394 protein-coding genes, 9 tRNA genes, 11 pseudogenes and 2 riboswitches (2 of these 416 cut by a window edge) are annotated in these 450,806 nt (G+C 70.0%); of the genes and pseudogenes, 236 read left to right on the top strand and 178 right to left on the bottom strand.

Annotated features, from left to right (window positions below; translation table 11 throughout):
* From LRS14_RS09560 to LRS14_RS09550, 3 genes are all read right to left on the bottom strand, one after another.
* Positions 1–626, bottom strand: partial view of a S1C family serine protease gene (locus tag LRS14_RS09560; RefSeq protein WP_257799385.1) — the 5' portion only. The gene continues 433 nt to the left of window position 1, outside the view; only the first 626 of its 1,059 coding nucleotides appear in the window; it begins with the start codon at positions 624–626; its stop codon lies beyond the left edge, outside the window.
* Positions 627–736: 110 nt separating this feature from the next.
* The gene (locus LRS14_RS09555) at positions 737–1,333 is read right to left on the bottom strand and encodes a rhomboid family intramembrane serine protease (RefSeq protein ID WP_046111836.1); all 597 of its coding nucleotides are present in this window, start codon (positions 1,331–1,333) and stop codon (positions 737–739) included.
* 76 nt (positions 1,334–1,409) lie between these two features.
* A tRNA-Leu gene (locus tag LRS14_RS09550) sits at positions 1,410–1,494 on the bottom strand.
* A gap of 105 nt (positions 1,495–1,599) precedes the next feature.
* On the opposite strand from LRS14_RS09550, the gene cysM reads away from it, so the two are divergent.
* Together cysM and LRS14_RS09540 are read left to right on the top strand one after the other, a co-directional pair.
* A complete protein-coding gene (cysM, locus tag LRS14_RS09545; protein ID WP_046111575.1) occupies positions 1,600–2,505 on the top strand; it encodes a cysteine synthase CysM in 906 nt (301 codons plus the stop codon).
* Positions 2,506–2,517: 12 nt separating this feature from the next.
* Positions 2,518–2,745 (top strand): sulfurtransferase TusA family protein, encoded by a 228-nt coding sequence (locus LRS14_RS09540; RefSeq protein ID WP_257799384.1) that lies wholly within the window; start codon positions 2,518–2,520, stop codon positions 2,743–2,745.
* 21 nt (positions 2,746–2,766) lie between these two features.
* Here LRS14_RS09540 and galU read toward each other — a convergent pair whose 3' ends face one another.
* Positions 2,767–3,633, bottom strand: coding sequence for a UTP--glucose-1-phosphate uridylyltransferase GalU (galU, locus tag LRS14_RS09535; protein WP_046111577.1), 867 nt, complete (start codon positions 3,631–3,633; stop codon positions 2,767–2,769).
* A gap of 81 nt (positions 3,634–3,714) precedes the next feature.
* Between galU and LRS14_RS09530 the strand changes: the two genes are divergently transcribed.
* Positions 3,715–4,656, top strand: a complete 942-nt coding sequence (locus tag LRS14_RS09530; protein ID WP_257799383.1) for a D-isomer specific 2-hydroxyacid dehydrogenase family protein — start codon at positions 3,715–3,717, stop codon at positions 4,654–4,656.
* A gap of 17 nt (positions 4,657–4,673) precedes the next feature.
* Here LRS14_RS09530 and LRS14_RS09525 read toward each other — a convergent pair whose 3' ends face one another.
* Together LRS14_RS09525 and LRS14_RS09520 are read right to left on the bottom strand one after the other, a co-directional pair.
* On the bottom strand, positions 4,674–7,520 hold the full coding sequence (locus LRS14_RS09525) for a valine--tRNA ligase (protein ID WP_257799382.1): 2,847 nt from the start codon (positions 7,518–7,520) through the stop codon (positions 4,674–4,676).
* A gap of 82 nt (positions 7,521–7,602) precedes the next feature.
* A complete protein-coding gene (locus LRS14_RS09520; RefSeq protein WP_046111580.1) occupies positions 7,603–8,580 on the bottom strand; it encodes a GMP reductase in 978 nt (325 codons plus the stop codon).
* Between the two features lie 146 nt (positions 8,581–8,726).
* On the opposite strand from LRS14_RS09520, the gene mdtD reads away from it, so the two are divergent.
* Positions 8,727–10,124 carry a multidrug transporter subunit MdtD gene (mdtD, locus tag LRS14_RS09515; RefSeq protein WP_257800446.1) on the top strand — a complete coding sequence of 466 codons (1,398 nt, stop codon included), beginning with the start codon at positions 8,727–8,729 and terminating at the stop codon, positions 10,122–10,124.
* A 15-nt stretch (positions 10,125–10,139) separates the two neighbouring features.
* Here the strand turns inward: mdtD and LRS14_RS09510 are convergent, their stop codons facing one another.
* Positions 10,140–11,192 carry a patatin-like phospholipase family protein gene (locus LRS14_RS09510; RefSeq protein WP_257799381.1) on the bottom strand — a complete coding sequence of 351 codons (1,053 nt, stop codon included), beginning with the start codon at positions 11,190–11,192 and terminating at the stop codon, positions 10,140–10,142.
* Positions 11,193–11,256: 64 nt separating this feature from the next.
* On the opposite strand from LRS14_RS09510, the gene LRS14_RS09505 reads away from it, so the two are divergent.
* Positions 11,257–13,581: a UvrD-helicase domain-containing protein gene (locus LRS14_RS09505; RefSeq protein WP_257799380.1), complete on the top strand. Its 2,325-nt coding sequence runs from the start codon at positions 11,257–11,259 to the stop codon at positions 13,579–13,581.
* A 13-nt stretch (positions 13,582–13,594) separates the two neighbouring features.
* On the opposite strand, the gene LRS14_RS09500 is transcribed toward LRS14_RS09505, so the two are convergent.
* Positions 13,595–16,396 (bottom strand): ATP-binding protein, encoded by a 2,802-nt coding sequence (locus tag LRS14_RS09500; protein WP_257799379.1) that lies wholly within the window; start codon positions 16,394–16,396, stop codon positions 13,595–13,597.
* A 193-nt stretch (positions 16,397–16,589) separates the two neighbouring features.
* On the opposite strand from LRS14_RS09500, the gene LRS14_RS09495 reads away from it, so the two are divergent.
* Both LRS14_RS09495 and LRS14_RS09490 read left to right on the top strand, forming a co-directional pair.
* Positions 16,590–18,374, top strand: a complete 1,785-nt coding sequence (locus tag LRS14_RS09495; RefSeq protein ID WP_257799378.1) for an amidase family protein — start codon at positions 16,590–16,592, stop codon at positions 18,372–18,374.
* A 114-nt stretch (positions 18,375–18,488) separates the two neighbouring features.
* Positions 18,489–20,747, top strand: a complete 2,259-nt coding sequence (locus tag LRS14_RS09490; RefSeq protein ID WP_046111586.1) for a PhoX family phosphatase — start codon at positions 18,489–18,491, stop codon at positions 20,745–20,747.
* Between the two features lie 66 nt (positions 20,748–20,813).
* Here LRS14_RS09490 and LRS14_RS09485 read toward each other — a convergent pair whose 3' ends face one another.
* The 3 genes from LRS14_RS09485 to LRS14_RS09475 are packed head-to-tail and all read right to left on the bottom strand — an operon-like array spanning position 20,814 to position 22,939.
* On the bottom strand, positions 20,814–21,629 hold the full coding sequence (locus tag LRS14_RS09485) for a BPSS1780 family membrane protein (RefSeq protein WP_257799377.1): 816 nt from the start codon (positions 21,627–21,629) through the stop codon (positions 20,814–20,816).
* A 46-nt stretch (positions 21,630–21,675) separates the two neighbouring features.
* Positions 21,676–22,644 (bottom strand): homoserine kinase, encoded by a 969-nt coding sequence (locus LRS14_RS09480; protein ID WP_257799376.1) that lies wholly within the window; start codon positions 22,642–22,644, stop codon positions 21,676–21,678.
* 4 nt (positions 22,645–22,648) lie between these two features.
* Positions 22,649–22,939 carry a hypothetical protein gene (locus LRS14_RS09475; protein ID WP_046111589.1) on the bottom strand — a complete coding sequence of 97 codons (291 nt, stop codon included), beginning with the start codon at positions 22,937–22,939 and terminating at the stop codon, positions 22,649–22,651.
* 31 nt (positions 22,940–22,970) lie between these two features.
* Here LRS14_RS09475 and polA point away from each other — a divergent pair.
* From polA to sixA, 3 genes and pseudogenes are all read left to right on the top strand, one after another.
* Positions 22,971–25,833, top strand: a pseudogene (gene polA / locus LRS14_RS09470) (DNA polymerase I).
* A gap of 46 nt (positions 25,834–25,879) precedes the next feature.
* Complete coding sequence (gene ppk1 / locus LRS14_RS09465; RefSeq protein WP_257799375.1) at positions 25,880–28,012, top strand: polyphosphate kinase 1; 2,133 nt, start codon at positions 25,880–25,882, stop codon at positions 28,010–28,012.
* Positions 28,013–28,024: 12 nt separating this feature from the next.
* Complete coding sequence (gene sixA / locus LRS14_RS09460; protein WP_046111591.1) at positions 28,025–28,489, top strand: phosphohistidine phosphatase SixA; 465 nt, start codon at positions 28,025–28,027, stop codon at positions 28,487–28,489.
* 6 nt (positions 28,490–28,495) lie between these two features.
* Here the strand turns inward: sixA and ppx are convergent, their stop codons facing one another.
* The gene (gene ppx, locus LRS14_RS09455; RefSeq protein WP_257799374.1) at positions 28,496–30,004 is read right to left on the bottom strand and encodes an exopolyphosphatase; all 1,509 of its coding nucleotides are present in this window, start codon (positions 30,002–30,004) and stop codon (positions 28,496–28,498) included.
* 117 nt (positions 30,005–30,121) lie between these two features.
* Here ppx and LRS14_RS09450 point away from each other — a divergent pair, with 117 nt between their 5' ends.
* Complete coding sequence (locus tag LRS14_RS09450) at positions 30,122–30,898, top strand: ZIP family metal transporter (protein WP_046111592.1); 777 nt, start codon at positions 30,122–30,124, stop codon at positions 30,896–30,898.
* 30 nt (positions 30,899–30,928) lie between these two features.
* On the opposite strand, the gene LRS14_RS09445 is transcribed toward LRS14_RS09450, so the two are convergent.
* The 4 genes from LRS14_RS09445 to LRS14_RS09430 form a co-directional block, all read right to left on the bottom strand.
* Positions 30,929–31,363: a universal stress protein gene (locus LRS14_RS09445; protein WP_046111593.1), complete on the bottom strand. Its 435-nt coding sequence runs from the start codon at positions 31,361–31,363 to the stop codon at positions 30,929–30,931.
* Positions 31,364–31,454: 91 nt separating this feature from the next.
* Positions 31,455–32,318, bottom strand: coding sequence for a sulfurtransferase (locus LRS14_RS09440; RefSeq protein WP_257799373.1), 864 nt, complete (start codon positions 32,316–32,318; stop codon positions 31,455–31,457).
* Entirely contained in the window at positions 32,315–33,226 is a 912-nt protein-coding gene (locus tag LRS14_RS09435) for a DMT family transporter (RefSeq protein ID WP_257799372.1), read from the bottom strand. Before LRS14_RS09435 ends, LRS14_RS09440 begins: the two co-directional genes overlap by 4 nt.
* A gap of 27 nt (positions 33,227–33,253) precedes the next feature.
* Positions 33,254–34,366 (bottom strand): aromatic ring-hydroxylating dioxygenase subunit alpha, encoded by a 1,113-nt coding sequence (locus tag LRS14_RS09430; protein ID WP_046111843.1) that lies wholly within the window; start codon positions 34,364–34,366, stop codon positions 33,254–33,256.
* A gap of 223 nt (positions 34,367–34,589) precedes the next feature.
* On the opposite strand from LRS14_RS09430, the gene xseB reads away from it, so the two are divergent.
* The 4 genes from xseB to LRS14_RS09410 are packed head-to-tail and all read left to right on the top strand — an operon-like array spanning position 34,590 to position 38,239.
* Positions 34,590–34,832 carry an exodeoxyribonuclease VII small subunit gene (gene xseB / locus LRS14_RS09425; protein ID WP_046111595.1) on the top strand — a complete coding sequence of 81 codons (243 nt, stop codon included), beginning with the start codon at positions 34,590–34,592 and terminating at the stop codon, positions 34,830–34,832.
* 34 nt (positions 34,833–34,866) lie between these two features.
* Positions 34,867–35,754, top strand: a complete 888-nt coding sequence (locus LRS14_RS09420; protein ID WP_046111596.1) for a polyprenyl synthetase family protein — start codon at positions 34,867–34,869, stop codon at positions 35,752–35,754.
* A gap of 22 nt (positions 35,755–35,776) precedes the next feature.
* The gene (gene dxs, locus LRS14_RS09415) at positions 35,777–37,672 is read left to right on the top strand and encodes a 1-deoxy-D-xylulose-5-phosphate synthase (protein WP_046111597.1); all 1,896 of its coding nucleotides are present in this window, start codon (positions 35,777–35,779) and stop codon (positions 37,670–37,672) included.
* A gap of 6 nt (positions 37,673–37,678) precedes the next feature.
* Positions 37,679–38,239 carry a nucleoside deaminase gene (locus LRS14_RS09410; RefSeq protein WP_257799371.1) on the top strand — a complete coding sequence of 187 codons (561 nt, stop codon included), beginning with the start codon at positions 37,679–37,681 and terminating at the stop codon, positions 38,237–38,239.
* Between the two features lie 40 nt (positions 38,240–38,279).
* On the opposite strand, the gene LRS14_RS09405 is transcribed toward LRS14_RS09410, so the two are convergent.
* On the bottom strand, positions 38,280–38,714 hold the full coding sequence (locus tag LRS14_RS09405; protein ID WP_257799370.1) for a DUF1841 family protein: 435 nt from the start codon (positions 38,712–38,714) through the stop codon (positions 38,280–38,282).
* Between the two features lie 137 nt (positions 38,715–38,851).
* Between LRS14_RS09405 and LRS14_RS09400 the strand changes: the two genes are divergently transcribed.
* Both LRS14_RS09400 and LRS14_RS09395 read left to right on the top strand, forming a co-directional pair.
* Positions 38,852–40,585 (top strand): GMC family oxidoreductase, encoded by a 1,734-nt coding sequence (locus LRS14_RS09400; RefSeq protein WP_257799369.1) that lies wholly within the window; start codon positions 38,852–38,854, stop codon positions 40,583–40,585.
* Entirely contained in the window at positions 40,582–41,325 is a 744-nt protein-coding gene (locus tag LRS14_RS09395) for a sulfite exporter TauE/SafE family protein (RefSeq protein ID WP_310740816.1), read from the top strand. Before LRS14_RS09400 ends, LRS14_RS09395 begins: the two co-directional genes overlap by 4 nt.
* Before the next feature lie 18 nt (positions 41,326–41,343).
* Here LRS14_RS09395 and kefC read toward each other — a convergent pair whose 3' ends face one another.
* Both kefC and LRS14_RS09385 read right to left on the bottom strand, forming a co-directional pair.
* Positions 41,344–43,206, bottom strand: coding sequence for a glutathione-regulated potassium-efflux system protein KefC (gene kefC, locus LRS14_RS09390; RefSeq protein WP_257800444.1), 1,863 nt, complete (start codon positions 43,204–43,206; stop codon positions 41,344–41,346).
* A 2-nt stretch (positions 43,207–43,208) separates the two neighbouring features.
* A complete protein-coding gene (locus LRS14_RS09385) occupies positions 43,209–43,817 on the bottom strand; it encodes an NAD(P)H-dependent oxidoreductase (RefSeq protein WP_052736080.1) in 609 nt (202 codons plus the stop codon).
* Positions 43,818–43,874: 57 nt separating this feature from the next.
* Here LRS14_RS09385 and LRS14_RS09380 point away from each other — a divergent pair, with 57 nt between their 5' ends.
* The 12 genes from LRS14_RS09380 (at position 43,875) to LRS14_RS09325 (ending at position 57,306) form a co-directional block, all read left to right on the top strand.
* A complete protein-coding gene (locus LRS14_RS09380; RefSeq protein ID WP_257799368.1) occupies positions 43,875–44,501 on the top strand; it encodes an AAA family ATPase in 627 nt (208 codons plus the stop codon).
* Positions 44,498–44,950 carry a MaoC family dehydratase gene (locus tag LRS14_RS09375; RefSeq protein ID WP_257799367.1) on the top strand — a complete coding sequence of 151 codons (453 nt, stop codon included), beginning with the start codon at positions 44,498–44,500 and terminating at the stop codon, positions 44,948–44,950. The genes LRS14_RS09380 and LRS14_RS09375 overlap by 4 nt, the downstream gene beginning before the upstream one ends.
* 10 nt (positions 44,951–44,960) lie before the next feature.
* Positions 44,961–45,815 (top strand): alpha/beta fold hydrolase, encoded by an 855-nt coding sequence (locus tag LRS14_RS09370; RefSeq protein WP_257799366.1) that lies wholly within the window; start codon positions 44,961–44,963, stop codon positions 45,813–45,815.
* A 6-nt stretch (positions 45,816–45,821) separates the two neighbouring features.
* Positions 45,822–46,703 carry a LysR substrate-binding domain-containing protein gene (locus LRS14_RS09365; RefSeq protein WP_046111607.1) on the top strand — a complete coding sequence of 294 codons (882 nt, stop codon included), beginning with the start codon at positions 45,822–45,824 and terminating at the stop codon, positions 46,701–46,703.
* Between the two features lie 189 nt (positions 46,704–46,892).
* On the top strand, positions 46,893–48,554 hold the full coding sequence (locus tag LRS14_RS09360; protein ID WP_257799365.1) for an L-lactate permease: 1,662 nt from the start codon (positions 46,893–46,895) through the stop codon (positions 48,552–48,554).
* A gap of 22 nt (positions 48,555–48,576) precedes the next feature.
* Positions 48,577–49,746 carry an alpha-hydroxy acid oxidase gene (locus LRS14_RS09355; protein WP_257799364.1) on the top strand — a complete coding sequence of 390 codons (1,170 nt, stop codon included), beginning with the start codon at positions 48,577–48,579 and terminating at the stop codon, positions 49,744–49,746.
* A gap of 31 nt (positions 49,747–49,777) precedes the next feature.
* Positions 49,778–51,247 (top strand): FAD-linked oxidase C-terminal domain-containing protein, encoded by a 1,470-nt coding sequence (locus LRS14_RS09350; protein WP_046111610.1) that lies wholly within the window; start codon positions 49,778–49,780, stop codon positions 51,245–51,247.
* A gap of 2 nt (positions 51,248–51,249) precedes the next feature.
* Entirely contained in the window at positions 51,250–52,389 is a 1,140-nt protein-coding gene (glcE, locus tag LRS14_RS09345; protein ID WP_257799363.1) for a glycolate oxidase subunit GlcE, read from the top strand.
* A 5-nt stretch (positions 52,390–52,394) separates the two neighbouring features.
* Positions 52,395–53,627 (top strand): glycolate oxidase subunit GlcF, encoded by a 1,233-nt coding sequence (gene glcF / locus LRS14_RS09340; protein WP_046111612.1) that lies wholly within the window; start codon positions 52,395–52,397, stop codon positions 53,625–53,627.
* Positions 53,628–53,677: 50 nt separating this feature from the next.
* Positions 53,678–54,424 (top strand): response regulator transcription factor, encoded by a 747-nt coding sequence (locus LRS14_RS09335; RefSeq protein WP_046111613.1) that lies wholly within the window; start codon positions 53,678–53,680, stop codon positions 54,422–54,424.
* Complete coding sequence (locus tag LRS14_RS09330) at positions 54,421–56,190, top strand: ATP-binding protein (RefSeq protein WP_046111614.1); 1,770 nt, start codon at positions 54,421–54,423, stop codon at positions 56,188–56,190. The genes LRS14_RS09335 and LRS14_RS09330 overlap by 4 nt, the downstream gene beginning before the upstream one ends.
* 96 nt (positions 56,191–56,286) lie before the next feature.
* Positions 56,287–57,306 (top strand): SGNH/GDSL hydrolase family protein, encoded by a 1,020-nt coding sequence (locus tag LRS14_RS09325; protein ID WP_257799362.1) that lies wholly within the window; start codon positions 56,287–56,289, stop codon positions 57,304–57,306.
* On the opposite strand, the gene LRS14_RS09320 is transcribed toward LRS14_RS09325, so the two are convergent.
* Together LRS14_RS09320 and LRS14_RS09315 are read right to left on the bottom strand one after the other, a co-directional pair.
* Entirely contained in the window at positions 57,291–58,145 is an 855-nt protein-coding gene (locus LRS14_RS09320) for a ScpA family protein (RefSeq protein ID WP_257799361.1), read from the bottom strand. The two genes, LRS14_RS09325 and LRS14_RS09320, sit on opposite strands and share 16 nt — an antisense overlap.
* Positions 58,146–58,182: 37 nt before the next feature.
* Positions 58,183–58,386 (bottom strand): DUF3460 family protein, encoded by a 204-nt coding sequence (locus tag LRS14_RS09315; RefSeq protein WP_046111617.1) that lies wholly within the window; start codon positions 58,384–58,386, stop codon positions 58,183–58,185.
* 51 nt (positions 58,387–58,437) lie between these two features.
* Between LRS14_RS09315 and bamE the strand changes: the two genes are divergently transcribed.
* A complete protein-coding gene (gene bamE, locus LRS14_RS09310; protein WP_257799360.1) occupies positions 58,438–58,938 on the top strand; it encodes an outer membrane protein assembly factor BamE in 501 nt (166 codons plus the stop codon).
* Here the strand turns inward: bamE and LRS14_RS09305 are convergent.
* Positions 58,922–60,634 carry a SulP family inorganic anion transporter gene (locus LRS14_RS09305; RefSeq protein WP_257799359.1) on the bottom strand — a complete coding sequence of 571 codons (1,713 nt, stop codon included), beginning with the start codon at positions 60,632–60,634 and terminating at the stop codon, positions 58,922–58,924. The two genes, bamE and LRS14_RS09305, sit on opposite strands and share 17 nt — an antisense overlap.
* A 29-nt stretch (positions 60,635–60,663) precedes the next feature.
* On the opposite strand from LRS14_RS09305, the pseudogene LRS14_RS09300 reads away from it, so the two are divergent.
* Both LRS14_RS09300 and LRS14_RS30650 read left to right on the top strand, forming a co-directional pair.
* Positions 60,664–61,935 (top strand): annotated as a pseudogene (locus LRS14_RS09300) (esterase-like activity of phytase family protein); the annotation flags it as partial.
* A gap of 72 nt (positions 61,936–62,007) precedes the next feature.
* Positions 62,008–62,097: pseudogene (locus LRS14_RS30650) on the top strand (PEP-CTERM sorting domain-containing protein); the annotation flags it as partial.
* Between the two features lie 18 nt (positions 62,098–62,115).
* On the opposite strand, the gene metG reads toward LRS14_RS30650, so the two are convergent.
* Positions 62,116–64,158, bottom strand: coding sequence for a methionine--tRNA ligase (gene metG / locus LRS14_RS09295; protein WP_257799358.1), 2,043 nt, complete (start codon positions 64,156–64,158; stop codon positions 62,116–62,118).
* Positions 64,159–64,364: 206 nt separating this feature from the next.
* Between metG and LRS14_RS09290 the strand changes: the two genes are divergently transcribed.
* Positions 64,365–66,440, top strand: coding sequence for an Ig-like domain-containing protein (locus LRS14_RS09290; protein ID WP_257799357.1), 2,076 nt, complete (start codon positions 64,365–64,367; stop codon positions 66,438–66,440).
* Between the two features lie 13 nt (positions 66,441–66,453).
* Here the strand turns inward: LRS14_RS09290 and LRS14_RS09285 are convergent, their stop codons facing one another.
* Both LRS14_RS09285 and LRS14_RS09280 read right to left on the bottom strand, forming a co-directional pair.
* On the bottom strand, positions 66,454–68,028 hold the full coding sequence (locus LRS14_RS09285) for a glucan biosynthesis protein (protein ID WP_257799356.1): 1,575 nt from the start codon (positions 68,026–68,028) through the stop codon (positions 66,454–66,456).
* Between the two features lie 67 nt (positions 68,029–68,095).
* Positions 68,096–69,712: a glucan biosynthesis protein gene (locus tag LRS14_RS09280; protein ID WP_257799355.1), complete on the bottom strand. Its 1,617-nt coding sequence runs from the start codon at positions 69,710–69,712 to the stop codon at positions 68,096–68,098.
* Between the two features lie 137 nt (positions 69,713–69,849).
* Between LRS14_RS09280 and apbC the strand changes: the two genes are divergently transcribed.
* Positions 69,850–70,944 carry an iron-sulfur cluster carrier protein ApbC gene (apbC, locus tag LRS14_RS09275; RefSeq protein ID WP_046111624.1) on the top strand — a complete coding sequence of 365 codons (1,095 nt, stop codon included), beginning with the start codon at positions 69,850–69,852 and terminating at the stop codon, positions 70,942–70,944.
* 21 nt (positions 70,945–70,965) lie between these two features.
* On the opposite strand, the gene LRS14_RS09270 is transcribed toward apbC, so the two are convergent.
* From LRS14_RS09270 to LRS14_RS09255, 4 genes are all read right to left on the bottom strand, one after another.
* Entirely contained in the window at positions 70,966–73,902 is a 2,937-nt protein-coding gene (locus LRS14_RS09270; protein WP_257799354.1) for a S8 family serine peptidase, read from the bottom strand.
* A 250-nt stretch (positions 73,903–74,152) separates the two neighbouring features.
* Positions 74,153–74,854, bottom strand: a complete 702-nt coding sequence (locus LRS14_RS09265) for a PEP-CTERM sorting domain-containing protein (RefSeq protein ID WP_257799353.1) — start codon at positions 74,852–74,854, stop codon at positions 74,153–74,155.
* Between the two features lie 156 nt (positions 74,855–75,010).
* A complete protein-coding gene (locus LRS14_RS09260) occupies positions 75,011–75,415 on the bottom strand; it encodes a hypothetical protein (protein ID WP_257799352.1) in 405 nt (134 codons plus the stop codon).
* Positions 75,412–75,939 carry a DUF962 domain-containing protein gene (locus tag LRS14_RS09255; RefSeq protein WP_257799351.1) on the bottom strand — a complete coding sequence of 176 codons (528 nt, stop codon included), beginning with the start codon at positions 75,937–75,939 and terminating at the stop codon, positions 75,412–75,414. Before LRS14_RS09255 ends, LRS14_RS09260 begins: the two co-directional genes overlap by 4 nt.
* Before the next feature lie 136 nt (positions 75,940–76,075).
* Here LRS14_RS09255 and LRS14_RS09250 point away from each other — a divergent pair, with 136 nt between their 5' ends.
* The 4 genes and pseudogenes from LRS14_RS09250 (at position 76,076) to LRS14_RS09235 (ending at position 78,611) form a co-directional block, all read left to right on the top strand.
* Positions 76,076–76,648: a phosphatase PAP2 family protein gene (locus tag LRS14_RS09250; RefSeq protein WP_052736084.1), complete on the top strand. Its 573-nt coding sequence runs from the start codon at positions 76,076–76,078 to the stop codon at positions 76,646–76,648.
* Between the two features lie 60 nt (positions 76,649–76,708).
* Positions 76,709–77,278, top strand: a complete 570-nt coding sequence (gene dcd, locus LRS14_RS09245) for a dCTP deaminase (protein ID WP_046111629.1) — start codon at positions 76,709–76,711, stop codon at positions 77,276–77,278.
* A 47-nt stretch (positions 77,279–77,325) separates the two neighbouring features.
* Positions 77,326–78,199, top strand: a pseudogene (locus LRS14_RS09240) (neutral zinc metallopeptidase).
* 19 nt (positions 78,200–78,218) lie between these two features.
* Positions 78,219–78,611 carry a DUF1801 domain-containing protein gene (locus tag LRS14_RS09235; protein WP_046111631.1) on the top strand — a complete coding sequence of 131 codons (393 nt, stop codon included), beginning with the start codon at positions 78,219–78,221 and terminating at the stop codon, positions 78,609–78,611.
* Between the two features lie 27 nt (positions 78,612–78,638).
* Here the strand turns inward: LRS14_RS09235 and LRS14_RS09230 are convergent, their stop codons facing one another.
* The 3 genes from LRS14_RS09230 to flgA form a co-directional block, all read right to left on the bottom strand.
* Entirely contained in the window at positions 78,639–79,046 is a 408-nt protein-coding gene (locus LRS14_RS09230; protein WP_257799350.1) for a hypothetical protein, read from the bottom strand.
* Between the two features lie 112 nt (positions 79,047–79,158).
* Positions 79,159–79,449 carry a flagellar biosynthesis anti-sigma factor FlgM gene (gene flgM, locus LRS14_RS09225; protein ID WP_046111633.1) on the bottom strand — a complete coding sequence of 97 codons (291 nt, stop codon included), beginning with the start codon at positions 79,447–79,449 and terminating at the stop codon, positions 79,159–79,161.
* Between the two features lie 97 nt (positions 79,450–79,546).
* Positions 79,547–80,332, bottom strand: a complete 786-nt coding sequence (gene flgA / locus LRS14_RS09220) for a flagellar basal body P-ring formation chaperone FlgA (protein ID WP_257799349.1) — start codon at positions 80,330–80,332, stop codon at positions 79,547–79,549.
* Positions 80,333–80,470: 138 nt separating this feature from the next.
* Between flgA and flgB the strand changes: the two genes are divergently transcribed.
* From flgB to flgF, 5 genes are all read left to right on the top strand, one after another.
* The gene (gene flgB, locus LRS14_RS09215; RefSeq protein WP_046111634.1) at positions 80,471–80,887 is read left to right on the top strand and encodes a flagellar basal body rod protein FlgB; all 417 of its coding nucleotides are present in this window, start codon (positions 80,471–80,473) and stop codon (positions 80,885–80,887) included.
* Positions 80,888–81,002: 115 nt separating this feature from the next.
* Positions 81,003–81,485: a flagellar basal body rod protein FlgC gene (flgC, locus tag LRS14_RS09210; RefSeq protein ID WP_046111635.1), complete on the top strand. Its 483-nt coding sequence runs from the start codon at positions 81,003–81,005 to the stop codon at positions 81,483–81,485.
* An 18-nt stretch (positions 81,486–81,503) separates the two neighbouring features.
* A complete protein-coding gene (locus tag LRS14_RS09205) occupies positions 81,504–82,166 on the top strand; it encodes a flagellar hook assembly protein FlgD (RefSeq protein WP_046111636.1) in 663 nt (220 codons plus the stop codon).
* 25 nt (positions 82,167–82,191) lie between these two features.
* A complete protein-coding gene (gene flgE / locus LRS14_RS09200; protein WP_046111637.1) occupies positions 82,192–83,460 on the top strand; it encodes a flagellar hook protein FlgE in 1,269 nt (422 codons plus the stop codon).
* A 34-nt stretch (positions 83,461–83,494) separates the two neighbouring features.
* Positions 83,495–84,223, top strand: coding sequence for a flagellar basal-body rod protein FlgF (gene flgF / locus LRS14_RS09195; RefSeq protein WP_046111638.1), 729 nt, complete (start codon positions 83,495–83,497; stop codon positions 84,221–84,223).
* A 30-nt stretch (positions 84,224–84,253) separates the two neighbouring features.
* Here flgF and LRS14_RS09190 read toward each other — a convergent pair whose 3' ends face one another.
* Together LRS14_RS09190 and LRS14_RS09185 are read right to left on the bottom strand one after the other, a co-directional pair.
* On the bottom strand, positions 84,254–84,898 hold the full coding sequence (locus LRS14_RS09190; RefSeq protein WP_257799348.1) for a TIGR02281 family clan AA aspartic protease: 645 nt from the start codon (positions 84,896–84,898) through the stop codon (positions 84,254–84,256).
* Positions 84,898–85,395, bottom strand: a complete 498-nt coding sequence (locus LRS14_RS09185; protein ID WP_257799346.1) for a YajQ family cyclic di-GMP-binding protein — start codon at positions 85,393–85,395, stop codon at positions 84,898–84,900. The genes LRS14_RS09190 and LRS14_RS09185 overlap by 1 nt, the downstream gene beginning before the upstream one ends.
* 69 nt (positions 85,396–85,464) lie before the next feature.
* Between LRS14_RS09185 and murB the strand changes: the two genes are divergently transcribed.
* Positions 85,465–86,514, top strand: coding sequence for a UDP-N-acetylmuramate dehydrogenase (gene murB, locus LRS14_RS09180; protein ID WP_257799345.1), 1,050 nt, complete (start codon positions 85,465–85,467; stop codon positions 86,512–86,514).
* Here murB and LRS14_RS09175 read toward each other — a convergent pair.
* From LRS14_RS09175 to LRS14_RS09155, 5 genes are all read right to left on the bottom strand, one after another.
* On the bottom strand, positions 86,507–88,756 hold the full coding sequence (locus LRS14_RS09175; protein WP_257799344.1) for an ATP-binding protein: 2,250 nt from the start codon (positions 88,754–88,756) through the stop codon (positions 86,507–86,509). The genes murB and LRS14_RS09175 overlap by 8 nt on opposite strands.
* Positions 88,753–89,265 (bottom strand): molybdopterin-dependent oxidoreductase, encoded by a 513-nt coding sequence (locus LRS14_RS09170; RefSeq protein ID WP_257799343.1) that lies wholly within the window; start codon positions 89,263–89,265, stop codon positions 88,753–88,755. The genes LRS14_RS09175 and LRS14_RS09170 overlap by 4 nt, the downstream gene beginning before the upstream one ends.
* Positions 89,266–89,344: 79 nt before the next feature.
* A complete protein-coding gene (locus tag LRS14_RS09165) occupies positions 89,345–90,520 on the bottom strand; it encodes an MFS transporter (protein ID WP_046111847.1) in 1,176 nt (391 codons plus the stop codon).
* A 59-nt stretch (positions 90,521–90,579) separates the two neighbouring features.
* On the bottom strand, positions 90,580–91,326 hold the full coding sequence (locus tag LRS14_RS09160) for an SDR family NAD(P)-dependent oxidoreductase (protein WP_257799342.1): 747 nt from the start codon (positions 91,324–91,326) through the stop codon (positions 90,580–90,582).
* A 26-nt stretch (positions 91,327–91,352) separates the two neighbouring features.
* Positions 91,353–91,655 (bottom strand): YdhR family protein, encoded by a 303-nt coding sequence (locus tag LRS14_RS09155; RefSeq protein WP_052736085.1) that lies wholly within the window; start codon positions 91,653–91,655, stop codon positions 91,353–91,355.
* Positions 91,656–91,755: 100 nt separating this feature from the next.
* On the opposite strand from LRS14_RS09155, the gene LRS14_RS09150 reads away from it, so the two are divergent.
* Positions 91,756–92,667: a LysR family transcriptional regulator gene (locus LRS14_RS09150; RefSeq protein ID WP_257799341.1), complete on the top strand. Its 912-nt coding sequence runs from the start codon at positions 91,756–91,758 to the stop codon at positions 92,665–92,667.
* Between the two features lie 33 nt (positions 92,668–92,700).
* On the opposite strand, the gene LRS14_RS09145 is transcribed toward LRS14_RS09150, so the two are convergent.
* The gene (locus LRS14_RS09145) at positions 92,701–93,339 is read right to left on the bottom strand and encodes a pseudouridine synthase (RefSeq protein ID WP_257799340.1); all 639 of its coding nucleotides are present in this window, start codon (positions 93,337–93,339) and stop codon (positions 92,701–92,703) included.
* Between the two features lie 48 nt (positions 93,340–93,387).
* Entirely contained in the window at positions 93,388–93,561 is a 174-nt protein-coding gene (locus LRS14_RS09140; protein ID WP_257799339.1) for a hypothetical protein, read from the bottom strand.
* A 130-nt stretch (positions 93,562–93,691) separates the two neighbouring features.
* Between LRS14_RS09140 and LRS14_RS09135 the strand changes: the two genes are divergently transcribed.
* Positions 93,692–95,890 (top strand): TonB-dependent siderophore receptor, encoded by a 2,199-nt coding sequence (locus LRS14_RS09135; protein WP_257799338.1) that lies wholly within the window; start codon positions 93,692–93,694, stop codon positions 95,888–95,890.
* Positions 95,891–95,944: 54 nt separating this feature from the next.
* On the opposite strand, the gene LRS14_RS09130 is transcribed toward LRS14_RS09135, so the two are convergent.
* A complete protein-coding gene (locus LRS14_RS09130; RefSeq protein WP_257799337.1) occupies positions 95,945–96,910 on the bottom strand; it encodes a Tim44 domain-containing protein in 966 nt (321 codons plus the stop codon).
* Positions 96,911–97,125: 215 nt separating this feature from the next.
* On the opposite strand from LRS14_RS09130, the gene LRS14_RS09125 reads away from it, so the two are divergent.
* Both LRS14_RS09125 and LRS14_RS30645 read left to right on the top strand, forming a co-directional pair.
* Entirely contained in the window at positions 97,126–98,709 is a 1,584-nt protein-coding gene (locus LRS14_RS09125; RefSeq protein ID WP_404977541.1) for a YgiQ family radical SAM protein, read from the top strand.
* 29 nt (positions 98,710–98,738) lie between these two features.
* Positions 98,739–99,539, top strand: coding sequence for a DUF3362 domain-containing protein (locus tag LRS14_RS30645; protein WP_404977540.1), 801 nt, complete (start codon positions 98,739–98,741; stop codon positions 99,537–99,539).
* 24 nt (positions 99,540–99,563) lie between these two features.
* Here the strand turns inward: LRS14_RS30645 and LRS14_RS09120 are convergent, their stop codons facing one another.
* From LRS14_RS09120 to LRS14_RS09110, 3 genes are all read right to left on the bottom strand, one after another.
* Complete coding sequence (locus LRS14_RS09120) at positions 99,564–100,301, bottom strand: Crp/Fnr family transcriptional regulator (protein WP_052736087.1); 738 nt, start codon at positions 100,299–100,301, stop codon at positions 99,564–99,566.
* Positions 100,302–100,371: 70 nt separating this feature from the next.
* A complete protein-coding gene (locus LRS14_RS09115; RefSeq protein WP_257799336.1) occupies positions 100,372–101,340 on the bottom strand; it encodes a threo-3-hydroxy-L-aspartate ammonia-lyase in 969 nt (322 codons plus the stop codon).
* A 30-nt stretch (positions 101,341–101,370) separates the two neighbouring features.
* Positions 101,371–101,730 (bottom strand): hypothetical protein, encoded by a 360-nt coding sequence (locus tag LRS14_RS09110; protein WP_257799335.1) that lies wholly within the window; start codon positions 101,728–101,730, stop codon positions 101,371–101,373.
* 192 nt (positions 101,731–101,922) lie between these two features.
* Between LRS14_RS09110 and LRS14_RS09105 the strand changes: the two genes are divergently transcribed.
* From LRS14_RS09105 to LRS14_RS09070, 8 genes are all read left to right on the top strand, one after another.
* Positions 101,923–103,371 carry a PLP-dependent aminotransferase family protein gene (locus LRS14_RS09105; protein WP_257799334.1) on the top strand — a complete coding sequence of 483 codons (1,449 nt, stop codon included), beginning with the start codon at positions 101,923–101,925 and terminating at the stop codon, positions 103,369–103,371.
* 24 nt (positions 103,372–103,395) lie between these two features.
* On the top strand, positions 103,396–104,415 hold the full coding sequence (locus LRS14_RS09100) for a branched-chain amino acid ABC transporter permease (RefSeq protein ID WP_083440356.1): 1,020 nt from the start codon (positions 103,396–103,398) through the stop codon (positions 104,413–104,415).
* Between the two features lie 230 nt (positions 104,416–104,645).
* Positions 104,646–105,401, top strand: a complete 756-nt coding sequence (locus tag LRS14_RS09095) for an ABC transporter ATP-binding protein (RefSeq protein WP_257799333.1) — start codon at positions 104,646–104,648, stop codon at positions 105,399–105,401.
* A complete protein-coding gene (locus LRS14_RS09090; protein ID WP_257799332.1) occupies positions 105,398–106,153 on the top strand; it encodes an ABC transporter ATP-binding protein in 756 nt (251 codons plus the stop codon). The genes LRS14_RS09095 and LRS14_RS09090 overlap by 4 nt, the downstream gene beginning before the upstream one ends.
* An 89-nt stretch (positions 106,154–106,242) precedes the next feature.
* Positions 106,243–107,214, top strand: a complete 972-nt coding sequence (locus LRS14_RS09085; RefSeq protein WP_232315264.1) for a diacylglycerol kinase family protein — start codon at positions 106,243–106,245, stop codon at positions 107,212–107,214.
* Positions 107,211–108,029, top strand: coding sequence for a metallophosphoesterase (locus LRS14_RS09080; RefSeq protein ID WP_046111656.1), 819 nt, complete (start codon positions 107,211–107,213; stop codon positions 108,027–108,029). Before LRS14_RS09085 ends, LRS14_RS09080 begins: the two co-directional genes overlap by 4 nt.
* Complete coding sequence (locus LRS14_RS09075; protein ID WP_046111657.1) at positions 108,026–108,841, top strand: phosphatase PAP2 family protein; 816 nt, start codon at positions 108,026–108,028, stop codon at positions 108,839–108,841. Before LRS14_RS09080 ends, LRS14_RS09075 begins: the two co-directional genes overlap by 4 nt.
* Positions 108,842–108,873: 32 nt before the next feature.
* The gene (locus tag LRS14_RS09070; protein ID WP_257799331.1) at positions 108,874–110,001 is read left to right on the top strand and encodes a zinc-dependent alcohol dehydrogenase family protein; all 1,128 of its coding nucleotides are present in this window, start codon (positions 108,874–108,876) and stop codon (positions 109,999–110,001) included.
* Here LRS14_RS09070 and LRS14_RS09065 read toward each other — a convergent pair whose 3' ends face one another.
* Together LRS14_RS09065 and LRS14_RS09060 are read right to left on the bottom strand one after the other, a co-directional pair.
* Positions 110,002–110,247, bottom strand: coding sequence for an RNA-binding S4 domain-containing protein (locus tag LRS14_RS09065; protein WP_046111659.1), 246 nt, complete (start codon positions 110,245–110,247; stop codon positions 110,002–110,004).
* Positions 110,247–111,239, bottom strand: coding sequence for an HDOD domain-containing protein (locus tag LRS14_RS09060; protein WP_257799330.1), 993 nt, complete (start codon positions 111,237–111,239; stop codon positions 110,247–110,249). The genes LRS14_RS09065 and LRS14_RS09060 overlap by 1 nt, the downstream gene beginning before the upstream one ends.
* A 484-nt stretch (positions 111,240–111,723) precedes the next feature.
* Between LRS14_RS09060 and LRS14_RS09055 the strand changes: the two genes are divergently transcribed.
* Together LRS14_RS09055 and LRS14_RS09050 are read left to right on the top strand one after the other, a co-directional pair.
* Positions 111,724–113,508, top strand: a complete 1,785-nt coding sequence (locus LRS14_RS09055) for an ABC transporter ATP-binding protein (RefSeq protein ID WP_310740815.1) — start codon at positions 111,724–111,726, stop codon at positions 113,506–113,508.
* Positions 113,509–113,589: 81 nt separating this feature from the next.
* Positions 113,590–113,997: a hypothetical protein gene (locus tag LRS14_RS09050; RefSeq protein WP_257799329.1), complete on the top strand. Its 408-nt coding sequence runs from the start codon at positions 113,590–113,592 to the stop codon at positions 113,995–113,997.
* A gap of 31 nt (positions 113,998–114,028) precedes the next feature.
* Here the strand turns inward: LRS14_RS09050 and LRS14_RS09045 are convergent.
* Positions 114,029–115,814, bottom strand: a pseudogene (locus tag LRS14_RS09045) (glutamine--tRNA ligase/YqeY domain fusion protein).
* A gap of 114 nt (positions 115,815–115,928) precedes the next feature.
* Between LRS14_RS09045 and LRS14_RS09040 the strand changes: the two are divergent.
* Together LRS14_RS09040 and LRS14_RS09035 are read left to right on the top strand one after the other, a co-directional pair.
* Positions 115,929–116,297, top strand: coding sequence for a hypothetical protein (locus tag LRS14_RS09040; RefSeq protein ID WP_257799328.1), 369 nt, complete (start codon positions 115,929–115,931; stop codon positions 116,295–116,297).
* 99 nt (positions 116,298–116,396) lie between these two features.
* Positions 116,397–116,765 (top strand): hypothetical protein, encoded by a 369-nt coding sequence (locus LRS14_RS09035; protein ID WP_257799327.1) that lies wholly within the window; start codon positions 116,397–116,399, stop codon positions 116,763–116,765.
* A 29-nt stretch (positions 116,766–116,794) separates the two neighbouring features.
* Here LRS14_RS09035 and LRS14_RS09030 read toward each other — a convergent pair whose 3' ends face one another.
* The 6 genes from LRS14_RS09030 to LRS14_RS09005 all read right to left on the bottom strand — a co-directional run bounded on the left by LRS14_RS09030 (position 116,795) and on the right by LRS14_RS09005 (position 125,716).
* The gene (locus tag LRS14_RS09030; protein ID WP_257799326.1) at positions 116,795–120,256 is read right to left on the bottom strand and encodes a patatin-like protein; all 3,462 of its coding nucleotides are present in this window, start codon (positions 120,254–120,256) and stop codon (positions 116,795–116,797) included.
* Positions 120,257–120,334: 78 nt separating this feature from the next.
* On the bottom strand, positions 120,335–121,144 hold the full coding sequence (locus LRS14_RS09025) for a LytTR family DNA-binding domain-containing protein (RefSeq protein WP_257799325.1): 810 nt from the start codon (positions 121,142–121,144) through the stop codon (positions 120,335–120,337).
* A complete protein-coding gene (locus LRS14_RS09020; protein WP_257799324.1) occupies positions 121,141–122,319 on the bottom strand; it encodes a sensor histidine kinase in 1,179 nt (392 codons plus the stop codon). Before LRS14_RS09020 ends, LRS14_RS09025 begins: the two co-directional genes overlap by 4 nt.
* 31 nt (positions 122,320–122,350) lie before the next feature.
* Positions 122,351–122,773 (bottom strand): DUF2306 domain-containing protein, encoded by a 423-nt coding sequence (locus tag LRS14_RS09015; protein WP_046111667.1) that lies wholly within the window; start codon positions 122,771–122,773, stop codon positions 122,351–122,353.
* A 132-nt stretch (positions 122,774–122,905) separates the two neighbouring features.
* Positions 122,906–124,024: a hypothetical protein gene (locus LRS14_RS09010; protein WP_257799323.1), complete on the bottom strand. Its 1,119-nt coding sequence runs from the start codon at positions 124,022–124,024 to the stop codon at positions 122,906–122,908.
* Between the two features lie 141 nt (positions 124,025–124,165).
* The gene (locus LRS14_RS09005; RefSeq protein ID WP_257799322.1) at positions 124,166–125,716 is read right to left on the bottom strand and encodes a DUF853 domain-containing protein; all 1,551 of its coding nucleotides are present in this window, start codon (positions 125,714–125,716) and stop codon (positions 124,166–124,168) included.
* A 108-nt stretch (positions 125,717–125,824) separates the two neighbouring features.
* Between LRS14_RS09005 and LRS14_RS09000 the strand changes: the two genes are divergently transcribed.
* The 10 genes from LRS14_RS09000 (at position 125,825) to LRS14_RS08955 (ending at position 136,697) form a co-directional block, all read left to right on the top strand.
* The gene (locus LRS14_RS09000; protein WP_257799321.1) at positions 125,825–126,559 is read left to right on the top strand and encodes a YebC/PmpR family DNA-binding transcriptional regulator; all 735 of its coding nucleotides are present in this window, start codon (positions 125,825–125,827) and stop codon (positions 126,557–126,559) included.
* Complete coding sequence (gene purD / locus LRS14_RS08995) at positions 126,556–127,842, top strand: phosphoribosylamine--glycine ligase (RefSeq protein ID WP_257799320.1); 1,287 nt, start codon at positions 126,556–126,558, stop codon at positions 127,840–127,842. The genes LRS14_RS09000 and purD overlap by 4 nt, the downstream gene beginning before the upstream one ends.
* Positions 127,839–128,765: an oxygen-dependent coproporphyrinogen oxidase gene (gene hemF, locus LRS14_RS08990; RefSeq protein ID WP_257799319.1), complete on the top strand. Its 927-nt coding sequence runs from the start codon at positions 127,839–127,841 to the stop codon at positions 128,763–128,765. The genes purD and hemF overlap by 4 nt, the downstream gene beginning before the upstream one ends.
* On the top strand, positions 128,762–129,364 hold the full coding sequence (nadD, locus tag LRS14_RS08985; protein ID WP_257799318.1) for a nicotinate (nicotinamide) nucleotide adenylyltransferase: 603 nt from the start codon (positions 128,762–128,764) through the stop codon (positions 129,362–129,364). The genes hemF and nadD overlap by 4 nt, the downstream gene beginning before the upstream one ends.
* 4 nt (positions 129,365–129,368) lie before the next feature.
* Complete coding sequence (rsfS, locus tag LRS14_RS08980; protein WP_257799317.1) at positions 129,369–130,169, top strand: ribosome silencing factor; 801 nt, start codon at positions 129,369–129,371, stop codon at positions 130,167–130,169.
* Between the two features lie 19 nt (positions 130,170–130,188).
* Positions 130,189–130,659 (top strand): 23S rRNA (pseudouridine(1915)-N(3))-methyltransferase RlmH, encoded by a 471-nt coding sequence (rlmH, locus tag LRS14_RS08975; protein WP_046111674.1) that lies wholly within the window; start codon positions 130,189–130,191, stop codon positions 130,657–130,659.
* A gap of 40 nt (positions 130,660–130,699) precedes the next feature.
* Entirely contained in the window at positions 130,700–131,302 is a 603-nt protein-coding gene (locus tag LRS14_RS08970; protein ID WP_046111855.1) for a nucleoside triphosphate pyrophosphatase, read from the top strand.
* Between the two features lie 117 nt (positions 131,303–131,419).
* Positions 131,420–132,895 (top strand): ribonuclease G, encoded by a 1,476-nt coding sequence (gene rng / locus LRS14_RS08965; RefSeq protein ID WP_046111675.1) that lies wholly within the window; start codon positions 131,420–131,422, stop codon positions 132,893–132,895.
* A gap of 14 nt (positions 132,896–132,909) precedes the next feature.
* Positions 132,910–134,058, top strand: a complete 1,149-nt coding sequence (locus LRS14_RS08960) for a DNA repair exonuclease (RefSeq protein ID WP_257800441.1) — start codon at positions 132,910–132,912, stop codon at positions 134,056–134,058.
* Complete coding sequence (locus tag LRS14_RS08955; RefSeq protein ID WP_257799316.1) at positions 134,055–136,697, top strand: AAA family ATPase; 2,643 nt, start codon at positions 134,055–134,057, stop codon at positions 136,695–136,697. Before LRS14_RS08960 ends, LRS14_RS08955 begins: the two co-directional genes overlap by 4 nt.
* 21 nt (positions 136,698–136,718) lie before the next feature.
* On the opposite strand, the gene LRS14_RS08950 is transcribed toward LRS14_RS08955, so the two are convergent.
* The gene (locus LRS14_RS08950; RefSeq protein ID WP_257799315.1) at positions 136,719–137,621 is read right to left on the bottom strand and encodes a dienelactone hydrolase family protein; all 903 of its coding nucleotides are present in this window, start codon (positions 137,619–137,621) and stop codon (positions 136,719–136,721) included.
* Between the two features lie 139 nt (positions 137,622–137,760).
* Between LRS14_RS08950 and LRS14_RS08945 the strand changes: the two genes are divergently transcribed.
* Positions 137,761–138,486 (top strand): glutathione S-transferase N-terminal domain-containing protein, encoded by a 726-nt coding sequence (locus tag LRS14_RS08945; RefSeq protein ID WP_257799314.1) that lies wholly within the window; start codon positions 137,761–137,763, stop codon positions 138,484–138,486.
* On the opposite strand, the gene LRS14_RS08940 is transcribed toward LRS14_RS08945, so the two are convergent.
* The 3 genes from LRS14_RS08940 to msbA are packed head-to-tail and all read right to left on the bottom strand — an operon-like array spanning position 138,479 to position 141,465.
* A complete protein-coding gene (locus LRS14_RS08940; protein WP_257799313.1) occupies positions 138,479–138,910 on the bottom strand; it encodes a DUF3037 domain-containing protein in 432 nt (143 codons plus the stop codon). The genes LRS14_RS08945 and LRS14_RS08940 overlap by 8 nt on opposite strands.
* Positions 138,907–139,716, bottom strand: coding sequence for a HipA family kinase (locus LRS14_RS08935; RefSeq protein ID WP_259376491.1), 810 nt, complete (start codon positions 139,714–139,716; stop codon positions 138,907–138,909). The genes LRS14_RS08940 and LRS14_RS08935 overlap by 4 nt, the downstream gene beginning before the upstream one ends.
* 15 nt (positions 139,717–139,731) lie before the next feature.
* The gene (msbA, locus tag LRS14_RS08930; protein WP_257799312.1) at positions 139,732–141,465 is read right to left on the bottom strand and encodes a lipid A export permease/ATP-binding protein MsbA; all 1,734 of its coding nucleotides are present in this window, start codon (positions 141,463–141,465) and stop codon (positions 139,732–139,734) included.
* A gap of 100 nt (positions 141,466–141,565) precedes the next feature.
* Here msbA and tolB point away from each other — a divergent pair, with 100 nt between their 5' ends.
* From tolB to LRS14_RS08900, 6 genes are all read left to right on the top strand, one after another.
* A complete protein-coding gene (gene tolB, locus LRS14_RS08925; protein WP_046111680.1) occupies positions 141,566–142,831 on the top strand; it encodes a Tol-Pal system beta propeller repeat protein TolB in 1,266 nt (421 codons plus the stop codon).
* Between the two features lie 60 nt (positions 142,832–142,891).
* Entirely contained in the window at positions 142,892–143,431 is a 540-nt protein-coding gene (pal, locus tag LRS14_RS08920) for a peptidoglycan-associated lipoprotein Pal (RefSeq protein WP_046111681.1), read from the top strand.
* Positions 143,394–144,188 (top strand): tol-pal system protein YbgF, encoded by a 795-nt coding sequence (gene ybgF, locus LRS14_RS08915; protein WP_083440358.1) that lies wholly within the window; start codon positions 143,394–143,396, stop codon positions 144,186–144,188. Before pal ends, ybgF begins: the two co-directional genes overlap by 38 nt.
* 10 nt (positions 144,189–144,198) lie before the next feature.
* Positions 144,199–145,023 (top strand): ThiF family adenylyltransferase, encoded by an 825-nt coding sequence (locus tag LRS14_RS08910; RefSeq protein WP_083440359.1) that lies wholly within the window; start codon positions 144,199–144,201, stop codon positions 145,021–145,023.
* Positions 145,014–145,089 (top strand) — tRNA-Lys (locus LRS14_RS08905). The genes LRS14_RS08910 and LRS14_RS08905 overlap by 10 nt, the downstream gene beginning before the upstream one ends.
* Before the next feature lie 31 nt (positions 145,090–145,120).
* A tRNA-Lys gene (locus tag LRS14_RS08900) sits at positions 145,121–145,196 on the top strand.
* An 81-nt stretch (positions 145,197–145,277) separates the two neighbouring features.
* Here the strand turns inward: LRS14_RS08900 and LRS14_RS08895 are convergent.
* From LRS14_RS08895 to LRS14_RS08875, 5 genes are all read right to left on the bottom strand, one after another.
* A complete protein-coding gene (locus LRS14_RS08895) occupies positions 145,278–146,261 on the bottom strand; it encodes a YcjF family protein (protein WP_257800438.1) in 984 nt (327 codons plus the stop codon).
* The gene (locus LRS14_RS08890) at positions 146,258–147,124 is read right to left on the bottom strand and encodes an NYN domain-containing protein (protein ID WP_257799311.1); all 867 of its coding nucleotides are present in this window, start codon (positions 147,122–147,124) and stop codon (positions 146,258–146,260) included. Before LRS14_RS08890 ends, LRS14_RS08895 begins: the two co-directional genes overlap by 4 nt.
* A 35-nt stretch (positions 147,125–147,159) precedes the next feature.
* The gene (gene ppk2 / locus LRS14_RS08885) at positions 147,160–148,359 is read right to left on the bottom strand and encodes a polyphosphate kinase 2 (protein WP_257799310.1); all 1,200 of its coding nucleotides are present in this window, start codon (positions 148,357–148,359) and stop codon (positions 147,160–147,162) included.
* A gap of 64 nt (positions 148,360–148,423) precedes the next feature.
* Positions 148,424–149,647 carry an AGE family epimerase/isomerase gene (locus tag LRS14_RS08880; protein WP_257799309.1) on the bottom strand — a complete coding sequence of 408 codons (1,224 nt, stop codon included), beginning with the start codon at positions 149,645–149,647 and terminating at the stop codon, positions 148,424–148,426.
* Positions 149,644–150,603: a LysR family transcriptional regulator gene (locus LRS14_RS08875; protein WP_083440361.1), complete on the bottom strand. Its 960-nt coding sequence runs from the start codon at positions 150,601–150,603 to the stop codon at positions 149,644–149,646. Before LRS14_RS08875 ends, LRS14_RS08880 begins: the two co-directional genes overlap by 4 nt.
* 91 nt (positions 150,604–150,694) lie before the next feature.
* On the opposite strand from LRS14_RS08875, the gene LRS14_RS08870 reads away from it, so the two are divergent.
* The 6 genes from LRS14_RS08870 (at position 150,695) to LRS14_RS08845 (ending at position 155,763) form a co-directional block, all read left to right on the top strand.
* Positions 150,695–150,928: a DUF1127 domain-containing protein gene (locus tag LRS14_RS08870; RefSeq protein WP_046111686.1), complete on the top strand. Its 234-nt coding sequence runs from the start codon at positions 150,695–150,697 to the stop codon at positions 150,926–150,928.
* A 30-nt stretch (positions 150,929–150,958) separates the two neighbouring features.
* A complete protein-coding gene (locus LRS14_RS08865) occupies positions 150,959–152,041 on the top strand; it encodes a 3-deoxy-7-phosphoheptulonate synthase (RefSeq protein WP_257799308.1) in 1,083 nt (360 codons plus the stop codon).
* A 21-nt stretch (positions 152,042–152,062) separates the two neighbouring features.
* The gene (locus LRS14_RS08860; protein ID WP_257799307.1) at positions 152,063–153,484 is read left to right on the top strand and encodes an FAD-binding oxidoreductase; all 1,422 of its coding nucleotides are present in this window, start codon (positions 152,063–152,065) and stop codon (positions 153,482–153,484) included.
* Positions 153,485–153,628: 144 nt separating this feature from the next.
* Positions 153,629–154,882 carry an acyl-CoA dehydrogenase family protein gene (locus LRS14_RS08855; RefSeq protein ID WP_257799306.1) on the top strand — a complete coding sequence of 418 codons (1,254 nt, stop codon included), beginning with the start codon at positions 153,629–153,631 and terminating at the stop codon, positions 154,880–154,882.
* A gap of 45 nt (positions 154,883–154,927) precedes the next feature.
* Positions 154,928–155,416 carry a hypothetical protein gene (locus LRS14_RS08850; RefSeq protein WP_257799305.1) on the top strand — a complete coding sequence of 163 codons (489 nt, stop codon included), beginning with the start codon at positions 154,928–154,930 and terminating at the stop codon, positions 155,414–155,416.
* Positions 155,413–155,763, top strand: coding sequence for an ArsC family reductase (locus tag LRS14_RS08845; protein WP_046111691.1), 351 nt, complete (start codon positions 155,413–155,415; stop codon positions 155,761–155,763). The genes LRS14_RS08850 and LRS14_RS08845 overlap by 4 nt, the downstream gene beginning before the upstream one ends.
* A gap of 6 nt (positions 155,764–155,769) precedes the next feature.
* On the opposite strand, the gene LRS14_RS08840 is transcribed toward LRS14_RS08845, so the two are convergent.
* The 4 genes and pseudogenes from LRS14_RS08840 to acnA all read right to left on the bottom strand — a co-directional run bounded on the left by LRS14_RS08840 (position 155,770) and on the right by acnA (position 160,891).
* Positions 155,770–156,897 (bottom strand): DNA alkylation repair protein, encoded by a 1,128-nt coding sequence (locus tag LRS14_RS08840; protein WP_257799304.1) that lies wholly within the window; start codon positions 156,895–156,897, stop codon positions 155,770–155,772.
* A 19-nt stretch (positions 156,898–156,916) separates the two neighbouring features.
* Positions 156,917–157,558 (bottom strand): FIST C-terminal domain-containing protein, encoded by a 642-nt coding sequence (locus LRS14_RS08835; protein ID WP_404977579.1) that lies wholly within the window; start codon positions 157,556–157,558, stop codon positions 156,917–156,919.
* A 112-nt stretch (positions 157,559–157,670) separates the two neighbouring features.
* Positions 157,671–158,060, bottom strand: a pseudogene (locus tag LRS14_RS30640) (FIST N-terminal domain-containing protein); the annotation flags it as partial.
* A 95-nt stretch (positions 158,061–158,155) separates the two neighbouring features.
* Positions 158,156–160,891, bottom strand: coding sequence for an aconitate hydratase AcnA (gene acnA, locus LRS14_RS08825; protein WP_257799301.1), 2,736 nt, complete (start codon positions 160,889–160,891; stop codon positions 158,156–158,158).
* Between the two features lie 129 nt (positions 160,892–161,020).
* Here acnA and LRS14_RS08820 point away from each other — a divergent pair, with 129 nt between their 5' ends.
* The 3 genes from LRS14_RS08820 to sbcB are packed head-to-tail and all read left to right on the top strand — an operon-like array spanning position 161,021 to position 164,693.
* Positions 161,021–161,872 (top strand): DNA ligase, encoded by an 852-nt coding sequence (locus LRS14_RS08820; RefSeq protein WP_257799300.1) that lies wholly within the window; start codon positions 161,021–161,023, stop codon positions 161,870–161,872.
* Positions 161,873–161,892: 20 nt separating this feature from the next.
* Complete coding sequence (locus LRS14_RS08815; protein WP_257799299.1) at positions 161,893–163,257, top strand: amidase; 1,365 nt, start codon at positions 161,893–161,895, stop codon at positions 163,255–163,257.
* The gene (gene sbcB / locus LRS14_RS08810; RefSeq protein WP_257799298.1) at positions 163,254–164,693 is read left to right on the top strand and encodes an exodeoxyribonuclease I; all 1,440 of its coding nucleotides are present in this window, start codon (positions 163,254–163,256) and stop codon (positions 164,691–164,693) included. Before LRS14_RS08815 ends, sbcB begins: the two co-directional genes overlap by 4 nt.
* Before the next feature lie 15 nt (positions 164,694–164,708).
* Here sbcB and LRS14_RS08805 read toward each other — a convergent pair whose 3' ends face one another.
* Entirely contained in the window at positions 164,709–165,317 is a 609-nt protein-coding gene (locus LRS14_RS08805; protein ID WP_257799297.1) for a short chain dehydrogenase, read from the bottom strand.
* Positions 165,318–165,424: 107 nt separating this feature from the next.
* Between LRS14_RS08805 and LRS14_RS08800 the strand changes: the two genes are divergently transcribed.
* Positions 165,425–166,369, top strand: coding sequence for a LysR family transcriptional regulator (locus tag LRS14_RS08800; protein WP_257799296.1), 945 nt, complete (start codon positions 165,425–165,427; stop codon positions 166,367–166,369).
* Between the two features lie 12 nt (positions 166,370–166,381).
* Here LRS14_RS08800 and acnB read toward each other — a convergent pair whose 3' ends face one another.
* The 7 genes from acnB to LRS14_RS08765 all read right to left on the bottom strand — a co-directional run bounded on the left by acnB (position 166,382) and on the right by LRS14_RS08765 (position 173,184).
* A complete protein-coding gene (gene acnB, locus LRS14_RS08795) occupies positions 166,382–168,973 on the bottom strand; it encodes a bifunctional aconitate hydratase 2/2-methylisocitrate dehydratase (RefSeq protein ID WP_257800437.1) in 2,592 nt (863 codons plus the stop codon).
* Between the two features lie 44 nt (positions 168,974–169,017).
* Positions 169,018–169,422, bottom strand: a complete 405-nt coding sequence (locus tag LRS14_RS08790) for a type II toxin-antitoxin system VapC family toxin (RefSeq protein WP_046111697.1) — start codon at positions 169,420–169,422, stop codon at positions 169,018–169,020.
* Positions 169,419–169,667, bottom strand: coding sequence for an AbrB/MazE/SpoVT family DNA-binding domain-containing protein (locus tag LRS14_RS08785; RefSeq protein WP_046111698.1), 249 nt, complete (start codon positions 169,665–169,667; stop codon positions 169,419–169,421). Before LRS14_RS08785 ends, LRS14_RS08790 begins: the two co-directional genes overlap by 4 nt.
* A 113-nt stretch (positions 169,668–169,780) precedes the next feature.
* On the bottom strand, positions 169,781–170,473 hold the full coding sequence (locus LRS14_RS08780; RefSeq protein ID WP_257799295.1) for a hypothetical protein: 693 nt from the start codon (positions 170,471–170,473) through the stop codon (positions 169,781–169,783).
* A 69-nt stretch (positions 170,474–170,542) separates the two neighbouring features.
* Positions 170,543–171,127 carry a GNAT family N-acetyltransferase gene (locus tag LRS14_RS08775; protein ID WP_257799294.1) on the bottom strand — a complete coding sequence of 195 codons (585 nt, stop codon included), beginning with the start codon at positions 171,125–171,127 and terminating at the stop codon, positions 170,543–170,545.
* A gap of 9 nt (positions 171,128–171,136) precedes the next feature.
* Positions 171,137–172,141, bottom strand: a complete 1,005-nt coding sequence (locus LRS14_RS08770) for a CoA ester lyase (protein WP_257799293.1) — start codon at positions 172,139–172,141, stop codon at positions 171,137–171,139.
* Positions 172,142–172,197: 56 nt separating this feature from the next.
* On the bottom strand, positions 172,198–173,184 hold the full coding sequence (locus LRS14_RS08765) for a malate dehydrogenase (protein WP_257799292.1): 987 nt from the start codon (positions 173,182–173,184) through the stop codon (positions 172,198–172,200).
* A gap of 149 nt (positions 173,185–173,333) precedes the next feature.
* Between LRS14_RS08765 and LRS14_RS08760 the strand changes: the two genes are divergently transcribed.
* The 28 genes from LRS14_RS08760 to LRS14_RS08625 all read left to right on the top strand — a co-directional run bounded on the left by LRS14_RS08760 (position 173,334) and on the right by LRS14_RS08625 (position 199,235).
* Positions 173,334–174,101 carry a GntR family transcriptional regulator gene (locus tag LRS14_RS08760; protein ID WP_046111703.1) on the top strand — a complete coding sequence of 256 codons (768 nt, stop codon included), beginning with the start codon at positions 173,334–173,336 and terminating at the stop codon, positions 174,099–174,101.
* A gap of 109 nt (positions 174,102–174,210) precedes the next feature.
* On the top strand, positions 174,211–174,639 hold the full coding sequence (gene sdhC, locus LRS14_RS08755; RefSeq protein WP_046111704.1) for a succinate dehydrogenase, cytochrome b556 subunit: 429 nt from the start codon (positions 174,211–174,213) through the stop codon (positions 174,637–174,639).
* A 32-nt stretch (positions 174,640–174,671) separates the two neighbouring features.
* Positions 174,672–175,034 (top strand): succinate dehydrogenase, hydrophobic membrane anchor protein, encoded by a 363-nt coding sequence (gene sdhD, locus LRS14_RS08750; protein ID WP_046111705.1) that lies wholly within the window; start codon positions 174,672–174,674, stop codon positions 175,032–175,034.
* 2 nt (positions 175,035–175,036) lie between these two features.
* Positions 175,037–176,845, top strand: a complete 1,809-nt coding sequence (sdhA, locus tag LRS14_RS08745; RefSeq protein WP_046111706.1) for a succinate dehydrogenase flavoprotein subunit — start codon at positions 175,037–175,039, stop codon at positions 176,843–176,845.
* 26 nt (positions 176,846–176,871) lie between these two features.
* Positions 176,872–177,576: a succinate dehydrogenase iron-sulfur subunit gene (locus tag LRS14_RS08740; protein ID WP_257799291.1), complete on the top strand. Its 705-nt coding sequence runs from the start codon at positions 176,872–176,874 to the stop codon at positions 177,574–177,576.
* A gap of 41 nt (positions 177,577–177,617) precedes the next feature.
* On the top strand, positions 177,618–177,905 hold the full coding sequence (locus LRS14_RS08735; protein ID WP_257799290.1) for a succinate dehydrogenase assembly factor 2: 288 nt from the start codon (positions 177,618–177,620) through the stop codon (positions 177,903–177,905).
* Between the two features lies 1 nt (position 177,906).
* Positions 177,907–179,217: a citrate synthase gene (gene gltA, locus LRS14_RS08730; protein ID WP_046111708.1), complete on the top strand. Its 1,311-nt coding sequence runs from the start codon at positions 177,907–177,909 to the stop codon at positions 179,215–179,217.
* 182 nt (positions 179,218–179,399) lie between these two features.
* Positions 179,400–180,389, top strand: coding sequence for a tripartite tricarboxylate transporter substrate binding protein (locus LRS14_RS08725; protein WP_257799287.1), 990 nt, complete (start codon positions 179,400–179,402; stop codon positions 180,387–180,389).
* Between the two features lie 33 nt (positions 180,390–180,422).
* Positions 180,423–181,352, top strand: coding sequence for a LysR substrate-binding domain-containing protein (locus LRS14_RS08720; protein WP_046111710.1), 930 nt, complete (start codon positions 180,423–180,425; stop codon positions 181,350–181,352).
* Positions 181,353–181,357: 5 nt separating this feature from the next.
* A complete protein-coding gene (gene leuC, locus LRS14_RS08715) occupies positions 181,358–182,773 on the top strand; it encodes a 3-isopropylmalate dehydratase large subunit (protein ID WP_046111711.1) in 1,416 nt (471 codons plus the stop codon).
* A gap of 14 nt (positions 182,774–182,787) precedes the next feature.
* Positions 182,788–182,916 carry an entericidin A/B family lipoprotein gene (locus LRS14_RS08710; protein ID WP_083440362.1) on the top strand — a complete coding sequence of 43 codons (129 nt, stop codon included), beginning with the start codon at positions 182,788–182,790 and terminating at the stop codon, positions 182,914–182,916.
* Positions 182,917–182,919: 3 nt separating this feature from the next.
* A complete protein-coding gene (gene leuD, locus LRS14_RS08705; RefSeq protein WP_046111712.1) occupies positions 182,920–183,564 on the top strand; it encodes a 3-isopropylmalate dehydratase small subunit in 645 nt (214 codons plus the stop codon).
* Between the two features lie 22 nt (positions 183,565–183,586).
* A complete protein-coding gene (gene leuB / locus LRS14_RS08700; protein WP_257799285.1) occupies positions 183,587–184,684 on the top strand; it encodes a 3-isopropylmalate dehydrogenase in 1,098 nt (365 codons plus the stop codon).
* Between the two features lie 87 nt (positions 184,685–184,771).
* Positions 184,772–185,899, top strand: coding sequence for an aspartate-semialdehyde dehydrogenase (gene asd, locus LRS14_RS08695; protein WP_046111714.1), 1,128 nt, complete (start codon positions 184,772–184,774; stop codon positions 185,897–185,899).
* Positions 185,900–186,081: 182 nt separating this feature from the next.
* The gene (locus LRS14_RS08690) at positions 186,082–188,784 is read left to right on the top strand and encodes a FimV/HubP family polar landmark protein (protein ID WP_083440363.1); all 2,703 of its coding nucleotides are present in this window, start codon (positions 186,082–186,084) and stop codon (positions 188,782–188,784) included.
* Entirely contained in the window at positions 188,777–189,583 is an 807-nt protein-coding gene (truA, locus tag LRS14_RS08685) for a tRNA pseudouridine(38-40) synthase TruA (RefSeq protein ID WP_232315266.1), read from the top strand. The genes LRS14_RS08690 and truA overlap by 8 nt, the downstream gene beginning before the upstream one ends.
* Positions 189,584–190,261, top strand: coding sequence for a phosphoribosylanthranilate isomerase (locus LRS14_RS08680; RefSeq protein ID WP_257799284.1), 678 nt, complete (start codon positions 189,584–189,586; stop codon positions 190,259–190,261). It abuts the gene before it with no gap.
* The gene (trpB, locus tag LRS14_RS08675; RefSeq protein ID WP_257799283.1) at positions 190,258–191,487 is read left to right on the top strand and encodes a tryptophan synthase subunit beta; all 1,230 of its coding nucleotides are present in this window, start codon (positions 190,258–190,260) and stop codon (positions 191,485–191,487) included. Before LRS14_RS08680 ends, trpB begins: the two co-directional genes overlap by 4 nt.
* The gene (gene trpA, locus LRS14_RS08670; RefSeq protein WP_257799282.1) at positions 191,484–192,293 is read left to right on the top strand and encodes a tryptophan synthase subunit alpha; all 810 of its coding nucleotides are present in this window, start codon (positions 191,484–191,486) and stop codon (positions 192,291–192,293) included. The genes trpB and trpA overlap by 4 nt, the downstream gene beginning before the upstream one ends.
* Positions 192,290–193,162 carry an acetyl-CoA carboxylase, carboxyltransferase subunit beta gene (accD, locus tag LRS14_RS08665; protein ID WP_046111719.1) on the top strand — a complete coding sequence of 291 codons (873 nt, stop codon included), beginning with the start codon at positions 192,290–192,292 and terminating at the stop codon, positions 193,160–193,162. Before trpA ends, accD begins: the two co-directional genes overlap by 4 nt.
* 35 nt (positions 193,163–193,197) lie before the next feature.
* The gene (folC, locus tag LRS14_RS08660) at positions 193,198–194,508 is read left to right on the top strand and encodes a bifunctional tetrahydrofolate synthase/dihydrofolate synthase (protein WP_257799281.1); all 1,311 of its coding nucleotides are present in this window, start codon (positions 193,198–193,200) and stop codon (positions 194,506–194,508) included.
* Positions 194,509–194,616: 108 nt separating this feature from the next.
* Complete coding sequence (locus LRS14_RS08655; protein WP_257799280.1) at positions 194,617–195,393, top strand: SPOR domain-containing protein; 777 nt, start codon at positions 194,617–194,619, stop codon at positions 195,391–195,393.
* Positions 195,394–195,403: 10 nt separating this feature from the next.
* Complete coding sequence (locus LRS14_RS08650) at positions 195,404–195,919, top strand: CvpA family protein (protein WP_052736094.1); 516 nt, start codon at positions 195,404–195,406, stop codon at positions 195,917–195,919.
* Positions 195,920–195,929: 10 nt separating this feature from the next.
* Complete coding sequence (gene purF / locus LRS14_RS08645) at positions 195,930–197,453, top strand: amidophosphoribosyltransferase (RefSeq protein WP_046111722.1); 1,524 nt, start codon at positions 195,930–195,932, stop codon at positions 197,451–197,453.
* Between the two features lie 11 nt (positions 197,454–197,464).
* Positions 197,465–198,859, top strand: a complete 1,395-nt coding sequence (gltX, locus tag LRS14_RS08640) for a glutamate--tRNA ligase (protein ID WP_257799279.1) — start codon at positions 197,465–197,467, stop codon at positions 198,857–198,859.
* A gap of 78 nt (positions 198,860–198,937) precedes the next feature.
* Positions 198,938–199,013 (top strand) — tRNA-Ala (locus LRS14_RS08635).
* Between the two features lie 31 nt (positions 199,014–199,044).
* A tRNA-Glu gene (locus tag LRS14_RS08630) sits at positions 199,045–199,121 on the top strand.
* Between the two features lie 37 nt (positions 199,122–199,158).
* Positions 199,159–199,235, top strand: a tRNA-Asp gene (locus LRS14_RS08625).
* A gap of 495 nt (positions 199,236–199,730) precedes the next feature.
* Here the strand turns inward: LRS14_RS08625 and LRS14_RS08620 are convergent.
* From LRS14_RS08620 to LRS14_RS30230, 4 genes are read right to left on the bottom strand one after another with little or no spacing between them, the layout of a single operon-like run.
* Positions 199,731–200,639 carry a DMT family transporter gene (locus LRS14_RS08620; RefSeq protein ID WP_257799278.1) on the bottom strand — a complete coding sequence of 303 codons (909 nt, stop codon included), beginning with the start codon at positions 200,637–200,639 and terminating at the stop codon, positions 199,731–199,733.
* Entirely contained in the window at positions 200,636–201,148 is a 513-nt protein-coding gene (locus LRS14_RS08615) for a methylated-DNA--[protein]-cysteine S-methyltransferase (protein ID WP_257799277.1), read from the bottom strand. The genes LRS14_RS08620 and LRS14_RS08615 overlap by 4 nt, the downstream gene beginning before the upstream one ends.
* Complete coding sequence (locus tag LRS14_RS08610; protein ID WP_310740814.1) at positions 201,145–202,563, bottom strand: AlkA N-terminal domain-containing protein; 1,419 nt, start codon at positions 202,561–202,563, stop codon at positions 201,145–201,147. Before LRS14_RS08610 ends, LRS14_RS08615 begins: the two co-directional genes overlap by 4 nt.
* Complete coding sequence (locus tag LRS14_RS30230) at positions 202,560–202,688, bottom strand: hypothetical protein (RefSeq protein ID WP_310740813.1); 129 nt, start codon at positions 202,686–202,688, stop codon at positions 202,560–202,562. Before LRS14_RS30230 ends, LRS14_RS08610 begins: the two co-directional genes overlap by 4 nt.
* A gap of 133 nt (positions 202,689–202,821) precedes the next feature.
* On the opposite strand from LRS14_RS30230, the pseudogene LRS14_RS08605 reads away from it, so the two are divergent.
* Together LRS14_RS08605 and LRS14_RS08600 are read left to right on the top strand one after the other, a co-directional pair.
* A pseudogene (locus LRS14_RS08605) lies at positions 202,822–204,209 on the top strand (phosphomannomutase/phosphoglucomutase).
* Positions 204,210–204,236: 27 nt separating this feature from the next.
* The gene (locus LRS14_RS08600; protein ID WP_257799276.1) at positions 204,237–205,550 is read left to right on the top strand and encodes a 3-deoxy-D-manno-octulosonic acid transferase; all 1,314 of its coding nucleotides are present in this window, start codon (positions 204,237–204,239) and stop codon (positions 205,548–205,550) included.
* Here the strand turns inward: LRS14_RS08600 and LRS14_RS08595 are convergent, their stop codons facing one another.
* From LRS14_RS08595 to LRS14_RS08575, 5 genes are all read right to left on the bottom strand, one after another.
* Entirely contained in the window at positions 205,551–207,917 is a 2,367-nt protein-coding gene (locus LRS14_RS08595; protein ID WP_257799275.1) for a xanthine dehydrogenase family protein molybdopterin-binding subunit, read from the bottom strand. It lies immediately after the preceding gene.
* Positions 207,914–208,396, bottom strand: a complete 483-nt coding sequence (locus LRS14_RS08590; RefSeq protein WP_257799274.1) for a (2Fe-2S)-binding protein — start codon at positions 208,394–208,396, stop codon at positions 207,914–207,916. The genes LRS14_RS08595 and LRS14_RS08590 overlap by 4 nt, the downstream gene beginning before the upstream one ends.
* Positions 208,397–208,459: 63 nt before the next feature.
* Positions 208,460–209,791, bottom strand: coding sequence for a TolC family outer membrane protein (locus LRS14_RS08585; RefSeq protein WP_257799273.1), 1,332 nt, complete (start codon positions 209,789–209,791; stop codon positions 208,460–208,462).
* A gap of 146 nt (positions 209,792–209,937) precedes the next feature.
* A complete protein-coding gene (locus LRS14_RS08580) occupies positions 209,938–210,591 on the bottom strand; it encodes a protein-L-isoaspartate O-methyltransferase (protein ID WP_257799272.1) in 654 nt (217 codons plus the stop codon).
* 69 nt (positions 210,592–210,660) lie between these two features.
* The gene (locus LRS14_RS08575) at positions 210,661–211,326 is read right to left on the bottom strand and encodes a TetR/AcrR family transcriptional regulator (protein ID WP_257799271.1); all 666 of its coding nucleotides are present in this window, start codon (positions 211,324–211,326) and stop codon (positions 210,661–210,663) included.
* A gap of 94 nt (positions 211,327–211,420) precedes the next feature.
* On the opposite strand from LRS14_RS08575, the gene LRS14_RS08570 reads away from it, so the two are divergent.
* The 3 genes from LRS14_RS08570 (at position 211,421) to LRS14_RS08560 (ending at position 213,757) form a co-directional block, all read left to right on the top strand.
* Entirely contained in the window at positions 211,421–211,993 is a 573-nt protein-coding gene (locus tag LRS14_RS08570) for a DUF1439 domain-containing protein (RefSeq protein WP_257799270.1), read from the top strand.
* 102 nt (positions 211,994–212,095) lie between these two features.
* Positions 212,096–212,953: an undecaprenyl-diphosphate phosphatase gene (locus LRS14_RS08565; protein ID WP_046111734.1), complete on the top strand. Its 858-nt coding sequence runs from the start codon at positions 212,096–212,098 to the stop codon at positions 212,951–212,953.
* A 111-nt stretch (positions 212,954–213,064) separates the two neighbouring features.
* The gene (locus LRS14_RS08560) at positions 213,065–213,757 is read left to right on the top strand and encodes a glutathione S-transferase family protein (protein ID WP_257799269.1); all 693 of its coding nucleotides are present in this window, start codon (positions 213,065–213,067) and stop codon (positions 213,755–213,757) included.
* Between the two features lie 13 nt (positions 213,758–213,770).
* Here LRS14_RS08560 and trmB read toward each other — a convergent pair whose 3' ends face one another.
* Positions 213,771–214,463, bottom strand: coding sequence for a tRNA (guanosine(46)-N7)-methyltransferase TrmB (gene trmB / locus LRS14_RS08555; protein WP_046111736.1), 693 nt, complete (start codon positions 214,461–214,463; stop codon positions 213,771–213,773).
* Positions 214,464–214,584: 121 nt separating this feature from the next.
* Between trmB and LRS14_RS08550 the strand changes: the two genes are divergently transcribed.
* Both LRS14_RS08550 and LRS14_RS08545 read left to right on the top strand, forming a co-directional pair.
* Positions 214,585–215,469: a universal stress protein gene (locus LRS14_RS08550; protein WP_257799268.1), complete on the top strand. Its 885-nt coding sequence runs from the start codon at positions 214,585–214,587 to the stop codon at positions 215,467–215,469.
* 94 nt (positions 215,470–215,563) lie between these two features.
* Entirely contained in the window at positions 215,564–216,205 is a 642-nt protein-coding gene (locus tag LRS14_RS08545) for an NAD(P)-dependent oxidoreductase (RefSeq protein ID WP_046111738.1), read from the top strand.
* Between the two features lie 10 nt (positions 216,206–216,215).
* On the opposite strand, the gene LRS14_RS08540 is transcribed toward LRS14_RS08545, so the two are convergent.
* The 4 genes from LRS14_RS08540 to LRS14_RS08525 all read right to left on the bottom strand — a co-directional run bounded on the left by LRS14_RS08540 (position 216,216) and on the right by LRS14_RS08525 (position 219,745).
* Positions 216,216–217,205 (bottom strand): isopenicillin N synthase family oxygenase, encoded by a 990-nt coding sequence (locus LRS14_RS08540; protein WP_257799267.1) that lies wholly within the window; start codon positions 217,203–217,205, stop codon positions 216,216–216,218.
* 12 nt (positions 217,206–217,217) lie between these two features.
* Positions 217,218–217,703 (bottom strand): nucleoside deaminase, encoded by a 486-nt coding sequence (locus tag LRS14_RS08535; RefSeq protein ID WP_257799266.1) that lies wholly within the window; start codon positions 217,701–217,703, stop codon positions 217,218–217,220.
* A 4-nt stretch (positions 217,704–217,707) separates the two neighbouring features.
* The gene (locus LRS14_RS08530) at positions 217,708–218,730 is read right to left on the bottom strand and encodes an ABC transporter substrate-binding protein (protein ID WP_257799265.1); all 1,023 of its coding nucleotides are present in this window, start codon (positions 218,728–218,730) and stop codon (positions 217,708–217,710) included.
* A gap of 91 nt (positions 218,731–218,821) precedes the next feature.
* The gene (locus tag LRS14_RS08525) at positions 218,822–219,745 is read right to left on the bottom strand and encodes a LysR family transcriptional regulator (RefSeq protein WP_046111742.1); all 924 of its coding nucleotides are present in this window, start codon (positions 219,743–219,745) and stop codon (positions 218,822–218,824) included.
* Positions 219,746–219,767: 22 nt separating this feature from the next.
* Between LRS14_RS08525 and LRS14_RS08520 the strand changes: the two genes are divergently transcribed.
* A tRNA-Gly gene (locus LRS14_RS08520) sits at positions 219,768–219,841 on the top strand.
* Positions 219,842–219,891: 50 nt separating this feature from the next.
* Complete coding sequence (locus LRS14_RS08515) at positions 219,892–220,809, top strand: GGDEF domain-containing protein (RefSeq protein ID WP_083440366.1); 918 nt, start codon at positions 219,892–219,894, stop codon at positions 220,807–220,809.
* Positions 220,810–220,848: 39 nt separating this feature from the next.
* Here LRS14_RS08515 and LRS14_RS08510 read toward each other — a convergent pair whose 3' ends face one another.
* Genes LRS14_RS08510 through gabT form a run of 7 tightly spaced genes read right to left on the bottom strand, consistent with a single transcriptional unit; the run spans position 220,849 to position 228,927 of the window.
* Positions 220,849–221,748 (bottom strand): aspartyl/asparaginyl beta-hydroxylase domain-containing protein, encoded by a 900-nt coding sequence (locus tag LRS14_RS08510; protein WP_046111743.1) that lies wholly within the window; start codon positions 221,746–221,748, stop codon positions 220,849–220,851.
* A 33-nt stretch (positions 221,749–221,781) separates the two neighbouring features.
* On the bottom strand, positions 221,782–223,254 hold the full coding sequence (locus LRS14_RS08505) for an NAD-dependent succinate-semialdehyde dehydrogenase (protein ID WP_046111744.1): 1,473 nt from the start codon (positions 223,252–223,254) through the stop codon (positions 221,782–221,784).
* A gap of 18 nt (positions 223,255–223,272) precedes the next feature.
* Complete coding sequence (locus LRS14_RS08500; RefSeq protein ID WP_046111745.1) at positions 223,273–224,091, bottom strand: ABC transporter permease; 819 nt, start codon at positions 224,089–224,091, stop codon at positions 223,273–223,275.
* Positions 224,092–224,095: 4 nt separating this feature from the next.
* Positions 224,096–225,346: an ABC transporter permease gene (locus LRS14_RS08495; protein WP_257799264.1), complete on the bottom strand. Its 1,251-nt coding sequence runs from the start codon at positions 225,344–225,346 to the stop codon at positions 224,096–224,098.
* A gap of 21 nt (positions 225,347–225,367) precedes the next feature.
* Positions 225,368–226,393, bottom strand: a complete 1,026-nt coding sequence (locus LRS14_RS08490) for an ABC transporter substrate-binding protein (RefSeq protein ID WP_046111869.1) — start codon at positions 226,391–226,393, stop codon at positions 225,368–225,370.
* A gap of 52 nt (positions 226,394–226,445) precedes the next feature.
* Positions 226,446–227,597, bottom strand: a complete 1,152-nt coding sequence (locus LRS14_RS08485) for an ABC transporter ATP-binding protein (protein WP_257799263.1) — start codon at positions 227,595–227,597, stop codon at positions 226,446–226,448.
* A gap of 10 nt (positions 227,598–227,607) precedes the next feature.
* Entirely contained in the window at positions 227,608–228,927 is a 1,320-nt protein-coding gene (gene gabT, locus LRS14_RS08480) for a 4-aminobutyrate--2-oxoglutarate transaminase (protein WP_257799262.1), read from the bottom strand.
* A 135-nt stretch (positions 228,928–229,062) separates the two neighbouring features.
* On the opposite strand from gabT, the gene LRS14_RS08475 reads away from it, so the two are divergent.
* On the top strand, positions 229,063–230,484 hold the full coding sequence (locus LRS14_RS08475; RefSeq protein WP_257799261.1) for a PLP-dependent aminotransferase family protein: 1,422 nt from the start codon (positions 229,063–229,065) through the stop codon (positions 230,482–230,484).
* Positions 230,485–230,502: 18 nt separating this feature from the next.
* Positions 230,503–233,151 carry an alanine--tRNA ligase gene (gene alaS / locus LRS14_RS08470; RefSeq protein ID WP_257799260.1) on the top strand — a complete coding sequence of 883 codons (2,649 nt, stop codon included), beginning with the start codon at positions 230,503–230,505 and terminating at the stop codon, positions 233,149–233,151.
* 24 nt (positions 233,152–233,175) lie between these two features.
* On the opposite strand, the gene LRS14_RS08465 is transcribed toward alaS, so the two are convergent.
* From LRS14_RS08465 to LRS14_RS08435, 7 genes are read right to left on the bottom strand one after another with little or no spacing between them, the layout of a single operon-like run.
* Positions 233,176–233,958 (bottom strand): alpha/beta fold hydrolase, encoded by a 783-nt coding sequence (locus tag LRS14_RS08465; RefSeq protein WP_257799259.1) that lies wholly within the window; start codon positions 233,956–233,958, stop codon positions 233,176–233,178.
* Between the two features lie 7 nt (positions 233,959–233,965).
* Positions 233,966–234,091, bottom strand: a complete 126-nt coding sequence (cydX, locus tag LRS14_RS08460; protein WP_257799258.1) for a cytochrome bd-I oxidase subunit CydX — start codon at positions 234,089–234,091, stop codon at positions 233,966–233,968.
* A 15-nt stretch (positions 234,092–234,106) separates the two neighbouring features.
* Positions 234,107–235,264 (bottom strand): cytochrome d ubiquinol oxidase subunit II, encoded by a 1,158-nt coding sequence (gene cydB / locus LRS14_RS08455; protein WP_257799257.1) that lies wholly within the window; start codon positions 235,262–235,264, stop codon positions 234,107–234,109.
* Complete coding sequence (locus LRS14_RS08450) at positions 235,261–236,862, bottom strand: cytochrome ubiquinol oxidase subunit I (RefSeq protein WP_257799256.1); 1,602 nt, start codon at positions 236,860–236,862, stop codon at positions 235,261–235,263. Before LRS14_RS08450 ends, cydB begins: the two co-directional genes overlap by 4 nt.
* Positions 236,863–236,887: 25 nt before the next feature.
* The gene (locus LRS14_RS08445) at positions 236,888–238,588 is read right to left on the bottom strand and encodes an amino acid ABC transporter ATP-binding/permease protein (protein WP_257799255.1); all 1,701 of its coding nucleotides are present in this window, start codon (positions 238,586–238,588) and stop codon (positions 236,888–236,890) included.
* On the bottom strand, positions 238,585–240,261 hold the full coding sequence (cydD, locus tag LRS14_RS08440; RefSeq protein WP_257799254.1) for a thiol reductant ABC exporter subunit CydD: 1,677 nt from the start codon (positions 240,259–240,261) through the stop codon (positions 238,585–238,587). The genes LRS14_RS08445 and cydD overlap by 4 nt, the downstream gene beginning before the upstream one ends.
* A 6-nt stretch (positions 240,262–240,267) precedes the next feature.
* Entirely contained in the window at positions 240,268–240,792 is a 525-nt protein-coding gene (locus tag LRS14_RS08435) for a GbsR/MarR family transcriptional regulator (protein ID WP_257800436.1), read from the bottom strand.
* Between the two features lie 193 nt (positions 240,793–240,985).
* Between LRS14_RS08435 and coaBC the strand changes: the two genes are divergently transcribed.
* Together coaBC and dut are read left to right on the top strand one after the other, a co-directional pair.
* Positions 240,986–242,212, top strand: a complete 1,227-nt coding sequence (gene coaBC / locus LRS14_RS08430; protein ID WP_257799253.1) for a bifunctional phosphopantothenoylcysteine decarboxylase/phosphopantothenate--cysteine ligase CoaBC — start codon at positions 240,986–240,988, stop codon at positions 242,210–242,212.
* Positions 242,209–242,658, top strand: coding sequence for a dUTP diphosphatase (gene dut, locus LRS14_RS08425; protein WP_046111754.1), 450 nt, complete (start codon positions 242,209–242,211; stop codon positions 242,656–242,658). The genes coaBC and dut overlap by 4 nt, the downstream gene beginning before the upstream one ends.
* A 15-nt stretch (positions 242,659–242,673) precedes the next feature.
* Here the strand turns inward: dut and LRS14_RS08420 are convergent, their stop codons facing one another.
* On the bottom strand, positions 242,674–243,198 hold the full coding sequence (locus LRS14_RS08420) for a peptidylprolyl isomerase (protein ID WP_046111755.1): 525 nt from the start codon (positions 243,196–243,198) through the stop codon (positions 242,674–242,676).
* Between the two features lie 58 nt (positions 243,199–243,256).
* Between LRS14_RS08420 and LRS14_RS08415 the strand changes: the two genes are divergently transcribed.
* The 3 genes from LRS14_RS08415 to LRS14_RS08405 all read left to right on the top strand — a co-directional run bounded on the left by LRS14_RS08415 (position 243,257) and on the right by LRS14_RS08405 (position 245,276).
* On the top strand, positions 243,257–244,423 hold the full coding sequence (locus LRS14_RS08415) for a JmjC domain-containing protein (protein ID WP_257799252.1): 1,167 nt from the start codon (positions 243,257–243,259) through the stop codon (positions 244,421–244,423).
* A gap of 3 nt (positions 244,424–244,426) precedes the next feature.
* Complete coding sequence (locus LRS14_RS08410) at positions 244,427–244,933, top strand: hypothetical protein (RefSeq protein ID WP_257799251.1); 507 nt, start codon at positions 244,427–244,429, stop codon at positions 244,931–244,933.
* Positions 244,934–245,066: 133 nt separating this feature from the next.
* On the top strand, positions 245,067–245,276 hold the full coding sequence (locus LRS14_RS08405; protein ID WP_083440370.1) for a hypothetical protein: 210 nt from the start codon (positions 245,067–245,069) through the stop codon (positions 245,274–245,276).
* Positions 245,277–245,339: 63 nt separating this feature from the next.
* On the opposite strand, the gene LRS14_RS08400 is transcribed toward LRS14_RS08405, so the two are convergent.
* Positions 245,340–245,795, bottom strand: a complete 456-nt coding sequence (locus tag LRS14_RS08400; RefSeq protein ID WP_257799250.1) for a DUF192 domain-containing protein — start codon at positions 245,793–245,795, stop codon at positions 245,340–245,342.
* Positions 245,796–245,937: 142 nt separating this feature from the next.
* Here LRS14_RS08400 and icd point away from each other — a divergent pair, with 142 nt between their 5' ends.
* The 4 genes from icd (at position 245,938) to LRS14_RS08380 (ending at position 251,504) form a co-directional block, all read left to right on the top strand.
* A complete protein-coding gene (gene icd / locus LRS14_RS08395) occupies positions 245,938–247,191 on the top strand; it encodes an NADP-dependent isocitrate dehydrogenase (RefSeq protein ID WP_046111758.1) in 1,254 nt (417 codons plus the stop codon).
* 270 nt (positions 247,192–247,461) lie between these two features.
* Positions 247,462–249,558, top strand: a complete 2,097-nt coding sequence (locus tag LRS14_RS08390; protein ID WP_257799249.1) for an EAL domain-containing protein — start codon at positions 247,462–247,464, stop codon at positions 249,556–249,558.
* 53 nt (positions 249,559–249,611) lie between these two features.
* Complete coding sequence (locus LRS14_RS08385; protein WP_257799248.1) at positions 249,612–250,790, top strand: methyl-accepting chemotaxis protein; 1,179 nt, start codon at positions 249,612–249,614, stop codon at positions 250,788–250,790.
* 60 nt (positions 250,791–250,850) lie between these two features.
* The gene (locus LRS14_RS08380; RefSeq protein ID WP_257799247.1) at positions 250,851–251,504 is read left to right on the top strand and encodes an OmpW family protein; all 654 of its coding nucleotides are present in this window, start codon (positions 250,851–250,853) and stop codon (positions 251,502–251,504) included.
* Here LRS14_RS08380 and LRS14_RS08375 read toward each other — a convergent pair.
* The 3 genes from LRS14_RS08375 to LRS14_RS08365 form a co-directional block, all read right to left on the bottom strand.
* Positions 251,492–257,578: a trifunctional serine/threonine-protein kinase/ATP-binding protein/hybrid sensor histidine kinase/response regulator gene (locus tag LRS14_RS08375; RefSeq protein ID WP_257799246.1), complete on the bottom strand. Its 6,087-nt coding sequence runs from the start codon at positions 257,576–257,578 to the stop codon at positions 251,492–251,494. The genes LRS14_RS08380 and LRS14_RS08375 overlap by 13 nt on opposite strands.
* Positions 257,579–257,720: 142 nt before the next feature.
* Positions 257,721–258,425: a DsbA family protein gene (locus tag LRS14_RS08370; protein ID WP_257799245.1), complete on the bottom strand. Its 705-nt coding sequence runs from the start codon at positions 258,423–258,425 to the stop codon at positions 257,721–257,723.
* Between the two features lie 4 nt (positions 258,426–258,429).
* Positions 258,430–259,317 (bottom strand): MBL fold metallo-hydrolase, encoded by an 888-nt coding sequence (locus tag LRS14_RS08365; protein ID WP_257799244.1) that lies wholly within the window; start codon positions 259,315–259,317, stop codon positions 258,430–258,432.
* Between the two features lie 104 nt (positions 259,318–259,421).
* Here LRS14_RS08365 and LRS14_RS08360 point away from each other — a divergent pair, with 104 nt between their 5' ends.
* Positions 259,422–260,354 carry a LysR family transcriptional regulator gene (locus LRS14_RS08360; protein ID WP_257799243.1) on the top strand — a complete coding sequence of 311 codons (933 nt, stop codon included), beginning with the start codon at positions 259,422–259,424 and terminating at the stop codon, positions 260,352–260,354.
* Between the two features lie 68 nt (positions 260,355–260,422).
* Here LRS14_RS08360 and LRS14_RS08355 read toward each other — a convergent pair whose 3' ends face one another.
* The gene (locus LRS14_RS08355; RefSeq protein WP_046111763.1) at positions 260,423–260,686 is read right to left on the bottom strand and encodes a cold-shock protein; all 264 of its coding nucleotides are present in this window, start codon (positions 260,684–260,686) and stop codon (positions 260,423–260,425) included.
* A gap of 236 nt (positions 260,687–260,922) precedes the next feature.
* Between LRS14_RS08355 and clpS the strand changes: the two genes are divergently transcribed.
* Both clpS and clpA read left to right on the top strand, forming a co-directional pair.
* Positions 260,923–261,279, top strand: a complete 357-nt coding sequence (gene clpS, locus LRS14_RS08350) for an ATP-dependent Clp protease adapter ClpS (RefSeq protein WP_046111764.1) — start codon at positions 260,923–260,925, stop codon at positions 261,277–261,279.
* Positions 261,276–263,579, top strand: a complete 2,304-nt coding sequence (gene clpA, locus LRS14_RS08345) for an ATP-dependent Clp protease ATP-binding subunit ClpA (RefSeq protein WP_046111765.1) — start codon at positions 261,276–261,278, stop codon at positions 263,577–263,579. The genes clpS and clpA overlap by 4 nt, the downstream gene beginning before the upstream one ends.
* A 30-nt stretch (positions 263,580–263,609) precedes the next feature.
* On the opposite strand, the gene LRS14_RS08340 is transcribed toward clpA, so the two are convergent.
* From LRS14_RS08340 to LRS14_RS08325, 4 genes are read right to left on the bottom strand one after another with little or no spacing between them, the layout of a single operon-like run.
* A complete protein-coding gene (locus tag LRS14_RS08340) occupies positions 263,610–264,383 on the bottom strand; it encodes a zinc-dependent peptidase (protein ID WP_257799242.1) in 774 nt (257 codons plus the stop codon).
* Positions 264,380–265,159 carry a UDP-2,3-diacylglucosamine diphosphatase gene (locus LRS14_RS08335; RefSeq protein WP_257799241.1) on the bottom strand — a complete coding sequence of 260 codons (780 nt, stop codon included), beginning with the start codon at positions 265,157–265,159 and terminating at the stop codon, positions 264,380–264,382. The genes LRS14_RS08340 and LRS14_RS08335 overlap by 4 nt, the downstream gene beginning before the upstream one ends.
* 13 nt (positions 265,160–265,172) lie before the next feature.
* Positions 265,173–265,673, bottom strand: coding sequence for a peptidylprolyl isomerase (locus tag LRS14_RS08330; RefSeq protein WP_046111768.1), 501 nt, complete (start codon positions 265,671–265,673; stop codon positions 265,173–265,175).
* A gap of 1 nt (position 265,674) precedes the next feature.
* A complete protein-coding gene (locus LRS14_RS08325; RefSeq protein WP_046111769.1) occupies positions 265,675–266,238 on the bottom strand; it encodes a peptidylprolyl isomerase in 564 nt (187 codons plus the stop codon).
* 109 nt (positions 266,239–266,347) lie between these two features.
* On the opposite strand from LRS14_RS08325, the gene cysS reads away from it, so the two are divergent.
* From cysS to LRS14_RS08290, 7 genes and pseudogenes are all read left to right on the top strand, one after another.
* A complete protein-coding gene (gene cysS, locus LRS14_RS08320; RefSeq protein ID WP_257799240.1) occupies positions 266,348–267,733 on the top strand; it encodes a cysteine--tRNA ligase in 1,386 nt (461 codons plus the stop codon).
* Between the two features lie 2 nt (positions 267,734–267,735).
* Complete coding sequence (locus LRS14_RS08315) at positions 267,736–268,404, top strand: DNA-3-methyladenine glycosylase (protein ID WP_046111771.1); 669 nt, start codon at positions 267,736–267,738, stop codon at positions 268,402–268,404.
* A gap of 19 nt (positions 268,405–268,423) precedes the next feature.
* Positions 268,424–269,396 (top strand): annotated as a pseudogene (locus LRS14_RS08310) (acetyl-CoA carboxylase carboxyltransferase subunit alpha).
* A 21-nt stretch (positions 269,397–269,417) separates the two neighbouring features.
* The gene (gene tilS, locus LRS14_RS08305; protein WP_257799239.1) at positions 269,418–270,719 is read left to right on the top strand and encodes a tRNA lysidine(34) synthetase TilS; all 1,302 of its coding nucleotides are present in this window, start codon (positions 269,418–269,420) and stop codon (positions 270,717–270,719) included.
* A 97-nt stretch (positions 270,720–270,816) separates the two neighbouring features.
* A complete protein-coding gene (locus LRS14_RS08300; protein WP_046111774.1) occupies positions 270,817–272,091 on the top strand; it encodes an aspartate kinase in 1,275 nt (424 codons plus the stop codon).
* Between the two features lie 26 nt (positions 272,092–272,117).
* Positions 272,118–272,208 (top strand) — tRNA-Ser (locus tag LRS14_RS08295).
* 172 nt (positions 272,209–272,380) lie between these two features.
* On the top strand, positions 272,381–273,601 hold the full coding sequence (locus LRS14_RS08290; protein ID WP_257799238.1) for a phage integrase central domain-containing protein: 1,221 nt from the start codon (positions 272,381–272,383) through the stop codon (positions 273,599–273,601).
* A gap of 18 nt (positions 273,602–273,619) precedes the next feature.
* On the opposite strand, the gene LRS14_RS08285 is transcribed toward LRS14_RS08290, so the two are convergent.
* A complete protein-coding gene (locus tag LRS14_RS08285) occupies positions 273,620–274,129 on the bottom strand; it encodes an Arc family DNA-binding protein (RefSeq protein ID WP_257799237.1) in 510 nt (169 codons plus the stop codon).
* A gap of 92 nt (positions 274,130–274,221) precedes the next feature.
* Here LRS14_RS08285 and LRS14_RS08280 point away from each other — a divergent pair, with 92 nt between their 5' ends.
* The 13 genes from LRS14_RS08280 (at position 274,222) to LRS14_RS08220 (ending at position 282,427) form a co-directional block, all read left to right on the top strand.
* Positions 274,222–274,395 (top strand): hypothetical protein, encoded by a 174-nt coding sequence (locus LRS14_RS08280; protein ID WP_257799236.1) that lies wholly within the window; start codon positions 274,222–274,224, stop codon positions 274,393–274,395.
* An 80-nt stretch (positions 274,396–274,475) separates the two neighbouring features.
* Positions 274,476–274,757 (top strand): hypothetical protein, encoded by a 282-nt coding sequence (locus tag LRS14_RS08275; protein WP_257799235.1) that lies wholly within the window; start codon positions 274,476–274,478, stop codon positions 274,755–274,757.
* Positions 274,750–274,962 (top strand): hypothetical protein, encoded by a 213-nt coding sequence (locus LRS14_RS08270; RefSeq protein ID WP_257799234.1) that lies wholly within the window; start codon positions 274,750–274,752, stop codon positions 274,960–274,962. The genes LRS14_RS08275 and LRS14_RS08270 overlap by 8 nt, the downstream gene beginning before the upstream one ends.
* 2 nt (positions 274,963–274,964) lie before the next feature.
* Positions 274,965–275,207 carry an AlpA family transcriptional regulator gene (locus LRS14_RS08265; protein ID WP_257799233.1) on the top strand — a complete coding sequence of 81 codons (243 nt, stop codon included), beginning with the start codon at positions 274,965–274,967 and terminating at the stop codon, positions 275,205–275,207.
* Positions 275,204–276,055: a hypothetical protein gene (locus tag LRS14_RS08260; RefSeq protein WP_257799232.1), complete on the top strand. Its 852-nt coding sequence runs from the start codon at positions 275,204–275,206 to the stop codon at positions 276,053–276,055. The genes LRS14_RS08265 and LRS14_RS08260 overlap by 4 nt, the downstream gene beginning before the upstream one ends.
* On the top strand, positions 276,030–276,185 hold the full coding sequence (locus LRS14_RS08255; RefSeq protein WP_257799231.1) for a hypothetical protein: 156 nt from the start codon (positions 276,030–276,032) through the stop codon (positions 276,183–276,185). The genes LRS14_RS08260 and LRS14_RS08255 overlap by 26 nt, the downstream gene beginning before the upstream one ends.
* Complete coding sequence (locus LRS14_RS08250) at positions 276,182–276,430, top strand: hypothetical protein (RefSeq protein ID WP_257799230.1); 249 nt, start codon at positions 276,182–276,184, stop codon at positions 276,428–276,430. Before LRS14_RS08255 ends, LRS14_RS08250 begins: the two co-directional genes overlap by 4 nt.
* Positions 276,431–276,483: 53 nt before the next feature.
* Entirely contained in the window at positions 276,484–278,499 is a 2,016-nt protein-coding gene (locus tag LRS14_RS08245; protein ID WP_257799229.1) for an AAA family ATPase, read from the top strand.
* A gap of 23 nt (positions 278,500–278,522) precedes the next feature.
* Entirely contained in the window at positions 278,523–279,140 is a 618-nt protein-coding gene (locus LRS14_RS08240) for a hypothetical protein (protein WP_257799228.1), read from the top strand.
* A gap of 173 nt (positions 279,141–279,313) precedes the next feature.
* Positions 279,314–279,541: a hypothetical protein gene (locus LRS14_RS08235; protein ID WP_257799227.1), complete on the top strand. Its 228-nt coding sequence runs from the start codon at positions 279,314–279,316 to the stop codon at positions 279,539–279,541.
* 87 nt (positions 279,542–279,628) lie between these two features.
* Entirely contained in the window at positions 279,629–280,513 is an 885-nt protein-coding gene (locus LRS14_RS08230) for a phage major capsid protein (RefSeq protein ID WP_257799226.1), read from the top strand.
* Positions 280,434–281,150 (top strand): phage major capsid protein, encoded by a 717-nt coding sequence (locus tag LRS14_RS08225; protein ID WP_257799225.1) that lies wholly within the window; start codon positions 280,434–280,436, stop codon positions 281,148–281,150. The genes LRS14_RS08230 and LRS14_RS08225 overlap by 80 nt, the downstream gene beginning before the upstream one ends.
* Positions 281,151–281,314: 164 nt before the next feature.
* A complete protein-coding gene (locus LRS14_RS08220; RefSeq protein WP_257799224.1) occupies positions 281,315–282,427 on the top strand; it encodes a tape measure protein in 1,113 nt (370 codons plus the stop codon).
* 1,518 nt (positions 282,428–283,945) lie between these two features.
* Here LRS14_RS08220 and LRS14_RS08215 read toward each other — a convergent pair.
* Entirely contained in the window at positions 283,946–284,536 is a 591-nt protein-coding gene (locus LRS14_RS08215; protein ID WP_257799223.1) for a Pycsar system effector family protein, read from the bottom strand.
* Positions 284,537–284,710: 174 nt separating this feature from the next.
* Between LRS14_RS08215 and LRS14_RS08210 the strand changes: the two genes are divergently transcribed.
* Both LRS14_RS08210 and LRS14_RS08205 read left to right on the top strand, forming a co-directional pair.
* Positions 284,711–284,920 carry a hypothetical protein gene (locus LRS14_RS08210; RefSeq protein WP_257799222.1) on the top strand — a complete coding sequence of 70 codons (210 nt, stop codon included), beginning with the start codon at positions 284,711–284,713 and terminating at the stop codon, positions 284,918–284,920.
* A 1-nt stretch (position 284,921) separates the two neighbouring features.
* On the top strand, positions 284,922–285,179 hold the full coding sequence (locus LRS14_RS08205; protein WP_257799221.1) for a hypothetical protein: 258 nt from the start codon (positions 284,922–284,924) through the stop codon (positions 285,177–285,179).
* Positions 285,180–285,399: 220 nt separating this feature from the next.
* Here LRS14_RS08205 and LRS14_RS08200 read toward each other — a convergent pair whose 3' ends face one another.
* Both LRS14_RS08200 and LRS14_RS08195 read right to left on the bottom strand, forming a co-directional pair.
* Positions 285,400–286,404, bottom strand: a complete 1,005-nt coding sequence (locus LRS14_RS08200) for a plasmid recombination protein (protein ID WP_257799220.1) — start codon at positions 286,402–286,404, stop codon at positions 285,400–285,402.
* Between the two features lie 237 nt (positions 286,405–286,641).
* The gene (locus LRS14_RS08195; protein ID WP_257799219.1) at positions 286,642–286,908 is read right to left on the bottom strand and encodes a DUF4224 domain-containing protein; all 267 of its coding nucleotides are present in this window, start codon (positions 286,906–286,908) and stop codon (positions 286,642–286,644) included.
* A 148-nt stretch (positions 286,909–287,056) separates the two neighbouring features.
* Between LRS14_RS08195 and LRS14_RS08190 the strand changes: the two genes are divergently transcribed.
* The 3 genes from LRS14_RS08190 (at position 287,057) to LRS14_RS08180 (ending at position 288,675) form a co-directional block, all read left to right on the top strand.
* Positions 287,057–287,767: a hypothetical protein gene (locus tag LRS14_RS08190; protein WP_257799218.1), complete on the top strand. Its 711-nt coding sequence runs from the start codon at positions 287,057–287,059 to the stop codon at positions 287,765–287,767.
* Complete coding sequence (locus LRS14_RS08185; protein WP_257799217.1) at positions 287,757–288,083, top strand: hypothetical protein; 327 nt, start codon at positions 287,757–287,759, stop codon at positions 288,081–288,083. The genes LRS14_RS08190 and LRS14_RS08185 overlap by 11 nt, the downstream gene beginning before the upstream one ends.
* A gap of 163 nt (positions 288,084–288,246) precedes the next feature.
* The gene (locus tag LRS14_RS08180) at positions 288,247–288,675 is read left to right on the top strand and encodes a hypothetical protein (RefSeq protein WP_257799216.1); all 429 of its coding nucleotides are present in this window, start codon (positions 288,247–288,249) and stop codon (positions 288,673–288,675) included.
* Positions 288,676–288,878: 203 nt separating this feature from the next.
* Here LRS14_RS08180 and LRS14_RS08175 read toward each other — a convergent pair whose 3' ends face one another.
* The 7 genes from LRS14_RS08175 to LRS14_RS08145 form a co-directional block, all read right to left on the bottom strand.
* The gene (locus LRS14_RS08175) at positions 288,879–289,727 is read right to left on the bottom strand and encodes a DUF4394 domain-containing protein (RefSeq protein ID WP_257799215.1); all 849 of its coding nucleotides are present in this window, start codon (positions 289,725–289,727) and stop codon (positions 288,879–288,881) included.
* Between the two features lie 162 nt (positions 289,728–289,889).
* Positions 289,890–290,681, bottom strand: a complete 792-nt coding sequence (locus LRS14_RS08170) for an MBL fold metallo-hydrolase (RefSeq protein ID WP_257799214.1) — start codon at positions 290,679–290,681, stop codon at positions 289,890–289,892.
* Positions 290,682–290,706: 25 nt separating this feature from the next.
* Positions 290,707–291,894, bottom strand: coding sequence for an outer membrane protein assembly factor BamC (bamC, locus tag LRS14_RS08165; RefSeq protein ID WP_046111777.1), 1,188 nt, complete (start codon positions 291,892–291,894; stop codon positions 290,707–290,709).
* Positions 291,895–291,970: 76 nt separating this feature from the next.
* Entirely contained in the window at positions 291,971–292,852 is an 882-nt protein-coding gene (dapA, locus tag LRS14_RS08160) for a 4-hydroxy-tetrahydrodipicolinate synthase (RefSeq protein ID WP_257799213.1), read from the bottom strand.
* 55 nt (positions 292,853–292,907) lie between these two features.
* Positions 292,908–293,450 carry a bifunctional 2-polyprenyl-6-hydroxyphenol methylase/3-demethylubiquinol 3-O-methyltransferase UbiG gene (locus LRS14_RS08155; protein ID WP_257799212.1) on the bottom strand — a complete coding sequence of 181 codons (543 nt, stop codon included), beginning with the start codon at positions 293,448–293,450 and terminating at the stop codon, positions 292,908–292,910.
* Positions 293,450–293,578, bottom strand: a complete 129-nt coding sequence (locus tag LRS14_RS08150) for a hypothetical protein (protein ID WP_257799211.1) — start codon at positions 293,576–293,578, stop codon at positions 293,450–293,452. Before LRS14_RS08150 ends, LRS14_RS08155 begins: the two co-directional genes overlap by 1 nt.
* Entirely contained in the window at positions 293,575–294,792 is a 1,218-nt protein-coding gene (locus LRS14_RS08145; RefSeq protein WP_046111780.1) for an MFS transporter, read from the bottom strand. The genes LRS14_RS08150 and LRS14_RS08145 overlap by 4 nt, the downstream gene beginning before the upstream one ends.
* 104 nt (positions 294,793–294,896) lie before the next feature.
* On the opposite strand from LRS14_RS08145, the gene LRS14_RS08140 reads away from it, so the two are divergent.
* Complete coding sequence (locus tag LRS14_RS08140; RefSeq protein WP_257799210.1) at positions 294,897–296,867, top strand: DNA topoisomerase IV subunit B; 1,971 nt, start codon at positions 294,897–294,899, stop codon at positions 296,865–296,867.
* Positions 296,868–296,962: 95 nt separating this feature from the next.
* On the opposite strand, the gene LRS14_RS08135 is transcribed toward LRS14_RS08140, so the two are convergent.
* Together LRS14_RS08135 and LRS14_RS08130 are read right to left on the bottom strand one after the other, a co-directional pair.
* Positions 296,963–297,038, bottom strand: a tRNA-Asn gene (locus LRS14_RS08135).
* Between the two features lie 36 nt (positions 297,039–297,074).
* Positions 297,075–299,012 (bottom strand): TonB-dependent siderophore receptor, encoded by a 1,938-nt coding sequence (locus LRS14_RS08130; RefSeq protein WP_257799209.1) that lies wholly within the window; start codon positions 299,010–299,012, stop codon positions 297,075–297,077.
* A 260-nt stretch (positions 299,013–299,272) separates the two neighbouring features.
* Positions 299,273–299,375: riboswitch (TPP riboswitch) on the bottom strand.
* Positions 299,376–299,435: 60 nt separating this feature from the next.
* Positions 299,436–299,531: riboswitch (TPP riboswitch) on the top strand.
* Positions 299,532–299,626: 95 nt separating this feature from the next.
* On the opposite strand from LRS14_RS08130, the gene thiD reads away from it, so the two are divergent.
* From thiD to LRS14_RS08105, 5 genes are read left to right on the top strand one after another with little or no spacing between them, the layout of a single operon-like run.
* Positions 299,627–300,454 (top strand): bifunctional hydroxymethylpyrimidine kinase/phosphomethylpyrimidine kinase, encoded by an 828-nt coding sequence (gene thiD, locus LRS14_RS08125; RefSeq protein ID WP_257799208.1) that lies wholly within the window; start codon positions 299,627–299,629, stop codon positions 300,452–300,454.
* Positions 300,451–301,494 (top strand): FAD-dependent oxidoreductase, encoded by a 1,044-nt coding sequence (locus LRS14_RS08120; RefSeq protein ID WP_257799207.1) that lies wholly within the window; start codon positions 300,451–300,453, stop codon positions 301,492–301,494. The genes thiD and LRS14_RS08120 overlap by 4 nt, the downstream gene beginning before the upstream one ends.
* Entirely contained in the window at positions 301,491–301,724 is a 234-nt protein-coding gene (thiS, locus tag LRS14_RS08115) for a sulfur carrier protein ThiS (RefSeq protein ID WP_257799206.1), read from the top strand. Before LRS14_RS08120 ends, thiS begins: the two co-directional genes overlap by 4 nt.
* A gap of 2 nt (positions 301,725–301,726) precedes the next feature.
* Complete coding sequence (locus tag LRS14_RS08110; protein WP_310740812.1) at positions 301,727–302,539, top strand: thiazole synthase; 813 nt, start codon at positions 301,727–301,729, stop codon at positions 302,537–302,539.
* Positions 302,540–302,547: 8 nt separating this feature from the next.
* On the top strand, positions 302,548–303,438 hold the full coding sequence (locus LRS14_RS08105) for a thiamine phosphate synthase (RefSeq protein ID WP_257799204.1): 891 nt from the start codon (positions 302,548–302,550) through the stop codon (positions 303,436–303,438).
* On the opposite strand, the gene LRS14_RS08100 is transcribed toward LRS14_RS08105, so the two are convergent.
* Together LRS14_RS08100 and LRS14_RS08095 are read right to left on the bottom strand one after the other, a co-directional pair.
* Complete coding sequence (locus tag LRS14_RS08100; RefSeq protein WP_257799203.1) at positions 303,433–304,428, bottom strand: TerC family protein; 996 nt, start codon at positions 304,426–304,428, stop codon at positions 303,433–303,435. The genes LRS14_RS08105 and LRS14_RS08100 overlap by 6 nt on opposite strands.
* Before the next feature lie 134 nt (positions 304,429–304,562).
* Complete coding sequence (locus LRS14_RS08095) at positions 304,563–305,633, bottom strand: DUF294 nucleotidyltransferase-like domain-containing protein (RefSeq protein ID WP_257799202.1); 1,071 nt, start codon at positions 305,631–305,633, stop codon at positions 304,563–304,565.
* A gap of 137 nt (positions 305,634–305,770) precedes the next feature.
* Between LRS14_RS08095 and LRS14_RS08090 the strand changes: the two genes are divergently transcribed.
* On the top strand, positions 305,771–306,334 hold the full coding sequence (locus LRS14_RS08090) for a PEP-CTERM sorting domain-containing protein (protein ID WP_257799201.1): 564 nt from the start codon (positions 305,771–305,773) through the stop codon (positions 306,332–306,334).
* 8 nt (positions 306,335–306,342) lie between these two features.
* Positions 306,343–307,233 (top strand): LysR family transcriptional regulator, encoded by an 891-nt coding sequence (locus LRS14_RS08085; RefSeq protein ID WP_257799200.1) that lies wholly within the window; start codon positions 306,343–306,345, stop codon positions 307,231–307,233.
* 15 nt (positions 307,234–307,248) lie between these two features.
* Here LRS14_RS08085 and LRS14_RS08080 read toward each other — a convergent pair whose 3' ends face one another.
* The 9 genes from LRS14_RS08080 to LRS14_RS08040 all read right to left on the bottom strand — a co-directional run bounded on the left by LRS14_RS08080 (position 307,249) and on the right by LRS14_RS08040 (position 315,113).
* Positions 307,249–308,313, bottom strand: a complete 1,065-nt coding sequence (locus LRS14_RS08080; RefSeq protein ID WP_046112379.1) for an NAD(P)/FAD-dependent oxidoreductase — start codon at positions 308,311–308,313, stop codon at positions 307,249–307,251.
* Positions 308,314–308,317: 4 nt separating this feature from the next.
* The gene (gene fdxA, locus LRS14_RS08075; RefSeq protein WP_046112378.1) at positions 308,318–308,641 is read right to left on the bottom strand and encodes a ferredoxin FdxA; all 324 of its coding nucleotides are present in this window, start codon (positions 308,639–308,641) and stop codon (positions 308,318–308,320) included.
* An 81-nt stretch (positions 308,642–308,722) separates the two neighbouring features.
* Positions 308,723–309,520: a uroporphyrinogen-III C-methyltransferase gene (gene cobA, locus LRS14_RS08070; protein WP_257799199.1), complete on the bottom strand. Its 798-nt coding sequence runs from the start codon at positions 309,518–309,520 to the stop codon at positions 308,723–308,725.
* Positions 309,517–310,830, bottom strand: coding sequence for a sulfate adenylyltransferase subunit 1 (locus LRS14_RS08065; RefSeq protein ID WP_046112376.1), 1,314 nt, complete (start codon positions 310,828–310,830; stop codon positions 309,517–309,519). Before LRS14_RS08065 ends, cobA begins: the two co-directional genes overlap by 4 nt.
* Positions 310,830–311,798 (bottom strand): sulfate adenylyltransferase subunit CysD, encoded by a 969-nt coding sequence (gene cysD / locus LRS14_RS08060; protein ID WP_046112375.1) that lies wholly within the window; start codon positions 311,796–311,798, stop codon positions 310,830–310,832. The genes LRS14_RS08065 and cysD overlap by 1 nt, the downstream gene beginning before the upstream one ends.
* Before the next feature lie 11 nt (positions 311,799–311,809).
* Positions 311,810–312,562 carry a phosphoadenylyl-sulfate reductase gene (locus LRS14_RS08055; protein WP_046112374.1) on the bottom strand — a complete coding sequence of 251 codons (753 nt, stop codon included), beginning with the start codon at positions 312,560–312,562 and terminating at the stop codon, positions 311,810–311,812.
* Positions 312,562–313,062, bottom strand: a complete 501-nt coding sequence (locus LRS14_RS08050) for a DUF934 domain-containing protein (protein WP_083440450.1) — start codon at positions 313,060–313,062, stop codon at positions 312,562–312,564. The genes LRS14_RS08055 and LRS14_RS08050 overlap by 1 nt, the downstream gene beginning before the upstream one ends.
* Before the next feature lie 19 nt (positions 313,063–313,081).
* A complete protein-coding gene (locus tag LRS14_RS08045) occupies positions 313,082–314,773 on the bottom strand; it encodes a nitrite/sulfite reductase (protein WP_046112373.1) in 1,692 nt (563 codons plus the stop codon).
* 7 nt (positions 314,774–314,780) lie between these two features.
* The gene (locus LRS14_RS08040; RefSeq protein ID WP_052736192.1) at positions 314,781–315,113 is read right to left on the bottom strand and encodes a hypothetical protein; all 333 of its coding nucleotides are present in this window, start codon (positions 315,111–315,113) and stop codon (positions 314,781–314,783) included.
* Positions 315,114–315,270: 157 nt separating this feature from the next.
* Between LRS14_RS08040 and LRS14_RS08035 the strand changes: the two genes are divergently transcribed.
* Positions 315,271–316,149 carry a patatin-like phospholipase family protein gene (locus LRS14_RS08035; RefSeq protein ID WP_083440454.1) on the top strand — a complete coding sequence of 293 codons (879 nt, stop codon included), beginning with the start codon at positions 315,271–315,273 and terminating at the stop codon, positions 316,147–316,149.
* Between the two features lie 98 nt (positions 316,150–316,247).
* Here LRS14_RS08035 and phaP read toward each other — a convergent pair whose 3' ends face one another.
* Positions 316,248–316,805, bottom strand: a complete 558-nt coding sequence (phaP, locus tag LRS14_RS08030; RefSeq protein ID WP_046112371.1) for a TIGR01841 family phasin — start codon at positions 316,803–316,805, stop codon at positions 316,248–316,250.
* A gap of 192 nt (positions 316,806–316,997) precedes the next feature.
* On the opposite strand from phaP, the gene LRS14_RS08025 reads away from it, so the two are divergent.
* The 11 genes from LRS14_RS08025 (at position 316,998) to LRS14_RS07975 (ending at position 340,055) form a co-directional block, all read left to right on the top strand.
* A complete protein-coding gene (locus LRS14_RS08025; protein WP_257799198.1) occupies positions 316,998–317,963 on the top strand; it encodes a histone deacetylase in 966 nt (321 codons plus the stop codon).
* Complete coding sequence (locus tag LRS14_RS08020; RefSeq protein ID WP_404977539.1) at positions 317,960–318,409, top strand: acyl-CoA thioesterase; 450 nt, start codon at positions 317,960–317,962, stop codon at positions 318,407–318,409. The genes LRS14_RS08025 and LRS14_RS08020 overlap by 4 nt, the downstream gene beginning before the upstream one ends.
* Positions 318,406–319,080, top strand: coding sequence for a nitroreductase (locus LRS14_RS08015; protein WP_257799196.1), 675 nt, complete (start codon positions 318,406–318,408; stop codon positions 319,078–319,080). Before LRS14_RS08020 ends, LRS14_RS08015 begins: the two co-directional genes overlap by 4 nt.
* Before the next feature lie 26 nt (positions 319,081–319,106).
* Positions 319,107–320,081, top strand: coding sequence for a D-glycerate dehydrogenase (locus LRS14_RS08010; RefSeq protein WP_046112367.1), 975 nt, complete (start codon positions 319,107–319,109; stop codon positions 320,079–320,081).
* Entirely contained in the window at positions 320,078–320,575 is a 498-nt protein-coding gene (locus tag LRS14_RS08005) for an OsmC family protein (RefSeq protein WP_257799195.1), read from the top strand. Before LRS14_RS08010 ends, LRS14_RS08005 begins: the two co-directional genes overlap by 4 nt.
* A 22-nt stretch (positions 320,576–320,597) precedes the next feature.
* On the top strand, positions 320,598–321,854 hold the full coding sequence (locus LRS14_RS08000; protein WP_257799193.1) for a DNA recombination protein RmuC: 1,257 nt from the start codon (positions 320,598–320,600) through the stop codon (positions 321,852–321,854).
* Positions 321,847–323,046, top strand: a complete 1,200-nt coding sequence (locus LRS14_RS07995; protein WP_257799191.1) for an MFS transporter — start codon at positions 321,847–321,849, stop codon at positions 323,044–323,046. Before LRS14_RS08000 ends, LRS14_RS07995 begins: the two co-directional genes overlap by 8 nt.
* Positions 323,047–323,214: 168 nt before the next feature.
* Positions 323,215–323,727 carry a hypothetical protein gene (locus tag LRS14_RS07990; protein WP_257799190.1) on the top strand — a complete coding sequence of 171 codons (513 nt, stop codon included), beginning with the start codon at positions 323,215–323,217 and terminating at the stop codon, positions 323,725–323,727.
* 474 nt (positions 323,728–324,201) lie between these two features.
* Positions 324,202–326,019 carry a ShlB/FhaC/HecB family hemolysin secretion/activation protein gene (locus LRS14_RS07985; protein ID WP_257799189.1) on the top strand — a complete coding sequence of 606 codons (1,818 nt, stop codon included), beginning with the start codon at positions 324,202–324,204 and terminating at the stop codon, positions 326,017–326,019.
* Between the two features lie 93 nt (positions 326,020–326,112).
* The gene (locus tag LRS14_RS07980; RefSeq protein WP_257799188.1) at positions 326,113–333,453 is read left to right on the top strand and encodes a filamentous hemagglutinin N-terminal domain-containing protein; all 7,341 of its coding nucleotides are present in this window, start codon (positions 326,113–326,115) and stop codon (positions 333,451–333,453) included.
* Entirely contained in the window at positions 333,351–340,055 is a 6,705-nt protein-coding gene (locus LRS14_RS07975) for a hemagglutinin repeat-containing protein (RefSeq protein ID WP_257799187.1), read from the top strand. Before LRS14_RS07980 ends, LRS14_RS07975 begins: the two co-directional genes overlap by 103 nt.
* Before the next feature lie 617 nt (positions 340,056–340,672).
* Here the strand turns inward: LRS14_RS07975 and LRS14_RS07970 are convergent.
* Positions 340,673–340,840, bottom strand: coding sequence for a hypothetical protein (locus LRS14_RS07970; RefSeq protein WP_257799185.1), 168 nt, complete (start codon positions 340,838–340,840; stop codon positions 340,673–340,675).
* Between the two features lie 16 nt (positions 340,841–340,856).
* Here LRS14_RS07970 and LRS14_RS07965 point away from each other — a divergent pair, with 16 nt between their 5' ends.
* The gene (locus LRS14_RS07965; protein WP_257799184.1) at positions 340,857–341,198 is read left to right on the top strand and encodes an immunity 49 family protein; all 342 of its coding nucleotides are present in this window, start codon (positions 340,857–340,859) and stop codon (positions 341,196–341,198) included.
* Here LRS14_RS07965 and LRS14_RS07960 read toward each other — a convergent pair.
* The 5 genes from LRS14_RS07960 to LRS14_RS07940 form a co-directional block, all read right to left on the bottom strand.
* Positions 341,195–341,878 carry a glutaredoxin family protein gene (locus LRS14_RS07960; RefSeq protein WP_257799183.1) on the bottom strand — a complete coding sequence of 228 codons (684 nt, stop codon included), beginning with the start codon at positions 341,876–341,878 and terminating at the stop codon, positions 341,195–341,197. The genes LRS14_RS07965 and LRS14_RS07960 overlap by 4 nt on opposite strands.
* 31 nt (positions 341,879–341,909) lie before the next feature.
* Positions 341,910–343,940, bottom strand: coding sequence for a M3 family metallopeptidase (locus LRS14_RS07955; protein ID WP_257799182.1), 2,031 nt, complete (start codon positions 343,938–343,940; stop codon positions 341,910–341,912).
* Positions 343,941–343,965: 25 nt separating this feature from the next.
* Complete coding sequence (gene folD / locus LRS14_RS07950; protein ID WP_257799181.1) at positions 343,966–344,823, bottom strand: bifunctional methylenetetrahydrofolate dehydrogenase/methenyltetrahydrofolate cyclohydrolase FolD; 858 nt, start codon at positions 344,821–344,823, stop codon at positions 343,966–343,968.
* 96 nt (positions 344,824–344,919) lie between these two features.
* A complete protein-coding gene (locus LRS14_RS07945; protein WP_046112359.1) occupies positions 344,920–345,543 on the bottom strand; it encodes a response regulator transcription factor in 624 nt (207 codons plus the stop codon).
* A 50-nt stretch (positions 345,544–345,593) separates the two neighbouring features.
* Positions 345,594–348,101 (bottom strand): PAS domain S-box protein, encoded by a 2,508-nt coding sequence (locus LRS14_RS07940; RefSeq protein ID WP_257799179.1) that lies wholly within the window; start codon positions 348,099–348,101, stop codon positions 345,594–345,596.
* 181 nt (positions 348,102–348,282) lie between these two features.
* Between LRS14_RS07940 and aceE the strand changes: the two genes are divergently transcribed.
* The 5 genes from aceE to LRS14_RS07915 all read left to right on the top strand — a co-directional run bounded on the left by aceE (position 348,283) and on the right by LRS14_RS07915 (position 357,343).
* Complete coding sequence (gene aceE, locus LRS14_RS07935) at positions 348,283–351,000, top strand: pyruvate dehydrogenase (acetyl-transferring), homodimeric type (RefSeq protein ID WP_257799177.1); 2,718 nt, start codon at positions 348,283–348,285, stop codon at positions 350,998–351,000.
* Between the two features lie 21 nt (positions 351,001–351,021).
* Positions 351,022–352,713, top strand: coding sequence for a dihydrolipoyllysine-residue acetyltransferase (gene aceF / locus LRS14_RS07930; protein WP_257799176.1), 1,692 nt, complete (start codon positions 351,022–351,024; stop codon positions 352,711–352,713).
* 16 nt (positions 352,714–352,729) lie between these two features.
* Positions 352,730–354,532: a dihydrolipoyl dehydrogenase gene (gene lpdA / locus LRS14_RS07925; RefSeq protein ID WP_257799175.1), complete on the top strand. Its 1,803-nt coding sequence runs from the start codon at positions 352,730–352,732 to the stop codon at positions 354,530–354,532.
* Positions 354,533–354,682: 150 nt separating this feature from the next.
* Complete coding sequence (locus tag LRS14_RS07920; RefSeq protein ID WP_257799174.1) at positions 354,683–355,396, top strand: transglutaminase-like cysteine peptidase; 714 nt, start codon at positions 354,683–354,685, stop codon at positions 355,394–355,396.
* Between the two features lie 18 nt (positions 355,397–355,414).
* On the top strand, positions 355,415–357,343 hold the full coding sequence (locus LRS14_RS07915) for an EAL domain-containing protein (protein ID WP_257799172.1): 1,929 nt from the start codon (positions 355,415–355,417) through the stop codon (positions 357,341–357,343).
* Here LRS14_RS07915 and LRS14_RS07910 read toward each other — a convergent pair.
* Complete coding sequence (locus LRS14_RS07910) at positions 357,340–357,882, bottom strand: NUDIX hydrolase (RefSeq protein WP_046112428.1); 543 nt, start codon at positions 357,880–357,882, stop codon at positions 357,340–357,342. The two genes, LRS14_RS07915 and LRS14_RS07910, sit on opposite strands and share 4 nt — an antisense overlap.
* A 77-nt stretch (positions 357,883–357,959) precedes the next feature.
* Here LRS14_RS07910 and LRS14_RS07905 point away from each other — a divergent pair, with 77 nt between their 5' ends.
* From LRS14_RS07905 to pgeF, 3 genes are read left to right on the top strand one after another with little or no spacing between them, the layout of a single operon-like run.
* On the top strand, positions 357,960–358,652 hold the full coding sequence (locus LRS14_RS07905; RefSeq protein ID WP_257799171.1) for a fumarylacetoacetate hydrolase family protein: 693 nt from the start codon (positions 357,960–357,962) through the stop codon (positions 358,650–358,652).
* A gap of 23 nt (positions 358,653–358,675) precedes the next feature.
* Complete coding sequence (gene maiA / locus LRS14_RS07900) at positions 358,676–359,314, top strand: maleylacetoacetate isomerase (RefSeq protein ID WP_046112426.1); 639 nt, start codon at positions 358,676–358,678, stop codon at positions 359,312–359,314.
* A complete protein-coding gene (gene pgeF, locus LRS14_RS07895; RefSeq protein ID WP_257799169.1) occupies positions 359,304–360,077 on the top strand; it encodes a peptidoglycan editing factor PgeF in 774 nt (257 codons plus the stop codon). The genes maiA and pgeF overlap by 11 nt, the downstream gene beginning before the upstream one ends.
* On the opposite strand, the gene LRS14_RS07890 is transcribed toward pgeF, so the two are convergent.
* Positions 360,009–360,356 (bottom strand): hypothetical protein, encoded by a 348-nt coding sequence (locus LRS14_RS07890; protein WP_257799168.1) that lies wholly within the window; start codon positions 360,354–360,356, stop codon positions 360,009–360,011. The two genes, pgeF and LRS14_RS07890, sit on opposite strands and share 69 nt — an antisense overlap.
* A gap of 175 nt (positions 360,357–360,531) precedes the next feature.
* Here LRS14_RS07890 and phaC point away from each other — a divergent pair, with 175 nt between their 5' ends.
* The 4 genes and pseudogenes from phaC (at position 360,532) to LRS14_RS07870 (ending at position 364,577) form a co-directional block, all read left to right on the top strand.
* Positions 360,532–362,274, top strand: a complete 1,743-nt coding sequence (phaC, locus tag LRS14_RS07885) for a class I poly(R)-hydroxyalkanoic acid synthase (RefSeq protein WP_310740811.1) — start codon at positions 360,532–360,534, stop codon at positions 362,272–362,274.
* 52 nt (positions 362,275–362,326) lie between these two features.
* Positions 362,327–363,506, top strand: a pseudogene (locus tag LRS14_RS07880) (acetyl-CoA C-acetyltransferase).
* 81 nt (positions 363,507–363,587) lie between these two features.
* The gene (phbB, locus tag LRS14_RS07875) at positions 363,588–364,328 is read left to right on the top strand and encodes an acetoacetyl-CoA reductase (protein WP_046112349.1); all 741 of its coding nucleotides are present in this window, start codon (positions 363,588–363,590) and stop codon (positions 364,326–364,328) included.
* 108 nt (positions 364,329–364,436) lie between these two features.
* A complete protein-coding gene (locus LRS14_RS07870) occupies positions 364,437–364,577 on the top strand; it encodes a hypothetical protein (protein WP_157039493.1) in 141 nt (46 codons plus the stop codon).
* Between the two features lie 3 nt (positions 364,578–364,580).
* Here the strand turns inward: LRS14_RS07870 and gshA are convergent, their stop codons facing one another.
* The 3 genes from gshA to map are packed head-to-tail and all read right to left on the bottom strand — an operon-like array spanning position 364,581 to position 369,603.
* Positions 364,581–366,110, bottom strand: a complete 1,530-nt coding sequence (gene gshA, locus LRS14_RS07865; RefSeq protein WP_257799167.1) for a glutamate--cysteine ligase — start codon at positions 366,108–366,110, stop codon at positions 364,581–364,583.
* A gap of 42 nt (positions 366,111–366,152) precedes the next feature.
* A complete protein-coding gene (locus LRS14_RS07860; protein ID WP_046112347.1) occupies positions 366,153–368,777 on the bottom strand; it encodes a [protein-PII] uridylyltransferase in 2,625 nt (874 codons plus the stop codon).
* 4 nt (positions 368,778–368,781) lie between these two features.
* A complete protein-coding gene (gene map, locus LRS14_RS07855) occupies positions 368,782–369,603 on the bottom strand; it encodes a type I methionyl aminopeptidase (RefSeq protein ID WP_046112346.1) in 822 nt (273 codons plus the stop codon).
* Between the two features lie 79 nt (positions 369,604–369,682).
* On the opposite strand from map, the gene purL reads away from it, so the two are divergent.
* Positions 369,683–373,705, top strand: coding sequence for a phosphoribosylformylglycinamidine synthase (gene purL, locus LRS14_RS07850; protein WP_257799166.1), 4,023 nt, complete (start codon positions 369,683–369,685; stop codon positions 373,703–373,705).
* Between the two features lie 49 nt (positions 373,706–373,754).
* Here the strand turns inward: purL and LRS14_RS07845 are convergent, their stop codons facing one another.
* From LRS14_RS07845 to lexA, 9 genes are all read right to left on the bottom strand, one after another.
* Positions 373,755–374,741: a Gfo/Idh/MocA family protein gene (locus tag LRS14_RS07845; RefSeq protein ID WP_257799165.1), complete on the bottom strand. Its 987-nt coding sequence runs from the start codon at positions 374,739–374,741 to the stop codon at positions 373,755–373,757.
* Between the two features lie 37 nt (positions 374,742–374,778).
* A complete protein-coding gene (locus LRS14_RS07840) occupies positions 374,779–375,333 on the bottom strand; it encodes a chromate transporter (protein ID WP_046112343.1) in 555 nt (184 codons plus the stop codon).
* Complete coding sequence (locus LRS14_RS07835) at positions 375,330–375,890, bottom strand: chromate transporter (protein ID WP_257799163.1); 561 nt, start codon at positions 375,888–375,890, stop codon at positions 375,330–375,332. The genes LRS14_RS07840 and LRS14_RS07835 overlap by 4 nt, the downstream gene beginning before the upstream one ends.
* A complete protein-coding gene (locus LRS14_RS07830; protein WP_083440447.1) occupies positions 375,883–377,088 on the bottom strand; it encodes an MFS transporter in 1,206 nt (401 codons plus the stop codon). The genes LRS14_RS07835 and LRS14_RS07830 overlap by 8 nt, the downstream gene beginning before the upstream one ends.
* A complete protein-coding gene (locus tag LRS14_RS07825; RefSeq protein WP_257799162.1) occupies positions 377,085–378,092 on the bottom strand; it encodes a D-2-hydroxyacid dehydrogenase family protein in 1,008 nt (335 codons plus the stop codon). Before LRS14_RS07825 ends, LRS14_RS07830 begins: the two co-directional genes overlap by 4 nt.
* 36 nt (positions 378,093–378,128) lie before the next feature.
* Positions 378,129–378,494 (bottom strand): hypothetical protein, encoded by a 366-nt coding sequence (locus LRS14_RS07820; protein ID WP_052736189.1) that lies wholly within the window; start codon positions 378,492–378,494, stop codon positions 378,129–378,131.
* On the bottom strand, positions 378,491–378,910 hold the full coding sequence (locus tag LRS14_RS07815) for a hypothetical protein (RefSeq protein ID WP_198156895.1): 420 nt from the start codon (positions 378,908–378,910) through the stop codon (positions 378,491–378,493). The genes LRS14_RS07820 and LRS14_RS07815 overlap by 4 nt, the downstream gene beginning before the upstream one ends.
* Before the next feature lie 134 nt (positions 378,911–379,044).
* A complete protein-coding gene (locus tag LRS14_RS07810; protein ID WP_083440446.1) occupies positions 379,045–379,374 on the bottom strand; it encodes a helix-hairpin-helix domain-containing protein in 330 nt (109 codons plus the stop codon).
* On the bottom strand, positions 379,374–380,057 hold the full coding sequence (gene lexA / locus LRS14_RS07805; protein WP_046112340.1) for a transcriptional repressor LexA: 684 nt from the start codon (positions 380,055–380,057) through the stop codon (positions 379,374–379,376). The genes LRS14_RS07810 and lexA overlap by 1 nt, the downstream gene beginning before the upstream one ends.
* Positions 380,058–380,111: 54 nt before the next feature.
* Between lexA and LRS14_RS07800 the strand changes: the two genes are divergently transcribed.
* Complete coding sequence (locus tag LRS14_RS07800) at positions 380,112–381,068, top strand: asparaginase (protein ID WP_257799161.1); 957 nt, start codon at positions 380,112–380,114, stop codon at positions 381,066–381,068.
* A 16-nt stretch (positions 381,069–381,084) separates the two neighbouring features.
* On the opposite strand, the gene LRS14_RS07795 is transcribed toward LRS14_RS07800, so the two are convergent.
* The 8 genes from LRS14_RS07795 to dapC form a co-directional block, all read right to left on the bottom strand.
* Positions 381,085–381,519 (bottom strand): organic hydroperoxide resistance protein, encoded by a 435-nt coding sequence (locus LRS14_RS07795; RefSeq protein ID WP_046112338.1) that lies wholly within the window; start codon positions 381,517–381,519, stop codon positions 381,085–381,087.
* 30 nt (positions 381,520–381,549) lie between these two features.
* A complete protein-coding gene (locus tag LRS14_RS07790) occupies positions 381,550–382,041 on the bottom strand; it encodes a MarR family winged helix-turn-helix transcriptional regulator (RefSeq protein WP_257799160.1) in 492 nt (163 codons plus the stop codon).
* A 105-nt stretch (positions 382,042–382,146) separates the two neighbouring features.
* Positions 382,147–384,273 (bottom strand): ABC-F family ATP-binding cassette domain-containing protein, encoded by a 2,127-nt coding sequence (locus LRS14_RS07785; protein ID WP_257799159.1) that lies wholly within the window; start codon positions 384,271–384,273, stop codon positions 382,147–382,149.
* A gap of 123 nt (positions 384,274–384,396) precedes the next feature.
* Complete coding sequence (gene prmB, locus LRS14_RS07780) at positions 384,397–385,266, bottom strand: 50S ribosomal protein L3 N(5)-glutamine methyltransferase (protein ID WP_257799158.1); 870 nt, start codon at positions 385,264–385,266, stop codon at positions 384,397–384,399.
* Positions 385,263–386,408 carry a succinyl-diaminopimelate desuccinylase gene (gene dapE / locus LRS14_RS07775; RefSeq protein WP_257799157.1) on the bottom strand — a complete coding sequence of 382 codons (1,146 nt, stop codon included), beginning with the start codon at positions 386,406–386,408 and terminating at the stop codon, positions 385,263–385,265. Before dapE ends, prmB begins: the two co-directional genes overlap by 4 nt.
* A complete protein-coding gene (locus LRS14_RS07770) occupies positions 386,408–387,634 on the bottom strand; it encodes a PilT/PilU family type 4a pilus ATPase (protein ID WP_083440445.1) in 1,227 nt (408 codons plus the stop codon). The genes dapE and LRS14_RS07770 overlap by 1 nt, the downstream gene beginning before the upstream one ends.
* 19 nt (positions 387,635–387,653) lie before the next feature.
* Positions 387,654–388,475 carry a 2,3,4,5-tetrahydropyridine-2,6-dicarboxylate N-succinyltransferase gene (dapD, locus tag LRS14_RS07765; protein ID WP_257799156.1) on the bottom strand — a complete coding sequence of 274 codons (822 nt, stop codon included), beginning with the start codon at positions 388,473–388,475 and terminating at the stop codon, positions 387,654–387,656.
* An 8-nt stretch (positions 388,476–388,483) separates the two neighbouring features.
* A complete protein-coding gene (dapC, locus tag LRS14_RS07760) occupies positions 388,484–389,683 on the bottom strand; it encodes a succinyldiaminopimelate transaminase (protein ID WP_257799155.1) in 1,200 nt (399 codons plus the stop codon).
* A 135-nt stretch (positions 389,684–389,818) separates the two neighbouring features.
* Here dapC and LRS14_RS07755 point away from each other — a divergent pair, with 135 nt between their 5' ends.
* On the top strand, positions 389,819–390,715 hold the full coding sequence (locus LRS14_RS07755; RefSeq protein WP_257799154.1) for an alpha/beta fold hydrolase: 897 nt from the start codon (positions 389,819–389,821) through the stop codon (positions 390,713–390,715).
* Between the two features lie 4 nt (positions 390,716–390,719).
* Positions 390,720–391,799: a tartrate dehydrogenase gene (locus LRS14_RS07750; protein WP_257799152.1), complete on the top strand. Its 1,080-nt coding sequence runs from the start codon at positions 390,720–390,722 to the stop codon at positions 391,797–391,799.
* A 1-nt stretch (position 391,800) separates the two neighbouring features.
* Here LRS14_RS07750 and LRS14_RS07745 read toward each other — a convergent pair whose 3' ends face one another.
* Both LRS14_RS07745 and queF read right to left on the bottom strand, forming a co-directional pair.
* Positions 391,801–392,226, bottom strand: a complete 426-nt coding sequence (locus LRS14_RS07745; protein ID WP_157039492.1) for an SET domain-containing protein — start codon at positions 392,224–392,226, stop codon at positions 391,801–391,803.
* Positions 392,227–392,228: 2 nt separating this feature from the next.
* Positions 392,229–392,657, bottom strand: a complete 429-nt coding sequence (gene queF, locus LRS14_RS07740) for a preQ(1) synthase (RefSeq protein WP_046112419.1) — start codon at positions 392,655–392,657, stop codon at positions 392,229–392,231.
* A gap of 251 nt (positions 392,658–392,908) precedes the next feature.
* Here queF and smc point away from each other — a divergent pair, with 251 nt between their 5' ends.
* Positions 392,909–396,424 (top strand): chromosome segregation protein SMC, encoded by a 3,516-nt coding sequence (gene smc / locus LRS14_RS07735; RefSeq protein WP_257799151.1) that lies wholly within the window; start codon positions 392,909–392,911, stop codon positions 396,422–396,424.
* Between the two features lie 438 nt (positions 396,425–396,862).
* Here the strand turns inward: smc and gorA are convergent, their stop codons facing one another.
* A complete protein-coding gene (gene gorA, locus LRS14_RS07725; RefSeq protein ID WP_310740810.1) occupies positions 396,863–398,905 on the bottom strand; it encodes a glutathione-disulfide reductase in 2,043 nt (680 codons plus the stop codon).
* A 61-nt stretch (positions 398,906–398,966) separates the two neighbouring features.
* On the opposite strand from gorA, the pseudogene ligA reads away from it, so the two are divergent.
* From ligA to LRS14_RS07710, 3 genes and pseudogenes are all read left to right on the top strand, one after another.
* Positions 398,967–401,017 (top strand): annotated as a pseudogene (ligA, locus tag LRS14_RS07720) (NAD-dependent DNA ligase LigA).
* 13 nt (positions 401,018–401,030) lie between these two features.
* Positions 401,031–401,567, top strand: a complete 537-nt coding sequence (def, locus tag LRS14_RS07715) for a peptide deformylase (RefSeq protein WP_046112325.1) — start codon at positions 401,031–401,033, stop codon at positions 401,565–401,567.
* A 94-nt stretch (positions 401,568–401,661) separates the two neighbouring features.
* Complete coding sequence (locus LRS14_RS07710) at positions 401,662–403,563, top strand: DUF6600 domain-containing protein (protein WP_052736187.1); 1,902 nt, start codon at positions 401,662–401,664, stop codon at positions 403,561–403,563.
* A gap of 22 nt (positions 403,564–403,585) precedes the next feature.
* Here the strand turns inward: LRS14_RS07710 and LRS14_RS07705 are convergent, their stop codons facing one another.
* The gene (locus LRS14_RS07705; protein WP_046112417.1) at positions 403,586–404,278 is read right to left on the bottom strand and encodes an arylesterase; all 693 of its coding nucleotides are present in this window, start codon (positions 404,276–404,278) and stop codon (positions 403,586–403,588) included.
* 4 nt (positions 404,279–404,282) lie between these two features.
* Between LRS14_RS07705 and LRS14_RS07700 the strand changes: the two genes are divergently transcribed.
* The 3 genes from LRS14_RS07700 (at position 404,283) to LRS14_RS07690 (ending at position 408,311) form a co-directional block, all read left to right on the top strand.
* Complete coding sequence (locus LRS14_RS07700; protein ID WP_046112324.1) at positions 404,283–404,978, top strand: ABC transporter ATP-binding protein; 696 nt, start codon at positions 404,283–404,285, stop codon at positions 404,976–404,978.
* A gap of 431 nt (positions 404,979–405,409) precedes the next feature.
* A complete protein-coding gene (locus LRS14_RS07695) occupies positions 405,410–407,080 on the top strand; it encodes a methyl-accepting chemotaxis protein (RefSeq protein ID WP_257799150.1) in 1,671 nt (556 codons plus the stop codon).
* A complete protein-coding gene (locus LRS14_RS07690; RefSeq protein ID WP_257799149.1) occupies positions 407,055–408,311 on the top strand; it encodes an EAL domain-containing protein in 1,257 nt (418 codons plus the stop codon). Before LRS14_RS07695 ends, LRS14_RS07690 begins: the two co-directional genes overlap by 26 nt.
* Positions 408,312–408,325: 14 nt before the next feature.
* Here LRS14_RS07690 and LRS14_RS07685 read toward each other — a convergent pair whose 3' ends face one another.
* The 5 genes and pseudogenes from LRS14_RS07685 to LRS14_RS07665 all read right to left on the bottom strand — a co-directional run bounded on the left by LRS14_RS07685 (position 408,326) and on the right by LRS14_RS07665 (position 412,787).
* Positions 408,326–409,120: a peptidylprolyl isomerase gene (locus LRS14_RS07685; RefSeq protein WP_257799148.1), complete on the bottom strand. Its 795-nt coding sequence runs from the start codon at positions 409,118–409,120 to the stop codon at positions 408,326–408,328.
* 98 nt (positions 409,121–409,218) lie between these two features.
* The gene (locus tag LRS14_RS07680) at positions 409,219–409,488 is read right to left on the bottom strand and encodes a BolA family transcriptional regulator (RefSeq protein WP_046112320.1); all 270 of its coding nucleotides are present in this window, start codon (positions 409,486–409,488) and stop codon (positions 409,219–409,221) included.
* 5 nt (positions 409,489–409,493) lie between these two features.
* Positions 409,494–410,142, bottom strand: a pseudogene (locus LRS14_RS07675) (septation protein A).
* Complete coding sequence (gene msrB / locus LRS14_RS07670; RefSeq protein WP_257799147.1) at positions 410,139–410,555, bottom strand: peptide-methionine (R)-S-oxide reductase MsrB; 417 nt, start codon at positions 410,553–410,555, stop codon at positions 410,139–410,141. The pseudogene LRS14_RS07675 and the gene msrB overlap by 4 nt, the downstream one beginning before the upstream one ends.
* Before the next feature lie 60 nt (positions 410,556–410,615).
* The gene (locus LRS14_RS07665) at positions 410,616–412,787 is read right to left on the bottom strand and encodes a hypothetical protein (protein WP_257799146.1); all 2,172 of its coding nucleotides are present in this window, start codon (positions 412,785–412,787) and stop codon (positions 410,616–410,618) included.
* 184 nt (positions 412,788–412,971) lie between these two features.
* Between LRS14_RS07665 and LRS14_RS07660 the strand changes: the two genes are divergently transcribed.
* The 18 genes from LRS14_RS07660 to LRS14_RS07575 all read left to right on the top strand — a co-directional run bounded on the left by LRS14_RS07660 (position 412,972) and on the right by LRS14_RS07575 (position 433,304).
* Positions 412,972–414,618: a 3-(methylthio)propionyl-CoA ligase gene (locus LRS14_RS07660; protein ID WP_257799144.1), complete on the top strand. Its 1,647-nt coding sequence runs from the start codon at positions 412,972–412,974 to the stop codon at positions 414,616–414,618.
* A 140-nt stretch (positions 414,619–414,758) separates the two neighbouring features.
* A complete protein-coding gene (locus tag LRS14_RS07655) occupies positions 414,759–416,030 on the top strand; it encodes a branched-chain amino acid ABC transporter substrate-binding protein (protein WP_404977538.1) in 1,272 nt (423 codons plus the stop codon).
* Positions 416,031–416,100: 70 nt separating this feature from the next.
* Positions 416,101–417,135 (top strand): branched-chain amino acid ABC transporter permease, encoded by a 1,035-nt coding sequence (locus tag LRS14_RS07650; RefSeq protein WP_046112314.1) that lies wholly within the window; start codon positions 416,101–416,103, stop codon positions 417,133–417,135.
* Entirely contained in the window at positions 417,136–418,431 is a 1,296-nt protein-coding gene (locus LRS14_RS07645; RefSeq protein WP_257799143.1) for a branched-chain amino acid ABC transporter permease, read from the top strand.
* Complete coding sequence (locus tag LRS14_RS07640; RefSeq protein ID WP_257799142.1) at positions 418,431–419,246, top strand: ABC transporter ATP-binding protein; 816 nt, start codon at positions 418,431–418,433, stop codon at positions 419,244–419,246. Before LRS14_RS07645 ends, LRS14_RS07640 begins: the two co-directional genes overlap by 1 nt.
* Positions 419,240–419,941: an ABC transporter ATP-binding protein gene (locus tag LRS14_RS07635; protein WP_046112311.1), complete on the top strand. Its 702-nt coding sequence runs from the start codon at positions 419,240–419,242 to the stop codon at positions 419,939–419,941. The genes LRS14_RS07640 and LRS14_RS07635 overlap by 7 nt, the downstream gene beginning before the upstream one ends.
* 213 nt (positions 419,942–420,154) lie before the next feature.
* The gene (locus LRS14_RS07630) at positions 420,155–422,251 is read left to right on the top strand and encodes a 3-hydroxyacyl-CoA dehydrogenase NAD-binding domain-containing protein (protein ID WP_257799141.1); all 2,097 of its coding nucleotides are present in this window, start codon (positions 420,155–420,157) and stop codon (positions 422,249–422,251) included.
* Positions 422,252–422,270: 19 nt separating this feature from the next.
* Positions 422,271–423,446, top strand: coding sequence for an acetyl-CoA C-acyltransferase (locus LRS14_RS07625; protein WP_257799140.1), 1,176 nt, complete (start codon positions 422,271–422,273; stop codon positions 423,444–423,446).
* 13 nt (positions 423,447–423,459) lie between these two features.
* Positions 423,460–425,298 carry an acyl-CoA dehydrogenase gene (locus LRS14_RS07620; protein WP_257799139.1) on the top strand — a complete coding sequence of 613 codons (1,839 nt, stop codon included), beginning with the start codon at positions 423,460–423,462 and terminating at the stop codon, positions 425,296–425,298.
* A gap of 14 nt (positions 425,299–425,312) precedes the next feature.
* On the top strand, positions 425,313–425,501 hold the full coding sequence (locus LRS14_RS07615; protein WP_257799138.1) for a hypothetical protein: 189 nt from the start codon (positions 425,313–425,315) through the stop codon (positions 425,499–425,501).
* A gap of 27 nt (positions 425,502–425,528) precedes the next feature.
* On the top strand, positions 425,529–426,320 hold the full coding sequence (locus LRS14_RS07610) for an SDR family oxidoreductase (RefSeq protein ID WP_257799137.1): 792 nt from the start codon (positions 425,529–425,531) through the stop codon (positions 426,318–426,320).
* Entirely contained in the window at positions 426,317–426,775 is a 459-nt protein-coding gene (locus LRS14_RS07605; protein ID WP_257799136.1) for a PaaI family thioesterase, read from the top strand. The genes LRS14_RS07610 and LRS14_RS07605 overlap by 4 nt, the downstream gene beginning before the upstream one ends.
* 27 nt (positions 426,776–426,802) lie before the next feature.
* A complete protein-coding gene (locus LRS14_RS07600; protein WP_257799135.1) occupies positions 426,803–427,825 on the top strand; it encodes an NADP-dependent oxidoreductase in 1,023 nt (340 codons plus the stop codon).
* Entirely contained in the window at positions 427,825–428,304 is a 480-nt protein-coding gene (locus tag LRS14_RS07595; RefSeq protein ID WP_257799134.1) for a GNAT family N-acetyltransferase, read from the top strand. Before LRS14_RS07600 ends, LRS14_RS07595 begins: the two co-directional genes overlap by 1 nt.
* On the top strand, positions 428,301–429,206 hold the full coding sequence (locus tag LRS14_RS07590) for an SDR family oxidoreductase (protein WP_257799133.1): 906 nt from the start codon (positions 428,301–428,303) through the stop codon (positions 429,204–429,206). The genes LRS14_RS07595 and LRS14_RS07590 overlap by 4 nt, the downstream gene beginning before the upstream one ends.
* 123 nt (positions 429,207–429,329) lie before the next feature.
* The gene (locus tag LRS14_RS07585) at positions 429,330–430,370 is read left to right on the top strand and encodes a histone deacetylase family protein (RefSeq protein WP_257799132.1); all 1,041 of its coding nucleotides are present in this window, start codon (positions 429,330–429,332) and stop codon (positions 430,368–430,370) included.
* On the top strand, positions 430,367–431,617 hold the full coding sequence (locus LRS14_RS07580; RefSeq protein ID WP_257799131.1) for a TIGR03862 family flavoprotein: 1,251 nt from the start codon (positions 430,367–430,369) through the stop codon (positions 431,615–431,617). The genes LRS14_RS07585 and LRS14_RS07580 overlap by 4 nt, the downstream gene beginning before the upstream one ends.
* Positions 431,618–431,729: 112 nt before the next feature.
* Positions 431,730–433,304 carry a methyl-accepting chemotaxis protein gene (locus LRS14_RS07575; protein ID WP_257799130.1) on the top strand — a complete coding sequence of 525 codons (1,575 nt, stop codon included), beginning with the start codon at positions 431,730–431,732 and terminating at the stop codon, positions 433,302–433,304.
* Here the strand turns inward: LRS14_RS07575 and LRS14_RS07570 are convergent.
* Both LRS14_RS07570 and LRS14_RS07565 read right to left on the bottom strand, forming a co-directional pair.
* Positions 433,288–435,984: a bifunctional acetate--CoA ligase family protein/GNAT family N-acetyltransferase gene (locus LRS14_RS07570; RefSeq protein ID WP_257799129.1), complete on the bottom strand. Its 2,697-nt coding sequence runs from the start codon at positions 435,982–435,984 to the stop codon at positions 433,288–433,290. The two genes, LRS14_RS07575 and LRS14_RS07570, sit on opposite strands and share 17 nt — an antisense overlap.
* Positions 435,985–436,004: 20 nt before the next feature.
* Entirely contained in the window at positions 436,005–436,931 is a 927-nt protein-coding gene (locus LRS14_RS07565) for a histone deacetylase family protein (RefSeq protein WP_257799128.1), read from the bottom strand.
* A 203-nt stretch (positions 436,932–437,134) separates the two neighbouring features.
* Between LRS14_RS07565 and LRS14_RS07560 the strand changes: the two genes are divergently transcribed.
* From LRS14_RS07560 to LRS14_RS07540, 5 genes are all read left to right on the top strand, one after another.
* A complete protein-coding gene (locus LRS14_RS07560; protein ID WP_157039490.1) occupies positions 437,135–437,284 on the top strand; it encodes a hypothetical protein in 150 nt (49 codons plus the stop codon).
* 78 nt (positions 437,285–437,362) lie between these two features.
* A complete protein-coding gene (locus LRS14_RS07555; protein WP_257799127.1) occupies positions 437,363–439,696 on the top strand; it encodes a Tex family protein in 2,334 nt (777 codons plus the stop codon).
* Positions 439,693–440,784 carry a glycosyltransferase gene (locus LRS14_RS07550; protein WP_257799126.1) on the top strand — a complete coding sequence of 364 codons (1,092 nt, stop codon included), beginning with the start codon at positions 439,693–439,695 and terminating at the stop codon, positions 440,782–440,784. Before LRS14_RS07555 ends, LRS14_RS07550 begins: the two co-directional genes overlap by 4 nt.
* Before the next feature lie 170 nt (positions 440,785–440,954).
* Entirely contained in the window at positions 440,955–441,578 is a 624-nt protein-coding gene (locus tag LRS14_RS07545; RefSeq protein WP_257799125.1) for a polysaccharide deacetylase family protein, read from the top strand.
* 70 nt (positions 441,579–441,648) lie between these two features.
* On the top strand, positions 441,649–442,224 hold the full coding sequence (locus LRS14_RS07540; RefSeq protein WP_257799124.1) for a superoxide dismutase family protein: 576 nt from the start codon (positions 441,649–441,651) through the stop codon (positions 442,222–442,224).
* 71 nt (positions 442,225–442,295) lie between these two features.
* Here LRS14_RS07540 and mdoH read toward each other — a convergent pair whose 3' ends face one another.
* Positions 442,296–444,518: a glucans biosynthesis glucosyltransferase MdoH gene (gene mdoH, locus LRS14_RS07535; RefSeq protein ID WP_257799123.1), complete on the bottom strand. Its 2,223-nt coding sequence runs from the start codon at positions 444,516–444,518 to the stop codon at positions 442,296–442,298.
* 500 nt (positions 444,519–445,018) lie between these two features.
* Here mdoH and LRS14_RS07530 point away from each other — a divergent pair, with 500 nt between their 5' ends.
* From LRS14_RS07530 to thrS, 6 genes are all read left to right on the top strand, one after another.
* On the top strand, positions 445,019–446,098 hold the full coding sequence (locus LRS14_RS07530; protein WP_257799122.1) for a patatin-like phospholipase family protein: 1,080 nt from the start codon (positions 445,019–445,021) through the stop codon (positions 446,096–446,098).
* Between the two features lie 153 nt (positions 446,099–446,251).
* A complete protein-coding gene (locus LRS14_RS07525) occupies positions 446,252–447,781 on the top strand; it encodes a DUF4331 domain-containing protein (RefSeq protein ID WP_046112294.1) in 1,530 nt (509 codons plus the stop codon).
* A 13-nt stretch (positions 447,782–447,794) separates the two neighbouring features.
* Positions 447,795–448,079 carry a hypothetical protein gene (locus tag LRS14_RS07520; protein ID WP_046112293.1) on the top strand — a complete coding sequence of 95 codons (285 nt, stop codon included), beginning with the start codon at positions 447,795–447,797 and terminating at the stop codon, positions 448,077–448,079.
* 3 nt (positions 448,080–448,082) lie between these two features.
* Complete coding sequence (locus LRS14_RS07515) at positions 448,083–449,219, top strand: lipopolysaccharide assembly protein LapB (protein WP_257799121.1); 1,137 nt, start codon at positions 448,083–448,085, stop codon at positions 449,217–449,219.
* Entirely contained in the window at positions 449,206–450,315 is a 1,110-nt protein-coding gene (locus LRS14_RS07510; RefSeq protein WP_257799120.1) for a HupE/UreJ family protein, read from the top strand. The genes LRS14_RS07515 and LRS14_RS07510 overlap by 14 nt, the downstream gene beginning before the upstream one ends.
* A gap of 200 nt (positions 450,316–450,515) precedes the next feature.
* Positions 450,516–450,806: the 5' end (the start) of a threonine--tRNA ligase gene (gene thrS, locus LRS14_RS07505; protein ID WP_257799119.1), read on the top strand. 1,617 nt of this gene lie beyond the right edge of the window; 291 of the gene's 1,908 nt are visible here — the first part of the coding sequence; it begins with the start codon at positions 450,516–450,518; its stop codon lies beyond the right edge, outside the window.

The following is a 450,806-nucleotide window of genomic DNA, read 5'->3' as shown; positions in this document are numbered from 1 at the left end:
TCGCCCTGGCTGTTGAACAGGCCGGCGCCACTGTGGTCGGCCCGTGCCGGCGCAGTGAACAGCGCATCCTCCAGCAGGTATTCCCAGTAGCCGGCAAACGGCCGGCGCGACACCAGCTGCGCGATGCCCACCGCCGCATCGCCGCCGCCGCTGGCCATCATCAGCGGCTCCTCGACCTGCAGCGCCCGTGCCGAGCCCAGCGGCACCGGCTGCACCTTCAGCGGTGCCAGCGCCTGCAGCAGGCCGAAGCCGGTGGCCACGTCATAGGCCACCACGCGGGCCGGCACCTTGCGTTCGTCGTCCAGGGTCAGCAGCACCTGGTCGGCCTCCAGGATGAGGTAGCCGATGGTCAGCACCAGGCCGTCGCCGTCGATCACCACGCCGGAGCCGGCCCGCGCGCGGCCCAGCGAGCTGCTGGAGCGTGCATCGGGCACCGCCAGCGCCTGCACGCCCACCACCGCCTGGTGCGCGCGCTGCAAGGCCTGGGTCTGCGACGGGGAGGGGCCGGCGGCGGTATCGGGCAGCGGGGCGGCCGCGGCCACGTTCACCAGCGCCCCCAGCAGCGCCACCAGCAGCGCGGCGGCCATCAGCAACGCCTCCATCCAAGCTTTGCGATCGCGGCCCATGGGACACCTCCATGCATCGCCCTGCACCGTGTGGCGACTGGCAAAAAGCATGAGGCATGCGGCGCACCATGCGCGCCGCAGGGTTTAGCCGCAGGTGCGGCCGGCGCGCGTCAGCGGCGGCGGCGCGGGAAGGGCGCCTGGCCGCGCCAGTAGCGGATCATCAGGAAGCCGCCGAGCATGCCGCCCAGGTGGGCGAAGTGCGCCACCCCGCTCGGGCCGCCCAGGCCCATCAGCAGCTCCAGCCCGCCGAAGATGGCCACGTACACCTTGGCCTTCATCGGGATGGGCGGGATCAGCAGCTGGATGGTGCGGTTGGGAAACAGCATGCCGAAGGCCAGCAGCAGCCCGTACAGCGCGCCGGAGGCGCCCACCGTCGGCGCGTTGGAGCCGATCAGCGCGGTGAAGCCCAGCTGCACCGCGGCCGCGGCCAGCGCGCTGGCGGCCAGGAACTGCATGTAGCGCCTGGGGCCCCAGAGGTTTTCCAGTTCCGAGCCGAACATCCACAGGCCCAGCATGTTGAACAGCAGGTGGAACGCGCTGCCATGCAGGAAGGCATAGGTGATGACCTGCCACGGCTGGAACAGCCCGGTGCTCAGCGGCCAGAGCATCGCGATGGCTTCGTACTGCGCCGGTATCAGCAACCCCAGGCAGAAGATGCCCACACAGATCAGGATCAGCGTCTTGGTGACCGGCGGCAGAGGCGGCATGCGGATGATCTCTCGGGGGTGCGGAGCGAGCGAGCGGCGCGCGGTGCCGGACAGGCCCTTGGGCGGCGTGCTTGCGTGGTGCCCGCGGCCAGACTCGAACTGGCACGCCTTGCGGCGGCGGATTTTGAATCCGCTACGTCTACCGATTTCGTCACGCGGGCTTCGGAAGCCGTTGCGGGCTTCCTGCGTGGGCGCGGATTATGTCATGCGGGGCCTGCATCACCGGGTGCGCTGCAGTGCGCAGGCACTGCTGCCACAATCAAAACATGGCCCATTACAAGACCCTTGAAGACGTCATCGGCGGCACGCCACTGGTGCGCCTGCAGCGCCTGCCCGGCGACGAGATCACGAAGCGTGGCAATGTGATCCTCGGCAAGCTGGAGGGCAACAATCCCGCGGGATCGGTGAAGGACCGGCCGGCCATCAACATGATCCGCCGCGCCGAGGAGCGTGGCGAGATCCGCCCCGGCGACACGCTGATCGAGGCCACGTCAGGCAACACCGGCATCGCGCTGGCCATGGCCGCGGCCATCCGCGGCTACCGCATGGTGCTGATCATGCCGGAGGACCTGTCCATCGAACGCGCGCAGACCATGAAGGCCTTCGGCGCCGAGCTGGTGCTGACGCCGCGCTCCGGCGGCATGGAATACGCGCGCGACCTGGCCGAGCAGATGCAGAAGGACGGCAAGGGCCGGGTGCTGGACCAGTTCGCCAATGCCGACAACCCGGCGGTGCACTACGACACCACCGGCCCCGAGCTGTGGGACCAGACCGATGGCCGCATCACGCACTTCGTCAGCGCGATGGGCACCACCGGCACCATCACCGGCGTGTCGCGCTACCTGAAGGAGCGCAATCCGGCAGTGCGCATCGTGGGCGCGCAGCCCAGCGAGGGCTCGCGCATCCCGGGCATCCGCAAATGGCCCGAGGCCTACCTGCCGAAGATCTACGACCCAAAGGCGGTGGACGAGCTGGTGTACGTTTCGCAGGCCGATGCGGAGCACATGGCGCGCCGCATGGCCAGCGAGGAAGGCCTGTTCGCCGGCATATCCGCCGCCGGCGCCTGCTGGGCCGCGCTGCAGCTGGCCCAGACGGTGGACAACGCCACCATCGTGTTCGTCGTGTGCGACCGCGGCGACCGCTACCTGTCCACCGGCGTGTTCCCGGCCTGAAGGCGCAGCAGCATGGAAGCCCACAAAGAGATCGACACCCGCGGCATGAACTGCCCGCTGCCCATCCTCAAGGCCAAGAAGGCCTTGGCCGACATGGCCTCCGGCCAGGTGCTGAAGGTGGTGGCGACCGACCCCTCGTCCACCCGCGACTTCCAGGCCTTTGCGAAGCAGACCGGCAACGACCTGCTCGAACAGACCGCCGACGGCGGCGAGTTCGTGCACTACCTCAAGCGCAGATAAGGCCCGCAGCCGGGCCCTCGCTCAGAGTTCGATCGACTTGAGGTATTCGCGGAACCCGGGGCCCAGCGTGGGATGCGCCAGGGCCAGGGCCACGTTGGCTTCCAGGAAGCCTTCCTTGCTGCCGCAGTCGTAGCGCTGGCCTTCGTAGCGGTAGGCGAACACCTTCTCGCGGCGCAGCAGGCCGGCGATGCCGTCGGTCAGCTGGATCTCGCCGCCCACGCCGCGCGGCTGGTTGGCGATCTCATGGAACACGCCCGGCGTCAGGATGTAGCGGCCGGCCACGCCTAGGTTGGACGGTGCGTTCTCGGGCGCGGGCTTCTCGACGATGCGGGTCAGGTCCAGCAGGCGGTCGCTCACCGGCGTGCCGTCGACGATGCCGTAGCGGCGGGTGTGCTCCGGCGGCACTTCCTGCACCGCGATGATGGAAGCTCGCCATTCCTTGAACTGCTCGACCATCTGTGCCAGCACCGAGGGCTTGCCCACCATCAGGTCGTCGGCCAGCAGCACGGCGAAGGGCGCGTTGCCCACCAGCCGCTGGGCGCACAGCACCGCATGGCCCAGGCCCAGGGCCTGCGCCTGGCGCACGTAGATGCACTCCATGTCCTTGGGCTTGACGCTGTGGACCACGTCCAGCAGTTCCTTCTTGCCCGCTTGTTCAAGGGCTACTTCCAGCTCGAACGTCATGTCAAAGTGGTCTTCGATCGGCCGCTTGTGGCGGCCCGTCACGAAGATCATCTCCCGCACACCCGCGGCGTACGCCTCTTCCACGGCGTACTGGATCAGCGGCTTGTCCACCACTGGCAGCATTTCTTTCGGTTGTGCTTTCGTGGCCGGCAGAAACCGGGTGCCCAGGCCTGCGACGGGGAAGATGGCTTTGGTGACCGACATAAAAAACGTAGGAAGAGGGAGTTGGAAGATTGTGGCACGCAGAAAATATGCCATCGGGCAAGTTTGCCTACACCGTGTGACATGGACGTCCTGATCCTGGACGCGTTCGACGCGGATGTGGCCCGATGGCTGGCCGAGCGCCATGGCGTGCACCACGCCCCCGAGCTGATGAACGATGCCGATGGCCTGCGCGCCGCGCTGCTGCAGGCGCGTGCGCTGGTGGCGCCGCAATCGCTGCGGGTGGACGGCGGCCTGCTGGGCGCGGCACCGCAGCTGCGGGCCCTGGCCCGCGTGGGCTCCGAGCCGCCGGCCGTCATCGACCTGGACGCCTGCGAGCGCGCGGGCGTGGAGGTGGTGCGCAACGGCGGCGCGCAGGCCACCGCCAATGCCGAGTTCGTGATCGGCGCGCTGCTGCACCAGTGGCGGCGGGGCGCGGCGCAGCGGGAGCTGGGTAGCGCCACCATCGGCCTGTTCGGCATGCAGCCGGCCGCGCGGTCACTGGCAGCACTGCTGCAGGCCTTCGGCGCCCGCGTGGTGGGCTACGACCCCTCGTTGCATGCGTCCGATCCGCTGTGGTCGCGCTGGCAGATCGAGCCGCTGCCGCTGCGCGACATGATGGCCGCATGCGACGGCGTGTGCGTGCTGCTGCCGATGTTCAGCCGCTACCGCGGACTGCTGGGCAAGCGGGTGCTGTCCACCTGCAAGCCCGGTCAGGTGCTGGTGAGCCTGACGCATTCCAGCGTGTTCGATGAACTGGCGCTGGCCGAGGCGATGGCCGACGGCCGCGTGGCCGACGTATGGCTGGACGATGCCGAGCCCGGGCTGGTCGAATCCGGCCGGCCCTTGCATGGGCTGCCCGGCGTGCAGGTCACGTCCCGGTTGGCCGACAGCACGCGTGAGGCCCGCGAGCGCAGCGCCTGGACGGTGGCCCGCCGCATCGACGCGTTGCTGGCGCCCATCGGCCGCCAGGCCTCACCAGGCGGCCGGCCCGCGCCGCTGTACGCCGCGCCAAGCGCGGCCTGAAGCACCGCCCCGGCCGCTCACGCCGTGGCTTCGAGCCGCGCGGCCTGGGCCTGCAGCCGGGCCACGGTCTGGGTGAAGTCGGCCAGTCGGGCCTTCTCCTGCTCCACCACGGCGGCGGGCGCACGGGCCACGAAGCTCTCGTTGCCCAGCTTGGCATTGGCCTTGGTGATCTCGCCTTCCAGGCGCGTGATCTCCTTGGCCAGGCGGGCCTTCTCGGCCGCCACGTCCACTTCCACATGCAGGGCGAGGCGGATGTCGCCCAGCACCGAAACCGGCGCGGTGGCGGTGGCCGCATCGAAGGCGGCTTCGTCGGCCAGCACCTGCACGTCCGACAGCTTGGCCAGTGCCTTCAGCAGCGGCGCAACGGCCTGCACGAAGTCGGCATCACCCAGCGTGATCAGCGGCACCCGCTCGGCAGGCGACAGGTTCATCTCGGCGCGCAGGTTGCGGCAGGCGCCGACGGTGGCCTTCAGCCGCGCCATCCAGGCGATGGTCGCTTCGTCGATCTTTTCCGGCTGCGCCTGGGGATAGGCGGCGGTGACGATGGACGGGCCTTCACGCCCGGCCACCGGCGCCACCGTGTTCCACAGCTCGGCGGTGATGAAGGGCGTGATCGGGTGCAGCAGCCGCAGCACCGCTTCCAGCGTGCGGATCAGCGTGCGGCGGGTGGCGCGCTGCTGCGCTTCGTTGCCGGTCTGGATCTGCACCTTGGCCACTTCCAGGTACCAGTCGCAGTACTCGTCCCACACGAAGCTGTAGATCGTGTTGGCGACGTTGTCCAGCCGGTACTCGGCGAAGCCCTGGGCCACCGCGGCTTCCACCTTCTGCAGCTCGCTGCTGATCCAGCGGTCGGCGGGGCTGAACTGCATGTAGCCGTGGAACGGGCCGCCGGGCGCGCATTCGGCCTTGCTGTGCTCGGCCAGGCCGCAGTCCTGGCCTTCGCAGTTCATCAGCACGAAGCGGGTGGCGTTCCAGAGCTTGTTGCAGAAATTGCGGTAACCCTCGCAGCGCTTGCTGTCGAAATTGACGCTGCGGCCCAGCGTGGCCATGGCCGCGAAGGTAAAGCGCAGCGCATCGGCGCCATAGGCCGGAATGCCCGCCGGAAATTCCTTTTCGGTGGCCTTGCGCACCTTGGGCGCAGTTTCCGGCTTGCGCAGGCCGACCACGCGCTTGTCGAGCAGCGGCCCGAGCTCGATGCCGTCGATCAGATCGACCGGATCGAGCACATTGCCCTCGCTCTTGCTCATCTTCTTGCCCTGCGCATCCAGCACCAGGCCATGGATGTACACATGCCGGAAGGGCACGCGGCCGGTGAAGTGCTTGGTCATCATGATCATCCGGGCGACCCAGAAGAAGATGATGTCGTAGCCGGTGACCAGCACGCTGCTGGGCAGGAAGAGGTCCTGTTCCAGCGTCTGCTCGGGCCAGCCCAGGGTGCTGAAGGGCACCAGCGCCGACGAGTACCAGGTGTCCAGCACGTCCTCGTCGCGCTGCAGGACACCGGTGTAGCCGGCAGCGGTGGCGCGCTCACGCGCTTCTTCCTCGCTGCGGGCGACGAACAGCTCGCCGTTCTCGCCGTACCAGGCCGGGATCTGGTGGCCCCACCAGAGCTGGCGCGAAATGCACCAGTCCTGGATGTTCTTCATCCACTGGTTGTAGGTATTGACCCAGTTCTCCGGCACGAACTTGACTTTGCCGGACTGCACCGCGCCGATGGCTTCCTCGGCGATGCTCTGGCCGTTGGCGCCCGGTTGGGTCATGGCCACGAACCACTGGTCGGTGAGCATCGGCTCGATCACCTGGCCGGTGCGGGCGCAGCGCGGCACCATCAGCTTGTGCTTCTTCACCTCGACCAGCAGGCCTTCGGCTTCCAGCTGGGCGACGATCTGCTTGCGCGCGACAAAGCGGTCCAGGCCCACGTAGCTGGCGGGGATCTCGGGCACCTCGGCGCCGCTGACGTGGGCTTCCAGGTCGAAGATGGTGAGCATCGGCAGCTTGTGCCGCAGGCCCACCTGGTAGTCGTTGGTGTCGTGGGCCGGCGTCACCTTTACCACGCCGGTGCCGAAGGCCTTGTCCACGTAGTCGTCGGCGATCACCGGCACCAGCCGGCCGGTCACGGGCAGCCGCACCTGGCGGCCGACGAGGTGGGCGTAGCGCTGGTCCTCCGGGTGCACCATCACCGCGGTGTCGCCCAGCATCGTCTCGGGCCGCGTGGTGGCCACCACCAGCGATTCGTCGCTGCCCTCGATGGGGTAGCGGATGTGCCAGAGGCTGCCGTCCTCTTCCTCGCTCTCCACCTCCAGGTCGCTGACGGCGCTCTTGAGCACCGGGTCCCAGCTCACCAGGCGCTTGCCGCGGTAGATCAGGCCTTCCTCGTACAGCCGCACGAAGGTCTCGGTGACCACTTTCGACAGCTTGTCGTCCATGGTGAAGTACTCGTGGCCCCAGCTCACGCTGTCGCCCATGCGGCGCATCTGCTGCGTGATGGTGGAGCCCGATTGCTGCTTCCATTCCCACACGCGGGCCACGAAGTTCTTGCGGCCCAGGTCGTGCCGGCTCAGGCCCTGGTCCTGCAGCTGGCGTTCCACCACGATCTGCGTGGCAATGCCGGCGTGGTCGGTGCCCGGCACCCACAGCGTGTTGAAGCCGCGCATGCGGTGGTAACGCGTCAACGAGTCCATGATGGTCTGGTTGAACGCATGGCCCATGTGCAGCGTGCCGGTGACGTTGGGCGGCGGCAGCTGGATGCTGAAGCTGGGCTTGGCCGGATCGAGCGTGGGCTCGTAGACGCCGCTCTTCTCCCACAGCGGACCCCAATGGGCCTCGATGGCGGCGGGTTCGAAGGACTTGGCGAGTTCGGTCATGGCGAAGATGGCCGGTGCGCCCGCCCGCGGAAAACGGGCCGGCGCGAGGGCGTTGCAGGGGGATCGCCCATTGTAGGCGGGGCTACATCAGCAGGTGCTCGCCGGCGTTGTCGCCGCCCAGGATCACGTAGTTGACCCGGCGCACGTCGGCCAGCCCGGTGCCGCCGGCATACGAGATCGAGCTCTGCAGGTCTTCGCGCATCTCGCGCAGGGTGTCGGCCAGGCGGCCCTTCACCGGCTCGAGGATGCGCTTGCCTTCCACGTGCTTGTACTCGCCCTTGTTGAAGTCGGACGCCGAGCCGTAGTACTCCTTGAACAGCTTGCCGTCGACTTCCACCGTCTGGCCGGGCGACTCCTCATGGCCTGCGAACAGCGAGCCGATCATGACCATGCTGGCGCCGAAGCGCACGCTCTTGGCGATGTCGCCGTGGTCGCGGATGCCGCCGTCGGCAATGATGGGCTTGGTGGCCACGCGGGCACACCACTTCAGCGCCGAGAGCTGCCAGCCGCCGGTGCCGAAGCCCGTCTTCAGCCGGGTGATGCACACCTTGCCCGGGCCGATGCCCACCTTGGTGGCGTCGGCGCCCCAGTTCTCCAGGTCGATCACGGCTTCGGGCGTGCCCACGTTGCCGGCGATCACGAAGGCCTTGGGCAGCTTGTGCTTGATGTGTTCGATGGTGCGGCGCACGCTCTCGGCATGGCCGTGGGCGATGTCGATGGTGATGTAGTCGGCGCCCACGCCGTCGGCGGCCAGGCGGTCGATCACCTCGAAGTCGGCCGGCTTGACGCCCGAGCTGATCGACACGAACAGGCCCTTGTCGCGCATGCGGCGGGCGTAGGCCACGTTGTCCACGTCGAAGCGGTGCATCACGTAGAAGTAGCCGTTGGCCGCCAGCCACTGGCTGATCGGCTCGTCGATCACCGTCTTCATGTTGGCCGGCACCACCGGCAGGTTGAAGCGGCGGCCGCCGAATTCGAGCGAGGTGTCGCACTCGCTGCGGCTGTCCACCCGGCACTTGCGCGGCAGCAGCAGAACGTTGTCGTAGTCGAAGATTTCCATGAGCCAGGCTCCTTAATAACGTCAGGCGAGCGCTTGACTTGGAACCCGGCCGGGCACCGTAAGTGCCCAAGAAAAACCGGGCGCCAAAATTTGGGCCCGGTGACTGATTCTACGCGCCAGGTCCAGCAAGGAAGTCTTCGTGCCCGATACCCCCCACCCGGCGGCTGCTGCCCTGGCTCGCCGCCGTCGCGTTCTTCATGCAGACGCTGGACGCCACCATCCTCAACACCGCGCTGCCCAGCATGGCGCGCAGCCTGGGCGAAAGCCCGCTGCGCATGCAGTCGGTGGTGGTGGCGTACATGCTCACCACGGCGCTGCTCATCCCCGCCTCCGGCTGGCTGGCCGACCGCTTCGGCACGCGGCGCATCTTCATGTCGGCGATCGCGCTGTTTTCGCTGGGCTCGCTGTTCTGCGCGCTGGCGCCCACGCTGCCGGTGCTGGTGGCCGGCCGGGTGGTGCAGGGGCTGGGCGGCGCGCTGATGCTGCCGGTGGGGCGGCTGGCCATCCTGCGCAGCTTTCCGCGCGCCGAGCTGCTGAAGACGCTGGCCTTCGTCTCCATCCCCGGCCTGTTCGGCCCGCTGGTGGGGCCGCCGCTGGGCGGCTGGCTGGTGGAGGTGGCGAGCTGGCACTGGGTGTTCCTCATCAACCTGCCGGTAGGCCTGCTGGGCGTGCTGCTGACCACGCGCTACATGCCCGACCTGCGCGCGGCCCAGCGCCCGCGCTTCGACGGCCGTGGCTTCGTGCTGTTCTCGCTGGGCCTGATGCTGGTGTCGCTGGCGCTGCAGGGCCTGGGCGAGCGGGCCTTCAGCACGGCCGCTTCGGTGCTGCTGCTGGTGGCCGGCCTGGCCGCGATGTGCGGCTACTGGCTGCATGCGGCGCGGGCCGAGCAGCCGCTGTTCGGGCTGCAGCTGTTCCGCATTCCTACCTTCGCGGTGGGCATCGCCGGCAACCTGTTCAGCCGGCTGGGCAGCGGGGCGATGCCCTTCCTCACGCCGCTGTTCCTGCAGGTGGGGCTGGGCTATTCGCCCTCGGCCGCGGGCCTGAGCATGGTGCCCACGGTGGCCGGCGCAATGGTGGCCAAGCGCTTCGCGGAACGAGTGATCGGCCGCTACGGCTACCGCAACGTGCTGGTGGCCAACACGCTGATGCTGGGCGGCATGATCGCCGGCTTCTCGCTGATCGACCGCGGCACGCCGCAGGCGGTGATTCTGCTGCACCTGGCCTGCTTCGGCATCGTCAACTCCCTGCAGTTCACCGCGATGAACACGCTGAGCCTGAGCGACCTGGACGAGCGCACCGCCAGCAGCGGCAACAGCCTGCTGTCGGTGGTGATGCAGCTGTCGATGAGCCTGGGCGTGGCCGCCGCGGCCAGCCTGTTGCTGGCCTTCAATCCGCAGGCACTGGAAGGCGAGGCGCTGATGCCGGCCTTCCACCGCACCTACCTGTGCGTGGGCGCGCTGTCGGTGATGGCCTCGTGGATCTTCTTCCAGCTGGGCCGGCACGAGCGGCCGAGCGGGCCGACGTCGCAGGAGGTGGAGGCATAGTCCGCCGCCGCTGTTTCAGCCTGTGGCGACTTGCGCCAGGTTGACCCCACCGCTTCGCCCCACCCGCCCGGCGCCGCTGGCCAGCCAGGCCTGCGCCTCGGCGCGCCCCGCATCGCGCAGCCGCTGCAGGAAAGGCAGGTGCGCGATCAGCCGCGTCTCGCCGTGCAGCGCGGCCAGCGTGGCCTGGCCGTCGACCAGGTGCCAGCGGGCGCGCGCGAGCCGCGCTGGCAGGCCACGGCGCCACCAGGCGGGTGGTTGCAGCGCGGCCTGCATCTCGTGCAGCAGCGCCAGCTCGCGCAGGAAGGGCGCCTGGAAGGCGATGTCCATCGCCCGTTCGCGGATCTCGGCGGCGCTGCGCGGCGTGCTGGCATGGCTGCGCGGCGCCAGCAGCACCAGCAGCGTATCGGTGGCGCAGCCGGCATCGGCCAGCAGCGGGAACAGCGCCGGATTGGCGCTGTAGCCGCCGTCCCAGTACGGCTCGCCGTCCACCATCACCGTGTGGTGCAGCGTGGGCAGGCAGGCCGAGGCCAGCAGCGCTTCCAGGCTGAGCTGGTGGCGCTCGAAGACCGTGAGCCGGCCGCTGCTCACCTGCGTGGCGGCGATCTTCAAGCGCGGGCCGGTGGTGTCGCTGCGCAGCCGCTCGAAGTCCACCTGCGCGGCCAGCACGTCGCGCAGCGGGTTGCGGTCCAGCGGGTTGAGCTGGTGCGGCGCGAAGGACTGCGTCCAACGCATCAGCAGCCGTGCGGCGGGGCTGAACGCAAGCGCGTCGTCCTGGCCGGTGGTCAGCCATTCGAAGGGCAGGTGGCTGCCGATGGCGGTCCAGAAGCGCTCCAGCGCGGCGCGGGCGCCGTCGGGGCCACCGTCCAGCAGGCCCTGGGCCAGCACCACCGCGTTCATCGCGCCGGCGCTGCTGCCGCTCAGCGCAGAGAGGTGGAAGCGGTCGGCTTCCAGCAGCGCGTCCAGCACGCCCCAGGAGAAGGCGCCATGGGCGCCGCCGCCCTGCAGCGCGAGGTTCAGTGCAGGCCGCGCGTCGGCGCGGCGCGGTGTCAACCAGTCTGGCAAGCCCATCGGGCCAGCATGCCACGCGGGCGTGGCAGCCGGGCCGCCGGCACCCCCTCCTAGAATCGGCCGGATGCATGATGATCCGCTGCTGCGCAACCTGAACCCTGAACAACTGGCCGCGGTGACGCTGCCGGCGCAGCCGGCGCTGATCCTGGCCGGTGCGGGTTCGGGCAAGACCCGCGTGCTCACCACCCGCATCGCCTGGCTGCTGCAGCAGGGCGCCATCACGCCCGGCGGGGTGATGGCCGTCACCTTCACCAACAAGGCCGCCAAGGAAATGATGACGCGGCTGTCGGCCATGCTGCCCGTCAACGTGCGCGGCATGTGGATCGGCACCTTCCACGGCCTGTGCAACCGGTTCCTGCGCGCGCACTGGAAGCTGGCCGCGCTGCCGCAGTCGTTCCAGATCCTCGACACCGCCGACCAGCTGTCGGCCGTCAAGCGCATCGTCAAGGCGATGAACCTGGACGACGAGCGCTTTCCGCCCAAGCAGGTGACGTGGTTCATCGCCGGCAGCAAGGAAGAGGGCCTGCGCCCGCGCGACGTGCCGGTGCGCGACGAGCACACCCGCAAGATGGTCGAGGTGTACCAGGCGTATGAAGACCAGTGCCAGCGCGAAGGCGTGGTCGACTTCGCCGAGCTGATGCTGCGCACCTACGAGCTGCTGCGCGACAACGATCCGCTGCGTGCGCACTACCAGCACCGCTTCAAGCATGTGCTGGTGGACGAGTTCCAGGACACCAACCGGCTGCAGTACGCCTGGCTGAAGATGTTCGCGCCGCCGGGCGGCGGCCAGGGCGTGTTCGCGGTGGGCGACGACGACCAGAGCATCTACGGCTTCCGCGGCGCGCTGGTGGGCAACATGGCCGACTTCGAGCGCGAGTTCCGCGTGCAGCAGGTGGTCAAGCTGGAGCAGAACTACCGCTCCTTCGGCAACATCCTCGACGCGGCCAATGCGCTGATCGCGCACAACAGCCGCCGCCTGGGCAAGAACCTGCGCACCGACGAAGGTCCCGGCGAGCCGGTGCGCGTGGTGGAAAGCACCAGCGACTTCGGCGAGGCGCAATGGGTGCTGGAGGAGATCCAGCAGCTGCACCGCGGCGGCCTGGCGCGCAAGGAGATCGCGCTGCTCTACCGCAGCAATGCGCAGTCGCGGGTGATCGAAAGCGCGCTGTTCAACGCCGGCATTCCGTACCGCGTGTACGGCGGCCTGCGCTTCTTCGAGCGGGCCGAGGTCAAGCATGCGCTGGCCTACCTGCGGCTGATCGAGAACCCGAACGACGACACCAGCTTCCTGCGGGTGGTGAACTTCCCGGCGCGCGGCATCGGCGCGCGCACCATCGAGCAGCTGCAGGACGCGGCGCGCGGCACCGGTCGCAGCCTGTACCAGAGCGTGGGCGCGGTGGCGGGCAAGGGCGGCAGCAACCTGTCGGGCTTCGTGAGCATGATCGAAGGCCTGCGCGAACGCACCCGGGGCCTGACGCTGCGCGAGATCATCGAGCACATGCTGCAGGACGCCGGCCTGATCGACTTCTATCGCACCGAGAAGGAAGGCCAGGACCGCATCGAGAACCTGGAGGAACTGGTCAACGCGGCCGAGGCCTTCGTCACGCAGGAAGGCTTCGGCAAGGACGCGGTGGCGCTGCCGGTGGACGAGCACGGCCCCGGCAGCCTGAGCGGCAATGCACCCGCGCCGGGCCCCGACCTGACGCCCGATGCCGAGACCGGCGAGATCGTGTCGCCGCTGGCCGCCTTCCTCACCCATGCGGCGCTGGAAGCCGGCGACAACCAGGCGCAGGCCGGGCAGGACGCGGTGCAGCTGATGACGGTGCACTCGGCCAAGGGTCTGGAATTCGATGCGGTGTTCATCACCGGCATGGAAGAAGGCCTGTTCCCGCACGAGAACGCGCTGAGCGACAGCGACGGGCTGGAGGAGGAACGCCGGTTGATGTACGTCGCCATCACCCGGGCGCGCCAGCGGCTGTACCTGAGCTTCAGCCAGACCCGCATGCTGCATGGCCAGACCCGCTACAACGTCAAGAGCCGCTTCTTCGAGGAGCTGCCCGAGCATGCGCTGAAGTGGCTCACGCCCAAGCAGCAGGGCTTTGGCTCAGGCTATGCGCGTGAGTACCAGCAGGCCTGGCAGCGCGGCTCCGGCTTCGGCGGCATGGTGGGCGCGGGCCGCGTGGCCCCGGCCGCGCCGCCGCCGCTGGTGCCCAAGGCGCCCGGCCACGGGCTGCGGGTGGGCCAGTCGGTGTTCCACACCAAGTTCGGCGAAGGGTTGATCCTCACGCTGGAAGGCCAGGGCGAGGATGCACGGGCGCAGGTGAACTTCGGCCGGCATGGCTTGAAGTGGCTGGCGCTGTCGGTGGCCAAGCTCACGCCGGTGGACTGAGTTCCGCTACGGTTCAGCCGGCGACGGCCGGGCTGCGGTCGAGCCAGTGCAGCAGCAGCCGGTACAGCATCGCCGGGTCCACCGGCTTGGTGATGAAGTCGTCCATGCCGGCGGCCTGGCATTCGGCGCGGTCTTCGGCAAAGGCATTGGCGGTCATCGCGATCACCGGCAGCGTGGCCGACGGCAGCTGCCGGCGCAGGGCCCGGCATGCGTCCAGGCCGTCGAGCCGCGGCATCTGCATGTCCATCAGCACCAGGCGGTAGCCGCCCTCCAGGGCCATGGCCACCGCCTGCTCGCCATCGACGGCCAGCGCCACCACCAGGCCCGCTTCTTCCAGGATGGCCTGGGCCACCTCGGCATTCACCGGGTTGTCTTCGGCCAGCAGCACGCGGGCGCCGGCATGGCGGCGGCGCAGCGCTTCCTCCGCATCCGCCTCGGGTCGGCGGACGGGCGCGTGGCCGGCGGTGGCCGAGCGTTGCAGCCGGGCGGTGAACCAGAAAATGCTGCCGCCGCCCGGCCGCGGCACGGCGCCGGCCTCGCCGCCCATCAGCGTGGCCAGCTTGCGGGTGATGGCCAGGCCCAGCCCGGTGCCACCGGCGCGCCGCGTGCTGGACCGGTCGGCCTGCTCGAAGGCCGCGAACAGCCGCGGCATCGCTTCAGGGTCGATGCCGATGCCCGTGTCCTCCACCTCGAAGCGCAACCAGGCGCTGTGCGCCTCCTCGGACAGAAGCCGCGCACGCAGCGTCACGCCGCCCTGGTCGGTGAACTTGATGGCGTTGTTGGCGTAGTTCAGCAAGGCTTGCTGCAGCCGGGTGGGGTCGCCGAGCAGGTCGCGGGGCATGGCGTCCACCTCGCTGTGCAGCCGCAGCCTGCGGGCCTCGGCACGCTCGCCCAGCATCGACAGCACGTTGGCCACGATGGCCTCCACCCGCAGCGGCACCGTCTCCAGCGTCATCTTGCCGGCCTCGATCTTGGACAGGTCGAGCACAGCGTTCAGCACCTCCAGCAGGTGCTTGGCCGCGACTTCCAGCTTCAGCAGCCGGTCGGCCTGCCGCGGGCTGAGGTCCTCGCGGCGGATCAGGTGGGCCATGCCGATCATCGCGTTCAGCGGCGTGCGGATCTCGTGGCTCATGTTGGCCAGGAAGGCGGTCTTGGCCAGGCTGGCGGATTCGGCCCGCTCGCGGGCCTCGGCCAGCTGGCCGGTGCGCTGTGCCACCGTCTCCTCCAGGTGCTGGCGATGGGCGTCCAGCGCCTGCTGGGCCTGCTGGCGGGCGGCTTCGCGGTCGAAGTTGTCCAGCGCGAAGCTGATGTTGGCGGCCAGGTCGATCAGCAGGTGCTGGGTCTCCGGGTCGAAGGCCTGGGCTTCGCCGGCGCAGATGGTCAGCGTGCCGACCGCCCTGCCGGCCCGGCGCACCGGCAGGGCTGCCAGTGCCTGCAGGCCGGCCTGCGGCGCCAGGGCCAGCCAGGCCTGGGTCAGCGGGTCGCTGTGGAGGTGCTGGCACCACACGGGCTGGCCGATGCGCAGGGCCTGGTCGCCGGGAGTGGGCATGTCGCCGTCGGCATGCAGCCGCGGTGGCAGGTCCTCGGGCGCCCCGGCCTGCGCCTGCAGCTGCAGCCGGCCGTGCGCGTCGGCCAGGCTCACCCAGGCCAGGCGCATGCCGGCGGCGTCGATGATGGCCTGGCACACCGCGTCGAACAGTGCCTTCTGGTCGGTGCAGCGTGCCACCGCCGCATTGCACTGCGACAGGCAGCGGTACAGGCCGGCCTGCCGCACCACCCGCGCCCGCGCCGCCACCGCATCGGTGACGTCCAGCGCCACGCCGTCCCAGAAGGTGGCGCCGTCGGGCGCGCGCTGCGGATGGGAGCGCACGTCCAGCCAGCGCTGGCGCCCGTCGGGCAGGTTGAACAGCAGCGTGGCGTGGAAGTCGGTCAGGGTGGCCGCACTGTGTTGCTCCGCGCTCAGGTAGCGGTCGAGCGCCTGCGGCGCGAGCATGGCGAACAGCGGGCCGGCGTCATGCATCACCGCGGCCGGCGTCAGGCCGAAGGTGCGGGTGATGCCGCTGCTGACATGGTGGAACAGCCGTTGGCCGCCGGCCAGCACGTAGCGGTAGATGAAGCCGGCGGGCAGGTTGTCGCCGATCAGGCGCAACTGCTGCTCGCGCGCCTGCAGGTCGGCGGCGCTGACGCGGTGGTCCCACTCGATGCGCTGCGAGTTCATGCTGACCAGCGTCAGCGTCACCAGCTGCACCGACAGGATCTGCGCCAGCGCGTACACGCTGCCAAAGCCCTTGATGCTCTCGAAGGCGGTGCTGATGTCGGCCAGCTCCTGCGCGGCGCGCACCAGCGTGATCAACGCAAACAGCAGCAGCCACAGCGCCAGCAGCCGGTCGTTGGAGCCGAAGTGCGGCGGCCTGCGGCGCAGGGTCACCATCACCGTGGCCCCGTTCACTGCCGCGGCGAACAGGCAATAGCAGACGATGCGGTCGGCCAGCCGCGCGCCGTCCAGGCTCAGGTAGCCGAAGGGCAGCAGGAACGCCAGCGCGACGCCGGCCTCCAGGCCTGGCCCCACCCGCCAGCCGCGGAACACCAGCATGCCCCGCAGCAGCATCAGGTGCCCGGCCATCAGCACCCCATTGCGGCCCACCCGGGTGGCCCAGGTCGGCGGCAGCACGCCAGGCACCAGCAGCGCCGCGCCCAGCGCCAGGCAGGCGATGCCCGCGGTCCAGTAGCCGAAGCCGGGATAGGTCCTGCGGGTGACCAGCACCACGCCCATCACCATGGCGGCTGCCGAGGACAGCAGTGCGTTGGTGATCAACAGCGTGGTTGCATCCACAGTGGGCGGTCATCCTGAAGCCGGTAGAGGCCGATCCTAAGGCGCCCCGGTGCGTCGGCACGTGCGAGCCATGCCGCTCCAGCCAGGCACGGGCGTTGCATTCACCGGGCCCCTGCCCGTGTGACGGTCTTCCTCATCGTGAGGCGCCGGCGCGGGCAGCAGGAGCAGTACCCCGATGACCGATCCCAACGAGACAACCCTGTTCGCCGGCCGCCGCCGCTGGCTGGCCCTGGGCACCAGCGCCGTGATGATGGCCGTGCTGGCCGCCTGCGGTGGCGACGACGACGGCGTGATCCTCGACCCCGGCCGCAAGCCCTTCCCGCTGGTGGAGACCAGCGTGGCCCAGTTCCACGACGCGATGAGCAAGGGCCAGGTGTCCTGCCGCGACATCGTGCAGGGCTACCTCAACCGGATTGCCGCCTACGACAAAGACGCCAGCGCCGCTTTTCCGTCGAGCCCCGCGCTGCGCAGCGTCATCCTGGCCAACCCGAACGCGCTGGCCGAAGCCGATGCGCTGGACCGCCGCTACTTCGGCAGCGGCCGCCTGGCGGGCCCGCTGCACTGCGTGCCGGTGATCGTGAAGGACAACGTCGACACCGCCGACATGCCCACCACCGCGGGCTCGCTGGTGATGGCGGCCAACCAGCCGCCCGACGATGCCTACATCGTGAAGAACATCAAGGCCAAGGGCGCCATCATCATCGCCAAGGCCAACCTGGACGAGTTCGCCTTCGGCTTCGGCGGCGCGTCGGCGCTTGGCGGCCGCGTGGCCAATGCCTACATCCCGGCCAACAGCCCGGGCGGCTCCTCCTCGGGCACCGGCACCGCGGTGGCGGCTAGCTTCGCGATGATCGGCGTGGGCACCGACACCGGCGGCTCGGTGCGCGTGCCCTCGGCGGTGGAAGGGCTGTTCGGCATCCGCCCCACGCTGCGGCTGGTGAGCCAGGACGGCATCGTGCCGCTGGCCCATTCGCAGGACACCGCCGGCCCGATGTGCCGCGCCGTGGCCGACTGCGCGCTGCTGCTCGACGCGATGGTGGGCTACGACGCCAGCCCCTTCAGCGGCCAGCGCACGGCCAAGGCCTTCGATGCGCCACTGGTGGCCAATGCCGCCGAATATGCCGCCGTGGCCAAGGTGCCCGCCAGTTACACCGCGGAGCTCAAGGCCGACGGCCTGAAGGGCGCACGCATCGGCGTGGTGCGCGCGATGTTCCCGGCCGCCACCGCGAGCAACCAGGCCTTCCTCGACACGCTGGAGGCCGCGCTGGCCAAGATGCGCGAGGCCGGCGCCATCGTGGAGGACGTGACCATGGAGGACAACCGCGCCGTCATCGGTGCGGCCTCGGCGCCGATCGAAGGCAACCCCGGCAGCTTCGCCAGCCTGTCGGCCTATGAGTTCACCGCCGACCTCACGGCCTACCTGTCGTCCTGGGCCTCCACCACCGACAACCACCTGCGCAGCACCCAGGCGGTGGCCGCCGCGCTGGCCGCCTACCCGGCCGAGGCGGTGGTGCTGCGCTCGTTCCAGAGCTACCTCGCCAACGACGCGGCGATGGCCGACACCAGCACCGCCGCCTACCGCACCTGGCAGCGCAACCTGAAGCCGCGCGACGCCTATGTGATTCCGCGCGTGCAGGCCGCGCTGGACAACGTGGACTTCAGCACCGGCGCCGCCAAGGGCACGGCATATGACGTGCTGGTGTACCCGGTGCTCCAGGGCTTCAACGGCGCCAGCGTCAACTCCGGCAGCAACAACCGGCTCAGCCCGTTCAGCGGCTTCCCGGCCATGGCCTTCCCGGCCGGCTTCGCCAAGGCGACGGCCGCGGCCCCGGTGGCCGAGCCGGTGGCCTTCGAGATGCTGGGTCGCGAGTTCGCGGAAGGCACGCTGATCCGCCTGGGCCATGCCTGGGAAATGGCGGCCAGGCCGCGGGTGGCGCCGCCCACCACGCCTGAGCTGTAAGGCGGCGGCACGGCAAAGGGGTTGTCATGCATCCGTCATGCGCATGTCATGCCCCTTTCATCGAGCGTCCACAACATCGCGGGCTTGTCTGTCCCAGCACCCGCGAGGTTCCTCTTGAACAAGCCGAACGACTTCGAACTGCGTTACGTCGATCCCGACACCATCGACCACAACCCGACCCGCAACGCCAGCTTCGACGCCGTGCTGCAGACGCGGCTGTCGCGTCGCTCCCTCCTGCGCGGCAGCGTGGGCACCGCGGCCACCGCACTGCTGGGCGGCATCGGCCTGTCGGCCTGCGGCGGTGACAGCGACAACGACAACGACGACGCCCTGCAGCCGCTGACTGCCCTGGCCTTCACCCCCGTGGCCAAGAGCGTGGCCGACGTGTGCAGCGTGCCGGCCGGCTACACCGCCAGCGTGATCTACGCGCTGGGCGACCCCATCACCGCCAGCGCCACCGCCTACAAGAACGACGGCACCGACGGCGACTTCGACAACCGTGCCGGCGACCACCACGACGGCATGGAGTACTTCGGCCTGTCGGCCGACGGCACCCGCCGCGACCCCAACGGTTCCGAGCGCGGCCTGCTGGCCATGAACCACGAGGCCACCAGCCACGCCGGCACCGAGCGGGCATCGGCCTTCGTGCATGCCAACGGCGGCACCAACACGCTGCCGCGTCCGGCCGCCGAAGTGGACCGCGAGGTGCCGCTGCATGGCGTCTCGGTGGTGGAAGTGCGCAAGGTCAACGGTGTCTTCGGCACCGTCCAGGCCTCGGCCTACAACCGCCGCATCACGCCGCTCACGCCGGTGGAGATCTCCGGCGCGGCCCGTGGCAATGCGCTGATGAAGACCAAGTACTCCACCGCCGGCACCGCCGGCCGCGGCACGCTGAACAACTGCGGCACCGGCATCACGCCCTGGGGCACGATGCTGACGGGCGAAGAGAACTGGGCCGGCTACTTCTTCCGCTCGTCCACCGACAACGCCGCGCGTGGCGACAAGAGCGTGGCCTCGCTCAACCGCTATGGCCGCACCCAGGGCTCGGCCAGCCGCCACGGCTGGGAAACCGGCGGCACCGACGACAAGTACGCCCGCTGGAACATCAGCAAGACCGGCGCCTCGGCCGACGGCAGCGACGACTACCGCAACGAGCTGAACACCTTCGGCTACCTGGTCGAGATCGACGCCTACGACAAGTCCAAGGCCATCAAGAAGCGCACCTCGCTGGGCCGCTTCGCGCACGAGAGCGCCGCCTTCAGCAAGCTGGTGGAAGGCAAGCCGCTGGCCGTGTACATGGGCGACGACTCGCGCGGCGAGTACATCTACAAGTGGGTGTCGGCCGCCAACTGGGTGGCCGCCGATGCCAACGCCGCCGACCGCATCGCCACCGGCGACAAGTACCTGGACAGCGGCAAGCTGTATGTGGCCAAGTTCAATGCCGACGGCTCGGGCCAGTGGATCGAGCTGAGCATCGACAACGCGGCGATCAAGGGCTACGCCGCCTATGCGTTCGCCGACCAGGCCGACGTGGTGGTCAACGCCCGCCTGGCCGCCGACGCGGTGGGCGCCACCAAGATGGACCGCCCGGAGTGGTGCGCCACCCATCCCACCACCGGCGAGGTGTACTTCACCCTCACCAACAACAGCAACCGCAAGGTGGAAGCCTCGGGCAGCTCGCAGGCCGCGGTGGATGCCGCCAACCCGCGCGCCTATGCCGACAGCTACGGCGGCGCCGCCGCCGGCTCGCCGGGCAACATCAACGGTCACATCGTGCGCCTGGCCGAAACCGCGGGCGAAGCGGCCGCGACCGGCTTCAAGTGGGACGTGTACCTGTTCGGCGCCGAGGCGGGCAGCGATGCCGCCAAGGTGAACCTGTCGTCGCTGACGGCCGACCAGGACTTCTCCAGCCCCGACGGCCTGTGGTTCAGCAAGGCCACCGGCCTGTGCTGGATCCAGACCGACGACGGCGCCTACACCGACGTCACCAACTGCATGATGCTGGCCGGCATCCCCGGCACGGTGGGCGACGGCGCGGCCCGCACGCTGGCCTACAGCAAGGCCGACGGCAGCGCGCTGAACGTGACCACCTACGTGGGCAAGGCGCCCACCCCGGCCACGCTGCGCCGCTTCCTGGTGGGCCCGAAGGACTGCGAGATCACCGGCTGCGCCGAGACGCCGGACGGCCAGGCGCTGTTCGTCAACATCCAGCACCCGGGCGAGACCATCAGCTCGGCCACGGTGACCGACCCCAGCAAGTACCTGAGCCACTGGCCCGGCAACGCCGGCTACGGCGCCGGCGGTGCAAACGCCCGGCCGCGCTCGGCCACCATCGTGATCACCAAGACCGGCGGCGGCGTCGTCGGCAGCTGATCGGCGCAACCCGCCAAGTAGAAGGCCGGCGCAAGCCGGCCTTTTTTCGTTGGCGCCGCGGTGGGCTCAGTCCGGCTGGCCGAAGGTGTCGACGAAGCTGAAGTACAGCGATGCGTAGAAGGCCACGGTGAACATCAGCGCGGCCGGCATCGCGGCCACGCCCACCAACTGCCGCGCACCCAGCAACGAGAACACGGTGGCGGTGACGATGCCGAACACGCCCACCACCAGCGCCCACGCCAGGCCGTACATGAAGAAGGCGGCCTTGGTGCGCCACACGGCCACGGTGCTGGAGAACAGCGCCTGCGCCACGCCCTGGCCGCCCCACCACACCAGGGCCGGCGCATGCCAGAAGGGCACCGCCAGCAGCGCGGCCAGGCCGAAACGCACCAGCAGGCCGTTGACCAGCGCCGGATCGGCCAGCAGCTGCTGCATCTCGGCCTCGGCGGCGTCGGTGCTCTCGCCGCTGGCCATCAGCACCTGAAGGCGGTCGAAGCGGCCGCCGTCGATGCTGCTGCTCAGCCAGATGATCAGCAGCGTGACCAGCGCATACAGGCCGCACAGCACCAGCAGCGCCTTGCGCCGGCGCTGCGCATCCACCTGGCCGGGCAGCGTGCGCAGCGGCTCGATCAGCTGGCCGGGGTGCACCGGCCCGCCGGCCAGCGCCGAGCGGGTGGCGATCATGTAGCCCAGCGACAGCAGCGGCAGCGCCAGCACCAGCAGCACGCCGCCCGCAGGCACGGCCATCACCAGCACGCCCACGAACATGAAGGTGATGAACAGGCTGGCCAGCGCCATCGGCCGCTTGAAGAAGGTGCGGAAGCCTTCGCGCGTCCAGGCGATGCCCTGGCGCGGCGCAACCGGGTGAAGATGAAACGTCATGGGATGTTCACGCGCGGTGCGCGGGTTGGGTGGGGCCGCGGCGCTGCTAGCGCGCCGGGTGCCATGGCCGTTCGACCCGCGCCCGCAGCACCCGTTCGAAGTGCGTGGGATCGTGGGGCTTCAGCAGCGTGGCGTCGCGCGGCAGGTGGAAGTCCCACAACCGCGATGTCCAGAAGCGAAGGGCCGCCGCACGCATCAGCGCGGGCAGCAGCCGGTGTTCATTGCCGTCCAGCCGGCGTTCGCGCTCGTAGGCGGCCACGAAGGCCGCGGCGCGTTCTTCCACCAGCGTGCCGGTGTCCAGGTCGATGCACCAGTCGTTCAGGCACACCGCGATGTCGAACAGCAGCGTGTCCACGCCGGCGAAGTAGAAGTCGAAGAAGCCGGTGAGCTTCTCGTGGCCGGGCAGGCCCGCGAACATCACGTTGTCGCGGAACAGGTCGGCATGGATGGGGCCGCGCGGCAGGCTTTGGAAGGCGGCCGATTCGGCCAGCGCCTGCTGGAAGGCCAGCTCCTCGCTGATCAGCGCATGCTGGCCGGGCGCCAGGTGGGGCAGCACCAGCGGAATGGTGTCGGTCCACCAGGCCAGGCCGCGCAGGTTGGGCTGCTGGCGCGGATAGTCGGCGCCGGCCAGGTGCATGCGCGCCAGCATGCCGCCCACCTGGGCGCAGTGGTGCAGGTCAGGCGCCAGCTGGTGCTCGCCGTCCAGCTTGTCCACCAGCGCGGCGGGCTTGCCCTTGAGCGTGTGCAGGATCTGGCCGGCCGCGTCGGCATGCGGGTCGGGCACCGGGATGCCGCGCTGCGCCAGGTGCTGCATCAGGTGCAGGTAGAAGGGCAACTGCTCGAACGTCAGGCGCTCGAAGATCGTCAGCACGTATTCGCCACGGTCGGTGGTGACGAAGTAGTTGGTGTTCTCGATGCCGGCGCGGATGCCGCGCAGCTCAAGCAGCGTGCCGACGCCCAGGCCGGCGATGAAGGTGCGTGCCTCGTCCGGGGAGACTTCGGTGAAGACGGCCACCGCTTCAGAACGACAGCACGTTCCACACCCGCTGGCCCGCCGCGCCGCGGCTGGCCCCGGCGGCCTGCGACATGTTGCGCGCGCCGTCGGCCGGGATGATCTCGTACTCCTTGCCGCCGGCCTTCGGCCGCACCACCAGGCGCTGCGTCTGGCCGCGCACCTTCAGTTCCTCGATGCGAACGCCGTCGTCCTCGACCACGGTTTGTTGCACCTTGGGCTCGATCGGCTCGGCCGACACGGGGCCGTGCAGGGCCGCCAGGGCAGCAAACGGCAGGAGAAAACGGGCGGGGCTCATGGCGGCGATTCTAGCGACGCACAATCACCGCATGACCGAGACGACATCCGCCCCGGGCAGCGACGCCCACCGCACCACCGAGCCCGAAGCGGCGCCGCCCACCACGCTGCTGCTGGTGGACGGCAGCAGCTATCTCTACCGCGCCTACCACGCGCTGCCCGACCTGCGCGGGCCCGACAACTTCCCTACCGGCGCGCTGCACGGCATGGTGTCCATGCTCACCCGGCTGCGCGCGCAGTTTCCGGCGGTGCATGCGGCCTGCGTGTTCGACGCCCCCGGCAAGACCTTTCGTGACGACCTGTATCCGCAGTACAAGGCGAACCGCGCCGCCATGCCCGAGCCGTTGGCACAGCAGATCCGGCCGATCCCACGAGGTGGTGAAGCTGCTGGGCTGGCCGGTGCTGGAGATCCCCGGCATCGAGGCCGACGACGTCATCGGCACGCTGGCGCGCACCGTGGCTGCGCGTGGCGGCAAGGTCATCGTGTCCACCGGCGACAAGGACATGGCGCAGCTGGTGGACGAGCAGGTGGTGCTCATCAACACCATGAGCAACGAGTCGCTGGACATCGCCGGCGTCCAGGCCAAGTTCGGCGTGCCGCCGAACCGCATCGTCGACTACCTCACGCTGATCGGCGACACCGTGGACAACGTGCCCGGCGTGGACAAGGTGGGCCCGAAGACCGCTGCCAAGTGGCTGGCCGAGCATGGCTCGCTGGACGGCGTGGTGGCCGCGGCCGCCGGCATCAAGGGCGTGGCCGGCGAGAACCTGCGCAAGGCGCTCGACTGGCTGCCGCTGGGCCGCGAGCTGGTGACCATCCGTACCGATTGCGACCTGGCCGCGCATGTGCCCGGCTGGCCCGCCGACGAGTCGATGACCGCGCTGCATTTCGCCGAGCCCGACAACGCCGCGCTGCTCGACTTCTATGCCCGCTATGGCTTCAAGAGCCTGCGCCGCGAGCTGGAAGCGCGCATGGCGGCCACCGCGTCGATGTTCGCCTCGCCCGACGAGCCCTTCGCCGAGGGCCGGGGCGATGCCGCCCAGCCCGCCGCCACGGTGTGCGAGCCGGTGGCGGTGCAGGGCGTGTACGAGGCCATCACCGACTGGGAACGCTTCGACGCCTGGCTGCAGCGGCTGCAGGCCGCGCCGCTGGCGGCCCTCGATACCGAGACCGATTCGCTGGACCCGATGCATGCGCGCATCGTGGGCATCAGCTTCGCGGTGCAGCCGCACGAGGCCGCCTACGTGCCGCTGGCCCACAACTATGCCGACGCGCCCGCGCAGCTGCCGCTGGACGAGGTGCTGGCCCGCCTGAAGCCCTGGCTGGAAGACCCGGCCGCCGGCAAGATGGGCCAGAACGTCAAGTACGACACCCACGTGCTGGCCAACCACGGCATCCACGTGCGCGGCTGGCGCCACGACACGCTGCTGCAGAGCTATGTGCTGGAAGCGCACCTCACCCATGCGCTGGACAAGCTGGCCGACCGCCACCTGGGCCGCAAGGGCCTGACCTACGAGGACATCTGCGGCAAGGGCGCCAAGCAGATTCCGTTCGCGCAGGTGGACGTGAAGACCGCCACCACGTACAGCGGCGAGGACAGCGAGATGGTGCTGGACGTGCACCGCGTGCTGTGGCCGCAGCTGCAAGCACAGTCGGCCGACGCCCCCAGCCTGCGCTATGTGTACGAGCGCATCGAGCTGCCCACCAGCGAGGTGCTGCAGCGCATCGAGCGCCATGGGGTGCTGGTGGATGCGCAGGCGCTGGCCCGCCAGAGCCACCAGCTAGCCGAGCGCATGATGGCGCTGGAGCAGGAGGCCTACGAGATCGCCGGCCAGCCCTTCAACCTGGGCAGCCCGAAGCAGATCGGCGAGATCCTGTTCAGCAAGCTGGGCCTGCCGGTGGCCAAGCGCACCGCCAGCGGCGCGCCCTCCACCGACGAGGAAGTGCTGGAGAAGCTGGCCGCCGACTACCCGCTGCCCGCGCGGCTGCTGGAGCACCGCAGCCTCAGCAAGCTCAAGGGCACCTACACCGACAAGCTGCCGCTGATGATCAACCCCAACACCGGCCGCGTGCACACCAACTATGCACAGGCGGTGGCGGTGACGGGGCGGCTGTCCAGCAACGATCCCAACCTGCAGAACATCCCCATCCGCACGCCGGAAGGCCGCCGCGTGCGCGAGGCCTTCATCGCGCCCGAAGGCCATGTGATCGCCAGCGCCGACTACTCGCAGATCGAGCTGCGCATCATGGCCCACATCAGCGAGGACCCCGGCCTGCTGGGCGCCTTCGCCGAGGGCCGCGACGTGCACCGGGCCACCGCGGCCGAGGTGTTCGGCGTGGCGCTCGACCAGGTGAGCAGCGAGCAGCGGCGCTATGCCAAGGTCATCAACTTCGGGCTCATCTACGGCATGGGCGCCTTCGGACTGGCCAGCAACCTGGGCATCGACCAGAAGGCCGCGCGCAACTACATCGACCGCTACTTCGACCGCTTTGCCGGCGTCAAGCGCTACATGGACGAGACCCGTGCCAGCGCGGCCCAGCGCGGCTACGTGGAAACGCTGTTCGGCCGCCGCATCGTGCTGCCGGAGATCCAGGGTGGCAGCGGCCCGCGCCGCGCCGCGGCCGAGCGCCAGGCCATCAATGCGCCGATGCAGGGCACCGCGGCCGACCTGATCAAGCTGGCGATGATCGCAGTGCAGGCCGAGATCGACCGCGCCGCCAAGGCCACGCGCATCGTGATGCAGGTGCACGACGAACTGGTGTTCGAGGTGCCCGAGGCCGAGGTGGACTGGGTGCGCAGCGAGGTGCCCCGCCTGATGGCCGGCGTGGCCGCGCTGAAGGTGCCGCTGCTGGCCGAGGTGGGCATCGGCCCCAACTGGGACCAGGCGCACTGACCGCGTCTGTCACATTTCTTTCGCACAAGGTTCATAAACTGGCTTCATGCCGGATGTCTCAGATCAGCCGTATCCGAACGCCGCCGAGGTGGCGCCGGCCGCTGCCTTGCCATTGCCGCCTGGGGCCGCGCCGGTCACCCTGGCGCCGCTGAACCGCGAACAGGCGATCCTGGAGTTCAACCGCCGCGTGCTGGCCCAGGCCAGCCGGCCCGACGTGCCGCTGCTGGAGCGGCTGCGCTACATCACCATCGTCTCGTCCAACCTCGACGAGTTCTTCGAGGTGCGGTATGCCGACTACCTGGAGGCCGCGGCCGCCATGGGCTCGGCGGCCGATGCCGACCTGCAGGCGCTGTCGGCCGATGCGCACACGCTGATCGACGAGCAGTACGCCCTGTTCAACGAGCAGGTGATGCCGGCGCTGGCCGAAGAAGGCATCGTGGTGCTCAACCATGCCGAGCGCAACCCGGCGCAGCGCCAGTGGGTGGCCCGCTTCTTCGAGCGGCAGGTGATGCCGCTGCTGGTGCCGGTGGGGCTGGATCCGGCGCACCCGTTCCCGCTGGTGGCCAACAAGAGCCTGAACTTCATCGTCCGCCTGAGCGGGCGCGATGCCTTCGGGCGCGCCAGCAGCATCGCCATCGTCAAGGTGCCGCGGGTGCTGCCCCGGGTCATCAAGCTGCCGGCCACCGTGTGCAACAAGGGCGAGCAGGGCTTCGTGCTGCTGTCCAGCGTGATCCGCGCGCACCTGGGCGACCTGTTCGCCGGACGCGAGGTGGAGACCTTCTCGCAGTTTCGCGTCACCCGCGATTCCGACCTGGAGGTGGACGAGGACGACGTCACCAACCTGCGGCAGGCGCTGCGCTCGGGCCTGACCACCCGGCACTTCGGCCAGGCGGTGCGGCTGGAGGTGGTCAAGAGCTGCCCCGAGGAGCTGTCGGCCTTCCTGCTGCAGCAGTTCGCGCTGCCGGCCGCGGCGCTGTACCGCGTCAACGGGCCGGTGAACCTGGTGCGGCTGAACCAGCTGATCGACCAGGCCGCGGCCGACCGCCTGCGCTTTGCGCACCATGAGCCAGCCTGGCCGGTGCACCGGCTGCCGCGCTCGCAGTCCATCTTCGCGCGGCTGCGCCAGGGCGACGTGCTGCTGCACCATCCGTTCGAGAGCTTCGAGCCGGTGGTGCAGTTCCTGCGCGAAGCGGTGAACGACCCCGACGTGCTGGCCATCAAGCAGACTATCTACCGCACCGGCAGCCAGAGCGTGCTGATGGACCTGCTGATCGAGGCCACCCGCCGCGGCAAGGAAGTGATGGTGGTGGTGGAGCTGAAGGCGCGCTTCGACGAGGAGGCCAACATCAACTGGGCCGAGCGGCTGGAAGCCGTGGGCGCGCAGGTGGTGTACGGCATCGTCGGCCTGAAGACCCATGCCAAGCTGCTGCTGGTGACGCGGCGCGAAGGCGTGCGCCTGCGCCGCTACGGCCACCTGTCCACCGGCAACTACAACCCACGCACCGCGCGGCTGTACACCGACATCGGCTACCTCACCGCCGACGAGCACCTGACGGCCGATGCCGACGCGGTGTTCCATCAGCTGGCCAGCCTCACCGCGATGAAGCCGCCGCGCCACCTGCTGACCGCGCCCTTCGTGCTGCACGGCCGCATGCTCAAGCACCTGCACCAGGTGGCCGATGCGGCACGCGAAGGCCGGCCGGCGCGGGTGGTGGTCAAGTGCAATGCGCTCACCGACCCACAGCTCATCGCCGGCCTGGTCGCCGCGGCGCAGGCCGGCGCGCACATCGACCTGGTGGTACGGGGCGCCTGCATGCTGCGCCCGGGGGTGGAGGGCTTCACCGAGCGCATCCGCGTGCGCTCCATCGTCGGCCGCTTCCTGGAGCACACCCGGGTGCTGTACTTCCGCTGGGGCGACGACGACGACCACGAGGCGCTGTACCTCAGCAGCGCCGACTGGATGAGCCGCAACATGTTCCGCCGCATCGAGGTGGCCTGGCCCATCCACGACCGCGCGCTGCGCCAGCGTGTGATCGACGAATGCCTGGTGCCCTACCTGCACGACACCCGCGAAGCCTGGCTGCTGCGCTCCGACGGGCACTACGAGCCGGTGGCCGCCGCCGATGGCGGACCCGGGGTGAGCGCCCAGCAGGCGCTGATGGGCCGCTTCGGCGGTTGAGGAAAGGCGACGATGGACCTGATCCTGTGGCGCCATGCCGATGCGCTGGAGATGCGCGAGCTGGACGACGACATGGCCCGCAGCCTGACGCCCAAGGGCGAACGGCAGGCGGCGCGCGTGGCCAGCTGGCTCAACCAGGTGCTGCCCGACAGCACCCGCATCCTGGCCAGCCCGGCCCGGCGCACGCAGCAGACGGCGCAGGCGCTGGAGCGCAAGTTCAAGACGGCGCCGGGCCTGGCGCCCGATGGCACGGTGGAATCGCTGCTGGCCGAGGCCCGCTGGCCCGACTCACGCCATCCGGTGCTGGTGGTGGGCCACCAGCCCACCCTGGGGCTGACGGCTTCCTACCTGTTGACCGGCGGCACGGTGCAGCCCTGGAGCATCAAGAAGGCCGGCGTGTGGTGGCTGCGCCTGCGCGATCGCAACGGCACGCCCGAGGTCGTGCTGGCCTGCGTGCGCGGGCCCGAGCACCTGTAGGCCGCTTCAGCCCGCCGCCACCCGCAGCTCCATCGCGCCGTTGCGCTGCCAGGCGGCGGCTTCTTCCTGCAGCAGGTACAGCGTGCGCGGATTGCCGCGGGCCCAGTCCTCCGGCAGCAGCACGGTGGCACCGTTGCCCTGGCGCTGCACGTCGATTGCATGACCCGGGAAGGCGCCGCGGGCATGGCATTCGATGGCCGCCAGCCGCAGCGCGATCACCTGCCAGGCAAAGCCTTCGTTGCCCAGCGCCGCCTCGATCTTGCGCAGCCCGCCACGCTGGCCCAGCACCAGGTCGGCCAGGCGCCGCTGCTGGTTCTGCGAGAAGCCCGGCGCATCCACATGGCTCAGCAGGTAGCAGCTGTGGCGGTGGTGGTCGTGGTGGGAGACCATCATGCCCACCTCGTGCAGGTCGCAGGCCCATCCCAGCTCGCGCACCGCCTCCGGCTCGGCCTGCGGCGCCAGTTGTCTATACAAGGCCAGGGCCACCACGCGCACCCGCTGGGCCTGCGCCACGTCGACATGGAAGCGCTGCTGCAGCTCGCGCACCGAGCCGTCGCGCACGTCGCCGCCCAGGCTCTCGCGCGGGGCATGCACCCGGTCGTACAGGTCGATGATGACGCCCTGGCGCAGCGCGCCGCGGGCAGGCTGCAGGCTCTCGATGCGGAAGTGCGCGGCCAGCGTGTACAGGATGGCCAGCCCGCCGGCGATCACCGCGCGACGGTCTTCCTTCAGGCCGGGCAGGTCCAGCTTGTCGATGTGGCCGGCGGCGATGCACTTCTGGATCAGCCAGCGCAGTCCCTTGGGCGTGATGCTGCCGTCGGTGATGCGGCTGGCCGCCAGCAGCTGCGACACCGCGCCCGCGGTGCCGGAGGAGCCCAGCGCGTCGGTCCAGCGGCGCGGTGCAAAGGCTTCCAGCGCTTCCTCGAACTCGGCGCCGGCGGCGATCTGCGCGGCGCGGAAGCCGGCCTCGGTCAGCCGGCCGTCCGGAAAATGCCGCATCGACAGGCTGACGCTGCCCACGCGGAAGGATTCGGCCGTGGTGGCCAGGCGGCCGGTGCCCAGGATCATCTCGGTGGAGCGGCCGCCGATGTCGATCACCAGCCGCGGCGCATCGCCCGGCTGCAGGTGGGCCACGCCGGAATAGATCAGGCGGGCTTCCTCGCGGCCGGAGATCACCTCGATGGGCTTGCCCAGCGCCTGCTGCGCACGCGCGAGGAAGGCATCGCGGTTGCGGGCCTCGCGCAGCGTCTGCGTGGCCACCGCGCGCACCTGCGCCACGCTGAAGCCTTCCAGCCGACGGGCGAAGCGCTCCAGGCAGGCCAGGCCGCGCTGCGCGGCGGGCTCGGTGAGCAGGCCATCCTCGTCGAGGCCGGCGCCCAGGCGCACGGTTTCCTTCAGGTAGTCGATGCGGCGATAGCGGCCGTGCTGCATCTGGCCGATCTCCAGCCGGAAGCTGTTCGAGCCCATGTCGATGGCGGCAAGAGGGCCCGAGGTCAGGGTGCGCTGTGAGTCCATGCGGGCATTGTGGCCGCTGCCCGCGGCCGGCCCGTGGCGCAAACGCATCGCCGGGTGGTGGCGTGCGCGCTCCTAGAATGCCGCTCCCCTTCAAGCGCCCGCCCCGCACCGCCTTCCATGACCCTGCTGTACATCGTCCTGGCCACGCTGGCCGGCGGCCTGCTGTCGGTGGCGATCGCAGCCAGTCTCACGGTGCATCTGCTCGGCCGGGTGGTCAAGAGCCTGGTGAGCCTGTCGGCCGGCGTGCTGCTGTCCACCGCGCTGCTGAACATGCTGCCCGAGGCCTTCGAGGGCGATGCCGATGCGCATGCGCTGTTCGCCACGCTGCTGGGCGGGCTGCTGTTCTTCTTCCTGCTGGAGAAGGTGGAGCTGTACCGCCACACCCATCACCATGAAGGCGATGGCCACCACCATCACCACCACTTCGATGCCGAGCAGGCGGGCAGCGGCGGCTGGAGCGTGCTGCTGGGCGACAGCATCCACAACTTCTGCGACGGCGTGATCATCGCCGCCGCCTTCCTGACCGACGCGAAGCTGGGCGCGGTGACGGCGCTGGCCATCATCGCGCACGAGATCCCGCAGGAGGTGGGGGACTACATCGTGCTGCTGAACGCCGGGCTGTCGCGCACGCGGGCCCTGGTCTACAACGCGCTGTCGGGCGGCGCCGCGGTGGTGGGCGGCGTGGTGGGCTACTTCGTCGTGGGGCCGTGGGAAGCGCTGTTCCCGTACCTGCTGGTGGTGGCCGCCAGCAGCTTCATCTACGTGGCGGTGGCCGACCTGATCCCGCAGATGCAGCGCCGCCTGTCCCTGCGCGACACGCTGCTGCAGGTGGGCTGGCTGGCGGCCGGCCTGGGCATCGTGCTGGCGGCCATGACGGCCCTGCACCAGCACTGAAGCGCGGGCGGCCGGCCGCCCGCGCCGCGCTCACTTGACGATCAGCACCGGCAGCTTGGTGTGGATCAGCACCCGCTGCGTCTCGCTGCCCAGCAGCAGGGCGGCCATGCCGCGCCGGCCGTGCGAGGCCATCACCACCAGGTCGGCGCCTTCCTTGGCGGCCACGTCGAGGATGGCTTCCCAGGGGTGCAGCGCCTCCACCGTGCTGCCGGTGCAGGCCAGGCCGGCCGCCGTGGCCCGGTCCACCACCGCCTTCACGCGGCCGGCGGCGATGCGCTCCTGCGCATCGAAGAACTCCTGCGGTGGCACCGGTTGCATCTCGGAGATGGCGCTGTACGGGAACGGCTCCTTCACGCTGACGGTGGTGAGCCGCGCGCCCAGCGTGCGGGCCAGGTCGATCGCCGTGTCCACCGCCTTGGCGGTGATGTCGGAACCATCGGTCGGAACCAGGATGTGCTTGAACATCGCGTACTCCTTGGTGAGAGGTCCTGTGGCACACGCAAGCGTGCCGCAGTCCGACTGTTCCGCCAATCGGCACCAGCCCTTTTGACCTGGATCACGAACCCGTGGCCACCGGCCGCGCGGCGTCGGCCGACCATTCGCTCCAGGAGCCGGGGTACAGCGTGGCATCGCCCAGGCCGGCATGCGCCAGGGCCAGCAGGTTGTGGCAGGCGGTGACGCCGGAGCCGCACTGCTGCACCACCTGCTGCGTCGCGGCGCCGCCTAGCAGCGCCTGCCATTCGGCGCGCAGCACCTCGGCCGGCTTGAAGCGGCCGTCCGCGCCCAGGTTGTCCTTGAAGAAGCGGTTGCGCGCGCCGGGGATGTGGCCGGCCTTGGCATCCAGCGGTTCCACCTCTCCACGGAAGCGCTCGGCCGCGCGGGCGTCGAACAGCCGCACCTGGCCCAGCCCGCGCAGCAGCGTCGGCGCGTCGATGGTGGGCAGGGCCGGCTGGGCGCTGGCGGGGTAGGGCGGCTGCGCCTGGGCCTGCGAGGGGGCATCGGTCAGGCTGCCGCCGGCGGCCTGCCAGGCGGCCGGACCGCCGTCCAGCACCGCCACTTCCGCATGGCCCAGCCAGCGCAGCAGCCACCAGGCGCGGGCGGCATAGGGGCCGCCTTGCGCGTCGTAGGCCACCACCGGCACGCCGGGGCGGATGCCCCAGCGGCCGACGGTGGCGGCCAGCGCCTCCCGCGTGGGCAGCGGATGGCGGCCGCCTTGCGCCGGGCCGGCCGACTTGTCGCCGGACAGGTCGCGGTCCAGGTGGGCATACAGCGCGCCGGGCAGGTGGCCGGCGGCATGCGCCCGCTCGCCGGCGCTGGCGTCGGTGAGGTCGAAGCCGCAATCCAGCAGCACGACGGGTTGGCCGGAGGACAGCAGTTCGCGCAGCGCGGGCGCGGAGATCAGCGGGCGGGGCAGGTTCATGTTTCGACCGAGTTGTTGGACACGGCGGGCGCCTGGCGCGCCCGCAGCAGCGTGGCGCCGAGGCCGGCGCCCACGATCAGCAGCATGCCTGCAAGCGCCATCCAGGTCACGGGGTCGTCGAACAGCAGCACGCCATAGCCGAAGGCGAAGGCGATGCCCAGGTATTGCAGGCTGGCGTTGGTCAGCGCATGGCCGATCGAGTAGGCGCGGGTCATCATCATCTGCGCGCTGGTGGCCAGCAGGCCGGTGGCCAGCAGCAGCGCCGCGCCCTGCCAGGTATGGCCGTGCACGCCGTTGACCACCATGGTGCCCAGGCCCACGGTGCAGCTGCCCAGCGAGAAGTAGAAGACCACGCGGTATTCCGGCTCGCCGATGCGGCCCAGGGCGGTGACCTGCAGGTAGGCCATCGCGGCCAGCATGCCCGACAGCAGCCCCGCCACGCCGTACCAGAGCTGGTGGCTGTCCATCGTGGGCCGCAGCACCAGCGCCACGCCCAGGAAGCCCAGCACGATGGTGACGACCAGCCGGCCGTCGATGCCGTGGCCGGCACTGCCGTTGCCCTGGTTGAAGCTGACCAGCACCGCACCGCCGATGAGGAACATCGCCATCCAGATGGATGACATGTAGTTCAGCGTCATGGCGGTGGCCAGCGGAAGGTTGCCCAGCGCATAGAACCACAGCACCAGCGAGGCCACGCCCACCACGCTGCGCCACAGGTGCATCATCGGCACCGGCGTGCGCAGGGTGCCGCCGCGCGCGCGGGCCACGCCGGCGATGAAGAGGGCACCGATCAGGCCCCGGTAGAAGACGATCTCGCCGGCGGGGTAGTACGCGGAAGCGAGCTTCACGCACACGCCCATGGAGGCGAACAGGAACGCGGCGGCAACCATCAACAACGGGGCGGACATCATCCGCCCCATTGTGGCAAGCGCTTGCTACCTGAGCATCTGCATCGAGGCGCGGTACCACTCGTGGAAGTGCTTCATGCCGTCTTCCATCGGGCTCTGGTAAGGGCCGTACTCGTCGTCGCCGCGCTCGAACAGCGCCTTGCGGCCGGCGTCCATGCGCAGCGCGATCTCGTCATCCTCCACGCAGGTCTCCATGTAGGCGGCCTGCTGGGCTTCGACGAACTCGCGCTCGAAGGCAACGATTTCCTCGGGGTAGTAGAACTCCACCACGTTGGTGGTCTTCTGCGGACCCTTGGGGTACAGCGTGCTCACCACCAGCACATGCGGATACCACTCGACCATGATGTTCGGGTAGTACGTGAGCCAGATGGCGCCATGCGGCGGCGTCTGCCCGCCGTTGAAGTTGCGCACGGCGTCGTGCCAGCGGCGGTAGATGGCCGAGCCCGGCTTTTCCAGCGCCTTGTGCACGCCCACCGTCTGCACCGAGTGGTGGCGGCCGAACTCCCAGCGCAGGTCGTCGCAGGTGACGAAGCTGCCCAGACCAGGATGGAACGGGCCGACGTGGTAGTCCTCCAGGTAGACCTCGATGAAGGTCTTCCAGTTGTAGTCGCACTCGTGCAGGTGCACCTTGTCGAGCACGTAGCCGCTGAAGTCCAGCGCCGCCCGCGGGCCCAGCTGGCCCAGGTCGGTGGCGATGTCCCGGCCGTTGTCCTCGAACAACATGCCGTTCCACTCGCGCAGGCGGTAGTTGTTCAGGTGCAGGCAGGGGTCCTGCGGGAAGTGCGGCGCGCCCACCAGCTGCCCGTGCAGGTCGTAGGTCCAGCGGTGCAGCGGGCACACGATGTGGCTGCGGGTGTGGCCGCGGCCACGCAGCATCACCGCCTGCCGGTGGCGGCAGACGTTGGAGACCAGCTCGATGCCGTCGCGGGTGTGCACCAAGGCCCGGCCTTCGCCTTCCTGGGGCAGCGCGTAGTAGTCCCCCACCTCGGGCACGGCCAGCGTGTGCCCGAGGTACCGGGGTCCATGCTGGAAGATGAGTTCCTGTTCCCTGCGGAACCGGTCCTCGTTGAAGTAGGTGTCAACCGACAGCTGGGTGCGGTTGCGTTCGAGCGCGGCAAGCTTGATGCTCAGGTCGGACATGATCCCCAGGATCTCCAAAAACCAATGTCAACCCCCGCCAGACTGAGGGCGGGTTTGAAGAGCGCGGGATTGTACCCAGGGGGGTCGACCGTGGGCGCGCGGGGGCAACGGGGCGAAACAAGCGGCGTCAATCCGTCAAGGATGGGAGTCGAACCCAGATGGGGGGTGCTGGGCTGACTACAATCGCTGCCCTGACTTTTCACAAGACGAGATGGCCAGTCGAATGAATGCGAAGCCCGAGGCGGCCGACGCCGAGCTGCCAGCGCTTCGCTACGAGGACGCGCTGGCCGAGCTCGAACAATTGGTGCAGACGATGGAAAGCGGCCAGTTGCCGCTGGACCGCCTGCTCGAAAGCTACAAGCGTGGTGCCGACCTGCTGAGCCTGTGCCGTTCGCGGCTGCAGGCGGTCGAGGAGCAGGTCAAGGTGCTGGAAGACGGCCAGCTCAAGCCCTGGACCAACGCCTGACGGCGGCTCCGGCATGCACAGCGTGGGAGACACGATGAAGGTGGACGATTTCGACGTCTGGACACGCGCCGAACTGGAAGCGGTCGAAGCGGCGCTGGACGCCTGGGTGCCGGCGGATGCGCCGGCCGGCGTGGGCCTGGCGATGCGCTACGGCGTGCTGGACGGCGGCAAGCGCCTGCGTCCGCTGCTGGTGCTGGCCGCCTGCGAGGCGGTGGGCGGAAACCGGGAGGCGGCGATGCGCGCGGCCTGCGCGGTGGAGCTGATCCACGCCTATTCGCTGGTGCACGACGACATGCCCTGCATGGACAACGACGTGCTGCGCCGCGGCAAGCCCACGGTGCACGTGCAGTTCGGCGAGGCGCAGGCCATGCTGGCCGGCGACGCGATGCAGGCGCTGGCCTTCGAGGTGCTCACGCCCGATGCCGGCGTGGAGCCCGCGCTGCAGGCGCGGCTGTGCTCGCTGCTGGCGCGTGCCGCCGGCCATGCCGGCATGGCCGGCGGCCAGGCCATCGACCTGGCCAGCATCGGCAAGCCGCTGGACGAGGCCGCCCTGCGCGACATGCACCGCCGCAAGACCGGCGCCCTGCTGCAGGCCAGCGTGCTGATGGGCGCCGCCTGCGGCCGCATCACGCCCGAGGCCTGGGCCGCGCTGTCCGATTACGGCTCCGCCATCGGCCTGGCCTTCCAGGTGGTCGATGACATCCTCGACGTGACGCAGGAATCCGAGACGCTGGGCAAGACCGCCGGCAAGGACCTGCACCACAACAAGCCCACCTATGTGTCCGTGCTCGGCCTGGATGCCGCACGCCGCCATGCCGACGAACTGCGCGACCAGGCCCATGCGGCCCTGAAGCGCAGCGGCCTGGCCGATGCGCTGCGCCTTGCGATCCTGGCCGACAAGGTCGTCGAGCGCCACAGCTGACGCCAGGCCGCCCCACCATGCGATGACCACTACGCTGCTCCAAACCATCGAAAGCCCGGCCGACCTGCGCCGGTTGCCCCGCACCAGCCTGCACACGCTGGCCCGAGAACTGCGCGAGTGCGTGCTGCAGAACGTGAGCAGCACCGGCGGCCACCTGTCGAGCAACCTCGGCACCGTGGAGCTCACCATCGCGCTGCACTACGTCTTCAACACGCCGAACGACCGGCTGGTGTGGGACGTGGGCCACCAGACCTACCCGCACAAGATCCTCACCGGCCGGCGCGACCGCATGAGCACGCTGCGGCAGCTGGGCGGCATCAGCGGCTTTCCGCGGCGCGACGAGAGCGAGTACGACAACTTCGGCACCGCGCACTCGTCCACCTCCATCTCGGCCGCGCTGGGCATGGCCATGGCCGCCAAGCTCAAGGGCGAAGACCGCAAGGCGGTGGCGGTGATCGGCGACGGCGCGATGACCGCCGGCATGGCCTTCGAGGCGCTGAACAACGCGGGCGTGGCCCATGCCGGCATGCTGGCCGACATGCTGGTGGTGCTGAACGACAACGACATGTCGATCAGCCCGCCGGTGGGCGCGCTCAACAAGTACCTGGCGCGGCTGATGAGCGGCAAGTTCTACAGCGCCGCGCGCGAAGGCGCCAAGAGCGTGCTGAAGAACGCGCCCAGCCTGTTCGAGCTGGCCCGTCGCTTCGAGGAACATGCCAAGGGCATGGTGGTGCCCGGCACCATCTTCGAGGAATTCGGCTTCACCTACGTCGGCCCGATCGACGGCCACGACCTGGACGCGCTGATCCCCACGCTGGAGAACCTGCGCGACAAGAAGGGCCCGCAGTTCCTGCACGTGGTGACCAAGAAGGGCTATGGCTACAAGCTGGCCGAGGCCGACCCGATCCTGTACCACGGCCCCGGCAAGTTCGATCCCGCCAAGGGCCTGCCCAAGCCGGGCGCGCCGGCCAAGCCGTCGTTCATGCACATCTTCGGCCAGTGGCTGTGCGACATGGCCGCGGCCGACCAGCGGCTGGTGGCCATCACGCCGGCCATGCTCGAGGGCTCGGGCATGGTGGAGTTCCAGAAGCGCTTCCCGCAGCGCTGCCATGACGTGGGCATCGCCGAGCAGCATGCGGTGACCTTTGCGGCCGGCCTGGCCTGCGAGGGGCTGAAGCCGGTGGTGGCGATCTATTCCACCTTCCTGCAGCGGGCCTACGACCAGCTGATCCACGACGTCGCGATCCAGAACCTGCCGGTGGTGTTCGCGCTCGACCGCGCCGGCCTGGTGGGCGCCGACGGTGCCACCCATGCGGGCGCCTACGACATCGCCTTCCTGCGCTGCATCCCGAACATGGCGGTGCTGACGCCGGCCGACGAGAACGAATGCCGCAAGGCACTCACCACGGCCTTCCGCCGCGACCACCCGGTGGCCGTGCGCTACCCGCGCGGCACCGGTGCCGGCGTGGCGACGGACGCCGGCCTGCCCGACTTCGAATGGGGCAAGGGCGAGGTTCGCCGCACCGGCCAGCGCATCGCGATCCTGGCCTTCGGCACGCTGCTCTACCCGGCCCTGGCGGCCGCCGAGAAGCTGGACGCCACCGTGGCCAACATGCGCTTCGCCAAGCCGCTGGACACCGCGCTGGTGGCCGAACTGGCCCGCACGCACGATGCCATCGTCACCGTGGAAGACGGCTGCGTGATGGGCGGCGCCGGCTCCGCGGTGATGGAAGCGCTACAGGCTGCGGGCCTGTCCAATCCGGTGCTGTCGCTGGGCCTGCCCGACGACTTCATCGAGCATGGCGACCCGGCCAAGCTGATGGCGATGATCGGCCTGGACGCGGCCGGCATCGAGCAGTCCATCCGCAAGCGCTTCGGCGGCAAGCCCGCGCTGGTGGTGGCCGCCTCGGCCGGCTGACGCGGCGTGCGCAGTACCCCGCTTCCGCCCCAGGGCCTTCCGCCTCAAGGACTGCGGCCCACGCAGGCGCAGATCCTCAAGCACCTGCGCCGCTCCAACGAAGTGGCGCAGCGGGCGGTGGCCCTGGGCCATCACCCGTTCGGCGCGGTGCTGGTGGGCCCGGACCAGGAAACCGTGCTGCTGGAGCAGTGCAACATCGACACGGTCAACCACGCCGAGAGCACGCTGGCCCGCGTGGCGGCCACCAACTTCACGCCCGAGTTCCTGTGGGGCTGCACGCTGTACACCGCGGTGGAGCCCTGCTGCATGTGCGCGGGCACGGCCTACTGGGCCAACATCGGCCGCATCGTCTTCGGCATGACCGAGGAACAGCTGCTGGAGGCCACCGGCAGCCACGAAGAAAACCCGACGATGAGCCTGCCCTCGCGCTACGTGTTCGACCACTGCCAGAAGCCGGTGGACCTGATCGGCCCGGTGCCCGAGATCGCCGCCGAGACGGTGGCGATGCAGCAGGCGTTCTGGGCCCAGCGGAAGACCCGCCCGCCGGGCCGCCCCAAGGGCGGGTGATCCCCTTGGGGGGCGCGAGCGCAGCGAGCTTGGGGGCCGGCTAACGGCGTGTGGCGCGCCGGCGCACGCACTCCAGGTAGCCCTGGCCGTCGGGCGGCAGGCCGCTGCGCTGGGAGGCCCAGATCATCTCGCCCAGGCATTCCATCATCTGGTGCTGCGCCTCGTGTACCGAGCCCAGCTTGGCCGCCAGCAGCCCGAAGGCCTGCTTGATGCCGGTGGGCTGGTCGATGGCCACCTGCTCGCTGATCGACAGGTGCATGCTCAGGTGCAGGAAGGGATTGGTGCGGCCCTCTTCCACCGTGTAGCTGGCGGCCAGCGCGGCTTCCAGGTCCGACAGGTCGCCGTGGTACTCGGGATGCTCGTCGATCCAGGGCGCGGCCACCGCCTCCATCGGCACCAGCGGCATGCCCTCGCGCTGCTTGCGCAGCACCTCGCAGAAGAAGCGGCGGACGTCGTGTTGGCTGGGCTGGAACATAGGCTGGATTGTCGCGCGCGGGGACGGCCCGGGTGGCCGTGGTGGCTTGCGGCCGCGTCGTCCGCCCGCCAGCGCCTAACATGCACCCGCCGGGCTCGCTGCGCCGGGCAGTACAAGAACAGCGGAGACGACAGGCCATGCCCGAGGCACTCTACGACCACGTCATCGTCGGCGGCGGCACCGCCGGCTGCCTGCTGGCCAACCGGCTCAGCGCCGATCCGCAGCGGCGGGTGCTGCTGCTGGAGGCCGGGCCGGCCGACAACTACCACTGGATCCACATCCCGGTGGGCTACCTCTACTGCATCGGCAACCCACGCACCGACTGGCTCTACCAGACCGATGCCGACGCCGGCCTCAACGGCCGCCAGCTGCGCTACCCGCGGGGCCGCACGCTGGGCGGCTGCAGCAGCATCAACGGCATGATCTACATGCGCGGCCAGTCGCGCGACTACGACGGCTGGGCCGCCGCCACCGGCAGCGATGCCTGGGCCTGGCGCAACACGCTGCCCTACTTCCTGCTGCACGAGGACCACCATGGTGGCGCCGACGCGCTGCACGGCGCCGCGGGCACGATGCCGGCGGTGCTGCGCGGCCAGGCGCAAGGCGCGCGCGACGATGCCTACCTGCAGTCGCTGCGCGCGCGTGGCGCCGGCGGCGAATGGCGGGTGGAGCGGCAGCGGCTGCGCTGGGACATCCTCGACGCATTCGCCCGCGCGGCGGAGCAGGCCGGCATCGCGCCCACGCCCGACTTCAACCGCGGCAGCAACGAAGGCGTGGGCTACTTCGAGGTGAACCAGCGCGCCGGCTGGCGCTGGAACACCGCCAAGGCCTTCCTGCGGCCGGCGAAGGAGCGGCCCAACCTGTCCATACAAGTGGGTGCGCAGGTGCAGCGCCTGGTGCTGCAGGCCGATGGCGACGGCACCATGCGCTGCACAGGCCTGAGGTTCTGGAACGGGCGCGAATCGGTGACGGTGAAGGCCCGGCACGAGGTGATCCTCAGCGCCGGCAGCATCGGCACGCCGCAGATCCTGCAGCTCTCGGGCATCGGCCCGGGCGCGTGGCTGGCCCAGCATGGCGTGAACGTGCTGCATGAGCTGCCCGGCGTGGGCGAGAACCTGCAGGACCACCTGCAGATCCGCGCGGTGTTCAAGGTGCAGAAGGTGAGCACGCTCAACGTGCTGGCCAACAGCCTGCTGGGCAAGGCGCGCATCGGGCTGGAGTACGCGGTCAACCGCAGCGGGCCGATGAGCATGGCGCCCAGCCAGCTCGGCGCCTTCGCCCGCAGCGATCCGCAGCGCGAGTGGCCCAACCTGCAGTACCACGTGCAGCCGCTGAGCCTGGATGCCTTCGGCGAGCCGCTGCATGGCTTTCCGGCCTTCACCGCCAGCGTCTGCAACCTCAATCCCACCAGCCGCGGCCGGGTGCGCATCCGCGGCCCGCGCTTCGACGAGGCGCCGTCCATCGCGCCCAACTACCTCAGCACCGAGGAGGACCGGCAGGTGGCCGCGCAGTCCTTGCGGCTCACGCGCCGCATCGTCGCGCAGCCGGCGATGGCGCCCTACCAGCCGCAGGAGTGGAAGCCCGGCACGCAGTACCAGACCGACGAGGAACTGGCGCGGCTGGCCGGCGACATCGCCACCACCATCTTCCACCCGGTGGGCACCACGAGGATGGGCCGCGACGACGACCCGATGGCGGTGGTGGACGCCCGCTTGCGCGTGCGCGGCGTGCGCGGCCTGCGCGTGGTGGACGCGGGCGTGATGCCCACCATCACCAGCGGCAACACCAACTCGCCCACGCTGATGATCGCGGAGCGGGCGGCGCAGTGGATTGCCGAAGAAGCCGTGCGGCACGAGACCCTGACGACGTGATCACCGATCCCTGGTTCTATGCCGTGGCCGTGCCCGCGGTGCTGTTGATGGGCCTGAGCAAGACCGGCTTTGGCGCCGGCTTCGGTGCGCTGGCGGTGCCGCTGATGGCGCTGGCCGTGCCGGTGCCGCAGGCCGCGGCCATCATGCTGCCGCTGCTGGCCATCATGGACGGGCTGGGGCTGGCCGCCTTCATCAAGGAGTTCGACCGCAAGCTGATCAGGCTCATCCTGCCGGCCGGCCTGCTCGGCACGGTGATCGGCACGCTGCTGTTCGGCGTGCTGCCGGCCAAGGTGGTGGCCGGCGTGGTGGGCGCCATCACGCTGCTGTTCCTGGCGATACGCACGGCCTTTCCGCCGCGGGCCGACGCGCCGCCGCCGCCGCGCTGGCTGGGCTTCGGGCTGGCCACCGTCTCGGGCTTCACCAGCTTCGTGGCGCATGCGGGCGGGCCGCCGATCAGCTTCTACATGCTGCCGCTGCGGCTGGAGCCGGTGCGCTTCACCGCGACGATGGCGGTCTTCTTCGCGGCGGTGAATGCCTCGAAGTGGATCCCCTATGCCTGGCTGGGCCTGATCGACCTGGGCAACCTGGCCACCTCGGCGGCGCTGGCCCCGCTGGCCCCGGTGGGCGTCTGGGCCGGCGTCAAGCTGGTGCGGCGGGTGTCGCCGCAGCTCTTCTACCGGCTGTTCGCCATCGGCATGCTGCTGACGGGCAGCAAGCTGCTGTGGGACGGGCTTCGGTAGCCGGCCCGGCCGGGCGTTTCAGCCCGGGGGCGGCTCGGTGTCGCCGTCGCGGTCGGTGTACCAGCCCCCATGCCCGCGCGTCTGGGCGGCCTGCTCCCGCTCGCGCGCCCACAGCTCCATCAGCTGCTGCCGGCCCTGCTTGGTGATGGCGATGAGCTTGGCCTCGTCGCGGAAGTGCGGGACCATGCGCTCCAGCAGGGCCACGTTGTGCCGGCGGAACAGCATCGCGCGCTGGCGGGCGGCATGCGGCTGCCATCCCATTGCTTCCAGCGCACTGCGGCCGCTCATCAGCGCGGCGTCCAGCGTCTCGCGTTCGATCAGGGTCACGCCGCGGTCGCGCAGGCCGTAGTAGTGCGTCACGTTGCGGGCGCGGGCCACGATGGTGAGCTGCGGGAAGTGCTGCCGTACCAGGTCCACCAGCTTCAGGCTCTGGTCCACGTCGTCCAGCGCGATGACGATGACCCGGGCATCGGCCGCGCCGGCGATGCGCAGCAGGTCCAGCCGCGTGGCATCGCCATAGAAGGCCGGCACGCCGAAGCGGCGCACGGTGTCGATGGCGTCGGCATCATGGTCCAGCACGGTGGAGGGGATGCCGTTGGCCAGCAGCAGCCGGCCGACGATCTGCCCGTAGCGGCCGAAGCCCGCGATGATGACCGGCGCATGCTGCGGCTCCTTGAGCTCGCTGGCGGCATCGGCCGGCTGGCGCGGGTTCTGGCGCGCCAGCCGTGGCACCAGCCAGCGGTCGGACAGCACCAGCAGCACCGGCGACAGCAGCATCGACAGTGCCACCACCGCGGCCAGCAGCGACGACTGCGCGGCGGTGATGACGCCGGCCTGCTGCGCCGTCTGGAACACCACGAAGCCGAACTCGCCGCCCTGGGCCAGCAGGATGACGAACACCGGCCGCTCGGCCAGCGGAATCGGCATCCAGCGGGCCATGGCCACCAGCACCACGATCTTCAGCAGCAGGAAGCCCAGCACGATGGCCGCGATGAGGCCGGGCGAATCCAGCAGCACGCGGAAGTCGATGGTCATGCCCACCGCGATGAAGAACAGGCCCAGCAGCAGGCCCTTGAAGGGCTCGATGTCGGTTTCCAGCTCGCGGCGGTATTCGCTCTCGGCCAGCAGCACGCCGGCGAGGAAGGCGCCCAGCGCCATCGACAGGCCCACCGCCTGCATCAGCGCGGCGATGGCCACCACCAGCAGCAGCGCGGCGGCGGTGAAGATCTCCGGCGTGCGGCTGCCGGCGATCCAGCGCAGCGCCGGCCGCAGCAGCAGCCGGCCGCCCAGCACGATGGCGGCGATCACGCCCACGATCTTGGCCGCCTCCAGCCAGCCGTTGTCGTGCTGCGCCGCGTCGCCGAAGGCCAGCAGCGGCACCAGCGCCAGGATGGGGATGGCCGCGATGTCCTGCAGCAGCGCCACGCTGAGCACGCTGCGGCCGGCGCTGGTGCCCATCAGGTTGCGCTCGGCCAGCACGCCCAGGCCGATCGCGGTGGATGACAGCGCCAGGCCGAGCCCGCCCACCAGGGCCAGCCGCCAGTCCACGCCCGCGGCCACCGCCACGCCCATGAGGGCGGCGGTGGAGCCGAAGGTCTGCACGCTGCCCCAGCCGAAGATGGGCTGGCGCATGGCCCACAGGCGGCGCGGCTCCAGCTCCAGGCCCACCAGGAACAGCATCAGCACCACGCCGAACTCGGCGAAGTGCAGCATGGCCTGCGGATCGCTCACCAGCCCGGCGCCCGAAGGCCCGATGACGATGCCCGCCGCCAGGTAGCCGACGATGGAGCCCAGGCCCACGGCCCGCGCCAGCGGCACCGCGATCACCGCCGCGGCCAGGTAGACGAGCGTGGTGCCCAGCCAGGTGCTGCCGTGTTCCATGCTCATTCAGCCGCGGGGCGGTCGCTGCTGGCCACGGGAATGGTGTGCTCCTCGGTCGGCGACAGGTGCAGCGTCCAGTCCGGGTAGGTGGCCAGTTTCTTCACATAGGCGGCGGAGAAGGCCTGCAGTTCGGCCTCGGTGGCGCGCTGGGCGCTGTGCAGCACCTTGGGCGGCAGGAAGCGCATGCCGCACAGCTCGGCGGTCTGTCGGTAGGGCGGCATGAAGTCGTCGAAGGGATGGCGGTTGTAGCCGGCCTCGCTGTACGCATGCACGCTGCCGCCGGTGGAGGTGACCAGCCACAGGTCCTTGTCACGCAGGTGGGTGCCACCGGGCCCGTAGGCCCAGCCGAAGGACAGCACCTCGTCCACCCACAGCTTCATCAGCGCCGGCATGCCGTACCAGTGCATCGGGTGCTGCCACACCACCAGGCGGGCGTCGGCCAGCGCGGCCTGCTCGGCCGGCACGTCGATCAGGTAATCGGGGTACAGCGCATACAGGTCGCGCACCTCGATGTCGGCCGGGCCAGGGGCCCGCAGCGCCTGCAGCAGGCCGCGATGCACGCGCGAATGTTCAAGGTGGGGATGCGCCAGCAGGACGAGGGTGGAGGCCAAGGCAGGGACAGCAGGGGAGTCTTCGATACCATAACCTCAAAACGTGAGGAGTTGACGATGCCGGTGGTCGTGGTCGCGAATCCCAAGGGTGGTGCCGGCAAGAGCACCGTGGCCACCAACATCGCAGGCTGGATGGCGCGCCAGGGCCATGCGGTGATGCTGGGCGACGTGGACCGACAGCAGTCGTCCCGCCACTGGCTGGGCCTGCGGCCACCGCAGCTGCCGGCCATCCGCGGCTGGGAGGTGCAGCGCGACCACATCGTCAAGCCGCCCAAGGGCACCACGCACGTGGTGCTGGACACGCCGGCCGGCCTGCGTGGCAGGCGGCTGGACGAGGTGATGAAGATCGCCGACCTGGTGCTGGTGCCGCTGCAGCCCAGCCTGTTCGACATCCACGCCACCTATGCCTTCATCCAGGAGCTGCAGCAGCACAAGCGCAGCGACCGGGTGCAGCTGGGCATCGTGGCCAACCGCGTGCGCGAGCACACGCTGGCGGCCGAGCAGCTGCGGCACTTCCTCGACGAGCTGGGCGTGCCGGTGGTGGCCCAGCTGCGCGACACCCAGAACTACGTGCAGCTGGCGGCCCATGGGCTGACGCTGTGGGACGTGGCCCCGAGCCGCGTGGAACGCGACCTGCCCCAGTGGCAGCCGCTGACGGAATGGATCGAGCAGGCAAGAGCATGAAAAAGAGTTACCGCTTCGACGAGCTGCCCGCCTTGGTGGGCCAGGTGCTGGGCACCAGCGACTGGATCACCGTGGACCAGCGCCGCATCGACCTGTTTGCCGAGGCCACAGAAGACCGCCAGTGGATCCACGTCGATCCGCAGCGTGCGGCCGAAGGCCCGTTCAAGACCACCATCGCGCATGGCTTCCTCACGCTGAGCCTGCTGCCGGAGTTCGGCGCCACCGCCTTCGAGCTGACCGGCGCGCGCATGGGCGTCAACTACGGCCTGAACCGCGTGCGCTTCACCTCGCCGGTGCCGGTGGACAGCCGGCTGCGCGGCCACTTCAAGCTGCTGGCCTGCGATGCGATCGAAGGCGGCGTGCAGATCACCTGCGAGGTGACGGTGGAGCGCGAGGGCACGCCCAAGCCTGTCTGCATCGCCGAGTCCTTGGGCCGGCGCTTCGCTTGACAGGCTCCTGATGCGCATCACCATCGAGCCCGGCGTCCGCCTCTTCGTCGACATCGAAGGCCCCGGCCTGGTGCCCGATGGCGCAGGCTGGCGCGAGAAGCCCACGCTCATCCTGCTGCACGGCGGTCCGGGCTTCGACCATGCCAGCTTCAAGCCGCTGTTCTCGCAGCTGGCCGACGTGGCGCAGATCGTCTACTACGACCACCGGGGCCATGGCCGCAGCGATGCCCGGCCGCTGGACGAATGCACGCTGGACATCCTGGCCGACGACATCGTGCGGCTGTGCGACGCGCTGGGCATCGACAAGCCCATCGTGCTCGGCCAGTCGTTCGGCGGCTTCGTGGCGCAGCGCTACATCGCGCGGCATCCGGCGCATCCGCTGCGGGTGGTGCTGTCCAGCACATCGCCGCACCTGGGGCTGGCGCGCAAGCTGGCGATGTTCGAGCGGCTGGGCGGCGAGCCCGCGCGCACGGCGGCCGAGGCCTTCTGGCAGCGGCCCGGCGCCGACACCTGGGCCGTGTACGACCGCCTGTGCATGCCGCTGTACAACACCCGCCCGCCGGCCGATCCGCAGGCGCGCGAGCGCGGCCGCTTCACGCCGGAGATCCTCTTCCACTGGGCGGCTGGCGAGCAGCAACGGATGGACCTGCTGCCCGGCCTGGCCCGGGCGCAGTGCCCGGTGCTGGTGCTGGCCGGCGAGCAGGACCCGGTGTGCCCGTTGGCCGATGCGCAGGACATCGCCGCGGCGCTGCCGCTGCGGTGGTCGCGCTTCGCCAGCCTCGCCGATGCCGGCCACGGCACCTGGCGCGACCAGCCCGAAGCCGCGATGGCGAGGCTGCGCGAGTTCATCGTCGACGGCGTCTAGCCGCACATGGCCACCGCCCGCATCCCGCCGATCAACTGCCTGCTGAGCTTCGAAGCACTGGCGCGGCTGCGCAGCGTGAGCCAGGCGGCCGACGAACTCAGCGTGACGCCGAGCGCGGTGAGCCACCGCATCCGCCAGCTGGAATCGCAGCTGGCCCTCAAGCTGTTCGAGCGCGGCGACTTCAGCCTGACGGCCGACGGCACCGCCTACCTGGGCCAGGTGCGCTCGGCGCTGAAGCTGCTGGCGCAGCCGCCCGAGGCGCTGCGCTCGCCGGGCATGACGCAGCTGCGGCTGGCCGTCACGCCCACCTTCTCGCGGCAAATCCTGCTGCCCAAGCTGGCGCTGTTCCGGCATGCCTACCCGGACGTCGAGCTGATCCTGCAGGTGTCGATCCCGCTGCTCAACATCACCGCCGAAAGCGCCGACCTGGAACTGCGCTACGGCCACGGCGCCTATCCCGGCTTCGAGAGCAAGCGGGTGCTCAGCGACGAGGTGTTCCCGGTGTGCAGCCCGGAGTACCTGCATGAGTTCGGCCCGTTCGACGGCTTCGACACCGCCGAGCGGGTGGGTCGTGCGCGGCTGATCCGCAGCCCGCTGGAGCCGTGGCGCACCTGGTTCGACGCCTGCGGCATCCACCTGCCCGAGCCGCGCGAAGGCTCCCAGTTCAACGACGTGGGCCTGATGCTGGACGCCGCGGTGGCCGGCTTCGGCGTGGCCCTGTCGCGCAGCAAGCTGGGCATGGCCTGGGTCGACTCGGGCCGCCTGGTGCGACTGTCGCAGCGCAGCGTGCCTTCACCGCACCACCACTTCATCTGCTGGAAGCCGGGCACGCTGGAGCGCTGGGAATGCGCGGCCTTCGTCGACTGGCTGGACGAAGCCCTGCGCTGACCGTGGTGCGGCGCGGCCGGCGCCTCAGGGTTTGTCCTGAGCCGTGAAAAAGCTTCACGCGCGCAGCCAAGAACTTTCAAGAGCGGCGCAGGCGCGCACCCTAGAGTGCGCCCCGCGGTGCCCCCGCGTGATGCGGGGTGGCCAGCAGTTCAACCACCCCTACAAGAACGTCACGCGAGGAGCTTCATCTTGGTCTGGCAACAGGTATACGACCCCTTCGGGAACATGCTGATCTCCACCCTGCTGGGAGCCATCCCGGTGGTGGTGATGCTGGTGGGCCTCGGCTTCCTGCACATGAAGGCGCACATCGCGGCCGGTGCCGGCCTGGTGGCCGCGCTGGTGATCGCGGTCTTCGCCTACGGCATGCCGGCCGAGATGGCCGGCCGCGCGGCGATGCTGGGCGGCTTCACCGGCCTGCTGCCCATCGGCTGGATCGTGCTGAACATCATCTTCCTGCACCAGCTGACCGAGAAGCACGGCTCTTTCAAGGTGCTGCAGGATTCCATCGCGGGCATCACGCAGGACCGCCGGCTGCAGCTGCTGCTGATCGCCTTCGCCTTCGGTGCCTTCTTCGAGGGCGCGGCGGGCTTCGGCACGCCGGTGGCGGTGACGGCCGCGATCCTGATCGGCCTGGGCTTCTCGCCGCTGGCGGCGTCGGGCCTGAGCCTGATCGCCAACACCGCGCCGGTGGCCTTCGGCGCGCTGGGCACGCCGGTGATCACGCTGGCCAACGTGCACGGCTACGACCTGATGGAAGTCACCAAGATGATCGGCCGCCAGCTGCCGTTCTTCTCGCTGCTGGTGCCGTTCTGGCTGATCTGGGCCTTCGCCGGCCGCAAGGCGATGTGGGAAGTGTGGCCCGCCATCCTGGTGACGGGCGGCTCCTTCGCCATCGCGCAGTTCCTGGTCAGCAACTACATCGGCCCCGAGCTGGTGGACATCATCGCGGCCATCGCGTCGATGGCAGCCCTGGTGGGCTTCCTGCGCGTGTGGCAGCCGAAGAAGATCTGGACGAGTACCTCGCTGAAGGGCCATGAGGCCGGCAGCGGCCCGGCCGTGGCGCCCGGCGCCATCACCCGTCACTCGCGCGAGGCGGTGATCCAGGCCTGGACGCCGTGGGTCATCCTCACCGTGTTCGTGTTCATCTGGGGCCTGCCCTCGGTGAAGAAGTTCCTCAACGGCATCTTCGCGCCGGCCTTCCCCATCGAGGGCCTGCACAGGCTGGTGCAGAAGATGCCGCCGGTGGTGCCGGCGCCCACGGCCGAGTCCGCCATCTACACGCTCAATTTGCTGTCGGCCACCGGCACCGGCATCCTGCTGGCGGCCATCGTCGGCGGCCTGGTGATGAAGTTCAACCTGGTGCAGCTGGTGTCGCAGTTCTTCCGCACGCTGTGGCTGGTGCGCTTCTCGCTGCTGACCATCGTGCTGATGCTGGCGCTGGGCACGCTCACCCGCTTCTCGGGCACCGACACCACGCTGGGCCTGGCCTTCGCCAACACCGGTGTGTTCTATCCGTTCTTCGGCACGCTGATGGGCTGGATCGGCGTGGCGCTGACCGGCTCCGACACCGCTTCCAACGTGCTGTTCGGCGGCATGCAGAAGGTGGCGGCCGAGCAGCTGGGCCTGTCGGCCAACCTGATGGGCGCGGCCAACAGCTCCGGCGGCGTGATGGGCAAGATGATCGACGCCCAGTCCATCGTGGTGGCCTCCACCGCCACGCGCTGGTTCAACCATGAAGGCGACATCCTGCGCTACGTGTTCTTCCACTCGATCGCGCTGGCCTGCCTGGTGGGTATCCTCGTCACGCTGCAGGCCTACGTGTATCCGTTCACGCTGATGGTCGTGCACTGACAAGAGCAGGAGACGAGAGCCCATGCCCGTGATCACCAACATCGAGGACCTGCGGGTGCTGGCCGAACGGCGCGTGCCCCGCATGTTCTACGACTACGCCGATTCCGGCGCGTGGACCGAGAGCACCTACCGCGCCAACGAGAGCGACTTCCAGCGCCTGAAGCTGCGCCAGCGCGTGGCGGTGAACATGGAGAACCGCAGCACCGCCACCACCATGGTGGGCGTGCAGGCGCGCATGCCGGTGGCCATCGCGCCGGTGGGCCTGACCGGCATGCAGCATGCGGACGGCGAGATCCATGCGGCGCGGGCGGCGCTGAAGTTCGGCATCCCGTTCACGCTGTCCACCATGAGCATCTGCTCCATCGAGGACATCGCCGCGGCCACGCAGCAGCCCTTCTGGTTCCAGCTGTACATGATGCGCGACCGCGATGCGATGGCCCGCATGATCGACCGCTGCAAGGCCGCCCACTGCAGCGCGCTGGTGCTCACGCTGGACCTGCAGGTCATCGGCCAGCGGCACAAGGACATCAAGAACGGCCTGACCGCGCCGCCCAAGCCCACGCTGCGCAACATCGCCAACCTGATGACCAAGCCGCGCTGGTGCCTGGGCATGGCCGGCACGCGGCGCCGCAGCTTCGGCAACCTGGTGGGCCATGTGAAGGGCGTCAGCGACATGAGCTCGCTGGCCGCCTGGACCAACGAGCAGTTCGATCCGCGCCTGTCCTGGCCCGACATCGAGTGGGTCAAGAAGCAGTGGGGCGGCAAGCTCATCCTCAAGGGCATCATGGAAGTGGAGGATGCGCGGCTGGCCGCCGACGTGGGCGCCGATGCCATCGTGGTGAGCAACCATGGCGGCCGCCAGCTCGACGGCGCGCCCTCGACCATCACCGCGCTGCCGCCCATCGTGGAAGCCGTGGGCCACCGCACCGAGGTGTGGATGGACGGCGGCATCCGCAGCGGGCAGGACGTGCTCAAGGCCTGGGCCCTGGGCGCCCGCGGCACGATGATCGGCCGCGCGATGGTCTACGGCCTGGGTGCGATGGGCGAGGCGGGCGTGACCCGCGCGCTGCAGATCATCCACAAGGAGCTGGACGTGACCATGGCCTTCTGCGGCCACACCAACATCCAGAACGTGGATTCGCGCATCCTGCTGTCGCCCGAGCGCACGGGCGATGCACGCTATTTCGCCTGAACCTTCGTCACAAGCACGCCAAGGGGCCGCCATGACCGACCGAGCCGCACGCCAGGCCGAAGTGATCCGCGCGCTGCAGCAGGTGCTGCCGCCGCATGCGCTGCTGTGGCGCGGCGAGGACACGGTGCCCTATGAGTGCGATGGCCTCACGGCCTACCGCGAGCAGCCGCTGGTGGTGGTGCTGCCCGAGACCGAGGCGCAGGTCAGCGGCGTGCTCAAGGCCTGCCATGCGCTGGGCGTGCCGGTGGTGGCGCGCGGCGCCGGCACCGGCCTGTCGGGCGGGGCCATGCCGCACAAGCTGGGCGTGACGCTGTCGCTGGCCAAGTTCAACAAGATCCTGAAGGTGGATGCGTACGCGCGCACGGCCGTCGTGCAGTGCGGCGTGCGCAACCTGGCCATCAGCGAGGCCGCGGCGCCCTACGGCCTGTACTACGCCCCCGACCCCAGCAGCCAGATCGCCTGCACCATCGGCGGCAATGTGGCCGAGAACTCCGGCGGCGTGCATTGCCTGAAGTACGGCCTTACGGTGCACAACGTGCTGAAGGTGCGCGGCTTCACCGTGGAGGGCGAGGCGGTGGAATTCGGCGCCGACGCGCTGGACGCCGCCGGGCTGGACCTGCTGGCGGTGATGGTGGGCAGCGAGGGCATGCTGGCCGTGGCCATCGAGGTGACCGTGCGGCTGGTGCCCAAGCCGCAGCTGGCGCGCTGCATCATGGCCAGCTTCGACGACGTGCGGAAGGCGGGCGACGCGGTGGCCGCCATCATCGCCGCCGGCATCATCCCGGCCGGCCTGGAGATGATGGACAAGCCGATGACCGCCGCGGTGGAAGACTTCGTGCGGGCCGGCTACGACCTGGACGCGGCCGCCATCCTGCTGTGCGAGAGCGACGGCACGCCGGAGGAGGTGGCCGAGGAGATCGAGCACATGCAGGCGGTGCTGCAGGGCTGCGGCGCCACCCGCATGGAAGTGAGCGAGAACGAGGCCCAGCGGCTGAAGTTCTGGAGCGGCCGCAAGAACGCCTTCCCGGCCTCGGGGCGCATCAGCCCCGACTACATGTGCATGGACTCCACCATCCCGCGCAAGCGGCTGGCCGACATCCTGCTGGCCATCGCCGAGATGGAGAAGAAGTACGGCCTGCGCTGCTGCAACGTGTTCCATGCGGGTGACGGCAACCTGCATCCGCTGATCCTGTTCGATGCCAACGACCCGGACGAGATGCACCGCTGCGAGCTGTTCGGTGCCGACATCCTGGAGACCAGCGTGCGCATGGGCGGCACCGTCAGCGGCGAGCATGGCGTGGGCGTGGAGAAGCTGGGCTCGATGTGCGTGCAGTTCACGCCTGCCGAGAACGCCCAGATGATGGCGCTGAAGGCGGCCTTCGATCCCACCGGCATCCTCAATCCCGGCAAGGTGATCCCCACGCTGCAGCGCTGTGCCGAGGGCGGCAAGATGCATGTGAAGAAGGGTCTGCTGCCGTTTCCCGAGCTGCCGAGGTTCTAGCCATGAACGCCGACTCGACCCTGCAAGTGGAAACCGCGGCCGACCCCGTGCTGGCCCGCCTGGTGGACCAGGTACGCGGTGCCGATGCCACCACGCCGCTGTGCATCCGCGGCGCCAACACGAAGCACTTCTACGGCGAGGCCGCCACGGGCGATCCGCTGGAGGTGTCGGCCCTGGCCGGCATCAGCAGCTACGAGCCGACCGAGCTGGTGGTCACCGCCCGCGCCGGCACGCCGCTGGCCGAGCTGGAAGCCGTGCTGGCCGAGAAGGGGCAATGCCTGCCCTTCGAGCCGCCGCGCTTTGCCAGTGCGGCGCACGGCGCGCCGCGGGGTGGCACCGTGGGCGGCATGGTGGCCGCCGGCCTGGCCGGCCCCGCGCGTGCGGCGGTGGGCGGCGTGCGCGACTACGTGCTGGGCGCCACGCTGCTCAACGGCCGCGGCGAGCTGCTGAGCTTCGGCGGCCAGGTGATGAAGAACGTGGCGGGCTATGACGTCTCACGCCTGCTGGCCGGCTCCATGGGCATCCTGGGCGTGATCTGCGAGGTCTCGCTCAAGGTGCTGCCGGTGCCGCCGGCGCAGGCCACGCTGGCCTTTGCGCTGGACCAGGCCGAGGCCCTCCGCCGCCTGAACGACTGGGGCGGGCAGCCGCTGCCCATCAACGCCAGCGCCTGGCGCGACGGCCGGCTGTACCTGCGGCTGCGCGGCGCACGCGCCGCAGTGGCCGATGCGCAGCGCCGGCTGGGTGGCGAGCTGGTGCAGCCCGAGGTGGCCGAGCCGCTGTGGCTGGGCCTGCGCGATCACACCGGCACCTTCCACACGCGCGCGCTGGCGGCGGTGGAGGGCGGCCAGCAGCTCTGGCGGCTGTCGCTGCCGTCCACCGCGGCGCCGCTGCCGCTGGCCGGCGAGGTGCTGCTGGAGCACGGCGGCGCGCAGCGCTGGCTGGTGGGCCATCTCCCCGCGGCCGAGGTGCGCGCCGCCGCGGCCCAGGCCGGCGGCCATGCCACCTTGTTTCGCTCGCTCGACAAGTCGCCCGGCGTCTTCGCGCCGCTGGCCCCGCCGCTGGACAGGCTGCACCGGCAGCTCAAGCAGGCCTTCGATCCGCGCGGTGTGTTCAACCGCGGCAGGCTCTATCCCGGACTCTGATTGCCATGCAGACCACGCTGTCACCCGAATTCAAGGGCACGCCCGAAGGCGAGGAGGCCGAGGCCATCCTGCGCAAGTGCGTGCACTGCGGCTTCTGCACCGCCACCTGCCCCACCTACCAGCTGCTGGGCGACGAGCTGGACGGCCCGCGCGGCCGCATCTACCTGATGAAGCAGGTGTTCGAAGGCGCCGAGCCCACGCGCGCCACGCAGATCCACCTCGACCGCTGCCTGACCTGCCGCAACTGCGAGACCACCTGCCCTTCGGGCGTGCAGTACGGCCACCTGGTGGACATCGGCCGCAAGGTGGTGGAAGAACGGGTGCAGCGCCCCGCCGGCGAGCGTGCGGTGCGCTGGCTGCTGAAGGAAGGCCTGACCTCGCCGCTGTTCAAGCCGGCGATGAAGCTGGGCCAGATGGTGCGGCCGATGCTGCCCGGCGTGCTGAAGGACAAGGTGCCCGAGCGCCAGCCACCGCGCGCCCACGAGTGGCCGAAGCGCGAGCATGCGCGCAAGGTGCTGGTGCTGGCCGGCTGCGTGCAGCCGTCGATGGCGCCCAACATCAATGCCGCCACCGCCCGCGTGCTGGACGCGGCCGGCATCCAGGCCGTGGTGGCGCCCTCGGCCGGCTGCTGCGGCGCCATCAAGACCCACCTGAACGACCAGGAAGGCGGGCATGAGCACATGCGCCGCAACATCGACGCCTGGTGGCCGATGCTGTCGGGCGGCCAGGTGGAGGGCATCGTCATCAATGCCTCCGGCTGCAGCGTGACGGTCAAGGAATACGGCCATGCGCTGCGCACCGACCCGCGTTACGCGGCCAAGGCCGCCAAGGTGTCCGCGATGACGCGCGACCTGAGCGAGCTGCTGCCCGAGCTGGCGCCGTCGCTGGCCGGCAAGCTGCGTGGGGGCGGGCCGAAGAACGTGGTGTTCCATCCGCCCTGCACGCTGCAGCACGGCCAGCAGGTGCGCGGACCGGTGGAAACCGGGCTGGCGGCGCTGGGCTTCGAGGTGACGCTGGCCGCGCGCGAAAGCCACCTGTGCTGCGGCTCGGCCGGCACCTATTCGGTGCTGCAGCCCGAGCTGTCGCACACCCTGCGCGACCGCAAGCTGGCCAACCTGGAGGCCACCCGGCCGGAGGTCATCGTGTCGGCCAACGTGGGATGCATCCAGCAGCTGCAGTCGGGGACGCAAACCCCGGTAAGGCACTGGGTGGAACTGGTGGACGAAGCCCTCGCATAGCCGCGCTACCATGGCCCCCAAGCCCTTCAAAGGGCACGAGGAGCTTCGCCATGAAGGTGCTGTTGGTCGATGACCATCCCTTGATCCTGTCGGCCCTGCAGGGGGTGATCCGCGGGCTGGGCGACGATGTGACGGTGGTGGGCGTGGCCAGCGCCGCCGAGCTGCGCAACCACTTGCAGCACGATCCCGAGTTCGACCTGGTGCTGCTGGACCTGCAGCTGGGCGATGCCAACGGCTTCGACGTGCTGGCCGAGCTGCGCGGGCAGTACCCGGCGCTGCCGGTGGTGGTGGTGTCGGCCTCCGACCGGGCCAGCGACGTGATCCAGGCCATCGACCTGGGCGCGATGGGCTTCGTGCCCAAGCGGGCCTCCAACGACATGCTGTTCGAGGCGCTGCGGCTGGTGATGTCGGGCGGCATCTTCGTGCCGCCGATGTCCCTGGGCGGCGACTATGCGGCCGCGCCGCCGCCGCCGTCGGAACTCGACACCGTGCCCGACGTGATGCGCATCGGCCAGCAGGCCGAGGCCGCGCCCTTCCAGCAGAACGCCACCTCGCTGGCCGCGCTGGGCCTCACGCCGCGGCAGACCGACGTGCTGGCCCAGCTGCTGCAGGGCAAGCCCAACAAGCTCATCGCGCGCGAGATGAACCTCTCCGTGGAAACGGTGAAGGACCATGTGGCCGCGGTGCTGCGGGCGCTCAACGTCAGCTCGCGCACGCAGGCGGTGCTGGCGGTCAGCCAGATGACGCAGGGGCAGCTGCCCAGCTTCCAGGCCTGGAAGCCCAACCGCCGCGGATGAAGGCTGACCACGTCCGCGCGCTGATCGCGCAAAGCCCCGCGTCGCTCACCGGCAATGCGGTGGGCTTTGGCGTGGTGGTGGGCGTGTTCCTGCCGCTGGCCCATCCGATGGTGCTGGGCGGCTGGCTCGCCGCGGTCATGCTGCTGTGGCTGCTGCGCCTGGCCCACTGGTGGCGCTACCACCGGCAGGAACAGGCCGGCACGCTGGACGATGCCACCCTGCTGGGCTGGTATCCCAGCTACCTGGTGCTGGTGTTGCTGCAGGGCGCGCAGTGGGGCGCCACGGTGTGGCTGTTCTGGGAGCTGGGCACGCCCTACCACCGGCTGGCGCTGATCCTGGTGGCCTATGCCTACACGCTGGGCGCGGTGCAGCTGCTGGTCACGCAGGGGCCGGTGTTCAATGCCTTCATCAGCCTGGTGCTGGTGCCCACCATCCTGCGCATCGTCACCGACAGCTCCGAGCCGTTCCACTGGCAGCTGGCAGTGGTGCTGGGCGTGATCTTCGTGGCCACGCTGGTCATCGGCCGCACCCACCGCAGCGCGCTGGAGCAGGCCATCATGCTGAAGGCCCGCACCGACCAGCTGGCCGCGCAGCTGCGGGTGGAGAAGGCCGCCGCCGACGAGGCCCGCCGCGCGGCCGAGGCCGCCAGCCGCGCCAAGACCCAGTTCTTCGCCGCGGCCAGCCACGACCTGCGGCAGCCGCTGCATGCCATGGGCCTGTTCGCCGAGGCCCTGCGCCAGCGCATCCGCGACCCCGAGGTGGCCTCGCTGGTCAACAGCATCAACGAGAGCGTGGATGCGCTCGAAGGCCTGTTCGGCGAGCTGCTGGACATCACCCGCATCGACAGCGGCGGCGTGGACGTGAATCCGCATCCGGTGCGCATGAAGGAGGTGTTCACCCGGCTGCGGCTGCACTTCGAGCCGCTGGCCTTCGAGAAGGGCCTGGCGCTGGGCTTCCATGGCGACCGCCATGTGGTTCACACCGATCCGGTGCTGCTGGAGCGCATCCTGCGCAACCTGGTGAGCAATGCCATCCGCTACACCGAGGACGGCGGCGTGCTGGTGAGCTGCCGCAAGCGCGGCGAGCGCATGCTGGTGCAGGTGTGGGACAGCGGCATCGGCGTGTCCGAGGCGGCGCTGCCACGCATCTTCGACGAGTTCTACCAGGTGCACACCAGCCGCCCGCTGGAGGCGCACCACCGCAAGGGCCTGGGACTGGGGCTGGCCATCGTCAAGCGGCTGGCCGACCTGCTGCAGGCGCCGCTGCAGGTGCGATCGCGGGTGGACCGGGGCACCGTGTTCTCGCTGGAGCTGCCCATGGGCATCGAGCAGCGGCGGGTGGAGCGCGACATCAGCCGCAGCAAGGCGGCGATCGGCCTCACGCTGGAAGGCCGCCGCATGGTGGTGGTGGAGGACGAGGCCGCGGTGCGCGAAGGCCTGGTGGTGCTGCTGCAGGCCTGGGGCGCGCAGGTGGACGCCTTCGAGACGGTGGAGGCGGTGCAGGCCTGGGTCGCCCAGCCCGGCACGCTGCAGCCCGATCTGCTCATCGTGGACTACCGGCTGCCCGCCGGCACCACCGGGCTGGAGGCGCTGGCCGTGCTGCGCGGGCGCTGGCCGAAGGCGACGCTGCCGGCCATCGTGGTCACCGGCAGCAGCCTGGGCGGGCACGAGGACGAATCGGCCACGCATGACTTCCACCTGCTCATCAAGCCGGTGCTGCCCAACAAGCTGCGGGCGATGATCGCCTTCAAGCTGGGCATGCGATAGCCGCCCGGGGTGTGCGTGGCAATCCCTTGTCGCCCCCTGTCGCGGGCGGCGGGCTGTGGCTAGAGTCCGAGCCCAAACACCCGCAGGAGAAGTGCCATGACCGCCCCGTTCCGTGCCCGCCCCTGGTTGTGGGCCGCCTGCCTGGTGCTGGCCGCGCCGCTCGCCCAGGCCGCCACCAGCTTCAACGGGCTGTACATCGTCGGCGACAGCCTGTCGGACGCGGGCAATGCCGCCGCGGCGGTGGGCACCGATCCGGCGCAGGTGATCTCGTCGAATGCCTACGTGCCCGCGCGGCCGTACGGCAGCGGCACGCTGTCCAACGGCGACGTCTGGGCCACCACCTTCGCGCAGGCCCTGGGCCTGTCGGCTGCGCCCTCGCTGGCAGGCGGCACCAACTTCGCCTTCGGCGGCGCGCGCACCAGCGGCGGTGCGGCGCCCAGCCTGGCGGTGCAGGCGGGCGGACTGCTGTCGGCCACCGGCAATCTGCTGCCGCCCGATGCGCTGTACGTGGTGGCCGGCGGCGGCAACAACGGCCGCGATGCGCTGGTGGCCATCGCCGGCGGCGCCGACGCCAACACCACCATCGCCACCACCGCGGCCACCTACGCGGCCGACGTCGGCGGCATCGTGGACAGCCTGCAGGCCGCGGGCGCCCGGCACATCGTGGTGTGGAACGCGCCCAACCTCGGCCTCACCCCGGCCGCGCGGCTGGCCGGCCCGGCGGCACAGGCCGGTGCCAGCTTCCTCACCGCGCAGATGAACGCCAAGCTGGAGGAGGAACTGGCCGGCGAGCAGGGTGTGTACACCTTCGACCTCTACGGCCTCGTGAGTACGGTGGTGGCCGCCGCCCAAGACCCGTCGAACAACTCGCCGTTCCTCAACGTCACCGATGCCTGCGGCAACCCGGCGGCCGCTTGCGACCCGGCCACCGCGCTGTTCTGGGACGGCATCCACCCCACCACGCTGGGGCATCAGGTGATCGCGGGCGGCATGCTGGCCACGGTGGCCGCCATCCCGGAACCCTCCACCTACGCCCTGATGCTGGGCGGCCTGGTCGCCGTGGGCGTGCTGGCGCGGCGCCGCGGCGCGCGCGCGGTGCCTCAGCTGGGCGCGTAGGCCAGGCGCACGTAGATCGGGGCGAAGGCCTCGGCCTGCGTCACCTCGAGCAGGCGCTCCCGCGCCAGCTCCAGCATCGCGATGAAGGTGACCACCAGCACGGGCACGCCGCGGCTGGTGTCGAACAGCTCCTCGAACTCCACGAAGCGCTTGCCCTGCAGCCGGCGCAGCACGATGGTCATGTGCTCGCGCACCGACAGCTGCTCGCGGCTGATCTTGTGGTGCTGGTTCAGCCGCGCACGCTTGAGGATGTCGGCCCAGGCCTCGCGCAGTTCGTCGATGGACACATCGGGGAAGCGCGGCTTCAGGCTCTGCTCCACCGTCACCTGCGCCCGCAGGAAGTCGCGGCCCAGCACCGGCAGCGCATCCAGCTTGAAGGCGGCCAGCTTCATCTGCTCGTACTCGATCAGCCGTCGCACCAGCTCGGCCCGCGGGTCCTCGGCCTCATGGCCGTCCGCCGACTTCTTCGGCGGCAGCAGCATGCGGCTCTTGATCTCGATGAGCATCGCGGCCATCAGCAGGTATTCGCTGGCCAGCTCCAGGTTGCTCTTGCGGATCTGGTCGACGTAGGCCAGGTACTGGCGCGTCACGTCGGCCAGCGGAATGTCGAGGATGTTGAAGTTCTGCTTGCGGATCAGGTACAGCAGCAGGTCCAGCGGGCCTTCGAAGGCCTCCAGGAACACTTCCAACGCGTCCGGCGGGATGTAGAGATCCTGCGGCATCGCGAACAGCGGCTCGCCGTACAGGCGGGCCACGGCCACCGTGTCGATGACGTGCGGCGGCGCTTCCAGCACCGCGGGCGGCAGGGCGCCGCCGGAGGCGGGCGAGGGCTCGGACATCGGCGGCGCCGGGTGCGGGCGGTCGGCGGCGGGCCGCTTACTTGCCCTTGGTCTGGTAGACGTAGGGTTGTTGCGCCACGCGGGCGTCCTTGTATTCGGCTTGCGCCTGGCGGTCGATGGGCCGGTCCCACAGCAGGGAACGGCCGGCGCGCTGTTCGGCTTCCAGCGTGGGCTTCTGCGCCTTCAGCGAGTCGATGAACTGGGTCACGTCGGACTTGTAGGGCTTCCAGAAGAGCGGCATGGCGCGTGGACAAGAATGAGGCAGGAACTTCAGAGTTTACCCGGGGCACCCATGGACAACTGGACGATCAAGGCCGTGTTCGCAGCCGCGGCCGTGGTGGCCGGCCTGCTGGCCGGCTGCGATGCCGAGCGCATCGCCAAGCTGGAAGAAGGCGTGGCCACCGAGGCCGATGTGCGAAAACAATTCGGCGAACCTGCAGCCGTGTTCGACGAGCCCGACGGTTCGCGCACTTTCGACTATCCCCGCCAGCCCGAAGGCGCGGTCAACTACATGATCACCATCGGCCCGGATGGCCGCATGACGGCGCTGCGCCAGGTGCTCACCGCGCGCAACCTGGAGCGGGTGCAGCCCGGCATGTCGGCCGACGAGGTGCGCCGCCTGCTGGGCCGGCCGGCGAAGCAGCAGACCTACGCCCTGAAGCAGCAGACCGAATGGGACTGGCGCTGGCAGGACGGCGGGCAGGCCAAGGCCTTCACCGTGGTGTTCGATGCCGGCATGAAGGTGCTGCGCACCGGCATCGGCGACGACCCGCGCATCACGTCGCCGGGCTGAGCGGCTGCGCGGGCGCCCAGCGCCGCAGGGCCTCGTCCAGCGTGGCGGCCAGGCCGCCTTCGCCGAGCGCCGTCTCGAAGCCTGCGCGGCGCACCAGCGACCGCGGCTGTGGATTCAGGTCGGCCAGCACCAGGCGCACGCCGCGGCGCTGCAAGGCCCGCTGCAGCTGCACCAGGGCGTCCAGGCCCGAGGCATCCATGGACACCAGCCGGTGCATCTCCAGCACCAGCACGCGGCTGTCGGCGGGCACCTGGTCGGCCAGGTCCTCGATCTTGCCCACCGCGCCGAAGAACAGCGCGCCGTACAGGCCGATGACCTGCACGCCGGCCACGCCCGACGGCACGGGCTGCGCCTGGAACAGCGTGCCCATGCGCCAGATGAAGAACACGCAGGCCGACACCAGCCCCACCTGCACCGCCACCGTGAGGTCGAACACCACCGTGAGCACGAAGGTGCCCAGCAGCGTGGTGCGGTAGGCCAGCGAGAACTGCCGCAGCCGGGCGAACTCGTGCCATTCGCCCATGTTCCAGGCCACGAACAGCAGGATGCCGGCCAGCACCGCCAGCGGCACGTGCAGCGCCAGCGGCGCGGCCAGCAGCACGATGGCCAGCAGCACCACCGCATGCACCATGCCGGCAACCGGCGTGGTGGCGCCGGCGCGCAGGTTGGTCACGGTGCGGGCGATGGTGCCGGTGGCGGGTATGCCGCCGAAGAACGGCGTGACGATGTTGGCCACGCCCTGGGCCATCAGCTCCTGGTTGGGGTCGTGGCGCGGAAAGGCTGACTGGCCCAGGCTGTCGGCCACCCGCGCGCACAGCAGCGACTCCACCGCACCCAGCACGGCGATGGTCAGCGTGGGGATGAAGAGCTGCTGTACCGTCTGCCAGCTGAAGGCCGGCAGCGCAAAGGCAGGCAGGCCTTGCGGTATGCCGCCGAAGCGCGAGCCGATGGTCTCCACCGGCAGCGCCAGCAGCGTGCTGGCCAGCGTGAGCGTGACCAGCGCGACGATCTGCCCCGGCATGCGGGCCGCCGCCTGGAACATGCCGGCCTCGGTCAGCCGGTCGGGCAGGTGGATGCCGGGCAGCAGGTCGCCGCGCTTGAACAGCCGCGGCCACAGCAGCAGCCCGCCGAAGCACAGCAGGCCCAGCACGAGGGCATGCGGGTTGAAGGTGTGCATCGCCTGGCCGAAGGCGCGCAGCTGCGAGAAGAAGTCGGCCGGCAGCTTGTCGATGCGCAGGCCGAGCAGGTCGCGCACCTGCGACAGCGCAATGAGCACGGCGATGCCGTTGGTGAAGCCGATGACGATGTTCACCGGCACGTAGCGCACCAGCGCGCCCAGCCGCAGCAGCCCCATGGCGAACAGCAGCACGCCCGCCATCACGGTGGAGATCAGCAGGTTGGCCAGGCCATGGCGCTCGACGATGCCGTAGACGATGACGATGAAGGCACCCGCCGGCCCCCCGATCTGCACGTTGGAGCCGCCCAGCGCCGAGATGATGAAGCCCGCGATGATCGCGGTGAACAGCCCCGCCTCCGGCTTGACGCCGCTGGCGATGGCAAAGGCCATGGCCAGTGGCAGCGCCACGATGCCGACGGTGAGGCCGGCGCCGGCATCGGCGAGGAAGCGGTCGCGGCCGTAGCCCTTCAGGCTGCCGAGCAGGCGAGGGCGGAAGCGGTGGAGCGGGATCGGGGGCATGCGGTCTCCGGTGGGCTGCTGTGACGGGAATGCCAGGCAGCGAGGCTCGGAGGGCCGCAGTGATGCACACGCGCCATGAAGCGCCGCCTGCGCGATGGCGGCAGGTTCTGCGGGGCAGGGGCGGCATGTGTCACGCGCCGATTGTGGTGCGCTTTCATGCGCAGGTCATGGTCGGCCGCGAGCATGCGGCTCTTTCATTGCCTTCCGCAGGACACCGCATGACTCCCACGCTTCGCCCCCTTGCTGCGCTGATGCTGATGCTGGCCGCCAGCGCCCCGATGGCCGCGCCGGTCGGCCTGGACTACCTGGGCCAGGCCACGCTGGCCACCGGCACGCAGTTCGCCGGTACGCAGGTGGGCGGTCTCTCGGGCATCGACTACGACGCGGCCACCCAGACCTACATCGCCATCAGCGACGACCGCAGCCAGCTCAACCCGGCTCGCTACTACCGCATGACGCTGGACACCGCGCAGTTCCAGCGCGCCAACAACGCCAGCGCCGCCGGCGTGCAGTTCACCGGCGTGACCACGCTGCGCAACCTGGACGGCCAGCCGTTCGCCGCGGCCGGCGTCGACCCGGAATCGATCCGCCTGGTGCGTGGCGCCAAAGGCCCGACGCTGCTGTGGACCAGCGAAGGCCAGCGCAGCGCCGCCGGCCTGCAGAACCCCACGCTGCGCGAGATGCACCTCGACGGCACCCCCGTGCGCGGCGTCGACGTGCCCGCCACCTTCCTGCCGGCCGGCACCGTCGCCGGCAATGCCGCGGGCGACCGCGGCGTGCGCAACAACCTGGCCTTCGAGAGCCTGACGCTGTCCACCGACGGCACCCGTGCCTACGTGGCCACCGAAGGCGCCCTGGTGCAGGACGGCCCGGCCGCCACGCTGGCCGCCGGCTCGTACAGCCGAGTGGCCGAGTTCAACCTGGCCAGCGGCCAGGCCGGTGCGCAGTACGTCTACCGCACCGATGCCATCGTCGCCGCGCCCGCGCCGGGTGGTTTCTCCGACAACGGCCTGGTGGAGATGCTGGCGGTGTCCGAAGGCCGCTTCATCGCGATGGAGCGGTCGTTCTCCACCGGCGTGGGCTTCAACATCCGGCTGTACCTGACCGACACCGTGGGCGCCAGCGACGTGTCGTCGCTGGCTTCGCTGCAGGGCGCCAGCTTCAGCACCATGCGCAAGTCGCTGCTGCTGGACCTGGGCACGCTGCGCAACGACGACGGCTCCGCCCTGGTGCTGGACAACATCGAAGGCATCACCTGGGGTGCCGACGTCGGCGGTCGCAAGACGCTGATGCTGGTGGCCGACAACAACTTCTCGACCGGCGAGTTCACGCAGTTCGTCGCGCTGGGCGTCAACGGCGACCTGGCCCTGGCGCCGGTGCCGGAGCCCTCGACCTATGCGCTGATGCTGGGCGGTCTGGCGCTGATGGGCGCCGTGGCCCGCCGCCGAAAGCGCGGCGGCTGAGGCACAGCGCCAACGTGCTCAGCGCACCCGCATGCCGGGTTGCGCGCCCGGGCCGGGCTCCAGCACGAAGATGCCGGGCTCGGCCTTCTCGTCGGCATGCGATGCGGCCAGCACCATGCCTTCGCTCAGGCCGAACTTCATCTTGCGCGGCGCCAGGTTGGCCACCATCACCGTCAGCTTGCCCACCAGGTCTTCGGGCTTGTAGGCCGACTTGATGCCGCTGAACACGTTGCGGGTGCGGCCCTCGCCCACGTCCAGCGTCAGGCGCAGCAGCTTGTCGCTGCCTTCCACGGCTTCGGCATTGACGATCTTGGCGATGCGCAGGTCGACCTTGCTGAAGTCATCGATCTTGATCTCGGGCGCGATGTCCTCGCCGCCCGGCACCACCTTGGGCGCCGGCGGCGGGGCCAGCAGCTCGTCGAGCTGCTGCGTGTCCACGCGCTGCATCAGGTGCTTGAACTCGCCGATGCGCTCCACCTGCGAAGGGCCGATGCTGCGGTCGAAGCGCACGTTCAGGAAGGTGGCGGCCCGCGCCGCGGTATCCGGCAGCACGGCGGCCAGCAGGCGCGTCAGCAGCTCGAAGGCACGCATCAGCGTGCTGCACACCTCGTGCAGGCGCTGGGCGGCCTCGGGCTTCTTGGCCAGCTCCCAGGGCTTGTTCTCGTCGGTGTAGCCGTTGACCACGTCGGCCAGCGCCATGATGTCGCGCAGGGCCTTGCCGTACTCGCGCTCGTCGAACAGCCTGCACAGCGCCGGCTGCGCGGCCACGATCTGGTCGTGGATGGCGGCATCGGCGGCCGGCAGCTCGGCCACCGGCAGCACGCGGCCTTCAAAGCGCTTGTTCAGGAAACCGGCGGCCCGGCTGGCAATGTTGACGTACTTGCCGATCAGGTCGGAGTTGACCCGGGCCACGAAGTCCTCGGGATTGAAGTCCACGTCTTCCACCCGGCCGTTGAGCTTGGCCGCCAGGTAGTAGCGCAGCCACTCGGCATTCATGCCCAGCTCCAGGTACTTCAGCGGCGACAGGCCGGTGCCGCGGCTCTTGCTCATCTTCTCGCCGCTGAGCTGCAGGAAGCCGTGCACGTTCACGTGGTCGGGCGTCTTGCGGCCGCTGAAGTGCAGCATCGCCGGCCAGAACAGCGTGTGGAAGTAGGTGATGTCCTTGCCGATGAAGTGGATCTGCTCCACGCTGGGGTCGGCGAAGAAGGCGTCGAAGTCGCGGCCGGTCTTGCCGAAGTAGTTCTTCAACGAGGCGAGGTAGCCCACCGGAGCGTCCAGCCATACGTAGAAGTACTTGTCCTCGGTGTCCGGGATGCGGATGCCGAAGTAGGGCGCATCGCGGCTGATGTCCCAGTCGGCCAGGCCGCCGTGGCCGTGCTCGTCCACCGCGAACCACTCGCTGATCTTGTTCAGCACCTCGGGCTGCAGCCGGCCCGGCGTGTGCGTCCAGTCCTTCAGGAAGTCGAGGCAGCGCTGCGACGAGAGCTGGAAGAAGTAGTGCACGCTGGTCTTGAGCACCGGCGTGGCGCCGGTCAGCGCCGAGTACGGGTTCTTCAGCTCGGTAGGGGAGTACACCGCGCCGCACACCTCGCAGCTGTCGCCGTACTGGTCCTTGGCGCCGCACCGGGGGCACTCGCCCTTGATGTAGCGGTCGGGCAGGAACATGTTCTTCACCGGGTCGAAGAACTGCTCGATCGAGCGCTCGGTGATCAGGCCGGCCTTGCGCAGCGCGCGGTAGATGTCCTGCGCCAGCTCGTGGTTCTCGGGGCCGTCGGTGGAGTGCCAGTTGTCGAAGCCGATGTGGAAGCCGTCGAGGTACTGCTGGCGGCCGGCGGCGATGTCGGCCACGAAGGCCTGCGGCGTCTTGCCGGCCTTTTCGGCCGCGATCATGATCGGCGCGCCGTGGGCATCGTCCGCGCACACGAAGTGCACCTCGTGGCCCTGCATGCGCTGGTGCCGCACCCAGATGTCGGCCTGGATGTACTCCATCATGTGGCCGATGTGGAAGGGCGCGTTGGCGTAGGGCAGGGCGGTGGTGACGAAGATTTTGCGGTGGGTCATGGGGTGCACGCCGAGGCAGTGGGGCGCTCGGGGCGATCGAGGATTGTAGGAAAGGCCTCCTGCAGATGCAGGAGGCGGCGGCAGCGCCTCCATCAGCCAGCGGATGTGCTGCCGCACCGGGGCCGAAGAGAGTGCGCCGGCGGCCCGCTGCGGCCGCTGCCTGCCGGCTGGATGTCCCGGGCCGCGGGCGCCCCTAGGAGGATCGCATGCCCCGCCCGCACACACCCGAGCCCCGCGCCGCCGCCGGCCGCTCCCGCCACCCCCAGCCCGCGCGCCGCCGATGGCGCACCGGTGCGCCGTTCTGCGTCGCCTGGCTGGCCGCCGCGCTGGTGGCGGGCTGCGGCGGCGACGGCGACGATGCCGCGGTGCTGAACGCCGATGCAGACAGCGCCACCATGCCCTGGAACACCAGCGTGACGGTGGACGTGCTGGCCAACGACAGCAGCAACGACGGACCGGTGACCGTGGCCTCGGTGGCCGAGCCCGAACACGGCACCGCGGCCATGGTGGATGGCCGACTTGTCTATACACCTGAGCCCGGCTGGTTCGGCGTGGAGACGGTGACCTACACCGCCAGCGGTGCCGGCATCCAGGTGGCGGTGCCGGTGCGCATCGCGGTGCAGGCCCGCATGACCCTGGCCGGCACCGTGGCCGACGCGCCGCTGGCCCGGGCCGCGGTGAAGGTGGCGGTGGGCGACGACGAGTTCGGCACCACCACCGACGCCGACGGCCGCTACCGCGTGGAGGTGACCGCCGATGCGCAGGCCGACGTGGTGCGCATCGAGGCCACCGGCACCGGCACGCAAGCCACCGTGCGCCTGGTCGGCTATGCCGGCACGGCCGGCGCGGTGGCCGAGGACATCGATGCCGCCGGCGTGGTCAGCGCAGCCGACGAGCCGGGGCTGGACGTGTCCCACGTCAGCACCGCCATCGCCGCGCTGATCTCGCGTGGCAAGGACGGCGCGCCCAAGACGGGCGAGGCGCTGGACGCGGCGCTGGCCACGGTGTCGCCCGAAGCAGCGCTGATGGTGGCCACGCTGCTGCAGCAGGTGATAGACCATGGCCAGCCCCTGCCCGCAGGGCATGCCGACACCTGGGCCTTCGCGTTGGATGCGTCCGCCACCCGTGCGCGGCGCAACGAGATGATGGTCGACGGCAGCTGGTGGTCGGCGCTCTCGGACACGATGGACCGCGCGCCCGCCGTGCCCTTCACCGGCCCCGCCACCGGCGAGGCCACGCTGGTGGTGCAGGACGTCTATGGCCTGGGCGAGCTGTGGCTGCTGCGTGCCGATGGTGGCGGCACCGCCACTGCGCCCGAAGGCACGCGCGACCTCCGCTGGCAGGTGCAGGACGGCGACCTGTCCGTCAGCTATGCCCAGCCCCGCCTGGACTACACCACGTGGGCGCCGGACCCGCAGACCCAGGAGATGCTGCGCGTGAACGTCGAGACCACCGGCCTGCGGCTGCGGCTGGTCAGCGGCCGTCAACTGGCGGTGTCTTCCCGCCTGCAGCGCCAGACCGTCAGCGAAGGCCCGCGCAGCGGCGAGGTGCTCCTGGCCGCCCAGGCCGAGCCGTGGCAGCCGGCGTCGGTGGCCACCGCGCTGGATGCCTACCCGGTGGAAGCGGCCGACCTCGCGCCGGGCACCCGCTGGGCCGGTGCGGTGCTGCGCGCGCCGTCGTCCAGCTTCGACGGCCTGGCCGCCGACGTGCTGCAGGTGGAGTCCGCCACCCGGGCGCGGCTGGAGCTGGCGGGCGTGGAGCGCACGCTGAGCGTGGCCGACGGCAGCTTCAGCCTGAAGGACTCCACGGGCGCGGAATGGCGCTATACGCGGCTGCGCCCGGCCACGGCCGACGGCCTGGAATCCTGGCTGGTGCAGGGCCGCATCGGCACGCCCACCGCCTGGGCCGCGGTGGTGCCGATCGCGCCGCTGGCCAAGCGGTACACGCCGACGGCCGCCGACCTGGCGCGTGCATGGGACTTCGACCCCGATGGCGCCTATGGCAGGTGGAGCATCACGCTGCAGGCCGATGGCACCGCGTCCGTGTACGACGCGGCGGGCCGCTGGACGCTGCAGCCCGACGGCCAGGCGCACATCGTGCGGCCCGACTCCGGCGGCTATGAGCAGGTGATCCAGTGGTGGCCGCTGGCGCTGGCCGACGGCCGCATGGTGGTGCTGCAGAACGAGCAGTACCTGCCCACGGGCGAGGTGCCGGCCTCCGACGCGGCCGTCACCCGCTACCGCACGCTGACGGTCGTGGAGGCGGCCCCACCGGCACCCTGAAGCGCAAGGTGCCTCACCCCACCGCCCGCTCCGCGGGCGGCGGTGGCTGCCACTGGTACAGCCAGGTCTCGGTGAGTGCCTTGTCGCCGCTGCGCAGGTACAGGCGCACGGTGATCTGCTCGGTGCTGTCGTCCGGCGGCACCAGGTCGAACATGGCGCGGTAGCCCTTGACCGCGTCCAGCGGCCGGGCCGAGGTGATCTCGGCCTTGCCGCGGCTCAGGCTGATCACCGGCTCCACCCTGGCGCCCGCGGGCAGCCGGGCCAGCTCGCCACCTGCGAAGTCGATGGCGAAGCGCCAGGAGAAATACGGCCGCGGCTTGCCCACCACGCCGCCGAGACCGGTGCGCGTGGCCACGCAGCGCGCCAGCGGCGGCTGCACCGGCGCCTCGGCGCCCCAGTGCAGCCGGTAGGCGAACAGCGCCTCCTGCGCCGGCACCAGCGGCGTGGCCGGGTTCCAGAAGGCGACGATGTTGTCGAAGGTCTCGTCCACCGTCGGAATCTCCACCAGCTGCACCGAGCCGGCGCCCCAGTCGCCCTTGGGCTCCACCCACAGGCTGGGCCGGCGGTCGTAGAACACGCCGTCGTCCTGGTAGTGGTTGAAGTCGCGGTCGCGCTGCAGCAGGCCGAAGCCGCGCGGCTGCCGGTCGGCGAAGGCGTTGAAGGCGAGGTGGCGCGGATTGGTCAGCGGCCGCCAGATCCATTCGCCGCCGCCGGTGTGCATCGCCAGGCCGTCGGAATCATGGATCTCGGGCCGCCAGTCGTTGGCCATGCGGCGGTCGTTCTCGCCGGTCTGGTACATGCTGGTACAGGGCGCGATGCCCAGCCGCTCGATCGGCTTGCGCGGGTACAGCGCGGCATCCACGTCCATCACCGTGGTGTCGCCGGGCACGATGGCAAAGCGGTAGGCGCCGGCCACGCTGGGCGAATCCAGCATCGCGTAGACCACCAGCGTGCCGGACTTGGGATCGGGCCGCTCCAGGAAGAAGTCGGTGAAGTCGGGAAACTCCTCCGGCCGCCCCATCGCGGTGTCGATCGCCAGGCCGCGGGCCGACAGGCCGTACTGCTTGCTGGCGCCCACGGCGCGGAAGTAGCTGGCGCCGAGGAAGGCGGCCATGTCCAGCTTGAAGTTGGTGTCGAAGTTCAGCCGGAAGCCCGCGAAGCCCAGGTCGGGCGGCTGCTTCGCGCCGTTCAGGCCGCTCTTGCCGTAGTCGAACATCGCGGGGTCGTAGGCCAGCTCCTGGGCCTGGCCGCCGCGTACCTCGAACATGCGCACCGGCCGCTTGAAGAACAGGCCCAGGTGGAACAGCTTGACCTGGAAGCGCAGCGATTCGTCGGCCCACAGCGCATGGTCGGGCTTGAAGATGATGGCCTGGTACTGGTCCCAGTCCAGCGCGGCCACGTCGGCCGGCAAGTCCTGCCCGTGCGGCCTGTAGGGCTTGCCGGCCAGGTCGCGCGCGGCGCCCTTGAGCCAGGCGTAGTCGAAGGCCTGCGCCTTGCCCAGCGGCTTCAGGCCCGCCGCGCGGGCTGCGGGCGAAAGCATCGAAAGCGCGGCCGCACCAGCGGCGCCGAGCACGGTCCTGCGTTGCATGAAGGCCTTGTCGTGTGACATGGCCTGGCATTGGCAACGCCAGTGCCCAGGGCGCGGCCGGCAGACGTCAGAAGGGGTGGTACTGGTAGAGCCAGGTCTCGGACAGCGTCTGCTCGCCGTTGCGCAGGTACAGCCGGATGTCCACCGGCTGCGTGCCTTCGGCGGTGAAGTCGAACTGCGCGCGCCAATGGCCGGGCACGCCATCGGGCACGGCTTCGGTGAACACGTACGAGAACCGGCCGCTGGCGGCCGACAGCACCGCCTCGGGTTTGACGCCGAAGGGCAGCTCCTTCAGCGGCCCGCCCATGAACTCCACCATGAACTTGCGCACGCCCGCCGGCCGCGGCTGCCCTGGCTGGCCGCCACGGCCCAGCCGCGTGCCGGTGCAGTGCGCCAGCGGCGTGGGATAGGGTTCCTTGTCGGTCCAGTGCAGGCGGTAGCGCAGGTCGTAGCGGCTGCCGGCGCGTGCAGGCTGGCGCGGCACCCACATCGCCACGGTGTTGTCGTGGATCTCGTCGTCGGTCGGGATCTCGATCAGCTGCACCTCGCCTTCGCCCCAGGCGCTGCCCAGCGGCTCCACCCACAGGCCGGGGCGGCGGTCGTACATCACGCCGTCCAGGTAGTGGTCGAAGTTGCGGTCGCGCTGCCACAGGCCGAAGCCGCGCGGGTTGTTGTCGGCAAAGGCCGAGGCGGTGGTTCCGCCGGGGTTGTTCAGCGGGCGCCAGATGCGCTCGCCGGCGCCGTTCCACATCGCCAGGCCGTCGGAATCGTGCACCTCCGGCCGCCAGTCGATGGCGGTGGGCTTGACCGTCTCGGAGTACCAGTACATCGAGGTCAGCGGCGCCAGGCCCAGGCGGGCCACGTTCTTGCGCAGGAACAGGCGCGCATCGATGTCCATGATGACCGCGGCCTCGCGCTTCATCACGAAGCGGTAGGCGCCGGTGATGCTGGGGCCCTCCAGCAGCGCATGCACCGTCACGCTGGTGCTGCCTTCGGCCGGCGGCTCGAACCAGAAATGGGTGAAGGACGGGAATTCCTCGTCCTGCCCCGGCACCGCCGGATTGATGGCCACGCCGCGGGCCGACAGGCCGTACTGGTACAGCTCGCCGATGGCGCGGAAGTAGCTGGCGCCCAGGAAGGCCACCCAGTCGTTGGACTTCCAGTCGAGCTTCGCCTGGTCGCCCAGCCGGCTTTCCTGGAAGCGGAAGCCGGCAAAGCCCGCGCCTTCGGGCAGCTCGCGCGCCGGGCTGTCGGCCGGCATCTCGAAGTACTGCGGCGAATACAGGATCTCGCGTGCGCCGAAGGCCTCGCCCTGCTTCTCCAGCACATGCATGTGCACCGGCGTCTGGAAGAAGCGGCCCATGTGGAAGAAGGTGACCGGGAACGGGCCCGGGCCGTCCTTGAACAGCGCGCTGCCGGTGTCGAACTTGAGCTTGCCGTGCGCTTCGTAGTCGATGCGCTCCAGCACCTCGCGCGGCAGGTTCACCACCGGCGTGGGCGCCTGGCGGGCCATGGCTTCGGCACGGGCCACCAGCGCATCGAACGAGAACGGCTTGCGCGGCCCCAGCCGCAGGCCGGTGGCGGCCAGCGCCTGCGGGGGCAGGCCCAGGGCGGCCAGGCCCAGCGCGCTGCCGGCGGCGGTGATGAAGTGGCGTCGGTCGAGGCGGGTGGTCTTGTCGTCCATGCGGAATGCGGTAGTCAAACAAACGGGGCGGAGGATATGCGCGCCCGGCGCCGCACTTGTAAGCAGCCGCCATACCCGGTGGCGTCGGCCCGGCCCTGCGGCGAGCCGGCCGGGCGGCCTTCGTTAGACTGCCCACCATGTCCAGCCCCACCGAAGCCGCGCTGCTTGCAGCCCTCCAGACCGTCGTCGACCCGAACACCGGCGAAGACTTCGTTACCACCCGGCAGCTGCGCAACCTGCGCATCGACGGCGGCGACGTGGCCTTCGACGTGCAGCTCGGCTACCCGGCGCAAAGCCAGTTTCCGGCGCTGCGCAAGGCGCTGGTGGCGGCCGCGCGCAGCGTGCCGGGCGTGGAGAACGCCAGCGTCAACCTCAGCAGCGTGATCGTGGCGCACGCGGTGCAGCGCGGCGTTCAGCTGCTGCCCGGCGTGAAGAACGTGATCGCCGTGGCCTCCGGCAAGGGCGGCGTGGGCAAGAGCACCACCGCGGCCAACATCGCGCTGGCGCTGGCTGCCGAGGGCGCCACCGTGGGCCTGCTGGACGCCGACATCTACGGCCCCAGCCAGCCCATGATGATGGGCGTGCAGGGCAAGCCCGAAAGCCACGACGGCAAGACGATGGAGCCGCTGGTGGGCCACGGCGTGCAGGTGATGTCCATCGGCTTCCTGGTGGAGCCCGACCAGGCCATGATCTGGCGCGGCCCCATGGTCACGCAGGCGCTGGACCAGCTGCTGCGCCAGACCAACTGGAAGAACCTCGACTACCTCATCGTCGACATGCCCCCGGGCACCGGCGACATCCAGCTCAGCCTGTGCCAGCGCGTGCCGCTGACGGGCGCGGTCATCGTCACCACGCCGCAGGACATCGCGTTGCTGGATGCGCGCAAGGGCCTGAAGATGTTCGAGAAGGTGGGCGTGCCCATCCTGGGCATCGTCGAGAACATGGCGGTGCATGTGTGCTCGAACTGCGGCCATGCCGAGCACATCTTCGGCGCCGAAGGCGGCCGCAGGATGGCGGCCGAGTACCAGGTGGACTATCTGGGCGGCCTGCCGCTCAAGCTCAGCATCCGCGAGCAGGCCGACTCGGGCCGGCCCACCGTGGTGGCCGAACCCGACAGCGAGGTGGCCGGCCTGTACAGGGCCGTGGCCCGCCAGGTGGCGGTGACGGTGGCGCGCAAGGCCAAGGACTTCTCGGCCAAGTTCCCCACCATCACCATCTCCAAGACCACCTGATCCTGGAGAGGCCGGGGCACTCTACGGCGCCACCTGCACCAGGTCGGCCTCGCGGCCGGCCCGTGCGTCCCAGTGCAGCATCAGCAGGCCGCTCTGGCCATGGGCGTCGGCGGCGACGCCCGGCGTCCGGGTCACCGTCAGCGCACCGCTGCGGCCCGCCGGGAGGGTGAAGGCGTCCAGGCCCACGCTGTACTTGGGTCGCGCCGGGATGTAGGTGTTGCCCACCACCACGTCGGTGAGCGCGCCGCTGTAGTAGTTGTCGAAGGCCAGCACGTCGAAGCGGATGCGGCTGTTCAGGTTGGTCACGCCCAGGTCGGACGCCAGCACGGTGAGCACCGCATTGCTGGAGTCGAGGTCGGCGTCCAGGTAGAAGTTCGCCACCGCCTGTCCCTGGTTGCTGCCGTCGGGGTTCAGCCGCTGGGCGTACACCAGCGTCTGCCCGCTGGTGCCGAAGCCACCGTTCTCCGCCGTGTAGATCACCGCGTCGTCCACGCCGTCGCCGTTCACATCCACGTACACATCGAACTCCGCCGGATAGGCGGGATGTGCCCGGCGGCCGAAGGTGGTGATGGCGAACTGCAGTGCCGGCACGCCCACGTCCACCAGCCGCACGCCGGTGGCCTTCAGGTCGATCAGGGCCACCTCGCCCCCGGCCGGCGCCTGCACCACGCTGATCTGCGGGCTGATGCCGGTGAGCGCGAACACGTCGGTGTAGCCCGGCGCGGCGCCACCCACGTTGCTCACGCCCAGCAGGCCGCTGCTCTCGCCTTCCAGCGCCACCGAGGTGGTGGACGGCAGCACGTTGGCCGCCTTGTGCGGCAGGATGTGCCACGGCACCGAGACGGTGCCGGCCGAGTCGCTCAGCGTGACGTAGCCATCGAACTCCACGTCGCCCAGCAGGGCGCCGTTGCCTTGGTTGCCTGCGAAGCCCAGGTTCCAGGCGGGCAGCTTGCCGGCGTCCAGCGTCAGCGTCAGCACGAAGGCCGCCGTGGCGTTGGCCGGCACCGTGATGCTGGCCGGCGCGGCCAGCGTAACGGCGCCGCGCGCCTCGTCGGCCGCATAGCGGAAGCTGCGCTGGATGGCATAGGTGCGGGCGGAGTTGCTGTAGTTGCGCACCGCCACCTTGCGGCTGATCTTGCTGATGCCGGTGGCCCGCACCACGCCGAACGACAGGCCCACGCTGTACGGGTTGGTGGCATCCCACACGCCGGTGGTGAGCGTGGCGCTCTTGTCCACGCGCAGCTCGCCGGCACCGATGCGCGACACCGGCGCCAGCACGCCGGGCAGCGTGGCGGGGTTGGTGTAGACCTCGGCATTGGCGCCGTTCATCAGCCGCGCCTTGATCTCCACCGGCGTGGCGGCCGGGAACTTCTGCAGCAGCAGCGCGGCCGCGCCGGCCACCATCGGCGTGGCGCCGGAGGTGCCGCCGAAGCTCTCGGTGCCGGTGCCGGTGCCGTAGACCGCCGAGACGGAGGCACCCGGCGCGCCGATCTCCGGCTTGATGGCGCCATAGCTGTACGACGGCCCACGGGCCGAGGTGCTGGCCATGCTGCCCACCAGCGGGATGAGGTTGCTGCGGCTGACGGTCACCGTCACGCCGGAGGCCAGCGCCGACTTCAGGCGCGCGCCCACTTCCTGGCCGATGACCAGCGTCTGCACCAGGTTGGTCTCGCCGCCGGAGCTGAAGGTGGGGGCCTCGCCCGGCGCGTTGTTGGCCAGCAGCACGCCGAGGGCGCCCTTGGCCGAGGCATTGGCCACCTTGGTGCTGATGTTGCAGCTGCCGCGGTCGATCAGCGCCACCTTGCCGGTGAAGTCGGGCGTGGCCTGCGGGGTGCAGGACAGCCGCGCGTCGGCGGTGCTGCCATAGGCCAGCAGGCCGCTGAAGCCGCTGGTCACCGGCGCCCATTCCACGGTGTTGGTGTTGCCGTAGGTGCCGGCGATGGACGCCGGTGCATTGACCACCAGTGCGATGGCACCGGCCGAGGGCACGGCCGTCTGCGCCACGCTGATGGCTTCCGGCGCGGTGGAGGAGGAGCTGACGATGTACGGCCGGTCGGCCGCATTGCCGGCCGCCGCCACCACCACGATGCCGAACCGCACCAGGTTGCTCACCGCCTGCGAGCTGGAGTCCTCGCGCTGGCCGTAGTCCGCACCCAGCGAGAGGTTGATCACGTCGGCGGCGTCGGAGAAGTCGAGGTCGCCGTTCGGGTCCATCGCCCAGTCCAGCCCGGCCAGCGTGGCCACGCCGCTGCAGCTGGTGCTGACGCTGCTGCACACCTTGACCGCGTAGATGCTGGCGCCGGGCGCCATGCCCTTGTGCTTGCCGTCGGTGCTGGCGCCGGCGGCGATGTCCGCCACGTGGGTGCCGTGGCCGGCGTCGCTGCCGGCGTCGATCGGGTTGGGGTCGGGCGCCAGCGCGCCGTTGGGCCAGGTCTCGCCCACGAAGTCGTAGCCGCCGATCACCTTGGCCGTGGGAAACACCCCGGGCGTGACCACCGTCGGGTTGTTGGCGGCTGCGGCGAAGGCGGCGGCGGTGCCGGCGCCGCCCAGGTTGCGGTGGGTGTAGTCCACGCCGCTGTCCAGCACGGCGATGCGCTTGCCGGCGCCGGTGACGCCCAGGTCCTGCAACGCCTTGGCGCCCACGTAGGGCACCGTCTCGCCCAGCGAGCGGCGGCTGTCCGGCACCGGCAGCACGCCGGTCACGCCGGCCAGGCGGGCTATCTGCGGCAGCCGGGTGGCGGGCGCGGAGATCACCAGCGCGTTGTAGCTCTTGCTCACGCGGGCCAGCTCGGTGCCGCCCAGGCCGCGGATCTGGCCCATCAGCGCATCCTGCTTGCTTTTCAGGCTGGCCATGTAGGCCTGGCGCTGGGCCAGGCCCATGGTGCCGAAGCCCTGCTTGGCATTGGGGCCCATGGCCACGGCCAGGGGCGCGTCGGTCAGGCGCACCACCACCTGCACCTGGCCGCTGCTGCGCGGCCAAGCGGGTGGGGCTGGCCGCGGTGACGGCGGCGGGCAGCCGCAGCGCCTGTGCATGGGTGCCGGCCGCGGTCTGGGCCTGTGCAGCGGGCTGCAGGCCCAGCAGCGCACAAAGCGCCAGGCCCAGCGCCTTCAAGGCGCGAGGAGTTGTCTGCATGCGATCTCCGATGTGTAGAGGAGCGACGTTGCAAAGCCGGCGAAGGCCTCTTGGGCCAGCGCCGCGGTGCCGGGTTCAGCCGGCGTGGTGGTCCGCGTGCGCGGTGTGGCGCTGGCGGCGGCGGAGCGCGGCCAGGCCGCCCAGGCCCAGGGCCAGCATCAGCGCGGCGGAAGGCTCGGGCACGGCGGCCACGCTGGCGCCGGTGAGCGCGATGGAATAGGCGAGCGACGAATCCGCATTGACGGGAAAGCCGTTCAGCCAGGAATCCAGCGGGCCACTGGCCGGGTTGCCGTACGCCAGTTCGGTCAGGCCGGCGGGCTGCACGAACAGGTCTTCGCCCAGGCCGTCGCGGGCCGAGAAGCCGCCTTGGGCGACGCCAAGGTAATACAGGCCGTTGCTCAGTCCGCTATAGGGCGTCAGCGCAGGATTCAGGCCGCTGGCCGTGTCGTCGCTGGCGTAGACGCCGAACCCGTCCATGTCGAACAGGAAGAGCGCGGTGTCGTCGGAGCCTGCCGTCGCGGTGGCGCTGAACGTGGCGGCGTCGGTGATGCGGATGCCGAACAGGTCCACCTGGTAGGCGAAGGTGTTGTCGAGCAAGGCCACCACGTCCAGCCGGCCGGTGATGCCGGTCAACGCCGCGCCGGGGCTGCCCAGCGGGATTTCAGCCGACACCGGCACTTCGCCGGCGTCGATCTCGTTCCATGTCAGGGCGGCGGCGCCCTGGGTGAAGCTCAGCGCCGCGGCCAATGCGGCGGCAGCCAGGATCGAACACTTCATCGATGGGTCCCTTCTGGGTGAGAAGAACGACTGCTTAGCCTTTCGCTACGGATGCGAAACGAAAGGACGCACAGTTGTCACATATTTCACGCCAGCCGACCCCCCTAGTTCGTGGGGGTGACCCTTGAAGTCTGGAACTTTTCAGTAACCGATCGCTTACTTGAGCGGCAGTCCGGTGCGCAGGCCACAGCGGCCCGCCATGCAGGCCGCACCAGGATCGGGCACCACGGAGCAGGTGGAGGCACGGCCGTCACCCGCCGCGGCCGGCGTTTGCGCCTGGGTGTAGCGGTCGGCCAGCGCCTGCAACTGGATGCCGTCGGTCACCTGCGATGACCACGGTAGCCAGGCCTGCGGCCCGCCGCAGGCCTTGCGGCCCACCGCCATGGTGTGGCATTGCTCGTCGCTGGTGCAGGCGGCGCTGCCGATCGCCTCGATCAGCAACTGCTTCTCCGCATTGCCGGGCGGGCTGAGCGGCGGCGGCTTGGCCACCGGGGCGGCGCTGCAGGCCAGCATCAGGCTGCAGGCGGCGACGGTGGCCGCGAAAAGGCCGGCGCGATTCATGCGGGGCTGTGCAGGTCGCGCAGCACCGTGGGGCCGGCGCGGCGCTCGATGTCCGACAGCAGCTGGCGGCAATAGCCCATCGCGAACAGCAGTTCGGCGGCGACGAACATCGGTCCGATCAGCAGCCCGCTCAGGTCGTCCACGAAAGCAGGCTTGCGGCCTTCGTAGTAGTGCCCCTCGAACTGGATCAGCCAACCCAGGAGGAAGCTGCCGATGCCCCAGCCCAGCCACTGCGCCACGCTGCCGCCGGCCAGCGTGTGGCCCAGCGCCAGCAGCAGCGCGTTCAGCAGGCTGACGGCGATGCCCACCGCCAGCTGCCCGCGCGTCAGGTACCACAGGGTGGCCAGGCCCCAGGCGATCCAGGCGGGCGTGAGCGCCAGCGTGCCGGTGCCCAGCTCGGGGCGCGCCAGCAGCACGCCCACGGCGAAGACGATCAGCGGGATGCCGACGAAATGGGTGGCGATGTTGCGGCGGTCGCGGTGGTAGGTGGCGTACTGCACCAAGAGATCGTTGGCCTTGCGCATGACGGCTGTCTCCTGCAATTCGTGTGCGTGAGGGATTGACGATGACGATAGCAGTGGTAGCGCGGGCGTGCAGCGGAACTTCCCTGCGTCCCCCCTGTCCGCTACCGGGTTCGTGAACAAGGAGCGAGGTGGCTGCATGTCGGACCGTGATCTGTTCGAAGTGTTCAACGCGCCGGAGGGCCTGCACGGCGGCTGGCTGCTGCTGGTGCGCCTGCTGTCCGGCCATGTGGCGTGGATGACGCTGCTGGCGGTGGCGGCCACCCTGGTGCTGGGGCCGGTGGGGCTGCGCCGGGCGATGGCGCGGCTGGTGCACGGCGCGGTGCTGTCTGCGCTGCTGGCGGTGGTGGTGTCGCTGCTGCTGCGCCAGCCGCGGCCGGGCGACCTGGCACTGGGCCACCAGTACTTCCATGCGCTGCTGCCTTCGGGCTTTCCCAGCGTGCAGGTGACGGTGCTGTGGGCACTGGCCCTGGGCGCGCTCACGCTGCGCCCGGCCTGGCCCTGGCTGGGTGCGCTGATGCTGCCGCTGGGCCTGGTGGTGGGCTGGGCCCAGGTGTACGCGGGGCTGCAGTTCCCCACCGACGTGCTGGCCGCGGCGCCGGTGGCGGCGGTGGGCGTGGGCATCGCCCATCTGCTGCGCCGGCCGCTGGAGGTGGAGCTGACGCAGCCGCTGCTGCGCTGGATCGACGGCCTGCGCCGGCAGCGGCGCTAGCCGGTCGGGCACGGGAGGCCGCTGCCTACAATCCGTGCCATCACCTGGAGCAGCCCCCGCATGAGCATCAAGAGCGACCGTTGGATTCGCCGCATGGCCGAAGAGACCGGCATGATCGAGCCGTTCGAGCCGGCGCAGGTGCGTACCGCGGCCGACGGCCACCGCATCGTCAGCTATGGCACCAGCAGCTACGGCTACGACATCCGCTGCGCCCCCGAATTCAAGATCTTCACCAACATCAACTCCACCATCGTCGACCCGAAGAATTTCGACGAGAAGAGCTTCGTGGACTTCCAGGGCGACGTCTGCATCATCCCGCCCAACAGCTTTGCGCTGGCGCGCACGGTGGAGTACTTCCGCATCCCGCGCAACGTGCTCACCATCTGCCTGGGCAAGAGCACCTATGCCCGTTGCGGCATCATCGTCAACGTCACCCCGTTCGAGCCCGAGTGGGAAGGCTACGTGACACTGGAGTTCAGCAACACCACGCCGCTGCCGGCCAAGATCTACGCGGGCGAGGGCTGTGCCCAGGTGCTGTTCTTCGAGAGCGACGAGGTCTGCGAGACCAGCTACAAGGATCGCGGCGGCAAGTACCAGGGCCAGCGCGGCGTCACGCTGCCGAAGGCCTAGGCATCGGCCTTGCCGCAGCATCCGACCAACAACGTCAGGAGGCGGCAATGAAGTGGGAAGGCGAGCAGCAGAGCAGCAACGTCGAGGACCGGCGCGGCGGCGGCGGCGGCGGGCGGGGCATCGGCCTGGGCGGCGGCAGCATTGGCCTGGGCAGCGTGGCCATCGCGCTGGTGGCGGGCTGGATCTTCGGCATCAACCCCTTGACGCTGCTGGGCCTGATGGAAGGCGGCGGCCAGGCGCCCACCAGCCAGAACGCGCCGGCCACCGCGCCCCCGCCTACCGACCGCGAGGCCGCCTTCGTCTCCACCGTGCTGGCCGACACCGAGCGGGTGTGGCACGCGCAGATGCAGCGCGGCGGCGCCACCTACCAGGAACCGCGGCTGGTGCTGTTCCGCGGCGCGGTGCGCACCGCCTGCGGCACCGGCCAGTCGGCCATGGGGCCGTTCTACTGCCCGGGCGACCAGAAGGTCTACATCGACCTCGGCTTCTTCGACACCCTGCGCCAGCGCCTGGGCGCGCCCGGCGACTTCGCCCAGGCTTACGTCATCGCCCACGGTGGGCCACCATATGCAGAACCTGCTAGGCATCACCGGCAAGGTGGATGCGATGCGCGGCAAGGTGCCGGAAGCGCAGATGAACCAGATGTCGGTGCGCATCGAGCTGCAGGCCGATTGCCTGGCCGGCGTGTGGGCGCACGATTCCCAGCAGGGCAAGGGCTGGCTGGAGCAGGGCGACCTGGAGGAGGCGATGAATGCCGCCTCGCGCATCGGCGACGACACCCTGCAGAAGCAGTCCGGCGGCACCGTGGTGCCCGAGACCTTCACTCACGGCACCAGCGCGCAGCGGGTGGCCTGGTTCCGCCGAGGCCTGGCCGCCGGCAACATGAACGACTGCAACACCTTCGACACGCGCAACCTCTAGGCCCCCTCCGGAAGCCCCCATGCGTCACCTGGTGCGCTCCGCCGCCCTGATCGAAGCCTGGTTCGACATGCTGCCGCCGCAGCAGCAGCCCAGCGCGCGTGCGCTGCAGACGCTGGTGCTGCGGGCGGCGCCTTCACTGGGGCAGGCGGTGAAATGGGGCAACCTGATCTTCACGGTGCACCACTTCCATGCGCTGGCCATCGCGCCCTACAAGAGCCATGTGCACCTGCAGGTGTTCCGCGGCGCGGCGCTGGTGGGTCGATTCCCGATGCTGGAGGGCACCGGCCGCGGGCTGCGCCACCTCAAGTGGCGCTACAGCCAGCCGCTGGACGAGGAACTGATCGCCGACCTGGTGCATGCCACGGTGCAGCTGATGCAGCAGCAGCCCGGGCCGACGACGGCGGACGACTGAGGCACCGGCCACGCCGGCGCGCAGGCTTCAGGCCTGGATGACGCCCGACGACGGGCCGCGGTCGGCGGTGCCGCCCGCGCCGTACAGGCCGTTGGCGGCCGTGATCTGGCCGGGCATCAGCGCATCGATGGCCCGGTCCAGCGCGGCGGTGGCGCGGGCCAGGCTTTCGCGCTGCGCCGCCACCCGGCCGCTGGCCTGCGCCAGGCGCTGGCGCAGGGCCGGCGGCACACCGCCCTGGCGCGCGGCCTGGGCGAAGCGGTTCACCGCCGTGGCCAGCGAGCGGTGCAGCTCGGTGGCCTGCACCTCGATGGCGCTGGCATTGCTGTCTTGCAGCGCCTGCCCGAGGCTGCTGAGGTGCAGCTCCACCGCGGCGAGCGCGACCTCCAGGTCCTGGCTCTTCGACGAGGCGCCGGCGGCGGTGGCAGGGTTCAGCATGGCGAGGTGGGTGCTGCAGGGCGTGGATGAAACTGGGCGCTGCCGCGCACGCCCGATGACGTGCGCCGGCAGCGCCCTGTGGAACTCGGTCCGCCGGTGAGGGCGGACGGGATCAATGCGAGCCGCGGCGGCTCAGCAGTTCCTGGGCGTTGGAAATCAGCTTGTCCGCGATGGCTTCCGGGTTGACCTGGAACTTGCCTTCGCGGATGGCGTTGGAGATGCGCTCGACCTTGGCCGCATCGAACTCGGCGCTGCTGTCGCCCAGCGACGTGGCGGCCGACGACAGGGTGACCTGCGTGCTGGCTTCCGGCGTCGCGGCTTTCTCGGGCTTGGCTGCGGGAGCGGCGGTGCGGTCACCGGCCACCGGGGTCAGCGGCGCGTTCTCGAGGGAACCGATCTTCATGGTGTGCTCCTGACAGCGGGGAGGGGCCGCCTTTTCAACATGGTCGTTGTATCGGTGGCTGCTGACGGGACTTTAGGGCTGGCGGAGAAGTTTTTGTTCACAGGGCGATTTCCACCTGACGTTCGGCCACGGCCACGCCGCTGAGGATGCGCCCGGATTCGGTGCGTATGCGGACCGCCTGGCCTTCAATGCCCGGCGACATGGCCAGCGCTTCGCCGGCCACGCTGTAGCCCTGGCCCTGCGCCACGACGCGCACCGTCTCGCCGGCGGCGAACCACTGGCGGGCGCGCAGGTCGCGCTGGTGCAGCGGATCGCCGGCGGCCAGCGGCCGGGCCAGGGTGCGGCCGGCCACCAGGGCCGGCAGGCGGATGGCGGGGGAGGGGTCGGCGGCGATGTCCGTCTCGGCCATCACGAAATCGTCGGCCTGCAGGCTGGTGCCGGTGGCCAGGGCCCGCGTGGCCACGAGGGACGGCGCGAACACCTGCACCGTCACCGGCAGGAACACATTCCAGCGCGTGGCGCCCTGCAGGCAGCGCAGGCCGATGCGGGCCTTGCCCCACAGCCGCGTGCCGGAGGGCAGATAAGGCTCCACCTGCTGGCAGGGGGCGAGTTTCAGGCGCGGGTCCAGTTCACCCAGCTCGATCTCCACCCGCATGCCGGGCACGGCCGCGCGCGAGGCCGCCTGGGCCAGCTCGCGCACCTGGCGGGCCAGGGCCGCGTCCACGCCGCGCGGCGTGGCGGCTTCGGCCTGGGCCTGCACGCCGGCATGGGCCAGCAGCGCCATCAGGCCGGCCAGCAGCCACAGCACCATGGCCGGCATGCGACGGCCGTCGGCCAGGGGCCGGGCGGCAGCGGTGCGGGGGGTGCTGGGGGAGGTGTCCACGGCAGCCAATGTAGGCCGCGCCAGGGCGCCGGCAGGCAGCGAAGTAGCTGCCGAACACCCTGCTATTTGCACTGTTGTGGCGGGGGGTGCTGCCGACAATGGCCGCCATCCCGGCAGACCCTGCCCAGGGGACCTTCGATGATCGAACGCCTTACCGACACGCTGAACTTCCAGACGCAGGCCCTGCAGCTGCGGTCGGAGCGCCAGCAGATGATCGCCAGCAACATCGCCAATGCGGACACGCCGGGTTACGTGGCGCGTGAGATGGACTTCTCGCAGGCCCTGCGCAACGCGGTGGGCCAGCGCAGCCCGGCATCGCAGCTCACCACCACGTCGGCCGGCCACCTGCCGGTGGGCATCGGCAGCCTCGGCCCGGCCGGTGCCGAGCAGCGGTATGCCGCGCCTTCGCAGACCAACCTGGACCGCAACACCGTGGACATGGACCGCGAGCGGGCCAGCTTCGTGGACAACACGCTGAAGTACGAGGCCTCGCTGCGCTTCATCAACGGCAGCGTGCGCTCCATGCTCGACGCCATCAAGGGCCAGGCGGCATGACGACCGTTGAAGCCAGGCAACGCGGCACCACGCGGGCCGAGCGCCGGGCCGCTCCCAAGCCGGCCCGCACCCCCCTCGGGGGTGGTCCGGCGTATTCGACGAACCGGGGGCAGACATGAGCATGTTCCAGATCTTCAACGTGTCCGGCAGCGCGGTCAGCGCGCAGAGCCAGCGGCTGAACACCGTGGCCTCCAACCTGGCCAACGTGGACACCGTGGCCGGGCCCGACGGCACCGCCTACAAGGCGCGCCAGGTGGTGTTCCAGACCGAGCTGATGGGCGCGCAAGGTGCGCAGCTGGGCGGCGGCCGCATGCGCGTCGGCACCGTCGGCGGCGGGTCGCTACCGCCCGACGGCGTGGCCTCGGCGGCCGGCGTGCGGGTGTCCACCGTCACCGAGTCCGACACCCCGGGCCGCCGCGTGCACGACCCCAAGAACCCCAGCGCCGACGCCGACGGCTACGTGACCTACAGCAACGTGAATGCGGTGGAGGAGATCGTCAACATGATCTCGGCCTCGCGCTCCTACCAGAACAACATCGAAGTGATGAACACGGCCAAGACCCTGCTGCAGAAGACGCTGCAGATGGGCAACGGCTGAACCTGAGGCCCGACCCGCATGAGCAGCACCACCACGCCCGTCGCCGGCGTTTCCCTCACGGGCAACGGCTTCAACTACACCGGCACCGCCACCGCGGAGGCCACCGACCCCAGCGACCGCTTCCTCAAGCTGCTGGTGGCGCAGATGCAGAACCAGGATCCGTTGAACCCGATGGACAACGCCCAGGTGACCAGCCAGATGGCGCAGATCAGCACCGTCACCGGCGTGGAGAAGCTCAACACCACGGTGGGCGGCCTGAATGCGCAGTTCGTGCAGATGCAGGCGCTGCAGGGCGCCACGCTGGTGGGCACCGACGTCATCGTGTCCGGCAACAAGCTCTCCACCAACGAGGCCGGCGTACGTCAGGGCGGCTTCGACCTGGGCGGCGCCGCCAGCTCGGTGAAGGTGGAGGTGCTGTCCGGCAGCGGCCAGGTGATCGACACCATGGACCTGGGCGCGCAGACCACCGGCCGCCACAGCTTCGACTGGAAGCCGTCGGCCGGCGTGTCCGCCTCCAACGGCGCCAGCTTCCGCATCGTGGCCAAGAACGGCGCCGGCGACGTGACGGCCACGCCGCTGATGCGCGACAAGGTGGACGCCGTGACCACCGGCGACACGCTGCAGCTGGAGCTGCGCAGCAGCGGCACGGTCAAGTACACCGACATCAAGTCCTTCAACTGACGCACTTCATCCACAGGACCGCATCATGAGTTTCCAGCAAGGCCTGTCGGGCCTGAACGCCAGCAGCAAGAACCTCGACGTCATCGGCAACAACATCGCCAATGCCAACACCTTCGGCGCCAAGACCTCGCGCGCCGAATTCGCCGACATGTACGCCACCGCGCTCAACGGCACCGGCGCCAACAACATCGGCATCGGCGTGAACCTGCAGACCGTGGCCCAGCAGTTCACGCAGGGCAACATCACCAGCACCGAGAACGCGATGGACCTGTCCATCAACGGCGGTGGCTTCTTCCAGGTGAGCGATGGCCGCAACCCCACCATGTACACCCGCAACGGCCAGTTCAAGGTGGACCGTGACGGCAACATCGTCAACAACGAGAAGCTGAACCTGATGGGCTACCCGGCCGATGGCGCGGGCGTCATCCAGCCCGGCCTGGCCCAGCCGCTGAAGCTGCCCACCGCCGGCATCAGCCCGCAGCCCTCCACCACCATCGACCTGGAGATGAACCTGGATGCCCGCCTGGGCGCCACCGCGCCCACCACCGGCGCGGCCATCGACTTCAGCGACGCCACCACCTACAACAACGCCACCTCGCAGACCCTGTACGACGCCAAGGGCCAGGAAGTGGCGATGACCTACTACTTCCAGAAGGCGGCCTCGCCTGCCGACACCTGGAACGTGTTCGCCACCGCCAACGGCACCACCGTGGCCGGTACCGACGCCGCGCCGCTGCCGGTGACGACGATGAGCTTCACCACCAACGGCGGCAGCGTCACCAGCCCGGTGGGCCCGATCACGGTGGACATTCCCGCTTCCACCAACGTGGCCGGCGCGCCCACGCTGCCGATCACCGGCATCCAGCTGGACCTGACCCAGTCCACGCAGTACGGCTCGGGCTTCCGCGTCACCGACCTCAAGCAGGACGGCTATGCCGCGGGTACGCTGTCGGGCATCGCGGTGGAGGACAGCGGCATCGTGATGGCGCGCTACTCCAACGGCGAGAGCAAGCCGGTGGGCCGCATCGAGCTGGCCAACTTCCGCAACACGCAGGGCCTGCAGCCGCTGGGCGGCAACCTGTGGGCACGCACCTTTGCGTCGGGCGATCCCATCGTGAACGTGCCGGGCGAAGGCACCATGGGCGCGCTGCAGGCCGGTGCGCTGGAAGAATCGAACGTGGACCTGACCGGCGAGCTGGTGAACATGATCACCGCGCAGCGCATCTACCAGGCCAATGCACAGACCATCAAGACGCAGGACCAGGTGCTGCAGACGCTGGTCAACCTGCGTTGACCACCCGCCGCCGGCGCACTGAAGGAGGCCCGCGATGGACCGCATGATCTACCTGTCGATGTCGGGCGCCAAGGCGTCGATGCAGCGGCAGGACGTGCTTTCGCACAACCTGGCCAATGCCACCACCACCGGCTTCCGAGCCGAGCTGCAGGCCTTCCGCGCGGTGCCCATCCGCGGCGACGGCGCCACCACGCGCGCCTTCGCGCTGGAATCCACCGTGGGCTACAACCAGCTGCCCGGCGCGGTGCAGGCCACCGGCCGCGGGCTGGACGTGGCCATGAAGGGCAACGCCTGGCTGGCGGTGCAGGGCCTGGACGGCACCGAGGCCTACACCCGCGCCGGCAACCTGGACGTGAATGCCGAAGGCACGCTGACCACCCAGGCCGGCCTGACCGTGATGGGCGACGGCGGCCCGCTGACGGTGCCGCCGAACAGCGAGGTGCGCATCTCGCCGGACGGCAACGTCACCGCCAAGGCACCCGGCCAGGCCGAGGTGCAGGTGGGCCGGCTGAAGCTGGTGACGCCCGAGGCGCCGATGACGCGCGGCGACGACGGCCTGTTCCGTGCCGGCCCCGATCCGCTGGACGCCGACCCCAATGCGCGGCTGCAGGACGGCGCGCTGGAAGGCTCCAACGTCAGCGCGGTGGAAACCATGGTGGCCATGATCTCCGCCGGCCGGCAGTTCGAGCAGCAGATGAAGATGATCCAGACCAGCGAGCGCCAGGAGCAGACGGCGCAGAAGCTGCTGTCCACCAGCGGCTGATCCGCCGGTACTGCCGGGCCGCCCCAAGGGTCAGGGCTTCTTCTCGAGCCGCAGCGTGTCGTTCACCTGCTTCATCTGGAAGCGGCTGAGGAAGCTGTTGCCCAGCAGCACGAAGGGCATCTGCTCGGGCAGCACCACCGCGGGCACCTGGTACACCTCGGCGCCGCCCAGGCGCACCGAGGTCAGCGTGACCAGGTGCACCGGCACCGCGCCGTTGGCCGTCTGCGTCATGCCGCGGGCGCCGCGCTTGTAGTCCAGGCCGATGCGCTCGGCCTCGGCCTGCGACAGCGCCACCACGCTGGCGCCGGTGTCCACCATGAACTGCACCGTCTTGCCGTTGATCTGGCCGCCCGACATGAAGTGCCCGCCCGGCCCGGCGGTGAGCACCACGTCGTTGTCGCCGCGGGCGGCCGCCGCACCGCCCAGGTTCACCGGCGCGGCGCCGATGCGCAGCAGCAGCTGCGCCCCACCCACCTCCACCCGCGCGCCATCCGGCGCCACCGACAGCAGCTTGACGCCGCCATGGCTGCTGCCCACGGTGAGCGTGCGGGGCTGGCCGTCGATCACCAGCAGCGCGGCGCGGTCGCCCATGCTGCCGTTGAGCGACACCTGCTGCGCCGCCACCGGCAGCGCGCCCAGGGCGCCGGCCAGCAGGAACGCGGCGCAGCGGCGCATCAGTCGCGGAAGTTGTTGAAGGACAGCGGCACGTCCACGTCCTTCTTGATGAGGGCCATGGCGGCCTGCAGGTCGTCGCGCTTGGCGCCGGTGACGCGCACGGTGTCGCCCTGGATGGCGGCCTGCACCTTGAGCTTGCTCTGCTTGATGAGGCCCTGGATCTTCTTGCCCATCTCGCTGTCGATGCCGGCCTTGAGCACCAGCACCTGCTTGACCTTGTCGCCGCCGATCTTCTCGATCTTGGCGCTGTCGTCGATGAAGCGCGCATCCACGTTGCGCTTGCTGAGCTTGCCGACCAGCACGTCCTTCACCTGGCCGATCTGGAAGTCGCTGTCGCCGTACAGCGTGATGCTCTTGTCGGTGCCCTTGTCCTGCAGCTCCACCTTGGCGCTGGAGCCCTTGAAGTCGAAGCGGGTGGTGATCTCCTTGCCCGCCTGGTCGACGGCGTTGCGGACCTCGACGAGGTTGGGTTCTAGAACGGTGTCGAAGCTCGGCATGAATGCACCCGGGTCTGGAGAAAAAGGCAGTAAGCCGAGGCTTACGGGGGAATCGGCGAAAATTCTGCCATGCAACGCCTGGCCCCGGCCCTACAGATCGAGCGCGACGCAAGCCTGCGTGCCTACAACACCTTCGGGCTGCCGGCGGTGGCGCGCACCCTGGTGCACATCCACAGCGCGCTGGACGTGCGCCGTGTGGTCGACCACCCGGAGTACGGCCGCGCGCCCAAGCTGGTGCTGGGCGGTGGCAGCAACATGGTCTTTACCCGCGACGTGGCGCCGGTGGTGCTGAAGATGGACGTGCGCGGCCGCCGACTGGTGGAAGCGCGCGACGATGCCTTCATCGTCGAGGCCGGCGCCGGCGAGCCCTGGCACGAGTTCGTGGCCTGGACGCTGGACAACGGCTTTCCGGGGCTGGAGAACCTGGCGCTGATCCCGGGCACCGTGGGCGCCTCGCCGGTGCAGAACATCGGTGCCTACGGCGTGGAGCTGAAGGACCGCTTCGAGTCGCTGAGCACCGTGGACCTGGTCACCGGTCGCAGCGTGACGCTGGACGCGCGCACCTGCGCCTTCGGCTACCGCGACAGCGTGTTCAAGCAGGAAGGCTTCGGCGGCCTGGCCGGCAAGAGCGTCATCACCCACGTGCGCTTCCGCCTGCCGCGGCCGTGGCAGCCGGTGCTGGGCTACCTGGAGCTGGAGCGGCGCATGCAGGAGACGGGCAACACCGCGCCCGATGCGCGCACGGTGTTCGACTGGGTGTGCGATATCCGCCGCGGCAAGCTGCCCGACTGGCGCGAGGTGGGCAACGCCGGCAGCTTCTTCAAGAACCCGGTGGTGACGATGGAGCAGTGCCGGGACATCATCGGCCGCGACCCGGAGATCGTGCATTACCCGCTGCCCGACGGCTCGGTGAAGCTGGCCGCAGGCTGGCTGATCGATGCCTGCGGCTGGAAGGGCAAGACGGTGGGCCGCGCCGGCGTCTATGAGAAGCAGGCGCTGGTGCTGGTCAACCGCGGCGGCGCCAGCGGCGCCGAGGTGGTGACGCTGGCCCGCGCCATCCAGGAAAGCGTCTACGGCCGCTTCGGCATCCGACTGGAGCCCGAGCCGCTGATCATCTGACGCCGGCCGGCGCGGGCAGCAGGCCCAGCTGCCGCAGCGCGTCGGCCGTGGCACGGCGCACCGACTCGAATTCCTCCAGCCGCGCCAGCAGCGCCGGCACGTCGGCCTGCGGGGCCAGCTCGCGCACCGCCTGGGCGGTGTCGGCCAGCCGCTGCAGGCCCAGGTTGAGCGCCGCGCCCTTGGTGCCGTGCAGGCTGGCGCCCAGCGTCGCCACGTCGCCCTCGCGGGCGGCCTGCAGCAGCCGCGGCAGGCCGGCGGCGCATTCCTGCAGGAAGCCGTCGGCCAGCGTGGCGAAGCGCTCGCGCGTCATCAGGGCCACCACGCTGTCGAGCACCTCGCGGTTGAGCAGCCCGGGCGGCGGCGCCGAGGGTGTCTGCAGCTGCAGCTCCGGCTGCGGCAGGTTCGGCGAACCGGCGGCCGGGCGCAGGCCCACCACCGCGGCCAGCGTGGCCGCCAGCTGGCGCGCCTCCACCGGCTTGGTGAGGAAGGCGGTCATGCCGGCGGCCAGGCAGCGCTCGCGCGTTTCCGCGAAGGCATCGGCGGTGAGGGCGACGATGGGCATGCGGCCGGCTTCGCCCGGCAGCTCGCGGATGGCCAGGGTGGCGCCCACGCCGTCCAGCTCCGGCATGTGCAGGTCCATCAGCACCACGTCATAGGGCCGGGCCTGGGCGGCACGCACCGCCTCGTGCCCGTTGGTGGCGAAGGTGACCTCGTGGCCCAGTCCGCCCAGCAGCGCTTCCAGGTACTTGCGGTTGACCGCATGGTCCTCGGCCACCAGCACCTTCAGCCCGGGCATGCGCGGCACGGTGACGTCGGCGGCAGGCAGCGCGCTGGCGGAGCCGGCATCGGCCGCCGGCTTGAGTGGCAGCACGAAGACGAAGGTGCTGCCCTGGCCGGCGCGGCTGCTCACGCGGATGTCGCCGCCCATCAGCCGCGCCAGGTTGCGCGAGATCTCCAGCCCCAGGCCGGTGCCGCCGTGGCGGCGCGAGCGCGAGGTGTCGCCCTGGGTGAAGCGCTGGAACAGCCGGGCCATGGTGGCGTCGTCCATGCCGATGCCGGTGTCGGTCACGCTGAAGGCCAGCTGCCCGTGCGACAGCCCGGCGCTCACCGTCACCGAGCCCGCGTCGCTGAACTTGATGGCATTGCTGATGAGGTTGAACAGCACCTGCTTGACCCGCGTGGCATCGGCCGTCACCCGCTCGGGCAGGCCCGGCTCGATGCCGATGCGCAGGGCCAGGCCCTTGGCGGCGGCCTGCGGCTTCATCAGCGCCTCGATGTCGTGCAGCAGGCGCGCCAGCGGCACCGAATCGGGCACCAGCGTCAACGTGCCGGACTCCAGCTTCGACATGTCCAGGATGTCGTTCAGGATGGCCAGCAGGTGGTCGGCCGATTCGGTGGCCGTGCGCAGGTAGTCCAGCTGCGTGTGGTTGAGCCGGGTTTCGCGCAGCAACGAAAGCATGCCCAGCAGGCCCTGGAAAGGCGTGCGGATTTCGTGGCTCATGTTGGCCAGGAACACGCTCTTGGCCTGGCTGGCGGCCTCGGCCTCGTGGCGGGCGTCGCGCAGCCGCGCCGCCAGCGCCTCCAGGCCCAGCTGGCGGCGCTCCAGCTGGCGCATCTGGCGCACCGCGATCAGCGCGAACACCAGCGTGCTGACGCACAGCACCAGCGTCAGCGCCACGCTGACGATGTTGTGCTCGCGCACGGTCTGGTTGCGGTAGGCGATCTGGGCCGCCACCTCGTGCGAGGCCGACAGCGACAGCGAGTGGATGGGCGCGGCCAGCGCATCCAGCGTGCGCAGCAGCGTGGCCAGCACCGGGGCATCCAGCGGCAGCGCGGCCTCGGGGCCGAGGAAGCGGTCGGCCTCGCCGATGAAGGCCTGCAGCTGCTGCACCGTGCGGTCGAACTCGGCGCGGTCGCGGATCAGGCGCGCGGCGCGCTCCGTCTCCAGCAGGTTGGCCATGCTGACGAACAGGTCGTAGCGCAGCTGCAGCGCATGGCGGTCCAGCGGCTGCTGGCGCACCGCGTCGCGCCACTGCATCTGCAGCCGCAGGAACTCCACCTCCAGCTGGTTCAAGTTGACCAGCAGGTAGTCGCCCTGGAACTGCACCGCCGAATTGAGCGAGCGGAACTGGTGCACCTGCACCGTGGCCGCCAGCGCGAAGGCGGCCACCAGCACCGCGCCCACGACGCCGATGAGCCAGCCGCGGCGCGGTGCGGAAGGTCCGCCGGTGCGGGCGCTCACCGGACCTCGAGGCTCACCAGCTGCCAGGCGCAGCGGCTGAAGTACACGGCGGTGCGCAGCTCGGGCTGGCGGTCGAACGGGTACATGATGAACAGCGGTCCCTTGTCGCGCACCGGCATCGGCTTGCCGTCCATCAGCACCGCCAGCACCACGTCGTGGCGCAGCAGGTCGTCGAACGGGATCTCCACCCGGTAGTCGTTCAACGCGACGGCCACCACCTTCTCGCCGCGGGCGCCGGCCGCGCCCAGCACGTCGCGCACCAGCGGGCCGGTGAAGCGCCGCACCGTGCTGTACCACGGCGTCTTGGTGACGATGTCGGTCTGCGGCAGGCCGCGCAGCATGGCCAGGTCGAAGCCGGCGTGCTGGGGCAGGTTGGGGCGGCGCAGCCGGCCGCGCACGGTCAGCAGCACCTCGCCGGCGGGCGGCTCCAGCGCCTGCGCGGCACGGGGCACGGCAGCCGCCAGTGCCAGGCCGGTCAGCAAAACTTCGCGTCGGCGGAACGGGGGCATCGTCGGGACGTGCGGTGGAGGGGCAGCGGATTGCGCGGCATTCTAGGGGGGTCCCTGGGCAGAGGCGGCGGGGGCGGCCTCAGCCCTGCACCAGCTGCTGCCGCTCGCGCAGCGCCGGGAACAGCCGCATCCACACCGCCACCACCGCCAGCGTGCCCACGCTGCCCAGCACCACCGAGCCCACCGGCCCCAGCCAGGCGGCGGTGGCGCCGGACTCGAACTCGCCCAGCTGGTTGCTGGCGCCGATGAACACCGAATTGACGGCGGCCACGCGGCCGCGCATCTCGTCGGGCGTGTCCAGCTGCACCAGCGACTGGCGCACCACCACGCTCACCATGTCGGCCGCGCCGGCCACCATCAGCGCCGCGAAGCTCAGCCCGAAATGGGTGGACACGCCGAAGACGAAGGTGGCCACGCCATACACCGCCACCGCCGCGAACATGCGCCGGCCTACCCGGTGGCGCAGCGGCCAGCGGGTGAGCAGCAGCGAGACCAGCAGCGCACCGCCCGCCGGTGCGCCGCGCAGCAGGCCCAGGCCCCAGGGCCCGGTATGCAGGATGTCGCGCGCATAGATGGGCAGCAGCGCCGTGGCGCCGCCCAGCAGCACCGCGAACAGGTCCAGCGAGATGGCGCCCAGGATCACCGGCCGCTGGGCGATGAAGCGGAAGCCCGCCAGCAGCGTCGCCAGGTTCACCGGCTCGCGCAGCGGCGGCCGCCGCAGCCCGCGGATGGACAGCACCAGCGCCGCGCCCAGCACGAAGAGCGCCGTGCAGGTGCCATACACCGCCGCCGCCCCGGCCACGTAGACGAAGCCGCCCAGCGCCGGGCCGGCGATGATGGCCGCCTGCATCGCGCCCGAGCTGAAGGCCAGCGCCCGCGGCAGCACAGCGGCCGGCACCAGCGAAGGCACCACCGCCTGCTGCGCCGGCTGCTGGAAGGCGCGCGCCACGCCCAGCAGCACCGACACGCCCAGGATGGCTTCCCGGCCCACCCAGCCGCCCAGCGTGCCGACGGCCAGCACGCCGGCCACCAGCGCCTGCAGCGCCAGGCAGGCGGCCAGCACATGGCCACGGTTGCTGCGGTCGATCACCGTGCCCACCACCAGCGTGAGCAGCAGCGCGGGCAGGAACTGCGCCAGCCCCACCAGGCCCAGGTCCCAGGCGCTGCCGGTGGTGTCGTACATCTGCCAGCCCAGGGCCACCATCAGCATCTGCGCGGCCATGGTGCCGGCCAGGCGGCCCCACCACATGCGCATGAAGGAAGGAAAGGTCCGCAGCGGCGCGTCGGCCGCCGTGGCCTGCGGCGGCTCGGCCGTCACTCGCGCACGTCGGCGACGGGCGCGCTGCCGAAGTCGGGCCGGGCGAGGAAGGCCAGCACCTTGGCCGCCGCGGCTTCGGGCGAATCCAGCGCACCAGTGGCGGCCAGGTTGGCGAAGCGGGCCTGCTCGGGGAAGCGGGCCGGGTCGCCACCGCGGAGCTGGCGCTGCATGTCGGTGTCGATCACGCCCGGGGCCAGCGACACGGTGCGCGCGCCGTTGGGCAGCAGCGCCTCGTCCAGCGCCAGCGCGCGGGAGAAGTGGTCCAGCCCCGCCTTGACCGCGCAGTACGAGGCGCTGCCGGCCATCGGCCGCCGGCCCAGGCCGGAGGAGATGTGGAGCAGCTTGCGCTGGCCGGTCCAGCCGCGGGTGGCCCGCAGGAAGGCGGCGGACAGCAGCAGCGGCGCTTCCAGCCCCACGCGCAGCGCGGCCGACAGCGCCTCGGGCGCATCGCCTTCCAGCGGTCCCGGCGTGCTCAGCAGCGCCGCGTTGTTGATGAGCGAGGCGCTGGCGAAGCGGTCGGCCGGCATCGCGGCCAGCCAGGCTTCCAGCCGGGCGGCTACGTCCAGCGGCTGGGCCAGGTCGGCCTGCCACTGCTCGGCGCCCGTGAGCTGCGGGTTGGCCGCGCGAGCGATGCCGAGCACGGTGTGGCCGGCCTGCAGCAGCTGCTGCGCCATGGCGGCGCCCATGCCGCGCGAGCTGCCGGTGACGATGAAGAGGTGGGAGGCGGAAGAGGGGGACTGCATGCGGGCGAGGATACCCGCGCCGGCCCTCAGCCGCGGGTGATGACCGATGCGCCCTCGTGCACCGGCAGCGCGGTGATCTCCAGGTCCTTCAGGAAAGGTTCGGCCGCCACGCGGGCCACCGCCTCGGAGGCCATGAAGGCGTCCATCGAGGCCTTGTCCTGCCAGATGTACACGCTGGCGAAAGTGCCGGTGTCGAAGTCGGCCATCCAGGTCTTGCGTTCCAAACCGGGCACGCCGGCGATGGCATCGGCGTAGGGATCGACCCAGCGTTGCTGGTATTGCTCGGGGTCCAGGGTCAGCACGTAGCGAAAGATCTGGGCGTAGCGCATGGGAAAGTCTGCAAGGGTTGCAATAACAAAACGATAGAGCCGGTGAGAAATCGGGGCAATGCCTATACTTTCTATCAAACTATTGGCCTGGCCTATAGAAATGGCGCACTACGGACTCCCTGCCCTTCACTACGCCTCGGCGGCGGCACGGCTGCGTTCCTTCAGCGCCGCTGCACGCGAAGCCGGCGTGTCGCAGCCCACGGTGTCGGCTGCGGTGGCAGAACTGGAGGCGGTGCTGGGCGCACGGCTCTTCCTGCGCTCGGGCCGGCAGCTCGGCCTGACCGCCGAAGGCGAGCGCCTGCTGCCGCGGATCGACGCGGTGGTCGGCGCGGTGGCGCTGCTGCAGGCGGAAAGCCGCGAGCTGTCTTCCGCGGCCCGCCAGGAGTTGCGCATCGGCTTCACGCCGCTGATGGGCGCGGGCCGCCTGGCGCTGCTGCTGGAGCCGTTCGAGCAACGACATGCGGGCGTGCGGCTGCTGTTCTTTGAATCGTCGGTGGCCGACCTGGAGCAGCGGCTGGACGCCGGCCAGCTCGACGTGATCGTGGGCTGCGGCTTCCGCAGGCTGCGCACCCGCGGTCGCGCTCGGCTGCTGGAAGACGAGCTGGCGCTGTGCTCGCCGCAGCCGCCACTGGGTGCAGGCGGTGCGGCGACCCTGCCCGCGGCCAGCCGGGAGCGGCTGCTGCTCACCGCCGACCTGTGCGGGCTGGCCAGCGCCACCCGCGGCCTGTTCGAGGCCGCGGGCCTGCCCATCCAGGCCTACCCCGGTCGCGCGATGAGCTACGGCGCGCTGGAAGACTGGGTGGATCTGGGCCTGGGCAGCGCGGTGATCCCGCGCTTCCACGTGCGCCGCCAGGCGTTAGCCAGGCCGCTGCTGGACGCCGCGGGCGCGCCGCTCACGCTGGCGCTGGAAGCCGTGTGGCGACGCGGTGCCGCCGGGGCCGGACCGGTGGCGGCCTTCCTCACTTTCGTGCACCGGGTGGTGCCCACCCTGGCCCGCGGCCTGGCGGCGTGAGGCGTTGCGCCGCCGCAGGTCGTGCAGGAAGCGTCAGAAGGGCGCCGGGCTGTCGAACTGCACCGGGAGCCCGGTGCGTGGGTGCACCAGCGCCAGGTGCTCGGCATGCAGCAGCAGGCGCGGGGCCAGCGCCTGCACCGCGGGCGGGGCGTACAGCTCGTCGCCCAGCAGCGGATGCCCCAGCGCCTGCATGTGCACCCGCAACTGGTGTGAGCGGCCGGTGACCGGCTCCAGCGCCACGCGGGTGATGCCGTCGGGTTGCCGCTGCAGCACGCGGTAGCGGGTGAGGGAGGGCTTGCCCTCCCTCAGGTTGACGATCTGCCGCGGCCGGTTGGGCCAGTCGCAGATCAACGGCCAGTCCATGGTGCCGGCGTCGTCGGCCAGGTGGCCGTGGGCCAGGGCGACGTAGCGCTTGGCCACATGCCGCTCGGCGAAGGCAATGCTGAGCTGGCGGTGCACCTGGGCGCCGCGGGCCAGCACCATGAGGCCGGAGGTGGCCATGTCCAGCCGGTGCACGATCAGCGCATCCGGCCAGCGGGCCTGGGCCCGGTGGGCGATGCAGTCCTGCAGATCGGGGCCACGGCCGGGCACCGAGAGCAGGCCGGCCGGCTTGTCGACGACGATCAGCGCGTCGTCCTGGTGCAGCACGGCCAGCGGGGGCGGGGCCGTCATCGCGGTGTGTGAGAGGCGCTGGCCGCGGCCCGGGTGGGCCGCGGTGCATCAGCGCGCGGGTGGTTCGCTGCCCGGGGCGGGCGCGGGGTCGGCGGAGCCTTCGTTGGGCGCCGGCTCGTGGCTACCGCGGTCGCCGACCTTCTTCTGGCGCTTTTCTTCCGCCTTGCGCTTCTTGGCCAGCTCGCGCTGTCGCTTTTCGTACGAGTAGTTGGGCGTCGCCACCGGGCGTCTCCTGTTGCTGCGAATGGCCGCGGCGCCAGCATAACCCCCCGGGCCGCGAAGCTGAAACAAGCGCGCTGCCCGCGCCAGTTCCCGGCATCGGACGTCATGGGGCTGCAGGACAATCCCGGCCATGTCTCCGCCGTTGTCGCAGTCCCTCCGCCCCTGGCTGCTGGCCTGCGCCGCCAGCACGGCCGCCGCACAGCCCGTACCGCCGCCGCCGGCCGCGGCCGCCTCCGCGTCGGCCGCCTCGACCCCGGTGCCCGCGCAGCGGGTGGAGGTCACCGGCAGCAACCGCCGCAGCGATGCCGACGAGCGCCGGCAGTCCACCGCCGCCAAGGTGGTGGTGGGCCGGGAGGAGATCGAGCGCTTCGGCGACGCCAACGTGAGCGACGTGCTGCGCCGGCTGCCCGGCGTGACGGTGCAGGGCAGCCCCGGGCGTGGCGGCACGCCGCGCATGCGCGGCCTGGGCAGCGGCTACACCCAGATCCTGGTGGACGGGGAGCCGCTGCCGGCGGGTTTCAGCGTGGATTCGCTGTCGCCCGAGCAACTGCAACGCATCGAGCTGCTGCGCGGCCCCACCGCGGAAACCGGCGCCCGCGCCATCGCCGGCACCATCAACATCGTCACGCGGGAGAACCAGCGCCAGCCGCTGAACGACTGGCGTCTGACCTCGGCCTTCGACGAAGGGCAGGTCTCCCCCACCGTGGCCTGGACGCGGGGCGGCAAGCTCGGCGAGGCCTTCGACTACACCGCGTCGCTGTCGGTGTACGCCCGCGAGGAAGACACCCGCAGCAGCACCCGCACCGTGTCGCCCACGCTGGAGCAGCAGGCGCAGCAGGTGCTGCACGACCGGCGCAAGGGCCTGCGCGGCTCCGGCCGGCTGCGCTGGCGGCTGGGCGAGGGCGAAAGCCTCACCCTCACGCCCTACCTGCTGCTGGCCGATGCCACGCCCTTCCGGGCGGGCACGCTGCAGCAGACGCTGGGCGCAGCACCGTACGAGCGCTTCCGTACCGATTTCGACAACGGCTTCCAGCTGCGGCGGCTGAATGCACAGCTCAACCGCCGGCTGGGCGAGCACCGGCTGGAGTGGCGCGTGGGTGGCACCCAGGCGCAGTGGTCGTCGGACACGCTGCGGGTGGAATCCGGAGGCGCCAGCCCCGGCTTGCGCACCGACGCCACCCGGACCGACAGCGACGACGCCAGCACCACGCTCAAGCTGAGCACGCCGCTGGGCGAGCGACACAACCTGGTCTCCGGCCTGGAACTGGCCGGCCAGCAGCGCGACGAGCGGCGCGCCACCACGCTGGACGGCCTGCCGGTGCTGGACGAGTTCGGCGACAACCTCAGCGCCTCGTCCCGCCGCTGGGCGGTGTACGTGCAGGACGAATGGAGCGTCAGCCCGCAGCTGGACCTGCAGCTGGGCCTGCGCGGCGAAGGCATCCGCACCGAGGGCAGCGGGGAGGGTGGCGCCCGCGTTCGCAACAGCAGCACCGTGTGGACGCCGCTGCTGCACGGCGTATGGCGGCCCGACGCCCAGCGCAAGGACCAGGTGCGCCTGAGCCTGACGCGCAGCTACCGCGCGCCCACGCTGCAGAACCTGATCGGCCGGCCGGCGCTGAGCACGCTCTACCCCACCGGCGCCAACGAGCCCACGTCGCCCGACCGCGCCGGCAACCCGGACTTGAGGCCCGAGATCGCCACCGGCATCGACCTGGCCTTCGAGCGCCACCTGGCCGGCGGCGGGCTGCTCAGCGCCAACCTGTTCCACCGGCAGATCCGCGACCTGATGCGCACCGTCACCACGCTGGAGACGGTCAGCTGGTCGACCGAGCCGCGCTGGGTGGCCCGGCCGCGCAACATCGGCGACGCCACCACCAGCGGGGTGGAGCTGGAGGCGCGCTTCAAGCTGGACGCGCTGTGGGCCCCCGCGCCGGCGGTGGACGTGCGCAGCAACCTGAGCCTGTTCCGCTCGCGGGTGAACTCGGTGCCCGGGCCGGACAACCGGCTGGACCAGCAGCCCGGCGCCACGCTCAACCTGGGCGCCGACTACCGCCTGACCGACTGGCCGCTGACCCTGGGCGCCACCCTCAACCTCACGCCGGGCTATGACGCGCGGCTGTCGGAAGACCAGTTCGCCACCCAGAACCGCAAGCGGGTGATCGATGCGTATGCGCTGTGGCGGGTGCGGCCCGGCCTGCAGCTGCGTGTGTCGGCCAGCAACCTGGCGCCGCTGGACGACATCACCGGCTCGGTGGTGGCGCAGGAACAGTCGCGCACCGTGTCGCCCTCCACCATGAACTGGCAGCTGCAGCTCGAGATGAAGCTGTGAGGCGGGCATGAAAAAGGCGGCCGGAGCCGCCTTCTTGCCTGCTGGGGGCGGGGATTACAGCGGCTGGATGCCGGCAATCGCCCAGTCGCCGCCGGCCACCGGCTTGACGAAGTGCCACAGCTCGTTGAAGGGCTCGGCACCGGCGCCGATCTCCTCGCGGATCAGGCCGTGGAAGCGCACGGTGACGATCTGCTGGCCCTGCTCCTCGGCATAGTCGGCCAGGTCGGCGTCGAGCTGCACCACGTCCGTCTGCTGCGCCTTGGCGCCGCGGTCCTGCAGGTCCAGCCGCAGCGAAGCGAACAGCTCCGGCGTGGTGAACTTGCGCAGGTCATCCACCTGGCCGGCATCGTTGGCGGCCTGCATGCGGATGAACAGCATCTTGGCGATGCGCTGGAAGCCTTCACTGTCGAAGTCCGCCGGCAGCGTGGCGCGGCCGGTGGCTGCGGCGGCGGGCACCGCACCCAGGCCCGTGGCGGCGGCGGCCGGCGCGGCGTCGAACGACTGGCGCTGCAGCGGCTGCTGCGGCTCGAGCGTGCGGTTGAAGTTGAACGCGCCTCCGTTGGCGTTGCCGCCGGCACCCGCGCCCGCACCGGCCATCTGCAGGCCGTTGTTCTGGCCCTGGCGGTTGCCCGCGAAGCGGCGCATCAGGAAGCGGATCGCCACGAAAGCCACGATGGCCAGCAGCAGCATGGTCATGAAGTTGGCCAGGCCGGCGCCCATGCCCAGGTGGCTGAACAGCGCGGCGATGCCCAGGCCCGCTGCCAGGCCGGCGATCGGGCCCATCCACGAGCGCTTGCCCGCCGCGGCGGCGGCACCGGCGGCCGCGGGTGCGGCGGCGCCTGCCACCGGCGCGGCATTGCCTGGCTGCTGGGCCGGCGTGCCCGGGGTGGATTGGGGCGACTGCGCAGGGGCCTGGCGCTGCATGCCCGAACTGCGGCCGCCGCCCAGGCGCTTGGCCTCGGCGTCGAATGAGGCGAGCGGCAGCGATACGGCCGCCACCGCCACGGAAAGGGCTACCAACCAGGTCTTCACAGGGTCTCCTTTGATCGTCGAGAGGGTGACTTGCACCCGTGCACCGCTCCCATGCGGCACTCGGGGTATGAGTGTCCAGGGCGGATTTGGTTCATTTCACCGCGAACTCAAGCGCAAGACCGTGTTTCGGAGGGGATAAACCGACAGGGTGAACCCCTAGCGCCGACAATCGAGGGTTAGCCGCCGCTCCGGAAAGCCCGCCCGTGTCCACCGCCCTCGCACCGAATCCCGCCCCGACGGTCAAGCCGCTCACCGCGTACCGCCCCTACTGGGCCAAGCGCTTCGGGCCGGCGCCGTTCCTGCCGATGAGCCGTGCCGAGATGGAGCGCCTGGGCTGGGACGAGTGCGACGTCATCATCGTCAGCGGCGACGCCTACGTGGACCACCCCAGCTTCGGCATGGCGGTGATCGGGCGCACGCTGGAGGCGCAGGGCTTCCGTGTCGGCATCATCGCCCAGCCCGACTGGCACAGCGCGGAGGCGTTCAAGGCGCTGGGCAAGCCGCGCCTGTTCTTCGGCGTGGCGGCCGGCAACATGGATTCGATGATCAACCACTACACGGCTGACCGGAAGATCCGCAGCGACGATGCCTACACGCCGGGCGGCGCGGCCGGCAAGCGGCCGGACCGGGCGACGCTGGTGTACACCCAGCGCTGCCAGGAAGCCTTCAAGGACGTGCCGGTGATCATCGGCGGCATCGAGGCCAGCCTGCGCCGCATCGCGCACTACGACTACTGGCAGGACAAGGTGCGCCGCTCCGTCCTGGTGGACAGCAAGGCCGACCTGCTGCTGTACGGCAACGCCGAGCGGGCCATCATCGAGGTGGCGCACCGCCTGGCGCAGCGCCGGCCGATCGAGAGCATCACCGACGTGCGCGGCACCGCCTTCATCCGGCGTGCAGGCGATCCGTCGGCCGAAGGCTGGTTCGAGCTCGATTCCACCGAGGTGGACCGCCCGGGCCGGGTGGACGAGCACATCAACCCCTACCAGACCACCAGCGAGCAGGCCGAGGCCCAGGGCACCACCTGCGCGAAGGAAGAGGGCGGGGACGCGGCCACGGCGGCCAGCAACGGTGGCCTGGGCGCCGCCGAGCAGCCGATCAAGATCGTGCCGCGCAGCCGCGTGGTGATGCCGCCGCGCGAGCGCACCGTGATCCGGCTGCCGGCCTACGAGCAGGTCAAGAGCGACCCGGTGCTGTATGCCCACGCCAACCGCGTGCTGCACCTGGAGACCAACCCCGGCAACGCCCGCGCGCTGGTGCAGCGCCACGGCGAGGGCCATACCGCCCGCGACGTGTGGATCAACCCACCGCCGATCCCGCTGGCCACGGCCGAGATGGACCATGTGTTCGACCTGCCGTATGCGCGGGCGCCGCACCCTTCCTACGCCGACGCCAATGGCGGCCACGACGGCCCGACCAAGATCCCGGCCTGGGAGATGATCCGCTTCAGCGTGAACATCATGCGCGGCTGCTTCGGCGGCTGCACCTTCTGCTCGATCACCGAGCACGAGGGCCGCATCATCCAGAGCCGCAGCGAAGATTCCATCATTCGCGAGATCGAGGAGATCCGCGACAAGGTGAAGGGCTTCACCGGCATCATCAGCGACCTGGGCGGCCCCACGGCCAACATGTACCGCATCGGCTGCAAGAGCCGCGAGATCGAGTCGGCCTGCCGCAAGCCCAGCTGCGTCTACCCCGGCATCTGCCCCAACCTCGACACCGACCACGGCCCGCTGATCCAGATCTACCGCCCGCGCGGGCGCTCAAGGGCATCAAGAAGATCCTGATCGGCTCCGGCCTGCGGTACGACCTGGCGGTGAAGTCGCCCGAGTACGTGAAGGAGCTGGTGCAGCACCACGTGGGCGGCTACCTGAAGATCGCGCCCGAGCACACCGAGGGCGGCCCGCTGTCCAAGATGATGAAGCCGGGCATCGGCACGTATGACCGCTTTAAGCAGCTGTTCGAGAAGTTCAGCGCCGAGGCGGGCAAGCAGCAGTTCCTGATTCCTTACTTCATTGCGGCGCACCCGGGCACCAGCGACGAGGACATGATGAACCTGGCGCTGTGGCTGAAGAAGAACGGCTTCCGCGCCGACCAGGTGCAGACCTTCTATCCCAGCCCGATGGCGACCGCCACCGCGATGTACCACTCGGGCATGAACCCGCTGAAGGGCATCAGCCGCGACGGCACCCGTGCCGAGAAGGTGGACATCGTGCGCGGCGAGCGCCGCCGCCGACTGCACAAGGCCTTCCTGCGCTACCACGATGCCAACAACTGGCCGTTGCTGCGCGAGGCGCTGAAGGCGATGGGCCGCGCCGACCTGATCGGCAACGGCAAGCACCACCTGATCCCCACCTTCCAGCCGACCACCGACGGCAGCTACCAGAGCGCGCGGCGCAAGAACTCGACACCCGCGCCGCAGGCCGCCAAGGCTTCGGCACCGACGTCCGGCAAGGCCGGCCGCCCGATGCCCGGCCGCCTGCTCACCCAGCACACTGGCCTGCCCCCGCGCGACAACGGCAGCCGGCCCGGCCGCACCAGCTTGAGCGGCACGGCCGGGGCCAAGGCCAAGGGGCCTCTGGTGAAGGCGCCGCTGCGGGCCAAGGGCCGGGGCTGAGCGGGCGGCGGGGCGCAGCGAGGCTCAGCCCGCGTCCTCCGCCTCCAGCGCCGCCCGCAGCGCTGCCGCTTCCACGGTGGCGTTGCGCGGGCCCTGCAGCGTCAGCACGCCTTCGCGGCGCAGCTGGCTCACCACGCGGCTGGCGGTTTCCACCGTCATGTTGAGCATGTCGCCGATCTCGTCGCGGCGGGGCATCCACAGCAGGGCGCCGGGCTCGGCATCGGCGGCCAGGCGGTCGAGCAGGCGCAGCAGCCGGCGGCGCGCCGGGCCGGTGGTCAGCTCGGCCAGCCAGCCTTCGGCCTCGTCGACCGCGCGCTGCCAGCGGCGCATCAGCTCCTGCAGCAGTGCCGGCTCCTCGGCGCCCATGCGCTGGATCATCGGCGCCGGCAGCCGGCACATGCGCACCGGCGTGCAGGCCACGGCTTCATCCGCATAGGCCTCGCCCAGCAGTGCCTGCTGGCCGATCAGGTCGCCGCGGCCAGCCAGCCGCACGATGCGTCGCTCGCCCGACGAGGTGATGCGCTCGAAGCGCACGATGCCGCTGCGCAGGGTGTAGGCGGCGCTGCCGCGTTCACCGCGACGCCACAGCACCGCGTCCGGGGCCCATTCGGTGGACGGGATGTGCTCGTGGATGCGCGCCAGGCCGGCGTCGTCCAGCGCGCCGAAGAGGGCAGCCTGGCGCACCTCGCAGGCCACGCACACCTGGGCCTGTGGATGCGGTACGGCATCGGTGCGGTACAGCGGAATCACGGGCATCAGCATCGCGGGACCTTGGCGGCCACCCCAGCGGTGGCCCGGCGCAAAGTCTATGCGGGCGCCCGCCCCGCGAGGCTCAATCCACCTGCTCGGCGCCGGTCATCAGCGCGATGAAGCGGTCGATGCCGATGTTGCCGCCCGACAGCGTGACGCCCACGCGGCGGCCGGCGAAGCGCTCGCGGTGCTGCATCAGCGCGGCCAGTGCGCAGGCGCCGGAAGGCTCCACCACCAGCTTCAGCCGCTCGAACACGAAGCGCATCGCCTCCACCACCACCGGGTCGGGCACGGTCAGCACGTCGGTCACCAGCGCCTGGATCACCTTGAACGGCTCCACGCCCACGGCCTGGGTCTGCTGGCCGTCGCAGATGGTGCGGGGCACGTCGATGTGCACGATCTCGCCCTGGCGCAGCGACTGCTGCATGTCGTTGCCGCGCTCGGGCTCGGCGCCGAACACTTGGATGTCCGGCAGCAGGTGCTTGGCCGCGACGGTGCAGCCCGACAGGAAGCCGCCGCCGCCGGCACAGACGATCAGTGCATCGAGGTGGCCGGCGTCCTCGATCAGCTCCAGCGCCGCGGTGCCCTGGCCGGCCATCACCGGAATGTGGTCGAACGGCGGGATCAGCGCGGCCCCGGTGTCGGCCACCAGCGCGCGGGCGATGGCGGCGCGGTCTTCCTTGTAGCGGTCGTAGATCACCACCTCGGCGCCGTAGCCGCGGGTGGCGGCCAGCTTCAGCGTGGGGCTGTCGTGCGGCATCACGATGGTGGCCTTGCAGCCGTGCAGGCGCGCGGCCAGCGCCACCGCCTGCGCATGGTTGCCCGACGAGAAGGCCACCACGCCCTTGGCGCGCTGCTCGTCGGTCAACACGTTCACCGCATTGAAGCCGCCGCGGAACTTGAAGGCGCCCATGCGCTGCAGGTTCTCGGCCTTCAGGTAGACCTGGGCGCCCAGCAGCTCGTCGAGCGTGTGCGAGTGGATCACGGGCGTGCGGTGGGCAACGCCGCGCAGCCGGCCGGCGGCGGCCTGGATGTCGTTGAAGTTCAGCATGGCTTGGGTGGGGTGGTGATGCGGAAAGGGTCAGCGCAGGCCGGCATCCGGTGCCTGCCGCAGGCTGGCCACGGCGGCCCGGCCCAGGCTGCGCAGCGCCTGCTGCAGCGACCGTGCCGCCTCGTGCCACAGCGCGGCGTGGCCTGGCGGGTGCATCAGCAGCAGCAGGCTGGAGCGCTCGGCCTGCAGCCAGGTCCAGCCGCGCAGCACACCGGCCTCGCCGTCGGCCAGCCGCTGCACTGCGCCGCCGGTCGCGGGCCATTGTGGCGTGCCCCGGCAGCACACGCTGCCGTGCTGCACCAGGACCTGCAGCCCGCGGCCGGCCGGCAGCCAGCGGCCTTCGCCGCGCTGCAGCGGCAGGGTCTGGCGAGGGTGGATGGAATGGCGCATGGCAAGGTCCTCCTGGGCGGGTGGCGGGTGGGTCGTTCGAGGCCTCCAGCGTAGGCAGACCGGCCAGGGCGCAACAGGCACAGGCGGACGGCATCTGTTCCGTATCAGCCGGCGTGCACGGGCGGCTGTTCCGGTGGCTTGCGGCCCGATCTGTTCTGGTGGGCCGGCCGCGGTGCGCGGCATCATCGGCGCATGGAAGTAGCCGCCCCCGCCGACCCGCTGTACCAGCGCATCGCCCAGCATTACCGCGGCGCCATCCGTTCCGGCCTGATGCCGGCCGGCGAGCGCATGCCCTCGGTGCGCAGCCTGCAGCGGCTGCACCAGGTGAGCCTGTCCACCGCGCTGCAGGCCTGCCGCCGGCTGGAGGACGAAGGCCTGCTGGAGGCGCGGCCGCGCTCCGGCTATTTCGTGCGCGTGCCGCGCCGCGGCGGCATGCCGCCGGCCAGCGAGCCCGACTTCGCACGCGCGCCCGATCCCGCGCAGTACGTGGGCATCCACGACCGGGTGTCGGCCTTCGTGGCGCGCAGCGAGGGCTGCCCGGCCCAGGTGGACTTTGGCGCCACCTATGCCGCGGCCGAGGCCTACCCCGGCGAGGCGCTGAAGGCCGCCGCCATCCGTGCGCTGCGCCGCCAGCCCGACCTGCTGGTGCGCCCGGCCGATGCCGCCGGCGAGCTGGCGCTGCGCACCGCCATCGCGCGCCGGGCGCTGGACGGCGGCATGCAGCTCTCGCCGGACGACATCACCATCACCCACGGCTGCATCGAGGCGCTGAACGTGGCCCTGCGCGCGGTGGCGCAACCGGGCGACGTGGTGGCGGTGGAGTCGCCCACCTACTACGGCCTGCTGCAGGTGCTGGAAAGCCTGGGCCTGCGCGCGCTGGAGATTCCGTGCAGCCCGAACACCGGGCTGTCGATCGAGGCGCTGGCGCTGGCTTTCGACACCCAGCCCGGCATCAAGGCGGTGGTCACCGGCCCCGACCACCAGAATCCGCTGGGCAGCGTGATGCCCGATGCCGACAAGGCCCGCCTGGTGGCGCTGTGCGAGCAGCACCAGGTGCCGCTGATCGAGGACGACACCTACGGCGCGCTGGGCAACGACGACGTGCCGCTGCGCGCGCTCAAGGCCTGGGACCGCAGCGGCAACGTGATCCGCTGCGTCTCGCTGCGCAAGACGATCGCGCCGGGGCTGCGGCTGGGCTGGGTGAGCGGCGGCCGCTGGCATGCGCGCATCCGCATGCTGAAGTACGCGCAGAGCCGCGCCAACGAGGCGCTGCCACAGCTCACCATGGCCGAATTCATGGCCAGCAGTGCCTACGAGCGCCACCTGGCGCGGCTGCGCCGGCAGGTGCGGCAGCAGCGCGAGCGCATCGCCGAGGGCATCGCCGCCTGGTTTCCAGCGGGCACGCGGCTCAGCCTGCCGCCGGGCGGCATGCTGCTGTGGGTGGAACTGCCGCCGGGCGCCGATGCCCATGCGCTGTTCGAGGCGGCGCTGCAGCAGGGCATCCGCACCGTGCCCGGCACGCTGTTCTCCAACAGCCACCGCTACGACCGCTACGTGCGCATCAGCTGCGGCCACCTCGTCACCCGCCAGGCGGAGCAGGCCCTGCGCACCCTGGGCGCGCTGGCCGCGGCGCAGGGCTGACGACGGCATGCACACAATGCCGGCATGACCGCACCGCCCGCCGTACCCGCCGCACCCGACGCTTCCACCGACGTCCGCCCGCTGCCCGGCCTGCTGGACCATCCGCTGCCCGCGCGCACTGCGCTGCCGGTGCTGGCGCTGCTGCTGGCGCTGCCGGCCATCGCCACGGCGCTGGGGCAGGACTTCTACATCGGCCTGGCCAGCCGCATCCTCATCTTCGCGCTGGCTGCCAGCAGCCTGAACCTGATCCTCGGCTTCGGCGGCCTGGTCAGCTTCGGCCATGCGGCCTTCGTCGGCATCGGCGCCTATGCGGTGGGCATCCTGATGCAGGAGGGCATCGCCTCGGCCTGGATCGCCTGGCCTGCCGCGGTGGCCGCCAGCGCGGCGGCGGCAGCGGTGGTGGGCGCCATCAGCCTGCGCACCCGCGGCGTGTACTTCATCATGATCACGCTGGCCTTCGCCCAGATGCTGTACTACCTGATGGTGTCGCTGAAGGCCTATGGCGGCGAGGACGGGCTGCCGCTGGCCGGCCGCTCCACGCTGGGCGCGGCCGGGCTGGGCATCGACCTGGCCGACGACCGCCACTTCTACTTCGTGGTGCTGGCAGTGGCCGCCGCCTGCTTCGTGCTGATGCAGCGCCTGCTCAACACCCGCTTCGGCCACACGCTGCAGGCGCTGCGCGAGAACGAGGTGCGCATGGCCGCCATCGGCCATTCGCCGCTGCGCACGCGGCTGGCGGCCTTTACGCTGGCCGGCGGCCTGGCCGGCCTGGCCGGTGCGCTGCTGGCCAACCAGAGCAGCTTCGTCAGCCCGTCGCTGCTGCAGTGGAGCCAGTCCGGCATGCTGATGATCATGGTGATCCTGGGCGGCGTGGGCCACCTGTGGGGCGGCGTCGTCGGCGCGGTGGTGTTCCTGCTGTTGGAGGAAGTGCTGGCCGGCTTCACCATCCACTGGCAGTTCGGCCTGGGCGCGGCGCTGCTGGCGGTGGTGCTGGGCGCCCCCAACGGCCTGATGAGCCTGCTGCGCCGGCGGAGCCGGGCATGAGCGCCGCCGCCCGGCCGCCCGAAGGCGGCGCTCCTCCCGCCCGGCGGGATCCCGCGCAGCGGGAGGGTGCCCCACTGAGCGCCGCCGCCTGGCCGCCCGAAGGCGGCGCTCCTCCCGCCCGGCGGGATCCCGCGCAGCGGGAGGGTGCCCCACTGAGCGCCGCCGCCTGGCCGCCCGAAGGCGGCGCTCCTCCCGCCCGGCGGGATCCCGCGCAGCGGGAGGGTGCCCCGGTGACCGTGCCGCTGCTGCAGGTGCAGGGGCTGGTCAAGCGCTTCGGCGGGCTCACCGCCACCGACCAGGCGTCGCTGGCGGTGCATGCCGGCGAGATCCATGCGCTGATCGGCCCCAACGGTGCGGGCAAGACCACGCTGATCCAGCAGCTGTCCGGCGCGCTGGCGCCGGATGCCGGCCGCATCGAGCTGGCCGGCGAGGACATCACCCGGCTGCCGATGCCGCTGCGGGTGGGGCGCGGGCTGGTGCGCAGCTACCAGGTCACCAGCATCTTCGGGCGGCTCAGCGTGCTGGACAACCTGGCGCTGGCGGTGCGCCTGCCGCCGGCGGAGCGGCTGCCGTTCTGGCGCCCGGCGCGTGCCGAGCGGCGGCGCTTCGAGGCCGCGGCCGAGGTGGCGCGGCGGGTGGGCCTGGGCGCACGGCTGCAGCAGCGGGCCGGCGCCCTGGCCCATGGCGAGCAGCGCCAGCTGGAGGTCGGCCTGGCACTGGCCACCCGGCCGCGGCTGCTGCTGCTGGACGAGCCGATGGCCGGCATGGGCGGCGACGAATCGCAGCGCATGGTGGCGCTGCTGCAGTCCCTGCGCGGCGAGGTGGCCATGCTGCTGGTGGAGCACGACATGGACGCCGTCTTCCAGCTGGCCGACCGCATCAGCACCCTGGTGGCCGGCCGCGTGATCGCCAGCGGCACGCCGCAGCAGATCCGCGAACACCCGGAAGTGCGCCGTGCGTACCTGGGGGACGAGGTGATGCCGTGAGCGCCGCGCCCCGCCCGCCCGCCAGCGGCGCTTCCGGTGCCTCAGGCCCCTTGCTGGAGGCCGAAGGCCTGCAGACGGCCTACGGCAGCAGCCAGGTGCTGTTCGATCTGCACCTGCGCATCGAGCCCGGCGACGTGGCCACCCTGCTGGGCCGCAACGGCATGGGCAAGACCACCACGGTGCGCACGCTGATGGGGCTGACGCCGGCACGCGCGGGCAGCGTGCGCTTCCTGGGTGAGCCCATCCAGCACCTGAGCCCCGACCGCATTGCCCGCATGGGCCTGGCCCTGGTGCCCGAGGGCCGGCAGATCTTCGGCAACCTGACGGTGGCGGAGAACCTGCGGGCCTTCGCGGCCGACCGGCATGCCGCGCGCGAGCCGTGGACGCTGGACCGCGTGGTGGCCCTGTTCCCGCGGCTGGCCGAACGCTGGCGGCACATGGGCCACCAGCTGTCGGGCGGCGAGCAGCAGATGCTGGCTATCGGCCGGGCGTTGATGACCAATCCGCACCTGCTGATCCTGGACGAGGCCACCGAGGGCCTGGCGCCGCTGGTGCGAGAGGAGATCTGGCGCTGCCTGCAGGCGCTGCGCGCGCAAGGCCAGAGCATCCTCGTCATCGACAAGTACGTACAGCGGCTGCTGGCCCTGGGCAACCGGCACACGGTGATCGAGCGCGGGCGCGTGGTGTGGCAGGGCGACTCCGCGGCGCTGGCCGCGCAGCCCGAGGTGTGGCAGCGCTACGTGGGCGTGTAACCGCGCTGCCGTGTAGGCGCGCGCCGCTGCCGCACAAGCGCCGCGAGCCGACAGCCGCCGGCCGGGGCGCCCGCTATCCTGGGCCTCCCTTGAGCAGCCCGAGACCCTTCGTGATCCAGCCCGACCGCGATGCGCCCCTCTATGTCGTGCTCAATGCCGGCTCCGGTCGCGGCGACGCGCAGGAAACCCGCGCCACCATCGAGCGTGTGCTCGGCCAAGCCGGACGCCGCCACGAGGTGATGGTGCGCGACCACGGCGCCAGCGTGTCCGACCTGGCCGCCCGCGCGGTGGACCTGGCTTGCCAGCACCGCGGCATCGTGGTGGCCGCCGGCGGCGACGGCACGATCAACTCGGTGGTGCAGGCCGTGCTCGGCCGCGATTGCGCCTTCGGCGTGCTGCCGCAGGGCACCTTCAACTACTTCGGCCGCGCCCATGGCATCCCGGCAGACACCGAGATCGCCACCCGCGCCCTGCTGGATGCGCAGGTGGAGCCGGTGCAGGTGGGCCAGGTCAACGGCCGCGCCTTCCTCGTCAATGCCAGCGTGGGCCTGTATCCGCAGCTGCTGGAAGACCGCGAGGCCTACAAGCAGCGCTACGGCCGCAGCCGCCTGGTGGCGCTGTGGTCGGCAGTGGTCACCGTCTCTCGGGCGCACCGGCCGCTGCGGCTGGAGATGCAGTGCGGCGGCGAGACGCGCCAGGTGCGCACGCTCACGCTCTTCGTCGGCAACAACCCGCTGCAGATGGCGCAGATCGGCCTGCCCGAGGCGCCGGTCACCGGCGATGGCCAGCTCGCCGCGGTGATGCTGCGGCCGGTAAGCACCCTCAACCTGCTGGGGCTGATGCTGCAGGGTGCGCTGGGCCGGCTGGGCGAGGCGGAGGACGTGCAGAGCTTCGCCTTCGAGAGCCTGTCGGTACGCCCGGCCGCGCCACGCCGCCGCGGCACCGTGCGCGTGGCGATGGACGGCGAGCTGTTCGAGATGCGCGCGCCGCTGCGCTTTTCCGTGTCGCCGCATGCGCTGCCCCTGATGAAGCTCCGGCCGCCGCCGGCCCCACCGGCATGACCGGCCTGCTGCAGATCTCCGACCCGCACTTCGGCACCGAGCAGCCGCAGGTGGCGCAGGCGCTGCTGCAGCTGGCCCGGGAACAGGCGCCCGACGTGGTGGTGCTGTCCGGCGACATCACCCAGCGGGCGCGGCCGTCGCAGTTCGAGGCGGCCCGGCTGTTCATGCAGCGCCTGGGCCCGGTGCCCGCGGTGGTGGTGCCCGGCAACCACGACATCCCGCTGTTCAACCTGCTGGCGCGTGCCTTCTGGCCCTATGCCAACCACCAGCGTGCCTTCGGCCGCGAGCTGGAGCCGGTGCACAGCGGCGCGCACTGGCTGGTGATCGGCGTGAAGACCACGCGCCGCCGGCGTCACAAGGACGGCGAGGTGTCGGCCGCGCAGATCGAGCGCACCGCCGGCCTGCTGCGCCGCGCCGGGCCGGGGCAGGTGCGGGTGGTGGTGCTGCACCAGCCCATCGCCGTGTGCCGGCAGGAGGACGCCGGCAACCTGCTGCACAACCGCCAGGCCGCCATCGACAGCTGGGCCCGTGCCGGCGCCGACATCGTGATGGGCGGCCACATCCACCTGCCCTATGTGCTGCCGCTGCACGAGGCGCAGCCCGGCCTGCCGCGCCACCTGTGGGCGGTGCAGGCGGGCACCGCCCTGTCCAGCCGCGTGCGGCACGAGGCCGGCAATTCGGTGAACCTCATCCGTCGCGTGGGCCCCGGCGCCCACGGTGCGCTGGTGGAGCGCTGGGACTTCGATGCCGCCAGCGGCCGCTTCGCGCCGGTGTCGGTGAACCAACTGGCGCTCTCGCGCTCGCAAGCGGCATGACGCTCGATGTTTCCGACCCGGCCGTGCGGCTGGGCCTGCAGGCGGCCGACCATGCGCTGCCCTTGTACTTTGCCGGCCTGCTGGCGGTGATGCTGCTGGCCGGCGGCGGCTGGCTGCTGCTGCGTCGCGTGGTGCATCCGCACCAGCCCGGCCGGCCGATGCCGCCGATGCAGCTGGTGCTGCGCCTGGGCCTGGGTGCGCTGGGCATCGTGGCCGCGGCCACCGCCTTCGCCGAGCTGGCCGACGAGATGGGCGACGGCGAAGGCCTGGGCCGCTTCGACGAGGCGGTGGCCGGGCGCCTGGCGCAGACGCTGGCGCCGGCGGTGCTGCGGGTGTTCGCGACGATCACCCACCTGGGCGACGTGATCATGCTCACGCTGGTGAGCCTCGCCGCCATCGGCTGGCTGCTGTGGCAGCGGCGCTGGCGCATGGCGCTGGCCTTCGGGCTGGTCACCGGCGGCGGCGGCATGCTCAACCGGGTGCTGAAGTCGGTGTTCGAGCGCGTGCGCCCGCCGCACGAGCATGGCGTGGGCGTGGTGGCCGACGGCTACAGCTTCCCCAGCGGCCACAGCGCGGGCTCGGCGGTGGTGTACGGCATGCTGGCCTGGCTGCTGCTGCGCAGCACGCCGCGCCACTGGCATGCGCCCATCGTGGCCGTGGCCGCGGCGCTGGTGTTCACCATCGGCGTCAGCCGCGTGATGCTGCAGGTGCACTGGGCCAGCGACGTGGCGGCCGGCCTCGCCTCGGGCACCGCCTGGCTGCTGACCTGCGTGCTCATCATCGACTGGCTGCGGCGGCCGCGTGGGACGTAGCACACTCGTGGCTCCCCAATCGAGGAGACACGATGAAGATTCGCGCCGCAGTGCTCGAGCACATGGGAGCCGAGCCGCCGTATGCCCGGTCCAGGCCGCTGGCCATCCGCCAGGTGGAACTGGCCCCGCCGGGGCCCGACGAAGTGCTGGTGAAGATCGCCGCCGCCGGGCTGTGCCACTCCGACCTCTCGGTCATCAACGGCGACCGGCCGCGGCCGATGCCGATGGCGCTGGGCCATGAGGCGGCCGGCATCGTGGAAGCCCTGGGCACCGGCGTGCGCGACTTGGCCGTGGGCGACCACGTGGTGGTGGTCTTCGTGCCCAGCTGCGGCCACTGCGCGCCGTGTGCCGAAGGCCGGCCGGCGCTGTGCGAGCCCGGCGCGGCGGCCAACGGCGCCGGCACGCTGCTGTCCGGCGAACGCCGGCTGGCCGACGAGGACGGCCGGGCGCTGAACCACCACCTGGGCTGCTCGGTGTTCGCCGAGTACGCCGTGGTCTCGCGCCGCTCGCTCGTCAAGGTCGACCCGCAGGTGCCGCTGGACGAGGCGGCGCTGTTCGGCTGCGCGGTGCTCACCGGCGTGGGCGCGGTGGTCAACACCGCCAAGGTGAGCGCGGGTGCCTCCACCGCCGTCATCGGCCTGGGCGGCGTGGGGCTGGCCGCGGTGCTGGGCGCGCATGCGGCCGGTGCACGGCAGATCGTGGCGATCGACCTGTCGGATGCCAAGCTGGAGGAGGCGATGCGCCTGGGCGCCACCCATGCGGTGAATGCCGCCGCCGCCGATGCGGCCGAGCAGGTGAAGGCGCTGAGCGATGGCGGCGTGGAATACGCCTTCGAGTTCGCCGGCGCGGTGCGGGCGCTGGACCTGGCCTGGCGCATCACCCGCCGTGGCGGCACCACCGTCACCGCCGGCCTGCCGCCGCCGGGCGCGGCCTTCGGGCTGCCGGCGGTGAGCCTGGTGGCCGAGGAGCGCACGCTGCGGGGCAGCTACATCGGCACCTGCGTGCCGTCGCGCGACATTCCGCGCTACATGGCGCTGTACCGCCAGGGCCGCTTGCCGGTGGACCGGCTGCTCAGCGGCCGGCTGCGGCTGGAGGAGATCAACGAGGGCTTCGACCGCCTGCACGAGGGCCGGGCGGTGCGGCAGGTGGTGGTGTTCTAGCTAGCCGCCCTGTTCGGGCAGCTCGGGCAGGGCGGTGGTGACGAGGATGCGCTCGTCGCCCACCTGCACCTGCTGGCCGGCGCGAATCTTGGCCGTCTTGCGCAACTCCACCGCGCCGTCCACCTGCACCAGGCCGTCGGCCACCATCAGCTTGGCAGCCCCGCCGCTGTGGGCGATGCCGGCCACCTTCAGCAGGTTGTCCAGCGTGATGTAGTCGCCGCGCAGGGGAATCGAGATGTCCGGCATCAGGCGGCCGGCTGCAGCAGCTGGCTGGCGTTCAGGTCGACCGTGACGGTGGGCGCCAGCATGGCGATGGTGGCGTCGCGGTCGGCCAGCGCCAGGGCGGCGGCCAGCGGGCTGCGCGCGGGTTCCAGCCCGTCGGCCAGGATGTCGGCGCCCAGCGCGTTGAGGGTGGTGCTGATCTGCCAGGCGGCGGCGGCCTTGCCGAACAGCCGGTCCTTGCGCAGGACCAGCTGCTGCACGAAGGCATGGCTGAAGGGCACCGAGACGCCGCCGTCCATGCGGTCGAAGGCGCGCCAGGCGATGGACCAGCCGGCGTTGTGCATCAGGCCGGCCAGGTAGCCTTCGAACGGCTCGATGCCCCGTTGCGCGGCCAGCGCGGCGCACAGCGTGGCCTTGTGCTCCCCGTGCTTCCACAGCGGCGCGGCGGCGCGGCTGGACAGCACGCCGCCCTGGCCGTCGTACAGCGGCTTGAGCACCACGCGGGCGATGGCGCGCTGCACGCCGTCGTTGCCCAGGGCGGCAATGGCCTGCGACAGGTCGGCCACCGCATGGCCGGCGCGCTGGCGGTAGTGGGCGGTGTTGGCCAGGCGCAGCACTTCGGCGGTGAGCACCACGTCCTTGCCGACGCGTTCGCACACCGCGGCCAGCGGCAGGTTGTCCTGGCGCAGCAGGTTGAGCAGCTGCGGCACGACGGCAGGCGTGCGCGGCAGCAGGTCGGCCGGGGTGCGGTCCTCGGCCAGCAGGGCGTCCAGGTGGCGCAGGGCGCGCAGCTCGCGCGGGCCCATCGGCGTTTCACGCGAGGGCGCGCCGCCTTGCTGCCATTCCACGAAAGGGGCGCTCAGGTCCGCCGGCAGCGAAGGCGCCGGGAACTGGGCCACGCTGTGCTGCGCATGCGCGCCAGCCGGCGCGGCATGCACCTGCGTGGGGGCTGCCCGCACCAGGGCGTGGCGGCGGCCTGGTAGACCGGACAGCAGTTCAGCCAGCCATTTCCTCATGCCTTACTCCCTTGCTTGTGCAAGCAATTGTCTTCCACGCAACCCTCCGTGGTGTGAATCGGCACCCCCTACCCCGGCGTTGCCAAACGCGACAAAGTTGGCAGTTCGCTGGCAAGGGTGTGATGTTGTGCCGCGGGCAGGGCGCCGCCCATCCCTCCGGCGGGTGAATGCTGGCCTGGTCATCGGCGCTTTGCGGCGGCGTTTAAAGTGCAGGCTGCACACGCACCGCGGTCGCACTGGCCGCACCAGTGCAGTGCCGCCACGCGGCCCGCCCACCGGCGCGCCGTGGCCCCGGGCGGGCCGGCCGACGGATCCACCGTCGCCCGCGGGCAACGCCGTCCACACCCAGGAGCGCTCCGCTTGTTGCACTTTTTTCGAGAAGCTCGTTCATCCGTACCCGGAGAACGAGCCACCGCTGCCGCCACACCGCTTCTTCGCCTTCCTGTGGGATTGCACCCGCGGCATCCGCCCCTGGCTGGCGCTGATGACGCTGGCCAGCGGGCTGATCGGCGCCTTCGAGGCGGCGCTGTTCGCCATGATGGGAAGCGTGGTGGACTGGCTGGCCGCGACCGCCCCCGAGCGGCTGTGGGCCGAGCAGCGCGGCACCCTGCTGCTGCTGGCCGGCGTGATGGCGGGCAGCGTGGCCCTGGTTGGGCTGCAGTCGGCGCTGAAGCACCAGAGCATGGCCGGCAATTTCCCGATGCTGCTGCGCTGGAACTTCCACCGCCTGATGCTCGGCCAGAGCATGAACTTCTACCAGGACGAGTTCGCCGGCCGCATCGCCACCAAGGTGATGCAGACCGCGCTGGCGGTGCGCGACACCTGGATGACGCTGTGCGAGCTCATGGTGTTCGTGACAATCTACTTCGTCACCATCATGGCCACGCTGGGCAGCTTCAGCGGCTGGCTGGTGCTGCCATTCGCCGGCTGGGTGGCGCTGTATGCCGGCGCGGTGTGGTACTTCGTGCCACGGCTGGCCAAGGTGTCGCAGGCGCAGGCCGATGCCCGCTCCCTGATGACTGGCCGCATCACCGATGCGTACACCAACATCGCCACGGTGAAGCTGTTCTCGCACAGCCACCGGGAGGCGGGTTATGCCCGCTCGGCGATGCGCGAGTTCATGGTGACGGTGCATGGCCAGATGCGGCTGGTGACCGGCTTCGAGATCGTCAACCACGCGCTCAGCATGCTGCTGATCGGGGCCACCGCCGGCGTGGCCCTGTACCTGTGGACGCAGGGCCAGGCCACGGTCGGTGCGCTGGCGGCTGCCACGGCGATGGCCCTGCGGTTGAACGGCATCTCGCATTGGGTGATGTGGGAAATGGCTTCGCTGTTCGAGCACATCGGCACGGTGCGCGACGGCATCAACACGCTCAGCCGGCCGCGCGCCGTGCTGGACGCACCGGATGCCCGGCCGCTGCAGGTGCCCCGCGGCGAAGTGCGCTTCGAGCATGTGAGCTTCGGCTACGGTGGTGACAAACGTGTGATCGACGACCTGAACCTGCACATCCGCCGCGGCGAGAAGGTGGGGCTGGTCGGCCGCTCCGGCGCCGGCAAGAGCACCATCGTCAACCTGCTGCTGCGGCTGTACGACGTGGAGCAGGGCCGCATCCTGGTGGACGGCCAGGACATCGCGCAGACCACCCAGGACAGTCTGCGCGCGCAGGTGGGCATGGTCACGCAGGACACGGCGCTGCTGCACCGCTCGGTGCGCGACAACATCCTGTATGGCCGGCCTGACGCCGACGAGGCGGCGATGGTCTCGGCCGCTCGGCGGGCCGAGGCGCACGACTTCGTGCTGGGCCTGACCGACCCCAAGGGCCGCAGCGGCTACGACGCCCATGTGGGCGAGCGCGGCGTCAAGCTCTCCGGCGGCCAGCGCCAGCGCATCGCCATCGCCCGCGTGATGCTCAAGGACGCGCCCATCCTGCTGCTGGACGAAGCCACCAGCGCGCTCGATTCCGAGGTGGAGGCCGCCATCCAGCAGAGCCTGTACCGGCTGATGGAGGGCAAGACGGTGGTGGCCATCGCGCACCGGCTGTCCACCATCGCCGCGATGGACCGGCTGATCGTGCTGGACAAGGGCCGCATCGTCGAAGAAGGCGACCACCGCACGCTGCTGGCACTGGGCGGGCTGTATGCGCGGCTGTGGGCGCACCAGAGCGGCGGCTTCCTGGGCGAGGAGGTGGGCGACGAGGGGGTCGACGGCACCGAGGCGCCGCCGCCGGTGGCGCGCAGCGACGCGCCCAGCGCCGTCGGCGCCGGCTGACAGCCGGGCGGCCGGCCCGCCGCTAGCCGGCCAGAGGCCCGCTGCCTACGCTGGGGTCCTCATCAGCCAAGGAGACAGCCCATGGGCACCAGCAGCATTCTTGGCGGCACGCCGGCCCCCTCGCAGGCCGAAGGCCGCGACACCGACGCCCTCGGCCCCAGCGACAGCTCGGACAGCGGCAGCGACATCCAGGGCGAACGCCTGGCCGCCACCGAGTCGGACGACGGCAACTTCATGCATGCCACGCCGGCCGTGCACGGCAGCGACAGCGATGCCGGCGGCACCGGCGAACGCGGCTCGGCCATTCCGGGCGAGGATGCCGTGGGCGCCGACATCGGCACCGACCACATCGAGACGCTGGGCGGCACCGACGCGCTGGACGACGCGGTGTCGCTGGACGCCGACGCTGAGCTGGAAGACCTGGCCGCCGACGAGAGCGTCGATGCCAGCGACCCGGACATCGACGCCGACAACCGCCCGGACGCCTGACGCGGCGCCTAGCTCGCCAGGCTTGCCTGGACTATTTGGCCCAGGTGTCCTTCAGGCCGGTCACCTTGTTGAACACCGGCTGGCCGGCGGTGTGCTCGAGGCGGTCGGCCACGAAATAGCCGTGGCGCTCGAACTGGAAGCGGGCCTCCGGCGCGGCGCCGCGCACCGACGGCTCCAGGTAGGCCTGCACCACCTTCTTGCTGTCGGGGTTCAGTTCCGCGGCCAGTTCGCCTTCGCCGGGATGCGGCACGGCGAACAGCCGGTCGTACAGCCGCACCTCGGCGGCCAGCGCATCGTGCGCGCCCACCCAGCTGATCACGCCCTTGGTCTTGACGCTGTCGGCACCCCGGGGTGCCGCTGCGGGTGTCGGGAATCAGCTCGGCCTGCACTTCGGTCACCGTGCCGTCGGCATCGGCGGTATGGCCGGTGCACTTGACCACGTAGCCGTACTTCAGCCGCACGACCGCGCCGGGTGACAGCCGGTGGTAGCCCTTGGGCGGCACCGCCTGGAAGTCCTCGCGCTCGATCCATACCTCCGGCCCCAGGCTGAACTGCCGGCGGCCTCGCTCGGGCTGGGCCGGGTGCACCGGCGCGTCGCAGTCCAGCGTCTGGCCGGCGCCGATCACCTCGGCCCAGTTGGTCAGCCGCAGCTTCAGCGGATCCAGCACCGCCATCGCGCGCGCGGCCTTGGGGTCCAGGTCGTCGCGCAGCGCGATGTCGAGGTTGCTGTAGTCGATCCAGCCGCCGGCCTTGCTCACGCCGCTGCGCTCGCAGAACAGCTTCAGCGCCTCGGGCGTGTAGCCGCGGCGGCGCAGGCCGGCCAGCGTGGGCATGCGCGGGTCGTCCCAGCCGGTGACATGGCCCTCTTCCACCAGCTGGCGCAGCTTGCGCTTGCTGGTGATGACGTAGGTGAGGTTGAGCCGAGCGAACTCGTACTGCCGGGGCAGCGGCTCGGCCAGCAGGCCCAGCCGGGCCAGGTTCTCCAGCAGCCAGTCGTAGAACGGCCGCTGGTCCTCGAATTCCAGCGTGCAGATGCTGTGGGTGATGTTCTCCAGCGCGTCCTCGATGGGGTGCGCGAAGGTGTACATCGGGTAGATGCACCAGCGGTCGCCGGTGTTGTGGTGCGTGGCGTGCTTGATGCGGTACAGCGCCGGGTCGCGCAGGTTGATGTTGGGCGAGGCCATGTCGATCTTCGCGCGCAGCACCATCGCGCCGTCAGGGTGCCGGCCGTCGCGCATCTCGCGGAAGCGGGCCAGGTTCTCCTCGGGGCTGCGTGCGCGGAAGGGACTGTCGGTGCCCGGGCGGCTGAAGTCGCCGCGGTTGACGCGCATCTGCTCCGGCGTCTGCTCGTCCACGTAGGCCAGGCCGGCGCCGATCAGCGCCTCGGCCGCGCGGTACATGAGATCGAAGTAGTTGCTGGCGTAGAACAGGTGCTGGGTGCCGTGGGCTTCCCACTGCCAGCCCAGCCACTTCACCGCCTCGACGATGGAATCGACGTACTCCTGCTCTTCCTTCTCGGGATTGGTGTCGTCGAAGCGCAGGTGGCACACGCCGCCGTACTCCTGCGCCAGGCTGAAGTTCAGCCAGACGCTCTTGGCATGGCCGATGTGCAGGTAACCGTTGGGTTCGGGCGGAAACCGGGTGCGGATGGCCGCCGGGTCGGGCTGGCCTGCGGCCTGGTGCGCCGCGTCGCCCGGGCTGCCGGCGAAGCGGCGGCCGCGGTAGGTGCCGGCTTCCAGGTCGCGCTCGATCACGCTGCGCAGGAAGTTGCCGCCGGCGGGCTTGTTGCTGGTGGGGTCGTCGTGGGGTGCAGCCATGAGGGATTCTATGCACCGGGCTTTTTCGATTGCTTACCGTTGACAACAGCTTGAGGTGCACCCGCGGACGCTTCGAACGTTCAATTCAGGCAACCGAACATCAGGAGCCCGAACATGAGCATCAGGAAGACCCTGACCGCCGCCACGATGGTGATGGCCGGCGTGCTGGCCGCCGGTGCGGCGCAAGCCCGCGACGTCTACTGGTCGGTGGGCATCAACGCCCCGGTGGCCGGCGTGGGCGTGGGCACCGTCATCTCGAATGCGCCGCACTACGGCAACCACGCCGCACCGCCGGCCTATGTGCAGGTGCCGGCCTATCCGGTGTACCAGCCCGCGCCGGTGGTCTATGCGCCGGTGCCGGTGGTGCGCTACCGCCCGGTGCCGCCGCCGCACTACGTGGTGGTGCCGCAGGGCTACGGCCACCCGTACCACCACGGTCACCGCCACGGCAAGAAGCACGGCCACCGGCACGGCCACCGCTGAGCAATTCCGGGCCTGCCCCCATCCGGTGTCCCCCGCAGGGGGAAGCCGGATGGTTCGTGATTTCCTACAGTGATAAGGTTCACAGTAGGGAATCAAATCATGGCGTCGACGCAACAGTTGCATTCCATCCCGGCCTGCCGGGAGTTGCGGGACGAGCGCGCGCCGCGGCGCCTGCGGGCCTTGCGGACGTTCTGCGCGGTGTCGGTGGCAGGTTGGCTGGCGTTCGCTGCGCTGGTGTCCGGCACACCGCCGGAGAGCCTGCCGCCCGACGTGGCCTCCGCGCTGGCGCTGGCCGAGATCCAGGCACTGAAGCCGGCCGCCCCCGGCGCCGCGCCGCAGGCGCCCGGTGCGGCCCCGGCCCGGCCGGCGGACATCTCGGCCGAGCAGGCCGCCACCGCACCGCCCGCCGCCACGCCGCGCACCGGCGAGCCGCTCAAGCTGGCCGCCCGCTTCGACCTCTCGCATTGAGCGACTCACCGGGCGTCGTGCCGCCCGCGTCAGAGCCCCAGCAGCGCCTGCCAGCCCACCCGGGCCAGCGCCAGCACGCCCAGCAGCGCCAGCACCACCAGCGGCACGCCCACCGCCCAGGCGCTCTTGGCGCGCCATGATCGGCGCGAGCGCAGCACGTCGCCCACCAGCAGCATGGCCAGGTGCAGCGTGGCCACCACGCCCAGCGCGGTGATGGCGGCCGTGCGCACCGGCTCCGAGGCGAGCAGCAGGCCGGCAGCCAGCATCACCAGCAGGAAGGCATACAGCACCTTCATCACATGCGACCACCAGCGCGCGCGCAGGCTGCCGGGCAGCGACACCGCCAGCAGCCCTTGGCCGGCCAGCCCCAGGCGCGCCACCCAGCGCAGGGCCGGCACGTCCTGGCCCCGCTGCTCCACCACCGTCTGCAGCAGCCGGCCGGTGATGGTGACGGCCCGCGCCGCGCTGTCCAGCAGCGGCGCAGGATCGGGATCGGTTCGGCCGTCCCGGCTGCGCTGCACCCAGTGCAGCAGCGCCTCGTCGTCCAGCAGCGAGGCCACCACCTGGTCGAAGCGCCGGCCGGCTTCCGGCGTGCCGGGCTGCAGCGCCGCCACCAGCTGCCGGCGCAGCGCATCGCGGCGGGCGGCGGGATCGGCCACCGAAGGCTGCGGCTGGCGGGCCTGCACCTCGGCCACCGCGCCGCACAGCAGGCCGGTGATCTGCTCGTAGCCTGCGGGCCGCAGGCTGTCGCGCACGATGCTGCGGTGCGCCTGCTGGGTGAGGGTGCTGCGCACCAGGTGGGTGGCCGCGTCGGAGCCCGGCAGCAGCGCGGCGATCAGCCGCTCGGCGCCGTCCAGCCGGCCCCACAGGATGTCGTTGGTACGCCAGTGCCGCTGCAGGAAGGCGCCGAAGTTGGCCAGCGCGGTGCCGTCCAGCTTGCGCAGGCCGCTGTGGCGCTCGTCGATCAGCGCCGGTGCATCCTCGGGGCTGATGCGCACCACCTCCACCGTGGCGGGCTCGCCGCTTTCGGTGTCGTAGTACAGCGGGAAGCTCATCTGGTCATAGGTGTCGAAGCGCAGGTAGTACTCGCCCAGGAAACGGCGCAGCTGCTTGGCCATCGGCGTATCCAGCTCGGGCAGGCCCGTGTCGTCCACCTTGACGTAGATGTGCTCCTCGGCGGTGCCGCGGCCGGCCACCGCCAGGCGCGGCCCGCCCAGGCGCTGCCACACCAGCGCGCCACCGGCGGGCGGCTTGCCGTCCGTGCCCTTGACCAGTTCGTGCACCGATTCGCCGATGCGCCGCAGGTCGGCCTCCAGCGCGTCCTGCAAGGCGGTGAGCGCGGTGGTGCGGGTGAGTTGCAGCAGCGCCTGTGCGCGCAGGAAGATGCCCTCCTGCAGCGTGCGGGTGGCCGAGGGCAGCTTCAGCAGTTCCGGCGGGAACGACACCCGCACGCTGGCGCCGCCGGTGGTGCGCAGCGTGGGCACGTCGTCCGGGCCACCCGGGCCATGGGTGCGGCTGAGCAGCAGCAGGTCCAGCACGTCCTGCAGCTCGGCGCGCAGCGAGGCGCGGCGGGTGCAGGCGGCCTCGTGGTCGTCGGCACCGCCGAAGGGGTTGCGGTGGCGCAGCGTGGTGTGCGCCAGCGAGAGATCCGCCTTCAGCCGGTGCAGCGCCACCAGCAGGTCGTGCAGCCCGGCATCGTCCACCTCGCCTTCGGTCAGGTTGGGCCCGGCGCGCCGCCGCAGCCGCCTGGCCAGCGCCGCATCCGCCTCGCTCAGCTCGCCCAGCGGCCCGCGGCGGCGGCGGCCCACCAGCCGCGTGATCTGGTCGATCTTGCGCAGCAGGAAGGCGGTGCGCCGGGTGCGGTAGGCGAGGTCGAAGTCGTCGAGGAAGGCGTTGAGCGTGCCCACCCAGAGGCCGCCTTCGGCCACCGGCTTGCCGGGCGCGTCGCTGTAGCGCTCCTCGCGCCAGGCCCGCACCAGCGCGCGCAGCGCATACACATGGTCGGAGTTGCGCTCGATCTTCCACGCGCGGGCCAGGCAGTCGGCGATGTCGTCGGTCACCGTGTACTGGCGCAGCCGGTTGTAGGGCAGGAAGGCGTCGCCGTAGTAGCGGCGCATGCGTTCCATCGTCAGCATGCGCCAGGGCGGCACGCCGTCGTCGTCCTCGGGCACCACCTCGTGCAGGATGCGGGTGAGCGGGTCGTCCTCCGCGTCGTCCAGGTCGCGTTCGCCCAGCCGCACGATGCGGTCGATGCGCTCGATGCGGCGGTTGCGGCGCAGCACCGCCTCCAGGTCCTCGCGGATGGTCTCGTAGCTGGGAATGCTGGTGAGCGCCGCCAGCGCGTTGCTCAGCGCATCGGGCGGGGCGGTGGGGTCGGGGCCCTCGGCCTCCGGGTGGGCCGGCGCCGGCTCGATGTACACCAGCTTGCGTTCCACCGGCACAGAGGCACTGCGCTGCGACAGCGCGCCCACCACGTGGGTGAAGGGCTTGTTGTCCAGGTAGCCGCCGTCGCCGAAGGCGCGCGTGAGGTGGCCGCCGGCCTGCACCTCGGCCACCGGCACGCCGGTGAAGAAGTCGTCCCACTGGCGCAGCGCGGCGCTGTCCAGCGTGCGGTCCAGGCGCTTGAGCGCGTCCAGCGTCATCGGCTCGAAGGCAAACGGGAAGGACGAGGTGCAGCGCGCCGCGAAGGACAAAAAGGCGTTGTGGCGCGGATGCAGGTCGTTGTGCGCCACCTGGGCGCCGTCGTCGGTGTAGCGGAAGCGGAACACCTGGCGGTGGCGCTTCTCGTGCACCACCTTGTCGAACAGCCGCAGGGTGACGAGCGAGCCGCGGATGTCGGTGGTGGTGACGAACAGGTCCAGCTCGTCCACATACGGTGAAGGCGCGCGGCCGCGGGCCTGCGTGCCCGACATCACCGCCATGGCCTTGCGCAGCTTGCGGTACATGCGGTCGCTGTTGAGCAGCGAGACGGGCTCGGCGCTGCGATCGGCCAGGCCTTCCATGTCCACGTCGCCCTTGTAGCTGCGGCTGTCGTTGAGCAGCTTGCCGATGTCGCCTTCGCGCACCCACAGGTCGCGCAGCGGCGCGAAGGGCTCGTCGTTGGCCAGCGCCTTGCCGAGGAACAGGCCGTTGATGCCGCCGGCCGAGGTGCCGGCGATCACGTCGATGACGAAGCGCGTGGGCAGGTCGCCGGGCGTCTCCGCGGCCAGCGGATCGGGCCGGCCGCGAGGGTCGGCCAGCCATTCGGCATAACGCTGCTGCAGCGGCGGGTCGTTCACCAGCCAGGACAGACGGCGGTACACCTCGGCCGTGGTCAGCGGTGCATCGCCGGTGGCCGGCGCGGGCCGCTGCACGCCGGGCAGCAGGCGCGGCGTGGCGCGCGCCAGCTCGTACATCTCGTTGGTGACGCCGTTGATGTAGATGGCCAGCGACACGCCGCCATACATCACGACGCCGAAGCGGATCTCGGCGCGGTAGTCCATCGCGGGCATGGCGGCTCCTCTTGTTCTTCTGGGCAGCCGATGATGTCAGCGCCGGTTGGCGCGGCAATCCCTACGTGCCCGGCCTGACTACATGCCTTTGAACAGGTGCGCGTACAGCCGGCTGGCGGTGAGCCGCTCGGGCCGGCCGCGCAGGGTGAGCAGCACCTTGCCGCTGGCCTCGCGGGTGGCGGTGGCGATGCAGCGCGCCTGCACCACCAGGCTGCGGTGCACCTGCCAGAAGCGCTGCGCGTCCAGCTGCGGCAGCAGCTCGCGCAGCGACAGGCGGATCAGGTGCTCCTTGTCGGCGGTGACCACCCGCACGTACTTGTCCGCGGCCTCGAAGTACAGCACCTCGTCCACCGGCACCAGGTGCAGCGTGCTGCCGACGCCGGCCTGGATCATCTCGAGCCGGGGTGGCTGCGGCTGCGCTGCGCCCGGCATGCCGGCGGCGCCCAGCAGGCCGCGCAGCTGCGCCAGCGTGTCGTCCAGCGCGGTGGGCGCCGTGGGCTGGGCCAGCAGGCGCTGCAGCCGCTGCACGCATTGCGCCAGCCGGGGCGCGTCCACCGGCTTGAGCAGGTAGTCCACGGCCTCGCGCTCGAAGGCCTGCAGCGCGTACTGGTCGTAGGCGGTCACGAACACGATCAGCGGGAACGGCGTGCCGTCGTCGGGCCAGTCCTCGGCCAGGGCCTGCGCGGCCTGCAGGCCGTCCAGGCCGGGCATGCGGATGTCGAGAAAGCACAGCCGCGGCTTCAGCGCCAGCGCCTGCTGCACCGCCGACAGGCCGTCGCCCACCTGGGCCAGCACCTGCAGCCCGGGCCAGGCCTGCAGCAAGTCGGCGCGCAGCGCGGCGGCGATCAGCGGTTCGTCTTCGGCGATGAGGGCGGTGGGTGCGTTCATGGCGGGGCGGAGTGGGTGGCCGACGAGGCGGCGGGTGCAGTGGCCGCTGTCCGGTGGATGGCCAGGTCGGCGCCGGCGCGGTCTTCGGCGAGCGGCGCCGCGGGCATCGGCAGGCGCAGCGTGGCCACGGTGCCGCCTTCGGCATCGCCGGCCGCTGCCAGCTCGAGGCGGGCGGCATCGCCATGCAGCGTGGCCAGGCGTTCGCGGATCTGCTGCGTGCCGAAGCCGCGGCCGGGCGGGGCGGGCGCCGGCGCCGCGGGCAGGCCGCGGCCGGTATCCCGCACGGTGAGGACCAGCGCGTCGCCCTCCTGCCGGGCGTGCACCACGATGCGGCCGCCAGCCACCTGCGGCTCCAGCCCGTGCTGGATGGCGTTTTCCACCAGCGGCTGCAGCAGCAGCGGCGGCACCGGCAGCGCGGCCAGCTCGGGCGGCAGGTCCAGTTCGGTGGCCAGCCGAGGGCCCATGCGCACGGCCATCAGCGCCAGGTAGTCGGCAGTGCGGTCGAACTCGGCCTGCAGCGGATGCAGCGCCACCCGGGAGGCGCCGAGTGTGGAGCGCAGGAAGCCGATCAGCCGGTCCAGCATCTGCTGCGCCCGTGGCGGGTCCAGCGTGATCAGCACCCGCAGGTTGGCCAGCGTGTTGAACAGCATGTGAGGCTCCAGCTGCGACTGCAGCAGCCGCAGCTGGGTCTCGGCAGCCTGGCGCTGCGCGGCCTCGGCCTCGGCCCGGTGCTTTTGCAGCATCGCGGTGGCATGCCAGAACAGCGTGGCGGCGATGCCGGCCACGGTGGTGACGATCAGCGTGCTGCCGCGGCTGAACATCGGCGCCAGCTGCACGCCCAGCAGCAGCCCGGCCAACCGGCGGCCGATCTCGTAGCCGCCCAGCACGCCCAGCACGATCACCGGCAGCATCCAGCGGTAGCCCGGCCAGGGCAGGCCCTGGCCCGTCCAGCGCTGCAACGTGCGGCCCACCAGCCAGCGGCCCCCATCCACCAGCAACCAGACCGAGTTGCCGATCAGCATCGACACCACGATGTTCGCCACCAGCCCCGGCGAGCCGGCCAGCCAGATGGCGATGCCGATGGCGCTGCAGAACAGCTGGTTGAAGCCGACGACGGTGGCCAGCTGGCGGGCTGAGTAGAAGCCGGCAGGCAGTGGGGCAAGGGCAGCGGGCATGGCCGGCATTGTGGTGGTGGCGCCGTGCATCTCATACCCAGCCCAGCGTCTGGTGCCACAGCATCTGTCCCAGGAAGCGGCTGGGCAGCAGCGTGAAGGCGCCGGCCACGAGGCAGCCGCCGATGTAGGCGCTGCGCATGGCTTTCTGGTGCGCGGCGATGCGCCGCTGCACCGCCGCGACGATGCCAGCCCCCACGCCGACGAAGGTGAGCAGCGTCAGCAGGTGGATGGGCGTGTAGCCGGCCAGGTTGGGTATCCGGAAGTCGCGGATGAAGAGGCTGGTGATCGCGGTGGCAAGCATCAGCGCCACCCAGAGGTAACCGGCACGGCGGTGTGTGTGCGAGCCCTTGCGGGCCCACAGCGCCACCGGGCCGAGCAACAGCGCGCCGATGGCGGTCACCACGTGGACCTGGATCGCGGGGCTGAGCTGCTGGAAGCTGTGAGCGGTGTTCATGGACGGCTCCTGTGTTCGATGGCGGCATCGTCGGCGGGGCGGATTGGCGCAACCAGCGGCGTGCGACGGAGGGTGTGCAGCCGGCGCGAGCGGTCGCCGTCGCGGCGCGAAAAGCAAGGCGGCGGAGCGCCCTCAGGGCTGCGGCTGCAGCACCCGGCGGTGGAAGTCGACGATGCGGGCCACCGCGGCGCGGCGCTCGGCAGGGTCGAAACCGGGCACCGGCAGGCCGCCGCGTGCCTGCTGCGCCGCCACTTGCGCGGCCAGCTCGGCCGGCCAGGGCGACAGCACGTCGAAGTGCCCCGCGCCGGGCAACTCGCCCAGCGAGGTGCAGGCGCCGCAATGCCGCAGCACATGCCGGCTGTGGAAGGCGGGCAGCAGCAGCTCGTCGCGCTCGGCGCCCAGCACGCCCACCGGGATGCGGATGCGCGCCAGGCTATCGGGCGAGAACAGCGCCGCCACCGGCACGGCCAGCGTCACCACCGCGATGCGCGGGTCGGGGCGCGGGTCGAAGGGGGCGACGGGCTGGGCAGCCGCGTCGGCGGGCGGCGTGCGGCCGCCTTCCCAGCGCGTCAGCTCCGCCGGGAGGAAGGCTTCGGGCACGCCGCGGGCGCGCTCGTAGCTGGCGCGGCGGGCGGCTTGCTGCCCGGCGGTCAGGGCGCCGTTGAAGCAGAAGCCGATGTCCTCCTCCAGGTGCTGCTGGCAGTGCTGCACCAGGCCCAGCGTGCGCCATTGCGCGCCGGCCAGCGCCAGCCCGGTGACGCCGCCGGCGGACATGCCGTGCACGCCGACCTGGTCGAGCGCCAGCCGCGGGCCCCAGGCCGGGTCGCCCGCCAGCGCGTCGATCAGCCGCAGCACCTCCTTCGGACGCGTGCGGAAGGCGGCCGGGCCGGCCTGGTGGCTGTCGAGGTGGTTGTCGCCCGCATGCAGCGGCTGCGCGACGACGAAGCCGGCTTTCGCCAGCGCCGAGGCCAGCGCCTGGTCGGGCAGGGCGCTGCCGGCGGTGCCGTGGGACATCACCACCAGCCGGCGCGGGCCGGGCCGCGGCGCGGCGCCGGGCGCTATCTCCACCTCGAAGGGCCCCATGCGCTGCGGCGTGGCCACCGCATCGGTCGGGTAGCTCAGCGCGACCGGGCCGCCGGCCAGCGTGAGCACGCTGCGGCCGACCTGGGCCTGCGCCGGTGCGGTCGACAGCGAGGAAGCCAGCGCCAGCAGAAGGCCGGCGAGCAGGGTGGGGCGGGGCGGCAGCGGCATGGTGGCGGTCCGTCGGCGGTGGGGAGGGCTCCACTGTGTCGACGGGCCGCCGCGGGCGCGAGCGGCTTGCGACCGGCCCGCCGGGGCCGGCGCCAAGTGCCGCTTCGGCGGCGCGACACGCCGGCCGCGGCGCGGGTCAGCTCAACGCCGCCGGCGCGTCGTGCTGCCGCCCAGCAGCGAGCCGAGCACGCCGCGGACGAGCTCGCGGCCCACGGCCGAGCCGATCTGCCGCACGGCCGAGGTGGCCGCCGCCTCCATCAGCCCCGGCTTGCGCCCGCCGCGCGGGCCGGTGCTGCCGAACACTGCGTCCTTCAGCGTGTCCATCAGGCCGCCGCCCGCGGTGCTGCCGGCCGCATCACGCGCTTCCTTGGACAGGCGATCGCCCGCGCCCGGCTCGGCGCCCGCATCCGCGCTGGCCACCGCGCGGCCCTTCAGCTTCTCGTAGGCCGATTCGCGGTCCACCGTCTTCTCGTACACCCCGGCCACCAGCGAGCCGGCCATCAACGCCTGCCGCTGCGCCGGCGTGATCGGCCCGATCTGGCTGCCCGGCGGCAGCACGAACACCCGCTCCGTCACGCTGGGCCGGCCCTTGGCGTCGAGGAAGCTCACCAGCGCCTCGCCCACCGCCAGGTCGGTGATGGCGGTCTCGATGTCGAGCTTCGGGTTGGCGCGCATGGTGCTGGCCGCGCTCTTGACCGCCTTCTGGTCGCGCGGGGTGAAGGCGCGCAGCGCATGCTGCACCCGGTTGCCGAGCTGGGCCAGCACGGTGTCGGGCACGTCCAGCGGGTTCTGGGTCACGAAGTACACGCCCACGCCCTTGGAGCGCACCAGCCGCACCACCAGCTCGATGCGCTCGACGAGCGCGGCCGGCGCGTCCTTGAACAGCAGGTGCGCCTCGTCGAAGAAGAACACGAGCTTGGGCTTGTCGGGGTCGCCGATCTCGGGCAGCTGCTCGAACAGCTCGCTCAGCATCCACAGCAGGAAGGTGGCGTACAGCCGCGGCGAATTCATCAGCTGGTCGGCGGCCAGGAGGTTGATCACGCCTTGCCCATCCGCGGTCTGCATGAAGTCGGCGATGTCCAGCATCGGCTCGCCGAAGAACCTGTCGCCGCCCTGCTGCTCGATCTGCAGCAGCCCGCGCTGGATGGCGCCCACGCTGGCCGCGCTGACGTTGCCGTACTCGGTGGTGAACTGGCTGGCGTTCTCGCCCACGTGCTGCAGCATCGCCCGCAGGTCCTTCAGGTCGAGCAGCAGCAGGCCGTTGTCGTCGGCGATCTTGAACACCAGGTTCAGCACGCCGGCCTGGGTCTCGTTCAGCGCCAGCATGCGGGCCAGCAGCAGCGGGCCCATGTCGCTGACGGTGGCGCGCACCGGGTGGCCCTGGGTGCCGAACACGTCCCACAGCGTGGTGGGGCAAGCCACCGGCGCGGGCGCTTCCAGCCCGCGCTCGGCCAGCACCGCGGCCAGCTTCGGGCCGATGCTGCCGGCCTGGCTGATGCCGGTGAGATCGCCCTTCACGTCGGCCATGAACACCGGCACGCCGATGCGGCTGAAGCCCTCGGCCAGCGACTGCAGCGTGATCGTCTTGCCGGTGCCGGTGGCGCCGGTGATCAGCCCGTGGCGGTTGGCCAGGCCGGGCAGCAGATGGGTTTCGACGCTGCCATGGCGGGCGAGGAGGATGGGGTCGGCCATGGGGCAAGTCTCCTGGAGGTGGGCACCGTTAAAATCGACCGCAGCATATCCAATACACCAGCGCCGCCGAAGCTTCTCGGCCAAGGCGCCGCGAGGAGAAACAGACTCATGGCCGGACATTCCAAATGGGCCAACATCCAGCACCGCAAGGGCCGCCAGGACGAAAAGCGCGGCAAGGTCTGGACACGCGTGATCCGCGAGATCATGGTGGCTGCCCGCCAGGGCGGCGGTGACCCGAACGCCAACCCCCGGCTGCGGCTGGCGGTGGACAAGGCCAAGGCGGCCAACATGCCGGCCGACACCGTCAAGCGCAACATCGACAAGGCCACCGGCAACCTCGAAGGCGTCAACTACGAGGAAATCCGCTACGAGGGCTACGGCATCGGCGGTGCGGCCATCATCGTCGACTGCATGACCGACAACCGCGTGCGCACGGTGGCCGAGGTGCGGCACGCCTTCAGCAAGTACGGCGGCAACCTGGGCACCGAAGGCTCGGTGGCCTTCCAGTTCAAGCACTGCGGGCAGCTGGTGTTCGCGCCCGGCACGAGTGAAGACAAGGTGATGGAAGTGGCGCTTGAATCGGGCGCCGACGACGTGATCACCGGCGACGACGGCTCGATCGAGGTGCTCACCCCGCCGACCGAATTCGAGGCGGTGAAGAACGCGCTCGAGGCTGCCGGCCTGACGGCCGAGATCGCCGAGGTGACGATGCGCGCCGAAAACACCATCGACCTCTCCGGCGACGACGCCGAGAGAATGCAGAAGCTGCTCGACGTCATCGAAGACCTGGACGACGTGCAGGACGTGTTCCACAACGCGGTCCTCGAAGACCGAGCTACATGAAGATCCTCGTCATCGGCGGCGGCGGCCGCGAACATGCGCTGGCCTGGAAGCTGGCGCAGTCGCCGCGGGCCAGCAAGGTCTACGTCGCGCCCGGCAACGGCGGCACCGCGCTGGCGCCGCAGCTGCACAACATCGACATCACCGAGCCCGCCGCGCTGGCCGACTTCGTGGTGGCCGAGAAGATCGCGCTCACCGTCGTCGGCCCCGAGGCGCCGCTGGCCGCCGGCGTGGTGGACGTGTTCCGCGCCCGCGGGCTGCGCATCTTCGGCCCCACGCAGGCCGCGGCGCAGCTCGAGAGTTCCAAGGCCTTCGCCAAGGCCTTCATGAAGCGGCATCACATCCCCACCGCCGCCTACGAGACCTTCAGCGACGCCGCGCAGGCCCATGCCTACGTGGACGCGCAGGGTGCGCCCATCGTCATCAAGGCCGACGGCCTGGCCGCCGGCAAGGGCGTGGTGGTGGCGATGACGCTGCAGGAGGCGCACGAGGCCATCGACTTCATGCTGGTGGACAACAAGCTCGGCGTGCAGCACAACGCCGACGGCGCACGCGTGGTGATCGAGGAGTTCATGCAGGGCGAGGAAGCCAGCTTCATCGTGCTGTGCGACGGCAAGAACGTGCTGCCGCTGGCCACCAGCCAGGACCACAAGCGCATCGGCGACGGCGACACCGGCCCCAACACCGGCGGCATGGGCGCGTACTCGCCGGCCCCGGTGGTCACGCCCAACGTGCATGCCAAGGTCATGCACGAGATCGTGCAGCCCACCATCGCCGGCATGACCAAGGACCGCATGCCGTTCACCGGCTTCCTGTACGTGGGGCTGATGATCGATGCGCAGGGCAATCCGCGCACGGTGGAGTTCAATGCGCGGCTGGGCGACCCGGAGGCCGAGGTCATCCTGATGCGCCTGAAGAGCGACCTGGTGGACGTGCTGCTGCATGCCACCGACGGCACGCTGGACACCGTCTCGCTCGACTGGGACCGCCGCTTCGCGCTGGGCGTGGTGATGGCCGCCGAGGGCTACCCGGCCAACCCGCGCAAGGGCGACGTGATCACCGGCCTGCCTGCAGCCACCGACGACGCCATCGTCTTCCATGCCGGCACCACGCAGCAGGCCGACGGCAGCATCGCCGTCTCCGGCGGCCGGGTGCTGTGCGTCACGGTGCTGGGCGAATCGGCCAAGACGGCGCAGCAGCGGGCGTACGAGTACCTGCGGCCCATCCAGTTCGCCGGGGCGCAGTACCGCAACGACATCGGCCACCGGGCGATCAAGCCGCGATGAGCTTTGATGTAGTCCGGTCGTACCTGCTCGGGCTGCAGGACAGCATCGTCGGCACGCTGCAGGCCGAGGACGGCCAGCCGTTCATCACCGACGGCTGGGTGCGCGGCCCCGAGGAGAAGTTGCAGGGCGACGGCCGTTCGCGCCTGGTGGAGCAGGGGAGCCTGCTGGAACGCGGCGGCTGCAACTTCAGCCACGTGCGCGGTCCGCAGCTGCCGCCTTCGGCCACGCAGCACCGGCCCGAGCTGGCCGGGGCGCCGTTCGAGGCGATGGGCGTGTCGCTGGTCATGCATCCGCGCAACCCCTATGTGCCCACGGTGCACATGAACGTGCGCATGCTGGCTGCGCTGCCGGAGGGCAAGCCGCCGGTCACCTGGTTTGGCGGCGGCATGGACCTGACGCCCTACTACGGCTTCGAGGAAGACGCGGTGCACTTCCACCGCAGCTGCCAGGAAGCGCTGATCCCTTACGGCGAGGGCCTGTACCCGCGCTTCAAGGCCTGGTGCGACGAGTACTTCTTCCTCAAGCACCGCAACGAGCCGCGCGGCATCGGCGGCATCTTCTTCGACGACTTCGCCGAGGGCGGCTTCGACGAAGGCTTCGCGATGACCCGCGCGGTGGGCGATGCCTTCCTGCGCGCCTACATGCCCATCGTGCGCCGCCGCCGCGACATGCCCTATGGCGAGGCCGAGCGCGAGTTCCAGCTCTACCGTCGCGGCCGCTATGTCGAGTTCAACCTGGTGTGGGACCGCGGCACGCACTTCGGCCTGCAGTCGGGCGGCCGCACCGAAAGCATCCTGATGTCGATGCCGCCGCACGCCACCTGGCGCTACGACTGGCATCCCGAGCCCGGCACGCCCGAGGCACGGCTGTACACCGAGTTCCTGCGCCCGCGTGACTGGGCGGGCGAGCGGGCCGACGATTGAGCCGCATCGGCATCTTCGGCGGCAGCTTCGATCCGGTGCACAACACGCACCTGGCGCTGGCCGCGGCGGCGCTGCAGCACCTGCGGCTGGACGAACTGCGCTGGGTGCCCACCGGCCATCCGTGGCACAAGGCCTCCAAGCCGGCGGATGCGGCACACCGCGTGGCCATGCTCAAGCTGGCGCTGGCCGGCGAGCCGCGCTACACCATCGACGAACTGGAACTGCACCGCAGCGGCCCCAGCTACACCATCGACACCGTGCGCTGGCTGCAGGCTTCCCAGCCCGAGCTGCCGGGGCAGCACAACGAATGGTTCCTGGTCATCGGCCAGGACCAGTACGAGAAATTCAATACCTGGCACGGCTGGCGTGAACTGCTGGACCGGCTGACCCTGGCCGTGGCCAACCGCGCGGGCGCCGCGCCGCAGGCACCGCCCGCGCTGCAGGCCGTGCCGCACCGCGTGGAAGTGGTGCCCCTGCCGCCCAGCGACATGGCCGCCACCGATATCCGATCCCGATTGGCACAGGGATTACCGATCGATATGCTGGTACCCCCCCAGGTCGCCCGCTATATTGCCCAAAACGCTCTGTACCGAAAATAACTGAATGGACATCCGCAAACTGCAGCGCGCCATCGTCGATGGCCTGGAAGACGTGAAGGCCCAGAACATCGTGGTCTTCAACACGGAGCACCTGTCGCCGCTGTTCGAACGCGTGATCGTCGCGTCGGGAACGAGCAACCGCCAGACCAAGGCGCTGGCCGCCAGCGTGCGCGACGCCGTCAAGGCCAGCGGCCTGCAGGTGCTGCGCACCGAGGGCGAGGACAACGGCGAATGGATCATCGTGGACTGCGGCGCCGCCGTCGCCCACATCATGCAGCCCGGTATCCGCGAGTACTACCACCTGGAGGAAATCTGGGGCGGCAAGGCCGTGCGCATGAAGATCGAGACCAAGAAGCGCGGCCTGCCGCAGGCCAGCGAGGACGAGTCGGACGACGACGAGGACGAGGCCGACGAGGCACCGGCGCCCCAGGCTGCGGCGAAGAAGGCCGCGGCCAGGAAGGCGCCGGCGAAGAAGGCTGCCGCGAAGTCGGCCTTCGCCAAGCAGGTCAACGACCCGGCCTCGCGCCCAACGGCCTCCACCCGCGCACCGGCCAGGAAGGCCGCGGCCCGCAAGACCGCGGCGTCGACCAGCACGCCCGAGCGCGTGCAGAAGATCGTCGTCAACGACCCCGCGCAGGCCCGCCCTGCCACCAAGAAGGTGGCCGGCCGCAGCGTGGCGGTGAAGTCGGCGGCCCGCAAGACGGCGGCCCCGGCCGCCAAGAAGGCGGCGGCCAAGGCCGCGCCGGCCAAGAAGATCTCGGCCCGCCACGCCGGCGCCAAGAAGCCGGCCACGCCGCGCGGCTGAGCGCAGCGCGTCGCCCGCCGTGCGGCTGGTCATCGCGGCCATCGGCCAACGCCAGCCGGCGTGGGCCGAGGAGGCCTATGCCGACTTCGCCAAGCGCTTTCCGCCTGAGCTGAAGCTCGAGCTGAAGGCGCTCAAGGCCGAACCACGCACCGCCGGCAAGCCCGCCTCCGCGATGATGGCCGCCGAGGCGCAGCGGCTGGAAGCCGCCATCCCGAAGGGCGCGCGCCGCGTGGTGCTGGACGAGCGCGGCACCCGCATGACCACGGTGCAGCTGGCCGACCGGCTGCGCTTCTGGCTGGGCGATGGTCGCGACGTGGTGTTCCTCGTCGGCGGCCCGGACGGGCTGGACGCGGCCTTGAAGGCCACGGCCGACGAGACGCTGCGCATCTCCGACCTCACGCTGCCGCATGCCTTCGTACGGGTGCTGCTGGCCGAGGCGCTGTACCGCGCGTGGTCGGTCACCGCCGGTCATCCCTATCACCGCGAATGAGCACCGGCGAATGAGCACCGTGATCAAGCCGCCCGCGGGCATGCACCGCTTCCTCTACCTCGCCTCGCAAAGCCCGCGGCGGCGCCAGCTGCTCGACCAGATCGGCGTGCAGCACGAGCTGCTGCTGCCCGACCGCATGGAAAACGCCGAGCGGCTGGAGGAAGTGCGCAGCGGCGAGCTGCCGGCCGACTACGTGCGCCGCGTCACCCGGCTGAAGCTGGACGCGGCGCGCAAGCGGCTGGCCAGGCGCGGGCTGGCCGAGGCGCCGATCCTCGCCAGCGACACCACGGTGGCCATCGGCCGCCGCATCCTCGGCAAGCCGGCGGATGCGGCCGAGGCGGCCGAGATGCTCGCTGCCCTGTCCGGCCGCACGCACCGCGTGCTCACGGCCGTGGCGGTGAGCAGCGGCCGAGCCACGCTGCTGGAGATGAGCGTGTCGCGCGTGCGCTTCGCCGAGCTGTCGGCACAGGACATCCGCCGCTACATCGACACCGGCGAGCCCTTCGGCAAGGCCGGCGCCTACGGCATCCAGGGTCCGGCGGCGGTCTTCGTGGCGCACATCGAAGGCAGCTACTCGGGGATCATGGGACTGCCGCTGCACGAGACGGCCACGCTGCTGCGAAGGGCGCGCGTGCTGTTCTGACGCCCCGGCGGGGCCGCCGGTATGATGGTCCGGCCCCTATCCGCAGACGGGCTCCATCCACGAGACAAGCGCTGCCGGAACGCCCGCGGCGCTGCTCCGCACAAGAACAGAACCGTCATGCAAGACATCCTCATCAACTGGACTCCCCAGGAAACACGCGTCGCCATCGTCGAGAACGGCGCGGTGCAGGAGCTGCACATCGAACGCGCGCTGGAGCGCGGCCTGGTGGGCAACATCTACCTGGGCAAGGTGGTGCGGGTGCTGCCCGGCATGCAGAGTGCGTTCATCGACATCGGACTGGACCGCGCCGCCTTCCTGCACGTGGCCGACCTGCACACCAGCCCGCCGCGCAGCGACCATGGCGGCATGCAGACGCCGGTGCCCATCGAGCGCCAGGTGTTCGAGGGCCAGACGCTGACGGTGCAGGTCATCAAGGACAGCATCGGCAGCAAGGGCGCACGGCTGTCCACGCAGATCAGCATCGCCGGCCGGCTGCTGGTGTACCTGCCGCAGGACAACCACATCGGCATCTCGCAGAAGATCGGCAGCCACGAGCTGCGCGAGCAGCTGCGCCAGCGCATGGCGGTGCTGGTGGGCAAGCCCGAGGAGGGCGGTGGTGGCGGCTTCATCCTGCGCACCAATGCCGAGGACGCCACCGACCCCGAGCTGGCCGACGACATCGCCTACCTGCGCAAGACCTGGGCCTCGATCCGCGAACGCAGCCATGCACGCCCGCCCGGCACGCTGCTGCACCAGGACCTGACGCTGGCCGAGCGGGTGCTACGCGACCTGATCACCGACACCACCCACACGGTGCGCATCGACTCGCGGCTGCAGTACGAGCACCTGGCCGGCTTTGGCGCCACCTACACGCCCACCTCTGTGCGGCGGCTGGAGCTCTACCGCGGCGAGCGGCCGATCTTCGACCTGTTCAACATCGACGACGAGATCGCCCGCGCGCTGGCGCGGCGGGTCGACCTGAAGAGCGGCGGCTACCTCATCATCGACCAGACCGAGGCGCTGACCACGGTGGACGTGAACACCGGCGGCTACGTGGGTGCGCGCAACTTCGACGACACCATCTTCAAGACCAACCTTGAAGCCGCCGGCGCCATTGCCCGGCAGCTGCGGCTGCGCAACCTGGGCGGCATCGTCATCGTCGACTTCATCGACATGGCGCGCGAGGAGCACCAGGCTGCGGTGCTGGCCGAGTTCCGCAAGCAGCTGGCGCGCGACCGCACCAAGACCACGGTGAGCGGCTTCACTCAGCTGGGGCTGGTGGAGATGACGCGCAAGCGCACGCGCGAGTCGCTGGCCCACATGCTGTGCGAGCCTTGCCCCACCTGCGCCGGCCGCGGCCAGGTGAAGACCCCGCGCAGCGTCTGCTACGACATCCTGCGCGAGATCCTGCGCGAGGCCCGCCAGTTCGACCCCAAGGAATTCCGCGTGGTGGCCAGCGCCGCCGTGGTGGAGATGCTGCTGGACGAGGAAAGCCAGCACCTGGCCGGGTTGTCGGACTTCATCGGCAAGCCGATCTCGTTGTCGGCCGAGCCGACGTCGAATCCGGAGCAGTACGACATCGTGTTGTTGTAGGGGGGCGCTTGACCCTGCGCCTGCTCCACACCGCCGACTGGCAGATCGGCCGCATCTACGCCCAGTTCGAACCTGACGATGCGCAGGCGCTGTTCGAGGCGCGCTTCCAGGTCGTCGAGCGGCTGGCCGCGCTGGCACGGCAGCACGAGGTGCATGCGGTGCTGGTGGCCGGCGACGTGTTCGATGCACAGACGGTGTCGGACAAGACCATCCGCCGCCTCTTCAACGCGATGCAGGCCTACGCCGGCCCCTGGCTGCTGCTGCCCGGCAACCATGACGCCGCGCTGGCTGAGTCGGTCTGGCAGCGCGCGCACCGGCTGGGCGCGGTGCCGCCCAACGCCATCACCTGCCTGCAGCCCGGCGTGCAACTGGTGGCCGACCGGCTGGCGGTGCTGCCCGCGCCGCTGGTGCAGCGGCACACCCATGCCGACCTCACCGACTGGTTTGCCGCCGCCGCCACGCCCGCAGGCCTGCCGCGCATCGGCCTGGCCCATGGCTGCGTGCAGGGCGTGCTGCCCGAAGAGCTGGACTCGGCCAATCCCATCGCCGCCGACCGCGCGGCCAGCGCCGGGCTGGACTACCTGGCGATGGGCGACTGGCACGGCACCCGCCGCATCGACGATCGCTGCTGGTATGCCGGTACGCCGGAGACCGACCGCTTCAAGGCCAACGACTCGGGCCAGGCGCTGCTGGTCACGCTGGCCGGCCCGGGCGCGCCGCCGCAGGTGCAGCCGTTGCCCACCGGCCGCTACCGCTGGCGCCAGCTGGACGCGCGCCTGGCGGTACCCAGCGACCTGGACGACATCCTGCGCCTTCTGGAAGCCACCGGCCCGGACGACGTGCTGCAGTTCCGCGTCGCAGGCCTGTGCGACCTGCAAGGCCAGCGCCGGCTGCAGGCCGCGGTGGACAGCGCCCGCGCCCGTGTGCGCGCGCTGGTGCACGAGGCCCACGGCCTGCGGCTGGAGCCCACGCCCGAGGACCTCGCCGCGCTGCATGCCGACGGCTACGTGGGCGAGGTGCTGCAGCAGCTGCGCGCGGATCAGGCCGGCGGCGAAGCGGACGATCCCCAGGCCCGCACGGCCCGGGATGCGCTGCTGATCCTGGCCCGCCTGCTGGATGAGCAGGCCGCGCCGTCCCCTGCCCGGCCGAGGGCCGGCGCATGAAGCTGCGCCGCCTGTGCATCAGGAGCTTCAAGCGCTTCCGCGAACCGCTGCTGCTGGAAGGCTTTGCCGACGGCCTGAACCTGTTTGCCGCGCCCAACGAGTGCGGCAAGAGCACCGTGGCCGAGGCCATCCGTGCCGCCTTCTTCGAGCGTCACCGCTCCAACAGCGTGGAGCATCTGCGGCCCTGGGGTGAGCCGTCGGCCACGCCCACGGTGGAGGTGGACTTCGAGCTGGGCGGGCGGCAGCACCGGCTGACCAAGGCCTTCCTGGGCAAGAAGCGCTGCGAGCTGGTGATTGCCGGCCAGCCGCCGCTGGATGGCGCCGCCGCCGAGGACCACCTGGCCGGCCTGCTGGGCTTCAAGTTCCCCGGCAAGGGCGCCAGCGCGCCCGAGCACATGGGCATTCCCGGCCTGCTGTGGATCCGCCAGGGCACCGCCCACGAGCTGGCCGACGCGGTGCAGTACGCCGCCGACCATCTGCGCCAGGTGCTGGGTGAATCCATGGGCGAGCTCACCGCGTCCGGCGGCGATGCTCTGCTGCGCACGGTGGAAGGCCTGCGCAACGAACTTCTGACACCGGCCACCGGCAACCCGAAGGGCGAGTACGGGGCAGCGCTGGCACGGCAGGCCGAGCTGGCCGGGCAGCTGCAAGCCCTGGACCGCGAGATCGGTGCCTACCAGGACAGCGTGGACCGGCTGGCCGGCCTGCGCCGTGCACACGAGCGCGACGCACAGGCGCGGCCCTGGGCCGGCGTGCGTGAACAGCACCAGGCCGCAGTGGCCCGGCTGCAGGCCGCACAGGGCCTGGAAGCGCGCCAGCAGGCCGAGCAGGCGGCACTGCAGCAGTGGCGCACGCAGGCCGCGGCCTTGCGTTCGGAGCTGGACGCCCTGGCGCGTGACGATGCGGCCGTGGCCACGCGCCAGCAGGCGCTGTCGCACAAGGCGGCGATGGAAGCCGCGGCCCAGGCCGAGCTGCAATCCTGGCAGCGCCGGCATGAGGAAGCGATGGACGCCGATGCCCAGGCCCGCCAGCTGCAGCAACGGGTGCAGGCCGCCGCCACGCGGGCGGAACTGGCCCGCCATGCGGCCGAACTGGACGCCAGCCTGGGCGCCCTCGCCGACGCCTTGCGCCGCGCGCAGGAGGAGCGCCAGCGCGGCATCCGCCTGCAGGCCGAGGCGCAGGCCCTGGCCATCGCACCGGCCGAGCTGCAGCGGCTGAAGCGCGTGGCGCAATCGCTGCGCGAGGCGGATGTGCGGCTGGAGGCGGCAGCCACCACGCTGGAGTTCGAACTGCTGGACGGCTGCCAGGTGCGCCTGGGCGACGAGCCGTTGCAGGGCCGCGGCCGCCGCACCGTGGTCAGCCGCACCGACCTCGTGATCGAAGGCCTGGGCCGCATCGGCGTGCAGCCGGGCGGCGCGGACATCCCGGCATTGAAGGCACAGCGCGACGCCCTGGCCACCGAGCAGGCCAGCCTGCTGCAGGGCCTGCGCGTGGCGCACCTGGCCGAAGCCGAGGAGCGTGCGCGCCAGGCCGTGCAGCGGCAGCAGGAGGCGCAGGCCAGCGGCAAGGTGCTGCAGGCGCTGGCGCCCCAGGGCGTGGAGGCGCTTCAGGCCGAGCTGGCTGCGCGCACTGCACGGGCGGGCGAGCTGCGTGCCGCGCTGGCCGGCCTGCCGGCCGCCGCGGAGGATGGCCAGGCCGGGCCCGACCCGGCCAGCGTGCAGGCCCAGGCCGAGCGCGCGGCGGCCGCCCTGGCCGCGGCGGCCCAGGCCCTCAGCCAGGCCCGGGTGGCCGCCGGCAAGGCGCAGAGCGACCATGAGGCCGCCCGCCAGGAACTGGCCGCCGCCCAGGCCACGGCGCAGGACGCCCGGCGCGGCCAGCGCAAGATCGCTGCACAGCAGGCGCTGGTGGACACCGCCGCGCAGGAGGCCACGGCACAGCAGCGCGTGGAGGCCACCGCCGCCGAGCTGAAGGCGCTGAACCTGGCGCTGCTGCGGCAGGACGTGGACCGCCTGTCCCGCAGCGCCCAGCAGCTGGAGGAAGCGCATGAACGCCGCCGCCAGGACATCACTCGGCTGGAGGTGGAGCTGGAGACCAAGGGCGCGCTGGGCCTGGAGGAGCAGCGCGCCGAGCGCGAGCGCGAGCTGGAAGCCGCCAGCCGCCGCGCCACCGAACTGGCCCGCCGCGCCGCCGCGCTCGATCACCTGCTGGGCCTGCTGCGCGAGAAGCGCTCGGCCCTGGCCCGCCGGCTGCGCGCGCCGCTTCAGAAGCACCTGGACCATTACCTCGGCATCCTGTTCCCCGGGGCGCATGTGGAGGTGGCGGACGACCTGTCGCCCGGCGCCATCACCCGCACCGGCCCGCGCGGGCCGGAGAGCGGCAGCTTCGAGGACCTGAGCATCGGCGCACGCGAGCAGATGGGCATCGTCGCCCGGCTGGCCTATGCCGACCTGTTGCAGGAGGCCGGCCGGCCCACGCTGCTCATCCTTGACGATGCGCTGGTCAACACCGACGAGGACCGCCTCGGCCAGATGAAGCGCGTGCTGTACGACGCCGCCCAGCGCCACCAGGTGCTGATCTTCACCTGCCATCCGGCCGCGTGGCGCGACCTGGGCGTGGTGCCGCGCGGGGTTGGAACCTGAGGCGCCGCGCGGCCGCGGCGTTCAGGCGCGCAGCGTGCGGTTGAACAGCTCCAGCGTGCGCGCCCAGGCCTGCTGCGCGGCCGCCTTGTCGTAGCGCGGCGTGGTGTCGTTGTGGAAGCCGTGCTGCGTGCCCGGGTACTTCATCGCATTGAAGGGCACGTTGGCCGCCTTCAGGGCCGCTTCGTAGCCGGGCCAGCTGGCATTGATGCGCTCGTCGTTCTCGGCATAGACGATCAACAGCGCCGCCTTGATCTTGGGCACCTGGTCCGCCGGCGGTGCCATGCCGTAGAAGGGCACCGCCGCGCCCAGCTCGGGCAGGCGGGTCGCCAGGAAGTTGGCAATGCCGCCGCCATAGCAGAAGCCCACCACGCCCAGCCTGCCGTTGCCGCCGTCGACCGTCTTCAGGTGGTTGCTGGCGGCAATGAAGTCTTCCTGCGTCTTCGACTGGTCGAGCTTGCTGAACAGCTCGCGCGCCTTGTCCTCGTCGCCGGGATAACCGCCGAGCGGGAACAGCGCATCCGGCGCAAGGGCGATGAAGTTCTCCAGCGCCAGCCGACGCGCCACGTCCTCGATGTGCGGATTGAGGCCGCGGTTCTCATGCACCACCAGCACCGTGGGCAGCGGCCCCGACGCGCCGGCCGGTCGGGCGAGGTAGCCGCGGCCCTTGCCGTAGCCGCGCGGCGAATCGAACTCCACCGTTTCGGTGCGGATGCGGGCGTCGCCGGCGGGCACCTGCTGCGCCTGCGCGAAGCGCGGGCTCAGCGCCGCCAGCAGCGCGGCGCCGGTGGTGCCGCCCACGGCAAAGCGGGCGGCGCCGTCGATGAAGCCGCGCCGGTCCAGCTGGCCATGCACGTACTGGTCGAACAGCCGCAGCACTTCGGGATGGAAGTCGGCGGCGGTCTGGCGAGGGGGCTCATGGGCCATGGTCACTCCTGTACGGCTTGAAGGACTGTCGGTGTAACCGAGGGCGGCCAACCCGCCGTGCCGCGGGGCCTTGCGCCGGCCCTCGGCCGCGGGCGCCGGCTTGTCCGATCATGTCCGCTTTGGCAACCCGAGCGGCAACATGATCGACCTGCACTACTGGACCACGCCCAACGGCCACAAGATCAGCATCTTCCTGGAGGAATCGGGGCTGCCCTACCAGGTACATCCGGTGAACATCGGCAAGGGCGAGCAGTTCCAGCCCGAGTTCCTGCGCATCTCGCCCAACAACCGCATCCCGGCCATCGTCGACACCGAGCCGGCAGGCGGCGGCGGCCCGCTGTCGGTGTTCGAGTCGGGTGCCATCCTGCTGTACCTGGCCGACAAGACCGGCCGCTTCATCCCGCAGGACCTGCGCGGGCGCACCGAGGTGCTGCAGTGGCTGTTCTGGCAGATGGGCGGGCTGGGCCCGATGGCCGGGCAGAACGGCCACTTCCACATGGCCGCGCCGGAGAAGATCCCCTATGCGATCGAGCGCTACGTGAAGGAAACGGCGCGGCTGTACGGCGTGCTGGACAAGCGCCTGGCCGACCGCGAGTTCATCGCCGGCGACTATTCCATCGCCGACATGGCCAGCTATCCCTGGGTGGTGCCGCACAAGCTGCACGAGCAGAAGCTGGAGGACTTCCCGAACCTGCAGCGCTGGTTCAACGCCGTGCAGGCACGGCCCGCGGTGCAGCGCGCCTATGCACTGGCGCAGCAGATCAACCCGCCGCGCGAGCTGACCGACGAGGAAAAGGAAGCCCAGCGCAAGATCCTGTACGGCCAGGGCGGGCAGGGCAGCACCGGCGCCACCGTCGTCAAGTAGCCGGCGGCCGGGGCAGCGGCGGGCGCACCATGCGCGCCAGCAGCTGCTCCATGGCCAGCGGCAGGTCGTCGCAGCGTCCGGTGTGCACCTGCGAAGTCTGGATGCTGGCGCTGCGCGGCGCCACCAGCCAGTGGAACCGCTCGCGCACCGGCAGCAGGCCCAGCGCGCCTGCCGCCGCACCCCCTTCGCAGATGCGCGGGATCGCCGCCAGCGCGGCGTTGATGGCATCCAGGTCCACCGACGGGTCCAGCGCCAGCAGCCGGGCCTCGTCCAGCTCGATGCGTGCCTGCAGGAAGCGGCGCGAGGCACACGAGAGGATCACGCCGGCATTGATGAACTCGCCCCGCTCCACGCGCGGCACCACGCGCACGATGGCGTAGTCGTAGTGGCAGGCGAAGCGCAGCGGATCGGGGGCGGTGGTCATCGGCGCGGGGCGGTGTTCAGCGCGGCATGGGCGCGCACGGCTTCGGCGGCGAAGGCGCGTGGCGCCTTCAGCCGCCTGCAGAAATACTGAAGGTAGGCATCGCGGTGTTCAGCGATGCTGGCGAACGGCACATCGCCGCCCAGCCATTGGTCGGGTATCAGGTCCACGATGGCGCGGATGACGTCTTCATCCAGCAGCGCGCCCAGGCGCGCATCGGCCTCGGCCAGCCGGCTGGCGTGCGGCAGCAGCACATGGTCCTTCACATGCGCGAAGGCACTGGTCGCGCGCACCAGGTAATCGTTCCAGTCATGGTGGAAGAACAGCGCCGCGCCATGGTCGATCAGCCACAGCCGGCGGTGCCACAGCAGCAGGTTGGCATTGCGCGGCGTGCGGTCGATGTTGGTGGTGAACGCGTCGTGCCAGACGACGGCCGATGCCTCGTCGGCATCGGGCCGCTGCACCAGCGGGTCGAAGGTGACGCTGCCGGGCAGGTAGTCCAGCGCGAGGTTCAGGCCCGCGCTGGCGCGGATCAGGTCCTGGATCTCCGGGTCGGGCTCGGTGCGGGCCATCTCGGGGTCGAGCTGCATGAACACGATCTCGGGCACCCGCAGGCCGACCGCGCGGGCCAGCTCGCCAGCCACCAGCTCGGCGATCAGGGCCCGGGGCCCCTGGCCGGCACCGCGGAACTTGAGCACGTACAGGCCCTGGTCGCAGGCCTCCACCACCGCGGGCAGCGAGCCGCCCTCGCGCAGCGGCGTGACGTAGCGCGTGGCGGCGATGGTGCGGATGGTGGGCGGGTTGGGCATGGCCGGCATGTTCCTTCAGGTGCCGCGGAACTGCATCGCATGCAGCCGCGCATACAGGCCGCCGCGGGCCAGCAGCTCGGCGTGCGTGCCTTGCTCCACCACGCGGCCGTGCTCCATGGCCACCACGCGGTCCGCATGCTCGATGGTGGACAGCCGGTGCGCGATGACCAGCGTGGTTCGGCCCTGCATCAGCCGCTCCAGCGCCTGTTGCACCGCGCGCTCGCTTTCGCTGTCCAGGGCGGAGGTGGCCTCGTCCAGGATCAGGATGGGTGCGTTCTTGTAGATGGCCCGTGCAATGGCCACGCGCTGCCGCTGGCCGCCCGAGAGCTGGCTGCCGTTGTGGCCGATGACGGTATGGATGCCCTGCGGCAGCCGCTCGACGAACTCATGAAGGTTGGCATCACGCAGCGCGGCCTGCACCCGCGGCTCGTCCAGCGTGTCGCCCAGCGCCACGTTGGCGGCCAGCGTGTCGTTGAACAGCACCACGTCCTGGCTCACCAGCGCGAACTGCCGGCGCAGCGCCGCCATCTGCCACTGCGCCAGCGGCACGCCGTCCAGCGTGATGGTGCCCGCCGTGGGTTCGATGAAGCGTGGCAGCAGGTGCACCAGCGACGACTTGCCGGCGCCGGAAGGGCCCACCAGGGCCACCGTTTCGCCGGCCTTCAGGGCCAGGCTCACGTCGTCCAGCGCCGGCGGCTGGTCGGGCCGGTAGCGCAGGCCCACCTGCTGCAGCGTCAGCTCGCCGCGGCTGCGGCCCTCGGGCGCATGGCTGCCGCCGGTCTCGGGCGCCACCTTTTCCACCAGGTCGATGCCGCGCTCCAGCGCGGCCAGGCCGCGCGTCAGGGGCGCGGCCACGTCGGCCAGGTGCTTCATCGGGGAGGTCATCATCAGCATCGCGGTGACGAAGGCGACGAAGTCGCCGACGCTGGCACCGTCGCCCGTGCGGGCCTGCCACAGCGCCATCGCGATCACCGACGACAGCGCCAGCGCCGCCAGCAGCTGCGTGATGGGCGAGACGATGGCACCGGCCGCAGCCGACTTCATCACCAGCCGCCGCAGCCGCCGCCCCTGGTCCTTGAAGCGCTCGAGCTGCGAGCGCCCGGCCCCGTGCAGCCGCACGATGCGCCAGGCCAGCACGTTCTCCTCGACCACGTAGGCCAGGTCGTCGGTGGCGTTCTGGCCCAGCACCGCCAGCTTCTGCAGCCGTCGCGAGACCACCCGCATCACCACCGCCACGGCCGGTGCCAGCACCACCACGAACAGCGTGAGCCGCCAGTTCAGCCACAGCAGGTAGCCGAACAGCGCCACCACGGTGAGCGAGTCCCGCACCAGCGTGAGCAGCGCATTCACCAGCCGGTCGGCGCCCTGCTGCACCTCGTACACCACGGTGTTGGTCAGGCCGCTGGCGGTGTGGCTGCCGTACAGGCCCGGCGCCGCGTCCAGCAGGCGGCAGAACATGGCCTCGCGTAGGTTCAGCACCGCGCCATTGGCGGCCCAGCTCAACGCGTACTGCGCCAGGAAGGTGGCGGCGCCACGCACGATGTACAGGCCGATGATGGCCGCCGGCACCAGCCACAACGAGAACGTGGTGCCGGTGAAGCCCTTGTCCAGCAAGGGCTTCAGCAGGGCCGGAATCATCGGCTCCGTGGCGGCGCTGATGGCCGCGGCCATCATGGCAATCAGGATGCCTGGACGGCTCGGTCGGAAGTAGGGCGCCACGCGCCCCAGGCGTTGCAGCAAGGTCGGCATCGGCGGCGATTATCAGCGCCGGTGCCTACAATCCCGGGCATCAAGGCCAGCCTATCTCCACTGAGTGAACCGATTGCCGCCTTGCGGGTCCATTCCCGCCATGACCCGTCGTAGAACCCTGCTCGGCGCACTGGGCGCCTCCCTTTCGCTGCCATCGCTCGCGCAATTCCGCGTCGAGATCAGCGGCGTTGGTGCCACGCAATTGCCGGTGGCCATCGCCGCGTTCCGGGGCGAGGACGCCTCCGGACAGTCCATCTCCTCCATCGTGCGCGCCGACCTGGAGCGCAGCGGCCTGTTCCGCAACGTCGATGCGCCGGGCACGCTGGACGAGACTGCCTCGCCCGCCATCGCCGAATGGCGCGGCCGCGGTGCCGATGCCCTGCTGCTGGGCTCGGTCACGCGGCTGGCCGACGGCCGCTTCGACGTGCGCTACAAGCTCTGGGACATCGTCAAGGGCGCCGACCTCGGCGGCCAAAGCCTGCCCGTGGTGGCCGGCGACCTGCGCCTGGCCGCCCACCGCATCGCCGATGCCGTGTACGAGAAGCTCACCGGCGAGCGCGGCGTGTTCTCCACCCGCATCGCCTATGTCACCCGCAGCGCCAACCGCTACAGCCTGCGCGTGACCGACGCCGATGGCGAAGGCGGTCAGGTCGCCCTGGCCAGTCCCGAGCCCATCATCTCGCCCGCCTGGTCGCCCGATGGCCGCGAGCTGGCCTATGTGTCCTTCGAGACGCGCAAGGCGGTGGTCTGGATCCAGGACGTGAGCTCCGGCCAGCGCCGTCAGGTGGCCAACTTCCGCGGCAGCAACAGCGCGCCGGCCTGGTCGCCCGACGGCTCGCAACTGGCGGTCACGCTGTCGCGCGATGGCGGCTCGCAGCTGTTCCTGATGGGGCGCGACGGCGGCAACCTGCGCCGCATCACCAACACCATGGCCATCGACACCGAGCCGGCGTTCTCGCCCGATGGGCGCTGGCTCTATTTCGTCAGCGACCGCGGCGGCAGCCCGCAGGTCTACCGCATGCCTGCCGGCGGTGGCGGTGCCGACCGGGTGAGCTTCACCGGCAACTACAACATCAGCCCGACGCTCAGCCCCGATGGCCGCTCGATGGCCTGGGTCACGCGCCAGGGCGGCGGCTTCAAGCTGGTGGTGGCCGATGCCGCCGGCGGAAATGCGCAGACGATCACCGACACCAGCAGCGACGAGAGCCCGAGCTTCGCACCCAACAGCCGGCTGCTCATCTACGCCACGCGTGCCCAGGGCCGCGACGTGCTGATGACCACCACGCTGGACGGCAAGATCAAGGCCCGGCTGCTGTCCTCGGGCGTCGACGTCCGCGAGCCCGTGTGGGGCCCGTTCGGCCGTTGAGCGTCCGCACCCGAAGTACCCATTCAAACCCCTCCACTTCGCAAATCGAAAGGAAGCACCATGACTGCTTTTCGTTCTTCCCTCGGCGCCCTGGCCGTCGCCGCCCTGCTGGCCGGCTGCGGTTCCAACGTCAAGCTCGATGAGAACGCCGGCAACGTGCCGGTGGAGTCGCGCAATCCCGCGGGCAATGCGGGTGGTGCCACCGGCGGCGCAGGCCAGTCGGGCGTGGCCACGGTCGACCTCGGCGCGTCGCGCAACAATGCCGGCAGCAACCTGCCGCGTGTCGTGTACTTCGACTTCGACAGCTTCAGCGTCAAGGACGAATACCGCAACGTGATCGAAGCCAACGCCCGCGCGCTGGCCGCCGACCGCAACAAGCGCGTGGCCGTGGAAGGCCACACCGACGAGCGCGGCGGCAGCGAATACAACCTGGCCCTCGGCCAGAAGCGTGCCGAGGCCGTGGCCCGTGCGCTGACGCTGCTGGGCGCCTCCGCGACGCAGGTGGAAGCCACCAGCTTCGGCAAGGAGCGTCCGGCGGTGCAGGGCAGCGACGAGTCCGCCTATGCGCAGAACCGCCGCGCCGAGATCAAGGACAAGTGAGATGCGCCGCACGCTGATCGCGGCGGCCCTGGCGGCGTTGGCCTTCAGCGCCAACGCGGCCTTGTTCGAGGACGAGGACGCGCGCCGTGCCATCCTCGAACTGCGCAGCAAGCAGGCCGCCACGGAGGACCAGCTCAAGGCCGCGCTGGCCCGCCTGAACGAAAGCAACGAGCAGGTGCGCCGCAGCCTGCTCGACCTGAATGCCCAGCTGGAAGCGCTGCGCAGCGACAACGCGCGCCTGCGCGGCCAGCAGGAGCAGCTGCTGCGCGACGTGTCCGAGCTGCAGCGCCAGCAGAAGGACATCGCCCAGGGCGTGGACGAGCGCATGCGCAAGCTGGAGCCGCAGAAGGTGGCGGTGGACGGCAAGGAGTTCCTGGCCGATCCGGAGGAAACCCGCCAGTACGACGCGGCCATCAAGCTGCTGCGTGGCGGCGACTTTGCCGGCGCTTCCAATGCGCTGGCCGCCTTCGTGCGCAGCTTCCCGGCCAGCGGCTACAACGACAGCGCCCGCTTCTGGCTGGGCAATGCGCTGTACGGCAAGCGCGACTACAAGGAGTCGGTGGCCACCTTCCGCGCCTTCCTGGCGGCTGCGCCCACGCATCCCAAGGCCCCCGAGGCCTTGCTGGCGGTGGCCAACACGCAGGTGGAGATGAAGGACAGCAAGTCGGCCCGCGTCACGCTGAATGAGCTGCTGAAGAACTATCCGCAATCCGAGGCGTCGGTGGCCGCCAAGGAACGGCTGGCCGCGCTGAAGTAAGCCCGCTTCCGTGGAGCACGACGCCGACCTGGAACGCCGCTTCGGCGGCCTGCGCCGCCTGTATGGCGATGCCGGCTATGCCCGCGTGCGTGCCGCCCGCGTGGCGGTGGTCGGCCTGGGCGGCGTGGGCTCCTGGGCGGCCGAGGCACTGGCCCGCAGCGGCGTGGCCACGCTGGTGCTGATCGACCTGGACCATGTGAGCGAGTCCAACGTCAACCGGCAGATCCAGGCGCTGGGGGCCACCATCGGCCAGTCGAAGGCCGAGGCGCTGAAGGCCCGCATTGCCGACATCCATCCGGGCTGCGAAGTCATCTGCGTCGAGGACTTCGTCGAGCCGACCAACTGGCCGGCGCTGCTGCCGGTGCCCGTCAGTGCCTTGATCGACTGCTGCGACCAGGTGCGGGCCAAGCTGGTGCTGGCCGAGTGGGCCTTGCGGGAGCAGCTGCCGCTGGTCACCGTGGGCGCGGCTGGCGGCAAGCAGTTGGCGCAGAAAGTGGAAGTCGACGACCTCTCGCTGTCCACGCACGACCCGCTGCTGGCTTCCATGCGCCAGCGGCTGCGCAAGGCCGGCGCCGCGCCGCGGCAGGGCGCCATCGGCGTGCGCTGCGTGTTTTCTCGCGAGCCGGTGCGTGCGCCGGATGGCGAGTGCGACATCGACGGCACGCTCAACTGCCATGGCTATGGCTCGACCGTCACCGTCACCGCCACCTTTGGCCTGGTGGCTGCTGGCGAAACCATCCAGCAGCTGATTTCGGCCAAGCCTATTGGCAAGCTCGAAAAACATGCTATAGTGCAGGGCTCTGCAGACGGGTTCATTACTCAGTCGGGTTGTTAGCTCAGTCGGTAGAGCAGCGGACTTTTAATCCGTTGGTCACAGGTTCAAGTCCTGTACAACCCACCAGTTCGCTGATGCAGGAATTGGACAAGATCAGGGGCTCTTAGCTCAGTTGGTAGAGCAGCGGACTCTTAATCCGTTGGTCGAGTGTTCGAGTCACTCAGGGCCCACCAAATCGCTCGAAGAAAAAGGCTTGCGCGACAGTGCAGGCCTTTTTTCTTTGGCGCTCCGCTTTCGCGGGCGCCCGGCATTGCTCAGGCCGACTTCACCATCTGCAGGATCTGCCCGGCGTCCAGCGTGCGGGCCTTCTGCTGGATCTGCGGCAGGTACTGCGTCTGCAGTTGCTTGGCCGGCTGCAGCAATGACTGGAAGGTCTCCTGCAGCATCGCGGTGTTCATCTGACGCCCACCGGCGTAATAGCGCTTGGCCAGGTGGCCCAGTGCGTAGGTGCTGGCGAACGAAAACGCCATGCCGGTGGCCGCGCTGCCCAGCCCTCGGCCCAGGCCGCCGCCCACCTTGCCCAGCAGCCCGCCCAGCAGCTTGCGGCCGAACTGCTCCACGTACTGCGAGGTGAGGCCCACGCCGGCCGCGGCGATGAACTCCTTGATGTGGCCCTTGTCCAGCTCGTAGCCATGTGCCTGGCCGATGCGGTAGACCAGCTTCATCTGCAGCGGAATGATGGCCATCGAGGCCCAGCTCTGGGGCAGCAGCTCCAGCGCACCGTTCAGGATCGAATGGTTGAGGATGGAGCTGTCCAGGTCGGCGGTGGGTACCTGCGCGGCTGGCGCCGGTGTGGCAGTGGCCAGCAGTGGCGGCACGGTGACCGGCACCGCGGCGATGGCATCGGCCTCGCGTTCCACCTCGGCCGTCTGGGTGCGGCCCAGCTTGAGCGCCGACTTCAGCTGCGACAGGAAGGCCTGCTCGGCGGGTGACTGCGCGCCATCGGCATCACACACGCACACCGCCATCTCGTAGGCCAGCAGGCGCTGGCCTTCGTCGGGTAGTGCGGCCGCAGCCTGCGCCACGTTCACCCGCTTGAGCAACACGTCCTGGTACAGGCCGGCCAGGGCCGGCGTGCCGGACTCGCCGGCCAGACTGTCGGCGATGCGCTTGATCTCCTCGCGCTCGGTGTCGGCCTTCTCGCCATCGGCAAAGGCGGCCAGCAGGGCGATGGTCAGCAACGCGCGTTGTTCGGTGGCTTGCATGGTGTGTCGGGCGGCCGTTGGCCGGGCAGTCAGGGAAGCTCGTCGGACACCCCGCGCAGCGCGGGAGTTCCGGTATCCGGCTGTACGACAGTGCGCAGGCGCAGCTGCTGGTCGAACTCGCCCTTGCGGGTGTCGAACAGCGTGCCCTCCAGCGTCTTGAGCATGGCGGAGAAGGTGGGGTGGCCGAACTCCTTCGGGTCGAAGGTGGGATCGAGCCGGCGCACCATGTTCAGGATGGGCGCCTTGTTCACCCAGGCATCGCCCTTCGATTCGGCCAGCAGCCTGACGGCGCGCTCGATGGTGGCGTTGGCCTGCTCTTCCGGCGTGGGCGCAGGGCTGGGCGTGGAGGCCGTGGCAGGTGCTTCGTCGGCCACCAGGCTGTCGTAGTAGCGGAATTCATGGCAGCTCTTGGCCCAGTGGCGGTTGGTGGAACGCCGGGTGCCGATGCCGATGAGCCGCCGGCCCGCGGCCTTGACCTTCTGCGCTACCGGCATGAAGTCGCTGTCGCCGCCCACGATGATCACGGTGCCGATGTGGCCGAAGCGGGTGATGTCCTCCACCGCGTCCAGGCACAGCTTGATGTCGGCGCCGTTCTTGGCGGAGGCGCCGGGCGGAAAGAGCTGGATCAGCTCCACCGCGCCCTGCAGCAGCGCGTCGCGGTAGCGGCCGAAGTACTGCCAGTTGCAGTAGGCGCGGTTGATGGCCACCGGCCCGAAGGAGGCGGCCAGCTCCAGCACGGCCTGCACCTGCACCAGCGGCTCCTGCACCTTGAAGCGGTTGTCGGGCTTGCCGTAGGTGCCTTCGCCGAAGGCGGCTTCCACCAGGCTGGCGTGCAGGTTCTCGAAGTCCCAGTAGAGCGCGACGGACTGGTTGTCTTGGGTGTCTTGGCCATTCATGGCCTGCATGATGCCCGCTGGCCGGCCGCGGGCGTTCAGCCGTGGCCGGTGGCCGCCAGCTCGTCGTCGCCCACCACCGAGACCAGCGCCGGCCGGCCGACGATCAGCGGGTCGACCGGCCCCACCGTGGCCAGCTCGCGCTGCGTATACGGCAGGCGGTGCAGCAGGTAGCGCATCGCGTTCAGGCGCGCGCGCTTCTTGCAATCGCTCTTGATCACCGTCCACGGCGCATCCGAGGTGTCGCAGTGCACGAACATCGCTTCCTTGGCGCGGGTGTAGTCGTCCCACTTGTCGAGCGAGGCCATGTCGATCGGGCTCAGCTTCCACTGCTTCAGCGGATGCACCTTGCGCTCCTTGAAGCGGCGCCGCTGTTCGGCCTGGCTGACAGAGAACCAGAACTTGAACAGGTGCACGCCGCTGCGCACCAGCTGCCTTTCGAACTCGGGCGCCTGGCGCAGGAATTCGTCGTACTCGTGGTCGGAGCAGAAGCCCATCACCCGCTCGACGCCGGCGCGGTTGTACCAGCTGCGGTCGAACAGCACGATCTCGCCGCGCGTGGGCAGGTGCTCGATGTAGCGCTGGAAGTACCACTGGCCACGCTCCACCTCGCTGGGTTTTTCCAGCGCCACCACGCGGGCGCCGCGTGGGTTCAGGTGCTCCATGAAACGCTTGATGGCGCCGCCCTTGCCAGCAGCGTCGCGGCCCTCGAAGAGGATGACCACCCGCTGGCCGGTGTTCTTCACCCAGGCCTGCAGCTTCAGCAGCTCCACTTGCAGCCGGTACTTCTGGTGTTCGTAGCTCTTGCGCGAGAGCAGGTTCTTGTACGGGTAGGTGCCTTCGCGCCAGCCGGCGCTCAGCTCCGCATCGGGGTCGACGGCGGGGCGCTGGGCGTCGGCGCGGCGCGGCGGCTCGAACAGGGCGCGGCGCAGCGCCTTCACCTCGTCGGGCGAAGCGCCGGCGATGAGCGTCTGCAGCTGGTGCAGCGCCTCGCCGGCGGGCGTATTGCGGCCGGCATCGGCCAGCAGGTCGGACACCACCAGCGACTGCACCGTGGCGGTGGTGCTGCTGCGCCGCTGCACCTGGTCGGCCTCTGCGGCGCGTGCGGTCAGGCTGGGCAGGGTGTCGCCGGCCTGTACCGGGCGTGGCGCGGTGGCCGGGCGCGTCGGCAGCCGCTTGCCGGCGCGGATCACTGCAGTGGAACGGGAGGGAGCGCGAACTGCAGTGTCTTTGGCCATGCCTGTCTCGCTGGTTGAAAACCAGCGATGTTGCGCCGGCCGTCGCGGCGTTGCTTGATCCGCGTCAAACCGCGGCCAGCGCGCGCAGCACGTCGTGGCAGGCACCCATCGTGTGGTAGTCGGTCTTGCCGGCCGGGCTCTTCTCGTCGGAGTAGGGCCGGTTGTCGGGCGTGCGGATGCGGTACCAGGCGCCATGCTGGTGGTCGATCATGTGGGCCCAGCTGTAGCTCCACAGGCGGTCGTACCACTGCCAGTAGCCGGGCTCGCCGGTGCGCAGGCCCAGCAGCGCGGCGGCCGCGAAGCTCTCGGCCTGCACCCAGAAGTACTTGTCGGCGTCGCACACGGCGCCGCCGGGCTCGAACCCATACACCAGGCCGCCGTGCTGCGCATCCCAGCCGTGCTGCACGGCGGTATCGAAGAAGCGGCGCGCGGTGGGCACGATCCAGTCCGGGCGCGCGGCCGGCGGCAGCCGCGCTTCCAGCTGCAGCAGCAGCTTGGCCCATTCGGTGAGGTGGCCGGTCTGGAAGCCCCAGGGCCGGAAGATGTTGCTGCGGTCGTGGCGGTTGTAGTCCCAGTCCACCTGCCAGGCACCTTGCGGGCCGGTGCGGTAGTGCTCCCACACCAGGCCATCGGCCAGCCCGGCCAGCCGCTGCGTGACCAATTCGGCCAGCAGCAGCGCACGGTCGAGGAAGCGTTGCTCGCCGGTGGCCTCGTGGGCCGCCAGCATCGCCTCGCAGCCGTGCATGTTGGCGTTCTGGCCGCGGTAGGGGCTGAGCTGCCAGCCGGGCGTGGCCTCGTCGGCATACAGGCCGTTGGCCGGCTCCCAGAAGCGCTGTTCCATCAAGGCGAAGGTGTCGTGCAGGCCGGCCAGCGCTTCGCCGATGCCGGCCATCACCGCATGCGCATGGGCCAGCAGCACGAAGGCCATGCCGTAGCAGTGCTGGGTCGCGTCCTGCACCGTGGCGCGTTGGCCGTCCCAGTCCAGCAGCCAGGCATAGCCGCCGTTGGGCTGCCCATGCGCCTGCTGCACGAACTGCAGCGCATGGCGCGCGGCGGCCTGGTCGTGCGGCCGGCCGAAGCGGCGGAAGGCCATCGCATGGTTGAAGACGAAGCGCGTGCTGCTGACCAGGTGCCGGGTGCGGCGGTCGTAGACCGTGCCGTCGTCCTTGAAGAAGTGGAAGAAGCCGCCGCTGGCATCGAGCGCGCGGCCCTCGTAGAAGGACAGCGTGTGGCGGATATGGCCGAGCAGGAACTCGGGCGAGCGGAAGTCGGGCTGTGGCGTGTTCATCGTGCGGTACGGCGTGGGCTGCGCGCGGCAGGGGCAGCGCTGCCGCGCATTCTGCGCGGCGCGCCCTGGGCGAAGCGGGCCAGCAGCTGCAGCACCTGCTGCGCAGCGGCATCCAGCCGCGCCGGCGGCCGGTGGGCGATGCCCAGGTGCCGGGTGAGGGCGGGCTTGAGCGGGCGCAGCTGCATGCCGGCATCCAGCTGCGACAGCGGTCCGCCCACCTCTTCCATCGGCAGCACGGCGGCGCCGTAGCCGGCGGCCACCAGGCTCTTCATGGCCAGGGTGTAGTTCAGCTCGATGCGCGCCCGCGGGCTGTGGCCGGCGGTGGCGAACCATTCCATCGTCAGCCGGTACATGCGGGTGGTGGCATCGTTGAAGATGAGCGGCTTGCCGGCCAGCCAGTCGGGCGTGACGCTGCGCGGGGCGGCCCAGGCACCGGGCAGGAAGGCCATCATCGGATCGCTGCGCCAGGCGCTCACCTGCACCTCGTCGGATGCCGGCTGCGGCAGTGCCACCACGCCGATGTCCAGCGTGCCGGCATGCAGCCGCGCCATGGTTTCGTCGGAGCCGAGGATGGCCAGGTCGACGTCGATGTCCGGCGCCTGCTCGGCCAGCGCCGCCAGCACCTGCGGCAGCAGGTGCACGATCACGCCGGTGGAGGTGCCCAGCCGCACCTTGCCCGCCCGGCCCTGGGCGATGCGGCGCACGCTCTCGGCCGCGTCGTCCGCGCCCTTGAGCAGGCCGCGTGCATGGTCGATGAGCGCCGCGCCAGCGGCCGTGGGCGTGGCCTTGCGCGGCCCGCGCTCCAGCAGCGGCACGCCCATGCGCGATTCCAGCTCGGCGATGTGCAGGCTGACCGTGGGCGCGGCCAGGTGCAGCGCCCGCGAGGCGGCGGCGAAGGTGCCGAGGTCGGCGATGGACACCAGCGTCTGCAACTGGTCGAGGTTGATGGCACGCATTCAGCAATGCTGAAGCAAAGCGTCAGATCATTCAACTTTTCAAAGGTGTGCACGGATCGCACCATCACTGCCCAACCACACGGGAGATGCGATGGACACCTTGCTGGACACCTCCACGGCGCCGCCTGCCGGCGCGGCCCGGCCGCTGCCGCCGATGCGCTGGCTGCAGGCCGCCCACGATGCCTGGCGGGCCGCCCGCCGGCGCGCGGCCGATTTCCGTACGCTGCAGGCCATGGGCGAAGCCGAGCTGCGCGACCTGGGCATCGGCCGCGGGGAGGCCGGCCACGTCATCCGATGCGGCGGCAAGTCCCGCGGGCCGTGGTGACATGGGGCGGGCGGTACGATCGACGCCGCCATGTCCCAGCCCGCGCCAGCCCCCATTTCCGACCTGCACATCGCCCGCGCCGAGGTGCTGCCCGAGCCTCGCGCGCTGCGCGAGGCCCTGCCGGCCGGTGAGGCCGAAGCCGCGCACATCCGCCAGTCGCGCGAGGCCGTGCGCGCCATCCTGCGCGGCGAGGACGACCGGCTGCTGGTGATCGCCGGCCCCTGTTCCATCCACGATCCGGACAGCGCGCTGGAATACGCCGGCCGCCTCTTGCCGCTGGCCCGGCGGCTGCAGGGCGACCTGCTGGTGGTGATGCGGGTGTACTTCGAGAAGCCGCGCACCCGCATGGGCTGGAAGGGCCTGATCTACGACCCCGGGCTGGACGGCAGCGGCGATATCGGCCGCGGCCTGCACGAGGCCCGCCGGCTGCTGCTGGCCTGCGCGCGCATGGGCATGCCCACCGCCTCGGAGATCCTGGACCTGGTGACGCCGCAGTACTACGCCGAGCTGCTGACCTGGGGCGCCATCGGCGCACGCACCGTGGAAAGCCCGCTGCACCGGCAGATGGCCTCGGCGCTGTCGGCGCCGGTGGGCTTCAAGAACACCACCCATGGCGGCCTGGCGCCGGCCATCGACGCCATCCATGTGGCAATGCAGCCGCACACCTTTCCGTCCGTCTCTCTGGAGGGGCGGGCGATGGTGGTCACCACCACCGGCAATCCGGACGGCCACCTGATCCTGCGCGGCGGCAGCGACGGCCCCAACTACGGTGCCGAGCATGTGGCCCGGGCCGCGCAGGCGCTGCGCGAATCCGGCCTGCCGGAGCGCGTGGTGATCGACTGCAGCCACGGCAACAGCAGCAAGGACTATGCACGCCAGCCGCTGGTGGCCGCCGACGTGGCAGGCCAGGTGGCGGCCGGCGCGGCCGTGCCTTGCGGCGTGATGCTGGAGAGCCACCTGGTGGAAGGCCGGCAGGACATCACCCACGGCCACCAGGGCCTGCGCCACGGCCAGAGCGTGACCGACGCCTGCATCGGCTGGGACGCCACCGTCGGCGTGCTGGAAGGCCTGGCCGCCGCGGTGCGGGCCCGCCGCCTGCTCCAGCCCGCCTGAAGACTTCCGCCAGGACGCCACATGACCCCGATTGCCCTCGACACCCTGCGCGCCGCCTTTGCCGGCCGCCTGCTCACCGCGCCCGACGAGATGGCGCCCTTTCTCACCGACTGGCGCGGCAAGTGGCACGGCGCCGCCATCGCCGTGGCCCAGCCCGACAGTGCCGCCGACGTGGCGGCGGTGATGGCCTGGTGCCACGAGCAGCAGGTGCCGGTGGTGCCGCAGGGCGGCAACACCGGGCTGTCCGGCGGCGCCACGCCGGACTACAGCGGTCGCGCGCTGGTGCTGTCGCTGGCACGGCTGAACAAGGTGCGGCGCATCGACACGCAGAACAACACGATGGAGGTGGAAGCCGGCGTCACGCTGCAGCAGGTGCAGGACGCGGCGGCGGAGGCCGGGCGCCTCTTTCCGCTGAGCCTGGCGGCCGAGGGCACCTGCACCATCGGCGGCAACCTGGCCACCAATGCCGGCGGCGTGCAGGTGCTGCGCTATGGCAATGCGCGCGAGCTGTGCCTGGGCCTGGAAGTGGCCACCGCCGACGGCGAGCTGTGGAACGGCCTGCGCGGCCTGCGCAAGGACAACACCGGCTACGACCTGCGCGACCTGTTCATCGGCAGCGAAGGCACGCTGGGCGTGATCACCGCGGCCACGCTCAAGCTGTTCCCGCAGCCGGCGGCCAAGGTGGTGGCCTTCGTCGCCGTGCCCTCGCCGGACGCGGCGCTGTCGCTGCTGGCCCTGGCGCAGTCGAAGCTGGCGGCCAGCCTGACGGCCTTCGAGCTGATGAGCGACGTCTGCATCGGCCTGGTGCTCAAGCACATGCCCGGCAGCCGCCAGCCGCTGGGCGAGGCCAGCCCCTGGTACGTGCTGCTGGAGGTGTCCGACGCGCACGACGAGGCACATGCGCAGGCCGCCATCGAGGGCCTGCTGGAAGCGGCGCTGGAGGCGGGCGATGCCACTGATGCCGCGGTGTCCACCTCGCTGGCGCAGTTCGAGGCGCTGTGGGCGCTGCGCGAGAACATCTCCGAATCGCAGGGCGCCGAAGGCAAGACGATCAAGCACGACATCGCCCTGCCGATCTCGCGGATCCCCGAGTTCCTGGCCAGCACCGATGCGGCCATCGCCGCGCAGTTCAGCGGGGTGCGCTTGGTCGTGTTCGGCCACCTGGGCGACGGCAACCTGCACTACAACCTGTCGCCCGCCGAAGACCGCCTGGGCCCGGTGCATGCGCCGGCCTTCGTGGCACTGGAAGGCCCGCTGAACAGGCTGGTGCACGACGCGGTGGCCGCGCGCGGCGGCTCCATCTCGGCCGAGCACGGCCTGGGCGTGCTGCGCCGCGACGAGGCCGCCCGCTACAAGAGCCCCGTCGAGCGGCGCATGATGCAGGCGGTGAAGTCGGCGCTGGATCCGCTGGGGCTGATGAATCCGGGCAAGCTGCTGGCCTGAAGGCGCCGCAGGGCCGCGGGTTCCACCCGGCACGCGCCGTCACCTTTGCGACCGCCGCCGGCGCCCCGCGGTGGTTCAATCAACCATCGGGCCCCGGCGTTCCTGCGCGGCGGCCCTTGGTGGGCCAGTGCGAAGGAGACAACCATGAGCTGGGACTATTCGGCCAAGACGACCGATCTGCTGAAGCGCCTGAACGCGTTCTTCGACGAACACATCTACCCCAACGAGGCGCGCTACCACGCCGAGATGGACGCCTTCCGCCGCGCCGGCAACGCCTGGCAACAGCCCGCGGTGGTGGAGGAACTGAAGGTCATCGCCCGCAAGCAGGGCCTGTGGAACATGTTCCTGCCGCACGAGTACCGCGGCGTGCCCGGCATCAGCAACCTGGACTACGCCCCGCTGTGCGAGGTGATGGGCCGGGTGAGCTGGTCCAGCGAGGTGTTCAACTGCTCCGCGCCCGACACCGGCAACATGGAAACGCTGGAGCGCTACGGCACCCCCGCGCAGCAGGACCGCTGGCTGGCGCCGCTGCTGGCCGGCGAGATCCGCTCGGCCTTCCTGATGACCGAGCCGGCGGTGGCTTCGTCGGACGCCACCAACATCCAGTGCGACATCCGCCGCGACGGCGACCACTACGTCATCAACGGCCGCAAGTGGTTCTCCTCCGGCGCGGGCAGCCCGCACTGCGCCATCTACATCGTGATGGGCAAGACCGACGTCAACGCGCCGCGGCATTCGCAGCAGTCGATGATCCTGGTGCCGGCCGACACCCCGGGCGTGAAGGTCGAACGCCACATCAGCGTGTTCGGCTACGACGACGCGCCGCACGGCCACATGGAGATCTCGCTGACCGACGTGCGCGTGCCGGCCGAGAATATGCTGCTGGGCGAGGGCCGCGGCTTCGAGATCGCGCAGGGCCGCCTCGGCCCCGGCCGCATCCATCACTGCATGCGCTCCATCGGCGCGGCCGAGCGTGCGTTGGAGATGATGATCGACCGGCTGCAGACCCGCATCGCCTTCGGTAAGCCGCTGGCCGAGCAGTCGATCTGGCACGAGCGCATCGCCGAATCGCGCTGCATGATCGACCAGGCCCGGCTGCTGACGCTGAATGCCGCGCACCGCATGGACGTGGCCGGCAACAAGGCCGCGCAGGCCGAGATCGCGATGATCAAGGTCGTGGCGCCCAACGTCTCGTGCAAGGTGGTGGACTGGGCCATCCAGGCCCACGGCGGCGCCGGCGTCAGCCAGGATTTCTGGCTGGCCGAGGCCTATGCCCACCAGCGCACCGTGCGCATCGTCGACGGCCCGGACGAAGTGCATCGCCGTGCCATCGCCAAGATCGAGCTGGGCAAGCGCGCCGCGGTGCGCGCTGCGCGGGGCGGCGGCACGCCGGATTGACCCGCACCCGGTGCAGGGGTTTGCGCGGCGGCGCAGGATGGCGTCATGACCAGACAAGTTGCCCTCCTCGCCGCCGTGCTGCTGGCCGGCTGCGCCAGCTACGGCACCGGTGGCCTGCAGGCCGGCCAGACGGCCGACGAGGTGGCCGCCCGCATGGGCGCACCCACCGGCCGGTATACCCTGCCCGACGGCCGCACCCGGCTGGAATACGCCCGCGGGCCCTTCGGCAAGCACACCTACATGGTCGACCTGGATGCCCAGGGCCGCGTGCGTTCCTGGGAACAGGTGCTCACCGAGCAGCGGCTGTTGCAGGGCGTGCAGCCCGGCATGCCGGTGGAGGTGCTGCTGCGTGAGTTCGGCCGCCCGGCGGAGAAGCGTTCCGGCGGCCGCCAGGGCGGCGAGGTGTGGTCGTACCGCTACGATGCCTGGGGCTGCTTCTGGTACCAGGTGTCCGTCACCGATGGCCAGGTGCGCAGCGCGTCGCCGGGCATCGACCCGCTGTGCGACGTGGGCAACGACAGCAAACCTTCATGACGATCACGCTCTACGGCATTCCCAATTGCGACACGGTGAAGAAGGCCCGCGACTGGCTGGAACGCCACGACGTGCCCTACCAGTTCCACGACTTCAAGAAGGCCGGCGTGCCGGCCGACCGGCTGGCGCACTGGCTGCAGGCGGCCGGCTGGGACACGCTGCTCAACCGCAAGGGCACCACCTGGCGCAAGCTGGATGACGACACCCGCGCCGCGGCGGTGGATGCGGCCAGCGCTTCCCGGCTGATGGTGGCGCAGCCCAGCGTCATCAAGCGCCCGGTGGTGGAGTGGGCCGACGGCACGGTGACCGTGGGCTTCGATGCGGCCGACTGGGCGGCCCGCGCCTGAACCCGCCTACAGCGCTAGCTCGAAGCCGGTCTCCGCCACTGCCTGGCCGTTGACCAGCACTTCCACCCGGTGCCAGCCCGCGTGGTAACGCCGGGTGGTGATGGGCCTGAGCGCATGGCGCTTGCGCAGCAGGCGTGATTCACCGGCCGCCAGCACCAGCTTCCAGCCCTTGAACACCTTGGCGGTGGCGCCGCCGTGGGCCTTCACGTGGTGCACCGCATAGTCGATCTCGAGCGCCTGTGGCTGCCGGGCGGTGGACTGCAGGCCCACCTCCAGCGTCACGCCGTCCTCGCCCAGCCGGGCCTGCCCCGGCGTGATGGCCAGCGTGGCGGTGCCCGCCAGCGCCTGGCCCAGCCCCCAGGCGGACAGCACGCGCGCATCGCCGCGCTTGATCAGCGTGCGGCTGGCATGGCGCAGCAGCGCGCGGCGCGGTGCCGGCGCACCGGGCAGGTGGGCCGCCAGCCAGTCGGCCACCAGGGCGGGATGGTCCTTGGCGATGTCGTTCAGATGGTTGGCCACGCTGCGGCGCACATAGTCGCTCTCGTCGTCCTGCAGGCGTTCCAGCAGCGGCAGCGTGGGCGAAGGGTCGGCCACCAGGGCCTTGAGCTGCAGGCCCCAGGGCAGGCGCGGCCGGCTGCCTTCGCTCACCAGCCGTCGCACATGCGCGCTGGGATCGTCGCACCAGCGCTGCAGCGTGGCCCAGGTGAGCTGCGGATGCGCCACGATGAAGGGCCGCACCGCCCATTCGGCGGTGAAGCGCTGGGTCATCGCATGCAGCGCCTGCAGCGCCCGCTCGGGCTGCGCCAATCCGGCCGTGGCCACCCATTCGGTCATCGGCCAGACGATCCAGCCGGCCAGCCCGGTACCGGCCGCGCTGGTGCTTTCGCCTGGCGCAGCGGGCGGTGCCAGGCTGCGTTCCAGCAGGCTGCAGGCGGCGTCGAAGTCGGCGGGCAGGGTGGACTGCAACGCGGCGGCCAGCTGTCTGGCGCGTGCCTTCAGTTCCAGCGAATGAAGGCCCTGCAGGGCCTGCTGCTCGAAGCGCGCCCGGTCAAAGCCGGGCCAGGTGCGCTGCAACTGCTCGCCGGCCTCGCGCACCCGCGCTTCGCCCAGCAGGTTCTTGAACGGTTCTGCCATGCCGGCAGATTAGCGCTCCTCAGGCCTCGGCCAGCGCGGTGAACGTCTGCGTCTGGTGGTGCAGCTGGGCGCCGCCGGCGCCGCCCACCGGCAGGCCCACCTCGCCGAACGAATGGAAGCCCACCTGCGCGGTGCCGGCCAGCTCGGCCGGGCGCAGGCCGGTGCGGGGCGAGCAGCCCGCTTCGGCCTGCAGCCACTGCCGCGCCGGGCAGCCCACCGAGATCATCACGCTGCGCGCACCCGGCGGCAGCGCCGCCAGGGCCTGGTGGGCCGCACGTTCGCTGCTGCCTTGCAGGTCGTCGGGGCGGGCGTGCATCAACCGCACCACGGCCCCCTCGGGCACGGTGCCGCTGAGCACCAGGGCACCGCGGCATTCGTCCACCGCCAGCACGCTGCGGATGGAGGGTGCACCGCCCGCCGCGTCGGTGACGGCCAGCGGATAGGCCAGCGCGACGCCGGGCAGGCTGCCGGCCTGTTCGCCCAGGTGGCGCTTGTATTCGGCCAGCGCCGGCCGGCCAGCGATCTCGTACAGCACCTTGCCGCAGGCCCGGGTGACCGGCAGCGGCAGGCTCAGGCACTGCCAGCCGCGGGCATGGCCCTGGCCGAAGCGCAACCGCTCGCCATACAGGCCGATGACGCAGGCGCGGGCCGGGGCGGGCAGGTGGCCGTCGGCACCGTAGACCCAGGCCTTGGCCAGGCCCGCGCGGTCGCCGGGCCAGGCCGCCGGCCAGCATCACGCAGCGGGGCAGGCTGCCGCGCAGGCCGCGCAGCAGGGCTTCGCCATCGATGCCTTCGCCGTCGCCCAGCAGGAAGGCCATGCGCAGGCCGCCTTGCGGGAGCTGGGCGCCGAGGGCGGCGCCCATCAGCGCGCTGTCCTCGCGGCGGCGCACGGTCAGGGTGGCGGCCGCCAGGCGTGCATGCTCGAAGCGCAGCACTGCCACGTTCAGCGCCGCGTCGGCGCAGCCTTCACCGCCGCCATCGGACGAGCAGCCCGCATGCACCGACTGCGGAAATGCATCGGCCAGGGCAAAGAAGGGCTCCGGATCGTCGGCATAGCGGCTGCCGCCGAACGCCAGCACCAGGGTGCTGCGGCTGTCCAGCGCGATGGGCAGCGGCGGATGCCAGCCGGTGGCGGGGTGGTACTTCGAAAGGCTGACCTGCATGGCGACCTCCAGCGAAGACACGGTGCCCATCGTGCACCGTGGTCTGCCGTTCAATCGCCAGAAATGACAGTCAAATCACTTCTATCAAATGACGCTCAAGCCGCCAGCAGCTGCCGCAGCACGAAGGGCAGGATGCCGCCGTGCTGGTAGTAGTCGACCTCGATCGGCGTGTCGATGCGCAGCACCACCGTCACCTCCTGCCGGCTGCCGTCGCCGCGCTGGATGACCAGCGTGGCGTCGGCCTGCGGCCGCAGCGCCCCTTCGATGCGCACGTCGATCTGCTCGTCGCCCTTCAGGCCCAGCGATTCCCAGCTGTCGCCCGCCTTGAACTGCAGCGGCAGCACGCCCATGCCCACCAGGTTGCTGCGGTGGATGCGCTCGAAGCTGCGGGCCACCACGGCCTTGATGCCCAGCAGCTGGGTGCCCTTGGCGGCCCAGTCGCGGCTGGAGCCGGTGCCGTATTCCTCGCCGGCGAAGATCACGGTGGGCACGCCCTCGGCGATGTACTTCATCGCCGCGTCGTAGATGAACATCTTCTCGCCGCCCGGCTGGTACAGCGTGACCCCACCTTCCTCGCGCGAGCCGTCCTCACCGGGCGGGATCATCAGGTTCTTGATGCGCACGTTGGCGAAGGTGCCGCGCATCATCACGTCGTGGTTGCCGCGGCGCGAGCCGTAGCTGTTGAAGTCGGCCTTCAGCACGCCGTTCTCCTTCAGCCACTGGCCTGCGGGCGAGGTGTCCTTGATGGAGCCGGCGGGCGAGATGTGGTCGGTGGTGATCGAGTCGCCGAACAGCGCCATGATGCGCGCGCCCTTCACGCCCACCTCGGCGCCCACCGGCGGCTGCATCTCGAAGCCCTGGAAGAACGGCGGCTCGGCGATGTAGGTGGAGGCGGGCCAGTCGTACACCTGGCCGGTGGTGCCCTTGATGTTGCCCCACAGCTTGCCGGGCTCGGTCTTCACCTTCTCGTAGTTGGCCTTGAACACCTTGGCGTTCATCGCGTACTTCATCAGCGCATGGATCTCGTCGCTGGCGGGCCAGATGTCGCCCAGGTACACCGGCTTGCCCTTCTTGCCGTAACCCACCGGCTCGGTCATCAGGTCGCGGCGCACGTTGCCGGCGATGGCATAGGCCACCACCAGCGGCGGGCTGGCCAGGAAGTTGGCCTTCAGGTTGGGGTGGATGCGCGCCTCGAAGTTGCGGTTGCCGGAGAGCACCGCCGCGCACACCAGGTCGTTGCGCCAGATCACCTCGTTCAGCTCGGCCGTCAGGTCGCCGGCATTGCCGATGCAGGTGGTGCAGCCGTAGCCCGCCAGGTTGAAGTTGAGCTTCTCCAGGTAGGGCAGCAGGCCGGCGCGCTCCAGGTATTCGGTGACCACGCGGGAGCCGGGCGCCAGCGAGGTCTTGACGTGCGGCTTGACCGTCAGGCCTGCTTCCACCGCCTTCTTGGCCAGCAGGCCGGCGGCCAGCAGCACGCTGGGGTTGCTGGTGTTGGTGCAGGAGGTGATGGCCGCGATCAGCACATCGCCGTTGCGGATCTCCAGGCCGCTTTCCGTCTTGAACACTTCATCCAGCTTCTCGGCCGGCTGGTTGAAGCCGTTGGCCGACACCGGCGCGCTGTACAGCGCCTTGAACTGTTCCGACAGGTGCGTGATCTCGATGCGGTCCTGTGGGCGCTTGGGGCCGGCCAGGCTGGGCGCCACGCTGGTGAGGTCGAGCGTGACCACCTTGCTGTACTGGATGTCGGCCAGCTCCTTCGAGGCGCCCGCCGCGCCCGGAACGCCGTACATGCCCTGCGCGCGGAAGTAGGCCTCGAAGGCCTCGATCTCGGCCTTGGTGCGGCCGGTGCCGCGGAAGTAGTCGATGGTCTTGTCGTCCACCGGGAAGAAACCCATGGTGGCGCCGTACTCGGGCGCCATGTTGCCGATGGTGGCGCGGTCGGGCAGCGGCAGCGTGGCCACGCCGGGGCCGAAGAACTCGACGAACTTGCCGACCACCTTCTCCTTGCGCAGCAGCTCGGTCACCGTCAGCACCAGGTCGGTGGCGGTGACGCCTTCGCGCAGCGATCCGGTCATCTCGAAGCCCACCACGTCGGGCGTGAGGAAGTACACCGGCTGGCCCAGCATGCCGGCCTCGGCCTCGATGCCGCCCACGCCCCAGCCCACGACGCCGATGCCGTTGATCATCGTGGTGTGGCTGTCGGTGCCCACCAGGCTGTCGGGGTAGTACACGCCGTCCTTGGTCTTGTGCACGCCGCGCGCCAGGTACTCCAGGTTCACCTGGTGCACGATGCCGAAGCCCGGGGGCACGACGCCGAAGGTGTCGAAGGCCTGCATGCCCCACTTCATAAACTGGTAGCGCTCCTGGTTGCGCTGGAATTCCAGCTTCATGTTCAGGTCCAGCGCCTTCTTGGTGCCGTAGTAGTCGACCATGATGGAGTGGTCGACCACCAGGTCCACCGGCACCAGCGGCTCGATGGCCTTGGGGTTCTTGCCCAGGCTGGCGGCCACCGAGCGCATGGCGGCCAGGTCGGCCAGCAGCGGCACGCCGGTGAAGTCCTGCAGCACCACGCGGGCCACCACGAAGGGGATCTCGTCGGTGCGCTCGGCCACCGGCTGCCAGCTGGCCAGCTGCTGCACATGCTCGGGCGTCACCTTCTGGCCGTCGCAGTTGCGCAGCACCGACTCCAGCACGATGCGCATCGACACCGGCAACCGGTTCACGTTGGGGTAGGTCTTCGCAAGCTGTGGCAGCGAGAAGAACTGGCCCGTCTTGCCGGAGGCGGTGGTGAAGGACTTCAACGTCTTGGAGAAGGCGTGGGCTTTCGGCATGAACAAACTCCGCTGCGGGTGATCGTTTGATTGTGCCGACGGATGGCCGCAAAGGATGTGCCTCCGCGCAATACTTCACATCCGCTTGCGGCCCGGCCTGCCGAAGAAGCAGGGCAGGAGGGCACCGCCATGCCACACCCGCCAAGCAGGACCCGTCGCCGCTTGGTGGCTGCGGGCATCGCCTTCATCGCCACGCACGGCCAGGCCGCGCCGCCGCGCATGGTGCTGGCCCGGGAGTTCCGCGCCGGCGACCATCCCGCCGGCCACCTCGTCAGCGAGAAGTACGACGGCGTGCGCGCCCAGTGGGACGGCCAGGCGCTGCGCTTTCGCGGTGGCGGGCTGGTCGCCGCGCCCGCCGCCTTCACCGCCCGCCTGCCCGCGGTGCCGCTGGACGGCGAGCTGTGGCTGGGCCGCGGGCGCTTCGATGCGCTGTCCGGTCTGGTGCGCCAGGCGCGGCCTGACGATGCCGGCTGGCAGGCCTTGCGCTACATGGTGTTCGAGCTGCCCGGCGGGGCCGGCAGCTTCGAGCAGCGGGCCGCCGAGATCGACCGTCTGGCCCGCGCCGTGGCCTGGCCGCAGCTGGTGGCGGTGCCGCATGAGCGCATCGCCGAGCCCGCCGCGCTGATGCGCCGGCTGGCCGAGGTGACGCGGGCCGGCGGCGAAGGCCTGATGCTGCACCGGGCCGATGCGCCCTACGTCACCGGCCGCACCGACGTGCTGCTCAAGCTCAAGCCCGAGCAGGACGCCGAGGCGCAGGTGATCGGCCACCGCCCGGGCCAGGGCCGCCATGCGGGCCGGCTGGGGGCGCTGCAGGTGCGCACGCCCGAAGGCATCGTGTTCGAGATCGGCACCGGCCTCACCGACGCGCAGCGCGATGCGCCGCCGCCGGTGGGCGCCTGGGTCACCTACCGCCACCGCGGCTTCACCGCCCGGGGTGTGCCGCGTTTTGCCAGTTTCCTGCGGGTGCGGGTACTGCCTTGATGTGCGGCAAACTCGGTGGCATGAGCATGAAGAACACGGCGCTGCCGCGCATCGAGGTGCTGCGGGCGCAGATCCGCCGCGGCGACACCACCCACAAAGCCCTGGTGTCCCGGGCCCTCGCCGGTGCCGAGCTGCCGGCCGCGCGCCATGTGTTCACCCGCCTGCATGCCGACGCCGCGCTGGCCGCCGCCCGCCATGCCGATGCGGCGCTGAAGGCCGGGGTGCAGCTGCCGCCGCTGGCGGGCCTGCCGCTGAGCATCAAGGACCTGTACGACGTGGCCGGCGAGACCACGCTGGCCGGCTCCGTCGCCTGCCGCGACGAGCCGCCCGCCGCGGCCGACGCGCCGGTGGTGGCGCGGCTGCGGCAGCAGGGCGCGGCGCTGGTCGGCAAGACCAACATGACCGAGTTCGCCTTCTCCGGCGTGGGCATCAACCCGCACCACGGCACGCCGCACAATGCGGCCGATGCGCAGGTGGCGCGCATCCCGGGTGGCTCGTCGTCGGGTGCGGCGGTGTCGGTGGCCCTGGGCCTGGCGGTGGCCGGCCTGGGCTCGGACACCGGCGGCTCCATCCGCATCCCGGCCGCGCTCAACGGGTTGGTGGGCTTCAAGAACACCCAGGCGCGCGTGCCACGGGTGGGCGCCTTCGAGCTCTCCCGCACGCTGGACACGGTGTGTGCCATGGCCCGCTGCGTGGACGACTGCCTGCTGGTGGATGCCGCCATCGCCGATGCGCCGCTGGCGGTGCGCCGCCGACCGGCCGCCGGCCTGCGACTGGCGGTGCCGCAGACGCTGGTGCTCGACGGCCTGGACACCACCGTGGCCCATGCCTTCGATCGGGCGCTGCAGCGGCTGTCGCGCGCCGGTGTGCTGGTCGAGTCCATCCCGCTCACCGAGCTGGCCGAGATCGGCCGGCTCAATGCGCCCGGCGGCTTCTCGTCGGTGGAGGCTTTCGCGGTGCACCGCCAGCGGCTGGCCACCCGACGGGCCGAATTCGACCCCCGCGTGGCCGCCCGCATCGCCCTGGGCGAGCCGGTGAGCGCGGCCGACTACATCGGCCTGCACGACCGCCGCCGCGACTGGATCGCGCGGGTAGAAACCCGGCTGCAGGGCTTCGATGCGCTGCTGTGCCCCACGGTGCCGATGGTGGCGCCGCCCATCGCGGCACTGGCGGCGTCGGACGACGCCTTCTTCCGCGCCAACGGCCTGCTGCTGCGCAACACCTTCGCCATCAACTACCTGGACGGCTGCGCCTTCAGCCTGCCGTGCCAGGCGCCGGACGAGCTGCCGGTGGGGTTGATGCTGTCCTCGGTGCGCGGCGACGACGCGCGGCTGGCCGCGGTGGCCCTGGCCGTGGAAGCGGTGCTCGAAGGAGAGGGCGCATGAGCTGCAACTTCTTCTGGCACGACTACGAGACCTTCGGCATCTCGCCGCGGCGGGACCGGCCTTCGCAGTTCGCCGGCATCCGCACCGACGATGCGCTCAACGAGATCGACGACCCGGTGATGCTGTACTGCCAGCCGGCGCCCGACTACCTGCCCAGCCCCGAGAGCTGCCTGCTCACCGGCATCCTGCCGCAGACCTGCCTGGAGCGCGGCATCCCCGAGCATGCCTTCGCCGACGCCATCGAGCAGCAGCTGGCCCGGCCCGACACCATCGGCGTGGGCTACAACTCCATCCGCTTCGACGACGAGGTGACGCGCCACCTGTTCTGGCGCAACCTGATCGATCCTTACGGCCGCGAGTGGCAGAACGGCTGCGGCCGTTGGGACCTGCTGGACGTGGTGCGCACCTGCTGGAGCCTGCGGCCCGAAGGCCTCGAATGGCCGCTGCACCCTGATGGCCGCGCCTCCTTCAAGCTTGAGCACCTGACCGCCGCCAACGGCCTGGCGCACGAGGCCGCGCACGATGCCTTGAGCGATGTGCGCGCCACCATCGCGCTGGCGCGGCTGATCCGCGAGCGCCAGCCGCGGCTGTGGGACTTCTGCCTCAAGCTGCGCAAGAAGGACGCGGTGATCGCCGAGATGGAAAGCGCCCAGCGCCAGGGCCGGCCCTTCCTGCACCTGAGCGGCATGTACGGCCCCGAGCGCGGCTGCATGGCCCTGGTGTGGCCGCTGGCGCCGCATCCGAAGAACAAGAACGAGGTGATCGTCTGGGACCTGGCTCAGGACCCGCGTGAGCTGCGCGGCCTGAGTGCCGCCACGCTGCGCGAACGCATGTTCAGCCGCGCGGAGGCACTGCCCGAAGGCGTGGCCCGGCTGCCGATCAAGACCATCCACCTCAACAAGTCGCCGGTGGTGGTGGGCAACCTGAAGACGCTGACGCCGGCGGTGGTGGCGCGCTGGGGCATCGACGTGGACCAGGCGCTGCGGCATGCCGAGGCCGCGGCCGTCACCGTGCCGGAACTGGCCGGCCTGTGGCCCGAGGTCTACGACCGCGCGCCGCCGGCCGAGGCGCCCGACGTCGACGAAGACCTCTATGGCGGCTTCGTCGGCAACGAGGACCGGCGCACGCTGCAGCGGCTGCGTGCGCTGTCGCCCGACGCGATGGCGGCCAAGCGGCCGGCCTTTGCCGACGAGCGGCTGGAGGAGCTCTTTTTCCGCTTCCGTGCCCGCAACTTCCCGCACACGCTCGACGCCGAGGAGCAGGCCCGCTGGGAAGCCCACCGCGTGGCCCGGCTGCATGAGGGCGCCGGCGGCGCGCTGACGGTGTCGGCCTTCCTGGAGCAGATCGACACGCTGGGTGAGACGGCCGACGAGCGCGGCCAGGACATCCTGGGCGCGCTATACGACTACGCGGAGCAGATCGCGCCGGAGCTGTAGCCACCGCCGGCCGCGTCAGCCGTGCACGGCGTACACGCGGCCGGTCTGCACCCCTTCCACGCTGCGCCTGTAGGCCTGCGCCACCTTGCGCGCCGGCGCAGGGATGAAGCCGGGGAAGAACGCGCCATAGGCGCCCATCGATTCCTCCAGCACCGTGGGGCTCACCGCGTTGATGCGCAGGCCGCGGCCCAGCTCGACGGCGGCAGCGATCACGAAGCCGTGGATCCCGGCATTCACCGCCGACGCATTCGCACCCTGGCGCACCGGCTCCTCGGCCAGGATGCCGCTGGTCAGCGTGATGGAGCCACCGTCGCGCAGCACGTGCTGGCCCAGCAGCGCCAGCCGCACCTGGCCCAGCAGCTTGTCCTGCAGGCCGATGTCGAAGTCCGCCGCGCGCATCTCGGCCAGCGGCCCGAAATGCAGGCTGCCGGCGGCCGACACGATGGCATCCAGCGGGCCGGTGGCTTCGAACAGCGCCTGCACGCTGGCCTCGCGGGTGATGTCCACCTGGAAGTCGCCACTGCTGCGGCCGGCGCGCAGGATCTGGTGCCCGCTGCCGGACAACGCTTCCGCCACGGCCGAGCCCACGGCGCCGCTGGCGCCCACGATCAGGATCTTCTTCATCACGCTTCCTTTGATGTTGAACGGGAGCCGCCAGTGTGTTTGTGCTTCCTGCGCACATCAATGCAGCGATGATTCGAAGATCACGAACCACCGGTTAGCAATCCAGCATGGACAGGCTGCGCAGCATGGAAGTCTTCGTCGCGGTCGCCGATGCCGGCAGCTTCACCGCCGCCGCCCACGCGCTGGGGTTGTCGTCGGTGATGGTGGGCAAGCATGTGCGCCAGCTGGAACAGCAGCTGGGCGCGCGGCTCATCGAGCGCAGCACCCGCCGGCAGCGCCTGACCGACATCGGCCGCGTGTTCTGCGACGACTGCCGCCGCGTGCTGGAGCAGGTGCGCTGGGCGGAAAGCGCCGTCGAGCGCCAGCGCAGCACGCCCAGCGGCCTGCTGCGCATCAGCGCGCCCACGACGCTGGGTGCCAACGTGGTCGCGCCGGTGGTGGCGCGCTTCCTGGCGCTGCATCCGCAGGTGCGGGTGGAGCTGGTGCTGAGCGACACCGTGGTCGACCTGCTGGAGGAAGGCTTCGACCTGGCGGTGCGCATCGGCCCGGTGGACACCGACCGGCTGGTGGTGCGGCCGCTGCGGCCCTACCGCATGCTGGTGTGCGCCGCGCCGGCCTACCTGGCCGCGCACGGCGCGCCGCGCACGCCGGCCGACCTGGCGCAGCACCGTTGCCTGAACCACCTGGTGTGGAACCGCCAGACGTTCTGGCGCTTCGCCGACCCGGCCCCAGAGGCCTGGCCGGCGCAGGGCGCCTTCGCCTCCAACAACGGCCAGGCCCTGCGCCAGGCGGCGCTGGCCGGCGCCGGCCTGCTGCTGCAACCCGAGGAACTGGTGGCCGACGACATCGCGGCCGGGCGGCTGGTCAGCGTGCTGGACGGCCACCTGCCCACGCCCCGGCCGGTGAACGTGGTGTACCCCGCCGTGCGGCATCCGCTGCCCCGGCTCACCCACTTCGTCGCCCACCTGCTGGCGGAGCTGGGCCCGCAGGTGCCACCGCCATCGCCGCCCATGAAAAAGGCCCGCACGAAGGCGGGCCGTCGGGGCGCTTGAGCGCGGCTGGCGTTACACCGTCACTGCCTTGGCCGTGTCGGCGTATTCCTCGATCTGGTCGAAGTTCAGGTAGCGGTACACGCTGGCCGAGTCGTCGTTGATGATGCCCATCGCCGCGTGGTACTCGGCCACGGTGGGGATGCGGCCCAGCTTGGAGGCGATGGCCGCCATCTCGGCCGAGGCCAGGAACACGTTGGTGTTCTTGCCCAGGCGGTTCGGGAAGTTGCGGGTGCTGGTGCTCACCACGGTGGCGCCTTCGCGCACCTGCGCCTGGTTGCCCATGCACAGGCTGCAGCCCGGCATCTCGGTGCGTGCGCCGGCGGTGCCGAAGCTGGCGTAGTGGCCTTCCTTGATCAGCTCGTCCTGGTCCATCTTGGTGGGCGGTGCCACCCACAGCTTGACCGGGATGTCGCGCTGGCCGCCCAGCAGCTTGGCCGCCGCGCGGAAGTGGCCGATGTTGGTCATGCACGAGCCGATGAAGGCCTCGTCGATCTTGGTGCCGGCCACCTCGGACATGAATTTGGCGTCGTCCGGGTCGTTCGGGCAGCAGACGATCGGCTCCTTGATGTCGGCCAGGTCGATCTCGATCACGGCCGCGTATTCAGCGTCCTTGTCGGCTTCCAGCAGCTGCGGGTTGGCCAGCCAGGCTTCCACGTTCTTGATGCGGCGCTCCAGCGTGCGCTTGTCCTCGTAGCCGTTGGCGATCATGTTCTTCATCAGCACCACGTTGCTGGTGAGGTACTCCTTGATCGGCTCGGGGTTGAGCTTGATGGTGCAGCCGGCGGCCGAGCGCTCGGCCGAGGCATCGCTCAGCTCGAAGGCCTGTTCCACCTTCAGGTCGGGCAGGCCCTCGATCTCGAGGATGCGGCCGGAGAACACGTTCTTCTTGCCCTGCTTGGCCACCGTCAGCAGCCCGGCCTTGATGGCGTAAAGCGGGATGGCGTGCACCAGGTCGCGCAGCGTCACGCCCGGCTGCATCTGGCCCTTGAAGCGCACCAGCACCGATTCGGGCATGTCCAGCGGCATCACGCCGGTGGCCGCGCCGAAGGCCACCAGGCCCGAGCCGGCCGGGAAGCTGATGCCGATCGGAAAGCGGGTGTGGCTGTCGCCGCCGGTGCCCACGGTGTCGGGCAGCAGCAGGCGGTTCAGCCAGCTGTGGATCACGCCGTCGCCCGGGCGCAGGGCGACGCCGCCGCGGTTGCTGATGAAGGCCGGCAGCTCGCGGTGGGTCTTGACGTCCACCGGCTTGGGATAGGCCGCGGTATGGCAGAAGCTCTGCATCACCAGGTCGGCCGAGAAGCCCAGGCAGGCCAGGTCCTTCAGCTCGTCGCGGGTCATCGGGCCGGTGGTGTCCTGGCTGCCCACCGTGGTCATCTTCGGCTCGCAGTAGGTGCCCGGGCGCACGCCCTGGCCTTCCGGCAGGCCGACCGCGCGGCCCACCATCTTCTGCGCCAGCGTGAAGCCGGCGTTGGTGGCCACCGGCGCCTGCGGCAGGCGGAACACGGTGGAGGCGGGCAGGCCCAGGAACTCGCGGGCCTTGCCGGTCAGGCTGCGGCCGATGATCAGGTTGATGCGGCCGCCGGCACGCACCTCGTCGAACAGCACGTCGCTCTTGAGCTTGAACTCGGCCACCGTCTCGCCGTTGCGCACCAGCTTGCCGTCGTAGGGCATCACGTCGACGACGTCGCCCATCTCGAGCTTGCTCACGTCCACCTCGATCGGCAGCGAGCCCGAGTCTTCCTGCGTGTTGAAGAAGATCGGCGCGATCTTGCCGCCCAGCGTCACGCCGCCGAAGCGCTTGTTCGGCACGAACGGGATGTCCTGGCCGGTGGCCCAGATCACGCTGTTGGTGGCGCTCTTGCGGCTGGAGCCGGTGCCCACCACGTCACCCACGTAGGCCACCAGGTGGCCCTTCTTCTTCAGGTCCTCGATGAACTGCATCGGGCCGCGCTTGCCGTCTTCCTCGGGCTTGAAGGCCGCACCTTCGCGGGTGTTCTTCAGCATCGCCAGGTAGTGCAGCGGGATGTCGGGGCGGCTCCAGGCATCGGGCGCCGGCGACAGGTCGTCGGTGTTGGTCTCCCCGGGCACCTTGAACACGCTGACGGTGATGGTCTTGGGCACCTCGGGGCGGGAGGTGAACCACTCGGCATCGGCCCAGCTCTGGATCACTTCCTTGGCCTTGGCGTTGCCGGCCTTGGCCTTCTCGGTCACGTCGTGGAAGAAGTCGAACATCAGCAGCGTCTTCTTCAGGCCTTCGGCCGCGACCGAGGCCACCTCGGCGTCGTCCAGCAGGTCGATCAGCGGCTTGACGTTGTAGCCGCCCACCATGGTGCCCAGCAGCTCGGTGGCCTTGGCCTTGGAGACCAGCGGCACCGCGATGTCGCCGTGCGCCACGGCGGCCAGGAAGCTGGCCTTGACCTTGGCGGCATCGTCCACGCCCGGAGGCACGCGGTGCGTCAGCAGGTCCAGCAGGAAGGCTTCTTCGCCGGCAGGCGGGTTCTTGATCAGCTCGATCAGGTCGGCGACCTGCTTGGCATCGAGCGGCAGCGGCGGAATGCCGAGCGCAGCGCGTTCGGCGGCATGTTGGCGGTAGGCTTGCAGCATGTGGTCAGGCTCCATGGGGCGTGCGGATCGGTTCACTGCAGGGCTCAGGCCTTGGGCACGATGAGCTTGAGACCCTTGAAATACTCGCGGAAGAAGCCGTCGTCGCGGGTGATCAGGCCGTTGCATTGAAGCAAGGCATGGGCCCCGATGAGGAAGTCGGCGACGACGCGCTCTCGCTTGCCGCCGCGGGCGCGGAAACGGCGGTTCATGTGGCCGGCGCGCATGGCGGCCTGTTCGGTGCCGGGCAGGTGGCGGATGCCCAGCGTGGCCAGCGTGTCCATCAGGCTGACCGAGGTGTCGAGCATGGCCTGCACCTCGGCCACCACGGCGTCGGACACCACCACGTCGTCGGCGGCCAGCGCCTCGGCCACGCAGGCCTCGGACGCATCGGCATAACGTTCGTCGCCGATCAGCACGTCGATCAGCACCGAGGAATCGATGGCGATCATTGGTCGGCCGGATCGCCCGGCGCGCGGCCGCGGATGGCGCGCAATGCGTCGTCGGTGGAGGCCAGGCCGTCCACCAGCTTGAACTTGCCGCGCACCTTGCGCAGGGCCTCGCTCACGTCCTTGCGCAGCACGATGCGGCCGCCGTCCAGCTCGACCTTCAGCACGCTGCCCTTGACCAGGCCAAGTGCATCACGCACCGCCTTGGGGAGGGTGATCTGTCCGCGTTCGGCAACGGTGGCTTCCATGGCGGTGGCGTGTGATTGGTTCGGTATGCATCGATTCTACATACCGAACCTATCCGACGGAAGCATACGGAAACGGCCCTTCCGAGCCTGCGCCGCGTATCAGCGCACGATCATCAGCGCGGCGAAGCGGCCGACGCGGCGTTGGCCGCAGCGCTGGCGGCACGGGCCGCGGTATCGGCCGCGGTGGCGGCAGCCGCAGCAGCCTCGGCGGCACTGGCGGCCGTCTGCGCAGCCACCGCAGCGGCGCGTGCCGGGTCGATGCCCAGGCTGGACGCCGGCGGGTTGGCCTGCATCGCCAGGCGCGCATCGCGCTGGCGCTCATGCAGGCATTCATCGACCATGCGCTGGCCGGCCTTGACGTCCATGAGCATGGACTTGTTCGCGATCTGGATCATCAGCGCACGGCCCTTGACGTCCTCCAGCCGCAGCGCGCCGGTGCTGGAGAGCACCGGCTTCATCACGTAGACCTGCTTCTTGAAGTCCACGTCCACATAGCCCGCGGTCTTCGGGTTCATGGCGATGGACAGCGTCTGGTCGAACTCGCAGGCGTAGCTGCCGAAGTAGGTCTGCTCGGCCGCGGCCAGCTGCTCGGCCGAAGCCTCCGGCAGCGGGGCTTCCACCGGCGCGGGCGGCGGCGGCACGGCCTTCTTGGCGACGGGGCGCTTGGCGGCAGGTTTGGCAGCGGGCTTGGCGGCCGGCTTGGCGGCGGCGGGCTGGGCCGGCTTGGCGGGTGTCTGGGCCAGGGCCGGCGCCACCAGCGCGGCGCAGATCAGCGGGGCGGCCAGGTGGGAAAAACGAAAGGTCATCAAAGGTCTCCGGGGGAATACAGCACGACGTGGTTCATTGTCGCGCCGGCTGCACGGGGCAGCGTGAACTCATGTTGCGCGGCGCAGGCGGAAGAGCCGGTGCGGCCGCAGGGGATGGCCGGCCTCGACGAGCGGATGGTCGAAGTCGTCGGCGGGCGAGCGCTGCATGCCCAGCCGCTGCATCACCGCCTGCGAGGGCAGGTTGTCGGCGGCGGTATAGGCCGTCACCTCGTCCAGGCCCAGGTGCTCGAAGGCGAAGCGCACCGCCGCCTGCGCGGCTTCGGTGGCCAGGCCACGTCCCCAGGCCTCGGGTGCCAGCCGCCAGCCCAGTTCCACCGTGGGCACGAAGGGCGCGTCGATGGTGGTGACGTGCAGGCCCACCGTGCCGGCGAAGGGCAGGCTGCCCGGCAGCTCCAGCGCCCACATGCCCCAGCCGCGCTGGGCGATGGCGCCGCGGATGCGCTGGGCTTCCTGCACCGCCATCTCGGTGCCCAGGGTGGCCGGGAAGTACCGTCGCACCCGGGCGTCGGCATTCATGGCGCACCAGGCGGGCAGGTCGCTTTCCTTCCACTGGCGCAGCAGCGTGCGCGCGGTGCGCAGCTCCAGCGGCGCCGGCCAGGTCTTCAGCACCAGCATCGGGACTTGGCGGGCCATGGGCGGTGTTCAGTCGAAGAAGGCGGCGCGGATCTCGGCCGGCAGCTGGGGATCGCCGGCATACGAGGTGCGGTGCGCGCGCTCCAGCACATGCCAGAAATAGCGGAAGCTGGCGCGGTCGTGCAGCGTGTCGTTGTGGCGGATGGGCGCCCAGTCGGCGGCCTGCGCGGCCAGGATGATGTCGATGGCCAGGTCCACCTCGGCGGTGCTGGGCGTGAAGGCGTCGACGATGGGTTCGATCTGCGCCGGGTGGATGCTCCACATGCGGGTGTAGCCGAACTGCCGGCAGGCCTTGGTGGCCGCCTCCTGCAGCGCCGCGGGATGCTTGAATTCGGTGACGACGCAGTGCGAGGGCGTCTTGCCGTGCGCGTGGCAGGCCGCGGCGATCTCCAGCTTGGCACGCACCACCAGCGGATGCTTGAACTGGCCCTTCACGCTCATGCCGCTGGCGGGAATCGCGCCGCGGTGCGCCGAGACGAAGTCCATCAGGCCGAACGACAGCGACTGGATGCGCGGATGCGCCGCCAGCTCGAACACCTCGCGCAGCGCGCCGTGGGTTTCCACCAGCGCATGCACCGGGATCCGGCGCTGCAGGCCGGCAGCGGCGCTGGCCGCGTCGATGGCGTCGATGCCGCGCTGCAGCTCCGCCAGGCCGCGCACCTTGGGCAGCATCAGGTAGGCCAGGCGGGCGCCGGCGCGGCGCACGATGATGTCGGTCACGTCACCGAAGGCAGGGTGGTCGACGGTGACCAGCCGGGCGCCCACGCGGTCGAAGCGGTTGGCAGGCGAGTCGGCCATCTCCGCGATCAGCGCCGCATGCTCGCGCTCGCCGCCCACCGGCGCGCCGTCCTCGCCATCGAGCGTGACGTCGAACACCGGGCCCATGCGGCCCTGGAGCTCAAGGCTCTTGCGCATGCGCTCCTCGACGCCCGAGTAGTGGTCGCACACCGGCAGCGCATCCACCGCCTCCCCGGCCTCGAACAGCGCCACCCGCGGATGAACCTTGTCAGTCATGGAACGGAATCTCCAAACAACAAGGCCGGCACACCGGCCGGCCTTTCAAGGGCGCTTTACAGCAGGTGCTTGACGCCGTCCTGCTCTTCCAGCAGCTCCTTCAGCGTGAAGTCGATGCGCTCCTGCGAGAAGGCGTCGATCTCCAGGCCTTCGACGATCTTGTACTCGCCGTTCTCGGTGGTGACGGGGTAGCCGAAGATCACGTCCTTCGGGATGCCGTATTCGCCGTTGCTGGGCACGCCCATCGTCACCCACTTGCCGTTGGTGCCCAGGGCCCAGTCACGCATGTGGTCGATGGCGGCGTTGGCGGCCGAGGCGGCCGACGACAGGCCGCGCGCGGCGATGATGGCCGCGCCGCGCTTGCCCACGGTGGGCAGGAACACGTCCTTGTTCCACACGTCGTCGTTGATCAGCTGCTTGACCGACTCGCCGCCGATGGTGGCGAAGCGGTAGTCGGCGTACATGGTGGGCGAGTGGTTGCCCCACACGGCCAGCTTCTCGATGGCGTCCACCGGCTTGCCGGTCTTGGCGGCGATCTGCGAGGCGGCGCGGTTGTGGTCCAGGCGCAGCATGGCGGTGAAGTTCTTGGCCGGCAGGTCGGGGGCCGACTTCATCGCGATGTAGGCGTTGGTGTTGGCCGGGTTGCCCACCACCAGCACCTTGACGTTGCGCGAGGCCACCTTGTTCAGCGCCTTGCCCTGGGCGGTGAAGATCTGCGCGTTGGCCGAAAGCAGGTCCTTGCGCTCCATGCCGGGGCCGCGGGGGCGCGCGCCCACCAGCAGGGCATAGTCGGCGTCCTTGAAGGCCACTTCCGGATCGCCGGTGGCGACGATGCCGGCCACCAGCGGGAAGGCGCAGTCGTCCAGTTCCATGATCACGCCCTTCAGCGCGTTCTGGGCCTTCTCGTCGGGGATCTCCAGCAACTGCAGGATGACCGGCTGGTCCTTGCCGAGCATTTCGCCCGAGGCGATGCGGAACAGCAGTGCATAACCGATTTGGCCGGCGGCACCGGTGACGGCGACGCGAACGGGCGACTTGCTCATGAAGAACTCCTGATGGGGATGAGGATGAGTAGGAAGGGGGCGCGGAGGTCCGACTAGCCCGCCAGTTTAGCCCCCGTCAGGGCGATTGACGAACCGGTCGCAGATCTTATGTCTTATGTAAGACATCGCTTTTGTGATGCAATGGCGGCATGATTTCCGCGTTGCCATCGCCCGAGCCGGCCGGCGCATCCACCGCCGTGGCACCGTCGTTCAGCCCGCTGTACCAGCAGATCAAGTCGCTGATCACCCGCAGCCTGCAGGGCGGCGAGTGGAAGCCGGGCGAACCCATCCCCAGCGAGACCGAGCTGGCCGCCCGCTACAAGGTGAGCCAGGGCACGGTGCGCAAGGCCATCGACGAGCTGGCCACCGAGAACCTGCTGGTGCGCCGCCAGGGCAAGGGCACCTTCGTGGCCACCCACGCCGAGGAGAAGGTGCAGTTCCGCTTCCTGCGGCTGATCCCCGACGAGGGCGACGCCGGCAACATGCCGCGTCGCTTCCTGGACTGCCGCCGCCTGCGCGCGCCGGCCGACGTGGCCAAGGCGCTGGAGCTCAAGAGCGGCGAGGCCGTGGTGCAGGTGCGCCGGCTGCTGTACTTCCGCGAGCGGCCAGTGGTGCTGGACGACATCTGGCTGGTCGGCGCGCAGTTCAAGGGCCTGACGGCCGAGCGGCTGTCGGAGCTGCGCGCGCCGCTGTACCGCCTTTTCGAAAGCGAATTCGGCGTGCGCATGATCCGCGCCGAGGAAAAGATCCGCGCGGTGGCGGCCAGCGGCGCCTCGGCGCAGTTGCTCGAGGTGGCCGAGGGCACGCCGCTGCTGTCGGTGGAGCGGCTGTCCTACACCTACGGCGGCAAACCCGTGGAATGGCGCCGCGGCCTCTACGACACCAGCGCCCACTTCTATCGCAACGAACTCAGTTGACGCAGTCGGGCGTGTGGCGAACCACAGGCCCCGTGTGCTGCGTTGCAATAAACTCGTGCGGTTTCACTGCGATTACAAACTCCCCTCCCCAGCCGGTCCAAGGATGCATATGGCAGACACCCTCAAAACCCGTCCCGTCTACCGGAACATCCACGTCACGCAGATCGTCAAGTACCGCCTGCCGCCCGCGGGCATCGTGTCGATCCTGCACCGCATCAGCGGCGTGGTGATGTTCCTGCTGCTGCCCTTCGTGATCTGGATGTTCGATGCCAGCGTGACGTCCGAGATCTCGTATGACGGCTTCGCCAGCGCGTTCTCGGCCGGCATCGGCTTCGTGCCCGGCTGGTTCCTCAAGCTGGTGGCGCTGGCCCTGATCTGGGCCTACCTGCTGCACTTCATCGCCGGCGTGCGCCACCTGTGGATGGACGCCACCCACAGCGTCACCAAGGGTGCCGGCCACCACTCCGCCGTGTTCACGCTGGCTTCCAGCAGCGTGCTGACGGTGCTGCTCGGCGCCAAGCTGTTCGGCCTGTACTGAATCCGAATCCACAAGAAGAACCCACGCTCAAGATGTCCACCAACTACGGTTCCAAGCGCATCGTCGTAGGCGCGCACTACGGCCTCCGCGACTGGCTCAGCCAGCGCGTCACCGCGGTCCTGATGGGCCTGTTCACCGTCATCCTGCTGGTGCAGGTGCTGATGCCCGGCGAGCTGGGCTACGACCGCTGGTCGGGCATCTTCGCCCAGCAGTGGATGAAGGCGCTCACCTTCGTCGTCATCGTCTCGCTGCTCTACCACGTGTGGGTCGGCATCCGCGACGTGTGGATGGACTACGTCAAGCCGGTCGGCCTGCGCCTGGGGCTGCAGGTGGCGACGATCGCGTGGCTCGTCGGCTGTGCCGGCTGGGCGGTGCAAGTGCTCTGGAGACTCTGAAAATGGCCGTTACTGCTTCTTCCATCGCACGCCGCAAGTTCGACGTCGTCATCGTCGGTGCCGGCGGTTCCGGCATGCGCGCCTCGCTGCAGCTGGCACGCGCCGGCCTCAACGTGGCGGTGCTCAGCAAGGTGTTTCCCACCCGTTCGCACACCGTGGCGGCGCAGGGCGGCATCGGTGCCTCGCTCGGCAACATGAGCGAGGACAACTGGCACTACCACTTCTACGACACCATCAAGGGCAGCGACTGGCTGGGCGACCAGGACGCCATCGAATTCATGTGCCGCGAGGCACCGAAAGTGGTCTACGAGCTCGAGCACTTCGGCATGCCGTTCGACCGCAACCCCGACGGCACCATCTACCAGCGTCCGTTCGGCGGCCACACCGCCAACTACGGTGAGAAGCCGGTGCAGCGTGCCTGCGCCGCGGCCGACCGCACCGGCCACGCGATGCTGCACACGCTCTACCAGCAGAACGTCAAGGCGCGCACCAACTTCTTCGTCGAGTGGATGGCGCTCGACCTGATCCGCGACGCCGAAGGCGACGTGGTGGGCGTGACCGCGCTGGAGATGGAAACCGGCGACATCCACATCCTGGAAGCCAAGACCACGCTGCTGGCCACCGGTGGCGCCGGCCGCATCTTCGCGGCCAGCACCAACGCCTTCATCAACACCGGCGACGGCCTGGGCATGGCCGCGCGTGCCGGCATCCCGCTGCAGGACATGGAGTTCTGGCAGTTCCACCCCACCGGCGTGGCCGGCGCAGGCGTGCTGCTGACCGAAGGCTGCCGCGGCGAAGGCGCCATCCTGCGCAACAGCGATGGCGAGCGCTTCATGGAGCGCTATGCGCCCACGCTGAAGGACCTGGCGCCGCGCGACTTCGTCTCGCGCTGCATGGACCAGGAGATCAAGCAAGGCCGCGGCTGTGGTCCGAACAAGGACTACGTGGTGCTGGACATGACCCACCTGGGTGCCGACACCATCATGAAGCGCCTGCCCAGCGTGTTCGAGATCGGCCACAACTTCGCCAACGTCGACATCACCAAGGAGCCGATCCCGGTGGTGCCCACCATCCATTACCAGATGGGCGGCATCCCGACGAACATCCACGGCCAGGTGGTCACGCCCAACGGGCAGATCCCCAACGCAATCGTCAACGGCCTGTATGCCGTGGGCGAGTGCTCCTGCGTGTCGGTGCACGGCGCCAACCGCCTGGGCACCAATTCGCTGCTCGACCTGGTGGTGTTCGGCCGCGCGGCCGGCAACCACATCGTCGAGTTCAACAACAAGAACAAGAACCACAAGCCGCTGCCGGCCGACGCGGTGGACCGCACGCTGGAACGTGTCGCCCGCCTGGACAACAGCACCAGCGGCGAATACGCGCAGGACGTGGCGAACGACATCCGCTCGGTGATGCAGCAGCATGCCGCGGTGTTCCGCACCCAGGCGTCGATGAACGAGGGCGTGCGCAAGATCCAGGAAGTGGCCGCGCGGGTGCCGGGCATCACGCTGAAGGACAAGTCCAAGGTCTTCAACACTGCCCGCGTCGAGGCCTTGGAGGTGGAGAACCTCATCGAAGCCGCGAAGGCGACGATGATCTCGGCCGCGGCACGCACCGAATGCCGTGGCGCGCACACCGTCGAGGACTATGAGCGTCCCGCGGACGACCCGCAGTTCCCGCTCGGCCGCAATGACGCCGAGTGGATGAAGCACACGCTGTTCTTCAGCGAAGACAACCGGCTCGAGTACAAGCCCGTCAACCTGAAGCCGCTGACCGTCGAATCGGTGCCGCCCAAGGTCCGTACGTTCTGAACCCGGTCTGCAAGGATTACCCAGCCATGACGAAGCGCACGTTCCACATCTACCGCTACGACCCGGACAAGGACGCCAAGCCCTACATGCAGGTCGTCGAGATCGAACTCGACGGCCACGAGCGCATGCTGCTCGACGCCCTGAACAAGCTCAAGGCGGTGGATCCCACCATCTCGTTCCGCCGCTCCTGCCGCGAAGGCGTGTGCGGCTCCGACGCGATGAACATCAACGGCAAGAACGGCCTGGCGTGCCTGACCAACATGCGCGCGTTGAAGGACCCGATCGTGCTGAAGCCGCTGCCCGGCCTGCCGGTCATCCGCGACCTGATCGTGGACATGACGCAGTTCTTCAAGCAGTACATCTCGATCACGCCGTACCTGATGAACGACGAGCCGCCGCCCGACAAGGAGCGCCTGCAGTCGCCGGAGGAGCGTGACGAGCTGAACGGCCTGTACGAGTGCATCCTGTGCGCCAGCTGCTCCACCAGCTGCCCCAGCTTCTGGTGGAACCCCGACAAGTTCGTGGGCCCGGCCGGCCTGCTGCAGGCCTACCGCTTCATCGCCGACAGCCGCGACCACGGCACGGCGGAGCGGCTGGACAACCTCGAGGATCCGTACCGCCTGTTCCGCTGCCACACGATCATGAACTGCGTCGACGTCTGCCCCAAGGGCCTGAACCCGACGAAGGCGATCGGCAAGATCAAGGAACTGATGGTTCGCCGCGCGGTTTGAGTGCGGGGATGCACGCAGGTCAGGACGATGCAAGGGTGACGATGGACACTGTGCTCGACGCTGGTGCAATCAACCGCCTCAAATGGCGTTGCCGACGGGGGCTGCTCGAGAACGACTTGTTCATCGAGCGCTTCTTCCATCGCCATGAGAGCCACCTGACCGAATCGCAGGCCCAGGCCTTGCTGGCATTGATGGAACTGGCGGACAACGATCTGCTGGATCTGCTGTTGATGCGCACTGAACCGAGTGAAGAGATGGACCGGCCAGAGGTCCACGAACTGCTCGCGATGATGAGAACCCCCGGAACCATCCTCCAGAAAGGGAAGTGAGATGACCCCCTCCGACGTGAAAGCCACCCTGTCGTTCACTGACGGCAGCCCCAGCATGGACCTGCCGATCTACAAGGGCACGGTGGGCCCGGACGTCATCGACATCCGCAAGCTGTACGCGCAGACCGGCAAGTTCACCTACGACCCCGGCTTCCTGTCGACCGCCTCGTGCAACTCCACGATCACCTACATCGACGGCGACAAGGGCGAGCTGCTGTATCGCGGCTACCCCATCGAGCAGCTGGCCACCAAGTGCGACTTCCTCGAGACCTGCTACCTGCTGCTGAACGGCGAACTGCCCGGCGTGCAGCAGAAGGAAGACTTCGTCAAGCTGGTGACCAACCACACGATGGTCAACGAGCAGATGCAGTTCTTCCTGCGTGGCTTCCGTCGTGATGCGCACCCGATGGCGGTGATGACCGGCCTGGTGGGTGGCCTGTCGGCCTTCTATCACGACAGCACCGACATCACGAACCCGCAGCACCGCGAGATCTCGGCCATCCGCCTGATCGCCAAGATGCCCACGCTGGTGGCCATGGCCTACAAGTACGGCATTGGCCAGCCCTACATCTATCCGAAGAACGAGCTGTCCTACACGGCCAACTTCATGCGGATGATGTTCGCCACGCCGTGCGAGGAATACGTGCCCAACGACGTGCTGGTGCGCGCGATGGACCGCATCTTCATCCTGCATGCCGACCATGAGCAGAACGCCTCCACCTCCACGGTGCGGCTGTGCGGCTCGTCGGGCACCAACCCCTTCGCGGCCATCGCAGCCGGCGTGGCCTGCTTGTGGGGCCCGGCGCACGGCGGCGCCAACGAGGCGGCGCTCAACATGCTGGAAGACATCCAGCGCCAGGGCGGCGCCGAGAAGATCGGCGAGTTCATCAAGCAGGTGAAGGACAAGAACAGCAGCGTCAAGCTGATGGGCTTCGGCCACCGTGTGTACAAGAACTACGACCCGCGCGCCAAGCTGATGCGCGAGACCTGCCACGAGGTGCTGGACGCGCTGGGCCTGCATGACGACCCGATGTTCAAGCTGGCGATGTCGCTGGAGAAGATCGCCCTGGAAGACGACTACTTCGTGTCGCGCAAGCTGTACCCGAACGTCGACTTCTACTCGGGCATCGTGCAGCGCGCCATCGGCATCCCGGTGAGCCTGTTCACCGCGATCTTCGCGCTGGCCCGCACGGTCGGCTGGATCGCCCAGCTCAACGAGATGATCGGCGACCCGGAGTACAAGATCGGCCGTCCGCGCCAGCTGTTCTCGGGCGCCACCGCCCGCGACGTGAAGCCGATCGAGCAGCGCTGATCGGGCTTTCGCCCCCTGAGAACGCCCCGGTCCCCCGGGGCGTTTTGCATTGGGATGTCGACGGGAGCCTTCGCAGCACGCGAAGGCTCGATACACCAATGCCGCACTCGGGCCCTTCCGCCGGGGGCTATGCTTTTGAACCTGCCGCGCGGTCGCCGCGTGAGCCCAGAAGGAGACACGAGATGAATGCATCCCCGCTGCGCCGCAGCCTGTGCCTGGCGGCCGCTGCCGCCGGCCTGCTGGTGGCCGCCGCCCCCGCTGCGCTGGCCCAGTCCGCGGCCGCCTATCCGCAGCGGCCAGTCACCTTCATGGTGCCGTTCCCCGCCGGCAGCGCCACCGACCAGCTGGCCCGGGTGCTCGGCGAGCATGTCGGCCGCGCGGTCGGCCAGGCGGTGATCGTTGAGAACCGCCCGGGCGCGAACGGCGGCATCGGCACCGCCGCGGCGGCCAAGGCGCCGGCCGACGGCTACAGCTTCCTGATCGCCACCAGCACCACGCATGCGGCCAATGCCTCGCTGTACCGCAAGTTGCCGTATGACCCGATCAAGGACTTCACGCCGGTCTCGCGCCTGGGCGAGATTCCGTTCGTGATGCTGGTGAACCCCCAGGTGCCGGCGGACAGTGCGCAGAAGTTCGTGGCCCATGCGCGGTCCCAGCCCGAGAAGCTGGCGTGGGGTTCCGGCTCCAGCGGCAGCCTGATCCCGGGCCATGCGCTGGTGGCGGCCAACAAGCTGCAGATGGTGCATGTGCCCTACAAGGGCGTGCAGCCGGCGGTCACCGATGCGATTGGCGGGCAGATCCAGCTGGTGTTTGCCGACCTGGCCACCGCGGTGCCGCAGATCAAGGCCGGCAAGCTGCGCGCGCTGGCCGTCACCTCGGCGTCGGAGCATTCGATGCTGCCCGGCGTGCCGCCGATGTCGACCGTGGTGCCGGCCTTCGAGATGACGGCCTGGTTCGCGATGTATGCCCCGGCTGGGACGCCCGAGCCGGTGCTGCGCAGGATGAACCTGCTGGTGCGCGCCGCGCTGACCGACCCGGCGGTGCAGCAGAAGATGGCCGTTTCGGGCTTCACCCTCACGCCCAGCACGCCGGCCGAGCTGGGCCTGTTCGCCGCCAAGGAAACGGTGAAGTGGGCCAAGGCCGTGAACAGCGCGGGCATCACGCCCGAATAGGCGCGCCGCACGCCCGCCGCGCCGCCGCCGCCCATGCGCTTCGACCTCACCACGCTGAACCTCGTGCTGGCCATCGCCGAAACCCGCAGCATCACCGCCGGTGCCCAGCGGGAGCACCTGGCGCTGGCGGCCGCCAGCCGGCGGCTGTCGGATGTGGAGACGCGGCTGGGCGTGAAGCTGTTCGACCGTCGCGCGCGTGGCGTGGAACTGACCGAAGCCGGCCATGCGCTGGTGCGCCACATCCGCAGCCTGAATGCCTCGCTCAACGCGCTGGAGAGCGAGGTGATGGAGTTTTCCCGCGGCATCCGCGGTCACTTGCGCATCGCGGCCAACGCCGGCGCCATCGCCGAATCGTTGCCGGCCGACCTTGCGGCGTTTTCGCAGGCGCACCCGGGCATCCGCATCAGCCTGGAAGACCTGGGCAGCGCGCAGGTGCTGGCCGCGGTGGCCGACGGCCGCGCCGACGTGGGCGTGTACGTGCCGCCGCAGCACCTGGAAGAAGGCCTGAGCACCCACGCGTACCGCGAGGCGCTGCTACGTGCCGTGGTGCCGCGCGGCCATGCGCTGGCGCGGCGCAAGTCGGTGGACTTCGATGCGCTGCTCGATCACGAGATCGTCGGCCTGCCCATCGGCAGCTCGTTGCACCAGACGATGCTGGAACATGCGCAGCGATCCGGCCGCGTGCTGAACGTGCGCGTGCAGGTGCGTGGCTTCGACGCCGTGGCGCAACTGGTGGAAGCCGGCCTGGGCGTGGCGCTGCTGCCCGCGGGCGTGGCCGACCGGCTGCAGCGCGTGTTCGACGTGAAGGTGCTCGGCTTCACCGAACCCTGGGCCCGGCGGCAGTACCGCCTGGCCGTGCGAACGCAACCCGTGCTGCCCACCGCGGTGCAGCGCTTCATCGACGCCCTGGGCGCGGCCGCCGCGCCCGGCCCGTCGTCTCCTTCGAACCCTGACCTGGAGTAGCCACCATGACCGGCCGCACGCTTTACGACAAGATCTGGGACGAGCACGTCGTCCACTCCGAGGAAGACGGCACCGCGGTGCTCTACATCGACCGCCACCTGCTGCACGAGGTGACCAGCCCGCAGGCCTTCGAAGGGCTGGACATCGCCTCGCGCAAGACCTGGCGCATTTCGGCCAACCTGGCCGTGAGCGACCACAACGTGCCCACCACCGACCGCTCGGGCGGCATCACCGACCCGGTGTCGAAGCTGCAGGTCGACACGCTGGACAAGAACTGCGACCGCTTCGGCATCACGCAATTCAAGATGAACGACCTGCGCCAGGGCATCGTGCACGTCATCGGCCCGGAGCAGGGCGCAACGCTGCCCGGCATGACGGTGGTGTGCGGCGACTCGCACACCTCCACCCACGGCGCCTTCGGCGCGCTGGCGCATGGCATCGGCACCAGCGAGGTGGAGCATGTGCTGGCCACGCAGACGCTGCTGGCCAAGAAGGCCAGGAACATGCTGATCAAGGTGGAAGGCAAGCTGCCCGCCGGCTGCGGCGCCAAGGACATCGTGCTGGCCATCATCGGCAAGATCGGCACCGCCGGCGGCACCGGCTACACCATCGAGTTCGCCGGCTCGGCCATCCGCGCGCTGAGCATGGAAGGCCGCATGACGGTGTGCAACATGGCCATCGAAGGCGGCGCCCGCGCCGGACTGGTGGCAGTGGACGAGACCACGATCAACTACGTGAAGAACCGGCCGCTGGCGCCCAAGCCCGGCGTGGAATGGGACCAGGCGGTGGCCTACTGGCGCACGCTGCATTCCGATGCCGACGCGCACTGGGACGCCGTGGTCGAGCTGGACGCGAGCAGCATCCGCCCGCAGGTCACCTGGGGCACCTCGCCCGAGATGGTGCTGTCCATCGAGGACCGTGTGCCCGACCCCGACCGCGAGAAGGACGCCAACAAGCGCGGCGCGATGGAGCGCGCGCTGCAGTACATGGCGCTGCAGCCCAACCAGGCCATCAGCGACATCCGCATCGACAAGGTGTTCATCGGCTCCTGCACCAACTCGCGCATCGAAGACATGCGCGAAGCCGCCGCGGTGGTGCGCCGCCTGGGCGGCCGCGTGGCTTCCAATGTGAAGCTGGCGATGGTGGTGCCGGGCTCCGGCCTGGTGAAGGCGCAGGCCGAGAAGGAAGGCCTGGACCAGATCTTCAAGGCCGCCGGCTTCGAGTGGCGCGAGCCGGGCTGCAGCATGTGCCTGGCGATGAACGCCGACCGGCTGGAGCCGGGCGAGCGCTGCGCCTCCACCAGCAACCGCAACTTCGAAGGCCGCCAGGGCGCCGGCGGCCGCACCCACCTCGTGAGCCCGGCGATGGCCGCCGCGGCCGCGCTGGAGGGCCACTTCGTCGACGTGCGCCGCATCGCCTGACGGAGGGCCGCACCATGCGCAACAAGCTCGCCCTGGGGTTGCTGATGCTCGGCCTGCTGGCCGGCTGCAACACCATCCAGGGCATCGGCAAGGACGTGTCCAAGGCCGGCCAGACCATCGAAGACGCCGCTCGAAAGAAATAAGCCATGCAAGCCTTCACCGTGCACCAGGGCCTCGTCGCCCCCATGGACCGCGAGAACGTCGACACCGACGCGATCATCCCCAAGCAGTTCCTGAAGTCGATCAAGCGCTCGGGCTTCGGCCCGAACCTGTTCGACGAATGGCGCTACCTCGACCATGGCGAGCCGGGGCAGGACCCGGCCAGCCGCAAGCCGAACCCGGACTTCGTGCTCAACCAGCCGCGCTACCAGGGCGCCTCGGTGCTGCTGGCGCGGCAGAACTTCGGCTGTGGCTCCAGCCGCGAGCACGCGCCCTGGGCGCTGGACCAGTACGGCTTCCGCGCCCTCATCGCGCCCAGCTTCGCCGACATCTTCTTCAACAACTGCTTCAAGAACGGCCTGCTGCCGATCCGCCTGCCCGAGTCGCAGGTCGCGCAGCTGTTCGACGAGGTGGCGGCCTTCGTCGGCTACCGGCTCACCATCGACCTGCAGCGGCAGGTCGTCATCAAGCCGGACGGCACGGAGCTGGCCTTCGACATCGAACCCTTCCGCAAGTACTGCCTGGTCAACGGCTTCGACGACATCGGCCTGACGCTGCGCCATGCCGACAAGATCCGCGCCTTCGAGGCCGAGCGCCTGCTGCAGAAGCCCTGGCTGGGCCGCACGCTGTAATCACGCCAAGAGGACAAGACACATGAAGATTGCAGTGCTGCCGGGTGACGGCATCGGCCCGGAGATCGTCGAGGAGGCGGTCAAGGTGTTGAAGGTGCTCGACCTGAGCTTCGAGCTGGAAAGCGCCCCGGTGGGCGGCGCCGCCTACGAGGCCAGCGGCCATCCGCTGCCCGAGGCCACGCTCGACCTGGCCAAGGCCGCCGATGCGGTGCTGTTCGGCGCCGTCGGCGACTGGAAGTACGACAAGCTGGACCGCCCGCTGCGGCCCGAGCAGGCCATCCTGGGGCTGCGCAAGCACCTGGGCCTGTTCGCCAACTTCCGCCCGGCGATCTGCTACGAGCAGCTGACCCATGCCTCCAGCCTGAAGCCCGAACTGGTGGCGGGGCTGGACATCCTCATCATCCGCGAGCTGACCGGCGACATCTACTTCGGCCAGCCGCGCGGCCGCCGCACCGCGGTGGACGGGCACTTCCCCGGCACCGAGGAAGCGTTCGACACCATGCGCTACAGCCGGCCGGAGATCGAGCGCATCGCGCACGTGGCCTTCCAGGCGGCGCGCAAGCGCGGCGGGCGTGTCACCAGCGTCGACAAGGCCAACGTGCTGGAGACCTTCCAGTTCTGGAAGGACGTGGTCACCGAGGTGCATGCGCAGTACCCGGACGTGCAGCTCGACCACATGTACGTGGACAACGCCGCCATGCAGCTGGTGAAGGCGCCGAAGAAGTTCGACGTCATCGTCACCGGCAACATGTTCGGCGACATCCTGTCGGACGCGGCGGCCATGCTGACCGGCTCCATCGGCATGCTGCCCTCGGCTTCGTTGGACAAAAACAACAAGGGGCTGTACGAGCCCAGCCATGGCAGCGCGCCGGACATCGCCGGCAAGGGCATCGCCAACCCGCTGGCTACAATCTTGTCTGCTGCCATGATGCTCCGCTTCTCCCTCAACCAGCCCCAGGCTGCCGACCGCATCGAGTCGGCCGTCAGCGCCGTGCTGTCGGCAGGGTTGCGCACGCCGGACATCTGGAGCGAGGGCACGCACAAGGTGGGCACCCGCGAGATGGGCGACGCCGTGGTCGACGCGATCGTCAAGACCACCAAGGGCATTACCAAGAGCTAGCAAGCTCCGGTTCGTCTCGCCCCAACCCTGGACCCCGGCGAAGCGAGCCGGGGAACCAGGTTTCTCAACACGAAAGGGCGAACTGAAATGGCACTCACAGGTCTGGTTGGATGGCGCGGCATGGTCGGCTCCGTGCTGATGGACCGCATGGTCGCCGAGGGCGACTTCGATCACATCGAGCCGGTGTTCTTCAGCACCAGCAATGCGGGCGGCGCAGCCCCCGCGATGGCCAAGAACGAAACCAGGCTGCACGACGCCTTCGACATCGAGGCGCTCAAGCGCTGCGACATCATCCTCACCGCCCAGGGCGGCGACTACACCTCCGAGGTGTACCCCAAGCTGCGCGCCGCCGGCTGGAACGGCCACTGGATCGACGCCGCCTCCACGCTGCGGATGAAGGACGACGCGGTCATCGTGCTGGACCCGGTGAACCTGCCCGTCATCAAGAACGCGCTGAGCAAGGGCGGCCGCAACTGGATCGGCGGCAACTGCACCGTCAGCTGCATGCTCATGGGCGTGGGTGCGCTGTACAAGGCGGGCCTGGTCGAGTGGATGAGCACCCAGACCTACCAGGCGGCCTCCGGCGGCGGCGCGCAGCACATGCGCGAGCTGCTCACCCAGTTCGGCACCCTGAACGCCGCGGTGCGCCCGCTGCTGGACGACCCGAAGAGCGCCATCCTCGAGATCGACCGCCTGCTGGTGGCCCAGCAGCGCAGCCTGTCGGCCGACGAGACGCAGCACTTCGGCGTGCCGCTGGGTGGCTCCTTGATCCCCTGGATCGACAAGGACCTGGGCAACGGCATGTCCAAGGAAGAGTGGAAGGGCATGGCCGAGACCAACAAGATCATGGGCCAGGGCGAGGGCTTCGGCACGCCCGCGGTGCCGGTCGACGGCTTCTGCGTGCGCATCGGCGCGATGCGCTGCCATAGCCAAGCGCTCACTTTCAAGCTCAAGAAGGACGTGCCGCTGGCCGATCTTGAAGGCCTGATCGCCAACGACAACCCATGGGTCAAGCTTGTTCCGAATACCCGCGAAGCCACGCTGCGCGACCTGACGCCGGTGGCCACCACCGGCACGCTGACCATTCCGGTCGGCCGACTGCGCAAGATGGCGATGGGCCCGGAATACGTGGGAGCCTTCACCATCGGCGACCAGCTGCTGTGGGGCGCGGCCGAGCCGCTGCGCCGCATGCTGCGCATCCTGCTGGACGCCTGACGCCGCAAACCGGTCGGCACGATCATCAGAAGTTGCATGAGCTCGTCAGGCTATATGCTTGCTGATATTGTGAATTCGACCGTTTGCAGGCTGCCGTGCAAGGCCCGGCGCCAGCCCCTACAAGACAACGTTGGCGCCGGTCCTGCCCTCGGGCGGGCCGCGATGTGCTGCCGGGAGACACCTTGAAGAAACGCTCATTGGCCGCGCACGGCCCCGCCTTGTCGGCCGTCGCTGTGGCGGCCTTGCTGTGCGCCACCGCGCCGGCCGCCTGGGCCCTGGGCCTGGGCCGCGTGGCGGTGCAGTCGTCGCTGGGTGAATCGCTGCGGGCGGAGATCGACGTCACCAGCATCTCGCCCGAGGAAGCCTCCACGCTGCGTCTGCGGGTGGCCTCGCCCGAGGCCTACCGCGCCGCCGGCGTGGACTACAACCCGGTGCTGCCCGGCACCTCGGTGCAGTTGCTGCGCCGCCCCGACGGCCGGCCCTACGTGCGCCTGACCAGCGACCGCGCGGTGCAGGAGCCCTTCGTCGACGTCATCCTCGACATCTCGTGGGCCAGCGGCCGGCTGGTGCGCGAATACACGATGCTGTTCGACCCGCCGGGCCGTGTGCCGCCGCCCCCGGCGGTGGCCGCCGCGCCGGTGCCGCCGTCCATCTCCGCCGCGCCGCTGCCCCCGCCGGTGCAGCGCCCGGCCAGCCCGCGGCCCGCGCCCCAGCCGCCCGCGCCACCGGTGGCCCCCGCGCCAGCGCTGCCGCCGGTGGCGCAGGTGCCGGTGCAGCCGCCCGCGGCCGCCCAGCCGGTGCCGGCGTCGCCCGCCGCCCCGTCGAACGGGGGCGGTACGCCGCGTCCCGCGCCGCGTGCCCCGGGTGCAGCGGGTGGCGACCAATACGCGGTGCGGCAGGGCGAGACCCTGTACCGCATCGCCACCAACACCCAGCACCCGGGCGTGTCGCTTGACCAGATGCTGGTGGCGCTGTACCGCAGCAATCCGCAGGCGTTCATGGACGACAACATGAACCGCATGCGTGCCGGGGCCGTGCTCACCGTGCCCACGCCCGAGCAGGTGCGGCAGATCAGCGGCGGCGAAGCCCGCCAGGTGATCCAGGCGCAAAGCGCCGATTTCAGCGCCTACCGCCAGCGCCTGGCCGGCGTGGTGCCCAGCGTGCGTCCCGACGAGCCGGCGCGCCAGGCGCGCGGCCAGGTGCAGGCGCAGGTGGACGACCGCAAGCAGGCCGCCGCCCCCACGCCGGACCGGCTGCGCCTGTCGCAAGGCTCGGTGCAGGCGTCGGCGCCCGAGGCACGCGCCTCCGGCGAAGCCCAGCGCCGCGACGAGGCTGCCCGCGTGGCCGAACTGGCGCGCAACGTGGAAGACCTCAAGCGGCTGCAAGCCGGTACCGGTACGGGCGCCGGCGTCGGCGCCGCGTCGCCGGCCTCGGGTCCCGCCGCGCCTGGCGCTGTGCCGGGCGTGGCCGTTCCCTCGCCTGTGCCGCCCGCGGGTGCCTCGGCGCCCCTGGTGCCGCCAACCGCAACCGCACCGGCATCCACACCGGCGCCGGCGGTGGCGCCGGGCCTCCCGTCGGCCTCCGCGCCGGTGGTGCCGGCCGCCCCGGTGGCCGTGGCGCCTTCCGCGCCTGCCCGGCCGGCCTCCGCACCCGCCGCTCCGGCGACCACGCCGGCCGCTGCCGACGAGGAGCCGGGCCTGCTGGCCGACAACCCGCTGCTGCTCCCTGGCGCCGGCCTGCTGGTGCTGCTGCTGGCCGGCCTGGGCTACTACCGCTGGAAGCAGAAGAAGCAGGCCGACAGCGGCGAGACCTCGTTCCTGGAAAGCCGGCTTCAACCCGATTCCTTCTTCGGCGCGACCGGCGGCCAGCGCATCGACACCCGCGAGGCCACCGGCAACTCGTCGTCGTCGATGACCTATTCGCTGAGCCAGCTCGACGCCATCGGCGACGTGGACCCCGTGGCCGAGGCCGATGTCTACCTGGCCTATGGCCGAGACCTGCAGGCCGAGGAAATCCTGAAGGAGGCGATGCGCAGCGACCCCGGCCGCCTGGCCGTGCGCACCAAGCTGCTCGAGGTGTATGCCAAGCGGCGCGACACCAAGGGCTACGAGCTGCTGGCCACCCAGCTGTACTCGATGACCCGCGGCGAGGGCGAGGACTGGCAGAAGGCGCAGCAGCTCGGCCAGCAGATCGACCCCGAGAACCCGCTGTACCAGCCGGGCGGCTCGCCGTCGCCGGCCAATGCCAGCAGCAGCACGATGAACGAGCCACTGGGCGCCAGCACCATGCCGCAGTCGGTGCTGCCGGCCATGGGCTTCGCCACCACCAGCCCCAGCCTGGACGCCGACCTGCCGCCGATTTCCTCGCTGGAACTCGATCTCGACCTCGACCAGCCGACGCAGCCGGGCGACCTGTCGCCGATGTCGATGGAGGCCACCCGCCCCATCGGCCTGGTGCCTTCGGCCGGCCGCGACGACAACAGCCTGGACTTCGACCTGCCGACGACGGCGCCGCGCTCCGAATACGCCGATCCGTCGGCCTCGGTGAACACCGCGCCAATGGACCTGGACCTGGATTCGCTGTCGCTCGACCTCGATCTGCCACCCGAGCCACCCGCGGTCGACCGCCGCAGCACCACGCCGGCCGACCTGGAGTTCGACCTCGGCGACCTGGAGGACTTCGGCGGCGCCGGCGTGGCCGACACCGCCACCGCCGACCTGCGCGACGGCGGCGACGACCCGCTGCAGCGCAAGTTCGAGTTGGCCGACGAGTTCCGCCAGATCGGCGACGTGGAAGGCGCGCGCGACCTGCTGGAAGAAGTGGTCGCCAAGGCCAGCGGCCCGCTGAAGGCCCGCGCGCAGAACCTGCTCGACAACCTTGAGTGAACTGCGCGGCGCCGGGCGCCGCATCGCGCTCGGCGTGGCCTACCGCGGCACCGCGTACCACGGCTGGCAGAGCCAGCCCGACGGCCGCACGGTGCAGGACCACCTGGAACAGGCGCTGAGCAGCTTTGCCGCGCAGCCCATCCACACGCTGTGCGCCGGCCGCACCGACGCCGGCGTGCACGGCCTGAACCAGGTGGTGCACCTGGACGCGCCGGTGGAGCGCGAGCCGTTCTCCTGGGTGCGCGGCACCAACCGCTTCCTGCCGCTGGACGTGGCGGTGCAGTGGTGCAGGCCGGTGGCCGACGACTTCCATGCCCGCGCCAGCGCGCGCGGCCGCCGCTACCGCTACGTGCTGCTGGAGTCGCCCGTGCGGCCGGCGATCGAGGCGGGCCAGTGCGGCTGGGTGTTCCGCCCGCTGGACGGCGACGCGATGCGCGAGGCGGCGGCGCACCTCGTCGGTGAGCACGACTTCAGCAGCTTCCGCGCGGCCGACTGCCAGGCGCTGTCGCCGGTGAAGACGATGCGCGCCATCGGCATCGAGCGCCGCGGCGCCTACTGGCGCTTCGATTTCGACGCCAGCGCCTTCGTCTATCACATGGTGCGCAACATCATGGGCTGCCTGGTGCAGGTGGGGCAGGGACACAAGCCGGCCGCCTGGATGGCCGAAGTACTGGCCGCCCGCAGCCGCCAGGCCGCCGCGCCGACCTTTCCGGCAGACGGGTTGTACTTCGTGGGGCCGTACTACGATGCACGGCATGAGATCCCAGACCACACGCCGGCGCAAGACTGGCTGCCCTGAATGAGCCGCACCCGCATCAAGATCTGCGGGCTGACACGCGAGGAGGACGTCGATGCCGCGGTCGAAGCCGGCGCCGACGCCATCGGCCTGGTGCTGTACGAGCCCAGCCCGCGCTACATCACCCCGCAGCGCGCGCGGGAACTGGCCCAGCGCCTGCCGCCCTTCATCACGCCGGTGTGCCTGTTCGTCAATGCAACGCCCGACGAGGTACAGCGCGCAGTGGAGGCGGTGCCCAACGCCACGCTGCAGTTCCACGGCGACGAGACGCCGGAAGCCTGCGCCGCACCCGCCCGGCCGTTCCTCAAGGCCGCACGGATCGGCAAGGGGTTCGATTTGCTAGACTTCGTCTCCCGCTTCCCGGCAGCACAGGCCATCCTGCTCGACGCTTTTGTCGACGGTTATGGCGGTGGTGGAAAGGTTTTCGATTGGTCGCTCATTCCCGCCGACGTACCCGCTCCGGTCGTTTTGTCTGGTGGGTTGAGTCCTGCAAACGTGATCGATGGGGTGCTGCGCATCCGGCCCTGGGCCGTTGATGTGAGTTCCGGCGTCGAGGCCGGCAAGGGCATCAAGGATGCCTTGCTGATCCGCCGGTTCTGCGATGCGGTAAGGCAGGCCGATGCGCAACTGGCGCAGGCCGACGCCGCCGCAGCAGCCAACCCTGATTCCAGATTGCCATGACCAACAGCAGCTACGCACAACCCGATGCCCAAGGGCACTTCGGACCCTACGGCGGCACCTTCGTCGCCGAGACGCTGATCCACGCGCTCGACGAGCTGAAGGAGGCTTACGCCCACTACAGCAAGGACCCCGAATTCCGCCGCGAGTTCGAATACGAGCTGAAGCACTTCGTCGGCCGCCCGAGCCCGATCTACCACGCCGCGCGGCTGTCGCGCGACCTGGGCGGCGCGCAGATCTACCTCAAGCGCGAGGACCTGAACCACACCGGCGCGCACAAGGTCAACAACACCATCGGCCAGGCGCTGCTGGCCAAGCGCATGGGCAAGCCCCGCGTGATCGCCGAGACCGGCGCCGGCCAGCATGGCGTGGCCACCGCCACCATCTGCGCCCGCTACGGCATGGAATGCGTGGTGTACATGGGCAGTGAGGACGTCAAGCGCCAGTCGCCCAACGTCTTCCGCATGCATCTGCTGGGCGCCAAGGTGGTGCCGGTGGAGTCGGGCAGCAAGACGCTGAAGGACGCGCTGAACGAGGCCCTGCGCGACTGGGTCACCAACGTCGAGAACACCTTCTACATCATCGGCACCGTGGCCGGCCCGCACCCCTACCCGATGATGGTGCGCGACTTCCAGCGCGTGATCGGCGACGAGTGCCTGGTGCAGATGCCCGAGATGCTGGGCCCTCAGCGCCAGCCCGACGCCGTCATCGCCTGCGTGGGCGGCGGCAGCAATGCGATGGGCATCTTCTACCCGTACATCCCGTACGAGGGCACGCGGCTGATCGGTGTGGAAGCCGCCGGCCACGGGCTGGAGAGCGGCAAGCATGCGGCCAGCCTGTCCGCGGGCACGCCCGGCGTGCTGCACGGCAACCGCACCTACCTGCTGCAGGACGCCAACGGCCAGATCATCGAGACGCATTCGGTCTCCGCCGGCCTGGACTACCCCGGCGTGGGCCCCGAGCATGCCTACCTGAAGGACCTCAACCGCGCGGAGTACGTCGGCATCACCGACGACGAGGCGCTGGCTGCCTTCCACCGGCTGTGCCGCATCGAGGGCATCATTCCCGCGCTCGAATCCAGCCACGCCATCGCCCACGCCATCAAGATGGCGCCGACGATGCGGCCCGACCAGAGCCTGCTGGTCAACCTCTCCGGCCGCGGCGACAAGGACATCAACACCGTGGCCGAGTTGGCCGGCGTGTCGCTGATGAAGGGTTCGCTGTCATGAGCCGCATTGCCGCCACCTTCGCCGCGCTGAAGGCGCAGGGCCGCAAGGCGCTGATCCCCTACGTCACCACGGGCGACCCGTATGCAGACGTCACGCCCGAGCTGATGGCGGCGCTGGCCGACGCCGGCGCCGACGTCATCGAGCTGGGGGTGCCGTTCTCCGACCCGATGGCCGACGGCCCGGTGATCCAGCAGGCCTCCGAGCGGGCGCTGGCCAAGGGCATCGGCCTGCCGCAAGTGCTGGCCGCCGTGCGCGCTTTCCGTGAAGGCAACGCCAAGACACCGGTCGTGCTGATGGGCTATGCCAACCCGGTGGAGCGCTACGGCGTCGAGCGCTTCGTCGCCGATGCCGGCCAAGCCGGCGTGGACGGCGTGCTGATCGTCGACTACCCGCCCGAGGAGTGCGAGGCCTTCGCCGCGCTGCTGCGCAAGGCCGACCTCGACCCGATCTTCCTGCTGGCGCCCACCTCCACCGAGTCACGCATGAAGGCCGTGGGCCGCATCGCCAGCGGCTACGTGTACTACGTGTCGCTCAAGGGCGTGACCGGCGCCGGCCACCTGGACACCGCCGCGGTGGCCGACATGGTGCCGCGCATCAAGGCCCATGTGAACGTGCCGGTGGGCGTGGGCTTCGGCATCCGCGACGCGGCCACGGCCAAGGCGGTGGCGCGGGTGTCGGATGCGGTGGTCATCGGCTCGCGCCTTGTCCAGATCCTGCAAACCCAGCCCCGCGACCAGGTCGCCCCGGCGGCGGCGGCGTTCATCGCCGAGATCCGCGCCGCGCTAGATGAAGGAGTTTCCACATGAGTTGGCTTGAAAAGCTGCTGCCGCCCAAGATCCAGCCGACCGATCCGAGCGAACGCCGCACGGTGCCGGAAGGCCTGTGGATCAAGTGCCCCTCGTGCGAGACGGTGCTGTACAAGACCGACCTGGAGCAGAACGTCAACGTCTGCCCCAAGTGCAGCCACCACCACCGCATCGGCGCCCGCCAACGGCTGGATGCCTTTCTCGACGCAGAAGGCCGCTTCGAGATCGGCCACGAGGTGCTGCCGGTCGACGCGCTGAAGTTCAAGGACAGCAAGAAGTACCCCGAGCGGCTGAAGGACGCGCTGGAAACCACTGGCGAGACCGATGCGCTGGTGGTGGTGGGCGGCGCGGTGCACACGGTGCCGCTGGTGGCCGCCTGCTTCGAGTTCGACTTCATGGGCGGCTCGATGGGCTCGGTGGTGGGTGAGCGCTTCGTGCGTGGCGTGGAAGCCGCGATCGAGCAGCGCGTGCCCTTCGTCTGCTTCACCGCCACCGGCGGCGCGCGCATGCAGGAAGGCCTGCTCAGCCTGATGCAGATGGCCAAGACCAATGCCGCGCTCACGCACCTGGCCAAGGCGAAGCTGCCCTACATCAGCGTGCTGACCGACCCGACGATGGGCGGCGTGTCGGCCAGCTTCGCCTTCGTGGGCGACGTGGTCATCGCCGAGCCGAAGGCGCTGATCGGCTTCGCCGGCCCGCGCGTGATCGAGAACACCGTGCGCGAGAAGCTGCCCGAAGGCTTCCAGCGCTCGGAGTTCCTGGTGCAGAAGGGCGCGATCGACATGATCGTGGACCGCCGCCAGCTCCGCGCCACCATCGCCAGCGCGCTCAGCATGCTGCAGCGGCAAAGCGCCGACGCGGTCGCCTGACCCTGCTGCCGGGCGTCGCCGGCCAGCGCGCTACCATGCGCGCCCATGCTGACGACGCCCCCCGCTCGCTCGCCGACTGGCTGGCCCACTGCGAGCGACTGCACCCCAAGAACATCGACATGACGCTGGACCGCGTGCGCGCGGTCGCCCAGCGCCTGGGCATCCGTTTCGACGTGCCCGTGATCACCGTCGCCGGCACCAACGGCAAGGGCTCCACCTGCGCGATGCTGGAAGCCATCGCCCAGTCCGCCGGCTACCGCGTGGGGCTGTACATCAAGCCGCACCTGGTGCACTTCGAGGAGCGCTGCCGCATCAACGGCCGCATGGCCGACGAGGCCACGCTGCTGCCGCACTTCGAGGCGGTGGAAGCCGCCCGCGGCGACACCACGCTGAGCTACTTCGAGTTCACGATGCTCGCGATCCTGCGCACCTTCATGCATGCGCCGCTGGACGTGGTGATCCTGGAAGTGGGTCTGGGCGGCCGGCTGGACGCGGTCAACATCATCGACACCGACTGCGCGGTGCTCACCAGCATCGACCTCGACCACACCGAGTGGCTGGGGCCTACCCGCGAAGACATCGGTCGCGAGAAGGCGCACATCATGCGGCCGGGCAAGCCGGCGATCGTCAGCGACCCGATGCCGCCGCAGAGCGTGATCGACCATGCCGACGCGATCGGCGCCGACCTGTGGCTGGCCGGTCGCGATTTCCGCCACGGCGGCGACCGCCAGCAGTGGCAGTGGGCCGGCCGCCAGCGGCGCTTCAGCGCGCTGGCCTATCCCGCGCTGCGCGGCGCCAACCAGTTGCTGAATGCAGCCGGTGCGCTGGCGGTGTTCGAGGCCATGTACCACCGGCTGCCGATCACCGCGCAGGCAGTGCGCCAGGGGCTGGCGCTGGTCGACCTGCCGGGCCGCTTCCAGATCGTGCCGGGCCAGCCGACGCTGGTGCTGGACGTGGCGCACAACGCGCAATCGGTGGCCGCGCTGGCGCTCAACCTGGACCAGATGGGCTTCTTCCCGCGCACGCATGCCGTGTTCGGCGCCATGCGCGACAAGGACCTGCCGGCGCTGCTGGCCAAGCTGTCGCCGCTGGTGGACCACTGGCACCTGTGCAACCTGGACACCGCCCGCGCCGCGACCGCAGACGAGCTGGCGGCCGCGGTGCAGGCCCTGCCCACCCAGCAGCCGGTGACGGTCCACACCCATGCCGACCCGGCCGCGGCATTGGCCGCCGCCGTGGCCGCCGCGGACCCGGCTGATAGAATCGTGGTCTTCGGTTCTTTCTACACCGTAGGCGGCGTGCTGAAGGACGGCTTGCCGAGGCTGAGCGCCAAGCACACGGCTTGACCCGGCGGCCGGCGCGGCTGCCAACCGCCGGGCCCGGTGGACTTCCCGCCCCGGCGGGCCTAACGCACCGGCCAGCTCCTCCGTTCCGCCCCGACTCCTTCCCCACGCATGGGCCTGCTGTCCTTCTTCAAGCGCCAACCTTCCGCTGCCCGCGAGCCCGCCGATCCGGCCGAGGCCGTGCAGCGGGCCCGCACCACCGCTCGGCGGCGGCTCATCGGCGCCGTGGTGCTGCTGGGCGTCGGCGTCATCGGCTTTCCGCTGCTGTTCGAAACCCAGCCGCGGCCGATCCCGGTGGACATCCCGATCGACATCCCACGCAAGGAAGGCGCCGCCCCGCTGGAGGTGCCGCCGGCACGTTCCGCTGCGCGCGCGGTGCCGACGCCGGCCGAGCCAGCGCCCGACACGATGGTGACCGAGCGCGCCGCCGACGCTGGCCGCGAAGTGGCCCCGCCGGCTGCCACGAGCCCGGCGCCAGCCGCTGCGCCCGCTCCCACGCCGCCCGCTCCACGCCCGGCCGAGACGGAGCGCAAGCCGGCCGCCGAGGCACCTCCCCCGGCTGCGGCCAAGCCGGCGGTACCGCCGCCCGCGCCGGCGCCGCGCGAGGATGCCCAGCGCGCCCGCGCCTTGCTGGAAGGCAAGGCCTCCGAGCCGGCGGCCGGCCGCTTCGTCGTGCAGGTGGGCGCCTTTGCCGACGCTGGCGCCGTGCGCGATGCGCGGGCCAAGGTGGAGAAACTGGGCCTCAAGACCTATACCCAGGTGGTCGACACCGCTTCGGGCAAGCGCACCCGGGTGCGGGTGGGGCCGTTCGGCAGCCGCGAGGAAGCGGACAAGGCCTCGGCCCGCATGCGCTCCGCCGGCCTGGCGCCGGCCGTGCTCACCTTGTGAGGGTGGCGGGATGACGGGTGTCGATCCTGCCTTCACGCTGAGCTGGGTCGACTGGGCGCTGCTGGCGGTGCTCGCGGTGTCGGTCGTGGTGGGCTTGTGGCGGGGCTTGATTTTCGAGGTGTTGTCCCTCATTGGTTGGGTGGCGGCCTATGTGGCGGCGCAGGTGCTGTCGCCGACGGTGGCGCCCTGGCTGCCCATCGGCACGCCGGACAGCGCGGTCAATTCAGGGGCGGCGTTTGCCATCACCTTCGTGCTGGCGTTGATGGTGTGGAGCCTGGTGGCCCGCCTCGTCAGCCTGTTGGTGAAGGCCACGCCGCTGGCCTTCGTCGACCGGGTGCTGGGCGCCGGTTTTGGCTTGATGCGTGGTGGCGTGCTGTTGCTGGCGCTGGCCACGGTGGTGGCATTGACCCCTGCGGCGCGTTCGCCGCAGTGGCAGGAATCTGTAGGGGCGGCATGGCTGGGTGCCATGCTGCAAGAGCTGAAGCCGGTGTTGCCGGTGAACGTGGCCCGGCATCTACCGGGCTGAAGGAAACATCATGTGTGGCATCGTCGGCGTCATCTCTCATGCGCCCGTCAACCAGTTGATCTACGACGCGCTGCTGCTGCTGCAGCACCGCGGCCAGGACGCCGCCGGCATCGTCACGATGCAGGGCACCAAGTGCTTCATGCACAAGGCGCGTGGCATGGTGCGCGACGTGTTCCGCACCCGCAACATGCGTGGCCTGCCGGGTGACGTCGGCCTGGGCCAGGTGCGCTACCCCACCGCGGGCAACGCCTACAGCGAGGAAGAGGCGCAGCCCTTCTACGTGAACGCGCCCTTCGGCATCGTGCTGGTGCACAACGGCAACCTCACCAATGCGCTGGCCCTGAAGCAGGAGCTGGTGGACGTGGACCGCCGCCACATCAACACCGAGAGCGACACCGAGGTGCTGATCAACGTGTTGGCGCACGAGCTGGCCCGCGCCGCGCGCGATAAGACGCTGAACCCCGAAGTGATCTTCGATGCGGTGGCGGCGGTGCACAAGCGCATCAAGGGCTCGTATGCGGTGGTGGCGCTGATCGCCGGCTACGGCCTGCTGGCCTTTCGCGATCCGTTCGGCATCCGGCCGCTGGTGTACGGCGAGGCGGTGACGCCGGAGGGCCGCACCGTGATGGTCGGCAGCGAGACCGTCGCCATCGAAGGCACCGGCCACACCGTCACCCGCGACGTGGCGCCCGGCGAAGCCATCTTCATCGACATGCAAGGCACGGTGCACACCAAGCAGTGCGCCGAGTCGCCCACACTCAATCCCTGCATGTTCGAGTTCGTCTATCTGGCCCGGCCCGATTCGGTCATCGACGGCATCTCCGTTTACCAGGCGCGGCTGAACATGGGCGAGACGCTGGCGCAGCGCGTCATCTCCACCATGCCGCCCAACGAGATCGACGTGGTGATTCCCATCCCCGAATCCAGCCGGCCTTCGGCCATGCAGCTGGCGCAGAAGCTGGGCAAGCCGTACCGCGAAGGCTTCGTCAAGAACCGCTACGTGGGGCGCACCTTCATCATGCCGGGGCAGGGCGTGCGCAAGAAGTCGGTGCGCCAGAAGCTCAACGCCATTGGCGTGGAATTCAAGGGCCGCAACGTGCTGCTGGTGGACGACTCCATCGTGCGCGGCAACACCAGCAAGGAGATCGTGCAGATGGCCCGCGAAGCCGGTGCGCGCAAGGTGTACCTGGCCTCGGCGGCGCCGCCGGTGCGCTTTCCGAACGTGTACGGCATCGACATGCCCACGCGCGAGGAGTTGATCGCCCACGACCGCACCATCGAGCAGATCCGCGAGTACATCGGCGCCGATGCGCTGATCTACCAGGACGTGGACGCGATGAAGCGCGTGGTGGGCACGCTGAACAACCAGATCAGCACCTTCGAGGCCTCGTGCTTCGACGGCCACTACATCACCGGCGAGGTGACGCAGGCCGACTTCAGCGCCATGGAGGCGCAGCGCCGCTCGCAGGGCGGCGAGGAAGAAGAAGCCAACCGCAGCCGCCTGGCGCTGCAGAACGCGACCGAGCAAGCCTGAACACGACGCGCATGAAGAAGACCGTCCGCACCCGCATCGCGCCGTCTCCCACCGGCTTCCTGCACCTGGGTACCGCGCGCACTGCGCTGTTTTCCTGGGCCTACGCCCGCCACTATGGCGGCGAGTTCGTGCTGCGCATCGAGGACACCGACGTCGCCCGCTCCACGCAGGACTCGGTCGACCAGATCCTGCAGGCCATGCGCTGGCTGGGCCTGGACTACGACGAGGGCCCGATCTACCAGATGCGCCGGCTGGAGCGCTACAACGCGGTGATCGCGCAGATGCTGGAAGCCGGCACCGCCTACCGCTGCTACGCCACGCCGGCGGAACTGGACGAGATGCGCGAGGCCCAGCGTGCCCGCGGCGAAAAGACGCACTATGACCGCCGCTGGCGGCCCGAGCCGGGCAAGGTGCTGCCGCCACCGCCCGAAGGCGTGGCGCCGGCCATCCGCTTCGCCAATCCGGTGGACGGCGTGGTCACCTGGGACGACGTGGTGAAGGGCCCGATCAGCATCGCCAACCGCGAGATCGACGACCTGATCATCGTGCGGCCCGACGGTGTGCCCACCTACAACTTCGCGGTGGTGGTGGACGACTGGGACATGAACATCACCCACGTGTTCCGCGGCGACGAGCATGTGAACAACACGCCGTGGCAGATCAACATCTTCCACGCGCTGGGTGCGCCGCTGCCGCAGTTCGGCCATGTGCCGGTGATCCTGGGCGACGACGGGCAGAAGCTCTCCAAGCGCCGCGGCGCGGTGAGCGTCACGGCCTACGAGGAGGGCGGCTACCTGCCCGAGGCGATGCTCAACTACCTGGCCCGACTCGGCTGGAGTCATGGCGACGAAGAGCTGTTCTCGCGACGCCAGCTGGTCGAGTGGTTCGACGGCGAGCACCTGTCCAGGAGCCCCGCGCAATGGGACCCGGCCAAGCTGAGCTGGGTCAATGCGCACTACATCAAGCAGGCCGACAACGATCGCCTGGCCGCGCTGGTGGTGCAGCAGCTGGCACGCCGCGGCATCGAGGCCACGGCCGACGAGCCGATGCTGCGCCGCGTGGCGCTGTTCAAGGACCGTTGCGCTACCACGGTCGAGCTGGCCGACTGGCTGGCGATGTATTTCTCCGAGCCGCAGCCAAGCGAAGCCGATGCGGCGCAGCTCACCGATGCCATCAAGCCCGCGCTGCAGGCGCTGGCCGACGCGCTGGCTGCGCTGCCCGCGTGGGACAAGGCCTCCATCAGTGCCGCGTTGAAGCAGACGCTGCAGGCGCACGGCTTGAAGATGCCCCAACTGGCCATGCCGGTGCGGGTGGCCGTTTGCGGCCGCGCGCAGACGCCCTCGGTCGATGCAGTACTTGAGTTGTTCACTCAGGCTATCGTGGTCGACCGCTTGCGCAAACTTTAAAAATCACTCTATACTCCATTTCTCGCTTGAACACGCTTCTTCTTCAAGACGAACCGCACAAAATGCGGAACGACTAAAGGGGGTATAGCTCAGCTGGGAGAGCGCTTGCATGGCATGCAAGAGGTCAGCGGTTCGATCCCGCTTACCTCCACCAAGTAAGCGTGTTCAAGAGGTACGAAGAATCAGTCCCCTTCGTCTAGAGGCCTAGGACACCACCCTTTCACGGTGATTACAGGGGGTTCGAATCCCCTAGGGGACGCCAAGTTCGTAGCACTTGCGCAGCGATGCGGAAGCTACATGGAGTGGTAGTTCAGTTGGTTAGAATACCGGCCTGTCACGCCGGGGGTCGCGGGTTCGAGCCCCGTCCACTCCGCCAACAACGCATCAAGGTCAGCTTCGCAAGGAGCTGACCTTTTTTGCTTTGGTGGTCTCATCGTGCAAAGCGACCTCCGCCTTGATGAGTCGGCGCGGTGACCATCGCCCCAGGCTTTGACGACTCGACGGAGGGAGGTCGTCATGGCCCACTGGTCCGCTGCAGCAGTCAGCGTTTGCCTGATGCAGGTCGCGTTGACGGTGCTTGGCATCGGCCCGGGTTGCGGTGTGCGATGCCGAAGACTTCGAGTGTCGTCCGGCGGCCCCGCTCCCTACCACTTCCAGCACGCACGGCAGGCAGTCGAGCGATGGTGCGGACCGCCGCTGCTGTCGGTCGCGATCGTGCGACCCGGTGATGCGCAAACGGCGCGCTGGCGTCGTCGGAGGTGCTGGCCGCGGCTGAGCAGATGTTCGCCAAGCCAGCGCAGGACGCGGGACCTGGCGTCGCTCGTTGACCTGGCGAGCTGGAGCGCGCACCGCGCACCGCCCGCCGGGCGCTTCAGCGCCGCGCCACGCTTGGTTTCGCCGCAGCCGGCAGCTTGAGCACACCGGTGGCCAGGCTGGTGCCCAGCAGGATGACCGCGCAGCCGATCACCATCGCGCCGGTGATCGGCTCGCCGAGGAAGAGCGCGCCCCACAGCACCGCGAAAGCCGGGATCATGAAGGTCACGGTGATGGCGTTGGCCGGGCCGACGTTGGCGATGAGCCGGAAGAACAGCACGTAGGCCACGCCGGTGCACAGCAGCGCCAGCATCGCGGCAGCGGCCCAGTCGGCGGGCGCGGGCATCCGCTCGGGCCAGAAGAAGAAGGCCGGCACGGCCAGCACCAGCGTGGCGCTCAGCTGGCTTCCGGCGGCCACCGCCATCGGCGGCACGCCGGTGAGCCATCGCTTGGTGAAGCTGGCCGACAGGCCGTAGAAGAAGGCCGCCAGCATGCAGGCTGCGATGGCCGAGGCCGCGCTCACGCCATGGTCGCCGGGCTTGAAGCTGGCCTTGTCCCAGGCCAGCCAGGCGACGCCGGCAAAGCCGATCACCAGGCCCAGCACACGCGAGGCAGACAGCCTGTCCTTCAGCCACAGCCATGCGATGACCGCGCCCCACAGCGGCGTGGTGGCATTGAAGATGGACGACAGGCCGGCATTGATGGCCAGCGCCGCGTAGCTGAACAGCAGGAAGGGCAGGGCGCTGTTCATCACGCCCACCACCAGCAGCGGCTTCCAGTGGGCGCGCAGCGCCGGCACCTCGCGCCGCCACACCAGCAGCGGCACCAGGAAGCAGGCGGCGCCGGTCACGCGCACGGCGGCCAAGGCCACCGGGCCGAAGGCCGCCGCGCCCATGCGCATGAACAGGAAGGCCGCGCCCCACAGTGCGGCCAGCATCACCAGGTCGATCCCGTCGCGGGCCTTCATGCCACCACCGCCACGCCTTCGAGCTGCAGCAGCGCCCGCTTGCGCGGCAGCCCGCCGGCATAACCGGTCAGCCCGCCGGCACGGCCGATCACGCGGTGGCAGGGCACGATGACGCTCACCGGGTTGCGGCCGATGGCGGCGCCCGCGGCCCGCACCGCGGCCGGGGCCCCGGCGCGCGCTGCGATCTCGGCATAGGTGGCGGTGCGGCCCGGCGCGATCTGCAGCAGTGCCTGCCACACCGCGCGCTGGAAGGGCGTGCCCAGCAAGTCCAGCGGCACGCTGAACGGCCCCAGCGCGGCGGCGGACCAGTAGCGCTGCAGCTCCTCGCGCGCCTGGGCAATGAAGGGATGCGCGTCGTCGGTGGGGGCGTCGATTGAGCCCGGGTGGTGGGCCTGGTCGTCGAACCAGAGCCCGGCCAGGCCATGGTCGGTGGCGGCCACGGTGAGCCGCCCCAGCGGCGTGTCGAGGCGTGATTGCGCGGTGATCAAGGGAAGCTTGGCGTGAGTCATGTGGGTTCTCCAGCAGCGGGCGGCATGCCCTGCCACAAGCGGATGACGGCGTAGCCGCGCCAGGGCCGCCAGGCTTCGGCCTGCGCCAGCACGGCCGCCACGTCGCGTGTGCCCAGGGCGTTGAGCAGGCCGATGTCGGTGGAAGGAAAGGCGTCGGGCCAGGCCAGCGCACGCATCGCGATGAGCTGCGCCGTCCAGTCGCCGATGCCGGGCAGGGCGCGCAGTGCGTCCAGCGTGGCGGCGAGCGGCGCGCCGCGGTGCAGCTGGATGCGCCCGGCATGCACTTCGGCCGCCAGCGCCTGCAACGCCCGCACCCGCTGGCGCACGATGCCCAGCTTGCCCAGCGTCTCGGGGTCGGCCTCGGCAATGGCCTGGGCGGTAGGCGCCAGGCGCGTGAGGTCGGCAAACGGCGTGTCGATCGGCTCGCCGTACCGCTCGGTCAAGCGGCGGGTCAGGGTGCGCGCCGCGGCCACGGTGACCTGCTGGCCCAGCACCACGCGCATCGCGGTCTCGAAGCCGTCGAAGCTGCCGACGAGGCGGATGCCCGGCACCGGCGGCATCGGCAGCAGCGCCATCACCGGGTCGATCAGCGACGGGTCGGCGTCGGTGTCCATCGCCTGCCGCACCCGCTGCAGCACGGCGCCGGCCACCGGCATCAGCGCCGAGGCCAGCGTGAGCTGCAATTCATGCCGGTCGGGCACGAAGCGCAGGCTGATCCAGCCGGTCGCCATGGCCGGCGCGCCGTCGGCCGGTGTGCCGCGCTGCATGGCCAGCGTGCGGCGCAGCGTCAGCGTCGGCAGGTCCACCGCCTCGACGCCGGGCACCGCGCGCTGGGCGAAGAAGCGCAGCACGCCGTCGACGTCATAGGGCGGCCGATAGGCCAGGCGCAGCACCGGCGCGGCGGCCGCGTCGGGCGGCGCATCGCCCGACCGCTCGCGGCGCAGCGCGCTGGGGCTCAGCCGGTAGCGCTCGGCAAAGGCCGCGTTGAAGCGGCGCACGCTGGCATAGCCGCTGGCCAGGGCCACCTGCGTCACCGGCAGCGGCGTGTCGGTCAGCAGCTGCTTGGCCAGCAGCAGGCGCTGCGTGGTGATGAAGTCCATCGGCGCCACGCCATGCGCCTCCTGGAAGATGCGGCGCAGGTGGCGGTCGGTCACGCCCAGCCGGGCGGCCACCTCGGGCAGCGCCACGGGGCGGCCCTCGGCCACGGCCTGGCTCAGCATCTGCGCGGCATGGCGCGCCAGCACCTGCGAGCTGTCGGTGAGCGACAGCCCCGGCGCCAGCTCGGGGCGGCAGCGCAGGCAGGGGCGGAAGCCCGCCTGCTCGGCGGCCGCCGCATGGTGGAAGAAGCGGCAGTTGCGCTGCTGCGGCAGCCGCACGCGACATACCGGCCGGCAGTAGATGCCGGTGGAGGTCACGCCGACGAAGAAGCGGCCGTCGAAGCGGGGTCACGGGCCGCCAGGGCGGCATAACGCGCGTCGTCCGGCGTGCCGGCGGCCACGGTGGCGGGGGTCGGTCCGGCGATGACGGCTGCGCTGTCCATGGCGGCCATTGTGGCCGTCGGCCGTGGGCGCACTCGCCGGATTCGGACCTGTGCCTGCCGGGGCTTTCGGTGGGGCGGCGTCGCCCCGGGGTTTCCACGGAGCCTGCCTACAATCGTTCGCAGGAGGAAATGAATGAAAGTTGCAGCTTCGGCCTTCAAGGCCTACGACATCCGCGGCATCGTCGGGCAAACCATCGACGAGGCCTTTGCCGAGCACCTGGGCAAGGCGTTCGGCACCGAGGCGGTTGCCGCCGGTGAGAAGGCCGTGGCCGTGGGCCGTGACGGCCGCGTGTCCGGGCCCGGCCTGGCCGCCGCGCTGATCCGAGGGCTGGCCTCCACCGGGCTGGACGTGGTGGACCTGGGCGCCGTCACCACGCCAATGCTCTATTACGTGGCCGCCACCCGCGGCCGGCACGGCTGCAACAGCGGCATCCAGGTCACGGGCAGCCACAACCCCAAGGACTACAACGGCTTCAAGATGGTGCTGTCGGGCCGCGCCATCTACGGCGACGAGATCCAGGGCTTGCGCCGCCGGATGGAAGCCGAGGACTACACGGTGGCCAAGGGCCGCTCGGCCGCGATGGACATCGTGCCGGAGTACATCGCCCGCATCGTCGGCGACTGCAAGCTGGCGCGGCCGCTGAAGGTGGTGGTCGATTCCGGCAACGGCATTCCCGGTGCCTCCGCACCGCAGCTGCTGCAGGCGCTGGGCTGCGAGGTGATCGCGCTGTACAGCCGGGTGGACGGCGACTTCCCCAACCACCATCCCGACCCCCCAAGCCCGAGAACCTGCAGGACCTGATCCGCACCGTGCATGCCACCGAGGCCGACCTCGGCCTGGCCTTCGACGGCGACGGCGACCGCCTGGGCGTGGTGACGAAGGACGGCCAGATCATCTACCCCGACCGCCAGCTGATGCTGTTCGCGCAGGACATCCTCACCCGCGTGAAGGGCGGCACCATCATCTTCGACGTCAAGTGCACGCAGCGCCTGGCGCCGGCCATCAAGGCCGCCGGCGGCGTGCCGCTGATGTGGAAGACCGGCCATTCGCTGGTCAAGGCCAAGATGAAGGAAGTCAACGCGCCGATCGCCGGCGAGATGAGCGGCCATGTGTTCTTCGGCGAGCGCTGGTACGGCTTCGACGACGCCTCCTACACCGCCGCGCGGCTGCTGGAGATCCTCAGCCGCCACGACGACCCGAGCGCGGTGCTCAACGGCCTGCCCACCAGCTTCAGCACGCCCGAGCTGAACGTGGCCTGCGCCGAAGGCGAGCCGCGCGAGGTGATCGACAAGCTGCTGGCCGACGCCGACTTCCCTGGCGGCGAGATCGTCACCACCGACGGCCTGCGGGTGGACTATGCCGACGGCTTCGGCCTGATCCGCGCCAGCAACACCACGCCAGTGCTGGTGCTGCGCTTCGAAGGCCACACCGACGAGGCGCTGCACCGCATCCAGGACGACTTCATGAAGCGCCTGAAGGTGGTGAAGCCCGATGCCGAAGTGGCCACCGCGGCCCACTGACCCGCCGATGCGCGCCGCCCGCTGCTGATGACCCCCCGGCTCGCGCGCTTCCTGTACAGCGCGCTGCTGATCGCGCTCACGCCGCTGTACCTGCTGCGCCTGTGGTGGCGCGGCCGGGCGGAGCCGGCCTACCGCCGCCGCGTGCGCGAGCGGCTGGGCTTCTACCGCACGCGGCGGCGGGCCATCAAGGGCCGGGTGATCTGGCTGCACGCGGTGTCGCTGGGCGAGACGCGGGCGGCCGAGCCGCTGGTCAAGGCCCTGCGGGCGCACATGCCGGGGCTGCGGCTGGTGCTCACCTGCAGCACCGCCACCGGGCTGGAAGCCGGCCGCTCGCTGCTGCAGGAAGACGACATCCAGGCCTGGCTGCCCTATGACACGCCGGGCGCGGCGCGCCGCTTCCTGCACCGCTACAAGCCGCTGGCGGGCGTGCTGATGGAAACCGAGATCTGGCCCAACCTGCTGCATGCGGCCGAGCAGGCGCGGGTGCCGGTGGTGCTGGCCAATGCACGCCTGTCGGAGCGCAGCCAACGCAAGGGCCAGCGCATGGCCGCGTTGCTGCATCCGGCGGTGCGCAGCCTGAGCTGGGTGCTGGCGCAGACCGCTGCCGATGCGCAGCGCCTGCATGCGGCCGGTGCGGAACAGGTGGAGGTCTGCGGCAACCTGAAGTACGACATCGAGCCACCGCCCAAGCTGCTGGCGCGCGGCCTGCAATGGCGTGCCTCGCTGAACGATCCGCCGCGCGCGGTGGTGCTGGCCGCCAGCACCCGCGAAGGCGAGGAACAGCCGCTGCTGTCGGCCTGGCGGGCGCTGCCGGCGCCGCGGCCGCTGCTGCTGATCGTGCCGCGCCATCCGCAGCGCTTCAACGAGGTGGCGCTGCTGGTGGACAACAGCGGCTTCACGCTGGCGCGGCGCAGCGCCTGGGGCGACGCCCCGCCGCCCGAGGCCGCCCGCGCCGACATCTGGCTGGGCGATTCGATGGGCGAGATGCCGCTGTACTACGCGCTGGCCGACGTGGCCTTGCTGGGCGGCAGCTTCGCGCCGCTGGGCGGCCAGAACCTGATCGAGGCCGCGGCCTGCGGCTGCCCGGTGGTGATGGGGCCGCACACCTTCAATTTCGACGATGCGGCGGAGCTGTCGCTGAAGGCCGGCGCCTCGGTGCGTGTGGCCGACATGGTCGACGGCGTGCGCCGCGCGGCCGCGCTGGCGGTGGACCCGCAGCGTAACAGCTGGGTGCAGAACGCCTTCAGCTTCTCGGCCGCCCACCGCGGCGCCACCGAGCGCATGGCGCGGCGCATCGTCGAGGTGGTGATCCGCGGGCGGCCGTCCGACCGCCCGCGCTGACTAGCGCAGCGCCTCGGGCAGCGCCGCCAGCGGCGCGGGGTCGTAGTCGCCCGCCAGCGCGCGCCACACGCGCTCCGAGGTCACCGGCATCTGGATGCGCTCGGCCGCGGCGCCCTGGCCGGCATGGTCCAGGGCGTCGATCACCGCATTGACCACCGCCGGCGTGGCGCCGATGGTGCCCAGCTCGCCCACGCCTTTCACGCCCAGCGGATTGGTCAGGCAGGGGATGGAGGTGTCGAACTGCGTCTTGAAGCCGACGAAGCCGTCGGCATGCGGCATCGCATAGTCCAGGAAGCTGGCGGTGAGCAGCTGGCCACTGTCGCCGTCGTACACCACCTGCTCCAGCAGCGCCTGGCCGATGCCCTGCACCGCGCCGCCTTCGATCTGGCCGCGCACGATGGCCGGGCTCACCACGCGGCCGATGTCGTTGACCGAGGCGTAGGCCACGATGGCCAGCTGCCCGGTGGCCGGGTCGATCTCCACCTCGCAGATGTGGCAGCCGTTGGGCCAGCTGGGGGCGCTTACCGCGTTGGTCACGTCCACCGTGATGCGCTGAGTGGGCTGGCGGCCGGCCAGCTCGAACAGGCCGATGCCCAGGTCGGTGCCGGCCACGGTGAGGCGGCCCTGGCGGTATTCGATGTCGGCGGCCGGAGCTTCCAGCGCTTCGGACGCGAGCTGCCGGGCGGTGTCCACCGTGCGCTCGGAAGCCACCTGCACCGCCGAGCCACCGGTGAACAGCGAGCGCGAGCCCGCGCTGCCGAAGCCGTTGGCGCGGTCGGTGTCGCCCTGCAGCACACGGATGCGCTCGATCGGCACGCCGAACACGTCCACCGCCAGCTGCGCATAGCTGGTGGCGATGCCCTGGCCCATGGCCTGCGTGGCCGAGGTCAGCTCGATGAAACCGTCGGCCGTCACGTCCACCACCACGCGTTCCTCCAGCGCGTTGCCGCCGGTCCATTCCAGGAAGGTGGCGATGCCGCGGCCGCGCAGCCTGCCGCGGGCCTCGCTCCCGGCACGCCGCGCGGCGAAGCCGCCCCAGTCGGCCAGCGCCAGGCCCTGGTCGAGGATGCGGCCGAACTGGCCGCTGTCGTAGGTCTGGCCCATCGGGTTGCGGTAGGGCATCTGCTCGGGGCGGATCATGTTGCGCCGGCGCAGCTCGGCCGGGTCCATACCCAGCTTGCGGGCAGCGGCGTCCATCAGCCGCTCGGTCGCGTAGATGGCCTCGGGCCGGCCGGCGCCGCGGTAGGCGCCGGTGGGCGCGCAGTTCGTCAGCACGCCGGAAAAGCGCAGGTCGATGGTCTGCAGGTCGTAGATGCTGGTGGACACCCAGGGCCCGATCAGCAGCTGGATGGCCAGCCCCGCGGCGGTGGCATAGGCGCCCACGTTGGCGAGCGAGCGCACCCGCAGCGCCAAGGCCCGACCATCGGCGTCCAGCGCCATCTCGGCATGGGTGACCACGTCACGGCCGTGGGTGGAGGCGAGAAATTCCTCGATGCGCTCGGCCCGCCAGCTCACCGGCCGCTGCAGCTGCAGCGCGGCATGGGCCACGGCCACGTCTTCGGGGTACAGGCCGGTCTTCATGCCGAAGCCGCCGCCCACGTCATCCACCTTCACCCGCACGTTCTCCGGCGTGCGGCCGGGGATCAGGCCCGCAATGCCGTTGCGCACGCCGGTGGGCATCTGGCTGCTCAGGCGCACCGTCAGCCGGCCGCTGGCCACGTCCAGCTCGGCCTGGGTGCAGCGCGGCTCCATCGGGCTGGCGGCCAGGCGCTGGTTGCGGATGTCGACCGACACCACATGGGCCGCGGCGGCAAAGGCGGCTTCGGTGGCGGCGGCGTCGCCATGGCGCATCTCGGCGGCGATGTTGTCGGGCGCGGCCTCGCACAGCACCGGCGCGCCGGCTGTCACCGCCTGCACCGCGTCGGTGACGGCGGGCAGTTCCTCGTAGTCGATCCACAAGGCGGCGGCGGCTTCGCGCGCGGCCTCGCGGCTCTCGGCCACCACGGCGGCCACAGCTTCGCCGACGAAGCGCACCACCTCGTGCGCCAGCGCCCGCCGCGGCGCGGTGGCGCCGGGGCTGCCATCGGGCCGCTTGAAGCCGCCGCCGGGCAACGGCTTCACGCCCGCGGCCACGAGGTCGGCGCCGGTGTACACCGCCAGCACGCCGGGCAGCGCCAGCGCGCTGTCCACGTCGATGGACAGGATGCGGGCATGCGCGTAGGTGGAGCGGGCGAAGGCCAGGTGCACCTGGCCTTGCGGCGCCACGTCGTCGGTGAAGCGGCCGCGGCCGGTGACCAGCGCCGGGTCCTCGATGCGGCGCACCGTGTGGCCGCTGCCGTAGCGGCCGGATTCCAGCGCGGCGCTCATCGGGCCGCTCCTTCGGCCATCGTGCGCGCGGCGGTCTGCACCGATTCGACGATGTTCACGTAGCCGGTGCAGCGGCACAGGTTGCCTTCCAGCGCATGGGCGATGCGTTCGGCATCGGGCTGCGGCTCCTGCTGGAGCAGGCACACCGCCGTCATCACCATGCCGGGGGTGCAGAAGCCGCATTGCAGGCCGTGGCAGGCGACGAAGGCGTCCTGCACCGGGTGCAGCGGGCCGCCTTCGGGCGACAGGCCTTCGATGGTGGTGACGCCGCAGCCCTCGGCCTGCAGCGCCAGCATGGTGCAGCTCTTGACCGCCTCGCCATCCAGCAGCACGGTGCAGGCGCCGCACTGGCTGGTGTCGCAGCCGATATGGGTGCCGGTCAGGCCCAGCGGGCCGCGCAGCAGGTCCACGAGCAGGGTCTGGGGTTCAACCTCGACCGACACGGGCCGGCCGTTGACGCTGAGTTGCAGCTGGGGCATGGGGTTCCTTCCGGACGGGGAACCCCATGCTAAGCGCTGCCGCCGGGGTGGCGGCGGCCAGGGTCAGGGCGCCAGCAGGCTGTTGATGGCCAGCAGGTCCTCGCCGCGCAGCTGGCCGGCGGCCTGGCGCAGCCGCAGCGTGCCGAGCAGCACGTTGTAGCGGGCGAAGGCCAGGTCGCGCTGGGTGGTGAACAGCTGCGTCTGCGCATTCAGCACGTCCAGGTTCACCCGCACGCCCACGCGGTAGCCCAGCTGCGTGGCTTCCAGCGCCAGCTTGCTGGAGGCTTCGGCGGCCTCCAGCGCACGCACCTGCGCCAGGCCCGACTGCACCTGGAAGTAGGCCGTGCGGGTGGCCGTGGCCACGTTGCGGCGGGCGGCGTCCAGCTCGTTGCGGGCGCGCTCTTCCAGCGCCAGCGTTTCCTTCACGCGGTTCTGGATGGCGAAGCCGGCGAACAGCGGCAGGTTCATCTCCACACCCACGCTGGCCGGCACGCTGTTGCCCGCCAGCTCGGCGGCATTGCCGCGCTGGCGCTGGCCGCCCAGCTGGGCGGTGAGCTCCACCGTCGGCAGGTGGCCGGCGCGGGCCTTCTCGGTTTCCAGGCGGGCGGTTTCCAGGCCGGCCAGCGCAAGGCGGATGCCAGGGTGGTTGTCCCATGCGCTGGTGACCCAGGCCTCGGCATCGGCCGGCTCCAGCGACGGCAGCATCACCGGCTGGCGCAGCGGGTTGGGCTGCACATTGGCGCGGCCCACCAGCTGGTCGAGCACCACGCGGCGGGTGCGCAGGTCGTTGTCGGCGGCCAGTTCCTGGGCGGTGGCCAGGTCGAAGCGCGCCTGCGCCTCACGCGTGTCGGTGATGGTGGCGGTGCCGACCTCGAAGTTGCGCTTGGCCGAGGCCAGCTGCTCGCTGATGGCCTTCCTGTTGGCCTGCGCGGTGCCCAGGGTGTCCTGCGCGGCCAGCACGTCGAAGTACGCCTGGGCCACCCGCACCACCAGGTCCTGCTCGGCGGTTTCCAGCTCGGCGCCGCTGGCGTCCAGCAGTACCCGGGCCTGGGCGATGGTGGCGCTGTCGGCGCGGTTGTACAGCGTCTGGCGGCCGCTCAGTCCCACCACCGTGGTGCGCGACTTCAGGTCGAGGTCGCGGGTGCGCCAGTCGGTGCGGGCATTGGTGTGGCTGGCGCCCACGCCGATGCTCGGCAGCCGCAGGGCGTCGGCCTGGGCGGCGCGGAACTGGTTGCTGTCGGCCAGCGAGCGGGCGGCCAGGTAGGTGGCGTCGTAAGGGCGCGCGGCGTTGTACAGCTCGACCAGCGATTCCGCTTGCGCCGCCGTGGCACCAAGCGCCAGCGCGGCCACCTGCATGAGCTGGGACAGCCGCAGGCGCGGGAAGGGGATGTGCATGGAGCTCCTCTCTGGGAAGACGTTTGTTATCGACGACAACCGGCCGCGCTGAACGCCGGGTGCGCGATTGCACCCGAGGCTCCTGCGGCTGGCATCCGCCATGCGACAACCTGCACGTCGCTGGCCATGAACGGCGGGCAGCTGGATCAGAAGGTGAAGCGGGTGGGCTCGCCGAAGCCGGACAGCCGCGGCGCCACGGTGTCGAAAAGCTCCTCGCGCTGGAAGGCGCCGGCGCCGTTGCGGGTGACCAGCACCGCGCGCATCACCGGCTGCTGGCCGACGATGGCCACCAGGCGGCCGCCTTCCTTCAGCTGGTCCAGCAGCACCTGCGGCACCTCGGCCACCGAGCCCGAGAGCACGATCACGTCGAACGGTGCCTCGGAAGGCAGGCCCCTGGCGCCATCGGCTTCGACCACCTTGGCATTCACCACGCCGGCGCGGCGCAGGTTCTCGCGCGCCAGCGCGGCCAGCGCCGGCTCGATCTCCAGCGTGGTCACGCGCTGGGCGCGGCTGGCCAGCAGTGCCGCCATGTACCCCGAGCCGGCGCCGACTTCCAGCACGCGGTCGTCGCGGGTGACTTCCAGCTCCTGCAGCAGCCGGGCCTCGATCTTGGGCTCCAGCATGCTCTGGCCGGCGGGCAGCGGCACCTGGGTATCGATGAAGGCCAGCGCGCGGTGGGCTTCCGGCACGAACGCCTCGCGCTTGACCTGCGTGAGCAAGGTCAGCACGTCCTGGTCGAGCACGTCCCAGGGGCGGATCTGCTGCTCGATCATGTTGAAGCGGGCTAGTTCGATGTTCATGGCGTTGTGCGCGAAGGTCGGCGTAAGGGCGGTGGAACGGAGGGACGGAGGGACGGAAGGCCCGGGAGTTTATTTCGGCGGCGCCGTCGCCAGCCTGACGGAGCGCAGCACCAGGTCGATGTGCTGCTCGATGAAGCGAAGCGGGTCGAGCGACATCGACGACTGCACCATGCAGGCGCCCACCGCATGCTTGTGCAGGCACAGCATCACCATGGGCAGGATGACCGAGTGCGTCACGCTCTCGACGTCCATCGGCCGCAGCTGGCCGCGGCGCACGCCCTGCTCGAACATCTGGCCGATCAGGCGCGAGCCGGGCTCGATCACCTCGCTGACATAAAAAGCCGCCACGTCGGGGAAGTTGCGCGCCTCGGTGACGATCAGCTTGAACACGCCGCAGGCCGGGCTCTGGTACACGCGCTGCCACCACTGCGCCAGCACGCCGAACAGCACCTCCGGATCGGCCTCGGCATGGCGCGCCACCTCGGCCGCGCCGGCCCGCACCTCCTCGCCCAGGTAGTGGCGGATCACCGCCTTCAGCAGCTCTTCCTTGCTCGGGTAATAGAGGTAGAGCGTGCCCTTGGACACGCCGGCCCGGGCCGCCACTTCCTCCGACCGGCTGTTGGCGAAGCCCTTCTCCACGAACACCTCCAGCGCCGCGGCCAGCAACTCGTGCGGCCGGGCTTCCTTGCGACGCTGGCGCGTGGCGCGCGGGGGCTCGTGGGCGGGGGAGGACATCCAGGGCGGTTGTTACTGACTGGTCAGTCATTAATGTAGCCCCCTGAACAGGGAGGGTCAACCGCGGCAGGGCGGCTTGGTTAAGCTGCCCGCCATGCACAGAAGAACCACCTTGCGCACGGTGGCGGCACTCATGGCCGCCGGCGCGCTGGCCGGGCTGGCGGGCTGCGGCACGCTGGGCCTGCCCGACCGCATCGTCATCACCGAGGCCCAGCTGCAGGAACGGCTGGTGTCGGACTTTCCGCAGCAGCGGCGGGTGCTGTCGCTGGTGGACTTCACCCTCCAGCAGCCGGTGCTGCGCCTGCTGCCGGCGCAAAACCGCGTGGCGGTGCAGTGGCCGCTGCAGGCCACCGAGCGCCTGACCCGCAAGGCCGCCGCCGGCCTGCTGGATGCCGACAGCATGCTGCGTTTCGACGCCGGCGACATGACGCTGCGGCTGGCGCAGGTGCGGGTGGCCTCGCTGCAGCTGGCTGATGCCGGCGGGCCGTGGCCGCAGCCGGTGCAGCAGGCCGCCGCGGTGGTGGCCGAACAATTGCTTGAAGGCCAGATGGTGTGGCGTGCCTCCACACGCCAGGCCGAGCGGCTGCGCCAGGCCGGCGTGCAGCAGGTCGACGTGCGCATCACCGAGGCCGGCATCGAGCTGGCGCTGGGCAGCACGCCCCGCTGACGGCGGGCGGCGCCGCGCGGCGCGTGCCTCCGGGCCGTCATCACCCCGCCGGTATCATCGCCGGCTCTTTTTTGACCAACGCCCTGGGCGGGAGGCTTCTACGTGGATGTGATGTTGCTGGTGAAGGCTGCGGTGATGGGCCTGGTGGAAGGCTTCACCGAATTCCTGCCAATCTCGTCGACCGGCCATCTGATCCTCGCCGCCTCGCTGCTCGACTTCACCGGCAACGGCGCCAAGGTCTTCGAGATCGCCATCCAGACCGGCGCGATGTTCGCGGTGATCTGGGAATACCGGCAGCGCCTCGGCCGCACCGTGGCCGGCATCACGCACGACCCCGTCGCGCAGCGCTTTGCGCGCAACGTCATCATCGCCTTCATCCCGGCCGTGGTGCTGGGCCTGGCGCTGGGCAGCGCCATCAAGGCGCGGCTGTTCCATCCGGTGCCGGTGGCCATGGCCTTCATCGTCGGCGGCCTGATCATCCTGTGGGTGGAGCGGCGCCATCGCCGGCAGTTCGGCGAGCGCGACCTGGAAGGCGGCCGGCTCGCACGGGTGGAAACGGTGGACGACATGACGGCCCTGGACGCGCTGAAGGTGGGCCTGATCCAGTGCCTGGCGCTGATTCCCGGCACCAGCCGCTCGGGCTCCACCATCATCGGCGCGATGCTGTTCGGCTTCTCGCGCAAGGCCGCGGCCGAGTTCAGCTTCTTCCTGGGCATCCCCACGCTGATGGGCGCCGGCGCCTACTCGGTGTGGAAGGAGCGTGCGGCGCTGAGCATGGCCGACGCACCGATGTTCGCCGTGGGCCTGGCCTTCGCCTTCATCAGCGCGCTGATCTGCATCCGCTGGCTGATCCGCTATGTGTCCAGCCACGACTTCACCGTCTTCGCCTGGTACCGCATCGTGTTCGGCGCCATCGTGCTGCTCACGGCCTACACCGGCTGGGTGGAGTGGTCGGCCTGACGGTCGGGGCCCGTGTCGGCCGCATCACTGTGATGCGGACATTTCATGCCTGAGCCCGCGCGGCGGCCCGCCTGCCGCCGCTAGCATGCTTCCTCACAGGAGAGGAACGCCATGCTCACGCTCATCATCGGCAACAAGAACTATTCGTCGTGGTCCATGCGGCCCTGGGTGCTGCTCAAGCACTTCGGCATCCCGTTCACCGAGCGGAAGCTGCGCTTCAGCCAGGACCCGGCCGCCGCCTTCCACACCGAGCTGGCGCGCATCACGCCAGTGGGCCTGGTGCCGGTGCTGCTGGACGAGGGCTTCGCGGTGTGGGACACGCTGGCCATCGTGGAATACGTGGCCGAGCTGTTTCCGCAGCATGCGGTGTGGCCGCGTGAGCGGCAGGCCCGCGCCCGCGCGCGCAGCCTGGTGGCGGAGATGCACTCGGGCTTCGGCGCGCTGCGCCAGCACATGCCGCAGAACATCGAGGCCTCGCTGCCCTCGGTCGGCAAGCGCATCCTGGCCGAGCAGCCCGACGTGCGGCGCAACCTCGATCGCATCGTCGGCATGTGGACCGCGGCGCTGAACGACAGCGGCGGGCCTTTCCTGTTCGGCGAGTTCAGCGCGGCCGATGCCTTCTATGCACCCCTGGCCGGCCGCCTCATCACCTATGGCGTGCCGCTGCCGGCGGAGCTGACCGCCTACGTGGACCGGCTGTGGGCCTCGCCCGGCGTGGCCGCCTGGGTGGCCGACGCGAAGCAGGAAAAGGACTTCATCGACTTCGAGGAGCCCTATCGCAAGTCCGCTTCCGACGCAGGCTGAAGGGCCGGCGGCTTCAGGCCGCCGCCACGCGGGTGAACACCAGGTCCCACACGCCGTGGCCCAGGTTCAGGCCGCGCTGCTCGAACTTGGTCAGCGGCCGGTAGTCGGGCCGCGGCGCGTAGCCTTCCGCGGTGTTGCGCAGCTGCGGCTCGGCGCCCAGCACCTCCAGCATCTGCACCGCGTAGTCCTGCCAGTCGGTGGCGCAATGCAGGTAACCGCCCGGCGCGATGTGCTGGACCAGCCGGGCCACGAAGGCCGGCTGCAGCAGCCGGCGCTTGTGGTGCTTCTTCTTGTGCCAGGGGTCGGGAAAGAAAATGTGCACGCCGGCCAGCGAGCCGGGCGGGATCATGTCGCGCAGCACCTCCACCGCATCGTGCTGCACCAGGCGCAGGTTGGTCAGGTCTTCCTCGCCGATGCGCTTGAGCAGCGCGCCCACGCCGGGCTCGTGCACCTCCACGCCGATGAAGTCGGTGTCGGGCCGCGCCGCGGCGATCTGCGCGGTGGCGCCGCCCATGCCGAAGCCGATCTCCAGCACCACCGGCGCGCTGCGGCCGAAGGCGGCCGCATAGTCCAGCGGCGCGGGCTGGTAGGGCAGCAGGAACCGGGGACCCAGTTCGGCCAGCGCCCGTTGCTGGCCCGTGCCCATGCGCCCGGCGCGCAGCACGAAACTGCGGATGGGTCGGCGGGGGCGTTGGTCGTCGGTCATGGCGTGCGGCGGGGCAGGTGCGAAGGGGCGGCATTGTCGCCGAGCGGGCCGGCGGCCCGGTGGGCGCCGCGGCTTGACCGCCATCAAGCCGGCTGCCGCCACCCACCCCAGAATCGCAGGCATGAAACCGCCGCTCACCCGCCCCCGCAGCCTGCTGGTGGCCACCGACCTCAGCAGCCGCTGCGACCGTGCCATCGACCGCGCGGTGCTGCTGGCGCGCGAATGGGGCGCCCGGCTGGTGGTGGTCACGGTGCCGGAGCGTGCGCAGCTGGGCCAGCTGCAGGCGCAAGGGCCGCTGGCCGTCACCGGCGAGGAAGCCGAGCTGCTGCAGGCACAGGCCCGCCGCCGGCTGCAGGCCGAGCTGGGCGAAGCCGGCGTGCCCTATGACGTGCAGGTGGCGCATGGTCCGGTGGGCGCGGCGCTGCTGAAGGTGGCGGACGAGCAGCGCTGCGACCTCATCGTCACCGGCACCGCGCGCGCCCATGGCCTGGGCCGGCTGGTGCTGGGCTCCACGGTCGACCTGCTGGTGCGGCGCTCGCCGGTGCCGGTGCTGGTGGTGCGCCAGCGCGGCCGCCGGGCCTATCCGCGGCTGATCGTGGCCAGCGACTGGTCGCCGCCCTCGCGCCATGCGCTGGAAGTGGCGGCCACCGGCTGGCCAGAGGCACCGATCACCTTGTTCCATGCCTTCGGCGCCGCCTATCCCGCGCGCGCCGGGGTGGACCTGGCCTCGGCCCGCGACGCGGGTGGGGAGCAGGCCACCCGCGCGGCCGCCGCCTTCATCGCCGGGTGCACCCTGCCCGAGCCGGTGCGGCTGCGGCTGCGGCTGTGGCTGGACTCGGGCGACCCCGGCCTGTTGCTGCAGCAGCACGGCTGGCGGCATCCTGAGGACCTGGTGGTGCTGGGCACCGCCGGCCGCAGCGGCCTGGCCGCGATGCTGCTGGGCAGCGTGGCCGAGCGGCTGCTCGACATGATCGAGAACGACGTGCTGCTGGTGCGGCCGGTGTGAAGCGTGGCTTCACGGTGAAGAAAGCTTCCGCTGACTGGCGGCGGCGCACGGCGCGGCCGAAGATGAGGCCATCGCAACCTCTTGGAACCGCACCATGAAGATCGCCCTGATCGGCGGCACCGGCTTCGTCGGCAAGGCCGTGCTCGATGAACTGCTGCGCCGCGGCCATGCCGTGACCGCGCTGGCCCGCGACACCGGCAAGTACGCCGGCCGCGACGGCGTGACCGCCGTGAAGGCCGATGCGCTGGACGCGCAGCAGGTGGCCGCCGCCGTCGCCGGCCACGACGCCGTGATCGACGCCTACAACCCCGGCTGGGGCCTGCCCGACATCCACGACCTGTTCCTCAAGGGCACCGAAGCCATCCTCGACGGCGTGCAGGCCGCGGGCCTGAAGCGCGTGCTGGTGGTCGGCGGCGCCGGCAGCCTGTTCATCGCGCCGGGGCTGCAGTTGATCGATACGCCGGAGTTCCCGGCCGAGTGGAAGCAGGGCGCGCTGGCCGCCCGCGAGGCGCTGAACCGCATCCGCGGCCGCAACGCGCTCGACTGGACCTTCCTGTCGCCGCCGGTGCACCTGGCGCCCGGCGAGCGCACCGGCGCCTACCGCGTGGGCGGCGACGAGGTGCCGATGGTGGCTGGCGAACCCGCCGGCATCAGCGTGGCCGACCTGGCCGTGGCGATCGTCGACGAGATCGAGACGCCGAAGCACGTGCAGAAGCGCTTCACCGTCTACAGCTGAACCCGCCCCATCAATATTTGGCGAAGTTGGCGTTCACGCGGCGGTACAGGTAGTCCTCCGCCGTGATCGGCTCGTACTTCTTCGCCGGGCCCTGGATCACCACGTCGCGGTTGGCCTGTGCGAAGAAGGCCAGGCTGTAGCGCGCGCCCTGGTATTCGTCGGGGCGCGGGTTCTTCACCCGGTGGAAGTTGGACTTGAGCTGGTCGTCGCTCCAGCGCATCAGCATGTCGCCGATGTTGCAGGTGATCACGTCGTCGGCCGGCTCGATCGGCGTCCACTCCTGCTTCTCGTGCTCCTTGCCCGGCAGCACCTGCAGCCCGCCCTGGCCCGCCTGCTGGAACAGCAGCGTCAGGCAGTCGAAGTCGGTGTGGGCACCGGCGCGCCACAGGCCCAGGTTGTCGCGCCGCTCGGGCGGAATCGCGAAGTAGTGCAGCAGCCGCAGCGTGCTCTGGTAGGCCGGCACCGACGGATCATGCGCCTGGGTGAAGAACTGGTTGCCAAAGGCAAGCTTGTCGGCGAAGCAGGACAGGATCTTCATCGCCACCGACCAGCATTGCGCCTCGAAGCCCAGCATCGTTTGTTGAAAGCCGGGCAGCGCTTCTTCGCCGGGCCACAGGCCGTCCATGTGCGGCCGGGTGATCTGGTAGCTCTCCTTCTGGTCCGGCGTGCCGGTGGAGGGTCGCACCTGCGCACGGCTTTCCCAGCCGGCGTTGAAGGCCTTCTTCAGCGGGTGGCGGGCTTTCACCTCCTCCGGCAGCGCGAAGAAGGCCTGCGTCATCGCGAACGCGCGCTGGATGTCGGCCAGCGGAATGCCGTGGTTCGTCAGCTGGAAGAAGCCGATGTCGATTGACGCGGCCCAGAGCTGCTCGGTGATCTCGGCGCGGCGCTCGTCGAAGTTGCTCAGGTCGATGCGGCGGATCTCGCGCTGGTGCGTCTCCGAGCCCATCGAGCCCATGCGGCTTTCCTTGGCCAGCTCCTGCATCGTGTAGGGGGTGCTCATCGTCGTGTTCCTTCAGATCTTCCAGTAGGCGCGGTGCGGTGCCGCGGCTTCGTCGAGCAGCGCGGGCCCGACTACTTCGATGGCGTGCGGCGCGGCGGCAAAGACCTCGCGGCACGACATCACGATGTCGCCCGCGCCGGCCTGCGCCACGCGGAATTCACGCAGGCTCACCGCGTCGATGCCGAAGACCACGCGGCGGATGTTCGACCAGAAGATGGCCCCGGCGCACATCACGCAGGGCTCGCCGGAGGCGTACATCGTGGCGCCGGCCATCACGTCGCGGTGGTGGGCCGGCGTGGCCAGCCGCAGCGCATTGGTCTCGGCATGCGCGGTGCAGTCGCCGGTCACCGCGTTGTCGTTGGCGGCCTCGGCCAGCACCTGGCCGTCGGCCGAGACGATCACCGCGCCGAAGGGCCGGTTGCCGGCCTTCGACGTGATGGCCGAGAGTTCGATGGCGCGCCGCAGGTACAGCGCGTCGTGTTCGTTCAGGTCGTCCATCGCGTCAGGCCTTCATCGTGCGTTCCGCCTTCGGCGGCAGGAACGACAGGTTGTACAGCGCATCGGCGTTCGGCACCTGCTTCAGGGCGAAGGTCTGGCTGACCTCGGCGACCTGCTGGCGCACCAGCTCGGGCCGCACGTCGCCCAGGCCATGGCTGCGGGTGTCGGCATTGGCGACGTAGCCAGCGGTGATCCTGAAGCGCTCGGCCTCCACCTTCTCGTCGACCATCGGCTCGCGGCGCTTGACATGCTGCATCGCGGCCACCGGGTCGGCCAGGCATTCCAGCAGCGCGCGGTTGGTGGCCTTGAGGAAGCCGCGTACCGCCTGCGGCTTGTCGGCCATCAACTTGGTGGAGGCCAGGATCGCATTGCCGTACAGGTTGAGGCCCGCCTCGGCATACGACAGCACGCTGAGCTGCGCCGGATCGATGCGCTGGAACAGCGACAGCGCCGAGTCGTGGAAGTAGGTGGCGCCGTCCACGTCGCCGCGGATGATCACGTTGTCGCGCTGCGAGAAATCGGTGGTCACCCACTCGATGGCCTCGGCCTTCATGCCGGCATGCCGGGCCGCCATCGGCCAGGCGCGGCGGGTGCTTTCCACCGCCGCAGCGGCGATGCGCTTGCCCTGCAGGCTCTTGAAGTCCTGCGTGATGCCGCGGTCCTTGCGGCCGATGATCACGAACGGCGCGCGGTTGTAGTACTGGTAGACGGCCTGCAGCAGCGGCGCGCCGGGCTGCGAGGCATTGAACTCGATCAGCGCGCTGATGTCGCCGAAGCCCATGTCGTAGGCCCCGCTGGCCACACGGGTGATGGCCGCCACCGAGCCGCTGCCCACGTCGAAGCTGGGCTCCAGGCCCTCGGCCTCGTAGTAGCCCTTGTACAAGGCGACGAAGAAGGGCGCCACCTGGCCGCTGATGCGGAAGTCCAGCGTGAACTTGAGCTTGGTGAGCGGCTGCGCACGCAGCACCGGGGCGGCGAGCCCCGCGACGCTGGCGGTGCCGAATTGCAGGAAGTGGCGGCGTTGCATGGGGTGCTCCTGGTGACCGATGAGGCCAGTCTAGGAAGCAGGGGATCATGGCAATAGGCCGCTGCAGGCCATACCTGGCATAACGGATCTGTTATGCCGGCAGTCCTTCGGCCACGGCGCCCACCTGCTGGCGCAGCCAGCGGCTGGCGGCGCTGGTGTGGTTGCGCTCGTGCCAGAGCTGGTAGAAGCGCATCGGCGGAATCTCGCTCGGCGCCCGCACCACGGTGATCGGCCAGCTGGCCGCGTAGTGCTCGGCGAAGCGGCGCGCGGTGGTGAACACCAGGTCGGTGGCCATCAGCACCTCGGGCACGAGGTTGAACTCCGGCACCGTGGCGGCGATCTGCCGCTGGTAGCCGGTCTTGGCCAGCTCGCCGTCGATCGGGCCGGTGCGCGGCGTGCTGCTGGCCGCGGGCGCCAGGTGGCGCATGCGCAGGTAGCGCGCCAGCGGCAGCCGCCGCTCCTGCTCGAAGGGGTGGCCGCGCCGCATCATGCACACCACCTCGTCGGTGTAGAGCATGCCGGTGCGCAGGTCTTCCCGCGGGCGCGGGTCGTTGCTGATGACCAGGTCCACGCCGCCCTCATCCAGCGCCTGCGCCACATCGAAGGCCGGGTTCGATGGCCGGATGTGCGCGCCGATGCGGCTGCCCGCGCCGGTCAGCCTCGCGATCACCTGGGGCAGGAAGGTGGGCGGCAGGCAGTCGGCGCAGACGATGTTGAAGGCCTTGTCGGCGGCCGCCGGGTCGAAGGTGGAGATGCCTTCCAGCCGTGCCACCTGGCCCAGGATCTCGCGCAGCGGCGCCTTCAGCGCGGCGGCCCGCTCGGTGAGCACCATGCGGCCGCCGCTGCGCACCAGCAGCGGGTCGGCCAGCACCTCGCGCAGCCGCTGCAGCTTGCGGCTGACCGCCGGCTGGGCCTGCCCCGCGCTGTCGGCCACCCGCGTGATGCTGCACTCCTGCAGCAGCAGCGACAGCAGGCGCAGGTCGTTCAGGTTGAGCGAGAGCAGGGCATCTTGCATGGCGTAAACTGCGCGCAGACACGCGGGTGTAGTTCAATGGTAGAACGGCAGCTTCCCAAGCTTCATACGAGGGTTCGATTCCCTTCACCCGCTCCAATGCTGCAAGGTCGCCACGTGCGGCCTTTTTCTTTGGTGCAGGGAACAGCATGAGCACGACCTACCAACTGCTGGCGATCGGGCCGGTGCCGGCCGATCTGGCGGGCTCGGCGTGGGGGCCCTTCGTGGTCACCGCCACCACCTTCGAAGAAGCCAACGGCGTGCTGCACCGCCAGCCCTTCGACGCGGTGCTGATGACGCTGGACGAGGACGAGATGCAGCAGCTGCCGCTGTGGCCGGCGCTTTCGCATGCGGTGCTGGATGCAGCGGTGCTGGTGGTCACGCCGCAGGTGTCGCCGCTGGTGGCCATGCGGCTGCTGCAGGCCGGCGTGCAGGACGTGCTGTCGCCCAACGAGAACGAGACCCTGCCGCGCCGCGTGCGCCTGGGCATCGAGCGCAAGCAGCTGGACCGCACCGCCCGCAAGGCCCACGCCACCGACCTGGCCACCGGCCTGCCCAACCATGCGCAGTTGCAGGAACACATGACCCATTTGCTGGCGCTGCGCGAGCGTGAGCCGGCGCCGATGGCCCTGGTGGTGCTGCGCATCGAGGGCTTTGCCACCGCGGCCGCGCGCATGGGCGGCGAAGCCGCCAACGTGCTGCGGCGCAAGGTGGCGGTGCGGCTGCGGGCCGGCCTGCGCGCCAGCGACGTGGTGGCCTCGGTGGGCCACGATGTGTTCGCGGTGCTGCTGGCCTGGGTGGACAACGCCGAGGACGTGCCCGGCGTGGTGAACAAGCTGGTGGCCAGCCTGCAGCGGCCCTTCAGCGTGGCCGGCGGCGACGTGGCGGTGGCCGTGAGCGCCGGCGTGGGCCACTATCCGGAGCATGGCAAGGATGCGGGCGCGCTGATGCGCCGGGCGATGGGCCAGGCCGCCAGCATGGCGCCGGTGGGACGCGCCGGCTTCGCCAACCGGGTGGAGCGCGGCCCGTCGGCGGCCGCCAACGACGAGGACGCGCCGGGCGAGTGAGCCACCGGCGCGCGGCGCCGGCTCAGCGCCGGCGGCCGTTCACCAGAACAGCAGCCACAGCAGGGCCGCGATCAGCAGCCACTTGCCGGCGTAGTACACGCCGCGGTGGCTGGCCTTGAGTGCCTTGGCCTTCAGCCGCAACCGGTACACGCCGGCGAACAGCCGGTTCAGCCCGCCCACCTGCTCGCCCTCCACGTTCTGGCTGGAAGCCGCCGCCATCACGTGCTTGGCGAAGAAGCGGTTGAACCAGCGCAGCGGCGCGAAGTGCAGCGGTCGCTCCACGTCGCAGAACAGGATCACGCGCTGCTGCTGCGTGGCGTTCTCGGCATGGTGGATGTAGGTCTCGTCGAACATCACCGCCTCGCCGTCGCGCCAGTGGTAGCGCTGGCCGTCCACCTCGATGTAACAGGCGGGGTCGTTGGGCGTGGCCAGGCCCAGGTGGTAGCGCAGCGAGCCGGCATAGGGGTCGCGGTGACGTACCAGCTTGGCCCCTGGCGGCAGGCTGGCGAACATCGCCGCCTTGATCGACGGGATCTGCCGCAGCAGCGCCACCGTCTGCGGGCAGTGCGCCAGGGCCGATGGCATCTCCTTGCCGTACCAGCTGAGGTAGAAGCGCTTCCAGCCGGTGCGGAAGAAGGAGTTGAAGCCCACGTCGTTGTAGCCCGCCGCTGCGCGGATGGCGCCGTCGTCGTTCAGCCGCAGGGCCTCCTCGCGGATGAGCTGCCAGTTGGCGGCCAGGGGCGACAGGTCGGGGAAGCTCCTGGGGTCGAGATAGGGCTGCGTGGGCGCACGCGAGAACAGCACCATCAGGCTGTTCAGCGGCGCCAGCAGCACGGTGAAGTCGAGCGCCCGCTTCAGGCTGAAGCGCACCTTGCCGCGCAGGTGCACATGCAGTGCGGCGGCCAGGAAGACGAGGAACAAGACATGCCGGAACTCCATGGCGGCCTGGACTGCTGAATGGCGGGGCCGCGATTATTTCTGGATATCGCCCAGGCAGAGGTACTTCACCTCCACATAGTCGTCGATGCCGTGGTGCGAGCCCTCGCGGCCCAGGCCCGACTGCTTCACGCCGCCGAAGGGCACCTCGGCGGTGGAGATGAGGCCGGTGTTGATGCCCACCATGCCGTACTCCAGCGCCTCGCCGACGCGGAAGATGCGGCCCACGTCGCGGCTGTAGAAGTAGCTGGCCAGGCCGAACTCGGTGTTGTTGGCCAGCGCGATGGCCTCGGCCTCGGTCTTGAAGGTGAACACCGGCGCCACCGGGCCGAAGGTTTCCTCGCGGGCGCACAGCATGTCCTGCGTGGCATGGGCCAGCACCGTGGGCTCGTAGAAGCGGTCGCCGGTCTTCCTGCCGCCGGTGAGCACCGCCGCGCCCTTGGCCAGCGCGTCGGCCACGTGGGCCTCGATCTTGGTCACGGCCTTGTCCTCGATCACCGGGCCGATGGTCACGCCGGCCTCGAAGCCGTTGCCCACCTTCAGGCCCTTGACCTTCTCGGTGAACTTGGCGATGAAGGCGTCGTACACCGTGTCCTGCACGTACAGGCGGTTGGCGCACACGCAGGTCTGGCCGGCATTGCGGTACTTGCTGGCGATGGCGCCTTCCACCGCGCTGTCCAGGTCGGCATCGTCGAACACGATGAAGGGCGCATTGCCACCCAGTTCCAGGCTCAGCTTCTTGATGGTGGGTGCGCATTGCGCCATCAGGATGCGGCCCACCGGCGTGCTGCCGGTGAACGACAGGTGGCGCACCAGGTCGCTCTTGCACAGCACCTGGCCCACCTCGGAGGAACGGGTGCTGGTGACGACGTTGAGCACGCCGGCCGGCATGCCGGCGCGCTGCGCCAGCTCGGCCACCGCCAGCGCGGACAGCGGCGTGAGCTCCGCCGGCTTGATGACCACCGGGCAGCCTGCGGCCAGGGCCGGCGCCACCTTGCGCGTGATCATCGCGATGGGGAAGTTCCACGGCGTGATGGCCGCGCACACGCCCACCGGCTGCTTGATGACCAGGTAGCGCTTGCCGTTGTCGGTGGTGGGGATGGTCTCGCCGTACACCCGCTTGGCTTCTTCGGCAAACCACTCGATGAAGCTGGCGCCGTAGGCCACCTCGCCCTTGGCCTCGGCCAGCGGCTTGCCCTGCTCGGCCGTCATGATGCGGCCCAGGTCGTCGGTGTGCTGGATGATGAGCTGGTACCAGCGCTGCAGGATGGCGGCGCGCTCCTTGGCGGTCTTGGCGCGCCAGGCCGGCCAGGCCTTGTTGGCGGCGGCGATGGCGGCTTCGGTGTCCTCGGCGCCCAGGTCGGCCACGTCCGCCAGCTTGGCGCCGGTGGCCGGGTCGGTGACATCGAAGCGGCTGCTGCCGGCCACCCACTGCCCGTCGATCAGCGCGTCCGTCTTGAGCAGCGTGGCATCGGCCAGCGCCGCCAGCGGGGAGGTCTTCATGTCCATGAGGTTCCTTCTACTTCTTCAGCGCCGCCGGCCACGCAGCCATTCCAGCGCCAGCAGCAGGCTGGTGGTGAACAGGATGAGCAGCGTGGCCACCGCGGCAATGGTGGGGGAAATATTCTCGCGGATGCCGTTGAACATCTGCCGCGGCAAGGTCAACTGCTCCGGGCCGGCCAGGAACAGGGCCACCACCACCTCGTCGAACGAGGTGGCGAAGGCGAACAGCGCGCCCGAGACCACGCCCGGCGCGATCACCGGCAGCGTGATGCGGAAGAAGGTGCGCACCGGCGTCTCGCCCAGCCCCAGGCTGGCCTTGACCAGGTTGTGGTCGAAGCCCTGCAGCGTGGCCAGCACCGTGGTGAGCACGAAGGGCGCGCCCAGCGCCGCATGCACCACGATCAGCCCGGTGTAGCTGTCGGCCAGGCCCAGCGGCGCGAAGAACAGGTAGGTGCTGACGCCCACCACCACGATGGGCACCACCATCGGCGCGATGAGCAGGCTCATCAGCAGGCCCTTGAACGGGAAGCTGGTGCGCGCCAGGCCCACCGCGGCGATGGTGCCCAGCACCGTGGCGATCAGCGTGGCCGCGGGCGCGACGATGAAGCTGTTCTTCGCGGCGCGGGCCCACTCTTCGGATCCGAACAGGTTCTCGTACCACTTGAGCGACCAGCCGTGGATGGGGTAGACGAGGAACGAGCTCTCGCTGAACGACAGCGGCATGATGACCAGGATGGGCGCCAGCAGGTACGCCAGCACCGCCACGCAGAACAAGCGCACGGCCCACCAGCCCGCCTTGTCGAGCGGGGTGGCATAGGCAGGAAACACCGGCAGCAGCTTCATCGCATCAACCCAGGCTCAGTTCGGTGCTGGTGATGCGGCGGTACACCGCGTACAGCACCAGGGTGGCGGCCAGCAGCAGCGCGCCCAGCGCGCAGGCCATGCCCCAGTTCACGTTCACGTTGGTGTACTGGGCGATGTAGTAGCTCAGCATCTGGTCATCGGGGCCGCCCAGCAGCGCGGGCGTCACGTAGTAGCCGATGGCCAGGATGAACACCAGCAGTGCGCCGGCGCCAATGCCCGGGTAGGTCTGCGGCACGTACACCCGGAAGAAGGCGGCCAGCGGCGGGCTGCCCATCGACACTGCGGCCCGCTGGTAGGTGGGCGGCACGCTCTTCATCACGCTGTACAGCGGCAGGATCATGAAGGGCAGCAGGATGTGCGTCATCGACACCAGCACGCCGGTGCGGTTGAACAGCAGCTGCAGCGGCTGGTCGATCACATGCAGCGCGGCCAGCGCATGGTTGACCAGCCCTTCGGACTGCAGCAGCACGATCCAGGCGGCCATGCGCACCAGGATGCTCGTCCAGAAGGGCACCAGCACCAGGATCATCAGCACATTGGCCTGGCGGGCGCTGAGCGTGCTCAGCCACCAGGCCAGCGGATAGCCCAGCGCCAGGCACAGCAGGGTGACGATGAAGCTGATCTGGAAGGTGCGCAGCAGGATGCCGCCGAAGGCGCGCTGCTCGGGCGCCATGCGTTCCACCTGGCCGGCCGCGTCGCGCTGCAGGTCCACCGAGGCCAGCAGGTAGTCGGGGGTCCAGCGCGCGCCGTTCTTGGCGATGGCCTGCCAGTACTTGGCTTCGCCCCAGCGTTCGTCGATGGCCAGCAGCGCGGCACGGGCGTCGCCGCCGGCCGGCAGCGGCATGGCGCGGTAGGTGTTCATCACCAGGGAGCGCGCACCGGGCTCGGCGCTGTTGAGCCGCCGGGCCAGCGCGCCGGCATCGGCACGGTCGGGCAGCGCGGCCAGGTCGGTCGCCACCGCGGCGAAGGCCGCCTCCGGCGGCGGGCCCTCGCGGCTCCAGTCCTGCAGCGCTGCCACCGTGCGCGGCAGCGCGTTGGCCACCTCGGGGTTCTCGGCCGCCCGCTTCAGCAGGCCGGCGATGGGCACCAGGAAGGTGAGCAGCAGGAACACCAGCAGCGGCAAGGTGAGCGCGAATGCGCGCCACTTGCGCTGCCGGCCGGCCCGCGCCAGTTGCCGCTGCAGCGATTGCGGATCGGCCGGGCCAGGCAAGGGCAGGGCGGTGGCGGTGCTCATCTCAACGGGCCGCGGCGGGCATCAGCGGGTGGACCAGGCGGCGAAGCGCTTTTCCAGGTCCTCGCCCTGGTCGGCCCAGAACTTCAGGTCGAGCTGCAGCGCCTGCTGGGCGTTGGCCGGCGAGGTGGGCAGGTTGGCCAGCACCGCGGCGTCCAGCTTGGCCAGCGCCTTGTTGTTGGTGGGGCCGTAGGCGATGTGCTTCGCGTACTCGGCCTGTGCATCGGCGGTGCTGGCGAAGGCGATGAACTTCATCGACGCTTCCTTGTTGGGCGCGCCCTTGGGAATGACCCAGTAGTCCAGGTCGTAGATGCCGCCGGTCCAGCCGATCTTCAGGTTCTTGCCCTCGCGGTTGGCAGCGTCGATGCGGCCGTTGAACACGGTGCTCACCGCCACGTCGCCGGCGACCAGGAACTGCGGCGGCTGGGCGCCGGCCTCCCACCACTGGATGTGCGGCTTGAGCTCGCTGAGCTTCTTGAACGCGCGCTCGGCGCCGTCCTTGGTGGCCAGCACCTTGTACACGTCGGCCGGCTTCACGCCATCGGCCATCAGCGCGAATTCCAGGTTGTAGCGCGCGCCCTTGCGCATGCCGCGCTTGCCGGGGATCTTCTTCACGTCCCAGAAATCGGCCCAGGTCCTGGGGCCTTCCTTGAGCTTGTCGGCATTCCAGGCCATGACCGTGGACCAGACGAACACGCCCACGCCGCACTCGGTGACGGCCGCGGGCAGGAAGGCTTCCTTGCCACCGAGCCGGGCGTAGTCCATCTTCTCGAACAGGCCTTCGTCGCAGCCGCGGGCGGCGTCGGGCGACTCCACCTCCACCACGTCCCAGGTGACCTTCTTCGTCTCGACCATGGCCTTGATCTTGGCCTGCTCGCCGTTGTATTCCACGGCCATCACCTTGGTGCCGGTGGCCTTCTCGAAGGGCTCGTAGTACGCCTTCTTCTGCGCATTGGCATTGGCGCCGCCGAAGTTGACGACGGTGAGCTGCTGCTGCGCCAGCGCGGGCAGGGCCAGCAGGGTGGACAGGGCAAGAACGAGGGACTTCATGTGCATGGTGCGGTTCTCGATGGACGGGGACGGGGATCGGAAGGAAGGCGGCTCAGGCGTAGACCCGCGTGAGCTCGGGCGCGAAGGCCAGCCACACGGTGTCACCCACGGCCGGGATGGCGGGGGCCGACAGCGGCAGCTTCACGGCCGCTTCCAGCTGCGTGGGGCCCACGCCGCACAGCAGCCGCAGGTGGTCGCCGAAGTACACGATGCCGTGCACCTGCGCACGCAGCGTGTTGCCGGCGCCCGCGGCCGGCGGCGTGGCCTGCACCGCGATGCGTTCGGGGCGGATGCCCACCATCACCTGGGCGGCGGCGGCCCCGTTGACGTTGATGCCGGTGAGCACGCTGCCATCGGCCAGCACCGCGCTGCAGTGCGCCGGATGGCCGGACAGCTGGGCGGCCTGCACGGTGGCGGGCAGCATGGTGCCGTCGCCGATGAAGCCGGCCACGAAGCGGTTGGCCGGCTGCTCGTACATGGTGTCGGCGGGCGCGATCTGCTGGATCACGCCGTTGTTGAACACGGCCACGCGGTCGCTCATGGTCAGCGCCTCGCCCTGGTCGTGGGTGACGAAGACGAAGGTGACGCCGAGTTGTCTATGCAACTCCTTGAGCTCGATCTGCATGTGCTCGCGCAGCTGCTTGTCGAGTGCGCCCAGTGGCTCGTCCATCAGCACCAGCTGCGGCTCGAACACCAGCGCACGCGCCAGTGCCACGCGCTGCTGCTGGCCGCCGGACAGCTGCGAGGGATAGCGCCCGGCCATGCCCTGCAGCCGCACCATGGCCAGCGCCCGTTCCACGCGGGTGGCCTGGTCGGCCTTGGACACGCGCCGCACCGTCAGCGGGTAGGCCACGTTCTCGCCCACCGTCATGTGCGGGAACAGCGCGTAGTTCTGGAACACCATGCCGAAGTTGCGCTTGTGCGGCGGGGTGCGCGTGATGGGCTTGCGCTCCAGCAGGATCTCGCCGGCGGTGGGCGATTCGAAGCCGGCCAGCATCATCAGCGTGGTGGTCTTGCCCGAGCCGCTGGGGCCCAGCAGCGTGAGGAACTCGCCCCGCCGGATGTCCAGGTCGAGCTTGCGCACCACCAGGTTCACGCCGTCGTAGGTCTTCTGCACGCCGACGAAGCTGACCAGCGGCTGGCCGGCGGCGGCAGCGGGTGCAGCGGCGGCGGCAGGGCGTTCGGCAGACAGGGCGATGCTCATGGCCGCCTGCTCAGGCCACGGCCGCGAAGCTGTCGGCCAGGATGCGCAGGCCTTCGTCCACCAGCGCCTCGGAGGCCGTGAGCGGCACCAGGATGCGGATCACGTTGCCGTAGCTGCCGCAGGACAGCAGCACCAGGCCGCGGCGCGCGGCTTCGCGCACCACGCGGCCGGTGAGGTCGGCGTCGGGCTGGTGCACATCGCCGCCGCGGCCGAGCTCCAGCGCCACCATGGCGCCCAGGCCGCGCACGTCCACCACTGCCGGCACGTCGGCGGCGATGGCGCGCAGGCCGGCGCGCAGCTGCTCGCCCAGCGCACGGCTGCGCTGCAGCAGCTGCTCGTCCTCGAACACCTCCAGCACCGCCAGCGCGGCGGCGCAGCCGATCGGGCTGCCGGCATAGGTGCCGCCCAGGCCGCCGGGGCCGGGTGCGTCCATCACGTCGGCGCGGCCGATCACGGCGGAGATGGGGAAGCCGCCCGCCATCGACTTGGCGCTGGTGATGAGGTCGGGCGCCACCGGCCACTGCTCGCTGGCGAACCAGGTGCCGGTGCGGCCGGCGCCGGTCTGTACCTCGTCGGCGATGAGCAGGATGCCGTGCTGGTCGGCCAGCTTCTTCAGCCCGGCCACGAAGGCGGCGGGTGCCTCGTAGAAGCCGCCCTCGCCCTGCACCGGCTCCACGATGAAGGCGGCCACGCGCTCGGGCTCGATGTCGTTCTTGAACAGCAGCTCCACCGAATGCAGCGCGTCCTCGACGCTCACGCCGTGCAGCTCGTTGGGGAACAGGGCATGGAACACCTCGCCCGGGAAGGGGCCGAAGCCGGTCTTGTAGGGGGCGACCTTGCCGGTCAGGCCCAGCGTCATCATCGTGCGGCCGTGGTAGCCGCCGGTGAAGGCGATGACGCCGGGGCGCCTGGTATGGGCGCGGGCGATCTTCACGGCGTTTTCCACGGCTTCGGCACCGGTGGACAGGAACAGCGTCTTCTTGGGCGCGGCACCGGGCGCCAGTGCGGCCAGGCGTTCGGCCAGCTCCACGTAGGGTTCATAGGCCACCACCTGGAAGCAGGTGTGGGTGTAGAGGTCGAGCTGGGCCTTCACCGCCTCGATCACCCGCGGGTGGCAGTGGCCGGTGTTCAGCACCGCGATGCCGCCGGCGAAGTCGATGTAGCGCTTGCCTTCCACGTCCCAGAACTCGGCGTTCTCGGCGCGGGCGATGAAGATCTCGTGCGCCTGGCCCACGCCGCGGGGCACGGCGGCCCGGCGGCGGGCCATCAGGTCGGCATTGGTGGCGTGGCCCTGAACCAGGGTTGTCTTCAGGTCAAGTTCGGCGGGCATGTGCTTCTCGCGGCAGGGAGGTCGTCCGTGACTTTAGGCACGCGGCGTGGCGAATACCATGTACAGCGTGCCACCGCCCGCAGTGCACTGTGCTGGCGGTGCACCCCATACACACTGTCCCCAATACGGTGCACCGTGATCACCCTGAATCCTGAATCGCGAACGCCGCTGGTGACGCAGATCGTCGACGGCTTCCGACAACTGATCACCGACCAGACCCTGCGCGGCGGCGCCAAGCTGCCGTCCATCCGCGCGCTGGCGGCGGCGCATTCCATCAGCGTCTTCACCGTGGTGGAGGCGTATGACCGCCTGGTGGCGCAGGGCTGGGTGGTGTCGCGGTCGAACGCGGGCTTCTTCGTCAAGCGCCGGGCCACCGATGCGGCCGCGCCGGCCGCCGCGGAGACCGATGTGGCGGACCTGCGCTTCGACGCCCGCTGGTACCTGCGCCACATCTTCGAGAGCCGCAACCTCGAGCTGAAGCCCGGCTGCGGCTGGCTGCCCAACGGCTGGCTGTTCGAGGAAGGCGTGCGCCGCAGCCTGCGCCAGCTGGCCAGCGAGGGCGTGGAGCTGGGCGGCTACGGCCTGCCGCACGGCCACATGGCGCTGCGGGTGCTGATCGCCGAATCGCTGGCCGAGCGGCAGGTCACCGCCAGCGCGGGCGAGGTGCTGCTGACCCAGGGTTCCAGCCAGGCGTTCGACCTGGTGGCGCGGGGCCTGGTGCGCCCCGGCGACACGGTGATGGTGGACGAGCCCGGCTACCCGAACCTCATGTTCATGCTGCGCTTCCTGGGCGCGAAGCTGGTCGGCGTGCCGCGTGCGCCGGGCGGCTACGACCTGGCGGCGTTCGAGGACCTGCTGCGGGCCCACCGGCCGAAGGTGTTCTTCACCCAGCCGCGGCTGCAGAGCCCGACCAACTCGGTCGCGCCGGTGGCGCAGCTGTTCCAGCTGCTGAAGCTGGCCGACCAGCACGACCTGACGGTGGTGGAGAACGACATCTACGCCGACCTGGACCCCGAGCAGCGCCCCTCGCTGGCCAGCCTGGACCAGCTGCGGCGGGTGGTGTACGTGGGCAGCTATTCCAAGACCATCTCGCCCAACATCCGCGTGGGCTACCTGGCCGCCCGCGGCGAGCTGCTGGAAGACCTGGCGCAGCTGAAGATGGTCTCGGGCCTGACCTCGTCGGACATCACCGAGCGGCTGGCCTTCGGCGCGCTGTGCGAAGGCCGCTGGCGCAAGCACCTGAAGAGCTTGCGCGACCGGCTGGCGCAGGCCCACGAGGTGGTGGCCCGGCGGCTGACGGAGCTGGGCTTCGAGCTGTTCAGCGAGCCCAAGGCCGGCATGTACCTGTGGGCCCGCCACCCCGACCTGACGGACTGCATCGACCTCTCGCAGCAGGCGGCGGGCGAGGGCATCCTGCTGGGCCCCGGCCACCTGTTCCTCGTCGAGCCGCGGCCCACCGGCTGGCTGCGCTTCAACGTGGCCTTCAGCGACGACGAGCGCCTCTACCGTTTCCTCGACCTGCAGATCCGCCTGCACCACCCGGGTGCCGCGGCCTGAACGGATAAAATTTACAAGATGAAAGCCTCCGAAATCCGCTCCACGTTCCTGAACTTCTTCGAATCGAAGGGACACACCATCGTCGCCTCCAGCCCGGTGGTGCCGGGCGACGACCCGACGCTGCTGTTCACCAACGCGGGCATGAACCAGTTCAAGGACGTGTTCCTGGGCTTCGACAAGCGGCCGTACCAACGCGCCACCACGGCGCAGAAGTGCATCCGCGCCGGCGGCAAGCACAACGACCTGGAAAACGTCGGCTACACCGCGCGGCACCACACCTTCTTCGAGATGCTGGGCAACTTCAGCTTCGGCGACTACTTCAAGAAGGACGCGATCAGCTACGCCTGGGAGCTGCTGACCGAGCACTTCAAGCTGCCCAAGGACAAGCTGTGGGTCACGGTGTACTCGGAGGACGACGAGGCCTACGAGATCTGGAACAAGGTGGTGGGCGTGGCCGCCGAGCGCATCGTGCGCATCGGCGACAACAAGGGCGGCCGCTACATGTCCGACAACTTCTGGATGATGGGCGACACCGGCCCCTGCGGGCCGTGCACCGAGATCTTCTTCGACCACGGCCCGGAGATCGCCGGCGGCCCCCCGGGCAGCCCCGATGAGGACGGCGACCGCTACATCGAGATCTGGAACAACGTGTTCATGCAGTTCAATCGCACCGAGGACGGTGTGATGCATCCGCTGCCCAAGCCCAGCGTCGACACCGGCATGGGCCTGGAGCGGGTGACGGCGGTGCTGCAGCATGTGCACAGCAACTACGAGATCGACCTGTTCGTGGCCCTGCTGGCGGCGGCCAAGCAGGCTGTCGACGTTGCCGGCGCCGGCGACTGCGACAAGGACAGCCCGAGCCTGAAGGTCATCGCCGACCACATCCGCGCATGCTCGTTCACCGTGGCCGACGGCGTGATCCCCGGCAACGAGGGCCGCGGCTATGTGCTGCGCCGCATCGCCCGCCGCGGCATCCGCCACGGCTACAAGCTGGGCGCACGCAAGCCCTTCTTCTACACGCTGGTGGCCGCACTGGCCGAGCAGATGGGCGAGGCCTACCCCGAGCTGCGCCAGCAGCAGGCCCGCATCACCGAGGTGCTGAAGCAGGAGGAGGAGCGCTTCTTCCAGACCATCGCCCACGGCATGGAGATCCTGGAAGGCGCGCTGGCCGAGCTACAGGCGAAGAACCCCAACGGCGGTGGCGTGCTGGACGGCGAACTCGCCTTCAAGCTGCACGACACCTTCGGCTTCCCGCTCGACCTGACCGCCGACGTCTGCCGCGAGCGTGGCCTGAGCGTGGACGGCGCGGCCTTCGACGCCGCAATGAACCGCCAGCGCGAGCAGGCCCGCGCGGCCGGCAAGTTCAAGATGCAGGCCGGCCTGGAGTACAGCGGCACGCCCACCACCTTCCACGGCTACGAGGAACTGGTGCACGAGGGCGCCAAGGTCACCGCGGTCTATGTGGACGGCACGCCGGTGGCCGCCGCCCGCGCCGGCGACGACGCGGTCATCGTGCTCGACCACACGCCGTTCTATGCCGAGAGCGGCGGCCAGCACGGCGACACCGGCGAGCTGCGCAACGCCACCAGCCGCGTGCTGGTGGAAGACACGCTGAAGATCCAGGCCGACGTGTACGGCCACCATGGCCGCATCGTGGAAGGCGAGATCAAGGTGGGCGACGTGCTGGCTGCCAAGGTGGATGCCGAGCGCCGTGCCAAGACCATCCGCAACCACAGCGCCACCCACCTGATGCACAAGGCGCTGCGCGAGGTGCTGGGCAGCCATGTGCAGCAGAAGGGCTCGCTGGTGACGGCCGACCGCACCCGCTTCGACTTCGCGCACAACGCGCCGATGACGGCCGAGCAGATCGCGCAGGTGGAGGCGCTGGTCAATGCCGAGATCCTGGCCAATGCCGACACCCAGGCGCGCAGCATGAGCATCGACGAGGCACAGAAGCTGGGCGCGATGATGCTGTTCGGCGAGAAGTACGGCGACAGCGTGCGCGTGCTGGACATCGGCGGCAGCCGCGAGCTGTGCGGCGGCACCCATGTGCGCCGCACCGGCGACATCGGCCTGTTCAAGATCGTGGCCGAGAGCGGCGTGGCCGCCGGCATCCGCCGCGTGGAAGCCGTGACCGGCGACAACGCGCTGGCCTACCTGCAGTCGCTGGAGCGCACGGTCGATGGCCTGGCCTCGACGCTGAAGGTCACGCCGGCCGAGGTCGCCCATCGCGTGGGCGGCGTGCTCGACCAGGTGCGTGCGCTGGAGAAGGAGCTGGCCGCGCTGAAGGGCAAGCTGGCTTCGGCCCAGGGCGACGAGCTGATGAGCCAGGCGGTGGACATCAACGGGCTGAAGGTGCTGGCCGCGCGGCTGGAGGGCGCCGATGCCAAGACGCTGCGCGAGACCATGGACAAGCTGAAGGACAAGCTCAAGACCGCCGCCATCGTGCTGGCCGCGGTCGATGGCGACAAGGTGCAGCTGGCCGCCGGCATCACCGCCGACAGTGTCGGCAAGCTCAAGGCCGGCGAGTTGGTGAACTTCGTCGCCCAGCAGGTGGGCGGCAAGGGCGGCGGCAAGCCCGACATGGCCATGGCCGGCGGCACCGACGCCAGCAAGCTGGCGGGCGCGCTGCAGTCGGTGCGCGGCTGGGTGGCCGAGCGGGTCTGAGGTCGACACGCGGCGCCCCGGCTGTCAGCCGGGCGCCGCTTCCCGAGTGCCCGCCGCCGCCTCCAGCAGGTCCAGCAGCGCCAGCACCTCCCGGAGCACGAGCTCAGGCTCGCTGAATTGCGGAAAGTGCCCGCTGCGCGGCGCCATCACCTGTTGCCCGCGCGGTGACAAGGCGGCGAGCCCAAGCTGATGGGCTGCCCGCAGCGCCCGCGCCTGTGGTGGCGTGGCCCAGGCCATGGCCGGCGCGGCGCCGGTCACCACCCGCAGCGGGATGGCCGGGAAGGGCGGTGCTGCCGCCAGCGCCGCGAGCGTGGCCGGCACCTGGCGCACTTCGCCCAGCGGGTCGGCCGGCCAGACCCGGTCCAGCGTGGACTGCAGCAGCCGCTGCAGCCGGCCGGCGTGAGCGGCCAGCAGCGGCGGGTCTTCCGGTGCGGTGGCCTCCAGCAGCACCATGCCGGCCACCTCCCCCGGATGCTGCCGGGCGTACAGGTTGGCGATCAGCCCACCCAGCGAATGGGCCACCAGCAGGCAGGGCCGCGGCAGCTCGGCCAGCGCCATCAAGGCGCGCAGCTCGGCCACCAGCCGGGGACCTGCCTGTGCGGCCACCGGCCGCGCACTGCGGCCGATGCCGGCGCGGTTGTAGGCCAGCACCCGCGTTCGTTCGGCCAGCGGCTGCCACAGCCGGTGCCAGCCTTCCAGCGGCCCGCCCGCGCCGTTGACCAGCACCACGCCGATGCGGCCGTGGCCCTGCACTGCGAACTCGATGCGCTGGCCATCGACCAGCGCCGTCTGCCGGGGCAGCCGCACCGCCGGCTCAGCGCGCAGCGCCGCCGCCCTCGCGGCGCGCCGCGTCGTCTTCCATCAGCTCGAACCACATCGCGTTGAGCACCGCGAAGGTGGCGGCCAGGGGCAGGCCGAGCAGCCAGGCGAAATACCACATGGTGTTGTCCTTGGTTCAGTAGGTGTGGATCTGCGGGTCGGACAGCGAGGCCTCGTCCACCTTGCCCCACAGCACCCGGTACACCCAGGTGGTGTAGGCCACGATCAGCGGGATGAAGATGGCGGTGGCCACCAGCATGATGAACAGCGTCAGGTGGCTGGACGACGCGTCCCACACCGTGAGGCTGGCCTTGGGGTCGGCCGACGAGGGCAGCAGGAACGGGAACATCGACACGCCCACCGTGAGGATGATGCCCACCACGCTGGCCGAGCTGCCGGCCAGCGCCGTCAACTCGCGCCGGCTGCGCAGGCCCAGCCAGGCCAGTGCGGCGCCCAGCACGCCCAGCGCCGGCGCGGCCCACAGCAGCGGCACCGCGCGGTAGTTGTCCAGCCAGGCGCCGGGCGCCATCACCGCCATCTTGCGCAGCGGGTTGGAGGGGCCGAAGCGGTCCAGCTCGCTGGTCACGCGATAGGCATCGACGCTGCCGAAGGCCAGCCACAAGCCGCCCGCGACGAACAGCACGATGGTGGCCAGCGCCGCCAGCCCGCCGTAGCGCCGCGCCCGCTCGGCCACGGGGCCGGCCGTCTTCAGCAGCAGCCAGCCTGCGCCGTGCATCGCCAGCATGGCCACCGACACCAGCCCGCACAGCAGGGCAAACGGGTTCAGCAGGTCGAGGAAGCCGCCGTCGTAGCTGATGCGCAGCTCGTCGCTCAGGCGAAAGGGCACGCCCTGCAGCACATTGCCCACTGCCACGCCGAAGATCAGCGTCGGCACGAAGCCGCCGAAGAACAGCGCCCAGTCCCAGCGGCTGCGCCAGGCGGGTTCGTCGCGCTTGCTGCGGAACTTGAAGCCCACCGGCCGCACGATCAGCGCCAGCAGCACCGCGAACATCGCCAGGTAGAAGCCCGAGAACGACACCGCATACAGCGGTGGCCAGGCCGCGAAGATGGCGCCGCCGCCCAGGATCAGCCACACCTGGTTGCCCTCCCAGGTCGGGCCCACGCTGTTGATGACGACGCGGCGTTCCACGTCGCTGCGCCCGGCGAAGGGCAGCAGCATGCCCACGCCCAGGTCCAGTCCGCCCATCACGCCGAAGCCGATCAGCAGCACGCCGAGCAGGCCCCACCAGATCAGCCGCAGCGTGTCGTATTGGATGAATTCATGCAGGATCATGCGGTGTGCTCCACGGTTTGCGGGGGCTGCGGCGCCGCCAGCGGGCCGCTCAGGGAAGCCGGTGCGCCGATGTCGGGCTGCGGGCCCTTGCGGATGGCCTTGAGCAGCAGCTTCACCTCGATGACGAACAGCACCGTGTACAGCAGCGTGAAGCCGACGATGGTGGCCAGCACGGTGCCCACGCCCAGGTCGGACACGGCCGCGGCGGTGGGCAGCACGCCTTCGATCACCCAGGGCTGGCGGCCCACCTCCGCCACGATCCAGCCGCACTCGGCCGCGATCCAGGGCAGCGGGATGGAGAACACCGCCACCTTCAGCAGCCAGCGGTGCTTGTCGAGCGCACGGCGGGTGGAGAGCACGAAGAACGTGGCCGTCAGCAGGATGAAGAACATGCCCAGGCCCACCATCACCCGGAACGACCAGAACAGGGGCGCCACCGCGGGCACGGTGTCCCACGCGGCCTTCTCGATCTGCTCGGGCGTGGCCTGGCGCGGGTCGTCCACGTAGCGCTTGAGCAGCAGGGCGTAGCCCAGCTCCAGCCCGTGCTGCTCGAACACCTCGCGCACCTGCGGCGGGATGGCCGAGTCGCGGCCGGCGGCGCGCACCGTCTGCAGCGCGTCGTAGGCCTTGATGCCGTTGTGGATGCGCTCCTTCGCGCGTTCCACCAGGTCATGGATGCCCGGGATCTCGGTGGTGAGCGAGCGGGTGCCGATCAGGCCCATCACGAAGGGGATGTGCACCGCATAGTGCGTCTCGCGCGCTTGCTGGTCGGGAAAGCCGAAGGCGGTGAAGGCGGCCGGCGCGGGCTCGGTATGCCACATGGCTTCCACCGCGGCGAGCTTCATCTTCTGGTGCTCGGTGCTCAGGTAGCCCGATTCATCGCCCAGCACCACGACAGACAGCGCGGAGGCGAGGCCGAACGACGCGGCGATGGTCATCGAGCGCTTGGCGAGCTGCACGTGCCGGCCCTTCAGCACGTACCAGGCCGACACGCCCAGCACGAAGATGGCCGCGGTGACGTAGCCCGCCGACACCGTGTGCACGAACTTGGCCTGCGCCACCGGGTTGGTGATGACGGCCATGAAGTCGGTGACTTCCATGCGCATGGTCTGCGGGTTGAACTCGGCGCCCACCGGGTTCTGCATCCAGCCGTTGGCGATCAGGATCCACAGCGCCGAGAAGTTCGAGCCGATGGCCACGGCCCAGGTCGCCATCAGGTGGCCCACCTTGGACAGCTTGTCCCAGCCGAAGAAGAACAGGCCGACGAAGGTGGCTTCGAGGAAGAAGGCCATCAGCCCCTCGATGGCCAGCGGCGCGCCGAACACGTCGCCGACGTAGTGGCTGTAGTAGCTCCAGTTCATGCCGAACTGGAACTCCATGACGATGCCGGTGGCCACGCCCATCACGAAGTTGATGCCGAACAGCGTGCCCCAGAACTTGGTCATCTGTCGCCAGATGGGGCGGTCGGTCATCACGTAGACCGTCTCCATGATGGCGATGACGACGGCCAGGCCGATGGTCAGCGGCACGAAGAGAAAGTGGTACAGCGCCGTCAGCGCGAACTGCAATCGCGATAGCGCAACGATGTCGAGGTCCATGGGTGGCCTTGTCGCGTGGGAAATGTCAGTCGGGTCGCAGGGTGTCCAGCGCCGCGCGGAACGCGGGCTGGCCACGGTGCAGGTCGGCGGTGATGCGGCCTGCGTGCATCACCAGCAATCGGTCGGCATGGGCGGCTTCGCGCCGCAGGTGGGTGGCCATCAGCCAGGCGGGGCGACCCGGGGCGTCGGACAGGCGCTGCAGGATGTCGGCCGCGGTGGCGGCGTCCACGCCTTCGGTGGGTTCGTCCAGCAGCCACAGCCGCGCCGGGCGCAGCAGCAGCCGGGCCAGCGCCAGCCGGCGCTGCTGGCCGCCCGACAGGCCCAGGCCGCCTTCGCCCAGCGGCGTGTCCAGCCCGGCGGGCAGGGTGTCGACGTGGGCCAGCAGTCCGGCGGCGTGCAGCGCCTGGCGCAGCTCGGCCTCGGTGGCCCGGGGCGCGGCGAGCCGCAGGTTGTCGCGAAGGCTGTCCTGGAACAGCTCGGTGCGCTGGGTGAGCAGGGCCAGCGGGGCGGCCACCTGCAGGCGGCCGGCGGCCGGTGCCAGCTCGCCGGCGATGGCAGCCAGCAGCGTGCTCTTGCCGCTGCCGCTGGGGCCGATCACTGCCACGCGCTCGCCGGCCTGCAGCACCAGCCGGTCCATCTGCACCGCGGGCCGCGCGGCGCCCGGGTGGCGCAGCACCAGCGCCTCGGCCTGCAGCAGGTGGCCGGGCGGCAGGGCAGGCACCGGCGGCGGCTCGGCGGCATCGGCCTGCGCCAGCCGCGGCGCCAGGCGCCGGGCGGCCATCGCGCTGCGGCCCAGTTCGAGCGCACCGCGGCGCAGCGCGGCGAAGGGCTCGATGGCGCCCAGCACCATCAGCACCGCCAGGGCCGCCAGCGGCAGGCCGATGCGGCCGGCTTCCACCGCCGCCGCCGCTGCCACCAGGGTGCCGGCCAGCAGCAGGCTGCCGGTGATGCCCAGGCCCAGGCCGGCATGCCCGTCCAGCCGGTTGAGCTGGTCGTCGGCCTCGGCCTGGCGGGCATCGGCGGCCCGCACTGCGGCCTGCTGCGCCGGCAGCCGGCCGGCCATCAGCAGCGTGCTGTGCCCGGCCACCAGGTCCACCGTGCGGGCGCGCAGCGCCTCGATGGCATGGGCACGGCGGCGTGCCGGCCGGTCGGCGCGGCGGGCGATGTACCAGGGCAGCCCCAGCCCCACGCCCAGCAGCAGCGCGGCCAGGGCGCCACCCAGCGCGGGATGCACCCAGTGGCCGACGGCCAGCCCGGTGACGGTGGCGGAGGCCAGCCCGGCCACGGCCGGCACCAGCACCCGCAGGTACAGGCTGTCCAGCGCGTCGATGTCGGCCGTCAGGCGGAACAGCAGCCGGGCCGGCCGGGCCAGCAGCTGGCGTGCGGCCTGCGGCGCGGCCCAGCCGCGGAACAGCCGCTCGCGCAGGCCGGCCAGCACCGCCAGCGTGGCGTCGTGGGTGACCAGCCGCTCGCCGTAGCGGGAGGCGGTGCGGCCCAGCGCCAGCAGCCGCACGCCGGCGCCTGGCGCGAAGATGTCGAAGGCCCAGGCCGCGGTGGCCGAGGCGCCGGCCAGCGCCGTGGCGGTGACGAACCAGCCCGACAGGCCCAGCAGCCCGATGCCCGCGGCCACCGTCAGCGCCGCCAGCCCGGCGCCGCCCAGCAGGCCGCGGCGGCGCTCGGCGAAGAACAGCGCCAGCACCTGGCGCAGCGCGGCGTGGCGGTTCATGCGGTGCTCCTGTGCGCGGCGGCCGGCTGCAGCGGCAGGGCCAGGCTGCGGTCCAGCCGCGCGGCCAGCACCGGATCGTGGGTGGCGACGATCAGCGTCTTGCCCTGGGCCAGCATCAGCAGCCGCTCGGTCACGTCGGCCGCCGTGGCGGCATCCAGGTGGGCGGTGGGCTCGTCCACCAGCAGCAGGTCGGCCTGCGGATCGGCCGCCGCGCGGGCGATGGCCAGGCGCAGCGCCTCGCCGCCCGACAGGCCGGCGCCCGCCTCGCCCAGCGCATGGCCGGCATGCGCCTGGGCCACGCCGTCCAGCGCCGCCACGCGCAGCGCCTGCGCCACCTGCGCGGCGCCGATGCCCGGCCGGCCCAGCGCCACGTTGGCCTGCACCGTGCCGGCGAACACATGCGGCGTCTGGCCGATCCAGGCCATGCGCCCGCGCAACGCCGCAGCGTTGTGGGCGGCCAGCGGCTCGCCGTCGATCAGCACCTGGCCGCCGTTGGCCGGGGCCAGGCCGGCGATGAGCGACAGCAGCGTGGTCTTGCCGCTGCCGCTGGCGCCCACCAAGGCCACATGCTCGCCGGCGGCCACCTGCAGGTCGGCGTTGTGCAGCACCGGTGCCTGCGGCGCCGCCGGGTGGTGGAAGCGCACGCGGCGCAGCGCCACGGCCGGCGGGCGGCGTGCAGGGAGGGTGGTCCGGCTGGCCTGCTCGACCTGCGCACCCCCCGGCAGCGGGAGGCCGCCTTCGCCCAGCCGCTGCAGCGCGGCCAGCGCCGCCTGGCCGGCCGCGCGGTCGTGCCACACGGCCGACAGGTCGCGCAGCGGCTCGAAGAACGCCGGCGCCAGCAGCAGCAGGAACAGGCCTTGGCCCAGGCTGAGGCGGCCGCGCCAGGCGCCGAACTCCAGCAGGCCCAGCAGGTGCAAGCCCACGTAGACGGCCACCGTGGCCACGCCCAGCGCCGCGAACAGCTCCAGCACCGCCGACGACAGGAAGGCGATGCGCAGCACCTTCATCGTGCGGCTGCGCAGGTCGTCGGCCGACTGGCGCAGCCGGCGGGCGGTGAGGTCGACCGCGCCCAGGGAGCGGATGGTGGCCAGCCCGCGCAGGCGGTCCAGCAGGAAGGCGTTCATGCCGCCCATCTCCACCAGCTGCGCCTGGCTGGCGGCCTGCGCACGCCAGCCGATCAAGGCCATGAACAGCGGGATCAACGGCGCGGCCAGCAGCAGCGCCAGCGCCGCCACCCACGACAGCGGCGCCACCGCCAGCAGGATGGCCGCGGGCATCACCATCACCCGCAGCCGCGTCGGCTCGAAGCGGCTGAGGTAAGGCACCAGGCTTTCCGCCTGCTCGGCCATGACGCTGGCGGCCAGGCCGGAAGCCGAGCGGTCGGCATCCAGCGGCGAGCGCGCGGCGAGCGCCGCCACCGCCGCTGCACGCAGCGTCGACAGCTGCGCACGCGCGCCGCGGAAGCACCAGCGTGCGCCGAGCGTGTCCATCAGCGCACGCAGCACGCCCAGCGCCGCCAGCCCGGCGGCTGGCCACAGCACGGCCTGCACGCCGCCGCCATCGGCCAGCCGCTGCAGCGCCCAGGCGATCAGCCCGGCCTGCGGCAGCCACAGCAGGGCCGCGGCGGCCTGCAGCGCAGCGCCACGGCGCGCGAGCGGTGGGCGGGTCTCCATGAGCGTTCAGCCGGGCTTGCCGCCGCCCTTGCCGCCGGCCACCAGCTTCACCTTGCCGGTGAACTCCAGCAGGCGCTGCACCTTGGAGCCCATCTTCATCAGCTGCGACAGCGTCTGGCGGTCCATGCGCTGCACGTCGTCGAACCAGGTGGTCATCAGCTCGATCAGCTCGTGCATGCCGCGCATGCGCTCCTGGGCGATGCGGTCGGCGTCGCTGTGGGGCGTTTCCAGCAGCGCGGCGCGCAGCATCGACAGCGTGGGCTCGATCTCGCGGCGGCGGCGTTCTTCCGCCAGGGTGCGGAAGATCTCCCATGCATCGGTGGGCGCCTCGAAATATTCGCGGCGGTCGCCGGGCAGGTGGCGCAACGTGACCAGCCGCCAAGACTGCAGCTCCTTCAGGCCCATGCTCACGTTGGAGCGGCTGAAGGACAGCTGCTCCGCGATGTCGTCGGCATTCAGCGGCTGCTCCGACACGAAGATCAGCGCATAGATCTGGCCGACGGTGCGGTTGATGCCCCAGCGGCTGCCCATCTCGCCGAAATGGGACACGAAGCTCTTGACCAGGGGGAAAGGGTTTGCATGGGCGCCTCCATGGGTCGGAACTCTAGCCTGAACTTTCAGTAATTACTGAAAACTCAGGATGTCCTGTAACTTGGTGTGGGCATCATATTTGCGGGTTCGGCGTCGCAACAGCAGTCCGTTGGCCTGCGGCTACAGTGCGGCCATGCCTGAACGCCAAGACCTCGCCGGCCGCCACATCCTGCTGGGGCTGTCCGGCGGCATCGCCTGCTACAAATCGGCCGAGCTGGTGCGCGAGCTGTCGCGCGCCGGCGCCGCCGTGCAGGTGGTGATGACCGAAGCCGCCGAGCACTTCATCACCGCGGTGACGATGCAGGCGCTGTCCAACCGCCCGGTCGCCACCAGCCAGTGGGACGCGCGCGAGCCCAACAACATGGCGCACATCAACCTCACGCGCGAGGCGGATGCGGTGCTCATCGCGCCGGCCAGCGCCGACTTCATCGCCAAGCTGGTGCAGGGGCGCGCCGACGACCTGCTGAGCCTGGCCTGCCTGGCGCGCCCGATCGAGCGCTGCCCGTTGCTGGTGGCCCCCGCCATGAACCGCGAGATGTGGGCCCACCCCGCCACCCAGCGCAACGTGCGGCAGCTGGTGGCCGACGGCGCCACGCTGCTGGGCCCCGGCGCCGGCGACCAGGCCTGCGGCGAGATCGGCGACGGCCGCATGCTGGAGGCGGTGGAGCTGTGCGAGGCGCTGGTGGCCTTCTTCCAGCCCAAGCTGCTGGCCGGCCTCCGGGTGCTCATCACCGCCGGCCCCACCTTCGAGCCGATCGACCCGGTGCGCGGCATCACCAACCATTCCAGCGGCAAGATGGGCTTCGCCATCGCCCGCGCCGCGCAGGAAGCGGGTGCGGAGGTCACGCTGGTGGCCGGCCCGGTGCACCTGCCCACGCCGCGCGGCGTGGCCCGACTGGATGTGCAGACCGCGCGCCAGATGCACGATGCGGTGCTGCCCGCGGCCGCACAGCACGACGTCTTCATCGCCACCGCCGCGGTGGCCGACTGGCGGCCCGACACCACCGCCGACCAGAAGATCAAGAAGCAGGGCGACCGCCGCGTGCCCACGCTGGCGCTCACCGAGAACCCCGACATCCTGGCCGCCGTGGCGGCGCTGCCGAAGCCGCCCTACTGCGTCGGCTTTGCGGCCGAAAGCGAGCAGCTGCTGCAGCACGCCAGCGAGAAACGGGTGCGCAAGAACATCCCGCTGATCGTCGGCAACCTCGGGCCGGCCACCTTCGGCCGCGACGACAATGCGCTGCTGCTGGTGGACGCCCAGGGCCACCACGAGATTCCCAACGCCGACAAGCTCACGCTGGCCCGCGCCCTGGTGCGCAACATCGCCGGCCGGCTCGGCACCCGGACCCCGCGACCATGACCGTCATCGATGTGAAAGTGCTCGACGCCCGCATGGCCGAGCAGATGCCCGCCTACGCCACGCCGGGCAGCGCCGGCCTCGACCTGCGTGCCTGCCTGGACGAACCGCTGGCACTGCAGCCCGGCCAGTCGGCGCTGATCCCCACCGGCCTGTCGATCCACATCGGCGACCCCGGCCTGGCGGCGATGCTGCTGCCGCGCTCGGGCCTGGGCCACAAGCACGGCATCGTGCTGGGCAACCTGGTGGGGCTGATCGACAGCGACTACCAGGGCCCGCTGATGGTGAGCTGCTGGAACCGTGGCACGCAGGCCTACACCGTGCAGCCGCTGGAGCGCATCGCGCAGATGGTGATCGTGCCGGTGGTGCAGGCGGCGTTCCGGCGCGTGGAATCGTTCGACGCCAGCGAACGCGGCAGCGGCGGCTTCGGCTCCACCGGCAGCGCCTGAGGCGGCGCGGCGCTGTCAGTGCACGCCGGGTGCCGGCGGCACGGTGTTCAGCACGCTGAAGGCGGCCGAATCATTGACGCTGCCAGCCTCGATCTCTTCCTCGGTGGCTTCGCGCACGCCGCGCACCGTCAGGTGCAGCCGCAGCGCGATGCCGGCCAGCGGATGGTTGGCGTCCAGCACCACCTGCGACGGATAGACCTCGGTCACGGTGTAGATCGCGTCTTCCGGCATCTCGGGCGTGGTGGCGCCTTCGGGCAGGCCTTCGAACTGCATGCCCGGCTCCACCTGCTCGGGGAACAGCGCGCGGTCCTCGAAGCACACCAGGTCGGCGTCGTAGTCGCCGAACGCATGTTCCGGTTCCAGGTGCAGGTGCACCTCGTAGCCTTCGGTCTGGCCGGCGAGGGCTTCTTCCACCTTGGGCAGCAGGTCGTCGCCACCGAAGAAGAACTCCACCGGCTCGGTCAGTTCGTCGATGGCCTGGCCTTGGGTGTCGGCGAGTCTCCAGGTCAGGGAGACGACGCAAGGGGCATTGATCAGCATCGCAGGATGATGTCACAAGCCGGCTGAGGCGCTGCCGGGCCACGGCGACAATCCGCCGATGCAAATCGACCAATCCCTGCCGCTGCTCGGCGGGCTGTCTCCCGCGCAGTTCATGCGCCGCCACTGGCAGAAGAAGCCGCTGCTGATCCGCCAGGCGTTCCCCGGCATCGTGCCGCCCGTCACCCGCGCGCAGGCCTTCGAGCTGGCGGCGCAGGAGGGTGTGGAATCACGCCTGATCGTCCATGCCGCCGCGCCGGCAAAGGCCCGCAAGCCTGCCTGGAAGCTGCGCCAGGGGCCCATTGCCCGCACCGCCTTGCCGCCGCTGCGCCAGCCCGGCTGGACGCTGCTGGTGCAGGGCCTGGATCTGCATGTGCCGGCGGCGCATGCACTGCTGCAGCAGTTCCGCTTCGTGCCGCAGGCGCGGCTGGACGACCTGATGATCTCCTACGCCACCGAAGGCGGCGGCGTGGGCCCGCACCTCGATTCGTACGACGTGTTCCTGCTGCAGGTGCAGGGCCGCCGGCGCTGGCGCATCGGCCCGGTGGCCGACCGCACGCTGGTGGACGGCGTGCCGCTGAAGATCCTGGCCAACTTCCAGCCGCAGCAGGAATGGCTGCTGGAGCCGGGCGACATGCTGTACCTGCCGCCGATGTGGGGCCATGACGGCGTGGCCGAAGGCGGCGAGTGCATGACCTGCTCCATCGGCTTTCGCGCGCCCAGCCGTGGCGAACTGGCGCGCGACCTGCTGCAGCGCCTGGCCGACATCGCCGCCGATGCGATGGACGACGACACGCCCGGCGCCGCCGGTCCGCTGTACCGCGACCCCTCGCAGCCGGCCACCGCAGAGCCCGGCCGCGTGCCCGTGGCGCTTGGCACCTTTGCGGTGGAGGCGGTGCAGCGCCTGCTGGCCGACGACGAGGCCGTGGCCTGCGCGGTGGGCGAGGTGCTCAGCGAGCCCAAGGCATCGGTGTGGTTCGAGCCAGGCGCGGCGCTTGCTGGCGCTGGTGCCGTGCAGCTCGATGCCCGCACCAGGATGATGTACGACGACCGCCATGTGTTCATCAACGGCGAATCCTTCCGCGCCGGTGGCCGCGATGCGAAGCTGATGCGCCGCCTGGCCGACGAAGGCGCGCTGGACGCCGCCGATGTCGGCCGCTTGAGCGCGGATGCCCTCGGCTTGCTGTCGGAATGGGCACGTGCCGGTTGGGTGCGCGGCCAGGCCTAGTCCATGGACACCGCCTCTGCTGCGCCCACCGACGCGCCGCGCCGCTTCAGCGGGCCGGTGGCGCTGCGCGACGCACTGCTGGGCGCGCTGCTGCAGGCGACCGAGGCCGGCGTGCCGCGCATCGAGTGCATCGATGCCGACTTCGCTGCCTGGCCACTGGACGATGCGCGGCTGCTGCGGTCGCTCACTGCCTGGGCGCGCGGCCCGCAGCGGCGCTTGTTCATGCTGGCGCGCGAGTTTGACGACGTTGCCCGACGTCATCCCCGTTTCACCGTCTGGAGGCGACAGTTCGCGCATGCGGTGGAGTGCCGGGCCGCCCCGGAGGTGGACCGGTCCGAGTTTCCGGCGCTGCTGCTGGCGGGCGATGTCGGCCTGCAGGCGGGTGCAGGCCCACGCTTTGCCGGACGATGGCTGGACGAGGACGCTGATCGCCGCACATGGCGGGGTGTCGTTGAGGCGATTACGCAACGATCCGAAGCTGCGTTTCCTGCGCACCCGCTGGGTCTTTAGGGAACTCCCTTACTAACCGTATACTCGCGGGCTAGACAAAGGGACAGCTCGAGCGTTCCTTGTCTTGTGCGGCGGGCAGTTCATGTCCGCCCCATGACCAGTAATTGTTCGATATACCGATTCGAGGACACAAATGAACAAATCGCTCCTGTTGGCTGCCCTGTTTGCTGGCGTTGCCCTGACCGCTTGCGGCAAGAAGGAAGAGGCGCCCGCGCCGGCTCCCGCTCCCGTGGAAGCCCCGGCTCCCGCCCCCGCGCCGGCTCCCGCCGCTGACCCGGCTGCTTCGGCTGCCGCCGATGCTGCTTCGGCCGCCATGGGCGCTGCTTCGGCCGCCAGCAACTGATCGTTCTCGATCCGTTGCGCAAAAAGCCGCCCTCGGGCGGCTTTTTCTTTGCCCGCAATTTCTTCAGCGCGCGCCGGAATTGAATGGCGCGCCGGAGATCTTCGATCCTGCCTTGATGCCGCGCTTGGCAAACCAGCCCTGGTTCATTTCCAGCGCATAACGCACCGGCTGGGTGGAGCAATGGCTGTCCAGTTGCTGGGGCTGCATGTCCTCGATATTCACCACGGTGCCGTCGTCGGCCAGGAATGCGATGGACAGAGGCAGCAGCGTGTTCTTCATCCAGAAGCAGCGCGGCGCCTTCTGCTCGAAGATGAACAGCATGCCGTCGTTTGTCGGCATCTCCTTGCGGTGCATCAGGCCGATCTGGCGCTGTTCCTCGGTCATGGCCACCTCGGCCTTGATGTTGTGCATGCCCGCGTTCAGCGGGATGGTGCGCAGGCGCTGCGCGCTGTCCTGCGCGCCGGCCCAGCCGCTGGCGGCCAGCAGCAGCAGCGCCGCTGCCCTTCGTGTCAGGTTCATCGGTGAAAGTTTATGGCGGTGCAATCGGATGCGCCGATGGTAGCGACGGCGCTGCCCGCCCCGCGAACCCTGGTTGACAGCCCTGCTGAACTAGAATCGTTCGCGATACTCTCCCCTGTTTTCAACCCCGGAGCCCCTTTCCATGTACCAGCACATCCAAGTGCCCACGGGTGGCCAGAAGATTTCCGTGAACGCGGACTTCTCGCTCAACGTGCCCGACGAACCGATCATTCCCTACATCGAGGGCGACGGTACGGGCCTCGACATCACGCCCGTGATGCTCAAGGTGGTGGACGCTGCGGTGGCCAAGGCCTACGGCGGCAAGAAGAAGATCCACTGGATGGAGGTGTACGCTGGCGAGAAGTCGACCAAGGTGTACGGCCCCGACGTGTGGCTGCCCGAGGAAACGCTGCACGCCGTGCGCGATTACGTGGTGTCGATCAAGGGCCCGCTGACCACGCCCGTGGGCGGCGGCATCCGCAGCCTGAACGTGGCGCTGCGCCAGGAGCTTGACCTCTACGTCTGCCTGCGGCCGATCCAGTACTTCAAGGGCGTGCCCAGCCCGGTGAAGGAACCGGAAAAGACCAACATGGTCATCTTCCGCGAGAACTCGGAAGACATCTACGCCGGCATCGAGTTCGAAGCCGAGAGCGACAAGGCCAAGAAGCTGATCAAGTTCCTGCAGGAAGAGTTCGGCGTCAAGAAGATCCGCTTCCCGAACACCTCGGGCATCGGCATCAAGCCCGTCTCCCGCGAAGGCACCGAGCGCCTGGTGCGCAAGGCCATCCAGTACGCGATCGACAACGACAAGCCCAGCGTGACCATCGTGCACAAGGGCAACATCATGAAGTTCACCGAAGGTGGCTTCCGTGACTGGGCCTACGCGCTGGCGCAGAAGGAATTCGGCGCCGAGCTGATCGACGGCGGCCCGTGGTGCAAGTTCAAGAACCCGAAGACGGGCAAGGACATCGTCGTCAAGGATTCGATCGCCGACGCGTTCCTGCAGCAGATCCTGCTGCGCCCGGCCGAGTACTCGGTGATCGCCACGCTGAACCTGAACGGCGACTACGTGTCCGACGCGCTGGCCGCGCAAGTCGGCGGCATCGGCATCGCCCCGGGTGCGAACCTGAGCGACTCGGTGGCCATGTTCGAAGCCACCCACGGCACCGCCCCCAAGTACGCCGGCAAGGACTACGTCAACCCCGGCTCCGAGATCCTCTCGGCCGAGATGATGCTGCGCCACATGGGCTGGACCGAAGCGGCCGACCTCATCATCAGCTCGATGGAGAAGTCCATCGCGTCGAAGAAGGTCACCTACGACTTCGCCCGCCTGATGGAAGGCGCGACGCAGGTGTCGTGCTCGGGCTTTGGCCAGGTGATGATCGACCACATGTGATGCGTCCTGCGGCCGCCAGCGGCCGCAGCAGCTCTGACAAGCCCCCGGTTCCCTGAAAAGGGCCCGGGGGTTTCTCCATTTCGGGCTGTCAAATTCATCACATTGACGTGGGCCTGGGACTACGATGTCGTGCGCGTATCGGCGCCGCAGTCTCCCGGGCGCCACGGCCGGCGCGTGGCAGTGCAGACCAGGCCTTTACCGGGCATTCCCATGGAACATGGTCAGGTTGCGGGGCGTCGGCCGTTGCGGGCGGCGCTCCACTCGCTGGAGATGCAGATCCTGCGGCTGGGCGCCACCGGGGCCGCCCGGGCAGTGCGGGACAGCATGGTGTGGCTCACGCCCTACCTGATGATCCTGTCCACGCTGCTGCTGCTGGTGCAGGTGTCGTCGGTGCTGGGCCTGCCAGCCGCCGTCACCCGGTACTTCGAGGCGGCGGCCTCGGCCTTGCGCATCGCGCTGCCGCTGGTGGTGTGGGGTGCCACCGGCGCCATGCGGGCGCTGCAGTGGCAGCTCTCGCGCACCGCGGTGGCCTTCGTCTGCGTGGCCTGCGGCGTGATGTGCGAGCTGCTGCTGGACGCGGCGGGCGTGGCCGCCAAGGCCTTCTCCATCCCGCTGGCGCTGCTGCTGCCGCTGCAGCTGGTGCCGCTGCTGAAGTGGCTGAGCACCTGGCGCTGGACCCGCCTGTCCGACCCCGACACCGCCGCCGGCGAGAACGTCGGCGAGTCCATCAATCTCATCGTGCCCAGCCTGCTGGGCGTGGCCGTCACGGTCGGCGGCGTGGCGATGCTGCTGGCCCTGCTGGGGGCGGTGCGGCTGGACCTGCCCGCCGCCCCGGACTGGTTGCAGGCCCGGGCCGTGGCACTGGACATGCCGCTGCTGTCCGGCCTGGTGTATGCGGTGGGCAACTCGCTGCTGTGGCTGCTGGGCGTGCACGGCTATTACACGCTGCTGCCGCTGCTGGAGCAGATCCCGGCGGCCACTGCAGGTGTCGACAGCGTGGTCAACCAGAGCTTCATGGGCCTGTTCGTGTTCATGGGCGGCAGCGGCGCGACGCTGTCGCTGGTGATCGCGCTGGTGTTCTTCACCCGCGTGCGACGCCACCGCATCCTGGCGCTGGCCAGCGTGGCGCCGGCACTGATCAACGTGAACGAGCTGCTGCTGTTCGGCCTGCCGCTGATCTTCAACCGCTGGCTGGCCCCGCCCTTCGTGCTGGTGCCGGTGGCCAACCTGCTGCTGGCCTATGCCGCCACGCGCCTGGGGCTGGTGCCGGTGCTCACCGCCGACCTGCCGTTCAACAGCCCGCTGTTCGTCAACGCGATGCTGGCCAGCGGCGGCCAGGCGGCGGCCTTGCTGATGCAGGTGGGCGGCTTGCTGCTGGGCGCCGCGGTGTACGCGCCCTTCCTGCGCCGCTGGGAGCGTGCGATGCAGCCCACCGACACCGACGATGCGCAGGCGCTGGGCACGCTGTTCAGCGAGCGGCTGGAGGACACCGCGCTGCGGCTGGCCGACCCCATCGGCCGCTACAGCGACATGCACATCGACCGGCTGGTGCTGATGCGCCGGTTGGCACTGTTCGAAGGCCAGCAGTTCGCGGTGCATTTCCAGCCGCAGGTGGAGCCGGTGAGCGGCGTGCTGGTGGGCTGCGAGGCGCTGATGCGCATGCAGGACGCCCACGGCGGCACGGTGCTGCCTGGCGAGTTCCTCGGTGCGCTGGAGAAGGCCAGCCGCATGGTGGAGGTGGACGTGTGGGTGCTCAGCCGGGTGGCCGAGCAGGTGGTGCAGTGGCGGGCGCAGATGCCGGTGGGCTTTCGCGTGGCGGTGAACATCAGCCCCTGCACCCTGAGCGAGCCACGGGCGCTGGAGCGCATCGTGGCCATCGCGTCGCGGCTGCGGCAGCGGCTGGTGCTGGAGATCACCGAGCACACCTTCCTGGGCGACGAGGCCGGCGTGGCCGCGGCCTTCCAGCGCATCCGCGCCACCGGCGCCAGCATCCACATCGATGACTTCGGCACCGGTTATTCGTCGCTGAGCTACCTGCATCGCTTCCCGGTGGACGGCGTGAAGATCGACAAGAGCTTCACCGACACGCTGGGCTCCGAGCTGGGCTGCCAGGTGTTCCGTGGCGTGTGCTCGCTGGCCGAGACGCTGCGGCTGGAGGTGGTGGTGGAAGGCGTGGAGCAGGCCTGGCAGCTGCGCCAGCTGCCGCTGCAGGAGCGCCTGACGGTCCAGGGCTGGCTGTATTCCAAGGCCCTGCCACCGCCTGAATTCTCGGCCCTGCTGTCCGAGGGCCGCCGCTTCCTCGTGCGGCCCCAGGATGTCGCGATTCATCACTTGAATCCCGCACAAACCGTTCAAGTCGAGCCTTGAAGTGGCGAAAACACCCCAGCAAGAGGGATTTAAAGCTCTGAAGGAGTGCTTGGATGTCGGATCTGTCGAATCTGTGGCGGCGCATGCCGGTGGTCATGCGGCTGCTGGTCGGTTTCAGCATCACGCTGACGCCGCTGATCATCGGACTGGCGTTGTTCGCATCGCGCGCCGCCGACCTGCAGGCACAGGCCTTGTCGGGCGCGGCGACCGGTGCGGCGCTGGCCATGGCGGTGTCAGGGCTCCAGGGCACGGTGTTCTGGGGCGTCGCGCTGACGGCGATGGTGGGCCTGCTGCTGATCGTGAGCATCACGATCTCCATCGTCGGGCCGATTGACGAGTTGCGCATCAACACCCAGGCCATGGCCGACGGCGACCTGAGCAAGCCGCTGGACATCCGATGGGACGACGAGGTGGGCCGCATGACGCGCTCGCTGGAGGCGATGCGGCAGTCGGTGGTGCGCGTGGTCACGGAGATCCTCGCCAGCGCCAACAAGGTCTCGCGCACCTCGTCCGAGCTGGCCAGCGGCAACCTCGACCTGAGCCAGCGCACCGAGCTGTCGGCCGCGCACCTGCAGCAGACGGCCAGCGCCATGGAAGAGATCCATGCCATGGCGCAGCAGTCGGCCAGCTCCGCCCGCACCGTGTCGGGCCTGGCCTCGGACGCGGCCCGCGTGGCCACTGACGGCGGCAACGCGATCGCCCGGGGCGTGGCCACCATCGGTGCGCTCACGGCCAGCTCCCGCAAGATGGCCGAGATCACCAGCACCATCGAGGCCATCGCGTTCCAGACCAACATCCTGGCGCTGAACGCGGCGGTGGAGTCGGCCCGCGCCGGCGAGCACGGCCGCGGCTTCAACGTGGTGGCTTCCGAGGTGCGCGCCCTGGCGCAGCGCTCGGCGGCTTCCGCCAAGGAAATCAGCGCGCTGATCAACCGCGCCATCGCGGATGCCGGTGCCACCGCCGAGTCGGTCGAGCGGGCCGGCAAGGAGATGGAGCGCGTGGTGCAGAGCGTGGCCAGCGTCACCCGCCATGTGGACGAGATCAGCCATGCGGTGAACGACCAGTCCGCGGGCATCAGCTCGGTGAGCCAGTCGGTCAGCGAGCTGGACACCGCCACCCAACGCAATGCCGCCCTGGTGGAACAAGCCAGCGCCTCGGCCTCCGAGCTGAGCCATGAATCCGAAAGCCTGGTCCGTGCCGTGTCCGTCTTCCGGCTCCCTGCCGCGGTGTGAACACCGCGACCTTCCGTCCATCCGTCATCCTGGAGAAATCTGATGCCACAACTCCGTCTGATGCCCGTGTCCCTGTGTGTAATCCTGTGCGGCCTTGGTGCTGCGGCGCAGGCGCAGGAATCGCCCTGGTCCCTGCGGGTCGGCCCGGCCGTGGTGGGCTTTTCGCCCGACCTGAAGGTAAGCGTGGCCGGCGCGCCGGTGCCGGGTGCGAAGGCCAAGGTGGCCAACAACACCACGCTGGGCGTGGAGATCGGCTACGCGCTGACCGACCGCTGGACCGCACGGCTGGCGCTGGGCGTGCCGCCCACGGCCACGGTCAAGGGCGCGGGCTCGCTCACGGCGCTGGCGCCGCCGCTGACCGGCACGCTGGGCAAGGTGAAGTACGGCCCGGCGGTGCTGAGCGCCACCTACCGGCTGCTGGACAGCGGCCCCGTGCGGCCCTACGTCGGTGCCGGCGTCAACTACACCGTGTTGCTGGAATCGCCCGACGGCGACCTGAACCAGCTCGAGGCCAAGAGCGCCTGGGGCTCGGTGCTGCAGGCCGGCTTCGACGTGCCGGTGGGCGAGCGTTGGTCCTTCTTCGTCGACGTGCGCAAGGTCTGGGTGAAGACCACCGCCACCGGCGTGGTGGGCGCCCTGGGCGGCGCACCGGCCCGCGCCAGCCTGAAGCTGGATCCGCTGCTGGTGCACCTGGGCGTGGGCTACAAGTTCTGAGCCTGCGCGGCCGCCCGGCGGGCGGCCCGGCGCGGTGCCACCCAGCGCGCCAGCACTGCCTGCAGATGGGCCATGCGGATGGGCTTGCTGACGTAGTCGTTCATGCCCGCGGCCAGCGCGCGGGCCTCGTCGCCCGAATGCGCGCCGGCGGTCATGGCGATCACCGGCAGGTCGGCCAGCGAGGGCTGGCTGCGCAGGCGGCGGGTGGCCTCGTAGCCATCCATCTGCGGCATCAGGCAGTCCATCAACACGCCGTCGAAGCTCTCCTGCCTGAGGATGGCCAGCGCGCTGCAACCGTTGTCGGCGAAGGTGAGGTCCAGGGCCAGCGGCCTCAGCAGCTCCTGCGCCAGCTCGCGGTTGATCTCGTTGTCTTCCACCACCAGCACCTTGGCGCCGCGCAGGTTGTCCGCTGGCGGCAGGCTGGGCGCAGGCGCCATCGCGGGCATGGGCGACTGCGGCGGGCCGACCGTCGCGCGGTGCCAGGCCTGGGCACAGGCCTGGCGGAAGCTGTTGGGCGTGTAGGGCTTGCCCAGCAGCGCGTCGGCCTGCAGCTGCAGCGCTTCCAGCTGCTCGATCAGTTCCGAGCGCACGATGGCCGCACACACCATCACCACGCGCGGTTCGCTGGCCGTGCCGCCCTGCAGGGCCTGCAGCAGCGCGCAGCCATCGCCGGCAGGCATCTTCCAGTCGATGAACACGATGTCATAGGGCCGCCCTTCCGCCTGGCCGGCGGCGAGCAGCCGCAGCGCGGCGTCCGGGCCGTCAGCCATGTCGGGCTGCAGGCCAAGGCTGGCTGCATCGCGCGCCATCAGCTCGCGGGCGCTGGTGTTGTCGTCCACCACCAGGGCGCGAGCGCTGCGTGCGGCTGAGGGCGCAGGCGCAGGTAGCGCAGGCTGCACCGGCAGCGTCAGCTCGAAATGGAAGCGGCTGCCCAGCCCGGGCTGGCTTTCCACGCCGATGTGGCCGCCCATCAAGGTGACCAGCCGCAGGCAGATCGACAGGCCCAGCCCGCTGCCGCCGTGCAGGCGGCTCACCGATGCGTCGGTCTGCATGAAGGGCTTGAACAGCCGCTGCTGCTGTTGCGGGTCGATGCCGGGGCCGGTGTCGCGCACACTGACGAGCAGCCGCAGGCTGCCGCCGTCCGCCGCCTCGCCACGCAGGCGCACCACCACCTCGCCGGACGCGGTGAACTTGATGGCGTTGTTGCACAGGTTCAGCAGCACCTGGCTGATGCGCAGCGGGTCGCCCACCAGGCGCAGCGGCAGCTCGGCCGGCACATCGAACAGCAGCTCCAGGCCCTTCTGCTCGGCGCGCAGGCCCAGCGTGCTGGCCACGTCGTCCAGCACCTCGCCCAGGTCGAAGGCCACCGACTCGATCTCCAGCTTGCCGGCCTCGATCTTCGAGAAGTCCAGCACGTCGTCGATGAGGCCCAGCAGCAGCGTGGCGCTGCGGTGGATGGTCTCGACGTAGTTGCGCTGCCTGGGCTCCAGCCCGCTTTGCAGCGCCAGTGCCGACATGCCGATCACCGCATTCATCGGCGTGCGGATCTCGTGGCTCATGGTGGCCAGGAAGTCGGACTTGGCCTGGTTGGCGGCGGCCGCCATCTCCTCGGCCTGCCGGCGCACCACGATCTCGCGGCGGAGCGCCTCGGTGCGCTCGTCGACCAACTGCTCCAGGTGGCGGTTGATGTGCGCGTTCTCGAAGGCGGTGGCGAACTGCTGGCCGACCAGGTTCAGCGTGTCCAGCTGCATGCCGGTGAGGCAGGTGGGGGCCTGGCAGTTCTCCAGGTACACCACGCCGCAGTGCTCGCCGCGGTTGTGGATGGGCAGGGCCAGCAGGCTCTTGACGCCGCGCATGCGCAGGTCATCCAGGCGGCCATAGCTTACGTGACGCGGCACGTCCGACACATGCAGCGGCTTGCCGGTGGCGTTCAGATAGCGCAGCACCGGGTCGGGCAGTCGGTGCAGCGCACCGGCCTGCTCGGGCGGCAGCCAGGGATGGGTGCTGTCGAAGCAGGCCTGCAGCGCCCAGTCGCCATCGCGGCGCCACAGCACCAGGCCCTGCTCGGCGGCGGCGTACTTGCGCAGCAGCCCGAACAGGCTGCGCAGCACGTCGTCGGGGTCGCGGCCACGGGCCAGGGCCTGGCCGGCCATCAGGATGACGTCCAGCTCCAGCGGGCGCTCGAGCGGCGCCGGCCCGGGCTCGGCGCTGGCGTCGGCCGGCTGTGGCTGCAGGGTGGGTGCGGCGGGCAGGTGCCGACCCCAGAGGCGGTAGCTGTCGGCGGCCAGCAGGCGGTAATGCTCGGCGGCCTGCGGCAGGCCGGCGTCGGCGTGGCAGTCGGCGGCCAGCTCGCAGGCCAGCGCGTGGTGCCAAGGCCGGCAGTGCCGGCGTGCGCCTTCCATCGCCGCCTCGAAGGCGGTGGCCGCGGCATGCCATCGGTTCGCGGCCCAGGCCTGCATCGCCTGCAGCAGCTTCAGCAGGTGGCCGAAGTTCTGCGGCGCGTCCTCGGCGCGCTCGGCCATCCAGTCCACCAGCGGCTGCAGTTCTTCCGCCAGCGCGACGCGCAGCGCCGGCTGACCGGCGTCCGTGCGCCGCATCGCCTGGGCCAGGGCCACGGCATGCAGGAACCGGTGCACGCTGACGACATAGAAGCCGGTGACGGGCCGCATCGTGGCCACGCCGGCCCGGCATTGCGCCAGCACGGTGGACCAGTCGCCTGCCATCGCTGCCGCCAGCGGCCGGTAGACATGCAGGAACACCGTCGCCCAGGCGTTGCGGGCGTGCAGCGCCAGCTGCTCTTCGTCGTCCCAGCTGGCGTCGGCCAGGCTGCCGGGCGCCAGCGTGCTGCCTTCCATGCAGCGCACGAACTGCCGGTACACCTCGTAGATCTGCAGCGCAATCAGGCTGCGGGCCTTGTCCGCCTGCTCGAAGGCGATGGCGAGCTCGGCGCGCACTTCGTCCAGGTGGGTGGCGCAGTCCAGCAGCGGCGGCAGGCTCACGAGGTAACCCAGGGCGGCAAATTCCGGGTCGCCGTTTTCCAGCGCCTGGGCACAGCCGCGACGCACCCAGTCCACGCTGTGCTCGATGGGCAGGTGCCAAGGCAGCGTGCCGCAGGCCCCACCCAGGTCGACGCGCGCCTGCTGCCAGGGGTCGGGCTGGCGGGCCAGCAGGCGCAGGGCGGCGTCGCACAGGCCGCGACCGGTGCGGAAGTCGCCACGCCGCGCCGTGAGCACCGGCTGGATGGACGACAGCACGAAGGGCAGTTCGCGGGTGCGGCCCGCCTGGCAGGCCATGCGCAGGCTGCGCGGCATCGACCAGTGGAAGAACTCCGTCTGGCTGAGCACGGTGGTGATGGACATCTGCACCAGCAACTGCATGGCGGCCTCGGTGCGCGGGTCGCGCGCTGCCGGCAGGTCGTCCAGCCGCTGCGGCGCCTGGACTTCCTCCAGCTGGTAGAGGGCGGACAGCTCCGCCTCGACGGCCGCATCCCAGTGGTCCGGCGCCGGCACCGCAATGCCCAGCCGGTCGAGCTGCGCCAGCGCCAGCGCCAGGCCCTGCGCCGCGTCGCCGCGCAAGGTGAGCGACATGGCCTGCTGCGTCGCGGCCCGGCTCATCTGCAGCGGCAGGTGTTCACCCTCGGCGCGCAGCCGCGCATAGACCGCATCGGCTTCCTCGTACCGGGCCAGCGTGCACAGGGCCGCATGCAGGACCGTCATCGCACGCAGCCGCCAGGGCAGGGCGGCAGCGGTCGGCGCGGCCAACGCCAAGGCCGCCTGTGCGAAGCGTCGGGCATGGGCGAACGCAGCGCTGGCGGTGGCGGCATCGGCGGCATCCAGCAGCACCTGGATCGCGCTGTGCCCATCGTCCTCGGCCGACAGGTGGGAGCCGGCGGCCAGATACTGGTCGGCCAACGCGAACAACGCAGCGGCGCTGTGCTGCGCACGCGCGGCCATGGCGCGGGCCAGGCGAAGATGCCAGCCCTGTCGCACTGCCACTGGCAGCGTGCGCAGCGCATCTTCCTGCACCCGCGGATGGCAGAAGCGCAACACCCGGCTACCCGGGTCGCCCGGGCGGGGCGCCAGGCGCAGCATGTCGCACTGCAGCAGCGGCTGCAGTCGGTCGTCGACCCGATCGGGCGGCTCGTCCAGCACCTCGGGCAGCAGGTCGGCGTCGATCTCGCTGCCCATGCAGGCACATACCTCGGCCGCCTCGCGGGAGGGCGCCGGCAGCGTGGCCCAGTGGCGCCGCAGCCAGTCCACCTGGTGATCGGTGCCGGGCGCCGCCTGCAGCGCGGCGACGTCCCACTGCCAGCGACCCCCGCTGCGGCGCAGCCCGCCGTCGTCGAACAGGCGCTGCACCTGCTGGAGCACCTGGAACGGGTTGCCACCGGTGCGCTGGTGCAGCACCGCGGCCAGTCCGGCGACCTGGTCGGCCGGCGCGTCCAGCACGTCGGCCAGCATCTCGCCGACCGCGGCGGGTGGCAGGCCGTCCAGCGCCAGCGGCACCGCTTGCACGCCGCTGTCCGGCCTCGCCAGCTCGCTGGCCAGGGCATGCAGCGCATGGTCGGGCGGCAGGTCCTCGGGCCGCCAGGCGCAGACCAGCAGCAGCTTGCCGTCGCTCAACGCGCGCGCGATGTGGCCCAGCAGCTCCACCGAGTCGGCGTCCGCCCATTGCAGGTCGTCCACGAACAGCAGCAGGGGGCCTTTCTGCTGGCGTGCCAGGCGCAGCACCGCCGACACGCTCTGGGCGATGCGGTTGAGCACCCCGCGCAGCCCATCGGCTGGAGCTGGGGGCGTTTCCTGCGGGGCCGGCTGGAGCAGCGGCGCGAAGGCCGGCACCATGTCCAGCAGCAGCTGTGCTTGTCGGCCCAGTGCCGCCTGCAGCTCGCCGCGCCGGCGCGCCAGGCTGGCGGGCGCCTCTGACAGCCAGTGCTCCGCCAGTTGCCCCAGCGCTTCCGCCAGGCCGGCGTAGGGCCGGCTGCCGCGGCTGGCCTCGTAGCGGCCGGACACCAGCAGCCCCTTGCGCTCTCGCAGCGGCTCCTGCAGCGCCTGCACCAGCGCCGACTTGCCCATGCCCGCCCGGCCGGTGACGAACACCACGCGCCGGGGCCCCGCCGGGGCATCCAGCAGCGGCAGCAGGCCGAGGGCCGCCAGGTCCAGCCCCGCCAGGCGTGACGGCAGGGCGGGCACGGTGCGCTGGTCGCTGCGGCCGATGCGCCGCGGCTCGTCGGCCTCGCTGCCCTGCAGCACCGCCAGGCACCAGCGCAGGTCGTCGCGCAGCGCCTGCGCCGACTGGTAGCGGGCGTCGGGCCGCTTGGCCAGCAGTCGGGCGATCAGCGCCGACAGCGCCTGCGGCACCTGCGCATTGAGCCGACCCGCTGGCTCCGGCTGGTGCGCCAGCACCGCATGCAGCTGGGTCAGCATGTCCACGCGGGCGAAGGGCGGCTGCCCGGTGACCAGCCAGTAGAGGGTGGCGCCAAAGCCGTAGTAGTCGGTGCGGTAGTCGACCGGGCAGGCCAGTCGCCCGGTCTGCTCCGGCGCGGTAAAGGGGTGCAGGCGGCTGGCCGCGGTGGCTGCCAGGTTGGCGGTGGCGATGTCGGAACGCCGCCGCGCCTGCGCTTCGGAAAAGTCGATCAGGCTGACGGCACCGCTGTCCGCATCCAGCAGCACGGTGTCGGGGTTCAGGTTGGCATGCACCACGCCGGCCGCATGCACTTCCTGCAGCACCTGCAGCAGGTCCAGCGCCAGCCGCAGCGCGGCGGCCAGGTCGGGCCGCGCCGGCGGTGGTAGTGAAGCCAGCGGAACGCCCTGAGGGCAGGAAAACGCCAGCGTGCGTTCGCTGGCGTTGAAGTCGATGAGATGCGGCACGCCGTTGACCGCCGCCAGGCGTCGCAGCACTTCCGCTTCCGCCCGCAGCTGGTCGAGCGGTGCTGCTCCCCCCGTGCCCTGGCGTACCGCCTTCAGCAGGCAGGGCTCGGAGCTGCTGCGCCAATGCCCGGCGAACACCGCGATGGCGCCCCGCTCGGCCACCCGGCGCGCCCCGAGCAGGGTGCCTTCCAGTCGCACAGGCGTCATCGGTCGATCTCACTTGACGTCGGCTGCGGCGCCGACTGCCCGACGCCTCGAAGCACAAGACCGCCAATGTGGCGGAATTGGCAAGGCGTCAGACGCAAGATACGACTAATTCTGCAAAAAAGCCATATTTCTGGGGCGACGGTCAGATCGTGCAGGCTTGCGGACCGCAGCCGAAGCGGTCATGGGGCGCCTGCGCCACCGGCGTCGTCGGCGCCGGCACCCGGCTCATCAACCAGGCGGCCAACGCCTCGGGCCGTCCCAGCCAGGCGCTGACGTCGACGCGCTCCAGCCGTCCGTCCGCCTCCAGCAACATCGTCGGGAAGCCGCCGCCGCCGGCCTGGGCCAGCTGCTGCCGGCTGTCGGCGATGTGGGCCCGCGTCGCTTCGCCGGACAGGGCGTCGAAGGCCTGGGAAAAGGCTGCTTCGTCGAGCCCGATGTCGGCGGCCAGCGCGCGCAGCACCGCCGGCTCGGCGATGCGCCGGCCTTGCTGGTAGTGCGCCGCCTGCACCCGGGCCAGCAAGTCGGCGCCGCGGCCGGCCAGCTGTTCGGCCGCCAGCACCGCGGTGATCGGCGGCTCGGAGTCCAGCACCGCGCCGCCGTCGTGCAGCAGGCCGTCGAAGTAGGCGTCGCCGAAGGGCTGGCCGGTGAGTTGCGCAATCCGGCGGTCGTGCGGCATCACGTACTCCCGCAGCCGGGCACTCACCACCTGTCGCTGGGCGCCGGCCATCAGGCCACCGCCGTGCAGCCGCACCGGCAGCACCTGGCGCGCCGCCGCCACCAGCGGAGCGGCGCCGTAGCACCAGCCGCACAAGGGGTCGTAGATGTAGTGAAGCTGGTGCGACGTCATGCCATCACCACTTCATCTCGCCCTTGTTGACCTTGGCGCCGATCTCCAGCGCGATGCCCAGGCCTGCTTCCGGGTACGCCTTCTTCATCGCCTCGATCAGCGCGGCGGAGTTGGCGGCCTTCGGCAGCTCGGACTCGAAGCGCGCCAGGTAGGCCTGGCTCCAGGCCAGCTGGCTGGCGTCGCGCGGCGTGCCGGGGGCCGAGTGGCCGGGGATCACCACCGCCGGCTTCAGGGCGGCCATCACACCCAGCTTCTTGGCCCAGTCGGCGCGCTCCTGCGCCGTCTGCGCATCGGCGGTCCACAGATGCAGGCCGGCGTACACGTTCACGCCGCCGGCAATCGCCTGGATCGACGGAATCCACACGTAACTGCGGTGCGGCAGCGAGTCATCCAGGCCACGCACCTCGAGCACCTGGTCTTCCAGGGCGATGGTGTTGCCTTGCAGCACCTCAGGCAGCGGCACGTTCTTCGGCGCATTGGCGCCCATGCGGGGGCTCCACACCGACAGCTTGGTGGCGAGCGTGGCCTGGATCTTCTTCAGCGTGGGGGCGGTGGTCACCAGCTTGGCGTCAGGGAACAGCTGCTTGAGCACCTCGGCGCCAAAGTAGTAGTCGGGGTCGGCCTGGCTGATGTAGATGGTCTTCAGCGTCTTCTTGCTGTCCAGCACCATGGCCGCGATGCGATGCGCATCCGCCTTGGTGAAGCCGGTATCCAGCAGCACAGCGTCCGTCTTGCCCGACACCAGGACCGCATTGACATGGAAGCTGCCGGCATCGGCGTTGTAGACCTGCAGGCTGAGCGGCGCGGGCGCTGCGGCCTGGGCAGCGGCCTGGGCGACGACGCCCAGGGTGAGGCCGAGGGAAGAAAGGAGGCGTGTCAGGAGCTTGTTCATGGAGGGTCCGAAGGGTGGAAGAAGTGCAGCAACTTTATTTGCTAGAAACGATGCAATAAACTGCGGATCTGTTGAATGTTTGTCTACTCAAGCGGCCTAATCACATGGACAGATTCACGGCGATGCAGGTGTTCGCTGAAATTGCCGACCGGGGCAGCCTGACGGAAACCGCGGATGCGCTCGACATGTCGCGCGCGATGGTGTCGCGCTACCTGGCCAGCCTGGAGGAATGGCTGGGCGTGCGGCTGCTCCACCGGACGACCCGCCGCGTGAGCCTGACCGACGCCGGCCGCGAGGCGCTGGACCGCTGCCGCAAGGTGCTGGAACTGACGTCCGACGTGAAGTCGCTGGCTGGCGCACGCAGCAGCGCGCCCAGCGGCCGCCTGCGCATGACTGCCAGCCCGTCGTTCGCGCAGGCGCATCTGGCGCAGGCCGTCGCCGAATTCCTCGCGCTGCATCCGCAGACGCAGGTGGAACTGGTGGTCATGGAGCGGGCGGTGAATCTGGTGGAGGACCGCATCGACCTGGCCGTGCGCATCAGCAACAAGCTCGACGAGTCGCTGGTGGCGCGCCGTCTGGGTACCTGCCGCTCGGTGCTTTGTGCCTCTCCTGCCTATGTCGAGCGTCATGGCGCGCCCGACGGTCCCGACGCCCTGCGTGGCCACCGTTGCCTGACTCACGCCTATGTCGGTCGCAACGAATACACGCTGTACCAGGGCACTCGACCGGTGCGCGTGCCGGTGCAAGGCCCGCTGCAGAGCAATGAACCCATGGTGCTGATGCGTGCGGCGATGGAAGGCGCCGGCATCGCGCTGCTGCCCACCTATCTGGCCAGCGCCGCCATCCTTCGCGGGGACCTGGTGCGTCTGCTGCCCGACCATGAGCCCGAGCAGTTGCAGATCCATGCCACCTATCTTTCGCGCCAGTACCAGCCCCAGTTGCTGCGGGCGATGCTCGACTTTTTGGCTGGCCGCTTCGCGGACGACATCGCGCCATGGGACCGGGCGCTGTCGCATCCAGCCACCACCGAGGCATGAAAAAAGCCCGCCGGAGGCGGGCTTTTCCCGGGGCGGGTTGGCGTGCCGAGGACGGGTGCCTCGGTCGCTCACTCGGCGGCGGCTGCGAAGCTGCCCGCGGCCAGCGCCTGACGCGGTGCGCCGGTGCTGTCGGAGGTCTGGATGTTGTGTGCCAGATCGCCCTTCGGGCCTTGCACCAGGTCGTAGGTGACGCGGGCGCCCGGCTTCAGAGTGCGGAAGCCCTCCATCTGGATTGCGGAAAAGTGCGCAAACACATCGGCCCCACCACCCTCAGGTTCGATGAAGCCGAACCCTTTGGTGTCACTAAACCACTTGACGGTTCCATTTGCCATGAATCTCTCCACAAACGGGCAACAGCGCCCTGCGTAGGGAAGCGAATTCTCCGGCACATGTATCGTTAATGTCAATAGAGTTTCATTACCATCATTTTTTACCGGGGTGCAAGCTGAGGTAGCACACTGGCGGAGGTGTGGGCTGTCTTTTTGCCTCACATCGCCCCTTGAGACGGCGGGCGCCGATGCAATATGCATTGACGCACCCCGGTATTCACTGTCTATAGAATCGTTTCATGCCCGCGGATCCCCCCTCGCTGCCCCCGAACCCGCCAGAAGCGCCGCGCGTCGATGACGGTCAAGGCGCCGTCGTCGCCGAACGCCAGGCGCAGCGAACCGAGCCGCCGCGCATGTACCAGGTGGTGCTGCTCAATGACGACTACACCCCCATGGAGTTCGTGGTGTTGGTGTTGCAGGAATACTTCCTGCGTGATCTCGACACCGCGACGCAGATCATGCTGAAGATCCATCACGAGGGTCGCGGCGTTTGCGGCGTCTACACGAAGGACGTCGCCGCGACCAAGGTTGAACTGGTGCTTGCTGCTGCACGTCGCGCAGGGCACCCGCTGCAGTGCATTTTGGAGGCCGCATGATCGCGCAAGAACTTGAAGTCAGTCTGCACATGGCGTTCGTGGAAGCACGCCAGCAGCGCCACGAATTCATCACCGTCGAGCACCTCCTGATGGCGCTGCTGGACAACCCTTCCGCCGCCGAAGTGCTGCGCGCCTGCGCCGCCAACATCGACGACTTGCGGAAGAGCCTGTCCAGCTTCATCAAGGAGAACACGCCGACCGTCGGAGGCACCGACGAGGTCGACACGCAGCCCACCCTGGGCTTCCAGCGTGTGATCCAGCGGGCCATCATGCACGTGCAAAGCACGGGCAGCGGCAAGAAGGAGGTGACCGGCGCCAACGTGCTGGTGGCCATCTTTGGCGAGAAGGACTCGCACGCCGTCTACTACCTGCACCAGCAGGGCGTCACACGGCTGGACGTCGTGAACTTCATCGCCCACGGCATCAAGAAGTCCGATCCGCCCGAGCCGTCGAAGTCCAACGACAACCCCGGCTCCGAGGGCGAGAAGGAAGATGCCGCTGAAGGCAAGGGCTCGCCGCTCGACCAGTTTACGCAGAACCTCAACCAGAGCGCCCGCGACGGCAAGATCGATCCGCTGATCGGCCGTGAGCATGAGGTCGAGCGCGTGATCCAGGTGCTGTGCCGCCGCCGCAAGAACAACCCGCTGCTGGTGGGTGAAGCGGGCGTGGGCAAGACCGCGATTGCCGAGGGCCTGGCCTGGCGCATCACCGAAGGCGACGTGCCCGAGGTGCTGGCCGAGTCGACCGTCTATGCGCTCGACATGGGCGCGCTGCTGGCCGGCACCAAGTACCGCGGCGATTTCGAGCAGCGCCTGAAGGGCGTGCTGAAGCAGCTGAAGGAACAGCCGAACGCCATCCTGTTCATCGATGAGATCCACACGCTGATCGGTGCGGGCGCGGCCTCGGGCGGCACCCTGGACGCAAGCAACCTGCTGAAGCCGGCGTTGAGCTCGGGCGCAATGAAGTGCCTGGGCGCCACCACGTTCAGCGAGTACCGCGGCATCTTCGAGAAGGACGCGGCGCTGTCGCGGCGCTTCCAAAAGGTGGACGTGGTCGAGCCCTCGGTCGAGCAGACCATCGAGATCCTCAAGGGCCTGAAGTCGCGCTTCGAAGAGCACCACAGCGTGAAGTACGCGCTGGGTGCGCTGCAGGCCGCGGCGGAGTTGTCCGCCAAGTTCATCAACGACCGCCATCTGCCCGACAAGGCGATCGACGTGATCGACGAGGCCGGTGCCGCCCAGCGCATCCTGCCGAAGAACAAGCAGAAGAAGACCATCACGCGTGCCGAGGTGGAAGAGATCGTCTCGAAGATCGCCCGCATCCCGCCGGCCTCGGTGTCCAACGACGACCGCAGCAAGCTGAAGACGCTGGACCGCGATCTGAAGAGCGTGGTGTTCGGCCAGGACCCGGCCATCGACGCGCTGTCGGCCGCCATCAAGATGGCGCGTTCTGGCCTGGGCAAGCCGGACAAGCCGATCGGCTCGTTCCTGTTCAGCGGCCCCACGGGCGTCGGCAAGACCGAAGTGGCCAAGCAGCTCGCCTACATCCTGGGCATCGAGCTGATCCGCTTCGACATGTCGGAGTACATGGAGCGTCACGCGGTGAGCCGCCTGATCGGTGCGCCTCCGGGCTATGTCGGTTTCGACCAGGGTGGCCTGCTGACCGAGGCGATCACCAAGAAGCCGCATGCGGTCCTGCTGCTCGACGAAATCGAGAAGGCGCATCCGGACGTCTTCAACGTGCTGCTGCAGGTGATGGACCACGGTACGCTGACCGACAACAACGGGCGCAAGGCCGACTTCCGCAACGTCATCATCATCATGACGACGAACGCGGGTGCCGAGACCATGAGCAAGTCGACGATCGGCTTCACCAACTCCCGCGAAAGCGGCGACGAGATGGCCGACATCAAGCGCCTGTTCACGCCGGAGTTCCGCAACCGGCTGGATGCGACCGTCAGCTTCCGTGCGCTGGACCAGGAGATCATCCTGCGGGTGGTGGACAAGTTCCTGCTGCAGCTCGAAAGCCAGCTGGCCGAGAAGAAGGTGGAGGTCACGTTCACCGACGGGCTGCGCAAGCACCTGGGCGCCAAGGGTTTCGATCCGCTGATGGGTGCCCGCCCGATGCAGCGCCTGATCCAGGATGTGATCCGCCGCGCGCTGGCCGACGAACTGCTGTTCGGCCGCCTGGTGGACGGTGGCCGCCTGACGGTGGACATCGATGCGGACGGCAACGCGGTGCTGGACATCCAGCCGCCGCGCAAGAGCGACAAGCCGAAGGCGGAGCCGGCCACGGCCTGATCCGTGCCCCGAGCGCCCGCGCCCTGAAGCTCAGGGCGTCTGGCGGTAGAACGAAGCGAGCAGCCGGTACATCACCGGCTGTTCTTCTTTCAGGGCCTTGGGTGTGACGAAGAAAGCTTCGCTGGCAACAGCGAAAAATTCCTCCGGCGCCTCGGCGCCGTACGGGTCGACGACCGTCTCGTAGCCGCACACCACGCGCTCGCTGAAGCGGTCGTACTCGGCCATCAAGGTGTCGTGCCACTCGGCCTGCGCCTGGGCGCTGGGCAGCAGCGGCACACCGTCGGCGATGCCGTCGCGCATGTCGAGCACATGCGCGAACTCGTGGATCACCACGTTGTAGGCGGCGCCTTGGGCGTCGGCTGCACGCTCGCCGGCGTCCTGCCAGCTCAGCATCACCGGGCCGCCGACCATGGCCTCGCCGGACAGCAGCTCGTCATACTGGTGCACCACCCCGTGCTCGTCGGTGACCTCGCGGCGTGCGACCACTTCATCCGGATGCATCACGATGCCGACGAAGTCGTCGTACTGCTCGATGCCCAGCCGCAGCACCGGCAGGCAGGCCTGTGCGGCCACCGCCACGGCCATCTCGTCGGTGACCGACAGGCCGCCCGCGCCGGTGAATTCCTTCTTGTCGAGGAACAGGCTGGCCATGCGGCGCAGCTCGGCCTCATCTTCGGAAGGCAGGCGCTGCAGGAAGGGATAACGCGCCATCGTGTGCTTCCACAGGCCGTCCGGGATGCTGCGGCGGGCGAGCGCACGCTCGTCGCGGCTGCGGCGCCAGGCCCTGAGCAGGGAGCCGATCACGGCGCGGGCGAGATGGCGTGGCGGGTCAGGCCGTCGGCCGTCCAGCGCAGCACGTCGCCGCGCAGCATCGGCGCCTCCAGGTCCCAGTCGCCCAGCACATGGCGCGTGCCGATGGCCAGCGCATGGGAAGCCGGCTTGTGCGTGTGGCCATGCACCATGGCAGGGGCGCTGGCTTGCTGCAGCCACTGGGCTGCCTCGTCGTCATCGACGTCGCTCCACTGGTCGGGCGACAACTGGCGCTGCGCGGCCTGACTGGCATCACGCATCTGCCGCGCCTGCTGCCGGCGGGCGGCCAGCGGCTGGGCGAGAAAGGCGGCTTGCCAGTCGGTGCTGCGCACCTGGCGGCGGAAGGCCTGGTAGCCGGTGTCGGCGGTGCACAGCAGATCGCCGTGCGTGATGAGCAGGCGCTGGCCGAAGGCGGTGAGCACGGTCGGATCAGCCAGGGCTTCGATGCCCAGGCGGGCCAGCAGATCATGGCCCAGCAGGAAGTCCCGATTGCCCGCCATGAAGCCGACGCGGCGTTGGTGGGCGGCCTGCCGGAGCACCTGCACGCAGCGCCGTTCGAAGCTGCCGGGCTCGGCCGCGGCATCGTCGCCCACCCACACCTCGAACACGTCGCCGAGCAGGTAGACCGCATCGGCGCGGCTGGTGTTGAGGTGATGGGCCCAGGCCTCGAAGGTGCGGGGCGTGTCGGGCCCCAGGTGCAGGTCGGAGAGGAACTCGATGCACCGCCAGCCCGGAGGTGCGTGCACCTCTGAGAAGGCGGGCAGCGTCATCGTGGGGCGGTGCTCAGACTTCGGTGATCTTCTGGATCACCACGTCGTCCACCGGCACGTCGTCATGCATGCCCTTGCGGCCGGTGCGCACCTTCTCGATGCTGTCGATCACGTCCTGGCCCGACACCACCTTGCCGAACACGGCGTAGCCCCAGCCCTGCGGCGACTCCGACTTGAAGTCGAGGAAGCCGTTGTCCGCGGTGTTGATGAAGAACTGCGCAGTGGCCGAGTGCGGCGCCGACGTGCGGGCCATGGCCAGCGTGTAGTGCGCGTTCTTCAGGCCGTTGTTGGCTTCGTTGGCGATGGGCGCGTCCGTGTTCTTCTGCTTCATGCCGGGCTCGAAGCCGCCGCCCTGGATCATGAAGCCCTTGATGACGCGGTGGAACACGGTGTTGTCGTAGTGGCCCTTGCGTGCATACGACAGGAAGTTCTCGACGCTGGCCGGTGCCTTGGCGTCGTCGAGTTCGGCGCGGATGACGCCGGCGCTGGTGGTGATTTCTACGGTCTTGGTCATGTCATTTCTCCAGAGTGGCTTGCTTGATCACCACGGGTTGCAGCGGTACGTTCTGATGCGGGCCGTTGTTGCCGGTGGGCACCGCCTTGATCTTGTCGACGACGTCCATGCCCGACACCACCTTGCCGAACACCGCATAGCCGTTGCCGTCGCGCGAGTTGGCCTGGTCGAGGAAGCTGTTGTCCTTCAGGTTGATGAAGAACTGCGACGTGGCCGAGTTGGGGTCCATGGTGCGGGCCATGGCCACGGTGCCGCGGGCGTTGACCAGCCCGTTCCTGCTTTCCAGCGGAATGGGGGCGCGGGTGGGCTTCTCCTTCATGGACGCGTCCATGCCGCCGCCTTGGATCATGAAGCCGTCGATCACGCGATGGAACACGGTCCCGTTGTAGTGGCCCGCCTTCACGTAGTCGACGAAGTTCGCAACGCTCTTCGGTGCCTTCTCGGCATCCAGTTCCAGCACGATGGGACCCATCGAGGTATCGAGCCGCACCTTCTGCGCAAGCGCCGGAGCGCCCACGAACATCGAGAGCGAAAGCGCCAATGCCAAGCCTTGTTTCATCTTCATGTAGCCGGGGTTGCGTGGGGTGAGGTACGGGCAGGGCGCCGCTATACTGACCGACTGATTCTAACGAGCGGCCTCCCACGATGAGGCCGCTGTCTTTGCGGCCTTCGCGATGACCCTTCGCCTGCACAACACCCTCACCCGTACCCTGGAAGACTTCACGCCCGTGGAAGCCGGCAAGGTGCGGATGTATGTGTGCGGCATCACCGTGTACGACCTGTGCCACATGGGCCATGCACGCACGATGACGGCGTTCGACGTGGTGTACCGCTGGCTGGTCACGTCGGGTTACGAGGTCACCTACGTCCGCAACATCACCGACATTGACGACAAGATCATCCGTCGTGCGGTGGAGCGGGGCATCACCATCGGTGAGCTGACCTCGCAGACCACGCAGGCCATGCAGCAGGACTTCGCGGCCATCGGGCTGCTGCCGCCGACGCATGAGCCCCGAGCGACCGACTACGTGCCGCAGATGCTGGACGTGATCGGGCAGCTGGAAGCCAGGGGCCTGGCCTACCGCGCCGACGATGGCGACGTGAACTTCGCAGTGCGTCGTTTCCCTGGCTACGGCAAGTTGTCCGGCAAGAGCCTGGACGACCTGCGTGCCGGCGAGCGCGTGGCCGTGCAGGCAGGCGAGGGTGGCAAGGGCGATCCGCTGGACTTCGTGCTGTGGAAGGCCGCCAAGGCCGACGAGCCGCCGGAGGCCAAGTTCGACGGCCGCTATGGTCCTGGCCGGCCCGGATGGCACATCGAGTGCTCGGCCATGGCCTGCAGCATGCTGGGCCAGCCGATCGACCTGCATGGCGGCGGCATGGACCTGCAGTTCCCGCACCATGAGAACGAGATCGCGCAGACGGAAGGCGCCACCGGCGCGCTGTTCGCACGTCACTGGATGCACACCGGCTTCCTCAACGTCGACGACGTGAAGATGTCGAAGTCGCTGGGCAACTTCTTCACCATCCGCGAAGTGCTGCAGCGCTACGACGGCGAGACGCTGCGCTTCTTCCTGCTGCGCACGCACTACCGCAGCCCATTCAACTTCAGCGACGCCCACATCGACGACGCGCGTGCGGCCTTGCGTCGGCTCTACACCGCGCTCGAGAAGGTGCCCGCCCAGGCGTCGCCCATCGACTGGCAGCAACCCGCCGCGGCCGCTTTCCGCGATGCCATGGACGACGACCTGAACACGCCCGCCGCGATTGCCGTGCTGTTCGAGCTGGCCAGCGAAGTCAACCGCGGCGGCTCGGCCACGCAGGCCGGCCTGCTGAAGGCGCTGGGCGCCACGCTGGGCGTGCTGCAGCAGCCGCCCACGGCTTTCCTGCAGGGCGGCCGGCAAGGCCTGGACGAGGCCGCGCTGCAGGCGGCCATCGAGGCCCGCGCCGCGGCCAAGCAGGCCCGCAACTTTGCCGAGGCCGACCGCATCCGCGCACAGTTGCTGGAGCAGGGCGTGGTGCTGAAGGACTCGGCGCAAGGCACCACCTGGGTGAGAGCCTGATCGTGCCGCGTGCTGTTGTAACGCCTGCGGCGAACGTGATCGTCACGCCGTCCTACTGGGACGACGCGTGCCGCCACCTCAGCAAGCGCGACCGGGTGATGAAGAAGCTCATCCCCAAGTTCGGCGAAGGCCGGCTGCAGAGCCGGGGCGACGCCTTCACCACGCTGGCCCGCTCCATCGTCGGCCAGCAGATCTCGGTGAAGGCCGCGCAGTCGGTGTGGGACAAGTTCGCCGCCCTGCTGCCCGACCCCAGCACGCGCCTGAAGCCTGATTCCGTCATGGCGTTGGAAGTGGACACCATGCGTGCGGCCGGCCTCTCCGCGCGCAAGGTGGAATACCTGCGCGACCTGGCGCAGCACTTCGACAGCGGTGCGGTCCATGTGCAGCAATGGCAGGACATGGACGACGAGGCCATCATCGAGGAACTGGTCGCCATCCGCGGCATCGGTCGCTGGACGGCCGAGATGTTCCTCATCTTCCACCTGATGCGGCCCAACGTGCTGCCGCTCGACGACCTGGGCCTGATCAAGGGCATCAGCCTCAACTACTTCAGCGGCGAGCCGGTGTCACGGGCTGAGGCGCGCGAAGTGGGCGATGCCTGGGCACCTTACCGGTCGGTCGCCACCTGGTACCTTTGGCGCAGCCTTGATCCGCTGCCCGTCGAGTACTGAGAACAAGAGGAACCTCCGCATGAGCAAGAAGCACTTCCTGGACTTCGAAGCCCCCATCGCCGAGCTCGAAGCCAAGATCGAAGAACTGCGCTTCGTTCAAAGCGAATCCGCGGTCGACATCTCCGAGGAGATCGAGCGGCTGGACAAGAAGAGCCTGCAGCTCACCAAGGACATCTACACCCAGCTCACGCCCTGGCAGGTCACGCAGATCGCGCGGCATCCGCAGCGGCCCTACACGCTGGACTACGTCAACGACATCTTCACCGACTTCCAGGAGCTGCACGGCGACCGCGCCTTTGCCGACGACCAGTCCATCGTCGGCGGTCTGGCGCGATTCAACGGCATGGCCTGCATGGTGCTGGGCCACCAGAAGGGCCGCGACACCAAGGAACGTGCCGCGCGCAACTTCGGCATGGCGCGGCCCGAAGGCTACCGCAAGGCGCTGCGGCTGATGAAGCTGGCCGAGAAGTTCGGCCTGCCGGTGTTCACCTTCGTGGACACGCCGGGTGCCTATCCCGGCATCGGCGCCGAGGAGCGCGGCCAATCGGAAGCCATCGGCCGCAACATCTTCGAGATGGCGCAGCTGGAGGTGCCCATCATCGCCACCATCATTGGCGAAGGCGGCTCGGGCGGTGCGCTGGCCATCAGCGTGGGCGACCAGATGCTGATGCTGCAGTTCTCGGTGTACTCGGTCATCTCGCCGGAAGGCTGCGCCTCCATCCCAGTGGAAGACGGCCGAACGCGCCGCCGATGCGGCCGAAGCGCTGGGCATCACCGCCCATCGGCTGAAGGCGTTGGGCCTGGTGGACAAGATCATCAACGAGCCGGTGGGCGGTGCGCACCGCGATCCCAAGGCCATGTCCGCGTCGCTCAAGCGCGGGCTGAACGATGCGCTTCGCCAGGTCATCGACCTGAAACCGAAGGAGCTGCTGCAGCGCCGCTACGAGCGCCTCCAGGCCTACGGCCGCTTCAGCGACACCAAGGACCGCTGAGCCTGCACAGGCAGCCGCGTGATGGCACATCGCCTGGCGGTGGCCGTCAGCGGCGGCCGTGATTCCGCGGCCCTGCTGCATGCCACTGTTGCGGCAGCACGGCCACTGGGCATCGAGGTGCATGCCTTCCATGTGCACCACGGCCTGATGCCCGAAGCCGATGGTTGGCAGGCGCAGGTGGCCCGCCTGTGCGAGGCCTGCGGTGTGCCCTTGCAACTGCGCCGCCTGACCTGCCGCCCCGCCCGCGGCGACAGCATCGAGGCCTGGGCCCGGCGTGAGCGTTATGCGGCCTTGACCGACATGGCGCTGCAGGCCGATGTGCAACTGGTGCTGCTGGCCCATCACCGGCGTGACCAGGCCGAGACCTTCCTGCTGCAGGCCCTGCGCGGGGCAGGCCCGGCCGGCCTGGCCGCCATGCCTTCCTGCATCGTGCGTGACGGCATCACCTGGGCCCGGCCCTGGCTGGACCAGCCGCGCGAGGCCATCGACGCCTATGTGGCGCACCACCGCATCGCCGCCGTCGAAGACCCAAGCAACGCGGATTCCCGCTTTGCCCGCAACCGCTTGCGGCTGCAGGTGATGCCTGGCCTGAGCAGCGCCTTCGCCGACGCGGAAAGTGCGCTCGCCGCTTCCGCGCGCCGCATGGCCGAGGCCGATGAGGCCCTGCGGGACTGGGCCACCCAGGCGCTGGCACGGTGCAGTGCCGGGCGCGCCCTGCTGCGTGAGCCCTGGCAGGCCTTGACGCCCGCGCAGCAGGCCATCGTGCTGCGCCACTGGCTGGCGCTGAAGCTGGGGCAAGGTGCGCCGCAGCGCCTGCTCGACCGCCTGCTCAAGGAGTGGCCCGATGCCGTGTCCGCCTCGTGGCCCGCGGGGCCCGGCCGCATGCTGCGCCACTACCGCGGCCGCCTTGTGCTGCAGGCCGTGCCGGGCGAGCAGGCGGCCGGCTGGCCCGCGGCCTTGGCTTTGCAGATCGATGCGCCGGGCAACGTCGCGGTGCCGGCATGGCAGGGCGTGTTGCGGGTGAAACTTTCGGACAGCGGCGTGCCGCTGGCGTGGCTGCTCGCGTGCGAACTGCGGGCCCGGTGCGGTGGTGAGCAGTTCCAGTCCGCGGCCAACCGCCCGCCGCGCAGCCTCAAGAAGATGTTCCAGCAGCAGGCGGTGCCGGCATGGGCGCGCGGAGCGCCGTTGCTCTGGAGTGCGCACGGCCTGATGTTCGTGCCGGGGCTGGGCCTGGATGCACGCAGTGTGAACCCCGCGGAGGCCGGACCGCGGGTGACCCTGGAGTGGCTGCCCCTTGCTGCAGATTCTGCAAACGACGGGTGACTGGCCGACGGTCGCTAGAATCGCGGGCTTCCCCGGACTCGCCCGGGCCGATTTTTTCAAGCAGAACGTGCGGGCCGCGGCGCTCGCCGTCACCCTCATGGCACTGATCGTTCACAAGTACGGCGGCACGTCGATGGGCTCCACGGAGCGCATCCGCAATGTCGCCAAGCGCGTCGCCAAGTGGGCCCGCGCCGGGCACCAGATGGTGGTGGTTCCTTCGGCAATGAGCGGCGAGACCAATCGCCTGCTCGGGCTGGCCAAGGAACTGCAGCCTGAACGCATCACCGGCAGCGTGATGCGCGAACTGGACATGATCGCCTCCACCGGCGAGCAGGTCTCGGTGGGCCTGCTGTCCATTGCGCTGCAGGCCGAAGGCCTCGAATGCGTGAGCTACGCCGGCTGGCAGGTGCCCATCCAGACCGACTCGTCCTTCACCAAGGCCCGCATCCAGGCCATCGACGACGCCCGCGTGCGCGCCGACCTGGCCGCCGGCAAGGTGGTGGTGATCACCGGGTTCCAGGGCGTGGACCCGGAAGGCCACATCACCACGCTGGGCCGCGGCGGCAGCGACACCTCGGCCGTGGCCGTGGCGGCCGCGATGAAGGCCGCGGAGTGCCTGATCTACACCGACGTGGACGGCGTCTACACCACCGACCCGCGCATCGTTCCCGAGGCGCGCCGGCTGCATACCATCAGCTTCGAAGAGATGCTGGAGATGGCCAGCCTGGGCAGCAAGGTGCTGCAGATCCGCTCGGTGGAGTTCGCCGGCAAGTACCGGGTGCCGCTGCGTGTGCTGTCGAGCTTCACGCCCTGGGACATCGACATCGACGAGGAAGCCAAGTCGGGCACCCTGATCACCTTCGAGGAAGACGAAAACATGGAACAAGCCGTTGTCTCGGGCATCGCGTTCAATCGCGACGAAGCCAAGATCACCGTGATGGGCGTGCCCGACAAGCCGGGCCTGGCCTACCAGATCCTCGGTGCGGTGGCCGATGCCAACATCGATGTGGACGTGATCATCCAGAACGTGTCGCACGACGGGAAGACGGACTTCTCGTTCACCGTGCAGGGCGTGGACTACAGCCGCGCGCTGGACCTGCTGAAGTCGAAGGTGGTGCCGGCCACGGGCGCGGCCGAGGTGGTGGGCGACCCGAAGATCTGCAAGGTGAGCATCGTGGGCATCGGCATGAAGAGCCACGTGGGCATTGCGGCCAAGATGTTCCGCACGCTGAGCGAAGAGGGCATCAACATCCAGATGATCAGCACCAGCGAGATCAAGACCAGCGTCGTCATCGACGAGAAGTACATGGAGCTGGCTGTGCGTGCACTGCACAAAGCTTTCGATCTCGAGCAGGAAATCGCCTCGGCATAGGCTAGAATCCCGCTTCTTCGAATGTTGGAGTCGTGACCGAGTGGCCGAAGGTGCTCCCCTGCTAAGGGAGTATGTGCCAAAAGCGCATCGAGGGTTCGAATCCCTCCGACTCCGCCAAGGATCACTTTGGCGATGACCAAAGATGACAAGCTAGACCTCTTAGAGCCCCGGATTCCGGGGCTTTTTTCTTGGCCGTTGTCAAAGTTCGTTGATTGACAGCGGGCGGCAGGTGGGGGACTCTTTGGGGGACTCAGGTGGGCTGTTCCCCTGGTTTGCCCGCAAGTCCCCCATGCCCCTCACCGACACCGCGTGCCGTGCCGCACGCTGCCCCGATGACAAGCCGCGCCTGCGCCTGGCCGACAGCGGCGGCCTCTACCTCGAAGTGCAGCCCAACGGCTCAAAGCACTGGCGCTGGAAGTACCGGTTCGACGGCAAGGAGAAGCGGCTGGCGCTGGGCCTGTACCCGGCCGTCCCGCTGGCGCAGGCCAGGCGAGACCGCGACGCAGCTCGCGACCTGCTGAAGGCCGGCAGCGATCCGGTGCAGGCCAAGCTCGACGCCAAGCTGGCCAAGCAGGTTGCCCTGGGCAACACCTTCGAGGCGGCCGCCCGCGCGTGGTTCGAGCACTGGCGAGGGCCGAAGTCCGAGCGGCACGCCGACTATGTGCTGCGCCGGCTGGAGGCCGACGTGTTTCCGCTGCTGGGCGCCAAGCCGATCGCGGACATCACCGCGCCGCAGCTGCTGGCCATGGCCAAGAAGATCGAGGCCCGCGGCGCACTCGACATCGCCAAGCGCTCACTGCAGACCTGCGGGCAGATCTTCCGGTATGCCGTGGCGCATGGCCTCATCGAGCGCAACCCGGCAGCCGACGTGCGGCCGAGCGACGCGCTGAAGCCGCGGAAGAAGGGGCACTTCGCCCGCGTCGACGCGAAGGAGCTGCCGGCGCTGCTGCGTGCGATGGAGGCCTACGGCGGCAGCCCCTACACGCGCTTCGCGCTGCAGCTGCTGGCGCTGACGTTTGTGCGCACCGGCGAGCTGATCGGCGCCAGGTGGGAAGAGTTCGACCTCGACAAGGCCGAGTGGCGCATCCCGGCAGCTCGCATGAAGATGCGCACGCCGCACATCGTGCCGCTGTCGACCCAGGCCGTGCACGTCGTCAAGCTGCTGGACCAGCACCGCAGCCCGTCGGGCCTGCTGTTCCCTGGCGAGCGGGACCACGAGAAGCCGATGAGCAACAACACCATCCTGGCGGCGCTGAAGCGCATGGGCTACGGTGGGCAGATGACTGGCCACGGCTTCCGGGGATTGGCTTCGACGGTGCTGCACGAAGAGGGCTTCGAGCACATGCACATCGAGCTGCAGCTGGCGCACATGGACCGCGACGACGTGAGCGCCGCCTACAACTTCGCGACCTACCTACCCCAGCGCCGCAAGATGCTGCAGTGGTGGGCCGACCACCTCGACCAGCTGCGGGTGGGCGCCAAAGTACTGCCGTTCAGGGCGGCGGGCTGACGGCCACTCAGCGCTGACTTACTCGAGAGGGTCAATCTGTGGACCCGGTCGCAGCAGTGCTTGTTGAGCCTTCTCTGCGGCCATCATTGCGCGCCATTTGGCCCGCACTTCCTGGGCGTTTCGCCAGCGCTCATAGAGCTGAATGTCGGTGTACGGCGCCTCGCCGACGCCTCCAAGGCCCCATTCGCCAATGGCTGCTCTCTCGAGCTCCTCGCCGGCCTCGCGAAGGTCCTGCGGAAGGTCTTGGTGCTTGTCCATGTCGCGTAGGAGCTTGATGGCTCGATCAGCGACCTTGGAACAAGCGTTGGTCAGCTCAGCAACCTGGAACTCAAGCTCCGCGATTCGCGCGTCCTTACTCGCGATGGTCACGGCGATCGCCGGTGACACCATACCTGGAATAAAGCTGGCCTCCAGGCGGTCAACGATCTCCGAATTCATCGTCCTGCGGGCGTCCTTGGCATGCGCCTCGATCTCGGCTTTCAGGCTCTGAGGAAGCCTGATCTTCATCTGGTGGTCGTCTCGGCTCATCGACTGAATTATGAGTGCGCAGTGGCTTGACCTGTAAACCACTTTCGGTCCATCATCCATCCCATGAACCATTTTCGGTCCACGGAGGTCAGATGAGTGAAGCGAAGTCGGCGACGTACATCGCCTTGCCCAGTGAGCTCAAAGCGTACCTGCGCCAAGCAGCGATCAAGAACATGCGATCAATCGCCGGTGAAGTGTTGTTCCGTCTCGAGCAGAGCCGGCGGAGGGAGGAGAGCGCAGCCCCGCAGGCCGCGCAGCAGCAATGACCCCCAGAAAGGCGAAGAGCCGCGCGGCTGGTACCCGGCGGCTCTTCAGTGTCAGCAACCTTGCGACAGGAATCGACGACATGAAGTCTACGCGCACTGCGGCCCCGGCCGCCACACCCCCATCGGAGGGCTTGCAATGTCTCGCCCTCGAGGCGCTGGCGATCATCGAGGCCCAACTGAGCATGTTGGGCCGCGAATTCATCGCACGGCCGGACGGTGAGGCCTTCGACCTGGTGCTGATGCGCACGCTGCGCGACATCAAGGCGTTGAACAGCGTGGTGATTTCCGTGCTGGCAGAGGACCACCTGCGCGACGTCGCCGAAATGCAGATGGTGGTCTTCGGTGAGGTGTGCCATGGCTAAGCGCCTTGCCACCCCACAGGAGCGGACCGAGCTGATCGATCCGCTGTTCAACGTTGTCGCCGCGCTGTTCGCCATGGCTGCCTTGGGCGACGCGCTGTGTGACAACAGCATTCAACATCCAGAAGACGCCGGTGACGCCGTGGCGAGACTGGCTGCCCAGGCCCGCGAGCAACTGGTTGACGTCATCAATCGTCTGGACGCCTGACCATGCACGAACGGACCATCACCCCGATCAGTCTGCCCACCGGGCCGGGTCAAGACCCGGTGCTCATCAACATCAAGGCGGCCAGCCAGATGATGGGCGTGACGCCCGCGACGATCTACGCGCGGCTGAAGGCGAAGGTGCCCGGCTTCCCGCAGCCGGTGCGGCTTTCGAGTCGCTGCACGCGGTTCCGCCGGCGCGAGGTCGTCGCGTACGTAGAGAGCCTGACCGGTGAGGCCGCGACATGACCAAGCCCACCTTTCAGGCCCTCGGCGCACTTGCTGGCCAGCCCGGCACCACTTTCACCGAAGCCGATGTAGCGGCCGACGTTCCCGACCTGGCAGCCGAGCTGCACGACACGGAGATCGACGCGAAGGCGTTCGCAGTCTGGCTGCAGCCGCTGCTGGTCGAGTACCGGGTCGCCGCCGCGGCCATGGCGCTGATGGGCCAGCGCGCCGCCGTCGTCCGGTGGCTCGAGGCAGCGGCGGCCCAGCCCGAGCAGGCGCTGGGCGACGGCCGCCTGCAGCACCCACCTGCCTGGCATGCGGAGCCTGCCCTGTGGCATGCCGCGCGGCGCAGCGGCCTCGATTGGGACGACCTGGTGGCCGCCGGTCATGCGCCGCTGGCGGCCGCTGTTTTGCGGGCCGCCGCAGACATGCTGCGTGCCGGCAAGTCCAGGCGCGGCCGGCGCACCTCGCGAAGCCGCGACCTGCTGCTGAACGCGGTCGTTCAACGCCTGCGTGTGCTGGGCCTCGGCGCCGGCGATGCCGCCCACCGCGCCGCCGGCATCCTCTCCGTGTGCGCGGTGCCGGTGCCACAGGAAACCACGGCCCGGGCGGCGCGGCGCGCATGGCCGCGGGCAGAAACTGCCTCATCGATTCCGGCTGCCTCGCCATCCATGGTGGCCACCCCACCAAGCCTGCTCCCACGGCCTGACGATGCCAACGAACAACCACCCTCCCAAGCGCCCGGCGCAGCGCACGCCGGCCGCCTCGAAGCTCAACGAGTCAGCCCGCGTTGTGTGCGACAAGATCGGGCCCGAGCCGCACGAGGCCGACCTGCCTGGCTTCATGGCCGGCGAGCGCATCGCGAATGAGTTCCTGGCCAGCTTGCGCGATGGCCAGGCCAGCAACGACGAGCTGTACGCGGCCGCGGGCCTGATGTCCCAGAACCCGAACAGCGTGCTGCGCGGCTTCTTCCGCGTGCTGCAGGGCGAGCTCGAATGACGGCCGAGGCATCACCCCTGCGCCGGGCGGCGCGTGAGCACGTCGCGGCGGCGCTGCTGACCGAGGCGGAGCTGAAAGCCTTCACGACGCTGCAGGCTCAGGCAGCGCTGCGCGGCATCCGCTGTGACGCCATGGAGTTGGACAACGGCCGCGTGGGCTACGTGGTGTCGCGATGGACTTTCACCACCACCAGCACCACCCTAGCCGAGCTCGAGGCCTTGCTGCGCAGGATGGGGGTGCAGTGAGAGGTGCGCCGGCAGCCTCAGTCGAACCGCGCTTGCGTTGGCAAGAGGCTGTTGTGCACACCATCGACCGCGGCGGCGTTCCGGCTGAGCCTGGTGCTGACCGGGCGCAGCCGCATTCGATCGAGGCGGAGCAATCGGTGCTGGGTGGCTTGCTGCTGGACAACGGCGCATGGCACGGCATCGCCGACGTCGTGCAGTCGGCCGACTTCTTCGATGGCCGGCATCAGGCCATCTTCGAGGCGATCGGCGCTATGGTGGGCGCCGGCCAGCCGGCCGACGTCATCACGGTGTTCGAGCAGCTGCAGACGGCCGGCAAGGCCGAGGAATGCGGCGGCCTGGTGCACCTCAATGCGCTGGCGCAGAGCGTGCCGACGGCGGCCAACCTGCAGCGGCATGCGGGCATCGTGCGAGAACGCGCAGTGCAGCGGAAGCTGATTGCGCTCAGCGACGAGATCGCCGGCGCGGCGGCGCGTGGAGGCGATGTTGCCGCCATCGCGTCGTTGGCTACAACCCGGTTCGCTGAGCTTGAGCGGACGCAGGTGGGTACGGCCGACGGACTGCCGATGCTCACCCTCGACGAGCTGCGCACGCGGGCTGAGGCGACTCGGTGGCTGGTGAAGCACCGAGTGCCTGACAGCGCGATCGGCACCATCTTCGGCGCGCCGGGCACGTTCAAGTCGTTCATCGCGATGGATCTGGCCCTGCACGTGGGCCACGGCCTGCCGTGGCTCGGCCGCAAGACCCTGGCGCGCCCGGTGGTCTACCTCGCTGGCGAGGGCGGCGCAGGCCTTTCTCCTCGCTTCCAGTCGTGGCATGAGGCGCGCCGCCTTGACCACCGGAAAGCCCAGGTACATGTGGTGCCCGTGACGCTCGAGCTGTCCACCGAGTCCCGTACGGTTGTGCGAAAGGCGCAGGGGCTGGGTGTGTCTCCCGGCCTGGTCATCATCGACACCCTGTCTAGCTCCTTCGGCGGTGACGAGAACGCTGCCGCCGAGGTGGCCGCTTTCCTGCGCACGCTGGGCCGCGAGTTTCGCGACTTGTGGAGCTGCACGGTGCTGCTGGTGCACCACAGCGGCCACGCCGCCACGGAGCGGCCGCGCGGCTCATCTGCCTTCGTCGCGAACCTCGACTTCGTGTTCGGGGTGCACCGTGACGAACGGGAGATGCTGGCTACGATGAGCTGCTTCAAGCTCAAGGATGGCGAGCGCTTCGACGACGCGGTCTTCTCTCTGACGAAGCACGAGCTTGGTACCGACGTCGATGGGGACCCGGTCACCTCCCTGGTGGCACGACACCTCACGGATGCGGATGAGGTGGCGATGGCGCAGCAGGCCGAGCAGTCCGCCGGTCGAGGCGGGCGCACGCAGCTGCTGCTGAACCTGGTGCAGAACGGCATGAGCGAGAAGGAGCTGCGTAAGGCCTTCTACGAGGACTGCCAGATCGCGGAGCCCGAGGCCAGGAAGAAAGCGTACTACCGGGCCCGCGATGCGGCAGTCCGCGCGCAGCTCATTGAGGTGGCCCAGGGCACCCTGATCGACCTGCGGGGGGCAAGTAAGTGTCCCGTTTTCAAACTTCAACTGTCCCGATTTTCGGGACATCGGGACAGGGACGGGACTCGCGCGCGCATAAGGAAACCGGGACATTGTCCCGTCCCGTTTCCTGTCCCGATGCGCGTCCCGGTGTGTCCCGTTTTGCTGTCCCCGGTGCTGCTTGGCATGGAGTACTCGAATGCGAATGAAGCCCACCGAGGCCGTGCGCTGGGCCATCGTCGCGCCGCGCACCTTCCATGCACTGGACGCGACGGTGAGCTGCACCCTGCGCGTGCCGATGGTGCCCGCCGGCGAGGTGGCCGAAGCCGTGTGCGCCTGGCAGGCCGGTGCTGCTGGCGAGATCTGCGAGCGCACCCGAGAGCTGCTGCTGGCGCAGCGGCAGAAGGTGGTGAACCGCGTGGCGCGGCAGCTGGGCCGGCGCGTCACGGTGCGCGACGTGTGGCTGTGATGGCTGCGTTGCGCCGGCGAGCCTACTTCGATCCGCTGCGGCGGTCTCGAGTGCAAGCCGGGGTCGCATAGCATCCGATCACACGGGAGGGTTTATGAACTGGCTCGAGTTTTTGGCAAAGCTCGTCGACTCGGCAGCGTGGCCGGCTGTCGCAGGCGCGGCGATTTACGTCTTTCGCGAGCGACTGAACGAAGCGCTGCAAGTCGCGACACAGCAGCTTCAGCGCGTCGGACAGCTGAAGGTAAGCGGAGTCGAAGTCGTCATGCAGGCTGAGAAGAGCTTGGCCGAGAAGGAACAGGAGGCCGATTCTGTGCAGGAGCAACTTGCCGCAGCCACCGCGCCCGAGGAACGTGAGAACTTGGCGGCCAAACTGAGAGAGGCGCTTGACGAAGCGGCTCGGCTGCGCGCTTTGGTTGAGAAGTTGTCCGCAGGAACGGAGCGAAGTGAGGCCAGCCCCTTCGCTGGTATGGCAGTGCACTCATCGCTTCGGAAGCTAGCGCTGAAGATGGGGTTCGAGAACATCAGGGAGCCGATGCGTCTTAAGCACTACCACCGGATGAAGCTGGAGGCCGACGAGGCGTTGATGGGGATGTCTGTCGCAGAGGTGCTGCCTCTCCGAAGCGCAGGCTATGTTCTACAAAATGGCCAGCTGACAACTGCTGGTTTGCAAGCGCTCGTTGCGCTTGCGCGGGAAGAGGGGGCGTCGAGCTGAGCTGCTCGTGGCCCTGGGGGTGGATCCAATCCCTTGGGCCTTGAGTGCGGTAACGGCACTCCCCCCACGGATGGGCTTTTTTGCACCAGCCGAAATTTCGGGCGAGAACTCTTTTTCGTAAAAGAATGGCCGGTCGACCTGCTTTCCAACCGACGCGCCAGCAGCGCGACCTGGTGGCCACCGCAGCAGGCGGCGGCGCCACCCAGCAGGCCATTGCGCTGGCCCTGGGCCTGACCGTGCCCACCCTCCGCAAGTGCTTCCCCGAGGAGCTGCAGCACGGCGCCGCGCGCCGGCGGCTCGAGGTGCTGCTGTCTCTCTTCGCAGCCGCGCGCCGCGGCCGGGCCGGCGCTGCCCGGCGCTACCTCGCCCACCGGCCGGAGCGCTTCCAGGCCTCTCGATAGGGCTCCGGCTTATTTCTGCCTTCCGGCTTTGTGGACCCCGGCCGTTCAATGCCGGCCATTCGTCAGCATCGCCAGAGGAAGGCCGCCATGTCCCTGCAGCAGCACCCCGCAACCACCGCCGTCACCGCGCATGCTGTTGCCCAAGCGCTCGGTTTTGCGCCAGGCGCGATGGTGCTTGCCCACGCCCCTCACGCGGTGCCTGGCTGCGAGGCGCTTGAAGCACGTCTGAACAGCCTGTATGCCGAGGCAGGCAGGATCATGGCGGTTTGTGGCCGCGACCCCGAAGGCGACCAACGAGACCGGATCAACCGCATCGCCGCCGAGGTGGAGGTGCTCGAGCGGCAACTGGAGACCGCCAATCAGTTCGCTGCCGAGGTCGGGCCTCCTGGCCAAGCCAACAGTCGCTTCCAGCCCGGCAATGTGGGGCCGCGCAGCGGTCGCCCGGCTATGCGCCAGATTGCTCCAATGGCGTCCTACCGCGCTGGTTCACCTGCACCGGCGCCCGCGCCAGCCAAGGCGGCAGCCAAACCGGCGGCCAAGCGCCTGCCCAGCGAGACCGACCCGCAGCGCTGGGGCTTCGGCAACTTCGCCGAGTTCGTGGCAGCCGTGAAGATCGGGTCAGCCAAGGCCGGCCAGGTGGATCCGCGCCTGGTGCTCAACTCCGCACCGAACAGCTACGGCTCGGAAGGTGTTGGCCAGGACGGCGGCTTCGCCGTGCCCCCCGAGTTCCGCGACTCGATCATCGAGAAGGTGCTGGGCGAGCAGTCACTGCTGCCGCTGACCGACCAGCAGATCGCGTCGCGCAACAGCATCACCTTCCCCGCCGACGAGACCACGCCAGTGGCAGTCGTCGGGTGGAATCCAGGCCTACTGGGAATCCGAGGCCAAGGAGATGCCACAGTCGAAGCCCGACCTGAAGGCCAAGACCGTCAAGCTCGAGAAGATCGTGGCCATGGTGCCGCTCAGCGATGAGCTGCTGGAGGACGCGCCGGCCATGGCCAGCTACGTCAACCGCAAGGCCCCGGAGAAGATCAGCGCCAAGGTCAACGCAGCCATCATGGCCGGCTCCGGTGTCGGCATGCCGCTGGGCATCCTGAACAGTCCGGGCACCATCGTCGTGCCGAAGGAAGCCGGCCAGGCCGCCGACAGCGTGCTGTTCGCCAACATCACCAAGCTGTGGACGTCGATCACGCCAGCGGCGCGGCGCAATGCCCGGTGGTTCATGAACCCCGACGTCGAGCAGCACCTGATGACCATGCAGTTCCCGGGCACCGGCACCGCCGTGCCGGCGTATATGCCCCCGGGCGGCCTGTCGCGTGCGCCGTACGGCACGCTGCTGGGCCGGCCGATCATCTACAGCGAAGCCATGGCACCGGTGGGCGAGCAGGGCGACATCGTGTTCGGCGACCTGGCCAACTACCTCACCGCGGTGAAGACCGGCGGCGTGCGCAGCGAGGTGTCGATGCACCTGTGGTTCGACTACGACCTGACCGCCTTCCGCTTCGTGCTGCGCGTCGGTGGCCAGCCGTGGTGGAACGCGCCGATCGTCCCCGCCAGCATCGCTTCGTCCAAGCGCGGCTTCTTTGCCACGCTCGCCGCGCGCGGCTGATAAGTCTTGGCCACCGCGGGCGAGATAGCCCGGCCATAGCCCGGGGTGGTTGCCGCATCGAGCGGCGAGTCATGCCCCATGGTTGGGACCGGCCCTGCTGGAACGGGGCGAGGCGCATCGGGAGCTCGGGAGAGCTGCACGGCGCCACCTACTGAAAGGGCACCATGAGCGAGAATGTCGGTACCGGTTCGATCAAGCTGACCGGTGACGCCACCGGCTTCAAGGCGGCCATCGCGGATGCCAAGCAGTCGGCCACCGGCCTGGGCAAGGAGCTGGGCAACAGCACGCAGGCCGGCGCGGCCAAGGGCAAGGCCGCCGTCGACCAGTACATCGCCCGGCTGCGGGTGGCCGCCGACAACATCGGCAAGACCGCCAGCCAGATCAAGCTGCAAGAGCTGGCGCAGCGCGGCGCCACCCAGGCCCAGCTCGAGACCGCCGCGGCAGCGCTGAAGACGCTCGACGCCTACAAGCAGCAGCAAGCCGCCGCGAGACAAGCCGCGGCAGCCAGCAACCAGGCCTCGGCCGGCGCGCTGGCCATGCGCAACGCGCTGGCCGGCCTGTCGGTGGCTGCACTTGGCCGCGAGTTCATCCAGGCCGCCGACGCGATGACGAACCTGAACGCACGCCTGGCGCTGGTGGCCACCGGCTATGCGAACTTCCAGCGCGCCCAGCGCGAGGTGATCGCGATTGCACAGGAGACGCGCACCGGCCTGGGCCAGACGGCCGACCTGTTCACCAGCCTGTCGCGCAGCACCGAAGCGCTGGGTGTCTCGCAGAGCGACGTGCTGGGTGTGACCCGCACCATCAACCAGGCGCTGGTGGTGTCTGGCGCGAACGCCGAGAGCGCCGCCGCGGCGCTGGTGCAGCTGGGCCAGGGCTTCGCATCTGGCACGCTGCGGGGCGAGGAGCTGAACAGCGTGCTGGAGCAGGCGCCGCGGCTGGCCCGCGCGATCGCCGACGGCATGGGCGTGACAGTGGGCCAGCTGCGCGACTTGGGCAAGGCCGGGAAGCTGACCGCCGAGCAGGTGTTCCAAGCCATCCAGAAGGGCGGCGCGGCCATCAACAGCGAATTCGAGCGCATGCCCCTGACGGTGGGGCCAGGCCATGACCCAATCGCGCAACGCCGTTCAGGTTCTGGCCGGCGCGATGGACAACGCCAGCGGCGCGACGGCCGCGCTGGCCAGCACCATCAGCAGCGTGGCCGAGAAGGCGATCGAGCTGGCCGACGCCATCAAGCGCGGGCGCGACGGCGCCAAGGACATCGGCATCCTGGCTGATGGCTTCCTGACCGTCAGCGAGACCGTGCAGGTCCTGTACGCCAATACGAAGTACGTGTTCCAGGGCATCGGCCGCGAGATCGGCGCCGTGGCCGCGCAGCTGGTGGCGCTGGGCACTCTCGACCTCAAAGGCTTTGCCGCCATCTCCGAGGCCGTGAAAGCCGACGCGGTGCGCGCGCGGGCCGAGGTGGACCGCGTGACGGCCGAGATCCTGGCCAGGCGGCCGAGCGCGGCCGAGGCGCTGCGCCGGCAGGAGGACCGCGGCTTCGACCCGCTGCGCAAGCCTGCAGGCGGCCCGCCGGCAGCAGCCGGCACCGGGAGCAAGACAGACCCTTACGACAGCGAGCTGAAAGCGCTGCGCGAGCGCAATGCGCTGTTGGGCAAGGAAGGCGCGCTGGAGAAGCTGAACACCGAGATCGCGCTGGGCAAGTTCGGCAAGCTGACCGAGGCGCGCCGGCTGCAGCTGCAGTACCTGGCTGCCAGCATCGACCAGGCGGCCGACGAAGCCGCGGCGCAGAAGGCCCTTGAGGCTGCGCGCGACGCGGCCACCGAGGCGCTGACCCGCAGCTCGACGGCGGCGGTACAGGCCGTGGCCGCCTTCGAGGCCGGCAACCGGTCGATGGCCGAAGAGATCGAGCTGATGGGCGCCAGCGCCACGGCACGTGCCGCGATCGAGAACGCGCGCATCGAAAGCCTGATCACCACCAAGGAACAGCAGATCGCCGAGCGCGAGCTGGCCGGCATCGGCGAGCAGCAGAACCAGCTGCTGCAGAAGGAGATCGACCTGCTGCGCGAGCGGCAGCAGCTCAACAGCACGAAGGCCTTCAAGGAAGCCGAGCAGCTGCTGCAGGAGACCGGTGTGAAGGCGCGCACGTCGCTCAGCGCCTCGGTCGCTGAAGGCCTGCTGGAGGGCTTCCGCAAGGGCAACAACCTGGCCGACGTGTTCCTGCGCGAGCTGAAGGCGCAGTTCGCCCGCACCGTGCTGCAGCCGGCCATCGAGCCGATCGTCACCGGCATGCAGGGCACGGCATCATCGATCGGCAGCGGCCTGTTCAACCTGGTGCAGGAGGGCTTGAAGTGGCTCACCGGCAGCGGTGCCGGCGTGGGCATCACCAGCGGCAACATGGGCCTGGCCGACTTCGGCCTTGGTGGTGGACGCGCCAGCGGCGGCCCGGTCGAGCGCGGCCGCATGTACCGCGTCAACGAGCTGGGCCCGGAGCTGCTGAAGATCGCCGGGCAGCAGTACCTGATGATGGGCAAGGACAGCGGCACGGTGGTGGCCCACGACCAAGCCATGCGGCAGATCGGCGGCGCCGGCTCTATGGCCACGCAGATGCCTCAGGTGCTGCGCGTTGCCACTCCAGTGACGATCATCAACAACACCGGCATCGCGGCGACGGCGACCTCGCAGCAGCGCAACGATGGCGGCATCGACGTAATTCTCGAGGCGCTGCAGAACCAAGTGGCCGATGGCATTGCCTCGGGCACCGGCCCGGTCGCACGTTCTATCGAGGGCCGTTATGGCTTAAGGCCCAGCTTCTCATCATGATTCTGGCTCGCGCCAACAGTTTGCGTTATTACCGTCGGGTTCTTACAAACCGGCGAGTCAAGCGCGAAGCGAGCATATATCGCAACGCCAAAGGTGAGTCCCGTGGCCCCGATCGCGCAACACACGGCTAAGCCCACGATTCGATATTTAGTGCGAAGCCATTGCGATTTTCCGACTACCCCAGTCAACAGCCAATCGACAATTTCCTCGTCCTTCGCTTCTTTCCACTTTTCGGCGTACGTCTTGTGATCTTTTGCAATTGCACCGTAAAACATCATTTCGTGCGGCTTGTGTGTCCAGCGCGGTAATACGGCGTATAAGGAAAGCATCAAGCCGAGCAGGAGCACCAAGCCAGTAATTGAAATGAACAGTGACAGTCGATTTTCCGGCGCAAACAAATCTCCCTGTAGTACTGTCAGGCACTCCTTGGAATAGACGACGTACGCAGTGACGAGCACCGAATACGCTGTGACAAGAAGGCCTGTTTTCGTCGCAGCCAAAGCTATTTGTTGTTCCACATGTCCGTATTGAGCCAACAGGACCTCTGTACTAAACTTCATTTCTCCCCCGATGAAAATTGCATGAGCCAACCTTCAACTGTTGCAGGTGACCTCAAGGCGCAGTGCCCCCGATAGGGTAGCCTAGGGCACCGCTGCCGGCGAAAATTTCCTGTTGCCTGTAACGCAGGGGTCGGCGAGGATGCTGCGGCGACTCACTCTTGAGAGATAAGCAGCATGAGCACAGCATCGGTCGAGCCCCTGTTCACCGTGAAGGAAACAGGCGACGGCACTCCGTTTCTCTACCTCGAGCATCGCGGCGAGGCGTCCCCGGGCTTTCCCAGCAGTGTTGTCTTGAGGCTGCGAGACGGCACCACCCTAGAAGAGGCGCGTGAGCTGTCAAAGCTGATGGCCAGCCGCATCGTGCGGCTTTCGATCACTGCCTGACATGGGTGTGGCGCTCAACGGCGGAAGCGCAGTGCGAACCTGCTCGGCAGCGGCGATCGCCTTCGCGGCGGGATGGCTCTTGTCAGGCGGCGATCCCAATGACCGACCTAGGCTCGGCGACACCGGTCTGCCGAAAAACTGCCGCGCGATAGTCCAGGCGAACGTCGATGCTTACCGAGCGAAAACCTATCCGCCCGACGCCATCATGGCTTCGCTGGAGCGCAACTGCGGGGCCGGCGGCTATTCGTGGGGAAGGTGATACTGGGCCGGGCCGCTCAAAAGTGAGCAGTGCACCGTGTGCGCAAAAGCTCGAAGACGGTCCGGAGCATGCAAGGCCGGAACTCCGGCCTCTCGCGAAGTTTGACCATCACCCCATTTTTGGGGAGACGTTCGAGCGTCCAACCACTTTTGGTTAGACGCCCTCAAAAGTGAGGCCGTCGCCGCTAAGTCGTTGATCTGATTTCTAACGCAAAAGTGCGTCAGGTCCAAGGGCTGGTCAGGCTGCCGCTCGATCGCGCCGTCGCTGGCACCTCTGCGGGCAACTCGGCCTCGGCTTTCCTGAGAGGCCCCCACACCGCTTCGATCTTGTCGGCCACGGCCGCCGGCAGCATCCTCAAGGCTTCGACGATCGCGCCCTGCACTCTGGCCAGCCGGCGGGCGAAGGCGTTGAGCTCGGTGGCCTGCCGGGCTTGAACAGCTTCGACGGCATCGAGCTTCTGGGCCCGCGCCTGTATCCCCTTGAACCTGGTCTCCATGACCGCCAACTGCATCACCACCTTGGTGGCCGCAGCTCGGGCCTGCTCCGCCTCGGCGATCGCCTTGGCTGCCTTGGCCTCGGCCACCTGGGAGGCCTCGAGCGCGGCCTTCTCCCGCCTGGCCAGCTCACGCTGCACGCGGCGCTGCGCCCTCGCGTTGCCGGCGGCCGCCTGCTGGAGCGTCTGCATGTCGATGTGGGTGGCCTTCACGCCGCGCCTTGCCCGCTCCATGCCCAGCCGCGCGAAGTTGCCCTGTGCACGATCGAGCAGCGCCGCGATCTTCTTGGGCCCGTCGAACCAGTGCGCTGCGGACAGCCGGCCGTCGGGCGTCACCGGTGTGACGATCGCCCACAGATGCGGCCGGCGTTCATCGAGGTGCAGTCCGCAGCCGATGATGTTGTCGTCGCCAAACTCGCGCCGCAGCATGGCCAGGTGCGCGCGGGCCAGCAGCTGCCAGTCGCCTCCGGCTTCCCAGAAGTCATCGGACGCGCCCAGGAACAGTTCGACGGCGCGCACCGCGTCCTTGCGCTTGGCCAAGGGATCGGTGCGGGCCATGACGCGCCTGACCACCTCCGCTGGATCCTCGGTGCCCCAGATGGTCTGGTTCTCGCAGAGCCGCGCCGGGTCGGCGTTGCGTGTCGGGATCGTGCGCGCGTGATGGCCCATTGCGCCGATCAGCGATGACGCGGTCTTGTGCTTGGCCAGCCTGATGATGGGACAACCTGCCATGCGACGATCGTATCGACGCCCACCCCCGTTCCAGCCCGCAAATGGCAGGTGAGGCAGCACCGATTGGTGGGTTTCACGCCGGGCCCTGCGCCCACCGTTCGGCCCGCGCCGCGGAACCGTTACGCACAACGGTTCGCTGCGCAAACCGGTACGCCAGGGAGGCGCTGCCCCCCATGGACCCCCAACGCCCACGCCTCCGCGTGATAACCCATTGCCAGCTGCCGGTGGACGGATGGATCAGCGCGCGGTGCGGCGCTTGGCTCCGCGCGCTGCGAACAGCTCGATCAGCCGGGCCCGGTCTGGCTCACCTTCACGGGGCGCCTGCCGGCCGCCGTCCGTGCTGAACCTTTCGGCTCCCAGCACCCGCTCCAGTTCGCTGCGCATCAGCAGCGGCCGCCCGTTCGGCTTGCGGGCCACCAGCAGGCCGAGGCCGCTCAGGCAGCGCGCCTGCGCCGACGGCGCCTTGAGTGGCGCGCACAGCTCGGCGATCTCGTCATCGGTCAAGAAGGGTGGCACTTCAGGCCCTTACGCGGACTGGGTGGCTCACCCAACTGGGCGAGCGTGGCAGGTGGTCAATGTTCACCGGATGCCCGCCTCCGGAAAACGGAGATGATCGGAGGAGTCACGATTGGTGACACCTTGGAGTGCGGTTTTGGCGAAGGAACGGAAGGCGAAGACTCTGGTCTACAAGCATGCGCTGTTTCACAGCCCGCCTGCGACCACCTTAAAGCAGCAGCTGGCGTTGGCTCTGGCTAAGAAGCCGACCATCGGGGACAGGCGTGAATCGCTGGGCCCTCCCGACCAGTCGCCGGAGTGGCGCCTTATCGGACAGTACCGCGCAGAAGCCGACATGCTGTTCGGCGTGCTGATGACGTACATGCCAGGGACTGCGTCGACGTTTCTCGTGGACGACACGGCTGCCACGAGCCTGACCGTTGAACAGTTCGTTGCCCCTCAAACGACGGACGGTAAGAGACGTGAGCGGCTGGACGCCACGTTGTTCTTCGCCGTCTACGCAAATCATCTTGTCATGATGCAGTCGTCGTCGATGCGAGAGCGGCAGCTGGAGCATCATTTGCAGTGGCTGTTGCACCACGCTGGTGAACTTGAAGGAACCAACCAGGTCCGGCTTGTCGACCAACTTCCGAAAGCTGCTCGCGACAAGGTTGAGGCGGCCGGTGTGCGGGAGCTTGACATTGGCGGCGAGCTGGAAGCCGATGAGACGCTCGACAGCTCAGCGGAGCCGGTACCGGGCCCAGCGGTTGCCCGCACGGCAACCATGGATTCCTCGGCGAGCGTGGTTGAGTCAGCGAGCGAAAAAAACCGGCATCTTGGGGGCGCTGAAGAGCTTGTTGAAACCTGACGAGGCGGCGAAACTCGATCTAGACGCTTTGACCGGTTCCAACATCGAATACACGTTGAAGATTCGGTACAAGGTGGAGACTACGGACAAGGGTCAAAAGCTCATGAACACCCTGGGCTCCGCACTGCGAAATGCCGAGGGTCTGAACGCCAAGGTTCATCTGGTCGGTGGTGGCACGATCGCGGGCAATCAGCTCAGGCTGGCCGGCCGTGTCAGGATCACGACCATCGACGGCATCCCCGATGCGAACGAAGTTTTTGAAACGATGAGGACATGGCTGCTGCAACGGGTCCAATCCGACGACGTCCAGATCTGATTGACGGGCTCTTCTACCCGCGTCTGCTCCTGCGCGTCATGTTCATCGGGCTGACTGGGGGCTTGCCGCCGTCGCGTTCCACTACCTCACCCCAGGTCTTCTGGCCTACGTCTCGGGGGTCACGGCGCCGTTTTGCCTTGTTTGTGCGGCCGCGGTATGGGGCATGCGGGACAAAACGGACGGCATTCTTGAAGCGGACTACTTGGATGCCAAGCAGTACGCGCAGCGGAGCGCTGCAGCCTCACGGCTCCGCAGGCGCTTCCTCTGGCGGGCAGCGGTGCTCGTGCTGGGAGCACTCGTTTGCATCAGCCCAGCGGTCACGTACCAGATGCTCCCCACCAAAGTTGTCTGGGAGTGGATGGTCATCGCCGGCGGCGTCGCGGTGGGCGAAGCTGCCTACACGTTCCTCTTGGCGAATCAGTGGGACGAGCAGCTTCGGGCGACCCGTCAGCGCGACGTGATGGTGGCGAAGGCCCGCGAAGAGAAGTTGGCGGCCATAGCGGCTCTGAGCTCAGTGACGGTTTCACGCGATGACTCGTTCCCGGGGTGGGGAAGCGCGACTCGAGGAACGCTCGTCCCGCCCCATCACTGAACCCAGAGGCGCTGCCAAGGGGGACTTCGTGGGGGACCTGGAACGTGGCACACGCTGCGATTCCTAGGGTTCATGCGGGTTGGCGGGCTATATGCGGCCGCCTCCGACTCCGCCAACGCAGGCGATGACAACGCAAGTTGAATTCGCCGCAAGAAAGCCCCGCCAGTCGGGGCTTTTTTGCGTCTGGCCGCAAGGGCCTGGGCTCATGGCTCGATGGCGATGCCCACCAGATTTTCGCCGCCCTGCACGGTGCCAATGCGGCTGGCCGCGCCCGTCTTCAGATCCACGCGATACAGCACCGTGGCGGCATGGCCAGGCGCCTGGATGGCTGCATAGGCGGCGTTGTTCAGGTCGCTGATGTCGAAGTGCACCTGCGCGATCGGGCCGGCGTTGAGCGGCCCGACGGTGAACAGTCTGCCCGTGTTGGGCGAGACCACCGGCTGCGTGCCTTCCAGGCTGCCCTGGCGCACCAACGTGCCGGCCACCGCATCGATGGCGTAGTTGGTGGTGATCTTCTCGTTGTCCTTGTTGTAGGTATAGCCGGCGGCCTGCACGCCGGGCTGGCGACCGGCGTTCACGTCGCTGGCGTCATAGGCCAGCGGGCCATCGAGCTGCAGGCCCGGGGTGTTGGCATCGGCATCCACCACGGCGCCGGTGTCGGGATGCAGGCGCAGGTTCAGGCCGCTGTCGCTCACCACCCGCAGGCGGTCGACGGTGGGATTGAAGTCCACGCCGAAGTGCCGGCCGGCCAACGGCACGGCCAACGGGCCGCCGACCGGCGTGGCCGCCGCCGTCGTGGTGTCGATGCGGTAGAGCCGACCGCTGCTGCCCAGTGCGAACAACTGGCCACGGGCCACGCGGAAGTCGATGCCCAGGACCTGTTCCTCGGGCGCCAGTCCGGTGAGGGCCTGGTTGCTCAGCAGCTTTTGCGGCTGGCCGCCATTGAAGCTGACCAGCCGCTTGCCGGCGGTGACGGCGAACAGCGTTTCCTTGGCAGGCGGGCCGAGCGGCTCCGCCACGGGCGGCGCGGCGCAGGCGGCCAAGAGCAGCACTAAGGCGAGGGCAGGCAGGGCGGTTCGGTACTGCGGGGTCATGGCAGAAGCGTAGGTTGAACACAACCTCGCGAGTCTGCCGCCCCGGTGCCAGCCCCATCGCCGAAGCTGGCCGAGTTAAGCCGGCCATCTCGTGCCGCATGCGGCTGCGGCTTCAGCCGTTCAGGCGACGTCCAGCCAGGGGCTGCCTTGCAGCGCGTCGGCCACCACGATCTCGGTGGCGGCGCAGCTGAGCGTCGCGCTGAGTGCGGCCGCGGCCAGCTCGGGCGTGTTGTTCTTCTGGCTCAGGTGGGCTGCCACCACATGGCGCAGGCCGGCATGCTTGCAGGCCTCCAGGATGGCCGCGGACTGGGTGTTGGCCAGGTGGCCGCGCACGCCGCCCACGCGGCGCTTGAGGAACCACGGGTAGGGGCCGTCGGCCAGCATTTGTGCATCGTGGTTGCACTCGAGCAGCAGCGCATGGCAATCGTTCAGGTGGCCAAGCACGCTGTCGGTGGGCTCGCCGAGGTCGGTGAGCACGCCCAGCCGGGCCACGCCGTCGGTGCAGCGCAGCTGCAGCGGTTCGGCCGCGTCGTGCGGCACGCCGAAGGGCGTGATCTGCAAGCCGCCGAAGTGGATGGGCACGCCTTCCAGCGCGATATGCCGCACGGTGACGGCGCCCACTGGCGCCGGCTTGCGGTCCATGGCCTGCCACGTGCCCAGGCTGGCCCACACCGGCACGCCATGGCGGCGGGTGAGCTGCAGTGCGCAGCCCACATGGTCGCTGTGTTCATGAGTGATGAACACCGCGTCCAGCATCGAAGGCGTGAGGCCCGCCGGGGCCAGGCGCCGCGTGAGTTCGCGCAAGGAGAAGCCGCAATCCACCAGCAGCCGCGTGGTGCGGCCATTGCGGGTGGACTCGATCAACGTGCCGTTGCCGGTGCTGCCGCTGCCCAGGCTGCGAAATCTCAGCATGTGTGCTGCGGCCGCCCTGCGTGGCCTACTTCAGGTCTTCGGCCAGGATGCGCACGATGCGCTGGCCGATGTCGCCGTTCTCGGGCTGGCCGCTGGAGGTGTACACCGCCGCGGTGGTGCGCTCGCCGGCCGACTTCAGGTTGATGCGGTAGCGGCCCGGGCCGGTGAGCGAGTTCTTGCCCTTGTCGTCGCCGAAGCTGAACAGCTTGGAGAAGAAGCCCGGTTCTTCCTTGCCGGCCATCTTCGGGTCGGCATAACGCACGTAGTAGATGCCGCCGGCGCGGTCGCGGTCTTCCACGGTGAAGCCGCCGCGGTCCAGGGCCAGACCCACGCGGCGCCAAGCGCGGTCGAAGCCTTCGTCGATCTGCAGCGTGGCGGCGGCCTCGCCCGGGACGATGCGGGCGCGGCTGGGCGCGGGAGCACCCGGCGTGGCCGTGGCGGCGGTGGTCGTGCCCGGCGCTGCGTTGGCGATGGCCTGGTCGGCGCGGGCCTTGTCGGTGCCCAGCTTCACCATCAGGCGCTGCAGGAATTCGGCTTCCAGCTGTGGGTCGCTCGGGCGGCCGGTCCAGCTGGTCTGGTCGCGCTCGCGGCTGGTGTACACCTCTTCCATGCCGCGGTGGCTGATGTAGATCTCCGTGCCGCCGGCCACGCGTTCCACGCGGGTGCGGAACTTGTCGCGCTCGCCGGTGGAATACAGCGAGTCCAGCACGCGGCCCAGCGTGCGGCGGATGATGTCGTCGGCGATCTTGGCGCGGTTCTCGGCCCAGTCGGTCTCCATCACGCCGGCCGAGGGAGTGTCGGTGGTGAGCACGAAGCCGCGCTCCTGCCAGAACTGCTGCAGTTGCGGCCACAGCTGCTCGGGCGTGGCGGGCACGAACAGCCAGCGCTGGTTGCCGTCGCGCAGCACGCGGATGTCGCCCACGGCCTGCGGCGCCACCGTCTGCGTGGCCTCGGGCGCCACTGCGCCGGGCACGTTGGCATTGGCCTGGTACCCCGCGGCGCTCACGCTGCCGGACGCGGCCTGGTAGCGGCCGTCGCGGGCCAGCTGCGTCAGGTCGGGTGGCACTTCCAGCGGGGTCTGCGACTGCCTGGACTTGCTGCGGTAGTCGATCTTGTCGCCCGACATCAGGTTCTCGACGCTCGAGCACCCGGCCAGCGTGGCCACGAGCGCCAGGACGGCCAGCGAAGAAGTAGAACGGTTCAGTTGACGCATCGGGTGAGGCCGCCGGCACGCAGGGCGCGGGCGATAAGTGGTCTGTCGGGAGAGGGGGAAAGGGAGCAGCGCGCGCCTAAAGCACGCCGCCTTCGCGCAGCGCCTGCTCGACCAGCGGCTGCAGGGCCGGGTCCAGCGGCGTGAGCGGCAGGCGGATGGCCGGGCCGCAGCGGCCCATGCGCTGCAGCGCCCACTTCACGGGGATGGGGTTCGGCTCGCAGAACAGCTGCTTGTGCAGCGGCAGCAGCTGCATGTGGATCTGCGTGGCACGGCGGGCGTCGCCGGCCACGGCGGCCATGCACATCTCGTGCATCAGCCGCGGCGCGACGTTGGCGGTGACGCTCACGTTGCCCTGGCCGCCGAGCAGCATCAGCGCCACGGCGGTGCCGTCGTCGCCCGAATACAGCGAGAAGCCATCGGGCTTCTGCCGCGCCAGCCAGGCCGCGCGCTCGATGTTGCCGGTGGCTTCCTTCACGCCGACGATGCCGGGCACCTGGGCCAGGCGCAGCGTGGTGTCCACGCTCATGTCCGCCACGGTGCGGCCGGGCACGTTGTACAGCACCACCGGCAGGTCCACCGCCTCGGCGATGGTGCGGAAGTGGCGGTAGATGCCTTCCTGCGTCGGCTTGTTGTAGTAGGGCACGACCTGCAGCGAGCAGTCGGCGCCCACCTTCTTCGCGAAGCGGGTGAGCTCGATGGCTTCCTGGGTGGAGTTGGCGCCGGCGCCGGCCATGATGGGCACGCGGCCCGCCGCCTGTTCCACCGCCACGCGGATGATCTCGCAGTGCTCCTCGACCGACACGGTGGGCGATTCGCCCGTGGTGCCGACGACGCCGATGCAGTCGGTGCCTTCGGCGATGTGCCAGTCGATCAGGGCGCGCAGCGCGGGATAGTCGACGCTGCCGTCTTCCTGCATCGGCGTGATCAGCGCGACGATGCTGCCAACAATCGGTTTCATAGCGGTACCGGCTTCTTCCTAATCGACGGAGTTTAACCGTCGGGGCCGGGGCGCCTCACAGGGGATAACGCGCCGGCGCCGGGGCATCCGGGTCGGGCCGCACGGCCACGATGCGCTGCAGGAAGCGGGCCGGCGCATCGATGAAGCCGTCCTCGTACGCCACGGTGCGTAGGCCGGCGCAGGCCTGCAGCAGTTCGCCCGGGCGCAGCAGGAAATCGGGTCGCGAGGGCTTGCCGACGGTCTCGTTGCCGGCGGTAAATGTTTCGTAAATCAGCACGCCGCCGGGGGCTAGCGACGCCACCAGCGTGGGCAGCAGCGGCCGCCAGAGGTAATGCGTGACCACCACCGCGTCGAAGCGTTCGCCGGGCAGCGGCCAGGCCCTGCCCTCAATGTCGGCGACGATCAGCCGGCCCAGCGGCTGCAGCGGCGCCAGCGCATCGGCGTCGCGGTCGATGCCGGTGAGCGCATGGCCGCGCGCCGCGAGGTAGCGCAGGTGCCGGCCGCTGCCGCAGGCCACGTCGAGCACCGAGCCGCCCGGGCGCACCAGCGGCGCCCAGCGCCGCACCCAGGCCGATGGCTCGCCGCTGCCGTGCGGCATCAGAAGCAGCTCCACACCTGGTTGGCCAGCTCCACCATCAGGCTGGGCTGCAGGTAGGCCATGAACACCGCGGCCAGTGCTGCGGCGGCGCCGGCCCAGGCCAGCAGGCGGCGGGTGCGGTGGGTCATGCCGGCACCGGTGCAGGCCGGGCGATGGCGTGCTCGCGCACCGGCAGGTTGATGGCCGCGGCGAACAGGCCGAGCGCGGCCGCCAGCCACCACACCACGTCGTAGCTGCCGGTGGTGTCGTAGAGCTTGCCGCCCAGCCAGACGCCCAGGAAGCTGCCCACCTGGTGGCTGAGGAAAACGAAGCCGCCCAGTGTCGACAGGTACTGCACGCCGAAGATCTGCGCCACCACCGCGTTGGTCGGGGGCACGGTGGACAGCCACAGGAAGCCCATCACCGCCGCGAACACGTAGACGCTTCCCGGCGACAGCGGCACGAACAGGAAGATGACGATGGCCACCGTGCGCGCCGCGTAGATGGTGGCCAGGATGTGCCGCTTGGCCAGCCGCTGGCCCAGTACGCCGGCGGTGTAGGTGCCAAAGACGTTGAACAGGCCGATCAGCGCCAGCGCATAGGTGGCCACCTGTGGCGACAGGCCGTGGTCCTTGAGGTAGCTGGGCAGGTGCACGCCGATGAACACCACCTGGAAGCCGCAGACGAAGTAGCCCGCCATCAAGTAGCGGAAGCTGGGATAGCCGAAGGCCTCGCGCAGCGCCTGCGGCAGGCTCTGGCGCGGCCCGGTGGGTGCTGCCACCGCCGGCTCGCGAAGGCCGAAGGCCAGCGGCAGGATGGCGATGGCCGCAATGCTGAGCAGGAACAGCGCGTTCTGCCAGCCAAAGCCGCTGATCAGCCAGTTCTCCACCGGCACCATCAGGAACTGGCCAAAGGACCCGGCCGCAGCCGCCACGCCCATCGCCCATGAGCGCCGCTCGGGCGCGACATTGCGGCCGATCACGCCATAGATCACCGCATAGGTGGTGCCCGATTGCGCCATGCCGATCAGCAGCCCGGCGCTGCCTGCGAAGGCCAGGCCGGAGGTGGACAGCGCCATCAGCACCAGCCCCAGCGCATACAGCAGCCCGCCCACCAGCAGCACCTTGAAGGCGCCGAAGCGGTCGGCCAGCATGCCGGCGAAGGGCCCGGCGATGCCCCAGGAGATGTTCTGGATCGCCAGGGCCAGCGCGAAGGTCTCCCGCGTCCAGCCACGGTCCATGGTGATCGGCTGCAGCCACAGGCCGAAGCCGTGACGGATGCCCATGGACAGCGTGACGATCAATGCGCCGCACAGCAGCACCTGGTTCATCGACAACGGACGTGCGGCGGCGGTGGACTTCATGCCGCCGAATCTATCCGAAACACAGCTTCACATTGGTGCGGGCGCGGACAAGGACCTGCCGTCGCAGGGCCCGGCCAGGGTCGGTCCCTAGAATCCGCGCCGATATGGCAAGCAAGCAATCCAGTTACGGCGAAGCGTCCATCCGCGTGCTGAAGGGCCTGGAGCCCGTCAAGCAGCGGCCGGGCATGTACACCCGCACCGACAACCCGCTGCACATCGTGCAGGAGGTGATCGACAACGCGGCCGACGAGGCCCTGGCCGGCCATGGCAAGCGCATCGCGGTGACGCTGCATGCAGACGGCTCCATCGGCGTGGACGACGACGGCCGCGGCATTCCGTTCGGCCTGCATCCCGAAGAGCAGGTGCCGGTGATCGAGATCGTCTACACAAGGCTGCATGCGGGCGGCAAGTTCGACAAGGGCTCGGGCGGGGCCTACAGCTTCTCGGGCGGCCTGCATGGCGTGGGCGTGAGCGTCACCAATGCCCTGGCCAGGCGACTTGAAGTGGCGGTGTGGCGCGATGGCCAGCATGCCCGGCTGGCCTTCTCCGGTGGCGACGTGGTGGAGCCCCTGACCGTGGCCAAGGCCGCGTCGGGCGACCGCAAGCACGGCACCAGCGTGCGCGTGTGGCCCGATGCCAAGTACTTCGAGAGTGCCGAGCTGCCGCGCGGCGAGCTGCTGCACCTCCTGCGCAGCAAGGCGGTGCTGATGCCGGGCGTGACGGTCACGCTGACCACCGAGAAGACCGGAGAGACCGTCACGTGGCTGTACAAGGGCGGCCTGCGCGACTACCTGATGCAGCACCTGGCGGCCGACCCGGTGATTCCGTTGTTCGAAGGCGAGCAGTTCGCAGGCGCGGCCGAGACCGAGAACTTCGCGGAAGGCGAGGGCGCCTCCTGGTGCGTGGCCTACACCGAAGAAGGCGCCACGCTGCGCGAGAGCTACGTCAACCTGATTCCCACGGTGGCCGGTGGCACGCACGAGGCCGGACTGAAGGACGGCCTGTTCGGCGCGATCAAGGGCTTCATCGAGATGCATTCGCTGATGCCCAAGGGCGTGAAGCTGATGCCCGAGGACGTGTTCTCGCGCGCGAGCTTCGTGCTGTCGGCCAAGGTGCTCGACCCGCAGTTCCAGGGCCAGATCAAGGAGCGCTTGAACAGCCGCGACGCGCTGCGGCTGGTGTCGGCCTTCACCAAGCCGGCGCTGGAGCTGTGGCTCAACCAGCATGTGGCCCACGGCAAGCGCCTGGCCGAGCTGGTGATCAAGCAGGCGCAGACCCGCCAGCGCGCCAGCCAGAAGGTGGAAAAGCGCAAGGGCTCCGGCGTGGCCGTGCTGCCGGGCAAGCTCACCGATTGCGAGAGCCGCGACCTGGCGCTCAACGAGGTGTTTCTGGTGGAGGGCGACTCCGCCGGCGGCAGCGCCAAGATGGGCCGCGACAAGGAGACGCAGGCTGTGCTGCCGCTGCGCGGCAAGGTGCTGAATGCGTGGGAGGTGGAGCGCGACCGGCTCTTTGCCAACAACGAGATCCACGACATCGCGGTGGCCATCGGCGTGGACCCGCACGGGCCCAATGACACGCCGGACCTGTCGGGCCTGCGCTACGGCAAGGTGTGCATCCTCAGCGATGCAGACGTCGACGGCTCGCACATCCAGGTGCTGCTGCTGACGCTGTTCTTCCGGCACTTCCCCAAGCTGATCGAGCGCGGCCACATCTACATCGCCAAGCCGCCGCTGTTCCGCATCGACGCACCGGCGCGCGGCAAAAAGCCCGCGGCCAAGATCTACGCGCTGGACGAAGGCGAGCAGGTCGCCGCACTGGACAAGCTGCGCAAGGAAGGCGCGCGCGAGGGCAGCTGGACGATCAGCCGCTTCAAGGGCCTGGGCGAGATGAGCGCCGAGCAGCTGTGGGACACCACGCTCAACCCCGACACGCGCCGCCTGCTGCGGGTGGACTTCGGTGCGCTGGACTTCGGCAGCACGGTGCAGTCGCTCACCAAGCTGATGGGCAAGGGCGAAGCCGCGGCGCGTCGTGAGCTGATGGAGCTGCGCGGCGACGACGTGGAAGTGGACGTGTGACGTCGCGTTTGAACTGCGCTGCCGGACCGCGCAGGTTCGGCGGCCGGGCAAAGAAAAAGGCCTTGCATCGCTGCAAGGCCTTCTTCTTCTGTTCTTGGCTCCCCGACCTGGGCTCGAACCAGGGACCTACGGATTAACAGTCCGGCGCTCTACCGACTGAGCTATCGGGGAACAGAGCCTCGCAGTATAGCGAGTTTTTTGGCTACGTCAAAGGTCTAGCTGGATGGATGCGCGAAAAGTCCTGGGCGCCAGCGGATACAGGTACGCGTGGCCGAACTGGAAGGGCGATTCGCGCCAGGCGCGCTTGTCGCCCACGTTGTCTACGCCCACGCGCCAGGTGAGCTGGCTGCGCGACAGACGCTGCACGTAGCGCGCACCGAGGTTCACCGTCGTCCAGCCCGGAATGGCGATGCTGTTGTCGTCCAGCACCATCTTGTCCGCCTCGTGCACCAGGCCGGCCTGCAGCTGCAGGCCGGGCAGTGCCGCGGGGGCATAGCTGCCCGCAAGGCGGAAGGAGCGCGGCGGCACGTTGGTGGGGCGGTTGCCGTTCAAGCTGTCATCGCTGCTGTTGCGCAGCCGGGCCTGCAGCCACATCGCGCTGCCGCGCAGCTGCCAGGGCCCATGGCTCCAGCCGAGCGCCGCTTCCAGGCCGCGGTGGCGGGCGCTGCCGTCGGGGCGGCGCAGGCACTGGTCATTGGCATCGCACAGGTCGGCGGCCCGCGGGCGGTCGATCTGGAAGGCCACCAGCGAGGCGCTGACGTCATCGCGCTCGTGCTTGATACCCAGCTCGGTCTGCCGGCTCTTGAGCGCCGGCAGCGCCTGTCCTGCGTTGACGTAGAAGCTGCGGTTGGGCACCACGTCGGACTCCAGGCCCTGGCCCCAACTTGCATAGACAACCGTGGCCGGCGTCCACTGCCAGCTGGCGGCCAGCCAGGGCAGGGTCTCGCTCTGGCCGTAGCCGGTGGCGCGCGAGCCGTCGGTGCGCACGCTGTCGCGGTGCAGCCGCGTGTGCCGCAGGCCGGCCCACAGCCGCCAGTCGGCCGACAGCTGCACCATGTCGCGCAGGTACAGCTCGGTGCTGCGTTCGTCGCGCTCGGTGTTCTCGTCGGTCAGCTCGGGCGCAGGCTCGGTCACCGCCGTGCCGTCGATGTGGCCGGTGCCGGTGTAGTTGTAGGCCTGGCCCTGGGCGCGGCTCTTGAAGCGGGTGAACAGCACGCCGGTGCTGAACTGGTGGCGCAGGCCGGCCAGCACCGGGCTGCCGGCCAGTGAGAAGTCCAGTGCATCGCTGCGGCGGCGTTCGTTGTCGCTGCGGAAGTCGTAGAGGTCGAAGCTGCCGTCGCTGCAATAGCGGTCGTAGCGGTCTTCGGCGCTGCAGCCGTAGGGATAGGCCAGCCGGTCGTCGGTGCTCAGGTGCTGCGTCATGCCGTGCGCGGTGAAGCGCCAGCCCGAGCCCAGCTGCTGCTGCAGCCGCAGCGATGCGGTGTTGCCCTCCATCACCACCGGCAGCGACCAGGGCTGGTTGTTGAGGTTGGTGCGTGGGTCGATGCGTCGTGCCGAGGGCAGGCTGTCGCCCAACAGGCTGAAGCCGGGCACGCTGGGCTGGCTCTGGCGGGAATGCTCGAACTCGGCCTCCACCAGCGTGCCCGGTGCGATGCGCCAATCGCCGGCCACGGCCAGCTGGCGGCGATGACCTTCGAGCGAGCGCACCTGCGGGTCGAGATGGTCGTAGGCCGCATTGACGCGCAGGCCGAAGGCTTCGTGCGCGCCGAAGCGCTGGCTGAGGTCGGTGGCCACGCCGATGCTGCCCTGCTCACGCCACTCCAGGGAGGCGCTGCGCACCGCGGCGTCCGGCCGCTTGACCACGAAGTTCACCAGGCCGCCCGGCGCGCTGGTGCCGGCCTGGATGCCGCTGGTGCCCTTGAACACCTCGATGCGCTCCTTGTTGGCCATGCCGATGCTGGTCTCGGCATTGATGGGCAGGCCGTCGCGGCGGTAGTTGAAGCGGTTGTCCAGCGTGTAGCCCCGCACGGAGAGGAAGCTCCAGTAGCCGTCGGAGTTGTAGGCATCGGACAGGCTGGCATCCAGCCGGGTGATGTCGGACAGGCGCTCGACGCCGGCGTCCAGCAGCGCGGTGCCGCCCAGCACGGTGCCGGCAAAGGGGGGCCCTGGACAAGGGCAGCTCGCCGAAGCCGCCGATGCCCGGCGCGGCCTGCAGCGTGCGGCCGGTGATCTCCACCGTCTGCGCGGCCTGCTGGGCCCAGGCCGGCAGGCCGAGCACGCAGGCGGCGGCGGCCGCCAGCGAGTGGAGGGAAAAGCGGAACGGTGCGGAAGCCATCGTGGTCTCGGGTCGATGGCAGGGCGGCAAAGCGGAGGCTGCATGCGGCACCGCGGGCGGCGGTGCGGCGGACCAGGTCCGTCGGCTTCCCTGCGCGAGGATTACCTCAATCAGGTTCAAAGGGACTGTCTCAGTCGGCCCGCTTGCGCAGGCCAACACCCCCAGCGAAGTGCCGCAGGCCCTGAGGCCGCGGCGGGGGCGATTCTAGGGCGCGCCGTTCCGTGGCCATAATTGGCGCTTGCTAGGGGTGTCGTGCGACGCACGACTGAGAAACACCCTTTGAACCTGAACTGGGTCATGCCAGCGGAGGGAAGCAGCACCGGCCCCAGGGCGGTCACTCTTCTTCCGGCGCGCGTGCCCGCTCATGCGAAGGAAGCTGCGATGACCACCGAATCCGCCGCCCCCCGCCTGCCGCTATGCCCGGGTGCTGACCATCGCCGGCTCCGACAGCGGCGGCGGCGCCGGCATCCAGGCCGACCTCAAGACCTTTGCCGCGCTGGGCTGCTACGGCAGCAGCGCGATCACTGCCATCACCGCGCAGAACACGCTGGGTGTGCGCGCCATCCATGCGGTGCCGACGGAGGTGCTGGCCGCGCAGATCGACGCGGTGGCCGAGGACATCGGCTGCGACGCGGTGAAGATCGGCATGCTGCATTCGGCCGCCACCGTGCAGTGCGTGGCCGCAGCGATCGACCGCCACGGCCTGCGGCCGGTGGTGCTGGACCCGGTGATGATCGCCACCAGCGGCGCAGCCTTGATCGATGCCGCCGCGGTGCAGGTGATCGTGCAGGCGCTGTTCCCCCGGGTGGCGCTCGTCACGCCCAACCTGGACGAGGCCGCGCTGCTGCTGGGCCGCGCCATCGTGTCGGTGGACGAGCTGGACGGCGCGGCCAATGCCCTGCTGGAGCTGGGCGCGCAGGCGGTGCTGCTGAAGGGCGGGCACCTGCCGGGCGACACGGTCGTGGACGTGCTGAAGTCCCGCGAAGGCCTGCATCGGCGCTTCCAGGCGCCGCGCCTGCACAGCCGCAACCTGCACGGCACCGGCTGCACCTTGTCCTCCGCCGTGGCGGCGGCGCTGGCACTGGGCCAGCCGATGGCCGATGCGGTGGCTGCCGCACACGCCTACGTGCAGCAGGCCCTGCGGCACGGCGCGGCGGTGCGCACCGGTGCGGGCAACGGGCCGCTCAACCATGGCCATGCACCGCGGCCCGTGCAGCTGCGGCCGCTGGCCGGCGAGGGGCGGGCGGCATGAGTCGCGTCGGGATCGCCGGGGCCGGCTTGCTGGGCCGCCTGCTGGCCTGGCGGCTGGCGGCTGCCGGCCACGAGGTGCAGGTGTTCGATCCCGCAGCGGGCCCGGACGACCGCACGCCGCCGCAGGCGGTCGGCTGGACCGCGGCCGGCATGCTGAGCCCCATCGCCGAGCTGGAAACGGCCGACCTGCGCACTGCGCAACGGGGCTGGCGTTCGCTGGACCTCTGGGCGCGGTGGCTGCCGCAGTTGTCCAGGCAAGTTCACTTCCGGCGCGAAGGCAGCCTGCTGCTGGCCCATCGCGGCGATGCCGGCAGCGCCCAGCGGCTGCTGGCGGTGCTGCTGGCCAAGGCAGCCGGCCGGGCCGACCAGCCGCAGCCGCGGCCGTTGTCGGCGGCCGAGCTGGCCGCGCTGGAGCCTGCGGTGCACGGCCCCGCGCTGGCCTGGCTGTTGCCGGGTGAAGGCCAGCTGCACTGCGTGCAGGCGATGCAGGCCCTGGCGCACGAGGCCACGGGGCAAGGCGTGCGCTGGCATTGGCGCATGCCGGTGCAGCAGGTGGATGCCGGCCGGCTGGATGGCCAGGCCTACGACCATGTGTTCGACGTGCGCGGCCTGGGGGCGCGGCCGCAGCTGCCGGTGCGCGGCGTGCGGGGCGAGCTGCTGTGGGTGCAGGCGCGGGGCCTGGTGCTGCACCGGCCGCTGCGCCTGCTGCATCCGCGCTGGCGGGTCTACCTGGTGCCGCGGCCTGACGACATCGTGCTGGTGGGCGCCACCGAGGTGGAGTCGGAAGACCGATCGCCCATCTCGGTGCGCAGCCTGCTGGGCCTGTTGAGCGCGGCGCACAGCGTGCTGCCGGAGCTGGCCGAGGGCCGGGTGCTGCACATGGAGACCAACCTGCGCCCCGCCTTGCCCGACAACCTGCCGCAGCTGCAGGTGGCGGCGGGCCTCACCCGCATCAACGGCCTGTTCCGCCATGGCTGGCTGCTGGCACCGGCCCTGGTGGAAGAGGCGCTGGCCGCCAGCGGCTTGCGGGAGGCGGCATGAACGCCCGTGCCGACGCTTCCGACGACGCCATCCCCGTGCAGGTGGCCGGCCAGCACCTGCAGCTGCCCGCCGGCTGCACGCTGGCCCAGCTGATCGAACGCCTGGGCCATGCGCCGCAGGACGTGGCCACCGCGGTCAACGGCGGCTTCGTGCCGCGGGATGCGCGGGCCGGCCACCGGCTGCAGCCCGGGGACCAGGTGCATTGCTTCAAACCCATCGTGGGAGGTTGATCGTGTCAAGCATTTCGAACCACAGCGCCGAGCAGGACGATTTCGTGCTGGCCGGCGTGCCGCTGCGCAGCCGCTTCCTGCTGGGCACGGCCGGCTATCCGTCGCCGCAGGTGCTGCAGCAGGCCATCGCGGCTTCCGGCGCGCAGGTGGTGACGGTGGGGCTCAAGCGCGAACTGGCCGGCGATGCCGGTGCGCACGGCGGCTTCATCGACATCATCCGCGCCAGCGGTGCGCGGCTGCTGCCCAACACCGCCGGCTGTCGCAGCGCGCGCGAGGCCATCATGCTGGCGCACATGGCGCGCGAGCTGCTGGGCACGCACTGGATCAAGCTCGAGGTGGTGGGCGACGAGCACACGCTGCAGCCCGATCCCTTCGAGCTGGTGACGGCCGCAGCGCAGCTGGTGATCGACGGCTTCGAGGTCTTCCCGTACTGCACCGACGACCTGGTGACCTGCCAGCGGCTGATGGACGCCGGCTGCAGCATCCTCATGCCGTGGGGCGCGCCCATCGGCTCGGCGCAGGGCCTGCTCAACCCGTGGGCGCTGCGCACCCTGCGCGCCCGCCTGCCGCAGGCCACGCTGATCGTCGATGCCGGCCTGGGGGCGCCCTCGCATGCGGCGCAGGCCATGGAGCTGGGCTTCAATGCGGTGCTGCTCAATTCGGCGGTGGCCCATGCGGGCGATCCGGTGCGCATGGCCGCGGCCTTCCGCCACGCGGTGCAGGCCGGGCGGCTGGGCCATGGGGCTGGCCTCGTGGCGGCGCAGGACATGGCCGTGGCCAGCACGCCCGTGGGCGGCCGGCCCTTCGAGCTGTGAGCCGCGCCATGCAGGACCCGGTGTCCGAGGCCTTCGGCGTGCAGGCCGCCAGCGCGCTGCAGGCTGCGCAGCAGCTGGGCTTCGTCGATGCCGAGGCGCAGGTGCTGGCCGACATGTTCGAGGCCCAGCGGCGCCGGCTGCCGGCCGGTGCACCGCTGTCCGGCTTCGCGCTGCAGGCCGACAACCTGCCGGTCAAGCGGCCCTTCGAGGGCTTCGCGCCGCTGCGGCAGCGCGCCATGGGGCTGTATGCCATCGTGCACAGTGCCGACTGGGTGGCGCGCGTGCTGGCGGCCGGCATCCGCACGGTGCAGCTGCGCATCAAGCAGGCCGACGTGGCCCTGCTGCGGCAGGAGATCCGTGCCAGCGTGCAGGCCGCGGCAGCGGTGGATGCGCAGCTCTTCATCAACGACCATTGGCGCCTGGCCATCGAGCAGGGCGCGTACGGCGTGCACCTGGGGCAGGAAGACCTGGACGATGCCGACCTGCAAGCGATCCGCGCCGCCGGCCTGCGGCTGGGCATCAGCACGCACTGCTACGTGGAGGTGTGCCGCGCCTGGGCGCTGCGGCCCAGCTACATCGCCTGCGGACCCATCCATGCCACGCAGCTGAAGGTGATGCCCTGGCTGCCGCAGGGCGAGGACAACCTGGCCTACTGGTGCGCGCTGCTCAACGAGCTGCCGGTGGTGGCCATTGGCGGCATGGATGCCGCGCGCTGCCTGCAGGCCATGCGCTGCGGTGCCGATGGCGTCTGCGTGGTCAGCGCCATCACCGGCGCTGCCGACCCCGAGCAGGCGATGGCCGCGCTGCAGGCGGCGGTGCTGCAAGGGCAAGGGGCGCCGCAGCGCCCCGTGCCCCTGTTGCCGCGGCCTACCTTGCCACGGCGGCCTGCCTCCTCATGACTGGGTGGGCAACGTGGCCGGCATGCCGCGGGTCTTCCACATCGAGTACACCACGCCACCGGCGATCAGGCCCAGCGTGACCGACAGGCTCAGCGCGGGCGGCGTCTTGCCGATGAAGTTCACCAGGAAGATCTTGCCGCCGATGAACACCAGCACCAGGGCCAGCGCGTACTTGAGGTAGGCGAAGCGGTGGATCATCGCGGCCAGCGCGAAGTACAGCGCACGCAGGCCCAGGATGGCGAAGATGTTGCTGGTGTAGACGATGAACGGATCGGTGGTGATGGCGAAGATGGCCGGCACCGAATCCACCGCGAAGATCAGGTCGGCGATCTCCACCAGGCACAGCGCCAGGAACAGCGGCGTGGCCCAGAGCACGGCCTGGCCCGTCTGCGGATGCGGCTGCTTCACGAAGAAGGCCTTGCCGTGCAGCGTGGGCGTCACGCGCATGATCTTGCGCAGCAGCTTCAGCACGGGGTTGTTCTCGAGGTCGGGCTGCTTGTCGGCGAACCACAGCATCTTGATGCCTGTAAGCACCAGGAATCCGCCGAACACGTACAGCACCCAGCTGAACTGCGTGACCAGCGCGGCGCCGAGGCCGATCATGATGGCGCGCATCACGATCACGCCCAGGATGCCCCAGAACAGCACCCGGTGCTGGTACTGCCGCGGGATGGCGAAGAAGCCGAAGATCATCGCGATGACGAACACGTTGTCCATCGACAGCGACTTCTCGATCAGGAAGCCGGTGTAGTACTCGATGCCGCTCTGGGCGCCCAGCATCCACCACACCCAGGCGCCGAACAGCAGGCCCGCGGTGATGTAGCCGGCCGACAGCCACAGGCTCTCGGTGACGCCGATCTCCTTCTCGTCCTTGTGCAGCACGCCAAGGTCGAAGGTGAGCAGGCTGATGACCACGGCGACGAACACCAGCCACAGCCACATGGGCTGCGAGAGGAACGGTGATTGGAGGAAGGTTTCCAGGGCTTGCATGCGGCGCCTCCGGCGGATGGATGGGGATGGCCGAAGGGTAGGCAGCACGAGTCTTCCGGAAAAGCAGCGCCTGGCGCATTGAGGTTCAGGAAAATCATGAACAGAGGTGACACCCCTTGCACATGCCCGCCTGTCTAGACAAGCTCCAGCCGGAAGCGCTGCGTGAGCATCGCCTTGAAACGGGCCACCTCTTCCAGGGCCTGCACCAGCCGGTGCTGCTGCTGCGGCGTCAGCGCCGCGGTGGGCACGCCGGCATAGGCCTGGCCGCTGCGCCGGGCGCGCAGGCCGGCGTCCAGCCGCAGCGACATGAACAGGTGCAGGCTGTCCACCAGCGCCGCGCCGCTGTCCGGCGCCAGCTGGTGGGCAGCCACCAGGGCCTGGATGCGCTCGGCGGTGCCGGTGGCCGTCACCTGGTGTGCCAGCGCCAGCGCCCGCACGCCGTGCTCGATGGGGAAGCCGGCCTTCTTCACATCCAGCAGCGGCGGCAGGGTGCCGCGGCCCAGCAGCCGCAGCAGGCCGCCGCGCGCGTCACCGAATGCATGCACCGCGGCAGCAAAGTGGGCCAGCAGCACGTCGTTGCCGGTGGCCAGCTCGAAGGCCGCGTCCCGCACCGGCTGCAGCAGCCGTGCATCGCCGCTGACGGCCTGCGCATCCAGGAAGATGGCCAGCGTCATCACATGGGCCGGCGTGGGATGCAGCAGCCAGCCTCGCACGGTCTGGCTGAAGGCCGCAGCCGGGCCGCGCCACTGCGCATCGCTGAGCATGATGCGGCCGGGGCAGGGCGGATAGCCGAAGTCGGCCAGCGCGTCCGAGAAGCGCTGGCACAGCGCCGGCAGGTCGTCCGGTGCAGGCCAGCCATCGGCCAGCAGCAGGCCGTTGTCCTGGTCGGTCTTGAGCAGCTGTTCGCCACGGCCTTCGCTGCCCATCACGAACAGGCAGCTGTGGTCCACCAGCGCGTCCGGCGCGATGAGCCGCCAGGCGCGGTCGAACAGCCGGGCGCTCAAGGCCTGCACCTGCAGCGCGATGCCGCCCACCGGCTGGCCGGCGTCGTGCAGCCGTTCCACCAGCAGGTCGATGCCCGCGGCCGCCCGCGCCAGTTCACCCAGCGTGGTGGCCCGCGCCATGGCCTGCGCCAGGGCCGGCCCGGAGCCGGGCGCCGGGGTGGAGGGCGGGCCGCCGGACGCGGCATCGGTGCTGCTGGACATGGCGTCGTGGCGCGTATGCAGCCGATTCTGTGGCGCGGTATCGAGGTGAGTCTTGTCCTGCCTCAGAAAGCATGCAGGGCGCGGCCAGAATGCCGGCCGCGGGCACCGGGCCCGCGCCACGACGAGGAGAACACCGCATGACCGCACGCACCCTGAACCGCGCGCCGGCCGCCATCGCCCTGCTGGCCGCCGGCCTGGCAGCACTGGCCACGCCGGCCCGTGCCGAGCTGTACTGGGACTTCGCCTACAGCGGCACCGGGGTATCGGCCAGCGGCATCCTGGTCACGCAGGACGTGCCCGACGGCAGCGGCTACTACCTGGCCACCGGCATCCTGGGCCAGCGCAACGGCAGCACCATCACCGGCCTGCAGCCGACGGGTACCGCCATCCCGTTGAACGATCCGTTCGAGGTCGACAACCTGGTGCGCGCCGACGGCCGGCTGAGCAGCCACGGCCTGGGCTTCGCCACCGCGTCGGGCGAGTACGCCAACCTGTTCCGTGCCAGCTGGCTTTCGCCCGCGCGCACGGTGGAGTTCGCCTCACGGCCGGCGCTGAACGGCACCACCGAGGAGGTGGTGAGCTGGCAGTTCAGTGCCCGCACCGAGCCGCTGCCGGCGGTGCCGGAGCCGGCCTCCGCCGCGCTGCTGCTGGCCGGCGTGGCCCTGGTGGGCACCATGGCCGCACGCCGCCGCGCCGGCTAGGATCGGCCATGCGCCCCGGCTTCAACTACAAGCACCTGCACTACTTCTGGGTGGTCGCCAAGGAAGGCGGCATGGCCCGGGCGGCCGACCGGCTGGACGTGGCGGTGCAGACGGTGAGTGCGCAGGTGCGCGAGCTGGAGCAGGCGCTGGGCCATGCGCTGCTGAAGCCCGCCGGCCGCGGCCTGGCATTGACGGAGGCCGGCGAGGCCGCGCTGCGCCATGCCGACCAGATCTTCCAGCTCGGCGAGCAGCTGCCCGACGTGGTGCGCGATGCCGCCACGCAGCCGGCGCTGCGGCTGGCGGTGGGCATCAGCGACGGCTTGCCCAAGCTGGTGGTGCACCGGCTGATGACGCCGGTGCTGGCCGAGCCCGGCCTGCGGCTGCTGTGCCATGAAGGCGGCTTCGACGAACTGCTGGCCGAGCTGGCGTTGCACAAGCTGGACCTGGTGCTCGCCGACCGGCCGGCGCCGGTGAGCGCCAACCTGAAGCTCTACAGCCATGCGCTGGGCGGCTCCGACCTGGGCTGGTATGCGCCGCCCGCGCTGCTGGCCGCGGCCCGCAAGGGCTTTCCGCAATCACTGGCCAAGGTGCCGGTGCTGCTGCCCACCGCGCATGCCATCGTGCGCATCCAGATCGATGCCTGGTTCGCGCGGCACGACGTGCGGCCCAACGTGGTGGGCGAATTCGAGGACAGCGCCCTGCTCAAGACCTTCGGGGCCCACGGCATGGGCGTGTTCCCGGCCGCGCTGCTGGTGCATGACGACCTGCTGGAGCACTACCGGGTGCGGCCGGTCGGCAGCTGTGACGGCGTGCGGGAACCGTTCTACGCCATCGGCACCGAGCGGCGGGTACAGCATCCGCTGATCCGCCGCGTGGTGGACGGCGCGGCCACGGCCTGAGGCGGCCGCTGCCGGTCAATGCACGTCGTCGTCGTGGCGCGGTGACTCCACCCCCAGCAGCTCATGCAGGCGCGGGCTGGTGGTGGTGTATTGCAGGTGCACCGGCTTGTCGGGGAACACATGCCGCACCGCACCGAAGGCAGCCAGCGTGGCCTCGTGGAAGCCGCACAGGATCAGCTTCTTCTTGCCGGGATAGGTGTTGACGTCACCCACCGCGAAGATGCCGGGCTCGCTGGTCTCGAACTTCTCGGTGTCCACCACCACCTGCTTGCGCTCGATGGCCAGGCCCCATTCGGCGATCGGGCCCAGCCGCGGGCTCAGGCCCTGGAACACCAATAGGTGGTCCAGCGGCATCAGCCGGGTGACGCCGTCGCCGCCCAGCACCTTGATGGCGGACAGCATGCCGTCGGCCGACTGCCCGATGCCACTGACCTGGCCGGCCGCGAAGTGAAGGCGGTGCGCCGCGCACAGCGCGCGCATGCGGGCCACCTCGGCGGCCGGCGCCTGGAAGGCATCGCGCCGGTGCAGCAGGGTGACGCTGGCTGCGGCCAGTGGTCCGGCTGCTTCGGCAAAGTGGTTGGCCCAGTGCAGCGCCGCATCGCCGCCGCCCACCACCACGAGGTGGCGGCCGGCGAAGCGCGATGGCTGGTCCACGCGGTAGTGCAGCTGCGTGCCTTCGAAGGCGGCCAGGCCCTCCACCCGCAGCGGCTTGGGCTGGAAGGCGCCCACGCCGCCGGCGATGAACACCGTCCTGGCGAGGAAGCGCAGCCCGCGCCGCGTCTCGACCAAGAAGCGGCCGTCGGGCTGGCGCTGCACCGCGCTCACTTCCTGGTCGAGGTGCAGCGGCGCGTTGAAGGGCTGGATCTGCTGCAGCAGCCGGTCCACCAGCTCGCGCCCGCTGGTCGCGGGGATGCCGGGAATGTCGTAGATCGGCTTGTCGGGGTACAGCTCGATGCACTGGCCGCCGGGCTGGGGCAGCGAATCGACGACATGCGCGCCGATTTCCAGCAGGCCCAGCTCGAACACCTGGAACAGCCCGACCGGGCCCGCACCGACGATCAGCGCGTCGGTCTCGATCATGGGTTCAGCGGATCAGCTCGGACAGCTTGTCCGTGCGGTCCTTCCACTCTTCGGCGTCGGGCAGCGAGGCCTTGCGCTTGGTGATGCTGGGCCACTTCTTGGCCAGGTCGGCATTCAGCTGGATGAAGTGCTGCTGGTCGCCCGGCACGTCTTCTTCCGGCAGGATGGCATTGACCGGGCACTCGGGGATGCACACGGCGCAGTCGATGCACTCGTCGGGGTCGATCGTCAGGAAGTTCGGGCCCTCGCGGAAACAATCAACGGGGCAGACGTCGACGCAATCGGTGTACTTGCAGCGAATGCATGCTTCGGTGACGACGTGGGTCATGGGGCTTCAGCCTGAAGGAAATGTTGAGTGCGGCCGCGCCGGGGATTCATGTGGCGGCCGCTCCATGAAGAACGCGGGATTCTAAGGCGTGGGGGTTTCCACGGACGCTGTGCGGCCGGAGGGCACCGCCAGCACCTCCGTCGCGGCCTCGGGCGACACCGGCCGGGCGCCCGCGCCGACGGTGACGATGGCCGGCCGGCCCGCATGCAGCATGCTGGCCGCGGCCAGCGTGTCCAGGCGGTGGTCGCTGGCGCGCTGGTCGGGCGTGCCGGCCTGCGAGACCACCATCACCGGCGTGTCCGTGGGCCAGCCCGCGGCCAGCAACCGCCGGCCCAAAGCGGCCAGTTGGCGGCCGGCCATGTAGAACACCTCGGTGTCGGCGCTGGGCGGCGTGGCCTCGGCCAGGCTGCCTTCCTTCGTCATCGCGGTGGACAGGCTCACGCTGCGGCCGCGACCGCGGCGGGTGAGCGGGCGCTGGGTGGCGGCCGCGGCGGCGATGGCGGCGGTGACGCCGGGCACCACCTCGCAGCCGATGCCGGCTTCGGCCAGCGCCAGCAGCTCTTCCTCCAGCCGGCCGAAGATGCTGGGGTCGCCACCCTTGAGCCGCACCACGCGGCGGTACTCGTGGGCGCAGCGCACCAGCACCGCATTGATCTCGGTCTGCTTGGGTGCATGGCAGAAGCCGCGCTTGCCCACGTCGATCCAGCGGGCGTTCGGCGCCAGCTCGCGCAGCGCGGGGTCGGTCAGCGCGTCGAACAGCACCACCTCGGCCTCGGCCAGGCGGCGGGCGCCGCGCACGGTGATCAGGTCGGCCGCGCCCGGGCCGGCGCCGATGAACACCACGTGGCCAAGCAACGGCCGGGCGTCTGCCTGCGTCACGCCGCTTCCTTGACCAGCAGCGCGCCGCTGGTGCGGTTGCTGGTGGCGTCGACCACGATCAGCGCGCCGCCCACGCGGTTGCTGCCGTAGGGCTCCACCGGCAGCGGCTGCTGGGTCTCCACCGTCACCTCGCCGATCTCGTTGACGGCCAGTTCATGCGCCTCGCTGGCGGCCAGGGTGTGGATGTCCAGCCGGTGCTCGATGCTGCTGATGCGCGCCTGCACCCAGCGGTTGCCGTGGCGCACCCAGTACTTGCGGCCGACGACGGCGGGCTCGGTGTCCAGCCAGGCCAGCGTGGCGCTGAACTTCTGCGTGGCCTGCAGGCTCCTGGGCGTGGCGATCCAGTCGCCGCGCGAGACGTCGAGCTGGCGGTCCAGGACGATGCCGGCCGACTGGCCCGCGCGCGCCGCCGCCACCACCTCGCCGGCCAGGCGCACCTGGGCCACGACGGCGGTTTCGCCGCTCGGGAAGACCTGCACCGTGTCGCCGGCCTTCACGCCGCCGTGGGCGATGCGACCCCACAGCGTGCGCGGCTGGTGGCCCACGCCTTCGCCGTCGTCGCGGGCGACGTACTGCACCGGCTGCAGCAGCTCGCCTTCGGTGCGCTCCTGCGTGGTGGGCAGGCTTTCCAGCACCTGCAGCAGCGAGGGGCCGCCGTACCAGGCGCAGGCCAGCGGCTGCGTCACGTTGTCGCCGCGCAGGGCCGAGACGGGGATGATGCCGGCCACCTCCACGCCGGCTTCCTGCGCGAAGGCGCGCAGCGCCTGGCTCACCGCCTCGAAGGCGGGGCGGATGTCGTCGATGGCGTCGATCTTGTTCACCGCGAACACGATGCTCGGCACCCGCAGCAGCTTGGCCAGCAGCGTGTGGCGGCGCGTCTGCGGCAGCAGCTGCACCGGCTGCGCCTGCCAGTCGATCTTGGTGATGTCCACCAGCACCACCGCGGCGTCGCTGCCCGCGGCGGCCGTCACCATGTTGCGGGTGTACTGCTCATGGCCCGGGGCGTCGGCGATGATGAACTTGCGTTGCTTGGTCGCGAAGTAGCGGTAGGCCACGTCGATGGTGATGCCCTGCTCGCGCTCGGCCTCCAGGCCGTCGGTCAGCAGCGAGAGGTCGATCGGCTGGCCGGCGGCGCGCTTTTCCAGCGTGTCCAGCTGGTCGGCCAGGATGGCGCGGCTGTCGTACAGCAGGCGGCCGATCAGCGTGCTCTTGCCGTCGTCCACGCTGCCGGCGGTCAGGAAGCGCAGGGCGCGGTGGTCGGCGCAGACGGTGGTGGCCGCGGTGGTGTCCACGGTCGTTGCGGTGCTCATCAGAAGTAGCCCTCTTTCTTGCGGCGCTCCATCGAAGCGTCCGAGGTGCGGTCGTCCATGCGGGTGGCGCCGCGTTCGCTCACGGTGACAGTCAGCGTCTCGGCCACGATGTCGGTGGCGTTGGCGGCCGGGCTTTCCACCGGGCAGGTGCAGGTCATGTCGCCCACGGTGCGGAAGCGCACCTGCGCGGTCTCCACCGTCTCGCCGGCTTCCGGCGGCGTCACCTCGGTCACCGGCACCAGCAGGCCCTTGCGGCGGATCACCTGGCGGTCGTGCGCGAAGTACAGGTTGGGCAGCGGAATCTGCTCGCGGGCGATGTACAGCCACACGTCCAGCTCGGTCCAGTTGCTGATCGGGAAGGCGCGGAAGTGCTCGCCCGGCTTGTGGCGGGTGTTGAACAGCGTCCACAGCTCGGGCCGCTGCTCCTTCGGCTGCCATTGGCCGAAGCTGTCGCGGTGGCTGAAGATGCGTTCCTTGGCGCGGGCCTTCTCTTCATCGCGCCGGGCGCCGCCGATCAGGCAGTCGAAGCGGTGCTCCTCGATGGCTTCCAGCAGCGTCACGGTCTGGTGGCCATTGCGCGACTCCAGCGGATGGGCCAGGCGGATGGTGCCGCGCTTGATGCTGTCTTCCAGGTGCCCCACCACCAGCCGCTCTCCCATCTCGGCCACGCGGCGGTCGCGGAACTCGATCACCTCGGGGAAGTTGTGGCCGGTGTCCACATGCAGCAGCGGGAAGGGCAGCTTGCCCTTGAACTCATTGGGCTGGCTGGCATCGGGGCGCAGCTTGAAGGCCTTCTCGGCCAGGCGCAGCACCACGCAGGAGTCCTTGCCGCCGGAGAACAGCAGGGCGGGCCGCTCGAAGCTGGCCGCCACCTCGCGCAGGATGAAGATGGCCTCTTCCTCGAGGTGGTCGAGGTGGGCGTTGTCGAGCTGCGGCAGCAACTGGTCGACGGAGAGCGGGGCGTTCATCGGTGTAGGGCTCATCGGTTCAACAGGGTCGACACCTCGCCGGGCGAAGCATCCTCGTGCACGTGCAGGCCGCATTCCTTGGCGCCGTCCTGCTCCCACCACCAGCGGCCGGCGCGGAAGTCCTCGCCAAGCGCCACGGCGCGGGTGCAGGGCGCGCAGCCGATGCTGGGGTAGAACTGGTCGTGCAGCGGGTTGTAGGGCACGGCGTGCAGGCCGATGTAGTGCCACACGTCGCCCCAGGTCCATTCGGCCAGCGGGCTGTACTTGGTGCGGCCGTTGGGCTCGTGCTCGACGAACTCCACCGCCGCGCGGTCGTTGGACTGCTCGCGGCGCAGGCCGGTGATCCAGGCGTCGCGCCCGGCCATCATGCGCCCCAGCGGTTCCAGCTTGCGCACGGCGCAGCAGGCCTTGCGCAGCTCGATGCTCTCGTACATGGCCTTCGGGCCATGCAGGGCGACGAAATGGATCACCGCCTCCTGCGGCGGGCTGAACACCTCCACCGGCACGCCGTAGTGCTGCTCGATGCGGCCGATCAGCGCCACCGTCTCGTCGTGCAGCGCCTTGGTGTCCAGCGTGGCCAGCGCGATGGGCAGCTGGTGGCGGGCGATCAGGTCGGTGATGACCATGTCCTCGGCGCCCAGGCTGGTGCCCTGCACCACCCGGCCCGGATGGTCGGCCGCGGCCTGCCGCAGCACGGCCAGCGTGCGGGCCAGCTTGCCTTCAAAGTCGGCGCTGGCGCGGGCGTTGAGGTCGATCGCGCCCATCAGGCCACCTGCGGCTTGTGCGTGCGGGCGAACAGCGGCTGGTGCTCCACCACGTCGCCCTGGTAGTGCTGCGGGAAGAAGGACAGCGCGCGCTGCGCATGCTCGATCTTCTGGTCGCCACGCAGCACCACGGCGTCGAAGCCGGTGCGCTGCAGCAGCGGCAGCATGTCCACCACCACGTCGCCGGTGGCGCGCACCTCGCCGGCGAAGCGGTAGCGGCGGCGCAGGATGCGGGCCTGGCTGTAGGCGCGGCCGTCCACCCACTTGGGGAACTGCAGCACCACGAGGCCCAGGCGCGGCAGGCAGGCTTCCAGCTGCTCGATGTCGGCGTCGTTGGGCACGATCACGCCGGCCTTCACGTCGGCGGGCCAATGCTCGCGCACGGCGTGCCACTGCTCCAGCGTCAGCAGGCGGTTGGGGGCGGGGTTGGGGTGCGGCATCGGGCCGTCCTCGCCGACGACGGTGTGCCAGGCATCGCGATGGGGATCGATGAATTTCATGGTCTTGATCCTCCGGGGGTCAGGCCGCGCGGGCGGTGCTGCGGCGCACGGCATCGGCCGCGGCGCGGAAGGGCGGCACGCCCAGGCGGCGGGCGGTGTCGATGAAGCGCTCGCCGGGGGCGCGCTCGCGCTTGTAGGTGGTGATCACGGCTTCCACCGCGTCGGCGATCTCGTCTGCCGCGAAGGAGGGGCCGATCACCTTGCCCGGCGTGGCGGCGCCGCTCAGCGTGCTGCCGTCGGACCCGGCCACGGTCAGCTGGTACCACTCGGCACCGTCCTTGTCCACGCCCAGCACGCCGATGTGGCCGCTGTGGTGGTGGCCGCAGCTGTTGATGCAGCCGCTGATGTGCAGGTCGATGTCGCCGATGTCGTGCAGCTCGTCCAGGTCCTGGTAGCGCTCGGTCAATTCCTCCGCCAGCGGGATGGAGCGCGCATTGGCCAGCGCGCAGAAGTCGCCGCCCGGGCAGGCGATCATGTCGGTCAGGTAGCCGATGTTGGGCGAGGCGAAGCCGGCGGCCTTGGCGGCCTGGAACAGCGCCGGCAGCTCGCTCTGGCGCACCCAGGGCAGCAGCAGGTTCTGGTCGTGCGTGACGCGCAGCTCGCCGTGGCTGAAGCGGTCGGCCAGGTCGGCGGCCAGGTCCATCTGGCTGCCGGTGGCATCCCCCGGCGCCTGGCCGGGGCGCTTGAGCGACAGCTGCACCGCGCGGTAGCCCGGCACCCGGTGCGCCACCACGTTGCGCTGCAGCCAGCGGTCGAATCCCGGGGCCGCATCAGCCGGCAGCGCGACCTCGTCGGCCGGGGCCACGCCGGCCGGCACCACGAAGTTCGCGGCCACGCGGTCGAACTCGGCCTGGGGAATGATCTGCGCGTCGCCATCGGTGTCGCGGTCCAGGATGGCCTGGAACTCGGCATTCACCGCGTCGAAGAACTTCTGGCCCTCGGCCTTCACCAGGATCTTGATGCGGGCCTTGTACATGTTGTCCCGGCGGCCGTAGCGGTTGTAGACCCGCACGATGGCTTCCAGGTACACCAGGATCTGCTGCCAGGGCACGAAGGTGTTGATCAGGCTGCCGATCACGGGCGTGCGGCCCATGCCGCCGCCGACGAACACCTTGAAGCCGACCTCGCCGGCCTCGTTCTTCAGCACGTGCAGGCCAACGTCGTGCCACAGCGTGGCGGCGCGGTCTTCCACCGCGCCGGTGACGGCGATCTTGAACTTGCGCGGCAGGAAGGCGAACTCTGGGTGCAGCGTGCTCCACTGGCGCAGCAGCTCGCAGTAGGGGCGCGGGTCGACGATCTCGTCCTGCGCGATGCCGGCCAGCGCGTCGCTGGTGATGTTGCGGATGCAGTTGCCGCTGGTCTGGATGCCGTGCATGTCGACCTCGGCCAGCAGGTCCATCACGTCGGCGCCCTTGTCCAGAGGAATCCAGTTGTATTGCAGGTTCTGCCGGGTGGTGAAGTGGCCGTAGTCGCGGTCGTATTCGCGCGCGATGCGTGCCAGCTGGCGCAGCTGGCGGCTGGCCAGCTCGCCGTAGGGCACGGCCACCCGCAGCATCGGCGCGTGGCGCTGGATGTACCAGCCGTTCTGCAGCCGCAGCGGGCGGAACTCGTCGTCGCCCAGCTCGCCGCGCAGGTTGCGCTCGAGCTGGTCGCGGAACTGCGCGGCACGCGCGTGGACGAACTGGCGATCGAAGTCGGTGTACTGGTACATGCTGGGTTCAATGAATCACTTGGAAGCCCGCGGTGCCGCACGCTGCGGGCCGCTGCGTGCGCACCCGGCGTTCGGGCATGGAGGTGATGAGCCTGGCGCCGGGCCCGGAGGCCGGCAGGAAGCCGATGAGCGTGGCGGCCGTCCGCGCCGCATCGACCGGGCCGGGTGCCGGACGGCCGCCGCCGGCTGCCCGGACGGCTGCCACCGCCTGGGCGATGCCGGTGCCCGCCAGCCGATGCGCGGGGAGGGAAGGATAAGCCAGGGGCGCCGCGAGCACGGCGCGGCCCGCGCTGGCCCGCCCGTCGAGCGCGCCGGCGCCGAAGCCGCTGAGCACTGCCATCCCGTCCATCGAGTCCTTGCGCCTTGCGCGTGTCCAATAGCATGCACGGGCCCCTCCCGTGCACCAGTGGGCACTTTAGGGACCGCATATATATTTGAGAAGAACGAATAAGTTGCTTGCTAATGCCCATCCAGAATTAAGCGGCCGTCGCCGGCTGCTGGCGTTGCTGGCCGCCAGTGCGCTCGCCGGCTGTGCCACCGCACCGCCACCGTCGCCACCCGCGCCGCCACCGCCGCCGGCCGCACCCCCGCCGCCACCGCGCCCGCCGCGCATCGGCCTGGCGCTGGGTGGCGGGGCCACCCGGGGCTTTGCCCACATCGGCGTGATCCAGGTGCTGGAGGAAGCCGGCATCAAGCCCGACCTGGTGGCGGGCACCTCCGCGGGCAGCCTGGTGGCGACCATGTATGCGGCCGGCCGCAGCGGCGCCGAGCTGGCCAAGGTGGCGCTGGCGATGGACGAATCGGCCATCACCGACTGGGCCTTCCCCGGCCGTGGGCTGATCCGCGGCGAGGCGCTGGCCCGCTACGTGCGCCAGCAGGCGTCCAACCGGCCGATCGAGCAGCTGCCCATGCCACTGGGCGTGGTGGCCACTGACCTGGACAGCGGGGAGCCGGTGCTGTTCCGCCGCGGCGATGCCGGCACGGCGGTGCGGGCCTCCAGCGCGGTGCCGGCCGTGTTCCAGCCGGTGACGATCAACGGCCGCGAGTACGTGGACGGCGGCCTGGCCTCGCCGGTGCCGGTGCGCTTTGCCCGGCAGATGGGCGCGGAGCTGGTGATCGCGGTGGACATCTCGATGCCGCCCGATGGCAACCCCACCGGCGACCCGATGCGCATGCTGCTGCAGACCTTCGCCATCATGAGCCGCAGCATCAACACTTTCGAGCTGCGCGATGCCGACGTGGTGGTGCGGCCGCGCCTGGTGGGCGTGTCGAGTGCCGACTTCACCGTGCGCCGCCAGGCCATCGCGGCCGGGCGCGAGGCGGCGCTGGCGGCCCTGCCGGCGCTGCGGCAGAAGATCGCGCTGGCCACGCGCTGAGCGCTTCGCGCGCCCCAAAGAAAGAGGCCCGGCAGAGCCGGGCCTTTTGAACGGTACGCCGGCCTGCGCCGGAAGGTACCGAGGAGACATCCAGAAGATCAGGCGGTGGCGCGCTTGGCCTTGGTGGCGGTGGTGGAAGCGGCCTTGACGGCGGTGTTGGTCAGCGCGGTCAGGTTGGCTTCAGCCACGTCGGCGGCTTGCTTGGCGGCCTTGTGCACGCTTTCGAAGGCGTTGTTGGCGGCGGCCACGGCCGACTTCACCAGGGCGACGGCGTTTTCGCTGCCGGCGGGGGCGTTCTTGGCGGCGGTGTCGACCACGGTCATGAACTTGCGCTGGGCATCGGCCATCTGCGTCTCGGCGACCTTGGTCACTTCGGCGCTGGTGGCGGCGGCGATGTCGTACACATGGCGGCTGTAGGCAGCGGCCTTCTCGGCGACCGGTTGCAGCAGCGAGGTCTGCAGGGCGATCAGCTCCTGGGCGTCCTTCACCGACAGGGCGGCGGAGGTGGTCTCGGCGGCTTCGCCCAGGGCGGTCTTGGCCACTTGCAGGTTCAGCTCGACCAGCTTCTCGACGCCTTCGAAGGCCTTGTTGGTCAGGCCGAACAGGGTTTCCAGGTTGGCCTTGTGGGCGGCGAGCATTTGTTCAGGGGTCAGCATGTGAAATCTCCGTCTTGATAAGGGAACTTGCTGGTGCCCGGGAAGCTTTTGCTGCACTGCACCATGAACCGAAGTATAGGGACGTGAGCCTCCATTGCAAGCCATTTTGTTGCGCTGCAACAATTCTAGAGAGCGCTTCCTAGAAGGCCGCCGGGGCGCTTGGCGGCCGGGTCCCCGCCACAATGGGTTGCGATGCAGGCGTATTACTCCGATCACTTCGTGCTGCCGCTGCCCAGCGGCCACCGGTTCCCGATGCCCAAGTACCGGCTGCTGCGCAATCGCGTGGAGGCCGAGGCAGCCGGGGTTGTGCTGGCGGAGGCCATTGCCGCCACCGACGGCGAGCTGGCGCTGGCGCACACGCCGCACTACGTCACCTCGGTGGTCGAGGGCCTGCTGTCCGCTGCCGAGCAGCGGGAGATCGGCTTTCCCTGGTCGCCGGCGATGGTGGAGCGGGCCCGCCGCTCGGTGGGCGCCACCATCTGCGCCGCCCGCACCGCGCTGCGCGAAGGCGTGGCCGCGCAGCTGGCCGGCGGCACCCACCATGCCTATGCGCACAAGGGCAGCGGCTTCTGCGTGTTCAACGACGCGGCGGTGGCCGCCCGGCTGATGCAGGCCGAGGAGCACCGCCACCACCGGCGGCTGCTGCGCGTGGCGGTGATCGACCTGGACGTGCACCAGGGCAACGGCACTGCGTCCATCTTTGCCGACGACGACAGCGTGTTCACCCTGTCGCTGCACGGCGCGCGCAACTTCCCCTTCCGCAAGGAGGCCAGCGACCTGGACGTGGAACTGCCCGACGGCTGCGCCGACAACGAATACCTCGCTGCGCTGGACAGTGCGCTGGCCACGCTGTGGCAGCGCCACCAGGCCGCCCTGCCGGGCCTGGTGTTCTACCTGGCCGGCGCCGACCCGCACGAAGGCGACCGCCTGGGCCGCCTGAAGATCAGCGCCGCCGGCCTGGCCGAGCGGGATCGCCGGGTGCTCACCGCCTGCCGCGAACGTGGCGTGCCGGTGGCCATCAGCATGGCGGGCGGCTACGGCCGGGTGATCGACGACTCGGTGGCGGTGCACCTGCAGACGCTGCGCGAAGCCCAGCGCCAGTGGCAGGCCTGGCAGGCCGACCGCCGGGCCGAGCCGATGGAAGAATGCACCGGATGAGCGAAACAGCCCGCCCCCAGCCGCAGCCGCGCGGCGCCTACCGCCACTTCACCGAGGTGCCCACCCGCTGGATGGACAACGACGTGTACGGCCACGTCAACAACGTCGTGTACTACAGCTACTTCGACACCGCGGTGAACCGCTACCTCATCCAGGCCGGCGCGCTCGATCCGCAGGCCGGCGAGTCGATCGGGCTGGTGATCGAGACGCACTGCAACTACTTCGCCTCGCTCAGCTTTCCGCAGGTGGTGGAAGCCGGCATGCGGGTGGCCAGCGTGGGCCGCAGCAGCGTGCGCTACGAGATCGGCCTGTTCGGCCAGGGGGAGCCGTTGTGCGCCGCCGCCGGCCACTTCGTGCATGTGTACGTCGACCGATTGAACCGCCGGCCGATGGCCTTGCCGCCCGCGCTGCTGGCCGCGCTGCAGCCGCTGCGGGTGGACGCATGACGGCCGACGAGGCCATCACCAGCCGGCGTTCGATCCGCCGCTTCCTGCCCACGCCGGTGCCACGCCCGGTGATCGAGGACATCCTGCATGTGGCCGCGCAGGCGCCCTCCGGCTCCAATGTGCAGCCCTGGAAGGTGTACGTGCTGACCGGCGAGCCGCTGGCCACGTTGTGCGGCAAGCTGGTCGCCGCCCACGATGACCCGCAGGCCCGCGCCGAGCACCAGGCCGAATACGCCTACTACCCCACCGACTGGTTTCCGCCCTACATCGAGCGGCGCCGCGCCACCGGCTGGGGCCTGTACGGCCTGCTGGGCATCGGCAAGGCCGACCGCGAGCGCATGCACCAGCAGCATGGCCGCAACTACCTGTTCTTCGATGCGCCGGTGGGCCTGATCTTCACCATCGACCGCCGCATGGAACAGGGCAGCTGGCTGGACTACGGCATGTTCCTGCAGAACATCATGATCGCCGCCCGCGCCCGCGGCCTGGACACCTGCCCGCAGGCCGCCTTCATCGAGTGGCACCGCCTCATCCTGCCGCATGTGGGCGCACCCGCCAACGAGGCACTGGTGTGCGGCATGGCGCTGGGCCATGCCGATCCGGCGGCCATCGAGAACAGCCTGCGCACCGCCCGCGAGCCGGTGGCGGGCTTCACCCGTTTCCTTGATTGATCGAACCTCACCAGAAAGGCGCAGCCATGCAGTCCGTGCTCGTCACCCGAGAGATCTTCCCCGAGACCCTGCAGCGCCTGGCGCAGCACTTCCAGGTCACGCCCAACGAGGGCGACGTGCAGCATCCACCCGGTGCGCTGGCGGGCCAGCTCGCCGGCCACGAGGGCGTGCTGGTGGCCGGCGGCGAGCGCATCGACGCCGCGCTGCTGGACGCCAATCCGCAGCTCAAGGCGGTGTGCAACATGGCCGTGGGCTACAACAACATCGATGTGCCGGCCTGCACCGCGCGCGGCGTGCTGGTGACCAACACGCCCGACGTGCTCACCGAGACCACCGCCGACTTCGGCTTCGCGCTGATGATGGCCACCGCCCGCCGCATCGCCGAGGGCGAGCACTACCTGCGCGACGGCCGCTGGACGCGCTGGTCCTACAACCTGCTGACCGGCAGCGACGTGCACGGCGCGACGCTGGGCATCCTCGGCATGGGCCGCATCGGCCAGGGCATTGCCAGGCGCGGCGCGCTGGGCTTCGGCATGAACGTGATCTATCACAACCGCAGCCGCCTGCCGGCCGAGCAGGAAGCGCCGATCAACGCCCGCTACGTGAGCAAGGAGGAACTGCTGCGCGAGGCCGACCACCTGGTGCTGGTGCTGCCGTATTCGGCGGCCAGCCACCATGCCATCGGTGCCGCCGAGCTGGCGCTGATGAAGCCCACCGCCACGCTGACCAACATCGCCCGCGGCGGCATCGTGGACGACGAGGCGCTGGCCGAGGCGCTGAAGCGCGGCACCCTCGCCGCCGCCGGGCTGGACGTTTTCGAGGGCGAGCCCAACGTGCACCCCGCGCTGCTGACCGTGCCCAACGTGGTGCTCACGCCGCACATCGCCAGCGCCACCGTGCGCACCCGGCGTGCGATGGCCGACCTGGCGGCCGACAACCTGATCGCCGCACTGACGGGCCAGCGCGCGCCCACGCCCGTCAACCCCGAGGTGATCCGGTGAGCCGCAGCGGCGCATCCGAGCACCGCGCCGAGGTGCGCTGGCAGCGCGGCGAGGCCGAGGCCTTCACCGACAACCGCTACAGCCGCCGCCATGCCTGGCGCTTCGATGGCGGGGCCGAGGTGGCGGCGTCGTCGTCGCCGCATGCGGTGCGCGTGCCGTTCTCCGATCCATCGGCGGTCGATCCGGAGGAGGCCTTCGTCGCCTCGCTGTCGAGTTGCCACATGCTGTGGTTCCTGTCCATCGCGGCGCAGCGCGGCTTCCGCGTGGACAGCTACCGCGACGACGCGGTGGGCACCATGCAGCAGAACGCAGCGGGCAAGGTGTCCATCACCCAGGTCACGCTGAAGCCCGAGGTGCGTTTTTCCGGTGATCGCCTGCCCAGCGCGCAGGAGCTGGCGGAGATGCACCACGAGGCGCATGAGCAATGCTTCATCGCCAACTCGGTGACCTCGGAAGTGATCTGCGAGCCGGTGCAGCCCAACCAACCGGACTGAAGCGCTGGCCGAGAATGGCGGCATGCCCACCATCGAAACGCTTGTCCTCGCGCTGCTCGTCGTCACCCTCGTCGTGCTGATCCTGCTGGTGGTGCTGCTGCTGCGCGGCGATGGCCGACGGCTGGTGAGCGAGCTGCGCAACGAGGTGGACCGCAGCGCCAGCAGCACCCGCCAGGAGTTGAGCCGCGCCTTGCTGTCCGGCCGCGAGGCACAGGACACCGCGCTGCGCCGCTTCGGTGACACCCTGGGCGCGCAGCTGCGGCTGATGTCCGAGGCCACCGACAAGCGCTTGCTGGACGTTCGGCAGACGGTGGACGCCCGCCTGGCCACGATCCAGCAGGACAACGAACGCAAGCTGGAGCAGATGCGCGCCACGGTCGACGAGAAGCTGCACGCCACGCTGGAGCAGCGCCTGGGCGAGAGCTTCAAGCAGGTGGCCGAGCGGCTGGAGCAGGTGCACAAGGGCCTGGGCGAGATGCAGGCGCTGGCGCGCGACGTGGGCTCGCTGCACCGGGTGCTCACTAACGTGAAGACCCGCGGCATCTTCGGCGAGGTGCAGCTGGCCGGCCTGCTGGAGCAGGTGTTCACGCCCGAGCAGTACGCCACCAACGTGGAGACCATTGCCGGCAGCGGCGCGCGGGTGGAGTTCGCGATCCGATTGCCCGGCCGGCGCGACGACGGCGCGCCGCTGTGGCTGCCCATCGACGCCAAGTTCCCGCGCGAGGACTACGAGCGCCTGCTGCAGGCCCAGGAGCGGGCCGACCCGGTGGCGGTGGAAGCTGCGGCCAAGGGCATCGAGCTGCAACTGCGTCGCGAGGCCCGCAGCATCCGCGAGAAGTACGTGGCGCCGCCGCACACCACCGACTTCGGCATCCTCTTCGTGCCCACCGAAGGCCTGTATGCCGAGGCGCTGCGCCGGCCGGGCCTGGTGGAGGCGCTGCAGCGCGACCACCGGGTGATGCTGGCCGGCCCCACCACGCTGCTGGCCACGCTGAGCAGCCTGCAGATGGGCTTCCGCACCATGGCGCTGGAAAAACGCAGTGCCGAGGTGTGGGAGGTGCTGGGCGCGGTGAAGACCGAGTTCACCAAGTTCGGCGACGTGCTGGCCAAGACCAAGAAGAAGCTGGACGAAGCCAGCAGCACCATCGACCAGGCCCATGTGCGTACCCGCGCGATGGCGCGCCAACTCAAGAGCGTGGAGGCGATGCCCGAGGCGCTGGCACGGCAGCTGCTGCCCGGCACGCTGGAGTTCGACGACGAAGCCACGCCCAATGCCTGAGGCGGCGCAGGCATCGTCCACCGACCAGCCCGCCGGCCTGCCGCCGCGGGCGCTGCTGGCCCTGATCGGCGGCCAGATCGGCCTGCACGGCGCGATGGCCGGCGTGCGGCTGGCCGCGCCGCTGCAGCTGCTGCAGCAAGGCGGCAGCGCGCTGTCCGTGGGCCTGCTGATGGCGCTCTTCGCCGTCTCGGCGGTGCTGCTGGCGCTGGCGGCCGGGCGCATGGCCGACCGCCATGGCTACCACCGGCCGATGCGGGCGGCGGTGGCCATGACTGCGCTGGGCGCCGGCCTGCCGGTGCTGGGCACCTGGCTAGCGCCCGGCGTGCTGCAGTGGCTGCTGCTGGGGCTGGCGGCGGTGCTGTGCGGCGGCGGCGCCAACGTCGGGCTGATCACCATCCAGCGCACCGCCGGCCGCAACGCCGGCAATGCGGTGGAGCGCATGCGGGTGTTCAGCTGGCTGGGCCTGGCGCCGGCCTTGTCGAACGTGGTGGGCGCGGTCTCGGCCGGGGCCCTGATCGACCTGGCCGGCTTCCGCGCGGCCTACCTGTTCCTGTTTGCGCTGCCGCTGTGCGCCGCGGTGCTGGCCCGCAGCGTGCCGCGCGAGACGCCGCCGCCGCGGCCCCGTGATGCAGGCCGCCGCAAGGCCTGGGACCTGCTGCGACTGCCCGGCATCGGCAGCCTGCTGGGTATCAACTGGCTGCTGTCGGCATGCTGGGACGTGCACAGCTTCGCCGTGCCCATCCTGGGCCACGAACGCGGGTTCAGCGCCTCGACCATCGGACTGATCCTGGGCGTGTTCCCGCTGGCCGTCACCGGCGTGCGGGTGCTCATCCCCTTGATGGCGGCGCGGCTGCAGCCGGCGGTGGTGTTGCGCATGGCCATGCTGGCCACCGGCGCGGTGTTCGTGCTGTATCCGTTCATCCATTCGCCCTGGCTGATGGGTGCCTGCGCCACCGTGCTGGGCCTGACGCTGGGCTGCGTGCAGCCGATGATCATGTCCACCCTGCATGCCCTCACGCCGCACGACCGCCACGGCGAGGCGCTGGCCCTGCGTTCGATGACGATCAACGCCAGCAGCACGCTGATGCCGCTGCTGTTCGGCGCCACCGGCGCCGCGCTGGGCGTGGCGCCGGTGTTCTGGGTGATGGGGGCGGCGGTGGGGCTGGGCGCGCGGTTGACGCGGCGGCTTTGACCGCCCGCTGAATACCCCTGATGGGGTAAGTCCGCCATGTGGCGGCGGGTGTCGTGACGTCCTGCAGCGTTGGTGGCGTTGGCTTTCATGGCAACGCGCCATGGGGCGTATGCGGCCTCCATCGCAGGATCGTTCGGCCGATTTCATCCATGCCTTTGGTGCGTGTCGGTGAAGTCGGACATCTGTCCGCTTGCAGGGCGACGCCATCGGCACGCCGGCTCTATCCGGCGACCTATCGACCGTGTGCACATTCAGATGTGGCGCCTCCGTCATGCAGAAAGCCTGTGGCTCGAGATGGTCTGGAAGGCGAGCATTCGGCTGGCTTATCTCAACGCAACAATTCATGAAAGCAAGGCGGGCGTCATGTACATCTACCAGCAAGTAGAACTTTTGCAGAAGATCACTCAGGTCATGAGCCAGTCCGCAGAATTTGATTATGAGGAGATGACGTGCGAATTCGATTGCTACATTGAAGACGGTGACTGGTCCGTGGGTTCAACATTTTCTTTTGTTCGTGGTAGTCGTTTGTGGCAATCGGTGCTGGAAGATCCAACGAGAGATGTATCCCGACTCGTGCGCCGGCTGCACGATTTGATGCTGGACCACACAGGTGGTAACTGGAAGACTTTCGAGCTTGTTGTGGATCGAAGAGGGAAAGCGAAGACCCATTTTGGCTACTAGGCCATCAAGCGCCAGCGATCCGCGTGCATTGCAATTGACACAATTCGACAGCAGAAGATAGCCGCTCCTGGTCGCCTCTGAATTGGATCGTGCAATTGTTCCAGATTGCCATTGCTTGACGTCAGGTGGAGCATGCGCACGCCGCATCGGTTGCATATCATTTCAATCGATCAAACGCCACCCGCGATCGAGTGATCGATCGACAGGGAGTGCAATTCCCGAGTGTTGGTGCGACCTGCGTCGCACGTCCTGCCGCCCACGCAGCACGCCCATGGCCGCACGTCAGGCCGCTTTCGGTGCGTCGTCCTTGTGCGCATGGTCCGGCGCTGCATTCGCCTGAGCCGTACGCGGCTGTCCTCCGAAGTTGAACACCCGCTGGTCGCCGTCGTTGCCCATGTCCGTTGGCATATCCCCGGCTGCAGCCATCGTCCACGCCGCCTTGGTCACTGAACTCCACACGAAAGGGGGTCGCAGATGTCATGGAACAACGCGCAGCCATCGGAGCGTTCCGTGTCGGCAGCGTCCGCCAGCGCAAGGGCGCGGACAACCCCGGGCTGGTGGGTCGTCCTGTTGGTGGTGGGTTGGCCGGCCATGGGCCTGTGTGCGCAGGACGTGGGTGCCAGCGTCGACGAAGGCTTGCGCCGCCAGGCAGAGCGCGACCGGGCCCAGCAGGCGTCGCAGGTGCCGAAGGCCGATGTGCTCAGGCCCGCTGGCAGCAGCCTGTCGCCACCGGACCTGCCCGTCGAGCAACCCTGCTTCCCCATCACGAACTTCAAACTCGACGGCCCGGATTCCGACCGCCTGCGCTGGCTGCTGGCGGCCACCGAGCGCTATCGGGGCCTGTGCATCGGTGCGGCAGGCCTGGGCTTGATCGCCGGCCACCTGGATGCGCTGTTGATCGAGCAGGGTTACGTGACGAGCCGCGTCTCGTTGGGGCCGCAGACGCTGCAGCATGGCGAGGTCCGGTTCACGCTGCATGCCGGGCGCATCGCCGAGATCCGGTTCGTGGATGCGGACAGCCCCGAGGGCGGCCCCGACATGCGTTGGGGTATCTGGCGCAACGCATTTCCCACCGGCCACGGCCGCCTGCTCGACAGCCGCGACCTGGAGCAGGGTGTCGAGCAGATGAAGCGGCTGCGCAGCCAGACGGTGACCACCACGCTGGCGCCGGGTGAGCAGCCCGATACCAGCGTGGTCACCATCCTGCGGCGCGTCGGGCCCTGGCGTGATCGGCTGCGGGGCGGGCTGACGCTGGACAACGCCGGTGGGCGGCCCATGGGGCGTACCCAGCTCTCCGTCAATACGGCGCTCGACAATCCGATGGGCTTGAACGACGTGCTCAGCCTCGGCTTCAACAGCAATGCCGAATCCCCCGGGCCGAGCCGCCGCAGCATGGGCAGCAGCATCAGCTACAGCCTGCCGTGGGGCTACAACACCTTCAGCCTGAGCCTGTCGCGCAGCCGCTTCGCGCAGCGCATCCGGCTCACGTCTGCCGCGCCACTGTCGCGTGGTGAATCGCGGTCCGCGGAACTGCGCTGGCAGCACACGGTGTGGCGCACGGCGGCCAGCAAGACGGGGCTACATGCAGCGCTGTCGAGCCGCCGTGCGCACAGCCATCTGGACGACGTCGAATTGGTCACCGCCCAGCGTCGCACCACGGCCCTGGAAACCGGCTTGAGCTGGCAGTTGCTATTCGGCCAAACCGGTCGCGTCGAGCTGGAACTTGGCTACCGGCGTGGCATGCCCTGGCTGCGGGCCCAACCCGACCTGATCCACTTGGCACGCGATGCTGACGGGCCGCCGATACCCACGCTGCGCCCGCGCATCTGGCTGGTGAACGCCAGCGCGGCGCTGCCGGAGCTACAGGCTGGCGGCGCGGCCGACTCGCCCCGCCGGTGGCAGCTGCACACCAGCATGAAGGCGCAGTTCAACCGCGAGTACAGCACTAGCATCGACCAGTTCGCCATCGGCAACCGGGCCAGCGTGCGGGGCTTCGATGGGGATGCGGTGCTGATGGCCGAGAGCGGCTGGGTGTGGCGCAACGAACTGACGACCCCGGTGCAGGCTTGGGGCCGTGACTTCCAGGCTGTCGCCGCCCTGGACATGGGGCGCGTCTGGGGCCCGAGCGATGCCAGCCTGCCGGGGCACCGCCTGACGGGCGCGGCCCTCGGCGTGCGCGCGCGGCTAAGCCCGTGGCAGTTCGACTTCACGTTGGCAAAGCCGCTCAAGCGCCCCGAGGGCTTCAAGACGGCGCGCACCAGCGCTTACGTCAGCGCGACTTTCGCCTTCTGAGTCAGGCAGTTCCATCCACGCGCGGCGCCAGTGCCCGCGCATCCCTATGCCGCTGCATTGCCGGGCGGACCTGTCCACGCCCAAGGGGGTGTCATGAACAGCCAGCTGCACCGCGTCGTCTTTAACCGTACCCGTGGCAACTACATGGTCGTGCAGGAAACGGCGGCCAGCGCGTCGGGTCGCACCGGCCAGACGCGCCGCCGGCGCGCTGCGCAACCGCCCGCCCTGGCCAACGCGCTGCGCGCCGTGGCTTGCGCGGCGGCTCTGGTCGTCGGGGCGATCGGCTCCCTGCACGACGCCCAGGCCCAGACGCTGCCGCTGACCCCACACGCAGGTGCGCCCGCAGGTCAGCGGCCCCTGATGGACGCGGCGGCCAATGGCGTGCCCATCGTGCACATCGCGCCGCCCAGCGCGGCAGGTGTCAGCCGCAACCTCTACACCGACTTCAATGTCGAGCGCCGCGGCCTGATCCTCAACAACGCGGCCGGCAGTACCCAGACGCAGCTTGGCGGCTGGGTGGCCGGCAATCCGCAGCTGGGTTACGTGCCCGCGAAGGTCATCGTCAACGAAGTCCTGGGCACACAGCGCAGCCAGTTGCTGGGGGCCATCGAGGTGGCGGGGCGCAAGGCCGATCTGGTGATCGCAAACCCCAACGGCCTGGTCGTCGACGGGCTGGCTTTCATCAACACCGACCGGGCCGTGCTCGGCACGGGGGTGCCGCAGTACGGGGCGCAAGGAGCCCTGCAGGGCATCAAGATCCGCACCGGCCTGATCGAGGTCGGCGCCCAGGGCCTGGATGCCACGTCGCTGGAACAGCTGGACCTTCTTGCGCGCGGCTTAGCCATCGGCGGCGAGGTGTGGGCGCGCCGGCTGCACGTGGTCGCCGGGGGCAACGACGTCGGTTATGCGAGGCTGGGCCAGGCACCCGAGGTCACGCCGAGCAGCGCGGCCGACGGCAGCGCCGCGCCGATGTTCGCGGTCGACGTCAAGCAGCTCGGGGCCATGTTCGCAGGGCAGGTGTACCTGCTGGCCACCGAGCGCGGGCTGGGTGTCAATTCCACCGGCCGGCTGGCCGCCTTGCAGGGCAACCTGACGCTGTCGGTCGATGGCCAGCTGAGCCTGGCGGACAGCCACGGCGCGCTCGGCGTCAACCTGGCGAGCACGGGCGACATGGTGCTCGGCGGCAGCGTGTCGACGGCCATGCAGGTGGATGGCAGTCGGGCCGGCGACATCGTGCTGAACAGCGGCGGTGTGCTGCGCCAGGCGGGCAAGCTGGACGCGGCGGGCACCCTCAGCCTGGAGGCCGCCGAACTGCACCATACGGGGTCCACCGTCCAGCGGGACCCTATGGGTTCCTTGAGCCTGACCGTTGCCGGTGCGGCCCACACCAGCGGGGTGCTGCACAGCACGGGCTCACTGAAGATGGTTGCTGGTCATCTGCACGATACGTCGGGGCGGTGGCAGGCGCAGCGCAGTTTGCGGATCGAAGCCGGCGAGCTCCAGCTCGATGGCAGTGAGATCACTTCGGCTGCCGATGCCCGGCTGGTGGCTCGCGACGGTGAGCTTCATTCAAAGACAGTTCAGGTCGTGGCGCAGGGGCCGCTGAACGTCGTTGCCGCCGGACGTTGGACCAACATGGCCGGCGCATGGCAAGCCCGTGCGGGCATCACAGCCCGAGCCGCTGACATACGCAATGCAGGCGGCACGGTGGTCACGAGCGGACAGCTTGACCTGGCCGCAACAGGGCAACTTGACAACAGCGAGGGTCAGCTTCTGGGGGCTGCCGGGGTGAGCATCCGGGCCGGCCTGCTGCGCAATGAAGGCACCGCCGGTCGGCCAGCAGAAGTCTCTAGCGACGCCGACGTGCGCCTATCGCTGGATGGCGCGATGAGCAACCGCGATGGTCTGGTGTCAGCCAAGCGCTCGATCGACGTGGTGTTGACCGATGGCCTGCTCGACAACAGCGGCGGGGCACTCCTGTCCGACGGCACGCTGTCCCTGCAGGCGGCGTCGGTCGTCAACCGCAGTGGGCAGATCGTGTCGACGCTGACGCCTGCTGCAGCAGCAGCGGCCGGCATTGCGACAGGGGTGACGTTGCAGGCAGGCAGCTTGGACAACAGCCAGGGCCTCGTCTCGTCCGCATCGGACGTGACGGTGCTGGCGCGGCAAGGCTTGATCAACACACAAGGTCTCGTCGTGGGTGACGGTGCCGTCAGCGTGGATGCGGCCGCGGGGCGGCTGGACAACGCCGGGGGCACGATTGCCGCCGGGAGGGCCCTGCGGCTCAACGCTGACGAGTTGCTGAATCGACGTGACGCTGCAGGACGAAGTGCGATGCTGTCGGCGGGAACGGATCTTCTGGCCACGGCTGGGCGGATCGAAAACGACGGTTCGGGCATGACCGCGCAGCACTCGCTGCAGTTGCAAGGCAGCTCACAAGGCCTGTCGAATCTGGATGGCACGCTCGCGGCAGGTGGTGCGCTGAGCTTGCTTGCGACGCAGATCGACAACCAGCGCGGCAACATCCTCAGCAACCAGGCGGTCAGCCTCACCGCCGCTGGCCTGGGCAACCAGGCGGGCCGGATCAGCGCACCGCAGGTGCGGATTGCACTGGGCCAAGGTCTCCTCGACAACGAACAGGGCAGTCTCATCGCGGGTGGGGACCTGACGCCAGCCGAGCCGCGCAGCCTCTGGCTGACGCAGGGCCGAGTGAACAACCGTGGCGGCGTCATCACCACCGGCGGGGCGCTCAGCCTCGACACACAAGGTCGCGAGTTCGACAACGCTGGTGGCCTCGTGCGAGCAGCGGGCATGCTAGATGTGGTTGTCGGAACCCTGATCAACAGCGGCGGGCTGATCGACGGCCGTAGCGATGTCAGCGTCAACGCCATTCGATTGCAAGGAGCGGGCGGCAGGGTTCAAGCGGGTGCCGATGGGGATGTGACTGTTCAGGGCGATCTGTTGCTCGACGGCGGATCCCTCCAGGCGGGCCGCGATCTGCGGGTGGAGGGCGCCAGCCTGCGTCAATCCAAGTCAGGGCTCATCGTGGCTGGCCGCGAAGTTAGGGTGAGTGCCCGGCAACTGGTTAACCACGGTGCAGACATCGTGGGCGGCGGCAGCGTCACGCTGGCAGGCTTGGAGGGCCCCAGTGCCGTGGCGTTGGTGCTGGACAACCGAGAAGGCAGGGTCTTCGCGCGGGAGTCGTTGAGGATCGATGCCGCATCGCTGGTCAACGACTTTGGGCGCATTGAAGCCGGCACAACCCTGCGCCTGGATAGCGACTCGCTCAGCAACCTAGGCGGCACGATCACGGCCGCGGGGCCGACCGATGTGGTCTCGCGCGGGGTGGTCTCCAATGCGGGGGGCGAAATCTCCAGCGCCAGCACGCTCAGGCTCGACACGGGCGGCGCAGCATTGGACAACCGCGCTGGTCGGCTGATCGCCGACCAAGCTCTGCAGTTGGCCGCCGGCATGGTGGACAACACGCAGGGTGCCATTGCCAGCACCGAGGGCGCATTGCACTTGCGCGCTACCCGGATGTCCAACACTGCAGGCGTGGTGAGCGCTGGTCAGGCGCTCGACCTCGGCCTTGCCCAAGCGCTCGACAACCGGGGCGGCATGATCGGTGCGGGCGGTGATCTGCGCGTGGATGCGGGTGCCGGTGGCGTCGACAACACCAGCGGGCGACTTCAGGCAGGGGTGGGGCGTGAGGAGGCCACGGGCTCGCTGGTGCTCGATACCCGAGGACTGCTGCTGAACGTTGACACCGGCCGCATTGTGGCTGGTCGCGATGCCCGCATCCAGGCCGCCAGCATACGCAACAGCGGCGTGGTGAGCTCGAGTGGCCGAACCCACCTTATGACCGGCGACCTTGCCAACAGCGGTCTGTTTCAGGCCGTCGGCTCACTGACGTTGGCCCTGTCGGGCGCGCTGGACAACCAGGGCTTGCTGCAAAGCGGCGACGCTCTAGGCATCAGTGCATCGGCGCTACGCAACCACCGGCCACCGTCTGCTGCGCCGGCAGGCAGTGCGACGTTCGCCCAGGGCCTGATCGCGTCGAACGGGGCAATGGAGCTGGGCATTCGTGGCGAGCTCCTGAACGAGGGAGCAGAAGTCGCGGCCCAGGCGGCGCTGACCCTGCGGGCCGATGCCGTGCGAAACGAGGCCGGCAGCATTGGCGCCAATGGGCCGCTGCTTGTCAGTACGGTGCACGCGATCGTCAATACCCATCGTGCCGACCTGCAGAGCCTGGCTGACGTGCGAATCGAGGCGGGACGTGTCGAGAACAGCGGCGCGAGCCGCATGCTTGCAGGAGGTGCCCTGCAGTTGCAGGCCTCAGGCGAATGGGTCAACGACCAGAGCACGCTGGCGTCGGTGGGGGCTTTGTCAGCCCGTGGCAGCGCCATCAGCAATCGCGCAGGCGAAATCGTCGGGCAGGGTGGGGTCGATCTCCGTTCGGCACGCCTGGACAATGCTGCAGGCCGCATTGCTGCCGGCCGTTCGGGTGACGTACCGCAGCTTGCCGATCTGCGCATCGACACCGCTGGCCAGGCGCTGGTCAACGACGGCGGTTCCTTGCGCGCTACGGGCAACGTGCGGTTGCTGGCCGGTCCGCTGATCAACCGTGGTGGTCATGTGCTGGCCGGGCGTGCACTGGAAATCGATGCCTCAGGTACTGACAACGACGTCGGCGTGCTGGTAGCCGGCGGCGCAGCCACGCTGCGCAGCGGCGCTTTGCGCAATGAAGGCGGCGAAATTCATGCCGAGCGTCTGCTGATCGACACGCTGGGCCCGGCGCCTGCGCAGTCCGGGGCAGGCGTTCTGGACAACACCCGAGGCCGCATCGTCGGCAGCGGCGCGCTGAGCCTGTCCGCTGGCGAGCTGATCAACGTCCAAGGCCTGGTCACGAGCCATGGCCGCACGGTGCTGCGCACCGGCGTCTTTACCAACGACGACGGTGCACTCGCCGCTCAGGCGCTTGACCTTCATGCGAGCGGGCAGCTCGTCAATGCAGGCGGGCTCATTCAAAGCGGCAGCGATCTCACGCTGCGCGCAGAAGGTTTGAGCAACCGGCGCAGCACCAAGCGGAAGAGCTCGGAGGCCGGCAAGACGCCGGGCTTGATCAAGGCGGCGGGTGATGCCGACATCGTGGTCAGCCAGACTGCGACCAATCACGGTGGGCAGATCCTGGCAGGTGGCACGCTGCACTTGCAGGCAGAACGCCTGAGCAACGATGCTGGCGTGTTGCAGGCCGAAGGCGCGAAGGATGCTCGGCTCATCCTGGCGGTGCGCGATGCCGTCAGCAACCAAGCAGGCGGGCTGATTCAGGCGCAGCATGGGCTGCAGCTGCAGACCGGGATCGTCAGCAACGCTGGCGGATCGGTGGCCAGCCCGGGCACCGCAACGCTGGTGGTGGGCAGCTGGTTCAACGGCGACGGTGCATTGCAGGCGGCCGATGTCAGCCTCGGCGCCAGCGGCGTCGTCGCCAATGCCGGCGGCAGCATCGGCGCCAGCCGCGACCTGACGCTGACGGCGCAATCGTTGTACAGCACTGCCTCCGATCTGGGCGTGCAATCTCAAGTGCTGGCTGGGCGCGACCTTACCTTGACTGTGGCAGACCAGATGACCACCGTGCAGACACTCGTGCGCGGCGAACGGACTGTGAAGATCGAAGCCGGCGGGCTGGTCAACGACCAGGGCCAGATCGAGAGCATGGGCAGCCTGAACGTCGCGGTGCAGGGCACCCTCAGCAATCGCGAGGGAATCATCCGCACCGAGGTGCCCCAGTCATCCGCAGCATCGCTCTCCGGTGCGCCGTCGAGCACGTTGGCAATGCGTGCCGGCAAGGTCGACAACGCAGGCGGGCTGCTCGATGCGGCGACCGACTTGGACATGCACACGGGGCAGCTCGTCAATACGGGTGGGCGCATGCAGGCCCGCGGGGCTTCGTTCGTGCTGGATGCGGGGCACACCTCGAACGTGGGCGGCGCCATGGTCAGCGCTGGCCACCTGCGCGCCACGACATTGAGCTTCGACAACAGCGGCGGCAGCCTCAGTGCGTCGCAGGCGCTCCACCTCGACACGCAGGCGCACACCTTGACGAACCGAGCAACGGCGGGTGGTTCAGCGACCATCGTGGCCGGTGGCGACGCGTTGCTGTCAGTCGCCACGTTGGACAACCTGCAGGATGCCGGCGCGCAGGCGACGGTCGCGGCGCAGGCGCTGAGTCTGCGCGCAATTGCCCTCAACAACACCGGCTCGATTTTGGCGGGCCGCATCGGCCGCGACGGTACGCTGGACCTGCAGACGGCAGGCACGCTCGATAACGACGGCGGCTTGTTGTCCGCCTTCGGCCAGCTCAACGTCAGTGCAGGCGAGCTGCTCAATCGCGGCGGGGCATTGCTCGCGGCCACTGGCAACGGCGGCTCCCGGCCTTCGCTGGTGCTGAGCGCGGCACGTGTGGACAACGGTGCAGGCGGCCGCATCTCGGCGCTGCACGGCAACGCCTCGATCGTGACCGGCACGGGCGACTACCTCAACCGTGCAGGCCTCACCTCGGCGGCCGGTGATCTTGATTTGCTCGTCGGTCTGCTGGACAACACTGCCTCTGCGACCCTGCAGGCCGGCGGTGTGCTACATGCCACGACGATGGCACTGCACAACGGCGAGGGCGGCTGGATCCACGGCAACGACGTCACGCTTGACACCCGCGGTTGGACGCTTCGCAACGCGTCCGGAGCATTAGGCTCCGCGGGCGGCCTCACGATGCTTGCGGGCGGGCTGGACAACCGCGGTGGCTCGGTTGCAGCGCTCGGGCAGCTCGCGCTGACGATCGGCGGCACCGTCGACAACACCCGCGGAATGCTGTCCGGCGCGCAGGGCCTGCGGATCGATGCCGCCGCGCAGCAGGTGCTCAACACCGGCGGCACCGTCAAGAGTGCAGCGGGCTCGGTGGCCGTGGCGGCCGCGCGCATCGACAACGACGCTGGCGCGCTGGTGGCCGCACACGACATGACGCTGGCTGCGACGCAGTCGATCAGCAACCGGGCGACCGTGCTGGACGGCAGCAGTGTTGGAGGCCGCATTGCAGGCCGTGACCTTGAAGTCGCCAGCCCCTTGCTGGACAACCACGGTGGCAGGATGGCCGCCGACCGCGATGCAGTGCTGCACACGCAGGCCACCGACAACACCGGCGGCGACATCTCCGCCCGCCGCAACCTGAGCCTGTCGGCTCCCACGCTGATCAACACAGGCGGCACGGTCACCGCCGATGGCCTGCTGGCGCTGAGCACGGCCAGCGGCAACCCGGGGGCACGATCAGCGGCACCAGCTTGTCCGTCGATCTCGACGGCGACTACAGCAATGGGGGCACGCTCAGCGCGCGCCAGGATCTCACGCTTCGTGCGCACCACATCGTCAACACGGGTGTCTTGAACGCCGCAGGCACCTTGCGTGCGCAAAGCACCGCCGCCATCACCAACACCGGTGAGATCAGTGGCGGTAACGTGGTCCTCGATGCCGGCGCTCACCTGAGCAACGTCGGGCTGATCAGCAGCGCAGCACCGGGTGGCCATACGCGGCTGTCCTCTCCAGTGATCGCCAATACCGGGCGGATCTATGGCGACTTCATCGCACTGCAGGCCGGCAGCGTGAGCAACAGCGCAGCGGGCACCATGGCGGCGCGGCAGCGGCTGGACATCGGCGCGGGCAACATTAGCAACAGTGGTGTCGACGCGCTGCTCTACAGCCTGGGCGGCCTGTCCATCGGTGGCCTGCTGGATACGAGTGCTTGGCAGGCGACGGCTCGGGCGCAGAGCCTGAACAACACCGCGGGGCGCATCGAAGCGGCAGGCGACATGACGCTGCGGTCCGACGCGATCTTGAATGCCAACAGCGGCGTCAGCACCGTCATGGGGGCGGTGACGGCAGGACCGGCCAGCGCTTATCTCGTGCCCGATGGCAGCACCCGGCGCTATGACCTGGCGCAGTGTTCCGGCGTCGAAAACCGCTCCATGTATGCAACCTGCATCGTGCGGCCGGAGCTGTACGGCAGGCGTCAGAACATGCTGCCGATCTTCAGCCAGTCGAGCAACTGCGACTACAGCGAAGCCGGCGGCAACTGCGTCGATGTCATCACATGGAACTACACGTGGGATTCCGACGCCTACCAGCGCTTCGGCATCGCGCGGATGGATCGGCCGCGGCCAGCAGAGCCCGGTGCGGGCTGCACGGTGTCGCAGGAGACGGAAAGCGCTGGCATGTCCGTCGCCGACGTGCAGTCGCCCGAGTGCAACCACTGGCGAGCCCTGACACAGGCGTGGGATGCGGAATACCACGTCAAACGCGACCAGCTTGGCGCAGCCCTTAACGAATACAACGCGGAAGTCGACTACGAAAACGAAGTCGACTCGGTTGGGGATTACACCGTCTTCAGAGTGACGTCGTCGGTCCAGCGCGAGCAGATCGTGAACAGCGAGCCGGGGCGCATCCTGTCGGGCGGCAGCATGACGATCGACGGCGTCGAAATCACCAACCGTGACAGCCGGATCGTCGCCGGCGGCGATCTGATGGTGAACGGCTTGGCCGACGACGACGGGATTCGCGCAGCCGTGCGCAACCTGGCGACCCAGGGCCAGCAGATCACCACGTATGCCGGCACGTCGCAGCATTCGAATCTGACGGAGGGTGGATTCGGTTCCGGCCGCCGCCGCCGCCTGGACCCGGAGCAGCCGTTCAATCCGGCACCCAGCGTCATCACGGTGGATGTCGAAACCAGCGTCGTGGTGCGGCATGCTGCCGCCTTGCAGGGCGGCGCCACCACCGCCATCGGTAGCGGATACGGTGGCGCTGCGGCCTCGGGCGCAGGCAGCGTGGCCGGCCAGCCCGTTGACCCACGGGCTGTGTCAGGTGCGCTGCCTGCAGGCGTCGAGCGACCGGGCGCGGCGCCGGTCGGCGCTGGAGCGTCCAGGATCGGGACGACGCACGTGCCGGCATGGTCATCGATCGAGTCGCTGAGCAATGACGGCGCAGACGAAGCACAGGAACGTCCGTCCCCGCCGGCAGAGGGCGCGGCGCAGATGGCGCAGTCGCAGCCCGCCCCTTTGTTGCAGCGGCAGCAGGCCTGGACAGTCAGCCGCGTGGATCGCCGGGCCGGCAGCGTGTCGGAACGCGCGCCCGGTATTCGGCAAGGCATGCCGCCGGGCGCCTCGGCCGCCGCCGTGCGGGCGGAGGGCGCTGCACAGGTGCCCGTGGCCCTGCGGTACGAGGTGCGCGACGCTTCGGCCAGGCCGCAGGCTGTGGTGCTGACGCTGGCGCCGCGCCTGAGCGCGCCAGGTGGCAGCCTGTTCGTGCTGAACACAAGACCTGCCGCGAGCTACCTGGTCGAGACGGATCCGGCCTTCACGAACTACCGCAGCTTCCTTTCCAGTGAGCACTTCCAGCGGCAGTTGGCGCTCGATCCGCAGCGCCAGCACAAGCGTTACGGGGACGGCTTCAGCGAGCAGCAGCTGGTCAACGACCAGATCCTCGCGTTGACCGGGCGACGCTTCCTCGCCGGCTATGGCGATACCGAGTCGGAATATCTGTCGCTGATGAATGCCGGGGCCGCCTTCGGCCATCGGTATCAACTGACCCCCGGCATTGCGCTGACCGGCGAACAGATGGCGCTGCTGAGCACCGACATCGTATGGCTGGTCGAGCAGGATGTGCGGCTGCCCGACGGCAGCACGCAGCGCGTGTTGGTGCCCCAGGTCTATCTGCGCCGGCCCCTGTCCGGCGATCTGCTGCCCACCGGGACGCTGATGGCGGGCGGCAGCGTAAGCGTCGTCACGCCGGGAAGCTTGACCAACAGCGGCACGCTGTCCGGTGACTGGATCGAAGCCTCTGCCGGCAACGACCTGGACAATACCGGCCGCATCCAGGCGACGCAGAGCGTGCTGCTGAGCGCCGAGCGCGACCTGGTGAACACCTCCGGCAGCGTGGCCGCGCTCGCCGGGAGCGTTGACCTCTCGGCGGGCCGGGATGTCGTACTGCAGACGCGCACGGTGCAGACGCACCAGAGCGCCGCCAACCGCCGCGGCGTGGTGCAGAGCGAACGCATGGCGGCGGACCGCATCGCGACGATCCAGGCCGGCCAGGATCTGCTGGTGTCTGCTGGCCGGGACCTCACCGTGACGGGTGCTTCACTGCGGAACGCCGAAGGTGACCTGCAGGCGCTGGCGGGCCGCAGCATCACGGTCAGCGCCGTGCAAGGCGAGTACCGGCTTGAAAGCCATGTGACCCAGGGGCGCAGCGTTCGTGGCCGCACCGGCTTCGTGGAAGAAGCCCACACCACGCAGGTCGCCAGCGAACTCGACGCTGCCGGCAACCTGGTGCTCTTGGCCGGACGCGATTCCGCGCAAGCCGCAGGCTCGGGCGGACGCCTGCACCTGAGTGGCAGCACGCTGGCCGCCCAGGGCGACATCCGATTGCAGGGCGACCAGGTCAGCATCGCTGCGGCCACGGCGTCGGAGAGCACAGACATCCAGGCGGTGGGGCGTCGCGCCTTCAACCGTGCCAGTAGCCGCAGCGAGTCGGTGGTCGGCGGCAGCGTGTCGGCCCAGGGCAGCCTGCTGGTGCGCGCGACCGGGCCGGCCGATCAGGGAGAGGGGGACGTGCATTTGGTCGGCGCCCACCTTAGCGCCCAGCAAGGCGCCACGGTGATCGAAGCAGACAGGGATGTCCGCGTCGAATCCATGTCGACCGCCCAGAACAGCTTCGCGGAGGGCTACCGCAAGTCGAGTTCGCTGCTCAGCAGCACGACCCGCACGCGCACCAGCCGCGAAGAGACGACCCACGTCGAGGGCAGCGTGATCGAGGGGCAGTCGGTGCTGGTGCGCGCCGGGCAGGACGTCGTCGTCCAGGGCAGCCAGGTGGTGGCGGATCAAGGCTTGAGGATCGACGCAGGCCGCGACCTGAAGGTGATTGCCGCGCAGGAGCACAGCGAAGGCCAAGCCGCCAGCAGCCGCACCAAGAGCGGCATCTTCGGCACGGGTGGCGGCCTGACGGCGGGCAAGCAGCAGCTGCAGCAGGCGTCCCGCTCCGACGCGACCATCCCGGTAGGCAGCCAGATTGGCAGCTTGTCCGGCAACGTCGCGCTCGTCGCAGGTGGCGCGTACTTGCAGACCGGGAGTGACGTCGTCAGCCCGGCAGGCGACATTGACATCCAGGCTGAGCAGGTCCTGATCCAGGAAGCGCGGGAGACGAGGGCTCAGAGCGCCGTGTCCAGGTCCAGGCAAAGCGGCGTCAGCTTTACGATCAGCAGCCCGGTGCTCAGCGCCTTGCAGGCCGCGCAAGGCCAACTCCAAGCCGCCAGCAACACCCGCAGCAGCCGCCTTCAGGCCCTTGCAGGCGCCAACGCTGCACTGCAGGTCAACGCGGCGCTCGATGCACTGGCTGCAGGGCAGGGCGACGCACAGGGCCGGGTGCCTACTGACCAGACGAGCGCGGACGGCTCGGCGGTACGGGTCGATGGCAACGCAGCAGACAAAGTCGGCGGCCTCAGCGTCAGCCTCAGCGTGGGCGGCACCAGCAGCCGCAGCCAGCAGCACAGCCAGGCCGATACGAGCCGGGGCAGCACGGTCGTGGCCGGCGGCGACGTGCGCATCCGGGCCACTGGCGGCGGCGCGGCCAGCAACGTAGTGGTCCAGGGCAGCGATGTCGTGGCCGGGGGCCGGGTGGCGATCAGTGCCGACGACGCCGTGCGGCTGCTGGCTTCGCAGAACACCAGCACCGAGCGCAGCAGCAACAGCAGCAAGAGCGGCAGCATCGGCCTGGGGATGAGCCTGGGCAACGCAGGCAGTGGCAGCAGCTTAGGCATCACGGTAAGCGCCAGCACCGGCAAGGGCGAGGGCGCGGGCAACAGCACTACCTTCGACAACAGCCGCGTCGTTGGCGCTTCGGTGCACATCGAATCGGGTGGTAACACCGAGCTCAGGGGCGCCGTGGTGCGGGGCGATCAGGTGTCGGCGCAGGTGGGCGGCGACCTGGTCATCGAGAGCCTGCAGGACCAGGCGCGCTACCGGGAGCGCAGCCGCAGCGCAGGCGGCAGCGTCACCTTTGGGGCTGCGCCCAATGGCAGCGCGCAGATTGGCGCCACCAGCATCCGCAGCGACTTCCTCAGCGTCGGCGAACAGAGTGCCTTGCGTGCGGGGGACGGCGGTTTCCAGGTGGAGGTCGCGGGCAGGACGGACCTGACAGGCGGGCAGATCACCAGCACACAGGCGGCCATCGACGCGGGCAAGAACCGCTACGAAGCCCAGGGTGGCACCACCGTCACCGACCTTCAGAACAGTGCCAGCTACAGCGCGAAGAGCGTGAGCGTCGGCGTGGGAGCGGGCGGCGGCTCATCCGGCGGCCGGCCCGGCGCGGGTTTGGGTGCCGTTGGCGTCGGCACCGATGCCGACTCGGCCCGCTCCGAAAGCAAGGCCGCCATTTCCGGGGTAGCAGGCGATGTCGACGCGCGCACCGGCGATCGCGAAATAGGGCTCGCGCAGCTCTTCAACAAGGAGAAAGTCAAGGCCGAGGTCGAGGCGCAAGTGGCGATCACGGCGGAGTTCGGCCGGCAGGCGAGCACGGTGGTGGGGAAGTTTGCCGACGACAAGCTGGCCGAGGCCAACCGCAAGGACGTGCAGTCGCTCAATGCCGCGGCGAATGGTGATGCAGCCATCGCCGAGCAACTGCGAACCGAGGCCGAGCAGCTGCGAGCCGACTGGGGCAGCAACGGGCTTTTGCGACTGGCCGCTCACACCACGATCGGTGCCCTCACGGGCGGCGGTCTCGGAGCAGCCGGAGCCGCCAGCGGCGCCCTGACCGCGCCGTTGGTGGCTGATGCCTTGAAGTCAGCTGGTGTGGACGAGGCGCTCGCCAGCGGGCTGACTGCACTGGTCAGCACTGCTGCGGGCGCGGCGGTGGGTGGTGGGGCCGGCGGCGCAGCGGCATTCAACGAGGTGGTCAACAACTACCTGAGCAAGCCCGATGCCGTCCGCAACCCACAAGTGCGCCAGCGAATCGTCAATGCAGGCAAAGACTGCCGGGGCGTAGCCAGCTGCGAAAGCATGGTGGCGGGCATGGAAGCCCAGGTCGCGCTACTGAGCGACGACAGGATCGCGGCCATGTGCGGCGCTGACGTGCAGTGCGTGGCGGACCGCAAGGATGAACGCAGCTTGTATGCGCAAGTGCGCGATGAAGCAGCCAGCAAGCTCACACCAGAGGCGGCGGCAACCGCCTATCTGATTCGCCAGGCTATTTCGCCCTTCAGCAAGCAGGACTTGGCTGCAGCGGTGACTCGCCTGCAGTCGAACGAGTCCGACCCCGGCAAGCCTGTTGATCAATACGTCCGCGACACGTTGCTGGCGGACCCGGCGATGTTCGCTGCTGTTATGGGTGTGGGGCTGTTGGACTCTGATTCGGGTGGGGGCGGCAAAGGGGGTGGGCGGCTTGGGCAAACAGGCTCTCGAGCAGGCGGGGCCAAGGTGCATGGCTCTGCCAACCCAGAAGCACAGCGGACTATTATTGAGCTCGCCGCATCGGGTGTGACGCGAGGCGATGCTGCATACAAAATACTAAATGACCCACCCCCGAACTCAATCGTTAGACTAAGCAACGGGATCGAGTTTAGGACAAACGAAGGCGGTTTGGTCGATGAGCTTAGCTACATTCCTTCCCTGTCAAGAGGAGTACGTGATGCGCGGCAGACTGCAGTCGGAAAGGAGGGGCTTCCGACTGATGTCGGGGGTCATATTCAGGCTTGCCAGTTTGGTGGGACGTGTGATCGGTTTAATATTTTTCCTCAGGATGGGAATTTTAATAATTCTGCTTTCAAGCGCTGGGAGAACGAGATTAAGGCGGCATTGATTAACGGGGACGAGGTCGGCCGAGTGATCGTGAGATTCAATAGAATTGATGCTTTTTCACCTCGCCCGGATAGTGTCAGGATTGACTATGAAATCAATGGCATAATAATGAGGAAGTTTTTTAGGAATGAGGCGGGACAATGAGTGTAGAACAGCAGGTTCTAGTTCTGAATCAGATTCTTGAGATGATGCACCGGTCTGCAGGGAGCGAATACGATACGATGCGCTGCGAGTTCAAATACGAGACTTACGACGGGGGTGGTCGGTCGATCTGAAGTACTCTCTGGTGCGGAATGGTGTATTTGTCAGTAAGTTACTGGACGATCCTGAAGATAGGGTTCCACAATTGGTACATGAATTGCATGAATTAATGGAGGCTCACACCGGCGGTCGCTGGCATGGATTTGTTCTCGCTTTGGATGAGAATGGAAGGGCAAACAGTAGCTTTGATTATTAGGCTATTCGTCGCAGTTGTCTCTCACGTTATTTTTCCGGCAGAGCGAAACGGGATACAGCTCTTTTGACTGTTGATAGGTATCTTGGTGTATCAATGAGCCGCCAAGAACACTCGGCGCGGTATCGAACATTTGGTCAGTTCGATGCAAACCGACGACCCACTACGCTTTCGAGCGTTAAATTTAGTTGCGGTAAGCGGCATAGGATCGCGCTCTGGCCCTTGATGGCGTTTCCAGGGACTGCGTGATTCCTGCCATGAGTTCTGGCTTTCAAGACGATGACCTCGGGGGCATGAACCAGTTTGCCTACTTGTTGGTCAAGTGCGGATCACGCTCGACCGTGGCCGGAAGACCATCGTCACCACGCATGAGTTTGCGCGCCTGCAGATGCACCGCGCGCTGGCGCACCAATGGCCTGCGCTGGCCGAGGACTGCGGGCGTGCCCTGGCGCAGCCGGATTTGTTCAAGCGTCATTTGCGCCCCCCGGCTGGTGATCTTCGAGTTCTTGCTGGCGCTCGCCCGCGGTGACGAGGCCACGATGCGTAGCAAGCTGCTCGACCGCTGCAGCCCGCGGCAGCGAGCCCGCAGCTTCCAGTTCGAGTCAGGCTTGACCAACCATTTCATCGTGGCGTACGCGACCCTGTACGCAAAGATGGCCTGGCGCGCGGGCTACGAACTCGACCTCGACACGCCGTGGATCCCGCGTGATTGGCTGCCGGTCCGGCCGCTGACGCATTACGAGCAGCCGTGGCCCTTCATGAAGGACTTCGACATCTGGCAGCCCTTCAAGGGCGACTACGCCGCCTGGTCGCCCCGGCGGCCCGCTCCCTAAAACCTGATCGCGGGCACCGGCACGCCGGTGTCCGTGGCCGCGGGCGCAGGCGCCGCGGGCACCGGCGCTGGTGTGGCCGGGGGCGTCGCGGGTTCACCCGCCGTCGTCCCGCTCGACCCCGGCCGCGCCACTGCCACCGGCCCCACCGGCGGTGCCTGGTAGTTCGGCGGCAGCCTGCTGTCGCGCGGGTAGCCGGCCACGTCCAGGTACTCGCCCCAGGTGTCCGGCGCGAAGCCGCGCAGCATCTGCGTGCCGATGCTGACGGCCGGTGCCTCGGGCGCGCCCACCACGCGCTGCCAGGCTTCGCGGTCGGCGTCGGTGCTGGCCAGGCGTTCGCGGAAGGGGATGCCGCGCTGGCGCAGGTACTCACGGCCGCGGTCGCAGGGTACGCAGTCGGTGGCGGTGAACAGCGTCACCGGGAATCTGGTGGCCACGCCGCGCAGGGCCACCGGCAGGGTGGCGATGCTGTCGTCGATGGGGGCGCCGGCCACGCCGTTGCCGCCCACCGGCGACACGCGGCCGGTGCTGTTGGTGATCGGCCGGTCGGTGTAGGTGATGCGGCCGTCGGGCTCGACGATCTTGTAGAGCGTGGGCTGCGCGCCCGCGGTGCCGGCCAGCAGGGCAGCGCTGGCCAGCAGGCAGGGCAGGGCGCGAGGACGTGCGGCAGGGCGGGGGCTCATGCGGCGCAATCTACCGCATGCAGCCCGGGGCTCACACCATGCCCTGATGGCGCATCAGCGCGTCGATCGACGGCTCACGGCCGCGGAAGGCCTTGAAGTTGTCCATCGCCGGGCGGCTGCCGCCCACTTCCAGCACCTCGCGGCGCAGGCGGCGCCCCGTCTCGACGTCCAGCGGGCCGGTTTCCTCGAAGGCGCCCCAGGCGTCGGCCGACAGCACCTCGGCCCACTTGTAGCTGTAGTAGCCCGCCGCATAACCGCCTGCGAAGATGTGCGAGAAGGTGTGCTGCGACCGGTTGAAGGGCGTGGCCTCCAGCACCGCCACCTCGCGCCGCACTTCGTCCAGCACCTGCTGCACCTGGGTGGCCGCGCCGGGCTCGTGGTGCAGGCGCATGTCGAACAGCGCGAACTCGATCTGCCGCAGCGTGGCCATGCCGCTCTGGAAGTTCTTGGCCGCGATCATCTTGTCGAACAGCGCGCGCGGCAGCGGCTCGCCGGTGTCCACGTGGGCGGTCAGGCGCTGCAGCACCTCCCATTCCCAGGTGAAGTTCTCCATGAACTGGCTGGGCAGCTCCACCGCGTCCCATTCCACGCCCGACAGGCCCGACACGCCGATGTCGGCCACCTGCGTGAGCATCAGGTGCAGGCCGTGCCCGAACTCGTGGAACAGGGTGATGACGTCGTCGTGCGTGAGCAGCGCGGGCCGGCCCGGCTGCGGCGACGGGAAGTTGCACACCAGGTGCGCCACCGGCGTCTGCAGAGTCCCCTCGGGCCGCGCCCAGCGCACGCGCACGTCGTCCATCCAGGCGCCGCCCTGCTTGCCTTGGCGGGCATAGGGGTCGAGGTAGAACTGCGCCAGCAGCGTGCCCTCACGCTCCACGCGGAAGAAGCGCACATGCTCGTGCCACACCGGCGCGGTGTCGGGGCGGATCTGCACCTCGAACACCGTCTCGATGATGCGGAACAGGCCGTCCAGCACCTTGGGTTCGGTGAAGTACTGCTTCACCTCGTTGTCGCTGAAGGCGTAGCGCGCCTGCTTCAGCCGCTCGCTGGCAAAGGCGGTGTCCCAGGGCTTGAGGTCGGTCAGGCCCAGCTCGCTGGCCGCGAACTGGCGCAGCTCCTGCAGGTCGCGTTCGGCATAGGGGCGGGCGCGCGCGGCCAGGTCAGCCAGGAAGCCCTTCACCTGCTCGGGCGACTCGGCCATCTTGGGCACCAGCGACACGTCGGCATAGCTGCCGTAGCCCAGCAGCTGCGCTTCCTCTTGGCGCAGCTGCAGCAGCTCGGTCATCACCGCGCTGTTGTCGCGCTCGGGCGGGCCCAGTTCGCTGGCGCGGGTGACGTACGCGGTGTAGATCTTCTCGCGCAGCGAACGGTCGCTGGCGTACTGCATCACCGGGTAGTAGCTCGGGAACTGCAGCGTGATCTTGTAGCCTTCCTTCTCGTCGGCCGCGGCGGCGTTGCGGGCAGCCTCGCGCACGTCTTCCGGCACGCCGGCCATCTCGGCGTCGCTGGCGCAGTAGCTGAAGGCGTCGGTGGCATCCAGCACATGCTCGCGGTACTGCTGGCTCAGCTCCGACAGCCGCTCCTGGATCTTGGCGAAGCGGGCCTTGGCCTCGCCCTGCAGCTCGGCGCCCGACAGCACGAAGTCGCGCATCGCATTGGCCAGCGCCTTGCGGCGCGGCGCGCTCAGCTGCGCGGCCTCGGGCGCGTTGGCGATGGCCTTGTACTTGGCGTAGAGCCGCTCGTCGGCGCCCAGCCGGGTGTAGAACTCGCTGATCTTGGGCAGGTTCTCGGTGTAGGCCGCGCGCAGGGCGGGCGTGTCCATCACATGGCTCAGGTGGCTGACGGCGCCCCAGCTGGTGCCCAGGCGCTCGGTGGCCACGTCCAGCACGGCGGACATGGCTTCGTAGGTGGCAGGCACCTCGTCGCTCACCGCGCGTTCCAGCGCGGCGGAGGCATCGGCCAGCAGCTGGTCCACGGCCGGGCCCACATGCTCGGGCTGGATGGCGTCGAAGGCGGGCAGGCCGCCGGTCTTGAGCAGGGGATTGGTCGAGAGGTCGGTCATGCGAGTTCCTTGTGGATGGCCCGTTTTACCGCGCCGAGGCGGCCCGTGCGGCTTCCAGGGTGTTCACCAGCAGCATCGCGATCGTCATCGGCCCCACGCCGCCCGGCACCGGGCTGATGAAACCGGCCACTTCCTTGACGCCCGCGAAGTCGACGTCGCCGCAGAGCTTGCCTTCCTCGTTGCGGTTGATGCCCACGTCGATGACGATGGCGCCAGGCTTGACCATGTCGGCCGTCAGCGTGTTGCGGCGGCCGGTGGCGGCCACCACGATGTCGGCCAGCCGGGTGTGCGCGCCCAGGTCGGGCGTGCCGCTGTGGCAGATGGTGACGGTGGCATGCGCCTGCAGCAGCAGCAGCGCCATCGGCTTGCCCACCGTGTTGCTGCGGCCGATGACGACCGCATGCTTGCCCTTGATCGGCACGCCGGTGCTTTCGATCAGCTTCATGCAGCCGTAGGGCGTGGCCGGGCGCAGGCCGGGCAGCCCGCTCATCAGCTCACCCGCGCTACGCACCGAGAAGCCGTCCACGTCCTTCTCGGGCGCGATGGCCTCGATCACCTTGTGCGGGTCGATGTGCCGGGGCACGGGCATCTGCACCAGGATGCCGTGGATGGCCTCGTCCGCGTTCAGCGCGGCGATGCGCGCCAGCAGCTCGGCCTCGGTCAGCGAGGCGGGGTACTGCTCCAGCACCGAATGCAGGCCGTTGTCGTTGCAGGCCTTGACCTTGTTGCGCACGTACACGGCGCTGGCCGGGTCGTCGCCCACCAGGATGACGGCCAGCCCCGGCTTGCGGCCCTGCTGCTGTGCCAGCGCGGCGGCTTCCACCGCCACCTGGGCGCGAACTTGGTTGGAGAGGGCGGTGCCGTCGATGATCTGGGCGGTCATGGGTGGGGTCCGGAAAGTAAACAGGCCGCTGGAGGGCGGCCTGGTGGGTGGCGAGTGATCGTTGGGCGCCGCCGGCGCCGCCAAGCCGTGCGCTGCCTAGGCCTTCGATTGCGCGCCGAGCGCGATCTTCAGCAGGTCGGCCACGGTGTTGGCATTGAGCTTTTCCATGATGTTGGCGCGGTGCGCCTCCACCGTCTTGATGCTGATGCCCAGGTCGTCGGCGATCTGCTTGTTCAGGCGGCCGGCCACGATGCGTTCCAGCACCTGGGCCTCGCGCGTGGTCAGGCGGGCCAGCAGCGCGCCGCGGCTGGCTTCTTCCTGGTGCTGCGAGAAGGCCGCACGGGCCGAATCGAGCATGCGCTCCACCAGGTTCAGCAGTTCCTCTTCCTTGAACGGCTTCTCGATGAAGTCCATCGCGCCCTTCTTCATCGTGGTGACGGCCATGGGCACGTCGCCATGGCCGGTGATGAAGGTGATGGGCAGCGGCGAGCGGCGTTCCTTCAGGCGGTCCTGCAGCTCCAGGCCGCTCATGCCGTCCATGCGGATGTCGGCGATCAGGCAGGCCACTTCGCGCGGATCGAAGCGCGAGAGGAACGACTCGGCGGAGTCGAAGCACTTCACGCGGTAGTCCTTGCCCTCGAGCAGCCACTGCAGCGAATCGCGCACGGCCTCGTCGTCATCGACGACATACACGGTACCCTTTTTGGGAATCAAACTCATGAGGCAACGGTGTTGTTGGCAGGGGCTGAGGGCGCCGCCGCAGGGGGAATTCACTGCGGGGCAGGGCGGTGTCGACAGGGAGCGTGAAGACGAATCTGCAGCCCACGACCGACTCTCCATTGTAGAGGTTCTGCGCCTTGATCCGCCCCCCGGTGGCTCTCGACGATGGACCGGCACAGACCGAGGCCGATGCCCAGTCCGTCGGCCTTGGTGGAGAAGAAGGCCTCGTACATGCGCGACAGCACGTCCTCCTTCATGCCCGGGCCCATGTCGGTCACGCTGAACTCGATCACGCCGCCTTCCTCGGGCGTGTGGCGCGGCACCACGCGCAGCTCGATGTGGCGGCGCTGCGGCGGCATCTGCGCCACGTCGATGGCCTCGGCCGCGTTCTTCACCAGGTTGAGCACCACCTGCTCGATCAGGATGGGGTCGCACATCAGCGGCGGCAGGCGCTGCGCCACGTAAGTGTGCAGCTCCACGTTGCGGCGGCGCAGCTCGATGTTGGCCAGCTCCACCGCCTCGTCGATGATGGTGCGGGCCTCGGCACGCTGGCGCTGGGGCTCGCTGCGTTTCACGAAGCTGCGGATGCGGTGGATGATCTGCCCGGCCCGCTGCGCCTGGCGCGATGTCTTCTCCAGCGCGGCGATCAGGTCGTCCTTCTGGATGGCGTCGTTCTTCACCCGGCTGACCATGCCGTTGCAGTAGTTGGCAATGGCGGTCAGCGGCTGGTTCAACTCATGCGCCACCGATGAAGCCATCTCGCCCATGGTCACCAGCCGGCTGGTGACCTGCGCCTTCTCGGCCTGACGCGAGGCCTGTTCCTCCGCCCGGCGGCGGGCGGTGATGTCGGTGGCGATCAGCATCTGCGCCAGCCGGCCGTCGGTCCACTGCAGGTAGCGGCTGCGCACGTCGAACCACTTGTTGAGCGACTCGACGTACACCTCGCGTGGGTCGGAGCCGGCCTCGGTCAGCTCCTCGGTGGGCAGGCCCGAGAGGCTGTCGACCATGTCGTCCTGGTCGGCCAGGAAGCGCAGCGCGGCGTTGGGCCCGGCCAGCAGGTCGTGGCCGCGCGCCTCGGCGCCGAACCACAGCCGGTACGAGCGGTTGGCGAACAGCAGCTCGCTCTGCTGCACCGACAGCACCGACACCGCGGCGTCCAGCCCTTCCAGCACGGTGGTGAAGCGCTCGTGCGAGGCCGAGAGCTGGTCGCGGATGCGCTTGGCCTCGGTGATGTTGGTCATCGAGGTCATCCAGCCGGTCTGGTGGCCCTTGCTGTCGATCAGCGGCGAGACGTACATGCGCGCATCGAACTGCGTGCCGTCCTTGCGCATCACCTTCACTTCAATGCCGCCGGCCGGGCTGCGGCCCTGCAGTTCCTGCTGCAGCAGCCGCATGTTCTCGTCGATCAGCGTGGGCGGCCAGTGCGGGAAGGGCGGGCGCGCGCCGATCAGGTCGGCCTCGGAGAAGCCGGTCATCGCGCAGAAGGCGGGGTTCACGTAGGTGATGCGGCCTTCCATGTCGAGTGCGCGCATGCCGGTGAGCATGGAGTTCTCCATCGCGCGGCGGAAGTTGGTCTCCTGCACCAGCGCGCCCTGGATCTGCCCGCGGCGGCGCATGTGGCGCCAGGTGGCCAGCAGCATCCACACCGTCAGGCCCGACAGCGCCACCACCATCCAGAACAGCGTGTTGCTGATCAGGCCGATGGAAGTGCGCCAGCCCTGGCCGCGCACCACCAGGCCGTTGGCGGTGGGCGCCAGCGGCGCGTCGTGCACGATGGGCGCGCGCGGAATGATCTGGCTGCGGCGCGATGACTCGCTGCTGGCCACCTCGCGCGCCTGGTCGTCCAGCACGGCGATGGTGTGGCGCTTGATCACCACGTCCGGCACGGCCAGGCGCAGCAGCGTCTCCACCGAATACTCGGCCAGCAGCACGCCCGCGAAGCGGCTGCCGTCGAACAGCGGCACCTGCAGCTGGAACACCGGCGCGGCCGCGGGGTTCACGAACGCGCGCGAGTACACCGGCTGGCGCAGGTCGCGCGCCACGCCGAAGGCACGCTCGGGCTCGCTGGCGCGGCCCAGCGCGGGCAGCGAGGGATCGAGCGCCGGATTGGCCTCCACCGGATAGCCGGAGACCGAGTGGCTGGCCTTGCGCTCACGCTCGGCGGTCACCCACGCGATCTGCGTGATCTCGGGCCGTTCGCGGCCCAGCGTGGCGGCCTGGTCGATGAAGTCGGCGGCGTCGATCGGGCGGCGGGTCATCTGCCCGGCCAGCCGGATCATCTGCTCCTGGCTCTCGATCAGGCGCAGGCGGATCTGCTGCTGGACGATCTCGGTGTCGCGCCGCACCGACTCGATCTCGCGCTCGATCTCTTCGTTGCGCAGGTACCAGAAGGCCGAGATGATGGCCGCGAGGAAGAGCAGCACCGACACCAGCGGCCCGATGGTGACGAAGCGGTCCTGCCGCGCTGGCGACTGCCGCCGCCACCAGCGGTTGAGCAAGCGCTGCCCCCGGGTGAACGAAGTACTTCCTGAGGCAAACAGATCGTGGCGGGGCTGCATCGGCGGATTATCGGAGCGCGGGAAGCAGGATTTCGCGGCACGGACTCCCTCCTAAACCCTCTGAAATTTCACATTACAAAACCAACTCTCACTGTTTGAAAATTGGTGGAGTTGTGCGAAACTGCCGCCCGTTTTACCCCCGCCCCATCGACCACCTCGGTAAAAAACCAGGAGACAACGCATGTCTGCAGTGCCCGAATCCTTCTCCGGCGGCGCGGCCGCCAACGATTCCGACAGCCAGGAAACCCGCGAGTGGCTGGACGCCCTCTCTGCAGTCATCGGCGCCGAAGGCGGTGAGCGAGCGCATTTCCTGCTCGAGCAGCTGATCGACCACGCGCGTCAGGCCGGCATCGACGTGCCGTTCTCGGCCACCACCGCCTACGTCAACACCATTCCCACCGACCAGGAAGAGCGCTGCGGCGGCAACCTGGAGATCGAGGAGCGCCTGCGCGCGTACATGCGCTGGAATGCCATGGCGATGGTGGTCAAGGCCAACCGCCTGCATCCGGTGGACGGTGGCGACCTGGGCGGCCACATCTCCAGCTTCGCCTCGCTGGCCACGATGTTCGGCGCGGGCTTCAACCACTTCTGGCACGGCGACGACGGCGTGCACGGCGGCGACCTGCTCTACATCCAGGGCCACTCGGCGCCCGGCATCTATGCCCGCGCCTTCCTGGAAGGCCGCATCACCGAGGAGCAGCTGCTCAACTTCCGCCAGGAAGTGGACGGCAAGGGCATCTCCAGCTATCCGCATCCGAAGCTGATGCCGGAGTTCTGGCAGTTCCCCACGGTGTCGATGGGCCTGGGCCCGCTGATGGGCATCTACCAGGCGCGTTTCCTGAAGTACCTGCATGCCCGCGGCATCGCCGACACGAGCCAGCGCAAGGTGTGGGTGTTCTGCGGCGACGGCGAAATGGACGAGCCGGAAAGCCTGGGCGCCATCGGCCTGGCCGCGCGCGAGAAGCTCGACAACCTGATCTTCGTCATCAACTGCAACCTGCAGCGGCTGGACGGCCCGGTGCGCGGCAACGGCAAGATCATCCAGGAGCTGGAGGGCGAGTTCCGCGGTTCGGGCTGGAACGTCATCAAGCTGCTGTGGGGCAGCTACTGGGATCCGCTGCTGGCGCGCGACAAGGACGGTGCGCTGCGCAAGGTGATGATGGACACCGTCGACGGCGACTACCAGGCCATGAAGGCCAACGACGGTGCCTTCGTGCGCAAGAACTTCTTCGGCCGCGACCCCAAGCTGCTGGAGATGGTCGCCAAGATGAGCGACGACGACATCTGGCGCCTGCAGCGCGGCGGCCATGATCCGCAGAAGGTGTACGCCGCCTACCACCGCGCCGTGAACCACAAGGGCCAGCCGACGCTGCTGCTGATCAAGACCGTCAAGGGCTTCGGCATGGGCAAGATCGGCGAGGGCAAGAACACCGCCCACCAGACCAAGAAGCTGGTGGACGAGGACGTCAAGGCCTTCCGCGACCGCTTCAACATCCCCATCCCGGATGACAAGCTGGCCGACATCCCGTTCTACAAGCCGGCCGACGACACGCCCGAAATGCAGTACCTGCATGAGCGCCGCAAGTCCTTGGGCGGCTACCTGCCGCAGCGCCGTACCAAGGCCGAAGAAGCCTTCGTGGTGCCGCCGATCGAGACCTTCAAGGCCGTGCTCGAACCCACCGCCGAAGGCCGCGAGATCAGCACCACGCAGGCCTTCGTGCGCTTCCTGACGCAGCTGCTGCGCGACAAGGACCTGGGCCCGCGCACCGTGCCCATCCTGGTGGACGAGGCGCGCACCTTCGGCATGGAGGGCCTGTTCCGCCAGATCGGCATCTACAACCCCGCGGGGCAGCAGTACACGCCGGTCGACAAGGACCAGGTCATGTACTACAAGGAAGACAAGGCCGGCCAGATCCTGCAGGAAGGCATCAACGAGGCTGGCGGCATGGCCAGCTGGATCGCCGCGGCGACGTCGTACTCGACGAACAACCGCATCATGGTGCCGTTCTACATCTACTACTCGATGTTCGGCTTCCAGCGCATCGGCGACCTGGCCTGGGCCGCCGGCGACATGCAGGCCCGTGGCTTCCTGCTGGGCGGCACCTCGGGCCGCACCACGCTGAACGGCGAAGGCCTGCAGCACGAAGATGGCCACAGCCACATCCTGGCCGGCACCATCCCCAACTGCATCAGCTACGACCCGACCTTCGCGCACGAGGTGGGCGTGATCCTGCACCATGGCCTGAAGCGCATGGTCGAGAAGCAGGACAACGTCTACTTCTACCTGACGCTGCTCAACGAGAACTACCCGATGCCGGGCCTGAAGGCCGGCACCGAGGAGCAGATCATCAAGGGCATGTACCTGCTGGAAGAAGGCGCCGCACCGGCCGCCGGCGCGCCGCGGGTCAACCTGCTGGGCAGCGGCACCATCCTGCGCGAGAGCATCGCCGCCAAGGAGCTGCTGGCTGCCGACTGGGGCGTGGCCGCCAACATCTGGAGCTGCCCCAGCTTCAACGAGCTCACCCGCGACGGCCAGGACGCCGAGCGCTGGAACCTGCTGCACCCGACCGAGACGCCGCGCGTGCCCTACGTGACGGAGCAGCTGGGCGCGCATGCGGGCCCGGTGATCGCCAGCACCGACTACATGAAGAACTACGCGGAGCAGATCCGCGCCTTCATTCCCAAGGGCCGCAGCTACAAGGTGCTGGGCACCGACGGCTTCGGCCGCAGCGACTTCCGCAGCAAGCTGCGCGAGCACTTCGAGGTGAACCGCCACTACGTGGTGGTGGCGGCGCTCAAGGCGCTTGCCGACGACGGCGCGGTGCCCGTGAGCAAGGTGGCCGAGGCCATCCAGAAGTACGGCATCAACCCCGACAAGATCAACCCGCTGTACGCATAAAAGGCAGACGGAGACAACCTCATGGCATTGATCGAAGTGAAGGTCCCCGACATCGGGGACTTCAAGGAAGTCGAGATCATCGAGCTGATGGTTCAGCCCGGCGACACCATCAAGGCGGAACAGAGCCTCATCACCGTCGAGAGCGACAAGGCCTCGATGGAGATCCCCTCGTCGCACGGCGGCGTGGTGAAGGAGCTCAAGGTCAAGGTGGGCGACAAGGTCAGCGAAGGCACGCTGGTGCTGATGCTGGAATCGGCCGACGCAGGCGCTGCCGCGCCGGCCCCGGCTCCCGCAGCAGCGCCCGCGGCTGCTGCGGCGCCGGCGTCTGCTGCTGCCGCTCCGGCCCCGGCGCCCGCGCCGGCTGCGGCCGCCGGCCCGATCGAGGTGACCGTGCCCGACATCGGCGACTTCGACGAAGTGGCCGTGATCGAGGTGATGGTCAAGCCCGGCGACAGCGTGAAGGTGGAGCAGAGCCTCATCACCGTCGAGAGCGACAAAGCCTCGATGGAGATCCCGTCGTCGCATGCCGGCGTGGTGAAGGACCTGAAGGTGAAGGTGGGCGACAAGGTGTCCAAGGGCACGTTGATCGCGGTGCTGGAGGGCGCCGCCGGTGCTGCGGCGCCGGCCGCTGCCCCGTCGCCTGCTGCCGCCGCCCCGGCACCCGCAGCGGCTGCGCCCGCCCCGGCGCCGGCCGCCGCTTCGGCGCCCGCGCCCGAGCGCACTTCGCCCACCGCGGCGCTGCCGGCCCACGAGCCCGGCACGCCCAAGGGCAACCTGCCGCATGCGTCGCCCTCCATCCGCCGCTTCGCGCGCGAGCTGGGCGTGCCGCTGGAAGAAGTGAAGGGCTCCGGCCCCAAGGGCCGCATCACGCAGGAGGACGTGCAGTCCTTCGTCAAGAGCGTGATGAACGGCAGCGCGCAGACCAAGGCCGCCGCGGCTGCCAAGCCCGCGGCTGCGGCAGCCGCGGGCGGCGGTGCCTGCCCGGGCCTGCTGCCCTGGCCGACGGTGGACTTCACCAAGTTCGGCCCGGTCGAGCGCAAGGACCTCTCGCGCATCAAGAAGATCAGCGGTGCCAACCTGCATCGCAACTGGGTGGTGATCCCGCACGTCACCAACCACGACGATGCCGACATCACCGAGCTGGAGGCCTTCCGCGTGGCCACCAACAAGGAGAACGAGAAGTCGGGCATCAAGGTCACGATGCTCGCCTTCATGATCAAGGCGGCCGTGGCGGCGCTGAAGAAGTTCCCCGAGTTCAACAGCTCGCTCGACGGCGACCAGCTGGTGCTGAAGAACTACTTCCACATCGGCTTCGCGGCGGATACGCCCAATGGCCTGGTGGTGCCGGTGATCAAGGACGCCGACAAGAAGGGCATCTTCCAGATCAGCCAGGAGATGGGCGATCTGGCCAAGAAGGCGCGCGACGGCAAGCTGGGCCCGGCCGACATGAGCGGCGGCTGCTTCTCGATCAGCTCGCTGGGCGGCATCGGCGGCAAGTACTTCACGCCGATCATCAACGCGCCCGAGGTGGCCATCATGGGCGTGTGCAAGAGCACCATGGAGCCGCGCTGGGACGGCAAGCAGTTCGTGCCGCGGCTGATCCTGCCGCTGAGCCTGAGCTGGGACCACCGCGTGATCGACGGCGCGGCCGCGGCCCGCTTCAACGTGTATTTCGCTTCGCTGCTGGCTGATTTCCGCCGCATCGTCCTCTGACCGGAAGGATCACGACATGGCATTGATCGAAGTGAAGGTTCCGGACATCGGCGACTTCAGCGAAGTGGCGGTGATCGAGTTGCTGGTCAAGCCCGGCGACACGGTGAAGGCCGAGCAGAGCCTGGTGACGGTGGAGAGCGACAAGGCCTCGATGGAGATTCCGTCGTCGGCCGCCGGCGTGGTCAAGGAGCTGAAGGCCGCCATCGGCGACAAGGTCAGCGAAGGCAGCCTGCTGCTGATGCTGGAAGCCGAAGGCGCTGCGGCGCCGGCCGCTGCCGCGCCCGCACCGGCCCCGACCCCGGCCCCGGCCCCTGCGCCGGCCGCGGCACCTGCTGCCGCCGCAGCCCCGGCCCCCGCCGCCGGCAGCTATGCCGGCGGTGCCGACATCGAGTGCGACATGCTCGTGCTCGGCGCCGGCCCCGGCGGTTATTCGGCCGCCTTCCGCGCCGCCGACCTGGGCATGAAGACGGTGATCGTCGAGCGCTATCCCACCCTGGGCGGCGTGTGCCTGAACGTGGGCTGCATCCCCAGCAAGGCGCTGCTGCACGTGGCTTCGGTGATGGACGAGGTCAAGCACTTTGCCGACCTCGGCGTCACCTATGCCGAGCCGCAGGTGGACCCGGCCAAGCTGCTGGCGCACAAGAACAAGGTGGTGGGCAAGCTCACCGGCGGCCTCACCGCCATGGCCAAGATGCGCAAGGTGACGGTGGTGCGCGGCAACGGTCAGTTCGTCGACCCGCACCATCTGCAGGTCGAGGAAACGACCGGCACCGGCCGTGAAGGCACGGGCAAGACGCAGACCATCAGGTTCAAGCAGTGCATCATCGCCGCCGGCTCGCAGGCGGTGCACCTGCCCTTCTTCCCGAAGGACCCGCGCATCGTCGACTCCACCGGTGCGCTGGAGCTGCGCCAGACGCCCAAGCGCATGCTGCTGGTGGGCGGCGGCATCATCGGCCTGGAAATGGGCACGGTGTACTCCGCCACTGTCGGCGCGCGGCTGGACGTGGTCGAGATGCTCGACGGCCTGATGCAGGGCGCCGACCGCGACCTGGTCAAGGTGTGGCAAAAGATGAATGCCAAGCGCTTCGACAACATCATGCTCAAGACCAAGACCGTGGGCGCCGAGGCCACGGCCGAGGGCATCCGCGTGAGCTTCGAAGGCGAGGGCGCGCCCAAGGAACCGCAGCTCTATGACCTGGTGCTGCAGGCCGTGGGCCGCACGCCCAACGGCAAGAAGATCGGCGCCGAGAAGGCCGGCGTGATCGTGGGCGAGCGTGGCTACATCCCGGTGGACGTGCAGATGCGCACCAACGTGCCGCACATCTTCGCCATCGGCGACATCGTCGGCCAGCCGATGCTGGCGCACAAGGCGGTGCATGAGGGTCATGTGGCGGCGGAAGTCGCCTCCGGCGACACCAAGGCGCAGTTCGACGCCCGCGTGATCCCCAGCGTGGCGTACACCGACCCCGAGGTGGCCTGGGTGGGCCTGACCGAGGACGAGGCCAAGGCCAAGGGCATCAAGGTCAAGAAGGGCCTGTTCCCGTGGACGGCCTCGGGCCGCGCCATCGCCAACGGCCGCGACGAGGGCTTCACCAAGCTGCTGTTCGATGCCGAGACGCACCGCATCCTGGGCGGCGGCATCGTCGGCACGCATGCCGGCGACATGATCGGCGAGGTGGCCCTGGCCATCGAGATGGGCGCCGACGAGGTGGACATCGGCAAGACCATCCACCCGCACCCCACGCTGGGCGAGAGCATCGGCATGGCCGCCGAAGTGGCCCACGGCAGCTGCACCGACCTGCCGCCGCAGAAGCGCTGACCGGCCTCACCGCCGCGCGGGCCGCCCTTGGGCGGCCTTTTTCATGCCGCCGCGCGAAGTGGCCGCGGCTCAAGTCGGCGGGGTGGATGACGAAACAGAAGGCACGAGCCGCCCGCGTCGGGCTGGCGCCCGCGTTGTCTGCCGCCACCCGTGCCTTCCGCCTTCCGCTCCTGCGTGCCCGCAGCGTGTCCGGCGCCGCTGCTGCGACGCGGGGCCCGCTGGCTGCTGGCCGCGCTGCTGGCCGGCGCGGCGCTCGTGGCCGGCACGCTGCACGCCGCGCCGTGGGACGACGACCGCATGGCCATCGCCGCCCAGTTGCTGGGCCCGGCGGCCGTGGCCGCGTTGCCCGCGCTGCGGCCGGCGCTGGTGCAGGCCGCGGAGATGCAGGAGGAGGACCGCCTGCGCTTCGTCAACGACTTCTTCAACCGCCGTATCCGCTTCCGGGAGGACACCGTGGTGTGGAACCAGATCGACTACTGGGCCAGCCCGCTGGAAACGCTGGCGCGTGGCGAGGGCGATTGCGAGGACTTCGCCATCGCCAAGTACTTCAGCCTGGTGGCCGCAGGCACGCCCGTGTCCCGATTGCGATTGGTGTATGTCCGGGCCCAACTCGGGGGAGGCGGGCCGCCGCAAGCGCACATGGTGCTTGCCTACCATGCCTCGCCACAGGCCGATCCGCTGATCCTCGACAACCTGGTGCCCGATGTGCGCCCGGCCACACGGCGCCCGGATCTGGTGCCTGTTTTCAGCTTCAACGGCGAGGGCTTGTGGCAGGGTGTCGGGGCGGAACGTGCCGGTGATCCGGTGGCGCGCCTGTCGCGCTGGCGCGAGGTGCTGGGCAAGGCCCGCGCCGAAGGTTTTTGAGAGAAGGATCCGTTTTCCATGTCGTTGATACGCCAACTCTGGTTGTTGCTGGCCGCGGTGCTGCTGCTCGCGATCGGCGGCGCCGTGAGCGTCAACCTGCTGTCCACCCGGGCCGTGCTGCAGACGCAGCTGGCCATGAAGAACAACGACACCGCCCAGGCGCTGGCGCTGGTGCTGTCGCAGCAGGGCGGCGACGACGAACTGATGAAGCTGGTGGTGGCCGCGCAGGCCGACACGGGCTTCTACCGGCGCATCGCGCTGGCGCGTGCCGATGGCGGCACCGGCATCGTCAGCGAGACGCCGGCCGGGCCGCTGCGGGCGCCGGGCTGGTTCACGGCACTGCTGCCCATCAGCTCCTCGCCGGGCGTGGCGCAGGTGTCGGACGGCTGGCGTTCGCTGGGCACGGTCACCGTGGTGTCGCACGACAGCTATGCCTACGACGAGCTGTGGCGCGGCGGCGTGCGGGCCAGCCTGGTGATGCTGGGCGTGGGCCTGGTGGCGGCGCTGCTGTCGCTGATGGTGGTGCGGCGCATCCGCGCGCCGCTGGAAGCCACGGTGCGGCAGGCGCAGGCGCTGGAGGACGGTCGCTACGTCATCGTGGACGAACCCAGCATGCCCGACCTGCGCCGCGTGGCCTCGGCCATGAACGGCATGGTGGTGCGGATGAAGGCGCTGTTCGAGGCGCAGGCCGCGCGGGCGGAGGCGCTGCGCCGCCAGGCCCATTGCGACCCGCTGACCGGCCTGCCGCACCGCTCGCATTTTCTCGGCCAGCTCGGCGCGCTGCAGCAGCGCGAGGACGGCGCCGACGGCGGTGGCCTGGTGCTGGTGCGGCTGGCCGACGTCACCGGCCTGAACCGGGCGGTGGGCCGCGACACCACCGACCGGGTGCTGGAGACCATTGCCCAGGTGCTGAGCACCTATCCCGAGCGGGTGGACGGCTGCCTGGCCGGCCGGCTGAACGGGTCGGACTTCGCGCTGGCGCTGCCCACGCCCGGCCTGGCGGCCGAGACGGCGGAATCCATCGCCGCGGCACTGCGCAGCAGCCTGCCCACCTACAGCGGCGCGGTGCGGGCTTTCATCGGCGCGGTGGAATGGCCGCGCGAAGCCAGCCCGGGCGCCCTGATGTCGCAGGCCGACCTGGCGCTTGCCCGGGCCGAGGCCGGCAAGCCCTACCACGCCGAGGTGCTGGACGGCAGCGCCGGCGCCGGCGGCCTGGGCGAGGGCGAACGGGCCTGGCGCGTGCAGCTGCTGTCCGCCATCGAGGACAAGGCCGGCCGCCTGCGCCTGGTGGCTTTCCCGGTGGTGGACCGCATGGGCCGGCGCCTGCACCTGGAGTGCCCGCTGCGGGTGCAGCTGCAGCCCGGTGGTGCCTACGAGCCGGCCGCGCGCTGGCTGCCGCTGGCGATGCGCAACCGGCTCACCGCGCTGTTCGATGCGGAGGCGGTGTCGCTGGCGCTGGCCGGCATCCAGGAAGACGGCGCGGCGCGGGCGGTCAACATCGCACCGGCCTCGGTGGCCGACAGCGGCTTCGTCGCCCACCTGCGCCAGCTGCTGGAAGACCGGCCGCGCTCGGCCGGCCAGCTGTGGCTGGAAGTGCCGGAGGCGGCGGCCGCCGACCAGTTCGATGCGGTGCAGGCCTTCGGCCGCACCGTGCGGCCACTGGGCGTGCGGCTGGGGCTGGAGCATGCCGGCGAGCGGCTGCACCGCATCGACCGGCTGTACGAGCTGGGGCTGGACTATGTGAAGCTGGATGCCTCGGTGTGCGCCGGCGTGGCCCACAGCGAGGCGGCGCAGGAGTTCCTGCGCAGCACCGTCGCGCTGCTGCATGCGATGTCGATGCAGGTGCAGGCCGAAGGCGTGGCCGACGACGCCGACGTGCGCACGCTGTGGCAATGCGGCGTGGACGGCGTCACCGGCCCTTGGGCGAGCCAGCAGGCCCCGGTCTAGATGTCGGCCGTGTGCAGGCCGAAGGCACCGGCGCGGCGGTCCTCGAAGTAGCGCTTGAGCGTCTCCCGCACGGTGCGGAAGGCGATCTCGTCCCAGGGGATCTCATCCTCGCGGAACAGCCGGGCCTCGATGCTTTCCGGGCCCGGGTTGAACACCGTGTCGGTCAGTCGCGCCAGGTAGTACATGTGCACCTGGCCCACCCGCATCACGTTCATCACGCTGAACAGCGGGCCCATCTCGATGTGGGCGCCGGCCTCTTCGTCCGTCTCCCGGGCGGCGCCCTGGGCGGTGGTCTCGCCCAGCTCCATGAAGCCGGCCGGCAGCGTCCAGAAGCCGTAGCGCGGCTCGATGTTGCGCTTGCACAGCAGCACCTGGTCGGCCCAGTAGGGCACGGTGCCCACCACGTTCAGCGGGTTCTCGTAGTGAACCGTGCCGCAGGACGGGCACACCGCGCGTTCGCGGTTGTCGTCGGGCGGAATGAGGTAGTTCACCGCGCTGCCGCAGGCGCGGCAGTGCTTGATCTTGTCGCGCTCGGTCAGCAGCATGGCGGCGGAGTTTAGCCGTGGGCAGTGGCATCATCCGGCGCTTCCCTTCGCAGCATCACAGCAAGGACATCATGGACTTTGTCGTACCTGCACCGGCCATCGCGGCCGTGCCCGTGGCCGGTGGCGGCCTGTTTCCGGTGCACCGCATCTACTGCGTCGGCCGCAACTATGCCGAGCATGCCCAGGAGATGGGCTTCAGCGGCCGCGAGCCGCCGTTCTTCTTCATGAAGCCCGCCGACGCCGTGGTGCCGGTGGCCGACGGCGAGACCGGCCAGGTCGAGTACCCCACGCTCACCGGCAACCTGCACCATGAGATCGAGTTGGTGGTGGCCATCGGCACCGGCGGGCGCGACATCGCCGCGGCCGATGCGGTCAAGCACATCTACGGCTATGCGGTGGGCCTGGACATGACCCGGCGCGACCTGCAGAACGAGATGAAGAAGCAGGGCCGACCCTGGAGCATCGGCAAGGGCTTCGAGCAGTCGGCGCCCATCGGCCCCATCCATCCCATCGCCCGCACCGGCGAACTGCTGAAGGGCGCCATCACCCTGCAGGTGAACGGCCAGCCGCGGCAGAAGGGCGACCTCACCGAGCTGATCTGGAGCGTGGCCGAGACCATCGAGACGCTGTCCAAGGCCTGGACCCTGCAGCCCGGCGACCTCGTCTTCACCGGCACGCCCGCCGGCGTGGGCGCCGTGGTGCGCGGCGACCTGATCGAGGGCAGCGTCGAGGGCCTGGGCAGCCTGCGGGTGCAGATCCGATGAGCGACGCGGCGCGTCCGGTCGACCTGGCGCTCTACGGCTACTTCCGCTCTTCGGCCTCGTACCGGGTGCGCATCGCGCTGGGGCTCAAGGGCCTGCCCTACGACTACCGGGCGGTGCACCTGGTGCGTAACGAGCAGCAAGGCCCCGCCTATGCAGCCCTGGCGCCCTCGCGCCTGGTGCCGGCGCTGTGCGCGGGCGACGCCACGCTCACCCAGTCGCTGGCCATCATCGAGTACCTGGACGAGACGCATCCGGAGCCACCGCTGCTGCCGCGCGATGCACTGGGCCGCGCGCGGGTGCGCTCGCTGGCGTTGGACGTGGCCTGCGAGATCCACCCCATCAACAACCTGAAGGTGCTGCGCTACCTGGTGCACGAGCTGAAGGTGTCGGAGGACGACAAGCTCCGCTGGATCCGCCACTGGGTGGAAACCGGCCTGCAGGCGGTGGAGCAGCAGCTGGCCGGCCACCCGGCCACCGGCCGCTTCTGCCACGGCGACACCCCCACGATGGCCGACTGCACCCTGGTGCCGCAGATCTTCAATGCGCAGCGCTTCGGCTGCCGGCTGGACCACGTGCCCACGGTGATGCGGGTGCACGAGGCCTGCATGCAACTGCCCGCCTTCGACCAGGCGCAGCCGGGAAACTGCCCCGATGCGGAGTGACCTGCTGGCCACCGGCCTGACGCCGGACTGGCCGGTGCCGCCCGGCGTCGGCGCCTGGATGAGCAGCCGCGAGGGCGGCGTCAGCCCCGGGCCGTGGCAGGGCCTGAACCTGGGCATGGCGGTGGGCGACGACCCGGCGGCGGTGGCCGAGAACCGCCGCCGCTTCGCCGAGGCCATCGGCGCGGCGCCGGTGTTCCTGCGCCAGGTGCATGGCCGCACCGTGCTGCGGCTGACCCCCGCGGACGCCCGGCGCAGCGAGCCGCTGGAAGCCGATGCCGCCTTCACAACGGAACCTGGCGTGGCCTGCACGGTGCAGGTGGCCGATTGCCTGCCGGTGCTGTTCGCCGCACCGCAGGGCCGCGGCGTGGCGGCCGCGCATGCCGGCTGGCGCGGCCTGGCCGGCGGAGTGCTCGATGCCACCGTGGCCGCCTTGTGCGACGCTGCCGGGTGCGGGCCGGACGCGCTTCAGGCCTGGCTGGGCCCGTGCATCGGGCCGCGGCAGTTCGAGGTGGGCGCGGAAGTGCTGCAGGCCTTCGGCGGCGACCCCGCCGGCGACCGCCGCTTCATCCCGCGCCGCCGGCCCGACGGCGAGTTGCGCTGGCTGGCCGACCTGCCCGCCCTGGCGCGGGAGCGACTGGCGGCATGTGGCGTCTCCGCCACGACCGGCGGTGCCTGGTGCACTGTCGAAGCACCGTCAAGGTTCTTTTCGTACCGGCGGGACGGCATCACCGGCCGCCTGGCCGCGGCCGTCTGGCTGCGCTGACGGCGCCCCGCCGTCGGTTCCTGCCGCTGCGGGCGGCAGCTCCTCCTGCAACGCCGTCTCCTGCAACGCCGCCTCCTGCGCGGCGGCCTGCGCCTCCCGCGCCAGCCGGGCCTGGCGCCGCATCGGCGTGCCCATCAGGTACATGACGATGGACAGCGGCAGCGCGCCGTAGAGCACGAAGGTGACCAGCGCGCCGAGCACCGTGCCCTGACTGCTGGTGGCCTCGGCGACCGCCATCATCAAGACGACGTACATCCAGGCAATCGCGACGAGGTACATATTAAGTAAACCTGCGTATTTCAGTAAGTGAAAAGTAAGCTCATCATGCAGAATTCTGAGGGTTCTGGAAGGGTGCGTTCGGTCACGAACCACCGGCCCCAACCCCCACAATCCAGCGATTGCAGTCGCTTCCCGACGGGTGGAGTCGTCGGGCCACCATGACGGAGACAAGACGATGGCAAAGCCTACCCCGACCCTGCCCCAACCCGTGGAGGGCGCGCAGGCGTTCGGGCACGCCCTGGGCGAGATCTGGAAGTCGATGTCCGGCCTCAAGCTGCCGGCCGACCGCATCAACCAGGTGCAGTCCGACTACCTGAAGCAGGCCACCGAGCTGTGGAACGACACGCTCACCCGCATGAACAGCGGCCTGGCCACCGCGGCGGCCGCCGCTGGGGATGCCGCGGCCAACCCGGCCGGCACGCTGGCCGCGCTGCGCGACCGCCGCTTCGCCGCCACCGAATGGGCCAAGAGCCCCGCGGCCGCCTACATCGCCCAGACCTACCTGCTGAATGCCCGCACGCTGATGCAGATGGCCGAGGCGGTGGAAGGCGACGCGAAGACCAAGGCCCGCCTGCGCTTCGCCGTGCAGCAGTGGATCGACGCGGCCGCGCCCAGCAACTGCCTGCCGCTGAATCCGGAGGCGCTGCGCAAGGCCATCGACTCGCAGGGCGAGAGCATCGCCACCGGCCTGCGGCAGCTGTGGAACGACGTGCGCCAGGGGCATGTGTCGCAGACGGATGAAAGTGCTTTCGAGGTGGGCCGCAACGTGGCCACGAGCGAGGGCGCCGTCGTCTACGAGAACGAGTTTTTCCAGCTGCTCGAGTACAAGCCGCTGACGGCCAAGGTGTATGAGCGGCCGATGCTGTTCGTGCCGCCGTGCATCAACAAGTTCTACATCCTGGACCTGCAGCCCGAGAACTCGCTGATCCGCTACTCGGTGGAGCAGGGCCACCGCACCTTCGTGATGAGCTGGCGCAATCCGGATGCGTCGCTGGCCGCCAAGACCTGGGACGACTACATCGAGCATGGCGCGCTAACCGCCATCGCCGCGGTGCAGGACATCACCGGCGCCGACACCTTCGACATGCTGGGCTTCTGCGTCGGCGGCACCATCCTCAGCACCGCGCTGGCCGTGCTGGCCGCGCGGGGCGAGCAGCCCGCCGCCAGCCTCACGCTGCTGACCACGCTGCTGGACTTCAGCGACACCGGCGTGCTCGACCTCTTCGTCGACGAGGCCGCGGTGCAGCTGCGCGAGCTGACGCTGGGCGAGGCCGCACCCGCCGGCCCCAAGCTGCTGAAGGGCCAGGAGCTGGCCACCACCTTCAGCTTCCTGCGGCCGAACGACCTGGTATGGAACTACGTGGTGGGCAACTACCTCAAGGGAGAAGCCCCGCCGCCATTCGACCTGCTGTACTGGAACAGCGACTCCACCAACCTGCCCGGCCCGATGTACTGCTGGTACCTGCGCCACACCTACCTGCAGGACGAGCTGAAGGTGCCCGGCAAGCTCACCGTGTGTGGCGAGCAGATCGACCTCGGCCGCATCGAGGCGCCGGTGTACGTCTACGGCTCTCGCGAGGACCACATCGTGCCGTGGACCTCCGCCTTCCAGTCCCTCAAGATCCTTTCCGGCCCGAAGCGATTCGTCCTTGGCGCATCGGGCCACATCGCCGGCGTCATCAACCCGCCGGCCAAGAAGAAGCGCAGCCACTGGATCGGCAGTACGGATCCGGTGCCCGCCAGCGCGGACGACTGGTTCGCCGACGCCCAGGAGCACCCGGGCAGCTGGTGGACCGACTGGTCCGCCTGGCTCGCGCAGCACGCTGGCAAACAAGTTGCAGCACCGAAGTCCTACGGCAGCCGCACCCACAAGGTCATCGAACCTGCCCCCGGCCGCTACGTCAAGCAAAAGGCCTGACGGCGCCCGGTTCCAGCATTCCATCCACACCGGTCCATACAGGAGACATCCCATGACCGACATCGTCATCGTCGCCGCCGCCCGAACTGCCGTGGGCAAGTTCGGTGGTTCCCCTCTCGAAGATCGCCGCGCCCGAACTCGGCGCCACGGTGATCGCCGCCCTGCTGGAGCGTGCGCGCCTGGCCGGCGACCAGATCAACGAAGTGATCCTTGGCCAGGTGCTGACCGCCGGCTCGGGCCAGAACCCGGCGCGCCAGAGCGTGATCAAGGGCGGCCTGCCGCAGAGCGTGCCGGCCCTCACCATCAACGCCGTGTGCGGCTCCGGCCTGAAGGCCGTGATGCTGGGCGCGCAGGCCATCCGCGACGGTGATTCCGAGATCGTCATCGCCGGCGGCCAGGAGAACATGAGCGCGTCGCCGCACGTGCTGATGGGCTCGCGCGACGGCCAGCGCATGGGCGACTGGAAGATGGTCGACACCATGATCAACGATGGCCTGTTCGACGTGTACAACCGCTACCACATGGGCATCACCGCCGAGAACGTGGCCAAGAAGTACGAAATCAGCCGCGAGAAGCAGGACGCCTTCGCCCTGGCCTCGCAGCAGAAGGCCGTGGCCGCGCAGGAAGCCGGCAAGTTCAAGGACGAGATCGTGCCGGTGAGCATCCCGCAGAAGAAGGGCGACCCGGTGCTCTTCGATGCCGACGAGTTCATCAACAAGAAGACCACCGCCGAAGCCCTGGCCGGCCTGCGTCCCGCTTTCGACAAGGCCGGCTCGGTGACCGCCGGCAATGCTTCGGGCATCAACGACGGCGCCGCCGGCGTGGTGCTGATGACGGCCAAGAAGGCCGAGCAGCTCGGCCTGACGCCGCTGGCCCGCCTGGCCAGCTACGCCACCGTCGCGCTCGACCCGGCCTACATGGGCATGGGCCCGGTGCCCGCCTCGCAGAAGGCGCTGCAGCGCGCCGGCTGGAAGGCGCAGGACCTCGACCTGCTGGAGATCAATGAAGCCTTCGCTGCACAGGCCTGCGCCGTCAACAACGAGATGGGCTGGGACCTGAGCAAGGTCAACGTCAATGGCGGCGCCATCGCCATCGGCCACCCGATCGGTGCGTCGGGCTGCCGCATCCTGGTGACGCTGCTGCACGAGATGCAGCGCCGCAACGCGAAGAAGGGCATCGCCAGTCTGTGCATCGGCGGCGGCATGGGCGTGGCCCTGACGGTCGAGCGCTGAAACACGGGTAAGCCCGGGATGTCGCCCGGGCGACAACGGACATAGTGATGCATCGGCGGACGATGCAAGAGGAGATATCGAATGGCAGCACAGAAAGTGGCGTACGTGACGGGTGGCATGGGTGGCATCGGCACCTCGATGTGCCAGCGCCTGCACAAGGACGGCTTCAAGGTCATCGCCGGCTGCGGCCCGAGCCGTGACTTCAAGAAGTGGCTCGATGAGCAGGCAGCGCTGGGCTACACCTTCTACGCCTCGGTGGGCAACGTGGCCGACTGGGATTCCACCGTCGCCGCCTTCGACAAGGTGAAGGCCGAGCACGGCCAGATCAGCGTGCTGGTGAACAACGCCGGCATCACCCGCGACGGCCAGTTCCGCAAGATGAGCCTGGCCGACTGGCAGGCGGTGATGTCCACCAACCTCGACAGCATGTTCAACGTCACCAAGCAGGTGATCGACGGCATGCTGGACCAGGGCTGGGGCCGCATCATCAACATCTCGTCGGTCAATGGCGAGAAGGGCCAGTTCGGCCAGACCAACTACTCGGCGGCCAAGGCCGGCATGCACGGCTTCACCATGGCGCTGGCGCAGGAGGTGGCTTCCAAGGGCGTGACGGTGAACACCGTGAGCCCGGGCTACATTGCCACCGACATGGTCAAGGCCATCCGCCAGGACGTGCTGGACAAGATCATCAGCACCATCCCCATCAAGCGCCTGGGCACGCCGGAGGAAATCGCCTCCATCGTGGCCTGGCTGGCGGGCGAGGAGTCCGGCTTTGCCACCGGCGCCGACTTCAGCTGCAACGGCGGCCTGCACATGGGCTGAGCCATTGACAAGGCGCGGGCGCCGGGGCCCCCGGTTTGCCAAGCAAGCCCGCCAAGTGCGGGCTTTTTCAATGCCGCCTGACAGCCACAGTCAACCAGGAGTACCGCGATGAAGCCCCGCCCGCATGAAGAACAGGACGTGCCGCCGAACCAGCCTGGCTCACCCCCGGTGGAGCCCGACGACGGCCAGGTGCCGATGCCCAACGACCCGGCCGAACCGGAGTTCGACCCGCAGCACCCGGAGCCCTGAGCTTCAGGCGATCAACCGCCGCGGCGCGAGGTAGGCCTGCCGGTAGATCTCGAACGGCATCGTGTCGGCCGCCTCGATGGCCTTCTGCTCCTCCACCGACTGCTCGGCCAGGGCGCGGAAGTGCGCCGCCATCTCCGGCGGATAGGGCAGGGCCAGCATGGCCCGCTGCGTCCGCAGCGACTGGGCGCGGGCGAATCCGATGAACGAGCCGTCGTGCTCCTGGCGCAGGGCCTGCAGCACCCGGGCCGAAGGCAGTGAATCGGGCTGCGACCAGGCGGTGACGGCGGCAGCCACCGCCTCCCGGTAGTCGCTGCCGGCGCCGGTGGCAGCGTCCAGCGCCTGGGCGATGGGGCCGCACTCGGCCAGCACCTCGTCGCCCCAGTCGGCCAGTTTCACCTCGCGGCCGCCGCGCTCCAGCGTCAGCCCCGGCTCGCGGCCGCGGGCCGCCGTGCGGTGCTGGTTGCGCGCCAGCGCGGCAATCTCGTCGGGCGTGTCGTTCGGGCTGTCCTGCAGCAGGCAGTGCATCAGGAACACGTCCAGGAAGCGCGCGGTGGCCGCATCGATGCCGGCGGGCAAGAACGGATCGAGGTCCATGCAGCGCACTTCCACGTACTCCACGCCGCGCTCGCGCAGCGCATGCAGCGGTCGCTCGCCCGGGAAGATCACGCGCTTGGGCCGGATGGTGCCGTAGAACTCGTTCTCGATCTGCAGCAGCGTGGTGGCCAGTTGGTTGTAGTCGCCGCCCGGGTTGCGGATGCCCACCGCCTCGTACGCAGGGTAGGGCTTGGTCAGCGCCTCCTGCAGGCTGGCGCCGTAGCCTTCCAGCGAGTTGTAGCTCACCGACAGCGACGCCTGCGCGTCGCTCTGGTAGCCCAGCCGGCCCATGCGCAGCGAGGTGCCATGGGGCATGTGCAGGGTGCGTTCGGTCAGCGGCTGCAGCTCGTGCTGGCGGCCTTCCACGAAGCTGGCGCAGACCGCGGGCGAGGCGCCGAACAGCACCAGCAGCACGAAGGACTGGCGGCGGAAGTTGCGGATCAGCGCGAAGTACTCGTCGTTGCTCAGGCCCGGCAGCGACCAGTTGTAGTGGATGCCCGAGATGGTCTGCATGCGCCGGCCGTAGCGGTGGCCCAGGCCCATGCGGTACACGCTCTTGGCACGGCCGACGTTGCTGCTGCCGTAGCGGCCCAGCGGAATCGTCTCGTCGGTGGGCAGGCCGCAGGGCATGCTGGAGACCCACATCATCTCGTCGCCCGCCTCCGCCATCACGTGGTAGGTGAACTGGTGGATGCGGGTGAGCTCGTCGATGGCGGCCTGGGCGTCCTGATGCACGCCGGTCACCAGTTCCAGTTGCGACTCGCTGAAGTCGGTGGTGATGTGCGGATTGGTCAGCGCCGAACCCAGCCCGGCCGGGTGGGGCGTGAGCGCCAGGGCGCCATCGGGCTGCGCGCGCAGGCTCTCTTTTTCGATGCCGCGCTTGATGGCCGCCAGGCGGGCAGGCGCGATGTCCTGCAGGCGTTGTTGCAGTCGGTTCATGGGCGGTCCGTTGTTGTTCGTGGGCTGGCGCGGTGGCCCGGCTCAGGTCGGCAGGGGCGCCACCGCGTCGAGCAGTTCGCTTTCGATCTGCAACTGTGCCTTGGATCGCTGCAACGCGCTGCCGTCCACCAGAAAGGTGTCTTCCACGCGCTCGCCCAGGGTGCTGATCTTGGCCAGCTGCAGGTTGATCTGGTGGCGCGCCAGCACCCGGGCGATGGCATACAGCAGGCCCGAGCGGTCGCTGGTGCTGACGGACAGCAGCCAGCGCTGCGCGCGCTCGTCGGGCCGCAGCGAGACCCGCGGCACGATGGGAAAGCTCTTGACCCGGCGCGACACCCGGCCGCGGCTGGGCTCGGGCAGCTGGCCGGTGCTCTGCAGCGCCTTCATCAGCTGCACCTCCACCAGCGAGATCAGGTCGCGGTAGCTGGAAGGCGTGTTGTCCATCTGCGGATGCACCACCTGGAAGGTGTCCAGCGCATAGCCGCTGCGCGTGGTGTGCACCTTGGCGTCCTGGATGTTGAAGCCCGCGCCGTCGAAGTAGCCGCAGATGCGGGCGAAGAGGTCGGCCCGGTCGGGGGCATACACCAGCACCTGCAGGCCTTCGCCCACCGACGAGGCCCTGGCCCGCACCACCGGATCGGTGGCGGCCAGGTGGCGCCAGAGCATGCGCGCATGCCAGGCGATGTCGATGGCGTCGTGGCGGGTGAAGTAGCCGAGGTCCAGCGTGGCCCACAGCGGTGCCTCGGTCTCGGGCAGCTGCGAGGCCAGGGCCAGCAGCGCGCGGGCCTCCGCCTTGCGCGCCTCGATCTCGGCATCGACATTGGGCTTGGCGCCGCCCAGCGCCCGCAGCGTGAAGCGGTAGCAGTCCTCCAGCAGCTTGCCCTTCCAGGCGTTCCACACCTTGGGGCTGGTGCCGCGGATGTCGGCCACCGTCAGCAGGTACAGCGCGGTGAGGGTGCGCTCGTCGCGCACCAGCGCCGCGAAGCGCTGGATCACGTCGGGGTCGGACAGGTCTTCCTTCTGCGCGGTGCGGCTGAGCGTCAGGTGGTGCTTGACCAGGAACTCGATCAGCTGGGCGTCATGGCGCTCGATGCCGTGGTCGCGGCAGAAGCGCCGCACCTCCACCGCGCCCAGGTCGGAGTGGTCGCCGCCGCGGCCCTTGGCCACGTCGTGGAACAGCGCGGCCACGTACAGCACCCAGGGCCGGTCGAACTGCGAGGCCAGCTGCGAGCAGAACGGGTACTCGTGGGCATGCTCGGGGATGAAGAAGCGCCGCACGTTACGCAGCACCATCAGGATGTGCTGGTCGACCGTGTACACATGGAACAGGTCGTGCTGCATCTGGCCGACGATGCGGCGGAACACCCACAGGTAGCGGCCCAGCACCGAGGTCTGGTTCATCAGCCGGAAGGCATGCGTCTGGCCGCCCGGCTCGCGCAGGATCTGCATGAAGCGCGTGCGGTTCACCGGGTCGTGCCGGAAGGCCGTGTTCATCACGTTGCGCGCGTTGTACAGCGCCCGCAGCGTGCGGGCCGACAGGCCCTTGACGCCCACCGTCTGCTGGTAGACCAGGAAGGTCTCCAGCACCGCATGCGGGTCGCGTAGGTAGAGGTCGTCGCTGGCCACTTCCAGCATGCCGGCGCGGTCGAAGAAGCGGCCGTTGATCGGTCGCATCGGCAGGTCTTCCGAGCCGTTGATGCGCTCCTCGATGTTCAGCATCAGGATCTGGCTGAGCTGGCTCACCGCCTTGGCCGCCCAGTAGTAGCGGCGCATCAGCACTTCCGAGGCGCGCTGCCCGCCCGAGGAGCGATAGCCGAAGCTCTCGGCCACGGCCGTCTGCAGGTCGAACACCAGCCGGTCCTCGCGCCGGCCCGCCACCACGTGCAGCCGCGCGCGGATCAGCTTGAGCAGGCCTTCGTTGCGCTGCAGCTGCTTCACCTCGAAGGGCGTGATCAGGCCGTTGGCCGCCAGCTCGCTCCAGGTGCGGCCCAGGCCGGCCGCGCGGGCCACCCACACCACCATCTGCAGGTCGCGCAGGCCGCCCGGGCTTTCCTTGCAGTTGGGCTCCAGCGAGTAGGGCGTGTCCTCGTACTTCACATGCCGCTGCTGCATCTCCAGCGACTTGGCGCGCAGGAAGGCCTTGGGCTCCATCGCCGTGCCGATGTCGGTGCGGAAGGCCTGGAACAGCCGCTTGGCGCCGCACACGTAGCGCGACTCCAGCAGCGCCGTCTGCACCGTCACGTCGCGCGCGGCCTCGGCCACGCATTCCGCCACCGTGCGCACCGACGAGCCGATCTCCAGCCCGATGTCCCAGCAGGCGGTGATGAAGCCTTCCACCGACGAGCGCAGCGCATCGTTGGCGCCCAGTGCACTGTCGGCCGGCAGCAGCACCAGCACGTCCACGTCGGAGTAGGGGAACAGCTCGCCGCGGCCATAGCCGCCCACGGCCACCAGCGTGGCGCCCGGCGGCATGCCGGCATGCAGCCACAGGTCGGCCAGCGTGGCATCGGCATGGCGGGTGAGGCCGCGGATCAACCGCATGGCCGCGGGCGTGGTGGCCCGCGACTGGCGGAAGTGCTCGATCAACTGCTGCTTGGTGTCGCGGAAGCGTTGCCGCAGTGCGCCGACCCCGCCCGGCGCCGGCGCTGCGTTCAAGCGGGCGGACATGCGGTCAGGCCGAGACGGCCTTGGCTTCCGTGATGAAGGCCGGCGGAGGCGGCGTGCCGGCGGACTGCGTGAGGATCTCGTAGCCGGTCTCGGTGACCAGCACCGTGTGCTCCCACTGCGCGGACAGCGAGCGGTCCTTGGTGACGATGGTCCAGCCATCGCCCATCTCGCGGATCTCGCGCTTGCCGGCGTTGATCATCGGCTCGATGGTGAAGATCATGCCGGCCTTTAGTTCTTCCAGCGTGCCCGGGCGGCCATAGTGCAGCACCTGAGGCTCCTCGTGGAACTTGCTGCCGATGCCGTGGCCGCAGAACTCGCGCACGATGGAGAAGCCCTGGTTCTCGGCGAAGGTCTGGATGGCGTGGCCGATGTCGCCCAGCCGCGCGCCGGGCCTGACCTTGGCGATGCCCTTCCACATGGCGTCGAAGGTGATGCTGCACAGCCGCTTGGCCGCGATGGAGCCCTCGCCCACGATGAACATGCGGCTGGTGTCGCCGTGCCAGCCGTCCTTGATGACGGTGACGTCGATGTTGACGATGTCCCCGTTCTTCAGCGGCCGGTCGTTCGGGATGCCGTGGCACACCTGGTGGTTGATCGAGGTGCAGATCGACTTCGGGTAGGGCGTGTAGCCCGGCGGCGCATAGTTCAGCGGCGCGGGGATGGCCCCCTGCACGTTCACGATGTGGTCGTGCGCCAGCTTGTCCAGGTGTTCGGTGGACACGCCCGGCTTGACGTGCTCGGTGAGCATGTCCAGCACCTCGGAGGCCAGGCGCCCGGCGATGCGCATGCCTTCGATGTCGGCGCCGGTTTTGAGGGTGATCGTCATGGCGCGGGATTATCCCATCGAGCTTCTAGAATCGCCGGCTCGCTTCCAGTCCCCCTGCCGCCGCCCCTGGCGCACTCACATGGCTGCCGTCTTGCCCACTTCTTCCAAGCATCTTTTGCATTTCGAGGGCGGCAACGCCTTGTCGCCCTTCCGTGCACAAGCGTTGCTGGCCCGGCTTGCGGCCATCAGCCCGCGCATCACCGGCGTGGCCGCGCGCCATGTGCACTGGGTGTGGAGTGATTCGCCGCTGGACGCCGCCACGCAGGACAAGCTGGCCGCGCTGCTGACCTATGGCGACGCCTACGCCGGCCCGGCAGACCGCGGCAGCGAGGGCCCGGCCATCGTGGTGATGCCGCGGCTGGGCACCGTCAGCCCCTGGGCCAGCAAGGCCACCGACATCGCGCACAACTGCGGCATCGCCATCCACCGGGTGGAGCGTGTCACCGAATACCGGCTGACGCTGAAGACCGGCCTGCTCGGCGGCAGCAAGCCGCTGACCGAGGCCGAACTGCAGTCCGCTGCCGCGCTGCTGCACGACCGCATGACCGAGAACGTGGCCTTCGAGCGTGAGGCCGCCGCCCACCTGTTCGACGAGCAGCCGGCCAAGCCGCTGGTGCACGTGGACGTGCTGGGCGCCGGGCGCGGCGCGCTGGTGCAGGCCAACGGCGAGTTCGGACTGGCGCTGTCGGACGACGAGATTGACTACCTGGTCAACGCCTTCCAGAACCTCGGCCGCAACCCCAGCGACGTCGAGCTGATGATGTTCGCGCAGGCCAACTCCGAGCACTGCCGCCACAAGATCTTCAATGCCGACTTCACCATCGACGGCGAGCGCCAGCCGGTGTCGATGTTCGGCATGATCCGCCATACCGAGAAGACCAGCCCGCAGGCCACCGTCATCGCCTACAACGACAACGCGGCGGTGATGGAAGGCGGCGAGATCGAGCGCTGGGCGCCCGAGGGCTACACCAACGCGCCGCAGTACGGTGCGCGCCGCGAGCTGTCGCATGTGCTGATGAAGGTGGAGACGCACAACCATCCGACGGCCATCTCGCCCTTCCCGGGTGCGTCCACCGGCGCCGGCGGCGAGATCCGCGACGAAGGCGCCACCGGCCGCGGCGCCAAGCCCAAGGCCGGCCTCACCGGCTTCTCGGTCAGCAACCTGAACCTGCCCGAGACCGACGAGCCCTGGGAACGCCAGCCCTACGGCAAGCCCGAGCACATCGCCAGCGCACTCGACATCATGATCGAGGGTCCGCTGGGCGGCGCCGCCTTCAACAACGAGTTTGGCCGGCCCGCGCTGGGCGGCTACTTCCGTGTGTACGAGCAGACGGTGGACGGCCTGCGCCGCGGCTACCACAAGCCCATCATGATCGCCGGCGGCCTGGGCGCCATCCGCGCCGACCAGACGAAGAAGCTGCCCTTCGGCCCCGGCACGCTGCTGATCCAGCTGGGCGGCCCGGGCATGCGCATCGGCATGGGCGGCGGTGCCGCCAGCTCGATGGCGGCGGGCACCAACGTGGCTGCGCTGGACTTCGACTCGGTGCAGCGTGGCAACCCGGAGATCGAGCGCCGCGCGCAGGAAGTGATCAACCATTGCTGGGCCCTGGGCGACAGCAACCCCATCATGGCCATCCACGACGTGGGCGCGGGCGGCATCAGCAATGCCTTTCCCGAGCTGGTGGACGGCGCGGGCCAGGGCGCCACCTTCGACCTGCGCAAGGTGCCGCTGGAAGAAACCGGCCTGGCGCCCAAGGAAGTGTGGTGCAACGAGAGCCAGGAGCGCTACGTCATCGCGCTGGACCCGGCCGGCTTGCCGCTGTTCGAGGCGATGGCCGAGCGTGAGCGCTGCCCGTTCGCCGTGGTGGGCGTGGCCACCAGCGACCGCGAGCTGGTGCTGGAAGACGGCCCCGGCGGCGAGCGTGTGATCGACATGCCGATGGACGTGCTGCTGGGCAAGCCGCCCAAGATGCACCGCGACGTGCAGCGCGTGGCGCGCACGCTGGCGCCGCTCGACCTGGGCGCCGTGACGCTGGAACAGGCCGCGCTGGACGTGCTGCGCCACCCCACCGTGGCCAGCAAGCGGTTCCTCATCACCATCGGCGACCGCACGGTGGGGGGCCTGAGCCACCGCGACCAGATGGTCGGCCCCTGGCAGGTGCCGGTGGCCGACTGCGCGGTGACGCTGGCCGATTACGCCGGCTTCCGCGGCGAGGCGATGGCCATGGGCGAGCGCACGCCGCTGGCCGCGCTGGACGCACCCGCCTCCGGCCGCATGGCGGTGGCCGAGGCCATCACCAACCTGCTGGCCGCGCCGCTGGACCTGCCGCGCGTCAAGCTCAGCTGCAACTGGATGGCCGCCTGCGGCGAGCCGGGCGAAGACGCCGCGCTGTACGACACCGTCAAGGCCGTGGGCCTGGCGCTGTGCCCGGCCCTGGGCATCGGGGTGCCGGTGGGCAAGGATTCGCTGTCGATGCGCACCCGCTGGAGCGAAGGCGGGCAGGGCAAGCAGGTGGTGGCGCCGGTGTCGCTGGTGGTCACCGCATTCGCCACGCTGGACGACGTACGGGGCACGCTCACGCCGCAGCTGCAGCCGGGCGACACCACCCTGATCCTGGTCGACCTGGGCCAGGGCCGGCGCCGCATGGGCGGCAGCATCCTGGCGCAGACGCTGCAGCAGTTCGGCGACGCGGTGCCCGACGTGGACGACCCGGCCCAGCTCAAGGCGCTGGTGGCTGCCATCAATGCGCTGCGGGCCGACGGCAAGCTGCTGGCCTACCACGACCGCAGCGACGGCGGCCTGTGGGCGGCGGCCTGCGAGATGGCCTTCGCCGGCCACCTGGGCCTGAGCCTGAACGTCGACCTGCTGGTGACCGAAGGCGACGGCATCTCCGACAGCCGCGCCGAATACGGCGACTCCAAGAACTGGGCCACCCAGGTCAGCGCGCGCCGCACCGAGCTGACGCTGCAGGCGCTGTTCAACGAAGAGCTGGGCGCCGTCATCCAGGTGAAGACCGAGGACCGCGACGCGGTGATGGCGACGCTGCGCGCCCACGGCCTGAGCCGCCACAGCCATGTGATCGGCAAGCCCAACACCAAGGGCGTGGTGGAGGTGTACCGCGATGCCAAGGCGGTGTTCAGCGCGCCGCTGCAGCAGCTGCACCAGGCCTGGGACGAGGTGAGCTGGCGCATCGCCCGCCTGCGCGACAACCCGGCCTGCGCCGATGCCGAGCATGCGGCTGTTGGCGCGCCCGACGACGCCGGCCTGAGCCAGCACCTGACCTTCGACCCGGTCGAGGCCGTGACGCAGATGGCGCCGCTGGTGGGCATCGGCGGCGCGAAGCCGAAGATGGCCATCCTGCGCGAGCAGGGCGTCAACAGCCATGTCGAGATGAGCTATGCGATGTCGCTGGCCGGCTTCGACACCTTCGACGTGCACATGAGCGACCTGCAGTCCGGCCGCGCGCGGCTCGACCAGTTCCAGGGCTTCGTGGCCTGCGGCGGCTTCAGCTACGGCGACACGCTGGGTGCCGGCGAAGGCTGGGCACGCTCCATCCTGTTCAATCCGCAGCTGGCCGAGGCCTTCGCGGCCTTCTTCGGCCGCACCGACACGCTGGCGCTGGGCGTGTGCAACGGCTGCCAGATGCTGGCGGCGCTGTCGTCCATCATCCCGGGCGCCGATGCCTGGCCCAAGTTCACCCGCAACAAGAGCGAGCAGTTCGAGGCGCGGCTGTCGATGGTGGAGGTGCTGCAGAGCCCCAGCGTGTTCTTCACCGGCATGGCCGGCAGCAAGCTGCCGATCGTGGTGTCGCACGGCGAGGGATTTGCCGACTTCTCGCAGCGCGGCGACGCGGCGCGGGTGCAGCGCGCCATGCGCTTCATCGATGCCCAGGGCCAGCCGACCGAGGCCTACCCGGCCAACCCCAATGGCAGCCCCGACGGCCTGACCTCGGTGACCACGCCGGACGGCCGCTTCACCGCGCTGATGCCGCATCCGGAGCGGGTGTTCCGCAACGTGCAGATGAGCTGGACGCCCGGCGACGTGTCGGCGCACAGCCCGTGGCTGCGGATGTTCCACAACGCGCGCAGGGCGCTCGGCTAGACGGCGGCCCGCAAAGCGCGCTGCGCTTGCGGGCCCCTCGGGCGGGCGGTCAGCCCTTGGCCACGGCCTCGAAGCGGCCGCTGGCCGCCGAGGCGAACAGGGCGTCGATGATGCGCATGCCGGCCTCGGCTTCGTCCAGGCCGGCGGCGGTGGGCGCCTCGGCCTGCACCGCGCGGGAGAAGGCCTCCATCTGCAGCAGGTACTGGTCGGCCGGCGGCAGGTCGATCGTGCGCAGGCCGGCCGCATCCTCCAGCCAGTAGCGGGTGGGCGCGCCCTGCGCCGCGTTGAACGGCATCTCCACCTCCAGCCGGCCGGCGCTGCCCACCAGGTGCAGCCGCTGGTAGCGGTGGGCCTGGGTGCTGACGCTGAACACCATCTGCCCGCCTGGGCCGAAGTCGAGCACGCCGCTGGACAGGCGATCGGTGCCGAAGGCGGGGTCGCGTTCCATGGCGCACACCACACGCTCGGGCTCGCGCTCGAAGCACCAGCGCGCCGCGGCGATCGCATAGCAGCCGATGTCGTACAGCGCGCCGCCGCCGGTGGCCGCGATGTTGCGGATGTTGGCCGCGTCGTCGTTGAAGTAGGCGAAGGGCACCTGCATGAAGCGCAGGGTGCCGATGGCACCACCGCGCAGCGCCTGCCGCACTGCCGTCCACTGGGGATGGTGGCGCACCATGAAGGCTTCGCGGATGTGCACCCGGCTGGCATGGGGGCGCAGCACAGCCAGCTCGGCGGCGTTCATCGAGAACGGCTTCTCGCACAGCACATGCTTGCCGGCCTGCACCGCGGCCAGGGTCAGCGGCACATGCAGGTGGTTGGGCAGCGGGTTGTAGATCGCGTCGACCTGCGGGTCGGCCAGCAGGGCCTCATAGCTGCCGTGGGCCACCGGAATGCCGTGCGCCTGGGCCGCCGCGTCGGCAGCGGCCTGGCTGCGCGAGGCGATGGCCTGCAGCTGCATCAGCCCGGGGGTCTGCCGCAGCACCGGCACGATGCGCCGCAGGCCGACGCTGGCCGTGGAGAGGATGCCCCAGCGCACCGGGCGTGGTTCAGTCGGTAAATGAGTCGATGCCATGTCAGGCGCCTCCGAACATGCCCACCAGCGCGCCCAGGGCCACCATCCAGATGGGGCTCAGCCGGGTACGCCACATCACCAGCACGGTGACGGCCACCAGCGCCATCGCGCCCGCGCTGCCGCGCGAGGGCTCGGTGAGCACCCAGCCGGTGGACAACAGCAGGCCCAGCGTCACCGGCGACATGCCGGCCACGAAGGCGCGCACGCCGCGGCTTTCACGTCGGCGTGCGCCCCAGCGGGTGGCGGTGAGGGCCAGCGTGGTGCTGGGAATCAGGCTGCCCAGCAGCATCACCGCCGCGCCCAGCAGGCCGCCCACGCCGTAGCCCAGCACCGGAATGAACAGCACGTTGGGACCCGGCGCGGCCTGCGCCAGGGCGATGGACGAGGTGAACTGCGCGTCGGTCAGCCAGCCGTGCTCGTTGACCAGGTAGCGGTGCATTTCCGGCGCGGTGGCAATGGCACCGCCGATGGCCAGCATCGAGAGCAGCAGGAATTGCGTGAACAGGCCCAGCCAGTCGGCCCAGGCCAGCGCGTGCGGTCCGATCAGGAAGGTCATGGTGCGCGCCGCCCCAGCACCCACCAGGCCCAGGCGCAGGCGCCGCCGCCGATGAGCGCGATGACCCACACCATCGGCACCCGCCAGCCGGCGATGGCGGCCACCGTGGCCACCGCCACCAGGCCGCAGGCGGTGCGGCCCATCGGGTTCTTCTTCAGCGCCGGAAGCAGCTTGACCGCGGTGGACAGCACCAGCCCGGCCGACACCGCGCCCATGCCGCGCAGCGCCCCGGCCACCATCGGCTGGCTGGCGAAGCCCACATACAGCACCGCCAGGCTCATGACCAGCAGCAAGGGCACGCCCAGCATGCCGCCGACCGCGGCGGCGGCGCCGCGCCAGCCGAAGAAGCGGTCGCCCACCATCAGCGCCACGTTGACGACGTTGGGGCCGGGCAGCACCTGGCCGATGGACAGCATCTCGACGAACTCCTCCCGCGTCAGCCAGCCCAGGCGTTCCACCAGCTCATGCTGGGCGATGGGCAGCACGCCGCCGAAGCCCATCAGGCTCATCCGGGTGAAGGCGCGGAACAGGTCGCGCGGGCTGGCGGGCTCAGCCATCGCGGCGCATCCGGTGCGTGGCCCAGGCGCTGAGCGCCAGCGCCGCCAGCAGCCACGCCAGCCCGATGCGGTGGAAGCCGCCGAAGGCAGCGGCGCCGGCCTGGCCCGCATGCGCGGCCACCAGCGCGCCGCCACCGGCCGCGCCCACCGCCTGACCCAGGTAGATGGCGGAGGTGTTGAGCGCCATCAGCGCGCCGGCCCAGGCCGGCGCGGCCTGGCCCAGCCGGGCCTGCTGCGCCGAGTTGCTGGAGAAGCAGCCCAGCGCCCACGGCACCAGCAGCGCGGCCATGGTCCCCAGGCTGGTGCCCAGCGGCCACAGCAGCATGGACAGCGCCATCAGCCCCAGGGCCAGGGCCACCGCGCGCGAGGCGCCGAAACGGTCCACATGGCGCGACAGCAGCACGTTGCCCAGCAGCCCGAAGGCGCCGAACCAGAGGAACAGCAGGCTGGTCTGCGCGCCGGTGGCGCCCAGCACCTGCCGGTAGTAGGGCGCGAAGTAGGAGAACACGGTGAACTGGCCGGCCGCCGAGAGCGCCGTCACCAGCACCATGGCCATCAGCGCCGGATGGGTGAACACCTCGCGCCAGGAGCGCAGGCTCATCGCCGGCGGGCGCACGCCGTCGGGCACCACGCGCCACACCCAGGCCGCGGCCACCAGCGCCAGCAGCGCCACCACGCCAAAGGCATAGCGCCAGCCGAAGGTCTCGCCGATGTAGCTGTGCACCGGCATGCCCACCACGCTGGCCACCGACCAACCCAGGAAGATGAAGGTGATGAGCCGCCCGCGCTCGGCCGGCGTGGCCAGCCAGGCGGCAGTGGCAGCGGCCTGCGGGGTGAACACCGCCGCGGCCAGCACACTGGCAGCACGCACCGGCACCAGGGCGGCGTAGCCCGGCATCAGCGCGGACAGCGCATGGCCGATCGCGTACCAGGCCAGCGCGAAGGTCAGCAGGCGGCGGCGGTCGAAGCCGCCCACGGCGGCGGCCAGCAGCGGCGCGCCGAAGGCCATGACCACCGCGGCGATGGTGATCAGCTGCCCGCCCACCGCCACGCTCACCTGCAGCGACCGGGTGAGGTCGTTCAGCGAGCCGGCGGTGACCATCACGCCGCAGCCGATCGCGAAGTTGCCGAACAACAGGGCCCACCGCAGCGCCGCCGTGGCCTGGACTGCGCCTGCGGCCTGCGGCACGGCCGTCACCGGTGCACCCGCAGCGCTTCAGGGTTCAGCAGGTTGGTGGGCTGCTGGTTGACGAAGTTGACGACGTTCTGGAAAGCGGCGCCGAAGTACAGCTCGTAGCTGTCCTGTTCCACGTAACCGATGTGCGGCGTGCATACCGCGTTCTCCAGTCGCAGCAGCGGATGGCCCTGCAGGATGGGCTCGCTCTCGAACACGTCCACCGCGGCCAGGCCCGGCCGGCCCTTGTTCAGGCCGGACACCAGCGCGTTCTCCTCCACCAGCTCGGCGCGCGAGGTGTTGACGAACAGCGAGGTGGGCTTCATGCGCGACAGGTCTTCCAGCGTGACGATGCCGCGGGTGGCGTCGTTCAGCCGCAGGTGCACCGTCAGCACGTCGCAGGTCTCGAAGAAGGATTCCTTGCTGACGGCGGTGGCCAGGCCGTCGGCCCGGGCGCGCTCCAGCGAAGGCTCGCGGCCCCACACCAGCACCTGCATGCCGAAGGCGCGGCCGAAGCCCGCCACCAGCTGCCCGATGCGGCCATAGCCCCAGATGCCCAGCGTCTTGCCGCGCAGCACCTGGCCGACGCCGAAGTTGGGCGGCATGCCCGCCGCCTTCAGGCCCGACTGCTGCCACGCGCCGTGCTTCAGGTTGCCGATGTACTGCGGCAGCCGGCGCATGGCTGCCATGATCAGCGCCCAGGTCAGCTCGGCCGGGGCCACCGGCGAGCCCGTGCCTTCCGCCACCGCGATGCCCAGCCGGGTGCAGGCTTCCACGTCGATGTGCGAGCCCACCTTGCCGGTCTGCGAGATCAGCTTCAGTTTGGGCAGTTTTTCCAGCAGTTGGCGCGGGAAGGCGGTGCGTTCGCGGATGAGCACCAGCACATCGGCGTCACGCAGGCGCACCGACAGCTGGCCGATGCCCTTGACCGTGTTGGTGAACACCTTCGCATTGAGCGGTTCGAGCAGCGACGCGCACTTGAGCTTGCGCACCGCATCCTGGTAGTCGTCGAGGATGATGATGTTCATGTGGCCGGGCATTGTGCCTCGGCCGCCCGCACGGCTTCAGAGCGTGGTGAAGCTGCTGGCCATGTAGGTGCCGGGCAGCACGCCGTCCAGGCTGCGGCGCAGGGCTTCGCGCAGGCGGGCGCCGTTGTGCGGGTCGCTGCGCAGCGCGTCGAATACCGCGGAGCGCAACAGCCACAGATCTTCCGGCATCTGCGCGCTGCGGACCTGTTTGCGCAGCCATTCCACGTTGGCGTCGGTGCTCTCGATGCCGGCCAGCACCTGCATGAACACCAGCTTGGTGTCGACGAAGGCCTTGCGCGCGGTGATGCGGGCGTTCTGCTCGCTGGCCACGCCGCGCAGGCCGGCCACGGTGTAGTTGCGCGGCTGGCCCGGGGCCGCCGGCGTGAAGCGTCGGTCGCTCATGCGTCCAGCGCGCCGAAGCCCGAGCGCGGCGAGCGCGTGGGAAAGTGGTGGTTCAGGCGTTCCAGCCGGCGCTGGGCCTCGCTCTGGCTGTGGTGCAGCGACACCAGCTGGAACACCGCCGAACGCAGGTGCCACAGCTCGCGAGGCGAGCGCGCCACATGCACCCGGTCGATCAGCGTGGAGGCCTGCGGCGTGCCGATGTCCTTCAGGCTGGCCACGAAGTCGTCCTTGGTGCGCTGCAGCCGGCGGCCGCCGGGCGGCGTGAGGGCCGCCTGCCATGGCGCGGGTGCGGACACCCAGCGCATCAGCCGCGACCACACCGGATCGACCGGGCTGAGCACGGCCGGAGGGCAGACCTCCACCCGCGCGCTGCCGCTCGCCCGCAGGCGCCGCACTTGGAACAGGAGGTCGTTCAACATGGTCTCCGGGATATCGGCGCATGGCTTCGTGCATGAAGTCATTCTTTGCGGGTGCACGCACACGCAAAACGCCGATAAGGCGCGGGGAACCGGGCTTGTTGGGCCTTGGCCGAGAGGCCTGGGCGGCCGTGTCAGTGCGCGTCGATCTGCCCGTACAGCAGCTTGCGTTGGGCGGTGTAGGTCCACCACGGCGCCGCCGCGGCGCCGCGCATGAAGTCGGTGGCCGCCATGAAGGTGTCCAGCACGCAGGGATCCTGGCGCTTGCCGGTCTTGGCGCACAGCGCCTGGTACAGCACGAAGGCGTCGCGGCCCACGAGGTCGCGCGGCGCATGGATGCCGATCAGCCGCAGGTCGGCCGCCAGGGCGGGGCCGATGTTGGGCAGCTGTTCCAGCGTCTGGCAGGCCGCGGCGCAGTCGGCCTTCGGCGCCTTGACCAGCGACTTGACCTGCGTGCGGGGCATCACATCAGCATCGTGTTGCGCACCAGGCCCACGGCCAGGCCTTCGAGCGTGAAGCTCTCGTCGGCCGACACGTCGATCGGTGCGAAATCGGGGTTTTCGGGCAGCAGGCGGATGCTGCTGCCCTTGCGCTCGAAGCGCTTGACGGTCACCTCGTCGCCCAGCCGGGCCACGACGATCTGGCCGTTGCGGGCTTCACTGGCTTTCTGCACCGCCAGCAGGTCGCCGTCGAGGATGCCGATGTCGCGCATGCTCATGCCGCGCACGCGTAGCAGGTAGTCGGGCCGCCTGGCGAAGAGGCTGGCCTCCATCACGTAGGTCTGGTCGATGTGTTCCTGCGCCAGGATGGGGCTGCCGGCGGCCACGCGGCCGATCAGCGGCAGCGTGAGCTGGGCCAGGCTGGCCAGCGGCAGGCTGAACTGCCGGCCGCGGGCTTCGCGGGCCTCGTTCACTGCCTGCAGCATGCCGGTGGGCAGGCGGATGCCGCGCGAAGTACCGCCCACCAGCTCGATCACGCCCTTGCGCGCCAGGGCCTGCAGATGCTCTTCCGCGGCGTTGGCCGACTTGAAGCCGAGCTGCCGGGCAATTTCCGCCCGCGTGGGCGGCGCACCGGTGGTTTCGATGGCCGTGCGCACAAGATCGAAAATCTGCTGCTGACGTTCGGTGAGCTTCGGGCGATCGGCCATCGGGGTTCCTGTGAATTCGTCCAGTGCCTGTATTCTTATCCAGCTTCCAAACAAATGCAAAACGCGCAAAACGCACTCGACACCGTCGTGATCCTCGGTACTGGCGGCACCATCGCCGGCACGGCGGCGCATGCAGCCGACACGGTGGGCTACACCGCCGGGCAGATCGGCGTCGAGCAGCTGGTGGCGGCGGTGCCGGACCTTGCCGGTCAGCCGCTGGAGGCCGAGCAGGTGGCCCAGCTGGACAGCAAGGACATGGGCTACGAGGTGTGGCTGCAGCTGGCCGGGCGCCTGGCGCATCACCTGTCACGGCCAGAGGTGGCCGGCGCGGTGGTCACCCATGGCACCGACACGCTGGAGGAAACCGCGTTCTTCCTGCAGCAGGTGCTGTCGCCGTCCAAGCCGGTGGTGCTGGTGGCGGCGATGCGGCCGGCCACCGCGCTCATGGCCGACGGCCCGCAGAACCTGCTGGATGCGGTGCTGCTGGCGCGAACGCCCGGCTGCCATGGCGTGCTGGCGCTGCTGGCCGGCACCGTGCATGCGGGTCACGAGGTGCGCAAGACGCACACCTATCGGCTGGACGCCTTCGGCTCCGGCGATGCCGGCCCGCTGGCCTATGTGGAAGCGGGTCAGGTAAGGGCGCTGCGGCCCTGGCCGGCGCCGCGAGAGGGCGCTGCCGAGCGCCTGGCCGCGCTGCAGGCGGTGCCGCAACCGTGGCCCTGGATCGAGATCCTGAGCAGTGCGGCTGGCGTCGACGGCCGGGCGGTGCAGGCGCTGAGCGCCGCCGGCGTGGCCGGCCTGGTGGTGGCCGGCACCGGCAACGGCACGCTGCACGAGGCGCTGGAAGCAGCGCTGCGCACCGCCGTGGCCGATGGCGTGCCGGTGCTGCGCTGCAGCCGCTGCCTGGCCGGCGGCGTGATCGAGGTGACCGGCGCGTTGCCCTCGGCCGGCCTGCTCACCCCGGCGCAGGCCCGGGTGCGCATGCTGCTGGGCCTGCTCGGCGTCGATTGACCGACGCCGTGTCGGCTCAGACCGCCACGTTCAGCGTGACGTCGATGTTGCCGCGGGTGGCGTTGGAGTACGGGCACACCTGGTGCGCCGCGTCCACCAGTTCCTGCGCCTTGGCCTGTTCCCAGCCGGGGATGGTGATGTTGAGCACGGCGCTGATGCCGAAGCCCACCTTGCCACCGGCCAGCGGGCCGATGCCCACTTCGGCGGCGATCTGCGTGTCGGCCGGCAGCGAGGCCTTCTGCTGGCCGGCGACGAACTTCATGGCGCCCAGGAAGCAGGCCGAATAGCCGGCGGCGAACAGCTGCTCGGGGTTGGTGCCTTCGCCGTTGCCGCCCATTTCCTTCGGCGGGGCCAGCTTCACTTCCAGCTTGCCGTCGTCGCTCTTGGACTTGCCGTCGCGGCCGCCGGTGGAGGTGGCACGTGCGGTGTACAGGGTCTTCTCGATCGCCATGGTGTGTTGCCTTTCTGTGGTTCGTGCGGATCAGGCCGCCGCACGTTCGGCTTCTTGATTCAGGCTGTCGCGCAGCGCCTGCAGGCGCCGGGTGAGCGACACCAGTTCTTCCAGCGCGCAGCCGCTGGCGCAGGCCACCGCCTGCGGCACCTGCAGTGCCCGCTCGCGCATCGCACGGCCGGTGGTGGTGAGCTGCACGCGCACGCGGCGCTCGTCCTCGCGGTCGCGCAGGCGGTGGACGAAGCCGGACGCCTCCAGCCGCTTGAGCAGCGGCGTGAGCGTGCCGGAATCCAGCGACAGCCGCTGCCCCAGCTCGCCCACACTGGCGCCATCGGCCTCCCACAGCGCCAGCATCACCAGGTACTGCGGATAGGTGAGGCCCAGCGGCTCCAGCAGCGGCTTGTACAGCTTGGTCATCGCCAGCGAGGACGAGTACAACGCGAAGCACAGCTGCCGGTCCAAGGCCAGCCAGCCGGCATCGGCCGTCGGGGCGGTGGTGGAGGCGGGACGGTTGGAGCGCATGGGAGTAATGTAGCGCGCAATTCAATTGCACACAATGAAAGTGGATTTGGAAATGGCCGCGCATGAGCATGTCATGGGCGGCCCGGTGCGTCGCGGTCGTGCGGATCAACCCGCCGCGGCTTGCAGGCTCTCGATCTCGCTGCTCAGCTCCAGCCAGCGTTCCTCCAGCATCGTCACCTCGGCGTTGATGTGGTTGAGCTTGCGGCCCAGCTCGGCAATCTCGCTGCCCGGCAGCGTGCCGGCGGCCAGCTGCGCCTCGCACTGCGTGCGCTCCTTGACCAGGGCGGCCATGCGCTTGTCGATCTGCTCGATCTCGATGCGCAGCGGCCGGGTTCGCTCCGCCACCTTGGCGCGGGCCTGCGCCTGGGCCTTCTTGTCTTCACGGCGGGCGGGGCCCTGCTGCACGGCCGGTGCGGGCGCGGCGCCCGGCTTGCCCGCAGGCTTGCCGGTCGCCGCCGCAGGCGCCGCGGGTGCCGCCTTCGGCTCCTCCGGCCGCGGCGATGCGGTGTACTTCTCGCCCTTGGCGGCCGCCCGCTGCACCGCGCGCGACTGCTCCAGCAGCCAGCGCTGGTAGTCGTCCAGGTCGCCGTCGAATTCCTGCAGGCCACCGGCGGTGACCAGCCAGAACTCGTCGCACACCTCGCGCAGCAGTGCGCGGTCGTGGCTGACCAGCATCACCGAGCCTTCGAACTCGTTGAGCGCCATGGACAGCGCCTCGCGCGTCGTCAGGTCCAGGTGGTTGGTGGGTTCGTCCAGCAGCAGCAGGTTGGGCCGCTGCCACACCAGGCTGGCCAGCACCAGCCGCGCCTTCTCGCCGCCCGACAGCGAGCCGATGCGCTGCTGCACCATGTCGCCGGTGAAGCGGAACTTGCCGAGGAAGTCGCGCAGCTCCTGCTCGCGCGCCTCGGGCCCGACGGTGCGCGCCAGCCGCACCATGTGCTGCAGCGGCGCGTCGTCGGCATGCAGCAGGTCCATCTCCTGCTGCGCGAAGTAGCCGATGGCCAGGCCCTTGCCCTCGGTGATCTCGCCAGCCAGCGCCGGATGCTCCCGCGCGATGGTCTTGACCACGGTCGACTTGCCCTGGCCGTTGGCGCCCAGGATGCCGATGCGCTGACCGGCCAGCACCGTGCGCGTCACGTTGTGGACGATGGGCTTGGGCACCAGCGCTGCCTCGTCCTCGGCGGGGCCGCCGCCGGGCCGCCCCAAGGCGGCTCCGCCAGCCCCTCGGGGGGCAGGCCGCCGTACTCGGCGGACGGGGGGCACCATGTACCCACACACGACCTCGCGCATCGCCAGCATGGGATTCGGCAGGCTCACCGGTTCCTTGAACTCGAAGCTGAAGTCGCTGGCCGTGAGCACCGGGGCCAGCTTTTCCACGCGGTCCAGCGCCTTCACGCGGCTTTGGGCCTGCTTGGCCTTGCTGGCCTTGGCCTTGAAGCGGTCGATGAAGCGCTGCAGGTGCGCGATGCGTTCCTGCTGCTTGACGAAGGCGGTGGCCTGCTGGCTCATGCGCTCGGCGCGCATTTCCTCGAAGGTGGTGTAGTTGCCGCCATAACGCGTGAGCTTGGCTTCGTCCAGGTGCAGCGTCACCTTGGTGATCGCGTCGAGGAATTCGCGGTCGTGGCTGATGACGATCATCGTGCCGGTGAAGCGCTGCAGCCAGCCTTCCAGCCACACCAGCGCGTCCAGGTCCAGGTGGTTGGTGGGCTCGTCCAGCAGCATCAGGTCGGCCGGGCACATCAGCGCACGGGCGAGCTGCAGCCGCATGCGCCAGCCGCCGGAGAAGCTGTTCACCGGCGCATCCAGCTGCTGCACCTTGAAGCCCAGGCCCAGCAGCAGCGCCTGCGCACGCGAGCGGGCGTCGAAGCCGCCGGCCTCCTCGATGCCCATGTGCGCATCGGCGATGGCATTGCCGTCGTCGCTGGCCTCGGCCGCGGCGAGCACGGCCTGCGCCTCCATCAGCGGGATGTCGCCCTGCAGCACGAAGTCGGTGGCGCCGTCGCTGGTCTCGGGCATGTTCTGCGCGACTTCGCCCAGGCGCCAGCGCGGCGGGATCTCGGCGTCGCCGCCGTCGGCCTGCAGCCGGCCGGCCAGCAGCGCGAACAGGCTGGACTTGCCGGCGCCGTTGCGCCCGACCAGGCCGATCTTCTCGCCCGGGTTGAGCGTGACGCTGGCACTGTCGAGCACGACCTTGGTGCCGCGGCGGAGGGTGAGGTTGCGAAGGGTGATCATGGGCAAGCAGCTGAAAGCGGGGCCCGGCCGCGGTACGCGGCGGGCAGGGCGCGGGCAGGGAAGCCGTCGCGCGCAACCGGTGATTGTCGTCGGCCCGGCGCAAGGCCGTGCCGCCGTGTCCGATCAGCCGAGCGAGGCCAGCGCTTCGCGGTCCAGCAGCAGCACCTGGTCGTCGCCGGCGCTGGTGGGCAACCACACGGCTTCCAGCGTGGGGAAGGCGGCTTCGAAGTGCGCACGCTCGTGGCCGATCTCGAGCACCAGCACGCCGTTGGGCGACAGCCGCTGCGGCAGATCGGCCAGCAGGCGCCGGATGAAGTCCATGCCGTCGGCGCCGCCGGCCAGCGCCAGTTCGGGCTCGGCGCGGTACTCGGCGGGCAATGCCGCCATCGAGGCACTGTTGACGTAGGGCGGGTTGCACAGCACCAGGTCGTACGGGCCCGGCAGCGCGGCCAGGCCGTCGCTTTCCACCAGCCGGATGCGTTCGGCCAGGCCATGCCGGTCCACGTTGATGCGGGCCACGGCCAGCGCGTCGGTGCTGATGTCGGCGGCGTCCACCGCCACCTCGGGCCAGGCCATCGCGGCCAGCACCGCCAGGCTGCCGTTGCCGGTGCACAGGTCCAGCACGCGGGTGGTGGCGTCGCTCAGCCAGGCGTCCAGCGTGCCGTCGGCCAGGGCCTCGGCGATCAGCGAGCGCGGCACGATGGCGCGCTCGTCCACGTAGAAGCTCACGCCCTGCAGCCAGGCTTCCTTCGTCAGGTAGGCGGCCGGGCGGCGGGTGGCGATGCGCTCGCCCACCAGCGCGTCGATGGCGGCCTGCTCGTCGGCGGACAGCGCGCGTTCGGCCACCGCGTCCAGCTCGTCCAGCGGCAGGCCCAGGCGCCACAGCACCAGCCACACGGCCTCGTCGAAGGCGTTGGTGGTGCCGTGGCCGAAGCTCACGCCGGCGGCCTCCAGCCGCGCGGCCGCAGCCTCGATGGCCTGCATCAGCGTCATGCCAGCACCTTGTGCAGCAGGCCGCGGTAGATGTTCTTCAGCCGCTCCACGTCGGCGGCGATCACGTGTTCGTCGATCTTGTGGATGCTGGCGTTGATCGGGCCGAACTCCATCACCTGCGGGCAGTGTTTGGCGATGAAGCGGCCGTCGGAGGTGCCGCCGGTGGTGGACAGCGCGGCGGTGACGCCGGTTTCCTCGCGGATGGCCGCGCCCAGCGCCTCGGTGAGCGTGCCCACCGGCGTGAGGAAGGGCTCGCCGCCCAGCGTCCAGTCCAGCGTGTACTGCAGGCCGTGGCGGTCCAGAACCTCGGCCACGCGGGCCTTCAGGCCTTCGGGCGTGCTCTCGGTGCTGAAGCGGAAGTTGAAGTCGACCACCACCTCGCCCGGAATCACGTTGGTGGCGCCGGTGCCGCCGTGGATGTTCGACACCTGCCAACTGGTGGGCGGGAAGTACTCGTTGCCACGGTCCCACTCGATGGTGGCCAGCTCGGCCAATGCCGGCGCGAACTGGTGGATCGGGTTGCGCGCCAGCTGCGGATAGGCGATGTGGCCCTGCACGCCGGCCACCCGCAGCTTGCCCGAAAGCGACCCGCGGCGGCCGTTCTTCACCATGTCGCCCAGGGTGTCCACGCAGGTGGGCTCGCCCACGATGCACATGTCCAGCCGCTCGCCGCGGGCGGCCAGCAGGTCGACCACCTTGACCGTGCCGTCCAGCGCCGGGCCTTCCTCGTCGCTGGTCAGCAGCAGCGCGATGGCGCCGGCATGCTGCGGCTGCGCGGCGACGAATTCCTCGGCGGCCACCACCATGGCGGCGATGCTGCTCTTCATGTCGGCGGCGCCGCGGCCGTAGAGCTTGCCGTCGCGGTGGGTGGGCATGAACGGGTCGCTCGACCACTGCTCCAGCGGGCCGGTGGGCACCACGTCGGTGTGGCCGGCCAGCACCAGCGTGGGCCCGGGCCGGGTGCCGCTGCGCTTGGCCCAGAGGTTGGTGACGCGGAAGTCGGCCGGGCCGCTTTCGATCGTCTCGCAGGTGAAGCCGATGGCGGCCAGCCGGCCGGCAATCAGCGCCTGGCAGCCGGCGTCCGCGGGCGTGGTGGAGTTGCGCGCGATCAGCGCTTCGGCCAGGTGCAGGGCGGCGGTCATCAGGTGCGGGGCAGGGTGGGGAAGGTGGCCGGTGCACTGCCCGCGCCAAAGGGCGAGGGTGGCGGTGGCGCCAGCGTGGGGGCGGGCACGTCCATCGTCACCTCGGTGTACACGGCCACGTCGGATTCCTCGGCCCGGGCCACCGGCCGCGCGGCCTGCACGGCGGCGTTCTGCAGCCGCCACAGCAGGTTGGTGGGCGAGTCGGCATTGGCCAGCGCCTCGTCGCGGGTGACGGTACCTTCGTTCACCAGCCGGGCCAGGTCCTGCTCGAAGGTCTGCGAGCCTTCGGCCAGCGACTTCTCCATCGCCTCCTTCACGCCGTGCATGTCGCCCTTCTCGATCAGCTCGGCCACCAGCTGGGTGTTGAGCATCACCTCGATGGCGGGCACACGGCCGCCCGACGTGGCCCGCAGCAGCCGCTGCGACACCACCGCGCGCAGCCCGGCGGCCAGGTCGGCCAGCAGCGAGCCGCGCGACTCCGGCGTGAACAGCGACAGGATGCGGCCCAGCGCGTGGTAGCTGTTGTTGGCATGCAGCGTGGCCAGCACCAGGTGGCCCGACAGCGCATACGACAGCGCCAGCGACATCGTCTCGCGGTCGCGTATCTCGCCGATCAGGATGCAGTCGGGCGCCTGCCGCAGCGCATTGCGCAGCGCCACCTGCAGGCTTTGCGTGTCGCGGCCGATCTCGCGCTGGTTGATGACCGACTTCTTGTTGTTGAACAGGAACTCGATCGGGTCCTCGATGGTGAGGATGTGGCCCGTCATGCGCTGGTTGCGCAGCTCCAGCATCGAGGCCAGCGTGGTGCTCTTGCCGCTGCCGGTGGCGCCCACCATCAGGATCAGGCCGCGCTTTTCCAGCACGATCTGCGACAGCACGTCGGGCACACCCAGGGTGTCGATCGGCGGGATGTTGAATGGGATGCAGCGGAACACCGCCGCCACCGAGCCGCGCTGCTTGAAGGCCGACAGCCGGAAGCTGCCGACCCCGGGCACGGCCACCGCGGCGTTCAGCTCGCTGGTGGCGTCCAGCTCGGCCAGCTGCTCGTCGGTGAGCATCTCGGCCAGCAGCTGGCGCGGCTGCGCGGGGGTGAGCGGCTGGTCGGACAGCTGCATCATCTGCCCGTTCACCTTGATCAGGATCGGCGTCTTGGCCGAGATGTACACGTCCGACGCCGACCGCTCGGCCATCAGCCGCAGCACGCGCTCCAGGTTGCCGCCGCTCATCTTGGCTGGGCGCTGCGGGTCAGGCGCGCAGCAGGTCGTTCAAGCTGGTCTTGGCGCGCGTCTGCGCATCGACCTTCTTGACGATGACCGCGCAGTACAGGCTGTACTTGCCGTCGGCGCTGGGCAGGTTGCCGCTGACGACCACCGAGCCGGCCGGCACGCGGCCATAGTGGATCTCGCCCGTCTCGCGGTCGTAGATCTTGGTGCTCTGGCCGATGTACACGCCCATGGAGATGACCGAGTTCTCCTCGACGATCACGCCTTCCACCACCTCGGAGCGCGCGCCGATGAAGCAGTTGTCCTCGATGATGGTGGGGTTGGCCTGCAGCGGCTCCAGCACGCCGCCAATGCCCACGCCACCCGAGAGGTGCACGTTCTTGCCGATCTGCGCGCAGCTGCCGACGGTGGCCCAGGTGTCCACCATCGTGCCTTCGTCGACGTAGGCGCCGATGTTCACGTAGCTGGGCATCAGCACCACGTTCCTGGCCATGTAGCTGCCGCGGCGGGCCACGGCGGGCGGCACCACGCGAACGCCGGTGGCGCGCATTTCCTCTTCGGTCAGGTGCGTGAACTTGGTGGGCACCTTGTCGAAGAAGGCCAGCTCGCCGGCATGCATCGGCTTGTTGTCGTTCAGGCGGAAGCTCAGCAGCACCGCCTTCTTCACCCACTGGTTCACCGCCCACTGACCCACCGCCTGGCGCTCGGCCACGCGCAGGCGGCCGGTGTTGAGCTGGCCGATCACCTCCTCCACGGCTTCACGCACCGCGGGCGCGTTCAGCGCCGTGATGTCGGAGCGGGCTTCCCACGCGAGTTCGATGGTGGATTGCAGTTCTGCTGTCATGGGGGGTCTCACAAGGACTTGACGTAGGAGGCGATGCGTTGCGCCGCCTCGAGGCATTCGGCCACTTCGGCCACCAGCGCCAGGCGCACCCGCCCGGCGCCGGGGTTGCTGCCATGCGCGCTGCGTGCGAGCAGGCTGCCCGGCAGCACCGAAACATTGTATTGAGCGAGCAGCCCGCGGGCGAAGGCCACGTCGTCGCCGTTGAAAGCCGACGGCACGCCGGCCCACAGGTAGAAGCTGGCATCGGGCAGGGCCACGTCCAGCACTTCTTCCAGCACCGGCGTGACCTGGGCGAACTTGGTGCGGTACAGCTCGCGGTTGGCCACCACATGCGCCTCGTCGCCCCAGGCGGCCAGGCTGGCGGCCTGCACGATGGGGCTCATCGCGCTGCCGTGGTAGGTGCGGTAGAGCAGGAACTGCTTCATCACCTCGGCATCGCCGGCCACGAAGCCCGAGCGCATGCCCGGCACGTTGCTGCGCTTGCTCAGGCTGGTCAGCATCACCAGGCGGCGGAAGTCACTGCGGCCCAGCGCCTGCGCGGCCTGCAGGCCGCCCAGCGGAGGCTCGTCGCGGAAGTAGATCTCGGAATAACACTCGTCGCTGGCGATGACGAAGCCATGGCGGTCCGACAACTCGAACAGCGTGCGCCACTCGTCCAGCGGCATCACCGCGCCGGTGGGGTTGCCCGGCGAACATACATAGACAAGCTGCGTGCGGGCCCAGGTGGCCTCGTCGATCTGCGACCAGTCGGGTGCGAAGTTGCGCGCGGGATCGCTGTTGGCGAAGGCCACCTCGGCGCCCGACAGCAGGGCCGCGCCTTCGTAGATCTGGTAGAACGGATTCGGGCACACCACGGTGGCGCCCGGCCGCGTGGGGTCGATCACCGATTGCGCCAGCGAGAACAGCGCCTCGCGCGAGCCGTTGACCGGCAGCACCTGCGTGGCTGCATCCACCGCCACGCCGTAGCGCGTTTGCAGCCAGCCGGCCATGGCCTCGCGCAGCTTCGGGTCGCCGGCGGTGGCCGGGTAGCTCGACAGCCCCTTGAGCGACGAGGTCAGCGCCTCCTCGATCAGCCTGGGCGTGGCATGGCGCGGCTCTCCCAGCCCCAGGCTGATCGGCCGCAGCGCCGGGTTCGGCACGATGTCTCGGGTGAGTTGCCGCAGGCGCTCGAACGGATAGGGCTGCAGGCGGTTCAGCAAAGGGTTCATCGGGCGATTATCGCGAAGCGGTCTGCCGCGCATCCGTGCGGCCAGCGACCGGATGAACTGCCGATGCCGAACGGCCGGGCCGCCAGGGTGCGCCTAAAGTCGCAGCCTCCAGCAGTCATCGGAAAGCCCACCGCCATGAGCCTGTACGCCGGATACCAGGAACTCCGCATTCCCACCGCCGACGGCGTGCATATCGCCTGCGTGACCGGCGGCAAGGGCCCGCCGCTGCTGCTGCTGCACGGCCATCCGCAGACCCGCGCCATCTGGCACAAGGTGGCGCCGGCGCTGGCCGAGCGCTTCACGCTGGTGGTCGCCGACCTGCGCGGCTATGGCGATTCATCCAGGCCCGCGGGCGATGCCGAGCACCGGCTGTATGCCAAGCGCACGATGGCCGAGGACATGCTGGCCGTGATGCGGCATCTTGGCCATGAGCGCTTCGGCGTGCTGGCCCACGACCGCGGCGCCCGCGTGGCGCACCGGCTGGCCGCCGACCATCCGCAGGCGGTGCAGCGCCTGGTGGTGCTGGACATTGCGCCCACGCTGGCCATGTACGAGCAGACCAACGAGGCCTTCGCCCGCGCCTACTGGCACTGGTTCTTCCTCATCCAGCCGTCACCGCTGCCCGAGCGCCTGATCGAGGCCGACCCCGCCGCCTACCTGGGCGACGTGATGGGTCGCCGCAGCGCCGGCCTGTCGCCCTTCGCGCCCGAGGCCTGGGCCGAATACGAGCGCTGCATCGCGCTGCCCGGTGCCGCCCATGCGATGTGCGAGGACTACCGCGCCGCCGCGGGCATCGACCTGCAGCACGACCGCGAGGACCGCGACGCCGGCCGCAGGCTGGCGATGCCGCTGCTGGCGCTCTGGGGCGCGCAGGGCATCGTGCAGCGCTGCTTCGATCCGCTGGCCGAATGGCGGCGTGTCGCCACCGACGTGCAGGGCAGCGCATTGCCCTGCGGCCACTACATCGCCGAAGAGGCGCCCGAACGGCTGCTGGAAGCAGCGCTGCCGTTCCTCACCCAAGCAGGAGATTGAACCCATGAGCACGAAGCACCGCATCGCCGTGATGGCCGGCGACGGCATCGGCAAGGAAGTGATGCCCGAGGGGCTCCGCGTGCTGGACGCCGTGGCCACGCGCTTCGGCATCGAGTGGCAGTGGGACGAGTTCGACTGGAGCTGCGAGCGCTACCTGAAGGAGGGCGCGATGATGCCCGCCGACTGGAAGGCGCAGATCGGCGGCCACGACGCCATCTTCTTCGGCGCGGTGGGCTGGCCGGCGACGGTGCCCGACCATGTGTCGCTGTGGGGCTCGCTGCTGCTGTTCCGCCGCGAGTTCGACCAGTACGTGAACCTGCGCCCCGCACGCCTGATGCCCGGCGTGAAGAGCCCGCTGGCCGGCCGCGAGGTGGGCGACATCGACTTCTACATCGTGCGCGAGAACACCGAGGGCGAGTACAGCAGCGTCGGCGGCAAGATGTTCGAGGGCACCGACCGCGAGATCGTGCTGCAGGAAAGCGTGTTCAGCCGCCAGGGCACCGACCGCATCATGAAGTTCGCGTTCGAGCTGGCGATGAAGCGGCCCAAGCGCCACCTCACCTCGGCCACCAAGAGCAACGGCATCTCGATCTCGATGCCCTACTGGGACGAGCGCTTCGCCGAGATCGCCAAGGCCTACCCCGGCGTGCGCACCGACAAGTACCACATCGACATCCTGACCGCGCACTTCGTGCAGCACCCGGACTGGTTCGACGTGGTGGTGGCCAGCAACCTCTTCGGCGACATCCTGTCCGACCTGGGCCCGGCCTGCACCGGCACCATCGGCATTGCGCCCTCGGCCAACCTCAACCCGGAGCGCAAGTTCCCGTCGCTGTTCGAGCCGGTGCACGGCTCGGCGCCCGACATCTACGGCAAGGGCATCGCCAACCCGATCGGCCAGATCTGGGCCGGCTCGATGATGCTGGAGCACCTGGGCCACCCGGAAGCCGGCGCCGCGGTGCTGCAGGCGATCGAGACGGTGCTGCAGGACGGCGGGCCCCGCACGCCCGACCTGGGCGGCAAGGCCACGACGGCCGAGGTGGGCAAGGCGATCGCGGAGGTAGTGGCGGCGCAGGGGCAGTGAGTTACAACCGCCCCACGCACCCCACCGCGCCGCAGCGGCATTCCAGCTTGCCTTCGTGGTGCGTCTCGCCGTAGTTCACCGTCACCTCGTCGCCCACGGCGATGGGCTTGACGGCGTAGAACTCGATGCGGCCGTCGCGGATCACCAGGCGGGCATTGGGCTGGCAGGAGTGGTTGGTGAAGCGCATCGGGTCGGTGCTCTTGGAGGCATCGATCGCCGTCTTGTGCGACACCTCCACGATCATGATGCGCTGCTGGCCTTCGGCCCGGCGGCGGGCCTCGGCCACGCTGATGGCCTCGCCGCGGATCTCGCCGATCTTCAGCCGCGGCGGGATCGGCTCGGCCGCGAAGCAGCCGAAGCCGTCGATGCGACTGCGCGCCACGCGCACGTCGAACTTCTGGTAGGGCGGGCGTTCGGCCAGCGGCATCGTCAGAGCAGCCCGGATTCGGCGGCGTGCTTCGGCAGCTCCACCACCGGCTGCGGCTGCCAGCCCTTCTGCCGGTGCTCGGCCACCACGTTGGTGTAGATGCCGCCGCGCACGTACCACTTGGCGGTGATGCGCACGAAGCGCGGGTCGGTGGCCTTCACGATGTCGTCGAGGATGGTGTTGGTCACCTTCTCGTGGAACGCGCCTTCGTTGCGATAGCTCCAGAAGTACATCTTGAGGCTCTTGAGCTCGATGCACTGCTGGTCGGCAATCATGTCGATCGTGAAGTGGGCGAAGTCGGGCTGGCCCGTCAGCGGGCAGTGGCAGGTGAACTCGGGCACCTGGAACTGGATGACGTAGTCGCGCTCGGGCGCCGGGTTGGGGAACACATGCAGTTCCTTGCTCGGCGCGCTGGGCGGGTTGGGCGGCATCTGGCGCTGGGGCGCGGCGGTGGCGACGGGCGCCGTGGCCACGGGTTCGGACTTCGATTTCTTGGCGTTCTTGGCCATGGCAGCAGGAGGCGGCGCCGTGCGCGCCGCGGGTGCAACAAGGGGTTGCGCGCCCGGGAAGGGGCCCGGGAACGAGGGGGCGCGATGGTATCATCCGGCCCCGTTCCTGCCCCGGCGCACGAACAAAAAACCCTTCTGAATCAACACCTTGGCGCGCTCCAGGGCACGCGCTCATGCGGCTCAACCAGATCAAGCTCTCGGGCTTCAAGTCCTTCGCGGAACCCACCACCTTCCAGTTGCCCGGCCAGTTGGTCGGCGTCGTCGGGCCCAATGGCTGCGGCAAGTCCAACATCATGGATGCGGTGCGCTGGGTGCTCGGTGAAAGCAAGGCCAGCGAGCTGCGCGGCGAGTCGATGCAGGACGTGATCTTCAACGGCTCCGGCAACCGCAAGCCGGCCAGCCGCGCCAGCGTGGAGCTGGTGTTCAGCAACGAGGATGCACGCGCCGGCGGCCAGTGGAACCAGTTCGCCGAGATCGCCGTCAAGCGCGTGCTCACGCGTGACGGCACCAGCAGCTACTACATCAACAACCAGCCGGTGCGCCGCCGCGACGTGCAGGACGTGTTCCTGGGCACCGGGCTGGGCCCGCGGGCCTACGCCATCATCGGCCAGGGCACCATCAGCCGCATCATCGAGAGCAAGCCCGAAGAGCTGCGCATGTTCCTCGAGGAAGCGGCCGGCGTCAGCAAGTACAAGGAACGCCGGCGCGAGACCGAGAACCGGCTGAAGGACACGCGCGAGAACCTCACGCGGGTGGAAGACATCCTGCGCGAGCTGAACGCCAACCTCGAGAAGCTGGAGAAGCAGGCCGAGGTGGCCACGCAGTACCACGGGCTGCAGGAGCGCGGCACGCTGCGGCTGCACCAGCTCTGGTTCCTGAAGCACCGCGACGCGGCCACGGAAGAGCAGCGCATCAAGACCGCCGCCGCCGAGGCCACCAATGCCCTGGAAGCCCGCCTGGCCGAGCTGCGCCACCTGGAAGCCGGGCTGGAAACCATCCGCCAGGCGCACTACGCCGCCAGCGATGGCCTGCACACCGCGCAAGGTGCGCTGGCCGAGGCCTCGCTGGAGGTCAGCCGGCTGGAGGAGCGCATCCGCTACGTGGTGGAAGGCCGCAACCGCGCGCAGCAGCGGCTGGCCGAGCTGCAGGCGCAAATCGCGCAATGGGCCGACCGCGGCGCGCAGGCCGAGGCCGAGCTGGAGACCATCGCCGGGCAGATCGCCGCCGCCGACGAGCAGGCCGAGGTGCTGGCCGCGCAGGCCGAGGAGCAGGCCGGCGCGTTGCCCACGCTGGAAGACGCGGTACGCGCCGCGCAGGCGCGGGCCAACGAGCAGCGCGGGCTGGTCACGCAGGTGCAGCAGCAGATCCAGCTGCTGGCCGCCGACAGCCGCAACATCGAGGAGCAGACCCGCGCGCTGCGCGGCCGCCGCGAACGCCTGTCCGCCGAGCGCCAGGGCCTGTCCGCGCCGGATGCCGGCCGCCTGGAAGAGCTGCGCGCGCAAAGCGAGGACGCGGCCGAAGCCCAGGCCATCGCCGACGAGCGCCTGCATGAGCTCACCGAGCAGGTGCCGCAGCTCGACGAGCAGCGCCGCGCCCAGCAGGCCACCGTCAACCGCGAGACGGCGCACCATGCCGAGCTGTCGGCCCGCCTCGAAGCGCTGCGCACGCTGCAGGAGAAGGTGCAGACCGAAGGCAAGCTCAAGCCCTGGCTGGCCAAGCATGGGCTGGACGGCCTGCCCGGCCTGTGGACGCAGGTGCACATCGAGACCGGCTGGGAGACCGCGCTGGAATCGGTGCTGCGCGAGCGGCTGAGCGCACTGGAAGTGGGCCGGGTCGACACGGTGAAGGCCTTCGCCGCCGATGCACCGCCGGCCAAGCTGGCCTTCTTCACCAAGCCGTCGGCTGCGGTGCAGGACCTGCACCGCACGCTGCCGCGGCTGTCCGACCTGCTGCGGCTGCAGGACACCGGCCTCAAGGCACTGATGACCGACTGGCTGGAAGGCGTGTACACCGCGCCTTCGCTGGACGAGGCGCTGGCCTCGCGCGGCCAGCTCACCCATGGCGAGATCATCGTCACGCGCGAGGGCCATGCGGTGTCGCAGTTCGCGGTGGCCTTCTATGCGCCGGATTCGGAGCAGGCCGGCATGCTGGCCCGCGCGCAGGAGATCGAGAACCTGGCGCTGGAGCTGCGCGCGCAGTCGCTGATCACCGAGGAAAGCAAGACCGCCGCGGTGCGCAGCGAAGCCGCGTACGCCGAGGCCGCCAACCGCCTGGCCGCGGTGCGTCGCGAGGCCGCCGAGGCGCAGACGCGCGCCCACCAGCTGCAGGTGGAGCTGATGCGGCTGCAGCAGCAGAGCGAAGCCGCCCAGTCGCGCCGCAGCCAGCTGCAGGAAGAGCTGGCCGAGATCGATGGCCAGATGGAAGAGCTGGCCGAGCGCCGCGTGACCGGCGAGGCCCGCTTCGAGGAACTGGACCTGCAACTGGCCAACACCCAGGAGCGCCATGCCGAGCTGGACGAAGCGGTGATCGGTGCCGAGCGCAAGCTGGCGGATGCCCGCGAGCAGCTGCGGGCGCTGGAGCGCCAGGCGCAGGAGGCGCAGTTCTCGGCCCGCTCGCTGGCTGCGCGCCGGGGCGAGCTGCAGCGTGCGATCGAGACGGCCGCGCAGCAGGCCGCCAGCAATGAGCAGGCGGCCGGGCAACTGCAGCAGGAGCTGGCCGGCTTCGACGATGCGGCTGCGCAGGCCGGCCTGCAGGACGCCTTGGCGCTGCGGGTGGAACGCGAGAAGGCGCTGGCCGCCCAGCGCAGCGAATACGACGAGTTGTCCATGCAGCTGCGCCGGTCGGACGAGCAGCGGCTGACGCTGGAACGCAGCCTGGAGCCGCTGCGCGAGAGCATCAACAAACTGCAGCTGGAGCAGCAGGCCGCCTCGCTGGGCGGCGCCCAGTACATGGAGCAGCTCACCGCCGCCGCGGTCGACCTGGCGCAACTGGCCGCCGGCATCGAGGCCGACGGCGTAAAGCTGCACGGCCTGCAGAGCGAGATCGACCGCATCAACCGCGAGATCGCCGCACTGGGCGCGGTGAACCTGGCCGCACTGGACGAGCTGGCCAGCGCGCGTGAGCGCAAGAGCTTCCTGGATGCGCAGAACGCCGACCTGCTGGAGGCCATCGGCACGCTGGAAGGCGCGATCCACAAGATCGACCTGGAAACCCGCGACCTGCTGAACAACACCTTCAACCAGGTGAACGAAGGCTTCGGACGCATGTTCCCCAGCCTGTTCGGCGGCGGCAATGCGCGGCTGGTGATGACGGGCGACGAGATCCTGGACGCGGGTGTGCAGGTGATGGCGCAGCCGCCGGGCAAGAAGAACAGCACCATCCACCTGCTGTCGGGTGGCGAGAAGGCACTCACCGCCATTGCGCTGGTGTTTGCCATCTTCCAGCTGAATCCGGCGCCGTTCTGCCTGCTGGACGAAGTGGATGCGCCGCTGGACGACGCCAACACCGAGCGCTACGCCAAGCTGGTGACGCAGATGAGCGAGGGCACGCAGTTCCTCTTCATCAGCCACAACAAGATCGCGATGGAAATGGCACGGCAGCTCATCGGCGTGACGATGCAGGAGCAGGGCGTGTCGCGCATCGTCGCGGTGGACATGGAAACCGCGGTCGGCATGGTCGAAGCGGCTTGAGGACGGGACGACGATGACCTTGACGATGGCTTTGACGATCGTGGCGGTGCTGGTGGTGCTGGCCCTGGTGGCCCACAGCATCTGGACCGCGCGCCATGCGGGCCCGCGCCGCGCCGATGGCGAACTGCCCGGCCATGCCCGGGTGGAACCCGGCCTGGAAGGCGCCGCCGCGGCCGAGCCCGCGGTGCCTTCGGTCGAGCCGGACCCGGCCATCGAGGTGTTGCCCGAGCTGCGGGTGCCGCCGGTGGGCGGACGCCGGCTGGCGCGCATCGATCCGCTGATCGACGCCATCGTGCCGCTGACGCTGGAGTCGCCGGTCAGCGGCGACATGGTGCTGGCCCACATGCCGCCCTCGCGCCGCGCCGGCACCAAGCCCTTCCACATCGAGGGCCTGAACGTCGAGACCGGCGACTGGGAAGCGCCCGCGCCGGGCCGCCGCTACAACGAGCTGCAGGCCGGCGTGCAACTGGCCAACCGCAGCGGCGCGCTCAACGAGATCGAGTATTCGGAGTTCGTGCAGAAGGTGCAGGCCTTTGCCGAGGCGGTGGGCGCGATGCCCGACTTTCCGGACATGCTGGAAGTGGCCGCCCGCGCCCGCGAGCTGGACGGCTTTGCCAGTCCGCACGATGCGCAGCTGAGCATGGTGCTGCGCGCCAACAGCGCGGCCTGGTCGGTGGGCTTCATCCAGCAAAGCGCGGCACGCCAGGGCTTCGTGCCCGGCAGCCTGCCGGGCCGGCTGGTGCTGCCGTCGCCCGAGCCGGGCGCGCCGCCGGTGCTGGTGCTGGGCTTCGACCCGCAGGCCGCGCTGGCCGAAGACCCGGCCGCCGCCGCGCTGCGCGACGTCACCCTCAGCCTGGACGTGCCGCAGACACCCGAATCGGCCGAGCCCTTCGCCGCCTGGCAGGAAGTGGCCCGCGCCCTGGCCACCAGCATGGACGGCACGCTGGTGGACGACCGCGGCTGGCCGATCACGCTGCAGCATTTCACCGGCATCGCCGGCGACCTGAAGACGCTGTACGCGCAGCTTGCCCAGCGCGACCTCACCGCCGGCTCGGCGGCGGCGCGGCGGTTGTTCAGCTGAACAACCTGCCAGCGGCTTCCTGAGGCGCCCGCCTTCACCACCCGCGCCGGCTGCCTCATCAGCACGAACTCTTCGGCCGACGTCGGGTGCACCGCCACCGTGCGGTCGAACTGGGCCTTGGTGGCGCCGCAGGTGAGGGCCACGGCCAGGCTCTGCACGATCTCCGGTGCGTCGGCGCCCAGCATGTGCACCGCCAGCACGCGGTCGGTGTCGGCGTCCACCAGCAGCTTCATGTAGCTGCGCTCGGCGCCGCCGATGAAGGTCTGCTTCATCGGCCGGAAATCGGCCTCGAACACCTTCAGCGTGTGGCCGGCCGCCAGCGCGTCGGCCTCGCTGGGGCCGATGGTGCCCAGCGGCGGCAGGGTGAACACCGCGGTGGCGATCTGGCTGAAGTCGGGCAGACGGGCGGCGCCGGCTTCGCCGCCGAACAGCGCTTCGGCCCAGGCGCGGCCTTCGGCGATGGCCACCGGCGTCAGGTTGAGCTTGTTGGTCACGTCGCCGATGGCATGCACGCCCGGCACCGGCGTCTCGAAGCGCTCGTTCACCGGCACCGCGCCCGCCGCGTCGGTCTGCAGGCCGATGGTCTCCAGGCCCAGGCCCGCGGTGTGTGGCCGGCGGCCGGTGGCGTTCAGCACGAAGGGAAAGCGGTGCGTCATGCCGCTGGCCATGTGCAGCTGGTAGCAGTCGCCCTGCTTGTCCACGCGCTGCGGCGCCTGGCCTGCATGCAGCACGATGCCGGCGGCCTCCAGCGCCTGGGCCACGCGGGTGCGCAAGTCCTCGTCGAAGCCGCGCAGCGGCTGGCGGTCGCGGTAGAACAGCTGCACCTTGGCGCCCAGCCGCGCGAGGATGCTGGCGAACTCCACCGCGATGTAGCCGCCACCGACGATGCCGACCTCGGCCGGCAGGTGCTGCAGGTCGAGCACGTCGTCCGAGGTGGGCCAGTCGCCGATGCCCTCGATGCTGTCGCGCACCGGCCGGCCGCCGGTGGCGATCAGCAGGTGCCGGGCGGTGATGCGGCGCTGGCCCACCACCACGGTGTTCGGGCCGTCGATGCGGCCCCAGCCGTCCAGCACCTCCACGCCCGATCCGTTGAGCAGCTGGCGGTACAAGCCTTCCAGCCGGCGGATCTCGGAGGCCTTTTGCGCGGCCCAGGGCGCCATGTCGAACGTCGCCGCCTCCACCGCCCACCCGTAGCCGCGGGCCTCGTGGATGGCGTCGCCCAGCTGCGCCGCATACATCATCAGCTTCTTGGGCACGCAGCCGCGGATCACGCAGGTGCCGCCCACGCGGCTGCCTTCGATGATGGCCACCTTGGCGCCCAGCGCCGCGGCCCGGCGTGAAGCGGCCACGCCGCCGGAGCCGGCGCCGAGGGTGATGAGGTCGTAGTCGAATGAGGTCATGGGGCGAAAGGGCTGCAGCGCGGAGGAATGCACTGTGTCACAGCCTGCCTACACTGGCGCCATGCCCCGAACGGAAGACCCCGCCCACCGCGCCGCCGAACTGCGTGGCCTGCTCGAAGCGCATGCCCATGCCTACTACGTGCTGGACGCGCCGACGATCCCCGATGCCGAGTACGACAAGCTGTTCCAGGAACTGCAGGCCATCGAGGCCGCGCATCCCGAACTGCTGACGCCCGATTCGCCCACGCAGCGCGTGATCGGCGCGGTGCTGGAAGGCCTGACGCCAGTGCGGCACACGGTGCCGATGCTGTCGATCAAGACCGAGACCGACACCACGCCGGCCGGCGCGCTGAAGTTCGACACCTCGGTGCGCAATGCGCTCAAGCTCGCCGAGGCCGACCCGCCGGTGCGCTACAACGCCGAGCTGAAGTTCGACGGCCTGGCCGTGAACCTGCGCTACGAGGGCGGCGTGCTGGTGCAGGCCGCCACCCGCGGCGACGGCGAGACGGGCGAGGACGTGACCCACACCATCCGCACCATCGGCGTCATCCCCAAGCGGCTCAAGCGCTGCAATGCGCCTGTGCTGGAAGTGCGCGGCGAGGTGTTCATGCGCCGGGATGCGTTCGAGGCACTGAACGAGCGCCAGCGCGAGGCCGGCGGCAAGACCTTCGTCAACCCGCGCAATGCCGCGGCCGGCGTGGTGCGCCAGCTGGACGCCAACATCGCCAAGCAGCGGCCGCTGGACTTCTTCGCCTATGGCCTGGGCGACGTGCAGGGCTGGGACGTGCCGCCCAGCCATTCGGCCACGCTGGATGCGCTGGCCAGGATGGGCCTGCCGGTCAACGCCGACCGCGCGGTGGTGGAGGGGCCGACGGCCTGGCCGGCTTCCATGAACGCATCGCGGCGCAGCGGGATGCATTGCCCTTCGACATCGACGGCGTGGTCTACAAGGTGGACGACCGCGCCCTGCAGCAGCAGCTGGGCTTCAAGACCCGCGAGCCGCGCTGGGCGGTGGCGCACAAGTACCCGGCGCAGGAGCAGGTGACGGTGCTGCGCGCCATCGACATCCAGGTGGGCCGCACCGGCAAGCTCACGCCGGTGGCCAAGCTGGAGCCGGTGTTCGTCGGCGGCACGACGGTGAGCAATGCGACGCTGCACAACGTGTTCGAGCTGCGCCGCAAGGGCGTGCGCATCGGCGACAAGGTGATCGTGCGCCGCGCCGGCGACGTGATCCCGGAGGTGGTGGGCCGCGTGCCCGGGCCGCGCGCGGGCTACGTGCCCAACTTCCGCATGCCGCGACATTGCCCGGTGTGCGGCAGCGACGTGCTGCGCGAGCGCGGCGGCATCGACCACCGCTGCACCGGCGGCCTCTTCTGCGCGGCGCAGCGCAAGCAGGCGCTGCTGCACTTTGCCGGCCGCCGCGCGATGGACATCGAGGGCCTGGGCGACAAGCTGGTCGACCAGCTGGTGGACGGCGGTTTGATCCGCACCCTGCCCGAGCTGTACACCCTGGGCATCGCCAAGCTGTCGGCACTTGAGCGCATGGCCGACAAGAGCGCCGCCAACCTGGTGCAGGCGCTGGACAAGAGCAAGCACACCACGCTGCCGCGCTTCCTGTACGCGCTCGGCATCCGCCACGTGGGTGAAACCACCGCCAAGGACCTGGCCCGGCACTTCGGCCAGCTCGACGCGGTGATGGACGCCACCTACGAGCAGCTGCTGGAGGTACCCGACGTGGGCCCGGTGGTGGCGCAAAGCATCCGCGCCTTCTTCGAGCAGCCGCACAACCGCGAGGTGGCCGAGCAGCTGCGTGCCGCCGGCGTCACCTGGCCCGAGCATGAAGGCGCCGAGCGCGCCGCGCCCAAGCCGCTGGCCGGCCAGACCTTCGTGCTCACCGGCACGCTGCCCACCATGAGCCGCGACGAGGCCAAGGACCTGCTGGAAGCGGCCGGCGCCAAGGTGGCGGGCTCGGTGTCGAAGAAGACGAACTACGTGGTGGCCGGCGCCGAGGCGGGCAGCAAGCTGGAGAAGGCCCAGCAGCTGGGCATCACGATCCTGGACGAGGCCGGCCTGCAGGCCCTGCTGGCCGAGGCCGGTGCATCCGCAACCTGAACGAGACGAACCGATGGCAGTACGAGAAATCCTGAAGATGGGCGACCCCCGCCTGCTGCGCGTGGCGCCGCCCGTGACCGAGTTCGACACGCCGGAGCTGCATGCGCTGATCGCCGACATGTTCGACACCATGGCCGCGGCCAACGGCGCCGGCCTGGCCGCGCCGCAGATCGGCGTCGACCTGCAGCTGGTGATTTTTGGCTTCGACCGCAACGAGCGCTACCCCGAGGCGCCGCCGGTGCCCAAGACGGTGCTCATCAACCCGGTGATCACGCCGCTGGACGACGTGATGGTGGAAGGGTGGGAGGGCTGCCTGTCGGTGCCCGGGCTGCGCGGCGTGGTGCCGCGCGCCCAGCGCATCCGTTACACCGGTGTCGACCCGCAAGGGCGGCCGATCGAGCGCGAGGCCGAGGGCTTCCACGCCCGCGTGGTGCAGCATGAATGCGACCACCTGATCGGCCGGCTGTATCCCACCCGCATGACGGACCTGACGCGGCTGGGCTTCACCAGCGTGCTGTTCCCCGAGATGGATCCGAACGCGGACGATTGAACGCGGCGCAAGAGCTGGCAGCAGTTGTAAGCCGGGGTGAACCAAGTCGGCCGCCGGGGGCCGAAAAGCGTTGAACAGGGCAGGAGACTGCTGCATGAGAACCATTGCTTCACCGCTGGCCGGCTGGCTGCTGGCCGGGCTGATGTGCCTGGCAGGCCCGGCACAGGCCCAGGAAGACGCACCCGGCCGGGTGGGCCGCGTGGGCGACACCCAGGGCACCGTGTGGCTGCTGGACCGCCAGGACAATGAATGGGTGGCCGCCGAGCGCAACCGCCCGCTGACCCGTGGCGACCGCCTGGCCACCGACGCCGGGGGCCGCGCCGAGCTGCAGATCGGCTCCACCACGCTGCGCCTGGACGGCCAGACCGAAGTGACCCTGCGCGAGCTGGACGATGCGCAGGTGCAGGTGGCCGTCGACCGCGGCACGCTGGCGTTGCGCGTGCGCTCCAGCGAGGTGGCGCGCGAGCTGCAGGTGGTGTCCGATGCCGGCCGCGTGCTGCCGCAGGTGGCCGGCCATTACCGGGTGGACGTGGACGCGCCCAGCATGGTGCTGGGCGTGTGGTCCGGCAGCGCCCGCTTCGACGCGCCCGACAGCGCGCTGGACGTGCGCGCCGGCCAGCGCGCCGAGTTCTGGCGCGAGGGCGGGGCCACGCACTACACCTGGTCCTCTCCCGCGCAGGACCCGTTCAGCGACTGGGTGCTGGCGCAGGACCGCGCCGACGACCAGCGCCTGGCCGCACTGGACCGCGAGGTGTCGCCGGAGATGACCGGCGTCGACGACCTGGCCCGCTACGGCCGCTGGGACAACCATCCCGAATACGGCGCCATCTGGGCGCCCACCAGCGTGGCCGCGGGCTGGGCGCCGTACCGCTACGGCCGCTGGAGCTGGATCTCGCCCTGGGGCTGGACCTGGGTGGACGATGCGCCCTGGGGCTTCGCGCCCTTCCATTACGGCCGCTGGGTGCAGTGGAACGGCCGCTGGGGCTGGGCGCCGGGGCGCTATGCAGTGCGGCCGGTGTATTCGCCCGGCCTGGTGGCATGGATCGGCGGCGGCAACGTGAGCGTGGGCGTGACCGTCGGCGGGCCGCCCTATGTGGGCTGGGTGCCGCTGTCGCCGCGCGAGCGTTACGTGCCGGGTTACCGCATCGCGCCGCGCTGGCGCGACCACCTCGACCCGTACTACGGCCCCGGTCCGCGCCCGCCCGGCTGGCGCCTGCCCGACCGCGGCCACGGCACGCCCTGGGTGAACGAGCGCCTGCCGGGCGGCATCACCGTCGTGCCGTCGGACATATTGCGCCGGCGCGAGCGCATCGGCGACCGCGTGATCACCGACCCGCGTGGCAACCGCGACTTCTGGGACCACCGCCGCGACGGCTGGCGCCCGCCACCGCCCACCGCCGGCCTGCTGCCGCGGCCCGATGACCGCAATCCGCGTCCGTGGCCCGACCGCCGGCGCGACGATGCGCCGCCTTCCCGCGTGATCGACAGCGGCAACCCGCCCGGCTCGATCGGCAGGCCCTGGCCCGGCCGCACGGTGGACACCGGCCGCGACTTCGACCGCGACCGCGACAACAACGGGCGCGACGACCGCATCGACCGGGAATTGCTGGAACGCCAGCGCGGCAACGACCGCAACGCCGACGGCGTGCCCGACCACTGGCGTGGCGTCAATCCCGGCGGCGGCCTGCGCAACCGCGACGGCAGCCCCGCGGCGCCGGTGGTGCGCCCGCCTTCGGAGCGGGTGGTGCCGGTGCAGCCGCAGTGGCAGCGTCCGCCGCAGGGCGGGGGCCAGCCGCAGCCCCAGCCACGGGGCATGCCAGAGCAGCGGGCCGTGCCTGTGCCGCGGCCGATGCCGGCCCAGCCCGCGCCGGCCCCGCGCATGGAAGCCCCGCGCATGGAAGCGCCGCGCATGCCGATGGGCGGCCCCGGCCGCGACAAGTCGGGTGCCGAACGGGCCGAGCGGGCCGACCGCGGCCCGCGCCAGAACGAGCGCTGACGCCGCGGCGGGCGGCAGCCTGCTACTTGAGCAGCGGCCGCAGCACCGGCCAGACGTTGTCCAGCATCGTCGGGTGCGCGGCCTCGCGCGGGTGGATGCGGTCGGGCTGGAACAGCGCCTCGGCATTCGGCACGTCGGCCACGCCCTTCAGCAGGAAGGGCACCAGCGCCGTGCCCTCGGCCTTGGCCACGGTGGCGAACAGCGCGGCGAAGTCGTCACTGTACTTGCGGCCGTAGTTGGGCGGCACCTGCATGCCGGCCACCAGCACCTGGGCGCCGGCAGCCTTGCTGGCGCGTGCCATCTCGGCCAGGTTGGCCTGCGTCATCGCCAGCGGCAGGCCGCGCAGCGCGTCGTTGCCGCCCAGCTCCAGGATCACGTGCGTGGGCTTGTGCTGGGCCAGCAGCGCCGGCAGGCGGGAGCGCCCGCCGGAAGTGGTGTCGCCGCTGATGCTGGCATTCACCACCCGCGCCTGCACACGCTGCTGGGCCAGCCGGCGCTCCAGCAGCGCCACCCAGCCGCTGCCGCGCGGCAGGCCGTATTCGGCGGAAAGGCTGTCGCCCACCACCAGGATCACCGGCGTGGCGGGCGCTGCCAGCGCCGCCACGGGCAGCATCCCGCCCAGCCCGAAGGCCAGCCCCAGCGCGCTACAGTGCAACAGCACCTGCCGCCGTTGCGCGGTCAGCCTTCCACCCGTCCGTTCCAAGCTCGACTCCATCTTCATGCAGCAACCCATCATCGAAGTCGACCGCGTCAGCAAAGAGGTACGCGACTCGACCGGTGTTCTGACGATTCTCCATGGCATCGAGTTCACTCTGCGTGCGCAGGAATCGGTGGCCATCGTCGGCGCGTCCGGTTCCGGCAAGAGCACGCTGCTGTCCATCCTGGCCGGGCTGGACGTGCCCACGCAGGGCACGGTGCGCCTGGCCGGCACCGACCTCTTCGCGCTGGACGAGGACGCCCGCGCCGCGGTGCGGGCGCAGAAGGTGGGCTTCGTGTTCCAAAGCTTCCAGCTGCTGGGCAACCTCACGGCGCTGGAGAACGTGATGCTGCCGCTGGAGCTGATGGGCCGCAACGACGCCCGCGCCGCGGCCACCGAGATGCTCGGCCGCGTCGGCCTGGGCGCACGGCTGGGCCACTATCCGCGGGTGCTGTCGGGCGGCGAGCAGCAGCGCGTGGCGCTGGCCCGGGCCTTCGTGGTGCGGCCGGCCGTGCTGCTGGCCGACGAGCCCACCGGCAGCCTGGATTTCGCCACCGGCGAAACCGTGATGCAGCTGATCTTCGAGCTGAACCGCGAGGCCGGCACCACGCTCGTGCTGGTCACGCACGACCGGGCCATCGCCCGTCGCTGCGACCGCCAGCTGGTCATCGAGGCCGGGCGCCTGGTGGCTTCGGCGGAGCCGGCCGAAGCCGGCTGACCGCCTGCGCGGGCCGGGCGGGCGGCGCCGCCCGGCATCTCAAGTCCGCTGCCGCTTCTTCCGATATGTGACCCAGACCCGGGTCAAGAGCTGTACGAACCGTGGGCCTATTCGTCGAAGTGTCTTGGAGCACGAGAGATGTCAGGTCAGTACAGCCTTGCCGGCGCCGCCACGGGTGCCAAGCGCGCCTTCCCCGGCCTTGACCGGGGCGCGGCCCGGTGCCCGCTGCGCGCGCCGCGCCGGCCGGCCGCCCATCCCCGCGCGCTCTGGCCACCGCCCTCCGGCGCCCCGCGCCCATTCCCGAACCGCAGCCCGCGCGCCCGTCTTCCCGGCGTGATGGCGCTGCCGCATGCACCGCAGCCGGCAGCCACGCCGGCCGCATCCATGCCGTTTCCTTCTTGAACGCCGTCACGCACGGCAGGAAGCCAACCATGTTCAACAACCTCAAAGTGGCCACCCGGCTGGGCCTGGGCTTTGGCGCCGTCGTGGCGCTGATGCTGGCGCTGGCCGCGCTCGGCATCAGCCGGCTGTCGGAGATGAACGAGCGCACCTCGCTCATCGTCGACGACCGCGTGGCCAAGGCCATGATGGCCAAGGAGATGCAGACCCTCACCGTGGACAACGGGCGGCAGCTGCGGGCCATCCTGCTGGCGCCGGCCGGCTTCAACGTCGAGCCCTTCAAGGCCCGGGTGGCGGCCAACCGTGCGCGCGACGAGACGCTGGTGAGCCAGTTCGATGCCATGGTCAACACCGACCGCGGCCGCGAACTGATGGCCGCGGTGAAGGACCGGCGGGCCACGCTGGCCACCAAGTACCCGTCGCTGTACGCGCTGATGGACGGCGACCGCGAGCAGGCCGCCGCCTTCGTGCGCGACGACTTCGCGCCTGCCAATGCGCGGCTGGAGGCCGCGCTGGACGAGATGGCCGACTTCCAGGTGCAGCTGATGCAGTCGACGGTGAAGGAGGCCGCCGCCAGCTACCTGCACACCCGCGACCTGATGCTGGGCCTGTCGGCCGGCGCGGTGCTCATCGCGGCGGTGATGGGCGTGCTCATCACCCGCGGCCTGCTGCGGCTGCTGGGCGGCGAGCCGGCCTATGCGGCCGAGGTCATCCGGCGCGTGGCGCAGGGCGACCTGACGGTGGAGGTGCGCACCCGCGCCGGCGACGAGCGCAGCATGCTGGCCGCGGTGCGCGACATGGTGGCCCGCCTGACCAACGTGGTGCGGGAGGTGAACGACGGTGCCGAGAGCCTGGCCACCGCTTCGGAGCAGGTGAGCGCCACCTCGCAGGTGCTGTCGCAGGCCGCCAGCGAGCAGGCCGCCAGCGTGGAGCAGACCAGCGCCTCCATCGAGGAGATGACGGCCTCCATCGCGCAGAACACCGACAACGCCAAGGTCACCGATGGCATGGCCGGCAAGGCCGCCGGCGAGGCGAGGGAGGGCGGCGAGGCGGTGTCGGCCACGGTCTCGGCCATGAAGCAGATCGCCCGCAAGATCGTCATCATCGATGACATCGCCTACCAGACCAACCTGCTGGCGCTGAATGCGGCCATCGAGGCTGCACGCGCCGGCGAGCACGGCAAGGGTTTCGCGGTGGTGGCCGCCGAGGTGCGCAAGCTGGCCGAGCGCAGCCAGGTGGCGGCCGAGGAGATCGGCAACGTGGCCAGCGAGAGCGTGCAGCTGGCCGAGCGCGCGGGCGAGCTGCTCACCGCCATGGTGCCCAGCATCAGCAAGACCTCCGACCTGGTGCAGGAGATCACCGCGGCCAGCGAGGAGCAGTCGGCCGGCGTGGCGCAGATCAATGCCGCGGTGGGCCAGCTCAGCCAGGCGATGCAGCAGAACGCCTCCAGCTCCGAGGAACTGGCCGCCACCTCGGCCGAGATGAGCGCGCAGGCCGAGGCGCTGCAGCAGACCATGGGCTTCTTCCGCCTGGCCACCGGCGGCGTCGCCGAACCCGAGGCGGCCGGCCCCGCCCGCCGTGCGCTGGGCCTGGCGCGCTCGGCCGCGCGGCATGGCTCGCCTTCCGCCAAGCGGCCAGCGGCCGCACCAGCCCGCCAGCGGGCGGACGACACCGTCGATGAGTCCTCCTTCACTTCCTTCTGATCGACCGCAGGCCGCGCGCGACGTGGTGCTGGTGGTCGACGACAGCCTGGTGCAGCGGCAGCATGCGGTGTCGCTGTGCCGCGCCCTGGGCGTGAGCGAAGTGCACGAGGCGCAGGACGGCGAGGATGCGCTGCGCCGGCTGGCCGGGCTGCCGCTGCCGCCCACGCTGATGGTCATCGACCTGGAGATGCCGGTGATGGACGGCTTCGAGCTGATCCAGCACCTGGGGCGCCACGGCGTGCGCTCGCCCTTCGTGGTGGCCAGCAGCCGCGAAGGCGCCTTGATGCGGGCGGTGGAGGCCATGGCCGCCACCTTGTCGATGCGGCTGCTGGCCGGCGTGGCCAAGCCGCTGACCTCGGAAGTGATGGCCGCCGCGCTGGAAGCGAGCCAGCAGATGCAGGCCAGCGGCGAAGCGCCCAGCCTGCCCAGCGTGCCGCAGCCCATCGCTCCCGATGTGCTGGCGCTGGCGGTGGCGCAGGGGCGGGTGACGCCGCAGTTCCAGCCCAAGGTGGACATCCGCACCGGGCTGGTCCGCGGCGTGGAGGCGCTGGCGCGCTGGACCGACCCGGTGCTGGGCATGGTGCCGCCGGACCGCTTCATCGCCACCGCCGAGCAGCACGGGATCATCGGCGACCTGACGCGCTCCGTGATGGACCAGAGCCTCGCGCAGGTGGCGCGCTGGAGCGCGCGCGGCCTGCGGCTGTCGATGGCGGTGAACCTGTCGCCGCTGTCGCTGCAGACGCCCGGGCTGGTGGAGGCGGTCACCGCGCTGCTGGCACGGCATGGGGTGGCGCCTTCGCAGCTGGTGCTGGAAATCACCGAGAGCGCGGCGGTGGCCTCCGATGCCGCCACGCTGAGCGTGCTCGCCCGGCTGCGCATGCGCGGCGTGGGGCTGTCGATCGACGACTACGGCACCGGCTTCTCGTCGATGCAGCAGCTGGCGCGGGTGCCCTGCACCGAGCTGAAGATCGACCGTTCCTTCGTGCACGGCGCGCACCGCTGCCCGCACCTGAAGACGCTGCTGCAGTCGGCGCTGGAGATGGCGGGCCGGCTCGGCCTGGTGTCGGTGGCCGAAGGCGTGGAGACGATGGAGGACTGGCGGCTGCTGCAGCAATCAGGCTGCAACGTGGGGCAGGGCTACCTGGTGGCCCGGCCGATGCCCGGCGATGCCGTGGCCCGCTGGCTGGGCAGCCACGAGGCGCGGCTGCCCGATCTGCGCCGCCCGGAGTGAGCGGCGCGCGTCGCTCACTCCTGGAACTTGTAGTCCGTCTTGGCCTTGGCGCGCAGGTCCTGCTGGAACTGCTGCAGCTTGACCTGCGTCAGGCGCTGCTGGATCTGCGGCTTCACTTCCTCGAAGGCCGGGAACTGCGCCTCGCGCGTGTCTTCCAGCTTGATGATGTGGTAGCCGAACTGGGTCTTCACCGGCGTCTCGGTCATCTCGCCCTTCTTCAGCGCGGCCATGGCCTGGCCGAACTCCGGCACGTAGGCGTCGGGCTTGGCGAAGTCCAGGTCGCCGCCGTTCTCGCCGGAGCCCGGGTCCTTGGAGTTCTTCTTGGCGATTTCCTCGAAGTTGCCGCCGGCCTTGATCTCGGCGATCAGCGCCTTGGCCTGGTCCTCGGTCTCCACCAGGATGTGGCGGGCGCGGAATTCCTGGCCGGCCGACTGGGCCTTGAACTTGTCGTACTCGGCCTTGGCATCGGCGTCGGACACCACGTTCTTCTTCTGGAAGTCGGTGAACAGCTCGCGGATCAGGATGCTCTGGCGCGCCAGTTCCATCTGGCTCTTGTAGTCGGCCGTCTGCGCCATGCCGCGCTTCTCGGCTTCCTGCGCGAAGATCTCGCGCAGCACCACTTCCTCCTTCACCCGCGCTTCCAGCTCGGGCGTGCGCGGCTGTTCACCGCCGCGGGTGGCCTGGGTCATCAGGGCTTCGACGCGGGCCTTGGGCACGGCCTTGCCGTTGACGATGGCGACGTTCTGCGCGCCGGCCACCATCGGCAGGGCGACCAGTGCGGCGGCAAGCAGGGAAAGCTGGGTCTTCATGGGCAAGGGCCTCTCGGGATGCTGCGGTAGGTGCAGGCTGGGGGTGAAGGGCGTGGCCACGGGGGGCAATCCAGGGCCGCGTGAAGGGGGTTGGGGCGTCAGCCGGCCTCTTCGGGCGTGCGGGCCTCGATGGCCAGCGCATGGATGCCCTGCGGGATCAGGGCCTGCAGGGCACTGTACACGAGGCGGTGCCGCGCCACCCGGCTGGTGCCGGCGAAGCGGGCGCTGGTGATGCGCACGGTGAAATGCCGGCCCTCGCGGGCGCCGGCATGGCCGGCATGCAGGTGGCTGTCGTCCTGCACCTGCAGCGCGGTGGGCGCCAGCGCCTCGCGCAGGCAGGCTTCGATGTCGGTGGCGGAAACGCTCATGGCGGCTACTTGCCCGGTGCCTCGGCCTCGGCCACGGGTTCTTCCTGCACATGGCGGCTCAGGTACACGCCCTGGGCCAGCGTAAACAGCAGCATCAGGCCGATGCCGCCGAAGAGCTTGAAGTTGACCCAGGCGTCGGTGGAGAAGCTGTAGGCCACCCACAGGTTGAGCACGCCCATCACCGCGAAGAAGGCCACCCAGGCCAGGTTCAAGCGCTGCCAGGCGTAGTCCGGCAGTTTCAGCTGCTCACCCAGCAGCAGGCGCAGCAGGTTCTTGCGCAGCAGCAGCTCGCTCAGCAGGAAGGAGGCACCCATCACCCAGTACAGCACGCTGGGCTTCCACTTGATGAAGGTCTCGTTGTGGAACCAGATGGTTGCGCCGCCGAGCACCACCACCAGCACCAGGCTGACCCCAGAGCATGGTGTCCACCTTCTTGCCGCGGGCCATGACCCAGGCCACCTGGGCCAGCGTGGCCACGATCACCACCACGGTGGACAGCAGCACCGGCGCCTCGGCCGTGCCCACCACCCCGCCGGAGACCATGAAGCCGAAATGCTCGGAAGCGAAGGCGGCGGCCCATTCCTTGTGGTTCTCGGCGTACTTGAAGGCGCCGAAGAACAGGATGATCGGCAGGAAATCGAACAACAGCTTCATTTGGGCGCGAAGTCTATCGCTGCCGAATTGATGCAGAAGCGTTCGCCGGTGGGCTCGGGTCCGTCCTCGAACACATGGCCCAGGTGGGAGCCGCAGTTGTTGCAGCGCACCTCCACCCGCAGCATGCCGTGCGAGCGGTCGATCACGCGTTCCACCACCTCGCTGTTGATCGGCTCGTAGTAGCTCGGCCAGCCGCAGCCGGCGTCGAACTTGGTGCTGGAATCGAACAGCGGCGTGCCGCAGCCCACGCAGTTGTACTGGCCGCTGTCGGTGTGGTCCCAGTACTTGCCGGTAAAGGCGCGCTCGGTGGCCGCATGCCGCGCCACCTGGTACTGCATCGGGTCCAGCTCGGCACGCCATTGCGCGTCGGTCTTGTGGACGGGGTACTTCGGGTCGTCGTGTTCGTGGCTCATGCGCGGGAGTCTAGCCACCGGCCCGGCCGCTTGCCGGTGGCTGCCCCAATGGCCCTGTGTTCAGTTGTAGCGCGTCAGGCTGTCCTTGAAGCTGCCGTCCGGCATCCGGTAGCGCAGCTGGATGCTGCGCCCGGCGCTGCCGTCGGCGGCCAGCGGCATGAAGCGTTCACCCGCCTCGCAGGTCAGGCCGGTGGTGGGCGCGGTCGCGGTCACCGTGGTAATGCGGTGTGCCACCGGCACCGTGCCCTGGTTGACGCTGCGCCCGCCGGCGAAGCTGTACACGCCCACGCTGCGCACCGGCTCGGCATAGGGGTCGGCCTGCCAGCCGATCTGCAGGCTGGCCTGGGCGCCGCCGGCCGGTTGCGCCGGGTCCAGCGCCTGCAGGGTGGCCGCATCCAGCGCATGCCAGCGCAGCGAGGCCCCGGCCGTGGCCGGCATCACCGGCGTGAGCGTGGTGCGGGTGAGCGTGTGGCGGGCCGTTGTTTCGCCTTCGTAAAAAACTTCGAAGGTGTACGCCGCATGGGCGCGCAGTTGGCCGAAGTCCACATAGGCGGTGCTGCCGGGCGGCTGGCCGTAGTCCAGCGGATGGGCCCAGATCACGTTGCTGTTGTCGGCCGTGCCGGCATTCGGGTTGGCCCGCACCGTGGTGGCCTGCGCGCCTGCCAGCCCTTGGGTGCGCTGCAGCCGGAAGATGTTGCCGTTGTCCGGCGCGGGCAGGGCCACGGCGGGATCGACATTGCCGTCCTTGCTGAACAGGTTGAGCCAGTTCTGGCTGGTACAGATGCTGGCGCGCGGCGGCGTGTACACCAGGCCGGCGGTGGGCAGGCCGGGCCCCTTGACCCGGGCCGCGCGCATGCCCCGGCTGCCCGGGCCCTTCATGTTGATGAAGATGTTGAGCCCGCTCTCGTAGCGGCTGGCGCCCGTATTGGCGAACGGCGGCGTGCCGGGGCTGGGCGCCAGCTGTTCGTTGCGGCGGATGGACGCCGTGATGCTGGCCTCCACCGGCGCCTGGTTGCCATGCAGCCACCAGTCGGTGGCATGGCCGGCGGTGGCGGTGCCGGCCAGCCGCCGCGCCACGGTGATGAAGTTGCCGGCCACGCCGGCGGCGTCCCGGTAGTGCATGTTGACGACCGCGGCGTCGCGGTCGGCCGCGCTGGTGTCGTCGATGTAGCGCAGCACCTGCGGCGGATCGAAGGTGGCGCCGGTCATGTCTGAGCGCGTCATCAGGCCGTGGAAGGCTTGCTGGGCGGTGTAGCCCTGGTGCAGGTAGTCGTCGGCCGCGATGTCCTCGCAGGCTGGCGCCACCGACAGCAGCCGCGGGCCGCCGTCGGCGGGATCGACGTTCTCTTCGGTGGCCAGCACCCGCTGGGCCAGCGGCAGCGCGAAGCAGCGGGTGAACGCCTGGCTGGACAGTTTGAGCGCGCCGGCCAGGTCCAGTGCCGCGGCCGGCGGCGCGGCCAGCGTGGGCGCCGGCTGCACGCCATCGGCCATCGCCACCGGCGCGTCGGACCGGTCGACGGTGCTGATCATCGGCACGCCGTTGACCTGGGTGATGCGCAGCACGTCGATCAGCTGGTCGGCCGCATTGCCCGCGGTGCTGGCGGTGGCGGCCACCAGCGGCGTGCTGAAGGGGTTGAAGCCCGCCGGCAGCTGCAGGCTGGCCAGCACCGGGCCCAGCTGCGCCACCACGGCCTGGGTGACGGCTTCCAGCCGCGCGGTGTCGACCAGCGACGGCGTGGCCACCACCGACAGCGCGCTGCGGTCGGGCGCCAGCTGGCCGACGATGGCCGTGGTCAGCGGCGTCACGTTGGTGACCGCCTCGCTGCCCGGGGCCGGCAGCGTGGGCAGCACCGCCACCATCGGCGCATGGCCGCCGGCCGGGTCGGTGGCCACCACCAGCAGCGGCGCCTGGGCAGCGGGCGCCAGGCTGCAGCTGTATTCGCCGCCGGCAGTGGTGGGCGCCAGCTCGCCGCTGCAGGCGGCGGCACCGGCGCGGTCGCTGATGGTGAGCTGCGCGCCGGCGAGTGCGGCACCCACGGCCACCGTGCCACGCAGCACGGCGGCAGCCGGCTCGTCCGGCGTGTCGTCGTCATCGCCATCACCGCCGCAGCCGGCGGCCATCAATGCGGCCGCCAGCGCCGCCAGGAGCGGCGTGGCGGCCGTCGGCGGGCGGCGGCGCAAGGTCGGGCTGCGGCTGGCGGCGGGCCGGGGTTGCGAAGGGGCGTGATGCATGGGGCACTCCTCGTTGTGGCGGCCGCAGCATCGCCAGCCCGGCCCGCGCCCACATCCCACAACTTCAGGAGCCGCCCGGTGCGGCGGCATCAGGGAAAACCGCCAGCCGGCGCCCGGTGCCCCCATTCCTATCATCCAGCGTGAATCCCGACCATCCCGGTTGGTGCGAGAGGAGGAAACCACCATGTCCCTGATGGGCCAGATGATGCACATGCCCCTGCTGATCTCGTCGCTGCTGACGCATGCGGCGCGGCACAGCGGCGATACCGAGATCGTCAGCAAGCGGGTGGAGGGCGACATCCACCGCACCACCTGGGGCGAGGTGGCGCTGCGCGCGCGCAAGGTGGCGCAGGCGCTGGCGCGGCTGGGCTGCCAGCCGGGCGACCGCGTCGGCACGCTGGCCTGGAACGGCTACCGCCACCTGGAGCTGTACTACGGCACCTCGGGCTCGCAGCTGGTGTGCCACACCATCAACCCGCGGCTGTTCCCGGAGCAGATCGCCTGGATCGTGGGCGATGCGCAGGACAAGGTGCTGTGCTTCGAGATCAACTTCCTGCCGCTGGTGGAGAAGCTGCTGCCGCACCTGGGCGCGGTGCAGCACTTCGTGCTGCTGGCCGGGCGCAGCCACATGCCGGCGTCCACCGCCATTTCCAACCTGCTGAGCTATGAGGAACTGGTGGAGGCCGAGGACGGCCACTACGTGTGGCCGGAGTTCGACGAGAACACCGCCTCCAGCATCTGCTACACCTCGGGCACCACCGGCAACCCCAAGGGCGCCGTGTACAGCCACCGCTCCACGCTGCTGCATGCCTTCGGTGCGGCGCTGCCCGACGCCATGGATTGCTCGGCGCGCGACGTGATCCTGCCGGTGGTGCCGATGTTCCACGTCAATGCCTGGGGGCTGCCGTATTCCAGCGCGCTGGTGGGCGCCAAGGTGGTGTTCCCGGGGCCGCACCTGGACGGCAAGTCGCTGTACGAGCTGTTCGAGCAGGAGAAGGTGACCTTCAGCGCCGGCGTGCCCACGGTGTGGCTGGGCCTGCTCACCTACGTCAAGCAGAACGACCTGAAGTTCAGCACCTTCAAGCGCACGGTGATCGGCGGCTCGGCCTGCCCGCCGGCGATGATCCGCACGCTGGAGGACGACTACGGCGTGGAGGTGATCCATGCCTGGGGCATGACCGAGATGTCGCCGCTGGGCACGCTGTGCAAGCTCAAGAGCAAGCACGATGCGCTGGACGCCGACAGCAAGCGCCGCATCCTCGAGAAGCAGGGCAAGGTGATCTACGGCGTGGACATGGAGATCATCGACGACGACCACCAGCCGCTGCCCTGGGACGGCAAGGCTGCCGGCAACCTGGTGGTGCGCGGCCACTGGGTGATCGACCGCTACTACCGCAGCGACGCCTCGCCGCTGGTGCAGGTGCCCGGCCGCGACGGCCAGTGGTTCCCCACCGGCGACGTGGCCGCGATCGACGAGGACGCCTACATGCAGATCACCGACCGCAGCAAGGACGTGATCAAGTCCGGCGGCGAGTGGATCAGCTCCATCGAACTGGAGAACATCGCCATGGCGCATCCGGCGGTGCACGAGGCCGCGGTGATCGCCTGCGCCCATCCGAAGTGGGACGAGCGGCCGCTGCTGGTGGTGGTGAGGAAGCCGGGCGCGGAGGTGACGCGCGAGGAGGTGCTGGGCTTCTTCGAAGGCCGCATCGCCAAGTGGCAGATCCCGGACGACGTGGCCTTCGTCGACGAGCTGCCCCACACCGCCACCGGCAAGCTGCAGAAGCTCAAGCTGCGCGAGCAGTTCCGCGGCCACAAGCTGCCTTCCTGAGCACCATGCCGGGCGCTGCGGCGCGGTGTCGCCGCAGCGACAGGGAACACCCTCCTACCGCTGCCCTTGTTCATCCATTAACTTGCGGCCGGCCGTTGCAGTGCAGCGGCGCAGGTGATGGCTCTCAAGGAGACAAGCGGATGAATACCGGATCGATCAACACGTCGCGTCGTTTGCTCACCCTCGGCCTGGGTGCCGCCATGGCGGCGGGCTCGGCAGGGGTGTGGGCGCAGGCCAAGCCGCTGGCGGGGCAGACCGTCAAGCTCATGTGGATCGACCCGCTGTCGGGCCTGATGGGCCCGGTGGGCACCAACCAGCTCAAGAGCCTGCAGTTCTTCGCCGAGAAGTTCAGCGCCACCAACCCGGCCGGCGTGAAGTTCGAGGTGATCGGCATGGACAACAAGCTGAGCCCGACCGAGAGCCTGAACCACCTGAAGGCGGCCATCGACCAGGGCATCCGCTATGTGCTGCAGGGCAACGGCTCGTCGGTGGCCATTCCGCTGATCGACGCCATCAACAAGCACAACGAGCGCAACCCGGGCAAGGAGATCATCTTCCTCAACACCGCCGCGGTGGACCCGGACCTGACCAACAGCAAGTGCAGCTACTGGCACTTCCGGTATGACGCCGACACCTCGATGAAGATCGAGGCGATGACCACCTTCATCAAGGGCCAGGCCGACATCAAGAAGGTGTTCCTGCTCAACCAGAACTACTCGCACGGCCAGCAGGTGGCGCGCTACGCGAAGGATGCGCTCAAGCGCAAGCGCCCGGATATCGAGATCGTCGGCGAGGACCTGCATCCGCTGGCCCAGGTGCGCGATTTCGCGCCCTACATCGCCAAGATCAAGGCCTCGGGCGCCGACAGCGTGATCACCGGCAACTGGGGCTCCGACCTGTCGCTGCTGGTCAAGGCCGCCACCGAAGGCGGCTACAACGGCAAGTTCTACACGTACTACGCCGGCGTCACCGGCACGCCCACCGCACTGGGCAACAACGGCGCCGGCCGCGTGTACCAGGTGGGCTACAACCACTACAACATGGGTGGCCAGATCGACGCCTGGATGAAGGAGTTCCAGACCAAGTTCAGCGACGACTTCTACACCGGCTCCATCATCCGCATCTACGAGACGCTGGGCGCCGCGATGGCCAAGGCCAAGAGCACCGACCCGGTGAAGGTGGCCCCGGCGCTGGAAGGCCTGAAGCTCACCAGTGCCTTCGGCGGCGAGGTGGAGATGCGCAAGGCCGACCACCAGCTGCAGCAGACGCTCTACATCACCGTGTGGCAGAAGGCGGACAGCAAGTTCCCGTATACGCCCGAGAAGACCGGCATGACGCTGGCGCCGGTGGCCGAGTTCGCGCCCTACGTGTCGAGCACGCCCACCAGCTGCCAGATGAACCGGCCTTCCTGACGTCGTCGTCGTCCTCCCGCCGTGCCGGCCCCGGGTGGCCGTGCGCCGACCCTGAACCGACACTGCGCCGATGGAACTGTTCACGATATCGATGCTCAACGGGCTGAGCTACGGGCTGCTGCTGTTCATGCTCAGCTCCGGGCTCACCCTCATCTTCAGCATGATGGGCGTGCTCAACTTCGCCCACGCCAGCTTCTACATGCTGGGCGCCTACGTGGCGTACTCCATCGCGCGGCTGGTGGGCTTCTGGCCCGGGCTGGTGCTGGCGCCGCTGGCGGTGGGCGTGCTGGGTGCGCTGTTCGAGCGCACCTGCCTGCGCAAGGTGCACAAGTTCGGCCATGTGCCGGAGCTGCTCACCACCTTCGGCCTGTCGTACGTGATCCTGGAGCTGGTGCAGCTGGTGTGGGGCCGCACGGCGGTGGAGTTCACGCCGCCGCCCGCGCTGCAGGGCCCGGCCTTCACGCTGGTGAATTCGTCGGTGCAGGGCATGAGCGTCGTGTGGGGCGCCGCGCCCGAGGCGATGTGCCGTGCCGCCGACGCAGCGGTACGGGTGGTGTGCTCGCCGTTTCCGGCCACCCGCGGCTTCATGATGGTGGTGGCCCTGGCCATGCTGGTGAGCCTGTGGCTGCTGCTCACCCGCACCCGAGTCGGCCTGGTGATCCAGAGCGCGCTCACGCACCCCGAGATGGTGGAGGCGCTGGGCCACAACGTGCCGCGGGTGTTCATGCTGGTGTTCGGCGCCGGCTCGGCGCTGGCAGGACTGGCCGGCGTCATCGGCGGCAGCACCTTCGTCACCGAGCCGGCGATGGCCGCCACCGTGGGCTCGGTGATCTTCGTGGTGGTGGTGGTGGGCGGCATGGGCTCGCTGGCGGGGGCCTTCGTGGCCTCGCTGCTCATCGGCGTCATCCAGACCTTCGCGGTGGCCATCGACGTCTCGGTGCTCGACGTGGTGCGGCTCGTGGGCCTGCAGCCGGGCGACCAGGCGGCCAACCATTCCTTGTTGCGATTGACCATCTCCCAAGTGGCGCCCATCCTGCCTTACCTGTTCCTGGTGCTCATCCTGATCTTCCGGCCCAAGGGCCTGCTGGGCACGCGGGAGGGTTGAATGGGCCAGCGTCAATTCCATTTCCGGCCCTACAACGTCGGCCGGTGGTTCGTGTGGGGCGGCTTCGCGCTGCTGCTGCTGGTGCTGCCCAAGCTGTTTGCCAGCAGCCTGGCCGTCACCATCCTGTCGCAGATCGGCATCGCGGTGGTGGCCTGCCTGTCCTACAACATGCTGCTGGGCCAGGGCGGCATGCTCAGCTTCGGCCATGCGGTGTACACCGGGCTGGGCGCCTTCGTGGCCATCCATGCGCTCAATGCCATCTCGGGCGGCAGCCTGCCCATCCCGGTGAGCCTGCTGCCGCTGGTGGGCGGCGTGGCCGGCATGTTCTTCGCGGTGCTGCTGGGCTGGGTGACCACGCGCAAGTCGGGCACGCCGTTCGCGATGATCACGCTGGGCCTGGCCGAGCTGGTGTTCGCGATGAGCCTGATGGTGCCGGAGTTCTTCGGCGGCGAAGCCGGCGTGGCCGGCAACCGCGTGGTGGGCAAGCCGGTGTGGGGCATCAGCTTCGGGCCGCAGATCCAGGTGTACTACCTGCTGGCGTTCTACACCTTCGTGTGCACCGCGCTCATGTTCGCCTTCACCCACACGCCGCTGGGCCGCATGCTCAATGCGGTGCGCGACAACGCCGAGCGCGTGGCCTTCATCGGCTACAACCCGCAGCGGGTGCGCTACACCGCCTTCATCATCGCGGGCTTCTTCGCGGGCGTGTCGGGCGGCATGTACGCGCTCAACTTCGAGATCGCCACCGCCGAGGTGGTGGGCGCGGGCCGCTCGGGCGCCTACCTGCTGTTCACCTTCCTGGGCGGGGCCACCTTCTTCTTCGGTCCCATCATCGGCGCGGTGCTGATGGTGCTGGCCACGGTGCTGCTGTCGGAGTTCACCAAGGCCTGGCTGCTGTACCTGGGCCTCGTCTTCCTGTTCATGGTGATGTATGCGCCGGGCGGCATCGCCAGCCTGCTGATGATGAACCTGCGCGTGGCCGCCTTCGGCAAGCTGCGCGCGCTGTGGACGGCCTACCTGGCCCTGGGCGGCACCGCGCTGGTGGTGCTGGCGGGCGCGGGCGCCATCGTCGAGATGATCTACCACCTGCAGCTGGATGCGGCCCTGGGGCCCACCGTCAAGTACCTGGGGGCCACGCTCAACATCGAGCACTTCGACACCTGGTTCGGCGCGGTGTTCGTGATGGCCGTGGGCATCGCGCTGTTCGAGCTGAGCCGCCGGCAGTTCAAGCACGAATGGGCCGAGGTGCAGACCGACATCGAGCGCACGCTGCGCCGCCGCGAGGAGGCACTGTGATGGCCACCGCTGCTGCACACCCGGCCGTGCAGGGCGCCGGCCCCGCGCTGGAGCTGGTGGACCTGCATAAGTCCTTCGGCAAGACGGCCATCATCCGCGGCGCCAGCCTGGCGGTGCAGCCGGGCGAGCGGGTGGCCATCATCGGCCCCAACGGCGCGGGCAAGAGCACGCTGTTCAACCTGATCAGCGGCCGCTTCGGCGCCAGCAGCGGGCAGATCCGGCTGCACGGCCAGCGCATCGACGGGCTGGAGCCCTACGAGATCAACCGCCGCGGGCTGGCGCGCAGCTTCCAGGTGAGCAACCTGTTCAACCGGTTGAGCGTGTTCGAGAACCTGCGCTGCGCGGTGCTGTGGTCGCAGGGCCACCGCTATGCCTTCTGGAAGGCGCTGAGCCGCCTGCGCGATGCCAACGAGCGCGCCGAGCAGCTGATGGAGATGATCCGGCTGCACAAGAAGCGCGACACGCTGGCGATGAACCTCACCTATGCCGAGCAGCGTGCGCTGGAGATCGGCATCACCATCGCCGGCGGGGCCGACGTGGTGCTGCTGGACGAGCCGACCGCCGGCATGAGCAAGAGCGAGACCAAGCGCTTCATCGAGCTGATCCGCGAGGTGACGGTGGGCAAGACGCTGCTGACGGTGGAGCACGACATGGGCGTGGTGTTTGGCCTGGCCGACAAGATCGCGGTGCTGGTGTACGGCGAGGTGATCGCCTTCGACACGCCGGATGCGGTGCGGGCCAATGCCCGCGTGCAGGAGGCCTACCTCGGCTCGGTGCTGGCCGAGACGCAGGCCGCGGAGGCCAAGGCATGCTGAAGCTGACCGACCTGCATGCCTTCTACGGCAAGAGCCATGTGCTGCATGGCGTGAACTTCGAGGTGCGGCCCGGCGAGATCGTCAGCCTGCTGGGGCGCAACGGCTCGGGCCGCTCCACCACCGTCAAGGCCATCATGGGCCTGGTGGATGCGGCCGGCAGCATCACCTGGCGCGACCAGCCGCTGATCGGCAGGAAGGCCTTCGAGATCGCGCACCTGGGCATCGGCTACGTGCCGGAGAACCGGGACATCTTCCCCAAGCTCACGGTGCACCAGAACCTGATGCTGGGCGAGAAGCGCGGTGGCGGCGGCAAGAAGCCGCGCTGGAGCTTCGACGACATGTACGCCATGTTCCCGCGGCTGAAGGAACGCCAGCACACGGAGGCCGGCGTGCTGTCGGGCGGCGAGCAGCAGATGCTGACGCTGTGCCGGACGCTGATGGGCGACCCCGACCTGATCATGATCGACGAGCCCACCGAAGGCCTGGCGCCCAAGATCGTGGAACTGGTGGCCGAGTACCTGCGCGAGCTCAAGCGCCGCGGCATCTCGGTGCTGCTGGTGGAGCAGAAGCTCACCATCGCGCTGGAAGTTTCCGAGCGGTGCTTCGTGATGGGCCACGGGCAGATCGTGTTCGAGGGCACCCCAGCCGCACTCAAAGCCGACAACTACGTCCGAAAGGAATGGCTGGAGGTTTGAGCACCCGGTCCCGTGGGTACACGGTCCCACCCGCCAAGCGGGTTGCGCGGCCGCCTTGGGGCGGCCCGGCGTGGGCCGCGGGCGTGCGCGTCGCTAGGGTATCCACGGGGGTCTGGCAAGGCCCCTTGTCACGGCAGGGACAGGATTTTTGCTGCACCGCTTCCTAGAATCGAACGATCGTTCTTTTTCCGCGCTTCCTGAGGAGACACCCCCATGACAGCCAGCTACGAGGTCCGCGGCCATGTCGCCGTGATCACGCTGAACAACCCGCCGGTCAACGGCCTGGGCTACGAGACCCGCAAGGCCACGGCCGAGGGCATCGACCGGGCCAACGCCGATGCGGCGGTGCAGGCCATCGTGATCACCGGCGCCGGCAAGGCCTTCTCGGGCGGCGCGGACATCCGCGAGTTCGGCTCGCCGAAAGCGCTGGCCGAGCCCAACCTGCTGTCGCTCATCAAGGTGGTGGAGAACAGCGACAAGCCGGTGATCGCGGCCATCCACAGCGTGTGCATGGGCGGCGGGCTGGAACTGGCGCTGGGCTGCCACTACCGCGTGGTGGCACCGGGTACGCAGGTGGCGCTGCCCGAGGTCAAGCTGGGCCTGGCGCCCGGTGCCGGCGGCACGCAGCGCCTGCCGCGGGTGCTGGGCGTGGAAGTGGCGCTCAACATGATCGTCAAGGGCGATCCGGTCAAGAGCGAGGTGCTGGCCGCGCTGCCGGGCCAGAAGCTGTTCGACAAGGTCGCCGAGGGCGATGTGCTGGAAGCCGCGCTGGCGCTGGCCGAACAGGTGGCCACGGTGCGGCCGCTGCCGCTGGTGCGCAACCTCAAGGCCCGCCACCCCGAGGGCGATGCCTACTTCCAGTTCGCGCGCAACACCGTCAAGGCGATGGCGAAGAACTTCCCCGCACCGGCGCGCTGCGTCGATTGCGTGGAGCAGGCCACCAAGGCCCGCAACCTGGACGACGGCCTGGCCTATGAGCGAGAGGCCTTCATCGCGCTGATGATGACGCCCGAGAGCAAGGCCCTGCGCCATGCCTTCTTCGCCGAGCGCGCGGCCAGCAAGATCCCCGACGTGCCCGAGGACACGCCGCAGCGCAAGATCGAGAAGGTGGCGGTCATCGGCGCCGGCACCATGGGCGGCGGCATCTCGATGAACTTCCTGAACGCCGGCATCCCGGTGACCATCCTCGAGACCAAGCAGGAAGCGCTGGACCGCGGCGTGGCCACCATCCGCAAGAACTACGAGGCCCAGGTCAAGAAGGGCAAGCTCAAGCAGGACAAGTACGACCAGCGCATGTCGCTGCTGAGCACCACGCTGGACTACGGCGACATCAAGGATGCCGACCTGGTGATCGAGGCGGTGTTCGAGGAACTGGGCGTCAAGGAAAAGGTGTTCGGCACGCTGGATGAAGTGATGAAGCCCGGTGCCATCCTGGCCTCCAACACCTCCACGCTGGACGTCGACAAGATCGCCGGCTTCACCCGGCGGCCGCAGGACGTGGTGGGCATGCATTTCTTCAGCCCGGCCAACGTGATGAAGCTGCTGGAGGTGGTGCGCGGCAAGGAGACGGCCAAGGACGTGCTGGCCACGGTGATGTCGCTGGCCAAGAAGATCAAGAAGACCGCGGTCGTGTCCGGCGTGTGCGACGGCTTCATCGGCAACCGCATGATCGAGCAGTACAGCCGCCAGGCCGGTTTCCTGCTGGAAGAAGGCGCCACGCCGCAGCAGGTGGACAAGGCGGTGGAGCGCTTCGGCTTCGCGATGGGCCCGTTCCGCATGGGCGACCTGGCCGGCAACGACATCGGCTGGGCCATCCGCAAGCGCCGCTATGTCGAGAAGCCCGACATGCGCTACAGCAAGACCGCCGACCTGCTGTGCGAGATGGGCCGCTACGGCCAGAAGACCGGCGCCGGCTGGTACGACTACGTGCCGGGCAAGCGCGATGCGATCCCGTCGCCCGTGGTCAACGACATGATCGAGAAGCACCGCGCCGAGCTGGGCATCACCCCGCGCAAGATCAGCGACGAGGAGATCGTGCACCGACTGGTGTATTCGCTGGTGAACGAGGGCGCCAAGATCGTCGACGAGGGCATCGCCAGCAAGGCCAGCGACGTGGACATGGTCTACCTCACCGGCTACGGCTTCCCGCTGCACCGCGGCGGCCCGATGAACTATGCCGACACGCAGGGCCTGTTCAACGTGGTGCAGACGATGAAGCGCTTCGCCAAGAACCCGCACGACGATGCCTCGTTCTGGGAGCCGGCGCCGCTGCTGGCGCGCCTGGCCGCCGAAGGCAAGAGCTTCAACTGAACAAGACGGGGAGAACCACATGACTTCCGCACTGATCGTCTCCACCGCCCGCACGCCCCTGGCCAAGAGCTGGAAGGGCAGCTTCAACATGACCCACGGCGCCACGCTGGGCGGCCATGCGGTGGCCGCGGCCGTCGAACGCGCGGGCATCGAGCCCGGCGTGATCGAGGACGTGCTGATGGGCTGCGCCAACCCCGAAGGCGCCACCGGCGCCAACATCGCCCGGCAGATCGCGCTGCGCGCCGGGCTGCCGCTCACCGTCTCGGGCGTCACCGTCAACCGCTTCTGCTCCAGCGGCCTGCAGACCATTGCGATGGCCTCGCAGCGCGTGATCGCCGGCGAGGGCGATGCCTACGTGGCCGGTGGCGTGGAAAGCATCTCCTGCGTGCAGCAGGAGATGAACAAGCACATGCTGGCCGAGCGCTGGCTGAGCGAGAACAAGCCTGCCATCTACATGACGATGCTGGAAACCGCCGAGACGGTGGCCAAGCGCTACGGCATCCCCAAGCAGCGCATGGACGAATACGGCGCCGCCAGCCAGCAGAAGGCCACCGCCGCGCGCGAGGCCGGCCGCTTCTCCGACGAGATCGCGCCGATCACCGTCACTGCCGGTGTCGCCGATCCGGTGATGGGCCTGACGACGAAGCAGGTCACCGTCAGCACCGACGAGGGCATCCGCCCCGGCACTACGCTGGAGGCGGTGCAGGGCATCCGCAGCGCACTGCCGGGCGGCGTGATCACCGCCGGCAATGCCAGCCAGTTCAGCGACGGCGCCGGTGCCTGCGTGGTGGTCAGCGAGCGCCATGCCGAGCAGAAGGGCCTGAAGCCGCTGGGCCGCTTCCTCGGCTTTGCGGTGGCCGGCTGCGAGCCCGACGAGATGGGCATCGGCCCGGTCTATGCCGTGCCCAAGGTGCTGGCCCGCCTGGGCCTGACCGTGGACGACATCGACCTGTGGGAGCTGAACGAGGCCTTCGCGGTGCAGGTGCTGTACTGCGCCGACAAGCTGGGCATCCCGATGGACCGGCTGAACGTCAACGGCGGCGCCATCGCGCTGGGCCACCCGTATGGCGTGAGCGGCCAGCGCCTGACTGGCCATGCGCTGATCGAAGGCAAGCGCCGCGGCGCCAAGAAGGTGTGCGTCACCATGTGCATCGGCGGCGGCATGGGCGCGGCCGGCGTGTTCGAGGTGCTGTGACGTCCTGCCCGGCATGAAGACCTACCGCGACACGCTGGACTTCCTGCTGCAGCACTGGCTGCAGCTGGATGCGCTGTTCACCCGCGAGCGTTTTGCCGACCATTCGGCCGAGACCGTCACCTCGGTGCTGGACACCTGCGAGCGGCTGGCGCGCGAGAAATTCGCGCCCTTCAACCGCCTGGCCGACACCGAGGAGCCGCACTTCGACGGCGAGCGGGTGCACCTGCCGCGGGCCACGCACGAGGCGGCGCTGGCCTATGCCGACAGCGGCATGATCGCCGCGGCGCAGCCCTATGAGTTCGGCGGCATGCAGCTGCCCTTCGTGGTGCAGCTGGCCGCGGCCGGCTTCTTCAAGCTGGGCAGCGTGGCGATGAGCGCCTACGGCATGCTCACCGCCGGCAATGCCAACCTGCTGATGGCGCACGGCACGCCGCTGCAGCGCGAGGTGTTCGCCAAGAACGAATTCGCCGGCCGCTGGTTCGGCACCATGTGCCTGTCGGAGCCGCAGGCCGGCTCCAGCCTGAGCGACATCGCCACCCGTGCGGTGCCCGATGGCGAAGGCTTCGAGGCCGATCCGCTGGGCCCGCGCTACCGGCTCACCGGCAACAAGATGTGGATCTCGGGCGGCGAGCACGAGATCACCGAGAACATCGTGCACCTGGTGCTGGCCAAGATCCCCGGCCCCGACGGCAAGCTGCTGCCCGGCACCCGCGGCATCTCCCTTTTCATCGTGCCCAAGCGGCTGATCGACCCCCAAGGCCAGTTGACCGGCGAGCGCAACGACGTTGTGCTGGCCGGCCTGAACCACAAGCTCGGGTATCGCGGCACGACCAACACCTTGCTCAACTTCGGCGAGGGCAAGCACATGCCGGGCGGCGCGGCCGGCGCCATCGGCTACCGCGTGGGCGAGGCCGGGCAGGGCCTGCGCTGCATGTTCCACATGATGAACGAGGCGCGCATCGGCGTGGGCTTCGGCGCCGCGATGCTGGGCAGCGCGGGCTACGAGGCCAGCCTGGACTACGCCCGCAACCGCAGCCAGGGTCGCCCGATGGGCCCGGCCGGCAAGGACGCCACGCAGCCGCCGGTGCGGCTGATCGAGCATGCCGACGTCAAGCGCATGCTGCTGGCGCAGAAGGCCTATGTGGAAGGCAGCATCGCGCTCGGCCTGTACTGCGCCCGCCTGGTGGACGAGCAGCACACCGGCAGCGTGCAGGCCGCCGACGAGGCCCGGCTGCTGCTGGAGGTGCTCACGCCCATCGCCAAGAGCTGGCCCAGCGAATGGGGCCTGGAGGCCAACAGCCTGGCCATCCAGGTGCATGGCGGCTATGGCTACACCCGCGACTTCCCGGTGGAGCAGCACTGGCGCGACAACCGCCTGAACATGATCCACGAGGGCACCCACGGCATCCAGGGCCTGGACCTGCTGGGCCGCAAGGTGGTGATGGACGGCGGCGCGGGCCTGAAGCTGCTGGCAGGCCGCATCAGCGACACCGCCCAGCGCGCCGGCCAGGTGGCCGGGCTGGCCGCGCGTGGCAATGCGCTGGGCGCGGCGCTGCAGCGGGTGGGCGCGGCCACCAAGTCGGCCTGGGCGTCGGGGGTGCCGGAAGACGCGCTGGCCAATGCCACGCCCTACCTGCAGGCCTTCGGCCACCTGGTGCTGGCCTGGCTGTGGCTGGACGTGGCGGTGGCCGCGCAGGCCGCCGGCCCCGGCCTGGCCGAGCCGCGACGGCAGGGCACACTGTCGGCCATGCATTACTTCTTCGACTTCGAGCTGCCGAAGATCGACGCCTGGCTGGCGCCGGTCGCTGCCCGCAACACGCTCACGCGCGAGATGCGCGACGACTGGTTCTGACCCTGGGGCTGCCGATGAAGCCCCAGACGATGGAGAAGCTGGTGTGGGTGCTGCTGTACGGCGGCATCATCCTCGCCACCCTGGGCTATTTCGTGGCCCGCACCGACGAGAACGCCGGCCTGCTGATGCAGGCCTGCGGCGGCGTGGCCGTGGCCGGCGGCGTGCTGCTGATCTGGCTGCGCTCGCGCATCCGTGGGCAGTAGCCTGTCTAGACAAGTGAGGAGAACGTGATGAGCACACCCGTGATGAAGCTGTTCGACCTGACCGGCCAGGTGGCCCTGGTCACCGGCGGCTCGCGCGGCCTGGGGCTGCAGATCGCCGAGGCCCTGGGCGAGGCCGGTGCCAAGGTCATGATCACCTCCCGCAAGGCGGCCGACCTGGAGGAGGCCGCCGCCCACCTGCAGGCCAGGGGCATCGACACGCGCTGGATCGCCGGCGACGCCGCCAAGCCAGAAGACGTGCAGAAGGTGGTCGACGAGACCATGGCCCGCATGGGCCGCATCGACATCCTGGTGAACAACGCCGGCGCCACCTGGGGTGCCCCGGCCGAGGAGCATCCGCTCGAAGCCTGGGACAAGGTGATGAACCTGAACGTGCGCAGCCTGTTCATGTTCGCCCAGGCCGTGGGACGCGCCAGCATGATCCCGCGCAAGTCGGGCCGCATCATCAACGTGGCCTCCATCGCCGGCCTGGCCGGCAACCCGCCGACGATGAAGACGGTGGCCTACAACACCAGCAAGGGCGCGGCGGTGAACTTCACCCGCGTGCTGGCCGGCGAGTGGGGCGCGCACGGCATCAATGTGAATGCGCTGGCGCCGGGTTTCTTCCCCAGCCGCATGACGCACGGCCTGCTGGCCGCGGTGGGCGCCGAGAAGATGGCCGCCGCCGCGCCGCTGAACCGCCTGGGCGACGACGACGACCTCAAGGGCGCCGCGCTGCTGCTGGCCTCGGCCGCGGGCAAGCACATTACCGGGCAGGTAATCGCGGTGGACGGCGGCGTCAGCGCCATCTTCGGCGGATGACCACGCCCGCCGCGGGCCTGCCTTCGCTGGCCCACATCCCCTTCCTGGCACACCTGGGCTGCGAGCTGCTGCGCTTCGACGGCGGGCATTCCGAGCTGGCCCTGACGCTGAACGAGCAGCTCACCAACGCCTGGGGCATGGCCCATGGCGGCGTGACGATGACGCTGCTCGACGCCGCCATGGGCCATGCTGCCCGCAGCCCCGACGAGCCCGGTGGCGAGCCGCGCACCGGCGTCGTCACCATCGAGATGAAGACCACCTTCATGCGGCCCGGCCTGGGCCGCCTGCGGGTGCAGGGCCGGGTGATGCACCGCACGCTCACCATGTCGTTCTGCGAAGCCAGCGTGCTGGACGAGAAGGGTGCCCTCGTTGCACATGCCACCGGCACCTTCAAGCACCTGAAGTCCCTCACCGTCGGCGGCATGAAGGTCCGCCGCGGCGGCGCGTCGGACTGACGCTCGCCCACCCCACAGGAGAAGACCATGACCACGATCAACCGCCAGATCCACCTCGTCTCGCGCCCCACCGGCGAGGCCACCGCCGACAACTTCAAGCTGGTGGAAGCCACCGTGCCCGACGAGCTTGCCGATGGCCAGGTGCTGGTGCGCAACCATTATCTGAGCCTGGACCCGTACATGCGCGGCCGCATGAACGACACCAAGAGCTATACCGCACCGCAGGCCCTGAACGAGGTGATGGGCGGCGGCACCGTAGGCGAGGTGGTGGCCTCGAAGAACTCGGGCTTTGCCGTCGGCGACAAGGTGGTGGGCATGGGGGGCTGGCAGGAGTACCAGCTTCTGGACGGAGACACCCGGGGCGCACTGCGCAAGGTGAGCACCGAGCATGTGCCGCTGCAGGCCTACCTGGGCGCGGTGGGCATGCCCGGCGTGACCGCCTGGTACGGCCTGACGCAGATCATTGCACCGAAGGAAGGCAACACCGTGCTGGTGAGCGCGGCCAGCGGCGCCGTGGGCAGCGTGGTGGGCCAGCTGGCGAAGGCCCGTGGCGCCCGCGCGGTGGGCATTGCCGGCGGGCCCGAGAAGTGTGCCTTCGTCATCGACGAACTGGGTTTCGACGCCTGTGTCGACTACAAGCAGCACACCGACCTGAAGAGCCTGTCGCAGGCGCTGAAGCAGGCCGCACCGGACGGCATCGACGGCGTCTTCGAGAACGTCGGCGGCCTGGGCCTGGACGCCGCGCTGCAGCGCATGAACGCCTTCGGCCGCATCGCCCTGTGCGGCATGATCGCCGGCTACAACGGCGAGCCCATCCCGCTGCAGCAGCCGCAGCTGCTGCTGACCAACCGGCTGCGGGTGGAAGGCTTCATCGTCAGCGAGCACATGGAGTTGTGGCCGCAGGCGCTGACCGAGCTGGCCACGCTGGTGGGCACCGGCAAGCTGAAGTACCGCGAAAGCATTGCCGAAGGCCTGGCTTCCGCGCCCGAGGCCTTCCTCGGCCTGCTGAAGGGCCGCAACTTCGGCAAGCAACTGGTCAAGCTGGTCTGATGGCCACGCTGGGCTGGACCTGGACCCGCTTCGAAGGCCTGGGGCTGCAGCCGCTGTACGACCTGCTGGCGCTGCGTGCGCGGGTTTTCGTGGTGGAGCAGCAATGCGCCTACCTCGACCCCGACGGCCTGGACGACCAGTGCTGGCACCTGCTGGGCCATGACGCAAAAGGCCGGCTGCTGGCCTACCTGCGGTTGGTGGACCCGGGCGTGAAGTACGAAGAGCCGTCGATCGGCCGCGTCATCACCGCGCCCGAGGTGCGCGGCACCGGCGCCGGCCTGGCGCTGATGTGCGAGGGCCTGGCCCGCTGCCAGGACACCTGGCCCGGCCGCGCGGTGCGCATCAGCGCGCAGGCGCGCCTGCAGCGCTTCTACGGCTCGCTCGGCTTCCAGCCGGTGGGCGACACCTACCTCGAAGACGACATCCCCCACATCGAGATGCTCTGCCCCGCCGAGCATCACTCAGGAGCACAGCGATGAAGGACTTGCCCGGCCGCACGGCCGTGATCACCGGCGCGGCCTCGGGCTTCGGCCTGGAAACCTCGCGCCTGGCCGCCCAGGCCGGCATGAACGTGGTGATGGCCGACGTGCAGGCCGAAGCACTGCAGCGCGCCGCCGAGGAGATCCAGGCGCTGGGCGTGGACGTGCTGCCCTACCGGCTCGATGTCTCCAAGGCCGCCGAGGTCGAAGCGATGGGTGCCGCGGTGCAGCAGCGCTTCGGCGCGCCGCACCTGGTGTTCAACAACGCCGGCGTGGGCAGCGGCGGGCTGATCTGGGAGCACAGCGCCAAGGACTGGGAATGGGTGCTGGGCGTCAACCTGATGGGCGTGGTGCACGGCGTGCGTGTGTTCACGCCGATGATGCTGGCCGCCGCGAAGGCCGACCCGCAATGGCAGGGCCACATCGTCAACACCGCGTCGATGGCCGGCATGGTGAACATGCCCAACATGGGCGTGTACAACGTCAGCAAGCATGCGGTGGTGTCGCTGAGCGAAACGCTCTACCAGGACCTGTCGCTGGTGACCGACCAGATCAGCGCCTCGGTGCTGTGCCCGTTCTTCGTGCCCACCGGCATCCACCTCAGCGAGCGCAATCGCCCGGCCGACCTGGCGGACGAAGCGCAGCAGCAGACGGTGAGCCAGAAGATCTCGCGCGCGATGTCGGCCAAGGCCGTGAGCAGCGGCAAGGTGACCGCCGCCCACATCGCCCAGAAGGTGATGGACGCGGTGCGCGAGCGTCAGTTCTACGTCTTCAGCCACCCGCATGCGTTGAAGACGGTGCAGCAGCGCATGGACGACGTGCTGCAGCATCGCAACCCCAGCGACCCCTTCGCCGACCGGCCCGACATCGGCGCCACGCTGAGGGCTTCGTTGCGGGGGTGAGTCGAGCCCCCAAGCTCGCTGCGCTCGCGGCCCCCCGGGGGCGCTCAAGTCCTTGGGGCGGCCCGGCGGACTTGAGTCGGCCCCCCAGTTCGCTGCGCCCGGGGCGGCTGCAACAATGCCGCCATGCTCATCGTCCACAACACCCTGCACCGGCAGCATGCCGGCCGCCACGAGATGTTTCGCGGTCGGCTGGTGCCGTGCCATGAATCACCAGACCGGTTGGACCATCTGCTGGCGGAGCTGCACAAGCGCCCGGTCGGCACGATCACCGAACCCGGCCCGCTGGACGAAGCGCTGCTGGCCCGCATCCACAGCCCGCGCTACCTGCAGTTCCTGGCTGGCGCCTGGGACGAATGGGTGGCGCTGGACCCGGCCAACGCCGAGCTGGATGCGCTGCCGTCGGTATGGCCGGTGCGCGGCTTCCGCGCCGATGTGCTGCCCGCCAACTTCGCGGCACGCATGGGGCTGTTTTCGTTCGATGCCGGCACGCCGCTCACCGCCGGCAGCTGGACCGCGGCGCGCCAGGGCGCAGCCTGTGCCGTGGCCGCCGCGCAGGCGGTGGCCTCGGGCAGCACCCGCAGCGCCTTCGCACTGACCCGCCCGCCCGGGCACCACGCCGGCACCGACTTCTTCGGCGGCTACTGCTTCCTCAACAACGCCGCGCTGGCGGCCCAGACATTGCGCGACGGCGGCTTCGAGCGGGTGGCGGTGCTGGACGTGGACTACCACCACGGCAACGGCACGCAGAGCATCTTCTACGCGCGCGGCGATGTGCTCACCGTGTCCCTCCACGGCGACCCGTCTACCGAGTACCCGTTCTACCTGGGCTACGCCGACGAGCGTGGCGAAGGCGAGGGCGCCGGCTGCAACCTGAACCTGCCGCTGCCACGCGGCACCGGCTTCGCCGATTGGCGCGCCGCACTCGGCCGCGGGCTGGACGAAGTCAAGCGCTTCGGCGCGCAGGCCCTGGTGGTGCCGCTGGGCGTGGACACCTTCGAGGGCGACCCGATCTCCGCCTTCACGCTGCGCAGCGCCGACTACTTCGACATCGGCCGCGACCTGGCTTCGGCCGGGCTGCCCACCGTCTTCACTTTCGAAGGCGGGTATGCGGTGGCCGAGGTGGGCATCAATGCCGTCAACGTGCTGGAAGGGTTTGGGTCGTGAATGCCGATGCCGTGGTCATCGGCGGCGGCCCCGCCGGCCTGATGGCGGCCGAGGCCCTGGCCGCCGCCGGCCGCGAGGTGGACCTCTATGACGCGATGCCGTCGGTCGGCCGCAAGTTCCTGCTGGCCGGCAAGGGCGGCTTGAATCTCACGCACAGCGAGCCCATCGAGCCCTTCACCGAGCGCTACGGCCCGCGGGCCGCCGAGGTGGCGCCGTGGCTGGCCGACTTCAGTCCGCAGGCCATGCGCGACTGGGCCGCAGCCCTGGGCATCGAGACCTTCGTCGGCAGCTCGGGCCGTGTGTTTCCGGTGGACATGAAGGCCGCGCCGCTGCTGCGCGCCTGGCTGCATCGGCTGCGGCTGGCCGGCGTGCGCTTTCATCAGCGGCACCGCTGGCTGGGCTGGACGGACGACGGCGGCGCGCTGCGGCTGCAGGGCCCGTCCGGTGAGCTGACGGTGCAGCCGCGGGCCACGGTGCTGGCGCTGGGCGGCGCCAGTTGGCCGCAGCTCGGCTCCGACGGCCGCTGGGTGCCGCTGCTGCAGGCGCAGGGCGTGGACGTGGCGCCGCTGCAGCCGGCCAACTGCGGCTTCGAGATCGCGCGGCCCGACGGCGAGCGTGGCTGGAGCGAGCACCTGCGCAGCCGCTTCGCCGGCGCCCCGATCAAGCCGGCCGCGTTGCGCTTCACCGCGCACGATGGGCGCCACTTCGAGCGGGCCGGTGAGTTCGTGCTGAGCGACTACGGCGTGGAAGGCAGCCTGGTGTATGCGTTGTCGGCGCTGCTGCGGGACACCGTGGCGGCGCAGGGCAGCGCCCTGCTGCACATCGACCTGCTGCCCACCTTCGATGCCGAGCGTGTGCTGGCCGAGGTGAAGCGACCGCGCGGCACCCGCAGCCTGGCCACGCACCTGAAGAGCCGGCTGGGCCTCGCCGGCGCCAAGGTGTCGCTGCTGCATGAACTCCTGCCACGGGCGCAGCTCGACGACGCGGCCGCGCTGGCCACCGCGCTCAAGGCCCTGCCGCTGACCGTGGTGGCGCCGCGTCCGGTGGCCGAGGCGATCAGCACCGCCGGCGGGGTGGCGCTGCAGGCGCTGGACGAGCGGCTGATGCTGCAGGCCCGCCCAGGCATCTTCATCGCCGGCGAGATGCTGGACTGGGAAGCACCCACCGGCGGCTACCTGCTGCAGGCCACGATGGCCAGCGGCTTGCGCGCGGGCCGCGGCGCTGCCGCCTGGCGCCGGGCCGGCTGACGCATCCCCCAGAGGTAGGAAAACGCCGTGCGCGGCCGCGCGGCGGCTTGAAACAGCAGGCCTGCGGTCGAAGTCCTTCCCACGTCGGATGCTCCGCCGCGGGGAACCTCACATGCACACACCTGCCGCATTCCTGTCGCTGGGCCGTCGCCTGGCGCTGGCCTTCGGGCTGCTGGTCCTGATCAACGGTGCGCTGGGCGCGATGGCGCTCTACCAGATGTCCCGGCTAGACGGGGCGGTGCAGGTCATCGTCGGCCGATGGGTGCCCAAGGGCCAGCTGCTGCTGGAGATCCGGACGCTCACCTCCGACCTGCGGCGGGTGGAACTGGGCCATGTCATCAGCCCGGACGCCGCGTACATGGACACGCTGGAGGACTACCGCGTGCGCATGCGCGCGGCCATGGCCAAGGCGGCCGAGCGCTATGAGCCGATGATCGACAGCCCGCAGGAGCGCGCCGAATGGACCCGCTTCCAGCAGGCCTGGCAGGTCTACAGCGCCGAGCAGGACAAGGTGATGAGCCTGTCGCGCAGCGGCCAGAAGGAGCCGGCCCGGCTGCTGCTGGCGGGTGCCGGCTACGAGGCCATCGGCACGGCGCAGAAGGCGCTGGTGGCGCTGGTGGACCAGGTGGGCCGCGGCGCCAGCGAAGCTTCGGGCGCCGCCGAGCGCGACCATGCGGTGGGCCGCTGGGCCATGCTGGCATTGCTGACGGTGGCGGCAGTGGCGGGGCTGGCGGTGTCGGTGCTCACCACGCGCTGCATCACCCGGCAGGTGGGCGGCGAGCCGCATGACGTGGTGCAGGCGGCCGAGCGCATCGCCCGCGGCGACCTGGCCCATCCGCTGCCCGTGCGCCGGGGCGACGAGCGCAGCATCGTCGCGTCCATGGCCCGCATGAGCGCCAGCCTGGCCACGCTGGTGGGCCAGGTGCGCCAGAGCGTCGACAGCATCGCCACCGGCTCGGCCGAGATCGCCAGCGGCAATGCCGACCTGAGCCAGCGCAACGAGGTGCAGGCCGGCAGCGTGCAGCAGACGGCCAGGGCCATGAACGAGCTGAGCAGCACCGTGCAGCTCAATGCGCAGACGGCCGAGCAGGCGCGCATGCTGGCCGCGGCCACCTCGCAGGCGGCGCAGGAGGGTGGCGCCACCATGTCGCAGGTGGTGCGCACCATGCAGCAGATCGCCGGTTCGTCCAAGAAGATCGGCGAGATCATCGGCACCATCGACGGCATCGCCTTCCAGACCAACATCCTGGCCTTGAATGCGGCGGTGGAGGCGGCCCGGGCCGGCGAGCAGGGCCGTGGCTTCGCGGTGGTGGCCAGCGAGGTGCGGCAGCTGGCGCAGCGCTCGTCGGAGGCGGCGCGGGAGATCAAGTCGCTGATCCAGGCCAGCGGCGAGCGGGTGGACGCCGGCAACCGCCAGGTGGAGGATGCCGGCCAGGCGATGGCCGGCATCGTGGACAAGGTGCAGCAGGTGTCGATGCTGATCAACGACATCTCCGCCGCCACCGCGGCCCAGGCCGCCGGCGTGGCCCATGTGCATGGCGCGGTGGCCGGCTTCGACCACAGCACGCAGCAGAACTCGGCGCTGGTGGAGCAGAGCGCGGCCGCCGCCGACAGCCTGCGCCGCCAGGCCGAAACGCTGTCGCGCCTGGTGGCCGGCTTCCAGCTGGCCGCTACAGCGCGTGCGTGACGAGCTTGAAGTCCGGGTCCTCCGCGAACGGTTTCACCTCGAAGCCCAGCCCGCGCATCAGCTTGAGCATGCCCGGGTTGTTGGTCAGCACCAGGCCCTCGATCTCCGACAGGCCCTTCTCGCGGGCCACGTCCATGATGCATTCCATCAGCCGTGAGCCGATGCCCTTGCCCGCATAGGCATCGGCCACCACCAGCGAGAACTCGCAGCTCGACTGGTCCGGGTTGGTCACGTAGCGCGACACGCCGATGATGCGTTCGGTCTCGACGATGGTGCCGTCGGTGGCGGCCTCGCGCTGCTTGTGCACCGCCACCAGCGCCATCTCGCGGTCGTAGTCGATCAGCGTGAAGCGCGCCAGCATCGGCGGCGGCAGCTGCGTCATCGAGCTGACGAAGCGGAAGTAGCGGCTCTCGGGCGACAGGCTCTGCACCAGGTCCTGCAGCATCTGCGCGTCGTTGGGGTGGATGGGCCGCACCGTGTATTCGCCGCCGCCGCGCATCGGCCACACCTGCTCGTAGCGCGCCGGGTAGGGCAGGATGGCCAGGTGGTTGTAGGGGCTGGGCCCGCTGCCCATGCCCACGCCCTGCGAGGCGCTGTCGACGATGATGCGGGCGTCCACCGCCACCGCGCCCGACTCGTCCACGATGATCGGGTTGATGTCCATCTGGCGCAGCTGCGGCAGCTCGCACACCATCTCCGAGACCCTCAGCAGCACACGCTCCAGCGCGTCCATGTCCACCGGGCTGGCGCCGCGCCATTCCACCAGCGTCTCGGCCACGCGGGAGCGTTCGATCAGCCGGCGGGCCAGGAACTTGTTCAGCGGCGGCAGTTCCATCGCGCGGTCGCGGATCAGCTCGATCATCGTGCCGCCGGCGCCGAACATGATCACCGGGCCGAAGGGCTCGTCGCTCACCAGGCCGATGCAGATCTCGCGGCCGCGCTGGGCCCGCGCCATCTTCTGCACCGTCACGCCATTGAGCCGCGCGCCGGGCTGCAGCCGCTTCACCCGCTCCACCATGTCGTTGTAGGTGTCGCGCACGCCCGCGCCGTTGAGGATGTTCAGCGCCACGCCCTGCACGTCGCTCTTGTGCAGGATGTCGGGCGAGTCGATCTTCAGCGCCACCGGAAAGCCCAGCTGCGTGGCGATCATCATCGCCTCGTTGGCGTTGCGCGCCAGGATGGTGTTGGTCACCGGGATGTGGAAGGCCGACAGCAGCGTCTTCGACTCCATCTCGGTGAGCACCTTGCGGCGCTCGGCCAGCACGCTCTCGATCACCAGCCGCGCGCCTTCGATGTCGGGCTTGGCCAGCGTGGACAGCGGCGGCGGCGTCTGCTGCAGCAGCAGCTGGTTCTGGTAGAACGAGGCGATGTTGCCGAAGGCGCCCACCGCGGCCTCGGGCGTCCGGAAGTTGGGAATGGCCGCCTCGTTCAACTGCTGGCGCGCATTGCCCACCGAGGCATCGCCCATCCAGCAGGCCAGCAGCGGCTTGCTGAGGCTGCGCTTGACGTCCACCAGCGCCGCGGCCACGTCGCCCGAATCACCGCCGGCCTTGGTGGAATAGATGGCCAGCACGCCGTCGATGCCGCGGTCGCGCGAGGCGGCCTCGATGGCCGCGCGGTAGTGCGCGGCGGTGGCTTCTTCCGACAGGTCGATCAGGTCGGCCAGCGAAGCCTGCTCCGGCAGCAGCGGCTTCAGTGCCGTGGCAGATTCCACCGACAGCTTGCCCATCTGCAGGAAGATCTCGTTGACCCAGTCGGCCGCCAGCACACCCGGCCCGCCGCCGTTGGTCACGATGGCCAGCCGCCTGCCCACCGCCCGGTAGCGCGAGGCCAGGCACTTGGCCGCCGAGAACAGCTCGACGAAGGAGCGCACGCGCACCGCGCCGGCGCGGCGCAGCGCCGCATCGAACACGTCGTCGGCACCGACGATGGTGCCGCTGTGCGTGTGCGCGGCCTCGTTGCCCGCGGGCCGGCGGCCGGCCTTCAGCACCACCACCGGCTTGGCGTTGGCCGCCGATCGCAGCGCGCTCATGAAGCGGCGCGCATTGGAGATGCCTTCCAGGTACACGATGATGCTGTGGGTGTGCTGGTCGTTGGCCAGGAAGTCCAGCACCTGCGCGATGTCCACCGCGGTGTTCGGCCCCAGCGACACCACCGACGAGAAGCCCACCGCGTTGTTGCGCGCCCAGTCCAGCATGGAAGAGGTGAGCGCGCCCGACTGCGACACCAGCGCCAGCGAGCCGGTGCGCGCCAGCGGCCCCAGGGCGCTGGCATTGAGCTGCAGCCGCGGCCGCTGCAGGCCCAGGCCGTTCGGCCCCAGCAGGTGCACGCCTTCGCGGCGGGCGATGCGCTTGAGCTCCGCCGCCAGCGCGCCGTCGATGCCGGCCGAGATGATCAGCGCCGAGCGGCAGTGGATGCGGCCGGCCACCTCCAGCGCCGCGGCCACGTCCTGCCGGGGCAGGGCGATGATGGCCAGGTCGGCGCGTGTCTGTGCCAGGTCGGCCAGCGTGCCGCTGGTGTGGATGTCCAGGAAGGCGAGGGTGCCGCTGAAGCGCTGGGCCCGCAGCGCCTCGTGCAACGTGCGGGCCTGCGGCGTCAGGCTGTCGGGCGCATCGGCATCGCCGGCCAGCACCACGATGGATTCGGGGGAGAACAGGGGCGAGAGGTAATGCTTGTCCATGGGGTGCCGGTGGGGCCGGATCAGTCTGCGCCAATCAGCACTTTGACATGCGCCGCCGCGCTGCGGGCCAGCGGGCTCAGCACATAGCCGCCTTCCAGGCAGGAAACGATGCGCCCGCCGCAGTGGCGCTGGGCCACCGCCAGCAGCTGCCGCGTGACCCATTCGTAGTCGGCCTCCACCAGGCCGAGGTTGCCCATGTCGTCCTCCCGGTGGGCGTCGAAGCCGGCGGAGACGTAGATGAGCTGCGGCTGGAAGGCCTCCAGCGCCGGCAGCCAGCGGTCCGCCACCGCGGCGCGGAAGGCCTCGCTGCCCGAGCGGCTGGGCAGGCCCACGTTCACCATGTTCGGGCCGGCGGCCTCGTCGCCGCTGAAGGGATAGAGGCCGCGCTCGAAGATGGAGCACATCAGCACCCGTTCGTCGCCGCGGAAGATGTCCTCGCTGCCGTTGCCGTGGTGCACGTCGAAGTCGATCAGCGCCACCCGCTGCAGGCCGTGCACATCCAGCGCATGGCGGATGCCCACCGCCACGTTGTTGAAGAAGCAGAAGCCCATCGCCGCCGCACGCTCCGCATGGTGGCCGGGCGGCCGCACGCAGCAGAAGGCGGCAGGGGCCTGGCCGCCCAGCACCAGGTCGGTGGCCTGCACCACCGCGCCGGCGGCGCGCAGCGCGGCCTGTGCGGTGTGCGGGCACATCGCGGTGTCGGGGTCCACCTGCCGGTGGCCCTCGGTGGGCGCGCTGGCCAGCAGCTCCTGCACGTACATCGCGGAATGGGCGCGCGCCAGTTGCTGCTGGGTTGCCAGCGGTGCGTCATACGGGCACATGTAGTCCAGCAGGCCCTTGATGAGCAGGTGGTCCTGGATGGCGGCCAGGCGCTCCGGACATTCAGGGTGCTGCGGGCCCATCTCGTGGCGGGCGCAATCGGCGTGGGTGATGAAGGCGGCTAACACGGCGTTGTCTCCTCGACCGGCCCCCGGCGCTGCGGTCGGGTGGATGGGGCCAGTCTAGGAGCCGATGCCCGCCACTTTCCTGACATGGCACAAAGCACCGCTTTTCAGCGGATTGCGCAGGCGGCGGGCAACCAACACTGCAGACAGCCCGGCAAATGCCGAAGGCAAGGGGGCAGCCCGACGCTGCATCAAGGAGAAAGCGCATGTCCTGGTCGTCACTGGTGTCCTCCGATGCGCCCGCCGAGCGCCACCCTCTGGCCACCTGCGGTGGCGGCAACCGCTTGGAGCGCCACTTCGCGGTGGCCATGGCGCTGACCACGATGCTGGTCGGCGCGGCTTTCGCACTGTTCTGAGCGGCCTGTCCAAGCCCGGCCCATGCGGGCCGGCGGTGGCACACTTCGGGCCCTTTCCCGTGGTTTCCCGTGCCTGCCTTGGACAAGATCCTGTTGCAAATCGCCGCCGAACTGCAGGTTCGGCCGGCCCAAGTCAAAGCCGCCGTCGACCTGCTGGACGGCGGTGCCACCGTCCCCTTCATCGCCCGCTACCGCAAGGAAGCCACCGACGGCCTGGACGACACCCAGCTGCGTGACCTGGAAGCCCGCCTGGGCTATCTGCGCGAGCTGGAGGACCGCCGCGCCGCGGTGCTCAAGAGCATCGACGAGCAAGGCAAGCTCACGCCCGAGCTGCGCGCCGCCATCGAGGCCGCGCCCACCAAGCAGGAACTGGAAGACCTGTACCTGCCCTTCAAGCCCAAGCGGCGCACCAAGGGCATGATCGCCCGCGAGGCCGGCATCGAGCCGCTGGCCGACAAGCTGTTCGCCGATCCGTCGCTGGACCCGATGGCCGAGGCCGCTGCCTTCACCAATGCGGAAGGCGGCTTCGCCGATGCGTTTGCGGTGCTGGACGGCGTGCGCGACATCCTCTCCGAGCGCTGGGCCGAGGACGCCGCGCTGGTGGGCCCGCTGCGCGAATGGCTGTGGTCCGAGGGCCTGTTCACCAGCAAGCTGATGGACGGCAAGGACGAGCAGAACGCCGACGTCGCCAAGTTCCGCGACTACTTCGACTATGCCGAGCCGATCCGCACCGTGCCCTCCCACCGCGCGCTGGCGGTGTTTCGCGGCCGCACGCTGGAGCTGCTGGAAGCCAAGCTGAAGCTGGATGAAGTGCCGGTGCCCGGCCAGCCCAGCATCGCCGAAGGCCGCATCGCCCGCCACCTGGGCTGGAGCCATGCCAAGCGCCCGGCCGACGACCTGATCCGCAAGGCCATCGGCTGGACCTGGAAGGTCAAGCTCAGCCTGAGCATCGAGCGCGACCTGTTCTCCCGCCTGCGGGAGAACGCCGAGGCCACCGCCATCAAGGTGTTCGCCGAGAACCTGCGCGACCTGCTGCTGGCCGCACCCGCCGGCAAGCGGGTGGTGATGGGGCTGGACCCCGGCATCCGCACCGGCGTGAAGGTGGCGGTGGTCAGCGACACCGGCAAGGTGCTGGACACCTCCACCGTCTACCCGCACGAGCCGCGGCGCGACTGGGAGGGCTCGCTGCACACGCTGGGCCGGCTGGTGGCGCAGCATGGCGTGAACCTGATCGCCATCGGCAACGGCACCGCCAGCCGCGAGACCGACAAGCTGGCGGCCGACCTCATCAAGCGCGTGGAAGCGCTGGCGCCCGACGTCAAGATCACCAAGGTGGTGGTGAGCGAGGCGGGCGCCTCGGTGTATTCGGCCAGCGAGTTCGCGAGCAAGGAACTGCCCGATCTGGACGTGAGCCTGCGAGGCGCGGTGAGCATCGCCCGCCGGCTGCAGGACCCGCTGGCCGAGCTGGTGAAGATCGACCCCAAGAGCATCGGCGTGGGCCAGTACCAGCACGACGTGAACCAGAGCGAGCTGGCCCGCACGCTGGACGCGGTGGTGGAAGACTGCGTGAACTCGGTGGGCGTGGACCTCAACACCGCCTCGGCGCCGCTGCTGGCGCAGGTGTCGGGGCTGTCGAATGCGGTGGCGCAGTCCATCGTGCGCTGGCGCGATGCGCACGGCGCCTTCCGCAACCGGCAGCAGCTGCTCGATGTGTCCGGCCTGGGTGCCAAGACCTTCGAGCAGGCGGCAGGCTTCCTACGCATCCGCGACGGCGACAACCCGCTGGACCAGTCGGGCGTGCATCCCGAGACCTATCCGGTGGTGGAGAAGATCATCTGCAGCACCGGCCGGCCGATCGCCGAGCTGGTGGGCAATGCCGATGTGATCCGCAAGCTCAAGCCCGAGGCGCTGGCCGACGAACGCTTCGGGGCCATCACCGTCAAGGACATCCTGGCCGAGCTGGAAAAGCCCGGCCGCGACCCGCGCCCGGACTTCAAGGTCGCCCGCTTCAATGAAGGCGTGGAGGACATCAAGGACCTGCAGCCCGGCATGCAGCTGGAAGGCACGGTCAGCAACGTGGCGCAGTTCGGTGCCTTCGTCGACCTGGGCGTGCACCAGGACGGCCTGGTGCACGTGAGCCAGCTCAGCAACAAGTTCGTCAACGATGCGCGCGAGGTGGTCAAGACCGGCGACATCGTCAAGGTGAAGGTGCTGGAGGTGGACCTGGCGCGCGGCCGCATCTCGCTGACGATGAAGCTGGAGACCGCCGTGCCGGCCAAGGGCGCCGATGCCGGCGGCTACCGCCCGCCCACGCGCGACCAGCGCGCACCACGTGGCCGCGGCGCGCCCGAGCCGGCAGCGGCCGGCGGCGCGATGGCAGCGGCCTTTGCCAAGCTGCAAGGCCGCAAGTGACGGCCAGCGGGCAGGCGCCCCGGCGCGTGGTGATGGTGGCGCACAGCCACATCCTCGGCGGCATGGAGCGCCGCGTCGTCTCCACCTCGGCCGCGCTGGCCGAACGCGGCCACCAGGTGGCCTTCGCCGGTCCGCTGGACGGCTGGATGGGCGAGCGCATGCGGGCCGACGGCCACACCTGCCTGCATGTGCCGATGCACGGCATGTACGACCCGCTGTCGGCCTGGAAGCTGGCGCGCTTCGCCCGCCGCTGGCGGGCCGACGTGCTGCACGGCCAGGCGCAGCGCGGCGGGCGTTATGCCGACTGGGCCTCGCGCTGGAGCGGCGTGGCCGCGGTGGCCAGCGCCAATTCGATGATCTCGTGGCGCTGGTTCCGTCCCGAGATGAAGCTGCTGGCCGTCTCCAATGCGGTGCGCGACCACCTGGTGCAGCACGGCCTGCCGGCGGCGCAGGTGTCGGTGGTGTATTCCGCGGTGCCCGACATCGGCATGCAGCCCGCGCGGCTGGCCGGGCCCACGCCCGAACAGCCGCTGCAGCTGCTGATGAACTCGCGCCTGGTGGACGTGAAGGCGCACGACGTGGCGCTGGACGCACTGGCGCTGCTGCCGGCCACGCTGCCGGTGCACCTGGCCATCACCGGCGCCACCGACACGCCCTGGGCCGCGCAGATCCGCGCGCAGGCCGAGCGCCTGGGCCTGGCCGGGCGCGTCAGCTTCCTGGGCCAGCGCCAGGACATCCCCGAGCTGCTGGCCGCCTGCGACGTGGTGCTGGCGCCCTCGCGCCACGAGGCGCTGTCGCTCACGCTGATGGAAACCTGCGCCGCCGGCCGGCCGGCCATCGCCACCGCGGTGGGCGGCAATGCGGAGATCATTGCCGAGGGGGCGAGCGGGTTGCTCGTGCCGTCGGAGAATGCACAGGCGCTGGCGGACGCGATCGTCCGCCTGGGCAGCGACAGCGCGCTGCGGGTGGCGATGGGCCGGGCGGCCCGCGACATCTACGAGCGGCGCTTCACTGCCGACATCATGGTGCGCAACACGGTGGCGGCCTACGACGAGGCGCGCGCCGCGCGGCGCGGCCGGGCGGCCTGAGCCGCCATCCACCCGAGGAAGCAGCCCGATGCCCGGCATCTCGATCTTCATGTACCACCAGGTCGGCAAGTTCCCGCCGATGAAGGCGCACCGCGCCGGCTACTGTGACGTCGACAAGTTCCGCGCGCAGATGCGGGCGCTGAAGTGGGCGGGGGGTGAAGGTGCTGTCGATGACCGACGCACTGGCCGCGCTGCAGGGCCGCGCGCCCATGCCCGAGCGGGCCGCGGTGCTCACCTTCGACGACGGCTGCGAGAACTTCTACGAGCATGCGGTGCCGGTGCTGCAGGACTTCGGCTATCCGGCCGTGTCGTACGCGGTGGCAGGCGAGGCGGGCGGTGGCGCCAGCTGGCTGGCCGGCCACGGCCGCGGCACGCCGCCGTTGATGAGCTACGCCCGCCTGCGCGAGATCGCCGGCCTGGGCATCGAGGTGGGCAGCCATGCCTTCCGCCACATCCGCCTGGCCGAGCAGCCGGTGGAGGTGCAGCGGGCCGAGATGCTGGACAGCCGCCAGCGGCTGCAGCAGGAGCTGGGCCGCGAGGTGCCGCATGTGTGCTACCCCTACGGCTCCCACACGGTGGACACGCTGAAGGCCGCGGCCGAGGCCGGCTACAGCAGCGGCGTGACCTGCCAGCGCGGTGCCGCCACCGCCCAGTTCGATCCGCTGGCCCTGCCGCGCAAGGCCATTTCCTATGGCGACAACACCCTGGGCTTCCTCTGGAAGCTCTACTTGAAGGACACGCCCAAGGGCGAGGCTCTGGCCCGCCCGGGCCATGCGGCGATGGCGCCGGCCTGACGACAGCCGGCGGTCCCCGGCGCAGGCCCGGCCTTTGCCGGTTGCTTCATCCAACACACAGGAGAAGCCGATGACCCCGATGTCCCGATCCACCGCCTTCCACGCCCTGGCCGCCAGCGCCGCCGCGGCCCTGCTGGCCGGCTGCGCCGGCGGTGGCATGCATGGCCACCATGGCATGGCCGGCACCCAGGGCAGCCCGGTGGCCGTGGCCCAACTGGCGCCCACGCAGGGCAGCACCACCACCGGCACGGTGCAGTTCTTCCGCGAAGGCGAGCATGTCATGGCGGTGGCCCGTGTCAGCGGCCTGAAGCCCGGCGCCGAGCACGGCTTCCATGTGCATGAGAAGGGCGACTGCAGCGCCAGCGACGCGATGAGCGCCGGCGGTCACTTCAACCCGGAGGGCCATCCGCATGGCGCGCGTGGCAGCGGCGGCGCCCACCATGCCGGCGACATGCCCAACCTGAAGGCCGATGCGGCCGGCGAGGCCGAACTGCGGGTGCACCTGCCCGGCCTGGGCATCGGCGGCGGCGCCGCCGACATCCTGGGCAAGGCGGTCATCGTGCATGCCAATGCCGACGACTACCGTTCGCAGCCCACCGGCAATGCCGGCGCCCGCCTGGCCTGCGGCGTGATCGCGGCCCGCTGACCGGCACGGCTCCAAGAAAAACGGCGCCCCGCGGGGCGCCGTCTTCGTTCCAGCCGCGGCTGAAGGGCCGATCAGCTGTCGGCCACCGATTCGTCGGTGACCACCGCCGGCGGGAGCACGGCCGCGGGGCTGGTCATCTTGCTGCGCACATCCACCCGCACGGCGGCAGTGCGCACCGGGCGCTTGGCGGGCACGCGCTCGGCATAGCGGGTGTCCATCTCGGCCACCACACGCGGCGGTTCCGGGCTGGTGGCCAACGGTTGCGGCGCCAGCACGGCCGTGGCCATCACTGCCGGCACGAAGGCCAGCGCCACCTTGGTCGGCCAGCGGCCGATCGCACGGGCCGGGGCCAGCGCCACGCCTGCCGTGGCCGCCGGCGAGGGCAGGGCGGGGCGGCGGCTGGCACGGCCGGCGCTGGCCGGCGCCATCAGGCCCAGGCGAACCTGCACCGCATGTTCCACCGGGGTCAGCAGCGTGCGCGGCAGGCGGCCGTCGGCGGCTTCCTGTTCACGGCTGCCGTACACCACCAGCGGCGTGGCCAGCAGCAGCGGCACCAGCATCCAGCTCACGTTGGCATCCACCAGCATCGCGGCGCCGAACAGGGCCAGCGCCGGCAGCAGCATCGGCGCCAGGCGGGTGAAGGCGTCCTTCCAGCCCAGGCTCTCGGCGTCACGCGGGGGCGACTTCCACTGCAGCTTCAGGCCGGTCAGGCCACCGATCACGAACATGGTGTGCGCCAGCATGCGCACCGGCGCCTGCAGGGCGGACAGGAACAGCTCCACCACCGAGCTGCGCAGCAGCTGCGCCGTGCCGCCGAACAGGGCCTGCTCCTTGCGCAGCAGCACGCCCACCACGCCCAGCAGGCGAGGCAGCAGCAGCAGGGTCAGCGTCAGCGCCCACAGCGCGGCGGCCTCGCCACCGGCGGCGGCCAGCAGGCCGGGCATGCTCGCATCCACCTCGGGCTGGGTGGCGGCACGCCACACCCCGGCGGCCACGAAGGCCAGCCACACCGGCGCGGTGATGTACGACAGCGCACCGGTGAAGAACATGGCACGGTGCACCGGCTGCCAGCCCGGTTCGGCGATCAGGCGGAAGTTCTGCAGGTTGCCCTGGCACCAGCGGCGGTCGCGGCCCAGCTCGTCCAGCAGGTTGGTCGGCTGCTGCTCGAAGCTGCCTTCCAGGTTGGGGGCCAGCCACACCTCGTAGCCGGCACGGCGCATCAGCGCGGCTTCCACGAAGTCGTGCGACAGGATCTCGCCCGACAGGCCGCCACGGCCTTCCAGCGGCGCCAATGCGCAATGCTTCATGAAGGGCTCGATGCGCAGGATCGCGTTGTGGCCCCAGTAGTGCGATTCACCCAGCTGCCAGTAGGCCAGGCCCAGCGCGAACAGCCGGCCGGTGACGGCCGAGGCGAACTGCTGGGTACGGGCGTGCAGCGTGCTGTGGCCCTGGGTGCGCGGCAGCGTCTGCAGGATGCCGGTCTTGGGGTGCGCTTCCATCATGCGCACCATCTGCACCAGCGTCTCGCCGGTCATGGTGGAGTCGGCGTCCAGCACCACCATGTAGCGGTAGTTGTTGCCCCAGCGGCGGCAGAAGTCGGCGACGTTGCCGGCCTTGCGCTTGGTGCGGCGCTTGCGCCAGCGGTAGAAGATGCGGCCTTCGCCGGCCAGCGGCTCGCCGTCGTCGCCCAGGGTGCGGCGCAGTTGCTTCCAGGCTTCCACCTCGGCGGCCTGGATGGCGGGGTCGGAGCTGTCGCTCAGCACGTAGACGTCGAACAGCTTCAGCGCGCCGGTGGCGGCCAGCGATTCGCAGGTCTTGCGCAGCCCGGTGAACACCGTGTCGATGTCCTCGTTGCAGATCGGCATGATCAGGGCAGTGCGCGCCGTGGGGTCCAGCGGCATGCGCTCGTCGGGCAGCGTCAACGCATGCTTGTCGCCGAACAGCGCCACCTTGAAGCCCATCATCGCGGTGATGAAGCCGGCCGACAGCCAGCCGAACAGCAGCGCGAACAGGCCCGTCTGCACGATCTCCACCGCGGTCATGTCGCCGTCGGTGGCGGGCAGCAGCCAGGTGGCCACGCCGCTGACCAGCAGTACCGTCCACAGGAAGATGGTGCGGCGGCGGTCGGCCGCAGCGCGCCAGGGGCTGCTGCGGTCCTTCGGGAATCTGGGCACCCCGGGCATCAGCGCCAGCGCCAGTCCACGGAGCACGCCAAACCAGGGGCGCGGCGGCATCGAGCCGCGGCGCAGCGGGGGCGCGGAAGCCGCGCGGTGCTGTGTATCGGAATCTGCCATGGTGGTGATGTGGTGGTTCAGTGTTGAGCGGGGTGCGCAGCGAGTCTGGGGGTTAGCCCAGGTCCCCGCTGTAGGAGCGCACCTTCAGAATGCGTGGGAGGCACAACGTTCCGTCGGCGGATGCGGACGGACAACGGTTGCAGCCTGTCTTGAATGTTGCGGGCGCGTTCATGGATGACAACGCGCCGCAGGGCCGGTGGGCCGCTGTGCCTGCTTGCCAACTTCGCGCACGCTGCTGTTGTTGCCGCGCGACACTCCGGTCGCACGGCGCAGGCCAGCCAGCCTGCCGCAGACCGCGCCGCCCCGTTCGACGGGTGCACCTGCACCGCTCCCGCGAGGGGCGGCGCACGTCACCGTGCGAGGGGAAAGAGGCTGCGGCTGCATGAGTGACGCCACTGTGGACCGAAGTGCGAGTGCGTGGTGGTCGATAGCGTATCCAACAATGTCGCGGTGCAACAATCCTTGCGTACAACCGGTTGGCCGCCCGGCCGCCATACGGAATGACTGCGCTTCAGATCTGGGCGGGCCCGCGGGCCCGCCAACACCTGCAGGAACACGGCCTGCAGCCGGCCGACGTGCGGGTGATGCCGGCGGCTGCCGGCGGCCCCAAGGGCCTCGCGCTGAACCCGCTCGACCGTTACCTCTTCGGACATTGGTTGCCCGGCGGCGGCGCGCAGCCGGTGCACCTGCTGGGCGCGTCCATCGGCGCCTGGCGCATGGCATCGGCCTGCCTCGCGGACCCGGACGCCGCGCTGGCCCGCCTCGCGGAGGACTACATCACCCAGACCTACGAGCACCGGCCCGGCAAGCCGCCGCTGCCCGCGCACGTCAGCGAGGTGTTCGGCGCCAAGCTGGCGGAGCATTTCGCAGGACGTGAAGCCGAGGTGCTGCAGCACCCGCGCTACCGCCTGCATGTGTTCACCAGCCGCGGCCACCATCCGCTGCTGCGCCGCGAAGGCCGCTGGCGCACGCCGCTCGGCTACCTGGGCGCCTTCGCCAGCAATGCCGTCAGCCGCAGCGCGATGGGTGGCTGGCTGGAGCGCGTGGTGTTCCAGGATGCGCGCGATGCGCTGCCGGTGCCGCTGACCGACTTCCGCACCCATGCCGTGCCACTGTCGCCCGTCAACCTGCGGCCCAGCGTGCTGGCCAGCTGCTCCATCCCCTTCTGGCTGCAGGCGGTGCGCGACATCCCCGGCGCCCCGCCCGGCGCCTACTGGGACGGCGGCATCACCGACTACCACCTGCACCTGGACTACGCCGCGATGGCCGAGGGCCTGGTGCTCTACCCGCACTTCCAGTCCAGCCTGGTGCCCGGCTGGCTGGACAAGGCCTGGCGCAGCCGCCATCGGGCCAGCCACCGGCTGGACAACGTGGTGGTGCTGGCGCCCGACCCGCACTGGGTGGCGCAGTCGCTGCCGGGCGGCAAGCTGCCCGACCGCACCGACTTCCAGCGCCTGGCGCACGACGTGCCCGCGCGGGTGCGGCTGTGGCGGCGGGCGCTGGCCGAGTCGCAGCGGCTGGCGGACGATTTCGCGGCGCTGGCCGCTCGACCCAGCATCGAGGCGCGGCCGCTGGTGTAGCCGGCCGCGGGCGGCGCCTGTTTCGCCGCGGTGTCCGAAACGTGAATCCGATGTCGGCAAGCCTGCGTACAGCCCAGCAGACGGCAGCGGCACAGCCCCTCGCCGTCCCGCCACCGGGCCCTTGCCGGCCCGGCTGTCCAGGAGATGCCGAGGATGACCATGACACCCCACACCGCCCCGCAGGTCCGCCTGCTGCCCCTCGTCGCCGCGCTTGCCAGCGGCCTGCTGCTCGCCACCGCCGCGCAGGCGTCCAGCCACCGGGAGGCGCCGTCCATCACCGGCACGCCGAAGGTGGACGCGACCGACTTCTACATGTTCTCCAGCTACGAGCCCAACCGCACCGGCTACGTGACGCTGATCGCCGACTACCTGCCGCTGCAGGATCCGTACGGCGGGCCCAACTACTTCTCGATGGACCCGAACGCGCTGTACGAGATCCACATCGACAACAACGGCGATGCGAAGGAGGACATCACCTTCGCCTTCCGCTTCCAGAACACGCTCAAGGGCACGGCGCTGCCCATCGGCGGCAAGAACGTGCCGATCCCGCTGATCCAGTCGGGCACGGTGAGCGATCCGCGCGCGGCCACGCTCAACCTCAACGAGAGCTTCACGCTCGAGGTGGTGCGCGGCGACCGCCGCGGCGGCACCCGGGCGGCCGTCACCCAGGCCAGCGGCGGCGCCACGCGCTTCGACAAGCCGGTGGACAACATCGGCGCCAAGACGATTGCCGACTACGCGGCCTATGCCGGCAAGCACATCTACACCGTCACCGTGCCGGGCTGCGCGCAGCCGGCGCGGGTGTTCGTCGGCCAGCGCAAGGACCCGTTCGCGGTGAACCTGGGCACGATCTTCGATCTGGTAAATGCGCCGGTGGGCGTCATCACCGACCCCGCCAACATCAATGCCGGCCGCGACGACCTGGCCAACAAGAACGTCACTTCGCTGGCCCTGGAGGTGCACCGCAGCTGCCTGACCGCCGGCGCGGAGCCGGTCATCGGCGGCTGGACCACCGCCAGCCTGCGCCAGGGCAGCCTGCTCGACCCGGCGCCGGCGAAGGGCCACGGCACCGCCGCCAAGTCCGGTGGCGCCTGGACGCAGGTGTCGCGCCTGGGCATGCCGCTGGTCAATGAGGTGGTGATCGGCCTGCCCGACAAGGACCGCTTCAACGCCAGCAAGCCGAAGGACGACGCCCAGTTCGCCGACTACGTGACCCACCCGACGCTGCCCGCGCTGCTGGAAGTCGTGCTGCCGGCCGCCGGTGCCGCGCCGAAGAACCTGCCGCGCACCGACCTGGTCACCACCTTCCTCACCGGCATCGCCGGCGTCAACCAGCCGGCCGGCGTGGTGCCTTCGGAGATGCTGCGGCTGAACACCAGCACCCCGCCCACGCCCGAGGCGCAGCAGAACCGGCTCGGCCTGGCCGGCGGCGATGCGGCGGGCTATCCCAACGGCCGCCGCCTGCGCGACGACGTGGTGGACATCTCGCTGGTGGCAGTGATGGGTGGCCTGTGCATGCTCAATGGCGATGCCAATGCGCTGAAGCTGGGCGCCGACTGCAAGCCGGCCAACGTGCCGCTGGGCGCCACGTCGCTCAGGCTGCACGACGCCGTCGACCAGGCCCGCGTGACGCTGCTGCCCAGCTTCCCCTATGCCGACACGCCGCTGCCCGGCAGCCGCTGAAAGGAGCCGCACCATGACCCGAAATGCAAAGCTTTGCACCGTGGCCGTGCTGGCCGCCTGCACGCTGGTGCTGGCGGGCTGCTTCGGCGGCTCCGACGGCGACGGTGACGATGGCGGTCCCGGCAATGCCGGCGGTCCGCTGGACGGCGTGCCCGCCAGCGCCAGCGCCGACAGCGCCGGCTTCGTCGCCTACCTGCGCTCGCTGGTGGCACTGCAGCCCGAGGACCGGGAGCCGGTGGGCATCGAGGCGGTGACGCCGCCCACGCCCGAAGGCACCGAGCCCGAGCCGCTGGGCTGAGCAATGAGGCGGCTGCGCTTCATCGCCGTCCGCGCCGCGCTGCCGGCGCTGCTGCTGGCCGCGGCCGGCACGGCAGCGGCCGCGCCGTGGCGGCCGGCCAGCGACGCCGAGCTGGTCGAGTCGCTGCCGGCACGCCGGGCGCCGGCCGGGCCGGCGGTGGCCGCCGACCCGACGCTGGCGGTGCATGAAGCGGGCGCACTCATGGCCCAGGCCCATGCGGAAGGCGACCCGCGCTTCGCCGGGCGGGCGCTGGCCCTGCTGCAGCCCTGGGCGGCCGATGCCCAGGCACCGGCACCGGTGGTGCTGGCGCTGGCCTCCGCCGAGCAGTCGATCCACCGCTTCGACAGCGCCCAGGCGCGGCTGCAGGCCCTGCTGGCGCGGGACGCCCGGCAGCCTCAGGCCTGGCTCACCCTGGCCACGCTGCACCGGCTGCGCGGCCGCTATGCGGACTCCGACGCCGCCTGCACCGCCTTGCAGCAGCAGGCCGTCGCCCGGCTGCATGCGCAGGCCTGCCTGGCCGAAAACCAGGCCCTGCGGGGCGACACCACCGCGGCCCGCCAACAGCTGCTGGGCCTGCTGCCGCAGACCCGGGACGCCGGCACCCGCGGCTGGCTGCTCACCACGCTGGGCGAGCTGGAACAGCGCGCCGGCCGGCCGCAACCCGCCGAGCAGGCGCTGCGGGCCGCGCTGCAGGCCGATCCGCAGGACCGTTATGCGGCACTGGCCCTGGCCGACCTGCTGATCGACGCGGCCCGCCCGCAGGAGGCGCTCCGACTGCTGGACGGCCAGCCGCGCAGCAATCCGGTGCTGCTGCGCCGCGTGGCGGCCGGCGGCGGTCCTGCCGACGCAGCCGAGCTGCGCCAGCGCTACGAGCAGGCCGCGCAGCGCCCCGGCGGCCAGGACGGCCACCTGCGCGAGCTGGCCCTGTTCGCCTGGTGGGTGCAGCGCGACCTGCCCGCCGCCGTGCGCCATGCGCAGGCCAACCTCGCCACCCAGCGCGAGCCTTTCGACCTGTTGCTGCTGGCCCGCGTGGCCACCGCCGCGCAGGATGCCGCGGCCCTGCAGCAGGCCCGCCAGACCACCCAAGCGATGGGACTCCATGACCAACGCCTGCAAGCCCTGCTGCATGCGCAGCCTTGAGCGCCTGCGCGCGCTGCCCGGCCTCCTGCTGCTGTGGCTGGCGCTGGCCGGCAGCGCACTGGCCCACCAATCCAGCGATGCCTACCTCGTGTTCCAGGCGTCGCCGCAGGGCGGTACCGAGCTGCGCTGGGACGTCGCCCTGCGTGACCTGGATGCCGCCTTGCCCGCGCTGGACGCCGACGGCGACCGCCGGCTCACCTGGGGCGAGGTGCGCCAGGCCTGGCCGGCCATCACCGCCCATGTGCTGCCGCGGCTGCAGGTGGCGGGCTGCGATTGGCAGCCTGTCGCCGGCCCCCTGCTGGAACGCCGGGCCGACGGCGCCTATGCGGTGCTGCAGTTCACCGCGCCCTGCAGCGTGGCGGCCGAGGCGCCCATGAGCTACACGCTGCTGGCCGAGGTCGATCCCACCCACCGCGGCATCGCCAAGCTGGTGGCGGCCGATGGCCGTACCACGCCGCGCCTGCTGGACCCCACCGCGGCGCCGCACCAGGCCGCGCCGGCCTCCTTCCTGGCCGAGGGCGTGCACCACATCGTCACCGGGTACGACCACCTGCTGTTTCTGCTGTGCCTGATCCTGCCGGCCGTGCTGCGTCGCACGCCAGGCCAGGCGCCGGGCTGGGCGCCGGTGGCGCACTGGCGCGAGGCGGCGCTGCCGGTGGTGGGCGTGGTCACGCTGTTCACCCTGGCCCACTCCATCACGCTGGCGCTGGCCGCGCTTGGGTTGGTGAGCCTGCCCGGCTGGTTCGTGGAGCCGGCCATCGCCGTGACCATCGCCATCGCCGCCATCGACAACCTGAGGCCGCTGTTCGGCCGCCGGCGCGGGCTGGTCACCTTCGTCTTCGGCCTGGTGCATGGCTTCGGCTTCGCTGGCGTCCTGGGCGAGCTGGACCTGCCGGCGGCCGAGTTCGGCTGGGCGCTGCTGCGCTTCAACCTCGGGCTGGAGCTGGGCCAGCTGGCCATCGTGGCCGCGGTGGTGCCGCTGCTGTACCTGCTGCGCCGGGCGGCGCTGTATGTGCCCGCGGTGCTGCGTGGAGGCTCGGCGGCGGCCATCGGCGTGGCGGCCTGGTGGCTGGTCCAGCGCACGGCGCTGGCCTGATCTAGAATCCGGCCCTCATTCAAGCCCCCACAAGAGCGAGAAAGGCATGACGGTTATGACACCGCGAACTAGGAGCATGGCCCCCACAGGCTAGCCGCCGCGCTGTCACGTCCCTTTCTGCCTGCACCCGGGTGCACGCACACTGAACGAATCGAGCGCGGCTTGTCCCGCGCTTTTTTCATTTCCGGAGCATTCTTTCCATGATCGCCATCCAACTGCCCGACGGCTCGAAACGCGAGTTTGCGGGTCCGGTCTCCGTGGCCGAAGTCGCCCAGTCCATCGGCCCGGGCCTGGCCAAGGTCACCGTCGCCGGCAAGGTGGACGGCAAGCTGGTGGACGCCAGCGACCGCATCGACCACGACGCCAAGCTGCAGATCATCACGCCCAAGGACGATGAGGGCGTCGAGATCATCCGCCACTCCACGGCCCACCTGGTCGGCCATGCGGTCAAGCAGCTGTATCCCACGGCCAAGATGGTGATCGGCCCGGTG

Source organism: Aquincola sp. J276, from assembly GCF_024700035.1.
Classification (GTDB): Bacteria; Pseudomonadota; Gammaproteobacteria; order Burkholderiales; family Burkholderiaceae_C; genus Aquincola; species Aquincola tertiaricarbonis.
Note: the sequence above shows the minus strand (reverse complement) of the source record. Positions and strands in the feature narration are given on the sequence as shown.

Bases quoted from the DNA above. Each gene is read 5' to 3' on its own strand.
- LRS14_RS09555 (WP_046111836.1), bottom strand. From the start codon at position 1,333: ATGCCGCCTCTGCCGCCGGTCACCAAGACGCTGATCCTGATCTGTGTG.
- cysM (WP_046111575.1), top strand. From the start codon at position 1,600: ATGGCCCATTACAAGACCCTTGAAGACGTCATCGGCGGCACGCCACTG.
- LRS14_RS09540 (WP_257799384.1), top strand. From the start codon at position 2,518: ATGGAAGCCCACAAAGAGATCGACACCCGCGGCATGAACTGCCCGCTG.
- galU (WP_046111577.1), bottom strand. From the start codon at position 3,633: ATGTCGGTCACCAAAGCCATCTTCCCCGTCGCAGGCCTGGGCACCCGG.
- LRS14_RS09530 (WP_257799383.1), top strand. From the start codon at position 3,715: ATGGACGTCCTGATCCTGGACGCGTTCGACGCGGATGTGGCCCGATGG.
- LRS14_RS09525 (WP_257799382.1), bottom strand. From the start codon at position 7,520: ATGACCGAACTCGCCAAGTCCTTCGAACCCGCCGCCATCGAGGCCCAT.
- LRS14_RS09520 (WP_046111580.1), bottom strand. From the start codon at position 8,580: ATGGAAATCTTCGACTACGACAACGTTCTGCTGCTGCCGCGCAAGTGC.
- LRS14_RS09510 (WP_257799381.1), bottom strand. From the start codon at position 11,192: ATGGGCTTGCCAGACTGGTTGACACCGCGCCGCGCCGACGCGCGGCCT.
- LRS14_RS09505 (WP_257799380.1), top strand. From the start codon at position 11,257: ATGCATGATGATCCGCTGCTGCGCAACCTGAACCCTGAACAACTGGCC.
- LRS14_RS09495 (WP_257799378.1), top strand. From the start codon at position 16,590: ATGACCGATCCCAACGAGACAACCCTGTTCGCCGGCCGCCGCCGCTGG.
- LRS14_RS09485 (WP_257799377.1), bottom strand. From the start codon at position 21,629: ATGACGTTTCATCTTCACCCGGTTGCGCCGCGCCAGGGCATCGCCTGG.
- LRS14_RS09475 (WP_046111589.1), bottom strand. From the start codon at position 22,939: ATGAGCCCCGCCCGTTTTCTCCTGCCGTTTGCTGCCCTGGCGGCCCTG.
- ppk1 (WP_257799375.1), top strand. From the start codon at position 25,880: ATGCCGGATGTCTCAGATCAGCCGTATCCGAACGCCGCCGAGGTGGCG.
- sixA (WP_046111591.1), top strand. From the start codon at position 28,025: ATGGACCTGATCCTGTGGCGCCATGCCGATGCGCTGGAGATGCGCGAG.
- ppx (WP_257799374.1), bottom strand. From the start codon at position 30,004: ATGGACTCACAGCGCACCCTGACCTCGGGCCCTCTTGCCGCCATCGAC.
- LRS14_RS09450 (WP_046111592.1), top strand. From the start codon at position 30,122: ATGACCCTGCTGTACATCGTCCTGGCCACGCTGGCCGGCGGCCTGCTG.
- LRS14_RS09445 (WP_046111593.1), bottom strand. From the start codon at position 31,363: ATGTTCAAGCACATCCTGGTTCCGACCGATGGTTCCGACATCACCGCC.
- LRS14_RS09440 (WP_257799373.1), bottom strand. From the start codon at position 32,318: ATGAACCTGCCCCGCCCGCTGATCTCCGCGCCCGCGCTGCGCGAACTG.
- LRS14_RS09435 (WP_257799372.1), bottom strand. From the start codon at position 33,226: ATGTCCGCCCCGTTGTTGATGGTTGCCGCCGCGTTCCTGTTCGCCTCC.
- LRS14_RS09430 (WP_046111843.1), bottom strand. From the start codon at position 34,366: ATGTCCGACCTGAGCATCAAGCTTGCCGCGCTCGAACGCAACCGCACC.
- xseB (WP_046111595.1), top strand. From the start codon at position 34,590: ATGAATGCGAAGCCCGAGGCGGCCGACGCCGAGCTGCCAGCGCTTCGC.
- LRS14_RS09420 (WP_046111596.1), top strand. From the start codon at position 34,867: ATGAAGGTGGACGATTTCGACGTCTGGACACGCGCCGAACTGGAAGCG.
- dxs (WP_046111597.1), top strand. From the start codon at position 35,777: ATGACCACTACGCTGCTCCAAACCATCGAAAGCCCGGCCGACCTGCGC.
- LRS14_RS09405 (WP_257799370.1), bottom strand. From the start codon at position 38,714: ATGTTCCAGCCCAGCCAACACGACGTCCGCCGCTTCTTCTGCGAGGTG.
- LRS14_RS09400 (WP_257799369.1), top strand. From the start codon at position 38,852: ATGCCCGAGGCACTCTACGACCACGTCATCGTCGGCGGCGGCACCGCC.
- kefC (WP_257800444.1), bottom strand. From the start codon at position 43,206: ATGGAACACGGCAGCACCTGGCTGGGCACCACGCTCGTCTACCTGGCC.
- LRS14_RS09380 (WP_257799368.1), top strand. From the start codon at position 43,875: ATGCCGGTGGTCGTGGTCGCGAATCCCAAGGGTGGTGCCGGCAAGAGC.
- LRS14_RS09375 (WP_257799367.1), top strand. From the start codon at position 44,498: ATGAAAAAGAGTTACCGCTTCGACGAGCTGCCCGCCTTGGTGGGCCAG.
- LRS14_RS09370 (WP_257799366.1), top strand. From the start codon at position 44,961: ATGCGCATCACCATCGAGCCCGGCGTCCGCCTCTTCGTCGACATCGAA.
- LRS14_RS09365 (WP_046111607.1), top strand. From the start codon at position 45,822: ATGGCCACCGCCCGCATCCCGCCGATCAACTGCCTGCTGAGCTTCGAA.
- LRS14_RS09355 (WP_257799364.1), top strand. From the start codon at position 48,577: ATGCCCGTGATCACCAACATCGAGGACCTGCGGGTGCTGGCCGAACGG.
- LRS14_RS09350 (WP_046111610.1), top strand. From the start codon at position 49,778: ATGACCGACCGAGCCGCACGCCAGGCCGAAGTGATCCGCGCGCTGCAG.
- glcE (WP_257799363.1), top strand. From the start codon at position 51,250: ATGAACGCCGACTCGACCCTGCAAGTGGAAACCGCGGCCGACCCCGTG.
- glcF (WP_046111612.1), top strand. From the start codon at position 52,395: ATGCAGACCACGCTGTCACCCGAATTCAAGGGCACGCCCGAAGGCGAG.
- LRS14_RS09335 (WP_046111613.1), top strand. From the start codon at position 53,678: ATGAAGGTGCTGTTGGTCGATGACCATCCCTTGATCCTGTCGGCCCTG.
- LRS14_RS09330 (WP_046111614.1), top strand. From the start codon at position 54,421: ATGAAGGCTGACCACGTCCGCGCGCTGATCGCGCAAAGCCCCGCGTCG.
- LRS14_RS09325 (WP_257799362.1), top strand. From the start codon at position 56,287: ATGACCGCCCCGTTCCGTGCCCGCCCCTGGTTGTGGGCCGCCTGCCTG.
- LRS14_RS09320 (WP_257799361.1), bottom strand. From the start codon at position 58,145: ATGTCCGAGCCCTCGCCCGCCTCCGGCGGCGCCCTGCCGCCCGCGGTG.
- LRS14_RS09315 (WP_046111617.1), bottom strand. From the start codon at position 58,386: ATGCCGCTCTTCTGGAAGCCCTACAAGTCCGACGTGACCCAGTTCATC.
- bamE (WP_257799360.1), top strand. From the start codon at position 58,438: ATGGACAACTGGACGATCAAGGCCGTGTTCGCAGCCGCGGCCGTGGTG.
- LRS14_RS09305 (WP_257799359.1), bottom strand. From the start codon at position 60,634: ATGCCCCCGATCCCGCTCCACCGCTTCCGCCCTCGCCTGCTCGGCAGC.
- metG (WP_257799358.1), bottom strand. From the start codon at position 64,158: ATGACCCACCGCAAAATCTTCGTCACCACCGCCCTGCCCTACGCCAAC.
- LRS14_RS09290 (WP_257799357.1), top strand. From the start codon at position 64,365: ATGCCCCGCCCGCACACACCCGAGCCCCGCGCCGCCGCCGGCCGCTCC.
- LRS14_RS09285 (WP_257799356.1), bottom strand. From the start codon at position 68,028: ATGCAACGCAGGACCGTGCTCGGCGCCGCTGGTGCGGCCGCGCTTTCG.
- LRS14_RS09280 (WP_257799355.1), bottom strand. From the start codon at position 69,712: ATGGACGACAAGACCACCCGCCTCGACCGACGCCACTTCATCACCGCC.
- apbC (WP_046111624.1), top strand. From the start codon at position 69,850: ATGTCCAGCCCCACCGAAGCCGCGCTGCTTGCAGCCCTCCAGACCGTC.
- LRS14_RS09265 (WP_257799353.1), bottom strand. From the start codon at position 74,854: ATGAAGTGTTCGATCCTGGCTGCCGCCGCATTGGCCGCGGCGCTGAGC.
- LRS14_RS09260 (WP_257799352.1), bottom strand. From the start codon at position 75,415: ATGAATCGCGCCGGCCTTTTCGCGGCCACCGTCGCCGCCTGCAGCCTG.
- LRS14_RS09255 (WP_257799351.1), bottom strand. From the start codon at position 75,939: ATGCGCAAGGCCAACGATCTCTTGGTGCAGTACGCCACCTACCACCGC.
- LRS14_RS09250 (WP_052736084.1), top strand. From the start codon at position 76,076: ATGTCGGACCGTGATCTGTTCGAAGTGTTCAACGCGCCGGAGGGCCTG.
- dcd (WP_046111629.1), top strand. From the start codon at position 76,709: ATGAGCATCAAGAGCGACCGTTGGATTCGCCGCATGGCCGAAGAGACC.
- LRS14_RS09235 (WP_046111631.1), top strand. From the start codon at position 78,219: ATGCGTCACCTGGTGCGCTCCGCCGCCCTGATCGAAGCCTGGTTCGAC.
- LRS14_RS09230 (WP_257799350.1), bottom strand. From the start codon at position 79,046: ATGCTGAACCCTGCCACCGCCGCCGGCGCCTCGTCGAAGAGCCAGGAC.
- flgM (WP_046111633.1), bottom strand. From the start codon at position 79,449: ATGAAGATCGGTTCCCTCGAGAACGCGCCGCTGACCCCGGTGGCCGGT.
- flgB (WP_046111634.1), top strand. From the start codon at position 80,471: ATGATCGAACGCCTTACCGACACGCTGAACTTCCAGACGCAGGCCCTG.
- flgC (WP_046111635.1), top strand. From the start codon at position 81,003: ATGAGCATGTTCCAGATCTTCAACGTGTCCGGCAGCGCGGTCAGCGCG.
- LRS14_RS09205 (WP_046111636.1), top strand. From the start codon at position 81,504: ATGAGCAGCACCACCACGCCCGTCGCCGGCGTTTCCCTCACGGGCAAC.
- flgE (WP_046111637.1), top strand. From the start codon at position 82,192: ATGAGTTTCCAGCAAGGCCTGTCGGGCCTGAACGCCAGCAGCAAGAAC.
- flgF (WP_046111638.1), top strand. From the start codon at position 83,495: ATGGACCGCATGATCTACCTGTCGATGTCGGGCGCCAAGGCGTCGATG.
- LRS14_RS09190 (WP_257799348.1), bottom strand. From the start codon at position 84,898: ATGCGCCGCTGCGCCGCGTTCCTGCTGGCCGGCGCCCTGGGCGCGCTG.
- LRS14_RS09185 (WP_257799346.1), bottom strand. From the start codon at position 85,395: ATGCCGAGCTTCGACACCGTTCTAGAACCCAACCTCGTCGAGGTCCGC.
- murB (WP_257799345.1), top strand. From the start codon at position 85,465: ATGCAACGCCTGGCCCCGGCCCTACAGATCGAGCGCGACGCAAGCCTG.
- LRS14_RS09170 (WP_257799343.1), bottom strand. From the start codon at position 89,265: ATGCCCCCGTTCCGCCGACGCGAAGTTTTGCTGACCGGCCTGGCACTG.
- LRS14_RS09165 (WP_046111847.1), bottom strand. From the start codon at position 90,520: ATGCGCATGTGGTGGGGCCGCCTGGCCGGCACCATGGCCGCGCAGATG.
- LRS14_RS09160 (WP_257799342.1), bottom strand. From the start codon at position 91,326: ATGCAGTCCCCCTCTTCCGCCTCCCACCTCTTCATCGTCACCGGCAGC.
- LRS14_RS09155 (WP_052736085.1), bottom strand. From the start codon at position 91,655: ATGCGCTACGCCCAGATCTTTCGCTACGTGCTGACCCTGGACCCCGAG.
- LRS14_RS09150 (WP_257799341.1), top strand. From the start codon at position 91,756: ATGGCGCACTACGGACTCCCTGCCCTTCACTACGCCTCGGCGGCGGCA.
- LRS14_RS09145 (WP_257799340.1), bottom strand. From the start codon at position 93,339: ATGACGGCCCCGCCCCCGCTGGCCGTGCTGCACCAGGACGACGCGCTG.
- LRS14_RS09135 (WP_257799338.1), top strand. From the start codon at position 93,692: ATGTCTCCGCCGTTGTCGCAGTCCCTCCGCCCCTGGCTGCTGGCCTGC.
- LRS14_RS09120 (WP_052736087.1), bottom strand. From the start codon at position 100,301: ATGCTGATGCCCGTGATTCCGCTGTACCGCACCGATGCCGTACCGCAT.
- LRS14_RS09115 (WP_257799336.1), bottom strand. From the start codon at position 101,340: ATGCTGAACTTCAACGACATCCAGGCCGCCGCCGGCCGGCTGCGCGGC.
- LRS14_RS09110 (WP_257799335.1), bottom strand. From the start codon at position 101,730: ATGCGCCATTCCATCCACCCTCGCCAGACCCTGCCGCTGCAGCGCGGC.
- LRS14_RS09105 (WP_257799334.1), top strand. From the start codon at position 101,923: ATGGAAGTAGCCGCCCCCGCCGACCCGCTGTACCAGCGCATCGCCCAG.
- LRS14_RS09100 (WP_083440356.1), top strand. From the start codon at position 103,396: ATGACCGCACCGCCCGCCGTACCCGCCGCACCCGACGCTTCCACCGAC.
- LRS14_RS09080 (WP_046111656.1), top strand. From the start codon at position 107,211: ATGACCGGCCTGCTGCAGATCTCCGACCCGCACTTCGGCACCGAGCAG.
- LRS14_RS09075 (WP_046111657.1), top strand. From the start codon at position 108,026: ATGACGCTCGATGTTTCCGACCCGGCCGTGCGGCTGGGCCTGCAGGCG.
- LRS14_RS09070 (WP_257799331.1), top strand. From the start codon at position 108,874: ATGAAGATTCGCGCCGCAGTGCTCGAGCACATGGGAGCCGAGCCGCCG.
- LRS14_RS09065 (WP_046111659.1), bottom strand. From the start codon at position 110,247: ATGCCGGACATCTCGATTCCCCTGCGCGGCGACTACATCACGCTGGAC.
- LRS14_RS09060 (WP_257799330.1), bottom strand. From the start codon at position 111,239: ATGAGGAAATGGCTGGCTGAACTGCTGTCCGGTCTACCAGGCCGCCGC.
- LRS14_RS09055 (WP_310740815.1), top strand. From the start codon at position 111,724: ATGACGCTGGCCAGCGGGCTGATCGGCGCCTTCGAGGCGGCGCTGTTC.
- LRS14_RS09050 (WP_257799329.1), top strand. From the start codon at position 113,590: ATGGGCACCAGCAGCATTCTTGGCGGCACGCCGGCCCCCTCGCAGGCC.
- LRS14_RS09040 (WP_257799328.1), top strand. From the start codon at position 115,929: ATGAGCATCAGGAAGACCCTGACCGCCGCCACGATGGTGATGGCCGGC.
- LRS14_RS09035 (WP_257799327.1), top strand. From the start codon at position 116,397: ATGGCGTCGACGCAACAGTTGCATTCCATCCCGGCCTGCCGGGAGTTG.
- LRS14_RS09030 (WP_257799326.1), bottom strand. From the start codon at position 120,256: ATGCCCGCGATGGACTACCGCGCCGAGATCCGCTTCGGCGTCGTGATG.
- LRS14_RS09025 (WP_257799325.1), bottom strand. From the start codon at position 121,144: ATGAACGCACCCACCGCCCTCATCGCCGAAGACGAACCGCTGATCGCC.
- LRS14_RS09020 (WP_257799324.1), bottom strand. From the start codon at position 122,319: ATGCCCGCTGCCCTTGCCCCACTGCCTGCCGGCTTCTACTCAGCCCGC.
- LRS14_RS09015 (WP_046111667.1), bottom strand. From the start codon at position 122,773: ATGAACACCGCTCACAGCTTCCAGCAGCTCAGCCCCGCGATCCAGGTC.
- LRS14_RS09010 (WP_257799323.1), bottom strand. From the start codon at position 124,024: ATGCCGCTGCCGCCCCGCCCCACCCTGCTCGCCGGCCTTCTGCTGGCG.
- LRS14_RS09005 (WP_257799322.1), bottom strand. From the start codon at position 125,716: ATGGCCGACCCCATCCTCCTCGCCCGCCATGGCAGCGTCGAAACCCAT.
- LRS14_RS09000 (WP_257799321.1), top strand. From the start codon at position 125,825: ATGGCCGGACATTCCAAATGGGCCAACATCCAGCACCGCAAGGGCCGC.
- purD (WP_257799320.1), top strand. From the start codon at position 126,556: ATGAAGATCCTCGTCATCGGCGGCGGCGGCCGCGAACATGCGCTGGCC.
- hemF (WP_257799319.1), top strand. From the start codon at position 127,839: ATGAGCTTTGATGTAGTCCGGTCGTACCTGCTCGGGCTGCAGGACAGC.
- rsfS (WP_257799317.1), top strand. From the start codon at position 129,369: ATGGACATCCGCAAACTGCAGCGCGCCATCGTCGATGGCCTGGAAGAC.
- LRS14_RS08970 (WP_046111855.1), top strand. From the start codon at position 130,700: ATGCACCGCTTCCTCTACCTCGCCTCGCAAAGCCCGCGGCGGCGCCAG.
- rng (WP_046111675.1), top strand. From the start codon at position 131,420: ATGCAAGACATCCTCATCAACTGGACTCCCCAGGAAACACGCGTCGCC.
- LRS14_RS08955 (WP_257799316.1), top strand. From the start codon at position 134,055: ATGAAGCTGCGCCGCCTGTGCATCAGGAGCTTCAAGCGCTTCCGCGAA.
- LRS14_RS08950 (WP_257799315.1), bottom strand. From the start codon at position 137,621: ATGGCCCATGAGCCCCCTCGCCAGACCGCCGCCGACTTCCATCCCGAA.
- LRS14_RS08945 (WP_257799314.1), top strand. From the start codon at position 137,761: ATGATCGACCTGCACTACTGGACCACGCCCAACGGCCACAAGATCAGC.
- LRS14_RS08940 (WP_257799313.1), bottom strand. From the start codon at position 138,910: ATGACCACCGCCCCCGATCCGCTGCGCTTCGCCTGCCACTACGACTAC.
- LRS14_RS08935 (WP_259376491.1), bottom strand. From the start codon at position 139,716: ATGCCCAACCCGCCCACCATCCGCACCATCGCCGCCACGCGCTACGTC.
- msbA (WP_257799312.1), bottom strand. From the start codon at position 141,465: ATGCCGACCTTGCTGCAACGCCTGGGGCGCGTGGCGCCCTACTTCCGA.
- tolB (WP_046111680.1), top strand. From the start codon at position 141,566: ATGACCCGTCGTAGAACCCTGCTCGGCGCACTGGGCGCCTCCCTTTCG.
- pal (WP_046111681.1), top strand. From the start codon at position 142,892: ATGACTGCTTTTCGTTCTTCCCTCGGCGCCCTGGCCGTCGCCGCCCTG.
- ybgF (WP_083440358.1), top strand. From the start codon at position 143,394: ATGCGCAGAACCGCCGCGCCGAGATCAAGGACAAGTGAGATGCGCCGC.
- LRS14_RS08890 (WP_257799311.1), bottom strand. From the start codon at position 147,124: ATGAATGGCCAAGACACCCAAGACAACCAGTCCGTCGCGCTCTACTGG.
- ppk2 (WP_257799310.1), bottom strand. From the start codon at position 148,359: ATGGCCAAAGACACTGCAGTTCGCGCTCCCTCCCGTTCCACTGCAGTG.
- LRS14_RS08880 (WP_257799309.1), bottom strand. From the start codon at position 149,647: ATGAACACGCCACAGCCCGACTTCCGCTCGCCCGAGTTCCTGCTCGGC.
- LRS14_RS08875 (WP_083440361.1), bottom strand. From the start codon at position 150,603: ATGCGTGCCATCAACCTCGACCAGTTGCAGACGCTGGTGTCCATCGCC.
- LRS14_RS08870 (WP_046111686.1), top strand. From the start codon at position 150,695: ATGGACACCTTGCTGGACACCTCCACGGCGCCGCCTGCCGGCGCGGCC.
- LRS14_RS08865 (WP_257799308.1), top strand. From the start codon at position 150,959: ATGTCCCAGCCCGCGCCAGCCCCCATTTCCGACCTGCACATCGCCCGC.
- LRS14_RS08860 (WP_257799307.1), top strand. From the start codon at position 152,063: ATGACCCCGATTGCCCTCGACACCCTGCGCGCCGCCTTTGCCGGCCGC.
- LRS14_RS08855 (WP_257799306.1), top strand. From the start codon at position 153,629: ATGAGCTGGGACTATTCGGCCAAGACGACCGATCTGCTGAAGCGCCTG.
- LRS14_RS08850 (WP_257799305.1), top strand. From the start codon at position 154,928: ATGACCAGACAAGTTGCCCTCCTCGCCGCCGTGCTGCTGGCCGGCTGC.
- LRS14_RS08845 (WP_046111691.1), top strand. From the start codon at position 155,413: ATGACGATCACGCTCTACGGCATTCCCAATTGCGACACGGTGAAGAAG.
- LRS14_RS08840 (WP_257799304.1), bottom strand. From the start codon at position 156,897: ATGGCAGAACCGTTCAAGAACCTGCTGGGCGAAGCGCGGGTGCGCGAG.
- acnA (WP_257799301.1), bottom strand. From the start codon at position 160,891: ATGCCGAAAGCCCACGCCTTCTCCAAGACGTTGAAGTCCTTCACCACC.
- LRS14_RS08820 (WP_257799300.1), top strand. From the start codon at position 161,021: ATGCCACACCCGCCAAGCAGGACCCGTCGCCGCTTGGTGGCTGCGGGC.
- LRS14_RS08815 (WP_257799299.1), top strand. From the start codon at position 161,893: ATGAGCATGAAGAACACGGCGCTGCCGCGCATCGAGGTGCTGCGGGCG.
- sbcB (WP_257799298.1), top strand. From the start codon at position 163,254: ATGAGCTGCAACTTCTTCTGGCACGACTACGAGACCTTCGGCATCTCG.
- LRS14_RS08805 (WP_257799297.1), bottom strand. From the start codon at position 165,317: ATGAAGAAGATCCTGATCGTGGGCGCCAGCGGCGCCGTGGGCTCGGCC.
- LRS14_RS08800 (WP_257799296.1), top strand. From the start codon at position 165,425: ATGGACAGGCTGCGCAGCATGGAAGTCTTCGTCGCGGTCGCCGATGCC.
- acnB (WP_257800437.1), bottom strand. From the start codon at position 168,973: ATGCTGCAAGCCTACCGCCAACATGCCGCCGAACGCGCTGCGCTCGGC.
- LRS14_RS08790 (WP_046111697.1), bottom strand. From the start codon at position 169,422: ATGATCGCCATCGATTCCTCGGTGCTGATCGACGTGCTGATCGGCGAC.
- LRS14_RS08785 (WP_046111698.1), bottom strand. From the start codon at position 169,667: ATGGAAGCCACCGTTGCCGAACGCGGACAGATCACCCTCCCCAAGGCG.
- LRS14_RS08780 (WP_257799295.1), bottom strand. From the start codon at position 170,473: ATGACCTTTCGTTTTTCCCACCTGGCCGCCCCGCTGATCTGCGCCGCG.
- LRS14_RS08775 (WP_257799294.1), bottom strand. From the start codon at position 171,127: ATGGCCCGCCAAGTCCCGATGCTGGTGCTGAAGACCTGGCCGGCGCCG.
- LRS14_RS08770 (WP_257799293.1), bottom strand. From the start codon at position 172,141: ATGACTGACAAGGTTCATCCGCGGGTGGCGCTGTTCGAGGCCGGGGAG.
- LRS14_RS08765 (WP_257799292.1), bottom strand. From the start codon at position 173,184: ATGAGCAAGTCGCCCGTTCGCGTCGCCGTCACCGGTGCCGCCGGCCAA.
- LRS14_RS08760 (WP_046111703.1), top strand. From the start codon at position 173,334: ATGATTTCCGCGTTGCCATCGCCCGAGCCGGCCGGCGCATCCACCGCC.
- sdhC (WP_046111704.1), top strand. From the start codon at position 174,211: ATGGCAGACACCCTCAAAACCCGTCCCGTCTACCGGAACATCCACGTC.
- sdhD (WP_046111705.1), top strand. From the start codon at position 174,672: ATGTCCACCAACTACGGTTCCAAGCGCATCGTCGTAGGCGCGCACTAC.
- sdhA (WP_046111706.1), top strand. From the start codon at position 175,037: ATGGCCGTTACTGCTTCTTCCATCGCACGCCGCAAGTTCGACGTCGTC.
- LRS14_RS08740 (WP_257799291.1), top strand. From the start codon at position 176,872: ATGACGAAGCGCACGTTCCACATCTACCGCTACGACCCGGACAAGGAC.
- LRS14_RS08735 (WP_257799290.1), top strand. From the start codon at position 177,618: ATGGACACTGTGCTCGACGCTGGTGCAATCAACCGCCTCAAATGGCGT.
- gltA (WP_046111708.1), top strand. From the start codon at position 177,907: ATGACCCCCTCCGACGTGAAAGCCACCCTGTCGTTCACTGACGGCAGC.
- LRS14_RS08725 (WP_257799287.1), top strand. From the start codon at position 179,400: ATGAATGCATCCCCGCTGCGCCGCAGCCTGTGCCTGGCGGCCGCTGCC.
- LRS14_RS08720 (WP_046111710.1), top strand. From the start codon at position 180,423: ATGCGCTTCGACCTCACCACGCTGAACCTCGTGCTGGCCATCGCCGAA.
- leuC (WP_046111711.1), top strand. From the start codon at position 181,358: ATGACCGGCCGCACGCTTTACGACAAGATCTGGGACGAGCACGTCGTC.
- LRS14_RS08710 (WP_083440362.1), top strand. From the start codon at position 182,788: ATGCGCAACAAGCTCGCCCTGGGGTTGCTGATGCTCGGCCTGCTGGCC.
- leuD (WP_046111712.1), top strand. From the start codon at position 182,920: ATGCAAGCCTTCACCGTGCACCAGGGCCTCGTCGCCCCCATGGACCGC.
- leuB (WP_257799285.1), top strand. From the start codon at position 183,587: ATGAAGATTGCAGTGCTGCCGGGTGACGGCATCGGCCCGGAGATCGTC.
- asd (WP_046111714.1), top strand. From the start codon at position 184,772: ATGGCACTCACAGGTCTGGTTGGATGGCGCGGCATGGTCGGCTCCGTG.
- LRS14_RS08680 (WP_257799284.1), top strand. From the start codon at position 189,584: ATGAGCCGCACCCGCATCAAGATCTGCGGGCTGACACGCGAGGAGGAC.
- trpB (WP_257799283.1), top strand. From the start codon at position 190,258: ATGACCAACAGCAGCTACGCACAACCCGATGCCCAAGGGCACTTCGGA.
- trpA (WP_257799282.1), top strand. From the start codon at position 191,484: ATGAGCCGCATTGCCGCCACCTTCGCCGCGCTGAAGGCGCAGGGCCGC.
- accD (WP_046111719.1), top strand. From the start codon at position 192,290: ATGAGTTGGCTTGAAAAGCTGCTGCCGCCCAAGATCCAGCCGACCGAT.
- folC (WP_257799281.1), top strand. From the start codon at position 193,198: ATGCGCGCCCATGCTGACGACGCCCCCCGCTCGCTCGCCGACTGGCTG.
- LRS14_RS08655 (WP_257799280.1), top strand. From the start codon at position 194,617: ATGGGCCTGCTGTCCTTCTTCAAGCGCCAACCTTCCGCTGCCCGCGAG.
- LRS14_RS08650 (WP_052736094.1), top strand. From the start codon at position 195,404: ATGACGGGTGTCGATCCTGCCTTCACGCTGAGCTGGGTCGACTGGGCG.
- purF (WP_046111722.1), top strand. From the start codon at position 195,930: ATGTGTGGCATCGTCGGCGTCATCTCTCATGCGCCCGTCAACCAGTTG.
- gltX (WP_257799279.1), top strand. From the start codon at position 197,465: ATGAAGAAGACCGTCCGCACCCGCATCGCGCCGTCTCCCACCGGCTTC.
- LRS14_RS08620 (WP_257799278.1), bottom strand. From the start codon at position 200,639: ATGAAGGCCCGCGACGGGATCGACCTGGTGATGCTGGCCGCACTGTGG.
- LRS14_RS08615 (WP_257799277.1), bottom strand. From the start codon at position 201,148: ATGACTCACGCCAAGCTTCCCTTGATCACCGCGCAATCACGCCTCGAC.
- LRS14_RS30230 (WP_310740813.1), bottom strand. From the start codon at position 202,688: ATGGACAGCGCAGCCGTCATCGCCGGACCGACCCCCGCCACCGTGGCC.
- LRS14_RS08600 (WP_257799276.1), top strand. From the start codon at position 204,237: ATGACCCCCCGGCTCGCGCGCTTCCTGTACAGCGCGCTGCTGATCGCG.
- LRS14_RS08595 (WP_257799275.1), bottom strand. From the start codon at position 207,917: ATGAGCGCCGCGCTGGAATCCGGCCGCTACGGCAGCGGCCACACGGTG.
- LRS14_RS08590 (WP_257799274.1), bottom strand. From the start codon at position 208,396: ATGCCCCAGCTGCAACTCAGCGTCAACGGCCGGCCCGTGTCGGTCGAG.
- LRS14_RS08585 (WP_257799273.1), bottom strand. From the start codon at position 209,791: ATGCACATCCCCTTCCCGCGCCTGCGGCTGTCCCAGCTCATGCAGGTG.
- LRS14_RS08580 (WP_257799272.1), bottom strand. From the start codon at position 210,591: ATGAACATCGAACTAGCCCGCTTCAACATGATCGAGCAGCAGATCCGC.
- LRS14_RS08575 (WP_257799271.1), bottom strand. From the start codon at position 211,326: ATGTCCTCCCCCGCCCACGAGCCCCCGCGCGCCACGCGCCAGCGTCGC.
- LRS14_RS08570 (WP_257799270.1), top strand. From the start codon at position 211,421: ATGCACAGAAGAACCACCTTGCGCACGGTGGCGGCACTCATGGCCGCC.
- LRS14_RS08560 (WP_257799269.1), top strand. From the start codon at position 213,065: ATGCTCACGCTCATCATCGGCAACAAGAACTATTCGTCGTGGTCCATG.
- trmB (WP_046111736.1), bottom strand. From the start codon at position 214,463: ATGACCGACGACCAACGCCCCCGCCGACCCATCCGCAGTTTCGTGCTG.
- LRS14_RS08550 (WP_257799268.1), top strand. From the start codon at position 214,585: ATGAAACCGCCGCTCACCCGCCCCCGCAGCCTGCTGGTGGCCACCGAC.
- LRS14_RS08545 (WP_046111738.1), top strand. From the start codon at position 215,564: ATGAAGATCGCCCTGATCGGCGGCACCGGCTTCGTCGGCAAGGCCGTG.
- LRS14_RS08540 (WP_257799267.1), bottom strand. From the start codon at position 217,205: ATGAGCACCCCCTACACGATGCAGGAGCTGGCCAAGGAAAGCCGCATG.
- LRS14_RS08535 (WP_257799266.1), bottom strand. From the start codon at position 217,703: ATGGACGACCTGAACGAACACGACGCGCTGTACCTGCGGCGCGCCATC.
- LRS14_RS08530 (WP_257799265.1), bottom strand. From the start codon at position 218,730: ATGCAACGCCGCCACTTCCTGCAATTCGGCACCGCCAGCGTCGCGGGG.
- LRS14_RS08525 (WP_046111742.1), bottom strand. From the start codon at position 219,745: ATGCAAGATGCCCTGCTCTCGCTCAACCTGAACGACCTGCGCCTGCTG.
- LRS14_RS08515 (WP_083440366.1), top strand. From the start codon at position 219,892: ATGAGCACGACCTACCAACTGCTGGCGATCGGGCCGGTGCCGGCCGAT.
- LRS14_RS08510 (WP_046111743.1), bottom strand. From the start codon at position 221,748: ATGGAGTTCCGGCATGTCTTGTTCCTCGTCTTCCTGGCCGCCGCACTG.
- LRS14_RS08505 (WP_046111744.1), bottom strand. From the start codon at position 223,254: ATGGACATGAAGACCTCCCCGCTGGCGGCGCTGGCCGATGCCACGCTG.
- LRS14_RS08500 (WP_046111745.1), bottom strand. From the start codon at position 224,091: ATGAAGCTGCTGCCGGTGTTTCCTGCCTATGCCACCCCGCTCGACAAG.
- LRS14_RS08495 (WP_257799264.1), bottom strand. From the start codon at position 225,346: ATGAGCACCGCCACCGCCCTGCCCTTGCCTGGCCCGGCCGATCCGCAA.
- LRS14_RS08490 (WP_046111869.1), bottom strand. From the start codon at position 226,393: ATGAAGTCCCTCGTTCTTGCCCTGTCCACCCTGCTGGCCCTGCCCGCG.
- LRS14_RS08485 (WP_257799263.1), bottom strand. From the start codon at position 227,597: ATGAGCATCGCCCTGTCTGCCGAACGCCCTGCCGCCGCCGCTGCACCC.
- gabT (WP_257799262.1), bottom strand. From the start codon at position 228,927: ATGCCCGCCGAACTTGACCTGAAGACAACCCTGGTTCAGGGCCACGCC.
- alaS (WP_257799260.1), top strand. From the start codon at position 230,503: ATGAAAGCCTCCGAAATCCGCTCCACGTTCCTGAACTTCTTCGAATCG.
- cydX (WP_257799258.1), bottom strand. From the start codon at position 234,091: ATGTGGTATTTCGCCTGGCTGCTCGGCCTGCCCCTGGCCGCCACCTTC.
- cydB (WP_257799257.1), bottom strand. From the start codon at position 235,264: ATGATCCTGCATGAATTCATCCAATACGACACGCTGCGGCTGATCTGG.
- LRS14_RS08450 (WP_257799256.1), bottom strand. From the start codon at position 236,862: ATGGACCTCGACATCGTTGCGCTATCGCGATTGCAGTTCGCGCTGACG.
- LRS14_RS08445 (WP_257799255.1), bottom strand. From the start codon at position 238,588: ATGAACCGCCACGCCGCGCTGCGCCAGGTGCTGGCGCTGTTCTTCGCC.
- cydD (WP_257799254.1), bottom strand. From the start codon at position 240,261: ATGGAGACCCGCCCACCGCTCGCGCGCCGTGGCGCTGCGCTGCAGGCC.
- LRS14_RS08435 (WP_257800436.1), bottom strand. From the start codon at position 240,792: ATGGGCAGCCGCTGGGGCATCAACCGCACCGTCGGCCAGATCTATGCG.
- coaBC (WP_257799253.1), top strand. From the start codon at position 240,986: ATGCCTGAACGCCAAGACCTCGCCGGCCGCCACATCCTGCTGGGGCTG.
- dut (WP_046111754.1), top strand. From the start codon at position 242,209: ATGACCGTCATCGATGTGAAAGTGCTCGACGCCCGCATGGCCGAGCAG.
- LRS14_RS08420 (WP_046111755.1), bottom strand. From the start codon at position 243,198: ATGCTGATCAATGCCCCTTGCGTCGTCTCCCTGACCTGGAGACTCGCC.
- LRS14_RS08415 (WP_257799252.1), top strand. From the start codon at position 243,257: ATGCAAATCGACCAATCCCTGCCGCTGCTCGGCGGGCTGTCTCCCGCG.
- LRS14_RS08410 (WP_257799251.1), top strand. From the start codon at position 244,427: ATGGACACCGCCTCTGCTGCGCCCACCGACGCGCCGCGCCGCTTCAGC.
- LRS14_RS08405 (WP_083440370.1), top strand. From the start codon at position 245,067: ATGAACAAATCGCTCCTGTTGGCTGCCCTGTTTGCTGGCGTTGCCCTG.
- LRS14_RS08400 (WP_257799250.1), bottom strand. From the start codon at position 245,795: ATGAACCTGACACGAAGGGCAGCGGCGCTGCTGCTGCTGGCCGCCAGC.
- icd (WP_046111758.1), top strand. From the start codon at position 245,938: ATGTACCAGCACATCCAAGTGCCCACGGGTGGCCAGAAGATTTCCGTG.
- LRS14_RS08390 (WP_257799249.1), top strand. From the start codon at position 247,462: ATGCAGATCCTGCGGCTGGGCGCCACCGGGGCCGCCCGGGCAGTGCGG.
- LRS14_RS08385 (WP_257799248.1), top strand. From the start codon at position 249,612: ATGTCGGATCTGTCGAATCTGTGGCGGCGCATGCCGGTGGTCATGCGG.
- LRS14_RS08380 (WP_257799247.1), top strand. From the start codon at position 250,851: ATGCCCGTGTCCCTGTGTGTAATCCTGTGCGGCCTTGGTGCTGCGGCG.
- LRS14_RS08375 (WP_257799246.1), bottom strand. From the start codon at position 257,578: ATGACGCCTGTGCGACTGGAAGGCACCCTGCTCGGGGCGCGCCGGGTG.
- LRS14_RS08370 (WP_257799245.1), bottom strand. From the start codon at position 258,425: ATGACGTCGCACCAGCTTCACTACATCTACGACCCCTTGTGCGGCTGG.
- LRS14_RS08365 (WP_257799244.1), bottom strand. From the start codon at position 259,317: ATGAACAAGCTCCTGACACGCCTCCTTTCTTCCCTCGGCCTCACCCTG.
- LRS14_RS08360 (WP_257799243.1), top strand. From the start codon at position 259,422: ATGGACAGATTCACGGCGATGCAGGTGTTCGCTGAAATTGCCGACCGG.
- LRS14_RS08355 (WP_046111763.1), bottom strand. From the start codon at position 260,686: ATGGCAAATGGAACCGTCAAGTGGTTTAGTGACACCAAAGGGTTCGGC.
- clpS (WP_046111764.1), top strand. From the start codon at position 260,923: ATGCCCGCGGATCCCCCCTCGCTGCCCCCGAACCCGCCAGAAGCGCCG.
- clpA (WP_046111765.1), top strand. From the start codon at position 261,276: ATGATCGCGCAAGAACTTGAAGTCAGTCTGCACATGGCGTTCGTGGAA.
- LRS14_RS08335 (WP_257799241.1), bottom strand. From the start codon at position 265,159: ATGACGCTGCCCGCCTTCTCAGAGGTGCACGCACCTCCGGGCTGGCGG.
- LRS14_RS08330 (WP_046111768.1), bottom strand. From the start codon at position 265,673: ATGACCAAGACCGTAGAAATCACCACCAGCGCCGGCGTCATCCGCGCC.
- LRS14_RS08325 (WP_046111769.1), bottom strand. From the start codon at position 266,238: ATGAAGATGAAACAAGGCTTGGCATTGGCGCTTTCGCTCTCGATGTTC.
- cysS (WP_257799240.1), top strand. From the start codon at position 266,348: ATGACCCTTCGCCTGCACAACACCCTCACCCGTACCCTGGAAGACTTC.
- tilS (WP_257799239.1), top strand. From the start codon at position 269,418: ATGGCACATCGCCTGGCGGTGGCCGTCAGCGGCGGCCGTGATTCCGCG.
- LRS14_RS08300 (WP_046111774.1), top strand. From the start codon at position 270,817: ATGGCACTGATCGTTCACAAGTACGGCGGCACGTCGATGGGCTCCACG.
- LRS14_RS08290 (WP_257799238.1), top strand. From the start codon at position 272,381: ATGCCCCTCACCGACACCGCGTGCCGTGCCGCACGCTGCCCCGATGAC.
- LRS14_RS08285 (WP_257799237.1), bottom strand. From the start codon at position 274,129: ATGAGCCGAGACGACCACCAGATGAAGATCAGGCTTCCTCAGAGCCTG.
- LRS14_RS08280 (WP_257799236.1), top strand. From the start codon at position 274,222: ATGAGTGAAGCGAAGTCGGCGACGTACATCGCCTTGCCCAGTGAGCTC.
- LRS14_RS08275 (WP_257799235.1), top strand. From the start codon at position 274,476: ATGAAGTCTACGCGCACTGCGGCCCCGGCCGCCACACCCCCATCGGAG.
- LRS14_RS08270 (WP_257799234.1), top strand. From the start codon at position 274,750: ATGGCTAAGCGCCTTGCCACCCCACAGGAGCGGACCGAGCTGATCGAT.
- LRS14_RS08265 (WP_257799233.1), top strand. From the start codon at position 274,965: ATGCACGAACGGACCATCACCCCGATCAGTCTGCCCACCGGGCCGGGT.
- LRS14_RS08260 (WP_257799232.1), top strand. From the start codon at position 275,204: ATGACCAAGCCCACCTTTCAGGCCCTCGGCGCACTTGCTGGCCAGCCC.
- LRS14_RS08255 (WP_257799231.1), top strand. From the start codon at position 276,030: ATGGCCGGCGAGCGCATCGCGAATGAGTTCCTGGCCAGCTTGCGCGAT.
- LRS14_RS08250 (WP_257799230.1), top strand. From the start codon at position 276,182: ATGACGGCCGAGGCATCACCCCTGCGCCGGGCGGCGCGTGAGCACGTC.
- LRS14_RS08240 (WP_257799228.1), top strand. From the start codon at position 278,523: ATGAACTGGCTCGAGTTTTTGGCAAAGCTCGTCGACTCGGCAGCGTGG.
- LRS14_RS08230 (WP_257799226.1), top strand. From the start codon at position 279,629: ATGTCCCTGCAGCAGCACCCCGCAACCACCGCCGTCACCGCGCATGCT.
- LRS14_RS08225 (WP_257799225.1), top strand. From the start codon at position 280,434: ATGCCACAGTCGAAGCCCGACCTGAAGGCCAAGACCGTCAAGCTCGAG.
- LRS14_RS08220 (WP_257799224.1), top strand. From the start codon at position 281,315: ATGAGCGAGAATGTCGGTACCGGTTCGATCAAGCTGACCGGTGACGCC.
- LRS14_RS08215 (WP_257799223.1), bottom strand. From the start codon at position 284,536: ATGAAGTTTAGTACAGAGGTCCTGTTGGCTCAATACGGACATGTGGAA.
- LRS14_RS08210 (WP_257799222.1), top strand. From the start codon at position 284,711: ATGAGCACAGCATCGGTCGAGCCCCTGTTCACCGTGAAGGAAACAGGC.
- LRS14_RS08205 (WP_257799221.1), top strand. From the start codon at position 284,922: ATGGGTGTGGCGCTCAACGGCGGAAGCGCAGTGCGAACCTGCTCGGCA.
- LRS14_RS08200 (WP_257799220.1), bottom strand. From the start codon at position 286,404: ATGGCAGGTTGTCCCATCATCAGGCTGGCCAAGCACAAGACCGCGTCA.
- LRS14_RS08180 (WP_257799216.1), top strand. From the start codon at position 288,247: ATGCGGGACAAAACGGACGGCATTCTTGAAGCGGACTACTTGGATGCC.
- LRS14_RS08170 (WP_257799214.1), bottom strand. From the start codon at position 290,681: ATGCTGAGATTTCGCAGCCTGGGCAGCGGCAGCACCGGCAACGGCACG.
- bamC (WP_046111777.1), bottom strand. From the start codon at position 291,894: ATGCGTCAACTGAACCGTTCTACTTCTTCGCTGGCCGTCCTGGCGCTC.
- dapA (WP_257799213.1), bottom strand. From the start codon at position 292,852: ATGAAACCGATTGTTGGCAGCATCGTCGCGCTGATCACGCCGATGCAG.
- LRS14_RS08155 (WP_257799212.1), bottom strand. From the start codon at position 293,450: ATGCCGCACGGCAGCGGCGAGCCATCGGCCTGGGTGCGGCGCTGGGCG.
- LRS14_RS08150 (WP_257799211.1), bottom strand. From the start codon at position 293,578: ATGACCCACCGCACCCGCCGCCTGCTGGCCTGGGCCGGCGCCGCCGCA.
- LRS14_RS08145 (WP_046111780.1), bottom strand. From the start codon at position 294,792: ATGAAGTCCACCGCCGCCGCACGTCCGTTGTCGATGAACCAGGTGCTG.
- LRS14_RS08140 (WP_257799210.1), top strand. From the start codon at position 294,897: ATGGCAAGCAAGCAATCCAGTTACGGCGAAGCGTCCATCCGCGTGCTG.
- LRS14_RS08120 (WP_257799207.1), top strand. From the start codon at position 300,451: ATGAGTCGCGTCGGGATCGCCGGGGCCGGCTTGCTGGGCCGCCTGCTG.
- thiS (WP_257799206.1), top strand. From the start codon at position 301,491: ATGAACGCCCGTGCCGACGCTTCCGACGACGCCATCCCCGTGCAGGTG.
- LRS14_RS08105 (WP_257799204.1), top strand. From the start codon at position 302,548: ATGCAGGACCCGGTGTCCGAGGCCTTCGGCGTGCAGGCCGCCAGCGCG.
- LRS14_RS08100 (WP_257799203.1), bottom strand. From the start codon at position 304,428: ATGCAAGCCCTGGAAACCTTCCTCCAATCACCGTTCCTCTCGCAGCCC.
- LRS14_RS08095 (WP_257799202.1), bottom strand. From the start codon at position 305,633: ATGTCCAGCAGCACCGATGCCGCGTCCGGCGGCCCGCCCTCCACCCCG.
- LRS14_RS08090 (WP_257799201.1), top strand. From the start codon at position 305,771: ATGACCGCACGCACCCTGAACCGCGCGCCGGCCGCCATCGCCCTGCTG.
- LRS14_RS08085 (WP_257799200.1), top strand. From the start codon at position 306,343: ATGCGCCCCGGCTTCAACTACAAGCACCTGCACTACTTCTGGGTGGTC.
- LRS14_RS08080 (WP_046112379.1), bottom strand. From the start codon at position 308,313: ATGATCGAGACCGACGCGCTGATCGTCGGTGCGGGCCCGGTCGGGCTG.
- fdxA (WP_046112378.1), bottom strand. From the start codon at position 308,641: ATGACCCACGTCGTCACCGAAGCATGCATTCGCTGCAAGTACACCGAT.
- LRS14_RS08065 (WP_046112376.1), bottom strand. From the start codon at position 310,830: ATGAGCACCGCAACGACCGTGGACACCACCGCGGCCACCACCGTCTGC.
- cysD (WP_046112375.1), bottom strand. From the start codon at position 311,798: ATGAACGCCCCGCTCTCCGTCGACCAGTTGCTGCCGCAGCTCGACAAC.
- LRS14_RS08055 (WP_046112374.1), bottom strand. From the start codon at position 312,562: ATGGGCGCGATCGACCTCAACGCCCGCGCCAGCGCCGACTTTGAAGGC.
- LRS14_RS08050 (WP_083440450.1), bottom strand. From the start codon at position 313,062: ATGAAATTCATCGATCCCCATCGCGATGCCTGGCACACCGTCGTCGGC.
- LRS14_RS08045 (WP_046112373.1), bottom strand. From the start codon at position 314,773: ATGTACCAGTACACCGACTTCGATCGCCAGTTCGTCCACGCGCGTGCC.
- LRS14_RS08040 (WP_052736192.1), bottom strand. From the start codon at position 315,113: ATGGCAGTGCTCAGCGGCTTCGGCGCCGGCGCGCTCGACGGGCGGGCC.
- phaP (WP_046112371.1), bottom strand. From the start codon at position 316,805: ATGCTGACCCCTGAACAAATGCTCGCCGCCCACAAGGCCAACCTGGAA.
- LRS14_RS08025 (WP_257799198.1), top strand. From the start codon at position 316,998: ATGCAGGCGTATTACTCCGATCACTTCGTGCTGCCGCTGCCCAGCGGC.
- LRS14_RS08020 (WP_404977539.1), top strand. From the start codon at position 317,960: ATGAGCGAAACAGCCCGCCCCCAGCCGCAGCCGCGCGGCGCCTACCGC.
- LRS14_RS08015 (WP_257799196.1), top strand. From the start codon at position 318,406: ATGACGGCCGACGAGGCCATCACCAGCCGGCGTTCGATCCGCCGCTTC.
- LRS14_RS08010 (WP_046112367.1), top strand. From the start codon at position 319,107: ATGCAGTCCGTGCTCGTCACCCGAGAGATCTTCCCCGAGACCCTGCAG.
- LRS14_RS08000 (WP_257799193.1), top strand. From the start codon at position 320,598: ATGCCCACCATCGAAACGCTTGTCCTCGCGCTGCTCGTCGTCACCCTC.
- LRS14_RS07995 (WP_257799191.1), top strand. From the start codon at position 321,847: ATGCCTGAGGCGGCGCAGGCATCGTCCACCGACCAGCCCGCCGGCCTG.
- LRS14_RS07985 (WP_257799189.1), top strand. From the start codon at position 324,202: ATGTCATGGAACAACGCGCAGCCATCGGAGCGTTCCGTGTCGGCAGCG.
- LRS14_RS07980 (WP_257799188.1), top strand. From the start codon at position 326,113: ATGAACAGCCAGCTGCACCGCGTCGTCTTTAACCGTACCCGTGGCAAC.
- LRS14_RS07970 (WP_257799185.1), bottom strand. From the start codon at position 340,840: ATGACGCTTGAACAAATCCGGCTGCGCCAGGGCACGCCCGCAGTCCTC.
- LRS14_RS07960 (WP_257799183.1), bottom strand. From the start codon at position 341,878: ATGAGCCCCCGCCCTGCCGCACGTCCTCGCGCCCTGCCCTGCCTGCTG.
- LRS14_RS07955 (WP_257799182.1), bottom strand. From the start codon at position 343,940: ATGACCGACCTCTCGACCAATCCCCTGCTCAAGACCGGCGGCCTGCCC.
- folD (WP_257799181.1), bottom strand. From the start codon at position 344,823: ATGACCGCCCAGATCATCGACGGCACCGCCCTCTCCAACCAAGTTCGC.
- LRS14_RS07945 (WP_046112359.1), bottom strand. From the start codon at position 345,543: ATGAGTTTGATTCCCAAAAAGGGTACCGTGTATGTCGTCGATGACGAC.
- LRS14_RS07940 (WP_257799179.1), bottom strand. From the start codon at position 348,101: ATGCAGCCCCGCCACGATCTGTTTGCCTCAGGAAGTACTTCGTTCACC.
- aceE (WP_257799177.1), top strand. From the start codon at position 348,283: ATGTCTGCAGTGCCCGAATCCTTCTCCGGCGGCGCGGCCGCCAACGAT.
- aceF (WP_257799176.1), top strand. From the start codon at position 351,022: ATGGCATTGATCGAAGTGAAGGTCCCCGACATCGGGGACTTCAAGGAA.
- lpdA (WP_257799175.1), top strand. From the start codon at position 352,730: ATGGCATTGATCGAAGTGAAGGTTCCGGACATCGGCGACTTCAGCGAA.
- LRS14_RS07915 (WP_257799172.1), top strand. From the start codon at position 355,415: ATGTCGTTGATACGCCAACTCTGGTTGTTGCTGGCCGCGGTGCTGCTG.
- LRS14_RS07905 (WP_257799171.1), top strand. From the start codon at position 357,960: ATGGACTTTGTCGTACCTGCACCGGCCATCGCGGCCGTGCCCGTGGCC.
- pgeF (WP_257799169.1), top strand. From the start codon at position 359,304: ATGCGGAGTGACCTGCTGGCCACCGGCCTGACGCCGGACTGGCCGGTG.
- LRS14_RS07890 (WP_257799168.1), bottom strand. From the start codon at position 360,356: ATGTACCTCGTCGCGATTGCCTGGATGTACGTCGTCTTGATGATGGCG.
- phaC (WP_310740811.1), top strand. From the start codon at position 360,532: ATGGCAAAGCCTACCCCGACCCTGCCCCAACCCGTGGAGGGCGCGCAG.
- phbB (WP_046112349.1), top strand. From the start codon at position 363,588: ATGGCAGCACAGAAAGTGGCGTACGTGACGGGTGGCATGGGTGGCATC.
- LRS14_RS07870 (WP_157039493.1), top strand. From the start codon at position 364,437: ATGAAGCCCCGCCCGCATGAAGAACAGGACGTGCCGCCGAACCAGCCT.
- gshA (WP_257799167.1), bottom strand. From the start codon at position 366,110: ATGAACCGACTGCAACAACGCCTGCAGGACATCGCGCCTGCCCGCCTG.
- LRS14_RS07860 (WP_046112347.1), bottom strand. From the start codon at position 368,777: ATGTCCGCCCGCTTGAACGCAGCGCCGGCGCCGGGCGGGGTCGGCGCA.
- map (WP_046112346.1), bottom strand. From the start codon at position 369,603: ATGACGATCACCCTCAAAACCGGCGCCGACATCGAAGGCATGCGCATC.
- purL (WP_257799166.1), top strand. From the start codon at position 369,683: ATGGCTGCCGTCTTGCCCACTTCTTCCAAGCATCTTTTGCATTTCGAG.
- LRS14_RS07840 (WP_046112343.1), bottom strand. From the start codon at position 375,333: ATGACCTTCCTGATCGGACCGCACGCGCTGGCCTGGGCCGACTGGCTG.
- LRS14_RS07835 (WP_257799163.1), bottom strand. From the start codon at position 375,890: ATGGCTGAGCCCGCCAGCCCGCGCGACCTGTTCCGCGCCTTCACCCGG.
- LRS14_RS07825 (WP_257799162.1), bottom strand. From the start codon at position 378,092: ATGAACATCATCATCCTCGACGACTACCAGGATGCGGTGCGCAAGCTC.
- LRS14_RS07820 (WP_052736189.1), bottom strand. From the start codon at position 378,494: ATGAGCGACCGACGCTTCACGCCGGCGGCCCCGGGCCAGCCGCGCAAC.
- LRS14_RS07810 (WP_083440446.1), bottom strand. From the start codon at position 379,374: ATGCCCCGCACGCAGGTCAAGTCGCTGGTCAAGGCGCCGAAGGCCGAC.
- lexA (WP_046112340.1), bottom strand. From the start codon at position 380,057: ATGGCCGATCGCCCGAAGCTCACCGAACGTCAGCAGCAGATTTTCGAT.
- LRS14_RS07800 (WP_257799161.1), top strand. From the start codon at position 380,112: ATGCAAAACGCGCAAAACGCACTCGACACCGTCGTGATCCTCGGTACT.
- LRS14_RS07795 (WP_046112338.1), bottom strand. From the start codon at position 381,519: ATGGCGATCGAGAAGACCCTGTACACCGCACGTGCCACCTCCACCGGC.
- LRS14_RS07790 (WP_257799160.1), bottom strand. From the start codon at position 382,041: ATGCGCTCCAACCGTCCCGCCTCCACCACCGCCCCGACGGCCGATGCC.
- LRS14_RS07785 (WP_257799159.1), bottom strand. From the start codon at position 384,273: ATGATCACCCTTCGCAACCTCACCCTCCGCCGCGGCACCAAGGTCGTG.
- prmB (WP_257799158.1), bottom strand. From the start codon at position 385,266: ATGACGCTGATGCAGGCCATCGAGGCTGCGGCCGCGCGGCTGGAGGCC.
- dapE (WP_257799157.1), bottom strand. From the start codon at position 386,408: ATGACCGCCGCCCTGCACCTGGCCGAAGCGCTGATCGCGCGCAACTCC.
- LRS14_RS07770 (WP_083440445.1), bottom strand. From the start codon at position 387,634: ATGAGCGGCGGCAACCTGGAGCGCGTGCTGCGGCTGATGGCCGAGCGG.
- dapD (WP_257799156.1), bottom strand. From the start codon at position 388,475: ATGACAGCAGAACTGCAATCCACCATCGAACTCGCGTGGGAAGCCCGC.
- dapC (WP_257799155.1), bottom strand. From the start codon at position 389,683: ATGAACCCTTTGCTGAACCGCCTGCAGCCCTATCCGTTCGAGCGCCTG.
- LRS14_RS07755 (WP_257799154.1), top strand. From the start codon at position 389,819: ATGAGCCTGTACGCCGGATACCAGGAACTCCGCATTCCCACCGCCGAC.
- LRS14_RS07750 (WP_257799152.1), top strand. From the start codon at position 390,720: ATGAGCACGAAGCACCGCATCGCCGTGATGGCCGGCGACGGCATCGGC.
- LRS14_RS07745 (WP_157039492.1), bottom strand. From the start codon at position 392,226: ATGCCGCTGGCCGAACGCCCGCCCTACCAGAAGTTCGACGTGCGCGTG.
- queF (WP_046112419.1), bottom strand. From the start codon at position 392,657: ATGCCGCCCAACCCGCCCAGCGCGCCGAGCAAGGAACTGCATGTGTTC.
- smc (WP_257799151.1), top strand. From the start codon at position 392,909: ATGCGGCTCAACCAGATCAAGCTCTCGGGCTTCAAGTCCTTCGCGGAA.
- gorA (WP_310740810.1), bottom strand. From the start codon at position 398,905: ATGACCTCATTCGACTACGACCTCATCACCCTCGGCGCCGGCTCCGGC.
- def (WP_046112325.1), top strand. From the start codon at position 401,031: ATGGCAGTACGAGAAATCCTGAAGATGGGCGACCCCCGCCTGCTGCGC.
- LRS14_RS07710 (WP_052736187.1), top strand. From the start codon at position 401,662: ATGAGAACCATTGCTTCACCGCTGGCCGGCTGGCTGCTGGCCGGGCTG.
- LRS14_RS07705 (WP_046112417.1), bottom strand. From the start codon at position 404,278: ATGGAGTCGAGCTTGGAACGGACGGGTGGAAGGCTGACCGCGCAACGG.
- LRS14_RS07700 (WP_046112324.1), top strand. From the start codon at position 404,283: ATGCAGCAACCCATCATCGAAGTCGACCGCGTCAGCAAAGAGGTACGC.
- LRS14_RS07695 (WP_257799150.1), top strand. From the start codon at position 405,410: ATGTTCAACAACCTCAAAGTGGCCACCCGGCTGGGCCTGGGCTTTGGC.
- LRS14_RS07690 (WP_257799149.1), top strand. From the start codon at position 407,055: ATGAGTCCTCCTTCACTTCCTTCTGATCGACCGCAGGCCGCGCGCGAC.
- LRS14_RS07685 (WP_257799148.1), bottom strand. From the start codon at position 409,120: ATGAAGACCCAGCTTTCCCTGCTTGCCGCCGCACTGGTCGCCCTGCCG.
- LRS14_RS07680 (WP_046112320.1), bottom strand. From the start codon at position 409,488: ATGAGCGTTTCCGCCACCGACATCGAAGCCTGCCTGCGCGAGGCGCTG.
- msrB (WP_257799147.1), bottom strand. From the start codon at position 410,555: ATGAGCCACGAACACGACGACCCGAAGTACCCCGTCCACAAGACCGAC.
- LRS14_RS07665 (WP_257799146.1), bottom strand. From the start codon at position 412,787: ATGCATCACGCCCCTTCGCAACCCCGGCCCGCCGCCAGCCGCAGCCCG.
- LRS14_RS07660 (WP_257799144.1), top strand. From the start codon at position 412,972: ATGTCCCTGATGGGCCAGATGATGCACATGCCCCTGCTGATCTCGTCG.
- LRS14_RS07655 (WP_404977538.1), top strand. From the start codon at position 414,759: ATGAATACCGGATCGATCAACACGTCGCGTCGTTTGCTCACCCTCGGC.
- LRS14_RS07650 (WP_046112314.1), top strand. From the start codon at position 416,101: ATGGAACTGTTCACGATATCGATGCTCAACGGGCTGAGCTACGGGCTG.
- LRS14_RS07645 (WP_257799143.1), top strand. From the start codon at position 417,136: ATGGGCCAGCGTCAATTCCATTTCCGGCCCTACAACGTCGGCCGGTGG.
- LRS14_RS07640 (WP_257799142.1), top strand. From the start codon at position 418,431: ATGGCCACCGCTGCTGCACACCCGGCCGTGCAGGGCGCCGGCCCCGCG.
- LRS14_RS07635 (WP_046112311.1), top strand. From the start codon at position 419,240: ATGCTGAAGCTGACCGACCTGCATGCCTTCTACGGCAAGAGCCATGTG.
- LRS14_RS07630 (WP_257799141.1), top strand. From the start codon at position 420,155: ATGACAGCCAGCTACGAGGTCCGCGGCCATGTCGCCGTGATCACGCTG.
- LRS14_RS07625 (WP_257799140.1), top strand. From the start codon at position 422,271: ATGACTTCCGCACTGATCGTCTCCACCGCCCGCACGCCCCTGGCCAAG.
- LRS14_RS07620 (WP_257799139.1), top strand. From the start codon at position 423,460: ATGAAGACCTACCGCGACACGCTGGACTTCCTGCTGCAGCACTGGCTG.
- LRS14_RS07615 (WP_257799138.1), top strand. From the start codon at position 425,313: ATGAAGCCCCAGACGATGGAGAAGCTGGTGTGGGTGCTGCTGTACGGC.
- LRS14_RS07610 (WP_257799137.1), top strand. From the start codon at position 425,529: ATGAGCACACCCGTGATGAAGCTGTTCGACCTGACCGGCCAGGTGGCC.
- LRS14_RS07605 (WP_257799136.1), top strand. From the start codon at position 426,317: ATGACCACGCCCGCCGCGGGCCTGCCTTCGCTGGCCCACATCCCCTTC.
- LRS14_RS07600 (WP_257799135.1), top strand. From the start codon at position 426,803: ATGACCACGATCAACCGCCAGATCCACCTCGTCTCGCGCCCCACCGGC.
- LRS14_RS07595 (WP_257799134.1), top strand. From the start codon at position 427,825: ATGGCCACGCTGGGCTGGACCTGGACCCGCTTCGAAGGCCTGGGGCTG.
- LRS14_RS07590 (WP_257799133.1), top strand. From the start codon at position 428,301: ATGAAGGACTTGCCCGGCCGCACGGCCGTGATCACCGGCGCGGCCTCG.
- LRS14_RS07585 (WP_257799132.1), top strand. From the start codon at position 429,330: ATGCTCATCGTCCACAACACCCTGCACCGGCAGCATGCCGGCCGCCAC.
- LRS14_RS07575 (WP_257799130.1), top strand. From the start codon at position 431,730: ATGCACACACCTGCCGCATTCCTGTCGCTGGGCCGTCGCCTGGCGCTG.
- LRS14_RS07570 (WP_257799129.1), bottom strand. From the start codon at position 435,984: ATGGACAAGCATTACCTCTCGCCCCTGTTCTCCCCCGAATCCATCGTG.
- LRS14_RS07560 (WP_157039490.1), top strand. From the start codon at position 437,135: ATGTCCTGGTCGTCACTGGTGTCCTCCGATGCGCCCGCCGAGCGCCAC.
- LRS14_RS07545 (WP_257799125.1), top strand. From the start codon at position 440,955: ATGACCGACGCACTGGCCGCGCTGCAGGGCCGCGCGCCCATGCCCGAG.
- LRS14_RS07540 (WP_257799124.1), top strand. From the start codon at position 441,649: ATGACCCCGATGTCCCGATCCACCGCCTTCCACGCCCTGGCCGCCAGC.
- mdoH (WP_257799123.1), bottom strand. From the start codon at position 444,518: ATGGCAGATTCCGATACACAGCACCGCGCGGCTTCCGCGCCCCCGCTG.
- LRS14_RS07530 (WP_257799122.1), top strand. From the start codon at position 445,019: ATGACTGCGCTTCAGATCTGGGCGGGCCCGCGGGCCCGCCAACACCTG.
- LRS14_RS07525 (WP_046112294.1), top strand. From the start codon at position 446,252: ATGACCATGACACCCCACACCGCCCCGCAGGTCCGCCTGCTGCCCCTC.
- LRS14_RS07520 (WP_046112293.1), top strand. From the start codon at position 447,795: ATGACCCGAAATGCAAAGCTTTGCACCGTGGCCGTGCTGGCCGCCTGC.
- LRS14_RS07515 (WP_257799121.1), top strand. From the start codon at position 448,083: ATGAGGCGGCTGCGCTTCATCGCCGTCCGCGCCGCGCTGCCGGCGCTG.
- LRS14_RS07510 (WP_257799120.1), top strand. From the start codon at position 449,206: ATGCGCAGCCTTGAGCGCCTGCGCGCGCTGCCCGGCCTCCTGCTGCTG.